The organism is Vibrio sp. Vb2131, assembly GCF_033338535.1.
GTDB lineage: Bacteria > Pseudomonadota > Gammaproteobacteria > Enterobacterales > Vibrionaceae > Vibrio > Vibrio alginolyticus.
The window spans coordinates 85,086-472,453 of record NZ_JAWOSW010000001.1 but is presented as its reverse complement, the minus strand read 5'-3'; the positions used below and the strand labels follow the sequence as shown (position 1 = coordinate 472,453).

Below are 387,368 nucleotides of genomic sequence, written 5' to 3'. Positions count from 1 at the left end.
GCTCGACTTGCATGTGTTAGGCCTGCCGCCAGCGTTCAATCTGAGCCATGATCAAACTCTTCAATTTAAGATTTTGTCGGCTCAATGAATACTGAACATTACATAAAGTAATGTTTGAATTGACTGTGCTGAATCCTAAGATTCAATGGTCACTTCGTATCATTGAAACCTAATTTGATACCGAGGTATCTAATTGGATCATCATCAACGAGTGCCCACACAGATTGATAGGTCTATATTGTTAAAGAGCTTGCTTCGTAAGCTTTGCTACCGAAGCGGAGGCGTATTCTAAGGAATTAATTTTCAGTGTCAAACACTTTTTCAAATTAATTTTTAGAAGCTTTTCTTTCGCCTCATTGCCAACTGCTTTTGCGTTTCCGCTTTGCCCTGACAACGGAGGCGCATTATAGGGAGATGATTTTTCTTGGCAACCCTTTTTTAGAAAAAAACTTTAAAAAAAACGTCGAGTGATGAAATCTCACTCAAACGCTTATTTTTAACACTTAGTTGTTAACTTAACGTAGCAAATAGGCAATCAATATGTGTCAATCCAAGACTCTTCAAAGCTTGTGATATCAAGATCCAGTGACTTCGCCGCTTCGATTTGCTCAATTGCCTCTAATTCTTTATTTACACTGCTCATCGTTAATGTGTTGTTGTCTAACTCAAACACCTGACTTTGAGTCGTATAGTAGAACTTAAGTATCGTCAGCGCTTTTACATCGTGCTCAGCAGAAGCGGCTTTAATGCTTTTCAGTTTGCGAAAGATCTTGTTCTGCAACTGCTTGAGTTTCCAGACATACAACACTTCTTCCATATAAGGGCGTGTTTTGAATTGGTTCAGCAAAGACAGTGAAGTAGCTAAGGCAAGCACAACACCAATTAAGTTCCAATGAAAGTTCCCCGTCGACTGTTCAGGTACTACATCTGTATTACCGAACAAAACAATCAACAAGGTACTAAAGGCAAGAGAGGAGATGGCGAGCAACGCAACAAAACCGCCAATCACAAGGTTTACTTTCTTTTTATAAATGTCTTTATTTATCTGTTTGATTTCCATATACCGCTCCTAACAGGGTTGCCTCCTATTCTAACCAGCACACCCAGCTCCACAATCGAAGCTTTGTAAGTAAGTTCACATTTGCTATTAAACTCGCATCCCTTCCCTGCTTGGGTATATACTTCCGCGCATTCACTCTTCCTATATAGAGGCTAAATTCATGCGCTCTTTTGTTTTACGAGCTCGCGCGGCGCCAACCACCAGCAAAGCACTGTTAGAAGGTGTTGGTAATGAAGCGCATACAGAGATTCTTGCTCATACCATGATGAACACTATGTTCGTTGCTCAATCACACCGTGAAGATGTGGTTGTTCACTTGGTTTTAGAAAGCACAAAAGACTTCTCACGCACCATTACTATTCGCTCCAACGACATCATCAACATTGGTGGCTTCCATGAGTCAACCTTGATTGCAGCAGTGGCTCGCGCTTTGGATGCTTCGGTTGGTATGGGTAAAGAGCAACTTCGTGAAGTCGAACCTGGTATCACCGTTCGTACTGTCAGCTTTGAACGCCTAGTACAAGAGCTGGCAGAAGATCACCAACTATATATGTTGGATAAAAAAGGCGAATTTGTTCGTGATGCAGAAATCGGTGGAAACCCATGTTTCTTGCTAACTGACCATATACCGATGCCGAAAAAGTCTTTTAACAGCTTGAAGCGCCTTGGCACAGAGAAAATCAGCTTAGGTCCTAAGATGCTTTTCGCTTCTCAGTGTGTGGTATTGATCCACAATGAGTTGGACATTCGCGAATTTTAATTCTCGCGAGTTAATTACTCGATAAAAGAAAGAGGACTCCATTGAGTCCTCTTTTTGTTTCTATAGGAATGCTACGTTTACTTACCACCAATGCTCAAGCGTGCAAAGCGAACGTCTGGCGAGAAGAAAGTGCGGCTATCGTTAATTAACTGAGTATCACCCACTGCCTCAACTTCTTGCAGCATCTTGTAGAAGTTACCCGCTACTGTAATACCACGTACTGGTTGAATGCGCTCACCATCACGGCACAAGAAGCCACTCGCACCAAACGAGAAATCACCACTTACTGCATCCGCACCAGAATGGACACCTTGGAGTTCGACTAACTCTAGGTACTCACCCGCTTTTACTTCTGACGCACTGCTGTTACCTGTCGCAATCACTTTGTGATTCGCTGATACGTCTAGGCTCGATTTTGCACCGCGAGCGGCACTTGCTGTCGAGACTGCGCCCAAGTAACTTGCAGTCTGGCTGTTGTGTAACAAGGTTTTCAACTCACCATTAGCAATCATCACATTGTCTTGAGTAGCAAAGCCTTCACTATCAAAACTTGCGATTGCCATACCATTTGGCATGTAAGCCGTATCAGTAAAGGTAATTAAATCACTCGCAACACGTTGACCAAGCTTGTCACCCAGTGGCGTAATGCCTTTCATCGCGCTTACGCCAGAGAAAGCACTGCCGAAAGCACCGAATAAACTTGCCAGCGCATTGATGTGGAAAATAGCGGGGTAGTTACCCGTCGCAACCGGAGCACCTTCCAGAAGATCGCGAGCAAGGTTGTAGCCACCCTCGATACAGTAAGCTGGATTCAACTCATCAAAACGGCGACCCAGTGACATTCTACCCGCCATTGACTGTTTGCCGTCTTTTTCAAACAAGGTATACGCGTAACAAGTGAACGATCGCTCGAAATGTTGACATAACGTACCTTGAGTATTGGCAATGATCAGTTGTGTTTCGCCATCGCTGTAACCATTGTAAGGTGCGCTAGAGGCGTGAGGCAGAGCCACTACGCCTTGCTCAAGTGCGAGAGAAAGTTCGATTTTTTCGTCAACAGAAGTTGTATCTTCTTGCGCAATCTCAGCAACATCAGTCGCGATTTGGCTGTTCACGCAACTAATAGTCTGATGTTCATCTTGCTTGGAAAAGCGAGCGCTTTGCAGTGCGTTGGTCAGCATCAAGTCTAAGCTTGGTTGCTCTAACGACTCAGAGTAGCTTGTCGCAACGCGCGCATCTTTCACAACACGAACACCCAGAACTTGGCTTGAACTTACTTTGTACTCATCCAGCTTTCCTTGGTTCGCTTTCAAAGAAAAGCTACTGTTGCGGTTTACAATGACGTCCGCTTCTGCGCCTTGGCGTTTTGCTTCTGATAGGACGTAATCAACCGCATTAAGAAGTTGTTGTTCTTGGCTCATTAGTTACCGCCTCCTACCAGAATGTTATCGACTTTCAGCGTTGGCTGACCAACTGTTGTTGGCACTGAACCACTTACGGAACCACACATGCCCGGCGCAAGCGCCATGTCTTTGCCGACCATGCTGATTTCTTTTAACACTTTTGGACCCGTGCTGATAAGCGTTGCTGTTTTCAGAGGCTTGGTGATTTTGCCATTTTCAATGAGATAAGCTTCACGAACAGCAAAGTTAAACTCACCCGTACCCGGTTGAACCGAGCCGCCGCCCATCTTCTTCGCATAGATACCACGTTCAATGCCTGCAAGCATGTCATTAAGTGAATGCTCGCCCTCTTCGATAAAGGTGTTACGCATGCGCGAGGTTGGTGCGAACTTGTAGTTTTGACGACGACCAGAACCCGTAGGCTCATAACCTGTCTTCATGCCACCCATTTTATCGACCATGAAGCTGGTTAGCTTACCGTCTTTGATCAGTTGAGTGCGCTGAGTCTTCATACCTTCATCATCAATGTGAATCGAGCCCCATTCGTTGGTCATGGTGCCATCATCGACTGCATTCACTGCGGTGTGAGCAACCATTTCACCCATCTTGTCGTGGAAGACTGATGCTTTCTTCGCAACTGAAGTGGTTTCTAGCAAGTGACCACATGCTTCATGGAAGATAACGCCGCCAAAGCCGTTACCAATCACCACCGGCATTTCACCCGATGGACAAGCATCCGCGCCAAGTTTTACTAACGCTTGCTGCGCGATAGTTTGACCTAGCTCTTTGGCATCAAGCTGTTCACTGAATTCCCAACCAGCAAGAGCGCCAGGACCTTCCATACCAGAAGACTGCTCATTACCTTTTTGCGCGACAGTGTTACCAGCAACACGAATGTAGTGGCGAGTATCGTCAACGTGTAGACCTTCTGAGTTGAAGATAGACACTTGTTGCTCGCGCTGAAGAACGCTGCCAATAAACTGGTTGATATGTTCACTCTCAGCACGTGCGGCTTGGTCAACTTTCAATAGAAACGCGATTTTTGAATCTAGGTTAGCATCCTTGCTTAGCGGCATGCGGCAACCATATTGGATTGGGTAGCGGTTCAAATTCAAAGAACCCGCTGACGCGATTTGCTCACGCTTGTCTTTTGCAGCAAGCAGCGAGGTTACGCGCTTTAGTTCGGCTTCATCTGTGCTGTTGGTGTAACCGTAAAGCACCTTATGACCGAAAAAAAGACGAATACCGATACCAAAATCGATACCCGAGTTAACCTTATCCACTTCACCAGATGCGATCTGGACAGTGTTGGTTTGGTGATGTTCAACGAATAGTTCAGCGAAATCAGCCCCCAAAAAGAGCGCATGATCGATCACTGACTTCGCTGTTACAGAATTAAGCATGAAGTCTCCTTGCTCGATGATCGTCTTAGCCTTCCTAATTAACTGTGAAAAAGTTCAACAAAGTTAAATTGGCAACACGTTAAATTTTAACAGTTTTTTAACCTTGTTTTGTGCTAATCCTTGCTTAACGAGACCACGATTATTTATTAAATATTCCAGGTTCTGCTCATTCACCAGAGCGTTGCACTAGTAAATTCCACACAGCAAACCATTTAGGTGCTTACTTTATCACTCACCTCGCATAATTGAATACTCATTATAATTACGCTCAAAAAACGTATCCCTTCCGCAATGGTCCTGCTATCATCCGAACGAAATAGTCGGGGGGCCACACGACAAGTGTTGGCTGAGATCGAAATTCGAGACCCGTTGAACCTGATTCAGTTAGCACTGACGTAGGGAACTATGCACACTTTGCCTTTCGTCGCCCCTCTTAGGTAAGCGATAGCGATCGAAAAATCGATCTATCTGCAACGGTCAAAGTCAGTTCCTATACGTCTTGTAGTAGGAGCGACCATGACGCAGCAATCACAACCTCATTCACATCACACGCCAGCCTTGCCTACCCCTATCGTATTGACCATCGCGGGCTCAGACAGTGGCGGCGGCGCAGGCATTCAAGCCGACATCAAAGCGATGTCCGCAACCGGCAGTTTTGCTTGCTCGGTAATCACGGCGATTACTTCGCAAAATACCCAAGGCGTTTCTGCGATTTTCCCCATTCCTCTCGACCATGTAGAGAGCCAACTTGATGCAGTATTTACCGACCTCAACATCGTTGCAGTCAAAGTGGGCATGCTGGCCGATTCCAACATCATCAAAGTCGTTGCTGACAAAATTAAACAATACCAGCCAAAACACCTCGTGATTGACCCTGTAATGGTGGCCACTAGCGGCGATCTATTATTGGAACAGTCGGCAATCAGCACTTTAAAAGAAGAATTGATTCCGCTCGCAGACATCATTACCCCTAACCTACCAGAAGGCGCAGCCTTGACGGGTAAGCCAGTGCCTCAATCAGAATCTGAAATGAACGATATGATTACCGACCTTCGTGCGCTTGGCGCCAAAGCTATTCTGCTCAAAGGCGGTCACCTTGAAGAAAATGAAAACAGCAACGATCTGCTTATCATGCAAGACAGTGCCGAGTTAATTAGCGCCAAGCGATTTCCAACCAAAAACACCCATGGCACAGGCTGCACGCTGTCTTCTGCCATCGCATCTTATCTTGGACAAGGCAACAATCTGCACAAAGCGGTGCACCTTGGTAAGCAGTACATCAGCCAAGCTATCGCGCACGCTGATGAATTGGATGTCGGTAAAGGTCACGGCCCTGTGAACCACTTTTTTGCGGGTCATACTTATGTTCGCTAACGCGATTGGCATTCAGCTTTCCGATGCTAGTCTGCGATACAAAGACAGCCAAACACCAACGCTAGCAGGGTTGAGTATGACTATTCCTGCTAATCAATGGACAGTGTTACTTGGTCGCAGTGGCTGCGGAAAAACGACGATCCTTCGTTATCTAGCGGGTTTGTTAGACGACAAAGTCGAATGGCATGGCGAGTTAACGACCACGGATGGCATCACCTTACACAAGCGTATTGCCTACATGGCGCAGCAAGACTTGTTGCTGCCGTGGTTGAATGTGTTAGACAACGTCTGCCTCAGTTCTCGATTTTCTCAAGAGCAAGCACCAGAACAAAATAAACAACGTGCACTGACTTTACTCAGCCAAGTGGGACTCGCCGATTACCCGGATGCTAAGCCAGCTCAGCTCTCTGGCGGCATGAGACAACGTGTTGCCCTTGCTCGCACTCTGATGCAAGACAAGCCTCTGGTTCTGATGGATGAGCCTTTCTCTGCGTTGGACGCGGTTACTCGCCATAAGTTGCAAACCTTGTCTGCCGAGTTACTGAAAGATAAAACCGTTGTTCTTATTACCCACGACCCACAAGAAGCGGTGCGATTAGCTCACCAACTCTATGTACTGCAAGGCACGCCTGCGCAAGCTCAGCACTTGGTTGTTCCGGATTCCAAGCCACCACGAGTTCTCGATGGAGAGTGCGCCGCGCTTCAACAAGCGATTTTGGATCAATTGGAGAAAGACTATGAGTGATATGACTCAGTACAACTCCGTTTCGGCACGTATTAGTAAAAAAGAACGCGTGACCCATCCGGCTCTCCGTTTGGTCATCAGCACGGCGGTGATCTTGGGATTGTGGCAGTTGGTCGTGGTGATATTCGATATGCCAAGCTTCATCTTACCTTCACCAATTGAAGTGCTGGATAGATTGGTCACTCGTTACGATGTCCTGCTCAAACATACTTGGGTTACTGCGCAAGAGATCTTACTTGGTTTGGCGCTTGGATTATCGATGGGTTTGCTGTTCGCATTGCAAATGCTGATGTTCGAGCCGCTGAAGCGTTGGTTACTGCCTATTCTGATTGCTAGCCAAGCGATCCCTGTGTTCGCCATCGCGCCAGTACTCATGCTTTGGCTGGGTTACGGCATTGCATCGAAAGTCGTCATGGCGGCGATCATCATCTTTTTCCCCGTCACCACATGTTGCTACGACGGCTTACGTAATACACCAACAGGTTACCTCGACCTTGCCAAGACCATGGGCGCGTCTAAATGGCAGTTACTTCGTCATATTCAATTGCCAGCCGCCCTACCAACTTTAGCCTCAGGCATTCGTGTTGCCGTCGTTATTGCGCCGATTGGAGCAGTGGTCGGTGAGTGGGTAGGTTCAAGTGAAGGCTTGGGTTATCTGATGCTCCAAGCTAATGCTCGCATGATCATTGATGAGATGTTTGCGGCGCTGTTTATCCTAGCCGTGCTGTCTATCTCACTCTACTTCATCACCGATAAATTATTGAAAAAAGCCATCCCTTGGGAAAGCAAATAATTACAGAAAATAACCAAAGAAAATTGGGAAAGAAAAGGAAGAACCCCGTGAATAAAAACAAACTTATGAGCGCTGCTGCTCTACTCGCTTCAGTGGTATCAACCAATGTGCTTGCAGCAGAAAAAGAGATGACACTGATGTTGGATTGGTTCGTCAACCCAAATCATGGTCCTATCGTGATTGCCAAAGAGCGTGGTTACTTCAAAGAACAAGGTTTGAAGGTCAACATTCAAGAGCCGGCAGATCCAAGCACGCCACCTAAGTTGGTCGCGGCGGGTAAAGTCGACATGGCGATTTCTTACCAACCAAGCCTAACTATCGATGTCGCGGCGGGTTTGCCACTAATCCGCTCTGCGACTTTGATTGCTACGCCACTCAACACGTTGATGGTGCTGGATAACGGTAAGAATGAAAACCTTGGCGACTTGAAAGGCAAGAAGATCGGTATTGCGATCGCAGGCAACGAAGAAGCGACAATCGGCACCATGCTAGCGCAAGAAAACGTGAAGTTTTCTGACGTACAAATCATCAACGTAGGTTGGGCGCTGTCTTCGTCTCTTGCGTCTGGCAAGGTGGATGCGATTTGGGGCGGTCTACGTAACTTCGAAACCAACCAACTGGCACTAGAAGGTTATAAAGCTAAGGCCTTCTTCCCTGAAGAACACGGCGTGCCAGCGTATGACGAGTTAGTCTTCGTAGCCAATGCAAAAAACTACGACAAAGAAGCCATCAAGGCATTCAACAAAGCACTAGAGCAAGCGACCACTTACATCGTTAACCATCCAAAAGAGTCGTGGAAAGAGTTCGTGGCTTATTCACCAGACACGCTCAACAACGAGCTTAACCAACGCGCTTGGAACGACACGCTAACTCGTTTCGCTCTTCGTCCATCCGCAGTAGATCTGAAACGCTACGATGATTATGCGCAGTTCATGTATTCACAAAACATCATCGAAACACTGCCAAAAGCGAAAGATTACGTACCGAGCTTTGACTAATTCTACTGACCTTAGGATCTAAGCCTAGGGTCTTTTGATAACGAGATACTCATAATGAAATACCAAGATTTGATCGACGCTTGCCGCCAAGATTGGCAAGAATACACTGAGCATGCTTTCGTGCAGCAATTGGCGCAAGGCACTCTGGCTCAGCCTTGTTTTCTGCATTACCTAAAGCAGGATTTTCTTTTCCTAAAGCAGTACGCACGAGCTTACGCATTAGCGATCTACAAAGCACGTACTTTGGATGACATGCGCCGTGCCCTACCAAGCGTACACGCATTGCTCGATTCTGAAATCGCCCACCACGTGACTTACTGTGAGCAATGGGGACTGACAGAATCCGACTTAGAAAACGAGCCAGAAGATTTCGGCACTGTGGCTTACACCCGTTACGTATTAGATGCTGGCATGACGGGCGATCTTGTTGATCTATACGCGGCACTAGCACCATGCTCTATCGGTTATGCCGTAATCGGTAAGATGCTGATTGAAGACGAAAGCACTGTGCTCGAAGGTAACCCATACGCAAGTTGGATCAACCTCTACGGTGGTGAGGAATTCCAATCTGGTGTCGCAAAAGGTGCAGAGCACTTTAATCAGTTATTGGCGGAAATCGATATCAATAGCCAGCGTGGTCAAAACCTGATTCAGGTATTCAAAACTGCAACGCGTATGGAAGTGGCATTCTGGCAACAAGGCCTGAACGCTCAGCAAGATTAATCGGAGAGTCTCATGTTAATTGAACAAATCACCCAAGCATTAACCGCAGTACGCCAGCAAAAACCATTAGTCGTCAACATCACTAACTACGTGGTGATGAACAACACAGCAAACGCGCTATTGGCTATCGGCGCTTCTCCAATCATGGCGCACTCCAAGCAGGAAATGGCAGAGATGATGTCGTTCGCTGGCGCACTGGTTATCAACATCGGTACCCTAGATAGCGTTTGGACACCGCGCATGAGCTATGCCGTAGAGCAAACCAATGCCAATGGTAAAATCGTTGTACTCGACCCTGTCGGTTGCGGAGCAAGCTCACTACGTACAGAGACATCACGTGAGATCGCACGCCTTGCAGACAAGTTGATCATTCGTGGTAACGCTTCAGAAATCATTGCTCTTGCCGGCGAGCAAGCACAAAGCAAAGGCGTCGATGCATTAGACAGCAGCGATGCAGCACTTGGCGCAGCGAACTTCTTAGTCGCAGAGTATGGTGCAAGTGTGGTGATTTCTGGCGAGACTGATTACATCGTCACGAAAGAGCAGAATGTGCAGCTGAACAATGGTCACGAGATGATGCCATACGTAACCGGAATGGGCTGTACACTAACGGCACTGACGGGTGCTTTTGCTGCAGTTGGTGATAACACCGGACTTGCTGCTGCGGCGGTACTAGGCGTTGTTGGCGAGATTGCAGCGGAACAAGCTCGCGGCCCAGGTAGCCTGCAAATGAACCTGTTGGATGAGCTTTACCAGCTAGATGAAGAGACACTGGCAAAGCGCCTAAAACTGCAAGTGAGCTAAGCTTTTCTCTCTTTTAACACTAGCCTCTCAATCCTCTTTCAATGAGAGGCTTAAAGGAAACCCAATGAACGCCTATCGTTTATATTTGGTCACCGATGACCAACAAGATTTAGCCACACTAAAGCGTGTTGTGAGAAAAGCCGTGGAAGGTGGCGTGACCATGGTACAAGTCCGCGAAAAACACGGCGATGTGCGTGCGTTTATCGAACGTGCTCAAGCCGTGAAAGACATCCTTAAAGATACCAATGTGCCTTTGATCATCAATGACCGCGTTGATGTTGCACTGGCAGTTGATGCCGATGGGGTTCACCTCGGGCAATCAGACATGCCCGCAACTATCGCTCGTGAGTTGATTGGACCAAACAAAATCCTCGGCTTATCCATCGAAAATGAAGAGCAGCTTGCAGAAGCGGACTCTCTTCCGATTGATTACATCGGCTTGAGCGCAATCTTCGCGACGCCGACCAAAACCAACACCAAGAAGTTCTGGGGTATTGATGGCTTGAAGATGGCGTTAGAGACGACTTCACTGCCGATTGTTGCCATTGGCGGCATTAACGAAAGTAACATTCCGCAACTCAGCGCCACTGGTGTTCATGGCTTAGCTTTGGTTTCAGCGATTTTCCACGCAGAAGATCCAAAAGCCGCATCGGAATATTTATTAGGGTTGATGAGCTAACCTTGCTCACGCCTGAACAAAGCGCTTATGGATGAGCGCGTTTGCCTTTCAGTACTTTCAACAACCTCTCCTTTCACAACGAAGAGCTGCAATGTCACTTTCACGCTCGAATTGACAGAGCGTTGATAAGTTTTTCACGCCAGATAACGTAAGATAAGCCCCTTATTTTCACGTGGTTGAATAACCCTCAATAAAAACAAAACGCTCTCAATGAAAACCAAAAAATATGGATTGATGATGCTCGCCTTGTTTGTTCTTGGCATCATCCCAATGTCGCTGTTTGGCTCTTATCACAATCTCACTTCACAGGTGCCGGAAAGTCTGGGGATTACTTTTACTTTGCTCACAGATTCTGCTGGTAGCAAAGGCTTTTTAATTACGTTAACACTGCTACTGCTTTCTTTATTTCGCTTTAAACCAAGTCGCATTGAGTGGATACAAAAACTCTCAATGTTAGGGTTGTTACTGGTGATTGGTTTTGCCAGCAAAACGGGGCTAAAACTGATGACAGAAAGCCCGCGTCCCTACACGGAATTGCTCGCAGCAGAACAATTGATTGAGCACCCAGACGCGTTTTATCAGTTGGATACAAAGCAGCAAGCCAACGTAATTAACCAGATTTCTGAACACGTCAGTGATTGGCGAACGCGCCATTGGCAAGGCGAGAAAGACTATTCTTTCCCATCCGGCCATACGATTTTCGTTTCGATTTGTTTGGCTTTCTTTGGCGGGTTGTTCTTACAGAACAAGTGCTATATCTCTGCACTGTCATTATGGATATGGGGAATGAGCGTCGCATATAGCCGCTTATGGCTGGGGATGCATCGCCCTGAAGATTTAATAGGCTCAGTCTTGTTTGTCGCGATTGTATTTACTTTACTCCCGACATTTCAAATTAAGAAACAGATGCCATTTGTTTCTCTCGCTTCGCGCTAATGTGAACGATTACTAGATAAAAAAGAAGCCAGCGATTCGCTGGCTTCTTGCTTTAAAACGCTACTTTTTTCTAACCATTTCTTGGTGGTTCAAACGCTGTTAGTTCTAATTCTGGGCCAGTGTATTTTTCAATACGAACCAGCGCCGAGTTCGCCGCACAGCCGTTTGCAAGTCGAGAGGTCGGAATATCCAACGTTAACACGTTACAACCGCCGTTCTTACAAATGCCGGTTTTCGGATCCAGATCCGGCCAGCCGCCTTCATGAATACACACTGAACCTTGCTTGATTCGGTCAGTCACTTCTGCACCAACCAATACTTGGCCACGATTGTTAAACGCACGAACTAGATCGCCCGTTTTAATACCACGCGCTTTCGCATCTTCAGGGTGAATCCAAATAGGTTCACGGTTTGCAATTGCGTACTCTTCGCGAATCTTCGCGTAGTTGAATTGGCTGTGTAGACGATGCGCTGCGTGAGCGGTCATTAGCTGCAACTCGCCATCTTTCGCAGTACCCGTGTACTCGGTTGGTGCCATCCACGTTGGATGTGGAGGACAGTCTTCCAACTGATAACCTTCAATGGTTTTCGAGAAGATTTCGATCTTACCACTTGGTGTACCGAGTGGATTCATGATCGGGTCTTCACGGAAATCTGCGTAACGAACAAACTGTGCGTTCTTCTCGTTCCACTTCATCTCGATCAGTTGGTTATCTTCCCAGAACTTGCTGAAGTTCGGCATTGCTACGCGAGAGCCACGGCCACCTTGTTGCGCCGCCTTGTAGAAGCCGTACAGCCATTCCATTTCGGTTTTGCCTTCGGTGTATACGTCACGGCCACCCGGAGCTAGCATCTCTGCCATGTCCGCGAATACATCGAAGTCATTACGCGCTTCACCTTGCGGCTCAACCACTTGCTTCATTGGCACCAAGTGTTGGTTACTGTAGTCACCCGTCATCGTTAAGTCGTTACGCTCGAACGATGTGGTGATTGGCAGAACGATGTCCGCGTGCTTCGCAGCCGCCGTCCAGTAAGGCTCTGAAATTACGATCAGCTCAGGCTTTTGCCACGCTTTAATCAAACGGTTGGTGTCTTGGTGGTGAGTAAAGTTCGCACCACCTGCCCACCAAATCATCTTGATATCCGGAAACGTCAGTTCATGACCGTTATGATGGTAGGATTGACCTGGGTTTTCCAACGCCTCGACAATACGCGCTACAGGGAAGCTTTGCACCGCGCCAGACACCGCCCAGTCGTTCCCCGCAGAAGAGCCGCCACCCAGCGATGCCGAAATCGCAGGAAGTACGCCAGCATCACGAGCAGGGCTACCACCGTTTGAGTAGTGGTAAGAGAAACCAAAACCACCGCCCGGTAAACCGATTTGACCCAACATCGTTGCCAGTGTAACCAGCATCCAGTGACGCTGCTCACCGTATTGTTGGCGCTGCATGCCCCAACCCGCCATCAGCATGGTGCGGTTTTTACTGAAGATGTCAGCCAGTAGCTCAAGTTGCTTCGCAGGTACGCCACAGATTTGTGATGCCCATTCTGCTGATTTTTCTACGCCGTCTTCTTCGCCCATCAGGTACGCTTCAAACTTGTCGTAACCTGCGGTGTATTTATCGAGGAAGGCTTTATCGTGCTTACCTTGTTTCACTAAGGTGTGTGCGATGCCCATCATCATTGCCACGTCGGTCATTGGGTGAGGAGCAATCCACTCCGCATTCTCACCAAAGAACTCGATGGTTTCAGAACGAATAGGGTCAATCGCAATGACCGTCTTGCCTGATTTTTTCAATTGATGGAAGAACTCAAGACCAGCACAGTCTGTTGAGCTCCACGCGATTTTTAGAGTGTTGATCGGGTTTAAGCCCCAAAGCACAACCACATCGCTGTGCTCTAATACCACTGGGTACGTAGTTTGTTGCTCGTACACTTCGATAGAGCCCACAACGTGCGGCATGATGACCTGCGCAGCCCCCGTTGAGTAGTCACCCAAGTGGCCTGAATAGCCGCCCGCCATGCTCATGTAACGTTGCAGCAAGGTTTGTGCTTTGTGCAGCACGCCACTTGAACGCCAGCCGTAAGAGCCTGCAAACACAGAAGCCGGGCCGTATTCTTTGCGAATTCGCATGTGCTGTTCGTGGATCAGCTTGTAAGCCTCATCCCAAGACACACGCACAAACTCATCACTACCGCGCACACCTTCTGGCGACGATGGGTTTGCCAAGTAGCCTTTACGTACCATTGGGTACTTCACACGCGCCTTGGTATGCACTTGGTCAGGCCCAGTAGTTTGTAGACTATTTGGTACAGTTTGTGGAAGAGCATTAGTAGTCGAAACCAACTTACCATCTTTCACTTCACATAACATTGGGCCCATGCGGCCCGCTGTCAAAATGCCCTTGCCACGCTGGTTTGAAGACGCAACAGACATAGGTGCAAATGAAGTGAATGCCATTGCACCAGCCGCCATACCAGTGCCTTTTAGAAATCCGCGACGGGTCATATTAGTCATAATCTTATCCTTCTATTTATCGTTAGTGACCAACCACATCTTTCGCGTGGTGCTGGAAGAACTTGGTTAGAATTTCTAGGTTCTCGGCTGAAATATCAGTTCGATCACCCATACTTTTCGCTACCGGTCCCCATGCATTCACTGTGAAGTGATTTGAAGGAATTTTCGCGTGACAAGTTGCACAGTAAACGTTGTCCAACTCTTCTGCGTATGACCATACTGGTTCAAGCGTGTCAACAACTGGAGAATCAATAGCGCCAGTTAGAGAAACCGCGCGCCATTCGTTGCCGTAAACATCTGCCTCAAATTCACCAGTTTCAAGCGCTTGTTGGCCTTGCTCTGTTAGCGTTGCTACGATGGCACGTTGACCTTCTCCCATGTAAAGCACTTGCTCTGCGCCTTTCATTTGGAATGCGTTCAACTTAACAGTGCGGTTGTCGCCTTCAGAGCTGATTACTTCCAACTTCGTCGTTGGGTTAATTTTACCCATCTCACCCATTGCGATTTCAGTCACAGGGTAAACGACTTTGGCACCAGGTGATGTTTTTGTGGTGAAGCTCATCAACGTTTCAAATGCCTTGCTGTCTAGCTCTGCTTCTGGTGCAAAGTGCGCCACACCTTTATGACAATCGATACACGTTTGATCGTTTGCTTTCGCGTAAGCGTGCATCTTCGCCGCATCACGTGATTGCTCAAACTCTTCCATTGCATCGAAATCATGACACGAACGACACGTCGCTGAATCATTTTCACGGAACTGAGCCCATACCGTTTCAGCCATATCTTTACGATGTGCTTCATATTTCTCTGGCGTGTCGATCTTACCTGTCACAAATTCATGGTAGATGTCTTTCGACGCGCGAATTTTGGTGATCAGGTAATCCATTGGTTCTTGAGGAATATGACAGTCAGAACATTCCGCGCGAATGCCTTTCGCATTACTGAAGTGCACTGAGCCTTGGTACTCTTTGTAAGGGGTTTCCATAGAGTGGCACGAGAGACAAAATTCAGTATCTGAGGTGTAATGCATTACTGCCGCACTCCCCCCCAAAGTTAACCAGCCCACACCAATGCCGGCAGCAACCAGCAGTGCAACATATCGTTTTTTTATTGACATAATTAGCAACACTTCCAAATAAAATGTAATTATAGGTCGCAAATTACTACTTTATGGGTAGTCCTCTCTTGATCCACATCATTTCCGTGTTGCTCTGTATGCCTCAAGTATGAAATTTTGTTATTTGCATCTCAAAGATGAATATATGGCAATAATCCATTACCCAGCCAACTATTCACCACATAAATCACTTTTATGAATGCAACTATTTGATTAAACAGATAAGAGGATGAGAGACTGAATCTCCACATTGATGCAGTAAGGACACGCATGTCAGTTTATATCGAGACGCACAGAAGCCAATTAAGACCCATCAAAGCCAGTGACTGGGAACTCTTTCAACGATTACTCTCCGAACAAACGATTACTCTCCGAACAAGAGGTTATTGCGCTCTGTTTCGATCGTCCCAGCGAAACAGAAATAAGAGAAAAATTTGCTTCGCGATTATTACCATGGACCCCAAATTGCCAGCATTGGCTTTGCCTTGTAATACTCGATAAGCAATCTGAACAACCCATCGGCATCACTGGCTTTGCTATTGAAAACGGTAAGGCAGAGGTAGGTTACTTACTTTTGCCGGAATTTCATGGCCAACAGTTTGGAACAGAAACTCTTCAAGCGCTTCTATACTGGGCAACCTCGACACATAACATCAACCACTTTTCCGCGACGGTCACTGAAGGCAATATTGCGTCAGAACGTGTCCTGATAAAATGTGGTTTCGAACTCATTGAGGTCATTCCAGACGCATACCAAATTGGTGGCAAACCCTACGCCGATAAAATCTACTCGCTACAAAAATAAGGACGTATTTTGAATAAAGTAGTCATCATTACCGGCGCAAGCCGAGGCATTGGAGCCGCAGCGGCGAAAAAGCTGGCCGAGCAAGGCTATCGCGTTTGCGTTAATTACCGCACTCAGCAAGAGGCCGCCGACCAAGTTGTGGCAGAAATACAAGCAAACGGTGGCAAAGCGATTGCCATCGCCGCAGACGTAGCCGATGAGAAGCAAGTGCTCTCCTTGTTTGATGAAACAGAACGTGAATTTGGTGCAGTGACGCACTTGGTCAACAACGTTGGCATCCTATTTACTCAATCGCCTTTGTCAGAAATCAGCTTGGAACGCTTTCAGAAAGTAATGAACACCAATGTGAATAGCTGTTTTCTCTGCTGTCGAGAAGCGGCGAAGCGATTCAGTGCAGGCGGTGCAATTGTGAATGTCTCCTCTGGAGCGTCGCGCTCAGGCGCGCCATTTGAGTATGTCGATTACGCCACATCAAAAGGCGCGATGGATACCTTAACTAAAGGGCTCTCGCTAGAGTTGGCAGAGCGCAATATTCGCGTCAATGGCGTTCGACCTGGTTTCATTTACACTGATATGCATGCCGACGGCGGAGAACCAAACCGAGTAGATAGACTCAGCCCTCAAATTCCTCTTAAACGCGGTGGCACGGTAGAAGAAGTGGCAAATGCGATCGCTTGGCTATTAAGTGACGAAGCCTCTTATGTCACAGGATCATTTATCGATATTGCAGGGGGCAGATAGAATGCAAGTCCATATCCGACAAGCGATTCCCGATGATTTAGACGGAATTTTTCAGCTTAATTTTCAAATTAATTCACTGCATTTTGCGAATGCGCCAGAAGCCTTTGTTGCGCCTTCAGAAGCTGACCGTGAATTTCTTGCACAAGCACTAGAGAACAAAGAGCGACTCTTTTTGATTGCCGAACGCGAACAGCAAATTCTCGGCTTCTTAACCGCGATGATCACCCAAAACGACACCATCAGTTTTCTGATCAAAGACCCAATTTGTCGCGTGGGAACAATTGTTGTCGATGAAGCGCAAAAGCAGCAAGGAATCGGCCGCCAACTGCTCCAAGCCTGTGAGCAATGGGCGCGCGATGCCAATGCCACACAAGTTCGATTGGAAGTGATGGAATTCAATCAGCCAGCACAGCGCTTTTACGATAATCAAGGTTTTAAAACTAACTCACGCATTATGCTGAAACATTTGTAACGATAACGACAATTAAGCGCTTTTCACGACTAAACCCACCTAAATCGCATTTATCGATGCAATTTACCCCCTGATTTTAGAAAAAGACGATATGATGTGCGGATAAGGAGATTCGAACATGATTTATCTTTTCGATTGGGGGAACACCTTGATGGTAGATTTCCCTCACGCACAAGGAAAAATGTGCGATTGGGAACACGTAGAAGCAGTTCCTCAAGCCAGAGAAACACTGGCAATACTTTCCCAAAATCATCCCATCTACATTGCGACCAGTGCATCTGATTCCAACATGGAAGAGATTCAGCGTGCATTTGTTCGCGTCGACTTAGACCAATACTTAAATGGCTATTTTTGTTTTGCCAACCTCGGTATCGCTAAAAACCAACCTGAGTTTTATCTCGCCATCGCAAAACAGTTAGGGGTTAACGTAAGTGGAATAACCATGGTTGGCGATTTACCTCACAAAGATATTTACCCTGCGATGAAAGCGGGCGTAAACACAATTTGGTTTAACCCAACGGGCGCTGATGCACCAGCCGAAGCCATTCCTAACCAAATTCGTTGTTTATCTGAGCTTATCCCCTAACCGTTACTAACCTGCACTAATCAAGGAAGATGAATGCAAATCAGATCCATCAAGGTGAGCGATATCGCGCGCTTCACCGCGCTGTGGAATCGAGTGTACTCCGAAGGGGAATTTTTGATTTCTCCGGCACCCGATAACGCAACGCTTCGCAGAATCCTGCAACGTGTGGAAAACGAGTCCATCCCTCAGTTTGTCGCGTTTGACCGCCAAAAACTTATCGGTAGTGTTGAAATCTACCCAGCTGAGATGTGCGGTTACGAAAGAGGGCAACGCCTTCGCGTCGGTATTCTTGGTATTCACATCGACAAAAACTACCGAGGCAAAGGATTGGGGCGGAAACTATTGGCAGTCGCGATCGCACGTGGTTGGGAATTTGGTTACGACCAAATCGCACTCTACGTATACACAACCAACACACCAGCGATTGCTTTGTATGAACGGTTTGGATTTGAACATCAGGGAGAACTTGGGGAAGTGACCTTGCCAAATGGTAAAGTCTTGATGAGTCAAAAAATGATATTGTATAAAGCGCAAAGCCGTTCGAAAAGCCCAGATTTGTAGAGTCACGATAACCGTTGTTCGCAACACTTATTCGGGGTTAACACCCTTGCGTCACATGCCCTCGAACAATTGAATCGTTAGAGGCTTGATTCACGTAGTAGAAATAGCATGCTTCTTCTGCCAGTGTGTAACCTTGCGGCCAAATGTACACCACGCGATCAACACCCGATTTATCTAAGAACTGATAATCAGGAATAGCGACAAAATGAGCACTGTTTGGGTGCTGCTGACCGATGATGCAAAAATCACTGCCTTTGCACGGCACGTCAATTTTCGAATAACCTCTGGCTGGTAGATCGATTTCTAACAAAGCTCGAATACTATCGGCACTCGCTTCTGGCATGCCTTTGCGTGTTTTGACATGTCGGTCAATGTAGTGAACGTGCTCTTGGCCGTAAGCGTTATCAATCACAGCTTGAGCATGAAAGAATTTGAGAGCCGTACCCAAAGAAGACTGAGAACTGTGCAGCATCGCAGCGTATGCTTGGCGATGAATATCGAGTAGTACTGGTAAAGCAGCTAATGCGATGAAAGCCAAAGTGGTAAGCACTATGGTGATTTCCATCAGCGTAAATCCCTTTGATTTCACGTTTCTTATCTCAACTAGCCCAAGACAATAGCCCCACATCCATGTGAGACCGAGCCAATATATCGCCAATTTTTTACGATTAAAGACCCAAAGGGTAAGAAGAGACAAACACCACGCAAACTTGAGAACAGCACCCAAAGAGCAGTGTAACAAAACGACGCTATGTGTCAGATATTAGACGACTTTTACTCTCTAGTTACTGAGTAAAGGCACATTATTTCGCACCAGACCACGACGAACATTCGTGCACATTTTGCCAAAACGACGAATCTCATCGAACTGCGGAACAATGCCGCGCTCCATGGCTGACTCCCAATAAGTGACTTCTGAATCGACCATTTCCAACAATTTCTTCGGACAGCCAATGCACTGCCCTTCTGGTCCACATACAAACGTTTCTGGTTCATAAATTGGTAGTTCCGCTTTTACTTGCTCGATGATGCTACGCATGGCGGTCATTCGATCTGGCTTTACCTTCATCATTCTGCTCCACGGATTAAGATGAAGCAGATTGTACCCACTGGTACGCAAATGTCCCTACCCAATTTAGGTATATTCTGTTTGAATCGATTTCTTTATCGTCAAATCCGGCTTTTTAACCACCAAATACACCGCCGTAGCTGCCAGTACGAAACCAGAAATCCCCATCCAATCAAATGACTCTCCAAACGCGAGCCAAGCCTGAATCGCCGTCGTTGGCGGCACCAGGTAGAATACAGAAGCTACGCTCGATGCTGCACCGTTCTTAACCATGTACAACAGCAGTAGAATAGCTACACAAGAGAGCACGACGACCAACCACAACACAGTCAAAATAAACTCCAGTTCCCACTGCACTTGCATGGTTTCAAACTGCATCGCAACGGGCAGAAACATGATGAGCGCGGCCAAATATTGCACCGTCGCACCACCGACCATATCCACTTGTTGGCAATGTTTTTTCTGATAAAGCGTCCCTAGCGTGATACCAACCAAAGCCAATAAACACAAACCAATAGCCAGCACTTTATGCTGCTCGGATTGCCACTCCATTTTGCCCATCAACACCATAGCGATACCGACAAAACCAAGAGCCAAACCCAGCCATTGCGAGGGCTTAAACTCCTCACGAACAAACGCCACCAGCAAAGCCGCGGTTAAAATCGGTTGAATACCCACCAACAACGAACTCAACCCAGCAGGCATACCCAAGGCGATAGCGAAATAAGTACCGCCCAGATAGAAACCGTGGATCAACGCACCAACTACACAGCTGTGCCAAAAATCTTTTCCTGTCGGCAACCTTCTACGCAATACCGCCACAAGAACCAAAAACAGTAAGACATTGAATGCCATACGGATAGAAAGTAGTGTCGCTGGCTCGGCATATTGCAAACCAAAACGCGCACCAACGAATCCAGAAGCCCAAAGGATGACAAATACAAAAGGGATGGCTCGGATTAACATGATCGCCTCACTCACGCTTGTTTTATGTTTTGAGATACTGCTAATGTAATTAGGTACAGTGTTTTCAAAAAGTGACAGATGGAAGTGTTTTTATGGGTACAGATTTATTGGGAAGCGGTGAAGGGAATAAGTACCTCGTGGTGGAAAAACACCTCAAACAAGCCATCAATGGTGGCGTTTATCAGGCGGATGATCGACTGCCCTCCATTCGCTCGTTGAGCCAAGAATTAAACGTCAGTAAAAATACCGTGATTCGTGCGTATCAAGAGCTGGAAGCACAAAACTTGGTTTACTCGGTTCCCAAATCGGGTTATCGAGTTAAAGTCGCCTTGCCGACCTCTCGCTCAATTCCGGATCCGACTCGCGTGGATTTGCTCTCGATCTGCAAAGAAATCCTTACTTATCCTGAATACCAAGAGCGTTTGCCTACCGGTTCTGCCCACCCAAACATTGACTCCCCCGCGATCAAAAGCTTGTACGCCGAGATCGGCCGCCACAGCCGGCAGCAAACGCATGTACCGAGCCATTACCAATTACCACCCGGTGATCACCTCTTAATCAAACAACTAGCGAAAATCACACAAGATTTGGGCACGCCAGCCAAGTTGGATGAGATCATGGTGACGCACGGCGCGCAACAAGCCATTAGCCTAGCGCTGCGCGCAACGACACAAAAAGGCGATATCGTCGCGGTGGAGTCCCCTTGCTATTTTGGCAACTTATTGATGCTAGAATCACTCGGCCTCAAAGTGGTGGAAATTCCGAGTTGCCCACGCGACGGTATGTGCCCCGAAGCCTTAGCAAAAGCAATGGCGACATGGGACATAAAAGCGATCATCGTAACGCCAAACTTCACCAATCCAACTGGTGCCATGATGCCGCTAGAAAAGCGTCAACAATTACTATTGGCGTCCGGCAATATTCCTATTATCGAAGACGATGTGTTTGGCGGGTTAAGTTATGATAAGCCATTGCCAAGCTTGAGATTGCTCGATGACAAGCAACGCGTAATTTACGTGAATTCGTTATCCAAAACGCTCGATTCGCGTTTGAGAATTGGTTGGATGTTGGCGGGGCGATATCGAGACCAAATTGAACAATATCTACTGTGTGAGAACATGGGCAGTTTGAACCTGATGCAATCCGCCGTGGCAACGTTTCTAACGTCAGGCAAGTATCGAACGCATACTGCGCGAATGGGGCGGGTTTATCAAAACAACATGCGACGATTTATCCAGATGCTTCATCAATACTTGGATGAATACGAACCTCTAAAAAATCGATACCAGATCAACGCCGTACAAGGCTCGTTCTTACTTTGGTTGCGACTGCCCGAAGACACGGACAGCTATGCGTTGTATCAAGCATGCAATAAGCACAGAATCAGCCTACTTCCCGGCACCGTATTTGGCACTCAAGGGCAATATCGGCATTGCGTACGCCTCAGCGTGGCAAACTTTGGTCATGAAACCGATTGGAGTCAAGCGATGCAAACACTGGCAAAATTGATAGCAAAGCATGCCTGTTAACTCGCTCTTGCTAAATGAACTTATGCCTACACACGCAAACACGTAACAACAAAAAACTCCACGCAAAGGTGGAGTTTTTCATATCGTCATCGCCTTCAGTGCGACTTAATTTGCCACATTCTCGCGACGTTTTCGGCTAAGTTAGCAACGTTGACGTCGGCCTCTTTCATGGCCTCAGGTAAGCTCATCGCCCTTGGTACACAAGCAAACACCGCATCAATGCCGCACTCATAAACCGCCTGATAGTTGTCGCCCACACAGCCTGCTAATGCAATGACTGGTAAATTACACTGCTTGGCGACCTGAGCAACGCCCATCGGCGTTTTGCCATGTGCGGTTTGATGATCGATTCGACCCTCGCCTGTAAATACGATATCCGCATCCGCAACATGCTGAGCAAGTTTGACCGTTTCAAGCACAATCTCAATTCCCGGTTGCAAACGTGCTGGCGTGTACCCGAGCAAGGCCGCGCCCATACCACCAGCAGCACCCGCCCCTTCACGAGTCAGTACATGCTTACCCGTCGCTTGTTCCGTCAACTCGCCAAACTTGCGCAATGCGTTATCGAGCAGAGTGACGTCTGATACGGTCGCTCCCTTTTGCGGGCCAAAGATAGCCGACGCGCCTTTGTCACCACAGAGTGGGTTATCAACATCGCACGCTACCAACACTTCACAAGTTGCTAAACGAGGGTCAAGACCAGAAATATCGATGGACGCAAGCGCCGCTAACCCGCCTCCATTTGGGGTAATTGCATGACCAGACTCATCAAGAAACGCCACCCCCAACGCGGTCAACATGCCCACGCCACCATCATTGGTAGCGCTGCCGCCCAAACCAATGATTAAGCGTTGAATACCTCTATCTAGCGCGTGTTTGATCAGCTGTCCAGTACCAATGCTGCTGGTCAGTTTTGGGTCGCGAGCGTCACTCGGCACAAGGTGCAGCCCACTGGCCTCCGCCATTTCAATAACTGCGGTTTCGCCGTCGCCGAGGATGCCATAAAACGCTTCAACATCATTCCCTAATGGCGCGGTCACTGTTGTGAAGACTTGTTCGCCTTGAGTTGCATCTATCAAAGATTGAACCGTGCCTTCGCCACCGTCTGCGACCGGAACCGTAACAAACTCAGCATCATGCCATACGCGAGCAAGACCCGTTTTGATCGCCTCGCTCACTTGTTTGGCGGTTAAGCTTTCTTTAAATGAATCAGGTGCAATTACCACTTTCATACGTACTTCCAGAGACTTATAAGAGAACGAGGCTCAAAATGTACACCAATGCCATTGCCGTGACACCTTGAACGAGCGTAGCCATGGTTTGCGCGCGGTACGCTAAGCCCACCGACATGCGGCTAAACTGCGAAACTACCCAGAAGAAACTGTCGTTTGCATGAGAAACCGTCATCGCACCTGCACCGATCGCCATCACCGTTAATACGCGGCCCATTTCTGAATCGAGCCCCAATTGCGTAAGCATAGGCGCAACCAAAGCCGATGTGGTCACCAATGCAACCGTTGATGATCCTTGCGCCGACTTTAGCGCAGCCGCAACGATAAATGGCATGAAAATACCCACGCCCAGCGCCGATAGCGTCGTACCTAAGTATTCACCTAGCGGCGTGGCTTTTAATACCGCGCCAAATGCACCACCCGCACCGGTAATCAAAAGAATAGGCGCAGCAGCCGTAATACCTTGGCTGATTCGCTCGCCAAATTCTTCAATCTTGTTGTCTGATTTGAGTAGGCGAACAGAAAGGAACAGGCCAATCACCAATGCCGTTAGTGGCTGCCCTAAGAAAGTCAGAACATCAAACACAAAACCTTCGCCCAGCGGTAGGCTTGGGAATTTCGCGATAGAGCCAAAACAGATCAATAAGATAGGAACAAAAATAGGAGCGAATGCTTGGCTCGCCGTTGGCAATTTGCCGTAAGACGCTTTGAGTGCTTGCCAGTCTTGCTGAATTTCTTCTGCGGCTTCAATGCCATCTGGTTCAACATGTTGGAATCGGTTCGCCCACAACATCCCCGCTAACGCCGCAACCGCTGCAACAAACACACCCACACCAATCACTAAACCAAGGTTAGATTCCAGGCCTAAGTTACCCGCAGCGGCAATCGGGCCAGGAGTTGGCGGCACAAACGTGTGCGTTGCGTATAGGCCAGTTGCCAACGCCACACTCATCGCAACGCTTGAGGTTTTTAAACGCTTAGCGAGTGATTCTTTGAGCGAGTTCAGAATGACAAAGCCTGAATCACAAAATACTGGAACAGAAACGATGTAACCGATGATGCTCATGGTCAATGTTGGGAAACGCTCACCCAACACTTTGATGACCGTATCGGCCATGGTGATCGCCGCACCACTTTTTTCCAAAATAACACCAATGATGGTACCTAAAACGATAACCAAACCAATGTAACCAAGGATACCGCCAAAGCCAGAAGCAATGGTTTTGGCAATGCTATCTGCCGGTAATCCGTAAGCAAATGCCGCAAGAAACGCTGCGATGATCAGCGCTAAAAAGGGATGTAATTTGAATTTGGTGGTCGTGAGCACAATAAATGCGATCACCCCAAGCAGGATTAATATAAGGTTCATGATAACTCCATTTATTCTTATTTTGCTGAGCGAGTCCGTGTTGGCTCACTCAACATGTAGGGACGCATGAATTATTAATCGTTTGCTTTCGAATTCCTTTAGGCGGAGTGACAAATGATGTGGTCAAAAAATAACGCGTATTGTGCAAATGCACAACATCACGACATTTTTGAGAGCCGAGTCGCAATATAAAGCTCCGCTAACCCCACAAAATTGGTTGTTGGTAGCCCTGTTATCTCGGTGATTTTCTCTAACCGATAGCGCAGAGTGTTCCGGTGAATAAACAGCATTTTAGAGCATTCTGTTACATTGCCATTGCATTCAAACAGTGCATCTAGGGTTTTCAATAATTGCCCAGATTTGTCTTTCTCTTTCAACCGTTTCACACCATCAATAATTTGTTCACCTTGCCAAATATCCGCCAACGGCGCTAACAAAACAGGCAAACGAAGTTCATCGAACAGGTACTTACGTTTCTCTGGGTAGAACTGCTTGCCAATGGCTAATACCTGCTTCGCACTTTGGTATGACAACGCGACATCTTTAGGCTCATTAAACAGCTGCCCTAGCGCAATGTGAAACGTATGCGAATCGTGATCGCTTAAACGCGACATCAACTTATCAATGCGCTCACTTTCAACTTGGCTATCCCACTGCTTGGCGGAATGACACGGTTTCAACACCACAATTTCATTCACCGAGACAATCGCAACTAGGTTGTTACGCTCTGGGTATTCAAGCAGTTCAACAATATTGCGCACACTCTTCATGCTTTTTGAGGCCGACGGCGTCGAGACTTCAATCACCGTTGCCACCCGTGGTTGAGTAACATCGATAGAAAGACGCATCGCCCAATCTTTCAGCTCTTCATCGGTCAATTTCCCATTGATCCAAGCCAGAATAAACTCTTCGCGATGACGTCTGTCCCACTGAAATTTTTCCACCAGCGCGGCTTGCTCGATTGTCAATTCAGCGGTCATTTTAACCAGTTTGGCAAAATCTCGGATTTTCTCCGGCTCGCCTGTGACACCAACAATACCGACCACGTCACCATGCAATTTCAACAGCATATTGATACCGGGTTTGACACCCTGCAACGTCAAACATTGCTGCTCATTAAGCTCTAGCGAATCGCCATGATTCAGAGCCAGTACCGCGCCATCATGCACTTGCCCAACACGTTTAGGGTCGCCACTGCCAATGATGATGCCTGCCGAGTTCATCACATTCACATTGTGACCAATGATGGACATGGTTCGATCAACAATTTGTTGTGCTAAAGCGTGGTCGAGAATCACCATTTCGAGTTTCCAAATTGACCGTTTAATCACTCAATAAATCACAAATGGCAAACTATCGCGATGCTGCGGTTCTAAATAACGGAAGCAGCTCAAAGCATTATCCAATTACCCATATTTAAAAAGTGGATTAAACCTTCATTTTTAGCAGAGGGTTATATACTTAGAACAAAGGTTACCAATGCATTCTTCACTGTGCATTGATGCCACTCGTCTACCTACAGAGGAGAGATCAACATGGAGTTACGGAATAAATCGGGGGAAGTTGCAAATATTGCTGATAACCTAACTTTGAAGGAAATCACAGAAATGGGCTACACCGTAGATTTATGCGATGAAGCATTTGCCCCTGGAGAGCATTGGAAAGCGGAAGGTAAAACGCAAGGTATGGGCGAGTATCCAGAGGAGTAAACGTCCTGACTAACCAGCGCACAAAGCGCTCCACAAACAGAAAAGCCGAGCGACTTAACGCTCGGTTTTCTACTTTTGAACTTCTTGAATAAACAAGCCCATCTCTTCAAGATAATTGCCGTTTGAGCATCCCCAATCGGTGACTTCAATCAGCTCGGTAACTAACTGTCCAGATTCATCATTTTGTACTCGCTGCACAAACGCTTCAAAGCGTTCCAGTTGCGCCTGACTCTTAACGCCATGCACGGCATATTCTACAAGCAAGCCGTTGTACGTCTGCCAGCGCTGATCGCCAGCAACATCATTGCCTAAAATCACAGAACACTTTTGTTGAATGCTTTCAACCGCATCATTTCTTGGCGGCGCGACTGTGGAACATCCAACTAAAATCGTACCTACCGCCAATAACGTAACTTTTGTCTTATTTATCATATCGTTTCCAACTGTATCGCCACGATATGGAAATCTTATTACACCTGATAAGGATCATCGATAGCGCACCGCAGATTAATTACTTAATAAACTGTAAACTCCATACCAGTCTTAACACTGCAAGCTCATAACTCCTATTAACTCACCCAAATGTAAACAAATAGTAAAATCACCTTTACGCGATGCAAAATCGACAAATGAGATTAGCGTTCCTTTCTCGCGACCAAGCGTGCAATAATCAACTGTCTACATAACGAAACCATTTGAAGGATCAAAATGACCGCAACGGATTACCTCAACGACCTCAATCAACGTTACCTTGCGATTCACCGCACCAAAGAAGATTTCTTTTGGGAAACTTACATGGGGATCAGCGATGACCATGATGGCTCGACGCAAGCACAAACGGCATGGACAAGCTTTTTAAGCAACGCCGAGCAAATTACTGCCATCAAACAACAGCTTGAAGCCGCGGACTCAATTACCGACCCACAAGAGAAACAACAAACCATTACGGGTCTATCTGGTTGGCTGGCGATGTTTGAATCTCACGCTATCGAGGGCGAAAAAGCACAAGCGTTGAAAAATCAGCTCATTGCCTTTGAAGCTGAGCTCTTCGAGAAAAAACAGAACCACGTACAAACATTTACCGATGAGAACGGCGAGCAAGTAGAAGGTTCACTTCCAGTATTAAGCTCAACCATTCGCACTAGCAATCATGAAGAAGTTCGCCAATCGGCTCATCAAGCGTTGCTGAACCTTGAACAATGGCTACTGCGAAACGGCTTTATTGAACTGATCAAACTGCGCAACCAGTTCGCTCGCTCACTGGGTTATGCGACTTTCTTTGATTACTCCGTGCAAAAAACGGAAAAGATGAGCTCCGAGCAGCTATTCGAAATTTTGGAAGATTTCGAACAACGCACGCGAGATGCGCATCTAAACAGCTTAGAAAACTTGGCGAAAGAGAAAGGCGCAAGCGCACTAGCAGGCTACAACTTTGTTTACTCATTCGCGGGTAACGTTATGCGTGACCTTGACCCATACGTGCCGTTCTCAAAATCTCTGAGACGCTGGGTAGAATCATTTGGTCGCCTAAATATTGATTACTCTGGCGCGACGCTAACGCTGGATTTACTAGATCGCAAAGGTAAGTACCCGAATGGGTTCTGCCACGGCCCTATCCCTTCTTTCTATAATCAAGGCGAATGGGTCGCAGCGCAGGTGAACTTCACCAGTAATGCCAAACCAGACCAAGTGGGCAGCGGCTACGATGGCATTAACACGCTGTTCCACGAAGGTGGCCACGCAGCACACTTTGCGAACGTAAAAATGAACGCGCCTTGTTTCTCGCAGGAGTTTGCGCCGACGTCAATGGCTTATGCAGAAACTCAGTCGATGTTCTGTGATAGCCTGTTAACCGATGCCGATTGGCTAAAACAGTACGCACTGGATGATGAAGGGAATTCTGTGCCTGATGAGATTATTCAAGCAATGATCAACAGCCGTCAGCCATTCAAAGCTTATGAAGAACGTAGCATCTTGGTTGTACCATATTTTGAGCGCGCGTTGTATCAATTGAGCGATGACGAGTTAACGCCAGAGCGCATCACTAAGCTCGCTCGCGATTGTGAAAAACAGATCCTTGGTTTGGAATGCAGCCCTCGCCCACTGATGGCGATTCCACATTTGCTATCCGACGAAGCGGCTTGTGCGTATCAAGGTTATCTACTCGCGCACATGGCGGTGTATCAGACCCGTGCATACTTCCTTGAGAAGTTTGGTTACCTGACGGATAACCCAGAAATTGGCCCACTGCTGGCAAAACACTACTGGCACGCAGGCAATCACTTGTCGCACAACGAAACCATTGTCAGCCTGACTGGCGAAGGCTTCAATGCCAAATACCTTGCAGACGTGTGTAACCTGTCGCCAGAACAGGCATGGGAAGTGCAGCAGAAGAAAATCGACTCACTTGCGACGCGAGAGCGAGCATCAGTCGCTTCACTGAACGCCGCGATTAAAGTCGTCGACGGCAGTAAAGAGCTGGCAAGCAACGCCATCTCTGACGAACAAATGTGTGACGATTTTGAACGTTACATCGTAGAGACTTACGGTCGATAACACGCAGAAAGCCAGGAGCTCGCCTTCTGGCTTTTTATTCTTTAGCTAATGCAATAAGAAGGAAGATCCATGTACCAAGAAGTCATCAAATTTTGGTTCGAGGAGCTATCGCCCCAAAATTGGTTTGAAAACAACCCAGAACTGGACAAGTGTATTGCATCGCGATTTGCCTCGGTATTAGAACAAGCCGCTCGTTGTGAACTGTTTAATTGGCGTAACAGCGCACAAGGACGATTGGCCGAAATCATCGTCCTCGACCAGTTTTCACGTAATGTGTATCGCAACACCCCAAAAGCGTTTGCACAAGACCTACTCGCATTAGCATTGGCTCAAGAGGCAATTCGGTTAGGTTACGACAAAGAATTAGCGCCTGAGCAGCTAAGCTTTTTGTACATGCCGTTTATGCACAGCGAATCTCGCCTCATTCATGTCGAAGCTGAAAAATTGTTCCGCGCATCAGGGCTTGAAAATAACTACGATTTTGAGCTAAAACACAAAGCCATCATCGACCAGTTTGGGCGCTATCCTCATCGCAATGCGATACTGGGAAGAAAGAGCACTCCCGAAGAGTCAGCTTTTTTGCAACAACCTGGGTCAAGTTTCTAAATAACAATGAATAATGAGTTAACCATGAGAGACCACGCAGTATGTTGGCCATGCTTGCTAAAACTAGACGGCGACGATGAGCTGATCTACACGCATTCCCAGTCCGACTTAGATTCTGAATGCGAAGCCCTCATTTTTGGGCAAGATGATTACGTTATTGACTCAAATGGCAACACGTTTGAATTGAAAAACAATGGTTCGAACACCACTCTTTTACATCTAAAAGAACGAACGCTGTCCGTAGAAGAGGTTACGTCATTAATCCAATCGCATGAATTCAGCCTCGCGCAACGGTGTATTATCAAGATTCATTTCACCTCGGTGAGACAAGCTGTTGAGGCCTTAGCTCACTAACTCAATCCCAACATGCATAGCATTAAATAAAATTATCATTTTTATAATTTATGATAATTTCATGTAATCAACATCACGCCATATACTCTCCCACATCGAAACAAGACAACGTTCAAACACACATGTTGGGAGCAAACAAATGAAAATGAATCATGTCGGTATTATGGTCGGAGATATGGACAAAGCGGTTGAGTTTTACACGCAAGCGCTAGGTCTAAAAGTCGTTATGGGCAACACGAAAGTGATTGAAGAACGCGAAACGGCAATTGGCAGAATGTGTATTGCGGTCTTTGGGGAAGGCTTTAAAGGCTTCAACATTGCGCACCTTGTGACAAGTGATGGCATCGGCCTTGAGTTATTCGAAATGAAAGAACGTCAAGAGCGCCATGAAGTGGATTTTTCTCGCATCGGTATCTTCCATTTCTGTTTACAGACAGACGATTTTGAAGGTGCTATCAAACGCACCGAAGCACTAGGTGGCAAAGTTCGCATGGACATCATGCGTTACCACCCAGAAGACGATAATAAGCCTGCGAAAATGGTTTACCTAGAAGACCCATTCGGCAACCTATTCGAGCTTTACTCACACTCTTACGAAGAAACTTACGCTTCTGATTACGAGTAATAGCCCCATCCATATCCCAAAAGGCTAGCAATACGCTAGCCTTTTTTGTTTGCTTTGAGTTGCAGTGTTTCTGCACTCGCTCTAGCAAAAAAACATCTGGAATTTGATCATTTCTCTCACCACTTTTAAGGTCACTTTATACTTACCTCAACACAATGCAAAAAGGAGTGAAGCATGCCCACCAACAACCCAATCGCAATCCAAGCCCTTGATCATGTCGTGTTAAGAACGTGCAACCTCGACGCCATGTTGCATTTCTATCGAGATATTTTGGGCTGCCCTGTCGAGCGCGAAGTAATGGAGCTTGGTTTAACCCAGCTTAGGGCTGGCAACGCCTTAATTGATGTGGTGACGGTAGACAGCGAGTTAGGGCAACTTGGCGGAAAGCCACCAGTTCAAAATGGTCGTAATATTGACCATTTTTGCCTGCAACTAGCGCCTTTTTGCGAAAATGAAATACTGGAATATCTGCGTGCGCGCGGCATTGAAACCGAAGAGTTTGCGAAGCGCTACGGCGCACAAGGGTTCGGTAGATCACTCTATATACATGATCCGGAAGGAAATGTCGTCGAGTTAAAACCTCAAGTGATTGATGAGTAAGCGAGTAAAAACCTTGTTATATTCTGAAAATAACAAGGTTAATTTCTAAAATAATTATTGAAGTAAGATCATATTATTAAGTCAAAATTCTAGCTGGTTCACCTATTTCTTTTTCTCGCCACCATTGTTTATTTATATGTTCTTGATGAACGTAAAAACTCTCCCCCGGCATTGGCGTCAGCAGCGTTATATGTTCTATTTGACAATGGGTAAGCAAATCTAAAATCGGTTCGTCCCAGCGGTGAGTAAACAGTTCGTATGTAGCCCAATGTACTGGCAACAGTTTTTTCGCATTTAAATCGCGAAACGCTTGCACGGTATGATGAGCCTGCATGTGCCCCCAGTTTTCGACCGGATAACCTTGGCCTTTCACATCAGCAGCCACTTCCAAAGAGGCAATGTCGATTGGTCCACATCGCTGTGCTATCTCGGAAAAGTGCGAATCGTAAGCTGAATCGCCACTAAAATAGAGCGTCTCTTCTTTGCCTTTGATGACCCAAGAAGCCCACAGGGTCGCGTTTTTATCGAAATAAGTACGACCCGAATTATGGTTAGCAGGCGTACAAATCAATTCGATTCCAGCATAGTGCACGCTATCCCACCAATCGAATTCCACGATGTTGTCTGCGCAAACGCCCCACTTTATCAGATGCTTGCCAACCCCTAAGGGCACATAAAACGTCACGGATTTATCAGCGTAGAAACGTATGGTCGATGCTTCTAAATGGTCGTAATGATCATGCGAAATCACGATAATTTCAGGAATCGGCAAACAATCTCTGGCATGGGTATTGGGAATATTGCGTTCAAACCACGCTTTTGCGATGAACGGAGAAGCGTAATCAAATACCGGATCGGTCAGAATTCGAATGCCATCGACCTCCACCAGCATAGTGGAATGGCCCAGCCAAGTAAGGCGCATCGATTCACTTCGCTGCGCAAACTGCGTAGGTTGAATTGGGGAATGTGGCAGATGTTCGTTAGGACTCAACGGCGTTCTACCACCAAGATAACTCCAACACACCTGCCAGAATGATTGCGGACTAGGGACATTTGGCATCTCGTTTTTAACGCGGCCGTTTTCAAATTGAGGCGAGTAGTGAATACGGTGCGCCAACTGCGCATGGTAGGTTTGAGGCGGAATCAGTGAACTTGGCTTTTGTGTCTTTTGTTCACTCGTTAGGTATGTGCGCTTAAGTATCGTCTCAGACATATCGTTATTTTGTCTCGCTTGTGAACGCTCAACAGTAGGTTTATTAAAACGTGCGTGTATGTCTATTTCGTGACCAAAATGAGGTGTAAGATGAAGATTCAGTTTCAATCAAACGTCTTCTATTTAAGGATACGGTTCTCAAACCTTCTGAATACTGCGTCGGTTTGAAAGGAGAAAACTATGGTGACTTGCAGCCAATACGATTTTATTGAAATCGCCTGTATGTTTAAGCTCCCTATCGAGATCACGCTAAAAAATGGTGAAACTCATCAGGGCAACGCGTTCGACACAGGCTACGACATGCAGCGACAAGAGTGCTTGTTTTTAGATATGGATGGTGAGCACACCGCCTTCCCGACTGAACAATTAGTCGCAATGCGCGCGCTCAAAGCCAATCCGCATTTTGATGAAGTGACGTTTGAGTAAACGTCCTTCTTTCACTGACACCGTCCAATAAAAAACGCCTCTCAAGCTGACACAACTTGAGAGGCGTTCTCTTACACGGTTCACCGGAACTTGTTGTTATTCACGCGACCGGATGAAAACCAACATCGGCATCATGATCACGAACATCACTCCCACAAGCTGGAAGGTGTGCACAAACGCGACCATTTGCGATTGCTGCTGCAACATCTGTTGGTATTGGTCTAACGCAACCGGGTCGGTAATAGAAAGCCCCTGATTGGCCGCCCAGTCATGCAAGTTAGGATTATAAGGATTAATACCCTCTCCCAGTGCATGCCATTGCTGCTGACTATCACGATATTGGAACGTGGTGGCGATAGAAATACCAAACGAGCTACCAATGGTACGGAACAGATTGTAAATACTCGCCGCCGCAACAGATTGCTCTTTCGGAATCGTTAAATACGCCAAGGTGGATAGCGTCGAGAAGGTTAAACCAAGCCCCATCCCCTGAATCATACTCGGCATCACAATCCAAAATGTATCGATCTGCAGTGAGTATTGCGTCATCAAATAACTACCAATCCCGATGCAGCTTAAGCCAAAGACTATTTTGATTCTGGGATCGAATTGCGGATTGAGCTTAATCACCAAAATCAACATCGCCGCTGACGCCAACCCACGCGGTGCCATTAATAAACCAGTGGTTGAGACCGGATAATCCAGCAAGCTTTCCAACAGCATTGGTTGTTGAGTCGTCAGACCAAACATCGCCATCGACACCACGGCAATCATCAATGACGAGACCATAAGGTTTCGGTCTTTCAGTAGCCACAATGGCGCTATTGGACTTTTGGTTTTCCAACTGCGATAGATCCACATCACCAATCCCATGACTGCGAGCAATATCGCGGTCTGAATCATACGTGAGTCGAGCCAGTCGTCTTCATTCCCTTTATCCAACACAAACTGCAACGCGCCCACACCTAACGCCATGTAACCGATGATCCACCAGTCAAAGTTAGGTTTGGATTTGTTGTCGATATGGATATAGCGATAAATCAAAGAGGTACAGATCAAACCGAATGGCAAGTTGATGTAAAAAATCCAGCGCCAGTTAATGTTGTCGGTGATCACACCACCTACAACTGGGCCCAAAATAGGACCAAGCAAAATGCCGATGGAGAAAATCGCCATCGCTTTGCCTTTTTGCTCATACGGATAGATCTGCACTAACGTCGACTGCGCCAATGGAATCACCGACGCGCCGAAAGCGCCTTGGATAATGCGAAATAGCACCATCTCTTCAAGAGACTGTGCTTGCCCACAAAGCGCACTGGCAATCACAAAACCGATCACAGCAACCAACATGACTTTGCGTTCACCAAAACGCGACACCCAGAAACTGGTCATCGGAATGAAGATCGCTTCCGCCATGCTGTAACCCGTCAACACCCAAGTAATTTGGTCTGCCGTTGCGCCCAACGCGCCCATCATGTGCGATAGCGACACGTTCGCAACGGTCATATCGATTAACACCATGATGGCAGAAAGCATCACGGCGACGGTGGCAATCCCCCGTTTGTCTGCCGTAATTTGATGGCTCATTGCACGCTACTTTGCAAATCAATGGTGACTTCTGAGCTCGCACCCACGCGAAGTTGCGGCGCATCGGCCGGTACTTCTAATGCCAAACGTACAGGGAAACGCTGTTTGATTTTAACCCAGTTACCCGTTGCGTTTTCTGGTGGCATCAAAGAGAACGATGTACCACTCGCAGGCGACAGCTGTTCTACCGTTGCTTTCCACACCACGTCTGGGTACATATCAATCACCACATCCGCATGCATGCCAGGTTTGATATGCGTAAGATCGGTTTCTTTGAAATTCGCGCGTACCCAATAGCTGCCTTTTAAAATCACAGGGAACAGCGTTTGACCCACGCTAACGACCGAGCCTACGTGCGTATTGATTTCACCGGCAATGCCATCCACTGGTGACGTAATGTCGGTGTAGCTCAAGTTCAGCTCCGCTTGCGCTAACTGTGCTGCAGCTTGTTGAACGACCGCAGCCTCTGCGCCTTCTTCACCACGGTTCGCAATGGCTTTTTCTACCGTCGCGCGCGCTTGCTCTAGGCTCGCTTGGGCATTGGCGAGTTTGTTTTTCGCCGTATCTAAATCTTGGTCCGACGCCAGTTTGCGTTTCACTAGGGAATCCGTACGTTTGTACTCTACTTGCGCTTCTATCAGGTTAGAGCGCGCCGCATCTAAGCCCGCAACAGCTTCAGTTACCTGCTTATCGGCAACGTCATGTTGCTGGACCGCCAATTGGTATGCCGCTTTTGCTTGCTTCACTGCCAACAAATATGGGCGTGAATCTATCTTCAGCAGTAGGTCACCTTTGTTAACAGATTGGAAGTCTTTGACATCCACAGAAACCACTTGGCCTTTTACCTGAGGCGCTACCGACAAAATTTTTGCCCTAACGTAGGCATCTTCCGTGCTTGGGTGACTGTCTGAATACTGCCAAGACCAATACATCGCACCAAATGCGATAACACAGAGAGTAAAGAAAAGAGTTTTTACCAACTTAGATCTGGAGGAAGAATGCTTTGCGATGTCGTCGCTCATTTATATTGTCCACTTGTTCAATTATGTGATCAGTGTAGGACTTTTCGATCTTCCGACAATAAAATGATCTGCAAGGTAAAGATCCAATTTTGCATGTTGCTAAGTGGAGTAAATGATGTGCAATCAAAACGAGGATAAAAAAGAGGGGCAGTCCCCGTAACCACCCCCAAAGTCATGCCAATAATAGTAATGTGCGTGTAACTACTGGTTTTTCTTAGAACTTGTAACCGCCGCTGATCATAAATACCCAAGGGTTAATTTTGACGTCGGTTTTTTGCTTCACTCCACCTGCTTTATAAGTTGCTTCTGTCTCAATGTTTGCGTACCACGCAGCGGCGTTGAGGAACCATTGATCGTTGATCATGTAATCCACACCAATATTCGCTGCTAGACCGAATGAATCATCTAATTTCAAATCTGACAGGTCAGCGCCTTTACCCGTACTATTGAAATCTTCATCAAAGAATATGGTGTAGTTCAGACCTGCACCAACGTATGGACGGAACTTACTTTGAGACTCGCCAAAATAGTACTGCACCATTAGCGTTGGTGGTAAATGTTTGGTTTTCGCGATATCACTACCAACCAAATCTGTCGAAATGTCATGGCTGAATGGTGTTGCTGCTAGAAGCTCTAAACTGATGTTGTCTGTGAACATGTAGCCAAACGTCAAACCAAGCTGCGTATTTGAGTCAACTTCTAACTCTTCTTGAGAACCAAGAATCTTATCACTGCTGTCATTTGGAACGACAGACGCCGCACCAACACGAAGAACGAAGTCACCTTGTTTATGAGCGAAAACACTTGGTGACACGAGTGCAGCAACCACTGCTAGACTGCAGATTGTTTTTTTCATTTTTATTTCCTTTCGTAGGGCTTCGTTATGTCGTACCCAAAGGGGTGCCTGCTAACTGATCTGAGATTTCAAGTAAACTCAGCGCCTTGAAGCACACGGGTATCTATATCTTTTTGAGCTGTGCGCAATCTAGCACATAGAAACCCTACTATTTTGATGGAAATCAATTTGTGAAAAATATAGGTTTTTTGTATGGAGAAACGCCATATTGATCAACAAATTATGCAAATAGGATACAATTCTGTAATGCAAACTGTGCGTGTGAGTTGCCATGCATACCCATAAATGCGAATCCTCTCGTTAAGGCTCGTAGCCAGCAAAAACTTTTTTCGTCCTCTACGTCTTCTATTTTCAAAAAACAACCCACTTAAAACGCTCGTTTGCCCCCTTAAAATCGCGATTTGAGGGGTTTGTAAAGCACTGAAATACAAGAAGTTATTTTTCTGGAAAATCAGTCACTTGGAGTGCTAGTCTGCTCGCAGCTAAGGAGAAGACATGTTAAAAACCGATCTCATTTTTGAACGAGAAAACTTTTCTCATCACGATTTTCAGAATGCTACCTTTAAAAACTGCCACTTTTATATGTGCTGTTTCGACCATGCCGATCTGCGCGATGCTAAGTTCATCGACTGTCGCTTTATCGAATCCAAAGCGCTAGAAGGGTGTAGTTTTCGCTTCGCGAACTTAAAAGACGCTAGCTTTACGAACTGCATGTTGGCGATGAGCCTGTTTAACGGCGCAAATTGTATGGGCTTGGAGCTACGTAAGTGCGATCTCAAAGGGGCAAACTTCCAAGGTGCGAACTTTGCTAATCGCGTCAGTAACACCATGTTTTTCTGTTCTGCTTTTATTACTGGCTGCAACCTCACCTACTGTAACTTCGAACGAGTGTTACTAGAAAAATGTGACCTCTTTGAAAACCGTTGGAACGGTGCGAACCTCGCAGGGGCAACTCTCAAAGGCTCGGATTTATCTCGCTGCGAATTCTCGCCAGAACAATGGGGAACCTTTAACGTTGAGCAATGTGATCTGACTCATGTCGAACTAGACGGGCTGGATGTTCGCCGCGTTTCTCTGTTTGGTGTTAAAATTTGTGATTGGCAACAAGAGCAATTGCTTGCGCCTTTTGGACTGATCATTCTCTAAGGAAAGGCCATGAACCTGTTTAAAGACTTACCGAATAACCTCGACGAGGAAGTGTTCGAAGACCTGCTGACCCACAAAAACCTGCGTATAGAACGCATTGTCTCAACGGGGCAAACCTCGCCCGAAAGTGGCTGGTACGATCAAGAAGAACATGAATGGGTCTTGGTTCTTAAAGGAGCAGGAGAGCTGACTTTTGAATCTGGTGTCGTGCAACGACTTGAGGCAGGCGATCACGTTACGATTCCAGCTCATACCAAACACAAAGTGAGCTGGACTGACCCAACGCAAGAAACCATCTGGTTGGCGGTGTTTTATCAATAAACACAAAACGATCTTAAACCAAAAAATAGGCGCTGAATTTGCTCGATACTACTAAGCCGTCACTGGCACTGTTTGATTTTGATGGCACCATCACCCGAGAGGATATGTTTAGCCTTTTCCTCCACTATTCTGCTTATGGCCTGCGCAAACGAGTAGGAAAGGTCGCTATCATGCCATTTTATGCGCTGTACAAACTCGGAGTGTTACCCGCTCGTGTTATGCGTCCGCTCAGCAGTTTTATTGCATTTTCAGGGAAAGAAACGCAGCAAATTGAAGCGATTGGCGCTCAGTTTGCCCATGAAGTGATCCCGCTGTACTTACGGCCAGAAGCGACGGAAAGGTTGGCGTGGCATCAACACAGAGGCGATACCATTGTGGTGGTGTCGGCATCACTCAATGCGTATCTCAAGCCTTGGTGTGAGGCGAACGGTTACCACTTGCTGTGCAGTGAACTGATCTCAGAACAGCCAAAACTGAGTGGCTTTTACAAGCAAGGTGATTGCAGTTTAGAAAGAAAAGTCTCACGCGTGAAAGCGGCGTTTTCGCTCGACGAGTTTGCGTCTGTTTATGCCTACGGTGATACACACGAAGACATTCCGATGCTAAAACTGGCAGACTACGCGATGCTCAACTGGAGCGAGTGGAGAGCAAGCGAATAACGATATGTGCTCTGATTTTCAAGACAACCACTCGACCAAAGTGGTCGTTTTAGGCTAAAAAACAAACCCTTCTCACATGAGAAGGGTTTTATTGTTCAGAGCCCGAATAACTGGCTTAACGCCATACACCCCATTGGCCTGTTGTGCCTGGTTCCTCACCAGACGTCCACCACTGGGCAGTCCATTCTTTGCCGTTGTGCGTCACCACATCACCTTGGTTGTATACGGCCGTCTTGTCCCACAAGTTGGTTGGTTCAACTGGTGGCGTTACATCCGCTTTGATCAGTGACAACGCATAACTGAAGTCTGCACTTGGCGCTAATACTTGGTTCGCATTCACGTTGTTACTATCGAACATGTAGTGGCTCATCTCTTGATGCCAAATGCCCACATACCAATCGCCCGTTTGCTGCGCGTTAAATTGATCTGCTATTTCTGCCGCCCAAGTCGCCGTATTGTTCGCACTGATTGGTAGTGAAATATCGACAATTTCATTGCCTGTCGCATTAAACGTACGAAAACGGATGGTGTCACCCGCTTCTACTGGTCCGAAACCTTGCTGAACAAAGTAGCCTAGAGATGTCAGATTATTGCCCGGTTCGGTTGGATCAACAGGGTCAGTCGGTGGCGTCGTGCCCGTTCCGTTTAACGTAATGTCACTACAGTTGTAGAAACCTTCCCCAGCGACATCAATACGCTGCCAACGAGTGTAAAGTACCGCATCGCCGGAACGATCAGCAGGGAAAGTCACGTGAATACGGTAGCGTTTTTCCGCATCAACATACACATCACCTGCGGTGTCGATCAGCTCTAAATCACTCCAAGTAAGAGGTTTTGAATCATCATAAGTTGGCTTGGTGAGATAGAATTCCCAGTACGATGGGTTGTGCGGCGCTTTGCCGTAAAACACCAATTCAATCTGGTTATTTGCATCTGGCGTAACATTGGTGCGCTGCCAGTTTGGAGAAGGAATGTTCAAGCCTTTCTTAGCTGTATCGCCAGCAGAACATAGCTCACCGTCGCGAACCACGGCTTTCACATGCTCCATATCTCGGTAATTTGGTACGTTTGCTGCAATTTCGCTGCGTTGCACAAACGGGTACGCACCAGATTCTTCAAAAGCCGCTTTACACGCTTGGTTAGGGATCTCGTTGGTCCAAAAGCCACCGTCTAAATAACACGTATTTTGACGAGCACTTGGAAACTCTACCCAGCCGTGGGCGTTGACGTTAAATGAGCTCAATGCGGCAACAGCGCTTAAGCTCAAAAGAGAAAGTGTTACATGTGATTTCATCGTTCATCCTTAATTTTGCTGACTCGCCGCTCTGAAACACAAGCGGTTTAAGCAAAACTAGCAGGATGGGATTATTTAGAAGGTGAGAATAAATATGGAAATTGTAAGAGTGCCATCTGCTTTCCAGCATTTGTTGTGAACCATTCTCATACTCGACTGACTCTTTCGAGTCACTTCAAATTCATGTGCCACAAAAACTGTCACTCTCGTTTGGCTATCGCTCGTCTTTTGGTGTGTCCATCACCACCATGGTTGTGATCGACTTGACGTGTTCGCACTCACCCAACACATCAGCATGGAACGCTTTATAAGCGGCGAGATCTCGCGTCTCTACGCGTATGAGATATTCGTTAGATCCGGTAATGTTGTGACATTCCACCACCTCGTTTACAAAACGCACATGCTCTTCGAAACCCAGCTGTGCCTGCTTAGAGTGCGAGGCCAAACCAATCGACACATAAGCAACAAAACCCACGCCAAGTTGCTGATTATCCAGTACTGCTCGGTAGCCTTTGATAACGCCTTTACGCTCTAAATCTTGCACTCGGCGTAAGGTTGCAGACGGAGATAAACCAACGCGTTCCGACAGCTCCACATTGGAGATTCTTCCGTCTCGTTTGAGCACTTGCAATATTCTTTCGTCAAATCTATCCATCATGATGTTTCATTGCTTATTTATTTTCTAATCATCAAATAAAAGCACAATATTGACCTCAGTTCTACTTATAGTTGTTCTCAACTTATCGAGAACTGATTCAAGGAACAATCTATGGAATATCATCAACTGGGCGCTTTGGCGTTGTTCGCTTTTGTCTCCACTTTTACGCCGGGTCCCAATAACATTATGTTGATGACCTCAGGGGCAAATGTCGGCTTTAAACGCACTATCCCACACATGTTGGGCATTACCTTCGGCTTTGGTGCCATGCTAATTTTGGTGGGTATTGGCTTGATGGGCCTGTTCCACGCTTACCCGCTCACCCACTCGATTTTAAAAGTATTGAGCTTGAGTTATTTGCTGTACTTGACGTACAAAATCGCCACCAGCGACAAAACCGAAGCAAAACATGATTTTCGCCCGATGTCTTTTTTAGGGGCTGTCGCATTCCAATGGGTGAACCCAAAAGGTTGGTCGATGGCGTTGACGGCCATTACGGTATACAGCAGTGGCGGTGCATGGCTCGAACTGACTTTTATCGCCGGTATCTTCTGTTTAGCTAACTTGCCATCGGTGACATTTTGGACGGCGGCAGGTATGCAATTGCAGCGTTGGTTGACCACCGATAAACGCGTTAAGGGGTTCAACTACAGTATGGCTGCGCTGTTGCTTTTGTCTACGATTCCAATGATATAAGTCCATTTATGGTTAAAAAACGACTCACTTTACGTGGTTAGAGAAAGGATAGAGGTAATATTTTTCTTGAGGCTTTGGCGTTAATTCACAGTGTAAATTTGTTTAAAGACGCTACCCTCTTGTTAGGGAACTTGATAATCTTTAAATGAGAAAGAGAATAATTATCGAGTAAAGTAACAATGAAAAAGAAGCCTCAACCTAAAACGCTTGTTGTCACAGACACAGAAACCATCACTCCAAACATGCAGCGCATTACCTTGCAAGGTGAGGCGCTGAGCCACTTTCCTCGTGACTGCGAAGGCAGTTACATCAAATTACTGTTTAACGATATGGGCGGCGCGGATCTGAGCATCCTGTCAGAAGACGACCGACCAATCATGCGCACCTACACTATTCGACGCTTTCATCCAGAAACCAGTTCAATCGAAGTGGATTTCGTCCGACACGTAACGCAAGATCTGCAATGCGGATTTGCAGCGCGTTGGGCAATGGCCGCGCAAAAAGGCGACACGATCAGCATTGTTGCGCCAGGTAGCATCTCCAACTTAAATACTGAGGCGGATTGGTTCTTCATGGCTGCCGATATGACAGCACTTCCAGCACTTTCTGCGAAAATTCGTACGCTGCCAGAAGAGGCCAAAGGCTACGCTGTGATCAGCGTGATGTCTCCAGCCGACATTCAACCCCTAAACACGCCAGCCGGTATGGAGTTGATTTGGCTAACTGAACAGCAAACCTTGGCTGATAGCGTTCGCGAACTCGAGTGGTTAGATGGTAACGCTTCGGTATGGTGTGCGTGTGAGTTCGATTCAATGCGTGCGCTGCGCCAATATTTCCGCAACGAAAAAGAAGTCGATCGCGAGAATATCTACATCAGCAGCTATTGGAAGCAAGGCGTGTCTGAAGATGGGCACAAAGTGATTAAACGTGAAGACGCGGAATCCAACCAATAGTGGTTCATTTATTTCCAGTTCAAGCGCTTATCCCAATAAAAACGCCCGGCATCACCGGGCGTTTTAGCGACTTCAGTTGTATTAAAGTTCATGAAAACTCTAATCCGCTAGTTCCTGCGCTAAAAAGTCGATCAACAACCTCACTTTGGGCGATAAATTTCGGCTTTGTGGATACAGTGCCCAAATGCCTTCACGGTCGTCTCGGTAATCGGTCAGCACCTCGACTAGCTCACCGTTATCTAGAGCTTCTTGAACGTAATAGTCCGGCAACTGCACTAAACCCAAACCACGTTTGGCGGCGCCCATTAGCGCAAAACCACTATTGCATTTAATTCTCCCCGATACGCGCAAAGACTTATCGCGTTTATTTTCCTTAAAATGCCAATAATCGACCGAACCAACCAAGCACTGATGTCGAGCCAGTTCGGATAATGTGTGAGGCTCGCCAAATCGCTCCAAATACATAGGGCTAGCACACACGTAATTTTGACGCGACGAAAGACGCTTTGCGATCATGCTGGAATCTTGCAGGCGGCCAAGACGAATCGCCACGTCTACCCCTTGCTCTATCAAATCCAGTTTTTGATTGGTCAGCACTAAATCGAGGTCCACACGCGGGTACTTCTCCAAAAACTGATGCAAGAGCGGTGCGAGGTTCATTTCCCCATAGGTCACAGGCGCTGTCACACGCAGCAAACCTCGCGGTTCGGTTTGCATTTGCGTTACAGCAAGCTCAGCTAGTTCTAGCCCTTCGACCAAGTGTTTGCACTGCTGATAATAAAGCTGTCCAGCTTCAGACAGAGAAACTTTTCGCGTCGTGCGATGCAGTAACTTAACCGCAAGACGCTCTTCAAGTGCCGATACGCGGCGACTGATTTGTGCCACTGACGTTTTCAGTTTAGCCGCGGCAGCTGTAAAGCTGTTAGTTTCCGCTACGGCAACAAACTCGCTGACTCCTTCCCAATTCGCCATGCTGTATTCCTGTCGACCTCTTCTAGACAAATAGTGATTACATTGTTCTCGTCGAGCTACGCTTTGAAAACGGGAAAACTTTACGCGTCAGGTAACGGACGAAGATCGTCGTATTGCGCATCAAGCTCAATACCAAAATATTCTTTCAACGCATCCAGGTAGGCTTGACCTGGCTCTAGCTCTATTTCTGTTAGCGCTTCATGATTTGTGCATCTGAGTGTGTAGTTAAGCAGCGTCACCAACCCACTTTCTGTCGCTCTAGCAGCGACTCTTGCGCTAGTAAAACGCGAATTAGGCGAAGTCGAGGTAAAGAAGTTGCTACATGCAATGTCACCAGCACACACGAACTCTAGGTCAAAGCTGTATAGATTGTTCCACACGTCCGTTCCATCGGTTGAAAGCACTTGGAGGAAATAACCAAACTGAGCATCTTTGACAAAACGGAAGGTTTGTAAATCCGTCTGAATCACTTGGTCAAGGATAAATGGCAATGGCGCTCGAGGGGTATTGGAGCCAAAACCCACATCGACAATCCATGTTTGTTCCTCTAACGTCACTAACGTGATTTGATGACTACGACCTGTTGGTGTACCAGACACATGTACACGCCCTAGCAAACTTCGCGCTTCAAACCCAAGAGTGTTGAGCACATCAAGCATTAAACCATTTAATTCAAAGCAGTAACCACCGCGAGAGTGGTACACGGTTTTTTGAATAATATCTTCAATCTCAACAGAGACGCCTCGCTGCAATGCGATGTCAAAATTCTCAAACGGCAGGCAACGATGCTGCGCCACGTGAACTCTGTGCAATGACTCCAAATCGGCGGGCAATTCACTAGGCAAGCCTAGCTTGGTTAAATAGGCACTCAGATCCGTCTTATTCATAATCACTCTTACTTAGCTGATGGTTTGACTGTTTTCTACTTTAGCCCCTCTATCTAACTTCAGGTCAATCACCTTTTCCATTTCCCTTCCGCTTTAAGGAGGCATCGCACTCTTTTTACACGCTCACCTTATCATTATTACGCATATGTAAAAATCATTTTCAAAATAGACGGATTATCATTTTTACTGAAACACCTAAAATGAGCACCAACAAAACGACGCAGCGCGGTAAGCAAACCTTAACTACGCTTATTACGTCACTCCATATACTGAAAATATAAAGGAAACATCCAATGTCGCTTGAAATCAAACCTGGTCAAACTCACATAAAATCAAAAGCAATGGTCGCTTGGGCTGCAGGTGAGCCGCTTAAGATGGAAGAAGTTGATGTACAACTTCCAAAAGCCGGCGAAGTGCTAGTACGTATCGTAGCAACTGGTGTTTGCCACACTGACGCATTCACTCTATCAGGCGATGATCCTGAAGGTATCTTCCCTTCAATCCTTGGTCACGAAGGTGGCGGCATCGTTGAAATGGTAGGCGAAGGCGTAACAAGCGTTGAAGTTGGCGACCACGTTATCCCACTTTACACTGCTGAATGTGGTGAGTGTAAGTTCTGTAAATCTGGCAAAACGAACCTATGTCAGGCCGTTCGTGAAACGCAAGGTAAAGGCCTAATGCCAGATGGCACAAGCCGATTCTCTATCAACGGCGAAACTATCTTCCACTACATGGGTTGTTCTACTTTCTCTGAGTACACGGTTCTTCCAGAAATCTCACTAGCGAAAGTAAACAAAGAAGCACCACTTGAAGAAGTTTGTCTTCTAGGTTGTGGCGTAACCACTGGTATGGGTGCGGTATTAAACACAGCTAAAGTTGAAAAAGGCGACACAGTGGCAATCTTTGGTCTCGGCGGTATCGGTCTTTCTGCAATCATCGGTGCTCGCATGGCTGGTGCCAGCCGCATCATCGGTGTAGACATCAACGAAAGCAAATTCGACCTAGCGAAACAACTTGGTGCAACTGATTGCATCAACCCACAAAAATTCGACAAGCCAATTCAAGAAGTGATTGTTGAAATGACAGACGGTGGTGTTGACTACTCATTCGAATGTATCGGTAACGTAAACGTGATGCGCCAAGCACTTGAGTGCTGTCACAAAGGTTGGGGTGAGTCAGTCATCATTGGTGTTGCTGGTGCAGGTCAAGAGATCTCAACTCGTCCATTCCAACTGGTAACTGGTCGTGTATGGCGTGGCAGCGCTTTCGGTGGCGTTAAAGGTCGCTCTGAGCTTCCAGAAATCGTAAACCGTTACATGGCTGGTGAATTCGGCTTACAGGAGTTCATTACCCACACAATGGGATTAGCCAACGTCAACAAAGCGTTTGATCTGATGCATGAAGGTAAGAGCATCCGAACAGTTATCCATATGGATCAATAATGCTGCCTCAGGCTCTCCTTTTGGGGAGCCTGAATTCCTTCTGCTAATTAGAGAGTTTATTCATGACCATTGAAAATGTAAGCCAAGCCAAAGTGTTTGGCGGTTGGCACAAGCAATATACACACGAATCCAATGCCCTAAACTGCACCATGCGCTTCGCGATATTCTTGCCACCTAACGCAACGAAATCAAATCCCGTACCCGCGCTATACTGGCTCTCTGGTTTAACGTGTACCGATGAGAACTTTATGCAGAAAGCGGGCGCATTTCGTATGGCGGCCGAGCTTGGCATTGCGATCATTGCACCAGACACAAGTCCGAGAGGCGAAGGTATCGCTGACGACGAAAGCTATGACCTAGGAAAAGGAGCTGGCTTTTACCTTAATGCGACGCAAGCACCTTGGTCACTGCATTACTGTATGTACGACTATGTGACTGAGGAGTTGCCTGCGATCATCGAAAGTAACTTCCCAGTCTCTGACGTGAAGTCAATTTCCGGTCACAGTATGGGCGGCCACGGAGCGCTCACCATTGGTCTGAAAAATTCAGAACAGTACCGTTCTATTTCAGCGTTCAGTCCAATCAGTAACCCAATGCAATGCCCTTGGGGACAAAAAGCCTTTACTGCTTACTTAGGCAAGGAGCTTGAAAGCTGGAAGCAATACGATGCAAGTGAACTTCTAAAACAACAACAATCACCATTACCAATTTTGGTTGATCAAGGTGATGCTGATGGCTTCTTAAATGAGCAGCTTAGACCGGAAGCGCTGATTGCTGCGGCAAAAATACACGATTCAAACCTAACCTTGAGAATGCAACCAGGCTATGACCATAGCTATTACTTCATCTCAAGCTTTATTGAAGAGCACCTCAACTTCCATGCAAAATATTTGTTTGCATAGTTAATTTAAGTAAGCTCATGAAATAAAAAATAAAGTCACCAAAACTAGGTGACTTTATTTTCTTTACGTACTAACAAATACATATCTGAATATCGATGATTTAAATATGTAAAATAATGTAACTTAAGAACAAATTCGACATCCATTTCTCGCCTTATTAAATTCTCATTTCCGACACAGTATCTTTATTAAAAATGACACAAAGTTGCACTAAAAACCAATTAAATACCGCGAAATCATTACGAAACTCTACCATCATCCCAATACTCTGAGCTTTTAATTAAGAAGCAACTTAATAACCTTGACGTGACGTAAACCGACAGTTATTTTTGAAACATAACGTATTATAAAATCTCATCCGGTTGGCTCTATAATTATAAATAAATTACCGCTAGCACCTTTGTCCTAGCTAAGAAAAAAGAATAAAACTCAAAAGGGCATATGATGAAAAAGATAGTCGCGCTAGGTCTGTTTTTTGTTGCGCCATTCTTGTCTGCAAATACGATCGTATTTAGTAGTAGCCAGCAGCCTAGTGTCATACTGGAACTGGAAGAGATCCAAGCTTTACCTACCACTAGCTACACGATGACATTGCCTTGGCTTCCTGCCTCGTCAGAGTTTTTAGGCGTTAAACTCAGCACGCTTCTTACACACGTCTATGGAAAGGTACCAGAGCAGGTTGATATCAGCAGCTTAAACGACTATCACTCGACATTGTCCCGACAAGATATTCTTCGATATCAACCAATACTGGCTTATCAACAAGATCAGAATTACATAAAAGTCAGGAATAAAGGCCCTTTCTGGGTGATATATCCACTCAATCTCTATCCAGAGCTAAACTACAATAAATATCATGCGCAAATGGTATGGCAAGTAAATGAAATAAAAGAAAAATAATAAGAATGAAGTTATCAGAACCCTATTCTAAGAAACAAAGACTATTGCAATATTCTACCACCAGCAAAATGCTGCTGGTGGTGTTTGCCGTTTCTTTGCTTCTCGCGAATGTCGTGCTTTTACAGCAAACACGTTCACTCTCACAAAATTTTAATAACGAACAAAAACAAGCGACTTGGTTTTTATTCCAACTCTCCAAAGAACTATCAGAACTTGTCGGCGAGGCCAGACGGTTAGATGAAAACGTATTGAATATTGATGGTGCAGAGCTTCAATACGAGTTAGCGTGGAGTCGCTTTGACTTATTGACCAGTAGCACGAAAGCCAATAAGTTCTTTTCTCGGAACAACATGCACCTTTACTTCATTAATCTTTTTGAAGAGTTCAAAGAGCTAGAAAAACAACTAGTAGAAGCTAGAACAGGTGACAGCCAAGCTGCTGCTGCATTTTATCGTTCAACTCAAACACTATATTTAGGCTTAATAGACTTCGTTAATCAAAACTTCCGCCTAAGCAGTAAAGCTTATGAAGCACAAAAAGGTCAAACCCAGCGCTTAATGCAAGCACAATATATGTTGTTTGCGACGTTCGTTTTGTCGATTATCTCTCTAACTTATTTCTTTTATCGTGAATCCCATTTTCATAGAAAATTGGCGCTCAGCGACCCTTTGACGAACCTAGGGAACCGCAATGCACTATTCATAACCCTAAACAAATTTACTCAAGAAAAAAGGCCCTTTTCTCTCTGGATTCTAGATTTAAATGGTTTTAAAGAAGTCAACGACACACACGGACACCAAGTTGGCGACACTGTACTGCGGGAAATCGCTAGGCGGCTTAATTCTATGGCACTCAATGATTTTACTGTTTATCGCATGGGAGGAGATGAGTTCGCGGTTATCCTTGAAGGTGAACATCTCAATGAAGAGAACGTACGTGAGCAGATAAATACCGTCTTTGATGCACAAATATTAAACTCCGATAAAGTCTCAACACTTTCAACAAGCATGGGCTTAGCGCAATACCCTAAAGACAGTGACAATGTTGACTTTCTTATCAGCATAGCGGATAAGCGCATGTACAAAATGAAATTTCAACGTTAAACGGTATATATGATGAGAAAGTTCATGCAAGTACTGCTTCTACTGGCAGTCATTGCGGCAGGTGTGTTGGCTTGGGTATTTATTCCATCGCACGAAACCATCGGGCAAAAAACGCTTGAGCAGGCACTCAACGACGACTACAGCCTCGTTGGACATCGAATCTACTCAACCGATCCGGATGCTGGCAACCGATTCGGCTACTTCGTATTGGCAACGGGCCAGAGCATTGAAGAGCAAGAGCCGTTTTTGGTCACTTCGGATCAGTTTATTCGCATGGAGCAAACGGGTGATAATACCTTGTCTGTGACCATCAATGGCCGTATTTACCATTATCATAACGACTTGTGGGTGCCAAAATCAGACGGGAAATTGCAACACTTTTTAGTCAGCGCAACCGCCAAGTACGTACGCTAAAACGGGAACATTACTACCCCCTCCCACCACACACACAAAAAAAACGAAGCCCCGCATACACTGCGGGGCTTTTTACGTGAAGAAGAAAATAACATCGAATAAATGAGCGTTACTTCGCTAACACTTTCTCTTTAATCACTTTGAGTACCCCAGCCTCTTGGTTGCTTGGCGCAGAATAACGAGCAATTTTCTTAATCTCTTCGTGCGCGTTGGCAACCGCGTACGAATGCTCACTGACTTGCAGCATTTCGAGGTCATTGAGGTAATCACCAAACGTCATGGTTTCTGCCGGAGTAAAATTCATCGTCTCTTGAAGATGCTGAATGGCCGCACCTTTAGAGGCCTCGGCATTCATCACATCCAGCCAGATTTTTGCACTCACCACGACTTTATGCGTTGCGCCAAACTTCGCGTTCATGGTCGGAAACAGGAGCTCTTCCGAACCGTCAAAGTGACAAATTGCTACCTTAATAAACTCGTCTTCGACCTCAAGCAAATCCGGCACATATTCACAGCGGTGGTAGTACTTTTGAAATTCTTCCAGCGATTGCTGATCATGCGTTTCGATGTACGCCGAGCGCTTGCCACACAATACGATGTTCGCCCCGTCAATCTCACGAGCCGCTTTCACAATCTCCAACACTTCCGCTTTAGGAATGGTACAACTGTAGAGCTCTTTGTCTTGGTACATCACCAAGGTGCCGTTTTCAGCCACATACAACAGTCTGTCTTTGATTGGCGCGAACGTGTCTCGTAGGCTGTAATACTGACGACCAGACGCAGCGGAGAACAAAATGCCTTGCTCTTCCAGTTGCAAAAACAGATCGAAAAACTCTGGATCCAAACGACCGTACTGGTCAAGCAATGTGCCATCCATATCGGAAGCAATAAATTTGATGCAAACTTGTGACATTAACGAAAACTCTAAATGATGCTGCGAAAATATATCCATGTAAGGTACAGGATCTTGTATGAATCTCAAGTCGGGATGACGACGCTTTTCGCATTCACCAAGGGTGCTGTTTAAAGTAATCTTCACTGTGATCGATGAAAGCTCTCACCGCAGGAGACAAGTGTTTACGTGATGAATACAGCGCGTAAATGTTGAGATCATTTGGCTTCCAATCCGGCAACACCGACTCAAGCTGACCCGATTTGAGATAGATATTGCTCAAATAAGTTGGCAACATCGAAATACCCATGCCTTGTAAAGCGCCATGCAATAGCGCCGTGGCCTCATTGCTGGTTAGGCGACACTCAATTCCCACCGATTCGAACTGGTCGCCCTGAGACAAATGCCACACGTGACGCTCAAAGTTTTTGTATCCCAAACAGTCGTGTGAAGATAAATCTCGCGGATGCGCGATCGCGTGGTGAGTTTGTAAATATTGCGGTGATGCTACCAACACCGATTCGCACACCGCAATCGGCTTACCAATCAAAGAAGGATCGGGATCTGACGCAATTCGGATCGCCAGATCGATGCGTTGTTCGGTTAGATCACTCACTGAATCTTGCAGATCTATGTCGATATACACTTTGGGGTGCTTTTGCATAAAACTGTTTACTACGGGGATCAACTGTGAGAATCCAAATGAAGTACTAGACGCAAGACGGATTTTTCCGGACAGCTCACCATCAACGGCAATGTTCGACGTTAATGTATCGGCCTGTTTTAACCAGCGCTCAATCTGAGGCAAGCTGCGCTCCCCTGCGGTGGTGAGGGACACCTTGCGCGTGGTGCGGTGTAACAAACGAGTTTGCAGCCAGTTCTCCATCGCCTCTACATAACGAGTTACCATTGGCCGAGACATGTCTAACCGCTCTGCGGTCGCGGTAAAACTGCCAGAATACACCACATCCACAAACACTTTTGCTGCCGTTACTCTGTCCATACATTTGCTCGAAATAAGAAATAGTGATGCACATTATTGTGTATTTTTCCGAGCGTATCAATTTCCTAATATAGCTCCCGTTCCCAAGCCATCGTCGCTTGGCCCCAAATTCTTTAGGAGCTTATTATGAAAAAATTCACTTTGATTGCTGCATCCGTTTTAATGGCAAACCCTGTCCTAGCGGCAAACCACTCTCCCCTTACTCTTGAGGTTTACAACGCCGACGGTAACAGCTTCCACGTAAACTCAACCTTGGTATACGGTGAGACTGACGCCATGGTTATCGACACTGGATTCACCAAAGCTGACGCGATGCGCATTGCCGCTAAAGTTCTGGACTCAGGCAAAACACTTAAAACCATTTTTATCAGTCAAGCGGACCCAGATTACTACTTTGGCGCAGAGGCCTTACACCAACAGTTCCCTGATGCACAGATCATCACAACGCCTGCGGTTCAAAAAATTATTAAAGAGAAATTGGCTGGAAAGCTGGCGTACTGGGGACCAAAGCTTGGCGCAAACGCACCGGTAAAACCAGTGATCCCTGTCGCGTACGATAAAGCATCATTGGAGCTAGAAGGTCATAAGATTGAAATTCGTGGTAACCATGGCACATCAGCACACCGCCCTTACCTATGGATTCCAGATAACAAAGCGATTCTAGGTAACGTAGCCGTGTACTCAAACGTACATTTGTGGATGGCAGATGCCGCTGACCAAACCGCCATCAATGCTTGGGAGCAGCAACTTAGCGAGATGCTTGCGCTTAAACCTCAAGTAGTCATTCCTGGTCACATGAAAGCAGGCACAAAGCTGAACGCAGACACCATTCGCTACTCGCAACAATACTTGCAGGATTTTCAGCAAGCGAAAAAACACAGCAATAACAGCGCTCAACTCATTGACACCATGTCAGCGAAATACCCAGAAGCTCAATTGCCAATCGCGCTAAAAATCGGTGCAAAAGTGCATACTGGTGAAATGTCATGGTAACCGTGCATTACTTCTTCGATCCCATGTGTGGTTGGTGCTACGGGGCATCACCACTCATCGAAGCCTTGATGGACACCTCTCAATTTAAGGTAGAGCTTCATCCCGGCGGTATGATTGAGAAACGCGCGATTGAATCTGAATTTCGTCAGCACATCATCAACAGTGACGCTCGTATCTCAACCGAAACCGGAGCAACGTTTGGTGAAGCATATCTGCAACGCGTGAAAAGCGAAGATGCGTTTGTTCTTGATTCTTATCTACCCACACAAGCGATCTTGAGTGCGGAGAAAATGGGGCTGAATCCATGGCACATGCTAAAGGCCATCCAATCTGCGCATTATCAGCTCGGGTTAAAAGTGAATGAAGCATCGACGCTCAAAGCCATTGCAGAATCGCTAGGTTTAGCAAGTGATGCGTGGGAGCAAAACATGACGTTAAGCGAAGCCGAACTAGGTGAGAGAATTCGCACTAGCCGACAATTGATGCGCCAGTTGCACGTTGGTGGTTATCCAACCCTGATTGCAGAAGTAACTGGCGAGTACTTGACCTTGCCGCACTCGGCCTACTACGACAAACCGGCACAGTGGAAGCTTGCATTACAAAAACTGCAATAAGCTCTTCCCCACTCGCTCTTGTTCTTAATCCAAGAGCGAGTGCCAACACCGACATGGCAATCCTGACTCAAACAGGTACAATCCTCGCTCGATTTTTTACTCGCGCGGATACCCACCATGCACTCGCCTGAACATTGTTTTACTCGTTTTACTGCTGATACTTCTGACTATGAATTACCAACGCAGTTTACGTTTCCGTTCTACTACACGCCGCATCCTCTTTGCGTTATGGCCGCAAAGCAATTGCAACAGCATTTATTAGCACAAACCGACTTCGAACACGATTTTGGTTTGGTTAATGAAGAAACGGGGCGAGGCAAAATGTTTGGCGTATTACTAGTAGAAAGCTCTCAAGGCGATCTCGGCTTTTTAAGTGCGTTTTCTGGCAAAATTGCTGACCAAAACTTGATTCCAGGATTTGTCCCTCCTGTGTACGACATGCTGACCGATGAAGGCTTCTTCCGCGCAGAAACGGATGCCATCAACGCCGCCAATGCGGAGTACAAAACCTGTGCCGCGAATCCGGAATTAGCGGATATTAAAGCGCAAATCCAAGCCGACCGAGCCGCTTATCAGCAAGAGGAGCAAACACAGCGCCAAGTGATGATTGATGGCCGAGCAGCACGCAAGCGACAGCGCCAACAGGGCGAGCAAACGCTCAATGCCGATGATCTCAAAATCTTGTTGGATGAGTTGGGTAAGCAAAGTGTCGCCGAGAAAAACGTTCTCAAATACTTAAAGCAAGCGTGGGATGAAAAGCTTGCAATCAAAGAAGCGCGCTTGGCCGAGTTAGAGCAGCAACTTGCTCATCTGAAAGAGCAGCGCAAAACACTCTCGAATGCTTTACAGCACAAACTGCATAAACAGTACCGCTTTCTAAACAGCCATGGCGAAACACGCGACTTGGTGGACATTTTTGCGGACACCACAAACCCAGTACCACCCGCAGGTGCAGGGGAATGTGCTGCGCCAAAACTGCTTCAATACGCGTTTAAATACGGATTCAAACCGCTGGCGTTGGCAGAATTTTGGTGGGGTGTGTCGCCAAAGTCTGAAGTTCGCCAACACAAAAAGTTCTACCCATCGTGTAATAGCAAATGTCAGCCGATTTTGGGCCATATGATGCAAGGACTGGATGTCGAACCTAACCCATTGGCGGAGAATTGGGCAGAAGACAAAGAGCTAGAGATAATCTACCAAGACGACGCTATGGTCGTCGTCAACAAGCCCTCGGGCTTACTTTCAGTGCCAGGTAAAACTATCAAGGACTCTGCTTATACACGCCTACAAGCGATGTTCCCTGATGTGGAAGGGCCGTTTGTGATTCATCGCCTCGACATGGCGACCTCTGGCATTTTGGTGTTTGCCTTAACTAAACGCGCGAACAAAAGCCTGCAAAAACAGTTTCTGGCTCGCGGCGTACAAAAACGTTATATGGCACTGCTCGAAGGCGTATTAAACGAGCCTGAAGGGGAAATTTCACTGCCAATGCGTGGTGACCCAGACGACCGCCCACGTCAACTGGTGTGTTTTGAACACGGGAAACATGCAGAAACCTACTGGCAACTGATTGAAGTCAAAGATGGACGCAGCAAGGTATACATGTATCCGAAAACCGGGCGAACTCACCAACTACGTGTACACAGTGCTCATCACATGGGGTTAAACATGCCGATGGTTGGTGATGGTTTATACGGCGAAAAATCGAATCGCTTACACCTGCATGCTGAGATGCTAGAGCTGGATCATCCATACAGCAAAGAGCGTATGGTGTTCCAAGCTGAGTGCGAATTCTAACGTCTTCCCGATTTTAAGTAACAAAAAGGCACTGACTATCAGTGCCTTTTTTGTTTTCTAACAACAGAATAAGCGTGATGCGCAATACCGAAAACCGTTAGCTCACCTTAAACTTGGTCCACACCTGAGAGCGCCAACGTCTTGCCATGATGATACCACGTACCCATTCATCGAGTGCGATTGCCATCCAAGCCCCTAAAACGCCATAACCCAAGTGGATGCCAAAGATGTAAGAGAAAAGCACGCCTAATCCCCACATACTCAAAATCCCCATTTGCACTGGGAACTTGATGTCACCCGCGCCTTTGAGCCCCGCGATAAAAATCAGGTTAAACACACGTCCAGCTTCGAGCAAAATTGAGCCCATGACTAACGAACTTGCCAATGCGAGTATTTCCGGTTGATCGGTAAATACGCGTAGAATCTCTTCTCTAAACAGGTAAATCAGTGTGGTTGCCGCCGTTGATGCCACAAATCCCACTAAGAAGTAGATTTGTACGCGTTTTAAAATGCTACTCACCCAACCTTTACCGATGTAGTAACCGGTCTGAATTTGCGCAGCCTGACCAATTGCCAGCGCGAAAGCAAACGAGAAACGGGCAATGTTTTGCGCATAAGTGAAAGCCGCCAACGATGCCGTCCCCATTTGCACCACAAAGTATACAATGCAGATTTGCGCCACGTTGTAAGACAGCACCTCACCCGCGTTCATGCCGCCGATTTTTAAGATCTTTTTGTAAATCTCTGCGGGCACTTGTTTCATGGTCGACATCGGTAGTTCAATGCTGCTGCGAGCGAGAATAAACCATAACATTAACGTACCGATGACTTGGCTGACGACGGTTGCTATTGCTACACCTTGCACACCATACACAGGTAAACCGAATGGCTGGTAAAGCGCAATATAGTTACCAATGATGTTGAACACACCCGAGATCAAGTTCACCACCATTGGGGAGCGTGAATAGCCATGGCTACGCAGAATGGTCGTAAAGACTATACCTATCGTAACGTTGAACGTCATCGCACCACTTATCAGCAGATATTCATGAGCGTACTGCTCAACTTGCGCTTCCAAGCCGTAATACGGGAGTAGATATATCGCACCAAGCACGGCAATCACACTCAATAGCACACCGACGAGCACAGACAACGCAATACTCGCAACACCAACGCTCACTGACTCTTGCTCGCGTCCAGCGCCATTGTATTGGGCAATCAAAATCCCCGTACCGCTACTGACAAAGGTCGAAACGATGATTAAAAAGAAGGTAATCTGCGTGATCACACCAACAGCGGATACGGCTTTGTCTGAGTAGCCACTCAGCATGAACACGTCACTGGTTCCTAAAGCCGTCCGTAGCAAAATTTCGACAAGAATTGGCCAAGCTAATGCCACGATGGACATTCGTTGGTTGATGTTTTGGCTTTTAGGCATGCTTGTAACCTTTCCTACAACTAAAAACTGCCTCACAATATTTGTGAAGCAGTTTAAAAATAGTGACTCGAACGAAGCTCGATATGAGGTTGTGATTTAGCGCGGATTCTAGTCGCATATTGGTCATAACGACAACAATATTTCGCCCTGTTTCGGAAAAATATTTCTAATGCATTTTCGAAACGACATATGCCTTGACGATACGTAGAGCAGAGATTGGTGAACAATACTCTCAATCAACGAGCACCGAACAGAATCAGGATAATCAATAGAAATATGTCTAACTAAATGCATTACTTAGAATTATCAGTCCAACCATATAGAGCCATGAAGAACCGTCATGAAAACCTGCATGCGCCACCATTCCTCTTTGAACACTCGCACCAAATCACACTGATGGCTTTGCACTAAAAATGACTGATATCACATTTGGAAACTTTGTTGTTCTATTTATCGCGAAAATACCGCCTAGAATAAGCGTACACGTTAATTAAGCAAGGATACGTAATGTCGACATTGGCTGGGGCGCGCTTAGAAGAAATGGCGGACATCCGCTCAACAAGAAAAAAGAAAATTGTCTTTTTATGCTCCAGTATCGCCGCTGCCTGTTTAACTTATGGTTCCATTGCTCAATCACTTGAGAATAACTGGGGTTTAAGCTTTTTCCATGCTTTGTGTGCCTTGGCATGCTTAGCAATCAGTTATGTAATAAAAGTCCAGCGGCACCATCAATACGCCGACTTATGGCTAAGTGCTGTCTTAATGTTCGAAGGGTTATTGTTACTTCTGTATAACGACGCTCCGTCAGGCAAAATGTTATGGCTATATCCTATTGTCGCCACTCTGGTATTAATGAATGAGTTTAAGGTCGGTCTGTTGTTCAGTGGCACCTACATTTTACTGATCTTTTTTGGGGTCGCTTTTTTAGATCGACTGCCAGCAGCCACAGAAATCATAGAGCGGAGATTGATGCTGACCCTGATAGCGACCGCGTTTGTGTGTCACACGTTCTCGTATTACTACACGAAAGTCCTCAATTACATTCAAACACTGTATCGCGAGGGGATTGAGGAGTTAGCATATTTTGACCAGCTCACTGGGCTTGCCAATCGCTGGAGCTTTGAGACTTGGGCGCGCGCAAAGCTCGATGAAATCAAGCACTCATCTGATGACAGCATCACCGCCTTGGTTTTTCTCGATATCGATAACTTCAAGCACATCAACGACACCTACGGGCACGATATTGGTGACCAAGTACTTCAAGCCTTCGCCACTCGATTAAAAAATAACATTCGCAACAAAGACAGAAAAACAGATAAACACGACTACTCCATCGCTCGATTTGCGGGCGACGAGTTTGTAATCATGCTTTACGATGTAAAAAGTAAAGATGACCTCGACAGCATCCTAAAACGGATCGTAAATCTGTTTCCGACAGGTTACCGAAGCTACGATATGATTAACGAGTTAACGATGAGTGTAGGTGCTGCTATCTATAAGCAAGATGCAAAGGATTTGTCTGAATTGACTCGATGTGCAGATAAAGCAATGTACGCAGCTAAACATACTGGTAAAAACCAGTACGCCTTTTATGAGCACTGCAATACGGAAGAACAGTCAACATCTGATGCACCAGCGGTACCAGAAGCTTGCTAATGACTAAGCGAACACATGCATCACCCAAAGCCCCACAACGAGGAATACGATTAACCACACTACTTGCAACGTTCTGTTCGGCTTGTCTTGCTGACGAGTGGGTTGATCTTTAAACGCACGGCCCTTCATTTTGCCCATTAAGCTCTTCCCTAGAGCACGTCGATAAAATTCACGTCTCTTATGAGCGGCGTTGGCAACTTCGGTAAAGCGCTGTCTTTGCTCATTGGTGAGATCTTTATCCTCGTAACGAGGAGGGAGATCAGAATGCTTGCGTTGTACTGCCATCACTTCCTCCCTGGTCGATGGGTACATTTTTATTAAGTATATACCCAAATAACCAAAAAGATGCGTTATAAGTGAAGCACATAGACGAAAAAACCACCCGAAGGTGGTTTTATGACGAGCAACAAATGAACGCTAGAAGTACTCACATAAATACGCAGTCGCTTCTTTCACTTGAAGCTCAAATGAAGAATTACCTTCCACTTCAAAAAACTCACCACTTTGATAAGTCGTCCAATCGCTCTCGCCAACACGCTTGACCACAAGCGCACCTTTTACAACCGTCATACGCTCTGGTGCTTGAGTACCAAACGTGTACTCACCAGGAAGCATCACACCAACGCTAACATCCTGATCTTTCTGGTTAAAGCCTAGTGATTTTACACTACCAGCAAAATAGCTATTTTCCTTAATATTCATTATTGGTTTCCTTATCAAAAGTCCGCTCTTTTTTACCTTGTTTCTTTCCGTTACTCAAGCTTTGAAAGCCATTAAACTCAACGTAATAACGCACATCCTTTGCTACTGAGCGAGAACCTTTTTTCGCGAGGATTAATCAGGCGACCTAAACCGAGCAAGAAAACCTGCGAAGTAATGAATGTGAGCAAACAACAAAACCATCAATAAGATGTGTATCTGAATGTAAAAGTGGACATTAGATCATAGTTTCGTCGTCTCAATGGCGGGATTGTTTGTTTTTAAAAAGGAAGGTTTCCACCATGTTAAAAAAGTGGAGAAAATTAGATCTATGACGGACTCGACTCGCCGAAGGCGAAAAGCACGACAAGAACCAAAACTTTCATTTTTGGCTCGCCACCAATCCAAAATCCTCACGAGTACATTTGTCTGCTTCGGGATGGGTCTGTTGACGTTTTTTGGCTATCAAATCCACCTCTCCTATCAAGACCACATTGATCCGGAAAAGGTGTACGGCGAATGGATTGAGATTGGCGCGCCACCCTACCAAACAGAACGTCTCGTTTTCACTGAAGATGGGGTATACCGAAACCATCGACTTATTACGACGGAATTTGAATTCGATGGCAAGGTCATCACGTTGAATACCGGATTAGGAAAGACAGCGTATCAGATCTCGGGCTCTCATCTTTCACCTCAAATACGCCGTATTGAGCCTCTTATTCCAGATCAGCGATTCATTCGTAAAGGATTTGAGCATACCGTTCAGGGCTCAGAAACCGGTGCAGCCTCTAAACGTCGCGCCGCGTTGAGTGAACACTTCAGCCGTGACTAATACGTCTTCACGGCTATTTTTCCTTTCAATTCTCTTTCTATATCAATGAAACAAAACCTTAATAAACAACAAAATAAGGCCTTCATCGCATTTAACTAACTCGTTACTGAGTAAACAATAATTTTAGTTTCTGCTGAGATTTTATAAATTATTGACTCAGTCTGACACTTTCTGTGTAACAGAGTGCGAGTTTTAGTTAAGTTCTCTCAAGTGCCTCGAAAACCGTCTTAATTTTTTTTGACGAAAAAAAACTCTCTGAAATGCTGAGTGTGATGCTTTTGCACGTGGAGTAAATCCAATCATCTTATCTGGTGCAAGAGCAGCCTATGTTCTAGGTAGAACATGAATCCAAGGATTGAGAGAGAAGTTATGATTCGATTTAACCTATGTGCAGCTGGAGTTTCTTTAGCGCTATCAGGCGCTGCAGTTGCGGCTCCAACCGCACCAAGTATCGATATGTACGGTTCCAACAACCTTCAGTTTTCTAAAATTGAACTCGCGATGGAAACCACGTCAGGCTACTACGACATGGTGAAATACCATGAGCAAGCGAAGATTACTGTTAAATTTAACCAGTGGAGTGGCACACCTGGTGACACTTACAACGTCTATTTTGATGGTGTAAAAGTAGCAAGCGGCCCTATCACTGGTAGCCAAACGACAGCTTCGTTTGAATACGGCCAAGGTGGCTTATACCAAATGGAAATCGAAGCATGTGATGCGACAGGTTGTGCGAAAAGCGCACCAGCTGAAATCACAATTGCAGATACCGATGGTTCTCACCTGAAGCCACTAACGATGAATGTTGATCCAAACAACAAAACCTACAATACCGATCCAAGCGTCGTGATGGGTACGTATTTTGTTGAATGGGGCATCTATGGCCGTGACTACACAGTCGATAATATGCCGGTCGACAACTTGACTCACATCCTTTACGGTTTTATCCCAATTTGTGGCCCAAATGAGTCTGTGAAGTCTGTTGGCGGCAACAGTTTCAACGCGCTACAAACTGCTTGTACAGGTGTGCCTGATTATGAAGTCGTTATCCATGACCCTTGGGCTGCTTATCAGAAGAGCTTCCCACAAGCTGGTCATGAATACAGCACGCCTATCAAGGGTAACTACGCAATGCTAATGGCATTGAAACAACGTAACCCTGATCTAAAAATCATCCCATCGATCGGTGGTTGGACACTGTCTGACCCATTCTTCGATTTCGTGGACAAGAAAAACCGAGACACATTCGTCGCATCAGTTAAGAAGTTCCTGAAAACTTGGAAATTCTACGATGGTGTTGATATCGACTGGGAATTCCCTGGCGGCGGCGGTGCAGCAGCCGATAAGGGCGACCCTGTAAACGATGGCCCAGCATACATCGCACTGATGCGTGAACTGCGCGTAATGCTTGATGAATTAGAAGCTGAGACAGGCCGTACTTACGAGCTAACGTCCGCTATCGGTGTCGGTTACGACAAGATTGAAGACGTAGACTACGCAGATGCGGTTCAGTACATGGATTACATCTTCGCAATGACTTACGACTTCTACGGCGGCTGGAACAACGTTCCTGGTCACCAGACTGCGCTTTACTGTGGTTCATTCATGCGTCCTGGTCAGTGTGACGGTAGTGGCGTTGATGAGAACGGCGAACCGTACAAAGGTCCTGCTTACACAGCAGATAACGGCATCCAACTTCTTCTTGCTCAAGGCGTTCCTGCGAACAAGCTAGTACTTGGTACAGCAATGTACGGTCGTGGCTGGGAAGGCGTAACTCCAGATACGCTAACCGATCCAAACGACCCAATGACAGGTACTGCTACAGGTAAACTGAAGGGCAGCACAGCGCAAGGTGTTTGGGAAGATGGCGTAATTGACTACAAAGGCATTAAGTCATTCATGCTAGGTGCAAACAACACTGGTATTAACGGCTTCGAGTACGGCTACGATGCACAAGCAGAAGCACCATGGGTATGGAACCGTACTACGGGCGAGTTGATCACATTTGATGACCACCGTTCAGTGCTAGCAAAAGGTAGCTACGCGAAGTCTCTTGGTCTTGCTGGTCTATTCTCTTGGGAAATTGACGCGGATAACGGTGACATTCTAAACGCGATGCACGAAGGTATGGCTGGTGGTGTGGTTCCTCAACCAAACCGTAAGCCAACCGCAGCCGCTGGCGCAGATCAATCGGTAACAGGTCCTGCAAATGTGGTTCTAGATGGCAGCCTGTCAAAAGACTCTGACGGCACCATCGCAAGCTACGCTTGGGAACAAGTATCTGGCACAGCAGTGGCACTAACAGGTGCAAACTCAGCGAAAGCAAGCTTTGATGCAGCAGAAGTTACTGTTGAAGAGCAATTAACTTTCAAGCTGACGGTGTCTGATAACGAAGGTGCAACGGCATCTGACCTCGTTGTAGTAACAGTGAAACCAGCAGGTGTTGTTGACCCAGTGAACAGCGCACCAATAGCGCAAGTTGTTGCTCCAGCAACAGCAAACGCTGGTGACGTTGTGGTTGTAGATGCATCTGCGTCTAGCGATGCAGACAACGATACCCTGACATTCAACTGGACTCTACCTCAAGGTCTGAATGCAACGGTTGAAGGCTCCAAAGTCACGTTCACTGCTGCGGAATACCCGCAAGACACAAGCTTAAGCTTCACTGTAAGTGTGAGCGACGGTAAAGCGTCTTCATCGGCAAGCGCGACAGTGGTTGTTGCACAGCACACAACCGATCCGAACCCTGGTACTTGTGACAACGCATGGGATGCGAGCGCAGTGTACACAGGTGGTAACCAAGTGACTCACGCAGGTAAAACGTGGGAAGCGAAATGGTGGACTCAGGGTGACGATCCTAGCCAATCTGGCGAATGGGGCGTTTGGAAAGAAGTTGGCGTAGCTAACTGTAACTAATTTCAGCCTTGCAGACTTTCTGCTAAATAAACAAAGGACAGCTTCGGCTGTCCTTTTTGGATTTAACCTCTTAACGAGGAGAGCAACACCAGAGACGAAAAAATCTGAGGTGTTACTTTCAAATCGAATTAGCGCAAAACGGAGCGAGTCAATCAGTAAAAGTAAGGGTTACCAAGCACTATCGAGCAAACGGTCAAAACTACTGAAGACTTGCTCACACTTCATCACTCGACCATGCCCCTGACCTTGTGTTGTCACTAACTCAACGTTTTTAATCTCTTCAGCCGCTTTTGCCGAGACACTGTATTTGGTGAACTTGTCTTGCTCATCATGAATAATAATGGTGTGAGACGGACGCTCAGACAAACGCTTCATCGGATCAATGGACTGTAACGGATAACCAAATTGGTCTTCAACTTCTGAAACCACAGCATTAAAAAGCTTCATCGAGTAACCGGAACGCGCAATGCTACCGAATAAGTTCTCTACGTAATTTAATACCGGAGCAATAAGCAGCAAAGGCTTGTTTTCTAATTTACTGTGCCTACACTCAAGAGCAGAAGCGGTGCCCATGCTGTGCCCAACTAGGCCAACAATATCCTCGACCGTATCCAACACATCTTCTAATCCTCTGACAAACCCCGGAATGTGCCCATACTGCCCCTCACTCTCACCATGTGCCGGATGATCGTACGCCAAAGCAGTAAACCCTTTCGACGCAATATGTTCCATCAGTGGATAAAACTGACTTGCCGTTCCAGACCAACCATGAGTTAGCACCCAAATAGGTCCAGAGCCCAAAGTATAGGTTTTGATGATGCCTGCATGCCCTTTAATTTCACCTTTGATAAGCCCTTGAGGCTCAATATTTTTAGGTTGCGTACGAGCAGGTGTCAGAAGAAGCTTGCGCGCGGTCTTCTTTGCATGTGACGGGGCCAGTGTATGGTGTAACCGAGTACTAATGTTCACCAAACTGCGCTTAATACTGAAACGTTGCGATGTATTAAAGTAAATTTTTTCACTCATAATCATGTCCTTAACTATCAGCTTTGCACAAAATAGAACGGTCGTGCTTTTTACGCTGATAAGAAAGAGCGAACTCAGCCGCTCTTTGTGATTTTATGTCTACGAATCTGGGAAGCGAATAACCGATATTAGCCTTTCCAGCGAGAAAATAAGTTGTCGATCCCTTGCCAAAACAGACGCAAGCTTTCTTGCTCACCTTTAATTGAGTAAAAAACATGCGCACTCAAATAGAGACCGTACAAATCAAACGTTGCTTGGCGTGTATCTAAGTCTGCTGCAAATTCTTGCTTCTCTTTGCCTTTCGTTATTTGGATCTCCAAATAGCTCAGCCAAGTGTCTATGGATTTACGCAGTCCGGCCTGAAGCGGGCAATCTTTATCTGCCGTATCATTCCAAGCGTCAAGAAACATACAACTTCCTTGGAATGCGTGATTCCAAGTCATCCAAGAGTCGAGCAACCCTCTAATTTTACGCTCGATATTGCCATCCCCGAGTTCTCGAGCAGGCTCAATAACCCGATCAGCGAACACTTTATTGGCGTGATCAAGCACCGATAGCTGTAAATTCAACTTCGAATTAAAGTGGGCAAACAGACCACTTTTCGACATACCGCATTGCTTGGCTAACTCTCCAATCGTAAGACTTTCTAATCCGTCTTCGCTGGCGATCTCAAAAGCCCGCTGCAGAATAAACTCTTTTGTCACTTTTCCTTTTTGCATAGTCTTATTTTTAGCACGATCGTTCTTTTTTGCAATCTCGAGTTAACTGGTCTAACCATTATTCAGTGCTATTTTCGACTCACGAATCAGGTATTGATTGCGTTAATAGGTTAATAATTAAGAAGTTTGAAGTAAGTCTTAATTTTCAAAACAGCTTCAATGTAAGCGCAAGTCTGTTGACTTTTTCACGTATTACTTCAGTAACAACCTGCTATTTTCACCTAAGTTTTTTATTTAGGTAAACAATGTAATGGCAAAGAAACAAAAAATAGCCAGCTTAGAGTTTGCACGTATCATTGCGATGCTTGCGATTGTGGGTTTGCATTGCCAGATGGCACTGACGTACTGGCAGTGGAATGGGATACCATGGGTTGGCTATATGCTCAACCAACTGGCTCGTTTTGCTGTTCCGCTGTTCTTTCTCATCTCGGGTTATCTAATCCAGCCGAAGTTGAGTCACTCACCTATCGATACTCTTAAGAACTACCCCAAACCGTTAATGAAGGTTTGGCTCATTTGGAGCATGATCAGTTTACTGATGCCATTCCAATGGCAGACGGTCGCTGAGGCAGGGTATCTCGCCGAAAGGCAAGGTTATTGGGGGTACTTAATGTCAACCCCGATCAATTCACTCATCGAAGGCGGACTCGTTCATCTGTGGTTTATTCCGGCTCTGGTCATTGCCGTAGCGTTAATTGCCTTTCTCGTGCATATCAATATGGTGCAACTGATACTGCCAACTGCAGTATTGCTATACATATACGGGGTCTTTGCTGGCAGTTACGCGACCATTACCGACCTGCCAGCGCCTTTCTTTACTCGTAACGGGCCTTTTTTCAGCACGTTGCTAGTTGCTCTAGGTTATTTCGCACGAGAAGCGCAGTGGCGGTGGTCGAGAAACAATACGGTTCGATGCATTATTCTTGGCATGGCACTGCATTTTGGTGAAGCTTACTGGCTGATGCAACATGACATCGCTTTCAACTCGCACGACTTCCTATTCGGTACTGTTATCTGGGCTGTAGGTGTCTTTATGTGGCTTTTGGCTCACCCTCATTTTGGCGACATGCCTTGGGTCTTCAAACTATCTCCTAGCGTGTTAGGGATATATGTTAGCCATCTGCTTATCATAATTGTCATGATGAATGTCGCTGGATTTATCGGGCTGCAACACCTCGCGAAAGATGTGTTTATTTATCCTGCAACGATTGTTGCAACCATACTGCTTGTGAAAGCAATTGACACTTCACCGTTGAAAAAATGGCTCTTACGCTAAATGCATTCAGCTCTAGATATAGCTAGCTTTAACTCAAAAGGGTTAGAGCTAGCCAGTTAAAAATGAGATTTCTCTCTCACTGACCAATTTTTGACTTTCTAATCCTTCAGAATTTGCTTTCACTCACAAAAAACATTGTTCATTTCCTTTAAATTGGCTCGACTATTACAACATTGCTCATTAAACGGAGGCTGTATGTGGGCAGGTCAAGGACTCGTTCCTTTTTTAGAGATTAGTCACTGGTTAACTTACGGTTTATATGCAGCTGCGGTTTTATTCGGCGCAGCAAGCATTGCGTCACTCAGAAAATAGTGGCGCACACTATCATTTCCTAACTCCTACTGTTAATTCGAGCTCTCTCACAACTAACTCATTCATTTGTGGCTAATATTTCTCCAACCAGACAAAGGAGAAATGTCTATGCCAATCTATCCAATTGTGGCTTTCTGCTGTTTGTTGTTCTCTAGCGCCACCTTTGCTGCATCAACCAATGAACTGAATCTTGTTAATTCTGGTGTCGGTTACGCGGCTCTGATTATCTTTTCGATCGCTTACATACTGGTTATGTTGGAAGAGTATCTGAAAATGAGAAAATCCAAGCCAGTGCTGCTCGCTGCAGGGTTAATTTGGATTCTGATTGGCTACACCTTTGCTCAGCACAACCAGCCTGAAATCGCCAAATCCGCACTAGAACACAACTTGTTGGAATATGCCGAGTTGCTGCTGTTTTTGCTCGTGGCGATGACTTACATCAACGCAATGGAAGAACGCAAACTCTTCGATGCCTTACAGGCGTGGATGGTTGGTAAAGGTTTTGGATTCAAAAAGTTGTTCTGGCTGACGGGGTTTCTCGCTTTTGTCATTTCACCGATTGCCGATAACTTAACTACGGCCCTTTTGATGTGCGCTGTAGTGATGAAAGTCTCTGGTGATAATCCTAAGTTCGTCAATCTTGCTTGTATCAACATTGTTATCGCAGCCAACGCTGGCGGTGCATTCAGCCCATTTGGGGATATTACAACCCTGATGGTGTGGCAAGCCGGTCATGTCAGCTTTGCTGAGTTCATTCCGTTGTTTGTACCGTCATTGGTGAACTACTTGGTTCCCGCGTTTTTGATGTCACTGTTTGTTCCAAACACAAAACCGAATACGATTCACCAACACGTTGAGCTAAAACGCGGGGCAAGGCGTATTGTCGCATTATTCATTCTGACTATTGCCACTGCGGTCTCTTTCCACGCCTTGCTGCACTTCCCACCCGTTATGGGCATGATGATGGGCTTGGCGTACTTACAGTTTTTCGGATATTTTTTGCGTCAAACTCTTAAACACTCACTCGCAAAAAAAGCAGCTATGGCAATTGCCAATGGCGATGATCAGGCATTGAAGCGCTTAGGCTCAGTGGTTCCGTTTGATGTGTTTCATCGTGTGTCTCGAGCCGAATGGGACACCTTGTTGTTCTTCTACGGTGTTGTGATGTGTGTTGGCGGTTTAAGTTTACTTGGCTACCTCGAACTGGTTTCAAACGTCATGTACACGCAATGGAACCCAGTCTGGGCAAACGTAATGGTTGGTGTCCTATCTGCAATCGTCGATAACATTCCGGTTATGTTTGCTGTACTGACCATGGAACCAAGCATGTCGATGGGCAACTGGCTACTGGTCACATTAACCGCAGGTGTCGGGGGCAGTTTGCTTTCCATCGGATCCGCGGCAGGCGTCGCTTTAATGGGAGCCGCGCGTGGACAATACACCTTCTTTGGCCACCTAAAGTGGGCTCCCGTCATCGCCTTGGGTTATGCCGCCAGTATTGCGGTACACTTGTGGATGAATAGCGGCTTATTTACTTAAAAGCACCGATAATCAGGCACTTAAATCGCAATACAACCTAGCGGTCAGATGGATGGTTAACGCCATCCATCACTTCAATCGCTCCCAACTCATATGGGTTGACGCCCTCTAAGCAGCCGACATTATAGCCATACTCACTCGGGTCAGAACGACGCTGATGGTGCGTATAAATACCGCACTCGCCACAGAAAAAGTGCTTCGCAGTGTGTGTATTAAATTGATACTGCTTCAAGACGTCTTCGCCTTGCATAATACGAATACCGTTCAAAGGTACAGATGCGACAATCGCGCCACGACGTCGACACATAGAACAGTCACACCGTCTCGGTTTCTCAATACCATTGGGTAACGCCAGTTCCAGCTCAACTTTTCCACAGTGGCAACTCAGTCGATGTAATGTGTTGATTTGGGTGTTGCCAACTTTCTTAATCATAACTTTTCCTTGTTGTTTTTCTATCTGTGTACATTATGTTAAACAGGTTAATATCATCATAATCTCGTCCAAAAACTCGACATCCATCACTTTTCGCGACATTTTATTGGCCGATTTGTTAGTTGCTATTTTGGCGACTGTCTATCGCGTCCGTGAGACGTGTTATCTCCGGCGCGGTTTTTAAACCAAGGAAATTAATTTATGGACAAAGATCATAGCCTAAGAGAGAACCTCTTGGCTCTGACGCTCGGCAGTGCGTTGGTGTCACTTGGGGTGATATTTTTTAGCAAAGTAGGATTGCTCACTGGCGGTACGGCTGGTTTGGCGATCTTCCTAACCAAAGTGAGTGACTTCAGTTTTGGTCAGATATTTTTCGCTCTTAACCTCCCTTTTTATATTTTATCTGTGATGCGCATGGGTTGGCGCTTCACTATCAATACCTTTATTGCGGTTTCGATTGTCTCTTTTGCGGTCGATCATCTGCATCATGTGATTGAGATTTCACGAATCGAACCTTTCTATGCGGCACTTTTGGGTGGTGGACTGATTGGAATCGGTATGTTGGTAATTTTCCGTCACAAAATGAGTTTGGGTGGCTTTAACATTCTAGCGTTGTACCTTCAGGAACGTTTTGGAGTTCGAGCGGGTAAAGTTCAAATGGCGTTAGATTGTGCCATCGTGGTGATGTCACTGTTCATTGTAGATGTGCACCTTATCGCTCTATCTGTTCTAGGTGCCATCGCAACAAACTTGATTTTGGCGATGAACCATAAACCAGGACGATACCAAGCAAAGGCGCAAGCAGCATAATCATCGCTGCATAGTCAACAACCCTAAAGCCCCCAGCCAGTCGCTCGGGGCTTTTTTCATTCTACGCTAAGATCACGTCAACGAGCTCGTTTTGCAGTGCTGCTGCATCTCTTCATCCAATTTAGCTTTATATTTCTGGCTAAGATGGAAGTGTACTTGCATCAGCAAGTCATGTGCGTGGAACAGCTCAAGCGCGTCGCTACCATGTTGCTGACAAATATCTTCACAGCGCTCAGCATGCACTTTGGCTTCTTGCGGTTTATCCGCTTTAAGCAAGCTCATAGCTAAGCGATACTCTGCGCGCTCTTCTTGCATCCAACCCCCTGCCACTTTCCAATAGTCTAGCGCGAGTGTCGCTGCTTCTAGCATCTTCGATTTTTCCATGCACGTGCGCTCAGCCAGCGCTTCGTACTGACATGCTAAGTTGTTCGCAGTGATCGCGATAGCGCGCGCTAATGGCCCTTCTGCATCGTTCGGCGTCATTCCTAACGCTGCCTTCACCAACCATTGACTCGCCAGTTCAAGCTGAACAAGTGCAGAAAGTTCATTCGAAATCAAAGCGTAAACTCGGCGTTGTTCTTGCTCTTCCAATAATTCCATATTGTCAGTGCCATCTACGAAGTAGCGCGCAACGGCAATACTGCGTTGAAATGCCAAACTCTCGGCAACCTTGCGTTCATCAAAGTGATCTAAACAAGTAAGAAACTGTTCTGGGCTCTGGAGATGCCCAATAGCGGTATGCAGCATCAATGCGAATATTCGCTCGATTTAGGTAACGTCTTCCACCTCGCTCAGAGCCGTTTCTAGCTGAGCATAAATTTGTTCGGGATTTTCCTCGTGATGCTGCCAACACTCACTCATGAAGGCATCAAAATCCGTTTTGAAAGGCATGTCCTTATTGTCCTTTTTCTATTCGTATAACGAATATGAAACTCTACACTATCGTTACCCCTGTGTAGCACGCTTAATCCCAATATGAGAATCGCCTCACTTAAAGCGGTGTACCTTGCTCCAGCGCGAGCAAACGTTGCTTGCGCTCCACTCCACCTGCATACCCAGTCAGTTTTCCGCTTTTGCCAATAACGCGATGACAAGGCACCACGATAGAAATCGGATTCTTCCCGTTTGCTAACCCAACAGCACGCACAGCTTTAGGGTTACCTATCGCATTCGCGAGATCTTGATAGCTCCACGTTTCCCCATATGGAATGGTCGTTAGTGCCTGCCAAACTTGATTTTGAAAATCAGTGCCTGTCGCTGCAAGGGGCAAGTCGAATTCGTTGCGCAGACCAGCAAAGTATTCATCCAGTTGGGTGACAGCTTGGCGCAAGACCGGATGCTGCTCGTCTCGCACCCCCAGCTCACTCGGCTTAGTGGTGCATGTTTCAAACCAAATGCCAAGTAAGCCCTCAGCGTTCGATTGGATAGTCACCGTTCCTAGTGGACTCGGCATTTCGGTATAAAATGTTTTCATGATTGATTCCATAAGTGAAACGTCGCGTAGCTTCCCCAAGGGGCCGCAGTGTGCGTATTCAGTGATGGGTAACGCTGCATCGCCTTTTTCACCACTAAGTCTTTATCTAGAAAGCAATCGGGTTGAGATTGCCCTCGCAGTTGAGCATAACTGACGGTCCAAGGTCCAATGCCTTTCAAAGCTAGCCACTGCTGGGGGTCAGCTTCTGAGTTGTCCTGCATAAACTGGGCGAAGCGCACTAGCGTCTCTTTACGGCTTTGCGGCATGCGCAAAAAGCTCACGTCGGCGTTCGCAATATCACTGGGAGTCGGGAAAAAACGTTTTTCTGACTCTCCACTAAGTGTGGCCACCAATAAGTTAAGTTGACCAATCGCAGCTTTAACCGACACTTGCTGGCCTAAAATCGCTCTAACCCCTGCTTCCCATGCATTCCATACACCAGGAATACGAATACCTTTACTCGACACGAGCCCAGGCGCAACATACTCCAAATGCTGCTCAACAGTACAAATATCAGCGTCAAGATCGAACATACGACGAATGTCAGACACCAAGTTTTGCAGCTTCGTTACGTCTTCAATTTCAAACGCCAGTTCTAAGTATCCTTCACCTTTTGTCGCTTTAAACCAGGCTTTGCTGTTATCCAAAAAAACGTTGCGCTGATAACTCTCATCCCTCACCTGCTCGACCCCCTCAACCGCTCGTAAACGATAGAAGTCCAACATGTGCGACCAATTCAACTCACCTCGATAAGGTAAGGCAATTCGATTGCAACCCGCACCATCAAACTCTTTACGGCGCACTTGAGAAGGCGTTAGTTTGAGAAACTTTTGAAAAGCATCGTTAAAGCGGCGCGTACTGTTAAAACCTGACGCAAACCCCACGTCGGTGACCGACATAGAGCTGGAGTGAAGCAACTGTTTGGCGAACATTAGTTGCTGATATTGCGCATACTGCTTGGGTGACATACCTAGATACTGCTCAAACAACATACGTAAGTAACGGTCAGAAATCCCAACACGCTCAGCCAACTCAGACACCGAATGGTGATGCAACTCCCCTCTATCAATTAACGAAATCGCTCGTTGAAAGGTCGTCTCGACACCTTTCCATGCCCAAGATCCAGGCGCGCTGTCAGGTCGACAACGTAAACACGGACGGTACCCTGCTTGAAGGGCTTGCGTCTTATCAGCGAAATACTCAACATTTTCTTCTTTAGGCAAATTTGCCGGGCAAATCGGACGACAAAAGATTCCCGTTGTTTTTACCGCCACATAAAATCGCCCATCAAAACGACTGTCTCGCGCGACTCGTGCCTTGTGACACTGCTCGAAGGTCAGTGAGGTATGGGGGTGAATAAACATAGTGCTTTCCTTGCTCATGCCTTTTGTCATTTATTGTTCATAGGCATCGTTCAATATAGTGTTATTGTAGCTTGCTTAAGCGCCCACAATTAGCCATTTTCGGAACTCAATATTGAGATTTATTGGCATTAGCGCTTTTGTACACTAAAGTTAGATCCAGAACATCACAACAACGTCGGCTAAAGGGAATTGGCATGGACTTACATACTTGCGTAATTGTATTAAGAAACCAAAAGGTTATTACCAGTAAATCCGTAGATCATTCTATTGGAATTATCGAACGAGACTCAGATAACGAGATCTCAGAAATTCAGATTAATGCGACGGATGGACGTAATATTCGAACTTATCACTACAACAATGTAGAGGAGTCATTAGAGAGCTTAATGAACCTCTGACGGTTTTCTTTAACACACCTTTCTCCCTTGTTAAAAGCGAAAGCAATAGAGCACAGTACATGTGCTCTTTTTTTTGTTTAACAGCAAAAATGTTTATCGAAAATAATGACAGACCTTGATTTAAAACAGACAATAATCGACAAATAAACACCCGAATATAAAAATCAAGACATTGATTTAAATAAATAAAGACCAATCATTCAATTTTTTAGAACGAGTTTATCAAAATCCTCCCGTTATTTTTATGTTCGCCTCTACCTAAACTGTTCTCAACAGCACGGGAGCACACGCTTCCCACTCATTGAAAAGAGTCAGAGGACAGAATCATGAAAGCACTATTACAGAAAATTACCACGTCAAACGCAGGTTACAGCGCACTATCACTTCGCGTTCCAATCGGCATTATCTTTATGGCGCACGGCGCACAAAAACTGTTTGGCTGGTTTGGTGGCTACGGCCTAGAAGGCACAGGTCAGTGGATGGCATCTATCGGTTTAGGTCCTGGCGTACTCATGGCGTTACTTGCGGGCAGCGCAGAGTTCTTTGGCGGCTTGTTCATTTTACTTGGTCTGCTAACTCGACCAGCAGCGGTTGCTTTGGCGTTCACGATGGTGGTAGCGATATTCTCTGTCCACTTTGAGAATGGCCTGTTCATGGCAAACAACGGTTACGAGTTTGGCTTAGCATTACTGGCAGCAAGCGTTTCTCTGGCGTTCTCTGGCGCAGGTAAAGCAGCGTTAGATAACTTTTTAAACAAAAAGCTCTCTTAAGGAGGCCTTATGATTACGGTAAGACATGCAGCAGACCGAGGTCGAGCAAACTTTGGCTGGCTTGATAGCAAACATACGTTTTCTTTTGGTAGCTACTACGATCCTCAACATATGGGCTTTTCTGAGCTGAGAGTCATTAATGACGATGTAGTCAAGCCTGGCGCGGGTTTTGATACACATGGCCACCGTGATATGGAGATCATCAGCTATGTGTTGGAAGGTGTTATCGCACACAAAGACAGTGAAGGTAACGTCAAAACACTACCTGCAGGTGAATTCCAACTCATGTCGGCAGGGAAAGGGATTTACCACAGTGAGTACAATGCGTCGAACCAAGATACGCTGCGGTTTCTACAGATTTGGATTCAACCAAACGCATTTGGAACCAAACCAGGTTATCAGCAAAAAGATTTTGGGCGCAATCCTGGGTTAACGGCTATCGCAACTCCAACTGGAGAAAACGGCACGCTACTTATTAAGCAAGATGCGACTTTGCATCAGTTAATTCTTGAGCCAAGTAGCGAACTAAACTTTGAGATTGAGTCGGGCCGAAATCTATTCATCCATCAAGTGACAGGCAGCCTTAGTGTCGACAATACCACTTTGACGGCTGGCGACGGCGCGAAGATTGAACACCAAAGTAAGGTTGTTTTGCGCAATACATCAAACGAAAGCACAACAGCCCTGTTGTTTGACTTACCATAACTATCGATTCATCGAGATAAAAACAAAGCCGCCTTGATTTCTCAAGGCGGCTTTTTCGTTTTTCTGACTTTTCATTCAACGCTATTCGTCGGAAGTGCCAGAACCAATTTGCTGAAAACTGTAAGCGGTCAGTGGATCGATCTCTTTGACAATTTCTTCCACTTGCTTAATCGCGTCTACAGACGAGCTAGCTTTACGATAGCTCAAATAAATAGGGCGACACCAATCTTCTACTCCAGACACCTTGTGAAGCTGCCCATTAGCGATAAATGGCTCCACGAGAGAGATTGGTAAGTACGCGGCTCCACCCTTCTCTAAAATAAAGTCCAATGCGATACGCGCTGTTGAAGTGCGTAAATATGGAGCCGGAATCTTAGGGTGACGTTCAGAATGCTCTGAGGAGAAACGCGTCCCCCAGTCAACGTACACATATTTGTTTTCGAAAACGGTGTCTAAAGAATCTTTCTCAGTTGATACCAGAACGAGAACAACATCTGCCACTTTTTTACAGTTAAGCTCATCAGCTTTGATCTGATCGAACGCAAATGCCATATCTAACGTGCGCTCTAGCAAGCTACGACTGAGCATCTCACGTCCCATCACTTCTGCCATGAAGCCATAACCACCAAACGAATCTGTGACGACACTTAAACAATTCTGTAAATAAGCGTCCCAAATGTTTGGCGTGCCACCTAACGTTAGTTGCAGCGCTTTGCCATCTTCAAGCGATAATTCTAGCTTCGCTTGTTGCAATGTAGTGACCATTACCTCGGCATAGCTGATTAAGCGCTCACCTGCAGAGGTCAACTTTATGTTATTTCGATCACGAATAAACAATTGCGTATCGAAGTAACTTTCCAATTGTTTGATACGTGCGCTCACAGCGGCTTGGGTAATATAAAGGTTCTCAGCAGCACGTCCGAAGTGACGAACTCTTGCCAGCTCTAAAAATGTTCGAAAGACTTTTACATCCATAAACCATCTCCTGGTTAATATAAAACCAGATTAACAACTAATTAAAATCATGACGACAAAAAAGTTTTGTTTTTCTTTTGTTAGATTTAAGCCTAATTTTCGCCGTAAGTTCACTACATTCATCAATAACGGTTACAGAGGCTGTTGACATGTCTGACACTGAATTCCGTCATGGCAAAAAACGTTTTTACGATAACGTAAAATTCCCACGCGGCTTTGCAAAGTCTGGCGATTTTACTCTTTCAGAAGAGGAAATCCTAACAATTTATGGGGATACAATGCTTGGCTTAGAGTCAGGCGAATTAACACCTGAAAACAGCGAAGAGAAACACTTCATCAAGGTGTTAGAAAACCCGGGCAAAGCAAAAACAAAACTTGAGCGTACGTGGCTAAAGTACACCCAACTTGCTCGTGGTCGCAAGCGCTTCCATACGCTAAATGGTCGTAACAAGCCTGACGCCACAGAAGAATACATTGAAGAGAGTTTGGTTGAAGACGATTAATAACCAATAACCTAGTTCTCGCCTTTTTCTAGCAGTAGGCGAAAGCTCGTTTGACTTTACTGAGCGAGCAAGACAAGCTCATTTCTTCTCCTAAAGCCCAAGGGGGCATTCTCCCAAGGGCTTTTTTAATATTTGGGTGATGACCGTTTACTTGGCGAGCGTCGCAATCTTTTTCAGAAAGCTCTCTTTCAAATGCACTTGGTCATATTCCAAGTGATAGGTGTTGTGGAAGCCAATTTTTAGCTCAACACCATTCCCTCTCAAGAAAACGTTGTACCCATCGTAGTCAGAAAACGCTTCTACACCTTCATACATTTTACCAAATTCGGTTGGCGTACCGTTGTTCATCACACATTCGTAAGCCTGTAGTACTTTGCTCGGATCTAACTCATTTTTCATACCGAATTCCTCACTGGTTTACACATTTCAATTATGGTTAAAGAATGAGCGCCATGCCATATCTAACCCATAATATTTGAAGTTCTTGTGCGATTTCGCACTCTGTAGGTTGTTAAAAAACAAGGTTAAGTGCGAAGGCAGAACTTAATTTAGATCATAAATTTTATCTATTGATTCGTCAGTTTCATAATGCAATTTCTTTGTGAAAAATCGTCTTATAAAAGCATTTAGATATAAAAATCGTCGACAAAACCAACATTGGTTAAAGAAAAAGCAAAATTTTGACCTAAAACAATAGCAGTTCGCCATTACTTATTTTATAATGCGAATTAATGTTTCAGTACATCGTCAATTCCAATAACTAGGGGCACAAAATGAGACTTATCCCGTTAACTCGAGCAGCACAAGTAGGTAAGTGGGCAGCTGCGCATATCGCTAAGCGTATCAACGACTTTAAACCTACTGCTGAGCGTCCATTCGTTCTGGGTCTACCAACTGGTGGCACTCCTCTAGCAACCTACAAAGCCCTAATCGAGCTTTACCAAGCCGGCGAAGTCAGCTTCAAAAACGTCGTGACTTTTAACATGGATGAGTACATTGGCATCCCTGCGGATCACCCAGAATCTTACCGCTCGTTCATGTACAACAACTTCTTTAATCACATTGATATTCAAGAAGAAAACATCAACCTACTGAACGGTAACACAGACGATCACGACGCAGAATGTAAGCGTTACGAAGACAAAATTAAGTCTTACGGCAAGATCAACCTGTTCATGGGCGGCGTGGGTAACGACGGTCACATCGCGTTCAACGAGCCAGCGTCATCTCTTTCTTCTCGTACTCGCATCAAGACCCTCACTGAAGACACTCGCATTGCGAACTCTCGCTTCTTTGACGGCGATATCAACCAAGTGCCTAAATACGCGCTGACTATCGGTGTTGGTACGCTTCTAGACTCAGAAGAAGTGATGATCTTGGTCACTGGCCATAACAAAGCTCAGGCACTTGAAGCAGCCGTGGAAGGTTGTGTAAACCACCTATGGACAGTTTCTGCTCTTCAACTTCACCCTAAAGCGGTGATCGTATGCGACGAACCAGCTCAACAAGAACTGAAAGTGAAGACAGTGAAGTACTTCTCTGAGCTAGAAGCAGAAAACATCAAAGGCTTTTAACCCATAGGATGGCAGCCTAGAAACACACTAAAAATACAAAACCCGTGTTGAACACGGGTTTTTTCTTATCTGAACAGCGGGCTTAAGTCGTCAATAAGCTTTAATACCAAACTGACGAAGACGCTTAGGAAGCACTTCATCCAACTTGTCTAGTTCACTCGGTTCGACTTCGATAAGATTGAAATGATGCTGCTCATAAACAGTACGAATGGTCTCACGGTCGGCCTGAGCCATCTCCCCATCGTCACTTCCCCAAAATTGCAAATAGACTTTGCCACCTGGCAAGTAAAAATCGCTAGTGACATCTTGGTCAATCGGCAACTGACGCTCATAAGCGTGCACAACACCAGCCAAGTACAGCCAGTTGTCGATGAGCAACTCCCCCTTAGAGCGCACGTAATGCCCATCTAATGTTCGGTGCTTGGCTTCAAATTTTTGGCGAAAGCTTGAGTACGATTTATCCGTAGAATGTGACTCCGCGTCTTGCCCTAAAAACTCAATGACAGACTGCTTAAGACGCTTGTTACGCAGCACCACATCGTGCCATACGACAAAGGTATTTTGTGTTTCTTTATCGGTTCTTTGCTGCCCACCAGCGCGCACACCAGCTTCTGTGACACTCCATCCCTCTTCGGATTTGGTCAACCAACCCAGTTCACTCAAAAGCTGGTTCATGCGCTTCGCATTCAATTTCAGCTTTTCACCCAGTTGTGTCGCGCTCAATGTTTTCCCTGAGCTGGGAGTCAGCTCAATATGTAAGTTGGTCGGCCAGACGATGAACTGGCCAAATTTAGGGTGATCCACATACTCACCGCCAAACTTTGCCCCTTCTTCGGTCAAAATCCACTTTTCATCTTGGCGAACGATGTAGCCTGCACGTTTGAGATCGGCAAACAGCAGCTTAGCTTCTACCTTGCGCATTTTCGCTAATGCCGACGTCGATATTTTTTCAGACATGTGGGTACCTCATGCTGCTGCAAAATTGAACACTATGTCGTCATAGTAACGCATTGATTTCACGGCTTGAAGTCAGGCAAACAAGATTTCGTGTTACAAATAGCAAAGCCAGCGTATAGGTGCTGGCTTTGTTATTTCGGTAAGAAAGCGAATGTTATCGAATAAAAGCGATGCATCCTTGCAAAATCACTAAATTCACAATGTCGATGAAGAATGCACCGACAATTGGAACCACCATAAATGCTTGTGGTGATGGACCATATCGACTCACGATGGAGCCCATATTCATGACCGCAGTCGGTGTAGCACCTAACCCAAAACCGCAGTGTCCGCTAGCGATCACCGCCGCATCGTAGTTGCCTCCCATCATGCGGAATGTTACGTAGTAAGTGAACATCGCCAACACTGCCGACTGAATAGCAAGAATAATAAGGAATGGGATCGCAAGATCGAAAATATTCCACAATTTCAAACTCATCAAGGCCATGGCAAGAAATAGAGATAGTGCAACCGTGCCAAGAATATCAACGGTTTCTAAATCAACCTTGCGCGCCTTCGTCACTTCCATGATGTTAGTGATAACAACACCAATAAACAGCGCATACACAAAATCGGGAATCATTAACCACTTGATGTCAAAACTGCTTACCCAACTCTCCAGATACTTCGCGCCTGTCACGCAAAGTAGAATGATGGACAAGCTTTCAACGACTCTTTTCGCTGTGACGCGATCTTCCTCATGTTCGTTGTACGTCACCAGTTCAGGGAAACTCTGATGACTTTGATTGGTGCGTCCGTATTCCGATTCCAAGTTGTGTTTGTTTAGTAGCTTTTGTGCAACAGGGCTGCCAATAATCCCGCCCATCACCAAGCCAAATGTAGCAGAAGCCATTGCCACCTCTAGAACATTATGCAAACCATACATTTCTTGAAAAGTTTGGGACCACGCAGCTCCAGTTCCATGTCCGCCAGAAAGCGTAATGGATCCGGCGATCAACCCCATGAGTGGATCTAACCCCAACGCTGTTGCTAAGGACACACCGACCGCATTTTGGATAAGAATGTAGACCGATGCCACAACTAGGAAGATGAAAACCTTCGCACCGCCTTTAATCAGTTGGGTGTAATTTGCCGCTAAGCCAACGGTTGCAAAAAACATCAGCATAAAAACGTTTTGCAGTGGTAAATCAAAGGATACATCCACACCGTTTAAGTGCATCGTCGTGATTACGCAAGCGACCACTAGACCACCAACAATTGGCTCTGGAATATTAAATTTTTTTAAGGTTGGTAACTTGGTATTGATGAACTGCCCTAAAAACAACACGCAAATTGCGACAAGGAACGACTCCTGTGGGCCGATAGATATTACCTGATTCATGAGACCTCTTTACTCTACTCTTTCTCATTCATTGAGCACGCGCTCAACGTGAGATAGGTGCCTAAGCCAGTCAGATTGCCTCTCGAAACTTTTGTTTTCTAGGCCTCTTTGACCATTGATTCTCATCAAGTAAGAAATAGGCAGAGCTAAAATTATGCTAATTATCATTCAGTGAGAATATTCATTTAGAACAGGCGATAAGTGTATTAATGGGAAGAGAAAAACAACACTTCTCAACTTATGAGAAGCAATTAATTTCCATATAAAACAAAACCTCAAAACAACGACCACATAGGTGGATATTTAGAGCGAATGAGACAGGCGGATACACTAGGTTTTAAATTATTACTTTCTCTCTAATGCACTAGGTGTTATACATATATATAACACCATCTCAACCAAGAGATTCACTCATGACTAATTGGCATGATCGCCAACCGATATTTCGACAGTTGGCAGACCAGATCACGCAGCAAATACTGCAAGGTGTCTGGCAAGAAGGCGATGCTCTGCCCTCCGTCCGTAGCATCTCTGCAGATATGAAAATTAACCACCTCACCGTTATGAAAGGCTATCAATTGCTTGTTGATGACGGGCTAGTGGAGAAAAAACGCGGTCAAGGTATGTTTGTCGCTTCAGGAGCAAAGCTCAAATTACTCGCAGACGAGAAGGCACGTTTTCTTCAGCAACAAATTCCGCAGATAGCCGACACAATACAGCGTCTGGATATGTCACTCGACGAATTCATTCAACAACTAAAACCACACTTGAAAGGTGACCAATGAGCGCATTAGTCAGTGTAAACAACGTCTCCAAGCAATATCAGCAACAAGGAGAAGCACTGCATGAAGTGAGTTTCGACCTACATGCAGGACAAGTACTTGGCTTACTCGGCCATAATGGCGCAGGTAAATCAACGCTTATTAATGCCCTACTCGGTGCACATGAATATCAGGGCACTATTCGTATCAACGGATTTGAACCCATTATGCAACGCGACAAGATAATGCAGAGCTTATCCTACATCTCGGATGTCAACGTTCTGCCAGATTGGATGACCGTTGCTCAACTGCTTAACTATACCGAGGGCGTGCACCCAGGGTTCAATCGCGCCCAAGCAGATACGCTACTTCGTCAAACGGACATCAAACCTCGTGCGCGTATCAAATCTTTATCCAAAGGGATGAAGGTGCAATTACACCTCGCGATTGTGATCGCGACCAACACCCAAATCCTCATATTGGATGAACCGACACTCGGGTTAGATCTCGTGTATCGCGAGACGTTTTATCGTCACTTATTGGAATGGTTTCACGACGGCGAGCGCGTGTTGATCATCGCCAGTCATGAAGTATCAGAGATTGAGCACTTGCTGACAGATGTTCTGATTCTTAAGCATGGTCGCCCCGTTCTGCAAACCTCGATGGACAGTATCAGTGAAGACTATTTCATTCTTGAAGCCAACGACGAGCACCGCACACAAATTGAAGCGATGAACCCACTCTCGTCACAAAAAGGCCTCGGTTCAACGAAATGGTTACTCAAAGCCCAGTATGCCCAACAAGCAGAAACAATGGGTTCCATCCATGGGGTGAAGTTAGCGGATCTATTTTTAGCATTGCAGAAGGAGGCAGAGTAATGCGTTCAGTTGTCGCGATGTTGCAAAAAGAGTGGTTAGAAAACCCTCTTGTTTTACGTATTCCACTGTTTGTGTTGGCGTGTGGAGTTATTCTCTTTGTGAGTTTGATGAGTAACGACACTCTACAACACAATATGTTTTTCCAAATGAGCTTTGGTGGCGATGTCAGTGACATTCACAAAGAGCTTGGTGATGATGTCAATATGTTGATTACCGGAGGAGCAGGGCTGCTGTCTATCTTGTTAGCCGTTCAGTACTTCCCAAGAACGCTACGCAAAGAACGGGCGGAAGGCAGCATTATGTTTTGGCGCAGTATGCCTGTCAGTGACATAAAAACCCATTTAGTGAAGCTAGGATTTGGCTTATTGGTGATTCCGCTCGTCTGCTCGGTGCTCGTACTCGCTGCAAATTTAATGTTGTGGTTGCTGAACATCTCTACTGATCACCAATTGGCTTTATTGTACCGCCAAGCCTCGTTAGGTTACGTGCTGCTGCATTGGGGAGAGTTTTTAATCAGAATGTTGTTCGCCGGTATTCTGCTGTTACCGCTGGCATTAACTGCGATGGCTATTTCACAAAAAGTGAACTCACCACTGGTCATTTTGTTTATCGCCATTTATGCGCTGCGTTGGATGCCTATCGCACTTTTTGGTTTCTACGGACTAGATCAGTTTTTCTCCGAAGTGCTTTACCTTCCGCTGCACGCCATTATTACTCCAAACCCATTCAATGCCATTCCTCAAGCGGGTTGGTTAAACGTCGGCATTTACGCCTTCATTGGTATTCTTGGTTGGACAGCTAGCCTCAAGTTCAGCCGAACTATCCAATAATTTTTCGTTCAATAAACGACCAAACCAAGTCATAAAAAAACGGTCACAACCAGTGTTGTGACCGTTTTTATTTCGCCTCTAGGAGCTCATCCACTTAACTTTAACCAAGGAATGAAATGTAGCCTTGCAAGATAATTAAGTTGACGATGTCGATAAAGAAAGCCCCCACAATTGGCACCACCATAAATGCCTGCGGCGACGGGCCAAATCGGTTAACGATAGAGCCCATGTTCATCACGGCTGTTGGGGTTGCCCCCAAGCCAAAACCACAGTGACCACCCGCAATAACCGCAGCGTCATAGTTGCTTCCCATCACTTTGAACGTAACGTAGTAAGTGAAGATAGCTAAGACCACAGACTGCACAGCTAAAATGACCAAGAATGGAATCGCTAAGTCAAAGATATTCCATAACTTCAAGCTCATTAATGCCATCGCCAAGAACAATGACAAAGAAACGGTACCGAGCATATCGACGGTTTCTGCATCTAACTTACGAAGCTTGGTCACCTCCAAGAAGTTCGTGATGATCACACCAATGAACAGCGCATATACAAAGTCTGGAATCATCAACCATGAGATTTCATACGTGCTAACCCATTGCTCAACATACTTCGCCCCAGTAACACAGATCAGTAGGAAGAAGAGTTTCTCAACCACTTTTTTCGCCGTTACTTTATCTTCTTCATATTCGTTGTAGGTCACCAACTCAGGGAATTTTTCGTGAGTTTTGGCATCTCGACCACCACGACCATACTCCGATTCAATGCTGTTTTTTTCTACGAGGCGCTGCGCTACAGGGCTACCAATGATACCGCCGATGATCAAACCAAAAGTCGCTGATGCCATTGCAATTTCTAAGACGTTATCCAATCCATACACGTCTTGAAAGGTTTGTGACCACGCAGCACCTGTACCATGACCACCTGACAGAGTAATCGAGCCAGCAATTAACCCCATCAAAGGATCTAAACCGAGCGCCGCCGCGAGTGAAACGCCAACGCCGTTTTGTATGATGATGTAAAACGATGCGACAGCTAAGAAGATAAAAACCTTCGCACCTCCTTTCATCAACTGAGTGTAATTTGCGGCCAAACCAACCGTCGCAAAAAACATTAACATAAACGTATTTTGTAATGGCAAGTCGAACTCTAAGTCGATGCCGTTGAAATGAAGAGCAGTAATCATGCAGGCCACAATAAGACCACCTACAATCGGCTCAGGTATGTTGAATTTCTTTAAAATCGGTAGCTTAGCATTAATAAAATGCCCCAGGAAAAGCACACTGATTGCGACCAAGAAGGACTCCAGTGCACCTACAGATATTAAATGATTCATATCGCCTCTTATTATTGTTCTCTTCATTCTCCGTAATGAATGAGTGTTAGTTTAACCTTCGTTCAATAGCAAATTTTCTCGCTTTATTGTTTCGAAAATACTCAAAAAGTTGGTGTAGATGCGCCTTAGGCTAGTTTAAGGGGCGCTCCTTAAGCGATGTGTCAGTTTTTACGCTGTTAGCAAGCCCTTAAATGTGAAAGGAGCTGTATCAGCTCCTTCAAATGGCCCCTCGCAATACCTGTGCGTTATCGCTTGGGGTGTCGTGTTGTGAGTAAATTCTGGGTGACACTTTCTGAACCACTTCGGGCTCCCTTACTTAAACAGAATGTGTCAATTACTATCAAACAAAGTTCCTTCCCGTTGTAACCGCTAAACGCCGAGAGCGCGTTCAAAACAATTGGGTTTGCCTGTTCCTGTCGTAGCTTTTCAACTCTGGCTCATGGTGTATAAACGAGCCGAATCCAAGGAAACTCTCAGGCTGCAACAAACGTTTTCGTTACAACGGAGCAGGATTATAACATATCGCTGATAATTTTCTTCAATTCAGTGACATTCACCAACCCCATGGTTAAACCTTGCAATGATTAACTGCCTATTATCATTTTTACAGATAAAGATCGAAGCACAGTTACTCAGTAAGCTTCTTAGAATACGATGCATAGCTAATAACTTCACCGCCGTTCTTATCCAAGAGGTCTTGATAAACGCCCTAGACAACCAAGCAGCCGAAATATGCGATGTTATCATGATTGCTTTTCGAGACCGACGTCCCGACTTTGGCTAATGAGTACAACCCCAACTATGCATCAGGCAAAAACATGTATAATTTTTTATACAAGTTATTCAATAACAAGAGTCCCACATGAACATTCATTCGCTTTGCGCTGCGCTATTACTCAGCGTCGTCTCATCAGCTACAGCAGCTGAAAACATTCGTATTCAATATTCTCCCGTAGAGACAACTCATGAAAAAATCGCCCAACAATCGATTCAAAGCAGCGATGTAAACACCATCTTTGCTGAGCTATCTCAGGCCTACTTTCCATTTGATAAAGCTCTCACGCTGGTTTACGGCGGAGAAGATGGTCCAATGTATGACCCTGATACACACACAATATACGTTCCTTACACTTTTTATTTGGAGTCGCTCAATTACTTCTCCAATAATCAGTATGAAGAACGCTTCGGAAAATCCCCAAAAACAGGGGCGCTAGATACGTTATTGCACACTTTACTTCATGAAGCTGGACATGCTTACATCGAAGATCAAAGCATCCCTGTTCTCGGAAAAGAAGAAGATGCGGTCGATAATTTTGCCACTATTTTAATGATTGACTTCCTAGAAGATGGCGCAGATATGGCCATTAGCGCCGCCGACATGTTCGCATTCGAATCCGACGACAGACCGGACTACTACGATTTTGGCGAGTACATTGACGAACACAGCTTTGATTTGCAGCGTTACTTTTCAACGTTATGTCTGGTGTACGGTAGTGATCCTGAGCAATACAAAGCCTTACTCGATGAAGTAGAAAAAGACTACCTGCGTGATCGCAAAGAGTTCTGCCAATTCAATTACGGCAACATTCGCGACAATTGGCTGCATTACTTGCAAAACAATGAACCAAAAGAAAATTCGCCACGTAAAAGCGATTAGAAAATCTCAAACAAGAAAACCGCAATGACAAAACTCACCATATTTTAGCCCGCTTTGTGCCAAAGAGATGAAGGCGCTAAAACAACGCGATGCCAAGCAGCAAATCAAAACCGTCGATATCTATAGTGATGCATTCGCAGATTATCCTCAGATCGATCCTGAACAAGCCGACACCATTTTGCACGCCCTCAACGAAAAGGGGGAGCTTCTGCTTGGGTTGGACGTGACTCATCGTGCGTGGCAATTAGTTGGTCGCGGTTGGCTCTACGCTCCACTGCGTTGGCGCCTCGTTAAACCTGTTGCTGACTGGCTTTACCTGAAATTCGCAAAGAATAGGTATCGCGTCTCATATTGGTTAACGGGGACTTCTCGTTGCAATAGTGGGTCGTGTTCACGTTAATTGTGATCCCGCTTAAAAATGCTACGACCTTCGTCTAGATTTACAAATTTCCAGTACTTCTGATTGAGTAACTCGGTTAATCTCTAAGCATTACAACAATAAGTATTAACACTTTTATCAGGCAAGCTTATTCAGCTTGTCACTTGTAACGCTGCGCCGAGAGAAGGACGTCTCTATGAATCTGACGATCAGAAAACGACTATATATCCTTTCAATAATTCCAATTCTAACTATGGCAATAGGCATGATGTGGTTCACCTACGTACAAACCACGGCCTACAACGAGCACGAGATTGAGCAAACTCGAAGTCGAATGATGGAGATGAAAAAAGCCGAACTCAAAAGTTACGTACAAATGGCGCGTTCCGCTGTCGAGCCGCTACTCGCACAAAATGCCCCACTGGAAGAGGCTCTGCCTATCTTGAAACAACTAGAGTTTGGTCAATCCGGCTACATCTTTGGTTATGATTCAAAAGGCGTTCGCGTCGTGGTGGGTAAAAACACCAAAGGCATCGGGGAAAACTTCTATAACTTGCAGGACAAGAAAGGCAATTACCTGATTCAGGATTTGCTAAAAAATGCCAAAACTGGTGAGTTCACGACTTATTACTTCCCGAAACTCGGTCAGAGTGAAGCACTACCGAAACTGAGCTACTCAGTCTTTATTCCTGAATGGGACTTGATGTTGGGAACGGGTTTCTACACGGACGATATCGACGCCATTGTGGCAGACATGGAAAAAGCCGCACACGAAGATCTCAACACCACACTAACTGCGATAGCCCTGTTTTGTGCCTCGATTACAGCGATAGTTGCAGTCTTTGCCGTGTTTGTTAACCGCAGCATCATGAAGCCTATTGAGCAGTTTGATGCTTCAATTCACTCTTTCGCGCAAGGCGATGCAGATTTAACCGCGCGCATGGAAGAATCGAGCGTGCCGGAGTTCACCCAACTTAGCCGTAACTTCAATATCTTCGTTGAAAGCCTGCAAGGCATCATTAAGAGCGTTAGCCACGTAGGACAAGAAGTGGTTTCAGAGACCAACGAGATGTCACAGCGTGCATCGCAAGTGGATGAATTAGCTTCTGGTCAACGTGAAGAGACCGAACAAGTCGCTGCGGCAATGACCGAGATGACAGCAACGGCGCACGAGATTTCAAACAACGCTAACCAAGCAGCGCAATCAGCCAGAGACGCCGATGAAAACTCACAACAAGCAAAACACATTGTTGATTCAGCAGCGAACTCTGTCGAAGCACTCGCGCTAGAGGTGTCGGAAGCCAGCACGGTGATTTCTCGTTTAGAGAGCGACGTAAAAAACATTTCTTCTTCTCTGGAAGTGATTCAGGATATAGCCGAGCAAACTAACCTATTGGCACTGAACGCAGCCATTGAAGCAGCCCGTGCAGGCGAACAAGGTCGCGGCTTCGCAGTCGTTGCCGATGAGGTTCGTAAACTGGCGAGTCGCACTCAAGACAGCACAGGCGAAATTCACCAAATGATTGAGCAATTGAAGTCTGGCTCGGATGCAGCAGTGAAAGCCATGGGTTCAAGCCAAGCGCGCGGTGAAGCAACGGTTGAAGAAGCACGAGCAGCCTCTGCCGCACTGCAAGAAATCCAAGCCGCAATTGCTAACATCATGGACATGAACACCTTGATCGCAACGGCAACCGAAGAGCAAAGCCAAGTTGGGCAAGAGATTTCACAACGCATCGAAGTGATCTCTCAACAAAGCAGTCAGTCGGCAAGCCTTGCGAATCAAAACCGTGCAGGCAGTGGCAACCTTAACCACAAAGCCAACGAACTGTACGACTTGGTCGGTCGCTTTACGGTCTAGAGCTTTCCTCAAACACTCAACATGCAAACAGCGACGCCAAAACGTCGCTGTTTTTATTTCTGCTATCATAATGCGACTTAGCTATAATGCCGCCAACTTAGCTCCCATAAGGGCAAAACAAGATGATTATTATGACCACCAATTTCGGTGACATCGAGATTGAACTGAACCTAGAACGAGCGCCAGTTAGCTCAAAGAACTTCAAAAAATACTGTGAAGATGGCTTCTACAACGACACCATTTTCCACCGCGTTATCGACGGCTTTATGATTCAAGGTGGCGGTCATACCGAAGACATGGCAGAAAAGCAAACGCGCGGACCAATCGCGAACGAAGCAAACCGTGGTCTAAAGAACCTTGTTGGCACTATCGCAATGGCGCGTACCGATGCTCCGCACTCTGCAACGGCACAGTTCTTCATTAACTTGGAAGACAATGATTTCCTAGACCACACCGCAACCACCAACCTAGGCTGGGGCTACGCCGTGTTTGGTAAAGTGACTGCGGGTATGGATGTCGTAAACCGCATCGCGAAAGTGAAAACGACCTCTAAACTTGGCCACGATGATGTGCCTTGCGATCCAATCATTATCGAGAAAGTGACGATCAGCGAATAAGCTCATTCATCTCTTCGGAGAAATCGTCGCTATAAAACGACAAAAGCGCCTAACATCTTATGACCTAGGCGCTTTTTGTTGCTGAAAAAATGAGCAGCGAGTTTACAGTGTAAAGAGTGAGCAGTTCTAGCGATTACATCCCTTTGAACAAACTTTGAGATGCACGGCTCACAGCGAGCTTAGTTTCTCCAACGTGAACAAACATTCTGCCAGCAAAGTCTTTGTTTACTTTGCTAATTTTGCACACTTGCACCACGCTTGAACGGTGCACTTGCCAGAACTGTTCTGGGTTAAGCTGCCCTATCAACTCTTTCAACGATGTACGAATCAAATACTCCTGCACTTTGCCTTGTCCTTGTTGGGCATACACAGAAACGTATTTTTCTTCCGCTTTGAAATACAACACATCAGACGTGGCGATCAGATGAATATCTTCCCCTTGCGTCGCTTTAATCCACTGAAGGTATTGCGGCGTTTGTGGCGCGGATAATTGCTGCAACTGCTCTAATAGGCTGCTCATCTGCACATTACTGCTTTCTTGCTCTCGCTTAGCAAGGCGTGCTTTCACTCTTTCACACGTCGTCAGGAGGCGCTCATCCGAGATAGGCTTGAGCAAATAATCGGCGGCATTTTGTTCAAAGGCTTTGATGGCGTAATCATCGTACGCGGTGACAAACACAATCAAAGGTGGATTGGCGAGTTGATTGAGTTTTTGCGCTAATGTCATGCCATCCAAAACTGGCATACGAATATCGAGAAACGCAATATCAGGTTGACTTTGCTCAATGGCTTGCAACGCTTGTTCACCATCGGCGACTTTGGCTATCACCTCTAGCTCTGGCCACACTTCAGCTAGGCTTTTATCAAGATGACGCCTCAATAACGGTTCATCATCAGCAATAATGGCAGTAAACCCTGTATTCATTCCTTTCTTCCTTGATTACGATTCCATTGGCCAGCGCAAGCGAACACAAACGCCACCCTGAGCAGACTCACTGATAGAAACCTCTCCTTGCCCTGCGAACAAAGCTTCAACTCGCTGCTTGAGATTACTTAAACCGACGCCAGAGCCCATGTGCCCACTCACGTGATTCAAGCCAACACCCGTGTCTCTGACTTCAATCTTCAAGTTCTGTTGTTCGCGCTTAATGAGCAAGCTGACTTCGCCACCTTCTCGCTTCGGTTCAATACCATGGATGATGGCGTTTTCGATTAAAGGTTGGAGCATCATCGGCGGTAACTCGGTTCTGCCTAGTCCCTCTTCCACCTCAATCTTGTAGCTGAGTCGGTCACCTAAACGGGTTTGCTGAATGCCTAAATAAGCCTCAAGTAACGCCGTTTCATTGTCTATGGTGGTGTGTTCTTCGCGTGAGCTTTTTAGCGTTGCTCGCAGCAGTGCGGTTAACTGTTCTAGCATCAGCTTGGCTTTATCAACATCTTGCGACATGAGCGCGCTGATATTCGCCAAAGTATTGAATAAGAAATGCGGTTCAATCTGGCTTTGCATCTGCTTAAGCTGACTCAGCAACAGCGCACGATCTTGCTCTGCTTTCTCGCGTTTGATGGCTTCCAACTCTCGCTGAGCGATCGCATGTTGCTCGCGTGAGTAGAAATAGAAAAAGCACATGGCACTGAATAACAATCCCATGAGACCAACCGACAGCATACTTGAGACACCGAAGTATTCCCCAAGCCAAAGCTGAGCGTTCACCACACCAAACAATAAGCATGCCGTCAGCGAGATAGCCACTTCAGCTAAACGAGGAATGGTAGGAAACAAGCGGTCGACAAGCCATGAGAAGAAGATAGCCGAATAGCCAAATCCAAAACTCACCATAACATGAACGTAAAATGAGCCGCCCCAAACAGAAAGCGTCATTGCTGCGATAAAGAGACAAAATGCCGTGGTCACTAATAAGCTACGCGACCATCCACTTTTCACCACTGATTTTGCTGAACACATTTAGAATTTCCCTTTGATGTTAAATACAATCATATGCTTATCATTGATTTGTGCGTAAGCAGATTGGTCGTCTCCGGTTAAAAAGCGTGCGGCAACTTCCACTTCTACACTTTGATCGCCAGTATCAATCCATTGGTAGTTAAGCCACTGCGTGACAATCACACCACCATCTTGTGGCGCCAACATCACATCCAACGTAGGGGTTACATCACTTAGCCAGCCCATATCCCCTTTGCCGTTCCATGCAGCCCATGCTTCCACATCCCAACTCCAGTGCAGCATTACGTTATGCTGAACGATATTGGCATGCTGAAACCCTTGGGCGTAGCTTGTCGCAAGTAGAGCGCTGCTAGCCAACAGAGAGTTGTTAGGTTCAGGGAGCTGAGAGAGTAATTCGCCACGCTCTATTGCTTGCTGCCATTCGCTTTTCGACCATGCACGACTGTCGTACCAATATTCAGCGATCACGTTGTGTCCAGCTTGGTTTGCCCAGTTCACCCCAACTAAAGCTTGGAATGCGCTTCCCTGCTCCTCAACTGAAACGGGTTGGTAAAGATCATCCTGCTGAAACTGATAGCCGACACTTTGCTTTTGCCACAGCATGGAACCGTGCATGGCGATGGATTCATCCCACACGGCAATGGCACTGGCTCCGAGTAAACCTCGGCGCACATCATCGTAATAACCAATAAGTTGATACTCGGTGTCTCCCACCAGCGCATAACGACGAATACCAACACCTTGTTGCTCTGCGGCTTGATCAAGTGCACTTTGGTCTTGTTGCCCCCAGCTTGAATCGGTCGCAATGACGGTCCATTCGCCGTCCATATCATAGTGTGAAAGTGAAAACACGCCCGCCCCCTCTTCTGCGACTAAGCCAACCGGGTTTTGTCGATAAGGCTTAAACAGGTCCAAAGGTCGGTAGCCATAACCCACGCCCCAATCCACGCGCAACTTACCCAAACTCACATCAAGTGTAGTGTCACCGACTTGCCACTCTCCTAGCCAAGCAAGCTCTCGAATCAGTAGTTGGTTATCAGCTTCACTCAACCACTCACTCTCTCCTTGTTGGTTGAGGTACAACCCTTGGCTGTACAGAGCAAACAAGCCACTGAAGTTTTGATAATTCACCTGCACATCCAACAGTGCATTCAGTGAATCACGAGAACTGCCCTGCGCCTGCATAAATGCGCTGTCACGCTGCTTGGCAGTTTCGTAACTGACAGCCCAATCCCACTCAAAACTCAGCTCATCATTGGCAAAAACTGGGGCTGCTGCGCCCACACACAACGACGCAGCAATCAACAAACTGGTGCTTTTGTTAAGGTTAGGCTGGTGCGATTTCATGTGACTTCCTTGCTCGTTTTCATGGTTCTATTTATGGAGTTCAGGCTAAAGCTGAGTCGTATTGGCTTTCGGCAAATAGCTTGGGTTGTAGAACTTGTTGTCCAGCAGCCAAGGCACGATCTCTTGATACTCGATAACGGTCTTTTTGCTCGGCTGAATGCTATCAAGCAAGGTCATCTCACTGACGTAGTCTTCACCGTTGTCAGTTGCACGCCCATATTGCGCTTGCTTGGCGAGTTTGCCAGAGCGCAAGTAAAGATCAGCTTTGATTGGAAACGCATCTTGCTCAGACAACCACAAGTCGATCTTCTGATAGCTCGCCCCTTTGGTTTTCGCGGTTAACGCAAGGTGATAAGCCGCGACACTTTCTCCGTTCACCGAAACAGTTTCTGTCGCTCTCCATTCACCTTGATAATCTTGGCTCCACGTCAAGGTTGAGATGTCGCCGATAGACGCTTCACCAAGCAGCTTCTGCATTGGCGTAATGCGAATCGGACGGCGGCTCTTTGGCATTTGTAGCCAATAGTTGTCGCCCATCATCAACATCTTTTGCCCGGCTTCGACTGCCGATTTGAACACCACCAGCGATTCACGATTTGGGCGCGTGTACACGTGGTAAAGGCGGGTTTTATCTAGTTCTTGGTCTTGATATAAGCGCACCAATGACACCACTTTGGAGGAATCATCTTGCAAGCGGTAGCTGTCAGCTTTTTCAATCAATTGCGCGACTTGCTGTGCATCTAGCGCTGTTTCATTCGCACTGGCATTCATGCTTGCAACGCCGCTTGCCGTCAGCAATGCAATTGGTAATAGTGATTTGAAATTAAACATAAATCAGAGCCTCCGTAATTGGCTTGTTCACCCCTTTGCGTGCCGAGAAAAATGCCGCAACCAAACAAATCATCAATACTGCGAGTCCAGCTATAGCCACCAGCTCCCAAGAGAAGTAAATCGTTAATGGGTAACCTTCTGTGCGTCCTGGCGGTGGCGGCATTTGCACATCCACGACCATCAGTAAGACGGTGACTAGCGCCGTAAACAAAGCACCGATTAAGCTGCCAATCACGGCAAGTAACCCTGCTTCGCGCAAGAACCCAGCAATAATTTCGCGAGGGTAGCTACCAAGTGCTGACAAGGTGCCAATTTCACGGGTGCGTTCCGTTACCGACATGGTCATGGTGTTAAACAGCGCGACAAATACCACCAGTGCCATTACTGCACCCATGATGCCGAAGATACGGTCGTACAAATCTTTCACTTTGAGATAGAAGAACGCGCGTTCTTGCCAAGGCGTAATCTCAATATCTTGATCACCAAAGTTCTGCTTTTGCTTACTCAGAACCGAAGCCACTTGTTGCTCGACTTGGTTAGTTAAACTGGTGTCGAACAGGAAGACAGATAACGCACTGACTTTGTCTGAACCGAGCAGCGATTGCGCGCTGTTGATGTGCACGTACAGCTGGCGTTTATCAAGCTCTGGTACGCCTGTTGAATAGATGCCACGTACTTTGAAGTCATACGCGTTCAACGCACCGTCGGTTGTGGTCGCCAGCAAAGTGATCCAATCACCAACGTGCACGCTTAGGTTGTTCGCTAAATCAATGCCAAGCATCACTTCTGGCTCTGCTGGGTCATAACGCGATGCATGAATGTTGGACAGCGTCTGCCCTTCGCGCACATCCAAAAACGGCCCTTTCATATCGAATTCGCGCTCGTTCACGCCAATGCCGATAAAGATCGACGACTTGTTGCCGTTGGAAATCAAACCACTGAACTCAACTCGAGGCTGCACACCTCGCACTTCATTCAACCCAATCAATTGCTTGGTGATGTCGTCCGCATGAGTTAACCCATTACTCAGCGGCATCTCTTCTTCTTTGGCGAAGTAACCCGGTGTGGTTAACGTCAGATGCCCCGTGTCACGTGCTGTCGATTCTTTCAAACTGTCGTAGGTGTAAAGACCAAAACCACCCGCACTGGTTAACGCAAACACGGCAATGGCGATGATCAGCATCGACAACAAACTGCGGCGGCGATTACGTTGCAGGTTCAACCAAGCAAGGCGAACGGAAACTGGAATTAGCTTGCCCATGAAACCTCCTCCACACTTGCGTGCGTTTGGGTAATCTTGCCGTCCACCAACTCAATGGTGCGGTCACAACGGGATGCCATGCGAGGGTCGTGAGTGGCGACGATAAAAGTGGTGCCAAGCTCGTGTCCGAGCCCTTTCATAATGTCGATGACCTTATTGGCAGTTTGGCTATCAAGACTTGCGGTTGGCTCATCAGCAATCACCAATGCTGGTTTGTGCACTAAGGCGCGTGCAATTGCCACACGCTGCTGCTGGCCGCCAGACAGGTTATCGGGCATGTGATGAATAAACTCACTCAAGCCAACGTGTTCTAGCATTTGTGTGGCGAGCTCGGTTTGTTCTGCTTTTGAAAAACCATTGAGGTGTAGCGGATAAGCCACGTTCTCTAACGCTGTCATCACGGGGACAAGATTGAATTTTTGGAACACAAAGCCAAGCTTTTCACGGCGCATTTTCGCAGCTTGCATTTGTCCGGTTGGATATGGGCTGCCTGCAAATGTCACCTGACCTTGGTATTGAGTATCCAGCATGCCAAGCACATTAAGTAAGGTGCTTTTGCCTGAGCCCGACGGTCCACACAATGCCACCATTTCGCCGGCAAATACTTCACCAGACACGTCTCGCAATGCACGCACGGTTTGGCTGCCAAGGGCGTAATCGCGACTAAGTTGATTAAAAACGATCATGACGCCTCCCTAATATTTCGCTAGCAACGCTTTCGCGGTTTGCGTTTCTAGATTGCTGTCGCCCAATTGCTCCATTTGCGCTAACCATGTTTTGGCTTGTTGGACATCTTCAGCGCGTAGTGCTGCTTCAATGGCGTAGCGATAAATCCACGAAGTAGCCGCGAAAGGTTGTTGGCTAAAACTCGGTTCATCGAGCAATGAAAGGTACAGCTCGTAGCCACGCTCAAAGTGATTGAACATATCAGGTAGAGAGGTAAACGTAGTGGCTGCCATGGCGGTGGCTAATTGGTATTCCGGCAAACCTTGTAAGCGTTGTTGCTCTTGCAGTGGTACTGGCTGATTCGCCATTAAATCCAAACCTTTTTGGATTGTCGCAAGACCGCGCTCGGTGAACTTCATCTTGTTCCAAGGCATAAACGCCTCACGACCTTGCAACGTCTCAGCACTGCCCAAGTAAACCAAGGTCACCGGCGTTGCGCCCTGCTCTTCGAGTTGTTTGGATAGTTCGCCATAAACAGTATCAACTAAGCCAGAGTCACCCTGCGCCGCTTGGTTGAATTGACTGAGTGTGCGCTCGCTTGGGTTAGCCAGAGCCAGATTGCTGCTAAGTGCAAATGCGGCGATAAACGTACTTGCCAGTTTAAGAGCTTTGATTGAGCGAGATTGAGAAACCATCATGTACTGTCCTTAGTTGAACGTGATTTGATGGTTTCAGATTAAGGGAGAAGGTCGCACGCTGCTTTTGCATGCGACCAATGGCAGTTATGCAGAGTGAATGGTATTGAGAGAGGATGAATGACATTCACTTAAACAGAAAATACAATTCCGCTCATTCGTAACTCTACATTTTTACGGCAGTCACAATAAAAACACTGGCTTAAAATCTGAGGCTAGTGTATTTATCCATCCCACAGCTACCCATAACAGACAGTGTCGCACTCTCCTTTCTTACACACCTTTGCATGGTGTCTGTTGTTTCGAAATCGAGATTCTTAGCATCGGAATAGTTTGAACTCTTCGAGTTTTAGTTGTTTTCGCACTCAAAATAGGTGCGTTATTAGGTCGTTGAAAATGAATAAGCGTTATTTCCCAAGAGTTGATTTGCCACTGCTAATGGCGATCATTCCGATCATGCTGTTAAGTTCGCTCACTCTCTGGAGTGCCAGTAGCTTTAATGAGGCGATGCTCTTCAAACATTTGGCGCGCTGCGGACTGACATTAGTTTGTATCTTGGTCATGTCCTCGATTCCAGCGTCCAGCTATCAGCGCTCAGCTCCATATCTCTACATTATTGCGGTTGCTCTGCTACTTGCTGTCGCTTTATTTGGTGATAGCACCAATGGCTCTCAACGTTGGCTCGATATCGGCTTCTTCCGCTTTCAACCGTCTGAGCTAATCAAACTTTCCATTCCAATCATGATCGCCTGGATGCTGCATATTGAAGGAGGTCGACCAGACAGTCGGAAAATTGCATTTTGCTTACTTATTACAATGATTCCTGCCGGGTTAATCGCGCTACAACCGGATTTAGACGGTGCAGTTTTTACCATCATTTATGCATTGTTCGTTTTGTTTTTGGCTGGCATGAGCTGGAAAATAATCTGCGGGTTTATTGCGAGCATTTTAACGTTAGCACCTATTTTATGGTTCTTCGTTATGGAAACCTATCAAAAGAGCCGTGTAACACAGTTCTTGCACCCAGAGTCCGATCCACTGGGTTCGGGCTACCAAATCATCCAATCTTTGATTGCGATTGGCTCAGGCGGTATGAAAGGCAAAGGTTGGATGAATGCAACGCAGGGAACACTTGGGTTTATTCCAGAAAGTCATACGGACTTTATTTTTTCGACCTATGCAGAAGAATGGGGCTTTGTTGGCAGTTTAGTCTTACTCGCATTGTACTTGTTTATCACTGCACGCGTTATGTTGCTTGCATGTCAGTCTGACCACTTTTTTAGTCGGCTGGTAAGTGGCGCATTAGCGATGAGCTTTTTTCTGTATGCTTTTATCAATACGGGCATGGTTAGCGGCTTGTTGCCAGTAATGGGTAGCCCACTTCCCTTCTTTAGCTATGGCGGCACGGCGATGCTAACTCAAGGTATCTGTTTTGGTGTAATCATGTCGCTGTGTTATTCCAAATATCGTAACGCATAGCTCTGCTTGAGAAAGCAAGCAAAAAAGGCTTCCCTAAGGAAGCCTTTTTACAACGATATGAGCGAATTAATTACAGCTCTGCGTTGTGGTAAACCTGCTGAACATCATCACAGTCATCTAGAAGATCTAGGAATTTCTGGAACTTCTCAGCATCTTCACCCGATACAGGCGTATGAGTTTGAGGAACGAATGTGATTTCTTCAACATCGATCGTTAGATCTGGAAATGCACCGTTAAGCGCAGTTTTTGTTTTGAAGAATTCTGTGTGAGGTGCGAATACAGTGATAACACCGTCTTCTAGCTCAACGTCAGTAACGTCTACGTCTTCCATCATTAGCGTTTCTAGGATGATTTCATCATCGTCGCCTTTGAACTGGAATACCGCTTGGTGATCGAACATGTGAGAAACCGAGCCCTCAACACCAATTTTCGCACCGACTTTCACAAAGCATTGGCGTACATCTTGGAAAGTACGGTTGCCGTTGTCTGTTAGACAGTCAACGATAACGCTAGTACCGCCAGGGCCGAAGCCTTCGTAACGCGCTGGAGTGTAGTCTTCACCACCGCCACCGTTCGCTTTGTCGATCGCTTTATCGATAACGTGCGCAGGAACTTGGTCTTTTTTCGCTTTTGCGATCAGGTGTTTCAAAGACAAGTTCATGTCTGGATCACCACCACCGTTTTTCGCGCACATGTAAATTTCTTTACCGTATTTGGAATAAACTTTAATTTTCGCGCCTGCAGTTTTCGCCATAGAGGCTTTGCGCACTTCAAAACTTCTTCCCATCGGGATGTCTCTCTAAATTCAAATTTAATGCGAAGGATTTTAGCAAAAAGCGAAACCTTTTCAATTTCGCTTAGCAAAGGAATAGGGAGGTTACCTCATTCGTCGCATTGGATTGAACCATTGCCACGGTTCGCGTTAAGCGACACCCATTACTCGTTTGTACTTTTCGACCGATTGCTGAAAAAACGCCTTTTCATCAGCATCGTTAATCTTGGACAACTGTTCTTCTATTGCTTCAGGACCAGATTTGGCCTCTCTGAGCTTCCAAACCAAAAACGACGCCTGCTTATCCAGTTCGATTTTGTTTTTTTCGTCAGGCGGCAATAGGGATAGATTAAACGACATTCACAGCCTCAAGGTACTTTAAATACTAGCCGGGCACTATATCACACAGAGTTACAATTACAGAATAGAAACGCACTTAACTTGATCGATTTCAAGTTAACTATTTAGGCACAGCGCTGATTTTCAGTGCTTTTGGTAAATGCTGTTCGAATATTTGTTGTAATCGAGTCTTGGTAACGGGTTTAGCCACGAACTCGTTCATCCCAACATCGAAGCAATGTTGCTGATCCTCTTTAATGACATTGGCACTTAGCGCAATAATTGGAACGTGTTTCCCCCACTCTCCCATTTTTCGAATTCGCTCCGTAGCAATAAACCCATCCATCACAGGCATTTGGCAGTCCATAAAAATCAAATCGAAAGGCTGCTGATCACACAGCTGCAATGCTTCTTCGCCATGGTTGGCGACACTCACTCGCACACCCAGTTTTTCTAACATGATGCGAACTACCTTCTGATTGACGATGGTATCTTCAACAACCAATACCCAAGGTTTATCGTTATCTTGAGGGCTGACTTCGTTGTCTTCCGCTTTCCGGAAATCTAATACATTAAGTTGGTCGGTATAGGTCGATTGCGCATTTATTACAGCAACAGGAATCGAAAATTCAAAACAGCTTCCCAGCCCAAGCTCACTTGTTAGTTGTATTTCCCCTCCCATCAAGTTAACCAACTGTGCAGCTATCGCCAAACCAAGCCCTGTCCCACCATACTTTCTGGTGGTACTACCATCAGCTTGTTGGAAGCGTTCGAAGATTGCTTGTTGGTGCTCTTTCGCAATACCAATACCAGAATCCACAACTCGAAACCGGATATGAGCGGTCTCTCCATCAAGTCGAGATAACGCTACAAGAAGCTTCACATGGCCGCGCTCGGTAAATTTAATCGCGTTGCTCAACAAATTGTTCAGAACTTGTTTCAATCGTGTGGCATCACCTTGCACTTCCATTGGCAAGTGGGGATCAATATCGCTGAGCAGCTGTAAGTTTTTCTGCTTGGCTTTGACACTATGTAAACTGATGACATCGTCAAGTAGCTCGCGAAGCTCATAGCTCGTGTATTCCAGCTCTACTTTGCCAGCTTCAACTTTAGAGAAGTCCAAAATGTCGTCGATGATCGTCATTAGTGAGTGAGAAGAACTGTCAATGATCTCTACAAACTCTTTTTGCTGGGGATCGAGGTCGGTGTCATTGAGCAACGACGACACACCAATAATGCCATTCATCGGTGTGCGGATCTCATGACTCATAGTGGCAAGAAACTCACTTTTCTTACGATTAGCGACTTCTGCCCTATCGCGTTCAGCCTCTAACTCAGTCTGGTGCTCTTTCACTTTCTCAACACTTCGGTTGTATTTCTCTGCCAAAACACTCACTTCATCAAAGCACCATCGTTTAGGGAGAGTCACTTTACTCGGCACTGTACCGCCACGAAAATCGCTCACCGCACCAGACAGCAATTGTAACGGATTGACCAACAAGCGAAACGCCACCCAAAGAACACCAATGATGAGGACAAGAATTTTGATCGCTTCTGTCGTAAGTAGAAAAAAGAACTGCTGCCAAAGATCTTCATATATCGCGCTAAGATCCGATTGAACCGTTAATATCGCGAGATCATACGTTTTATCGCCGACCCGATACTGCATCGGCCAGCTTCTCTCGACAACATCCTCAGAAAGCGCCGAACCTAATTCAATGATAACTTCGTCTTCACTAGCAATACGTAAGTAGTCCACCGAGGGCATACGCATTGCACCTTGAGCTTGTGTCAGCAACAGCTCCCTATCCTCTACCCACAAACTCGCAGAAAAACTCGATAAATAGCTAGACTCAACCTGCTTTAATTCAACATCTAAATGGGCTAAATCTTCGTGAAAAACTCGATATAAGCTCACTGTAGAAATGATGACCGTAAAGATTAAACTCAACGTTAATACCGCCAACATAAGTTGGTTGCCGATACTAAAACGACGTTGAGATCGCTCTTTTTCATCCATATGAAACCGCTCCGATAAACTTGCGCTACTCTAAATATAGCTACGCACAAATAATAATCGAGGATACGATGAAAAGACTTCTACTTAGATTGGCTGTTAGCTTAATTGTTGTAAGTTCTCATGTGACCGCAAATCAAGTGAACTATTACGTCATTGCTGAACAAGCTCGACCATTTCAAATTGAACAACAGGGACAAATGCACTCCGGAATTGTGACCGATATCGTCAGCGCTATCTTCGCGGAGTCGGATTACCAAGTGAATTATCATACTTATCCATTTAAACGTATGATTTCCATATTGGAAGAAGGCGCTGAGCCAAACTGGTTAACTTATGGCAGCCCGAACTGGGGCAAGGTGCAATCGGAAAATTTATCTGAGGAGCCCATTTACACTGTAAAACATGTACTGGTGTCGAGTAGCGAGAAGCCTTTAGAATTCAAAAATATGGATACGATGCATGGTCGTTCTATTGTATTACTGCTGGGGTTTGATTATCCAAATTTAACACCGTTCTTTGAAAATGGCAGTGTCAATGAAATGCGCGTGAAAGACTACAACGCCGCATACCGAGTGATAAGCCGAACCCCTGGAGATACAGCTTTTGTCGAGATGGAATCCCGAGTCCTTTACAACTTAAAGCGACTCAATTTGCCGTTAGAGAATTTTCAGATACAGCCTTTCAGCTCGGTTATTCCTGACTACTCAATCTACCTGGCTTTTTCACCTCAAATGCAACCAGAAACTCAAAATTACATCAATACACGACTCGTTGAATTAAAAGCCTCAGGGGAAATTGATGAAATCATTCAAAAGTATCAATGAATCAACTCATTAACAAAAACGCCAACGATGATACGTTGGCGTTTTTGTTTCTGTAAAATCTGTAGCACTTACTTAGTGTGGTTAACAAACTTAGGATCAAACATGTGCCCCAATTTACTCGCCTTGGTTTGCAGGTAATGTTGATTACTTGGGTTATTCCCTTCTTGTAATGGCACTCGTTCAATGACGTTAATATCAACCGCTTTTAAGGCGGCGAGCTTGCGTGGGTTATTCGTCATTAGACGCACAGCGTCAATCCCCAAATGCTCTAGCATTCCTTTACAGAACGCGTAATCACGCATATCAGCGGCAAAACCTAAACGTTCATTTGCTTCCACGGTATCTGCGCCATCATCTTGTAAGTGATAGGCACGAATTTTATTAATCAAGCCGATTCCACGTCCTTCTTGACGTAAATAAAGCAGCACGCCACATCCCTCTTTGACGATGTTTTGTAGCGCTCTATTAAGCTGAAAACCACAGTCACAACGCGTGCTAAATAGAGCATCTCCGGTAAGACACTCCGAATGCAACCGAATAAGTGGTGCTGCACTTTTTGTTGGCTCGCCATAGACCAGAGCAAGATGCTCTTTATTTGTCGCGGCTTCAATAAAGCCGTACATCATAAATGTGCCCCACTGGGTGGGCAATTTGGCTTTATCGATAAACTTCACGAGATTGTAAGGCTCAACATGTCTCAGCTCTGCCCGCACATTCATCAGAATCTCTCCTAGATGATTTTCTCCTTTACCATCTCCCCCGTCTCCCCAAAAGGCATCTTTATGAGAATGCTCTGTTAGGCAAGCGTTACCCGTTCTCATTAATTGCTGCGCTAATGGTGGATTTTGTAGAAACTTTTCCCTAACGATGAAAGCCATAACAGCCAACTTTATATCGTCCCAATCGCTTCTGACAAAGTGTTCGTATTTACGGCTTAAAGCAAACGCTTCATCAGGGGTGCTTGCGTGCTGAATTTTACTTTGCAACTGAGCATCGAGAAACTTTTGGGCTTGGTAATAATGTTCGCTGGTGGGCCAAGTTTGGGAGGAGATATTGACTGGGGCATGGCAAAAATTTGAGAGAAAACCGTGGGGCTCATCGGGCTCATAAAAAAGGATTTGATCAACCATACTTGCGCTCCTTGCTTTGTGGTTGCGATAATCAACAAAAAGCATATCGCTACTGATATATCTAGTAACACAAGGTCAGATTGTCAAACTTCTTCGGGACGGGACGTGAGTGTGAAACTCGTGCTTTTGAGGCGCAAGACAGATAAATGGAGGTTTTGAATAAGAGAGTAATAGAGTGAAAAAATAAAAAGGGCAGTCCGTCGACTACCCTATGGGTTGCTAAACCAACCTGAGGCGATCAGTGTATCAAGCCAAGCTCCCTTGCTTCTTCAATGGTCAACCCACTTTCACGGATCTCACGTAACGCTTCAATGCGTCTTCTGGCTTCTGCTGATTTCACTGTTTTCTCTGGCTTCACAACGGTTTCCTCATCAGGTAATTCCCATTTGTGAGCGATGTTGGTCATCTCGTCATGGTCGATAGAATTAATGGACATATTTCCTCCGAACACACCATGTTTTCGATGCGTAATCTATAGCAAAACCGGAACAAGGTGGTAAGAAAAACTGTAGGGAAATGTGACCCCTCCCGCCCTTTCGTTAACTCCTTAATAGATTCATCATTTAAGTTTTGCCAAGGGACAAATTTACGATTAAATTTGAGTAATTCCCCCTACGAAAAGTGTGCTGATCTAGCTCTCAATTCTGCTCTTCTTTAGTTTTATCAACGACGCATTACACCACTTCCTGTTTCACCTAACTTTCGAGTCACTTCACTGATTCATAGCTTGATACTTTCTAAAAACCGCCACACCTGATAATGATAATAATTATCTTTTAGATTGATAAGGTGTTTATATGGATGGTATTAACTTAAGTCATGCATACCACAATGACCCGGTCATCCAGATCCGAGATTTGTGCGTCGATTACATCACTGATAATGGTGATTTTAATGCGGTAAAGTCCGTCAGCTTTGATATCGGCAAAGGCGAAGTATTTGGTCTTGCCGGTGAATCTGGATGTGGTAAAAGCACAATCGCATTCTCAATAAATCGTCTTCATAAGCCGCCAGCGTTCATTTCTGGCGGTAAAATATGGTTTGATGGCAAAGATATCCTTAGTATCTCAGACTCTGAACTGACCGCTCTAAGGTGGAGTGAAATCGCCATGGTGTTCCAGAGCGCGATGAACTCACTCAACCCTGTCTTAACGATACAAGAGCAATTTGCAGATGTGTTACGACACCATCAAGGCCTCACTAACGCTCAAGCAAAAGATAGAGCAGAAAAGTTGTTGGACTTGGTCAATATTCCTCGAGAACGCTTAGCAGAATATCCTCATCAATTTTCAGGAGGAATGCGTCAGCGCTTGGTGATAGCCATTGCTTTGTCTCTAAATCCAAAACTGATCATTATGGATGAACCCACAACAGCATTAGATGTAGTGGTACAGAGAGAAATTTTACAGCAAATTTATCAGCTTAGAGATGAGTTCGGTTTTTCAGTCCTCTTTATCACTCATGACCTGGCACTCATGAGCCAACTATGTGATCGAATTGCAATCATGCGTCACGGAGAAATCGTCGAAGTCAATCGAGCATACGATATACGCAATCATCCTCAACACCCCTACACGCAAAAGCTATGGGCTTCTTTCCCAAACATCCATGACGTCCACAAACAACCAGAGTTACAAGGAGCGTAACCATGAGCCAGCCTATCATCCAAATGAAAAATGTGATTAAAGAATTCAAAGTGGGCGGTGGTTTAGCGAAAGAGGAAACCTTTCGTGCGCTTCAAGGAGTGACTTTTGATCTGTACGCAGGAAAAACCTTGGCTTTGGTTGGAGAGTCAGGCTGCGGTAAGAGTACTTGCGCTCGTTTAATAACCAAAGTCTATCCTGCAACGGAAGGCGAGATCCTTTTCAATGGCACTGACATAAATGAGATCACGTCACGATCGGCTCTACAAGAATATCGCAGTAAAGTACAAATGGTGTTTCAAGATCCGTTTGGCTCTCTCAATCCAACTCATACCATTCGCCATCACCTAACACGTCCTTTGAAAATTCATAAACAAGTCAAAAACGAGCGCGACATCCCAGCCCGCTTGGAAGAGCTTCTAAAGCTGGTGGAACTACCTGAAGAGACATTGAATAAGTTCCCTCACGAACTCAGTGGTGGGCAACGTCAGCGAGTAAACTTAGCAAGGGCTTTAGCGGTAGGTTCGCAAATCATTCTTGCGGATGAGCCTACGTCTATGCTGGATGTTTCTATTCGCTTGGGAGTGTTGAATTTAATGCAACGAATGAAGCAAGAGCTGGGAATTGGTTTTTTATACATCACTCATGATCTGGCGACTGCGCACTACATCGCGGAAGAAACCGCAGTAATGTACAAAGGGCAAATCGTTGAATGGGGCGACACGCATTCAATACTTAAGAATCCGCAGCATCCTTATACTAAGCTGTTGATTTCTGCCGTTCCTGATCCTGACTTACCTTTTGGTAACTTAGTGAAAAATGAGCCAAACTATTCGATAGATGCCGATGAAATTCGTCAACGTAGCAGCATAATTGTCGACGAATTTGATCAAATAGGGCCAAATCACTATGTAAAACAATGGACTGAGGCAGCGTAATGGATTTGAGTACTTGGCAAGATCAAATCGCCATGTGGTACGAACAGCGGAAACATGATCAAGTAGAAAAATTGGAAACGATCTTATATCAGGTGCCTGATGACGTGTTTGGACCCGAATTGAGTGATCTTCAAAGTAAAGCGATTGCTTGCTGGTTGGATGGATGTTTACGCGTGTTTCAACATGCAAGGTACCAAGACCCTCAGAAAGCATATCAAACTTTGCTTTATACGAGTGCAAAGCTTGAACAAGCAGCATGCCAAGTCTCGACTGATATTCTGATCAAAGATTGGTGTTTGAGACGACTTCAGCACCTCACCGTTGTGGCGTTAGAGTTTTGTAATCAGCAGTGTGATCAAAACAAGTGGCAGGAACAAGCCCATAGCTTAATCGAATCACATGTTGCGTTGATGCGTTCATTACATTGGAATGAACCCAAGAAGCATGATCAAGGTTTACCTCATTAGTCCGGAAAAATGATCAAGGCTTAATTAGCGGAATTTTAGGCAAAAAAAAAGCGAGTTTCCTGAGGAGAAACTCGCGAAGTCTATTCAGAATGAATGTAACAATATGAGCCAATCTATTAATCATCAGAAAGGACAAAAGGTTGTCTATTCGGGATAAATAGTAGTATTAGGCTTGGCTTCTAATGTCAGTGGTTTGTAAGAGTTAAGTCTGTTTTTTATCATCGAAAGACATTGTTACATTTCAAACCGATACATCACACCTATAGCTTGATACACATCAAGCGACACTTTTAAATCGCCATTTCATCCAAGGCACGAAATACCATTTCATCCATGTGACCATCGAAGATTTGACGACAAACTTTCCGACGCACCGCTAACCCCGCAATCAAGCGCTCGATGGTAAGATGCTTAACATCGTTCTGGGTGTTAAACAGCTCGACGGTTTTACTTAATGTCTCATAAGGAATCGGCTCATCCCCTACCCTTAGCCAATCGAGCTTCTCTATGTAATCTGAGCACTCTTCTTTGATTGAGGCATACGAGTGCCCTGTCATCGCAGACAAAGCCGTTATACTGCGTTCTAGAGCCTCTGGTGAGGTATATTTAGATAGAGTAATGGTGATCTCATCAGCATTGATCTCTACCAAATGTTTTCTTTGCTTCACGCGTCGCCCTAAATTTCCTCTTGGAGACGGTGCTTTGCGTTGAATGGGCTCAAATTCGCCGTCTATGATGCCTGAGAGCTCCTCAAGCTGCTGTCGGGTTACCATCTCATTACGAAGCGGGTTTGGCAGCGTAGGCGCCATGTTGCGCTTGCCTGCGTTGGTTGTACGAGCACGTGAGTAACGCAGTACCTCTTCGACGTCACATTTGATGTCGATCTGGTAATCCATCACTTTATCATTCTCGATCATAGTTTCGATCGTTAAGTGATAGCCCCATAAGTTCACCACAAAAAGATCGTCTGTCCCTTTGCCGTCTGACAAGCGTTTCAGCTCACGGATCAGATCCATTGAGAACCGACGCCATTCAATGTTACGTGCAAGCTTCTGATTTAACTCGCTCAACAGCATGCAATCTGTGTGTCGGCGCACCATACGGCTACGGAAAAACGAATATAGCTGGAACACCAACGTATGCTGTTTCAGGATTTCTGGTGGGAACAAGAAGAAATAATCGCGTGTTAGTAGTTCTTCGTAGAACGACGGTTCCCACACCAAGATGTATAAGTTGGGTTTAATACGAATTTCGCCATCACTGCCCTCAACGGGCGCTTCTTCTGAAGCCGTGATGGTACGGGCTAAGAAGCGGAAGCGGTCACTCTTAAAGCCTTCGGGCATATTTTCACTGAGCCATCGGCCAGTGAGTTCATGCAGTTGGAAATCGGTAAACTCGATACGATCGATACTGTCACGGATGGAATCACGAGCTGGGCCACTGTCTTTTTTGCCTCTGAGCGACAAAATATCAGTGATGTATAGCGGCGTTTTGTTTGGTACGTGAGCCGCATCAAGCTGATACTGATCTTTGTGATGATCATGATACTGAACCGTTAACGTGAAGAGAGCGAACAGGGTCATGAGATCATCCACAGTCATGATATTTTTGGATGATCGCGTCTCAATAACGGCTTTTGTGCCAGAGATCGACACCATGGATTTCTGATAACTTTTTCGAGTTCTTGGTGGCGCAAGTGCTTGGTCAATGATCCCAGCCCAATTTGTTGGAGATACAACAAATTGATCGGCTTCATCTTTCATCGTGGGAGGTGTGTTTAACCCGTGCTCATTCAACAAACGTTTGTTTACTTGAGTCTGAGCCAATGCTTTCGAACGTTTTTGTTTCTCGTTCTGGCGAACTTTGTCGGTAACAAGACTTGTTGCTCCCAACACAGATATAAGCTGATTGGGATTCACAAATTTATGTAGCATCGTTTTACCAGCAAGTCCCTCTTCAAAACGCACTGGAGTTTGAGTAAATAAACCAATATTTACTGCCGCGCGCAAACGTTGTTGCAGAGCTGCACGTGTGAGTTGCCCATCTGTTGCTTCCACAATCTCTGTGGTTGAAACCAAACCATCCTTGCTGCTGAAGCCTCGTAATGAGATCAGATTAAGCAACTCTAAGATGCTTTTGGTCACCCCTTTGAAATGTTGGTACTGCTCTACCCAATCCGCAGAGGATTCATGTACCTCAAAAAGATGGCCATCTTTGTGGCTTCTCGGTGCTTTAATCAGAATTTTTTCATCAGCCGTCATTTTAGATCCAGATCACACTAGCCGTAGTTGTGCTATGGTTCCGAAGAATAAAGAAAAACAGATCATAAATAAAGAAAAAAGATTGTTTTTTAAATAACTGATCTTTTTGATTAATCTGATCTTAATTGATTATATGATCTAATGATCTGGCTTGAAATTTCTCGCTAAGTTTTTGTTCTATAAGACTATTATTTCCATGTGTTTCGGAACTATGATCATAAGAAGTCTGAAAGTATGATCAACAATAACCTGAAAGCATGATCATATTTCTTCGTAAGCATGATCATTAAGGTTATGAAAAGATGATCAAAAGAGTCTTGAAACGATGATCATGATGTTTTTACAGGTTATCCACAGATGCAGTATTTAATAATGATCTTCACGATGATTATATTGTGCATTGGTGATGTTATTTATACTCGGATCGATGATCAAGAGCCAATATATCTATCGTTCTGGCGTCCATATTGATGAGATATCACTCATCTGATTAAAATACATTCAAGTCGCTCATATTTAGAAGTAAATCCTAGTCTCTGCTTATTTACAGGAAGCATGATCATGAGAGCGTGATTTATCATAGCAACTTGAGCAATTTCATTGTTCCGGCTTCTATACCGTCAATTTCTGCTCAATCCCCCATTCTGTCTGCACTCAACCGTAAATCAGAGAAGAAAACTCATGCTTCCGAGAGATTCTAAGGCTTGATCATACTTCCGATTAATGGATCTTATTTTATTTGCGTGTTTACACCGTACTCTGCTCAATTTTGCCATGATCATGCTTTCGGATTTGTTTATTAACACGGAAGCATGATCATAAGTATACCTTGATCATACTTCCATAGATGTTTCGCTGGAACTGCCCTATTTTGTTCGGAGACATGATCAAGGTGTTCAGGTCTTTATTGTTCCGATATTACTTACTATTTTTCGTTTAAATTAGGTTGGTCTAACATAATCCGTAATTTAGCTTAAGATTATAATCGTTCCGGTAGAAAATTGATTTACATTGTAAATGAGTGACGCTGTAACACTTTTTATTTTTAAGTTTAGGTGTCCACTTATGAGAAGATTATTTGATTAAAAATAGTTATCTTTTTGACCATAAATCATAAAAGCGTCGATTTGGGTGTTTTTTTATGTGATGGTAATTCAAAATGTTCGTGCACCTTTTTGTTGTTTTTGGTCTTTACTGCTGTACAATTGCAGTTATAAATCCTTCCAACGGAATTTGGCATGAAAAGAGAAAAAACGATTGAAAACCTTCTTGAGTTAGCGGAGCTGACTCAGCAGGTTCAAGCTGACCGTATTGAAATTGTTTTAGAAGAGCGAAGCGATAACTACTTCCCACCAATGTCGAAAGCGATGATGGAAACCCGTTCTGGTCTAACTCGCCGTAAGCTCGACGACGCGATTGGTAAAATGGAAGCCGCTGGGCATCAATTTACTAAAAACAACGCGAATCATTATTCAATTACGTTAGAAGAAGCACACATGCTCATGGATGCGGCTGAAGTGCCTAAATTTCATGAGCGTAAAAAGAATTCAGGTAACAAACCTTGGATTATTAATGTGCAGAACCAAAAGGGCGGTACAGGTAAATCAATGACCGCGGTTCATTTAGCGGCATGTTTAGCGCTAAATTTGGATAAACGATACCGTATTTGTTTAATCGACTTAGACCCACAAGGCTCGCTACGTTTATTCCTCAACCCGCAAATCAGCATGGCAGAGCATGATAATATCTATTCTGCGGTAGACATTATGTTGGGTAACGTTCCTGATGGTGTGGAAATTGACAGTGAATTTTTACGTAAAAACGTATTGCTGCCAACGCAATATCCGAACTTAAAGTCGATTTCAGCGTTTCCAGAAGACGCGATGTTTAATGCGGAAGCATGGCAAACGCTATCTGAAGACCCATCACTCGATATCGTCCGTCTGCTGAAAGAGCAACTGATTGATAAAATTGCTGATGACTTCGATATCATTATGATTGATACCGGTCCACACGTTGACCCATTAGTATGGAATGCGATGTATGCATCAAATGCCTTGCTAATTCCTTGTGCGGCTAAGCGTCTGGACTGGGCTTCAACAGTAAACTTCTTCCAGCATTTGCCTACGGTATATGAAATGTTCCCGAAGGACTGGAATGGTCTTGAGTTTGTTCGCTTGATGCCAACCATGTTTGAGGACGACAATAAGAAGCAAGTTTCTGTTTTAACTGAAATGAACTATCTTCTAGGTGACCAAGTTATGATGGCTACTATTCCTCGTAGCCGTGCGTTTGAAACCTGTGCCGATACCTACAGCACAGTATTTGATCTGACAGTAAGCGATTTTGAAGGCGGTAAGAAGACACTAGCTACCGCGCAGGACGCTGTTCATAAAAGCGCACTGGAATTAGAGCGTGTGCTGCACTCTAATTGGCCGTCATTGAATCAGGGGTAATAAGTAAATGGCTTTGAAAACGTCTGAATTAAACGCGAAATTATTTGGCAAAACGAATAAGCGTCGTGTTGTGACTCCGCAAGAGGCGCAAACTGCGGCAAAAGAGAAAGCTCAAACGATTGAACTAGCAGTTGCAGGTGAAAATATTGTTCAGTTTGAACTTGTGCGTATTCCTGCAAATAAAGTTGCGACAGAAACAACAGTATTTGTTGACAACGCTCGTGAGCAATCGTTCTTAAACGAACATGCTTTATCTGATGTTTTAGTCACACTCAAAGAGCGTGGCCAACAATATCCAGCTGTGGGTCGTAGAACTAAAGATGGCAAGATTGAAGTTTTAGATGGTAGCCGTCGTCGCATGTCTTGTATCCTCGCTGAACAAGATTTTTTGGTTTATGTTGCTGACAACATCAATACTGACCATGCTAAGTTTTTGTCTGATGTGGCAAATGCTCACAAACCGCTCTCTTTATACGAAAAAGGGAAAGAGATGCAGGCTAAGCTTGATAGTGGTGAAGCTGAGGATCAGAAAGCATTGGCAAAAATGTTCCAGTGCAGTGAAGCGTTGGTAAGTGGTGCTTTAAAAGCCGCAGCATTACCGTTAGAACTGCTTCAAGCGTATCCGAATGTTGGCGATCTCGGTCGTCCAACTATCGTGAAACTGCACAAACAGTTTTCAACGCTAACGCCGGAGCAGCAGCAAGAGCTGTTAGATAAGTGTCGCTCTAGCGAAGGCTTTTTATGGCAGCGAAGCACAGCTCAAGGCGTTGCTCGTCTGACAAAAGAAGTCACGGAAAGCATCGAAAACTGGATTGCTGAGCTTGCACCAGCAAAACCTGGCAAGAAGACCGAAAAAGTCGACTTAGTAAAAGGTCGAGCAAGCTATAGCCGAAAAGGTAGCAGCCTGGCGTTGAACTTGAAGAAAGTTGACGACAGCTTAATGGAAGAGATTCTTGCGTTTGTACAAACCAAACTGCAATAACAAATGATGATTGAATCAACCGCCTCCGGGCGGTTTTTTTATATCTGAGAAGCGTCAAATTAAAGATGTGATACCATTGCGTCAGTTCAACGTTGGATAGACAAAATGCAGACACAATCTGATTTCCTTTCATCACTTCAACATCAAGCTCACCAATCTTTCCAAAGGATTGGTGTTGTCATTCAAGGCGAGGCTTCTTGGCAAAATGCGTTGATGTCAGAGTTCCATAAAACGCAGCGCCATCAACGTTGGTTTTCTGTTGGTGATTTTGGTTTGAAAAACGTATCCAGTGTTTCGTCTAAACAAGGGCACATGTTGCTAGGCAGAGAGTGTGACGTTCTATTGTTTGATGCTCGAAATGGCTTTGACGCCAATAGTTTTACCGCCGCGCTTGGCTCATTGGTTGGCGGCGGTTTTCTTATTGTCATTACTGAGCTGCGACAAAATGCGAATTTTGCTCAGCAATGGATGCACAAACAATGGGAGAAGCTCGTTGTTATTGAGCAAGACAAACCATTGCCAACGGCTCCAGACATCAAGCAAGCAGAAAAAGAAAGCCACTACACGGAACAAGAACATGCCATTTCTCTAATTGAAAAGGTGGTGACAGGACATCGAAAGCGACCATTAATTTTGACCGCTGATCGTGGACGTGGAAAAACAAGTGCCCTCGGAATTGCGTGTGTGAACTTATTACAGCAGAAGCCGCTTAGAATCTTAATTACGGCACCATCTATAAAAGCCGTTGAGCCTGTTTACCAACATGCTTTACGTTTACTCCCTAGCGCACAGCGTATTAAGAAGGACAGATTAGAATCAGGGCAGGGAGCCATTCAATTTATTGCTCCAGATGAACTATTATTGAGTCGACCTGAATGTGATTTGTTACTTGTCGATGAAGCGGCTGCAATTCCAGTTCCTATGCTCAAGAGCATTACCGAACATTATCATCGACTCATTTTTTCTACGACTATTCACGGTTATGAAGGTTGTGGCCGGGGCTTTACGATTAAATTTGTTGATTGGCTTCAGAAACAGCGTTCGGGAATGAAAACGTGGCACATGACACAGCCCATCCGCTGGAGCATGAATGATGCGCTCGAATCATGGCTCTATGACGCGTTTTTGTTGGATGCGGAGTTAACGCACCATCAACTTAACCAGGTCGACTCAATTTCCCTTTCTAAAGCCGATAAGGACGATTTGATATCGCAGCCTAGTTTGCTGCGCGAGTGCTTCGCTCTTTTGGTTAATGCTCATTATCAGACCTCGCCGAATGATTTGATTCACCTTTTGCAAGACGACAACAGTCAGCTCTATTTTGCTAAGCAAGATAATGCGGTTGTGGGGGTAATATTAGCGGTCGAAGAGGGTGGGCTTGACGCTGAATTGGTTGAAGAAATTCAGCTTGGTAAGCGTCGTCCTAAAGGACACTTAGCCCCAGTTACGATTGCAAACCACCTAGGATTTCCGAATGTCGCGAATCTATCGACGCTGCGAGTCATGAGAATTGCTGTTCATCCGGAATTGCAAGGAAGAGGCATCGGTCAAAAAATGCTGCAGCAACTTGATCAAATGGCGGCTAAACACATTGCTTACCTATCCACGAGTTTCGGTGCGACGGAAGAGTTGGTCCATTTCTGGCTACAATCGAACTTCCGTGCAATTCGTTTAGGGTCAATGCGCGATGCTGCTAGCGGTTGTTATTCAGTCTTGATGGTCAAACCTTGTGATTCCCAACAGACGGCTTGGGTCGATGAATCTCAGGCGCTATTTGAAGAAATGTTGTCTAATAATGTGGCTGACGTCTATCCAAAATTAGAAGCCTCTATTTTTCGAGCTCTATTACCGCAACCTTTGGGAATGAGTCCACTTCATCCCGCTAAGTTATTACTAATTGAATGCTATGCTGATGGTGGTAACAGTTATGAGTCCGTGTCTGCTTGGCTTCAGCAGTGGTTACTTAACTTAGGTTTGAACTCCGCTTCCGACTTGATGATCAGTAAGCTTTTTCTTAACCGTAGTTGGACTGAATGTGCTCAGCAATTTGGTTTACCTGGAAGAAGGCAAGTTGAGCAGCAGTTAAGGGACGAAGTAAGACACATTTGGAACGATTTACACTGTAAACACTAAAGGGAAATTTACACTGTAAATGAAATTATTAGGAGCTGATTTTACACTGTAAATCCAGCTCCTTTTTATTTCGGCGTGTATTTTGATTGAGCTTTAGGTTAAATCGAAATGCTCTCTTAATATCTGTTTAACCGTTATTGATGGATTACTTTCTTTAGTGACGTGAGCCCTATAATAAGAAATGCGAGGTTTGTTCAGAAAACGGATTTGGGTAGACTGAAAGTGTTGATGGGAAGCAAAGTGGTAAGGGTATGTGGAAGCTGTGTCTTGAGTTATCTGAAGATAAGACCAAGGTGATAGCCCGTCTTCCGGGAGAAGTGGACCTCGGTGGTGAGCTAAATCAAAATGAATTAAACGAGCAGCTCGTCGCAATGAACGCTGAAAAGATGTTTGTTGTTGAGGGGGAAGTCGTGAGATTCATTAACTGCGCCAAAGAACGTAAAGCCGAGGCCTACGAAGGCATCGTCATTGCGGAAAAACGCAACGCGCAAGTTGAGGTTGAATTATCGAATAATGACATGCTCGCCAGTATGAACGTTGTCGGCGCGTACGGAGGCCGAGGTTTACGTGGCCCCGAGATTGTTCAAGCCCTTGCTCAAGCGCGAGTTTCGAAAGGCATCAACAAACTGGCTTTGAAGAAAGTGTTGGTTGTCAGCACTCAGCTCAAACCCGGCGAAACTTTTTCTCAACCTGTAGCGGTTGGTAAGCAACCTATCAAAGGCAAAGACGCTCTTTTTACTCCTCTTGTTAAAGACATCACCAAACGCATCCTCAAACCCAAAGACGGCCAATCTGCTAGCGACAAAATTGATTTACGTAACCTCGGTGAAACTATCGCGGTTGACGTAGGCGATGAGGTGATGCGCCGCACGCCTGCGACCAAAGGTACGCCTGGTTTTACTGTTCAAGGGCGAGTGATTCCTCCACAAGCCGGAAAAGACAGCCCAATGAAGCCAGGCAAGGGCACCGAGATAAGCAAGCAAGACCCAAACCTATTGATTGCATCGGTATCCGGTACGCCTCTGATTAAAGACAAAACCATCGAAGTTGATAACGCACTCTGCCTCAATAGCGTTGGCGTGAATACAGGCCACGTGAAATTCAAAGGGAATGTGATTATCGGTGGCAACATTGAATCTGGCATGATTGTTAAAGCGACGGGTTCTATTACTGTAGGCGGCTTCATTGAATCGGCTGACGTACAAGCGCAAGACGACATCCAAGTTGGTAAAGGGATCATTGGCCATACCGTGAGTGATGGCCAGCCAAAGAGTTGTCACGTCAAAGCCAAAGGTTCGATTCGTGCCAGCTACGCCCAATATTGTGATTTGCAAGCCGGCGAAGATATTGAGTTGGCGGTGCACAGCATGAATAACGATATTGTTTGTGGGCGCAATCTGACGGTGCTAGACGCGAACGGTAGGAACGGCACGCTCAGCGGCGGAGATGCAAAAGTCGGTGGCAAAGTGGTGTGCTTACAATTGGGCGTAGAAGGCGACACCGCCACTAAGGTAGAAGCGTTCGCACGCTATTCTGCATTTAAGGAACGATTAGCAGAGCTTAAAGAACAATACAAACGCGCTCAAGAAGGCACGATGGATGTGATTCGTAAAGAGCTCGAATTTAAGAAACGTCCTAAAGCCGAACGTACCGACGAAGAACAAGCTCAGATTGACGTGATGAAAACACAAAACAACGAGCAGCTTGAAGCGATAAAGCAAAAGCTAGAACAAACGGAACACGACTTTGAAGTCGCGTTAGAAGAAAATATTGTCGAAGCCAAAGAGCGTGTCTTCACACGCGTGACGGTGCAGTTTGGCGACGAGCAGGTAACGACAAAGCGCACTCATGGCGGTTGTTCGTTCCGTTTCAATCAATACGAAATTAAAGTCTCGGCGAACTTGGAAGAAGAGGACGTCGCTGCGGTTTAAGCTTTCTTACTCACTGAGCCCACACGTCGCAACAAGATGTGTGGGCTTTTGTTTATCTACAAATCGACAATGTGCTCTTGATAGTAGTCCGCAAGCGCACCGACTTGGCTGCTACACATTACTTTCATTGCTTGTTTAATGTGTTCTATTGGCCAGTTCCACCATTGGATATTGAGTAGAGTTTCAATCTCTTTATCGCTGAATCGTTGACGTACGACTTGGTTGTTTCCAACCACTACCGAATAAGGTTGCACGTCTTTCGTCACTACGGTGCGTGCTCCGATGACGGCTCCATCACCGATGTTTACTCCGGGCATGATCATCGCCTCGCTGCCAATCCAAACATCGTTCCCCACCACTGTATCTCCGGCACGCTCGAAACCGTCTTGTACGCCTTCTCCAAAGTCTTCAGGAGAGAAGGGGAAGGTCGAAATCCAGTCAATGCGATGACCTTGGTTTCCTGCCATCATGAAGGTGGCTCCAGAAGCGATGGAACAAAACTTGCCAATGATTAATTTGTCGATGCTATCGGGTTCTCTACTTTGCCATTCTTGAAGTGTGACGGGGTCACCCAACAAGTAGCGTACCGCTTGCTCTTCGAAGCTTTTTTGATGATAGAAGCCCGAGTAATAGCTGTAATCGCCAACGATGATATTGGGATTAGTGATGTGATCTTTAATGACTTGACCTTTTAACCACGTGTCGAAAACACTCATAACTCATCCTTTCAAATTTAGGTTGTACAGAGTTTAGAGGCTTTCTATTATTTCCAGTAGTTTGATTTTAGAGATTCAGAATTACTGTATGGAAATAAAATGGCTCAGCTACGTACCACTTTACGTCGCTTTGTGTGAGGAACGGAGTATTGCTGGTGCAGCAAAGCGACTGAATTGTTCGAATGCGCATGTAAGTCGGCAACTTAAACAGCTTGAAGACATATTGTCGGTGCAGCTTATTCAGCGAACTACGCGCCAGTTTAATTTGACCTACGATGGTTTGCGGTTTTATCAGCAGGTAAAGCAACTGCTCGAAGGCGCTGAGCAGATCAATGAGCAAGTCATGGCAAACGAGATCGTATCGGGAAAATTGAGAATAGCGGCGTCCGCTTCTTTCGGAGCTGCGTTACTCAGCCAAACATTGATCGAGTTTCGATTGCAACATCCACAAGTGAGCGTCGAAGTGATCTTCACAGAGACACCTCTCGACTTGATTGAGGCTGGGTTTGATATCGCATTCTACTTTACCGATACTCCCCCAGAGGGATACGTCGGCCATCAGCTACGCACTTTACACTGTAAACCGATCGCTCATCGCTCGTATTTAGCTGATAAACCAAATGTAAGTACGCCAGAGGATCTTGGTGACTTAGAGCACATCCTTTATAAAAGTCGTGACTTGGTGTTAGACAAGTGGACGTTTACGCATAAGCAAACTCAACAGCAGTGCAGCATTGAGTTAGAAAGTACGCTGAGTTTTAATCTTGTCCAGTCCATGTTGGATGCTACTTTGGCTGGCTGTGGTGTAGCCATGTTAGATGAATTTGCACTGGCTAAACTCGACCCTGCACAAAAAGAACAACTCGTGAGTTTGCTGCCAGAATGGCAAACGGATGCGATTTTGCCGCTTTATCTGCTCTACCCAAAACGTGAGCACTTACCAAGAAGAACGCGAGCGTTCATTGATCACTTTAGGAACATATATTCTGTCGGCGAATAGCGACAACAAACTTAGCAACAATTGAGGAAGCAAAGGAATGCGAAAACACTGTATTGCGATTGGTGGTGGTGGCTGGATGATGGGAGAGAACCCGAGTCCGCTCGATCAATACATTTTGTCTTTGTCTGGTAAAGAGAATCCAAACATTTGTTTTCTACCGACAGCCACGGGAGACGCCGATGAAGTTATTGAACGTTTTTACAATGCGAAGCTTAGTGAAAACGTAACCCATTTTCCGCTGTTTAAGTTTGATGCTGGTTGGAAAGAAACGCTATTTGAACAAGACATCATTTACGTCGGTGGCGGTAATACGCGTTCGATGTTGGCCATTTGGCGCGAATGGGGAATCGATAGAATACTCAAGCAGTGTTATGAACAAGGCATCATCATGTGTGGCATGAGCGCTGGTGCAATTTGTTGGTTTGAGTTTGCGGTGACAGACAGTGATCCCGAAGCATACCAAGTTATGCGTTGTCTTGGATTAATTGACGGTTTGGCTGCGGCGCATTTTTCCCATGTTGGTGAGAAGTTTGAGGTTTTCCAAGCCTTTGCTCGTTCTCAACCGAGCATCACTTGTTATGGTATTCACGATTATGCGGCATTGCACTTTGTTGATGGAAAATTGTTAGCTACTGTCACCAGCTTCCCTGATGCAGGCGTGTTGGTTAAAACAGGTAACGAAGAAAACATATGGCGAGGGTGAGCTTCTTCAAATCAGCATTAAAGGCAATAACTACTGACCGGACACAGAAGAAGCTCATGGATTCAGCTAACTTACATTAAGTCTCGTGCTTACAGCTCGTAACGCAGACCTAAGTGGTAGTAGCTTTCGTCTGCGTGCGCACCGCCAAACGAGACTTCTTGTCCATTGCTGAAGCCACGCGAGCCGTTACGATCAACGTAGTTTGTGTAGATAGAAGAACGAGGCGTCAGTTTGTATTGCACTTCTAGCGTTGTATCTTTCAGCTCTAGCTCGTCACCCTCACTGTTTTCTAAAGAACGATAACCAGCACGCAGTGCCCATTTGTCATTTACACTGTAAACCGCCGTCAATTCCATCACTTTGTCGGTACTGGTTTGCGAGTAATAGCCCTCTAGTTCATCTTCCGAGTACAACGCACCCAACATCAAATCTCCTAGGTAGTAACGTGTACCTGCGCCCCAGAATGTGTAATCGGTGTCGTTGCTTTCACGTGCATCACCTTTATTTTTCTGCATCGCCACCACTGGTGCCAAGGTACCCAAATTCCCCATGTCTAGCGTATAACGCAGTGCAGCGTTGTAACCGTAGTCAAGCTCAGAAGTGTTGTTTCCTAAAATGTACGCGACAGAAAAATCGAAATTACCTAGGTTGTTTTGGTATTGCAGCGTGCCATCTTGACGGAAAACTTGCGTCGCGGTTTTGTCGACTTTATTCGCTTGGCGCGCCATAGAAACATCGGAAGAGGCGAATACATCACCAATGTCGGTAAACATAATCAATCCAGATGCCACGCGACCACCTGTAATGCGACCATAATCTTTCGCATCAATCCCCGCCCATACATAACGCGCGGTCAGAGACGGTTTGTCGTTTACTTGGTTTGCGTATTCAGCTGCACCCACTTGGTATTGCGCTTGGCCGATGATCGACGCGTACTCGTTGATGGTTTGTGAACCGTTTAAACCAATACGGCCATCAAACTCGCCATTTGCATCGCCGTGCTCGTCATTTTTACTGGTGACATTGAAACCAAGACGAGAGTAAATATTTAAAACTGACCCATCTTCTGCTTGATACAGCTGCGCTGCCATTGCGTTTGATGCCATCAATGTAGGGAGAAGTAGAGTCAAAATGTGCTTTTTCATGATTAACGACCTTTCATTTCTATTGTTTTAGATACGACAAAGCCCCTTCCGAGTAACGGAATAAGAAAAATTGTCGTGAAGTAGAGAGAGGGTGCGCCCTTGTCTGCCAAGGGCGCGAGCTAGTCCATTCCTATAGGGGAAGAATGATTTAGCTTAAATCGACGTCTTTGCAGCCAAAGAAGTAAGTCGCGAGGAAGCCGACGATGTAAGAGATAAGCAGGCCGGTAACAAACACCATCATGCCCGGGAAGATGCCATTTTCAGATGTCATGAGAGGAATCGCCACGATACCGGACGGGCCAAACACCGTATTAAGACCAACTGGTAAGCCAAGGTAAGAAACTAAACCGATAAAGAAGCCGCCCGCAGCACCACCAATACAAGCGGTAACGAATGGTTTTACGCGTGGTAATGTCACGCCGTAAATCAATGGTTCGCCAATGCCTAGAAGACCCGGAATAATAGCGCCTTTAACTTGAGTGCGCAGTAGAGCGTCTTTTTTGGCTTTGAAATACAGCGCCATTGACGCGCCAACCTGACCGCCACCAGCCATCGCCAGGATAGGGAATAGCGAGTTAAAGCCCTGTGTTTCCATCAATGCGAAGTACACGGGAACAAAACCCTGGTGGATGCCAAATACCACAGAAATTAAGAACAAACCTGCCAAGATTGCAGCGCCTAATGGGTTATCGTTCAAGTTGAGGAACAACCAAGACATCCCTTTAAACAACTCGCCGCCGATTGGCATGATGATCAAGAAGGTTACCGCACCCATGATCAACAGAGTGATAACGGACGTTAAGATCATGTCCAGATCATCTGGCATGTATTGACGAACCTTACGCTCGACTTGCGCACCGATGATCGCCGCCAAAAGTACGCCGATAATGTTGCCGCGCGGATCAATCGCAAAGCCGAAAAACTCGTTCATGCCAGAGTAAATACCGGATGTCGCCTCTGGGTTGTAACCCAGCACAAACAAAGAGGCGAGAATGGCACCATTAACACCAGAGCCGCCAAACGCTTGCTGCGCGTTGTAACCAATCAGAATACTTAGGAAAGCAAACAGACCCTTACCAAAGACTTTCATGTAGGCGATCAAATCCAACATAAACTGGCTTGGTGTCTGGTCGAGAACAAACATCTGTTCCAATAACGTCGCAAAACCTAGCAACAAACCAGCTGCAATAAAGCCAGGGATCAACGGCGTAAAGATGGTGGCAAACTTGCTTAAAAAACGCTGAACCGCACTGGTTTGTTTGCTCTTCATCTGTTTTTTCTGCTCGGCCGCGACGGCAGAAAGATCTTGTTGCGGCATATCTGGTTCTTCACTGTCACTAGAAGTTAAGCTGTCGATCAATTGATTCATCATCTCAGCCGCTTGTTGAGCTTTTCCGGGACCGAGAATGATCTGAAACTGCTCATCGCTTTCCACCACACCCATTACGCCGGGAATTTGCTTGATAACTGACTGATCAGCCAAACCATTGTTGGCGAGCGATAAACGCAAACGCGTCATACAGTTACCACATTTGCTTACGTTGCCGCTGCCACCCACTGCGGACAGCAACTGCGATACTGTGTTTGAAGTTATTTTTGCCATAGGGTCTATCCTTCAGAACTCGGATTATTTAGTGCTGCGCGAATAAAACCGTTGTGCGCGGCGAGGCGTGATTTGGCTTGTTCGGCATCCAAATCGGCCAAAATCATTAAGATGGCAGTTTTGCAGTGTCGATCGCAGGCATTTAATGCTCGCTCTGCTTCTTCTTTTGATGCGCCAGTTGCTTCTACAACAATGTTGGTTTGGCGTTGGATGAGCTTGGCGTTGGTGGCCTCTACATCCACCATTAAGTTGTCAAATACCTTACCGCTACGAATCATTGCACCTGTCGTGAGCATGTTTAACACCAGTTTTTGTGCGGTGCCGGCTTTCATGCGAGAAGAGCCAGTGACAACCTCTGCGCCAACAATCGGCAGAATCGCGATGTCGGCCGCTTTTGCCATGGCACATTCTGGATTACAGGCGATAGATGCGCTCGTAGATCCGATGGATTTAGCGTACTCCAAACCACCTAGCACATAAGGCGTGCGGCCACTTGCAGCTATGCCTACAACCACGTCATGCTTGGTGAGGTGAAGCGCTTTTAAGTCGTCTTGACCCATTTTCACGTCGTCTTCTGCGTTTTCTACCGCTTTCAAAATCGCTTGGTGTCCACCAGCAATTAAGCCAATCACCATGTCTGGATGCGTGCCGTAGGTAGGAGGACACTCGCTCGCATCAAGAATTCCTAAGCGGCCTGATGTGCCAGCTCCCATGTAAACCAAACGGCCACCATTGGCGAACGCTGCAGTAATTGCATCAACCGCCTTTGCAATTTGTGGTAGCACTGCTTTGACCGCGAGCGCGACTTTTTGATCCTCTTCATTAATGACTTGCAGCATCTCGATGGTCGAAAGCGTATCAATCTCTGCACTGGCTGGATTACGGCTTTCTGTCACCAATCGGCTTAAATCAATTTTCATGTTTTACACTCTTCGTAATGTTCAATCTGAGGGCGATTCTATGGAATAAAATATTCTGTTTTGGTGATAAAAATCACACTTTAGGTTATTCTTTGTGCAGGAGAAGTTTGGAATAATGAGAGAAAATATACGTCCATTACATCCGGTATAAACTGGCTTGGTTAGAACAATCATGGGGTTAAATCAAACTCCAATTATTTTTGTTTTGGAATAATTTATTTAAATTTTTTGAGGTTTTTGTTGTGTCAGTTGTCAATAAGATAGTCGCGAGGCGTACTCAGCTTTCGCAAAGTGGTCGTTTGGTCGGCGATTGGATTGTTGAAAACGCAGAAAAGGCGGCGCTCCTCACTAGCCAAGAACTTGCGGCGCAAGTAAAAGTGAGTCAATCGAGCATTGTGAAATTTACTCAGCGTATTGGTTTTAAAGGCTACAGCGAGTTTAAGTTAGCTCTGAATGAAGAGATTGGCCGTAAGCATGCGATGCAGTCGACACCGTTGCACAGTGATATTTTGGCAGATGATCCCATCGCGGTTATTTCGCAGAAACTGGTGAAAGCAAAAACAGATGCTATGTTTCAAACCACCAATGCGCTGTCTTATGAAGCGTGTCACCAAGCGGTGAAATGGTTGAGTGAAGCGCGTCGAGTGCAAGTGGTCGGGATTGGGGGCTCAGCCCTGACCGCGAAGGATTTAAGCTTTAAACTGCTTAAACTCGGTATTACGGCGCTTTCCGAACAAGACAGCCACGTGCAGATTGCTGTTGCTCGTACCCTCTCTTCAGAAGATGTGCAGATAGCGATTTCGTATTCGGGCGAACGCAAAGAAATTCTCGTCGCGGCAGAAGCGGCAAAAGAGCAGGGCGCGAAGGTGATTGCGTTATCTGCTCCTGGGAGAAGCCGCTTGCGTGGTATTGCCGATATTACGTTTGATACGATTGCCAATGAAACGGAACATCGCAGCTCATCCATTGCTTCGCGCACCGCGCAAAACGTGATCACCGATTTGCTGTTTATCATCTTGGTTCAGCAAAGAGACGAAAGTGCACGTCAGTTGATCAGCGATATCAGTACCGACATCAAACAGATCCTCACATGATCGCTTAACCAACAGCGGACTAAAGATCCGGATCGTGCATCAGTAAAGCAATAAAAGCGGATAGATGCTTTTCAATGGTGAGATCGGCAGAAATTGCCGGTAACTCCAACGTGATGCAAGGTAAATCACGTTCACTACACCAAGTGCCGAATGAGCCGGGTGTTTCGTAGTCGACATCGTCCACGATTGGCAGCTGAAACTGCTCGTGGAGCCATTTGGCAAGGTTGGAATGTTTGGGATCATCTACAAACGCAAGCGGTTCGTGAAACGACACTACAAACTTTGGCCTGCGCAGTTCAATCAAGTTAATTAATGCGCCAACTTCTGGCTCTAGCTGGTTTTTAGAGCCTGTTTTCACCTTTACGTCTCGAACGGGTGTGTGAGAGCTCCATCGATACACGGTGCCATGCTCAGTCCAATTTGGGGTTGGAAACGCGCGATTGAGATCCACTTGGTTTGCATTTGCACGTGTGCCTAGCTGGTTGCCGTCAGGATTCATTGACAGAATCACATCATGTCGTAAGTTTTTAGCTGGCAAGCTTCTTAGCGCACAGGACAAACCTGCAATCGAGGCTGTCTCATCCCCGTGAGTGCCTGCCAAAATCAAACCTCGCGAAGCACTTTCGACTTGTGCCGGAAAATACAGTAATGGCGCACCAAGCACGGAATGACCGTATGTTGTTGGCCGAATTAAAAATGCCGCTCTTTCCGTTCTTGGAATTAGACTCACCGTAATCTCCTGATTGATGAAGTAATATCAATATCTAAGCTAATTAAACCTAGCTAAACCGAACCGTTTAAACTCGTCAACGGTTGAAATGTTAATTGTGGCGCTTGCTTCACAAGACGCGTTAGGAGAACGAAAAACGATATGGATTTTAAAAAACATTCAACGGCGTTGCTGATTTCCTCTTTATTCACCCCTTTTCTTTCTGCATCTGTCGTTGCGGATACCTTACCTAACGGCGTTCAACTCGCCGCAGAACAGCATTTAGTACGTGCGAATGACGCAGAGGCGGCGACGCTTGATCCAGCGAAAGCCGAAGGTCTGCCAGAAATGCATGTGATTCGTGACTTATTTGAAGGGCTTGTGATTCAAGATCGTGACGGAAACATTATTCCCGGTGTGGCAGAATCATGGGAAACCAACGACAACCAAACCTTTACTTTTCACTTGCGCAAAGACGCGAAATGGTCGAATGGCGAGCCTGTGACAGCGGATGATTTTGTCTATTCACTGCGCCGAGCGGTAGATCCGAAAACCGCTTCTCCAAATGTTTGGTATCTCAAACTCACCAAGATCAAAAACATCACCGATGTAGCAGAGGGCAAAAAGCCTTTGGACGATCTCGGCATCAAGGCAGTGGATAAATACACCCTACGTTTTGAGTTGGACAGTCAAGTGCCGTACTTTGTTGCTATGACTGGGCACACGTCCATGATGCCAGTGCATCAAGCGACAGTGGAAAACCGCGACAAGCCGTGGAGCGATCCAGACCAATTTGTTAGCAACGGTGCATTCACATTGGATAAGTGGGTCGTGAATGAGCGCATTGAACTGGTTAAGAGTCCAAGTTACTGGGACAGCGCAGATACGCATCTAAACAGAGTGACTTACATTCCGTTTGAAAACCAAAACGCGTCGATCAATCGTTATGCGGCAGGAGAGTTGGATATCACGTCCGATGTGCCGACTCATATGGCGCAGAAGCTTAAACAAGATTACAAGCAGGCTTACACGGTGGTGCCATTACTGTGCACGTATTACTACGCGTTCAATACCACTCGTCCGCCATTTGATGATGCGCGAGTGCGTCAAGCGGTGTCGTACTCCATCATGCGTGATGTGATTACGAATGGTGTCACGCAAGTGGGCAACCTTCCTGCGTATACCTTTGCGCATCAGTACACTGCCGGTTTTGATGCGACGCCCCCTGAGTATAGTAAGTGGAGTCAGCAACAACGTGACGAGAAAGCGCGTCAGTTGTTAAAAGAAGCGGGTTACAGCAAAGACAAGCCGCTCGATTTTAAATTGCTGTACAACACCAGTGAGGCAAACAAATCGATCGCGGTTGCGATAGCGTCGATGCTACAAAAAAATCTCGGTGCAAACGTGGAGTTAGAAAACCAAGAGTGGAAGTCGTACTTAGTGGCGCGTAAACAAGGCAATTTCGATGTGATGCGCGCTTCCTGGTGTGGTGATTACAATGAAGCGTCTACTTTCCTGAGCTTACTTCACTCAGGTTCTTCGGGTAACTTTGCACGTTACAGCAATGAAGCGTACGACAACGCGATGAACAGTGCATTGGCCGCAACCGATGAGAAAGCGCGCCAAGGTTTCTATGATCAAGCCGAGCAATTGTTGGCGGCGGATATGCCAATCGCACCGATTTACTACTACATGCAAGCGCGTTTGGTTCGTCCTACGGTTGGCGGTTTTGCCAAGAACAACGTAGAAGGTCGTATCTACTCGAAAGACCTCTACATCAAGAAGTAGCGCTCAAAACAAGCGATAAATACGAAGCCCCGAAGATGTATCTTACGGGGCTTCTTTTTATTGTTAGCGAGTGGAGAGCTTGTTCACGAGCATAGCGACTCGTTTGCCAAGATACTCCGCCGTTGCAACATCAGAGGCATGTAACTGACCATCTTCATCACCTTGTGCAACAATACCGCCTTGTACACCATAACGATTCAGGTTTTGCTCGCCAGAATTGCTGATCTTATCCAACCCGACCCACATCATGCCGTGTTGGTTAGCGAGCGTTTGTAGATATTGTAATGTGCAAGATTGATCGCCATTCAACGCTCCTCCGCTAGTAAAACCTGCTGCCACTTTATTTGCCCACTTCTGGTAATACCAAGATTCACTGCTTGCATCTGCAAATGCTTTAAACTGTGCTGCTACACCGCCCATATAGGTCGGTGAGCCAAAGATAATCGCATCACACTCAGCAAGTTCATCCATTAGGTTAGGATTCACAAAACGTCCCTCAATAATCTCACTGCCTTCAATTCGGTGAGAGAGGATTTCACATTCACCTTGCTGCTTAATGCCTTGTTGTTCAACGCCTGCGGCAATCGCGCGAGCAAGTTGACCAGTAACGTCGGTTTTAGAGAAATAAATAATCGCAATTTTGGACACAATGGTTCCTTTTTTCATTGTTGATTTTTAATCGTGCGACTAAGGCTAAAACCTCAAGCTAAGTTGAGGTCAACACTAAAACTTAAAAAGAAGTGCATTAAAAAAGCCGATGTAGATACATCGGCTTTTTAGTGGGTTATTTCTTTCTGCGAGTATAAATCCGAGATTTTGCTTTACTTGGCTCTGGCTTGTTTTTTGCCAGCTTTAGCACTGCTTTTTGCAAAATCTGGTTGTTTGGGTAAGTGATTAAGTTTCCGTTGTCGTGCTTAATTAACACGTGAAACATGCTGATTTCTTGAATCTCACCGCAGATGTCTTCATCTTTATCTACGACTTTAATTCGGTCACCCACTCGGTATGGGAAGACAAAAAAGATCAAAAAGCTGGCAGTGATGTTGCTCAGAATTGACCACTGCGCAATAAACGCCACACCTAATACGGCAAAAATGGACGATAGGAACAAAGACACATCGCCATAGCCAATACCTGTGATAATGGCAAAAATAGAGGCGGTCAAAAATAGCAGCGCGACATCGAAACAGCGCTGAATAAAACTCAAACGAGCCTTTTTTACACCTTTCGTTGTTGCCAAATTTAGGATGGCTCTATTTACAATCCTCTTCAGGATGCGATACGCGATCAGGACAAAAATGCCCATCAATAGTTTGTAACCGAGGGAGCCCGTAGTGAAATACTGGCTCACTTGCTCAAATTGGATCCAATCATTCATTTCTTCATCTCGACGATATCTAGAAAGCGGCTTTTATAGCTGATTTTTTGCTGTAAGTAATCACAATTTTTCTTTACACCATTTGTCTCTGTGTTGAGGTACTACAGAGTACTATATTGGTTAATCAAAGACTTAGTGAGCATTGCGAACTCTTTGGCTTTATTACTTATATTCAACCAAAGCTGACGTGATTTTGAAAAGAGCAATCTTTGAGCTGTATCCCATATCCGACATTCTATGACGCTAGTTCCTTATAAACGAGCTGAATATGACTTTTGTCCTGATAACCTAAGGTGTATTAATTGAAATAGCTTTTAGGGCGTTGAAAAATGGAAGAAGATGAAAAGGCGATTATGATTTTATTCGTGATTGTTGGCCTTGTACTCGTTTGGGTCGCGCTTGAAGAACTTAATTATCTCGGGCTCCCAATAAAATAAGCCCCGTTAAACACAAGTTAAACGGGGCCTTTGTCTTTTATCAATGTGAATTCAGGTTAGCTAACCGCACGCACTTTGCCTTGTTTCAAATCGTTCAGCACTTGCGCTTTAGGGCCATCTGCGATGATGCTGCCTTTCTCCATCACAATTACGCGATCAACGATGTCGAGCATAGACGTTTTATGCGTAATCAGAATCAGCGTTTCACTAGGTTTCAACTGTGCTAATTGATGCTTAATGTGCATCTCTGAGCGGTTATCCATCGCACTGGTTGGTTCATCCATGAGTAGAACAGGAGGACGACCCAAAAATGCACGAGCGATCGTGACTGCTTGACGTTGACCCCCCGAAAGCATTGCACCACCTTCACCAACTTGGCGTTCTAAGCCCGCTGGGTCAGATTGCGTAAACGCAGTAACACCGGCACGATTCGCTGCGTCTAGTACGTCACGGTCATCGGTTAATGGGCGACCTAGCGTAATGTTGTCGCGGATAGAACCAAAGAACAGATTGGAATCTTGCGGCACACAACCAATATTACGGCGAATGTCGACATGATGCAGCTGTGCGATGTCGGTATCATCAATGCGAACATGACCTTCCGTCGGCTGATACAAGCCCATGATAAGACGCTCTAACGTGGTTTTACCCGAACCGATACGGCCTATGATCGCTACTTTTTCGCCTGGGTTAATGGTTAAGCTCAAATCTCGAATCGACGCCACCGGTGAATCTGGGTAGTGGAAGGTCACGCGTTCAAGTTCAATTTTGCCTTGTACTATTGGACGGTGAATGTAACGTTTACCTTCTTCTTGTTCATCCGGCATTTCCATGACTTGATTGATAATTGTCATAGAAGACTTCGCTTGGTTGTAGCGCGTAGAGAGTAAGGATAACTGAACCAAAGGACCAATCGCGCGGCCGCTAAGCATGGTTGCGGCAATCAAGCCACCCATGGTTAAGTCGCCCTCTGCAATCAAGTAAACGCCTAGGATGATCATCCCTACGTTACTACTTTGCTGCACAAAACCTGCTGCGTTTTGAATGCTATCCGTAATTCGGCGGCTTTTTATATTCCAGTTCGCCATGTGCGCAACTGCCTCTTCCCAGCGGTATTGGAATTGGCTTTGCGCACTGAGCATTTTTACGGTTTCTAACCCAGCCAAGCTCTCTATCAAATTGGCATATTTTTGCGATGCTAGGCGTGAACCCTCCTCAATGGAGCGGCGCAGCGGCCCTTGTATCAGTAGCGAGTGAATAATCAAAATGACCACGCCCACCATCGGTACATACACAAGATCGCCAGCCATTAGCCATATAATCACTAAGAACAAAATGGCAAAAGGCAAATCAATGAGAGCACTGACGGTCGCTGAAGTAAAAAACTCTCGAATAGATTCGAATTCTTGTAAATGGCGAGCGAAGGCACCGACCGAAGGCGGCTTCGATTCCATTCTAATCCCCATCACTTTGCTGAACAGTTTGGATGAAATCAGAATGTCAGACTTCTTGCCCGCCACATCAATGAAGTAATTTCTCAGCGACTTGAGAATGAAGTCGAACAGGAACACGACAAAGATGCCGCTTGCTAGTACCCATAGGGTTTCAAACGCAAGATTCGGAACCACTTTGTCGTACACCAAGCGAGTGAATAGCGGAGCGGCAACCGCAAAGAGGTTGATGAGAAGTGATGCGATTAAAACATCACGGTAGATGCGTTTTGACTGCCACAAGGTGGACCAGAACCAGTGGCCTTCGTTGGTTTTGAGCACTTCGGGAGAGCGCTCATCGAAACGGAATTGCTTTTTAACTAAAAAGTACCGACCAGTGTATTGCTCAAGTAGGTCTTCTAATGGAATAGAGATCGGCACCATTCCACTTTCTAGGGTGGTGACTTCGGCCTCGCGTTTCTCCATATTGATGCTGTTGAGAACGCAAGAGTCACCGCCTTTAAGAACTAAGATTGCCGGCAGAATTAGGCTGGAGATGCTCTCCAGCTCTGCGCGGTTTTCCTTGGCAACCAATCCGGCCCTTTCCGCTGCTCTTGGTAGCAAAAATGGGGTCAGTTTACCGTCAGATAGCGGTAGTCCGTTGACTAGCGCTTCTGGCGAGTTAGCTAACCCATAGTAACGGCTAACGTAGATGAGCGAATTCAGTAAAGGGTCTTTCATCGTTGATAAACCTTTTTATTCCTTGTCGACGATGAATCCTTGGAATACCTCAACAAAATGTTCAGTGAGGAAGTCCAACTGGATTTGAGTTTCGATACGCGATGCGATAGTCGTAATACCAAGGTTGTGGGCAGTACGAGAGATCGACGTTAGCGTGAATTTCTGTTTTTCGTCGTGCAAGTTGTGTGTGAATAGGTAATCGAGCTTCACATAGTTCGGGCGGAACTCTTGGATGTATTCCAAAGATTGGAAGTTACGTCCGTAGTTATCTACGCCGAACTCAGCACCTGATTGGCGAATGGCATTACATAACAGTGCTGTGTGGTGAGGCTGATCGATAAAGCATTCCTCTGGAATTTCAAAGTGTAGCTTAGAGGCCACTTTGGCGTGTTTTTCCAGCATGCTAGTTGTCCAGCGAATAAACGATGGTTGAGATAAGCTGCTTTGCGCGATGTTAATCGCGACTGGGTCATTAAGTTCACCACTTTCTAGCATCTTAATCATTGATTCAATGACATACTGGTCAAAGATGTTGGTGGCGTCTAACTGTTCTAGTGCGAATAGGTACTGATTCGCACGATACGTTTCACCATCTTTTTCGATGCTTGAAAATACTTCGTTGTGGAATACTTTACCCCATGTGTTTTTCGCAGCTTGGAAACGGAATTTAACCCAATCACTATGAATGGCTTCTTCAACCAACGCTTTCCATTGCTGTTTACCCATCAAACTAGAAGGTGTATCACTGCCAATGAAGCCGTATGGCTTGTCTGGTTGCGCTTTGGCTTTCGATAGTGCGTTGTCCACCATCGAGAGGATTTCAGAGCGCGTTTTCTGATCTTTGCTGTGTGCAACCCCTAGTGACGCTTTAGGTTTTGCTAAGCCTGTTGGGTCAGTATTTAGGCCGTTCACACAATTGACGATGCTGTCCGATAAAATGCGTAACTCACTCTCATCCATATGAGGGAAAAGCAAGCCGAACTCATCACTAGACAAGCGAGCAATAGTGGCACCCGGTACATCAATTGTGTTTTTCAAACGTTGAGACAGTTCTTTAACGTGGGCATCTGCGCGTTGGTAATCTTTGGTCTCGTAAATGTCCCCAATGTATTCAGCATGGAGTAGCGCGATACCCCCTTGCGTTTGCTCTGCAAGCCATTGGTCGATTTGGTTGATGTAGAATGAGCGGTTACCCAATTTAGATATAGGATCGAGGTAAGCCTGAGCACGCAGACGTTGCGCCTCTTTGGCTTGCTCTTTGAATGATAGCTCGATTTGAGCAGACATCATGTTAATGCCATCTACCACCGCGATAAGATCTTTGGTTCTTGGACGAGCAAGCGGTTCACCAAATTGGTTATTCGCGATTTCATGCATTTTATTTACGATGGCCGTTAATGGTTTTAGCGAGCGACGTAGGATGTATGAAATTGCCACTAAACCAGCTAGAAAAATGACACTGAATACAGACAGCAAGCCAATAAAACCTTGCCAGAGCTGCTCGTAAGCTGCGCCTGGGTGGCTAATGATTTCTACTTCGGCGAGCTGCATCCAACCACTGGTCACAACACGCTTATCGTGAATCGCTTTAAATAGATTCATGTCGATAAACCATTGTGGCACCGTACTTGGTTTAACTGGGTAGGTACGCACGATCTGGTAGTCAGAATCTAATGCTGTAAGACGAACAACTGAGTAGGTGCTGCCGTCAAATAGAGCATTAATCACGGACTCAACCGCGACTTTATCTTTGTCCTTTAGGTAAGGAGCCAATGCCAAACCTACGGTGTTAATAGTGTTGTTGACCTCTGAACGTTGCTGTTGCTCCAAGCTGTCTCGAGTCGTGTTGAATTGGATTACGAATACTGATGCCAACAAGAGTATAAAGACCGTAACCATCCCCACCACAAGCTTCTTATATAGGGTCATGTTTCTCACTCGTCATAGTTAATTTTAGGTTTATTTAACTGCAACTTACGTTCGCGCGAGCGTAAGTCATTCCAAAGGCTCAACCGTGATGCTTTCCCTGCCAGCTCTCCAGTGCTAGCAGATGACTTCATCAACCACAGGTTTGTACCATTAAAACTGTATATCGGTAGCAAGTCGCTACGCTTAGAGGCTCGGACAATGTCAGGATTGATATTATCGAGAATGAGCGGCTCAGAACTTGGGGTAGGGTAGTAAGCTAATACCATGTGAAACTGATTCAGTTCGATGGCTTTTACGTATATTAACCGCATCTTTGAATCTGGTATTCCTAGCTCGAGTAAAGAGAAGTACTTAGCAATAGTGAAATCTTCACAGTCTCCTGCGTTACTCCCTAAAAATTCGAGTGGCGTAGCCCAATAATCTGTCTTTCCCCACAGTTTTATGTCGTCAACGAAATACAGCTGATTAAAAAAGTCGTTAACGCCAGCGAGCTGTTCATGAGTCTCTAATTGTTTAAATAAGTCGAGGTTCTTTCGCCATGTATTTACGCGCAATCCCGCACGTTCGCCGTACACCGCTGTGACCGTATTGACCCATCGTTGTTCTTTACTGTTCAGCGCACCAAGTTGGAACGACAAACAACTTAAGCTGATTAATAATGTAACTTTACGCTGCAAATTGGATCGCATATTCGACTCGTATCACAAGTATACTCTTCTAGAGAGTTCGTCAGTGAGAAATAAGTGCTTTTTATTTAATTACTTATCGCTCAATACTCCCTATCGCGAGTATCTTAATGTGGTTTACTCCTTCAAGGCGTTCGTTTTGGCACTTAAAATCGGTTTAAGTAGATATTCCAAAACGGTTCGCTTCCCTGTGATGATATCGACCGATGCTGTCATTCCTGGAATGATTGGTAAATCTGCATCTTGACCAAAGTTTGTTTTTTCGGTGCGTACACGAACAATGTAGAAGCTGTTGCCTTCTTCATCTTGAGTGGTATCCGCGCTGATATGTTCCAACTCTCCCTCTAAACCGCCGTACTTTGTGAAGTCGTAAGCTGTAAATTTCACGATAGCATGAAGATCTGGGCGTAAAAATGCGATGTCTTTTGGCGCAATTTTCGCCTCTACCAATAGTGTGTCTTCTGTTGGTACGATCTCGACGATATCCATACCAGGTTGGATAACACCACCGACAGTATTGATGTTCAGTGTTTTGATTTTGCCTGTTACTGGCGAATTCACAACCGTTCGGTTTACTCTATCTTCCAAGCCCACCGCTGATTCAACCAAAGCAGATAACTGGTCTTGGGCGCTGTTGAGTTTCTCTTGCTGTTCAGAGCGGAATTTGAGTGCAACATCAATACGGTTGAGCATGGATTCTCGAATCGCTGATTGCAATACGGGAATCTTGAGCTCACTGGACGTCATTTCACGACGGGTATCGTTGACTTGGCGCTGTAATTTGAGCAGTTCAATACGAGGAACAACGCCCTCGTCTGCCAAAGGTTTGGTGATATCGAGTTCTTTTTTCGCGTATTGGTAGCTTTGACGCAAGTTCCTTACTCGTGCTTGGATCTCTACCAAGTCCTGCTGCTTTTGCTGCACTTGTTGGTCAATAACAGAAAGTTGGTTGCGTAAATTATCTAGATCTTCGCGATATTCTGCTTTTTGACGCTGTGTGAGTTGAGGTCGAGTCTCTTCCAAGGTTGGTGGGAAGGTCAGTTTACCGTAATCAAGTAGTACACTTTGACGCCAGTTTTCCGTTTCAAAATCACGATTAACGGCAACACTGTTAATAGAAGCGGATAGTTGCAGCACAGATGCGGTAAGGTTGGCAACTTGTTGCTCACGTTCACGAAAATCTGAGCGAAAGCGGGTGTCGTCGATAAGCAGTAACTGTTGGCCTTTTTCAACCAACTGACCTTCTTTGACCAAGATTTCTTTGACTAAGCCACCTTCTAAGTTTTGGACTACTTGTATCTGTGAGGAGGGAATCACTTTGCCTTGACCAACCGTGACTTTGTCGATTTCAGCCCAAGATGCCCAACCTATTGCTGCAATGAAAAATAGCACCATAACCCAAAGCATAAAACGCGCGCTGTTGGGGGTATTGAGGAGCAATGCTGCAGTTTTGTCATCAACAAAATCCAACTCTTCATCGTTGAGTTTGTTGTAGTTATCTCGGCTCATCACAGTCCCTGCTTATATAATTACGGATTATCTTTTTGATCTTATTATTATTAACCGATCGTGTCAGCATGCTCGGCTAATAAAATATGAGAAGAGGGTTATTCTCTCTTCAAATGAGCTTTCTTACACTTTCTAAATCAAACAAAAGCATAATTAGCGCCGGAGTATAGCTATTACGCCTTGAACTTGGCTTTATCCAACTGATGTTTTTTTAGTTTGTCGTACAAGGTTTTGCGTGATACCTGTAATTCTAGTTGAACCTCTTTGAGTCTGCCGCGATGTCTTTGCAATGCATCGAATAACAAGCAATATTCAAAGTATTCTGTGCGCTGAGTCATACTCTGAATTTCAAGACTTTTCTCACTGTTCCAATCTTCCATTCTAAAAGTATCTGGCTTGAGGGCACGAAGTTCAGCAAATTGGCGTAGCTGCTTAACGTTTTCTGGCCATTCGAGACTGGTGAGGTGTTTGACCTCTTCTAGGCTGATATGTGGCGGCTGTAACTGATATCGGCTCGCGGTGTGGCGCACAAAGTGCTTGTATAAAGGCCCTATATCTTCCTTTCTCTCATCGAGCGTCGGTAAGTGAATTAGAGTCGCCAGGGATTTTAGAGGCGGCTCGGCTTGGGTGGTCGCGCCAAAAACACGTTCAAGTTTTGGGTGCTTGAATAAGTATTCCCATTGCTCAAATGATACATGCTCTGCGCTATGTAAGTACAAACTGCAGTGGCGTTTTCCCTCACTTAAGCGGTGTATGGCTTTGTCGAGCGCTTCTAATGAAAGCTCATAGAGGTCTTCACCAGAAGCGGCGATTAGCTCACTATCCGGTGTTGCATGTATGTCGTGGGCAAATTGTGCAGCGAGTCGCCGACCCGTACCATCTTGACCTACAAAAATGAGCGGCTGGCTTGTGGGCGCACTGATCAAGGCGCGACGAATACTAACCATGGCCTTACTGTGACCAATCATTTTCGGACCAACATGAGTTTGCATGTCGAGCTCTTTCTTAAGCCAGATGTTTTCTTGCAACAAGTTCAGTTTATCGCTGGCATTGTTGAGCGATTTCATGAGCTGTTCCGTTGAAAACGGTTTTTCTAGAAAGTCGTACGCGCCGCTTTTCATCGCATCTACCGCGGTTTTCACATCTCCATGTCCAGTAAGTACGATGAATTGAAAGTGATCGTTTTTGCTTCGCAAAGTTCGCATAAACTCCAAGCCATCCATCACGGGCATATGGATATCGGTAATGATAATCGCAGGCGTATTTGAGTCGATTACGCGTAAGGCTTCTACTGCGTTTGGTAAGCAGGTGACGTCTATCCCTTCAATCAGCAGGGCTTGAGACACGGCATCACGAATGTGTGGTTCGTCATCAACAAAGAAAACTGAGTTATTCATGGTCGCTTTCCACTTCTGGAGTACGTTTATTCTGATTGACTATTGGTAGCGTCACGATAAAGGTCATGCCTCCTGCTTGTTGTTCTGTGTTCTGATGTTTATAGGCACAGAGGGAGCCGTGATAGCTCTCTAAAATGCGTTTGGAGATGGTCAAACCTAATCCTAAGCCCTCTGGCTTAGTCGTAAAAAATGGATCAAAGATTTTTGCTAGGGCTTCGTCTGACATCCCTGGTCCGTTATCGGAAACAAGAATGTCGCAACTGTCATCATGACACTGAACAGCAATGGATATTTGCGGATCGATACAGTGGTTTTCCATCGCTTGTGCGGCGTTGTGGAAGAGGTTGATCAGCACTTGTTCTAATTCAACGCTGTGAATGGCCAGCTTCACATCATAGTCGATGGCCGGAACTTTTAGTGTTACTCCTTGCTTAATAAGCTTGTTGCTCAAAATGCTGGTGGCAGTATGTACCGCGTCGTGCAGTACTGAGATTTCATTGTGTGAATCGTGCGTGGCTTTCCGAGTAAAGACTTTTAAGCGGGCAATGACTTCCGAAATGGTGTCATTGAGTGTCAGCATTTTGCCCAAATTGTCAGCGACCATTGGGTATTTTTCCATTGCCAACAAACGCTGCGAGTTTTCGGTATAGGTTCTTAGTGCGGAAAGTGGCTGATTTATCTCATGATTAATACTGGCTGATAGCTCGCCCAACAGTGCCAATTTCGCGGCTTGCGTCAGTTCTTGTTGTGTTTGTTTAAGCTCTTGTTGGCTTTGCTCATATTGGCGGATGGTCTGTTGTAGTTTTTGGTTGGCTTCACTCAGAACTAGTGTCCGTTGCACTACTTTTTCTTCTAGGCTCACATTGAGATGGGCAAGGCGTGCTTTGTTAACTAGGGTTTGGAACCACGCTAACGCAATTAGAGCAATGAGCGCATATAAGATCAGGAAGACGATATCGGCCTGTAAAACGGCGGCAAGAACGCTGTTGTGGTTAATTAAGGCAACGACGCGAAACCCTTTATCCAATAAGTGTGTTGCGTATGCGAGGTAATTTGGTGATAGAAGCAATTGATTGTCATCAAACTCCGTGACACCACTATGTGCCGTTAACTCACCAAAATATTCGGGCAAGGTATCGCCATATTGACGCGTTTCGGTAAGTTCATTTATTGCACTCGATGACAGTGGGAAAAGTGCACGATAGCGCCAGTCTGGTAAATTGCTCATAAACACGACATTGTGTTTATCTGTAATGAGTACGTCAGTCGTGGTTTGCGAAAGGCGCTGTTCTAATTGCTCCAAGTTCACTTTTACTGTGATCACGCCAACGACTTCCTCATTTACCCACAGCGGAGATGAGAAGAAGTACCCACGTTTATTCGAGCGCACGCCTAATCCAACATATTGAGCGGGCTCACCGCGTCGTGCATTTTTAAAATAGGGGCGATAGCTAAAGCTAGAGCCAACAAACGTATCTTCTTGCTGAAAGTTACTTGAGGCAATGACTAACCCGGTGCGGTCATGAACGTAAATCGTATCGGCCAAACTTTGCTTCAACCAATCTGATAACAGTAGGTTGAGCTCTTGAGAGGGCGTTCCGCGCTCTACTGCTTTGAGTAGCCTTGGGTCGTGACTTAATAGGTTTGGTATCTGTTCAAACTTTGCCAGTTCGTAGTCCACTTCTTGTGATACTTGCGCGGCTTGTCTCTCTAGCTTTTGTTGCCATTGATCATGTTGGTATTGAGTTGCGTAATGGTGAGTAAGCGCAAGCCCTGAAATGCCAACGGCACACAGTAGCAGTAAAAAATGACGTAGGGCTTTGGGGTTGAGTAAGTTCACGATCGGCTCACTGATTTTTTGTGTCATGGTATCAAATGAAGCACTGTGATGCTGTGAGCGGCAACGATAACAAGCACAATGATGTCCTTGTATTTCCTCAGTATCGGGAGCACAATCGACAAAAACGAGTGAAGGAGTAAAGATGGAACTTGCTGATATTCGTCGTGAGTACACCAAAGGTGGGCTGCGTCGTAAAGATTTGAAAGCTGATCCTATTGATCAATTTAATCTGTGGCTAGAGCAAGCAGTTGAAGCGGGTTTAACTGACCCGACTGCGATGACAGTTGCAACGGTTGATGAAAATGGCATGCCGTTTCAACGCATTGTTCTATTGAAAAACGTCGACAAAGATGGTTTTGTGTTTTACACCAACCTAGGCAGTCGCAAGGCCCAGCAGCTAGAGCATAACAGCAATATTAGTTTGCACTTCCCTTGGCATCCGTTAGAGCGCCAAGTTCATATTACTGGTGTGGCTGAAAAGCTTACCGCCGTAGAGAATATGAAATACTTTACTTCTCGTCCTAAAGAGAGCCAGTTGGCCGCAATCGCGAGCAAACAAAGTAGCCGTATTTCTGCCAGAGGTGTGTTGGAAGGTAAGTTTTTAGAGCTAAAACAGAAGTTTGCTAAGGGTGAAATACCAGTACCAACCTTTTGGGGGGGCTTTCGCGTAAAACCAAAGAGCATCGAATTTTGGCAAGGTGGCGAACATCGCCTTCACGATCGTTTTCTTTTCTCCCAGCATGATGGAAGTTGGGACATTGATCGTTTAGCGCCATAGGCTTATGGTCCCTCATGAATAAACAAACACCGCCGAATTGGGGCGGTGTTTTTGTAGGTGGAAGCGATGCGAATTATCGCTCTCCATTCAACACAACCGATAATTGATGCTTAAGCAGCGTTTTGGGTACAACAGAGCCGTAGCCTGCTTCCATTGCTTTATCTATTAGCTCGTTCTTGCTGTTCGCTGCAAACTTATTACGTAAGCGTGCGACGTGACCTTCAACGGTTTTTGTTGATATGCCCATGACCTGAGAGATGAATTGAGGCTTTTTGCCATAGAGCAAGAGGAAAAGCGTTTCTTGCTCGCGGCATGTGAGCTTCTCTGGTTTTGGTTGTAAGTCAGAAAAACGAAAGATGGATTGTTGATTTGGGTTGGTACTGATTGCACGACAAACCCAATACCCGACTTCAATCACGGCGGTGTCGGTGAGTTCCCTTCCGTAGAAAATGGTGCCTACGATGTCGCCTTTGTCATCTCGCCACGGTGTTTTAGTAAATATATGTGCTCGCCAGCGGCCATCTGGATAAGGGTGGATATCCAGAATTTTTAGTGACTCGCCAGTTTCGAGAACGTGTTTATCTTGGCGTTGAAATTCTTGCGCGCATTCAGTGGTTGGGCTGGCCATATCAAAATCAGTTTTACCCAAGCACTCCTCGGGCGACGTGTGCCCTAACAGTTCTGCGTATTCCTGGTTTACGTATAGGAATACCGAATCTTTATCTTTGCATCCCCAACAACCTGGTAGCTGTTTAAGGAGGGATTGTTCTATGGTATCGACTGAAATATTCACAAAAGGACTCACTACATACTGCTTTTACCAATACAGAGACGTCCGTGTTATATGGCTCGTATTGATGTTGCCAAGTAGGCAGTTACGTTGCTAGAACACGTTCGTTGATTGGCGCTCAATCCAATTAAATTCATGGTGTTCGATGTTTTCGTCAGGTAGTCATAGACAACGACGGAATGGAACGAAGAGTTTAATTGGGAAAATGGTCTGTTTCATTACAGATATGTGCGCTCACGGATGTCCGCCTAATGTTCGGCTTACAACTCGTATCGTCCTTGATCATGCTTCCTACAACTCAGTTGTAATGTGGTTGACGTTCATATCACTTGTGAGTGAAAGAGCAGCACCTAAGCATATGAGAGGGACAGTGAGACAAAAGCTATGATATCAGCTTATGCCATTGTTTTCATTGTTGAGAAGCGAAAAAAAAGCCAGCCTGAAGACGGGCTGGCAACACAAGATATAATCTTGTCGACGTGTAGAAGAGGTTCTAAATTACCTAGCGAGGGTCTGCTAAGTAAGTTAGAGGTATCAATGAGATACCGAGAGCTTTAGATCGTATGCATCTTAAAGCTCGATAACTAATGTATTGAATCAGAAGCATATTAGTAAGGGGGGAAATCCCTCTATGTTGAGTTTAAGCGTGGGTTTCGATCCGTTTCAGGGACGACCTATCTAATATGGAGCACGATGTTTTACAAAATAACGGATTGTTCGGTAATAAGGATCTTTACATTGATTGATTATGCATACGTAAGGTGTTGCCTATCTATCCGTTTTTGTTAATAAAATTGGTTGCTCACTGACCGTAAATTAACCTCGCATGATCATCGTTCCGGAACTATGATCATGTAAATGAACTTGATCATGCTGATTTGATCTTGTCGATTGAGTTGGGTAAAAGTTGCAACCCAACAAAGAAGGTATATGATGCGAAGACGTAAGCTGACGGTGTAAAGACGACTGTTTAAAATGAGTGACTCCGATAACCAAAAAATCCTTTCATATCAAGAGATTATGCTGCCAAAGCCGGCGGAGCTGATCACACTTCCGTCTTATATGGATTGCCACGATCATTCTTATACGCAGATCGTGATTGGTTTAAAAGGGCAAGCCGAATTTGAAGTGCGCGGGCGAGGTAATCTTGTCGGCCCTGGTCAAGGTTGTGTGGTCACCGCATGCTCTGATCATGCTTTCGGTGGCGTCATCAATCAATCGGATATTTTGGTGCTGAATATGCCCAAACCGACAAATGATGATCCTGAAATGCTTCAAAAAATCAATAACCTGGAGAGAGACCATGTCTACTTCCAGTTAGATAGTCAAATTCAGAAGCTGATACAGATGTTGGTTCAGGAAATGCGAAACCATCCGGATGACCTGCTGTTAAGTCGTGCGTGTAACGACACTGTGATTGCGTTAATGCAGCGCCATATCTCGGCATTTGAGACCAGTCGAAAAGAGTCGCGCTTTGATTTGGAGGCGATTGATCGTTACATTGAGCAGCACCTGAATCATAAGATTAGTGTGGCTCAATTGGCCGGGCGAGTGTTTCTTGGGGAAAGTCAGTTCCATTGCTTGTTTAAAGAGCAGATGGGGATTACACCTCATCAATATGTTCTCGGAAAGCGAATCGACATGGCTCGTGAATTAATCGAGCAAGGTCACCTTTCTTTAGGGCAAATTGCCGAGTTTACTGGCTTCTCAAGCCAGAGTACTTTTACTCATACTTTTACTCGCTTACAGGGAATATCACCTTCCCGTTATAAAAAACAAGTTGGATAACAACGCGTTTTTTAGGTCAAATAATCATCAAATTAGAATAAAGCCATGCACTATGCATGGTTTTTTATGTTTTATTCACGTGATCTATCTCTCGTTTTTTTAAATTCTCTGTTCTTTACAGTAGCTGATATGCCACTTGATCCTACATTTTCTCTTAGAACGAGCTCTTCACAAAAATCTTATTGATATTCTTGATATTTTGTTGTGAATGCAATGAAAAAATTAAAATTTACAACACAAAATATTACCTATTTGAATGTGACTATGTGGATGTTTTGTTATAAAAGCGAGTTTTTGGCAAAAATGTCGTAGTTTTTGACAAGTATTCTTATCGGCCTCAAAATACACTGCCAGCCATTGATAATCCTCGAAGCGGTTTTCGAGGAGTGAGATTGAGGAACACACATGTTTACAGCTACGAACGTGTTGACACCGGAATTTATCGGGCAGCCGCTTGATAAGTTGTGGTCACTGATCTCGCCATTATATATGGTGGACGAGTCTCAATGGCTAGAGCAACTATTGCCACTAGCGACGCCGACAGAGGATGAAAAATCGGCGATCACTACCCAAACGACCCACCTTATCGAAGCCATTCGTGCCGATAAGAAGTCAATCCAGATGATTGATGCTTTATTGCTGGAATACAGCTTAGATACTCAAGAAGGTATCTTGCTGATGTGTCTTGCAGAAGCATTAATGCGCATCCCAGATGCCGCGACAGCAGATTCTTTGATTAAAGATAAGTTGAGTGTCGCAGACTGGAAATCTCACCTGAAGAACTCTGACTCTGTGTTTGTTAACGCATCAACATGGGGCCTCATGCTAACAGGTAAAGTGGTTGGTCTTGGTGAGCAAGGCACCCAGAGCCCAGGTCAGGCTGTAAACCGTCTGGTAAATAAATTCTCTGAGCCTGTGATTCGTAAAGCCATGTATCAGGCAATGAAGATCATGGGTCACCAGTTTGTTCGTGGTCGTACGATCGAAGAAGCGCAGAAGAACGGTCGTCCAATGCGCGACAAAGGTTTCACCTACTCATTTGATATGTTAGGTGAGGCGGCGTTAACTACAGCGGACGCGAACAAGTACTTCAAAGATTACCTAATGGCGATCGAAGCGGTGGGTCGCGAGACTTACGGTAACGACACCAGCCCTGAGCCTTCGATTTCCATCAAGCTTTCTGCATTACACCCGCGCTACGAAGTCGCAAATGAAGAACGTGTAATGACAGAGTTGTATGACTCACTAATGCAACTACTAAAACGTGCTATTGAAGTCGACGTTGCAATCACAATCGATGCAGAAGAAGCGGATCGCCTTGAGCTTTCCCTGAAGCTATTTGAGAAAGTATACCGTAGCGATCTTGTGAAGGGTTGGGGCAAGTTTGGTTTGGTTATTCAAGCCTACTCAAAACGTGCGCTACCAGTCTTGGTGTGGCTAAATGCACTCGCAAAAGAACAAGGTGACGTTATTCCTCTGCGTTTGGTTAAAGGCGCGTACTGGGACAGCGAAATCAAGTGGTCTCAACAAGCGGGTTATGCAAATTACCCAGTATACACTCGCAAAGAAGCGACGGACGTTGCATACCTAGCTTGTGCTCGTTTCCTACTTAGCGAAGGTGTTCGCGGTAATATCTACCCACAATTTGCAAGCCACAATGCTCACACGGTGACGGCAATTGCTGTCATGGCGGAGCACAAAGAATACGAGTTCCAGCGCCTGCATGGTATGGGTGATTCACTGTATAACCATGTTATGAAAATGTACGGTCAGCCAGTACGTATTTATGCACCTGTCGGTAGCCATGCTGATCTTCTTCCGTACTTGGTTCGTCGTCTGCTTGAAAATGGTGCGAACAGCTCGTTTGTACACCGTCTAGTTGATGCGCGTTGTCCGATTTATGAGTTGACCCATCACCCTGTGGATGTGTTGACGGGTTTTGACACGCTACACAACGACAAGATCCCATTACCTGCCGACATCTTCCCTGAGCGTAAGAACTCATACGGCGTCAACATTGATATCGACAGTGAGGCGAAGCCATTTGAAGCGCAGGTCGAGAGCTTCATGGACAATCAGTGGGTTGCAGGCCCGATGATCAATGGTGAGCGCTTTGCCGAAAGCATGATCAAGGAAAATGCGGCTGAGGTCATCACCGCACCATACGATCGCCGAATTGAAGTCGGCAAAGTGGCATTTGCAACTCTTGATCACGTTTCCGCTGCAATTGATGCGGCGCAAACTGCTTTCTCTGATTGGAAAGCCGTTCCTGTTGAGCAAAAAGCGGCTTGTTTAGAAAAGCTTGCTGACTTAATGGAAGAAAACCTAGCTGAGCTGGTGGCGATTTGCCACAAAGAAGCGGGTAAAACGATTCACGATAGCATTGATGAAGTTCGTGAAGCGGTGGATTTCTGTCGTTATTACGCGAAACAAGCGCAAAACCTACAGCCATTTGAGCTAGAAGGCTTTGATGGTGTGAAACGCATTTCTAGCCGTGAAGGTCTTGGTGTGTTTGTGTGTATTAGCCCTTGGAACTTCCCGTTGGCTATCTTCCTTGGTCAGGTGACGGCAGCACTGATTGCGGGTAACACAGTGGTTGCAAAACCTGCTGAGCAAACAAGCTTAATTGCCTCTCGCGCTATTGAACTAATGATTGATGCTGGCTTCCCTGCAGGTGTGATTCAGTTACTTACTGGTCGCGGCGCTGAGATCGGTCATGCACTGACTTCTCATGATGCTATTGCTGGTGTGGCATTCACTGGCTCAACGGCAACGGCGCAACGCATTAACGTCACGCTCGCGGAGCGCAGCGCGAAACCAGTTCCGTTTATTGCGGAAACAGGTGGCCAAAACGCAATGATTGTGGACAGTACTGCATTGCCAGAGCAGGTGGTGCGTGATGTGATTCGTTCGGCGTTTGCATCTGCTGGTCAGCGTTGTTCTGCCCTTCGTGTTCTATTTGTACAAGAAGATGTAGCAGACCGTATGATCAACCTGATTCAGGGTGCGATGAATGAACTGCATGTTGGTTTACCTTACCTACACAAAACAGATGTTGGTCCGGTTATCGACAGCAATGCAAAACAAAAACTCCTCGCTCACCTTGAGCAAATGAGCAAAACACAGACTAAAGTCGCTCAGCTACAGCTGGATGAATCGTGCCAGCATGGTGACTTTGTCTCACCAAGTGCGTTTGAAATCTCGGGCATCGATGTGCTGCAAGAAGAACAATTTGGTCCAATCTTGCACATTGTTCGCTTTAAAGCGTCTGAATTACCGAACGTGGTTGCGCAGATCAACAGAACGGGTTTTGGCTTGACGATGGGTATCCATAGCCGTAACGAAACCACGTACCGTTGGATTGAGAAACATGCACGAGTAGGTAACTGCTATATCAACCGAGACCAAGTTGGCGCTGTGGTTGGTGTACAGCCGTTTGGTGGTCAAGGCTTGTCGGGTACTGGCCCGAAAGCTGGTGGTCCACACTACCTATTCCGCTTTACTCAACATCTTCTTGCTCAAGCAGAAAACGCATAAGGAGTCGCATTATGGTTCATCAGATCACCTATTTTAAAGATGCATTCTCTGCGTGGGAGCAGTGGAATCTGACTGATTTTGATTACAAATGCGAGCATGTTCTGGCATTTAAATCTGCACTAGAAGGGCAGCAGTCTACCGTTGCCAAAGTGGTTTCTTACCACTTGCAACAAGCATCAGCTCTTCTTGCAGAAACTCACCAGTTAGTTGGCCCTACAGGGGAAACTAACGAACTGTATGCCGCAGGACGCGGTGTGGCTTTGGTGATTTGTGAAAACAACATCGAGCCTGCTGATAATGCGTTATACAGTGCTTTTGCGATGATCACCTGTGCCTTAATTGCAGGCAACAGTGTGGTCGTTTGCAGTGACAATGCAGAGCTAAACCAATTGGTTAAGCAAGCTGTAGCGTTGGCAAACTTCCCATCTAACTTAGTCCAGGTTGTTGCGTACGATGCGTCTGCCCCGTTGCTTGAGAGCGATGTACGTAGTGTGGGTTATGTTGGGCGTTCACAGGTTGAGCATGCGCTCAATCTTCAACTAGCTAAGCGTGACGGTGCAATCGTCGGCTTAGTTTCTGAAACGGATTTAGAGTCACCGAAATTGGCTCATGATCCTCATCTCTCGTTGCGCTTCATTACTGAGCGCACTCGAACGATAAATATTACCGCGGTGGGTGGTAACGCAACTCTACTCGAGTTGGGGAACGAAACTCACTAACCTGACTTGTAATGCCAATCTGGAGTAACTGGACTGAGAGCCGGTCCAGATTGGTTTTTTATACTCTGATGTATTGCTGAGACGGTAAAATATCAGGGCAGGCAAGGAAGGAAATAATTATAACGAGGACTATCTAATGATAGAAAATAGCTTTGCTATCACGTCCACTTTTGTGGCGTATTTACTGATTATGGTTGCTATTGGCGTTTACGCGTATAAGAGGACTTCCAATTCATCTGACTACTTCCTAGGTGGCCGTAGCCTAGGTCCGTGGCCTGCTGCATTATCTGCAGGTGCTTCAGACATGAGTGGTTGGTTGCTGCTAGGTTTGCCTGGCTATGCGTACGCTGCGGGTATCGAGGCCTTCTGGTTAGCCGGCGGTCTACTTCTTGGTACATGGGCAAACTGGCTCATCAGTGCAAAACGCCTCCGTACCTACAGTATCCAAACTGACGCGCTAACGTTGCCAGAGTTCCTGTCACGTCGCTTCAACGATAAGTCGAAACTGATTCAGACAATCTCTGCGTTTTTCATTCTTCTATTTTTCCTTTTCTACACCAGCTCAGGTTTGGTCGCAGGGGGCAAACTGTTTGAGACGGTATTCGGTCTAGATTATACCTACGCTGTTATCATCGGTACGGTGTGTGTCGTTTCTTACACACTATTCGGTGGTTTCCTAGCGGTATCTTGGACTGACTTAGTGCAAGGTCTGCTAATGGCGGCTGCGCTAATGATTGTTCCTATAGCGGTAATGGACGGTGGTTTAGGTCAGCTAAGTTCTGATCTACATGACATCAACCCAGAACTTGCAACGCTATGGAATGACGCGAAAGGCGAACCATTGTCTGCGATTGCCATTATCTCTCTAGCGGCGTGGGGCCTTGGTTACTTTGGTCAGCCACACATCCTAGCGCGTTTTAAAGCGTCTCGTTCAAACAAAGATCTAACGACTGCACGTCGCATCGCAGTGATTTGGACGGCACTATCTATGGTTGGTGCAATGCTTGTTGGTCTTGTTGGTCTGGTTTGGGTTACGGGTCATCCGGGTACTCAACTAGAGGACGGTGAGAAGATCTTCATGCTATTGGTTAACGCAGTATTCCACCCTGTCGTTGCGGGTATGTTGTTAGCAGCAATCCTAGCGGCGGTAATGAGTACCGCTGACTCACAGCTCCTTGTTTCATCTTCAGCGCTTGCAGAAGATTTCTACAAGCAAGTATTCAAGCCAGAAGCGTCTTCTGAAGAAATCGTAATGATTGGTCGTATCGGTGTTATCGTTATTTCGCTTGTTGCGCTATTCCTAGCGATGACGCCTGATAGCTCAGTACTTGGTCTTGTATCTTACGCTTGGGCTGGTTTTGGTGCGGCATTTGGTCCTGCGGTTGTACTTAGCCTTTACTGGAGCGGTATGAACCGTAACGGCGCGTTAGCAGGTATTCTTGTTGGTGGTATCACTATCGTGGTTTGGAAGCAGCTAACTGGCGGTTGGTTTGATGTGTACGAAATCGTACCGGGCATCATCTTCTCTACGCTTGCCATCATTGTGGTAAGTAAAGCAACGGGTGGTGCTGCGCAAGACGTGTTAGACCAACACCAGTCGTTCGAGAAAAAACTGGTTGAACTAGACTAGTAACTTCCCGTATATGAAAACAAAGCCCGCTATTTTAGCGGGCTTTGTTTTATCTGAAACTTAATTAACGTTAATGGTGGTAGCTTGAGATCAGAGCTTAGCATTGCTCGGTTAGATTGGAGTGTTAGTCGCGACGAATTTTGGCGTAAATAACGGTGTTACTCAGCTCTCCCGATGTGGTAAGACGTTCGTTTCTGAGCTCTCCTTCGAACTCATAACCACAGCGTTCGGCTACAGCCCGGCTCTTTTGGTTGGTGCTATCAGCATGAATTGCGATTCTCTTGGCGCCCAAGTCATCAAACGCATAGCGCTCAACTTCGAGCACAGCCTCGGCAACATAACCATTGCCAACGGCAGCATTATCTAACCAATAACCTATCTCAAAGGATGGTACGTCGGGATCTCGAATCATCAAGCCGACCGCACCCAGTAAGCGATCGCTTTCCTTTTCAATGATGTAGTAACGCAGCTCTTCTTCGAAGTTTTCAAAGTTTGCGATGGCTTTCTCTGTCCCTTCTATCATCGCTTCTAATGTCAGCACATGAGGCACCCACGGCAGATAGACTTCGAGAGTCTTTTGGCTGCGAACGACAGCTTGATGCGCCTCTTCGGCTCGTTCTAAACAAGCAGGGATGAGTTTGAGACGTTTCGTTTCCATGCCGACTCTCCTATGGGTGAAAAATGAACGGAAAATCATTTAAACAGATGTACTTAGAATGATCTAGTCAACGCCGTCATATTATTCACTTGGTTTGCCAGAGAGAAACTGAGAGAATCGAACCGTTATCAAACCAACTAGGTTCATTATGAAACTTTTAGTAAGAAACTTGGCTCGTCACATGACCGAGCAAGATATCCGCAAATTATTCTCAGCGTACGGCAAAGTAGAACTGTGTTCGCTAGTGCTTGATCAAGACACGGGTTTGTCGAAAGGCTTCGGTTTTGTCATCATGCCGGACGAAGCAGAAGCCATTTCTGCTCTTGAAGCACTGAATTTGACGAACGTAGAAAAAAGCAAAATTCGCGTGAAAGTCGCACAAGACTAATACAGAGAAAAGCCAGCGTTATTGCTGGCTTTTTTGTCTTTCTATTTAGAGACCAAATTGGCAACATTCTAGAATGTCTTCTATTTTCGTTTTAGCGAGATTGATCATCAATTCTCTCTTCAAGTTGTTTCATTAAATCCTTTAACTGTAGAGAATCGAAATTGTCTGAATTCGGCACTTGGTAAGCGTCGTTGACTGTGTAGAGCATCAAACTTTTGCTAGAGAAGAACTCTTTCTGTATTTGGACTTTGACAATGTCATCAAGAGGTAGACGGAAGTAAACCGTTGAGCCCTGGCGGTACTTCAAGGTGTTGGTGCTTGCATCGATATCTAGCGTTTTAGGATTGAACGCGCGGCGCGTGAAGTACGTTGAGAGCAGTTTCAATCCTATTATTGTGAGTGCTACGAGTCCAAACTCGACGATCTTGTCTGCTAGGTAAGAAAAATAGAACAGCGACAACAATACAGTTCCTAGCAAGAAAGGGTTGTTCTTGGGCAGATTTTGTGAAGTTTCATGGATGATCATCCGACATATTCCTCGACTTTATTCAGAAGCGACGAACGTGAGTTGGTAGACACAAACCTTTCGTTCTTTGCCTTGCATGCGCAATGTTTTGTCACCGATGTAAGGGATATTTAGTTTTTGGATCACCGATTTAGAACGCTGATTGTCCACCAAATGCATCACGGTTATTCCGTTTAACTCAAAGTGCATTCGAGCAAATTCGAGTAAGGCTTTGGAGGCCTCGAATGCATAGCCTTTCCCCCAATGTGGCACGCCAACCCAGTAGCCTAATGTACCGTAGCCCTCTTCGATACGCGGTAAACTCACTGCACCAAGTAACTCCCCAGTGTTTCGCAAGGTAATAGCGTACGCCACGCCTTGATGCTGCTGATACATCGGATCGTGCCTATCTATCCATGCTTGCGCCATCGGTCGCTCATAAGGATGAGGGATGTTTGCTGTCATGTCGGCAATTCGCTTATCTCCAGCGAGTAAAGCCACTTGTTGGCAGTCATCGATATTGAATGGCCGGAGGACGAGTCTTTCGGTAGTGAGAATCGGTTGTATCGTCATGCATTTCTTCCTTGATGAGACGGCTATAGCTGCTAGCAACTGGTTTGCGGGGTAAATCGAGATAACAAGGCGTCTCGAAAGCTCGATCTAGCCAGGCGTGTAGTTGTCATGCGCCTTACTAAATAATAAGCCCGAACAATTGCTTATGTGTAATGTGTCGTATTATTACACACATAAGCACGTTTACTCATATTGATGGTACAAAAGTTGAGGTCTGACCAATGTCTCAGTTTTTTGATACTTTCGTTCAATTTTTTGAAGATAGGGCACAAAAAATTAAAGGAGCTTTTTAATTGTGGAATTATTTTGAACAAAATATGTCAATTGTCAGTAGGACGAAAAAGTAGGGAGAAGAGAAATGCCGGATATATATTGCGCAGCTTGTAGAAAATCAACGCAACATAAAGTGATTATGAAGCGTTGCGAGCCTCAGTCTGTTGACTCGTTAACAGGCAAAATGGTGAGTTTTACACAGCTGATGGCGAAATTTGTATCAGGTGAACATTATTACGAGATGGAGCCTCAATACTACTGCCGTTGTTGTAATCATCGTGCAATTGGAGAGGTTGTTCCACATCCTACACGGCATACATCGGCCGCACTCTAATTCTGAGTGATAGCCATGATTAATGGCTAAATAGGGCAGTGTTGCCCGAACGACATATCTATACAGGCGTGTCATGCGCTTTCAAATTTGCGACTCCGCGGGAGCCGCTAGGTTGCTTTTTCTCTTCATATCACGGTTACTAAGTGAGCGGCAATAATCATAGCTCTTTCCCTCCTTCGTTGTTTTCTGGTTATTCTCTGCTGAATTTCACATGCTGTGCATTTGATGGTTTGCAATTGTTTGAGCAACGATTAATGTGATGCTTTCTAAGTGGTTACAAGGAAGCGGGTTAATGAGTTATCAATTGGACCGGATTGATTTACATATTTTGAGAGTGCTTCATTCGAGAGGCAGAATTCCGGTTGTAGAACTAGCAAAGCTGATTAACTTAACGACTTCTCCATGTTCTGACCGTGTAAAGCGGCTAGAAAAAGAAGGGTATATCAATGGTTACCATGCAGAGTTGAATGCGGAAAAGTTGGGGCTGGATGTGCAAGTATTCATCCATATTCGTTTAGACCAAACCAGTTTTTCTATTTTTGAAAAGTTTGCGAAAGCGGTGGAATTGATGCCTGAAATTGAAGAGTGCTACTCGCTCTCTGGAGATTTCGATACCATGATAAAAGTTCGTGTTAAGAGCATGAAAGCGTATCAGGAGTTTATGTCGAGTAAGTTAGGCACGCTTCCGGGCGTGATTCAAACTCGTAGTGAAGTGGTCATAGAAGAACATAAAACGGGATTTGGTGTTAATCCCGAGCTCCTTGGTTAGGCGAGGCATGTGTTGAGCCTCCTTATTTAGCGTGGCTTGGTATATTACTTTTTCTCGATTAAAAAGGAGCCGAAGCTCCTTTTTTAATAAATCGGTGAGCGATTATGCCCCGATAAAGGTACTGATAACGCCAATTAAACCACCAAAAACACCGCCCCAAACGACTAGCCAGCCAAGGTGTTCTTTGATCATCTTTTGCACCATTTCTTTAACTAATGCCGGTGTTAATTCGCTTAAACGTTGATCGATGATACCTTCAATGTTCTGCTTTATCTCATCCATCATTGCAGGAGATTCGAATTGCTCTTTCAGTGCTTCTTTGATGTTATCGCTCTTGCTCAACTCAATGATGGATTCTTGCATCTTTTCGACGAAAGGTTGGCGCATGGGTTGTAGCGCTTCCGAGCCGCCAAACATCGCTAGCATGCCACCAAACTGAGAGCCTTCAATTACTTCCACTAGGGAATCAAATGCTGGATTTAAATCTACTTTCTCAATTACTGGTTGAAGATCGATGTTCACACCGCCCGCCATTTCTTTATTCAAGAATCGGTCAATGTTCGCTTCAGTAAAAAACTGTTCCATCATCAGGTTTTTGATAGCCAGTTTAAACTCTTCAAATCGCGCGGGGATCACGCCAGAACCGTATAATCCAGGCACTTTCTCAAACAGCATATGGATGGCAAGCCAGTTGGTGATGGCGCCTGAGAACGCAAACAGCCCTGCATACCAAAGATAGTCGTTTTGTAATTGATGACCTCCAGCCATCAAAGCGATAGCGAGGACATTCGTTAGCAAACTTTTGTTCATAGTGACCAGTTATATATGAATATCGGAAAGAATAAGTGGGCCTGATTCTATACCTAAGTCACATTAAGATGCTAGGTTTTGCCGTGATGAGTAGTCTTGTAGCGAAGGGAAAAAAATGAATGCTCGGAAAAACAAAACCCGACAATCATTGTCGGGCCACTGCTTTTTCTTAGAAAAACTAAGATTCTATTTTTAATTTTAGATGCGGTAGATCTTACAACAAAGTTGGCATTTCCATCTTTCTGAGTAGCCAAATAGCTTGTCAGCCCAACTTGGTTTGAGTTGTACGATCTGCATTGAACCACATTTACACATAAGCTAATTACCTTATTGTTAATATAATAACTAAGCCATCTATTGAGTATAGCTGTTTCTCAAAAAGTGAAATGACAAATGAAGACGGCTCAATACTCTGTATTGTGTTCATTGCAATGGATACGCAACGAGGCGGTATATTAGCAGAAAAAGTGTGAGCTTTATCATGGAGAGTGTTTCATATATGAGAAACCACAATAGCTATATGAGCATCTAGCCATGGATTTAAATAAAAAACGGCGCTTAAAGCGCCGTTTTTATTGAGCTTATCACTCGTTAAGAAGCGTGTTGATTGTCTAGTTCTTCAGCGATAAATCCGCCAGTTTGATGCGCCCAAAGCTGGGCGTAAATGCCGTTATTCGCAATGAGTTCTTGATGAGAACCTTGTTCAACGATGCTGCCTTTATCTAGCACGATGAGGCGATCCATTTGTGCGATGGTCGATAATCGGTGAGCGATAGCAATAACCGTTTTCCCTTGCATTAATTCATTCAAGCTTTCCTGAATCGCTGCTTCGACTTCTGAATCCAGAGCCGATGTGGCTTCATCCAGTACCAGCAATGGTGCGTCTTTGAGTAGCACACGAGATATTGCGATTCGCTGACGTTGGCCTCCAGACAGTTTTACACCACGTTCACCAACTTGCGCATCGTATCCGACATTACCAAATGGGTCGGTCAGAGTTTCGATAAACTCATGGGCATGCGCTTGCTTAGTGGCTTTCAGCAAATCTTCTTCTGTCGCATCTGGATTGCCATACAAAATATTGTCTCGAATTGAACGGTGTAACAGAGAAGTATCTTGGGTCACCATACCGATCTTTGAGCGCAAAGAGTCTTGTGTGACTTCTGATATGTTCTGTCCATCGATCTTAATGCTGCCGTCTTCGACATCGTGGAAACGAAGTAACAAGTTCACCAAAGTCGATTTCCCGGCGCCGGAGCGCCCAACCAAGCCTACTTTCTCTCCTGGTTTGATGTTGAGATCGAGATGGCTAATTACGCCTTTGTTCTCACCGTAATGGAAGCTGACGTTATCAAAGTGAATGCCTCCTTCAGTGACAACCAAGTCTTTTGCGCCTGGTTTATCTTTAATATCAATAGGCTTAGAAAGCGTTTTCATTCCATCGACAACGGTTCCCATGTTTTCAAAGAGGGCGCCAACTTCCCACATAATCCACATCGACATACCGTTTACGCGCAATGCAAGACTAACAGCAATCGCAATCGCGCCAACGCTAATGGCACTATCCAACCACAGGTAAATCGATAAAGCAGCAACGGAAAAGACCAAAATATAGTTTGAGATCTCTACAGCGACGTCGAAGCCGGTCACTAGGCGCATTTGACGATAGACCGTATTTAAAAATCCTTTCATGCCTTGCTCGGCATATTGGGTTTCGCGCTGGCTATGAGAAAACAGTTTGACGGTTTGAATATTGGTATAACTGTCGACGATGCGCCCTGTCATTGTCGAACGTGCATCGGCCTGCGCTGAAGCGACGTCTTTGAGCCTAGGGACAAAATAGATTTGGATAGCGATGTAAGCGAGTAGCCAGACAATCATTGGGATCATCAAACGCCAGTCTGCCGTCGCTAACATAATGATCATGCTGGTAAAGTAAACCGTAACGTAAACAAACACATCCATAGCTTTCATCACGGTTTCGCGCACAGCTAATGAGGTTTGCATGACTTTCGTTGCGACTCGACCTGCAAAATCATCTTGATAGAAGTTCAAGCTTTGATTGAGCAAATACCGGTGTGCAAGCCAGCGGATAGACATTGGGTAGTTGCCCAATAACGTTTGATGAACGAGCAACGAGTACAAGATCACCAATATAGGCATGACAACCAGCAATAAGGCTCCGTAGAAAATCAAATCCGATTTGTTGTCTTGTAAGAACGTTTCTGGATTGCTGGTAGACAACCAATCAACCAATTGTCCCATGGCGCCAAACAACATTACCTCAACAACAGCCACAATTGTGGCCATCAAAGACATGATGATCAAAGGCTTTTCATAACCACGAGTGTAATAACGCAGAAAAGCGAACATCCCTGAAGGAGGCTGATCCGGTGTAGATTTGGGGAACGGCTCTGTAAAGCCTTCAAATCGTTTAAACATAACTCATCCTAAAGTTAAAACAGTGCCATTTGGGGTGGCTAAATCCATCGATTCACGCTGCTTTGGACGAAACCGCGTGTATGAGAGTTTCTTGCCTGCTCCTCGATAAAGCAGACCGATTGACGAGAGGGGCGAAAAAATAGTTTAACCGATTGTGTCTTAAATGTAACTAGTTGGTTATGAGTGTGATTGTCTATGGTTCTGATTCTTATGATGAATTCTTATCATGTTCATCACGGTGCAATAAAAGCTTAAACCTGCAAAGTGACAATAAAATTTAGGGAAAAATGAACTTAATGCAGCAAAAAACACTTTTAGGCAATTAAATTAATTGTCAAAACAGCAAAACTGAAGTTAACAATAAATTTACAATCTCCTCATTCTAGTGATAAGGAATGTATTGGATGCTATTACACGAATCAGTGACCCAATTTGCTAATGGGAAAGAAGAAAGCACGCAAAGTGCTCAGCGCCAAACCGCAAACTGCGTAGTGATGGTGCCACCGAAAGAGTTTCGTTTTAATGAAGAAACCGCACAAGATAATGAGTTCCAACATAAAGTGTCACTCAGCCAAGAAGAAGTCTCACGTCGAGTAATGGCCGAGTTCGCGAGTATGGTTGCAACGCTGCGTCAAGAGGGCGTTCAAGTTGTTGAGTTTGATTATCCAACTTCAGATGTTGCAACGCCAGACGCGGTATTTCCAAACAATTGGTTTAGCACTACGCCAGATGGCACGTTGTACACCTTTCCAATGGCCTGTGAAAACCGTCAAAAAGAAGTACGTCCCGATGCACTTGTGGCAGCACTAGCGCAAGCAGGGCGAGAAGTTCATCGACGCAGCAGTCTAACTGAATATCTTGACGAGCAAGCGTATTTAGAAAGCACGGGTGTGATGGTGTTTGACCACCTAAATAAAACGGTCTACGCCGCACTCTCACAACGTTGTGATCGTCTGGTTTTAGAAGATTACGCCGATCGTATTGGCTATGAACGAGTGATTTCTTTCCAAACTCGTTTGCCGTCTGGTGCGCCGATTTATCACACCAATGTGATGATGGCGGTTGGCGAACAGTTTTGCGTGATTTGTGACGAAGTGATCCCAGAATTTGAGCGTCGTTTTGTAATGAAGTCACTCGCCAAAGACAAGCAAGTCATCTCAATTTCGCTTGATCAGATGAACCAGTTCTGCGGTAACATTCTGCAACTAGAAACGATCAACGGCGACAAGGTGATTGCGATGTCGCAATCGGCGTACGATGCATTCTCACCTGCACAAAGAAAGCAATTGGCAACGCACGGTAAATTGCTGCCATTCGACGTTTCTACCATAGAATCTATTGGTGGTGGTTCGGTTCGTTGCATGTTGGGTGAAGTGTTCTTACCGAATCGTAAAGCTGTGCTTTAATAAACTGCACATTTCTTTTCAGCCGCAGTGAAAGGCTGACGAAGCGTTCTCTTCAAGGGTTTTTAGCCGTTAGCTCTGTGGCAGTACAGACTAACGGCTTTTTTGCGCTTTTTTGTTTTCTGAAGATTTGCATCGGCGCCGCTTGGTTTAAGCGCCTAAAATAGGATGGTTCACCTAACAGATTGTGGTAAAGTCCGCGCCTGCGTTTTACCGCATCTTCATTGTTTTTATTGCCTCTTCAACCAAAAGTACAAGGTTTCGCTAATGCCATTTTCTACTCTCTCATTGAGTTCTGAGCTGATTCACGCACTGCCAAAAGACTTCAAGAAACCGACCGATATTCAAGCGTTGGCCATTCCTGAGCTGTTGGCTGGTCAAGATCTATTGGCTTTGGCAAATACAGGCAGCGGCAAAACCCTTGCTTATGGTTTGCCTTTGTTGGAAAAGCTGGGTGTCAATCCAGAGCAAAAAGCGCTGATTCTTGTGCCAACTCGTGAGCTGGCAATGCAAGTGAGTGAAGCAATTAACCAAGTTGGTCAAGTTCTTGAACTCAACGCAGTGTGTTTGTGTGGCGGCGTTGATAAAGAGCAACAACAGCAGGCGCTAGCGACAAATCCTCATATCCTTGTCGCGACGACAGGTCGTTTGGTTGATCTGGCAAACAACGGTTTAGACTTAAGCAATATCCATTACCTAGTGTTGGATGAGGCCGATCGTCTGTTGGATATGGGCTTTTGGCCTGACGTGCAAAATATTGCGGGGCTGATTTCAAACCAGCGTCAAACCGCAATGTTCTCGGCGACGTTTTCAGATGATTTGAAGGGTAAAGCGAAGCTGCTTATGCAGGCACCAAAGCAAGTTGCAGCGCATCAAGAAAACAGCACGAATCAAGACATCGTTGAAACGTTGTACATGGTCAATAAAGGCAGTAAAACCAAGGCATTGATTGAACTGATTCAAAAAAACGCGTGGACTCAGGCGTTAGTCTTTATTGGTGCGAAAGAGAATGCTGATGGCTTAGCGAAAAAGCTAAACAAAGCGGGCATCTCAACCAATGCACTGCATGGTGACAAGAGCCAAGCAGAGCGAGAAGAAGCACTGGCGCAGTTTAAATCTGGGCAAATTCAGGTGTTGATTGCCACTGATCTACTAGCGCGCGGCATTCACATTGAGCAATTACCTGTAGTGATCAACTTTGAACTGCCAATGCATGCAGAAACTTATGTTCACCGAGTAGGACGTACCGCTCGCGCAGGCGAACAAGGTGTGGCGGTGTCATTGGTTTGTCATGGTGAAATGGACGCACTAAACGCGATTCGTCACCTGACTCAACGTGCATTGCTAGTGCAAGATCTGGTTGGTTTTCCAGTAACGGATAAGCCATCAACTGGCGAGAGCAAACGCGCGCCACGCGATAAAAAAGCCAACCGCCGAACTCATGCTAAGAAGAGCATTAAGCAGTTCCAAGGTAAGTCGAAACGCCCAGCCCCGAGTGCGAAGTAAACCAAAAAAACACGCTCTGGCGGCATAGTTGGTTCAGAGCGTGGCTTAAAATTTTACTTTGGGGTGTTAACTCACAGTTGGGCCAACCAAGCGCATTTCCCAATCTTCAACTTCGCCGGTTTCTAGGCGGCGCTCGACCAGCTTGCCCCAAGACTCGACTAACGGCAGTTCAGACAGCTTAGAGAGTTCTTTTCTATCTAAACAGCCAGTGAAAACCGCACCCATGATGCGAGCCAATGGCCATTCTGGATAAGGTCTTTCGCACAGAATAATATCGTCACCTGCACCGATATCGCCTTCTTCCAGCACTCGGAAATACCAGCCTGTTCGAAGCGTATCTTGCAGTCTTCTCGCCATGTCGTGTTGGTCAAAGCGTACGTTAAGTTTCCAACAAGGCATACGACCTTGCGACACTTCCAGTAGTGTTGAGCCGATGCGAATTTTATCTTTCAAGCAAATCGTGGATTCGGTTACGCCTTTGGAGCTGATGTTTTCGCCAAAGCCGCCGGCGGATTGGAAAATGGTTCTTTCGCCTAATTCTTGTTGCCAGATTGGGTAGTGCTCGCTTGGGTAAATATGAAGCGCTTTTTGAATGCCACCATGAAAGCGCGGATCACCTTGCTCATCACTGATAAAACCGAGCTCTGTTGCATGCTGGCGCTCAGGCTGCACTTGTTTGTTGATTGCGCTTTGCGCTCCATGAGCATAAGGGACGGTTTTCCCTGCTAGCACAGCTTTTACGACGCCGATCTTCTTCATATAACCTCCTTATTATTTGAATGAGAGATAAAGTGTTTACCTTCATTCGCGATGCGGAGCATGATAGCCTAGTAAACGTGTGTCGGTGTAGGGATGAAAAGACAACTAACAATGCTAGCTCGCCAAATTGATTCGAAGTCAGGCGTCGTCACTTCCAATGAGATGATGGCCGCGAATCCCCATTCTCCTGTTTTAGTGAAAACCATCGACATGCCAAAAGGTTACATTGATTCGCTGCATCAACACACTTGGCATCAAATCATCTTTCCTATCAAAGGGTTATTGCAAACACAAACTGAGCATTATCAGCATTTGGTTCCGCACACCTCTGCGTTATTTGTTCCTGCGGGTGTTCAACACGAGTCGATTGCTCTAAGCAATACGATATTTGTTGGCATTTACCTCAACCCTGAGTTTGGCGCAACGTACGAGCCACAAGTGAGAACCATTGCTTTAACGCCGTTTTTAAATGAGCTTTTACAAGAGATCCGCAGACAGTGTGAAGGTGAGACAAGCCACGAAGAAGTGCTGCATTTGCTGGCGGTGTTGCATGATCAAATTTTGAAAAGCAACGTGCAGACATTTCAGTTATTGCTACCACAAGACAGACGACTAAAACTGATTTTCGAGCAATTGACTGACGAGCCCGCGTTAAGCTGTTCGCTAAAAGAGTGGGGGGAGAAAATTGGGGCATCGGAGCGTACTTTATCACGGTTGTTCGCCAAGGAATTCAACACTTCATTTCTGCTTTGGCGGCAACAAATTCGGCTAATTTACTCGCTTTCTTTGTTAGATGAATCGTTGCCAATCCAAGCCATTGCAGACCTAGTGGGTTATCAAAACGACTCATCCTACATCAAAGCATTTAAAGCCTATTTTGATATGACGCCACAACAGTTTAGAGTGAACGGCGCATCGCGCAGGTAGAAATACAGAGCTTCGACTTCACTTAATGCTTTTGAGTAGAAGTTACGAAACTTCCTTTTTGAATTTCAATTACATGGTATGAATAACAATGGCACCAACGATAAATACTCGAGTGAATCAATTCTGTTTTGGTCAACCCAAAACGTCGCTGTCGTTGGAAAAAGAGCCCCTCAAACCGCTTGCTCAGGGCAAGGTTCGGGTGAGACTCGAAGCTACAAACATTAACCCAAGTGACTTGCTTTCCATTCATGGTGTTGGGCAATACCGCCGCGTTCACGTACCACCTCGCGTGCCGGGATTTGAAGCGGTTGGGCGTGTGGTGGAAGTCAGTGCTGTCGGTCACGCTGGCCTTCAAGTTGGGCAAAAAGTGTTGGTGGCGATGAGTGGTACTTGGCAATACTACATCGATGCTTCGCCCGAGAATCTTTTTCCGCTACCTGAAAGTTTGGATAACGGCTATGCCTGCCAGTTGTACATCAACGCGCTAACCGCGTGGGTGATCACCACTAAAGTGGCTAAGTTGAACAAAAGTGATGTGGTGATCATCAATGCGGCAGGGTCAGCGATCGGTAAGATATTTGCCCAGCTCGCCCATTCACTGGGTTTTGCACTGATTGCTGTGACCTCAAAGCGAGACGAGTATCCGTACGATACCATTCCAGTGTTGGACGCGAAGAAAGACTTACAAGCGCAGCTGCAAACGCGCCAACTGCCACAACCAACGGTCGCTCTGGACGCGATAGGTGGTGAGGCTGGCACGGATCTTATTCGTACCTTGAAAGAAAACGGCCAATACATCAACTACGGAACATTGTCGTTAACGCCTTATACGCCTGAGTTTTTTGAATCGATGAAGGCCAACAACATCGACTTTAGTACATTCTTTTTGCGGTATTGGGAAGAATCGGTAGGTAAAGGCGGGAGAAAGACGGTGTTCGCTGAAATGTTAGAACATTTTATTAGCAGCGACATAAAGTTAAACGTTGCATATTATCTGCCGTTAGAGGACTTTCAAACAGCGATTGAAATGGTTGAGCGACGCTCGTCAGCAGTGTCAGGAAAAATCATTTTGACGCTGTGAATTACAGTGAGCCTGTTGAGAAAAGGGAGGATAAAATCCTCCCTTTTTTATGGGTTTACTTGTAATGATTGGGCTATTTTAGATGGAAGATTTGCTCTGTTTCGAGCGATGTCATCGCACGTACTTGACGCCAAATGTAATAAAAAATACCGAACATCATCAACATACTTGGGATGGCAATCATTGGGTAACTGTACAGCGTCATTTTCCCTAACTCTTCGTTAAAGGCAGCAGTACCAGAAGGGCTAGTCACAATCCAAGTCGCAAGGAAGTAGTTCATTGCAGATGAGAACGCAAAAGTACTTGCAAACAGGTAGTTAGAAGACATAAGGCAACGTTCGAACGCATCGGTTTTACCATTTTCTTTTAAACGTTGGTTAATCAACGCGAGATTCAACACTGTGTCATTCAGTACTAACTTCTGCATCAGTGGGTAGCGGGTAAACGTTGAACCCAAAACCGCTAAACCGATCAGGCCAGGAATCAGGGCTTCTTTTAGTGCTAACCAGCGTGTATCAAGCTCTAACAAGCCGATGCCACCAGTTAGTAGAACACTGATAAAGCCCAGAGCAGAAATAAAGTTAAATTTCTTGTTACGGACAAGGTCCATACCGCCATAAATGATAGGAAATAGCAAAGCGACAACCAGCGCCATTGCTGTCCCTAGATGCTCATCGCCACTAAACTTCATCAAAATGAAGGAAGGGATAAATACGTTGAAAAGGATTTCAAATAAGGGATTCGGCTTTTTCGCCGTCGTGTTACTCATAATGTTTTACTGACTCTACTCTATGTCGGCTGTTATTGTACTTTGACAAGAAGTGTTCATCTAGTCGCGCTTGATGTAAAGCGTTAAAGCGTCGAGTTGTGTAACGACTTATGAAATAGACCGGAGCATAGCCAGTTAGTTTACATGATTGACTACTTTTTGTGTCTTAATGACTCTCCTTCTGTGCGATGATCTGATTACGCGCTCTGAATAATCGAGTCGCCACTGTGTTGTGGTTGAGCCTCAAGGCTTGGGCAATTTCATCATGATTCAACCCAGCCACTAAGCTCAAGAGCAACGGCTCTCGGTATTTGGGTTCGAGAATCATCATTTGTTTTTGAAGCCAATCTTGGGCCATGTCGTAGTCACTGCCAGGGTAGGTTTTTGTCTGTATTGCACACTCATCAATGTCGACAAAATCGTACTGTTTTCTATCAAAGCGCCGAGCATTCTCACGACGCAAAATAGTAATGAGCCAAGACTTCGCGGCGTTGGGGTCATTTAATTTATCAAAGAATCGCCACGCTTTCAGAAAGGTTTCTTGCGCTAAATCTTGAGCAAGGTGGTGATCTTTGCATAACCAATACGCGAGACGGTAAATCTCTTGGTATCGATCTTTCGTCAGTGCTTCGTAACGTTTATGTTTTTCCATAGCATTAAGATAAAAAGTTTGGAGAGCACGTTGTGTCTGCCAGATGAACGACAACCCTTTTTATCGCTTTTACAGTGATAAAAAGGGTTGTTCGATTAGGAAGACAAATTCGAAGAGTTAACCTTCGAAATATCGAAGGGTGGCTCTGATTACTTTCTTACACGCTTAAAATGGTTGGTTGGAAAAACGTGAGTACTGGATGGCATCTGCGACTTCCTGAGCTTTAGACTCTGAAGTCATAAGGTGAAGTAGCTTAAGAGCAGCTTGATAGCTAACTAGGCTACCGTTCGAAGTGATAACGCCATCATCAATGACAAAATTCTGGTCGACTTGTACTTTGACTGCAGGGTAATCTCTTTGAAAGCCGTTTTCACCTCCGGCCCAAGTTGTTGCTTTTTTGCCGTTTAAAAGGCCAGCTTCGGCTAACAAATACGCGCCAGAGCAATTACTTGCCATCCAATCTGCCGCTTTTGAGGTAGTTTTAATAAAGTGAATGAGATCTTTATTTTCGATTAGTGCATCCATGTCATAGCTGGATGTTAAAACCAATACGTCGAGTTCCGGCAGATCACCAATCCAAGCATCCACACCAATTTTTAATCCTTCTTCAGTGGTGATGGTTTTCTGATCGGAGACGGAAATGGTGAGCACGTCATAATCACTAAACCAAGTGAGACGACTTGCGACGCCAAAGACCTCTAAAGGCGCAGTAACATCAGAGGTCAGTACGCCATCGTAAACCAGAATACCAATTCGTTTATCTGCGGCATGTGCTGTTTGAAGCACCCCAAAGAATAGGACTAGTGTCGCTATCAATAGTTGTAGTGCATTCTTCAATCCGTTTTTACCCATGGTTTTTTCCTCGCTAACAGAGCATCAAGTTATTGAGGTTCATTATATTTAGGCTAATTAGTGATTGAAGAGCCACTTGGTCTTTACTAAAGTGAATAAAATTCATGAATAGAGTTCATTGGTTATATGGATAAGATACGGTCCCTACGATTTTTTATTGCCACTTTAGATGGCGGTAGTTTTGCTGCGGCTGCCAAAGTGTATGGCACTGACCCTTCGACCGTGAGTAAAGCCATACATCGTCTTGAAAGCGATTTGGGTATACAGCTTTTTCAACGTTCTACGCGACAGAGCCGCCTGACAGAAGCTGGTCGTAGGTACGCAAATACTGCTAGGTTTGTACTGGAGGAGCTGGCGGCATGTGAGGATTCATTAAAAAGTCACAATGATGCGCTTTCAGGGCAGCTTAAGATTAATGTGCCAGTCTCGTACGGTCGCCTCTATATTCGTCCTTTATTAAAAGAGTTTTGCCGCCGCTACCCTAACATCACTATCGATATTCATTACGATGACGCCTACGTTGATATTATTGAGCAAGGTATTGATGTGTCGATTCGCTCTGGTGTCGTTCACGATAGTCAATTGATTGTGCGTCAGCTCAGCCCTATCGATTTTATCATTTGTGCCAGTCAGGATTACTTAGCGCGCCATGGTGTTCCGAGTGGCCCGGATGTATTCAATGACCATTCTTGGGTTCGTTTTCGTTTTAAACAAACGGGGAAACTGTTGCCGATTCGGATGCCAGAACCAGACGGTGCGAGTGAATATGACCCCGAAAGAAACTATATTGTAAATGACGGTGAATCCATGGCAGAGCTTTGCGCAGAAGGCTTAGGATTAACTCAGATCCCTCATTTTATCGCGAGAGACTGGCTTAAAGCGGGGCGTTTAGTGCCGATATTTCCAAGCATGCGCCAAGCAGGAAATGGCGTGTATCTTCTCTATGCCAACCGGGAATATGTGCCTGCCCGAGTGAGGGTGTTCATCGATTTTATCACTCAAGCAATACAGGATATGGATGAAACGCCATTCCATACTTGGGCTGAAACGTTGCCGATTTATCGACCGAACCAAGGCGATTGAAAACTTCATGTGAGTCTTTGGTTAAAAACCCCTAAGCTATATGGTGCTTTTATTGGTTTTTGTTAGTTTATTGGGCGTTATTATCGAAAAGCGCAGTTTGCTCTTCGTCACTCATAAAGGAAAGACAATGCCAACTAAGATCTTAGTGCCTGCTTTGGCCCTACTTCTCAGCGCATGTGGCGGCGACGGGGAGTCGTCAGCCCCAGCAGAAAGCGGCTCACAAAACACAGGTTCCACATCGTCACAAGGCACATTTGCCGAGCAGATGCTTGCAGCGGTCAACAGCGCCCGCTCTACTACACAACAGTGTGGCGCAACCACCATGCCACCTGTTGGGGCCCTGACTTGGAGCTACGATTTGGAAAGCGCCGCTTATCGACATTCAAGCGACATGGCGAACAGCGATTTCATGAGCCACACAGGCTCTGATGGCAGCAAGATGTCAGATCGAGTTAACGCAACGGGCTATGCTTGGAGCGCCATTGGTGAGAATGTCGCCGTAGGGCAAAGCAGCATTAACGCCGTCATTAATGCTTGGTTATCGAGTGAAGGTCACTGCCTTAATATCATGAGTGCGGATTTTGATCAGATGGGCGCGTCGCTTGTCGAAAATCACTCTGCACGCTACGGGTATTACTGGACTCAGGTTTTTGCCAAACAGCGCTAATGCGATAAAGAAGCCTGATAGATAAAATAAAACGCCAGCAGTCACTATCTGCTGGCGTTTTTGTTATTTACATCTCTTTTAGCTTGTCAGGTTACGAAGTTTTGGGTCATCCGCCAGGTATTCAACAAATTCAATCTCAAAACCTGCAGGGTCAACAAAATACACATTTTTGCGGTAAGGTTCATCAGCACCAGGTTGGGCAATCGGATAACCTGCATCGGTTAGTCTTTTGATGATTGCATCGACGTTGTTGGTCACATAAGCAAAATGCGCTAGCCCAACTTGGTGCCCGCTCAACTCGCGGTTTTCTCCTTCGCCATGGTCACTCATGGCTATGTATTGATACTCGTCGCCAAAATGTAGCCAGTTTCTTGGTTTGCCACTCCATTCGCCTTTACCTTCATCACGCACGTACCAATGTGGAAATGCAGTTTGGTAAAACTTCAGCATTTCAGGGATATCTTTCACGACTAAGTTAATATGTTCTAGTTGGATCATGATGTGCTCCTTTTTGTCATTTTCTAGCCAACGATGAATATGCTAAAACCTCAAGTAAAGTTGAGGTAAAGGGCTTTTTTGATTTTATTTGTAGACGCCATTTATAAAGGTCAGGCAGCTGACACTGAAGAGTTGGCTCACACAGAAATCATTGAAACCTTGTGCAAGATTGGAAAGATGTTACATGATGGGGACTTCCAGTTAACCGTTTGATTTAAGTAAGCAAAAGATGAAAGTTTTTACACTTAATCATGATGTTGAGAATTTCCCTTTTTTACAAGAAACTCAACTAGAGATTTCTATACAATACTCGGATGGCGATTTGCGGGAGTTATGTGGTGAGCGTGTCGCTGATACTTGGATGATTATTGATTTGGAGTGGGTGAGTGATAACCACATGCTTACAACAAAACCTGATTTTGCAATCTGGCGTGCAGGCGAGTTTGCTTGTTCTGAGTCCGCATATAATCAAATAAACGAAGCTCTTGATTCCAGTTGTGAGTTTTTGCCATTACGCGTCGCTGGCGAGCGTTGGTATGCCATAAACATACTCAAAACTTGCGATGCCATTGATAAGGATCGCACTGTGTTAAATGTAAGAGCTAATGGTAAGCCAAGTCGTGTAAAGCGGTTTAAAAAATTAGTGTTGAGTATTAAATCAATCAAATCCGGAGGCTTGTTCAGGATTGAAAATAACGGAAGCGGTGTTTACTGCAATGATGAATTAGGTGGTTTGTATGAAATTTACCATCGTTGTCAGCTAAAAGGTCTGATATTTGAAGCAGTAGAAACGAGTTAAAGCCCGCAATGTTTCACCCTAAGTGTATTTCGGCAGCTTTATTTTACTCTGTTATTTCTAGTAATAATTTGTTCCCCCCCCCCAAAAAAAAAACCAAAAAAGCCAGCAGTTAGTACCTGCTGGCAAAGTCTTTGGGCTTCTAGTTTTTTGATTTTATTTCTTGTTACTCATCGCTGTCACGGTGCCCCGATTGGTTTTCCGGGGAAGAAAACACAGCACCGTGCGCTTTGTGTCCAAGAAATTTGGAGATTAACCTTGCTTACGGATTAGGTAGTCAAATGCGCCTAAGCTTGCTTTTGCACCTTCACCCATCGCAATGATGATCTGTTTGTAAGGAACGGTTGTTGCGTCACCCGCTGCGAACACACCTTCTAGGCTAGTATCGCCACGGCTACCGACTTCAATCTCACCGCGCTCAGATAGGGCTACTTCTGAATCTTTTAGCCATTCTGTGTTTGGTACTAGACCGATTTGAACAAAGATACCTGACAGTTCAATCTCTTTGATTTCGTCTGTGTTGCGGTCTTTGTACTTCAAGCTTGTTACGCGAGTACCGTCACCCACCACTTCTGTTGTTTGCGCCATCGTGATGATGTCTACGTTTGGTAGTGAGTTCGCTTTGTCGATAAGCACTTGGTCTGCGCGAAGTACGTCTGCGAATTCAAGAACCGTTACGTGTTCTACGATACCAGCAAGGTCGATAGCTGCTTCGATGCCTGAGTTACCACCGCCGATAACCGCAGTTTTCTTGCCTTTGAACAGTGGACCGTCACAATGTGGGCAGTACGCGACACCTTTGTTGCGGTACTCTTGCTCTCCCGGAACGTTCATTTCACGCCAGCGTGCACCTGGGCTTAAGATGACACTCTTACTCTTCAGCGTTGCGCCGCTTTCAAGTTGGATGTGAATCAAACCATCTTCTGTGTGTGCTGCACCCATTAGCTTCTCAGCTTGTTGCTCAGTCACGACGTCTACATCGTATTCTTTTAGGTGTTCTGCTAGGTCAGTTGCCAGTTTTGGACCTTCAGTACGTTTTACCGAAATGAAGTTCTCAATTGCCATGGTGTCCATAACCTGACCACCAAAGCGTTTAGCAACAACACCAGTGCGAATACCTTTACGAGCAGCATAAAGAGCAGCTGCGCTACCACCAGGGCCACCGCCGACAACAAGTACGTCGTATGGGTCTTTTTCGCTTAGTGCTTTCGCCGCTTTCTCGCTCGCGCCGTCATCCAATTTGTTTAGGATTTCAGTCAGAGACATACGGCCTTGACCGAATAGCTCACCGTTCACGAATACACTTGGTACTGCCATGATGTCGCGTTGTTTCACTTCATCTTGGAACAAACCACCGTCGATCATGGTTGCTTTTACTTTCGGGTTGATCGCCGCCATCATGTTGAACGCTTGAACCACGTCCGGACAGTTTTGACACGACAGTGAAATGAAGATTTCTACGTCTAGATCTTTGTCTAGTGCTGCGATTTGCTCAATCACTTCTGGTTCTAGTTTGATTGGGTGACCGCCAGAGTGAAGCAGTGCCAATACTAGAGAGGTAAATTCGTGACCCATTGGCAAGCCTGCAAAGCGTAGTGCTGTGCCTTTAGCTGGGTTAGTTACCGCCATCACTGGTTTACGTGCGCTTGCGTTGTCGTCACGTTCAACGGTGATTAGGTCGCTCATCTCTGCGATTTGGTTCGCTAGAGACAAAATGTCATTCGATGCTTTGCTTTCATCTAGACTAACCACTAAACGAACTTCTTCTTTTACATTAGCCAGATATTGTTTGAGTTGTTGTTGGATCGCTTGGTCTAACATAGTTGTTACTACCTTAATTAAATAGTTACCAATCAAAACAAGTATTTGTTCATTGTTGCTAGCTAAAATCGTTGATAACTGCGTTATAGATTTTGTAGTTAGAGTAACTAGCTATCGAAAATCTATGCCTGGTTCTAAACGATTTTTTCTACGCAATTACTGCACACCTACTTATTCAGATAGGTAATAAAAAGTGGTTACTGTAGATAAAACCTGAGGGGGAGAGAGCAAATCAGGCAGAAGGTCGTCAAGGTATCTAACCTGAAGTGCTCTCTAATTCAGTTCTAATCAGAAAAAGGAAATCGGAACTGATTAGAACTTAAATTTCAGTGGCTTAGATTTTGCCAACTAGGTCTAGTGATGGAGCTAGTGTCTCTTCACCTTCTTTCCATTTAGCTGGGCAAACTTCGCCTGGGTGCGCTGCTACGTATTGAGCTGCTTTCACTTTGCGTAGTAGGTCTTCTGCGTCACGACCGATACCTTCAGCAGTGATTTCCATTGCTTGGATAGTACCTTCTGGGTCGATTAGGAACGTTGCACGGTCTGCAAGACCTTGACCTTCACGCATCACACCGAAGTTGTTTGTGATGTTGCCTGTTTGGTCGCCAAGCATGTAGTACTGAATCTTACCGATTGTGTCTGAGCTGTCGTGCCATGCTTTGTGAGTGAAGTGTGTGTCAGTTGATACTGAGTAAACTTCTACGCCACGTTTTTGTAGCTCTTCGTAGTGGTCTGCTAGGTCGCCCAGTTCTGTTGGACATACAAACGTAAAGTCTGCTGGGTAGAAGAAGAATACTGCCCATTTACCTAGGACGTCTTGTTCTGTTACTTCAACGAATTCGCCGTTTTTGTACGCTGTAGCTGCAAATGGTTTGATTTGAGTATTAATCATAATTTACTTTCCTTTGAATGTTTTAAGCTGAGCTGTTGTTGCTTTCGGAAAGTATATTCTCATCGGAGTGTGTTTAAGGAAAATCGCTTGTAACTATCCTATTGATAGCCATTTCCTATTTCACTTGATAGGCATATCCGATGTAAGTGGGTTTGCATTGATAGGTTTTATTGAAGATGAAGGCGGATTAGCAATAGAGAATACTGATGATGACCTTAAGTGGATGTTCTGAACAAGATCGAAAGAGCCTGCATCTCGGCAGGCTCTTTCTAATAGGAAGTGGTGAAGCGGATGCTTCTATCTTGTTAGCTCAGGTTGTCGAGCACTTTGCCACACAACTTCTTCAGCATGATCATTTCATCTAGCTCTAAGGTGATTTTACACATCATGGCGTTTGGCACCGACTTAGCTTGCTCTTTAAGGGCACGACCTTGCTCTGTTAGGTTGAGTACGCGAACGCGCTCATCGGTTTCACTGCGACCACGCTCTACATAGCCTTTTGCTTCTAAGCGTTTAAGCAGCGGTGTGAGTGTGCCTGAGTCCAAATGCAGTTGTGACCCCAATTCTTTTACGCTGGCACCGTCTTTCTCCCACAGCACCATCATCACTAAGTACTGCGAATAAGTCAGATCAAGCTCGTCCAACAACGGGCGGTACGCTCGGATCACTGCATTTGCTGCGCTGTAGAGCGGGAAGCAAACTTGGTTTTCGAGTAAGAGTTTATCGTCGTTGGTCATGGTGTTGTCGGTGTAACACTGGCTCATTGGCGCTGCCTACCTGCTCATAGAGAAAGAGAGTCATAAAATAAATTGTGCACAATATAGTTGCAAACGATCTTTACTTCGATATAAGATTGCAAGCAATTAAATTGTGCACAACTTAAATTAAGAAGGACACTCGCATGACTACTCTATACAAAACTCAAGCTACCGCTTTGGCTGGTCGTAATGGTCAAGTAAAAACAGATGACGGTCTTCTCGATCTAGAGCTGTCATACCCGAAGGAAATGGGCGGCACAGGCGCAGCAACTAACCCAGAACAGCTTTTTGCAGCGGGCTATTCAGCGTGTTTTTCTAACGCGATTTTGCACGTAGCACGTGAAGGTAAAGTAAACCTGAAAAGCGCTCCTGTAACGGCAGAAGTGGGCATCGGTCCGAACGATAACGGCGGCTTTGCACTAACAGTGAGCCTAGCCGTAGAGCTAGACATGCCACAAGAACAAGCGCTAGAACTAACGCGCATTGCACACCAAGTTTGCCCATACTCAAACGCAGTTCGTGGCAACATTGATGTGGTAGTAACGGTAAACGGCGAAGCAATTTAAGCGGTTCTTATCACTGCACAAAGACAAGAAAGCCTGAAAGTACGCAGGCTTTTTCTATATTTGAAGTAGGAGTCTAAATTCAAACTTAATTTGGTTTGTTCGAAATGCACAGGTATAGTTGGCAAGATTAGGTCAAAATCTAAACGAAAAATAGAATGTGATTAGCACTTTCTATTGATTCAAATATTTCGGTCAAACCTGCAGTATAGTTCGGCTGGATTCGCTTGTTGTTACACCAGCGAGGTTGCCGATAGGAGTCATGTGATGAGCACTGAAACGGTAAGTTATCTAAAAAAGAATGCTGCGAAGCTTGAACTGGATGAGCCAATGACGATTACGCAAAATGGTAAGCCTATTTATGTCGTTGAGTCTTATGAAGAACGTCAGAAGCGTGATGAAGCCATTGCTTTAATGAAGTTTGTTAGCTTTGCTCAAAATGATGTTGCGAATGAACGTGTAAAGTCATCAGAAGATATGAAGAGCACGTTAGCAGCACTCAAAGATTGAGTTTGATACGAGCATGGAAGCAAAAGTTCTCTATACACAAACCTTTGAAAATACGGCTATTCAGAGTATTAACTATTTATCGAACTGGAGCGCTCGCAACGATGTGATTGATAGATTAATTGCGGTTCAGCAGAGGTTTGAACACAACGTTTTGAATAACCCGTCTATCTATCCCCCTTGTTATGAACTGACAACAATCGGTGTTTACGACATCCGGCAATTTAGCTTTGATGGATTCAAGCTGCTTTACCGAATTGGTGACAAAAATACTATCTATGCTCTAGTGATTCTGAGTGACAAACAAAACCTACAAAACGCATTGATTGACCACTGCATCATGTTCAAATGATTCTATGAGAGACCGCATTAACGCGGTCTCTTTTGCTTTCTGGCTCTAGTGTATTAACGCGACTCTAGCGGGTAAGAGCGGTAGCTCCACATACCGTAGGTACGCAGTGCATCGCGGTAGATACCAAGCAATTCGCCATCGCTGGCTTTGGCTAAGTCTTTCAGTGGCTTGTCTGGATAGCTCACTGTGTCAAAAGTGATGTCTTGCGGGCCAGTTTGCCAGCTTGCGATTTCAAACAAGGTTTGACCACGACGTACGTGGCTCGCTGAGCTGATGATGGTCGCGTGTTTGATGTTATGACGCGCCAATGCGTAGCTGCTGAATAGGGCGTTACCTACCGTGCTGGTGGCGTAGTTTTCTTCAATGATGCGATCTTTGCTGATGCCTTTTTCAATCAGCCAATCTGCCATTAACTTGCCTTCGGTTTTGTGGTTCTTCGGTACACCACCCGTCAATACGATCAATGCGTCTGGATTTGCTTTCGTCATTGCTAACGTAGTTTCCAAACGCTCAACCAAGATTTGATGCATTGAACCATCTGGGTTCAGCGCGTATCCCAACGTGACGATTGCGCCTTTGTCATCCAATTTGCCTTTGTCGGCTTTCTCTTTTAGCGGCGTGGCAAGTACGCGGTCAACGGTGTCGAAGATGCGTTGGATGTCTGCCGCTTTACCTGCATTGAGCTTCATGAGCGTCGCCATGTGTTTCGCTGATTCTGCTTGGTTGCCCTCAAAGCGTTGCCATACCGCTAAGTAAGCGTGCAAATCCACATCGTCTGGTGCGACCGAAAGGGCTTGTTCAAACAGTTCAATCGCGCGGTCTGCATTCTTGTTGTAGATCTGCGCGTTGGCCGCAGAAATCAGTAGGTCAGTGCGGTACGGCTCAAGTTTGTAGGCTTCTAGTAAGCGGTCGGTGACAATCTCCATGTTGCTCGGCATTTTGGCGGTAAAACCTGCGTGCGAGATACGCGCAGGGGATTTGAATGCTTGTACCGCGTCATTCAGCAATTGGTCGACAACCTGACGTTTAGTGACGATCTGTGAGTAGTCGGTGGAAGATTGGACAGCAGCATCGTTAGCCGCGATAGAGTATGGGGCAGCAGTCAGCGCAATCACGCTACCAAGAGCAATGGCAAGTAAGTTCTTCTTCATGGAATGTCCTAGAGGTGCTGTAGTACCTAGTTTTTATTGTGCCTAGCGTTGTAGGTCGAACGGGGTCGATGGAGTTTTTTTCAGTCTAGGTTCGCTTCATGAATAATCTGTGAAATGAATCCCAACTCAGCCGAGCGAATGAACGCGCGTGGTCAAAACGCGAAGTAGGATCACGAAAATACTGAGGTATTCGTTCGTGTTCTAAGTCATTGGATTAAAAGATAAACAGCGTTTGGAAGAACGGATTTAAGCAACCAGAGTAAGAAATGAAAAAGCCTGCAACGATGCAGGCTTTTGGTTTATTTGATAGCAGTGCAGAAGCTAACGTCTGCATGGTGCGTTTGTGGGTCGAAGCTGTGGTAAAGCTCAAAGCAAGGACGGTCGTCGTTCTCAATACCGGATTCAATCACTTTGCTCATGACATCATCCCACGCTTTTGAGTATTGGCTCGGGTCAGTAATGTGCTGGCGCATCACCGCGTATTGACCGCCGGGGAAGTCTTGCAGCTCAATGCCTTTCGGAACTTCGGTATCTTCTGGCACCATCAAGCAGATATCAGTGCGACACTTCTCGTCTGGCGTGATTTCAGGATTATCATGGTAGATGAAGATGCAGGTATTGCCTGCCAAATCTTTCATTCCTGCCCATTGATACAAGCGACCTGATGGCTCCTCATAGCCTTGGCCGTAAGGGCCGTTTACGCGAATGTAAGCCAGTTTTGCTTTTTCAAAGTTTTGCGTTTCCATTGTCATGCTCCATTTGGTGAGTTCAGAGCCAGTATATGAATCGCTTGGTGTTACTTCGTTTCCATTCTTGCGCAACGTGTGTCCAATCTTGCTGTTTCGTGCTAATTCAGAAAACTGCTGGTAGTTTTCGCAGTCGCGAAAGGCCGTAGGTGTAACGCCATAATGTTGTTTGAAGGCTTTGGCTAAGCTCTGTGAGCTAGAAAATCCGTACTCTAAGGCAATGTTTAATACCGGTTGCTTGGATTTGAATAAGTCATCGGCGGCGGCTTCTAGACGCAAACGTCGAATGAAATCAGCCAATGTCTCGCCTTGCACGGCTTTGAAGGTGCGATGAAAGTGATAAGGAGAAAGGTTCGCCAGCGCGGCCACTTCTGGCAGATTGAGTGGTTCATTAAAGTGTTGTTCTAAATAACGAATCACAGGAACCAGTCGTTGGTGGTAGTCGACGCGCATCGGGGGATTTCCTTGTTCTGTTCAGCTTGTTTTCTCTGCTCAAAGCCTACCGCAATCCAACAAGCTTGCAAGGGAGCAGCGTGAGAAATGCGTGGCGAGATGAGCGTCAATCAGTCACACTCAACGAGCAGATGTTTAAGCAAAAACGTTGCGCCCATTATCTTTACTAACCGCTAGGACAATCATGATAGCTTGGAAACAGTCTCTGCCAGAGTACGAATGGCTCATTCATCAAGTTTGGTACTTGGAAGTGCCAGAGGGTGAAGTCATTGACCCCAAGCCGCACCTTATCCCAAACCCGCGTGCTCATTTACTCTTTACGCCACCAGAGCAAGGCTACAGCTACGACACGGGACACACAAAGCTTACTGGCAAAGGCTGCCATTTATTAACGGCTAACGAACATTTGCTGCTGTTGGAAGATACGGCTCCCATCAAGCGTATTGGTATCACCTTTCGCCCAGAGGGTTTGTATGCCATTGAGTCACGGTTTACTGAGGCATCCCAAGTTGCAGCAATTAACCAATGCGAATGGTTTGATTGGCTCAACACGGCCTTTGATGAGCGCTTTCAACAAGGGTTATGGCAGCTAGAGTTGCAAGATTCACCGCAATGTTTGCTGAACTACATCAAACAACATCTAGATGCGTTAGATATCGAAGCTTGCCGTACCAAACCGTTTTTGGCATCACAAAAAGCGGTGTCGGTAATGGATGCTCAAGCGCTACGTTCACCTGAGTTAGCGATGGATGTTGATGAGATAGCCAAACAATGCGCCTGTTCTCGAAGAACGCTTGAGCGCAGTTTCAAGCAGGTGGTGGGGTTGAGTGTTAAGCAGTATCAACAAATGGCACGTCTGGAGCAGATGATTTTGACCCTCTACAAGCAACAAGAGGCGATTGATTGGGCGAGCTTCTCACAGCAATTTGGTTTCAGTGACCAATCGCATTTGATTCGTACCCTCAAACAGCAGCTAAGAAAAACACCGAGCAAGTACTTGAAAAAGCGCGACTTAACCATCGATATCTATGGCGATTTTGAGTCGTAATACATCGCTAATCAGCCCGAAAGTTGTCGCAAAAATCCAATTTTTCTCTTATTCGCTGGGCTACTATTTTCAGCAGATAACGAGGTAACACATGTCATATCAAAAACTAAAACAAGGCGAAGCCATCCCATTTAACGAATCGTTGACTATCCAACTGATTCAAGGCTCTGATCTACAAGATATTATCGAGATGTTGAACGACGATAAGGTCAATCAGTATCTATTCTTCGCACCTGCTGACAACAGCTTATATGAGGGTTTCTTGGGCCCTATTATCGAAAATACGGCACAAGCGATCAAAGAAGGTGTTTGGCCAGACAGCCCAACGTTCGTGATTCGTGACCAACAAGGTCAGTACATGGGAATGTGTGCGGTGACCGCAGTGATGTTCTTAACTGGCAACTACGAAGTGGGTTATCAGTTACCTACTTGCGCATGGGGCAAAGGCGTTGCGACTCGCGCTTGCCAAATGATGACCGAGATTGGATTTACTGAGCTAAACGCCCATAAAGTCAGTGCCGATTGCTACGCTTCTAATGCTGGTTCTTACAAGACGTTAGAGAAAAATGGTTTTACTCAAGAAGGCCGTCAGAAAGACTACTACAAACTAGAGCAAGGCTTTGACGATAAACTTTACTACGGTATGACCGCAGAACAATTCGCGTCTTTAAATCGCTAATAATTAGCTAACAAAAAAGGCTGTTAACCCACATGTTCGGGGTAACGGCCTTTTCTATATTCAGCGCTAAATGGCTAAGACTTAGTTGCCTTGGTTTTGGCTTTGAAGCTTCTCTTTTGCTTCTTCAACCTTTGAGAAATCCAATCCCAACTCGTCTACGGCTTCTTTAATTAGCGCAGGGTTTTGCATCACTTGCGCCATCAGCATTTGTAGCTTGTCTTGTGGCAAACCTAGTTGGCTGATTGTTGCCATTGCCGCTAGAGGGTTTTGCGTCAGAGTCTGAAAAATCTCGTTGATTTGCTCATCGCTGATGTTGTTCTCTTTTAGCAGCGCAATAATCGGGTTCATCGCATTTCCTTTTAATCATTCATTGGATGACACTGAGGTGCAGTGTATCACTCGGTTACCTGTGTTTGTACTAGCTGAATAATTGGGGTAATCACTCAACTTTTCAATACCCCGTTAGTTCCATATAACCAGTCCCAGAATGAGAGCCCTTAATTCGCACTGGACCTTCCCAGTAAGGCACCGAAAGTGGCATTTTCGCGCTCGGGTTGAGTGCCGAAACCGTAAGCTCGATTTGCTGGTTAGGAATCGACACTTGCCACTGGGTTGGATACTTTCGCCCTTGGATTTCTGTTTGCTTGGTCGCCTTTAACTGAATGTCTTTTTGTGGGATAGCGATACCAGAGCCATCTTGCTGCATCAGCCTTGCGCTGGAGTAACCGGCTGCTCCGGTTTTAGAATCCCGCAATTGGAACACCACCAAACTGGTCTCGTCACTCAACCTTAAGGCAAACCAGTCCCAGCCTTGTTGTGAGTCGAGTAAGAATTGCGAGCTCCACTCTCGATCTATCCAACCTTTGCCGGATACTTGATGGGTTTCTCCGTCGATAGTGACCTCACCGGAGACTTCAATAAACGGTTGGCTGTAATAATACGAAGCCACCTGACCATCGGCACTTTTGGTGCTGTACCCTTGCTCGCCTTGCTTTTGATAAGGTGCGCTGCTGGTAAGGGTCAGCGCATAGCCAAACTGTTCGGAGTTCGCCTTCAATGTGGCAGGGAAGAGGTCGTTGGTTGAAGAGGTCCACTGCCAATCATCGAGATAAACTCGAAATGGTGAAGTGTCGACGCCAGCGAGGGATGTTTGATCGCGCGACCATTTTTCATCGGCGTAGTGTTTGTCCGCGGTCGTGACTGCGCTGTGCGCCATGTAGATTTGTTGAGCTTGCCACTCGGTTTTCTTCACGTCATCTTCGTCCGTTGGCGGCGCAGCAGCAAAGCGAAATTGTGTCCATTGAACGCCAAGTGGGTTGCCATCTTCATCAATTACGTTAGCGGTTAAGTACCACCATTCATGACGAAAGTTTGGGTGCGCTTGATGGTCTGCTGGGAAGGTGAGTTCAATCCCTTTTTCTACGGGAGTGAATAGGTTGCTCTCGCTTTGTGTATCTCCGCTTCCCAGCAACGTGCCCATATTTTTTTGTTGGGGGTCTTCACAACCGAACAGGAATAAGCTGCTTATAAGTAGAGTAAGTTTGCTTACCAATCGAACCATCACAACACCTCGCTTTGCAAACTGGACACGACAGGCTTGCTGACCAATCGCCACAGTGGAATCAAGGTTGCAATCACTGCCACCAAGATGGTGATCGCCGCAATGCTGAGGGCATCACTCCAATTCCACAGATAATTTAAGCTCCAACCAAAAGCGCGTAGGGTGACGATGTCTGTCAGCACATAACCCACCATGGCTCCGAGGGGCAGGGCGATAACCAGAGTAAAACTGACCAAAGCAACGATCTGTCCGACCACCATGGTCATTAATTTGCGACGACTAACACCAAGTGCGTACAGCCTTGCAATGGCGGCTTTGCGCGCGTCGAGCAACATAAAACAAGCACTGAACAAGCCAATCACCGCGACCATCAACGTCACGCCGTTGAGCGCACGCGTAATGGCGAAGGTCTGCGAGAATATATCCAACGCGATGGATTTGATTTGCGCCTGATCGTAGAGCTGACTTGGATGCAGATTCAATTGCTCGCGCAGTTGCTCGTAGACGATTTGTGGGTCACCCGAGACTTTAATGCCGAGGCTTGTTGGCAGGTCGGTAAACCCGCTCTCTTGCCATAACTTTGGTGCTAATAAGACTTCACCGTTGGGTGAGCCGTAATCATGGAATACCGCGCCCACAAGTAGGTTCTTATTTGGAACGGCATCAAGCGTGAGCTCGCTACCCAGTGATAAACCCAGTTTGACCGCGGTTGGCTCACTGATAGCGACTAACTCACCTTGGTAAAAGCGCGGCCAGAAGTTCTCCAAATGCGATTTGAACACCATGGTTTGCTCTAAGGTGTCTTTGTCTTTGGTGCCAAGCAAAATCGGTAAGCCTTGCAGATTATCGTCGACGTAGTATTGCTTGTAGACGGTCTCAACCTTGTCGAACTGCCCTAATGTTCGCTCTACATCAGCGATTTCTCCTTGGGCAGGGCTGACGTAAATGTCGGCGTGTAGCCTTTGTTCTAACCACTGTTTTAGGGTGGATTCAAAGCTGCCAACTAGCGTGTTCATCCCCATATTGGCAGTAACGGCGAGTAGCAGCGCCATCATGGCGAGAGAAAGCGGAGAAATCAGCTCGCGCAGCTCAGCAAACAGATACTGCATCAAACCGGAATTGGTGCGCTTTTCACACCAATTGGCTAACACGCTGAGTGTTTTGGGTAGGTACAAAGGAATCGATACCACAAGCACGCCGAGCCACGCCATGGTGAAGCGGTGATGCTCACTCAGCCATAACCCTGCGAGTGCGAGAGTCGTCAACGCAGCACCTATCACGAACAATTGGTTTTCGTTAGAAGCTTCAGGTGCTTGATAAAATCCGCCATGAGAGGAGAGCGGCTGGCGCACTCGCTGTTTAAAGTGCTGCCAACACGCCAACAGGGTGGCGGCTAACGTGAGCAGCAGGGCTTGCGCCCACCATTGCCACTGCCAAGTGCCGGGCAGCAGTGTCGCGCCATAAAGTTGTTCTAATGTCAGCGCCACGGTCGGGTGCAACCAATGGCTAAGCTGCATGCCCAAGACAAAACCGAGGGAAGCACCGATGGTAACGAGAATAGTGAGTTCAACTAACAGCGCAGAGAACACAATGCTCGGCGCAACACCCGCTTGTTGAATTTGCACTAACAGCCGATTGCGTTTCAGCAAGCTGTACTTTACGCCGTTGTAAGCGATGAACAGCCCGACTAAAAACGCGAGTAAGCTCATTGCGGTGAGGTTGAGGTGAAAGCTGTCGGTCAGCGAACCAAGGTCTGTACTTTGGTTATTGGAAATCCATTGCCCTTGATCGCTAATCAGCTTCTGCCAATTTGCCTGCGTGTCTTTATCCCCTTTATCACCCGAATGGAAAACTGCAATGTAACTGAGCTGCCCTTGTTTATTGAGCAGTTGCTGGGCAAAGCCAATGTCCATCAACATTCGGCTACCTAACTGCCATTCGTCTGGTAGCACCACCACTTGGGTTGGAATGTCATCCAGAGTTAGGGTTTCTACTTCCCCTAAGTTTTGATGTTGAGATTGGCTCATCATCACGATCGGCTTACCGGCCAAAAGCTCAGGTAAAGGTAAAGCACTGTCGAACAAAGACACGTTTTGTTGGTTTTCTGACGAATAGCGCGAACGTGAGGAAATTGCGGCAATCAACTCACTACCTTGCACTGACCAGCGACGCCCTTGTTCGTCTCTCACTCGCCCTTCGATTACAGGTAGTGCTGCACTGAGCCCGTTTTGTCTAAGGGTGAAATAAAGAGACTCGGGCAGATAGTTTTGCCCTGCTGGTGGAATAATTAAGTTCTGAGCTTGTGCGCTAAGCTGCTCGGTAGATTCCGCATAACTTCGTTTGGCATTGAGGTTGATGGCTTGCACCGCAACGAATAAGGTCACAGCCAACACGATACCGATCAGAATCGCGGCGGCTTGCAGTGGCGCCTGCCGATAGTGCGCTGCAAACAGATTCAGGGCGAGTCGAGTATGAGTGAATCTGTTGTTTGATGGCTTAGTTTGCTTCATGGTGAAGCTCATGTTTGTTTACTTGATGGCTGTTCTGTAGCTGACTGTTATCCAATCGCAGCCGTGTTTTCATAAACTCAGCGCATTCAGGGCTGTGGGTGACTAACAGCACTGCCGTATTGCCTTGGGTGGTGATTTCACTGAGTAGCTTCATCACTTCTAACCCCGCTTTTTGGTCGAGGTTACCTGTGGGTTCATCAGCAAGTAGCAGTTTAGGTTTGTGTGCTAAGGCGCGCGCAATAGCGACTCGTTGTTGTTGACCACCGGAAAGGGCAGAAACATGTCTATCGAGCAGTTGGCTGATGCTCAGAGTCTCGACCAAATAATCGCACCAGTCGTTCCATTTCTGTTGATTCAAATGCAGAGGGAAGGCGATGTTTTGCTGCACGTTGAGTGGCGTTAATAGGTTGAATTGCTGGAAGATAACACCGAGTTTTTGGTGTCGAAATCGGCTCCATTGTGGGTCTTTCCAAGCCGCTGTGTTATCACCATCTAACCACAACTCGCCGTCGGAAAGTGGCTCAAAGCCAGCGATGACATTGAGTAAAGTACTTTTGCCGCTGCCACTTGCGCCTGTCAGCGCAACACTCGCTCCTGTGTTCAACGTGAAGTCGACGCCTTCCAACACGCGGTGTGTCTCTTTACCATCAACAAAGCTTTTGCTGGCGTGTTTGAGTGTGACAAGTGGGCTTTCCATTTCCTCTCCCTGTATTAAAAAGGTGTCGTTTCTTTTGGCAATCGCTATTGCAGTTCGTTCTTTAGAAACTTTAGACAACAATCAGATAAAAACAGCGATTTACATCGATTTCTTAATAACTTGTACTGAAAAGAAGAGGGAAGAGATTAAATGAGGAAGGGATATGACAGGCATTAAAAAAGCCCGAGTCAAACTCGAGCTTTCAAATACATTCAGCGTGGTCAGCTTACACGTAGTACGCTTCAACTTCGCCTTTAAGCTTGATTAGCATTGGGTTACCGAAACGGTCTTTTGCTTTAGGAGAAGCAATTTTTACCCAACCTTCGCTGATGCAGTATTCTTCTACGTCAGTACGCTCTTGGCCGTTGATACGAATACCGATTTGGTGCTCGAAGCATTCTTTGATGAAGAATGGGCTACGTGGGTTACCCGCTAGGCGATCTGGTAGAGCTGGTTTAGCTGTGTCTGTCATTTTGTGTGACCTAAATTCCGTAAAAAGTGCGCTATTGTAGTCAGTGCACTGTGTGTGTTCAAGATATGTTGAGAGTCGATGCGTTGTTTAACTTTCAAGTAACTCCTACAACCCCTTTAAATACTGCGCGTTGGCTGTTGGTTGAATCATGGCATTCAGCGTTTGGACGGTTTGTTCGCTGTGTTCTTCAAGTAGAGCTAAGAACGCGTCAATCAACTCAGGTTTGCTTGCTGAGACTTTCGTTTCGGTCTGGATATCACGCAGATCGATCAACACATCGGTAAACAATTGCGGCAGATCGTGCAGCACTTGCAGGTTTAAGATGTTGTGCTCGCTGTAGATTGAATTGTGGCTGCCTTTTTGTTTTTGCACCAAGTAAGGATTGTCTTTTAAGTTGATGATAGACGTGCGTTTATCACAGCGTTTCAAACAACTTTTGTTGACCTTCACCTTACGGCATCCTTCGGTTTGTTGAAACAAACATTGGCGGCTCGTGAGTAGAGTGTTCGGGTGATAAATGCTGTAGAAGCTGCGCATGTTTTTCGGACGCTTTATGTGACGCACCTGCTTCATATTCAGCTCGTTAGAAACAAACGCGCCACTTGCCGCGAACTCGTCTTGAAGGCATTTAAACGCGTATGAGTTCACCGTGTTCAGTTGTGGGCCTGCCACCCAGCCTAAGCCGAGCTCTTTTGCGATCATGCCGACACCTGAGTTGTTGGTGATCAACAACTCAGGTTGGATGGTTTCCAAAAATACGCGCGCGGCGTGGTAGTCTTCGCCAATCAAAATGGCTGGGAACCAAGGTTTGAGCATTGGGTTGGCTTGGAACAATTCAATCATCGCGCTCAGTTCACCAGACAATCCCATTGGCAATTGATAGTAAACATCAACGTCGTGGTATTCGCACAGCATGGCTTCTTGTGCTGACGAGATCAGAACCGATAATTTTGGCGCACCTTGGCGAGGTTCTGGTTGAGGTAACGTTGGCAGAGTTGGCACATCAATCGACCCTTTCAAGCTGCTGCCGGATACTTGTGTTGAAGTGACATCGAACGACTTAGTTTGCTCTGCCACTTTCTCAATGATCGCGGTTTTGTCATCGTAGAGTTTCTTTTTCACCGCTTGTACATCATCAGCAGACTGGCATTGGTAAACCTTCGAAAAATGCTTTACAGCATGGTCGCGCGGGTTGTCGATGTACATCGCCTTGCCGAAATCACCTTGCAAAAATGCGTTGGAGAAATCACGGTTGAACACCGTGTATAACTCTGTGGTGTCTTCAGAGAGTTCCAAACCCTCGCACAAGCGATCGATTTGCTGGCGCCAATTGTCGACCACGGTATAGACGTAGTGCGATTTCTTGATTCGCCCTTCCACTTTTAATGAATACACGCCAGCATCGGCAAGCGCTTCCAAGTCCCCAAAGGCGGAGTTGTCTTTCATATTGAGTGGGTAGTTGTTGCCTGTTTTGGTCGTTTCGTACTGTTCGCGACAAGGTTGGCTACAGCGTCCACGGTTACCTGATGCGCCATTGCGAGCGGAACTGATGTAGCAAATTCCGGAGAATCCGATGCAGTATGAGCCGTGGACAAACACTTCCATCATTACGTTGTGCTCGCGACCAAATTGCGCCAGATGTTTTATCTCACTGATGTTAAGTTCGCGAGATAAGTTTACTCGGCTTGCGGTGAGCTGGTTGAGAAAGAGGATTTGGCCTTCGTTATGCGTGTTCAGTTGCGTTGAAGCGTGCACATCCAAATCGGGAAAGTGATGTTTGAGAATGTAGGCCAGACCGAGATCTTGTACGATCACGCCATCGATTTTGGTGGTGTTCAGTTGGCTGAGCAAGCGAACAATCGCTGGAATTTCACTTTCTAAAATCAGCACATTCAACGTTAGGAAAATCTTACAGCTGTGCTGATGGGCCAACGTTAACACGCCATTTAAGTTATCTAAGGTGAGGTTGGTCGCTCGGTTACGAGCATTGAAGCGGTCGAGCCCACAGTAAATTGCATCGGCGCCAGCGGCAATGGCGGCTTTGATGGAATCTAAATCACCACCGGGTGCTAATAACTCAAATTGATCGCGTGTCACTACTTTTCTCTTTCTTACTAAAATAGGCTGCAAATGTTACGTATTTCACGCTTTTGATGCTCGGCTAGTTAATGCTTTATTAATCTGAATCAATTTATCCGTGTTACACGGTCGACTCTTGAGTGGGTAGAGTGCAATTCGCGATAGCGGAATCTGACTTCTATAGTTTTCCTACACTTGGTTTTTCTATATCTAGTTTTCGACTCAGAGAGAGGAAGGGACGACAAATGAAAAAAGTAATCATTGGGTTGGTCGTGGCGTTGACGTCATTGAGTGCATTGGCTGGGGAGGGTGTGGTAACCGTTGCGAGCACGCATTCAGCAAAAAATACGGCGGATAAATTTGTCGCTATCGCGCAAGAAAAAGGGTTGAACGTCTTTGCGCGCATTAACCATCAAGAGAATGCCACGAAAGTCGATATGACGTTGCGACCAACCGAAGTTATCGTGTTTGGAAACCCTAAAGTAGGCACGCCACTGATGATCTGTGCGCAGGAAGTGGCGCTCGATTTACCCCAAAAAGTGTTGGTGTATGAAGATGATGAAGGCAAAACGTGGTTAGCTTATAACGATCCTATGTATTTAAAGCAGCGCCATCATATTGAAGGCTGTGACGAGGCATTGAACAAAATCAGCGGCGTGCTGGGCAATTTAACCAACGCGGCGGCGAAGTAGGGCTGGTTATTGGCTTCGCTTTTTTACTCCGAAAACGAAAAAGCCAACCTCACAAGGAGGTTGGCAAATCTTACCTAGATTGGGGGAGGTAAGATCAGGAGGTGGCGAGTACGCTGTGCACTTCTGACTTAATTGAGTCAGACTGCGTACCAAAAATCGCTTGTAAACTGTCGCCAATCACTAAAACATCTCGCGCGCCGAGTGCTTTTAGCTTAGCAACATCAACGTTGGCAATGTCTTTCACCGAGACACGCAGACGGGTGATACACGCATCGACTGACTTGATATTGGCTTTGCCGCCCAATGCAGCGACTACATCCACCGCAATTTCATCAGGTTGTCCGGCAATCTTCACTTCTGCAATGTCGGTTTCACGGCCCGGCGTTTTCAGATCCAACTTCACAATTAGGAAGCGGAACAAGCCGTAGTACAGCGTCGCCCAGATTGGACCGATGATGATGAACATCCACGCGTTGCTCGACATTGGGTAGTAAAGGAAGAACTGGATCGCGCCGTGCGCAAAGTCAGTACTGTGTTTGATTTCCAAAAATGCGGTGATCGCAAACGCAATACCAGTTAGGAAAATATGGATTACGTACAGCACTGGCGCGACGAATAGGAAGGTAAATTCGATTGGCTCTGTGATACCAGTTAACCAAGAGGTCAACGCCGCAGACATCATCAAACCGCCGACGATTTTCTTACGCTCAGGAGACGCGCAGTGGTAAATCGCCAGTGCCGCTGCTGGTAGCGCCCACATGGAGTACATAAAGCCACCAGACAGATAACCTGCGGTTTTATCGCCCGCGAAGAAGCGAGTGAGCTCACCAGTAAACTCTTTGCCGGTTTCTGGGTCTACATAGCTGCCGACTTCAAAGAAGAACGGCGCATTCCAGATGTGGTGCAAACCAACCGGGAGTAAAGAACGTTCGCCCGCGCCGTAAACCGCCCACGCGAGTACAGGGTTTTGGTACGCTGCCCAATGAGAGAATGCATCAAGAAGTTGTCCGACAGGTGGCCATGCAAACGCGAGAATCGCACCAACGACGATCGCCGATAAACCGGTGACAATGGGCACAAATCGCTTACCCGCGAAAAAGCCCAAGTACTCTGGCAGTTTGATGTTGTAGAAGCGGTTGTACATGATTGCCGCGACCGCACCAATAAAGATGCCGCCAAACACCCCAGTTTGCAGCGTCTCAACGCCCATGATGGTGGCGTCAGTTTCTAGGCCGCGTAGGCCAGTCACGATACCGAGCGATGCGTTCATAATAATTAGGCCAACTAAGCCTGCGAGCGCAGCGGCACCGTCATTGCCTTTTGATAACCCGAGCGCTACACCGACCGCAAACATCAACTGCATGTTGCCGAACACGCCCTCACCGGCGGCGAGCATCACTTTGTTGACCGCGTCTGGAATAAACGCAAACCCCGCGTTACCAATACCCAGCATCAAGCCAGCCACCGGTAACACCGCCACAGGCAGCATCAACGACCGCCCTATTTTTTGTAGTTGTCCAAATATACTTGCAAACATGGTTTCCTCCTGACGAATGTCAGTGTTGTAGGACCTGATTCCTTCAGGTCATGCTGTTTCACGTAAGGTCAGGATGATCATAGCGAGCAAGGCGGCGCCTAAGGTTACAAAAGGCAATCAGTTTGTAAGTGGCCGCTTACAAATCTCTTACACCGAGAAGTGAAAATTGTAATCGGCTCGATTGTGCATGGGCGTTTAAGAATGCATCATATTGACCAGCGCCAAACTCAGGGGCAGGCACAGGGACGGACACAGGGAAAGTAGGATGGAAAACAAGCAGATACTGGTCGTCGATGACAACCTCGACCTTCGCGAAGCGTTGTCGGATTACCTTGGTCGAGCTGGATTTGAGGTGCTTTGCGCAGAAAATGGCGACGTGATGTGGCAACTGCTTAACGATCACCATCCTGATTTAATCATCCTCGATATTATGATGCCCGGTGAAGACGGCTTTACCCTGTGTCAGAAACTGCGCAAAAACTCCGATGTTCCGATCATCATGCTGACCGCCGTCACCGAAGAAGCCGACCGAGTCGCAGGGCTAGAAATGGGCGCTGATGACTACATCACCAAGTCATTCAGTCCTCGAGAACTGCTCGCGCGCATCAAAACGATTCTGAGACGCAGCCAATCGACCGCCAATAGCAAACTGACGCGTAAAGTGCGTTTTGACGATTGGTTATTAGATACCGTAACCCGGCAACTGACCCACGTTGCTAGCCGCGAGGTCAAGCAACTGAGTGGCGCGGATTTGTCGCTGCTCGGTTTGTTCGTCAACCACGCGCAATCAATATTGTCGCGCGATGATATTGCGCGCGAGATCTGGGGACGCGATGCCGACCCGTTTGAACGCGGCATTGACGTGCAGATCAGCCGCTTGCGTCATCACCTTGAAGATAAAGACCGCTCTCTGATCTTAACGGTGCGTAATAAAGGCTACATGCTGACCACGGACGTGCACTATGAGAATTAAACGCTGGACGGGGTCACTGGTTGTTCGCACCAGTGTGTTCTTGTTGCTGGTGATCATTCTAGCGCAAGTATTATCCGGGATTATCTGGTATCAACACGCCAGCGAACGCGATAAAGAAGGCCTGACCACCACAGTTAAAAGCTTAGCACTGAGTGCTTCTTCTACCATCGCCTTCTTTCAAACCCTCCCTTCGGAATATCGCCACTTGGTGCTCAATCAACTACGCAACATGGGTGGTACGCGCTTTTTCGTCTCACTCAACAATCACCAGATTGACGTCGACCCGCTGCCAGGGAGCGAGCGCAAAACGTTGGTCATCAACCAAGTTCGTGAAGTATTAGAAAGCGAGCTGAGCGGCATTCCTAATATCGAGGTGGAGTTCACCCAGCGCGACAAACTCAAAGTATTCAACAACGAGCTACCTATCGATGAACTGCCGCTATTGTGGGCGCATTATTCGCTTTCGTTTGGTGACCTCAATCCACCGATTCTGGTGATGCAGGTCGAAGTCGCGCAGAACGAATGGTTTTATCTCGCGGCGGTCCTGCCTGCGCCTTACATCAACCTAGAGACTAACTATTTTGAGCTGCGCCAATGGCTGACGCTATTGGTGTCCGCGCTAATGCTGTTGCTGTGTACCTGGTTTATCGTTCGCAAAGAAATTCAACCAATTCGAGAGCTGGCAAAAGCCGCAACCCTGATGTCGAGCCGACTAGACGTGCCCGAAGTCTCTGAGCGAGGCAGTAACGAACTGAAAGCGGCGGTACGTGCGTTTAACAAGATGAATCGACGCATCGACAGCCATATTAAAGACCGTGAAATGTTGTTCAGCGCCATCTCCCACGATCTGAAAACGCCGATTGCCTGCCTAAAACTGCGAGCGGAAATGCTGGATGACGACGCCGACCGAGAACGCTTTATCCGCCTGAGTAACGACCTAGATTTGATGGTCAAAGGCGCATTGCAATGCATTAAAGAGACCGATATCCACGAGGAAATCGAGCCGATCAATTTCACCCAACTGATTCAGCACATTTCCTCCAATATCGCCGATGCGCCGGACACAATTCGCATCCACGGTGAAATCCGCACCCACTTTGCTGGTAAACCGTTAGCGATTAAGCGCTGCATTCAGAATCTGGTCGATAACGCGCTCAAATACGGCCATCAAGCGGACATTACGCTGAGTGAAAGCCCAGAGTCGATCCAGATTGAAATTGAAGATCACGGTGGCGGCGTTGACGATTTATTACTTGAAAAGCTCTGCCAGCCATACTTCCGCGCTAGCAACGATAAAGAAGGCAGTGGGCTGGGGTTAACCATTTCACAGAGTATTGCAAAGGCTCATGGCGGCAACTTGTTGCTGAGCCATTCTCAGTTTGGCGGCCTCTGCGCCACACTGACTTTCCCGAGAGACTGACTATGAACAAACTGGCATTCTTGTTCCCACTGTTGCTCGCCCCTTGCGTCGCTCACGCTGAGTCGCCACAAGGGGTAGAGTTTTTACATTGGTGGACTTCTGACGGCGAGCAGCAAGCGCTGCAAACACTTAAAGCTCAGCTAAAACGGCACGATATTGAGCTGCTGCAAAGCCCGGTGTTAGGCGGTGGTGGTGACAGCGCGATGACGGTACTGCAAGCTCGCGCGCTGGCGGGCAATCCACCGAGCTTCGCGCAAATCGAAGGGACAAGTATTAAGGCGTGGGATGCCATCGGTATTTTGCACAACGTCAACGCAGTTGCCGATGAGCAGCGCTGGGACGAGGTGCTCTACCCGCTATCTATCGAAATCAATAAAACACAAAACGGCTACATCGCCCTGCCACTTACGCTGCACCGTTTGAACTGGCTGTGGGTCAACCACAAGCTGCTTAAACAACTGAATCTATCCGCGCCGAAAAACTGGCAAGAGATGTTCGCCGCCATGGAGCTTGCGAAGCAAAATGGCATTGTACCGATCGCGGTCGGTGAGCAGCCGTGGCAAGTCGCCCAACTTTTCGAGAACTTAGTGATCTCCACTGGCGGCGTTGAGTTCTACACCAATGCAATGGTTAAACTAGAGCGAGACAGCATCGACAGCGATACCCTGCGCCAAGCGCTGACGCAATTTCGTCGCCTAAGTTTGTTGATCGACAACCAATTACCCGACAGTAAATGGGATACGGCAACCCAAGCGCTAGCCGACGGTCAAGCGCTGTTTCAAATCGGTGGAGATTGGATTTTAGGTGAGCTGCTCGCCAATCAAGTCTCGGTTCCGCAAGAGGTCGGCTGTTACCCAACGCCGGACAGCGATGGTGTATTCCTCTACAACATGGACAGCTTGGTGTTTATGTCGAGCAAGTCGTTTTCTGCCGAGGCTGCTCAGCAAACCGCAAGCGCGCTGGCAGATGTCGAGTTTCAAGCTAAGTTCAATAAGGTAAAGGGCTCGATTCCGGTACGTACCGATATCGACATCAGCGATTTTAATCCGTGTCAGGTCCAGTCATATCAAGACTTTCACTACGGCGTTAAACACAACCTCGCTGTGCCGAGTATGATTGATTCAATGGCGGTCAATCCGGTTGCCCAGCAAGCGATAAACTCGGAAATTTTCCGTTTTTACCGCAACCCCAAGATGGAACCCGACGAGCTGATAAAACGCATTATTGCGATTTCGAAAAGCGGTTAATGGCAATGAATCTGTGCCGAGATGGAATAAAAAAGCCCCAATGATTGGGGCTTGAGTGAAGCGAAGTATGCCGTTTAGAAATAGTGGAAGATCGGCGGTTCATGCATCAAGAAGTTTTGATGGGAGATGTTCCACGCATAGGCGCCCGCTAAGGTAAACACAACGTAATCACCAATATCGACGTGGGCGACGTGTTGATTGCGTGCCAGCACATCTTTGGGCGTACAAAGCTGGCCGACAAAGGTCGCTTGTGCATGCTGGATTGGATGAGAAATCTCATGGTGTTGCTCGCTTTTCAGGATGACGAATGGATGATCATGGCTCTGCGCCGCTGGCGTGCGGAAGTGGTGAGTTCCTCCGCGCGCGATGACAAAGTTTTCGCCAAGATTTTGTTTAATATCCAGTACTTCCATCACGTAATAACCGCATGCCGCCGTGATGAAACGTCCGCATTCAAAACGCAGTGTCCAGTCTTGCACTTGCTCTTTGGCGATGAGGAATTCCAACTTGTCGCAAAACTCCATCCACGGAAAGTGTTGCTCAGGGTTTTGGTAGTTAATCCCCATACCGCCGCCCAAGTTGATCATCAGCTCACTGAGTTCGAACTCCTGCTGCCACGTTTTCACGACTTGGAAATAGCGCTGCATTAACGCTAAGTGACGTTCAACATCGAGCTGATGCGACATCAAGTGAAAATGGAATCCTTTCAGTGACACTTGCGGGAAATCGCGCAGCAACATCAAAGCATTACTCAGTTCGGACTCGTCCAAACCAAAAGGGGTCGGCTTGCCGCCCATCGCCAACTTGCTGAGCGTGATGTCGCCGATATCAATGTTCATACGCAAAAAGATCGAAGCCGGCCGGTTGAGGCGCTCGGTTAGTGCTCCAATGCGTTGTAGCTCGGTGAGGCTTTCGACATGAATTGCATCGACATCAAGCTCAATCGCTTGTTGCAATTCACTTTGCATTTTTCCTGGGCCACCGAAGATCAATGGCTTATCGAGTTGTTGCTGGTGGAGGTGTGCCAGCTCCCCGCCAGATGCCGCTTCAAAACCATCGACATACGGCGCGAGTGTTTTGAGAACAGGGCCTGATGGATTGGCTTTGGCTGCGTAAAATAGCTCGACATTTTTCGGCAAAACGTGACGCAGTTGTTTGATGTGTTCTTCTAAGGCGTTTAGGTCATACACGTACGCGCACAAGGGTTGATTTTGCTGCTGTGCGAGCGTGTGAACTTGTTGGCTAACGCGTGTCGGTAGAGAGAGGGAATTAGACATGTTGCGCTCCTTTTTCGTGTTGCTGCCAAGGCGCGGCGACTTGGGTATAGCCCGACTCTTTATCGGCTTTTTGCATCAAGCGCGTGGTGAAATTATTTTTGCTTGGGAAGTGACCGCCATTCAGCAACGCTTCTAGTTCCGGCTGTTTTCCATTCACGGATTGCCAACGCACAATGGCACTTTGCACCGCATTCCACAGCGTTTGCTCTAGTGGCTCATCACCTTCTGCGATGAAGAAAATCGCTTCGCTGATGTTGTTGATAAAGGTGCAGTATCCGATGCGATTCCAGCCTTGTTCGCGACTGTAGTAAACCGATTGTCGCGCGCGTTCAGACAAATCAGTTAATGTTTCTGCTGGCCAGAACTCTGGCAGTAATTTAGTGCCTTCCAAATCACGAATCCAAACACAACACGGCATCTCTTGCTCAAAGCCAATCAAGGTGTTTTGCAAATGCGGCTCAAACGCCACTCCGTGTTTGAAGTAGTAATTAAACACGCCCGGAATTAGGCAATGCAAATAGCGTTCAAACCAAAGTGTCGCGATGTCGGAATAGCGATTTTGCGTAGGACGCGCTTTGTTTTTAAGGCGTTGAGCAATGCAACTGTTGCCGTTTTTGTCGTAAGCAAACAGAGCGCCTGCGAGGGTTGGTTTTAAGATGTCGACTTCGCTCAGCGAGAAATTTTCGCGATACAAAATCCCAAACGATTCGCGTGCTTTGGTGTTGTCGTCCCAGTTGTGCTCAGCGACACTTTCTAGATTCAACGTGGTGGCGTAAGGCTCTGTCATCACTTTAAATACGGGGTTGTGCAGCTGTTCGTTTTCTCTAATTGGTTTGAGAATCGACGTGAGTTGCACGGCGCTGTCGAGTTCGTACCACGCGTTTTTGCGCACGCAATTGGTTAATCGTACGTTGATGGAGAATTTCGCAAACCAGTCCATGTCAGGGTGGTAGAGAGTACGAACTGAAGAGGTCGGCTGCATCTTTTCACCACCTAAACCCAGTGGCGTGATCTTGCCTTGTTCAATGGCACGCTTCACGCTTGGGTTGCTCAAAATGGTGTAGCTTTCCCAAGGATGACAAGGGTAGAGGGTCTTCCCATCGCTGGTGGCGTGTTGTGGCGCGAGCTGTTGTAGCATGCGTTGCGCAGGGTTAGCTTCTCCGTCGGAACTCAGCACATCAAGTAAGGACGTATCCACTTCAAACCAGTACAGCGGGACTTGCGCGCCGACTTCTGGAGAAAACGCTAAGAGATCATCCATGGTGACGCCCGAACGACTTTTCGGGGTCGGATGGAAAGTATGCCCCCAAATCAGAGATTGTTCCGAAGCGATAAATTCGTTGTGATGCGATTTGGGCGCGACGTTGAGAAACTGCTCGGTAACCAGCACGCTATTTTCCAGTTGTTCGATCAGCTCATGGTTAAACGGGATAGCCAATACCTGCTTGAGATAGTTAAGCAAAAGCGTAAGAGTTTGCGTGGCATCCAATTTCGCCCAACCAGATCCCGGCATTTTCGCCCAAGGCAGTTCTGCCAATTTGATTTTGCCCAGTTTGCTCGCGTAGTGAATCGGCAAAACCAACACGCCATTTTGTTGAGAAAGATGAACGGCTATCCGCTGTTTAGCGGGATAGTTGCGTTTTAACGTTTGGGGTAGCGATGTCGATTGGTAGTGCCATTCCACTTGTTGATTCGGTAGCGCAAATTCACGTAAGTAACAATTAAGAACACCCATTATCGTGTTGAGTTGGGCTTTCTCACGGTTGAGCTGCACCTCATGCGCGCGCAACTCGCTAGTCTGAGAGGATTGAGTTTGTAACATGTTGATTTCCAAATTTTGAGTGGAGAACCAGCGCGATCAAGGTGATTACGCTGACTATCGCAGAAAGTAGGAAAGGAACCTCAAGTAGCCCCAAGCTAGAAATGAAAGAAGCGCAAAATCCCGCTGCCACGCCACCCCATTTGGACATGGCATCAAAGCGAGAAAATACTTTGCCACTGAGTTTGCGATCCAGATTGCTCGCAAGATGCTGATGCAATCCGTGATAACAACACACCATCGCGATGCCGAAGATAATTCTCGCAGCAATGAGTGCGGTTTCGGACGCAATCAAATGCAAGGCAGAGCTCACGGCAAGCAATGCAAACCCAAGCCACAACGTGCGCAGCGGTTGATGGCGATTCAACCCATCTGACAACACGTGAATTTTTCCTGCCAGCAACAGATAGACGCCATGCGGCAGTGCGTACAAAAAACCGATCCATGCGTGGTTAGTGATGCCATATTGCTGCACAAACGGCGAGAAATAAGGAAAGGTCACCACCATAGAAAACGCAAACCCGAATTGAGCAAAGAAGATCCAACGAATGGCATGCATTGCGTTTTTCTGTGCAACCGGTTTTTCTTGCTGAGGTTCTGAGTTTGGCTTTTCGAGGTTTTGGTCGGCGGGTTTATCCGCTGGCAGTGTTAGCGTGATGCCCATCGCAATCAAAGGCAAAACGCATAACCAAAGGTACGCGTTGATCGGGTTGGTCTCTGACAAGCTCCAGCCGAGCCCAATAGGCGCAACGATCAGCGCCAAGCGAGCAGATAGTTGGGTTTTATTGAGTGACTTGCCGAGTGTTTTGGCTTCTTTAATTTGACTAGATAAGTAGCTGTTCGAGGCGGCCATGGTGCCGCCAAAGGTTCCTTGAACAATAAGACCAAACACAAACATGGCGAGGTTGTCTGCCAAGCCGCACAGCGCAAACCCTGCTGCAAGGCCAAGTTGCGCACGCAAGAGTGAGCGGCGGCGACCGTAGCGATCGGCAAAGTTGCCCCAAAATCGCGCTGCCAACGCAGTACAAAACGTAGGTAGGATAAACAATATCCCTGCCCAGTCCGCATCAATGCTTGCGCCTAACGTTGGCAACACGACGGGTAGAAATAGCGGCATACCTAACGCGGCAAACGCAGCGATAAAGTGGCACAACAACACACTGTAGATGAGTTTGGTCATAATCGTTAACGTACGCTTTTTTTGATGGCTTCTATGTAGGCGCGTTGCGCTTCTTCGCTAGAAAGCAGTAAGAAGTTCGGGGCCGACAAACCATAGAACTTATTGATGTCGCTCGCGCCGGAGGCTTCTTTCGCGAGCAAACTGCCAGAGCTCAACAAGTACTTGGCGTACAAATCAGGTGCTTCTTGCAGTAACTCGCGTGCCAGTTTTGTCTCTAACCCTTCGCCTTTCAATCGGTTGAGTTGCTCTGCAATGCTTTTGGCCACGATGGCGTAAAGCGATGCTGAAGAGGCAATGCCCTTCGCTGCCATGGCTTCTACAATCGCTGCGATATCCAATTGTAATGTGATGGTGGTAAACATCTGACCGAGCGCCAATTCATTGTCGACTTTGATGCGTTGATCGAGCAGTTCATCGCAATCCACTGGAAGTAGTTTTGCGCCGTGTTTTTGGGCAGCATGCTCTGTTGCAAAGTGGAAGCGCTCTGGCCAAATTCGCGCCGCGTCGTTGTCTTTCATCGCGAGCGTCATTTTGCCCTGTTGATCAAATGCAATGATGGCGTTTTGCTGGTTGGACTCCAATGCGATGCCATAACGAAGCCACAAGGTGAGGTGCACTTGGCATAATAGGTCGGCGTAATCTTGGAACCAAGCCAGCGTATCTTGTTGATAGTACTGCTCCGCCAAATGTTCTAAAAACAAGCGGTCGTCAGGCATTGGGCTTGCCAGTGCGGCAACCGGAACTAGCGCTTTGTCTTCGCAATGAATAAGTGGATACTCACGTACGATGTACGCAAAGGTCTTATCCTCGCCGACGTGTCCACCGTGTTTTTCGTTGCAATGGAACAAGCGACTGTTTAAATCGGCGTCCGTTTGTTCAAGGTGGCTGAGTAGGCGTTCAAACCAGTGGCCGTCATACAGTGTTGAAGGCTTGATTAAGCGAATATTTTTCGTGCCTAGCGATCGCATGATCAGCGGAACCTTGATGTGAATGTGCGGTGCCTCGTTGACGACCACAGTACGAACGGAAAGCGTCGGCGTCACGTCTAGATACGTTAAAGGCGCTTCTATCACACCTTCGGGTAAGGCTTCTAAAGATCGCAGGGTGAGCGGGTGTGCAGGGAACAGAACGTGGCTCAGTGCAAAATCAGCAGGAAGCCCCACTTGCTCCATGGTTGGCCAGCAATCAGGTTGTCCGCTGGTTAATGTTACCAGTGATTTTTCAATCGCAATCCAATGTAGAGCAAAGCTTTGTGCGAACTCGGGCGCGTACTTAGCTAGGTCTTTATCGCTCAGACCAAACTTCGCCCGCGCAGTTGGATAGTACGGATGGTCAAGGTAAGAAGCGATCTGGTCGGCTAGCAGCAGCTTTTTATGCCAAGAACCAAGCTCGGATATTGGTTGAGAAATGTGGTCTGCGTGATGATGAAACGCTTGGTCACACAGCGCTTTGTGTTTCTCTGCACATTCCAGTTCTTGAAGGTATCCCGCCAACAATTCGTGAGAGCTGTCATGCGCCAGTGTCGTTAGTAGTGCAATCCACTCTTTGTAATGTTGTTGATGTTCGACTTGGCCATTTTTCTCCACCCACCAACCTTGTGGTGCTTCTTCATTGGCGTGACCGTAGCGCCAGTGCTGCATGTAATACGTTGGCGCAACGGGTAAATACAACGTGAAATCAGAGTTGGCAAATATCAGCCAGACTTGCTCGCCTTGAGGAACAATTCCCCCTTTTGGCGCGTCGCTACTGAACTTGGCTTTCGACAAAATGCCAAACATGTCTTCGCGTAAGCAAGTGTCGATCAATCGTTGCGTTAGATACAAAGCGTCGTTATTCATGCTGCCACCTCACGAGTCGGAGCGAGATCGAAATTGCTAAGCGCGTTCTGCAGCGCTTGGTCGAGGTTTCGCCCTGATGGTGAGACAATCGAAATTCGGGCGAGATAATCCTTATTGGAATAACTCTGTTGGAAGTGTTCTCCAGCGGTTTTTAGTACCTGTTGCTGGGTGATGATATCGTCATCGTGTTGGATGAACGACGTCGAACCTCCGTCAATCACACCACAGTGTTCCGCAACTACGTAGTGCACGTGCGCTGACCCGTGAATTTGGTAATCGCCGTCCAATCTTCGACCCAGATGCAGACCCAAAATCGTGCTAAACCAGCCGAAGTGAGCGAGATTGTTGAGCAAGAATTCGCGGCCATCTCCAATACTGCGGTAGTTAATTTCCACCAGAATTGGGCCATTTTCCGTAATGATAAATTCGCTGTGGCAAACTCCAAAACCAACGCCGAACGCTTTCAGTTGAGCCAAGCAAGCTTCTCGGTGAGCAATGCCGTTTGGTCCGTTCCAGTCTGCGGCGGTTTCGATGAAGTAAGGCGGCTCAGAGAGCGACACATCAAAACCGCCCACGGCGATAAGTTGGTTACCGTCTCCTAAAGTTTCGAGCGTAACCAACGGTCCTTGAAGAAACTGCTCCACCAGAATGGCGGCGTTTGGGTGCTTTTGCCAAAACGCCTTGCAGTAAGCATCGAGCTCGCTTTGGGAGTCACAGCGCTGTACATCTAAACTTGCCACGCCTTCTTTGGGTTTTGCTACGACAGGGAAGGCCATGCCTAATGCCACATTCGAATGGCGATGCAGCAAACAGCTTTGTGTGTTGGGTAAGGATTTTTCATTTAACACTTGTCGAGTTAAGTGTTTGTTTTTGGCTTTTAACGTGACAGACCAATCTTTGGATGGAAGGCCAAAAAATTGCGCGCAGATGGCGGTGGAAGTTTGTAAGTGATCACTATTGCTGAAAATAGCGTCTGGCTTTAATTCATGCTCCGTGATGGTTTCGATGAGTTCTAATGGGTTGAAGACATCACATTCTAGAATGGTATCCGGATTAAAGTGACTATCACGACTCGCCAACTCTAAATGGCTGAGCTTATGGTCGGTGATAAGAACGACGTGAAGGTCCATCGCTTTAGCTGCAGGCACAAAGCCGTGAGTGACTGCATCGTTAACGACATGACTTACGATAATCATCGTAGATTTCATGAGCTTTCCTAATTTTCTAACATTTTCTTCTAACGTTGATAAAGTCGCTCACGGTCGTCTTCCAATGTGCCTCTCTCGAGACGGAGGGCAGAAGTTTTAGTGTTTATTGTTATGATATTTGGTTTTTTTTGTTGTTAGTTGTGTTTTTAGGGTAAATAAATATAGAGCATAAAATTAATATTGCAAATAGAAATAATATTTGTTCTTATTTCTATCCGTTGGCTTTATAACAACTAAACGGAATTATGGAATGAATAAATTATTGACCCTGACCCCCTTGGCGGTCGCGATTGGTTCTTCATTAGTAGCACCAAGCGCAGTGGCTTCAGAAGAGACGAACTCAACCCCATCAGCAACTGAAACGATTCAAGTCTTCGGTCATCAGTACGAAGGTTATGCTGAACACATGCCTCAATCAGGCACCAAAACCGATGTGGAATGGCTTGATGTGCCACAAGCGGTATCCGTAGTAACGAAAACAGAAATGCAAGACCGAGGCGCGGTGCGTTTAGTGGATGCGCTAGATGGGGTAGCCGGGGTCAATAACACCTTGGGCGAAGGCAGCCGCGATCAGTTCATGATCCGTGGTTTTGATTCACTCAACGATATGTACCGTGATGGCTTGCGAGATGACGGTACGTTGCAGTCTTACCGCAGCTTAGCAAACGTTGAACGCGTTGAAATTGTGAAAGGCCCTGCGGGTGCTTTGTATGGCCGCGGTTCGGCTGGGGGCATCATCAACTTGGTGACGAAACGCGCTAACGGTGAGAATTTTACTCACGTAAACGGTAGTGTAGGCAGCAACAACCAGTATGTTGGTCAGGTCGACAGCTCAATGGCGTTTACAGATAAGGTCAACGGGCGTATTAACTTGGAATACCGTCAAGCCGACTCGTACGTTGATCATGTTGATTCAAACGATTTCTTCATTGCACCGACCATTCGTGTGTTACCAGCGGAAGGTCACACCATTGATATTGACGTGGAATACGCCCATCAAGAACTAGTGCCGTATCGTGGTGTGCCATCAAAAAATGGCAAGCCAGTTGATTTACCAGTAAGCACTTACTTTGGCGGCACAAACGACTATCAGGAGTCAGACAGTCTCCGTATTGCGGTGGATTACGAATGGCGTCTGAATGATCAATGGGTATGGAACAACCGAGCGGCATTCAACCATATCGAACTTGAGCAAAAAGGCACGCGTCAGGGCAAAGTGACGGGTAATGAAGTGTCTCAAACCGTCAACAACTTTGGTTACGATCCACGTACTACGACCACTTTACAATCTGAGTTGGTTTGGGAAACCAGGGACAATCAATTGATGGTGGGTGCAGATTTCAACCAGATCGATATCGACCTAACGTTGGCAAGTGACAAAACGCTTCCTCCGCAAAATATCTACGACCCAGTCGTTGGTCCAACGCCTGATCCGGGCTTTAAGCCATTTCGTGACAATACCACCACCACGACAGGTTTGTATGTGCAAGACGTCTATACGTGGGGTGACCTTTCTTTGATCGGTAACGTGCGTTACGACTCGATGGAGCTAGAACAACAAAAAGCGGGCTCAGATAAGGAAAAATTGGATGATGACAAAGTCAGCTACCGTGCTGGTTTGGTATACCGCATCAATTCCGACACATCCGTATACGCCAGTTTAGCGCGCTCTTGGCAGTTACCGTACGCTGGTATCTACATCAATCCAAAATTGGCGGAATTCTTCCACACCGACTTAAAAGAGGTGGGTGCGAAAGCGTACCTTTTGGATAACGCATTAATGTTGAATGCGGCACTGTTCCAGATTGATCAAGAGCAACCACAAACTAACGTGGACGGCGATGTGATCGATAAAATTGAAGTGCGTCACCAAGGCATTGAATTAGAGGCTCGCGGCCAAATCACCAAACAGTGGGACATCTCTGTGGGTTACAGCTACTTAGATGCGGAAGACAAAGCCACAGGCAAAAAGCCTAACGATGTATCAGACCACTTGTTCTCTCTTTGGAGCACTTACCAATTGGATGACAACTGGCGTTTAGGCGGTGGTGTGAAGTACGTGGGCGACCGTTACGCAGGTAACGACGAAGCCGTCGCACTTGGCGATTACACAACGGTGGATTTGATGGCGGCGTACACCACTGGTCGTCACAAAATCCAAGCGAACGCTTACAACATTTTGGATGAGAAATACATTCTTGGCGCAACAAACGGCACGTCTGGCTTAAACCAGATTGGCTACGGCGCACCAGCCGAGTTCATGCTCAGCTACGGATATCAGTTCTAGGCTTTTTGTGCGTAGTTAGCGCCTGTTAGCCGATTTTTTCCTCATATTGAGGATGTTTAGCCCCGAGAGCCTACGGGATGTATTCTGCCCGAGGCTCAATTTCTCGCAAAGGAGATCTTAATGTCTTACCAGAATTTGGATGGTAAAGTGCGTGTACGTGCTGGTTTGTCTACCACTTACAGTGTGCTTGCGATTGCAATCGCTTCTGCCACATCCATGAGCGCGGTTGCCGCTCCTGCTAAAAAAGAACAAACTACCGCGATGGAAACTGTCGTTGTCACTGGTAGTGTGATTGGTAACTCTGAAATTGAAGACGTCAAAGAGTACCCTGGTGCTCGTACCGTCATTACCCGTGATCAAATTGAGAAAACCGCCGCAGGTTCGATTGATAACGCGCTGCAGCGCGTGCCGGGTATTAAAGTTCAGGATGAAAGCGGAACGGGCGTATTGCCTAACATTTCCGTACGTGGTTTGAAAGCAAGCCGTAGTGGTCATGCTCAGTTTTTGATGGATGGTGTACCGCTAACACTTGCGCCATATGGTCACACTGGTCAGTCTATCTTCCCAGCAACACTGTCGATGCTTGATCGTATTGACATTGTACGCGGTGGTGCCGCAGTACAGTACGGCCCAAACAACGTCGGTGGTGTGATCAACTTAGTGACCAAACCGATTCCACACACGTGGCAAACTGAAATCAGTAACCGCCTTACCGTGTTTGATGGCGGTGATGCGCCGCTGAATGATTTTTACCTGCGCACGGGCGGCTGGTTAAGCGACACGTTTGCACTGCAGTTGGAAGGTAACTTCCTAAAAGGTGAAAGCTTCCGTGAACATTCCGATACGGACGTGAAGAACTTTCAAGCTAAAGCACAGTGGCTATTGAGTGACACTCAAGAGATTCAAGCATTCCTGCAACGTTACGATGCTGAAACGCAAATGCCGGGCGCACTTTCGCCACAAGATTACGAGCAAGATCGTCACCAATCGAAACGTCCTTACGATGATTATGAAGGTAAGTCGACACGCTGGAGTGTTAAGTACATCCACGATTTGCCATTTGCCGACAGTGCTGAGCTAGAAGTGCTAACGTTTGGCCATAAGTCAGAGCGTCTTTTCAAGTGGGGCTTTAACAGCGCGGGTGGCCATTGGGCTGATCCGGCTTTGCCAGCGACGGACGTTCGTACCTCTCCACGTGAATTTACCGTGTATGGTATAGAGCCAAAAATGGCGATGTACTTTGGCGAAGGTAAATCCGTTACTCAAAACTGGATCGTGGGTACCCGTTATGTTAATGAAGACATTGACTACAAACTCACTCAGACTCCAATCGCCGGTGGTGCAACCAGCGTTCCGCGTGATTGGCATCTAGATACGGACGCGTTTGCTGGATACGTTAGCAACGAAATTGGTTTGTTCAATGATACATTGAAGGTAACGCCTGGGTTGCGTGTTGAGTCGGTTCGAATGACGTTTACCGATCGTGGTAAAAAACAAACGGCAGACAACACCGTGACGGAATGGTTGCCAGGTTTGACGGTGGCATACAACTTAACTGACCAGTGGGTGACGTATGCGAACGCGCAAAAATCACTTCGTGCGCCACAAATTGCCTACATCCGAGGTTTGGGTGAAGAAGGTAGCGAACTGGCTTGGAACTACGAAGTCGGCGCGCGTTACACCCAAGATGCGACCAGCTTTAACGCTGCACTTTATCGCATCGACTTTGAAGATCAATTGCAATGGCAAAGCTCAACGCAGACCTTCGATAACATCGGAAAAACACTTCACCAAGGCATAGAGCTTTCTGCTCGTTACGTGCCTGAAGCACTACCTGCACTGAGTTTAGGCGCAAGCTACAACTATCTAGACGCTACGCTTGAAGAAGAAGGCGCGAATAAAGGTAATCAACTGCCTTACACCTCTAAGCATCAGCTTGGTTGGGATGCAACCTACGCATTTTACGGCATGGACACCACGCTATCGGGCTTCTACTTTAGTGATTCGTATACCGATAACGCCAACACCAGTGCCGAAGATGCAACTGGCGCAACGGGTAAAGTACCATCTTACATGGTGTGGAACTTCAACTTGGGGACGGATTTATACAAAGACGACAAAGGCAAGTTACGCATGAATGTTGCAGTAAACAACTTGTTTGACGAGGAGTATTACTTCCGTGGGATTGATACCAGCCCAGTTGGTCGGTACCCAGCTCCGGGACGCTCTTACACACTGGATCTGAACTATCAGTTTTAAGCGTTTCGTTCACCGAGTTTGAAAAGAAAAGTCGCCAATTTACCTTGGCGACTTTGCCGATCTTAGGTACTGGAAAACACTTAGCACTGGAAAAAAGCAAGATGAAAAATAAAAAACAATTTACGATCAAACACTTTTCAACCGTTTTGCTGATGCTGTTGAGCTCAGTTTTTATGTCATTTTCCGCAAGTGCTCAGGTGCGCAGCGTGCAAGATGAGCAAGGCACTTTTGAGCTAGAAGCGATACCTCAACGTATTGTGGTTTTAGAATTTTCGTTTGTCGATGCATTAGCGGCAGTCGATGTCTCACCTGTAGGCGTCGCCGATGACAACGATGCCACACGAGTCATCCCTGCTGTTCGCGCCAAGATTGAACCTTGGCAATCGGTCGGCATGCGTTCACAACCGAGTTTAGAGGCGATTGCGGTGCTCAAGCCGGATTTGATCATTGCCGATGCCGAACGTCATCGCGCGATTTATCAAGATTTGCAGCGAATTGCGCCAACCTTGCTGTTAAAAAGCCGTGGAGAGACGTATAAAGAAAACCTCGAATCTGCACAGAAAATCGGGGTTGCGATTGGCAAGCAAGCGAAAATGACACAACGAATTGAGCAGCACAAACAGACAATGGCGGAGTTCAAACAGCATTTTGCGACACAAGAAACCATTCAGTTTGGTGTGGTTTCTGACAAAGGGATGTGGCTGCATAGCCCGGTTTCTTACGCTGGGGGCGTTTTGAGTACGCTGGGCATCCAAAGCCCGCTGGCTCCATCTGAGCAAAAAGCGTATATCCCAACCAGTTTCGAACTTTTACTAAGAACCAACCCTGATTGGTTGTTAGTTGGACTTTACTCTCAACCAAATATTGTGGATGAGTGGCGCAAAAACCCATTATTTAAGCTGCTAACCGCTGCGAAAAAACAGCAACTTGTTGAGGTATCTCCTGAACTGTGGTCGTTAAATCGCGGCATGTTGGCTGCGGAAGAAATTGCCCGCAATCTTGAAGCGTTATTGGAGCGCTCATGAGTTCGGCGATAAGCTCGGAAAGCGCGTCTTCGGTTAGCAAATCGCATTGGAAAGCGAGCTTGTTTGTCTGTGCTATGGCGTTGTGTACGCTCTCAGGCTATGCAGCCTCAATGATTGGCTGGTCCAACTTTTCTTTGAGCGTTAATGATCTGACAAGCTATTGGTTTGCGTTTGATGAGGGCAATATGCTGCATCAAATCCTCGCGACGCTGCGTGCGCCTCGTACCTATGCTGGGTTATTAATTGGCGCTTCGCTTGCGGTATCCGGAGTGCTGATGCAAGGATTGACTCGTAACCCTTTGGCGTCGCCATCCATTCTCGGCATTAATGCTGGTGCGGCTTGTTTTATGGCCTTGGCGTCCATCGGCGTACCATTCTTTAGTCAATTGAACTCAATCATCAACGCAATACTCGGCGCGCTACTAAGTGGTGGTGCGGTCATGTTGTTGGGCGGTTTTTTTTCCGCGCGTTCTCACCCATTGCGTTTAGTGCTAGCGGGCATTGCCATCAGTGCACTGCTGATAGGGTTAACTCGTGCGTCGGTAATTTTGGCGGATGACATGGCTTACAGCGTGTTGCATTGGTTAACGGGTTCACTCTCCGCGGTAGATTCTGAACAGTGGCAGCAACTGTGGCCTTTTGCGACTTTAGGTTTGGTGCTCGCCATGGGCTTAGCGCGAAACTTAAATTTACTCGCGTTGGGGGACGAAGTTGCTGTTGGGCTAGGTGGTAACATTCGTCTTACGCGATTTATCAGTGGTTTAGCGGTTGTGCTGTTGGCAGGAACTAGCGTAGCGATTGCTGGGCCAATTGGCTTTGTCGGGTTGTTAGTGCCGCACTTGGTACGCCCGATTGTTGGTCACAACTATCACATTCTCATTCCGGTTTCCGCCTTGTGTGGCGCGGCATTGGTGACGTGGTCAGATGCTTTATCACGAGCGATTGCTTTTCCGGCTGAAACGCCAGTGGGCGTGATTACCGCGCTGTTGGGCACACCTTGCTTTATCGCGATTGCAATGAGGAAATCATCATGATGAATCAAACCAAACTGTTTGCATTAGTTGGATTGTTGCTGATTGCGTCTTCTCTCACGCTGTTTGTTGGTGCGGCGAACATGTCGGCTCAACAGGTTTTTGCATTACTGTTTTCTTTCTCTGACTCGGACTTTGTGATTCACCAATATCGATTACCGAGAATGTTGCTCGCCATTGGCGTGGGCGCTGGGTTGGGGCTGTCAGGCGTTTTAGTTCAAGGCGTCATCCGTAATCCACTTGCCTCACCAGATTTAATGGGGATAAGCGCCGGAGCAGGACTGGCGGCTACCGCTTGTTTGGTGCTGTATCCGAATGCGCCAGTGGCAATGTTGCCGATGGTCGCCATGGCGGGAGGCTTGCTTGCTGCTGGCTTTATTGCTGTGCTGGCTTACTGGTCGAAACCAACACCAGCACGTTTGGCGCTGATTGGTGTTGCTGTCAGCGCATTTTTAGCTAGCGGTATCGATTTTCTTCTGATTGTGCACCCTATCGAAATCAACACGGCGATGGTATGGCTAACCGGCAGTTTGTGGGGACGAAACTGGCAACAAGTGCCGTTTATTTGGAGTGCTTTATTGCTGCTACTACCATTGGCGTTTTGGCTGGCTTGGCGGCTAGATGTTATGGGACTGGGAGAAGAAAGCGCCACTACACTTGGCACGAAACCAAGACAGATCCAAATTATTGCGTTGATTGCTGCCGTGCTATTGGCGAGTATCAGTGTGTCTGTGGCAGGCACGATCAGCTTTGTTGGCCTGCTTGCGCCGCATCTTGCGCGTTTGCTGTTTGGCCACAACCACAAGTTGTTGATTCCAGCCGCTGCAACCCTTGGCGCTTTGTTGGTGATTTGCGCCGATGGTTTAGCGAGAGGCTTACAGCCACCAATTGAGCTACCAGCGGGAGTGCTGACATCTGTTATTGGCGCACCATATTTCATTTTTCTTTTGTATCGTTATAGAGGTTGGTAAGCATGTTACGAACGCAGAACTTATCCGTCGCGTACGGCAAACAGACCATCATTCCAGATCTCTCTTTGTCGATTCCTCAAGGTAAAATTACCGCACTAGTTGGTCCAAATGGTTGCGGTAAATCGACATTATTAAAAACCTTGGTACGCATCAATAAACCCGCTTCTGGCCAAGTGTTGTATGACGACAAACCACTAAGCAGCTACGGTGATAAACGCTTGGCGCGTTCGTTGTCTTTGCTGCCGCAGATTCTTGTCAGTCCTGAAGGTATTACCGTCAGAAAACTGGTCGAATATGGCCGCTCGCCTTATCTCTCTCATTGGGGCCGGTTAAGTCAACAAGACAAGACCTTAGTCGAGCAAGCAATGCAAGATACTGGCGTGATTGAGTTTGCTGACAAGCCAGTTGAATCGCTGTCTGGCGGTCAAAGGCAAAGGGCGTGGATTGCGATGGTAATGGCGCAAGATACCGACGTAGTGATGCTTGATGAGCCAACCACTTACTTGGATCTCTCTCACCAAGTTGAGCTGATGAAACTCATGAGGCAGATGAACGACAAAGGCAAAACAGTGGTCGTAGTGCTGCACGATCTAAACCAAGCGTGCCGTTACTGCGATCATTTGGTGGTGTTGGAAAAAGGTCAGTTAGTCACGCAGGGAACACCGCAAGAGGTACTGACAGAAGGTATGTTGGCATCGGTGTTTGATTTACAAGCGAGAGTATTTAACGACCCAATCTCAGGCACGCCGATGTGTGTGGCGGTGTAGGTTTACGTCTTTCGAAAGCTATCTGCAATAAAAACGTCGATCCATAAAAACAAACCCCGCTAGTAACAAAGTCGCTAGCGGGGTTTGTTGTTTTTAAGAGCGTCCTTAATGTGGCGTTTAAGCCAGTTTAAATGTTGCTACTTTCGAGTTGAGATCCTCAGCTTGCGATTTCAGCTCAGCAGATTGATTCATCGATTCTTCGGCACCAACTACCAAGTGATCGGTCACATCTTTAATGGACGTGACGTTTTGCGTGATTTCATTGGTTACGTGCGTTTGCTCTTCGGCGGCGGTCGCGATTTGCGTTGCCATATCGCTGATCAGCGCAACGGCCGCGTTGATTTCATCCAGAGCCAGTGCTGCGCGATCAGCATCTTCCACCGAACCTTGCGCGAGCTGAGAGCTTGTATCCATGATGGCCACTGCGCGTTGTGTGGTTTGCTGCAAGGTCTCGATCGTCGAGCGAATCTCTTCGGTTGAGGTGTGTGTGCGTTGTGATAGCACGCGAACCTCGTCTGCAACAACGGCAAAACCGCGACCTTGTTCACCTGCACGCGCCGCTTCAATCGCCGCATTCAGAGCCAGTAAGTTGGTTTGCTCTGCGATGTCTCGAATCGTTGATAGCACGGTTGAGATGTCTTGCGCGTGCTGGTTGAGCTCACCGATGACAACGCTCGCTTGGTTGACTTCAGAAGACAAATTATTGATGGACGATTTGGAATTGATCACCAACTCATGACCGTTTTGTGTGCTTGCTGAAGAGTCTTGAGCGGCTTTAGCCGTCTGCTCTGCATGTGCTGCAATCTCTTGCGTTGCTGATGCCATTTCAGTCACAGCGGTCGCCACCATAGTGATTTCTTGTTGCTGATGGTTCAGATCGGAAACCGATTGATTCGCGCGAGTCGTGCTCAGCTCCGATTGTTGGCTCAGTTCTTCCGCTTGGTGACGAATGTGACCAATAAGTTGCTGCAAACTTTCAACGAACTGGTTGAAGTTTTCAGCCAGCTCACCAACTTCGTCACGGTTTTCTACTTTGATGCGTTGAGTCAGATCGCCGCTACCGTTGGCGATTTGCGCAAGCGCATTCGAAACATTGTAGAGCGGACGGAACAAGATGTTACATAGCAGGTTAAACAAAGCCACGCAGATAACGACGACGATAGTGGTTGCGATGATTTGATCCCAAACTGCATCGTAAAGTGGGGCAACCAACGAGTTTTGATCTAACACTGTGACCGTTGTGAGTTTGGTACCCTCTATGTGGCGCGCGTAAATCACATATTCGGTGCCGTTAATAGAGACGCGACGCTCTGTACCTGAACGTGCGGCAGACGTAATGTCGTTGTTGTTGAGGCCCAGCTTGCTAACCGGTTGATTCAGCAGTTTACCGTTGTTATGAGTGAAAATATTGCCCTGTTCATTGGCAATAAACATATAACCTTCACCCGGTAGGATCACTTGGTTGAGACTGTTCAGGATATCACCGATCTCTACGTCAGCACCCAGAACGACGGTTTGACCATGCAATTGCAGGGCTTTACCGAGCGACACGACGTTAGCCCCCGTGGCAGCTGCGACGGTCGGGTTATCCATAAAGACTTTCGATGGATTGGCAATGGCGTTGGTGTACCAGCCCCACTTGCGAGGGTCGTTATTACCTGGTGGCAAAACCACCCCATTAGCGTTGTCTTGTGACCCGTCCGGGTAAGCGAGGAAAACGTTATCGAACGCGCCAGAGTCTCGGACTTGTTTCAAATGCGTAACCAGAGAACGTTTCTCTGAATCAGAAGAGAGTGAAATTAGTGCGCGCTCTTTAGAGAGTAGCCAGTCCTTTACGTATTGATTGTAAGATGCGCTAGTGCTTTCTAGTCGCTGTGCGACTTCGACATCGAGCCTGTTTAATGAATCTCGAAAAGACAGCCCCTCTACCAGCACTCCCCCTAGAATGATGGCGGCACTGGCAGAGATTGCCAGTTTGTTTTTTAATGATAGATTTTTGAACATAAAGCGAATAATAGATCTTTGAATAATAGTTGTTGTGTTTTTATTCTCATCAGTGCTCTCTGCGCTGTTGAATATGCAGCAGAAAGTCAGATTCGAATCTGTTCAATAATTATATTTTATTGCTCAAAATAAATACTGACTCCATGTCGCGAATTTGAGTTTTACACCAAATAAGCAAAAGGATTTGGAATGATATTATTTATGTATTTGTAAAGTAAGGATTTGTCGATTTTTGTAAATGAGAATTGATTTCAATAAATGGTGATCTTTATCACATTTGTGTGTCTGATAATCCATTAAAAATGTGAAGGTTATAGCACCGGATATATATTGATTAGCTTAATCATTGTTATGGGCAATCGTTATGCGCAGTATATTGTTAGTCCCCGCGTTATTAGTGTCAGGGTGTGCTCTGATACAACAGTCGACGCCGATTCAACCTGACGCCAACTGGCACGTGGACCAGTTATCGAACGGTATGAAATACCATCTTTATCCAACAGAAGACCAAGAAGTTTCGGTCCGTTTGGTGATGAATATCGGCTCATTCCAAGAAACATCTTCTCAAAAGGGTTACGCTCACTTTGTTGAGCATATGGCGTTTAATGGTAGTGAGCATTTTACCGGTAACGACGTTGTCAAACTTTTCGAGCAATCTGGTGGTAGCTTTGGCGCTGATATCAACGCTTTTACCAGTTATCAGCAAACGTCTTACCAACTTGACCTTGCGAATAATACGAAGCTAGAAGATGCCCTGAAGTGGATGAGAGATATCGGTAACGGACTTGAGTTTGCTCCTGAGCAAGTAGAGAAAGAAAAAGGGGTGATTCTTGGGGAATGGCGACGTGCTAATCCGGATGATAAGTCCTTTTCTATGCATGCTTACCAAGCCTCGATTGAAGGCACTATGTATGGTGAGCATGACCCAATTGGTACTCGCGAAGCGATTCAAAACGCTTCCTCGAGTAAGTTAAAGGCGTTTTACGACAAGTGGTACCAGCCACAAAATGCCGAGTTGATTGTGACTGGTAATATCGACGTAGATTCACTGTCCAAGATTATCAAAAGCAAGTTCTCGAACTGGGAAAGTACCTCGGATACGGTAATAGAGAAGCGCCGTGATATTCGAGTGAACAACGAAAACAGAATCTTGCCAAGCAACACGATGGAATCACCAAGTCTTCATTTAGTGATTGAGCGTGGTCTAAGTGGCGGTACGACGATTGAGCAACAACATGAAGTGTGGCGTGATGAAGTCGCAACACAACTCATTCAACAGCGTTTGATCCGTGTACTCAGTGATGCCGCTGAACCTTTTCAATACGCTTATGCAGAGCCCTATTACTCTAACTATCAGCGTATGATGTCGGCAGGGATTTCGTTTGCACCAGATCGCCGCGAACAAATGCACCAGACTTTCATTCGTACCTTGGCGTCGTTGAGAGATTATGGTGCGACTCAATCCGAGTTAGATAGCGTTATGTCAAATTGGCAAGGTGAACTTGCAAATATTGATTCAGATTGGAGTCAGCGTAAGCCAAACAGTTACGCAGAAGCACGTGTTTTTCAAATTGGACAAGACAGTGTCAGCCAATCAAAAGAGAATTATGCCCAGAGTTTGGCAGAATTCATCAACAACGAGAATTTAGAGAGCATTAACACACAATTGACGGCTTTGTTATCTCAGCAGCCAAGCTTTTTTATTGGTTTGGGGAAAAGCGAAACGTCAGAACAGTTCAATGGTGTATTTGCCGCTCTAAACAGTGCCTATCTTCAAACTGGCGAAAAACCGTTAGAGATGTATGACAAAGTGGATGGATTCTTAAAGCCTACCCAGGAAGGCAGCATCACGAGCATGCGTCAGGAAGCGGGTGGTTTTCAAGTCTATACGCTATCAAACGGTGTCGAAGTGTGGTTCCAAAAAGATACTAAAGCGGGTGGTCGAGCGTATATTTACTATGCGAGCCAAGGTGGTAAAGCCGCTGTTGATCCGACGTTGTATGCCGCTTATGAAATCGCAGCAACAACGGCAATACGCAGTGGGTTAGGGGCATTTTCTGGTTCAGAGCTAGATAGCTACTTACGCAAAAACAACATTGCGCTTGGCGCGATGCTTGATGCGACCAGTCACGGAGCACAAATTACGGCGCCAAATACGCACCTAACTGATGCTTTGAATGGACTATACAACCTAGCGACGGAGATTAAAGTCGACGAGCGCCAGATGGAAGCAGCGAAGCAAGAGTTTAAACAGCAGAGCGGCGCTTTTTTTGAATCACCGATGGGAAAACTGATTCAAAAAGCAAACGGCAATTCTTATTTGCCGGGTAGTCGTCATCGTATAGTGTCCAGTGATGATGTTGAACAAGTGACTTCTGAGCAGATACTAGCGGTGCATGAGCAACTTTTCAAAACCAATGATGGTTTTAAGATGGTTATTGTTGCAAACGTAGAGCCGGAAGAAATTACACCACTTTTGCGTAAGTATGTGGCCTCTATCGAAATGAAACCGAGTCGTTCGATTGATTATCACGTTGCGTTTAACCCGGAAGTGCCGGAGCGAACTGTGGTTGCGGATGGGCATGAACCTTCATCGTTGTATGTAATGCGTTTGACTAATACGAGCGATTACCAACGTACGGCAAGAGACACGGTTATCGAAGATATTTTGCAACGTATTAGTAATGCACGTGTTTTGGATATTGTGCGAGAAGAGTCTAGCCTTGATTACAGCCCGAGCATTTACACCATGACACAAGATCGCGAACCCATCTCTGATTGGCTCTTGGAGTCTCAAGTTGAGCCCGAAGACGTGGCACTTTTAGAGAGTAAACTGGGCAAAGTGTTTGATGGTTTAGCGTCAAATATTACCCAAAAAGAAGTGGATACGGCCGCGAAACAACTGGCAGTCGCGATGCAAGGATTGGATGACAACCCAGCACAGAGATCATGGGCATATACTCGTTATTTGGTGCATGATTACGGCGTCGATGTGTTGCTTGACGTTGAGAAAGTGGCTAAGAGTGTGACGTTAGATGAAGTGAAAGCGCATGCAAAATCAGCTTTTGGTCCACAAGCAAAACGCTCGGTAATGGTTTTAAATCCGGCCGAATAATCACGTAGTTTCTGACGAAAATCGTGGCAATAGTAATAAAAAAGACGGCGTGAAAGCCGTCTTTTTTAAGCACTTTAATCAAAGCTTTTATGCTGATTTACGCGAAAGTCGCTTTTCATTGTTGGTGTTATTTTCTTTTGTGATCGCACTGTCTTGAGCCTTACCCTTTAACGTTACCACTTCCTTTTCAGGTAATTCGGCTGCTTCACCAAAGAATTTGCCACCAGGTTCAATGCTGAGGTTATTGCTCCAGATCCTACCGCTTACGCGTCCCTTGGCAAGCACTTGAATGTGTTCTGCGTGACAGTTTCCGTCCATCATGCCATTAATGATCAGCTGTTTAGCGTAGATTTCACCGTTTACTCGCCCGCTTTCTGCGACAACGAGAGTGCCTTCCACGTTAATTTGACCATCGACGATGCCATCAATCTGGACATCGTTTTCTACTTTGAGTTCTCCGCTAAGAGAACAGCCTTTGGCGATGAGAGTTGAAGCTGCTGAGCTACTCGTTGTTCCACTGTTTTGATTAAAGATTCCCATCGTATTCTTCGCTCCTTAGTAAAAATGTCTTCGAAATCATTAAGGCTCCAATCGACAAATGGTTTCGGATTCAGTGCTCGCCCAACAAATCGCACCTCGTAATGCAGGTGAGGGCCAGAAGAGAGCCCACTGTTGCCGGAAATTGCAATCAGCTGCCCTTTTTTGACGAACTGACCACTTTTTACTTTGAACGCTTTCAAGTGCGAATAAGAACTCGAAAAACCGAAAGAATGTTGTAGCCTGAGGAAGTTACCAGAGCCTTTATTACTGCGGCGGGTAACTTCCACTACCCCATCGGCAGGGGCATAAATTTTGGTACCGATATTTACGGCAAAATCGAGCCCACGATGCATTTTGGCAACTTTTGTCACCGGATGGATACGCTTACCGAATCCGGAAGATAGCCGTACGTTGCCGACTGGAGAGCCACTTGGTATTTGGTTTAATAACACCATGCGAACGTTTGAGGTTATCGCCGCTGCATCGAGCCTAGCATCCAAGTTATTTGTCGAGGTATGTTCTCCAACCCCAAGCACTTTCTCTAATTCACCCAAACGTTCCGAAACAAGTTGTACCCGTTCTTCCCGTTCTGAAAGGTCATTTTCTAGCTCTGATTTAAGTGTTTTCAGTGTGCTGAGCTCTTCACCCATGGTGCGTGAATGCTCTGTCAATTCAGCTTGTTTTAACGCTGCATTATCAACGCGAGTGTACAAGTGATGAATTAAGATTACGGTCGCGGCCAGAGCAACAACAAAAAAAACGAAAAACGTTTTTATGTTGCGTTGCATCCTTTTACTGAAGTACCAATGTCTTGAGCCATTGATAGTTGATATAGAGATCGTCAACTGGTCTTTCATCGTCTTCTATTGCTCGTATTTGGTATACGTCTCGTCACTGAGTTAGTAGGAATGTAAGGAAAACGAGTAGGGACTGCCAGAGGCAAATTGGAAAGAAGTGTCAGGTCGTGAGGCGTTTTCAGATATTAGATAAAAGACTCAATAAAGATTTAATATTCTGCTGATTTTGGTCGTAATTACTCCAAATCGCTTCATTTAACTGAATATTATGATTTTTAAGGCGGTTATCCGAGAAATTGGATTGTGAATATTGCCAATAGCATCCGCACGCAATTCAACTTACTTCACGGTTTGCCTTATAAATGTTGGATAATTTATCAAACCGACATTCATTACATCGATAACTTGTTTATGATAGCGGTTGATATAAAGCACTATTCATTGGCTTTAAACCTAAGCGTTACATTTCGTTTAGGAACACATAACTATGACAACGGAGTTGGTCGTGAAAAAACTACTATTGGCTACAGCAGTGGTCGCAGCAGCAGGGGGCGCTGGCTACCTGTACCAAAACAATACTACCGCGAGTGATGCAGGCTCACTGTTAACGCAAGTTCCTGCAGATTCACTTATGGTGACGTATCAGACTGAACCTTTTAACCATTATAAATACATGAACGCATTCGGTACGGCGAATCAAGGCTCGATTGCAGAACTTTTTGCCGATGAACCACTGTCTCCACAACAGCAGTTTGCAGTTAACTTATTCGATGGATACCTAGAGAGTGCTGCGTCGCCAGAAACATTAAAAGCTTATTTGGGCACCGGGGAAAACATTAATCCTGTGTTGTACACAATTGGTATGGTACCGGTGTACAAAGTGGATATTGAAGACCCTGCCGCGTTATGGAAAACACTGGATCATGAAGAGCAGATGAGCGGCGCTAAGCATGAGTTGGTTAAGCTTGGTGAAGTCGAGTATCGTCGTTACGAGATGACTGATTCAATTGACCCGCAGGACGGTATTGGCTTGGTTGTAGCCGTGGTTGATAACGTGCTTACGTTAACGGTTGATGTTCCGCAACTGGGCGTTCAAAACCCGATTAAAATGGCATTAGGGCTTGAAGCACCAAGTCAAAATATTGCTGACAGTGGACGCCTTGAGGCGTTGCAAGCCAAATACGGTGAAAACAACAACTCTTTTGGTTACTTTGATCATCGCGAAGTGATTAAAGGTTTGACGACGAAAGATGGCAATATGTTTGCTCGTCAAATCAGCACGTTGGATGCAATAGATCCTGAACCAACTATTGAGGAAATGCGTTCACCAGCCTGCCATACTGAGCTTACTCAAGTTGCAGAAAACTGGCCTCAGTCCGTCGCGTTTGCAGAATACAAGATGAAAGGCGATCAGGCGTTCATTAAAGGTTCTTTTGTTGTTGAGTCCAACAATAAAGTGATTCTAGATGCGCTCAAGTCGATTCGTGGTGTATTGGCAGAGTCTAAAAGTGATAAGAGTTTCTTTAGTATGGCGCTTGGTTTAGACATTAATACGCTAGCGCCATCGATTGGTCAGATTTGGGCTGACTTGACCCAGCCTCAATATCAATGCTCTTTATTGACACAAATGCAGCAAGAGATGGGCGGCCAGAATCCAGCAGCCGCTGTAAGCATGGGGTCAGGCATGGTTAACGGCCTCAAAGGCTTAAGCCTGCAAATGTTTGATATCAAAGTAGATACTAATGCTCAGCATGGTGAAGTATTTAGCCAGCTAGATGGTATGTTGTCTCTTTCTGCCAATGATCCAATGATGCTTATTCAAACTGCGCAAATGTTCGTTCCTGAACTTGCTCAATTGCAAATTCAACCGGATAACCAACCTGTTAATGTCAGTGACCTATTAGAAATGCATACTGGCATGAAGGTGGACGTGTTTGCTCGTCTAAACGAAAACCATTTCACCCTTTACAGTGGTGATAGTGCTGCGGAAGCAAGCAAAGAAGTGATGGCGCAATCACTTTCTCCAAATGGCTTGTTCAGCTTTGATTTTGATTCAGAGCGTATTTTGGAAGTGTTAGAGAGTGCGTCGTCAATCACTGGGGAGCCGGTTCCGGATGATGTTGTCAAAAGCTTACAAGGCGAGCTTGTTGGTGGTATGACGATGGACGTGACAGACCAAGGTATTGGTTTTGAGTTTGATTACCGTGGTGCAACTAAACCTGTAACGGTTGCACAACAGTAACACATTGAGTAGAAAAAGGCGGCATATGCCGCCTTTTGTTATTATGTACCGCATTAAAAAGCGAGTGGGAAGAGCGACGCTTACTCATCTATTTGAGGATGAGAGTATTGCTGATATTCAGGTAACTCTTTTCTTAAGTTACCAAATGTCGCCCATGCACTTTCTTTTGAAAGTTTGTTGATCAGCCAGTTTGGCAATAGACCTCCGGGATCAGCAAACGCCTTGTATTCCACGAGTGTTGTATCGTTTGTGAGTTTTTGTAACTCCCAAGTCGCATCAACCGAGCGAATTCGAACATAACCATTTTGTTCAGCAAGATATGAGTCAGGTGCGCTTTTGATTTCTACGGTGAATCCCAGCTCATCGACCCAGTACTTTGAGTAGGTGACCATATCCCGATTTTTGGCAGGCCATGGTGCTTTAAACTGGGTGTAAACGATGTTCTCGGTGGCCGATATCTGATTTAAAACCCGGCTATGACTGGCATTGTCAATCCAGTTCGGGATGTTGTCACTGTCTTCCAGTAGCGTTAAAAATGCACCATAGCTGGTGGGTGTGAACATCCGGGCACGGATCTCAACTAAACCGTCACTATGTTCTCGGGAGTAAATTGTGATTCCATTCTTGTCACTCTCGAACTGCCAGTTCTCGTTGGCGCTCGCATCAGTACCAGCGGATATCAATGTGGCGAGTGTTACGGCGCCCATTCTTAAATGCAACATCATGTTAGTATCCGCCAACTTTTCCTAAATTTAAATTTATACGATTTGTTGTAGCTATAAGGACAATAGTATGTTTGTTGTTATTGTTCTGAAGGTTGCTCTGCACTAAAGCCACGTTGAATGTTGGTGAAGGTAAGCGATGCAAATATTACGATAACGATCGCTAGATGCCATGCTTGACTCAATCCAAGCTGCACCAGAGTTAAGCTGACCAATGAGGAGACGACCATTTGTCCACCACCAGACATTGCCGCTGCGGCACCTGCTTGCTTTTTATAAGGTTGCATTACCATCGCTTGTGCACAAGGTAGGGCAATACCATTACCCAAGATCATTAATAGCTGTCCTAGCATCAGAAATAGAGGCTCAACAGGGCAGAAAAATAACCATATTGCGGCAGCGAGGTGAAGAAATGGGGTGCAAAGCAGCATTTTTTTATTGCCAATAATTGGCCTTACTCGGTTACAAATCGTGGTACCACATAACATACCCAAAGCGGGAATGAGCGCCCATATCGCGTATTGAGCGGAGGTCATGCCAATTTGATCTTGCATGATAAATGGCATCACAGAGACTGTCGTAATCATTAAGCTGAAGTTTAACCAACTGATACTGGCGAAACTCATAAAGTAACGAGACGTAAGTAAGCTCTTGTATTGGAGTAACATTTTTCGGGGTGACGGAATGACAGAACGTTTTGTGATGGTTTCTGTGAACTTAAAGGCGATGATTACCCAGGCCAGCGAGACATAGCCCAATAGAGAAATAAACACCATACTCCAACCGAAGTGGAAGTTGATAAAGCCGCCAATCACAGGTGCAATAAGTGGCGTGATTGAAGCCGCCATGGCGATGTAAGACATTGCCACTGGGAGTTCATCCCCGCTAAATCTATCTCGAGTCGACGCCCTCGCGAGTACCGCGCAGCATCCTGTACCTAACCCTTGTAAAAAGCGCCCCATCACCATCCCTGTAAATGTGTCACTGAAGAAAATAATCATCAGCAGACCAGACATCGCGATGAGTAAACCGGTAAGTAATACTCTTTTTCGTCCTAAAGCATCTGACACTGGCCCGTAGATAAATTGAGAGGGGCCAAAGCCGAGCAAATAAATACTCACAAGTAGTTGAGCTTGGTCGAGGGAGATGGAAAAGTCTTTTGCTATCCATGGCAAAGAGGGCATGACTAGCCCCATGCTCAACTGGCCAACGCTAATAATAAGACAGGCGAGTAGTATAGTATGAAAGTTGATTGGGCGACTCATGACGGGTCTCCATTCAAACAACTTTTTTGGCGTCGTGATCTTAAGCCACCTTCGTCATCCACTTCATTTAGCTTTGCTTTGACCCGCTTCACAGTCGATAGACTGACTTCGCATTGCTCTGCCACGTTTTGCAATGTGTAGCCTTCTAGCAGTAACGTTGCGATCTGTTGGTGTTTGGTTTTGTTTGCGGGGCGGCCGCGAAACTTCTGTTTCCATAATTCTGGCTGCTCTTTAATGGCCTGTCGCCCTTGCTCTGCGGCAAACAGGCGATGTTCAGTCTGCACTTTCCCATATCCAGATAACACTGTGAGTAGTGTTTGAGTTTGAACAGAACCTGGCTCAAAAGTTAGTGATTCACATACGGTTTTCAATGTTACCCCTTTATCGAGTAGCATTTTTATTGTGTTCAATGCTTGACTAAAGTCGCGACCAAATGCGGTCAGCCACCAGAGCACAATCGTATCCCCAGTTCTGACGGAATCGAGCAGTTGTAAGAATGCCTCTCTCTCGGTTGGAGGCATGCAACCACGAACCTTATCCTCAAAATGCTGAGCTTCGGGCGCAAAAGCTTTTAGAGTATTAAGGTGCTCTTGGTAAGCTCGATTTTTTGGCGAATAACGAGTGTAAAGATACGTGGTCATAAGGATTATGAGCCCCTTTTCTTTTGGTTCATATAGTGTAATGGCTCATAAATATACATGGGCTCATTAATTCTTACAACACTAAATGAGCCGTTTGGGAGTCAGGGGCAAATAAAAAGCCAACCGAATGGCTGGCTATAGCTATTTAAGCTTTTGTTGTCTGTCGCTCGATTAACTTCACTGGCACCATCATTTTTACTAGGCTGCCGTTTTTCGTATTAATTTGATCAACAATGATCTTCACGCACTCGCGAGCGAGGCGACGGAAATCCTGGCGGAATGTGGTTAATTGATAGCTTAACCATTCTGTCTGAGGAATATTATCAAAGCCAATGACTTGTAAGTCCTGAGGAATGCTCAACCCGCATTCTATACGGGCGATATCCATGACCGCCATCGCAAGGTTATCGGTTGCACAGAACACCGCTTCAGGCCGATTTTTGTCTGCCAGTATGGCACGGACTTTATCAAGTGAGCTCGCGTAGTCATAGCTGGCTTCAATGATGCGTGGCGTCTTGCCGGTTAGGTCTTCAAATTCAGAGCAGAAGCCGCTTTGACGTTCGTCATTCGTAAAGGTTGGCACTTCTCCCGTCAAATAAACCGCGTTCTTCACGCCACTTTTGTGCAGAAGTTGCGCAGCTTGTTGGCCTGCTTCGTAGTTGTCACTGATAACGTAGCTACTCCTAGTACCTTCAACAACTCGTGCGTATTGAACAATTGGGATATTAAACTCTTCACATTCTTCATAAAGGGACTTATTGAAGGTTGCGGAAGCAGCAATGACACCATCGACGCGATACTGGAAGATATTTGGGATTGAGTGGCCCTCTTCTTCATCCACTTGCCATGGAATCAATACGGCAGAATAACCTTTTTTCTGTAACTCACTGGAAATTAATTGCAGTTTTTTCATATGGATAGGGTAATCCGCATCAGGAAACACCAAACCTATCAATTTCGATTCGTTTGTGGTCAGGCTACGTGCAAAGGCGTTAGGGCGGTAGTTAAGGGCTTTAGCCGCTTCAAAGACTTTTTGCTTGGTCTTTTCGGATACTGAGCTACCCGGAACAAACACGCGCGATACAGTAGATTGAGAGACGCCTGCCATCTTTGCCACATCTTTTGATGTGACTACGTGTTTAATTGATTTCATGAATAAAACTTAGTTGCCAGTAATTGAGGTCATAAGACTAGCATAAATAGGTACGTATTCATAAATGTTCTGACGGGGTATCCTAAGTAGAATAATGGCTTTGGAGTGTTAAAAAGCAAAATGTGGGTTAACCCATTTGGTTTGCTTTGAGCTAGCACTAGATCTAGAGCGTAGATACTGTCCGTTTGTTGGACGTACAGTATCTGCGTAAAGAACATTAATTTGCTTGTTTGACTGCAACTTTACGTTTTGGGGAGAGGAGTGAATACCCCATGTATCCGATGCAAGCGGTAGCGACAAGAATAGAGCAGCCACGCATAAAGTTAATCAGCATAGGAGCGTTGTCGGTAAACGCGTTGATCCCCCAAAGCATCACGATCGAGAATACAAACATCACTAGTAAGCCATAACATGGAGCATCGATTTTGCCGGGAACGACATACCAACCATCTTCCTTGATTGGTTTATTTAGACGAGCATATTCCGCTTGCTGGCCTTTCACTGTGTAAAGATGCATTTCATCTTGTTTACCCGTCAGGAGAAGGCTAGCAATGTAAGCGACAACGGCATTCACAAGGACTCCAATCACGCAATACCAAGGCCACGCAATATCGGTCGCAACGGCTACATACCAAATCACCAAGAAGCTAGCAGCAACGCCAATTAACAAGCCTTTTTCCGTAATGTGTTTTGAGTAGAAACCAAGGACGAACATACAGAAGCTCGCACCGACAAAGTAAGAGCCTGCCTTACTCAGCACTTCCAGTACCGAGCCTGTGCTGGTGGCAAACATGATCGCTGGAATGATGACCAAAATCGCCCACGCCACCGTGAAGAAACGCGATACCTTTAAGTAATGCTCTTCCGACTCGTTTTGCTTGTAGAAGCGTTTGTAAAAGTCAGCCACAGAAACGGTCGCCATTGAGTTAAATGCGGAATCGAGACTCGACATACTTGCCGCCAGAATCGCAGCGGCAATGATGCCCATCAAGCCTGGCATTCCATATTCACTCGCATAATGAAGAATGATGGTGTTGCCGTTTTCAAACTCTTTACCGTCGTAATAAGCGTTGAATAGGACGCCAAGCAAGATAAAGACAAAGTAAATAAAGAAGGCCACGTAGCCCATCATCAACATTGCCTTTTTCGCATCGCCCATGTTTTTCGCGGCCATACAACGTTGTACCATCATCTGGTTACCGCCATACACGGTGGTGTGGAACATCGTCATTGCGATAACGCCGGCCCATACAGTCGTTACTTGGCTTAGGTCAAAACTTGTTTGTAGGGCATCGGTCATTCCTTTCGCTTTGAGTTCTGCCATGACCTCCGTCATTGGAGCAGGCATGCCATTCCAAACGGCTTCAATGATGATGAATGCGCCAATAAATAAGATTACTGCTTGAATCACATCGGTCCAAATGACAGCCGCGATACCGCCCATTACGGTGTAGATAAGGGCAATTGCAGTGACGATCATGATGCAGTACATCACGTCGATACCAGTAATGAACTCTAAAATCATTGCTGTCGCGTAGAGTACGGCTGCCGAGCTCAATGCTTGTTTGATAAGGAAGATAAACGACAAAGTCAGTCGTGAAGCCTTGCCGAAGCGTCGTTCTTGATACTCGTAGATAGAGGTTAAACCGTTGTTGTAGAAAAACGGCATAAACACAGCCACGATGAAGAAGATCACCAGCGGATAATTGAGGTGAATCGCGATAACCGACAGGCCTTCTTTGTAAGACCAAGCTGGCCCACCAAGGAAAGACATGGCACTCACGTAAGTACAAACGACAGAAATACCGATCGCCCACCAAGGGATGCTCTTATCACCCAAAGCGAATTGGCTAGCTGAAGTTACTCGCTTACCAATCACCGCACCCAATACTAGCGTTAGGGCTATGTATCCCCCAAGGATGCTCCAGTTAAGTGCGCCAAACTCATGCATAATTAGGTCCTTCTAACTGTTCTTTCATTTGTGCAAACACGTCATAGCCAAGTTGCAGCAGGATATGAACGATGTCGATCGCCACCCAGTTTTCTTTCAGTAAATCGCCTTCGCGTCGCCAAATGTCCATAACGCGAAGTTCGATGTGTTTTCCTGTCGGGGCGAGACCGAGCCAGCCACTGTGACCAGTGTGAGTACCATGCATATGTGGCCAACCACCTGTGGATACGTAGTCATTTTTGGCCAAAAAATTGACCTCAATATCGACACTTCGGTCAGGGAAGGCAAACACAAATGGCGCTTGATGGTGGTTACGGAAACCTTTGATACCGCGCGTAGTACCAATACCAGCAGGGCCGTACCACATAAAGTCATTGTGCCAGTAGTTTTCTAAATCCATCGAGAAAAGATCTTTGCCATCAAAACGACCCAAGCAAGACAGCATATCTTCAACCAGCTGGGCGCTCTTTTCACTTTCTTCCAAAGACACAACAGATTGTTGAATACCGTTAGAAGTTGCAGGAGAAGGAACCAAGCCATCGTGACCTAAGCTTTTACGAAGAGGGTTGCAGCCTGCTTGATTCATCGCGTCGATGAAGTCTGGGATCATGTAAGATTCGGTGATTTGGTCGTTCTCCACACACACCATTTCGGTGTAACGCAAGTAGAGTGTTTTCCCTGTTGCTGGGATGCCAAACAGTGGTTGTTCAAATGTACCGATAAAGTAGCCGGTAGAGTTGTACCAAGTGCGGCCTTCGTATTCGCCGTGCATAACAATTATTGGTCGGCGCTCGGCGTCAGGCAAAGCATTAACAAGTGGTGAGAGGAAAGATTCGTGGGTTGCATCTGGGCCATTAAGATCGTTCACAGGGTGCGCCACGCACCATTTTACGTCAGGGTTCAAAGTTTGCAGAGCGGCCTGTTTTTGCTCGATGTCTGCGGCTTTGAAGTAGTTCTGGTAGAACTGTTCGATGATGTTGAGTGACATGTTGCTTCCTTACTGTCCGTGATTTTAATAAATAGTGTTTAGTCAGCCGTTAGCCTTGCTGAAGCAGGATTTGCTTCCAGATTGCGGTCTCGTCAAACAAAGTGAATTCGCGACGAAGACCCCAAGGGCCAAACTCAGCGTGGCTGATCCCCATGATGTAAACCTCTTTTCCTGAAGGCTTACCAAACATCCCATATCCCTCATGCTTACCGTGCAAAGACCATCGAATTGCCGCGCGTGGTGACATCATGTCGTCATCTCGGCCAATACGATGGTGAACGGTAAATTGAGCATTTGGGAAAGACGCACGAAGTGCCATCCAAAAATGATCGACTTCCGAGTGTGATAGGGCAGTTTGACCGCCAGTGTATTCGCCGATGCAAGCGCGGTCGTACTCTTTCGGTACTATTGAGAACTCGGCATTCATAAGGCTTCTGAGAATTGCTTCATATCGATGACCATATTCGTTGTCGTTGCCTACGCCCAAATAAGGTCCAGGAATGTCGACTTCAGGTGTGAACGGAAATGGGCTTGATTCCACGCCACCTTCAAATTCGATTTGTTGGCGTGCAAACTCTTCTGACGTCATGCCCAGTTGGTTCGCGATATCGGCTTGATCGCGAACCAACCATTCGTCATTGATTTGGTTATTGATAGCGTGGCAATCTGCGATAATACGGAAACGAAGTTTGCGGTTCGAGGCTTGCCCGTAGAAGCCGTTGCCACTGTGTGTTGCAGTAGAGATGATTCGATGAGAAGAAAGCATGCCTTGTTCCGGGGTGCCTGACCAAATGACGTCTTCGCCATATAGCGTGCGATCGGGAAACTCGGCCAGTGTCGCCATTGTTGCACTGATCACCCCTTCGTTTCCTTGAACGATAGAGAGTGGAGTACGCACAACAATGTCGGGAGAGTAGTAGTGTTCTAAGGTGTTTAAACCTCGGTCTTCCCAAATCTCTTTTGTGATACCAAGAATGTAGTCGGGAAAATCACGCCACTTTTCATCGAAGCCAACCATGGCCATAAATCACCTCCGTAATTGAATAATTATGTTTTGATTACGTATTCAAAATATATCATGTTGCCATTTTGTCAACGGATTGTTTTTTGATTGTTTAAATAGCGTGCTGATGATCAGACTTTTAACAATTGAGCGGAAAACAAACTAAAAAAGTACAGGAGAGATGGAAGCTATCTCTTATCGAGACGTGTTAATAAGAAAGGAGGTCAAAGTTTTTTGTATGAATTTCCTAATATCTTATTGTTTTTTAATCGCTTAATTTATTTTTATCTGTTTGAATGGAAACAAATGATTAAGCCAAAACTGATAATCATGCAGATCAAGGCACCCAAATAGACTTTATCGCTAATATTCAGCTATTTTGGTGTCAATTATCCTTATATCTTTCAAATTTTCCTTTTGCATACGAATGCTTAAAGGCTTTTTTATTAAATCGGAAGTAAATAACGAATAAGCCACTAGAAAGGTGTTTATCTAGTGGCTATAACAGTCATAAGCGCTCTATGAGTGCAACGATCAGGATAAAAGCGCAGGTAACGATAGCGAGATGGCAGGGATGAAGGTAATCAACATCAAGGCCACTATCATTGCCCCAATCCAGCCCATAATGGCTTTAGAGAGCGACTCTATCGGTACTTTGCCTACCTGACTTGCCATAAACAAGTTGGCACCTAAAGGAGGCGTAACAAAGCCAATGGCCAAGTTCACGATCATCACGATACCAAAATGAACGGGGTCCATGCCGAGTGCTGACGTAATGGGTAGCAGAATTGGTGTGAGAATAACAATGGCCGCCAGCGTTTCCATGAAGGTACCGACAAGCAACAACAGAACATTGATGCAAAGCAGTATCAGCAGTTTGTTTTCGGTAATCGATAGAATGAACTGAGCGATCTCGGTCGGTAGACGTTCTAGGGTCAATATGCGGCCAAACGTCACGGACGCACCCACAATGACGAGCACAGCGCCAACTAACAGTGACGACTCTAGAATGATTTTCACCACTTGCGCTGGTTTGAGCTCTTTATAAACAAACATGCCAAAGAATAAGCCATAGAGCACACCAATGGCGGCTGATTCGGTAGGTGTGAAGATACCGGAATAGATACCGCCGAGAATGATTACGGGTAGTAGCATTGCCCAACTGGCTTCTTTTAGTGCATCAAGACGCTCTGACCAAGTGGCTTTGCGTTCGTTACCTGTGTAGCCCCGCATTTTTGAGACAATTAGACAATAGCCGATCAATACCATACCGACGACCAAGCCAGGAATGATGCCCGCCATGAACATCTTGGTGACCGAGACTTCAGCTGTGATCGCGTAGACGATCATCACCACAGAGGGTGGAATAATGACGCCAATTCCGCCGGAAGAGGCTATCAAGGCACCGGCAAAGCTGCGGTCGTAGCCTTTCTTCACCATCGAGGGAATCATCGTCAGGCCGATAGCGGCAACGGTGGCAGACCCCGTACCAGAGATGGAAGCGAAGAACATGCACGCCACAATGGCGACGATGCCAAGCCCACCAGTAAAGTGGCCAAAGAAGACCTCCGCCACGTGTAATAATCGTTTTGAGATCCCTCCTTGGCTCATAAGGTTACCTGCCAAGGTAAATAGAACGACGGCGAGGAGAGGGAAAGAGTCGAGCCCTGTTACCATTCCTTGGACTAAAAACTCAATGTTAAGAAACGGCAGACTGAGTATCGCGACCATACTGGCTGCCGCCAGAGCAATACCGACCGGAACGCCAATGAGCAGAAGCAGACCAAAGCTGCCAAACAAAAGTGCAGACGTCATGCGTTAAACTCCAATAGTCGGTTAGAAGTACGGTACTTTGCTTTGATATGGCGATAGCGTTGGCGAGAAAAGCGAACTCGTTCATTGCTGGTGGAGCACGCGTTCACACGTTGATAAATGCTTGTCACTAGGCGCGCGCAGCTTAATAGTGCGCAAACTAAAACAGAGGCATACAAACACGCAATAGGAATTTCCATTGCGGGTGCAATCTGACCGAGTTGCAGGCTGCGATTGATCACCTTAAATCCAAACCAGGCGACAGTGGCACTAAAGGCAAGGTAGATAAGATCAGAAACAATCAAACTGAATTGCGTCCAATTGCCCGGAAGTTTATCGATGAACACACGAATGCGGATGTGTCGATCATCTCGGATACAATAGCTGATGCTCAGGTACATCGCCCATACGAATAAATAACGTGCCAGCTCTTCAGCCCACGCGATCGTTGCGTCAAATAGGCGTAGTGCGATTTGCAAGCACAGTAAAGTTGTCATCGTTGAGATCGCGATAACGATAAGGGTTGGTTCTAGGTATTTGTCTAGTAAGCGAAACCACTTCATGTTCACCTCCAAAACGAGAAAGCACGACCTGTTGCCAGATCGTGCAAAAGAGTGGGAGTTATAGGCGTTCTATCTCGGCCATCACGTTGTCAAACAAGTCTTTACCCGTTTTACTGCGCAAGTCCTGGTACACGGCCGCATTCATTTTCTCTTTCATGATGCTGCGTACCTCGTCTGGGACGATGTTAACCGTCATGCCTTTTGCTTCGAGCTCTTTGATTACTTCTTGGTTTTGCTGCGCGGCGAGCTCACGCTGTTTTGCGATGGTTTCTTTGCTTACTTCACTGATCAGCGCTTGTTGTGCGGCCGGCAGTGAATCCCAAAACGATTTGTTCATGAACAACACGTAGTTGGTGTATATATGGTTAGTTAAAGAGAGGTACTTTTGTGCCTCGTAAAAACGTTCGGCATAAATAGAGTAGATAGCACTTTCTTGAGCGTTAATCAGGCCTTGTTGTAACGAGGTGAAAATTTCTCCCCAAGACAGAGGTGTTGGCGCAGTACCAATAGATTTCCACGCGCTTATTTGAGTGGGGTTAGATGCCGAGCGAATCTTTAGCCCTTTCAGGTCCTCAATACTATCAATTGGCTGTTTGTTGTTGGTCACGCTACGAAAGCCGACCTCCATAAAGCCAAGTCCATGAAAGCCTTTTGATTCCATAGCATTCAACAATGGTTGTCCGATCTTCTCACTGTCGAGCGCTTTGTGTGCTTGCTCTTCGCTATCAAAAAGGTAGAACACGTCGAGCACGTTAAACTCTGGGACGTAGGGAGAGAGTAAAACTGACGCACCAAACGTCATTTGTAAGTTGCCTTGCTGTACGAGTTCAGTCGTCTCACGCACATCGCCTAGTTGTCTTGCCGGATAGATTTCAACTTCTATCTCACCGTTTGAGCGAGCTTCCACTTCTTGTTCGAAATAGAGCATTGCTTTGTGTACGGGAGAGGTTTCTTGACTGTCATGAGCAAGACGAATAACACTGGTTGCAAACGTATTCATACTGCTAAATGCAAGCCCCAGTGCGGTAAGTGAAGTAAGGATTGCTTTCTTCATCGTTCTTCCTTGTTTCTGGTATGACCTGCCATGGGCATTCGTCGGCAAGTCACACAACTTTTTATGTTTTTATAAATTAGTTGAGCAATTCATATCCATTTTGCATACGAATCCAAAATAAAACATTAAAGTAACAAGTCAATAACAAGATTGATGAATTGATGAGGAATTAAATAACGATTGGTGAAAATTTAATCGTGATCACAGAAAATGCCTTACTCGAAAGCAAGACATTTTGTTTATGAAGAATGAATAAAATGGATTTATTAAATGGTGCTACTACGTTCGATCAAGGTGCCTTGCTCGAAAAGGTATTCGCCAGTTGCATCCAGGTTGCCGTTGATTCGATTCATCAAGTCTTCAACCGCTCGTTTAACAATTTTGTCGACTGGTTGAGCAATGGTGGTCAAATCATAACTCGGCCATGCAGACATCGGAATGTTATCTACACCCATCACAGAGAAGTCTTGGGGGATCTTTGCTCCGGCTTGTCGCAAGCCATCCATCACACCCATGGCGAGGATGTCGTTTGCACAAAAAATTGCATCGGGTTTGCTAGTGTGCGACAAGATCGCTTTCGCCGCTTCTAAGCCTGCTTCAAAGCTGTACTTGGCTTGGATAAAGGTTGGTGACGGGGAGCCGAGTTCTTGCAATTTTGAAGAGAAACCCAGCCAACGCTCTTCACTGGTCATGGAGCCAGCATCGCCACTGATATAAGCACACTGTTTTGCGCCTTTATGCGCTAAATACTCCGCAGCTTGTTGGCCCGCCAAGCGGTTATCAATACCAGAGCTGTTGGCATTAATGCCTTCGGCGTAGCGGTTGATCAAGCTTAAGTGAACGCCAAACTTTTCGCATTGGGCAAACGCGCGTGAGGTTAAACGGCTGGTGGCGATAACGAGTCCGTCCACTTGGTATTCAATGGCGCGTGAAATGGCGAGATCGAGGTCGTCCTTGTCGATAGGGCAAAGCACAACTTGTCCGCCACGCTTTTGAATTTCGACAGCCAAAGCACGAGATTGCATGTCGTACATTGGGTTTGATTCGCTATCTAACGCAATCGCCACTAAGCCTGAACGATTCGAAATCAGACCTCGGGCGATGGCATTCGGTGTGTATCCGAGCTTAGCTGCGGCATCCATCACCATTTTGCGTTTCTTCTCGCTAATACTCGCAGTCGGGCTGAATGCTCTAGATACCGTCGATTGAGAGACGCCGAGCATCTTCGCGACGTCGATCGAAGTTACTTTCGCTTTAATGGTGATACTCCTTATTTAAGGCCATTGAACCTTCTCATACGTGCTGAGTGTATGGGCTAGGGGATTTCTGTGTCTAGAGCATTACATTGATAAGGCGTAAATATCAGAGAAAACTCAAGAATTCATCACATTTCTCTCTTGCTTGAAGCCATCAATGATCATTTTGTGTTCAGAGCCAACACAAAAGAAGCTAACGCCGAGTTCACGCCATTCCCGAGCTTGTTGAGCCGTCGCGACAAACATGCCAACAGGTTTATTGGCGGCTCTGGCCGCTTCGATTACTCGCATACTTGCTTGTGCGACTTTCTCATCATGAACGCTATCAGCACCATAAGCGACAGTGAGATCAACTTGGCCAATGAAGAGCGCATCAATTCCTTCAACATTGGCAATCGCTTCAACATTTTCAACCCCTTGAGGGTCTTCAATTTGTGCAATGACAATCGTATTCGCACGGCTGTCTTTTAAGTGTTCAACCATGGGCTTAGTGGCGTATTGCGCTGTTCGACTGGAACCAGCATACCCTCGGCCACCTTCTCCGTAATGGCAGATTTTCGCCAGTTGCGTCGCTTGCTCAGCAGTACAAACATGGGGAATTTGTACACCCGCCGCGCCACAGTCAAGCGCGTTCAAAATGGTTGAAGGAGCGCTGTCTTGTACTCGTACCACGCACGCGAGGTCATTCGCTCTGGCCGCCATGATGCACAGATCAAGCGAGGAACGATCGAAAGGTGCGTGCTCTGCATCCAGTACCACAAAAGGCAACTCTGCCAGTGCCAATACCTCGATAATGTGAGGATGAGGGGTTTTAACAAATGTACCTAATAGCGTTTCTTTAGTCAGACGTTGCTTAAAATTGCTCATAATTCTCTCCTTTGCAAAGGTATGCAAAAACTAACACGGTGAAATGTAAATGATGAGTAAAAATGATGTGATCTAAAACTCATTTTTGATTAAAAATTAAACTCAATCAAGGTCCTTATTACTTACTTTTATTTGTTTAAATTAATCAATACAAAGGCTTAAGGGTGGTTTTTTTGGTTTGTTGACTTAACTTGTCAAATGTTAATTAAGTGTTTAATCTAATTTTGCATTCGTATCCAAAAGCATAAAAATAACCGTTCGTCAGCCTCAATGTTCAAGGAGAAACCCAATGGCACGCATTTTAAAAAACGGAATCACTGAAGAAGCATCAGCATCAAACGACGCAAAAGTGCGTCAGATTGTTGAAAACATTCTTGCTGATATTGAATCGAAAGGTGATAGCGCTGTACGTGAGTTGTCTGAAAAGTTTGATAACTGGTCGCCGGAGCAATTCCGCCTGTCAGAAGAGCAAATCCAAGCCTGTGTGGATGCGCTTGATGAATCGACTCGTCATGATATCGAGTTCGCTCAGCAACAAGTTCGAAACTTTGCTCAAATTCAACGTGACTCAATGAAAGACGTCGAAGTAGAAACCATGCCTGGTGTGGTACTGGGGCATAAAAATATTCCAGTCAACAGCGTGGGTTGTTACATCCCTGGCGGTAAATACCCATTGGTTGCATCCGCTCACATGAGTGTACTGACGGCGAAAGTCGCGGGCGTAAAACGTGTTATTGCTTGTGCGCCACCGTTTAATGGCCAGCCGAATGTGGCGATTGTCGCTGCGATGGCAATGGCGGGTGCGGATGAAATCTATTGCTTCGGTGGTGTTCAGGCGGTAGGTGCAATGGCTCTGGGGACGGAGACTATTGCACCGGTCGATATGATTGTAGGGCCGGGTAACGCATTTGTAGCAGAGGCAAAACGTCAGTTGTTTGGTCGCGTCGGTATCGATTTGTTTGCAGGCCCAACGGAAACCCTAGTCATTGCCGATGAGAAAGGCTGTGACCCGGAATTGGCAGCGGCAGACTTGCTTGGTCAGGCTGAGCATGGTTACAACTCTCCCGCTGTATTGTTGACCAATAGCGAAACATTTGCGCAAGAAACCATTAAAGAGATCGAACGTCAGTTAACCATTCTTCCAACGGCTGAAGTCGCGGGTAAAGCGTGGGCAGATTACGGACAAGTGATTGTGTGTGATAGCTACGAAGAAATGGTGGAAGTGGCAGACGATATTGCGTCTGAACACGTTCAAGTTATGACCGAAGATCCTAAATACTTCCTAGATAACATGACCAACTACGGTGCCTTGTTCCTAGGTCGTGAAACCAACGTTTCTTACGGCGATAAATGTATTGGTACCAACCATACACTGCCAACGAAGAAAGCGGCGCGATACACCGGTGGTCTCTGGGTAGGTAAATTTATCAAAACCTGTACTTACCAGCGTGTAACGGAAGCTGCGTCGCTAAAAGTCGGTGAGTACTGCTCTCGCTTGTGTGCACTCGAAGGTTTCGCAGGTCACAAAGAGCAAGCGGATATTCGTGTACGCCGTTACAAAGGCAAAGTGGAAGAGGCGTAATATGTCGAAACTTGCCTTAGTCACAGGCGGCAGTGGCGGACTGGGTGCCGCCATTTGTCGCAAGCTAGCTGAATCGGGATATCGCGTAATTCTGACTTACAACAGTAATCAGAAAGCGGCCGAGGATGTGCTTTCTTCGCTGCCACGTAACGAGCATCTAGCATTCAAACTGAACGTGGCAGATTCTAGTGCGATTGAACAGCTTAAACATCAAGTCAGTGAAATAAGCGACAAGCTGGATCTGTTGGTCAACTGTGCGGGGATGACGAAATTCGTCGCGCACTCTGATTTGCAAAGCTTAGATGACCAGCTGTTTGACCAAATATTCCAAGTGAACGTCCGTGCGCCTTTTGCCATGGTTCGAGCGTTTGAGCCTTGGCTTAAGCAAGCCAATGGTTGTGTGGTGAACATTACTTCTATCGCGGCACAGACTGCGATGGGGAGCAACATTGCTTACTGTGCAAGTAAATCTGCCGCGGAGAACATGACCCGTTCTTTAGCTCGCGCTCTGTCTCCCGAGGTTCGCGTTTTGGCTGTTGCTCCAGGGCTTGTCGACACTGAGTTTGTCAAAGGCTTGGATGACGCATGGCGTAATCAACAAGAACAATCCACACCGCTTAAGCGTTTAGCCAATGATGAAGAAGTCGCTCAAGCCGTGTACGCCGCGGCAGATCTTCTGACCTTCTCGACAGGCAATACCATCGCGGTTGATGGTGGGCGACCTTTAGGTCTGTAACACACTTTCGGTCTGTAACTAACTTTAGGTTTGTAACTAACAATTCAAAGGCTAGGTCCAAACAAGGACAACAAGGATTTACAATGACTCTACAATCTAAAATGAATAATAACCTGGTCCGCTACATGGAACTGATTCCGGGTACGAGTGCGTTTATTGATGCGCGCACGCCAGGCAGTGATCTCAAAGATAACTTTTGTATTATCGGTGCAGGGGTGGCAGAGAGCAGTCGTCAGCATGTTCATATTCGCGATACGGCGGGCTTTAATATTGGTGCCGCAGGCCAACCGCCGGGCATCAAAAATTCGTTACATTCTCATCGCACCGCTGAGCTTTTCTTGGTGTTCAAAGGTCAGTTCCGCTTTTATTGGGGAAACGATGGTGAACACGAGGCGGTGTTGTCTCACGGTGACGTCATCTCGATTCCAACCAATCTCTTCCGTGGATTTGAAGTGGTTGGCCGCGATTACGGCTTTATGTTCTCGGTACTTGGCGGCGACGATTCAGGTGGCGGCGTTATTTGGCATCCAAACGTTATCAAAGACAGTCAAGGTTATGGTTTATACCTCAAAGCCGATGGCACACTTGTGGACACTATTAATGGCGACCCGGTGCCACAAGAATCAGAATTGATGCCGCTGCTTACCGAAGAAGAGCTCGCGACCTTCGATACCTACACCGCAGAAGAGATGATGCCATTTGTCGCTCTGCAAAAAGATTATCGTGAAATCAAAGGCGATTTCAGCGGAAGCAACGTGAAACAATACGCCTTAACGGGTCACCCTTTGGCGAGTTATGACTTCCAAGTAAAGAGTGAAGATGAAGTGAGCATCATGGCTTATGAGCTTTCTGAAGGTGGCTCGATTCCTCAACACTGCCGAGAAGAAAAACAAGTGCTTATCAACTTTGATGGCGATACTGAAGTGGTCCTCACGCATCAAGGCGAACAAGCGAGTGTTGTTTTAACGCGCGGTGATGTGCTGAATGTTCCAGAAGGTGCGTCATACTCACTGACGAACTTGCGTGGTAATAGTTTGACGTATTGCATTCTTGGCTCTGATCAACCAAAGCCGCTGGCAGGAGAATAAAATGACGCAACCCACCTCGTTAGTTTGGCTACCCGGACTACTTTGTGATGGCACATTGTTTGAGGAAGTCAACCGAGCGTTGCCAAGTTGGGTTGAGCCTTCATGCCCGACGCTGGCTTCATTGCCGTCAATGGAACAGCTGGCGCAGAGAGTGTTGCAAGACGCACCGCAGGAGTTTGTCTTGGGTGGCTTATCAATGGGTGGGATTCTTGCCTTTGAGGTGTACCGTCAAGCGCCAAACAGAGTCAAAGGCTTGATCCTCATGGATACCAATGCAGCAGATGAAAAGCCAGAGGTGACACAAAAGCGTGATGCACTGGTTAGCCGTGCGTTAAGTGGTGAGTTTGAACGCATTACGCCTGACACTCTGATGCCTGTGCTGATTCATCCCAGCCGTTTGCAAGACAAAGTGTTGACAGAGCGTATTGAAGGCATGGCGGTCAATGTAGGTTTGGAGGTATTTGAAGCGCATGCTAAAGCGTTAGCAACTCGCCCGGATGCTCGACCTTTATTGGCGGACATTCAAGTTCCTACGTTGGTGATAACAGGTAAAGAAGATAAGCTTTGTCCGCTAGACAATCACCTGCTCATGGAGAGATGCATCCCAAACGTCACGCTTCATGTTATCCCTGAGTGTGGGCATCTATCTACGCTGGAGCAGCCTTTAATGGTTAGTGAAGTGATGACTACTTGGCTTCAAGATAACTTTGCTTTGTGTTGATAAGAACTTCATCACTCACCACCTTAAGGCTACTTGGGTATAGGTGGTGAGCGATGAGTATTATCAGAAGTAGTAGCGAATACCTGCCGCGAATTGATCATCACGATTTTCGAATTTGCTGCCATCGTACTGATCTTTACCTAGGTCGAATTGGTATTCAGTCCAAACTAGGAATTTGTTCTTCTGGAAGTGGTATTCAACACCAGGAATCAGCAAGTTACGCTCGTAACCTTGCGTCTCGTCACCGCGATCTTCCATGTAGTTGTAGTTCAACGTTGGGCGTAGGCCGTTGTCGAAGTGGTAGTAAGTGTAGATTTCGCCACCTAGGGTATCGAACATTACGTCCGTACCGCCTTGGCTCACTGCTTCCCAGTTTTCACCAACGTGGAAAGTCGCACCTGCGTAGAAGCCACCGTTGCTGTAGTTTGCGCCCAATAGCATGATGCGCATGTTGTCGCCGTTTTCTACGCCAACCACGCTTGCGTCTAGATCCGCAACTTCATTTTGATGGTAAGCCGCACCAAGTGTTACGCCATCAACGGGTTTGTAAGTGATAGACGCACCCATGCCGTTTTTCAGTGAGGCTGTCGCATTGCTTGCTAGAGCAACATCTTCACGCGTGGTTTGGTAAGTAAAGCCGTAGCTCACTTTTTCATTAATTGAATTACGGTACGTAATTGAGTTTTCCGCACGACCAGCACCGGATGCGATACCCCAGTCAGCTAGGTTGTAAACACCTGAGCCACGAGTACCGAATACACGACCTAAATCGGTGTACCATGCTACGTCGTAGAAGGTAGACCACTGCTTAGTACCCGCAGCAATCTTGCCGTATTTTTCGTGATCAACACCTGCGTATAGCAAGCGGTCGTAAATGTTGTCGCCGTTCGCGCCAGAGTTGTAGCCCCATTCCGCGTGACCGAAACCAGTCCAGCCGTTATCCAGACCCATTTGGCCTTTCAAACCGAAACGTGAGCTGCCGCTGTTCCATTCGCCGTTGTCATCACCGCCACGGTCTTGGTAGCGAAGATCGAAACGGCCATCGATGGTTAGGCTGTCGCCAGCGTCATTAACAAAAGTGTGTGCAGCAAAGGCTGAGCTAGAAGTAAGCGCTGCTAAAATCACTGCAGAAAGGGTCGACTTTTTCATCATCAATCTCATTATTCAGGGCGCAGAAAGCCACCGTGCGTTCATGCCCGTTTTGAATAAGGGTTCTATCTTGAGGTTGTGCCCCATCCTTGAGGCACGAGTTGGGAGCATGTCGCCTGAACCGAGAGGGGATTCAGGCAACATAAAGGCGGGTTGACAATCCGCCCCTAGGACTTCTTATAGAGAAGGGTTTAGGATCTGTTGAGTACGCTCGAACACGTCTAGACCTTGCTGTTTTAGCCAGTAAGGAAGGTCGATCAGTACCCAGTTCTCAGATAGCTTGTCGCCGTCACGGTAGTAAACGTCAACCACTTGCATGTCTGCACGTACTTCACCGCCTGTCATACCTAGGAAACCACCGATTGGCGTGTTAGATAGGTTTGGCCAGCCGAAGAAACAAGAGAAGTTACCTTCTGCGAAACGACATACGTGGCCGTTAAACTTCTTGTCTTTCAGGTTGTTACGGAACGGCAATTGGTGCTGCTGTTGGTAACGAGGGATTGTGTAAGACGCACCGATACCACATGGACCGTACCAGATCATGTCTTTAGACCAGCTCTTCTCAAGAACTTCTGGTGGGCAACCCATAGCACCGCTGTCGTTTAGTGCAGATAGGTCATCAACCATCTTGTTCACTAGTGCTAGTGTTGCTACGCCTTCTTCTGGTGCTGCGTCTTCGAACAGTAGACCGTCGTGGTTACGAGGACCAGGGTATACGAAGTGCTTACCTGTTGATGGTGGTAGTGGGTAACAACCCGCTTGGTCCATCGCACCTAGAAGGTCTAGGAATAGGCCAGTCTTAGTGATCTTGCCGTTTTCAACACAGTTAAACTCTGCGTAACGGATGTTCATGATTTTGCCAGTTGGGCGCATGCCTAGGTATTCAGCGTCGAATAGACCCATGAAGTGACCCATGCTCATTACCCAGATTTCACCTGATGTTACTTCGTTCTCACCACCGATGAAGATGTCTTGACGACGCTGCATGCGAGTCATTGATTTCATCAAAGGAGCCCAGAAAACGTCAGCCGCTGCTTGAGCGCATTGTTGCTCACGGAATGGGTAAACACCACGCCATAGGTAATCTTTTGAAGTATGTGCTTTTAGTACTTCTGCCACGTTCTCGTGAGTTGCGTTTTCCATTGCGCTGAAGTATTCACGTACAACGCGTTTTGCTTCTTGATATTTAGACATAATAAACTCTCTTATTTGCTGTCGAGTCGGCTTTGGGAACAGGACTCGAAACTAAGTTTTTTCATCCGGCCGGGGAGCCAGCCGGAGTTTTTGAAATTCAGTTACGCTTTTGCTGCTTCGGCTTTTTTGCTCTTATCGAACACGCCGCCTTTTAGTGTCTCTGGCAGTGATAGCCATAGAAGACCAGCAAGGATCCATACGATTGGTGAACCCCACATTGCGGTTTGTAGGTCGGTACGCTCTTGGATGAAGATAAGTACCATTGGTGCCCACATACCGAGGATACGACCGCCGTGGAATAGCGCTGCGCCGTAGCTACGTAGGTGTGCTGGGAACAGTTCTGAGAAGTAACCACCCCATACCGCAGAAGAAGACAGACCGAAGTTGTAAATCAGACCAAGTAGAGCCAGCATGTTTAGGCCGCCAATCACCATGTCGCCAGGTGCAACAAAGAAGATTGAAACCATGATGCCCGCTAGGATGAAGCCAAATGCGTTCACCTTACGACCGAATTTGTCAGCTACCCAACCCCAGAACCACGCACCAAACAGTGAACCAAATGCTGAGATAGAGAAGATGAGACCGATGGTTGCACCGTCGAACATACGTACATCACGTAGGTATGTGGTTACGAAGCCACCAAAGAATTGGAAACCGTAGAAGTTAAGGCCAGCCAGTAATAGACACGTTAGAGTGATCTTACGGTAAGGCTTGCTTAGCATTTCGCCCCAAGAGCCTTTTTTCGCTGGTGCATCTGATTCTTCTGCTTTTGCTTGCTCTTCTTCACCGTAAGCGATCACTTTGCTGTCGCTAGGTAGTACAAAGATCATGACAACAGCCGCTGCCAATGGTGGGATACCACCGACAAGCATTAGGCTTTCCCATGGTGCATCAATACTTGCAATAAATGCTGCATACGCACCCATTACCATCAGTGCTACAGAGAACATAGAAGACGCGAATGCCGTCAACTTACCACGTACCGTTGGCGTAAATAGGCCGATCATCAAGCTTACTGCCACGGTGAAGTAACCACCCAGTGACAAACCAATGATGAAACGCATTGCTGCCCATGTTGTGTAGTCGGTGAACATCATATTGATGATCGTTGCGCCACCGTTTAGGGCTGTGATGGTAATAAGAGTGGATTTCTTACCAAATTTTGTTGCGAACCAAGCACAGCTCAATGCACCGATAAGTGCACCAACCGACTGCCATGTATAGAACTGGGCAGTGTCTGACAGGCTAATACCATCATACGCTTCAACGATGTATGGGCGTACGTAGTCAATAATTACAAAGTTATAACAATAGAAAAAGTAACCAACCAGTATCGCTAGATAGGCAGCTACCCTTTGAATCATAGGAACTTCGCTCATGTGTCTTTTGGCATTCATGACCGATAAACCTCTATTTCACTTAGGATTTGTTGCTATTCAAACTTAAAGAACACGATCTTATTGGGATCATCTTCGATTTCGTGTCGTGGTGAATCATAGTTTTTTTAAGGTCATTAGATCCGTGATCAATATCAATTTTAAAATGAATGCGTACCCAATTTGTGATTTTTAGTGATGGGAGTCTCATTAAATCGGTCTTTTTGGCATTTTTGAATATATAACCGTCTATATTGGTGATTATAGTCACAGTTATGGCGGGATTATCGTTTAGATATGCTTTTTTAAAGTAATATCCAAGCACAAATAATTAGCACCCAGAATTATGGAAACCCTGAAATGGTTACGTACTCAAGTTTTGTGGTGATTGCGTTATACGTGTTAATCACCATATTAATCAGCTATTTAGTGAACAAGCGCTACAGCAATGGTGGCGACTTTTCTACGGGTGGAAAGCAATTTGGCTGGTTTACGGCGGGTGTTTCGATACTTGCGACTTACATTAGTGCGATGACGTTTGTAGGGATGCCTGGTTGGGTTTATAGCTCTGGCATGGAAGCGATGAGTATTCACCTTAACTATCCCATCGTTATCTTTTTCACCGTCATTTTCTTTGTGCCTGTCTTCTATAAGCTGGGCTTGACTTCGATTTATGAATACCTTGAGCACCGCTTTGGGGTGTATGCAAGAACCATCAACTCGATTGTGTTCATTGTGGTTCAATGTATCTCTGCGGGTGTGATTTTGTATGCCGTGGCGCTGATCTTAGTGCAAGTTCTGCCTATCAGTATTTCTGAAGCCATTATCTACATTAGTATTTTCACCGCTTGCTATACCTATGCGGGCGGAATTTCCACGGTTATCTGGACCGATATGTTGCAATCTGCAGTATTGGTAGCAGGCAGCATCGCTATCTTTGCCATTCTAATGACAGAGATTAATGCGGCAGATTACCTTTCTCGTAATCACCTGAATATCATCAACTTAGACTTTGATTTAGGCGTAGATACCACACTCTGGGCTGGCGTGGTTGCCGTGAGCTTTTTGCATTTGAGTGTGTACGGCACCAACCAATTGATCATCCAACGCACGTTAGCGACGAGATGTGAAAAGACGGCGCAGAAGTCGATGCTGTTGTGTGGTTACGGTGCATTTTTTGTGTACTTATTCTTCGCGGTACTCGGTGTTCTTTTGAGTGTTTTCTATCAAGATCAATCGTTTGAAAACAGCAACGAAGTGATTTTGGATTTCGTCTTCAACCACACTAACCCAATCGTCGTTGGTTTGATCATTTCCGCATTGGCGGCGGCCGCAATGTCGACCTTGGATTCTACCTACAACTCAATGGCGACCGTCGCAACGTTCGATATCTACAAGCGTTTCGTTCGCAAGAGTGCCGATGATGAGCACTACGAAAAAGTCGCAAGAAAGATGAGTTTGCTCGCTGCGGCTATGGTGGTAGTGCCAGCTCTTCTGGCGGTATCGAATGAATCGGTACTCAAAACCATCGCTAGCCTGACTTCCATCTTTGTTGGTATCCGTCTTGGGTCATTCGTGCTTGGCTTATTCTGGGCAAAAGCCAATGAGAAAGGCGTGATCGTTGGCAGTATCATGAGTGTGATTGCGGTGTTTACTGCCATGTATCTCGACGTGGCTTGGCCGTGGTTCGCGCCAATTGGTACGTTTGTCTTCCTTTTGTTTGGTGTGTTAGTGAGCCGTCGTTGGGGCGCTGTGACTGCCGAGCAACAAATTTTTATCAATAATCAAAAACATCTTTTTGCAAAGCCAACCGCAAGCCATTACGGGCTGTTGGTGTTCGCCGTGGCGACCATCGCTGCTTGTATGGTTCTCCCTGATTGGCTTTATGCTGCATTGTCGTAATAGGTAAGTTTATGCTGTCCATCTTTGATATTTACAAGATTGGTGTGGGTCCTTCTAGCTCTCACACCAATGGTCCAATGATCGCGGGTTACCACTTCACTCGTTTGATTGAATCTAACTTGGCAAAAGTGGTTCGTATTCAAGTTGATTTATACGGTTCACTTTCGTTAACGGGGATTGGTCACCATACAGACCGTGCGACCATTTTGGGTCTGTTGGGTAACAAACCAGATACCATCAAAATCGCTTCTGCGAACAAAGCGATGCGCAAGGCGATTGAAGAGGGCATGATGTCTGTCGATGGCCGTCATGAAATCGAATTCAACTACAAAACGGACATGTTGTTCCATGAAGAGAACCTTCCTCTGCATGAGAATGGAATGACGATTACTGCGTTAGATGCGCACGGCAATCAGGTTGGGTTTGAAACTTACTACTCTATCGGTGGTGGTTTCATCGCAACGGCGGATGAACTGCAAAATGGCAGTGCGACTGCTCCCGTAGAAGTTGAGCTTCCATTCTCCAGTGCAGACGAAATGTTGGCACAGGCAGAGAAGAATGGCATGAGCCTTGGCGGCATGATTCTGAAAAACGAACAAGCGTTTCAGGATATGGAAGCCATCAATCAACGCGCAGAACAGATCTGGCGTGTGATGACGCGTTGCATGGAGCGTGGTTTCGAGACAGAAGGTATCTTGGACGGCGGTTTGAATGTGACCCGCCGTGCGCCTAACTTGCTGAAGAAGCTTGAAGCAAATGCAGCGATTGAAAACGATCCAATGGAAATCATGGATTGGATTAACCTGTTTGCTTTTGCTGTGAGTGAAGAAAACGCCGCTGGTGGACAGGTCGTAACGTCGCCAACTAATGGTGCGGCGGGTGTGATTCCTGCGGTATTGATGTACTACCATCGCTTCATCAAAGAGCTTGATACTAAACAGCTTAAAGACTTCCTTGCTGTGTCCGGTGCGATTGGCATTTTGTACAAAACTAATGCGTCTATTTCGGGTGCCGAAGTAGGTTGTCAGGGTGAAGTTGGCGTGTCTTCTTCTATGGCGGCAGCTGGCTTGACCGCGTTACGTGGTGGCAGCAATGAACAAATTTGCATTGCTGCTGAGATTGCCATGGAGCACTCGCTAGGCATGACTTGTGATCCAATTGGTGGCTTAGTGCAAGTACCGTGTATTGAGCGTAATGCGATGGGTGCAATGAAAGCGATCAATGCTTCTCGCATGGCATTAAAGCGTAACAGTAAATGTTTGATCTCGTTGGATAAGGTGATTGAAACCATGTATCAAACGGGCAAGGACATGAACAAGAAATACCGCGAAACGTCACTGGGTGGATTGGCTTTGATCCACCTAGCGCCGCCTTGCGAATAATGAGTTAGGCAAATATAACCAACAAAAAAGCCGAAGCACTGAGATGCATCGGCTTTCCTTTTTTGGAGCGTTTATAACTTAGCTATGCGTTTGCTCACCTTTTGGTGTGCTTTGGTTTGGTTGATAGTGCAAAATCACCATCGAGGTGGGTGACAGCAAGACTTCGCCTTCAGCATGTCCTGGGTTGAGGTTACGTACGTTTGTATCACAGATCGTCACCCATTCTTGCTTTCGCTCATTGGGGAGTTTAAAGCGCGCTGTGGCGTTAGTTTGGTTGATGAGGTAGACCAACTCTTGTCCTTCTTTACCGATACCAAGGTGAAGTGCGACAGAGCTTAAACGGTTCCAATCATCGTGCTCCATTAAGCGACCGTCTGTTCGGCGCCAGAAAATGCGGTTGTTATTGCGGTTTTCGCCACTGAAAGCTCGGATAAATGGCACCATGTATTGATTTCGGTTGGCGACCATTTGTGACATCCATGCTTTGAAATGTTGCTTACGTTCTGTCTCTTCCCAGTTCAGCCAACTGGTTTCGTTGTCTTGGCAATAGGCATTATTGTTACCGCCTTGGGTGTGAGACAGAACATCAGCAGTGAGAATGTGTGGGATACCGAAGGCAAACAGCAAGCTAGCAATAAGGTTGCGTTTTTGCTTCTCACGCGTGGCGATGATCATCAGATTTTCGGTCTCGCCTTCAACACCGTAGTTTTCTGAACGATTGTCGCCGTGACCGTCGCGATTTTCTTCGCCATTGGCTTCGTTATGTTTGTGCTTGTAAGACACTAAATCTTGCAGTGTGAAGCCATCGTGATACGTGATGTAATTTACGGTGAGTTTGTATGGCCAGTTCGCTGCACTATAAATGTCACGAGAGCCCATTAATCGAGTGGCAAACTCTTTTAAATAGCCTTGATCACCGCGCCAAAAACTGCGGGAAATATCACGCAGTTTGTCATTACATTCGTTCCAACCAAATGGAAAGTTACCCACTTGGTAGCCATTTGGACCAATATCCCAAGGCTCGGCAATCAATTTGGTTTCACGCAAAATTGGGTCTTGCGCAACGGCTTTAAAGAAAGCTGCTTCTGGGTTGTAATCATCGCCCTGTCGACCTAACGTTGCAGCCAAGTCAAAACGGAAGCCATCGACTTTAAATTCGCTAACCCAGTAGCGCAATGTATCCATCACAAGGTTTAAGGCTGGTTGGTAGGTGAGATCCACTGTATTTCCGCAGCCAGTGTAATTGGCGAAGTGGTTGCCATGTTTGATGTAAAAACAGGAGTCGAGGGCTTTCAGGTTGAAAATTGTAGGCCCTTCACCACCTTCAGCAGTGTGGTTGTAAACCACGTCGAGAATCACTTCGATGCCGTTTTTATGCAATTCGCGAATTGTTGTTTTTAATTCCGTAACGGCGTCTTGTTCTGCGTAGCGCGGATCGGGCACCATAAAGAGATAAGGGTTGTATCCCCAATAATTGACCTTTTCCAACTCTAGTAGGTGAGGCTCATGCATGCATGCTGCGACAGGTAGCAATTGCAGCGTGTTGATGTTTTGTTGTTCGTAAAAGGCCAGCATTTCAGGTGATGCAAGACCTAAGTAGCGCCCCCTCAGCTTGTCCTCAACCTCTGGGTGGCGTTGGGTAATCCCTTTGACGTGCGTCTCAAACAACACCATCTCTTCTCTGGGTATACGCGGGTGATCCGTGTTTTGCCAGTCAAAATCATCTTCGATAACGACGCACTTCGGCATATCGAAACTTTTGGCTGGAGAGTAGGGAGGGTGATAGTGGAGGGCTTTATCTATTGATTTTGCGTACGGATCAGAAATTAACAGTGGCTCGTCCTTGTGGGAGACAAGGTAACCGTATTTTTGCCCCGGCTTAATATCTGGAATAAAAGTATGACGTATGCCAGCGTATTCATTCGGTAAACCGTGAAGCTCGTAGCTGCCATCGTCTGCAAACAATGCCAGTTGAATGTCTTTTACGCCTGGAGCATGAATAGAGAAGTTACAGCCTTCTTTATTCAATGTTGCGCCCAGGGGGTAGGGGCGAGAGAGAAGTCGTGTCATCGGAGATACTTTATTTAATATTTATTGCTACCTTTAGGAAACTATAAGTTAAAAACTTTGTCTTACTAAGGTCAACCACCCTAAATATAAAAATATTCGTGTAATTTAATTACTTTATGTGACGGCTTAGAGTCAAAAATATGAAATGGCTATCACTTTGTAGCGGCTCAAAACCGAACAAACTTACTAATTCCTCCCTAGATTGGTGATCTGACTCGAAAAAACACCATTCGGTAAATTTTCTACTCCCTTCTCATCCCCCTTAAATTAGTTTAGGGCGGAGGAAGTCATCCTTGTACGCCTCGGGTAATCTCACAACTGTTGAAACAAACGGGGATTCGTTCCCATCTTACCTCTCTTTCTTTAGGTGTGTTTTTACTGCCTATATTCACCTAAAAGAGTGAGCAGGGAAGACAGAATTATAAATACCCTTAATGGAGTTAAGAATGAAAAAAGTAAGTGTAATTGCTGCTGCTGTTGCTGCAACTTTAGCTGCTGGTTCTGCGTTTGCAGTGGATTTTAACGGTTACATGCGCGCTGGTACTGGTATCAGCGGTAATGGTAATGGTGACCTTGCTGTAAACAAATTTGGTATTGGTCGTCTGGGTAACGAAGACGATAACTACTCTGAGTTTGGTTTGGCGGAAGAGTTGAAAATGGGTGACCAGACTTGGCGTATCGAATCTATGATTGCTTCTGGTGCTCCTGGTGCGAATGGTTGGGAAGATGCTGATTTTAACGTTGCTCAGTTTGCTGTAAAAGCTAAAGGTCTGATTGCTTCTGATAAAGACGCAACTATGTGGGCTGGTAAAACTTACTACCAGCGTAAAGATATCCACATCACTGATTTCTATTTCCTAAACACTTCTGGTACTGGTGGTGGTATCGAAAACCTCTCAGTAGGCAACCAAAAACTATCTCTAGCATTGATTCAAGATGGTGAAACTTCAGATTCAACGGGTTACATCTTTGATGCTCGTTTAGCGAACATCGGCCTTTGGGATAATGCTGCTCTTGAGTTGGCTGTTGCTTACAACTTTGCGACAGATTCTAACGATGCAAAAGAAGAAGCGGATGACGGCGTATTGGCGTCTGCGATTATCCATCAAGGTATGAGTAACGGTTTTAACCAAACAGTATTTCAATACGGTACAAATGGTTACGGTGTTCAAGCTGCTAACTTCTGGGGATCTGGTGCTTATTACGCGCGAGGTACAGAGGCATTTAATGATGCATCAGGCTTCCGTTTGATCAACTGGGGTGTAATGAACCTAGCTGAGAACTGGGAAATGGGTCACCAACTTGCTTACCTATCAGGTAGCGACATTGGTGGTCAAGCTGCTGGCGCTTACACAGGTAAAAACTTCGATATTGATCAATATTCTGTAGTTGTTCGTCCTATGTACAAGTGGAACGATACAATGCGCACAGTATTCGAAGCGGGTTACAACTCTGGTGAGAAAATCGCAGATAGTGGCCTAGCAAAAGAAGATTTTGGTAATGCTAAATTCACAGTTGCTCAAGCTTGGGCTATGGGTGACAGCTTCTGGGCTCGTCCAGAACTACGTGTATACGGAACTTACTTGCTAGATACTGAAAATGACAATGCGTTCAACGGTGACGATACAGAGTTCGTATTTGGTGTTCAAGCTGAGGCTTGGTGGTAATCAAATAAACTCTTAGTTATCTAGCTGTCCTAGTCAAATAGCCGACATCAGTCGGCTATTTTTCTAAGGGTTATTGAAAAGTTAGACGTTTCATTAAAGTCACTCTAAGATGCTTTAGTGCCAAAACCTTTAGAAAAATAACTAGAAGGAAAAAGTATGTACTTCCGTGCCCTCATGTTAAGTGGATGTGTAGCGCTTGCTGGCTGCCAATCCACTGAAGTTATCGAACAAGTTCAAGTTGCTCAAATGCAACAAGTTGACACACTCTCTGAACTTCAATCGGTAAAAATGAAGCTTCCTAGCTCTGCCATTATTGATATCACTGCTCAAAGCCAAGTTCTGAAGTATCAGAATATCGATAGCCGTGTCGCTGTGTTTGAGCTTCCAGCAGATCGTGGTGAGTTTGCTATTAAAATCACCAGTCTAATCGAAGAGACGGCTTTTGTACCAAGAGCAGTTATTGTCGATAAAAATGGTAGAGAGCTCGAAAATTATGATAAAACTGAATTTGAGTACAAAAAACCTCGCCTGCATCTTGGTAATCGCTTGGCTGCCGAAAAAGACTTTTTCCCCCCAACGGGATTAGATTCTGTTTATCTTATTATTTATACAGATAAAGCCGACCTTGGCGGGTTTACCGAAGTGATTCACCCCGCGCGTTTGGACGCTGAGGGGAGAGGTAACTACTTACCAGAAGTAAAAGATATTCCAATTCCTAACAGTGATACAGGTAAGATTGAAGTCTCGATTGACCGTGTGAGTTTCTTCTCAATCGGAACATCAAGTAATGAACCAGCGGCGGCTCCAATTGCGGCTAAGGCGGTTGAATCAGTACAGCCTGAAACACAAACTTACTACCACAACGCAATTAAAGCGGCCGTAAAAGCAGATGATATCCCTAAAGCTCTGAGCTTACTTGATGAAGCAAAAGCGTTAGGAATTGAAGGTGCGCAAGAAGTATTTGTAAAAGCAGTTAATAGTAAATAGATAATTTTAAAAAGCCGGCTAAGATAGTCGGCTTTTTTATTACGCATTTAGTTATCTTTTTTACATATTATATTATTCCTATTTAAAATTTATTTTATTTCGATCCATAATATATATGTTCTAATTTAATTAGTACTTGGTCTAATAAAAATAAGGATATAACGTGAAAAAAATAATTATAAATACAGCATGTACTTTAGCTGCTGTGTCTATCTTGTCTGCTTGCTCGTCCACATCATCAGAAAATACAACCCAAGGTGAAGTAAATAATGCGGTTGCGTTTACGAGCACGCAGATTGATATGATGACAAATTGTAGTTTGCCGGATTCAGCCGAATCTGGCCCATTGTCTAAAGACATTTTTGTTGTAGGTAGTTTCCCAAATGCAGATTGGAAGCACACTGCCGAGCGCAAGCTGACCTATAAGGGGAACAATGTCTATCAAGTGATTACCGATGAAATTTCAGGTAATTATAAAATGCAGTATGCCGCTGAACAATGGAAACCACAGTTTACTGCCAAAGGTAAAAAATTATCGGTCGGACAATTAAATGAACTGACTTACGGTGGTTACGGTACAGATACAAAACTAGAAATTAAAGAGCCTGGTAAATATCTTTGGAGTTTAGAATTTACAGATGATGGCTCACCTTATTCAATTATGGTAAATAAGTGCCAATAATATTCCATTCAGTTATTTAAAATCTATTTTTATTTATTAACCCCTGCATGAAACAAATGTCGGGGTTAATTTTATTACTCAAATGTCATTAGTTTATTTGAGTAAGTTAGGGAGAGTAAAATGCGTAATACCCTACGTAACCATCACCTGTCTCGCTCGTTGCTTGCGTTAAGTGTGATTGGTGCTTTATCTGCGTGTAATTCTTCTGGTGGTGGCGACACTAATAGCAGCACTCCGCTACCGGATACCAGTTATGCTTGCCAAGCCAATGTCATGGCGCAAAGTAACCAACTTCGTACTTATCAAATCATGGTAGAGAGTTTTGTGGATGGTGATGCGAGCATTGGTCACGGTACAGGTTATGGCACCAGCCATCATAACGGCGATTTGCAAGGAGTGATTGATTCACTCGATTACATCCAAGATTTAGGGATGAATGCGATTTGGTTGACGCCAGTTTTTGAATCGGAAGCGATAGCGGGCCAAGAACACTGGGCCGATCGTCTGGATGCCACGGGCTACTTTGCAACGGATTACTTCACCATTGATCCACGTTTTGGTGATTTAGAAACGGCGAGAACCCTGGTCGATGAAGCGCACAAACGCGGCTTATACGTGTTTTTTGATGGTGTATTTGGTCATCACAAAGATGGTTTGATCAAACCATCTCCCTCCGGTTTGTTGCCATCGGGATCGAGCAATCCCGTTGATTACCCGGCCAGTCTCGATTTCTACAAAGAAGTGGCAACGTATTGGATCAAAGAACTGAAGATTGACGGCTGGCGTTTAGATCAAGCCTATCAAGTTCCGACAGACGCTTGGACACAACTTCGTAAAGCCGTCGATGAAGCCTCACAAAGTGTGACGTACACCAATAGCAAAGGCGAACAAGTGAATCCGTTGGGCTATATGGTGGCAGAGATTTGGAAAGGGGAGTCTGAAATCGCGAATGAGGCGTATGGATCGAACAGCGATCCAGCATTGTGCTCTGCGTTTGACTTCCCTATGCGATATCGCATCGTTGAAACTTTGGCCGTGAATGAGAGCGGCGTGGGTGGTCGCGGTGCGGATTGGTTAGACAACGGCTACAGCACACACAACCAATATCCAACACATGCGCAGCCGAATTTGATGATCGGCAACCATGATTTAGTGCGCTTTGGTGACTTGTTACAGCGCGGAAACTTGGCGGATGTGAATGATGCAGAATATTGGTTACGCCATAAAGCCGCGTTTGCTTTCCAAGCGGCGTACACCGGGCCAATCACGTTGTACTACGGTGATGAAATCGGGGATCAAGTGGATGGTTTTGCCGCAAAAGAAGACAACAGCACCTGCGCCATTCAAGGTTTGTGCGATGATCACGTTGCGCGCAGTAGTGCGAAAATTGAAGGCGTGACGGCGACGCTTGATGCAAACCAAGCCGATCTCAAATCTTATGTGACATCGCTGATGACAATGCGCGATGCGCATCCTGCACTTTATCAGGGGTCACGCACGAATTTAGTTGCGAGTAACGGCAGTTATGTGGACTTGAAACAATCTGGTTCGGACAAAGTCTTGTTTGCGCTAAATACCTTAGAGAGCGCTAGAAGCGTCACTCTTACTCAGGAGAGTGTTGGTACTGGTGAGTTGGTGGATTTGCTCACGAATGAAAAAATTACTCCGAGCAATGGTCAATATCAGATTCTGATGTCGCCACTACAAGGACGATTCTTTGCGGTAAAACCTTAAGGAATTATCCAGAATTGATGCTCACCAGTTGAGCTGACCACAAGCTTTCTTATAAACAAGCCAAGTGTTGTTGCTGACCCCCATAGGCGCACACTTGGCTTTTTTCTGTCTGTTTTACTTTTCCCTTAATGGTTTTACGATGATGTAGCCAACAAGTTGCTTCGCTTTTTGTATTGGCGTTTGTTTTCAGCAGGTGAATATTTGTGAGATAAGCTGCACATTAAAAAGTAAATTAACACTTGTGCAACGTAAAAATGTGACTGAAGGATTACTTATGCCCCACTAATATGTTTATCGTGTTTGGGATTTATATAACTAATGGAAAAGTATAATGAAATCCATAACGAACTCCCTCTGTCTCCTTGCTGCTGTTAGCTCTCCGTTTGCATATAGCCAAATTATCAACGGTGACTTTGAACAGTGGAATGGCAATGTACCTACGCAGTGGTCAGAGATTGACGCGGGCATTACAGTGTCGCCAAGCAGCGAACAAATCAAATCGGGCGGCCTGGCTGCCCAGGTCGTCGTGAATACAGGTACCCAAAGCAACACCGACTTTTTGCAAACCATTAATGTGGAGCAAGGGAAAACCTATCCGTTTTCTGTCTCGGTTTATCATACCGAAGGAAATGTAAAAGCACGTCTGGTGGTTGATGGTTATCACAATTACTCGAACCCACAACAGATAAACCAGTGGCAAGAGCTCGCGCACAACTACACAGCGAGCTCGAACAAGACCATCAACGTCGGTTTGCGTTTTTACGATGAAGCCAGTTTTGATGGCTCAGAAGTTGTCTACGTCGATAATTTTCAACCGACTGAGACGAGTACACAACCTCCTGTAGAAAGTTGTAGTGATCACCAAGTGGTCTTGACTCTCACAACCGATAATTATGGTTCAGAAACTAGCTGGACGTTAAAAAACAACCAAGCTGAAGTACTGTTTTCTGGTCAGGGATATGAGTCAGCAATCACCATTGAAAAGAGCATGTGCTTAGCTGACGGTAACTACCAATTCACGATTCAAGACGAGTATGGTGACGGCATTTGTTGTGGCAGTGGCGCGGGGTCGTACACGCTGACTGAGGGAGATAAGACTCTTGCTTCTGGCGCTGAATTCTCGAAAAGTGAAACCACCGATTTTACGTTAGGTGACTCAACCACGACCCCACCAGTGGTTGATGGTTACTATCAAGCGGCATCTGGTAAGACGGGATACGCTCTAAAAACAGCGTTGTTTAACATTATCAATAATCACTCCAGCCGAGGCTATTCTGCGGTCTGGACCTTGGTAAAAGATGCCGATATTGATCGTTATTACGAAAATGATGGCTCTATTCTCGATATGTATTCTGAAAAGCCATCTGCTAGCGATACAGTAAGCTTTACCAAAGTCACAGACCAATGTGGCCAATACAAAACGGAAGGGGATTGCTACAACCGTGAGCACTCTTTTCCGAAAAGCTGGTTTGGCGGTAAGGTTGAGCCGATGAACTCAGACGGTCATCACTTGTTTGCAACTGATGGTTATGTAAACGCGAAGCGCAGTAATTGGCCATTTGGTGAAGTGGGCACCGCGACCTACGTGTCTAGTAATGGCTCTAAACTTGGACAAGCAAGCACTAGTCTGGGCTACTCCGGTACGGTGTTTGAGCCGATTGATGAGTTTAAGGGCGACTTCGCCCGTGCTTATTTCTACATGGCAACCCGCTATGAAAATGTTGTAGGTAACTGGGAAGGCAATTCAAGCAATGCGGATGCTGTCCTTGATGGTTCAAGTTCAACGGTTTTTGAACCTTGGATGTTAAACATGCTGAAACGTTGGCACAAAAATGATCCCGTTAGTGAAAAAGAACGAAACCGCAATCAACAAGTGTTTGATTTTCAGGGCAATCGTAATCCATTCATTGATCATCCTGAGTTTGTTGAACAGATTTGGGGAAACTAACACCTTTTTGATTTTGGTATCCACCATTTAGTGACGCCAACAAAACAAAGGGGAAGCGTGATGCTTCCCCTTTTTCATTACGGATGTTTTTAAATGAAACTAGTTTTTCGTTACCGTCACGATTGGCGCCGACTTGTCAGCCGCATTGAAGTGGAAGTTGTAGTTTCCTGCTTCTGCAATCGCAATTTTTAGGTTTGCGCTACCGCCACCGGCTTCCATCGTCAGCGCTTTACCAAGCTCAACACTGCCTTCACCACCGAAGTTGGTGTCTGCTGCCCAGTCTGCGCTCGCAACTTTCATCTCGTAGTTGCCCGCCGCTAGGGTAATGTCTAGCGAATAAACGTCATTTGCAACATAGCTGAACTTCGCTGTTGAGTCTTGTGCTGGAGCATCCCATGTAGTGATAGTGCCACGTAAGTAAAGTGCTGTTTCACCGAATGTTGGTGCATCTGCTGACTTGGTCACTGACACGACCGGTTTTTCTACGCTTTCATCTTGAACATGTAGCGCGTTCAGAGTGAAGTTGTACTTACCTGTTTCAGCAACAGACAGCTTACAGTTACCTTCTGAACCTAATTCTAGTGAACCAGAAGCTATATTCGCAGCATCACAACCGATGTTTGGATTTGCCCAACCAGAGTCCGCGAATTTGAACTCGTGTTCACCAGCTTCAAGAACGCCAGTTACAGAGTACATACCGTTGCCAATAAAGGTCATCGCCCAATCACTGCTATCAGACCAATCGTTCATCGTGCCTTTCACGTAAACAACGGTTTCGCCGTAAGGAGGAATACTCGATACGTCTTTGTTATCCGTGTTTACTGGTAGGCCAGCACCTTGCGCGCCGTTTTGTGGCTGCACGAATACCGCTGTTGTCAGTGCTGGTACTGTGAAGGTTTCATTGGTGAAGCTTGCACCTTTCACGATGTCATCCGCAGAGTTTTGTTGAACTTCATGTAACTCGAAACCAGTTGCGCCGGCAACTTTGAAAGATTTCTCAGTTGATGTTGAGTTCACAACCGCCACGACAGCATCGTAGTTCGAATCTAAATCGGCACCCGCTGATGTACCATCGTCGATAGACATCACAATCAAGCCTTCCACTTGGTCTTTCCCTACGTTGCGGAAGTCAACACGGTTCATCACTTCTTGCGCGGTATCTAGGCGGAATAGTTCGCTTGTGCTACGGATTTTTAGTAGCTCTAGGAATTGTTGCTTAGTCAGCTCGATGTCGGTTGAATCTGGTTTCGCCGTGCTGTCACCAACGATGGTTTTGATCAGCTCCCAGTTTGCCCCGTCTTTGTCTTCACGTGGTAGGCCAACGTTCCAGTTATTGTCGCTTCCGTCGAAGAATACACGGTTGAACCAGTCACCAGAATCGTACGAGTCGCGCTGCATGGATTTAGAGCGCAATAGCTCAGAACCCATGTGGATGAATGGAATGCCTTGACCAAGCATCACCGTTGATAGGGACACAGCCTGCATACGTGCACGCTCGGCAGATGAAGTGCCAGTCGCAATCTTGTAGGCGTTGTTATCCCACAATGTTTGGTTGTCGTGCTTAGACACGTAAGAGATGTTCTCTGATGGCACTTTTGTGTAGCCTGCAGGCGCACCATTGTAATCAACGTTCTTACCCAGTTTGGTTTCGCCTTTGTAATCAAGAAGGATGTAGTCAGCCAAGTTACCAGCCATACCTAGACGAACCAGATCTTGGTTGTGTAAACGACCATTCACCGATTCTGCGTCAGTTTTGGTTTCTTCGTTAGGATAAGCGGCGTTACCAAAGCCTTGGTTAAAGCGAAGTGGGTGCTTACCTTCAGAATCTACACCGCCATCAAACGGGCTTCCGCCACGAACTGCGTCACGCAGACGATCAGAGAAAGTACCGATTTCTGTCCCCGCCATGTTGACTTGTGTCGCCTGATCGAAGCGAGCGTTTTGCGCGACTTCACCAAAGTCCCAACCTTCGCCGTAGAACAAGGTATTCGGGTCAATTTCACGGACTTTTTCAAGTGCGTAAACCATCACATCTTTCGGCTGGTGGCCCATAAGGTCAAAACGGAAACCATCGACTTTATAGTCATCCGCCCATACCATCAATGAGTCAACCATTAGTTTACCCATCATCAAGTTCTCGGTTGCGGTGTTATCACAACAGGTTGAGTTTTCGACTCCGCCAGTGTTGACGTTTAGGCGGTGGTAGTACCCAGGGACAATCTTATCCAGTACTGATTTTTCGTTCACACCAGATGCATTTGTGTGGTTGTACACGACGTCCATGACCAGTTTCAGATCCATTTTATGCGTCGCTTGAACCATTTCGCGGAACTCTAGAATACGCTTAGACCCGTTAGGATCGGTCGCATAACTGCCTTCTGGCACGGTGTAGTGGTAAGGGTCGTAACCCCAGTTGAAGCTGTCTAGCATGCGAAGATCGTTCATCAACGCTTGTGCTTTGCCCGTTGTTGGGTCGTAGCTATTTAATACCTCTTCAATCACTTTGCCGTCATCTTCGGTCTCACAAATGGAGGCTTCTGGCTTGATGCCACAAAGTTTACCCACGGTGTCGGTGATATCGACTCGCTTGTCAGCGTCTTCATCCACGGTTGCAATATCAAATGCTGGCAAGATATGTAGCGTTGTTAGGCCAGCATCTTTTAAAGCTTGTAAGTGAGATACAGACTCACGCTCAGGTTCTGTAAGCGCCAGATATTTGCCATCAAGACTTGGTGTGCCTTTGCTGTCGTTAAAGCTGAAATCACGAATGTGTGACTCGTAAAGGACGTGGTCTTCGTCTTTTTTAACCGTTGGGCGTGCGTAGTTTTTCCAATCTTGAGGCATTAAGCTTGGATCATCTAAATCAACCACTTGCGAGTATCGTGAGTTCTTAGACAAGCTCATTGAATATGGGTCTGTTACCAAACGCGTTTCAACGACGCCAGTTGTTGGGTGGTATACCTTAACTTGGTAGCGATAGTATTTGTTGACAACGTTGCTTTGTGCCTCAGAAACCCAGATACCTGTTGCTGGGTCTTCCGTCATGGCAACGGTCGCTTCTTCTGCTAAGTTTTCATCGTAGATTATCAGATCAACATCTTGGGCAGTTGGTGCCCATAGTTTGAAGGTTGCGGCACCGCCTTCCACAATCGCACCGAGTTCTTGACCGATCGCGTTACCTGCCTTGGAATCGGCAAACACCGCATCCAAAACGCCCGGTTTTTGCACTTCAGTTGCAGAAATGACGTCACCATTTGCGTTGTAAGCCACCATAACGATTTGTGACTTCAGGATCGTACGCAAGGTCGCGTCATCGACATCGATACCCGCAGCTTGAAGGTTAGCAAGGTGACGGAAGCGTGATTTCAGACCATCAGACAACTCACCAGCCTTTGTCAGCTCAACCGCTGTACCGCCAGAGATTTGCTTATCTTCATCCATTTTGATGTCATTGCTAAGGCTGTAGAACAGCTTCATGGAATCCGCATTGGCCGCCGCTTCCCACGCGATGGTGTTGGCGTCTAACCAATGCGCTTTTTGACCATCAATATCAACAGGGCGTTCTTCGATTGGCTCGTAGTAAAGCTCACTGCTGCCGTGGAAGCCAAACAAACCTTTCGATTCGCCGATTTTCGTCAACTCTACTTTTGAGTTTGCGCTGCCGAACGCTTTCTCATCACCTTTGTGCAGAATGAAGTTCATGCATTCGTGTGGGTCAGAGGCGTCTGGATTTATTTTCAGTACGTAGTAAGCACCGTAGGTGTCGTTGATGCCATCGAATGGGTGTGGCGCAGACCAATCCGTTCCTGTTCCCGGAATGCCCATTGCGTCTAAATCTGTGCTGGTACAGCCCTCACCGTTCCATAGGTGCAAGCCCCAACCTTCGTAGTCACTGGCTGTTGAAGCTGATGCTACGTCACGTTTGTAATAAATGACGACTTCGTTCTCTCCCGCAGGGTACAAGCCTGAGCCAGGGGTCGTCGTATCTTCGTTCGTGCTATCACTACCACAACCGCTGATTACCGCGACGGAAATCAAAGGCAGTACGGTTTTGGCAATTGTTGATAATTTAAATGTCTTATTGTCCACGTTTACAAATCCATTGTTATTGAATTGATATTGAGCTGCGCGCTGCCTTCGCTGACTCAATCATCAAGAAGGTTTTGCACACGCTAGAAAGGCAGATGCCAAAAAAGGAAATGTTCAATTAGATGCTAATACACTGAATCATCAGCAAAATGTGAGAGCAGGCTGTTAAGTTTTTTACAGGTGCAAATTTTCTGTCACAGTCGATTTTGTTCACAAATTAAATAATAAAACAGGCGCATAGTGAGAGATTCTGCACATCATTAAAATGTGAATTTTTATGGGAGGAGTAAGGGGGGATGATAGGGGATGAGAATATCTCAGCCCCAAAACCGTGATTAAGTTCTATAAAAATGAGGGCCATATTTTTCTTTTAAAAATAAGTTGCAGTGATGTTGAATAAAATACCGCCATTAAGTCTTAGCAAGCTTCAGATTTTCGCTAAGTGGTCGTTATATAATGAAGGTAGTCGGCGTTATGTCGGCGCATAATCATAAGATTTCCCTGAAAGGGAGTTGAATTGGGCCCTGAAACCAAAAGAGGCTATTTATGAGTAGTATGGGCATTGCCATTGCGGCAACTGGCCTTTCACTCGTCCTGATATTTGTGTGGATGATCTCGTTGTCGATGCGGAAACAAAGACTCGAGGCAGAGAGGAAAGCTCGCGAAGCCGCTTATCGAAAGGCGATGCATAAAGCGCGAGAGCAAGAGCGTAAAGAGCGAGAGTTCAAAGCCGAAACTGGGCATATCCCCACCATTTTATTTCTAGCGAAAGAAGCCGAAAAGGACAACATTCGTCAAGCGCTGTATTGGTATGATAAAGCCGCTAAACTGGACAATGTGACGGGGATGTACGGCATTGTTCGCTTAAGTGAACGCATGCGCGAAGATGTGATTTTAAAAGAGCAGGCAAACTTCTGGCGTACCGCAATTGCGGGAATGGAAGGGGATACCGAAGCGAAATTTTCGACGGGCAAGGCCTTGGTCTTTGGTCGAGGAACTGAAAAAAATATCCCAAAAGGTAACCAACTGATTGAAACTGCCGCCGAAGAAGGCTGCATTGATGCCATGATTTATATGGGGGAATGGCAGCTTTCACCAGACAATAGTGCAGGACGCAGTGCAGATGCGCTTTACTGGTTTATGAAAGCGGCGGAAAAAGACAGTGCAGATGGCAAGATCCAAGTCGGCTTATGTTACCTAAATGGCATTGGTACAGAAAAAAGCATGGTTAAAGGTTGCTACTGGCTGGAACGGGCCGCGGAAGGTGGCAGTGCTAAAGCGATGTATCATGCTGGCGAAGCGTGGAAGGATAAAGGTAAAACGGGTAATGCAATTGCTTACGTTTGGCTGTTTCTTGCTGCCAATATGGGCTACCAACCTGCACGTACGTTGCGTGATGAAGTGGCAACCAATATTGGTGTTGATGTTGTCGTTGGATTGCAGTCCATAGCGAAGCCGTTGCAAAGAAAGCTGGCATCAGGAATGGTGAGAAAGCACTCTATTATTCGAGCCCTTAACAAAGTGTACAAACGCGAAGCGTATTTTCCTGCGGAAGAGGAGCTCAATGCGGTGTTGAATGACGAGAGTAAAGAAGCCTCCGAGGCTTGGGAGGAGGCATCAACACTAGATTTTCAGCCTAACATGACAACGGTAACAGCAGAAGGTCAGGCAAGCACATCGCCCAACGAAAAAAAACTTTCTAAAGAGGCGCTCGATTTCACTCAAAACTTCCTTCAACCATAACCTATCTTATCCAGAAGCCTCAAGATTGAGGCTTTTCTTTTGCTCTTTTGCCAGTATCTCTATCAGTCACGACAACAGAATGTAAACTTACTTAAGCAGTCATTTTACTGATGTGCATACTATTTATGCGATTTTTCAACATATTTTTAGTACTTAACTAAGATGGGATCTGTTTACCTTAAAAAAGAGGTTTTTCCCTCTTTATTTACTTCCGCTATTGGGCTTAGATCAAGACTTTTCAATTGATAGTAATAATGATTGAAGAGCAATACTTGATGCCCCGATTTATAGGTGAATAGTACTCATTACTTTATCTAATAATGTAAATTAAAAAATGTATTATAAATCTTAAATTGTTCTTTTATATTTAGGTGTTGATTATTGATTTTATGATTAATTAGGCGCAAGATAACGTAAAAATAAAATAGCATAGTTAATATGCAGAATTACACTAGAAAGTAACTTTTTCATTACATGTTTCATAATAAATAGAGATAATTTTTTATCTCTGTTTTTATTTATATTAGAGATTTGTGTATGTTGAGAATCATTAGTGCAGATAAATTTATCTCTTCAAGGTTTATCTTAGAGTACAGTAAGGCTGAGTTCGCTTCTTTATTAGGTGTTTCCGTCGCTAAAATAAGTAATATTGAAAGTGGAAAATCTTCAATCCCCCCGGTGTATGATTACGCCATTAATTACTTGTTGAGTGAACATCCATTTAAAGATAGTGCTGTTGATGCTTTATGTTCTCATGAAACGTTAAACTTTGCTCGTCGTATTGACGTCAATACCAAAGTAAAACGCTTGTCCTGCAAGCGTTGCGATAGCCGTAGACTGCACGTTATGGCTGGCATGAGTGGCTTGTATTTTGTCGAGTGCATGGATTGTAAACACACTATGTACTCGTCAGGCATGTCTGTAAAACGTTATCAGCAATGGTCGAATGATGGAGTCAAACTAGATAGTCATTTATTTAATTGAATTATGTTTCCTTTGCACCTAAAGTAAAAAGCCATCAATACATGTGTTGATGGCTTTTTTATTATGTGTTTAAATTTAGTTAAAATTAAAACATTTATTATTCCTAATAATTATATAGTGATGGACATCTCAAAAAATTATTTTCTTGATATTTTATTTCTAACAATAATGGTTGTGGTCACACAATTTTTAATTATTTTTCCTTTTAATTCTGGTTTCAATATCATTGGACTATCAATTGGAAAGTGATGAAGGTCGCGAAATTTTAATTAGAGGAAATAAGTCTTTTAAATGTGAAAATTTAATCACGAAATTTGTTTTTTGAATTTTAAATATCGTTTTAGTTTGTAATATCTGTACTTGTCAATTTTAAAGAACAAAAAAGAGATATTCCAAATGAAAAGTTTAATTATAGGTGTTAGTAATTACATGCCAGAAGACTTCAGTTTATTAGCTGAGTCTTTAGATGAACAATTTAATCGTCATTTACAACCTTTAGAGCAAGTTGAATTAACCGACGTTGGTGCGGCTATTATTACTTCAGCAGACATTAAAGCAGGTCTGCATAAAATGATTTCTGAAACGGGTTACGGTATTCCAGTTTTCTTAGTAACGGATGAAAACCCAGTTTCGGCAGAAGATTACGTTTGGCTAACTGGCGTTATCGATTTAGAAAGACAATCTATTGAGTACTACTGTCGTCAAATCAATGAAGCAGTAACCAAGTACGAATGTCGTCTTCTTCCTCCTTTCTTCAAGCAATTAACGCACTATGTTGAGATGGGTAACTCAGCGTTTGACTGTCCGGGACACCAAGGTGGTCAGTTCTTCAAAAAACACCCAGCTGGTAAACAGTTCTACGATTTCTTTGGCGAAAACCTGTTCCGTAGTGACTTGTGTAACGCGGACGTGGATTTAGGTGACTTGCTGATCCACGAAGGTTCTGCACACCAAGCGCAAGCGCACGCTGCAAAAGTATTTAACGCGGACAAAACTTACTTCGTACTCAACGGTACTTCTGCTTCAAACAAAGTGGTGTGTAACGCGCTGGTAACTGAAGGTGATTTGGTACTGTTCGACCGTAACAACCACAAATCGAACCACCACGGTGCGTTAATCCAAGCGGGTGGTATGCCAGTTTACTTAGAAACGGCGCGTAACCCTTGGGGCTTTATCGGTGGTATGGATGAACACTGTTTCGATGAAGAATACATTCGTGCTCAAATCGCGAAAGTGGACCCAGAACGTGCACGCGATGAACGTCCTTTCCGTCTTGCTATTATCCAGCTTGGTACTTACGACGGTACTATCTACAACGCTCGCTACGTAATGGATAAGATAGGTCATCTTTGTGACTACATCCTGTTTGACTCTGCGTGGGTTGGTTATGAGCAGTTCATCCCTATGATGAAAGACTGTTCACCACTGCTGCTGGATTTGAAACCAGAAGACGCAGGTGTGATCGTGACTCAGTCTGTTCACAAACAACAAGCTGGCTTCTCTCAAACATCGCAAATCCACAAAAAAGACCGCCATATCAAAGGTCAAGCTCGTTACTGTAACCACAAACGCTTTAACAACGCGTTTATGATGCACGCATCGACTTCACCATTCTACGCACTGTTCTCTGCGCTTGATGTGAACGCGAAGATCCACGACGGCGAAGCAGGTCTGCGTTTATGGCGCGATGCGGTTAAGACAGGTATCGAAGCGCGTAAAGAAATCCTTAAGAGTTGTGAATTGATTCGTCCGTTCATTCCAGATGAAGTCGAAGGCCAACCTTGGGGCAGCTACGACACTGACGTGATAGCAACGAACAAGAAATTCTTCATGTTTGAGCCAAACGCAAGCTGGCACAAATTTGAAGGTTACGGTGAAGGTCAATACTTCGTTGATCCATGTAAATTGTTGCTAACTACTGCGGGTATTGCAGAAGACGGCAGCTATGCAGATTTCGGTATTCCTGCAACGCTATTGGCGAACTTCCTTCGTGAAAACGGCATCATCCCTGAGAAGTGTGACTTGAACTCTATCTTGTTCCTACTCACTCCTGCGGAAGATATGGGTAAGATCCGTCACCTTGTAGCTCAAATTAACCGATTCGAAAAATTCATCCGTGATGATGCCCCTTTAAGTATCGTACTTCCAAGCGTCTACGAAGCGAATAAAGAACGCTACCGTGGCTACACCATCCGTCAGCTATGTCAGGAAATGCATGACATGTACAAAGAGCTGAACGTGAAACAGTTACAAAAAGCGATGTTCCGCAGCGAGTACTTCCCACAAATGGTTCACAAACCTGACGTAGCAACACGCAAATACTTCCGTGGTGAATGCAATTACCTACCACTTAAAGAGGCCGTGGGCCGCGTAGCCGCTGAAGGTGCACTTCCTTACCCTCCAGGCATTATCTGTGTGATCACTGGTGAAGTCTGGACTCAACAGGTGGTGGATTACTTCCTATCTCTAGAAGAAGGCATTAACCGCTTCCCAGGCTTCGCGCCAGAAATTCAAGGTGTGTACCTTGAAGATGTTAACGGTCGCACTACCGCACATTGTTATGTCCTAAAAGATTAATCTACCCGTTCGCACCACGCTCCGGCGTCGGTGCGAACCGCTTATTCGTGGAGAATAATTTATGAGTACTGAAACTAAAAAAATGTCGGTGGTGCAGTTAACCATTCTGACGTTCATCAATATGGCTGGCTCCGGTATCATCATGCTGCCAAGTAAACTGGCGCAAGTGGGCACCATTTCTGTGTTGTCTTGGCTGATCACGGCGGCGGGCTCTTTGGCGTTGGCTTACGTGTTCGCAAAATGTGGTCGCTTTAGTAAACGTGACGGTGGTATGAACGGTTACGCGTCTTATGCATTCGGTAAATCGGGTGCATTTATGGCGGGCTGGACTTACGGTTTGTCGCTCCTTATTGCGAATATTGCGATCGCGATTACTTGTGTGGGTTACGGCTCCGCATTCTTTGAAGTGACCCTATCTCCGGTCGAAACCTGTTTGTACACCATCGCCATTCTTTGGATTTGTACTTTCGCTAACTTCGGTGGTGCGAAAATCACAGGTCAAATTGGTACATTCACCGTGTGGGGCGTAATCCTACCAGTGTGTTCATTGGGTATTGTTGGTTGGTTCTGGTTTAACCCAACCATGTACATTGAAGCTTGGAACCCACACAGCTTGCCATTTGGTGAAGCGGTGAGTGCTTCTATTGCGATGACTCTATGGGCATTCCTTGGTCTTGAATCAGCTTGTGCGAACTCTGAAGCAGTAGAAAATCCAGAGAAGAACGTACCAATCGCAGTGCTAGGCGGTACGCTAATTGCGGCTGTGGTTTACATTGTATCGACAAACATCTGTTCTGGTATCGTTGCAAACTCTGAGCTTGCCGCTTCTACCGCACCATTCTCAACCGTATGGTCTGTGATGCTTGGCTCAGCAGCAGGTAAAGTGGTTGCGGGTATGGCGGTATTGGCTTGTGCGGGCTCTCTATTGGGTTGGCAATTCACTATCGCGTCAGTGTTCAAATCGTCTTCTGATGCGGGCTTCTTCCCTAAATTGTTCTCTCAAGTGGACAAACGCGGCACACCGATCAAAGGTATGATCGCGATTACTATCATCCAATCAGTATTGTCTCTAATGACGATTTCTCCAACGCTGAACGAGCAGTTCGAAGCACTGGTTAACCTAGCGGTAGTAACAAACGTTATTCCTTACATCTTATGTATGGGCGCAATCTTTATTATGCAGCAAGTGGCGCACGTGCCAGAGCGCGAGATGAAAACCACCAACGTTATCGCTCTGATTGGCTCTCTGTACAGCTTCTATGCGCTTTACGGCTCTGGCTACGAAGCGATGATGTGGGGCTCTATCGTAACCTTCCTAGGCTGGAGTGCTTACGGTCTGATTGCTGCGAAGCATGAGCCTTTAGCAAATTAAAAAATAATACAGAAAGAGCCTTCCCAAACGCGGTGTGGAAGGCTCTTTGTTTTTAGGCATTTACGCCAAATCCAAGTCAGCTTAATGTATTTGAGGCTAGACATCCAATGACGTGAAAACTCATTTTCGACATTTGAAGGACGAAAGATGATAAGTCAACCTGTTAAAATCGGTGACGACACCGCCGTAGTCATTCCAAGCGTAATCCTAGCTCAGCTCGGGATAAGGGAAGGAGATACCCTAGAAATCGCACTGAATAAAGACAAAATGGAAATTAAGAAGATGGTGTTGAAAACCAACGCTCCAACTTACTCTGAAGATATTGAGGAGAATTGAGTTAGAGAATCTTGGTTTGTCGGATACACTACTGGTTTCGCAAAACTGGCGCTTGCCGCTGTCTTTGAACTATCGATAACTACAATAAGAGGTAAGGTACTATGCAAGGTATCCTCTCTATACAATCTCATGTTTCTTTTGGTCATGCTGGTAACAGCAGTGCCGTTTTCCCAATGCAACGCATGGGCTTCGAAGTATGGCCGATTCATACCGTTCAATTTTCTAACCACACGCAGTATCAAGAAGGCTGGACTGGGCGAGCGTTTGCGGCTGAAGACATCAGCGAGTTAGTTCGTGGCCTTGGTAACATCAGCGCACTGGAAAAGTGCCAAGCGGTATTGACGGGCTACCAAGGTAGCGCAGAGCAGTGCCTTGCTGTTGAAGATACCGTGACGAAAGTGAAGCAAGCGAACCCGCACGCACTTTATGTTTGCGATCCTGTGATGGGCGCGCCAGACAAAGGCTGCATTGTGGCTCCGGGCATTGCTGAAAATCTTCTAACGCGTTTGATGCCAATGGCGGATGTGATCGTTCCGAACCAATTCGAGCTAAGTCAATTTGCTGAGATGGAAATCCACTCATTAGACGATGCGATCACCGCATGCCAACGTGCGCTAGAGAAAGGTCCAAAAGTGGTGCTAGTTAAGCACCTTTACTGCCTAGAAAATGGCAGCTTTAACATGCTATTGGCTACGCAAGAAGGCATTTACCTTGCGAAGCGTCCTCAATTTGAGTTTGCTAAACAACCTGTCGGCGTGGGCGATCTTATTTCAGCTATCTTTACCGCGGGACTCTTAAAAGGCTGGTCTCCTAAGCAAGCTTTCCAACATTGTCATGACGCGTGTTACGGGGTGTTGAGTGCAACGTACCATGCGGGTGAGTGGGAGCTGCAAACTATTGCTGCGCAGCAAGAGTTTGTTGAACCAAGCAAACACTTCCCGATTGAAGAAGTGGCTCTGGTCACCGCATAATTGAGCGCAATTAAACAAAAAAGGGGAGCCATCATCGGCTCCCCTTTCTATTTGTTCTGTCAGTCTTACTGAGCTTTTTGCTGCTCTGATTTACAAACTGCTGCCGTAAAGACAACGTCTGTTGAGCTGTTTAGCGCAGTTTCAGCAGAGTCTTGAATCACACCGATAATGAAGCCAACGGCTACAACCTGCATGGCTACGTCGTTTGAGATACCAAACAGACCACACGCTAGAGGGATAAGTAGTAGAGAGCCACCTGCAACACCTGATGCGCCGCATGCAGAAACCGCAGCTACAATACTTAGAAGTAGCGCAGTCAGTAGATCAACTTCGATACCCATAGTGTGCACAGCTGCAAGCGTTAGTGTTGTGATAGTGATTGCAGCACCAGCCATGTTGATGGTCGCACCTAGAGGGATAGATACTGAGTATGTATCCTCGTCCAGTTTTAGTTTCTCACATAGTGCCATGTTTACTGGAATATTCGCCGCACTTGAACGAGTGAAGAACGCAGTTACACCACTTTCACGTAGACAACGGAATACAAGTGGGTAAGGGTTTTGTTTGGTTTTAACGAACACGATCGCTGGGTTTACAACGAGTGCGATGATCATCATTGCGCCAAGAAGAACCGCCAGAAGGTGTGCGTAGCTTGCTAGTGCGCTAAAGCCCGTTGTCGCAAACGTTGAAGCAACCAAGCCAAAGATACCAAATGGTGCAAGACGAATGATAAAGCGCACAATGTGAGACACGCTGTGGCTTAGATCTTCAAATACGGCCTTCGTTGTTGCCGATGCGTGGTGTAGTGCAAGACCCAGACCCACACCCCAAGCAAGAATACCGATGTAGTTTGCTTCTACTAGTGCATTTACTGGGTTATCGACCAGTTTAAACAACAGTGTGCGTAGAATTTCAGCAATACCTTGAGGAGGCGTTGCACCTTCAGCGCCGGTGACAAGCGTTAAATTGGTCGGGAAAAGGAAGCTTAGAACCACTGCTGATAGCGCCGCGAAGAATGTACCCATCAGGTACAGTACAACGATTGGGCGCATGTAAGTGTGTTGGTTTTTCTTTTGGTTTGCAATTGAAGCGGCAACCAAAATAAACACAAGAATTGGCGCGATCGCTTTAAGCGCACCGACAAAAAGGCTACCAATTAATCCCGCGCTTTCGGCATGGCTTGGAGAAATTGTCGCGAGCAAAATACCAAAGACGATACCGACAAGGATCTGGACGACGAGGTTACCACGAGCATATCGGGCAACGAGGCTGTTGTGTTGCATACATCATTCCTGCAATTTTATGCCAGAGTGGCAGGGCAATAGTCCATCATTACACGGCGATAATGCCCTTGTATTGCAAGGGGTGAGCATTGCTTCTGGTCACTAAGACACATGATTATCAATTATCCTGTTTTTATAAATTCAGCCATTTTCTTGCTGAATATCACATATCTTAGCTTGGTAATATTTTGTGTCTAGTTTTAGTTTGTTTTTGGATTAAATGTTTGCTCAATGTTATTTAAATAAGATTTTTATGTTGAAAATTATCATTAGTTATGAGTAATGGTTTTTAATAAAGTTGTTAAAAAGGAGACTTTCGTCTCCTTTGATTTTATTGACAACTCAAACGCAACAAATTAATAACTTTGTTGGCGCCTGCGCTTATCATTCATGGCATTGCGAGCAAGTTTACCGAATTGTCGACTTTGTGCTCGTTGCTCTGCCAAAGTCGCGCCGTTAAAGGCTTGTTCTCGCGTTAGTTTTTGATAGTTATTGAAACGACGAACTTCCAGTTTGCCATTTTCAATCGCAGTTTGAACTGCGCAACCCGGCTCAGTTTGGTGCTTACAATTGCCAAAGCGACAACGCTGAGCGAGAGCCTCAATGTCAGAAAACGCCTCACTGACCCCCGATTCACAATCTGCTAGTTGAAGCTCGCGCATTCCCGGAGTATCAATCAAGATGCCGCCATCAGGTAATAGATGGATAGAGCGCGATGTAGTTGTATGTCGACCTTTGCTATCGTCTTCACGAATATGCCCAGTTGCCTGTTCTTGTTGCCCGAGTAATGCATTAACAAGAGTTGATTTGCCAACGCCTGAAGAACCGATAAAAGCGAGGGTTTGTCCTTCTTTGCACCAGGTCATGAGTTTAGAAGCACTCTCTATTTCTAAGCCGTTGACTGTCTCTATAGCTAATAGAGGGTCGAGCTTCTGTACTTGGCTTTTTAGTTCATCAGTATTGTCACACAAATCGGCTTTGGAAAGCACGATGACGGGTTCGACTTCGGCTTCATGAGCCAAGGCAAGATAGCGTTCAATACGACTTAAATTGAAGTCGTCGTTAAGGGAACAGACGATAAACACTGTATCCACATTGGCTGCGATAAGTTGCTCTACCACTTTGCTGCCAGCGGCTTTGCGGCTAAAGAGGCTCAAGCGATCCAGTAAGCGAACAAATTGCTGATCTTCATTTAAGATTACCCAGTCTCCGACGGTCATATTGGGTAAAGAATGGTGGGCATTAAGATGAACTTGCCCAGTTTCTGTTGCCAATAAATAACCACTTCGGTGATGCGCAATTACACGAGCAAAGATAGTGTTGTCGTAATCGTCTAATGTCAGTTGTTGCTGAAAAAATGGTTTCCAACCCAATTGTTTTAGAGGGTTTGAAGTTGAAACTAATGTGTCACAAAAAGTATGTGTTTGATTCATTATTGAATTATCCCAGACGCAACAAAGCGCCTTAATACAAATCGCATTAGGGTCTAATTCGGATAGAGTTGACCCCGGTGAAGACCGGGCAGAGAAGGGGAGTTGTGGCTATGCCACAGAGTTGGTGCTGTTAGGGTTACCCTTGCGATGCCCAGTTAGTGTTATTCAATACAATCATCTTGTGTCCTCTTCGTTGGTTAATAAATAAGTGAGTTAATTAAGCCAAAAGAGTATAGCCGCCCTTTTTTAAAGAGGGTAGCTATACTGCAAAAATATTAACTTTGTTTTGTGATGCGCTCTTCCATAATCTGCGAATACGTGTTGGCTTTTAAGCCGTATATGATTTGGACATGACGATCATCCAATATCGCGACGCCATGCGCGCCATGATTCTTGAGTGCGTTCTTATCGATGACGGACGTCGCTCTGAGGGTAAGACGCAGCCGAGTCGCACATGCACCAGTTTCTAGCAGGTTCTCTATGCCCCCAATGGCGTCAATGATCGTATCGACGTCTTGTTCGACATTGGGGTTGGTATGAGTTAGGAAATTGAAAAATTGCTTCAGCACTGACTTAACCGTCATTTGAAGAGTCTTCGGTCGTTAGTTTTGAAATGGCTTCAACAATCGGTGCCGGTGAGAGCGTATGCGGTACTTTAGTGATTAACGTGCCATCCGGCTTCAAGAAGTAAAAGTAAGAGCTATGATCCAGCGTGTATTTTAGTTCCGAGCCTTCCAATTCTGTCTTGCGGAAAATGACACCATAGTTGTGTGCCAAAGGTGTCGTTACATCAAGTGGTGCCGATAGGCCTTCAATCATTGGATGGAAGTAATGGGCATATTTTGCTGATGCATCGGCCTCATCACGCTCTGGGTCTAAAGAAATGAACATCGGGCGTAGTTGTGCTTTTTGCGCGTCGTCAATTTGATTCAGTGCTCCTGCCAGCATTGCAAGAGAAGTTGGGCAAACGTCTGGGCAGCGAGTAAAGCCAAAATAGACGACTCGGATGCGAGGGTCATTCACATCGAAGATATTGACGGCTTGGTTATTTTCCCCAAACAATACCGTTTGTTGAGAGGTGGAACTGTCCACTTGCTCTGGCTTCGTTTTCTGATTATCTAAATAGCTCTTTACGCCAAATCCGAGTGCGAAAGCAGCTACGAGAAATAGGGACCAATTGCGGCTCATAACGATTCCTTATCTTTGCATTTTTATAGCAGGGTAAACGGTATTCTCTCCATCACTGAGTTCACCAACCCAAGTCATTGCATCCTCCGTGCAAACCGGGAGAATGATGTCACCTTGATATTGGCCAGGAGCGATTTGCTTCAGTAAAAACTTAGGCTCACCCATCTCCATTTCTCTTCCTGAAAGACTTAGGATGAGTTGCTTAGCATCGCTTGTATGCCACTCAACATTTAGAGTGGTAGGAACCAAGGGTTGAGCAGTTTCTGAGTTTAGCGTCATCGTAACATTTTCTTGGACGCAAGAGGTTGTAGAGAGAAAGCAGTATTCATCTATTGACTTGCTTTGAGTGGAAGAAGAAAAGCTTTTTATTAGAGTCGGGGCATAAAATCCCGCAACTAATGCGGCTGAAACAGCGGCGATTTGTAACAGTTTCATTAAGGTTCAGCATTTATCACTTAACATTACGAGCATCGTAGCACAGATGCGCCGCTCGCCAACTCGTGACCTCGGTAAATTGTGCGTTATACCTCGGTGACCAGCTTCTTAGTAACGCGACGGACTTTATTGCATCAAATACAGCAGAGTTTTCAATTGAGATGTTTTGCCCTTAGCCAATAGATAAAAACGGAGCCAATTGGCTCCGTTTTTATTTGGTTCAGTATGTGTTTGATACCAAAGTTATTTATCTGAATCTGCGAATTTCTCTAGACCCAAAACCAGAGCAATGGCTGCAAGCATCATCACGACAGCAAGTACTAACTGAGAAGGTTGTGATGTCACGTGTTCAAATTCAAATGGTGATAGGTTGTGCTGTAGCAATGGCACTTGCTCGCCCTTCGAATTGGTGCGCCAAGTGATGGTTTCTTTCCATGGCCAAATCTTTGGCAACGTACCAATCATTAATCCAGTCAAAAACATCAGGGTGAAATCACGGAACTTGCGTAGTAACCACGACAATAAGTGAGAGAAGGACAGTAAACCGATCACGCAGCCAGACAAAAATAGCGCTAATGTATCGACTTGAAAACCTTTCACTGCGGCTAATACAGGAGCATACATGCCAATCAGCAGCAAAATAAAACTGCCAGAGATACCCGGCAAGATCATCGCACAAATCGCGATAGCTCCAGCGAATAAGGTGTTAATGGCCGTTGGTTCCATGTGTAAAGGTTTGAGCACAGTAATACTATAAGCAAACCCGACACCAACGAGCAGAATGACAAAGCGGACAAGATCGCGTTGCTCAACCTGACGAATAATGTGATACACAGAGACCAAAATTAGACCAAAGAAAAATGACCAAAGTGGGATCGGGTGTGTGTCAAGAAGCCAAGTAATCAACTTTGCTAGCGTTGCAATACTGGTGAAAATGCCGGCAAACAGAGCGATTAGGAAGAATCCGTTGATGTGATTAAACGCGGCTTTAAACCCTTCTTTTCGCCAGATAGAGAAAAGTGAGGGGTTAATGCGTCGAATGCTTTCAAGCAGCGTATCGTAAATACCAGTGATAAACGCGATGGTGCCGCCAGATACACCAGGTACAACATCTGCTGCACCCATGGCGATTCCCTTGAAGAAAGTAATTAAGTAGTTCATTGCTCTAATGCTAAGTCGTTTCGATGGCAGAGAGTATACAAACATTGCGATGAAAAAAGTATGAAATAGTGCTGTAACTACTTGGTTTTATATCCAATCTATTGCCTATCTTTATTATCCGCCAAAAGACAATGCCGCCGTAACGAGCTTTTAATGCTTGGTTTACATTTTTGAGATGATTAACTCTACTATCAATTATCAATCTTGGTTGCATTATGCAATTGCAATTTGCATTATAAAGTTGCATTTTGATAATTTGCGCGTGAATAAATCCAGCTTATATGAGATCTTGTGCCCAAAAATAAGCCTTTGCATTTTGGCATGATTAATGCATAATACTGCTCGACCCTTCTTAAGCCGAGGGTCACCTAGCCAACTGACGTTGTTAGTGAATACAATTTGTTCACACTAAATATAAGCCAATCGCGATTATTGCGGTTGGCTATTTTTTTATATGAACAACGTTACTTACGTGCTTTGCAAATTGCACTTCTCTTTCTGTCAGTCATAAAAAAGGGCTGACGTGTTACGCCAACCCTTGTGTTTTACTTTACGTTTTAACCCGTTTATCTAGCAGTTCAGTATCCCATTAACTGTAGCAAATTTTCAGCTGTCACAATGGCTTCTTTACGATTAGCAATATTAAGCTTTTGGTACAGGTTGCGAATGTGGGTTTTAATTGTCGTACCTGCCACATCCAGCTCTTGTGCGATTTGCTCGTTACTAAAGCCTGAATAAATCAGCCCCAGAACCTGCCATTCGCGTTGTGTTAATGGGCTAGTACGTACTAGCTCTGGCACATTAGGGTGATTCACCAACTTTTCAATAAAGTCTTCATCAAAGTGAATCGACCGGCTACGTTGATTCGATGAAATGTCCTTCATTAACTGTTGAGCACGGTGACGCTCAAGATCGCCCAGTTCATGGCGGAGGCTCAACTTCTCCAGCAGACCGCCAATGGTTGCACCATCAATCAGGAAGTTTCCGACCATGCCAGTTTGGTTCGTCATTACTAATGCTTCTTTTAACAGAGCCTTGGCTTGCTCCTCATCTTTTTGGCGAGCAGAAAGGACTGCTTCAACCACTAAGTTGCGATTAGTATCTGTGATTAGGTTAGTGCGACGAGCTTCACCTTGGAGAAAATCTAACGCAGCACGAGCGTCGGTATATTGGCCTAAGTTAATGTGGGCGCGAGCAATGTTACGCCATTGCAATTGAGAAAAGTGGTTGCATGCCGATTCAGGACGAACCGCAGTGTTGAGCCATTCTTGCATTGCATCGGTATTCCCGCGCGCTTGCCAAAATAGAATCAACGATAGTGAAGCGTTTGCAGTCCAATCTACGTGGTAAGTCGACTGTTTCATCAAGTGCTGTATATGCTCAATGAATTTACCAGCTTTGTCTAACTCACCGCGTCCAATCGCAATACGCGCCAACATCGAATAGCTATGTAAGTGCTTGCTTGGTGAATGGTTTTCGAGAATTTGCAGACCTTTGTACGCGCATTCTTCCGCTTCATCAAGTCGGTTCCAGCACCAAAGTACTTGCGCGCGAATACGCAGCAAAAATTCATGAAGAGGAACATGCTGAAGCTGCTGATCTTCAATCAGACGAAATGCGGAATCTTGTAGTTCAAAGGCAGCTTGCACGTAACCTTGTGCAATTAAAATCTCGCTTTGCTGCAATATTGCCCATAACGCTTGGTGATATACCTGATACTGACGAGCTAGCTTTTCAGTTTGTTGCATCATCGGCAAAGCACGGTCTAGTTTACCTAGCACGTGGTTAACTTCACCAACAACCGAAGTCGCCACAATTCGGCTACGGTAAATAGTGTTATCAAGTTGGCTAAGCGCTAGCTCCGCTAATTCGAGAGCTTTTTCTGGTTGGTTACTGTTGATAGCCACTTGAGCAAGCAACGCGTTTGCTTGACCTTGATAATGAATATCTAACGCAATGTTACGCTTTTTGTGTTCCTCTTCCGCTTCTTCAAGCAGGTGGCCCACTTGGTTATAACGATGCTGACTTTGAGCCAACCATGCTCGGAGCATCGTAAGTTTTGGGTGGCTGAACAACAGATCATCGTCCAACTTGTTAATTGAGCTTTCCAGTGTGCTGAGTTCGCCTTGGTTAAACATCTTCCAGCCGAATTCGTTTAGGATCTCTACCACTAAGTCCTTATCATTCGATTTTTGTGCATGATGAATCGCTTGGTGTGGTGCTTTTTGTTGTAACCAAGCGATAGCAGCATTGCGGTGGAGATCTTTTTCTTGCTGAGGAATACGAGCTTGGCGCTCATGAGATAAAAACTCGCCAAATAAGTTATGGAACCGGAACCAGTTCTGTTCCCCTTCGAGCGGGTAAATAAATAAGCCGTAACGGTTAAGCGATTCAATCATTCCCAGTGCGTCTTCGCGTTGGGTAAGGGCAAACACTAACTCATCATTGAAGTGGTCAAGCACGGATACTTGCATTAAAAAGTGACGAGTTTCGTGATCGAGTAAGTCAAACACTTCTTCGACCAAGTAATCCCACAAGTGCGCGTGATTGAACTGCGATACCGACTCTACAGTTTGTGCCAATGTGCGGTTTTGATGTTGGGCTTGTAATGCGATCAACTGCATCGCCGATGGCCAACCTTCAACATAGGTTCTTAGGTTGTTCGCCATGTCTTCATCAATACCATCGGCGATACGCTGGTTAAAGAAGCGAGTGGTTTCTTCGGTATCAAACGCCAACATCTCGTTGCCGATTTCGATCATTAAATCACGAACACGTAAGTTTGCAGTGCCCAGAGGCGGCGCTGCACGACTGGTTACCACAACGGTGAGGTTGTCTGGCATGTGCTTTAAGAAGAAACGCATGGATTCATGGATTTCATCATTCGTGATTAAATGGTAGTCATCAAGTACCACGTAGCACTCTTGATGAAAGTCAGCCATTTCAGCGAATACTTCGCTAAATAGGGAGCGTAAAGACGAGATCTGACGTTTTTCCGCCAGTTTTTGTGCGTTAGCGCAACTGAAGTTGGTGGCTTTGTTTAATGCTTGAAGCAGATAGTTTACAAAGCGAAAGCCGTCGTTATCGCTGTCATCAATGCTGTACCAACCGACGTTTGGCTTATCGGATAGCCACTGCGCTGCCATTGTTGTTTTTCCGTAACCTGCTGGGGATCGGAATAAAACCAATTTGTAGTAAGGCGCTTGCTGTAGTAAGTCCAACACTCGTGGGCGCACGATGGCATTGTGCAGGCGTCCTGGTCGAGTAAGCTTAGATGGAATCCACATTAGTAGTTATGTCCTTATTTATGTATACCCAAATGGCAGCAACGTGATCATTCTAGTAAAGCCCCCTTGAAAGCCGTCTTACTGAATGATGTCATCAGCATCAAAAACACTGTTTGAATGCCGGATAATGTCGCTACTGTTGGGGCTTGCGTCCGTCTGAAAAACCATTCCATACGGTCACTTAGATATAAAAGCTAGCGAAAACTAGAAATAACTCACATCGCCTAATTCTAGTTTGTATAAAAAGCGTACAATCCTGTGAGCTGAGTGGGATGTTACGACATCAGAAATGTTCGTTACTTTGATCCACTTCCTAATTCTCAAGGGTTGATGGATTTACCATCAACTACGCCCTTTATTTGTGATTGTCGTCACTTAAATATCGTTTGTTTCGTTAGCGTTAAGATCGCGTTGCACATAGATTACGAAAAGTTCTTCTACGCTGACCGAGTTAATGTGACCGATATTACAATTTTCACATCATCAGATGAGTGGACTATAAAAAGCGTCATGAACGGGTTTTAACCTTTCTCACATTCCATTGTGATCAAAATCACTAAGAACTGGTGCAAAGTTCACTTTGTTGAGATTTGGATCACTAACCTAGCAATGGTACCCCCTCTACGCCCTCAGCCCTCCTCCTTCAAAGGATGAGAATTAGGAGGATGTTTATTCACAGAGGTAAATGCACGATGTATGGCAGATGAATTACCAAAAGACGTGAGAATTTCGTAATGAAACCTACTCAACAAAAACAATTTGACAAGAAGTCGTTCCAAGAAAGCGTAAAGAAACACCTATCTGTAACTTACGCTCATACGATTGAAAACGCAGACAGCCGCGCATGGTACCTAGCAATGGGGCATGCTCTGGCTGAATTTACTACTCTAGATTTGCTTGCGACAGAAGAAGATCCACGCATTAAAAGTGCGAAGAGCGTTAACTACCTTTCGCTAGAATTCCTTATCGGTCGTTTGACTGGTAACAACCTAATCAGCATGGGTCTGTACGAACAAGTAACAGAAGCAATGGCTGAACTAGGTTACAACCTAACTGATCTGCTAGAAGAAGAGCGCGACCCATCATTGGGTAACGGTGGCCTTGGTCGTCTGGCTGCGTGTTTCATGGATTCATGTGCGGCACAAGAATTCCCAACTGTCGGCTATGGTTTACATTACGAATACGGTCTATTTAAACAGTCATTCAAAGATGGTCGCCAGCAAGAAGCACCTGACGCATGGCGCGGTGTAGAAGGCTACCCTTGGGAAATTGCGCGTCCAGAACTTGCGCAAGAGATCGGTTTCTACGGTCACGTTGAAGTGATTAACGAGAACGGTAAAGAGGTTCGCAAATGGGTACCAGGCATGACAGTAAGAGCAATGCCTTGGGATCTTCCAATTGTGGGTTACGAATCAGACACGGTTTACCCGCTACGTCTTTGGGAATGTCAGGCGATTGCACCATTCTCACTAGCAAGCTTTAACAATGGTGATTACTTCGAAGCTCAGCACGCACTGATCGACGCAGGTAACATCACTAAAGTGCTTTACCCGAACGACAACCACGAGAAAGGTAAAACACTGCGTCTGATGCAGCAGTACTTCCACTCAGCAGCGTCTGTACGTGACATCCTACGTCGCCACGAAGCAGCAGGCTACTCGCTAGCGGATCTACCTAAGCAAGAGACTATCCAGCTTAACGATACGCACCCAACGATTGCGATTCCTGAACTAATGCGCATCCTGATGGATGAAAAAGGTTTAACTTGGGAAGCGGCTTGGGAAATCAGCTCTAAGACATTTGCGTACACCAACCACACGCTACTTCCAGAAGCACTAGAGACATGGCCAGAGTCGCTAATCCAGCACCTGCTACCACGTCACATGGAGATCATTTACGAGATCAACCACCGCTTCCTACAAGACGTACGTGCAATGTGGCCGGGTGATGTCGCGAAACAACAGAAGCTTTCTATCATCGAAGAAGGTTTCCACCGCATGGTTCGCATGGCAAACCTATGTGTAATCGGCTCTTACGCAGTAAACGGTGTAGCAGCACTTCACTCTGAATTGGTTAAGAAAGACCTATTCCCAGAGTTCCACGAAATGTACCCGACACGTCTACACAACGTAACGAACGGTATTACGCCACGTCGCTGGTTGAAGTTCTGTAACCCAGGTCTGTCTCAGCTTATCACTGAGAAAGTCGGCCCAGAATGGCCAGCGAAACTAGAGCAACTTGAAGGTATTGCGAAGTACGCTACTGACGCGACATTCCAAAAAGAATTCATGGCAGTGAAGAAAGAGAACAAAGAACGCCTAGCAACTTGGGTGAAAGAGAACATGGGTATCGAGCTCGATACTAATGCAATCTTCGATGTTCAAATCAAGCGTCTGCACGAGTACAAACGTCAGCATCTAGACTTGCTACACGTACTGTCTCTGTACCACCGTATTCTTAATGAACCAGGTTTTGAGTGTACGCCACGCGTTGTGTTCTTCGCAGCAAAAGCAGCACCGGGTTACCACCTAGCGAAAGAAATCATCTTCGCAATCAACAAGATTGCAGACAAGGTGAACAACGATCCTCGCATCGGTAACAAGCTGAAAGTGGTATTCATCCCTGACTACCGCGTGAGCATGGCTGAAATCATTATCCCTGCGGCTGACGTTTCTCAACAAATCTCGCTAGCGGGTAAAGAAGCATCAGGTACAGGTAACATGAAGATGGCGCTAAACGGTGCGCTAACTATCGGTACAATGGATGGTGCAAACGTTGAGATTCGTGAGGAAGTAGGCGATGAGAACATCTATATCTTCGGTCTAGATGTTGAAGGTGTGAAAGCGCTGAAAGCTCAAGGTTATAACCCATTTGATTACTACAATGCGGATCACTTACTCAAAGCGTCCATGGACCTACTACTGGGTGAAGAATTCACTCCAGGTCAACCGGGCTTACTGCGTGCCACATACGACAGCCTACTAGACGGCGGTGACCCGTACTTATGTCTTGCGGACTTTGCATCTTACGTGAAAGCGCACGAAGACATGAGCGAACAATATAAAGATCAAGCTGGCTGGGCGAAGAAGGCCATTCTTAATACCGCCCTTGTTGGCAAGTTCACGTCAGACCGCTCAATCCGAGACTACGTGAACAATATCTGGAAACTTGAAGCGGTGAAACGCTAATAGAACCTAGTTAAGACCAAGGTAGCCAAGCGCTACCTTTGGTCATTTTCCAAAAGAAGTTATTGATAACAATAAAACCCTACATGGAAGGTGTTGGTATTACCTTCGGAGAAAGCGATGAAAGAACAAACAGCATTAAAGAAAGTCGCGGAAATGGCGAGATTGGCTGATAGCTATGTCAGTGCTTGGGGAGATGAGGCTAAAGTGTCTGAGGAGACGCTACGCCGCTTGCTCGCTTCGCTTGGCTACGATACTAGCAGTGATGAAAAACTACTGGCTTCTGCTGAAAAGAAACATAAAAAAGACGTACTAGCCCCTGTTCTTGTTTTACGCGACGGCGAACCAGTCGAAGTGGAACTAAACCTAGGTACGAGTGCTCGTGAGAGTGAATTCAGCTGGCGTTTAGAAACAGAACAAGGAGAGGTACTTGAAGGCTATCTTCAGTCCCAAATTGTTCGTGATGAGCGTGCTGAGGGTGGCCCTCTAGTGTTTGCATTGCCAAAGAACTTGGCTTGGGGTTATCACAAACTGATCATCAGTCGTAAGCGTCGTAAAACACCTTACGAGATGTCATTGATCATTACGCCGAAAGCGTGTTTCAAACAAGACGATCTAAACCAACACAAAAAGCTATGGGGTCCTAGTATCCAGCTTTACACACTGCGTACTCAGCATAACTGGGGCATCGGTGATTTTGGCGACCTAAAACAACTGGTGAGTGATATTGCCTCTCGTGGCGGTGACTTCATTGGCTTGAACCCTATTCACTCGCTGTTCCCTGCGAATCCAGAAGGGGCAAGCCCATACAGCCCGTCTTCTCGTCGTTGGTTGAACATCATGTACATCGACGTAAGCTCTGTACCTGAATTCGCGCTAAGTGCAGAAGCACAACAGCGTGTTGGTAGCGCAGAGTTCCAACAACGTTTACAAAAAGCGCGAGACTCTCATTGGGTGAATTACACCGAAGTTTCGCAACTAAAAATGAGCGTTCTTCCGCTGCTATTCAGTGAGTTTAAAGCTCGCCATTTAGACAAGAACACCGATCGCGCTCGTGCCTTCTTGGACTTTGTTGAAAAAGGCGGCGACAGCTTGCTACATCAAGCTGCATTCGATGCACTTCATGCTGATTTACATGCAGAAGATGCAAACATGTGGGGTTGGCCTGTATTCCCTGAGAAATACCGCACATTCGACGCAGCTGGTACTCAGAAGTACATTAAGGACAACCAAGATCGTGTTCACTTGTACATGTACCTGCAATGGATCGCAGACGATCAAATCAAAGAAGCGCAAGCGCTAGCCGAAGAAAAAGGCATGGCTGTGGGTTTATACCGTGACCTTGCGGTTGGTGTTGCTGATTCTGGTAGTGAAACATGGGCTGATGAAGGCGCGCTAGTATTGGATGCAAGCATCGGTGCACCACCAGATGTACTTGGTCCACTAGGCCAAAACTGGGGTCTGCCTCCGCTTAACCCTCAGGTTTTAGAAGCGACTGGCTACGACGCTTACATCAAATTGCTACGTGCTAACATGAAGCATTGTGGTGCATTGCGTATCGACCACGTACTTGGCCTGCTTCGCCTTTGGTGGATTCCAAAAGGCGAGAAAGCGACAGAAGGCGCATACCTGTACTACCCAGTTGAAGACATGCTAGCAATCCTAGCGTTGGAATCTCACCGTCATCAGTGTTCTGTAATCGGTGAAGACTTGGGTACTGTACCTGATGAAATCGTTGATATCCTTCGTGATGCGGGTGTGCATTCGTACAAAGTCTTCTTCTTCGAAACATCAAAAGACGACGGCGGTTTTATTTCTCCGAAGCACTACGCTGAGCAGTCTATGGCTGCGCTGTGTACGCACGATATGCCAACACTACGCGGTTTCTGGCACTGTGATGACTTGAAGATGGGGCGTGAGATTGGTCTGTACCCTGATGAGCAGCAGTTGGAAGGCCTATTCGCTGACCGCTTGAAGTGCAAACAAGGCATTCTAGACAGTGTTCGCTGGCATGGCTATCTGCCAGAAGGCATTGGTCATGATGCTCAGTACGTGCCAATGGATTCATACCTAAGCGAAGCGCTGCAACTGCACGTAGCCGCGGGTGACTCTGCACTGCTTAGCGTTCAGCTTGAAGACTGGCTAGAAATGGATCAACCTGTCAATATTCCTGGTACGGTGGATGAGTATCCAAACTGGCGTCGTAAATTGTCGATGAACCTAGATGAAATCTTCAGCCGTGAAGATGTGAATCGTATTTCTAAACGCCTTACTGAAGTTCGCGCACAGGCGAGTAAGTAAGATGCCTAGAGTGACGTAGATGGACGAGCTGATTACCAATTTTGTTAGCTCAGAGGTACGAAAGTTCCGTCTAGGTCACTCATTCCTAAAACACAATCCGTTAGGATGAAGTACCGTTATTATGCCCGCGACAATAGCGGGCATTTTTGTATTTTGACGCCGTTTACGCAACGAACGTGAGAAGCGGAGTCTTTTTGTGAGTTCACAACGTTGGCTGTGGAGAAACCGATGTTTGATTCAGATCTCTGGTCTTGAAAAGGATGTTGGCTCTAGGGAGAAAGATTTGAAAACCACCAAAACCAAGAAAATAAAGAAACAACACGAACGCGCATACGAACTGCTTGCTGAGGCGGCTTACTCAGATCCATTTGCGGCGCTGGGTCCTTTCATTGACGACGAAGCTTCGCTGAGAGTTTGGATGCCGGGCGCAAACAAGGTTGAACTGCTTGTTAATGGTGAACCTCGTGTGGCGCTTGAGCGTGATGGCGACAGCGGTTTCATCTTAAAAGAGCAACGCGATTTACACCTGACCCACTACCGTTTAGCGGTCGATTGGAATGGTGTTGAACAAATTATTGATGACCCGTACCAGTACCACAATATCTACCAAGAGTACGAGCATCTGCATACGCCAAAAGACATGTATCACTACATGGGCGCACACTTTGTCACGCTAGAACGTGGCGGTGAAAACATCTCTGGTGTGCGTTTCCTTGTTTATGCACCACATGCATCTGCTGTTAGCCTTGTGGGTTGCTTCAACCAATGGGATGGCCGTCGTCATCCAATGCAACGCCTAGACTACGGTATCTGGGGCCTATTCGTTCCTGGCTTAGAAGAAGGCGTTCAGTACAAATTTGAGCTCAAAGGGCCAAATGGGGAAGGGCTGCCACACAAACAAGACCCTTGGGGTTTCTACTCTGAGCAATACCCATCGTTCGCATCCATTACTTACGATCACAAGCGTTACCAATGGCAAGATGCGAAATGGCAAAATCGCGCAGTGACACAAAAGCGTGATGAAGCGTTATCGTTTTACGAGCTGCATGCTGGATCATGGAAGCGCGACGAGAAAGGTGATTTCCTGAACTACCGCGAACTCGCGGAGCAGTTGGTGCCATACCTTGTGGATATGGGCTACACCCACGTTGAGCTGATGCCTGTGTCTGAGCATCCATTCTATGGTTCATGGGGCTATCAACCTGTTGGCTTGTTTGCACCAACTAGCCGTTTTGGCTCACCTGATGATTTCAAATTCTTCGTGGATACGTGTCACCAAGCTGGTATCGGTGTAGTGCTGGATTGGGTTCCTGCGCACTTCCCATCGGATGATCATGGTTTAGCGAACTTTGATGGTACGCCTCTGTTCCATGATCCAGATCCTCGTCGCGGTTGGCACCAAGATTGGAACTCCTACATTTACGATTTAGGCCGTGAACATGTACGTCGCTTCCTTGTCTCGAATGCGCTGTACTGGTTTGAACAATTCCATATTGATGGCATTCGTGTCGATGCTGTTGCGTCGATGCTCTATCTCGATTATTCACGTAGCCACGATCAGTGGGTCCCGAACGTTGATGGTGGCAACGAAAACTACGACGCAATCGCAACCTTAAAATGGATGAACGAAGAAGTGTACAAGCACTTCCCGAATGCGATGACGATTGCGGAAGAGTCAACGGCGTTTCCGGGTGTGTCTGCGCCAACCTTTATGGGTGGTTTAGGCTTTGGCTTCAAGTGGAATATGGGGTGGATGCACGACAGTCTTTCATACATCAAAGAAGATCCTGTTCACCGCAAATACCACCACAATACCATCACATTTCCGCTAGTTTATGCGCACAGCGAGAACTACGTCTTGTCTCTCTCTCACGACGAGGTGGTGTACGGCAAAGGCTCTATTCACAACAAGATGCCGGGCGATGAATGGCAGCAAACCGCAAACCTAAGAGCATACTACGGTTATATGTATGGTCAACCGGGCAAAAAGCTGAACTTCATGGGCGCGGAAATCGGTCAAACGGCGGAGTGGAACCACGATGATCAGTTGCAATGGTTCTTGCTAGAATACGAGCGTCATCAAGGCGTTCAAAAGCTGATGCGAGATTTGAACCACTTGTACCGAAATGAAGCGGCGATGCACGATCAAGATTGTGTTCCTGCTGGTTTTGAGTGGCGTCTACAAGACGAAGCGGATGCGAGCATCCTAGCGCACGAGCGTATTAGTAAAGAAGGTGAGCGTATTCTCATCATCACCAACTTTACGCCCGTACCACACGAGCGCTTTCGTTTAGGCGTTCCAAATGCAGGTCAATACGAACTGCTACTGAATACAGACGACAGCAAATACGGCGGCAGCGATTTTAAAGTGCTGACCAGTGTGAAAACGGAAAAAGTTGAAAGTGAATCACTGCCTCAATCACTTGAGCTTCGTTTGCCTCCACTTTCAACTGTGTTCTACAAGCTGCACAAATAATTTAGTCTAATCAAATTCTAAGCCCGTTTTACATTGTAAATCGGGCTTTTTTTGACCAAGTTTTCACTAACGATAAACAGACTGCATACTCTATACTTGCATCATATTGTTTTGTTAAATCAGGCTAGGTCGGACTTTGAGAAAGATTAAATCCCTTCTGTTCAATATCTTATTGGTGCTTTTGCTTTTACCAGTGATGCTCGTTGGCATAGTGAAATACATCGATCCACCAATTTGGGGATGGAAGATCAGCCGCATGATTTCTCCTCCTGAAGGATTTCCTGAAGAGAGTCAAAATGAATGGGTGCCTTTGAGTGATATTTCTAAACACATTCAACTGGCCGTGATTGCGACAGAAGATCAAAAGTTCCCGACCCATTACGGAGTGGATTTTGATTCCTTGTTTAAAGTGATCTCAGAGTCTGGCGAGAACGGTCCCTCTCGCGGTGCGAGCACGATTACTCAGCAAACTGCAAAGAACGTGTTTCTGTTTCCTTCACACTCTTATGTGCGCAAAGCGTATGAGCTTTATTTTGCTCTGCTGATGGAAGCAATGTGGAGTAAAAAACGCATTCTTGAAGTGTATTTGAATGTGGTGGAGTTTGGTCCAGGTATTTATGGCGCGGAAGCCGCTGCGCAAAACTACTTTGGTATTCCTGCTAAACAACTTTCAACACGCCAAGCAGCAAGGCTTGCGGTGGTGCTGCCAAATCCGTATCGCATCAAAGTCTACCCTCAGACTTCTTACACCATCAGCCGCGTCAATTGGGCGATGAGACAAATGCGTAACCTTGGTAGCGTGCAGCTTTAAACTCTCTTTTACCCTGCTCATAAATAGAACTACGCCCCAATAAAAGCAAAATGTGAAGCGTCACAAGCTTTAGGGCGTAGCCTTTCAGAATGATGTGCTCAGTTTTTCATCCATTTACTATTAGTGTGAATAAAACTACAACACGAATACTGCGCCTATGCGCAACCAATGGACTGAACGATGAAACTGAATCTGATTACGACTACCTTATTGCTTGCATCGGCAAGTGCCATCGCCGAGCCAAACATCACCATCTCTACCACGACCAACAGCCGTGACTTTCCTTTAAGCGCAGAGCAGCCTTTGGTTGTGCCCTTAACCAAAGACGGATACACGCTCAAAATCACGGGCGTTGAAGGCGACTGTGTCGCGCCTGATAGCCAGAAGGTCAAATTCAACAAACCTATCGCGCTGAACTGTGGAAAGCCAACAGAACTGCCGTTAAAAATCCGCTTTACTGGCGATTACTCTTTTGCTTTTGATGCGGAAGCGAAAACACTGCGCTTCAAGCGAGAGCCTAAGAAAGCCGCCAAGACTGAATTCAAACGCCCAATCCCACAAGTGCAATGTGAGGTTTACCAAGGCGGCGAGGTCACCATTGCGCTGGGTGACAGTTTCCCCGATGGCACCAAGTTGCGTGATGCCTATTCTGGTCAAATGGTCGAAGTAAAAGATCAGCAAGTATCGCTGACACCAAGCAAAGATTCCGGCGGTTTAGTGCTGTTAGAGCCAGTGAAGAAAACCAAAGAAGCAGTGCCGTTTGATTACCGTAATGCCAACATTTACTTCGTGATGGTTGACCGTTTTAACAACGCCGATACCAGCAATGACAACAGCTATGGTCGCAAGAAAGACGGCAAAGAAGAGATCGGCACCTTCCACGGCGGTGATCTAAAAGGCGTGATCGAAAAGCTAGATTACATAAAGAGCCTAGGTACAGATGCAATTTGGTTGTCGCCAATCGTTGAGCAAGTACACGGTTTTGTGGGCGGCGGCGATAGCGGCTCATTCCCATTTTACGCTTACCACGGTTACTGGACGCGTGATTTCACCAAGATTGATGAGAACTTCGGTAACGAAGATGATCTGAAAAAGCTGGTGGAAGAGGCACACAAACGTGGCCTTAAAGTCTTGATGGACGCAGTAATCAACCACACCGGTTACTCAACGTTAGCCGATTTGCAATTTGACGGTATTGAGGTGTTAAAACCAAACGCTGATTTACCGAATAAGTGGGGTGACTGGCAACCAAAAGCGGGTGAAAATTGGCATAGCTATCACCAGAATATTGATTACCAGAGTCCAAACTGGTCGAAATGGTGGGGCGGTGACTGGGTAAGAACAGGTCTACCGGGATACCCAGCTCCGGGCAGCAGTGATATCACTATGTCATTGGCGGGTTTACCTGACTTTATCACCGAATCAGACAAAGCCGTGAAGCCCGCGCAGTGGCTATTGGATAACCCTGGTACTCGCGTAGAGGCGCGCGACAATTACACCGTCTCGGACTACCTAATTGAGTGGCAAACTGATTGGGTGAAACGCTTTGGCATTGATGGTTACCGTGTCGATACGGTGAAGCACGTTGAAGGCGATGTGTGGAAACGCTTGAAAGAAGAGGCTTCAAGCAGTCTTGAGCAGTGGCGCAAAGAGAATGGTAAGTCAGGTCAGCCATTCTGGATGATGGGTGAAGTATGGGGACATACCGCATATCGCAGTCCTTACTTTGACGATGGCTTTGATGCGTTGATTAACTTCGACATGCAGAAGAAGTTAGACAAAGGCGCGGCGTGTTTCAGCCAAATGGCAGACACCTACCAAAGTTACGCAGATACTATCGCCAATGAAAAAGACTTCAACCTAGTGAGCTACATGTCTTCTCACGATACCGAGCTGTTCTTCTCTCGCTTCAAAGATTACGGCATGCATCGTAACGCCGCGAATGCACTGCTTCTGAGCCCTGGTGCTGTTCAGGTTTACTATGGTGATGAAGTTGGTCGTAACATTGGTCCTTACGCGGACGATTTCCACCAAGGCACTCGTTCTGACATGGTATGGAAGCTATCTGATGAGAAGCAAGCGCTGCTCAAACACTGGCAAACTCTTGGTCAGTTCCGTAAAGCGCACCCAGCGATTGGTGCGGGTCAGCATCAAGTAATTGAACAAGAAGGCGCGTACGTGTTCTCTCGCTCGCTTGGCAATGACAAAGTCGTTGTGGCGTTTGTGGGTCGCGAAAAGTAGTTAGAACTTCGTTTTAAGCCTAGATAGAAAAAGCCCTTCCTTGAGTTATCAGGGAAGGGCTTTGTTGTTTTAGTTCGCCAGTTCTTGGTCGATGACTTGTTCTAGCTCGTCAAACGGCACATAGCCAGGAATGACTTGATCATTAATGATCAACGCAGGCGTGCCGCGTAAACCAAGTTGCGTGAAATACTGATAGTTTTTATCAAGCAACGCCTTGGTCTCTTTGTCGTCGACAAGCTGCGCTTCTGTCCCCGTTTTTTTCGCGATTTGATTTAAGGAACGTGCGTCATGTGCGCCCGGTTTTTTCACCAATAACTCATGCACTTGTTCGTACTTATCTCGCTGGTTTTGCCAAACATTTAATGCGTAACTTGCCGAGTTGTAGCCGTTTTTCTCGTATTGTTCTTTAAAAGAGACATTGAGGTTAAGCACTTTTACCTGCGGATATTCCTTACCAACTTTGACCAGCTCTCCTTCTAAACGTTTACAAAAAGGGCAGCTGTAGTCTGTTACGTTAATAATGGTTAACTCAGGGTTTTCAGCACCAAAAGAGGAATGTTTGCCATCACTTAGATATTGACGAACCTCCTTCAAGGTGTCGCCAAATGACTGTTGATACGCAATGTACTCTTGAAGGTTTTGGTGCAATGAATCAAGAATTTGAGGGTTATCTTTTAGTATCTGATTAACTTCCTCTAGCTTTTGTTCTGCGGTCTTTTCTGATGCGAAAGATACGGCAGATACGATAGCCATCGTTAACGCCAAAAGTGTACGAGTGAATGTCATAATATTTCCTAAAACTTTTAAATTTCGTTGTTTGTTATGTGAAGTGAATAAAATATGCACAAAAGTCAGGCAGAAAGGTCTCTCGCCTTGCTGGCTTTATTCTCTAAACACGCAAAGTTTTAGGTGAACCCGATACTTTTCCGGTATCGGTTCTGTGTATTCCAGATAACGAATTGCTGTGGTTGTCATCGGCAGCGCCACAATCAAAGCAAACAGAAAAAATGGAATAAGAATATGATCAAACTGATGTTGGTACGCTTGAACCAGCTTTTCTGAAAGGTCGCAAGATGGTGATAAATTCACACTCTCATCTTGCTGACTCTGTATTTGGTGAGCCTTCGGGCAGTTTTTCGAGAAACCAGAATTTTGGCTTAAGCATATCATCACCACCCAAAGCACGAGGGCGAGTGTCCATTTGGCTATTTTATATTGTGAGCGTAACAATGGGTCGTATAGTCCTGTTAATTCTGGTTTATGCCGTTTACATATGACCGGGCCATCCTAACCTAAATTTCGTGGCTGAATGTTACTTTCGAGTTAATCGATGTTGCCTCAATGCCAAAGTATGAAGTACGTCATGAATGTTGTAGAAAGCAATATTCGTCAGAATCATTTGTTGAGTTGATGAAGAAGTCGTGAGCTATCAACATAGATTAATATACCTAATTGTTAGCACAAATCTTTATTATCTTTCAATTGTGATTGGAATCATAAAATAAAACTTCATAACTGAGTCGCGATAATGTTCGGCAGACGGATTGATTTTGATCATCTCTCTAGCACATTATTCAGGTGAACATATGTGTTAAGGTCCACATGTGTAGGTAATGTTATGAAAATTCCTGTTCAAACTGAGCGTAAAGTTACACTGGGGTGCTACGTTGCTCTGGCGTTTGCGGTTGTGTTCTTTTCTGGTCTGATGCAATCCAACGAATGGTACGGTGTATTCGACTTTACAACGCTTAATGGCTCTTTCGGTAAAGTGGCTTACGGCGTAACGGAAGGTGCGGATGGCGAGGTACAAGCTGCGACCACATCTTTCCGTGGTACTGGCGGTAGCGGTGCTCGTGACGGTTTCATTTTCGCACTTACTTTGATTCCAACCGTTATGTTCGCATTAGGTATGATCAACGTACTTGAGCACTACGGTGCACTTGAAGCAGCTCGTAAGCTTCTTACTCCTCTTCTACGTCCTCTAATGGGCATCCCTGGTAACTCTGGTCTGGCTTTAATTGCTTCTCTACAAAGTACCGATGCAGGTGCGGCAATGACGCGTCAGCTAAAAGATGAAGGTCACCTAACTAAGCGTGAAACGGACGTATTTACCATGTTCCAGTTCACTGCAGGTGCAACCATCGTGAACTTCTTCTCATCGGGTGCTGTGCTGTTCACACTGACGATGGCTGACGGCTCTCTAGCAGTAACGTCTTCTATTGGTTTAGCAGTTGTGGTGATGTTCGCATTTAAGATCATCGGCGCGAACCTGTTCCGTATCTACCTGAACATGACGGAAGGTAAAGAAGACAAGCAAGACCAAAACAAATCAGAGAACCTAAAAGAGGAGACGGCATAATGGGTGACGTTAAAGCGAAAAAACCAATGGTGACGGATATCTTCGTCGAGGGTGCTAAGAAAGGCTGGGTAATTGCGACTACCTCTACGGTGCCTAACGTATTGATGGCGTTCGTTATCATCAAAGCGCTTCAAATCACTGGCGCGTTGGATCTGATGGGCACGGTGTTTTCTCCAATCATGGCAGTGTTTGGTCTTCCGGGTGAAGCAGCAGCGGTATTGATCGGTGCTTGGATGTCGATGGGCGGTGCGGTTGGCGTAGTGATTACGCTGTTTGACCAAGGTATCCTGAACGGTACGCACATTGCGATTCTTGCGCCTGCTATCTACCTAATGGGCTCTCAAGTTCAGTACATGGGTCGTATCATGGGTCCAATTGGTACTGAAGGTCGTTACATCCCAGTTATGATTGCAATCTCAGTATTGAACGCGTTTGGCGCAATGCTGGTGATGAATCTGTTTGTCTAGGAGTGAGTCATGCAATTCTCTCTAAATGAATATCTAGAAGAGCTACGTCCGCTGATTAATGTGGATTGTGGCACTTACACGACTGATGGTATCGAGTTTATCGCTTCTCAATTTGAAGAGAAGTACCAAGCGATGTCAGGTTGGAGCGTAAAACGCATCGACTGTGGCAGAGCGGGCATCGGTCTTGAAGTTCGAAACAAGCCGGAAGCTGAGCAAATCGACGTAATGCTGATTGGTCACATGGATACCGTGTTCCCTGTGGGTACTGCTGAGCTTCGTCCAATGTCTCAAGATGCAGAGAAAGCCTACGGTCCGGGCGTCTCGGACATGAAATCTGGCTTGCTGAACATCGTATACGCGATGCGCAATCTAGACCAAGCGGTGTTGGATAAGTTGTCTATCGCTATCTGCATGAACCCAGATGAAGAGACGGGCTCTCTGGACTCTGTGGATTGGATTCAATCAGTTGCGAAAAACGCTAAGAATGTGCTGGTTGCAGAAGCAGCACGTGCAGACGGTGGTTTAGTGAAAGCGCGCAAAGGCATGGCTCGCTACAAAATGACCTTTAATGGCGTTGCTGCTCACGCAGGTAACGAGCCAGAAAACGGCCGCAGCGCAATCACTGAGATGGCGAATTGGATTCTGGCTGTCAATGCAATGACCAACTTTGAATCTGGTACCACATTGAACGTCGGCATTGTTTCTGGCGGCAACGGTGCGAACATCGTCCCTGAGCACGCGGAAGCGATCGTGGATGTGCGTTTCTGGAGCAACGAAGAATACGATGATGTCGATAGCAAGCTAAATGGCATGCTGGAAACACCATTCGTTGGTGGCGTGAGAATTGAGTTGGTTCGTGAAGCTTATAAGCCTTCTATGGTGCCAAGCCCACAAACAGAAAGCCTGATGATGCTAGTTGAAGAAGCCGCAAGTGAACTGGCGATCGAAATCAACTGGAAAGAAGTAGGTGGTGGCTCTGATGCAAACAACACGGCGATTCTTGGTGTTCCAACTTTGGATGGTCTAGGACCTATCGGTGCGGGCTTCCACAGCGATCAAGAGTACTTGTTGCTTGAGTCTATTGAACCACGTATCAAAATGTTGATACGTGTACTGGAGAAGATTGTTCAATAAGGCATTCTGCTTCTAAAGCTTGGCTCCCAAAGCTTTTGGTTTCAAAACTTTTGTTTTCCAAGACTTTTTGTTTCCAAGGCAATAATCCCCGGACTTCGGTTTGGGGATTTTTCTATCTGTGTTTCACTTTACTATCATTTCTTGTTATTAATCTTGCGTTCAGGTTCGATTTATTAATATGTTGGACATAGTCATAAATTTCGGAGGCAACGATGACCACAACAATGTCTGTAAAATCGGCGCCGAAAGACGCCAAAGATCAAACGATGCAAGCGCCAGATGAGAAAACATTCTGGCGAAAAATGAAAGGGTCGGTTAAGAAAGCGGGTGAAGAAATTGCCGTAATGGGCATAAAATCATGGCTCGCGATGGCAGATTCCAACACCTCTGTTCGCCACAAGGCTATTTTAGGTGGCGCGCTGGCTTACTTCGTCCTACCAACAGATATGGTGCCAGACGTACTAGCTGGCGTCGGTTTTACCGATGATATGGCGGCACTTACCTTAGCCGCGAACTCAGTCGGTAATGCCATCACTAAAGAACACGAAGCACAAGCTAGAGAAAAACTGAATTCGATGGTGGAGTAGGTATGGCCCATCAAACATGTTCTATGTTTGGTTTAGCGCAAACAAGAAATTGTTATTTTTAACATTTACTCAAAGCACACGAGCTCGTCACAATACGTTTTTCCGTAGTAGATTTGCTCGATTTGAAAGGGTACTTTCAGATTCAAGTTTTTATCTAAGAGAAACCTTTCATGTACAGGTATACGCCAGATATTATTGGTATGCTAACTTTGAACGGAAAACCGTTGTCATCTCAATTAGTGGTCCTCCGAGTCGGTGTGCGTGGAACCATTCATGAGTTTCAAACTATTACTGATGCTAACGGATCGTTTGCCTTCCCTGTATTTGAAGAGCATGAGTCTCAAGACTTATTGAACTTAGATCAGAAATACGTGCTCGTTTTCCTGAAGACTCATCTAGCAAATGGAGAAGAGGTGACGATATGGGAGTCTTCAATTGATGGTTATGAGACTTATGAGTTTGCTAGAGAAAATATGGGAAATTTGAATTGTGAAGTAACCAATGAAGTTTACTACTTCGCTTTTTCTTATTTTGGAAATGGTGAAGATGATACTTATGTGTACAGTCAGTGCAAACTAACTGGTTATGTAGAATCAGGAGTATACGAAAGTTAAGTAGTGAATTACTTTAGAGAAATATTCTGCGAATTAGCACTTTGATTGATATGTTTAAACTTGATTGAGGCGTGCAGGTATAGCTTTTTCTTTTAAAGAACTTTGAGTTTAATAATCATCACAATCATAAACTCTATGAAAAATGTCTTTTATATAAAAATCCATTTAAATTGCAGTTGCTAATAACCATTAGATCTCCAGCATTTTCTAGATTGATATTCTTGAAAAAGTATCGAAACTCGGTATCTTCAAGCTCACAGTAAAGATTACTTAAGTTGTCCTCTATAAATATAGGTGGTGAAACGTAGTTTAACTGAGACTCCCAAATATATTTCTTTTCTTCATTTATATAGGTATATATTCCGATATATGAATATGTTTGATTCAAAGCTGATTCTTTGAACCTTTGAGCATGTATGACTGGTTTAAAGTGAAATTCACCTAACTCATTAGTACTTGAACTCCTTTTGTAATTATTTTTTAAAAAATTAGCTTCTAAGTAAACCGTTACATTTTCTAGAGGTCTTTGATCAAGAACTAAAGTACCTTTTACCTCTGGGCTTAATGTATATTTAAATTTCTTAAAAAAATCGAACATACTTTCGTTGAAACCTAATGCAAGTATTGGAAATGAGAAAATGAATAAAAAAGACTATTTTTAAACATGAAATTATGATGTATGTATCTTAGTACCAACTTAATTATCAGACTACTATCTATCGCGATTTGGTTTTGAACTTTAATTTGATAATGGAATTTGTATCTCTATATGATGAAAATGTTCCTTATATCATTTTCAAAGTGATAAACATAGGCGAGTTATCTTAACCCTCTAGATGAACTAATATAGAATCTAACTACTTACCGATTAGTAATTGAAACAACCTCGGGGGACGAGAAATTTATCTAAACCTTTTTGACTTCGGGTTAATTGGAAATAAAAAACCACCTTAGAGTAAGGTGGTTTTTGCTTAGACAGGATAATTTAACTTGGAAGGGTTTAAGCTTCCGCGCGTTTCAGGTGCACTTCTTCTTCGGCTACGCCTGCCATTGGGTCGTTGAAGCGAGCTTCATCCAATGCACCTTCTGATTTCGCAACGATGACGGTTACAGCACTGTCACCAGTGATATTTACCGCGGTACGAATCATATCAAGAAGACGGTCAACACCCATGATGAGCGCGATACCTTCAAGCGGCAGACCAACTTGGTTCAATACCATAGCAAGCATGACAAGACCCACACCAGGAACACCTGCGGTACCGATAGACGCCAGAGTTGCCGTCATGATAACCATTAGGTAATCGCCCATAGTTAAATCAATATTGAAAGCTTGAGCAATAAACGCAGTTGCTACGCCCTGCATGATCGCCGTACCGTCCATGTTTACGGTTGCACCAAGTGGTACTGTGAACGATGATACACGGTTCTCAACACCCATGCGGTGCTTTGCTGTTTCCATTGTCACTGGAATCGTCGCGTTCGATGATGCTGTAGAAAAAGCAAACATGATCGCGTCTTCCATCTTACGTAGGAACGTAATTGGGTTTAGACCTGTGAAACCTTTTAACATTAAGCTGTAAGTAACTAGACCGTGTAGGACAAGCGTACCAGCCAGTACTAAGAAGTACTCTGCCAGATTGACGATCGCGCCCAGACCAAGACCAGTAAATAGCTTCGCCATTAAGAAGAACACCCCATAAGGCGCCAAGTTCATCAAAATCGCGACCAGTTTCATGATCACTTCATTCAGATCAGCGAAGAACGCTGCAATACGTTCACCAGGTTTGCCTGCTGCGCTGATCGCGATACCAAATAGTACCGCGAACACAATAACTTGCAGGGTTTTACCTTCAGCCATCGCACTGATAGGGTTGGTTGGGAACATATCGATGATCACCTGACCCAAAGATGGTGCTTCTGCTGATTTGAATGAACTTGCTGCGGTTAGGTCAGCGCCAGCACCTGGCTGGAACAGAGTACCCATAGTTAGAGCAAGCGTAATCGCGATAGCCGTTGTTGTAACGTAGAAAGCGAGGGTTTTACCACCCATGCGACCCAGTGTAGAAAGGTCTTTGAGGGAGCTAGTACCACAAACTAGTGAAACAAACACTAGAGGGACTACGAGCATTTTTAAGCTGGCGACGAAGATCTGTCCACCAACTTCAAATAATCCATTAACAATGTATGCGTCGACAAATCCGTTGCCGGCAAAAAGTGTGCGAATTGCAAATCCTGTCAAGATACCCGCTACCATACCCAAAATTACGCGGCTGGTTAGCGACATCGGTTTCTTGGTATTCATGAGAACACTCCTTATAGTTATGCACCTTGAGTTCACTTCAAAGCGGCGAGCAGAGTAGCAGTGGAGTGAGAAAATACGAAAGAATAATCCTCTAAATGGTTAATAGATGTGAACTTTATCACTAATAAAAATAGAGTTTTAACCAAATCTTAACTATTTGACTGGTCGAAAAGTTTGTATTTTAACACTTTTATCGAACATACAACCGATAAGAAGGAGTGTTTACATTTATTTTTGGTAGTAAATGGAGTGCATATTACCTTTAAGGAGTGTTGCTCTTGCATAACTATCTAGATTTTATTCAGGCTAGAAGCCGTCTCTTTTTGACTGTTTTTGTATTGGGCTGAACACAAGGGGCTAACGAGCCGTCTATGCCCCTGCTTATGTTACCTATCCGCTGAATCAATGATGGTTGGTCAATGTAGATAATTGGAGGTGATCCCAACTCCAATAATTCTGACTGGTATTTTTAATCCCTCCAACCCAATAGCATTGTTTAGCTCGTATTAAGCCTTCCAAACACTGCTTGCCAGCCTCAGTGATACGGACGCTTTGTTCCCACCAGTGCCTTTCACGTGACTCAATCGTGATCAAAGGTGTTTGACACTGTGCTAGAGGGAGGAGTAACGCGTAAAACATCACGTCTCCTAGGTAAGGAAGAGGTTCTAGTTGTTGATATTGCTCAAACCAATCTTTGATGGGAATTGAACGATTTTGCGAGCTCAAGACCTTTAGTGCTAGGTGTTGTGTCAAGCTCAATCCAGTTTGTGAATTAGGTAACTCTTGCAAATGGCGTTTAAGCACGTTGAATATATTGGGCAAGCAATCCAGGTTATGCTGCTGAATCAAATTAACTATGGAAATAGGTGTCGGTGATGTAATAGCGTGCCAACACCGTTTAGCCTGACTGAATAATTTTGCTGTCACAGGTTTACGGTATCGCCAACAAGAACGAATAGCTTCTTCAGGCAACTGCCCAAAGCCGATGAATCGCTCAGTGCCCGGGAACTGGTTCAACTCAATGACCTCTATCACTTTATTCTCTACATTCTCTAACTGTGTTAGAGCACGAATTAGCATCAATTGATCATAACTGTCATGTTCGACCCAAAAGACGATTCGTTCAAATACATCACTTTGCAACAGATCGAGGTTTGATTGTTCCAATGTGACTATATCTTGAACCGAGTCTTCACGCTTCATCACAGGCAGCAGAGTCTCTACGACATATTGGGCACGAATGGCAAGGAAGTTCTGTGGTGTTGCTGGTATGGGGCCAATACAAAGCGGATCGATCAGGGCTAAAAATGCCCCTTCAAATCTGCTGGCTTTAAGTTGTTGTTGAATGTCGTGGCCACAACGAACGTGTAGCGTTTTTACTTTTGCATCTAGGGGCGGTTTTTGTTCTTTGATGGCTAGTTTGTGCGCTTCTAGCTCTTCGACATGAACTTTTAGTTTACTCCAACTGGATAAGCCCAGTTCTCTTGCGAGTGCATGTTGAACGTCAGCCAATTGAATTGTATTGGGAGCCAAAGATTCTGGTTTGGAGTGAAATCGCTTAACTAACTCCAACGTGGCGTCATCGTATAGGCGGATAGCTTTGAGCCTTTTTTTAGCAATGGATTTTTGCTGATTGATATTGATCGAGAAGCTATTTGTAGAGTTCATATTTCACCTTTCTTATTTCTTCCACACTCGCCTATATAGAAGCTAAAAAGAAGGTAAAAACAGATTGTGCCTGCTAAACCAAGCAGGTGAGGATATTGCCGTGAACCGAGTTCTTTCCGCGAGTGTTGGGGGCTTTAGGCATGAGCAGAGTGATAGTAGGTGGTCGCTATCCTTCGTGCAACCTTTTGTGAGAGTGTAGCGTCACAAAATGGCCGTTTCTCTATGTTTAGGGAGAATCAATAGGCGATAACACTAGCGATTCAACTCAATACCACTGTTGCTAGACTCGAGTTTCTACACTTTTGAGTAAAATACGATAAAGCGCTTGAGTCGCAGGACCACTTTTGGCTCCTTTGGGCAAAGTGAGGTGTAGTGCAACTTGATATTGATGGGAGTGTTCGAGCTCCAATACTTTAATTTTATCGCTCTTTCGGGCTGAGACTAAGTGCGCTGGTAGCCGACAAAACCCAACGCCTTGCTCTACGGCGTGAAAAGCGTGGTCGAAGTTATCGACGGTAATACGCTGACGTGCGCGTAACCAACCCACATCTCTTTTCGTTTTGTCTGAATCACCTAAGTCACGGATGACAATTTGGCTGGTGGTTGCAAAATCGTCGATGGAAACATGCGGCTTTTTAGCGAGTGGATGGTGTGCTGCGATTACAGGCAGCATGGTTGTTACGCCAAATGCTTCGGCAGGGTAGTTGGTTATCGGTAAGTTGATGATTGCGATGTCAGCGAGCTCATTTACGACCATTTCGGTTGTTTTGCTCAGTGACGTTTCAACCACTTGAACGGAGGTTGTGTTGTTGTCCTCCAAAAATTGACTGAGTGGTGCATAAAGCCAACAAGGGTCACAAAGATGATCTACTGCGACCGTGATTTGAGATTCCACCCCACTTTTTAACTGCTCGCTGATGACTTCTAGTTCCCGCGCTTGTTCAAGCATGGATTGTGCACGACGCAGTATGGTTTTGCCGTGCTCTGTCAAACCCGCTTTGCGCCCTCGTACTTCGATAAGTTGAATACCAAGTTGGTCTTCTAACTTCCTCACCGAGTAGATCAATGTGGTATGGCTCTTGTTGAGCAGTAAAGCTGCGGATTGAATGCTGCCTTCTTGATTAATCGCTTGTAGCGTTTGCCATTGTTCTAAGGTCGTTTTTAGTCTCATGAGTCAATTTTTTAGACAGTTAATGGCGAAATTATGAACTTTTCTGTCAGTTTTATAAAGGTAATAATCTTGTCATCGAAAACGAGTCAATAAGAAGAGGAGACTCAAGATGGCGAAATTATTGCAAGTTGATTTTGAATTTCATGGTCCGTTTGGTGACGAGATGTCGAATGCTCTGGTCGACTTAGCTAAGTCGATTAACCAAGAGCCGGGCATGATTTGGAAAATCTGGACGGAAAGCGAAAAAGACAAACTCGGTGGTGGTATCTATCTTTTTGAAGATGAAGCCACGGCGCAAGCGTATCTCGAAATGCATGCCGCACGCTTACGAAAAATGGGCGTAGTCGAAGTACGAGGTCAAATTTTCGATATCAATGTGCCGTTAACGACGCTCAATCAAGGGCCTATTAGAGGATAAGGAGATGATGACCAACCGCACTTTTCTAACCGTTCATGGTGTCGTATATACGGTATTCGCTTTTGCGTTGTTTTTTGTACCAACCATAATGTGGCCGATGTATGGAGTACAAATTAACGACCAGTACGCGCTGTTTTTATCGCAGCATACTTCGATCTTTTTAGGTGGAATCGCTGCGGTGAGTTTGATGTTACGTAATGTGGAATCAGGGCATACTGCGAAACAGCTGTTTAAAGCATTATTGATTACTAATGGCTTAGGGGCAGTGATTACTACCTATGCCGGCATTATCGGAGTATTTGTCGGTTTTGGTTGGAGTGACCCAATATTCTTTGTCTTGCTTAGTTTGATTACGTACAAGCAATTAAGAGTGCAATAGAAAAAGCCCTGCTGTTTCTAGCAGGGCTTTGTCATATTTGGTTTAATTAGCGATCTAAATTCAACTTATGATTCGCTTTTGTACGCGTAGTTATAGTAGCCGTATCCATAGCCGTATGAGTTAGATGCCTTTTTCTCAACTGCATTGAGAATCACACCTTTAACTTCAACGCCTGATTGCTCGAAGCGACCTTGCGCGACTTCAATCTCCTTCAAAGTCGTTTGGTCGAAGCGAGCTACCATCAATGTGGTGCCAGCAAGTGCACCAACGATGCTTGGATCCGTTACTGCAAGTACAGGCGGCGTATCGATGATGACTAGATCGTATTCTTTTGATACTTGTTCTACAAATTCAACAAATCGTGGATGCATCAAAAGCTCTGATGGATTTGGTGGTACTTGACCACGAGTAACCACATCCAAGTTTTCAACTTGACTTGGCTTGATTGCGGTTGCTCGATCAATTTTTCCACTTAGTAAGTCAGATAACCCTTGCTCTGCTGTGAGGCCAAAACATTGCTGTAAATAACCTTTTCGCATGTCAGCATCCACCAAAAGGACTTTTTGACCCGTTTTAGCCGCAACGGCAGCAAAGTTGGTTGATACGAACGTCTTACCAATGGAAGGCGCTGGGCCTGAAATCATTAAGACATTGTTTTTGGCTTCCAACATTGCGAAGTGTAAGCTGGTTCGAAGTCCACGTAGTGCTTCAATTGATAGATCTGCTGGATTGGCATTTGCTAAAAGAAGTAAGTCTTTGTTGTTTTTGCGTTTTAGCTTGTTCGCGACTTCCAATTGTTGTGCCGATTTAGGAACACTTGCATATACAGATATTCCAGTTTGCTCAATTACATCAGGAGAAGTCACTCCACGATGAAACGCGGTTTTTACCAGAACAAATGCGACAGCTACCATGCCTCCAAGAAGAGTAGCCAAAACCACAATCAAAGGTTTTTTCGGTTTAATAGGAACGGCGTAAGATTGTGCATTGTCAATAATACGCACATTACCCACGGTGCCAGCTTTTATGATATTTAGCTCTTGAACTTTATTCAAAAGTTGGATGTAGATTTGCTGGTTTACTTCGACATCACGAGTCATACGCAAGACTTCGCGCTGTGTTTTTGGCAGTTTTTGAACTTGTTTGTTAAGACGCTCTTTCTCTTGCAGTAATGTCTGACGTTTGTCTAACAGCGATTTATAAGCTGGGTGGTCTTGGGTGAATTTTTGACTGATTTCACTTTCTTTAAATGTTAGCTCATTAAGTTGGGCTTCAAGTGCCACCATCACTTTTAGAGTCGATTGTGCTTCGAGATTTAAATCGATAGATTCGTTTTCTTGTCTAAAACTGTTCAATGTATCTTCTGAAATAGTTAGCTTGTCCTTAATCTCGGGTAAATGACCTTTAAGGAAGTTGAGGCTCTGCTCAGCTTCAGCTGAGTTTCTTCTAACATTCTGCAAAAAATAGTTTTGAACAACATCATTTAAAACAAGCTGATTGTGGTCTGGGTATTCACCTTCAATACTTAGAGATACAATACCTGTTTGGCTACCTCTCTCTGAAATAGAAAGTTGTGAGGCTAACTTGTTGATAGCATCTAACTTGCTTATTTTACTTATTGTAAAAGTATCTTCATTTTGAGCATTGAGCTGGTTCACTTTTACACGATAGCCATTCATCTCAATCAGTTGACCAACTGAACCAGAAAGTACCATTTGGTCTTCAAGCATCAAGCTGAATTGACCTTTCTCGATGTCTGTAGCAATCAGTTGATGAGATAATCCTCTAGCCGTTCGAGGTACTTCAAACGTGGTCAAAGAAATGTAGTTTTGAGTACCGTTGATTCGTGCTAGACCTTTACCAACAAAAGGTAAGTAATCAGGAGTGGCAATGGTTGTTAAGTTAAACTTATCAACGGTATCGCCAAGAATCATTCTCGATTTAATTATTTCAATTTCTGTAGTTGCAGATGATTCGGCAGAAAAGAGTTCTCCCATGTCACCGACCATCGCCGAGATACCACCTGAACTCTTCTTTTCGATTTGTATTAACGCGTCGGCTTTGTAAATCGGAGTTGATAGCAACGCGACCGCGATACCTAATGTTGCAAAAAAGAGTGTAATGCTGATGATAAACCATTTCGCGTCTATCAATATGCCGAAGAGCTTGCCTAGGTCGATCTCATCATCAGCAAGAGCAGATGATTGTATTGTTTGGTTAGCCATTATTTTTTATTTCGCCAAGTGATCTGAATTTATATTTTTTTTGCCCATGCATGAGCAGCATTTTCAATCAGAGATAATGCATGCTCAAAGGCTTCTCTACTCTGTCTGTATGGATCTGGAATATCCACGGAACCTATCCAGTGACCAAATAACATTGCTTTACCTCTAGCCTCCGGTACCAGCTCCGTCAAAGCATCGATATGACCTTGTTCCATCACCAATATTAGGTCTTGCTTTGCGCACAACTGAGCGGTTAGCTGCTGTGCTTTGTGGTCTAGCAGGTAGATACCACGTTCTGACGCGACAAGTCTGGCGGTTTCATCTGCTGGCTTTCCGGTTAGGCGACTTTTTTCTACGGCAATACCCGCCGAAGAAATCTGTTTATCTGGGAGTAGTTGCTGTAGTAACCGCTCTCCTGTGGGAGAGCGACAAATATTACCTACACACACGACAAGAATGTTCGAAAACATGTTTTGCTCCTTATAGACAACGTTTGAATGACTTGTTTATGTTCAAACAAGCCCTTCAGAATGCTTTTTCTATGGCCAAGTCCTGACTCGAAGGACGCCTTCTGTAAGTTCATTGAAGCCTGAGATGGTAGGTACTAGTTGTGCAATAACGCGATTCCAACGACTGATAGGCGCCGCAGTGACATAAACGATGTCATACGGTTTCAGAGCAAATTCAGTACCAATAACGAGCGCTGCCGCATCGGAGACATCAAGTTGATATATGTCGCCCAGTGAACCTGCGTCTTGTGACCTCCTAATTACGAATACACCTGTCGCATCCGCTGATATCTGATTAATACCGCCAACGTTGCTCAGAGCTTCCGTAAGGCTCATGCCAGCGCGATCTATTTTCAGTAGTTTAGGATCGTTAACTTCACCCATAACGAAAACCTTTTGTGAATCATTTCTTGGCACATGGATGATATCACCTGGTTGAAGTAGCCTATTTTCAGTGAGGTCGCCTTCTTGCATCAGCGCATAAAGAGATATGTTTTCAACTATGCCGTTTCTTGTCAGTGTTACATTTTTCCAGTCGGCGTTTTCGGCTAATCCACCTGCACGGTTAATTGCATCTAACAAGGTGAGTGGGATGTTGGTGATTGGTTGTTGTCCAGGATTACTTACTTCACCAGTAATGTAGGATTTTTTCGAACGAAAAGCTGCTACGCTGACATCCACTTGAGGACTTTCTATGTACTTTGCTAATCGGCGAGAAATATCAGCACGAATTTGACGAACGTTTTTACCCGCAACTTCAACAATACCTATATATGGATAGAAGATAGTGCCATCAGCATGTACCCAGTTCCCCGCTTCAGCAGAGCTGCGATAAGAACCAGCAGGAATAGTTAGTTCTGGGTGATCCCAAATAGTAATGTTTAGTATATCTCCAGGGCCAACCTCATACTCATAAGAGCTAAGTTGGCGATCTAGTTCAGGGTTGGATTTGGCTTCTATCCCCAAAATTTTAAGTTGAGATACTTTATCAAGTGTAAGTGGAAAAACATTGAAATCAGAAGTGCGACTAACATTGCTGTCTTCGACGAAGTTTTTTCCATCTGTGGAAAGGTGACTACCGGGTACAGTACATCCAGAAAGAAGTACTGAGGAAAGCACTAAACTAGCTAGCTTTTTATGTTTGAAATTCATGTTTTTTCATTCATCTGACGTAAAGAGCGAGTTGCTGGTAGCAACATTCTTTTCCAGAAAAGACTTCACAACATAACCTTATAAGCACCACCTTCTTCTATTTATAAAGTGCTCAATAAGGGATTGATTGCATCTGGAGGCATGAACTCTAATGAATTTCAATGGTTAGAGCAATAGACAGTAATGCAGCAAGTGTCCAAATAAATATCGTATTTTTATGTTTTCACTTACAAGATTTCATATTGCGGATAAAAAACTTGTTCAATTAGCTCAAATTTTGTTTATTAGCTCTATATGTAGTGTTTTCTTTCTAAAATACAACCAAGAAAGTCCACCGACTAATTATCTCGTTGTATTAAATAGGATTATTAAAAATGTGACTCATGTCTCTTTTTGTTTTGTTGTCTTTCGACATGGTCACTTCTTCGCTAACCCCTTCCCATTCAAATACGGAAGGATATGCGGACGTGATTCGCCAGCCAGTTTACTGGTGACTTCTTGCGACCAAGTACTCTGTTTTTGATTGCTCGAACGGTTTGCATAGTAGTTTTGCATGGTTTGGTCATACGTCTGAATATCATCCAAGTTTAGGTCTTGATACTGATTCTCATGCACCACGACATGCTTAGGTAGGCGAGGTTTTACTTCAGGGGCTTGATCTGGATGACCAAGACACATACCAAATAAAATGGCGGTATTTTTAGGTAAACCTAATAATTCGTCTACTTTTGGGGCATTGTTTCGTAAACCACCAATATACACGCCTCCTAGTCCCATCGACTCCGCCGCAAGCAAGCAATTTTGTGCCATGATCCCCGAGTCTACAGCGCCTATTAGCGTTAACTCGGTAAAATCAGCTTGAACATCTGGGTTGATACTGGCATGGCGCTGGTAATCAATACAAAACACCAAAAACTCAGCCGCGCTTTCAACGTACCCTTGATTTCCGGCATATTGAGCTAATAGTGTACGTTTTTCTTTGTCGGTCACGCGGATAATTGAAACGACTTGCAACATGCTTGATGAGGACGCCGCAAGGCCGGCTTGAAGAATGGCATCTAATTGTTCGCCCTCAATCGGTTGTGAGGTGAATTTTCGAATTGAGCGGTGATTGAGAATTGTTTGAATCGTGCTGTTCATGGTGACTTAACATCCCCTGTTACGTGTAAAGGCTGAAGACTCACCTTAGCGACATTTGATGAGTCGGTAAACTATCTCAAAAGAAAAACAATGCTTGGTGCATAAGTGTGAAGACGAATCGAGAATACACCACTCGTTCTGTTTGAGAGCGTATATACTGTTTTTAGAATCAATAATTTAAATGCAGTGGAAAATATGAAAGAACTCATTGTTCATACAGTTACGGTGTTTATGGGCTTCTTTGCCATCATGAACCCTATCGCCAATATTCCCATCTTTTTGAGTTTAACTGCTGATGAAGATAAAGAAACCATCCGTTCCATTGCGCTCCGCTCGGTTTTTATTGCATTTATTATCATCGCGATATTTTCTATTGCCGGTAAGTTAATTTTTGATTTGTTTGGTATCACGCTTTATGCATTGCGAATAACAGGCGGTATTTTGGTGTTTTTGATAGGTTTTAACATGCTTCAAGGTGATTCGACGCATCAGAAAACCAAAGAGAAGGCGTATTCACCAGCTCAGCAACGGGCGGCATTGAGTATTGCAGTGTCTCCACTGGCGATGCCAATATTAGCTGGGCCTGGAACGATTGCTACCGCGATGAACTTTGCGACAGCGGGTGGTTTCGATCAAACCATTATTACTATCGTTTCTTTCGCTGTCCTCTGTGTGATCACCTATGTACTGTTTTTATTTGGAGACAAATTGGTCAAAGCGGTTGGACCAAGTGCTCTAAATGTTGTGACTAAAATGATGGGCTTAATTCTAGCGGTTATTGGTACTCAAATGTTCATTGATGGCGCGGGCGAAGCCTATAAAACGGTTTTCTCCTAGATTTCTCTTAGACCTTGCCACCTTGGTTAAGCCCGCAATTACATTTCTAACGGGTACGGATTTTTTGAACTTTAGTTTTCATTTTCTAAGAGAGAAATAAATAGACTTCACCTATTTCAATAATAAGAATATTCAATTGTTGTGATTGCACGAATTTCATTACTCTTTTGGCAAGGAGAATGGGGGAAATATGGCAACAAAAGCAATTGTAGTAGAAGGTGGCGCGATGCGAGGCGTCTTCGCAAGCGGAGTGTTAGATGCGTTTTTAGAGCAGAGTTATAAACCGTTTGATTTTGCAATCGGTGTATCTGCTGGTGCATCAAATTTGATTGGGTATTTGACCGACTACCCGCATCGCAGTATTAACGTCATTACTAAGCTGGCCACAAGCAAACGCTTTTTTGACCCGACTCGCTTCGTTAAAGGTGGGGACCTCATCGATGTGAAGTGGCTGTTTGAAGAATCTAATCGCTTGTATCCCGTCGATGAAAATAAACTGTTTAATGGCGTTCCTTTTCTCGCAGCGACAACAAATGTAGATACAGGGCAGGCAGATTATTACCGCGTGACACGTGATAATTTTCACCATGCGATTGAAGCGACAACAGCATTACCGATTGCCTACAAGCATACCCCTTGTTTTTCTGGCGGTTGTTATACCGATGGTGGGGTCGCTGATTCTATCCCAGTGCGTGAGGCTTATCGTCGAGGGGCTCGCGACATAACCGTAGTACTCTCTCACCCACTGAATTATGCCAAAAAGCCAGTTAAGACCACATGGCTGATGAAGAAACTTTTTGCGGAGCACCCCAAAATGGCGGATGCGATGTTAAGACGTGCAGATAACTATAATCAATCATTAGAGTTTATTCGTAACCCTCCACCAGGAACACATGTTAGGGTGATTGCCCCACCAGATAATTTTCATGTTCAGCGCTTATCAATGCGACAATCCGTTTTACTAGAAGGGTATGAAATGGGGCTGATTGAGGGGCGAGCGCATCTCACTAGTTTATCTGGTGTTCATGGTTTAGACCGGGAAAATTGTCATTTTTGCGTTTGATTATAAAAGAGCCTCATAGTGAGACTCTTTTGCATAACGTTCAAAGGGTGATTTAGTTGACTTTATCCCAAGCCATCTCCCAGTGTGAACCTATTCCAGGCTCGTAATGGTTTGCGCTTTCTTTCCACTGCATACAGTAACCAGAGTATGGGAAAGGTTTACATTGATAAATGCCCCCGTCGCTGGCAAGCACTTTTGTGCCCGCCGTGTAGCTAGATAGTCCTTCAGGGAAGACAAAATCGTACTCATCAGATGGTGGTGGAGTAACTGACTCTTCTTTTAAGTGAAAGTCGAGTGTTTGCTGATCCACCAAGTTGCCATCTTTATCCTTAATACGTGTTACGAGCATATGGTGACCCGGCTCCGATTTACTTAAAGCGAGCGATATCGCCTCTACCGAGCCGTCTTTCATTTCGTTTGCCCAACTTGCAAGTGGTTCGCGATGGTGATTGTAAACGGTGAGTTCTGCATTTAAATCGCCTTCAGCAGTTAGTGTCAGATCCAACGTTGTCGGTGTTGACTCAATGATATACTCGTCTGCTAAGCCATCTACTGTGAGTGAGTATTCTGGAACAGGAGTTTCAATGTTATAGCCGATCTCTACTCGCTCAAGGCCGCTATTTGCTTGCAGATACACCGGATTAGTACCATAAACAGGAGTGAATTTATCCTCTGCATACTGCCCGGCTTGCAGTTTTGCTTGTTCTTGGTTTAGCTTAGTCGCGAGTGCGTAAGACCAGTTTTTCGCTTGGCCCATTGCTGCATCGGTAATTTCTAGTTCAGTTCTATACGCCACGTTTTCACCTGCTTGATCAAATACGCGTGTATAAACCGAATCCCCAATATTTAAATCCATTGTAGGAATAATTTGACCGCCTTGCTTCCAATCTGGAATAACGGGACTGCCACCATCAAATTTCACATCGATCACGTTATAAAATGAGGCTGCAGTGTCGCCAACATCCCATACTGCCAGGATGACATGGTATCCCTCGCGAGTAGGCACATTACATTGATGGCTTACCTGTTTCGGGGGTTGAACCATATTGCCGTCGACGACACAGAAAGGAGTTAGATCAAAAGAGTCTCGTGATAGTGAAGCGTTTGGGTTCCAATCAGGCTTGGTGATGTAATATTTCCAGTCGCGCGTCACGTGGTTAGCGGTAAATGTCCATTCAAAAGTTTGTGTACCTGCTTGAATAGGGCGTTTTACCCAACGGTCGGCAGTTTGCTCATCAAGGGCAGCTGCTAAAGCGGTTTCGGCACTCGCTATTTTACCATCGCGAGGCCCTGTTTCGGGAAAGCCATCAGGGCCTTCAACGCTTTGCGGTTCATATTGAATCGCACCGCAGTTATTATTTTTTTCGTTAGTATCTGGCGATGGATACTTACATAGTGCCGAGCGACTTGCAGCGACACCACCATTGGTTTCTGATACATAACCGTGAGCCGCAGCACCTGAGCTAATGCTTGCAAGTGCTAACGCGAGTACGGATTTGGTTGGAAATGATTTCATCACATGTCCTCTGTTATGACTGACAAACTAATGTCACACCCCGGCGCATGCTGAGCATAAAGCAACGCTACAGAAATTGGACTTCTGTAACACTGAGTCATGGTAACCCCGCTATCATGAGCATTCTTTTAGATTTTTAAATGCTGACAGACCGGAAGCTTTGCGTCCCACCCTTTCGAATGGTTTGCCGAAATGTGATTGAGCAGCCAAAATTTAGCTTAAGAATTTACATGTGGAAAAGTAAACGTCACTGACATGGAATCCTGTTCTCAAATTGAAAGATAACGATATCTTAACCTCGTCAATATTATGCAGTATCGTATTGCAAGATATTGATTTTAATTTTGTTTTTATCTTATTAATAATCATGGAGAATGAGTGGAGGTTTGTTGGGGATAAATGGAGAGGAATCGTGCTAATGGTGGAAGAAGTTCTGTCTAAAGGGCGGAGTGTACCGCCCTCTGGATGGTGTTATTTCGGCATTATGACAGTATCAATCACGTGAATGACACCGTTTTTAGCTTTCACATCGGTTGCGATGACATTTGCATCGTTAACCATGACTTTATCGCCCATGGTTTTAATCATCACATCTTGCCCCTGAACCGTAGTCGCTTTGTCTAGCTTAACAACATCGGCAGCCATCACTTTCCCTGGGACGACGTGATAAGTCAAAACAGATACTAACTTGTCTTTGTTTTCCGGCATTAAGAGCATGTCGACTGTGCCGTCTGGCAGTTTTGCAAAAGCGTCATCCGTTGGTGCAAAAACAGTAAATGGGCCTTCCCCTTTGAGAGTGTCAACCAGGCCCGCTGCTTTCACCGCAGCAACAAGCGTATTGAAAGAGCCATTTTCAGCGGCAACGTCGACAATATCGGCTTTCATCATGCCATGCTCATGAGCCTGAACGGGAAGCATAAAAGATAATGTCGCCATCAGTGTCGCCGCGATAACTAAGATACGTTTGAACATAATGTGTTCCTTACTAGTTGAGGGTACAACGGGTTCCCTGGAGTGTGTTTGCATTTGTACGCATCGTGATTGAAAGATGATCATCGCGTCCTACTTTCTTTTGAGGGTCTAACATGTCGCGCAAGAATTCGTCTGCCTTCTTGTTTCACATCGGCTCGTTTCCGCCACGTCCATAAGCGCTCTCTTGCTGCCTTAGCTGCATTGTCTGGTGCGATAATAGGTGCAAGGTAACGGCTATCTGGCTGCAATTGATACATGACAGCTTCCATCTGGGTCATTGTCCAGGGCTCGAATAAAAGAGGGGGAGGAACCATTTGTAACTCAGGTACCCACTTGTAGATGAACGTACCGTTAGGATCATGTTCTTGGGCTTGCTTGATCGGATTATAAATACGGATTGTGTTAGTCCCGGTTACTCCTGCTTGCATTTGGAATTGTGGGTAATGAATTCCAGGCTCAAAGTCGAGAAACAGTTGCGCTAAATGCGTTACACCTACTCGCCAATCCATGTTCATGTGGTGAGTAAGAAAGCTAACCAGCATGGCACGCATGCGAAAGTTAATGTAACCAGTGTGGTGCAAACAGCGCATGCAGGCATCAATCAAAGGTACGCCAGTATGCCCGGATTTCCATGCTGCTAACTTTTCTTCATCGAAAGTACTACTTTGTTTAATCAATGGTTCGTAAGCCCGATTAACGCAGTAAAACTCCATGTCGTATTCCGATTCGAATTTTTGGATGAAGTGACAGTGCCAATGAAGCCGTGAAGACAATGCAATTAAGCTGCGACGAAACCCAGCGACTTGCCAGTGTTTCAAAAGGTATTGATACACTTCACGCAAAGATATGTTACCCCAAGCGAGATATGGAGAAAGTCGAGTACAGGCTGTGCGTGAGGCTGTGGGACTAGAAATGCTTCGATAGTAATCACGACCTCGACGATGGAAAAAGTCCTCTAGTGTTTTCCAAGCGAGCCGGCTTCCTCCCGTTTGCATTCCTTTGCATTTTGATAGCCAGGATGATGGTGGCGAAAACGAACAGCCGAGAGCTTCTGCATCCAATGAATGCAATAAGTCGGTTTGGAGCTCAATAGGGCTTATTGAGGCTCTCATGACAGAGTCCCAATGTTTGTCCCAACCTTGCCGGTTTATTGCACCTCTGATTACAGCACCGTGTTCGAATTCAAACCAGTCGATGTTCTGCTCATACAGCCAAGCGGCAACTTGTCGGTCTCGTTCAAAGGTGCAGTTGAGTCCTATTTCTTGGTGAGAAAAAACAGCGTTGATTTGATATTGCGCTTGAATTGATTGGAAACATGCTAAGGCATCGTCAAACAGCACCGTGATTCGATGCCCATACGCTTTGAGCGTTTCATCCATGTCTTGCAGTGATTGCCAAACAAATCGCCAGTGGCGCTCAGAATAGTGTGGGTTGTTCAATAGCAATGGTTCAACAATATACAAAAGCACAGTTGGGTGCTTTGTTGATAATGCTTGAGTTAGTGGTTGATGGTCAGTCAGCCTTAAATCTCGCTTTAACCACACGACATTGATTGTTTGCATCGGAATCCTCTTTGTTTCCGATGTTGTACGCAAGTAAACCGAAGAAATCTCATCCAATGATCGGTTTTATTCCACAAAACGTAGACATAACTTTTAGGGAGGTGACACATGGCAATAGCATTGAGTAAGTTACAAAAATACTTCTATGTGGACAAATTGGTCATTCATTCGCTTGATCTCGCATTGTATCAGGCATCTGTTGTGATTGATGGAGAAGCGCAATTTATCACTGATGACAACGGTATCTTTTTGAGGGCTCATTCCCTGATCGAGATGCAAAAGAAGTGCAGGAATATCAAAGCAAATAAGCAGGTTCTAGTGCATCAAAGTGCTTATGATGAAATGGTGGGGCTACCCGAAGGCAAAAGAGACAATCAACTAGAGGTATTGGTGAGGGATACAAAATTGTATTGAAAGAGTATTGGTGCGCAGTAAAAGCGAGCCACCTTACGGCAGCTCGCTAAATATAAGGAGAGTTAGGCTTAGTCTTGTTTACGCTGCGCTTCTTTTTGCGCGTACTTAGCGGCACGTCGGGCTTCTCTTTGCTTGGCACTTTCACCACCAACATGCTGCTCGCCTCGCTGCTCTGCAAGAACAACTTGTTTTTCACGCTCGCGGAATCGAGCAATTTGTTCTTCTGAGTGTGTGCCGTGACATTTTGGACAGCTCACGCCTTGCTCGAACAATTCTGACTGTTTGTCTTCTTCAGTGATCGGTAGACGACAAGCGTTACATAAATCGTAATCTGCTTTTTCTAGCTGGTGGTTCACTGCAACACGACCGTCAAATACGTAACAATCGCCTTCCCACATGCTCTCTTCTTGAGGAACTTCTTCAAGATATTTAAGAATGCCGCCTTCTAGGTGGTAGACCTCATCAAAGCCCTGTTCTTTCATGTAAGCCGTTGATTTTTCGCAGCGGATACCACCGGTACAGAACATCGCAACTTTCTTGTGTTTTGCCGGGTCCATGTTTTCTTTTACATAGTCTGGGAATTCACGAAAGGTTTCAGTATTTGGGTTTACAGCGCCTTTGAATGTCCCGATCTCGATTTCGTAATCATTACGTGTATCGACAACAAACACTTCAGGATCAGCAATAAGATCGTTCCACTCTTGAGGTTTCACGTAAGTACCCACTACGTGGCGAGGGTCTATACCTTCAACACCTAATGTTACGATCTCTTTTTTCAGTTTCACTTTGGTGCGATTGAATGGCTGGGTCTCAGAATACGACTCTTTGTATACGGTGCTAGTCAAACGAGGTTCGTTGTTTAGCCACTCCAGTAGCGTATCAATACCTGCACGATCAGATGCAACAGTACCGTTGATACCTTCACTTGCCAGTAGTAATGTTCCGCGAATATGGTGTTTTTCCATCAACGCAAGTAATGGCTCGCGTAGCTCTTGATAGTTATTCAGCTCAACAAACTTGTACAGCGCACAAACTACATACTGACTCATGAGGTTTCCTTTAAAAATACAGGTGGTCAACGACCTTAAAATTTTAGCGGCACGAAGTATACCTGACTAAACTAGTCGGAAATACGGACAAATTATACGGATATTATGAGTAGGCGGGGCCTGGCGGTCTTTGATAGGGGGAGCATGTCCGCAGGTGAAGCCGCTATGTGTTCAAATTATAAGCATTAATTATAGTGAGTTAGGTAGGTTGGAGCCGATACTTTTGGCTTAAATTTATGCTGTTATTCTGTTTTAGGCCCTTCAAAAAAGTTAGGCGCAAGAAGCACCAAATAATCACCGGAGTCATTGACAAGGAAAGGACATGTCGCAGTTTTATACATGAGGTGGTGAGGGATAAAGGTTTAGGGACAAAGAGTGAATGACTGATCGCCATTGTTCATAAACCGCTATAAAACGCCTTTTCACCACATACTGAAAAGGCGTTTTTCTAACGTCTGCCGTGCTTATTTCAACGTAGCTGCGGTCTGTTTTCCCATGGCAATGAGCCTGTCGAGAATACGTTTACCGTCGGCACGTAAACCGTTGTGCTCGTACTCATTGGTGATCCACGCTTTTGAGTTTGGTATAAACGCGAGCGTCTCTCGGCTGATATCCATTTCAACAAACATATCATCGGCGTAAACGGCGCAACTGACAGGCACTTTGTTTTGAGCCAATTGTGTTTGATCGTACAGCGCAGCCCAATCTTCTTTCGCGGCTAATATTTCTGCGGCGTCTTTTAGTGGTTTGAGGTTGACGTATTGGTCGAACATCCACGGGAAGACCATTTCCCCCGTAAAGTAAAATGGCTGGCCAGGTTCATAATTAAACTCTGGTCGGGTTTGGCGAACACGGTGCGCACTCCAATTCGACGCAAAGCCTTGGCAGTATATCGATTCATGCAAAATGGCGTAGATCGGGTTGGTTTGGAAGTTTTGCTGCGCCAACATATCGTTCAAGAACTCATAGCGAAGTTGTGGTTTGCCGTCCACTTCAATCAACGCGCTTTCTAGCCAATAGTAAGTCTGCAAGAAAGTATCACTCACACCAAAGTTGATGCCGATTTGTTGAAATTGCTCCACCGTGAAGCGTTGACCATTTGGTAGGTACTCTTCATTTTCCAGCAAGTGATTCGCAATGTTTTGGCAAAGTTGTTGCGCACTTGGAAATTGTTGGAAGAACGCTTGGTTTTTCTCCATGGTGCGTTTGAAGGTGGCTTCATACACATCGTCGGCATGACGCGAGACTGATGGCACGCCACCTGTGATGTAGCTTTGTAGCAAGCTGTCTGGGAACAAAGACAAATAGGTGAGGGAGCAAAACCCACCAAAGCTTTGACCTAAGATCGCCCATTTTTCGACGCCAAATTGCTCACGAATGTATTCCGCATCACGAACAATGTTGTCTGCGCGGAAGTGGCTCAAGTAGTCTGCTTGTTGCTGCGGTGTGAAATGAGCCAGAGTCTGATGATTAATCACCGAACTATTGCCCGTACCGCGCTGGTCGAGAAGCAAAACTCGGTACTCTTGCAGGGCGCGTTTTACCCAGTCATTATTGCCGTTTTGACGTGGAGAGGGAAAGCCAGGCCCGCCCTGAAAGTAAACCAACCAAGGTTTGGTCGATTCTTCATCGCCAACTAGGCAAACCGAACGGGCGAAGACTCTAATGGTGCCTTTGCTTGCGTCTTGGTAATCCAGAGGAACGGTAAAACTGTGGGGAGTGTAATGCAATCCTGCGTCGATAAATGATTGAGCGTTCATTGTTATCTTTATTTCCTTATTGAGGGGTAGCGCTACTTTACTGCGAATGGCGCGAAGAACCAACGCTATTTCCCAATTGCCTCTTCAGTTCTATACCTTGGTCAAATCAATGTAAGTTCAAGAAAATGAAACGATTAGCGACTGGTGCAACTGGTTGAGTGAGCTATGCTCAATAGAGTTGCGACAAAGTAAGAGCATGGAGGAAGTCGGATGAAAGTGTCACTGGCTCGATGGACAATTGTGACTTGTTTAATAAGCGTACCTACTTTTGCCGTTGTTACGCCCAACCCACCTCAGTTACAGGCAAAAGGCTACGTATTAATGGACTTTCAATCCGGTGCCATTATTGCCGAGTATAACGGGCGAGCAGGCCTTGCTCCGGCGAGTTTAACCAAGTTGATGACCGCTTATGTAGTTGGACAAGAAATCAAAGCGGGGCGTTTGAAATGGGATGATGTTGTCACCGTGAGCGAAAACGCGTGGTCGGCCAAGTTTCCCGGTTCTTCTAAAATGTTCATCAAACCGAAAGATGAAATTAGTGTTGCGAACTTAATGCGCGGCGTGATCATCCAATCAGGAAATGACGCGTGCGTTGCACTGGCTGAGCATGTTGCAGGCAGTGAACGCGGCTTTGTTGCCTTGATGAATGGTTGGGCGGAGAAATTAGGACTGCAAGACACCTATTTTGTGAACTCCCATGGTCTTGATAGTGATGGCATCCAAACCTCACCAACCGATATGGCAAGACTCATGCAGTCGATCATCAGCGATGTTCCTGATGTGTACGCGCTATACAGTGAGAAAGTCTTCAAGTGGAACGACATTACGCAGTACAACCGCAATAAGTTGTTGTGGGACAATTCCATTGATGTCGACGGGGGAAAAACCGGCTACACCAGCAATGCCGGATACAGCTTGGTGAGCTCGGCCAAAGAAGGAAGAATGCGCCTTATCTCGGTGGTGATGGGTACGCCAAGTAAACAGGCTCGGATCAGCCAATCGAAGAATCTACTCAGCTATGGTTTTCGCTTTTATGACACCAAGCAAGTTGCTAAACAGGGGGAAGTTGAGTCTAAAGTTCGCGTTTGGAAGGGAAATGCTAATCAAGTTGAGGCGATCTTTGCTAAAGATGCCTATCTCACTCTGCCTCGTTCAATGACGGCTGGGCTTGATAAGAGTGTGGTGTTAAATGAACCGTTGATTGCGCCGATCGCGCAAGGAGATGAGATTGGTAAGGTCGTTTGGAAAAGCGATGACAGTACCGTGGCGAGTTATCCCTTGGTCAGCAGCCAAGCGGTAGAAGAGGGCTCGTGGTTCGCTCAGCTTTGGGACAGTCTGGTGCTGTGGGTGAAATCGTTCTTTAACTAGAATAAAAACGAGCAGAAGTGTCTTTCTGCATTTTTTTGTTGATGGCCGCCCAGCTAAACGCTGGGCGGTGTTTTATTTAACGGTTTATTCCGACAAGGTGATGATTGGTAAATCGTCCCAAATCTTACTTTCATCCGATGCGCCACCGGAGAAGTTCCAAGGGCCTTTGTCTTGTTCTAGCGGACGGTAAGTTGCCGAAAGGCCGTCTAAGTCCCAAGTCGTGACATAGAAGCGGATACCATCGAGCGAATCTGGGCGGCCTAGTGCATCGCTAGCAAAGTCCATTGAAATGGTGTTGTTGGCTTTGTCTACTGTCACTGTTGGTGCTGGCGTTACGGCTTCTCCCCATGTCGTCGCGTTTGCGCCTTGAGTGTTGTAAATCGAACTTTGCCAGCCGAAGACCACGGCATTGCGACTCCATGTTCCGCTTGGCATAGAAGCGTTGATCTTAGGCAGTTCCGTTAGGTTGGTTGCCGCTTCTTCCGGTAAATCAATGAAGATGGTGAAACCAACGTGGTCAAAGCCGTTTGGTGGCAACCAAGTATCGGTGATCTTGTCCATAGTGAAGGTCAAGCGCACGTTACTGCCGACGGTAAATACCTCAGCTTTGTTGATTGCGAGTTGGCTGTTATCTTTATCGAACGTTGGATCCGTTGGTAGCGAGTAGTTACCGTTAGGACCGCCCATGCCATCTTGCGCATCGCCTGCGTCATCAATAGTGTCGTCTGGCGTGTTTGACCAGCTTAAGTCCGACACAAAGTTTACATCTTCAATGCCTGCTTTCTTCTCCGTGGAGTAAATCGCGAAGCGGTGTTGCTGTTCGCCAATCGCAAAGTGACGGGTAGATAAAGTCACGCTGAACTGACCGTCAGCGCCCACGGTAATGGCCTGTGCGGTTTCTAGATTACCGTCCACGACAAGGTTCAATTTCTCGTTTGCGTTAGCAGTACCAGTAATCACGATGTCATCAGTGATGGTTTGTCCTTCCCAATCCTGTGCCAGTTGGATGTTGAGAACTGGGGTCTCTACCGATTGGATGTCGTTAGTTTTCGAGTAAATCACGGCAGATTTGGCTGGTAGCTCAAGGGTTACGTGACCGTTTTCATCGGCGATTAACTGTTCTGGAGCTTCTGCCCAGTTCGACATGATTTGTTGTTGGAAAACGGTGCCGCCCGCTTGCTCTACATCGAGTTGGTTCATCAACATTGGGGAGTTAGATGTGTTCATTACCACTAAGACTTCGTCGTTATCCAAAGTGCGGGTAAAGGCGAACACACCTGCACCAGCTTTATCGCTGCCAATGACTTTCATTTCGCCGCGTGTCATGACTTTGTTTTCAGTGCGTAGCTTGGCAAGTTCTTGAATAAACAAGTACATCTCACTGTTTTGGTCGAATGAATCTACGTAGTCGCCGTCTTCACGGTAACCGCCAGCAAACATCGCATCGCGCGCCGCTGACATCGCCTGCTCTGTCCCTTGGTAAATCACAGGGATACCCGGCACAGCCATCATTGTGATCAGCGCTTGCTTCATATCATTGACACTGCCTTGTGATAGAAAACGTGGCATATCGTGGTTATCAATGAAGTTCGGCATGATGTATGGATTCGGGAACATCGCCATCATTTTTTCAAGACGGAAGCGTAGGTAATCGGTCGGTTGTCCTGCTGCAAACACGCGAGTCATGGTTGCTTGCAATGGGAAGTTCAACACCGAGGTTAACTGCTCCGGCGAGCCGCTTTCGCCGATGTAAGTCAGCATCTTCTCTTCGCCTTCTGTGTTGTAAGGCGTAGATGTTTCGAAGACTTCACCAAAGGTCAGGAAGTTATCGCGACCAGTATCAACCGCTTGAGTCATCACACCATCGTCGGCGTGCAAGAAGTCGTTCCAGAAATCGTGCTCAACAAACTTCACGGTATCGATACGGAAACCGTCAACGCCGACTTCGCGAATCCATTTTCGGTAGCTCTCTTTTAGATAAGCGCGTACTTCAGGATCGGACGTATTAAGGTCATCCAAATCAGAGAGCTGCCAGGTTTTTTCTTGTACCGGATCGTTGTGGTCGGTGATGCTTGGCGTCCAGTGGTAGCTGCCTGTGCCATCTTCTTTACACTCATTCTTGTTGAGCGGGTAAGGCAGTTCTTGTCCTGCTGGTAGCGCATTTTCAATCAAACGGAAACCTTGGCAAGGTAGGCTAGGATCGTAATTGTATGGGTCATCGTAAGTGAAGAAGTTACCTACGTGGTTGGTCACGATGTCTTGAATCAAGAACATGTTACGAGCGTGCACTTCGCGTGCTAACGCTTGGTAGCTTTCCATGTCACCAAAGTGCTCATCCACTTTTTGGAAGTCACGCGCCCAGTAACCGTGGTAGCCACCATAGTTTTGTTCTGCATCCCACCATTGGTTTGCCACTGGCGGAGTAATCCAGATAGAGGTTGCGCCTAGGTCTTCGATGTAGCCCAGTTTGTCGCTGACACCAACCAGGTCACCACCACTGAATTTTTTGTCTGAGGTAGGATCGTACTCATTCTGACCTTGATCGTTAAGCGTGTTGTCGCCGTCGTTAAAACGGTCGATCATCAAGAAGTAAATGATCTGGTCTTGCCAATCAGGAGATGCCACGTGGCTTCCTGTATCGATTGGTGTGGTTTCGTCGCTTCCACAGCCAGAAAGAGCAAGTGCGATCGCTAAAGGAAGTATTTTTATTTTATTCATTGAGTTAGGTAGAGTTTCAAACACGGTCTTTGCCTCCGTTATGCAGCAATGCAGAAACGATAAAGCAAAGGTTTGAAATTGAGAGTGTCATTTCACGCCAAAAAAGACGTGAAATGATGTCACGAAGAGACGATTTTGATCTGACCGACAGTTTTAATTGATCGGTTGCACAATAGGATATTGTATCGGGTAATGCTCTTTCGCGAGCTCGTTGTCGGATTCATCATAAAGGCGGAAACGGCACTGCTTTGCAGTTTGAGTGAGCGATAATTGCAGCACCCAACAAGCATAATGTAGCGAGTGTTGGGTCAAGCGCATTACGTGAGGTGTAGGGGCATCATCGACGTAACAGTCAATCCTCGCAACGTTTTCAAGTCGGCATGCCAGTTCGACAAAGAGCGTGTATTGCGCCCCAATATTAATAAGCTGCCGAGTCGGGACAATGTATTCCGTTGCGCCAATTAAAAGCCCCTTGGAGACCACGTAATCACGCTGGTGGTTGTTATCAATGTAGCGCTCACCATCGACTTCATAACACAGTCTAAAGGTCAGTGGATGTGCGACAGGAAGCTCTGTTGTCGCCCATAGTTCGGTGCCATTATTCAAAAAACGCTCGAAGAAGGCTGGGTAGCGACGCCACGTGCCATCACGGTCTCGACATTCAACGGAGACCACTTTTTCAAACGCAATATTATCCACTTCCATCCAGATTTTACCGACGGGTTGGTCAATGTCGTTATCGGCTAAAGTATTCGCTTTGGCGTAGTACAAGCGGATGGGTTGGTTGTTGAGATGAGTGCGGTTATCTAAGCACTGCTGGCGATATTGCATGGGTGAAAACGGATACCAACGACGAAAAGTGCGGTGAAAGTTCGAAGGTTCTTCATAACCAAGTTGATAGGCGATTTGCTGCGTTGTGAGTTGGGTGTCGGCAAGCAAAGTGAGTGCTTGCTTTCTTTTAGCGAAATCAACGCATTGAGAGTAGCTCATTTGCTTTTCTTGCAGTCGACGTTGCAAGGTGCGTTTGGAGACGCCCAGTTGCCTTGCCGCTTGCTCTAACTTGAGCGCGTAATTACTGTTTTTGATGAACAAGGCGTTCAAAACACTCAGCAATTCTGGCTGTTCAATTGGTTGGTGAGAAAGCAGCAAATAAACATGTTTCACCAGTTCAAACACGCTTGAACTGGTTTTAGAATCTCGCGTTTCCCCTAGAAAAATATCGGCCGCGAGTGGATTGCTGGCTTGAACTTGTACTTGTATTGATTCACTTAGCTCAAGCGTCTCCAACTGCATTTTGAGCAAGCCAAACACCGACTCCGCCCAATTTGGCATATCGGCTGTTCTGCATTCTACTTGCAGATGGATTTGGGCATCACCATGTTGAAATGTGACGTACAAACGGCGGTCGAATAATGAGACACTTTTACTCCACCAAAGCAGCCCTTCCTGGAGGTTAGGCGCTTCTTTCAACATCATGCATTGCAAGGCCACCAACTTCTCAATGTGCCAATATTCGCCGGCAATTCGAAGGTGATTGTGACCGAGCTTTTTGCACAGAAAGGATGTAATAACGTTATCTTGAGGCAGCATGAGTTGAGTTTGGTTGCGAGCAAACATGCATTATTGCCGAAAAGATGAAGAAATTCAGTGAGAACGCTCAAAGCCTTTCTTATCGTTTTATTTTCAAATTTATTTTGAAAATGTTTTTAATCGAAATCGGTTTTTCCCTTTATCTCATGAGGTTATGCTGTTACACAGCTTAAATTCATTAATTGGAGAACCTCATGGATATCGTACAAGCTGCAAAATCTCGTTACTCAACGAAAGTGTTTGACTCAACGCGCAAGCTATCTCAAGAAAAAATCGACGCAGTTAAAGAGCTGATTCGTTTTAGTCCATCGAGTGTGAACTCCCAGCCTTGGCATTTCATTCTGGCAAGCACAGAAGAAGGCAAACAGCGCATCGCTAAAGCGGCGCAAGAGAATTACGCGTTTAACGCGGCGAAGATTCTCAACGCTTCTCACGTATTGGTGTTTTGTGCGAAAACAGGCATTGATAACGACTACATTGAAGCGCTAATGGTGCAAGAAGAAAAAGATGGTCGATTCCCAACTGAAGAAGCGAAAGCGGCTGTGCGCGGTGGTCGTAGCTACTTTGTGAACATGCACCGTTTTGATCTGAAAGATGCAAACCATTGGATGGAGAAACAAGTTTACCTCAACGTAGGTACGTTGCTGTTGGGTGCTTCGACGCTAGAAATTGATGCAGTGCCAATTGAAGGGTTTGATCCAAAAGTGCTGGATGAAGAATTTGGCTTGCGTGAAAAAGGTTACACTAGCGTTGTAATCGTGCCGCTTGGCTACCACGCGGAAGATGACTTCAACGCGAAAACGCCAAAGTCTCGCTGGGACGCAGAAACCGTATTCACCGAGATCTAATTCAAGCTTACTTGCAGGTTACGTAGAACCCTGTAATCAATATATAAATCGCAAAAGAGTGATAAAACGATGATCCACTTAGTCGCAGAAGTTAAAGCCTATCCAGACCGTAAGGATCAGGTGGCGAATTTGCTTTCTGGTTTACTAGAGCCAACTCGCAAAGAAGAAGGCTGTTGCCAATACGAGTTGTATCTCGACGAAAAAGTTGAAGGCCTATTTATATTCCAAGAAATTTGGGCATCGCAAGAGGCCTTGGATAAGCATTTGCAAAGCCCGCACATGGCGACGTTTCTTGAAACATTGGAAGAGAACGATTGGGTTGAATATACCCAGATTCGTCCTCTTCGATTTATCGCCTAATGACAGAAGGTTGCCAGCACGTTGGCGCGTTGTTGGCAGCATTTTTGTTGGATAAAGTCGCGGAAAGTCCGAATCGTTGGCGTTAGTAAGCGACGATCGGCACACACCATGTAGAGTGGCACTGGGCCGCAATCCCACTCTGGTAACACTCGCACCAATCTTCCCTCGATTAAGTCTCGGCTGATGTCCATCAACGATTTATTCGCAATGCCTTTGCCTTTGATCGCTAACCGATGTGGCAAGTCACTATCGTTGCTCATCAAGTTACCGCTGACCACGACTTGTTCTTTCTCGCCGTCACGCGTGAGCGTCCATTTGTTGTAGACCGAATCCGCGACCATATAGCACAAACAGTTGTGTTGCGTTAAATCGGCAGGAGAGGTGAGTTCTGGATGTGTGGCTACGTACTCTGGCGATGCACATAAGATCCGTTCGTTTGACCCACACAAAGCCAACACGACCAGATTGGAGTCGGCCGGCTCGCCGTAGCGAATCGCAATATCGACAGGCTTGGTGTACATATCCGTCAAGCTATCGGACAGCTCTAGTTTTATGGAAACATTTGGGTAGAGATCGATGAACTCATCCACCCAATCGAGCAACATATTGCGACCAAAATCGGAGGGCGCAGTAATGTGCAGTTGACCAGATAACTCGCCACGCGCACTTGAGATCTGATCCAACCCCTCTTGCAATGTTGCCAACGCTTGCGTGGTTTTGTCTAAAAACAGTTCGCCCTCTGAGGTTAAACGCAGGCTTCGGGTAGAACGCACAAACAGCGGGAAACCGATTTGCCCTTCAAGACGCTTAATCGATGCGCTAATGGCGGCAGGTGTCATGTCCATGCTGTTAGCGGCTTTTGAAAAGCTGCCTTGGCGCGCGGTTTCGACAAAAATATTGAGGTCGTTGAGGGCTTTCATTGTGAAAAGGGCTTTTAAGAAGTTTGGGCTACTATAGGGGAGAGTCGTAGGCCAATTCAAGGTTAAAACATTAGGTTGCACGGCGAGTTTGAGTTAGATTAGCGCGCAACTTCACTTTACCGGATCAATAGCATGAGCCAACAGCAGCCGAATAACCCACTTCACGGGTTGAGTTTAGAGAAAATCGTCACCCGACTAGTTGAACACTTTGGTTGGAATGGCATGTATGAGCGCGTTCGTGTGAACTGTTTCAAGAAAGATCCTTCAATCAAATCGTCGCTGAAGTTCCTGCGCAAAACGCAATGGGCGCGGGACAAAGTCGAAGCGCTGTACATCGAGACGTTCTGCTAACCGCTCTATGGTCTGCAGCAAGCGGTAAGTAGATTCTTAGTCTCGCTTTGGCTCGCTAGAATGACGCAGCTTTTCTTATCGCGTAGGTTGGAAGAGTCGCTCCACTGATACGTCCAAAGTGATTTTCCGGATGGTCACTTAGGCTTATCTGGAATCGCTTTTTTAGATGGTTTTGTAGAGGTCAGAGCCAAACTCGAACTGTTATTCTGAACCGAGAGGAACGAGCGTGATTCAGAATTTACCCTCAGATTGTATTGAGTTTATTCATGGCTCTATGGTCTGTAGCAAGCGGCAAGTAGATTCTTAGTCTCACTTTGGCTCGCTAGAATGACGCAGCTTTTCTTATCGCGTAGGCTAGAAGAGTCGCTCTACTGATGCGTCTAAAGCGAGATTCCGGATGGTCACATAGGTTTATCTGGAATCGCTTTTTTAGATGGTTTTGTAGAGCTCAGAGCCAAACTCGAACTGTTATTCTGAACCGAGAGGAACGAGCGTGATTCAGAATCTACTCTCAGATTGTATTGAGTTTATTCATGGCTTTATGGTCTGCAGCAAGCGGTAAGGTAGATTCTTAGTCTCGCTATGGCTCGCTAGAATGACGCAGCTTTTCTTATCGCGTAGGCTGGAAGAGTCGCGCTGCTGATGCGTCTCAAGCGAGATTTCGGATGGTCACTTAGGCTTGTCTGGAATCGCTTTTTTAGATGGTTTTGTAGAGCTCAGAGCCAAACTCGAACTGTTATTCTGAACCGAGAGGAACGAGCGTGATTCAGAATTTACCCTCAGATTGTATTGAGTTTATTCATGGTTCTATGGTCTGCAGCAAGCGGCAAGTAGATTCTTCGTCTCGCTAGAATGACGTAGCTTTTCTTATCGCGTAGGCTGAAAGAGTAGCTCTACTGTTACGTCTAAAGCGAAATTCCGTATGGTCACATAGGTTCTTCTGGAATCGCTTTTTAGATGGTTTTGTAGAGATCAGAGCCAAACTCGAACCGTCATTCTGAACCGCGAGGAACGAGCGTGATTCAGAATCTACTCTCAGATTGTATTGAGTTTATTCATGGCTTTATGGTCTGCAGCAAGCGGTAAGTAGATTCTTAGTCTCGCTATGGCTCGCTAGAATGACGCAGCTTTTCTTATCGCGTAGGCTGAAAGAGTCGCTCTACTGTTACGTTTAGCGAGGTTTCGAATGATTCACTTTAGGCTCATTAGAATGACGCGAGTTTTCTTATTGCGTAAGTTGGAATGGTACCTCAGCATCATTCCCGATAGCGATGAAGAAGCGCTGTCGGGAACCTCGCCTTTAATCTCTCGTTTATTGCTACTCCAAATGATGCGTACTACCCACGGTTCCTTCCAAGTCTAAAATCGACTGGCGAACGTGATCTGGAATCGCAGCTTTAACGTTGTTCTTAAAATCAAACATCACACCAGTGGCGGTCGCGATGGTCGCAATTTTACCCCACTTCTTACTCAGCACTTGGTACTCCATCGTGATGCGATCTTCTTGCATGTCGATTACGCGAGAACCGACTAATAGCGTGTCTGGGTAAGTAACAGGCAATTTGTAGCGGCATTGAGTCTCGCTCAGTACTGGCCCAATTTGCGAGGTCTGCAGGTCGACCAGCAGGTTAATTTTGTTGAAGTAATCTAAACGTGCGGTCTCGAAGTAGCGAAAATAGACCACGTTATTAACGTGTTGCAGAGCATCCATTTCACCCCATGCGACTTTTATCTCTGTGATAACGGGAAAGTCCTTTAACAGTGTGTCCATTTTTATTGCTCCTTTTTCATCTGCTTTGCCACAAATTGCGACGCGACTTATCACTTTGAGCATTTATTCTAGATGTAATCATTTAATATGTAATAAAATTGTTTTTAAAATGTGAAATGAAATAGTGGTTTGATTATGTAAACCAGAAACTTTACATAATCGAGTTGAAGGCGTAAGTTTAACTAAGAGTAACCAGATAGGAGGTGTCTCATGATTGAACTCAAAGGTTTCAACCTCGCAAGAGTTGAGAAACGCATCGATTGGACAGGTGAGCTGTTCAGTTTGAGAATATCTGGCGCGCCTCTTTCCTTTAAAGCTGGCCAATTCACCAAGCTTGCTTTGCTTGATGATGAAGGTAAGCCGATCAGCCGCGCTTACTCTGTGGTTAATGCGCCAAGCGAGCAATTCGATTGGTTGGAGTTTCTAATAGTAGCCGACCCTCAAGGACAACTTTCTCCACGGCTCCAAAAGCTTAAATCTGGTGATAGCATTTATGTCGGTACCACCGCACATGGCGATTTAATCCATGATTCTATTCCTAAACAGGCTCATGACCTGTGGCTGCTATCTACAGGTACGGGGATTGGACCGTTTTTGTCGCTGCTGGATGATATAAACTTACCGCCTCACAATGAGCGCATTGTGCTGGTTCATGCCGTTCGTTTCGAAAAAGATCTGGTTTATAAATACCTAATTGAACAGCTTCAGCAACGATATGAAGGCAGATTAAAGTATATACCGATAGTCAGCAGGGAAGTGGTTGATGGTAAATTACAAGGCCGAATTCCTGAACTCATCGAATTGGGTTTACTGTCCAACGCCGCTGATGCGCCATTCTCAGCTCAGCGTAGCTTTGTCATGATGTGTGGGAATCCACAAATGATCAAAGATACCGTGCCCGTTTTACAAGAGCTAGGCTTGGAAAAGTATCGCCATCAAACTGGGGGAAATATCATTTACGAACGTTACTGGTAGCGTTTTGTTAAATTGATACGGTTATGCTCAAGATGTAATGATTACTTTTGAGATACGACCGCGATTTAGTATGTTCTTAGTTGAATATTATGTTGGCAATACCTAAACTGCGCTCACCATTGCGCGTCTGTACACTCAGTCATTCTCGCTTAACCAATTACATTGAGGTGACTGAAGTCCATGTATGCTTTTATCGCGAGCAAGCAACAGAGAATCATTGCTGGTTTTATCGACCTGCTCTTTGCGATGGTGGTCGTGTTAATCATCGCATTGAGTATTAACTCTTTTCTTAACGACTTTCAGCTCTCTTTAGCAGATAACCTCACGCTTGTTCGTGAAACTCAGGCGTTTTACTTGCTTTCTTTACCAACGGTTTTAATGATCAACTGGAATGCATTGAGTCATGGGCAAACCATTGGTATGCGCATGATTGGTATTAAAGTTGTAATGAAAAATGATAGTAAGGCAACGAAAGTTACAGCAGGGTTAAGGCTTGTTATTAGCTACTTGCTGGAGATGCTCATTCCGGGGATCCCGTTGGTAAATTTGGCATTGTTGTTCTTTCATCCGGAGCGACGATTGTTGCATGACTTGATCGCCAATACTAAAGTTGTCCAAGCTTCCTAATTTTTGATCAAAAAAGCCACGTGAAGTGGCTTTTTTAATATCGATAAAGTTAACCAGATTTACTGTTGATTAACATATTTCTTAAAGCGAGCTTTGGTTTCTGCGTCTGCTTTTTGGTACCAGAAGTGCAGCATCTCTTCAGCTGTCGAATCCGCTTTAACCGCAGTTGCTCTCACTTGCTTCATATCCGCAGGAACCTTTGCAGGAAGCGTGACTGGCTGCATGGTTGCTGCGCCAGCAAAAGCCACGGCTGCTGCACCGCCAGCTTGGTTATAATCTTCGATTTCACGCACGTAATCACGACCGATTTGCATACCCGGTTTGAGCAACTTGTCCTGGTCAACCGCGATTGCGTTGCCAGAATCATCAACCAGTTTCCAATCTAAGTCTTTGATCTTCTCTTCCGCATCACGTAGGTTGCGGTATTCTGGCATTTGTAGAGTGAGTTCGGCATTGGTCGCGTCAAATCGTGTAACGATAACATCGCTTTCAACACTTAAACGGTCATTACCTTGGTTGAAGTAAGGGGCGAAACGAAATACGACTTGGTTAAGGCCATCAGGTAACGTCAGTGTTCTTTCAGAGGCGAAAAAACCACCCGAAAGATCTGCTTTTTCACCGTTAGCCGCTAATACTGAAACGTTGTCAGGAACACTCACGGTTACATCTGCGAATGCCATGCCACTCATTGCGAGAGCAAGCGCACAAGTTAAAGGCTTGATCAATTTCATTGTTTTTATCCTAAGCAAATTAGTGGTCATCGAGAGTGCATCGTTCATTGCCCGATTGCAACTCCCAAGTGTAATAAGTATGAAAATTTAACAAGAACGTCATTTTTATCGCATTTATTACGACGAAACTGTGATCCAAATAGAATCAAACCGCTGAAATGCAGCGGTTTGATATCATAAGTTATAGATTAAATTTATTTCTAACTTATTGATTTATTATATGCCTGCACCGTGTCCAGGTTCTGATTGGTCATTAGAAGCGTCTTGTTGTTCTGCCATTTCTTCTTGCTGTTGTGCTTTCTCAATGCTTAACCACCAAACAAATAACTCATACCAAATTGCTAGGATAACGGCACCTAAGAACAGACCAACGATGCCGTAGAAAAGCATACCACCGATGGCACCGAGCAGAATCACAGGCATTGGCACGTCGACGCCACGTCCCATTAACATTGGTTTGAACAGGTTTTCAGAAAGAGCCGCAACTACGACCCAAACAGTAAACATGGTTGCTGTTGAGGTGTCTTGGGTCATGTACATGAAGCCAATCACAGGTAGCACAGCGAGCAACGCCGGGAGCTGAGCGATACATAAAATCATTAGAAGCAGTGTGAGTAAACCTGCTGCCGGAACGCCAAATACGAAGAAACCAGCACCGATCAACAGTGCTTGAATCGCCGCTACACCGACTACGCCAAGCAGTACGCTTTTAATTGTCGCTGCGATAAGCGTGGTCCAGCTTTTTGCGTTTTCACCTGCGGTTCGAATCGCGATGGTTCTTAGGCCTGATACCGCAGATTCAGAGTACGTCATGAAACCTGCTGCAATCGCAAGTGACAAGATTGAAAGCAGTAAACTTCCCAATACGCCCCCAAGTGTACCCAGTAAAGATGTGAGCCCTGCCTTTATTTGTGGCATAAAGGTTTGAATAGCTTGTTCAAGATTAGTAGCGAATAGGGTCCACACTTCGTAGAGCTTATCACCCACGATAGGCCAATCCGCTACGGAAGCTTTTGGCCCTGGTATTTTCACTTGTCCATTTTGTAGTACTTCAAGCGCGTGCGTTGCACCATCCACAATGGAGCCTGATACCATAACAAGTGGCGTGACAAGGAGGGCAATACCAAGTAAAGCAATGGTTGTGGCTGCCAAGCCTCTACGACCACCATATACACGCTGCAATTTTTGGGTAAGCGGCATTAAAGCGACGGCTATAATAGCGCCCCAAATAACCGGAAGGATGAAGGGTTTGATGATGTCGTACGTAAACATCAGCAAGACAAAGATCAAGCCAATGCGTATTGCCGATTCCACCATATTACTGATGAAAAGCTTACTGTCGATTTTTACCGATTGTTTATCCATTTTTGTTTACCTGATGATCAATGTTAGAACTGACGAGACTTGAAACAACAATCGCCATATAAAAAACACCTGTGATGGCCTCTAAATACACCACGACTTGAGCCAGTGGTGTTAGAGGACTAATGTCGCCATAACCGAGCGTGGTTAAGGTAACGAAACTGAAATACGCTGCATTGGAGAAGTTCTGCCCCCAAGAAATCGCTTCCATACCGGTAAAGGCTTCAGGCGAAAACTCAAGCAGAATGAGGTAGGCAATCGCCCACATCAGACCAAGCAGCAAGAAAAGCGCGACCGAGCCAATGACTTTGTTGCTGTTGACATGGCCGGTGAAAAGAATCTGTCTTGCGATGGATTTAAAAGTGCCGAAAAAGAACGCAAAGGTGAGGGCAAGCATCACCACATTCATCTCTCTGATGTCGAAAACGGTCTTGATCACAATCACAAGAACCCAAACACCAAACAGGCTATAGAGGAAACGAGACCAGGTTTTGTCAAAGCGAAGGCTCGCAAAACAGACGATAAACGTCAGAACCGTGAAAGCCTGAAGTATGTGTTCAATCGTCCCTTCACCTACGACTTGTGCCATCGCACTCCCTAGCAACAAAATCACTAGTGCTAAGGTTAGATAGAAGAAGTTGTTTTCTTCATTAATATTTTTGAGGTTTTTACCAATGACCATGGCTCTTCTCACTTAGTTATTGTTCACTTTCTGCGGATGACTCTTTCATCACCATGATGGACGCAGAAAGCCCGAATCGAAGATCAACATCTTCAGGAAGTTCTTGTAGGGAGATTCGCACCGGAATACGTTGTGCTAAGCGAATCCACTGAAAAACAGGGTTTACGTTTGGAAGAAGGTTGTAGCCGACCGTGCCGTCTTTGGGCGCAATACCCCAACCAATCGAGTCAACCGTCGCGTCAATTGGCGTGTCTGGGTGAGACATCAAAGTGACACGCGCTTGGCTGCCAGGTTCGATTTGCGCAAGTTGGTTTTCACGGAAGAAACCAAATACCCAAAAGCTGTTTTTGTCGATCAGTGCGAGCAGTGGTTGGTTTGCGACCGCTTGCGTACCGTTTCTAATATCGAGGTTAGATACAAAGCCATCGACGGTCGCATAAACTTTGGTAAAGCTGAGATTAAGGCGTGCTGATTTGAGTTGCTCTTTTGCAGATTTGATTTGCAGTAGCGATTCTTCGTAAGCGATTTCACGACGAATCAGATCCTTGTGAGAAACTGCGCCACGGTCTTTGGCACGAATGTCTTTTAAGCGGTCATATTCGATTTTTTTACCGCGAGAGCTAACAATGGAGCGCTCCAGTGCTACTTCGGCTTGAGATAACGCAACCTGGTAAGTCGCAGGGTCGATTTCAAACAGTAAATCCCCCGTTTTTACTTCTTGGTTGTCTTGCACCGCGACATTTACAATTGGGCCTGATACGCGAGGAGCCACTTTGATGACGTTAGCACGCACTTGTCCATCTCGTGTCCATGGGTTATTAAAGTATTCCTCAAACTTTTGATAGCCGAGCCAAGCTGCGCCACCAAGAATGACAAGATTGAGTGCGATTACGAATAGTTTTTTCATCTTGTTTGGCACCTAAAATTGAATATAAAAGCTGTCGATGGCCACCACATAACCGACCATGATGGCAATAAACGTCAGAGACGGAAAAGCGATGAAGCGAGACAAACGTGTCTTGTTCAATATCATCACTGTTATCCACGTGGCCGTGACGGCGAGAAAGAGCACCAGTAACGTGGGAGAAAAGTAAACGTCTCCCCAAGAAAGTTCATGAGGCATTAGAGATCCTCCGTTTTGTTTTCATCACTGGTCTCAGCCGGAGTTTCGAGGCGCAAAGGCGGCAATACGCGGTTTTCTTCATTTAAATAACCATCCCAGTCAGTTCGTTCTGTCATTTGCTTGGCAATCGATTCACTGATGAAGGGTTTGCCTGTTTGGGTTTGCCAGCCTCCACCGAGGGCTTTATAGAGTGCGACAACTTGGTTCGCCACGTTCCCTTTGATCGTTGCGTAGCTGTCTTCCGCACGGGTCATTTTTTCAACCGAGTTAAGCAGACGTTCGAATGAAATTTGTCCGTTTTCGTACTGTGTCATGGATATGTTGAACGCACGAATGGAAGAGTTGACCGATTGCAAGCGTAAATCTTTTTGTTGCAAATACAGGTCGTACGCTTCGATTGCATTGGTGACTTCATTAACGGCTTGCAGTACCTTTTTGTTGTAGTTCGTCAGCGTTTCCTGGAAGCGAGCATCTTCGAAACGAATGTTATTTTTCACGCGTCCGTATTGGAAAATGTTCCAACTGAACGTTGGGCCAACCACCATGGTGAGCGAATCGCTAAAACTGAAACTGCTGCCATCGGGAACCGTACTGTCGATACCGATGGAACCGAACAACGAAAAGCTTGGGTACAGAGCGGTTTCTGCCACGCCAATCTGCGCACTTTGCGCGCGAGCTTGCATCTCAGAGACTTGCAAATCCGGACGTCGCATCACTAAGTTAGCATCCACTTGCGTATCCAAAAGCGGTGGACGTGGCACAATGGAACGCTCGTCGGTGCCCGATAGCGCCGATTTTCTGCCCGTCGATTTGAACTGGGCTTCGTACTCAGCGATTTGCTTGTGCATCCCATCCGACTGTAGCAGTCGATCTACTTCTTCTGGTAACAGACCCAGTAGCAAAGCCAACACAGTACGTGATTGCTTCATTGCCACTTCGAGGCTCGGTAACGCTGCTTTGGTGGTGTAGAGTTGGTTTTTAGCTTGTTGAACGTCCAATTCTGTAACGTTGCCAGAGTCGAACTGCACCTGAGTAATACGTACGACACGCTCTTGAATCTCGATATTGCGGCGAGACAGCAAAATACGTTCTTGGAATGTGCGATAGTTGATGTAATTGCGCGCCACTTCGGCGGTTATAGTGACCATGATGTCGTGATACGATGCGATGGATGCGTAGTAACCCGCTTCTGCCGACTCAATTCCGCGAGCATACTTGCCCCAAACATCCATTTCCCAAGCAGCATCAAACGACAAAGTGGCGTTATTCACGCCCTGATCATTTACGTAGGCACGCGCTAGGTTTCCTGACACGGTTTGAACTTGTGGGTATTGCAAGCCAGTCGAAATACCAAGCAATGAACGTGCTTGGACAATTCGTAGCCCTGCGGCTTCTAAATCGAGGTTTTGTTTGCTCGCCAACTCAACCAGCTGATTAAGAGTTGAGTCATTAAATTGCTGCCACCATTGTTGTAGCTGTTGCTCTGATTGCTGCGTATCTTTGGCTGCTTTTTGCACCGACCAGTCACTTGGCAGTGGCGCCTGCTTTGGATGAACATAATCTGGTCCTACCGTGGTACACGCACTGAGTCCGAGCAAAGAAAGTATGGCGAGGCTTGGTTTGGTTAGTTTTGGAAGCATCATATCCCCACCTTTAAAAACGCTTCTGTTGTAAGTTCACCCAATCGATATCCTCGTAGGTTTGCTTGCAATGCTTGATTGCTTCGAACACGTTCCGTTTTAAATTCAGCAAGATATAAAAACCGGCTATCTCTGAATAAGCGTAGTCAGATAAATCCAACTCACTAAAAAAATCTTCCAGTTTATCTTCGAATGTTTGGTAATCCTGACTGTATTGGTCGAATACGGAGTCGAGTTCTTGTGTTGCTTGATGGCTGGCTAAAGCGCCCGCCATCAAAGGAATGATGGAATCGCGGTGCTGTTGGCGAAGCTGAGTAATTAGTGGATTGGTCATCAACTTTTTCTCGGCGGCCATTAAGATGTTGATGTGATTACTGAGTACATCACACGCTTTGCTAAACGCGCCAATCGCTTCTGGCGTGGTTTTATCAAAGTGTTTGTGGTTGATTTTCGAACCCCAGACTTTGAGCTTTTTCGATGAGACATTGAGCGTCACCAAGTGCAAGGCCCGTTTGAGCGGCGTAATAACCGAGCTGGACTGCTGTTGATAGGTAGTGAACAGCTCTCGGGTATGTCGGAAGTAGCGTTCTTTTATGGTCAAAAAGAGGTGTTCTGGTCGTGAGCTAAACGGGAAGTAGTGCGCGAAAATAATCATGAACACCACCATGTAGAACAACAGTATGATCGTCATGAGGATCCCGAAGTGATAAAACATGTTGTTGTCTAAACCAAGAACAAACAAGCCAATCATATAGAAAATCGTCACTGGCCCGTTAAACAGATAAAAGCCGATAAAGGTGTAGATAAAGATGAACAGGCCAAGTTCTAACCCGAGATCCAATTGCGGAAGAATGAAGACGTAAGAAGGCACCGCGAACAAGAAGCCGAAAGTGAACAGCACAAGCAACAAAATTGGGTGCACAGGCACGAACGACAGCAAAGACATAAACATGGTCGAGAAGACCACGAATGAATAGCCGCCTGGTGGATTGAAATAAATCCAAATCAGTCCTGCAACCCAATAGGTAACAAAGGTTTTGACCGCAGTTTTAAAGTTTTCTGCGTCCCACCATAGAAACTTGCCTTTCGGTTTCGGCAGTGGCACGTCAAAGGAGACATTGTTCGTCACAGAGTCAATACAGCTAATGCTCTCCGCTAAACGCGACAAGTTTTGATGCATCAGTTCCAACAGGTGACCAAGCGTAAGCGCAGAGCCTTTCTCTAGGTGAGCTGCGTCTTCTAGCAACGCTTGGTTGTATTTGACTTTGAATTCCTGAGCACGAAAAGCGGGCTCTTTTTCGTCCCAGACTTGTTGGCAGGTATCAAATAGCGCGTCAATTTCCGCAACGGCTTGATCAAAGTTGCTGATGCTTTCACGGTCTTGCTGGTGGCTAAAGTGGCTGTGCGCCGCAACGGTCAATTGTTGCGTTACCTGCTTGTTCAAATGAACCGCCAAGCGCCACTCTTTCATGTAGGCCGACACGTCACTGCATTCCACACTGACCGTAGCAAAGCGCTGTTCGAGCGCATTTTGGGCGGCAAACATCTGTTCGATGAGAGTGTCCACGCTAGGTTGTGGCTCTTCAGCTTCTGGATTTTCTTCTCCGCCTTCTTGAGGAGAGATTTGCCCTGCCGATTTTTGCTCGAAATTTTGCAAGATAGCGGTGAACAACGCGCGTTGTGCTTGGTTGAGTTGTTCGATGAGCTGTCTTAGGTTTTGTTCTGTTTTGGTCGGGAATAAGAAAGTCCCCACGAGTGTGTAAACCACCACCCCAAACACCGTCATATAGGCGCGGTCAACGCCATAAAGGAACGCACCTTCTGCGTCACCGCCATTGGACATCATCAACGTCATCACACCGGTCAGCATGAGTAGCGTAGGATCTTTTTGATAGGCATTACGGAAGTAAAAAATGAAAGAGACCACAACCGACACGCTCAGCATGTACAGCAAGCGATCTTGAGCAAACAACCCCACCAGTAACAAGCCAACCACGGCACCAACCAATGTACCTAACACGCGTAAGGTACCTTTGGCGAGGGATTCACGACGACTGCCTGTGGATGCAATCAGCATCACTGTGGTTGCGGCCGTCGATGCTTGCGGCCAACCCATGGCAAACGGGATCAGATAAGCCAGAGTTAGGCTAAGCGATACTTTAATAGCGAATTTTATTTTGTCGTTCATAGTGTCAAAGTTTGCTCAGGCTTATCGTTATAAGTTGATGAATTTCTTATATGAATAATCAGAATCTTGTTCTGAATAAATTCGGGGGGCGGAATATAGCGGGTGAAAAAGTGTGCTTTGTAAACCCTTTGTCAAAACAAAAAGTGCGTATTTGGCTTGATCTCGTGCTAGCCCTTGGCGTTATTGGTGAAACGCCTAAAACGAGCAAATTCGCGATCTGTGATGATTCTCACTTTTGAAACAAAATCGCTGCATTGTGTGAGCCAATTCTCACCTTATATTCTTCGCCTGGTACCAAAGCAGACCACTTGTACCATCTGCAATGAGCTTTACTGCTTTAAAAAGCATAGATGATGAATGGGTATTTGAGAGGGAAAGTTATTACTTTTTATCGGCTTGCCGATTGTTCGTTTGTTTTTTTGGATCGAGATAAAAAAACCAAAGCGATCCCACCAAGAATGATGCCGCTGGTTAAAAGAGTATGCAGTGAAAGAGGCTCGTGGAGTACGATGCTGCCGAGTAGTAAAGCAATGGCTGGCACGGAAAGTTGGCTGACGGCGGCTTGAAGTAAAGAGAGCTTACGTACGACTTGGTACCAAAGTGTATAACCAAGGCCAGAGGCAATGGCACCAGATGCGATAGCGAGCAACACTCCGCTCAAAGAAAGGTGGATTGAGGACAAGATTAATGGCGAAAGGAGCACGCCAATTATTGATGCAGCGATGAATCCCCACGTGATTCCACTACTTGGAGAAGGCGCTTGTTTACCGAGCGCAGTAAACGCAGCCCAACAAACGCCAGAAATCAACATGAGAAGTGCAGAGCTAATATCGGGGCGCGTGGCAGATGGCAACATCAACCAAACAAACCCAACAATTGAAAGGCCGATACCGATGATTTCGAGAAACTGAAAGCGCTCACCTTGCCACCAATAGATCGCCAGTAATGTAAGTTGCACGGCACCAAACAAAAGCAAAGCACCGGTTCCTGTCGCCAGTTGTAAGTACGCGAAAGAGAAAAGGGCAGCGTAACCAAATAACGCCACGCCAGCAAAAAAGCGAAAGCGAGAAGTTGGCCGATCGGTTTTCCACTGACCTCTCACGACAAGCATTGCGATTAAGATAACATCGCCGGATATCAATCGAACGAGCGTGAAGCTTCCTGCATCAATTAACCCTTCTGCTAAGGCAAGTCGACACAATAATGAATTGGCAGCGAACGCTAGCATTGCAATGGCAGTGAGTAAAAAGGTCGACATCCTTGATCCTTAGCGTGTAAATGAACAGCTAGTGTAGATCCAAAAGAACATTTTTATTAGTTGATAAAGTGATTAGTTATAGCTATCAGAGCAAGAAAGTCATTAAAAATAACCAGAGAAAACCTGACCTTAGCCTGAGTCTTACTGTGGTTGGGAAGGTTGTTTGTACAATGACTTAATGGTGTTTTTCAACCATAGCAATTTGGGATTGTACGCATTGCGTTTATGCCAAATCATGGTAAATGGAATCAGTAACTTGTCTTGTTGAGCTTGGTCTAATGGAATTGGCAAGCACACCAAATCGAGATGCAGCTTTTCTGTGTAACTTTTGCAATAGTGCGGCGCGGTGGTGATCATGTCATGCGTCGGCTGCGCTGCCATAAAAAGAGATTGCTCAAAGTTGGACATCGTCAGCCCGATAGAGCGCTGTAGCCCTGGTTCCGTTAATACTTCATCCAACGCCCAAGTTTCACTTTTTTCCCAAACAATATTGATGTGTTGGTAGCTCAGAAAGGTCTCGAGATTCCACTCTTGCTGTAATGCCGGATGATCTTTATGTAAATACACCATCGGCAGGTCATAAAATAGAATCTCAAAATCCAAGAAATAAGGCAGAAGATCCAACGACTCTTTCGATCTAGGGTGGCTTTCTCGGCCGGTAAAACCGATATCCGCCTCGCCTCGAATGATGGCGTCGAGTGAGTCGTAATCCCAGTTACTGGTTTTTACTTTCGCTTCAGGGTATCGATGGTGGATAGCGACGATGAGTCTGTCCAGCATTGTGAGCACTAATGGCGACTCAATCGTGATATCAAAACGCACTCCTTTAGGCGTAATATCGCTGCGTTTTTCTGCAATCTGGCAGCCAATTTGCAGCCATTCTGCAAGATCTTGCTCCATGCTTTGCGCCAAGGGCGTTGGCGCAAGACCTTTAGGTGTTTTGACAAACAAAGGATCATCGAACCAATGACGAAGTTTGTTGAGCGACTTACTTACGGTAGAGGGCGTAACGTTCAGCTTTTTCGAGGCTTTCGAGACGCTTTGCTCTTGCAACAATAATTGCAGAGTGAACAGTAAGTTTAAATCAAGTCGCGCTAGGGATTTCTTCATAATGGGTATCGTGAACAGGCTTTGGAATCAATAGTATTAGAGCAAGGCTGATTACGCTACCTAGCACTAAGATAAACACCAACATATTCAGTGCAGTAACGCCGATGAAACCCATAAACCAAATATAGAACGCGGAACTACAAACTTGAGCAATGCCCAGTAACGAGCTCGCCACGCCAGCTTGTTGAGAGAATGGGCTGAGCGCTTGGCTCATGGCCACGCCAAAGCCACAAGCGAAGCCTGCGCAAATCAGCCCAAGTCCGAACACATAGTAAAAAGGTTGTCCATCATGGAAATGGGCTGCACTGAGCACGATGGCTGAACAAACGAGCAATACTTGAGAGCTCATCATTAAGGTTCGCTGCTTGAAAATCCCCAATGCCAATGGCGCCGAGAACGAAATCAACATACTGATCGTCGCAGTCCCCGCCATGATGGAAGAATAGCCACCGCGATCAAAACCAAGCATACTCATCACAACAATTGGTGAAGCGTTAACAAAGGTCAGGATGGTGGTCACTCCCAGTGCAGTAATGATCAGCCTACTGATAAAAAATCGCTCGAAGAAAGTCTCTTGATGGCTCTCTGGCGTTGTCTGTTCTTCACCTTGTTGGCTGGGTAGTGATTCCTTGAGAACAAAAATGGCCAATACACTGACGAGAATGCCCATTCCTGCCATCGTGGTAAACAAACTCGGCCAAGGAAATTTCAGCATAATCAAGTGACCAATCACGGGTGCGATCACTGGAATGATACAGGTGATGCCATTGAGCATCGACAATACTTTCGCGCGGCGTTCATCGTCTAACGTGTCGCGTAAAATCGCGAACGCGACGACATAGCAAGATCCAGCACCGATGCCTTGGCAAAAGCGAGCAATCAAGAAAGCGTTTGGTTGCTCAGCCATTCCGCCGAGAAAAGACGCGAGCACGAAGATCATCGCGCCGCCGACGGCAACAGGCTTTCGTCCCACAGAGTCTGCAATTTTCCCCGCGAATAACATCGTCGTAGCCATGCCAGCTAAATAGATCGAAAACGCAATATGCAACTGAGATTCACTGGCGTTGAGATCTGACGCAATTTGAGGCAAACCAACAAGATACAAATCAATGGCAGTAGGGTAGAGTAAGACGAGTGCAAAACTGCAAAGTAAAAAACGGGACATGGAAACCTCTCTATCGAATGGCGAGGATAATAGAGTGCTAAACGTTTGCCTGCGAGTGGGAAATACGACACTAGGTATTTCTATTTACGACATACCCTGTATGAATTGAGCATAAAAACAACAAGGAAGATTATGATTACTATTGAAAAGTATTCGCCTGAGCGACATGAACAAACTTGCGAACTTAGCGTTCTAGAAGAGCAATCGCAGTTTACGGTCGCGGATGTGGGTGAAATGCTTACACGTCTTGAACCCACAGAGCTTCCGCATCTGATTTTGGCAGACGATGACGTGGTTGGCTTTTTTCTATTTGATGCTGCTTACAGCGAGAAATACGATTTTTGCCCGAAAAACAGTTTAGGCGTACGTGCTTTGCTGGTGGATCACCGTCATCAAGGCAAAGGCATCGCCAAGCAAGCCATTCAACAGTTTGCCGATTTCGCCAAACGCCATTATCCCGAGTTTGATGCGCTTTATCTCACTGTGAATTGCCGCAACATACCCGCTTATCAGTGCTATTTAAAATCAGGGTTTGAAGATACCAATGAGCTTTACCACGGCGGCCCCGTTGGACCGCAGCACATTATGAGACAGCCGCTTTAGCTAGGAAAAACCAAGGATGGAAAGATGAGGATTGAAATCGACAATTTAGAACGGCTGCAAGTGATAGCGCTGTTGGAAGGACATTTACAGGACATGTACGCCACGTCACCACCAGAAAGCGTGCATGCGTTAGATTTAGATAAGCTCAAAGCGCCAGAAGTGACATTTTGGACCGGATGGAAAGGTGAGCAACTGCTTGGGTGTGCAGCGATTAAAGAGTTGGATGACCAACACGCGGAGCTGAAATCCATGCGCACCACGCCTACGGCAAGAAACCAAGGTGTGGCATCTCAATTATTGATTCATGTGATTGAGCAAACGAAGCAAAAAGGTTTGCAGCGCTTGAGTTTAGAAACGGGCTCGATGGAGTTTTTTAAACCAGCGCGCCTGTTGTATGAAAAGCATGGCTTTGTGTACTGCGAGCCGTTCGGGGATTACGAACTCGATCCGAACAGTCAATTCATGACCCTAGAACTGAGCTAGGGCCATGAATTTTTAGAAGCTAAATCCAATCGATTTAGAAATTCAGATTCAAGTTGATGGCTGGCGACAAGAGGCTTGAACGCTCGTCAGCCAATCGCTTTCTCTTCTCTTTCAGTCTCTTGGCATTATCTTTGTCTGGATTGCCATCAAGCTGATTATCGATGACCGAGATTTCAGTATCGATTTGTTGGATGCGTTGCTGGCGTTGATATTCTTGATGACCTAACTGGTAGTTCTCAATGAACTCTTTGCTGCTGCACACACCGTAGTATTCTTTGCCTTCGATACCGACAGTGTACCCATTGTCTGGTGAGCAATATTGGATAGTGCCTTTATCAAAGCCTTCTTTCCATTTCGCTCGGTCGGGTGTCACACCCGCTTCACCACAGTCTTCGGTATAGCTATTGATAATGTTTGGATCGTTGCCATCTCGGCCATCTTGATAACCTACGTTGTACCAGTTTGCCGTTTTGCACTCATCCGGAGACATGCTGGCGCAACCTGAGAGCAAAGTCAGTAAAGCCAGGGGGATTAGCGCTCTTTTCATCAGTGACTGTCCTTTAAATAAAATCGAATTGATAACTTGAGTTTAAAATGAACACTGTTCATATCAATGGTTGAAATCATTGTATTCACAATTGTGGTGACTCATTAATCTAAGTGATAAATTTATTATGCTGAATAGAAGTGTGTTTGATTAGTATTATCCACGAACTGCGCCTTTGCTGCATCAATCCACTAGCCTTGGCCCCAAATTAAGTGATAATACCAACATAAAGATAAACACCGTCAATGAGGCTAAGACATTGAGCGAACAACCCACCGTCCTTATTATCGAGGATGAATCTGCTATCGCAGAGAACCTGATTCATGTATTAGAGATGGATGGCTACCACGCAGAGTGGTTTGCAACAGCAGGAGAGGGCTTAGCTTTTTTGCAGCACAACTCCGCAGCGTTACTTGTCTTAGACGTAGGCTTACCGGATGGCAATGGTTTTGAATTGTGCAAAACCATCCGTGAGTTTTCTGATATCCCCATTATCTTTCTCACAGCAAGAAGCGATGAAATTGACCGCGTCGTGGGCTTGGAGATTGGCGCGGATGATTACGTGACTAAGCCATTTAGCCCGCGCGAAATGCTGGCGCGCATTAAACTTCGAATCAAAGCTAAAGCGCCAATGATAGAGCACAAACCAGAGCCTGTAGCTGTTCCAGAACAACCTCCATTGAACCATGATTTAGTTGCGCAGAACTTCGACTACGGTGTTGGCGGGCAAATGCTTGGGCTGACCGCGGTGGAGTTCAAGATCCTCGATAAACTGATTTCTGTCTCTTCCAATGTATTGAGTCGAGAGCAACTTATGATCGCGGCAGACATGGCGCCAGAGGCTGCATATGAGCGTAATATCGATACCCATATCAAAGCCATTCGCAATAAGTTGAAGCCGTTTGAGATGTCTGAACGCATCTGTACCAAACGTGGCTTTGGTTACTTTTACTGCATTAAAGGTGAATGATGAATCGCTGGCCGAAGATCCCGCTTGGACTCAGACTGTTTTTTCTCTACTTCATCTTAGTCGGGATGACGGCTTACATGGTGAGCAAAACGGTTGTCCAAGAACTTAAGCCAACCGTGCGCCAAACCACCGAAGAGACGCTAGTGGATATGGCGAACTTGCTTGCAGTATTGGCAGAAGAAGATGTTGCGAACGGAAAGTTGTCTGAGAGTCGCTTCTCCAAACTACTAGCGGCTTATGGGCAGCGAGAGCCTCAAGCGCGCATTTGGGAAATTGGCAAAAAAGCGATTAACCATCGAATTTACATTACCGATAAACAAGGCATTGTGATTGCGGATTCTTGGCAGCAAGACGTAGGCAAAGACTACTCGCAATGGAACGATGTTTATCTCACGTTGCGTGGTCAATACGGCGCGCGCAGTACCATCGAAGACCCGAAAGATCCGCTCTCAACCGTTATGCACGTGGCTGCGCCCATTTACCACAAAGGTGAAATCATTGGCAGCGTGACGGTGGCAAAATCCAATCGCTCAGTACAACCCTTCATCGATCTTTCTAAACGCAATGTGCTGTTTTGGATGGTGTGGATGAGTGGTTTAGTGCTATTGGCAGGGGCATTGTTTGCTTGGCGAATTCACTCAGCACTGAACAAGCTAGAAGACTACGCGACCAAAATGGGTGAAGGTGAAAAGGTCTCTAAGCCGACATTTCGTATCTTTTATGAGTACGGCACGCTAAGCGACGCATTGGAGAAAATGCGCAATCAGCTCGATGGTAAACAATATGTGGAAGAGTACGTACAGACGCTGACTCATGAGCTGAAAAGCCCGTTATCAGTGATTAAAGGCGCGAGTGAAATATTGCAAATGCCGTTGCCTGAAGAAAAGGTCACGCGCTTTGCTGGCAACATTGAGCGAGAAAGCGACCGCATGCAGTCATTGATTGATAAGTTGCTAGAACTGGCTCGTCTTGAAAAGCGCCCCGAGCTAGAGCAAGTCGAAGCTATCTCGCTAAAACAAATGGTCAATGAAGTGGTTGAATCGGCGGATGCGCGTTTGAGTGCTAAGTCGGTGATTGCCAACATCCAAATTGATGACCATCTCGCCGTGCTTGGTGATGCCTTCTTACTGAAACAAGCCGTTTTTAACTTGATGGATAATGCGCTGGATTTCGTTCATTCAGAGGGACGTATTGAATGGAAGGCTGAGGTCACGAAAGAGAAAATGTGCCTGTCGATTTTCAATTCAGGTCCTCACATTCCCGACTACGCGATGCCTCGTTTGACCGAGCGCTTCTACTCCCTCGCTCGGGAAAATGGTGTTAAAAGCACTGGGCTCGGGCTGAATTTTGTTGAGCAAGTGATCAAGCTGCACAAGGGTAAGTTGCAAGTAGAAAACGTCGATTCTGGCGTGAAAGTGACCCTGATTTTACCAACTCCATAGAAACTCCACATTAGCTCCATTTGTTCTCCAAATTGCTGATTTAGATTACTCCAATCAGCAAATGGAGAATGAAACATGAAAAAGATCCTCACTAACCAACTCGGCATGAAGTTCGCCTTCGTGCTGTTTTTGTTTGTCTTACTGCAAATCCCGCTTTCAATGGTCACAGGGCTGATCTCAGAACGCTCATATCGCCAAGATGAAGTCAGAAACGACATCGCACGCAGCAGCAGCGGCGAACAGCGCATCATTGGTCCATTCATCATGGTTAACTACACCGAAACCAGTTACCGAGATGACAAAGTACAGATTAAAGAGCGTCGTAAATTTCTTTTACCTAGCACTTTTGATATGAGCGCGAATCTGGACAGTTTTGAAAAGTACCGAGGCATTTACCGTGCGCGTTTATACAAAGCACAAGTGGCACTGAAAGGTGCTTTTGATGCAGACGATCTCGCGGCGTTGCAGGGGCTTGATATTGACAACATGAGCCTAGTGGTTGGCATTGAAGACAGCCGCGGATTAATTCGTTTGGATGACATGACCATGGCGAGTGCTGACATCGAAGTCGCACCGGGAACGGGGTTAAATCAATTACCACAAGGCTTCCACAGTGATCTGACACTTGCAGACCTAAACCCGGCACAATCTTTGGCTTTCGATCTTAACTTCTTGCTGCAAGGGATGGGTCAGCTTCAAGTCACACCAATCGGCAGTCAAACAACGGTTGAACTCTCTTCAACTTGGGCACATCCAAGCTTTATTGGTGATTACTTACCGGTGTCATCAGAAGTCTCTGAAGATGGATTTAATGCACAGTGGGCGAGCAACAACTTCTCTACCAATATCGCGCAGTTGTTCCAAAGCTGTTTGTCATCGAATCACGCTTGTCACGAGCTTGAACAGCGACAAATGGGCGTAGATTTGATTGATCCCGTGGACCACTATTTGAAATCTCACCGAGCTGTGAACTATTCACTGTTGGTTATCACATTAGTATTTGCGAGTTTCTTCTTACTGGAGCTGTTCCAAGCGCGTCCGGTTCACCCAGTGCAATACGGCTTTATTGGTCTGGCTTTAGCGCTTTTTTATCTATTGCTGATTTCGATGAGTGAACACCTCGGCTTTAACTGGGCGTATGTGGTGTCGGCAGTCGCATCGACCGGGCTTTTAAGTGTGTACGTGAGCGGTATGTTGAGCAACACCAAAAACGGCGCGATATTTGGAGCATGTTTGCTCACTCTCTACGGATTACTGTTTGGCTTGCTACAAGCAGAAAGCTACGCATTGGTGATGGGGACATTGCTGTGTTTCGCGATTTTGAGCTTCACTATGGTTATTACACGCAACATCGACTGGTACGCACGAAATAAGAAAGCGGAAGAAAGCGCAAAGGCGAATCATGAAGATGTTTAAACGAGCAATTCTCACTGGGCAGCCAAGCAATATGGTGGAAGAAACGTCTGCTATCCGCCTGCGATTTTCGGTAAAAAATGGACTCAAAAGCTTGGTGTGTTTTATCGCATTGGTCGTTATCGCGCTCTATGTTCGAGACAGCTTTATTCGTCCGACAGTTGGTGATGTTCTCGTTGTGGTTTGGCTCTACTACTTTCTTGCAAGTTTGTTCTCCATGCCTGTTAACTGGCTGGTTTCACTGGTGGTGTTGATTGCGTTTGCTGTTGAGTTAGGGCAACTGTTACAGGTCGCAGTTTGGTTTGGTATCGAATCTTCATCCCCTCTGGCTGTAATTTTGGGCGCCACATTTGATTGGAAAGATATGCTGGCTTACTGCATCGGAGGTCTACTGTGTTGGTGGATGGAAAAGAAATGAAAAACGAGATGAAAGCCATTACGCTACCAAACCGACTCCGCCATTCCAAACGAGGTATTCGTAAAAGGATCAAAATCAGTTTACTCAAGCGCGTGTACCTTTGGTCACTGACCAATAGAGAACTGCTGTAGCGCTACTTCTCTATCTGAAATACAAAAGGGAATCTTAACTCACCGACGCACAGGGTGAGTTCAGATTCCCTTTATTGTAAACTATGAAGTCTAGCTGCTACTTTGAATTAGCTTTCAAATGAAAGTTTATCGCCGAACGTCTCTTTCCAGTCTTTATCGAACTGCTCAACCGCCGGTTTTACTGCTGGGTGAGCGAACATTTGTGCCGCCACATCGGTTGGTAATGTAATGGCTTCGATGCCCAGTTTCATCACCTCCATCGCTTGTTGAGTGTTCTTGAAGCTGGCTGCCAAAATCTTCGCTGGTAGTTGGTTTTGATCGAGCAACAATTGAAGATCCGCGACCACTTCAACACCGTTGCCGTTCATCGCATCAATGCGGTTTACGTAAGGTGCTAGGTAGTCTGCACCGCACAGTGCCGCAAGGAAACCCTGTTGAGCGGAATAGATAGCGGTAGCAAGAACCTGAATTCCCTCTTTTTTCATTAGCTTAATTGCCGCTAAGCCGGTTTCTGTTGCTGGCACTTTTACCACTATATCGTAAGGCAATTCATTCAGTTGGCGCGCTTCTGCCACCATGCCTTCGACGGTTGAACTCACGACTTGAGCGTGAAAGCGAGGTGTACCGCCAAGTGCTTCTTGCATGCCTGCGAGGGTTTTATTCAGTCCCTGCTTTGACTTCGCCAAAATGCTTGGGTTTGTCGTCACGCCTTTTAGCGGTAGGCATTGGTTAAAGCGTTTTACTTCTGCCACATCAGCAGTATCTAAATAAAGTTCGATCATGGTTTCTACCTTAAACAAAATCTTCGTTTTGATGATGGGATCACTATAGATCTGACAATCGAACGAGATCTTGATTTTGATCAATTGAAATTTCATTTGAAACTATAATAATTTCATTAAATGAAAGTTAAGTGAAACTTGTAAATGCTCAAATGAAGCTTTCAGTTCGAAAACACAAAAGCTGTTCATAAGACTTAACCAGCAAGAAACGGATTAAGTACACAGCGGTAGCACAGACCAAGAGGCAAGCAGAGATGTATTTCAATATCCAACGATTCTCTACCCATGATGGTGATGGCATTCGTTCCATTCTTTTTCTTAAAGGATGCAGCTTGTCTTGCCCTTGGTGTCAAAACCCAGAAAGCCGCAGCGAAAAGCATTCACTGCTGTTTGATCAGCGAAGCTGTATGGAAGGTTGCCAGCTGTGCGTTTCTGCTTATCAAGCTACAACTCAATCTACTGCGGGTAGTGAAACGGTGAGCGATGGTATTCAACGCATCGACAACCAGATCATCATCAATCGCAAAGCCATCAAAGAAGACCAACTGATCGCGCTGCGAGACGTCTGTCCTACGCAAGCACTGACTGTCTGCGGTGAAGAGGCGAAATCAGACATGTTGTTCGACACCTTGATGAAAGACAAACCTTTCTACGACCAAAGCCAAGGTGGTGTGACCTTCTCCGGTGGTGAGCCACTCATGCAAGCCGATTTGGTAGCAGAGCTCGCACAGCGTCTGCATGACAACCAAGTCTCTACCGCTATTGAATCGTGCATGCATGTGCCGTGGAAGAACGTCGAAAAAGCCGCGCCGCATATTGATTGCTGGTTGGCGGATTTAAAACACACCGATGAAGAAAAGTTTCTTAGCTGGGCGAAAGGTTCACTAAAACGCATCAAAGACAATTTCCGAAAACTGGCACCAATCGCGAAACGCATTGTGATTCGCGTTCCCGTTGTGCCGGGGTTCAATGACACCATCGAAGAGTTGAAAGACATCATCGATTTCGCGGCTTCACTAGAGAGCTGCCAAGAACTTCACTTGCTGCCGTACCACACGCTCGGCATCAATAAATACCGTTTGCTCGATATGCCTTACGAGTGTTCTGACAAGCCATTAAACAAACCAGAACTGCTAGAAAGCGCCATGCAATACGCAAGCGAAAACACCCAACTTAACGTGATTGTAAGAGGTTAACTATGGACCTGAATTACCTTCCTGAGCGTATCAAAGCGCACAAATCGGCACTGGTAAATATCGTAACGCCACCTGTCTGTACCGAGCGTGCAGAGGCATACACTCGTGCTTATCAAGCAAACGAAGACAAACCTGTGATTGTCCAACGTGCGTTAGCACTGCAAGAGCACTTACGCACTCGTACGATTTGGATTAAGCACGATGAATTGATCGTCGGTAACCAAGCGAGCAAAGTACGCGCTGCGCCTATTTTCCCAGAATACACAGTTCGTTGGATTGAAGCGGAAATTGATGAGCTAGCCGACCGTCCTGGTGCAGGCTTTGCGGTCACTGAAGAAGATAAGCAAAGCATCCACAGCATCACGCCGTACTGGCGCGGTAAAACCGTTCAAGACCGTTGTTATGGTTTGTTTACTGATGAGCAGCAAGAGATCTTAGCCAGCACCATCATTAAAGCTGAAGGCAACATGACTTCGGGTGATGCGCACCTTGCGGTGGATAACGAGAAAATCTTGAAGCTAGGCATGAACGGTTTGTTAGGGGATGTTCGTCAGCACCGTGCTAACAATGATGTTTCGACCTTTGAAGGCTTGAAGAAAGAGCAGTTCTACAAGTCGGTCGAAATTGTACTGCTTGCGATTCAAGAGCACATGGTGAGCTACGCTGAATTGGCGGCAAAAATGGCGCTAGAAGAGACGCGCCCGCTGCGCAAAGCTGAGTTAGAAAGCATTGCGGCAAACTGTCGTCATGTCGCGAGTGATGCGCCGGAAAACTTCTGGCAAGCACTGCAATTGAGCTACTTCGTTCAATTGATGCTACAAATCGAATCGAACGGTCACTCGGTTTCTTTCGGTCGTATGGACCAATTCCTCAACGAATTTTATGTTCGCGATATCGAAAACGGCACGATTGAGAAAGACTTCGCACTAGAGCTTTTACAAAGCTGCTGGTTGAAGTTGCTTGAAGTAAACAAGATTCGCTCTGGTGCGCACTCAAAAGCCTCCGCAGGTTCTCCGTTGTATCAAAACGTATGTATCGGCGGTCAGAAGTTGAATGAAAAGGGTGAGCCTGAAGACGCAGTGAATCCACTTTCTTGGGCGATTCTGGAATCTTGTGGTCAGTTACGTTCGACGCAACCTAACTTGAGTGTGCGTTACCATGAGGGTTTAAACCAAGAATTCCTGATGGGTTGTGTTGAAGTGATTAAATGTGGCTTCGGTATGCCTGCGTTTAACAACGATGAGATTGTTATTCCTGAATTCATCAAACTTGGCGTAGAGAAAGAAGACGCGTACAACTACGCATCTATCGGCTGTATCGAGACGGCGGTTCCGGGCAAATGGGGTTACCGTTGTACGGGCATGAGCTTCATTAACTTCGCCCGTATTCTGCTCGCTTCATTGAACGAAGGTGTGGATGCAACAACGGGTAAAGCTTTCTTGCCGCACGATAAGTCATTAGCAAAAGGCAACTTTGAGAACTTTGAGCAAGTAACGGCTTCTTGGGCAGAGCAAATCCGCTACTACACCCGCAAATCGATTGAGATTGATACAGTAGTCGACAGCGTACTTGAACAGCAAGCTCAAGACATCTTCTGTTCAACGTTAGTGGATGACTGTTTGGCTCGCGGTAAAACCGTGAAAGAAGGTGGCGCGAAATACGATTGGGTATCTGGCTTGCAAGTCGGTATCGCAAACTTGGGTAACAGCCTAGCTGCAATCAAACATCTTGTTTTCGATGATGCGCAGATCACCCAGCCCCTTATCTCACAACAACAGCTTGCAAAAGCATTGGCAGAAGATTTCGACGGAATGGAGAACGAGCAGCTTCGCCAACGTCTTATCAACTTTGCACCAAAATACGGTAACGATGATGACGCGGTAGACCAACTGCTCGCAGACGCGTACCAAGTGTACATTGATGAGCTAGAGCAGTTCGTTAATACGCGTCATGGGCGTGGTCCAATTGGTGGCGGTTACTACGCAGGTACATCAAGTATCTCGGCAAACGTCCCGTTCGGTGCTTCAACCATGGCAACGCCAGACGGCCGTAAAGCGAAAACACCATTGGCAGAAGGTGCAAGCCCGTCGTCTGGCTCAGACCGTTTAGGTCCAACAGCTGTGTACAACTCGGTCGGTAAGATCCAAGCGAATAAGATCCTTGGTGGCGTGCTGCTTAACCAGAAGTTAAGCCCGGCAGCGGTTGAGTCTGAAGGGGATAAGCTCAAGCTCTCTATGCTGATTCGCACCTTCTTCAACCACCACAAGGGTTGGCATGTGCAATACAACATCGTCTCTCGCGAGACCTTGCTAGCTGCGAAGAAGAACCCTGAACAATATCGTGATCTTGTTGTGCGAGTTGCAGGCTACTCAGCGTTTTTCACCGCGCTATCACCAGACGCGCAAGACGACATCATCGCACGTACCGAGCACGAGTTGTAAGTACACTCACTAAGTAAAACAAAAGGCACCGATAGGTGCCTTTGGTTTGAATACTTAATTCGCGAATGACTATACCTGACCGCATTACAGCTTGTGCAAAATGGTCACGCATTTCTTCGTGACGTTGTCGTATTCTTTCGTCATGTAAGCGGTAGTGATCGCGCCCTCTTTCATGATGCAAATGGCATCGAGTAATGAAGCGTTGTCTGATTTGAGATAGCGTTGAATTAGCTCTCTGACTTGCTGCTTATGGTAGCGGCAATACGTTGCGATCTCGCCACTGTCGTCACTGAATTCCGCGGACGTATTGATGAAAAAGCAACCGCGAAACTCGCCCAACTTTTCTTCAGAGCCATGAAACCAGCCGTTGAGTGCTGTAAATAACTGATCGATCACTTCCGCGCACGTTTGTGCTGAAGAAAGCTTTTCCTCCAACCATTCCATAAATACTTGGTGGCGTTGTTCTAATGCGGCGATGATAAGCGCTTCTTTGCTCTCAAAATGGTTATATAGCGTGCGTTTAGCCACGCCAGAAACATTGAGGACTTCATTGATGCCAATAGAGTTGATGCCTTGTTTGTAAAACAGTGACAAAGCTGTGTCGATCAATAACTGTTTCTTTTTGTTCATAACTATGTCCTCAAAAAGTTCCATAAACACATATTGACAAAGGTAGACAGATTTGTCTATTTTATTTTGTAGACAATTCGGTCTACTTTGAGGTGTTTATGAATAATTTAATTTTATCGTTGGTTGCCGGGCTTGGCGCTACGTTGGCTATTGGTGTGTTGTCTTACGCCGAGGTATCTCTTACTGAGGTAGTACTTCTCATGGCACCATTTGGTGCTACCGCAGTACTGGTGTTTGGGGTGCCTAGCAGCCCTCTCGCTCAACCAAAAAACGTGATCATTGGTCACTTCATTACGGCATCTATCGGTATTGCGTTTAGCCAGTATGTTGACGTCACGCCGGTCACGCTCGCGATTGCGACGGGGCTAGGTGTGTCTGCGATGTTGATTACGAAGACCACTCATCCACCTGCGGGGGCAAATCCAATTTTGATCATGGCGTCTGGGCAGGGATGGAGTTTTCTCTTCACGCCTGTCCTGATTGGCGCGGTAGTGATTGTTCTGGTCGGTAAAGGGCTACAGTTGCTCCAAAGTCAGTACTTAAACCCTCGACTGAATGGTCAGAAGACCTAGTCGGATTGTAGTTAGAGCCGCGAAAGGGAGTGATCTCTTTTGCGGTTTTATCTTTTGTCGGTTTGCAAAAACAAAATCTGATTCTCTCTTGGTATTCAGTCGTATACATCAACATGGTAGTTAAATTGGTACAATGCGATGAACAGAATCCACCCTAAGAAACTATTGCACAGTAAATGGACGGCAATTTCACCTAAAAACAAAGAGAAGCATTTTGTCGTGACAGAAATGGAACTAGATGAAGATGGTAACGTTGTGAGATGTGTCATCGAGGCAGTCATGAGTAAACGCGACCGAGAGATGAACTGGCAAGACCTAAAAGACTCTGAGCAATGGATGCAAGGGTGGAAGTGAGTGACGCTTCGTTGTTGGGCGAATCAAGCAGAAACGTGCGTTGCGAGTAGGCAAAAGTGGTGCTATCTGATACGTTGATAATTCGTTCTAACGCCCACTCAAAGGATTAATTATGATTGATTTCGACAATTCCTCTGTATTTAAGCTTAAGCCGATTGACGTTTCTAATGCCAGAGAAGACTTCCTTAAGTTCTTGATTGATGGTGAGACTATTTTCGCTGCTTTTAAAACAGTTCGTGACCAAGTGGTGTTTACGAACAAGCGAGTGATAGCGGCAAATGTGCAAGGGATTACCGGCTCAAAAGTGGATTACACTTCTTTGCCTTACAGTAAGATCAATGCATTTTCTATCGAGACCTCTGGTACTTTTGATTTGGATTGTGAAATCGAGTTCTTCATGAGTGAGGTGGGAAGAGTGCGTTTTGAAATTAAAGGCTCGTTTGATTTGATTTCTTTCAACCGTATGGTTAGTGAGTATGTACTAGGTTAAGGGATTAGAAATGAGAGCTTCGCTGAGAGACAAAATTATAGAGGTCTGTGACAAAAAGATCGCGAGTAAAGGTGAATTGGTTGGTCTCTCATTTTATGCGTTTTTCGCTAATAAAAATGACGACCCAGAGCTGTTGATGGAAGCGGCTACGTGGTGGATTCAGACTCATCAGCTCGACCACTTCGAAAAAGCAGTAAAAATAAAATCAATGGTCGAGTCGGGGAGCTAAATTAAAAAAAAGAAGTAAAGAAAGCAGACAAATGCTAATAACGTTGCGGACAAAACAGGGTAGATAATGTAAGAGTCCTGCTTGTTGGTTCGTTGAAAACATAGCGAAACAAGTAAGACGTTATAAACAACAAGTAACAAGCTGATCATGGTTCCGCTGTTTAGTGTCATACTTGATAGCTGAGTTAAGAAAAACGCCAATAAAAGGTAATCGAAGACAATGAGCCATAAAAAGGCTTTCTTCAGTAAGTCGCTTTTTCTTTTTTCGGATGATGTTATGTGCATATAGAACTCAACTAAAAAGTCACAGTAACAGAGGCTTTGGTTAGAGAGGTCACCATCAGAGTGGTGACCTTTTAAGATTATAATTCTTGAATTTTTACTTCGCTGGTGGCGGTATCGCCGGAGTAATTGATGACTTCTTGACGAATGACTGGTTGGTTGAATTCAGCCTTATCTTTCGCTTTTTGCAGTTCACTTTCTTGGTGGTTGCCAAAAAGGGTCTCAAGCACTTTAGCGGCAGGAGTCGTTAAAACAAACAGCTCAATACGACGGTTTTCGCTAGAATCTGGCTCATCAGGATTAAGCAGCGCTCTATCTGACATACCCGTTACCTGCATTACTCTATCATCCGGCATACCGCCTTCAACTAACGTATTTCTTGCTACGTCTGCTCGAGAGGCTGATAACGCCCAGTTAGATTGACGACCAAAACGCTTTTTAAATGGAATTGCATCTGTGTGTCCGCTGATGATCAGAGGGTTGTTAACACGATGAAATACAGGTGCTAGTGCGAGCAGTAAATCTTCAAAAAAAGGAGTAAGTTCTGCACCACCACGGCTGAACATGTGCTGTTTGTAATCATCTTGAAGGACGATACGCAAACCTTGTGGTGTCACCGTGACGTTTACATTTCCCTGCGCATTAATTTGGGCAGTCATTTGCTCAATTACTTTCGCTAGTGCGGCAAGTTGCTCTTGAGTATCGAAGTTACCAGGAATCAAAGAATCAATTTCTGGTCCATCCCCATCACCTTTAAAGTAAGAGCTTACTACATGGTTGGAGTTGTGTTTACTTGGCACAGAAGAGTCCTGTGCCAAGTCGATAGGAGAAATACTTTGTGACGTATCAAATGGGTTGCCGTAACTCTTGTCGAATACGCTTGAACTATGCAAGTGGGCAACAATCGCTTTACGCTCTTCTTTGTCTACCACCTGCATAACCCAAAGTACAAGAAACAGCGCCATTAGGGCGATCATGAAGTCAGCAAACGCGACTTTCCACGCGCCGCCATGAGACGACTCATCATGGCTGTATACTTTGGCACGTTTGAACACTACATGCTCTTGTTTTTGCATTATCCCTCCTGTTCAGCTAACCACTTCTCCATTTGGTTGAATGTTGGTTTGATGTCTAGCTGAATATGTTTACGACCAGCGTCAATGGCGAGCAATGTCGGCTTTTTCGCTACGTAGGCAACCAAGGTTGCACGAACGCACTCAAAAGCAGTCATATTACGTTTTACTCGCTGAGCCATGGCGTTACTTAGTGGATCTAAGCCACAGTAACAACCGAAAATACCAATGAATGTACCAACGAGAGCTGCCGCAACGTGATACCCAATCATAGCGATTGAGCCATCAATAGCTTGCATGGTGATAATGATGCCACCAACTGCTGCAAGAATACCGAAGCCAGGTAGTGCTTCTGCTGTACGCTGTAGTGAGCGTGAAGGTAAAAGCATTTCGTTCTGTATTGCTTCGATTTCTTGCTCTAGCAGTCCCTCTAATTCATGAGGCGACATCTGTCCCATTGCCATTAAACGTAAATTGTCAGTAATGAAAGAAATTAGGCGATGATCTTCTGCGATCGTCGGGTAAGCGAGGAACATAGAGCTTTGCTCCGGAGCCTCAATGTGAGAATCCAGAAACTTGTATCCGCGGTTTCTCGCTGTCTCTAGCAAGTTGTTGAGTAGTGCCATTAATTCCATGTAGTACTCATGCTCTTCTGTTGGACCTTTAATGGTCGCTGGCACTTGGCGACGCATTTCTTTCAGTACATGAGGCGGATTACCGATGATCAGAGAACCAGCAGCGGCGCCAATAATGATAAGGAATTCGGCTGGCTGCCAGATAGCACCTAAGCTACCACCGGCCCACATATATCCACCGAAGACGCACACCAGGATAGTGAGCACTCCAAAAAACTTTTGCATCTTGTGACTCCTAAGAGGACATTAATTGGTTGAGTTGTTTCAGCGCTTGTTTGTGAAGCTGACATATACGAGGTGGTGTCAGATCCAATACCAGAGCTATTTCGTGTAAGTTGAGTTCATGTTGATAGAACAGAGTCAGGAGCAGTTGATCGCGCTTAGGTAACTTACCCAAAGCACTGTCTAAACTACGACGAATATGTTCATGTTCCATGCCATCGTATTGTCCGCCAATGTAGCTATCACCGCTGCTCTCCATCAGTTGGTCAAGGCTTTGCATCTCGCCTGCGAGAGCGGCATTTTGACGGTTGTAATAATCTTGCTCATTCGTCCCTAAAGCCTGGATGATTTCGGCATCCGTTGGCATTCGACCTAACGTTCGAGTGAGATCTCGAGTCACGTCGTTGAGCTCGTGGGCTTGTTGACGAGTCTTACGTGAACGCCAATCTAGTCGGCGTAATTCGTCTAAAATAGCTCCCCGAACTCGACAAACGGCGAAAGCAGGAAAGTGAGGATCGTCAACATCGCCATATCGGCGTCCAGCCTCGACTAGAGCGATGAGGCCTATCTGCTGCATATCTTCAATACTACAGTGAGAAGTGGCATGAACGCGCAGCTGGTTAACTACGCGTTTTACCATGACCTGATGACGTTGTAGCAATGCGTTTTCATCAATTGGTCGTGACGGTGTTGTCACTTCCTCTTCTGTGGTGTAAGTGTCTTGTACATTCATGTCTAACATGGTTGTGCTCCGTTATTGCACAACATATTTAGTCAACAAAACATCGTCGATTTCTCGGACGATGTCTGTTTTAGCAAAAGCGAGTAGAAGCGTTTGCTTCACTTCGTCTTGCAGAATATCGATGGCACCCGCTTGCTGTAACTGATCAAACGTTTTGTCGCTAAACAGTTTTAATAGAGAGTTTTGTACCATAGGCATGTATTCATCGATCTCTTTGATACGCTCTGGGCGGCGTGTCTCAATTGCCAGTTCTAGCATCACAAAGTGAGTCTGTTTCTTGCCTTTAACGGTCAAAACGACTTTGTCCAAAGGATGGAAGCTAGGACCTTTACTTGTCGGTTGTTCTGTGACCAAAAAAGACAGTGGAGAGTCTTCGATCAGTGAACCAGAGTCAGGTGACTCTTGAGCGTGTTTGTTTAAGTACCAGATTCCGCCCATAATTGTGACGGCCGAAACGAGGGCACTGGTGATGATCATGGCGATAAACAGGGCGATCATTTGTTGTTTGGTCATAACCTTTTTCCTCGAAGATTCACTAAGCTTGAGTGCTTAGCCAGTGTTCTGAATAGTTAGTTGTTGTCGTGGTTTGGAATGCACCAGATTCTCGTGCGGCGAAAATATTGGCGTCTTCTTCGTTTGCATGTGGGTCATTTCGACCTTGGTTTTGATCAGAGCCAACATTGACATCGACATGAACGAAGTTTTGCTCTTGTAACTCAGTACGCAATCGTTCCGAAACTTGCATTAAAGCTTCTCGTGTTGCTGCGGCATTGGCGTTGATGTGGACACTTAATCGGTCACCTTCAACACGTACAAGTAAATCCAGTTTCCCCAAGTCTGGTGGGTCTAGGCGGATTTTTGCTTCTTGTACATTTTGTTGAGCTTGGAGCGTCACGCGATCATGTAAAACTTGCATCATTTGCTCCCCCCACTTTCCGGCAGTGGTATCAACACGCACCGCTGCCCACTCAGAGCCTTGAGCTTGAACATGACTCGTCGCAACCGGTGAATGTGCAGGTTGTGTTGTAGGAGCTTGTGCTTGAAGTAGAGAGGCGGTTGGTTGCCCTTGAACAGGTTGATTCAAAAGAGTTTGAAACTCAGCACCGGAGATAGGCAAACGCGAACTCGATGAAGTCGGCAGACTTTGCTTCACATCTTGTTTTGATGATGTGTTTAACATGGCGTTAGACGAATCTTGAGTAACAGACTTAACTTCGCTCGCAGCCATTAAAGATGACGCTTTTCCTAGTTTCTCAGCCTGCTTCTCTGCCATGGTAATCATACCCTGGGTTAAAGCTTGAGCTTGCGCTGCAAGATCAGTCGATTCTGTTAACCCTGGTGTACTGGTCAAGTTGGCATCCGGATCTGAAGCTGAGCGGTCATCAGTATCAAAACCATGACTTTGTACTTTGTTTGCGCTGTTCAAAGTAGAGGCCGTAAGGTGAAAACTCGGTACCGCTGACGCAGAGTTAAAGTCTTGCTCACCATTCTGCTTGTTCACTGATTTAAAACCATGAGAAAAGCCGTGTACCGAGTTCGCTTGCTTGATGTGACCCTCATTGTTAGCTGGCGAATTACCCGAGTGCTGAGTTGAAGAAGGTATGATCATTGAGTTAGCTCCATGGTCATTGCTAATTGATAGGCCATAGCGCGTTCTTGATGGTCATTGACCATGTTCATCTCTTTTTTCAACTCGTTGGTCGACTTCTCTAATACTGCGAAGGCATTAGCGTGCACTGTTTTCGCTCGCTGGATTTCAGGTGCAAGCTTAGGATCTTTCAAAAAAGGCTTGTGACTGATCAAAAGCTCTCGCAACTGCAAGTCGTACCGCTTGAGCGCATGCCAATCGGCCGTTTTTGCGGCGAACTGGATGAGCTGAGATAAATGACGGAATCGCTCTGGCGATACTTTATGCTTGTTGTCCAAAATTCATCCAACCTTCACGAATGTTACCCATTACACGCTCAACGTTAACCAAGCGATTTGCATCGTTTTGCACGCTAGCGTAATAAAGTTCGACTTGGCAGAAGTCATACAGCTGGCGTAGGTTTTCCGCAATTTCACCGCCGTTTTCATCATCTAGAGCACTTGTTAGTCCAATCAAGATGTTCATGCATTTGTTGATTCCATTCCCTTTCTCGGCCAAACGATTTGCGGCTAGGTGGCCGCGAATACGTTCAACTTCATCGAGTAGGCCATCGATTAACATGATGACCAATTGGTGTGGATTTGCTGCTGCCGCTTGAGCGTCGAGATCGACTTGTTGGTACGAATCGTAACCAGAATCCATAAGCATGAATATTTCTCCTAAATTTGGAACCAAATGTCTTATTTTTGAGCATTAAACATGGACATGGTTTGGTTCATTTGGGTCATAATTGAATTCATTTGAGTGAATTGTTTGAGATAGCGGTTGTACGACATTTCGTACTTACGCTCTAAATTGGTTTGTTTATCTTTGATTCGGTCTAAGCTTGACTGTATTGCGTCTTTACGCGTGCTGAAGGTACCTGATGAGAACTTCAAGAAAGGCTCTACCATCGCGTCAAGAGAATCTAGCAAAGCGTCATCCCCATTAAACAACGCCTCTAAGCCTGCGCTGTTTGTTTGTTGAGCTTCTTTGAACTTTTCTTGATCAACTTTCATTTTACCGTTGCGGTCTAGGCTCACGCCGATTTCGCTTAGGCGCATACCATTGTGTTCACCTCGGATTAACCCCGTTAACTGACTCTCAATAGAACGCAATGTCGAGTCGCTAGCGAGCACGCCGCGTTTCTGATCTTCACCGCCAATTTGGGTGTACTGATCGATAGTCGAAACAAGGGCATTGTAGGTTTCCACAAACTTATCTAGTTGTTCTTTAGTGCCTTCGCTATCAGCTCCAATTTTTAAACCGATTGGCGAATCTCCCGCGGCTTGCGGTTTAGATACGGTAATGTCAACACCGTCGATGACACCTTCAAAAGTATTACTTGCGTTGGTTAGTTTCAGGCCTGAGTCTTTTGCACCTAGCCACATAACCGCATCTTGCGGAGCGTTGATTTGCTTGAGGTTGGTGAAGGCGTCTTCAAACCACGCTTGGCCAGTACCCGATGCAGATACGTTGATCTTATTTTCGACACCAGTCTCAGTGCTCGATAGCATAAAGTGTGTTTGACCATTCGAGCGAACTAGAGTGGCGTTAACGCCAGGGTTATCCGTGTGATTGTTAATCGCACTGGCTAAATCGCTGATCGTTGCAGTGCCGTCACCATTAACATCAACGGAGGACAAGTCTAGAGTCATTGTTTCACCGTTGATGGTGAATTCTAAAGATCCAGTTGTTGGTACTTCTGTCGTTGCCTCAAGGTCTGCAGGCATACCTGTAGATACTTGATGCGCCGTTGCCACTTTTTCTACAAAAATCTGATAGTTACCCGTTAGCGCTTTAGCATCCGCGTTTGCAGTAAAGTTACCTTCTTGAGAGAGTGTCGCACTGTTTTTGATGATGCTGTTTGTACTGTTATTCATCTCTTTCATTGCAGTACGAAAATCACGTAGTGCGCTTTCAACTTTATTAAAAGCTGACAGTTGTGACTGGTACACATTAGCTTGCGCTTGGTAACGGTTTTTGAATGGGTTTGTGTCCAATTGTGCGAATTGGGTTGCCATTTTTACTGGGTCTAAAGAACTCATGAGGTGTGCTCCTCTATCTCTTATTGGCTTGAATACTTTGAATGCTACGCCTTAGTTTAATTATCAGTGGCAAGATACGTGCCGTATATTAAATTCAATTAAAACAAAGGTTTAAAGCTATTTTGTTTTCTTGGGAGGAAGTGGTGTTTCCACCTTGTTTGTTCCGCCTTCCTCCATGGAAAAAGTAATTTCCTTATAAGAAAAGGCGACCTAAACAAAGAAAATATTTAATTGTATTGACGGTTCTAATTAGGAGAGATGTTTTAATTGGACGTTATATTCAGCCTTTACTTCAGCTTGATTCAGATAATTCTTACAGAGTGCATTAATTGCGTTCTGATATTATTTTTGATAGTGCGAAGTGCAAGTGTTCTCACTAAAAATTAAATTTTTTACGTTTCAAAGAATGTCAGTTATGAATGAATTTGCGTTGCGATTGATGAAATGTGCTCGTGCATATGAAGAGTTCATTAACAAAAAACTATTAAGTAAACAGAGCATCAATTCTGATGAGATAGCTAGTATCTTAAAGGAAGCTAAGTTCAATTTTCCTGAACTTAGAGATAGTAAAATAGGAAGCAAATTAGAGACGATAGAATTAGAACTGTTTAATAAGGTTTTATTTAATATTATGTTGAAATTCGGATTCAGAGTGCCTGAATCTCACAAAGATAATACGAGCTCTATTTATATTCGTAGATAAAAATAAAGCCTTCCATAGGAAGGCTTTATAATTAAGACGATTTAAATTAAGCGCACTATTAACTAAGTAATTAGCGTAGTAGTGACATTGCCATGCTTGGAAGCTGGTTAGTTTGAGACAGAACAGTTGTACCTGCTTGCATCAACATTTGGTTCTTAGTCATGTTTGAAGACTCTACTGCAAAGTCTGTATCCATGATACGACCTTTAGATGCTGTAACGTTTTCTACCATGTTACCAAGGTTAGCCATAGTGTGCTCAAGACGGTTGATGTTCGCACCGAAGTCTGCACGAGAGCTACCAATTTTTTCTACTAGACCGTCAGCGCCGCTGATTTTGTCTAGTGCTGCTTTTGCTTTAGTCGCGTCATCGATACCATCTGTAATTGCTGCATCAGCAAGAATAGTAGTGATTTCACCGATACCTGCGCTTGCGCTTACAGTCAATGTTTCAGCAGAAGATGCACCGATTTGGAATGTTACGTCACCTGCACCGAAGCCGCCGCCTTTAAGAAGGTTTTGACCACCGAACTTAGTGTTGTCTACGATGTTGTTTAGTTCTGCAGTAAGCTGTGTGAACTCTTTGTTAAGAGACGCACGGTCTGTTGCACTGTTTGAACCGTTCAACGATTGTGTAGCAAGGTCGTTCATACGGTAAACGATGTTTGTCATTTCATCCATCGCACCTTCAGCAGTTTGCATCATAGAGATGCCGTCTTGTGCGTTACGCATTGCTACTGACATGCCGCGTGTTTGCGCTTCTAGACGGTTAGCAATTTGAAGACCAGCAGCGTCATCAGCAGCTGAGTTCACACGGTAGCCTGTGCTTAGACGTTCCATTGCTGTGTTTAGAAGTCCGCTTGTTGTGTTCATTGTGTTTTGAGTTACAAGCGAAGCGTAGTTAGTGTGCATTGATAAAGCCATCTTAGTCTCCTTAGTTAGTCACTATATCTTTCAGGCCTCGGGATATTCCCTTGTCACTAACTAGAGGCGGTCGGTCGGCTTTAATGATTAATTTGAAAATTAAAAAATTTCTAAAAAAGATAAAAATTGATGATTTTTAGTGATTTGTATTCCATGAAAACCGGGAAAATCATCATATAAGCCTAAATTTTTTAGTTAAGTTAAAGAAACTATTGCCCAATGATCTTGTGGTTATCCGTTATAAATAAAAAAACAGCACGAATAAATCGTGCTGTTTTAAATATAAATGGTTGAGTTTCAACTATTCCTCATCAAAAGACTGAAAGGAGAGAGAGGTTGGGATATCGCTGAAATAACCAAAATAATAACTGGCACCCAATAAACGATAGCGGTTAAGTTCCGTTTGACTCGCTACACGTCCGGCAACCCAAGTATATTTATGCTTTCTTAAGAACTTAGCAATAGGTAGGAAAGCGTGTCTTTCTTCTTTATCCTCTAGTGTGACTGACAATTTGATCATATCGGGACTAAAGTCTGCGACGCGCTCGAAGTTCACTTGCGATGTCGCGACTTCAAACCAAAGTGAATATGCATTCTCTTTTAACTTTTTGGTGAGTGTGGCGACTTTATCACTATCACATAACGTTTCATCAGCTTGAAGAGAAGGAATCACATGTTGAAAAGCAGAAGAGTGGAATTGAATCGTCTGTTCGAGAAAATAAACCCCAGGCTCCCAAAGTAATGCATCCACGCGAATCGGCACGACAACATTACTAATCAAGTCGTGATGAAAGGCTTCTAACTGAAATTGTGTTTGTCTTAGTGCAAGGTAAAGACTGAACAAATCCAGGCAGTACTGCATTTGTTCAGAGAGTTTGAATTGATAGACACTTTGTTCTCCACGCATACCAAATCTCAACGTCAGGTGTTGGAATTCTACTTCCCCTGATTGAGCTTCCCTAATTGCTTGGCATGCGTGTTGGACATCATTGTGTTTTAAAGCATCAAAGACTAATTGATCGTCATCCGTGACGATGTGTTGTACTGCGAGACCAACCAAATGTTCGTACATCGCATGTGTTGAAATAAGATTAACCAAGGTTTCCTACCACATTGATTTGTTTGTTTTCTGGGATTTCGTTGTAAGACAATACTGCCAGCCCTTGTGTAAATGTGCGAGCATAACGCGCTAGAAGAGGGCGCAGCTGTGGCATAACGAGAAGGATCGGAGGTAGCCCCTGTTGTTTAAGCTGTTGTCTAATCAATGGCAAGTTTTGTTGGAACTGACCAAGAATGTTTGGCTCAATTGGGAAGCTATCTAGTGTTACCGTACCAGAAGATTGTGCTTGTTGCAGTGAAGTTAGTAGCATTTGTTCTAACTCATCAGACAGTGCGTAGACATTTAATTCGTTCTTTTGTCCTGCAATTAAGTTAACAAGCGTACGCTTTAGTGCACAGCGTACATCAGATGCAAGTAGGATCGGGTCCTTTGTATTTTCCGCGGATTCCAACATTGTGTTGGCAATCGTGCGAATATCTTTTAGTGGCACTTGGTCCAATAAAAGCTGGCGATATACTTTCAGCTGCTGTGCTGGATTAAGTGCTGCTGCTAATGCTTCTGCTAGTTTCGGGGCTTGTTGTGTCAAACGCTGGGTTATTGCTTCCACATCGTCGTGCGTAAACAATTCTGCAAGGTTTGTCTTCATGATTTTACTAATATGAGTGGCAATAACAGTGCCATCATCGACAACTTGGTAACCCATATTAAGTGCTTTTGCTTTATCTTGATGCTCAATCCACACAGCTGGCAACTGATAAGCAGGATCGCTACCCAAAATGCCATCTACCTCACCGTAAGTTTCGCCAACCGCTATCGCCATTAAACGCTCTGGTTCAATAAAACCTTGCTCAATGACTTCGCCATTTAGAGAAATTGTGTATTGGTTTGGCTTGAGGCTCAGGTTGTCACGAATACGAACTTCAGGTAATAAAAAGCCAACTTGTTCAGAAAGGTTTCGACGCACACCGCGGATACGTTGTGATAAAGGAGCCCCTTGTTCTTTGTTGACTAGATGGACGAGTCGATAACCAAGCGCAAGTGATAATGTTTGGACGTGAGGAATATCATCCCATGTCAGCGGTGTATCATCGTCTTGCATTGCTTGTGAAAGTGCTTCGACCTCTTCAATCTGGGAGTCTTGCACTGGCTTCTTGGTTTGACGCCACCCTGCGAACGCTAATGCGCCAGCAAACGCAAAAAAGGCTAGGTGTGGCATACCCGGTACCATACCGATTACCGCCATAATACCTGCGACAGTAAATAGCGTTGCAGGAGTTGCCAGTAATTGCTTTTGCATGGTTTCCGACATGCCATTATCGCTATCATTAATTCGCGTAACGATAATCGCGGCAGCCGTTGCCAATAGTAGTGAAGGAATTTGAGCAACTAGACCATCACCGATTGTGAGTAGGGCATAAGTTTTAAAGGCGTCAGACGCAGCGAGTCCATGCTCGAAGACACCAATACTGATACCACCAATGATATTGATAAACAGAATCAACAAACCTGCGATGGCATCGCCACGCACAAACTTTGATGCACCATCCATCGAACCATGAAAATCGGCTTCGTTGGCGACTTCTTTACGGCGTAAGCGAGCCGTTTCCTGATCGATAAGGCCAGCGTTTAAGTCGGCATCAATTGCCATTTGTTTGCCTGGTAAAGCATCCAACGTAAAGCGGGCTGAAACCTCAGAAATACGTTCACCACCTTTGGTGATTACGACGAAGTTGATGATCATCAAGATGACGAACACCACCATACCAACGACGTAGTTACCGCCAATGACGACTTCACCGAATGCTTGAATGACCTTACCCGCTGCGTCACCACCATTATGTCCTTCTAGGAGTACAATTCGCGTAGAAGCCACGTTCAATGTGAGACGTAATAATGTTGCGACCAGCAAAATAGTTGGAAAAACAGAGAAATCTAATGGTCGCTTTGCGGTTGTGCTGACCAGCAATACTAGGATTGCTAAGACGATATTAAAGGTAAACAGCGCATCCAGTAGCAGAGGAGGCAAAGGAAGAATCACCATTGCTAATATCATTAGCAAGACGATTGGAATGCCAACGTAGCCTTTGGTTGATGTTTGAAGTTGTTTTAACCGGTTAAGCATACTTTCGTGTCCTTGGATAAACGCGGGTTAATCAGTGCTGCAAATGTTTTGGAATCGAAAAATGAGGTAAAGGAATTGGCTCTTTTCCCTCACCTTTACGAAAGGCTTTCAATTGCAAAACGTAAGTAAGAATATGTGCCACTGCGATGTACAGTTGGCTTGGGATTGCTTGTTCAATCGCCGTCGTGTGATAAATCGAACGGGTAAGTGGCGGGGAGTTAATGATTTCCACTTTGTTTTCTCGGGCGATACGTTGAATGTGCATAGCAGTTTCGTCTACGCCTTTTGCGACGACAAAGGGCGCGTCAGAAAGCGAAGGCTCGTATTTCAGTGCGACTGCGTAGTGCGTTGGGTTTGTGATGATCACGTCAGCCGTCGGCACCATTTTATCGATCTTACGGCGCGCAAACTGTTGCTGTATTTGACGAATACGTTGTTTTACTTCCGGACGACCTTCATTATTTTTAAATTCCTCTTTCAATTCTTGTTTCGTCATGCGGAGTTCTTTTAGGTGTTCCCAACGCTGATAAGGAATGTCGATAACCCCAAATAACAACAAGGCGAAGCCCATTAAAAGTAAGCCTTCAAACAGAATGGACATTACTAGAGAAAAACCTTGGCTGAGTGGGAGGTTTTGCATGCCAAGTAATGGCTGTAAGTGGTTGTCTAAATAGCCATATAAGATGCCGAAGATCACGGCTACTTTGAACGTCGACTTTAAGAGCTCAACCACTGAGCGGGTCGAAAAAATGCGCTTTATCCCGCTCAAAGGATTAATTTTGCTGAGCTTTGGCATCACGTTCGCGGGACGGAACATCCAGCCGCCTAGCACAAGGCTACTACCACAGGTCACGATAATAATGACGGTAAACAATGGTAATAGCATGTCGATGATGACTGCTAAACTTTGTCCCAATTGCTCGACAAGTTGTTTAGGATTTTCTAGGTCGGCTCGCGTCAGCATCATGTTGTAGCGAAAGATACCCGACATGCTTTCCCAAATACTATTAAGCTGAGAGTAAAAGTAGAGCGCCACCGCTAGAAATATAACCGCAGTAGTAAACTCTTTCGCGCGAGGAATTTGTCCTTCCTGACGGGCTTTCTTTACCTTCTGCGGTGACGCTTTTTCAGTTTTGTCTTGAGAAGATTGATCGCTCATGCTCCCCCCAACATAAAGTTACTCAAGTGTCTAATGGTGTCGTGAACGAGCGCCGTGTAGCGACCAGGAACACCAGAAACTGAGATTAATACGCTGAATAGACCCAGCAGCATCGTCATAGGAAAACCTAACGCATAGACATTAAGTGATGGTGCGGCTCGGTTCATTACACCAAAACTGATGTTGGCTAGAAGCATGGAAACAATAGCGGGTAAAGCCAAAGCTAGTGAAGAGGCAAACATCCAACCGAAAATATTGACAACACCTTGCAGAGAAAGCGATGTGATACCAGATCCGACTGGCCAAACAACAAAGCTTTGAATCACGATATCTATGACGAGTAAGTGTCCTTCTAGCGCAAGAAACAACAAGGTTGAGAAAATCAGAAATATGCGTCCCAAAATGGCGACAGAAAGCCCGTTAATAGGATCATTCATCATCGCCATACCTAAGCCCATTTGCAGAGAAATCACCTGACCAAGCATGGTGAAAACGTTAAAGAGCATGTGCAAAATTAACCCAAACATTACCCCCCAAATAGCTTGCTCAAAAGCAAGGAACAGGGAAGTCATAGAGAATAATTCGACTTGTGGCATGGGTGGCATTAACGGTCCAGTAATGACAACGATCGAGAGGGCCAGTAAAGTACGAACCCAAACAGGAATAATTGCATCACCAAAGAAAGGCATTGAAATAAATACGGCTCCCACACGAAAAAACGGCCACCAGAGTTGACCGAGTATCGCCGAGAGCTCTGCAAATGTGATGGCCATTAGCCAATCATCCCTGGTATGTTGTGGAACAAGAAATCAAACAGTTCCATGATCTTACGGAGCATCCAGTGACCTGCAAAAATCACCATTAATAAGGTAACGAGCAAACGTGGCAAAAAGCTGAGTGTTTGCTCGTTGATTTGTGTGGCAGCCTGAAATACGGCGATACACAAACCGACAATTAAGCCTGGAACAACCAATACGGCAACCATCAAAATGATCAGCCATACTGCATCGGAAAATAACGTTACGGTTAGTTCTGGGGTCATAACTGCTCCTAGTTAACCGAAGCTGGCAGATAAGGTGCCAACTGTCATTGCCCAACCATCCACGAGTACAAATACCACCAACTTAAAGGGAAGTGAGACAATTAAAGGTGATAGCATCATCATACCCATTGCCATCAGGACACTGGCGACAACCAAGTCGATGACCAAAAACGGGATGAAAAGCATAAAACCAATTTGGAAGGCGGTTTTCAGTTCACTAATGACAAATGCAGGCAAGACAACGGCAAATGAAATATCCTCAACGTTTTGGTCGAGAGGCTCATTGGCAATACGTAACATTTGTTCAAGAGAGCTTTGGTGCGTCTGTGCCAACATGAACTCTCTCACTGGTTTCTCTGCAACAGAAAAAGCCTGTATTAGCGTGATTTCGCCGTTGTCGTATGGCTGAAACGCATTTTCATAAATATCGCTCCAGACAGGGCGCATAATCAGTAACGTCAATGCGAGAGCGATCCCGACCAACACTCTGTTAGGTGGGCTTTGTTGAAGACCAAGAGCTTGGCGCAAAATCGCAAGGACAACGACAATTCGAGTAAAGCTCGTCGCCATCAAAATAAATGCTGGAAGAAAACTGAGCGCCGTCATCAACAACAGAATTTGCAGTTTAACGCTGTATTCTTGTTGTGTGTCGCCATCAGAAACGGACAAGATAGTTAAGCCGTTGTCAGCCGCCATTGTTGGGAAAGCAAACAAAAGTGACACCAATACCAAAAGAGGTAACCAACGGTGCCAAGCGCTCAGATTTTTCATTGTGATGCCTACCTAAGATTATTGACCAACGCCACTCAATGCAGAGTCATGTACATCGATCAGACGAAGTCCATACTTATCATTGACAACGACAACTTCAGCGTGGCCCATAAGAGAACCGTTTACTTTCACGTCTAAAGGCTCGCCATTGAGCTTTTCCAACTCGATAACCGTGCCTTCACCCGCTTTCATTAAGTCCCCAAGTGGGATCTCCTTACTCGCAACTTCCAGCGTGACTGTGACAGGAATGCTTTTGAAAAAGCTAAGGTCACGTTCCGCAGTGGCTGGTTCTTGTTGGAGCGTATCTTCGGCTTCAAAGTCTTCTAATTGAAAATCATCAAAGTTCAGTTCTTCTGCGTCGAATGCATTAGTTTCTAGCGCTTCGCTCATCGCTGCGGTTCCTTATCAGGGTTAAAGATCAAAACAAGTTGGCCGTCTTGCTCGGCAATACGACCTGTAAATAGAGATTGGTTGCCAATGCTTACTGGAACCGTGTTAAGAAGCTCAATAGGTAAAATATCGTTGGGTTGTAAGCCAACCATATCACTTAAAGGCATCTTCTTTTTACTTAGAACAACGTTCAGTCGAACGGGGGTCGCCTCTAAAGAACGACAGAAAGGTTGAAACAAATCGGTATCAGGTTGCAGTTCAAGCTGCTCGATCAGCGTTTGAATAAGATGACCATCTAGCTTGAGATGAATTGAGCCTTGATGATCGTCAAACGCAATGTTTAATTGAACGTTAATGCCAATACCTCTAGGGGTCTCATACTCACCCGTGTCCCACATTTCACCAGGAGCAAGCCAACCGATGATGATTCGACTGATGCGCTCTTGTAAACGTAAGTCACTGGCCGTCAGAGTAGCGGCTGAGCGCTCTGCACTTGCACCATAAAATCTATCAGCCAACTTTATGAGCGTGTGAGGGTTACCATGGATGAATACCATGCCGCCTTCCTGATGTTGATAGGTCGACGTTTGTTCTTTGTCCATCTCAACCGATGTAAAGCGGTGCAAGTCTACTGAGGTTAAGCTAGCTTCCACTTTTCCTGTGCTGAGCCAATTTTGTAATTCAGTCGTAAGGTTTGAGCAAGATCCTGAAATTAAATTATCGAGCTTCTCACGAATGATATGAATAGGTTTGCCTAATAATTCTACATCAAGTAGTTGACTATCAGAAATAGGCTCGCTAACTCTATTTTCCATTTATATTTTACCGTGCGTTAACAATCGAAAGTGTTTTAACTTAATGGCGTGTAGTCTACACAGAAATTTTAATGATCTTTTAGCTCCAAACTCTAAGATTGTGACTTTAGTTCACATGTTGCTTTGTTCATATAGTCATAATCTTTTAATGAAATTTAAAAAGAGTTAGTTTTCTTTATAAATCGCTTAATAAATAAAATAACAATGTTGAGCGTTTTAGTTGTTATAGATTTTTTAAATTGCCTTTATGGCGTAACAACAACTTCAAATAAATAAATTATAAGATACTGTTTTTTATGCTTAAAGCTTCCGTTGGAGGCTAAGCGTGCTCTCTTGAGCGTTTTGTAACCAATTTTAATATTCAGAATAGGTAATTAAAATGATTAGCTATGCCAGTTCTCTCGGCTTGGTGGCATATTTAATTAAACGGTTTAAGTCATGGGAATGTAAGATATACATGAATCATGTCCGTTTGATAATTTGTAACACAATTATTGTTATCAGTTTTATTTTTTCAAAAGTGTCATATTCAGAAGAAGTCTTAACAATCCCTATGGACCTCTCTAAATGGACATATGAGGGAAATAAATTCAAATGCAACTTGTTGCAATCAAATAAAGACTATGGGAAGTTTTATTTCCTAGCGGAACCTAATAATAAATTCTATTTTATTTCCGATATAGAATATGAAAACAATAAATGGAAAACGATTGCTTTAACAACTCAAAATGCTCCTTGGAGTAATGAGCTTTATAGAAAAGAATTTGGTTCCCTTGAATTTACTAAGCCGTCTCAGCGTTTCATCTTTAATAAAGGCGCTGAAGAATTCATGGATTCAATTGCTTCGGGTAGTTGGGTGACGCTGTCACTTAAAGGAAGTAATGCTTCCTCTGTTTCAGAGATTGTGATTCCTACTCTTCAAACTCAAAACGCATTGAAATCATTTAATGCGTGTCGCGCGCGATTGCCTAAATTGTCTTTTTCAGAGGCAAGGGATATGGCGCTCTCATTTGAGTTTGGTCAGAAGACGTTAAGTCGTGGACAGAAAGCAACACTAGAAGCGCTGTATAGCTATGTATCTGTGGATGATCGAGTGACCAAAATCCTCATCGACGGTCACACCGATAACGTTGGTTCAAGTTTAACGAACCTTTCTGTGTCACGTACTCGAGCAGAGCAAGTCACCAACGCTTTGATTGAGCTTGGGGTCGACGAGTCGATGATCGAAACACGAGCTCATGGTTCGCGTTACCCAATTGCCAGCAATAACTCGGTTAATGGCCAAGCAAAAAACCGACGTGTCACCCTGCGTTTAGTGAGGGACAACGAGTATACGGCTACGAAACACCACCCAGATCTACAATCACAAAATCAACAAACGAAAGTTAAGGTTCAATGATGACGAAAACGAAAATTTTGTTGGTTGAGCCAAATGAAGCTCTTGCTCAACCAGTATTGGATGTGTTGCAAAATGCAGGTTACACCGCGAAACACACTCGTACTGGTCGAGGCGCTTTGCTTGAAGAGCGAGCAGAAATCACTTTAGTGAGCTCTACGCTGCCGGATATGTGTGTTCGTGAGTTTGTCGCGTGTCACCAAAAGCAGCGAAATTCGGGTGTTGTTATTGCGATTGTCGACCAAGAACAAGGCATCTTGGCTGCTGAGACGATGAAAGCGGGCGCTACTGATTATCTATTACGCCCATTTGAATCTAATCAGTTGGTTAATCTGCTTAAACGTGTTGAAGCGTTAGGTAAGCCAATGGCCAACATTGTTGCGGAGTCTTGGAGAAGCAAACAAGTTCTGCAATTGGCGCATCGTGCAGCATGTACTAACGCGAGTGTGCTTATTACAGGTGAATCGGGAACGGGTAAAGAAGTGCTGGCGCGATATGTGCATGAGCACTCTCCGCGTATCAATGGTCCATTTGTGGCGGTTAACTGTGCCGCCATTCCAGAGTCAATGTTAGAGGCTGTGCTATTCGGTCATGTAAAAGGCGCGTTCACCGGAGCGACAAATTCTCAAAGCGGTAAGTTTGAAGAAGCAAATGGCGGGACGATTCTGCTTGACGAGATTGGTGAAATGTCACCTGCGGTTCAAGCTAAATTGTTACGCGTCCTTCAAGAGCGTGAAGTAGAACGTGTTGGTAGCCATAAAGCCGTTCAGCTCGATATTCGTGTTATTGCGGCAACCAACAAAGACTTACGTGAGGAAGTTCAAAAAGGCACGTTCCGTGAAGATCTTTATTATCGATTAGATGTGCTGCCTCTGCACTGGCCGCCTTTGCGTGAAAGAAAAGAGGACATTCTACCGATTAGCCAATTCTTTATTGAAAAGTATCAAGATAGCAGCCGCTGTCACTTATCCCAAGATGCGATTAGTGCGCTGAGTCAGTATCACTGGCCGGGCAATATTCGTGAGTTGGAAAATGTCATTCAACGCGCTTTGGTCATGCGTCATGGTGATTACATTACAGCCCATGACCTGATGCTGCCTATTGAGCTTGTCGCGTCAGTTCCTACAGCAGAGCCAACTTCAAGTTTTGGTCATGTAGAAGCGAAGAAGCAAGCTGAATATCAGTTTATTTTGGAAAAGTTACGTCAGTTTGGTGGAAACCGAACGAAAACCGCAAACGCGCTTGGAGTCTCTACTCGAGCGCTACGCTACAAGCTCGCAGCAATGCGAGAACATGGTATTGATTTACAGTCGGCACTAGGCTCGGCTGCCTAATAGGAGAAAAAATAGATGGCAAGTCAACCTACTCATGCGGTCTCGGCAGAGCAACTTATGTTGTCAAAAATGCAGGCGATGCAGGCACAAGTGCAGCAGCCAGAGTTTATCGTGAGTGCAAATCCTTTAGATCAACAATCACTAAACGCACCTTTATCGTTCTCACAAGCGATGACAAATGTGTTGGATACAGTGAATCAACATCAATCAGTGGCTAGTCAAAAAATGACGGCCGTAGAAACAGGAAAAAGTGATGACCTAGTTGGTGCAATGGTCGCGAGCCAAAAAGCCAGCTTGTCCTTTAATGCTTTGATGCAAGTGCGCAACAAAGTCGTGACCTCATTTGAAGATATTATGAAGATGCCGGTGTAATTCATGTCAGAACTAACCCCCCAAGTCGCCGGAAACACAGCTATGGCTACCGGCACAGCACAGACATTTTCTACTGCCAACGGCATGGACGATGTGACAACGAAGCTGAAGCAAATCTGGTCTAGCAGTCAGAGAAACTTAGTGCTATCTGCGGTGTTAGCTGCGATTGTTGCAGCGATTATTGTGGTTGCACTATGGAGTTCCTCGCAGAGCTTTCGTCCGCTATATAGCCAACAAGAGCGTTTTGATATCGGCGAAATTGTGTCGGTATTAGAAAGCGAAGGCGTAAGCTACCGCATGCAAGAGCAAAATGGACAAGTTCTTGTACCAGAAGGTGAGGTTGCGAAGGTACGCATGTTGCTTGCATCAAAAGGTGTTAAAGCTAAGCTGCCGACAGGTTTGGATTCGCTCAAGGAAGATAGCTCTCTTGGTACGAGCCAATTTATGGAAACAGCGCGTTATCGTCATGGTTTAGAAGGTGAGTTAGTACGTACTATCATGTCTTTGAACTCAGTAGCGAACGCGCGTGTTCATTTAGCAATACCTCGTCAAACTCTATTCGTCCGCCAAAACAGTGAGAATCCTTCAGCATCTGTCATGCTTGAGCTCAAACCTGGTGAAGACTTAAAGCCTGAACAAGTTGAAGCGATCATTAACCTAGTGGTCGGCAGTGTCACGGCAATGAAGCCAGAATTTGTTTCTGTCATTGACCAGTATGGCCGTCTTCTTAGTGCGGATGTCGCTTCTGCGGAAGCTGGTAAAGTAAATGCGAAATATCTTGAATACCAGAAGAGTGTTGAAAAACAGATCATCCAACGCGCAGCAGATATGCTTACGCCGATTGTGGGGCCGAGTAACTTCCGAGTACAAGTCGCTGCCGATCTGGACTTTAGCCAAGTTGAAGAAACACAAGAAATTTTGGATAACGCACCGGTTGTGCGTAATGAGCACACCATTCATAACAACTCGGTTGATCAAATTGCGTTGGGTGTTCCTGGTTCTCTAAGTAACCAACCGCCAGTGACAGGATCTGGTGAAGTGGAAACGAACGATAGCCAAAACACGAATGCGCGATCTGAAGTGAATCGTCAATATGCTGTAGGGAGCAGTGTTCGTCGTACTCAATACCAACAAGGCCAAATAGAAAAGCTTAGTGTATCGGTTCTGTTGAACTCCAAAGCTTCGCCAGATGGTGTGGCGTGGAGTGAAGCCGATAAAGAGCAAATCTCAAACATGATCATGGATGCTGTTGGTATCTCTGCCACACGTGGTGACAGCTTAAGTTTAATGAGTTTCAACTTCACCCCAATTGAAATTGATGCTCCTCCTGCACTGCCGTGGTGGCAAGACCCTACAGTACAGCAGCCAATACGCTACGTTATTGGTGGCTTGTTAGGCTTGGCGATGATCTTCTTCGTACTGCGTCCATTAATCATGCACCTAACTGGCGTTGATAAACCTGTGCCTGAGCTAAATTTTGCTGAGCCTCAGGAAGAACCTGACTACGAAAACTTGCAAACGCGTGAAGAGCGCGAGCATGAAGAAGTACTTGATCGCCGCCTATCTGAAAAAGGCATCTCAGCCTCTTCAGGTTTAGATGTAAACAGCGACATGCTACCACCAGCAGGTTCGCCATTAGAAATTCAATTGAAACACCTACAGCTTATTGCTAATGAAGAGCCAGAGCGCGTAGCCGAAATACTGAAACAATGGGTAAACATCAATGAACACAGTTCTATCAAAGCAGACGCTTAGTTATGTTGAACAAACCGCGCTCGTGCTATTAGGCATGGGCGAGGATGCCGCAGCGAAGGTTTTGCAACACTTTAGCCGTGATGAAACCCAGCGTGTGACTCGTGCAATGGCGAAGTTAAATGGCATTAAGAGCGATTCTGCTCGTGGTGTTATTCAAACTTTCTTTGAAGATTTTCGTGAGCACAGCGGTATTCGAGGAGCCTCGAAGGAATACCTATCTAATACATTGCGTAAAGCATTGGGTAACGATTTGGCAAAAGGGTTATTGAATACCTTATATGGCGATGAAATTCGCAACAATATGCAGCGCTTACAGTGGGTGGAAGCAGAAACTCTCGCTCGTTTCATTGTGAACGAGCACCCACAAATGCAAGCAATTTTTCTAGCGTATTTGCCAGCAGACAGCTCTTCAGCGGTATTGAAGCACTTGCCACAAGATTACCATGACGAAATCTTGTTCCGTATTGCTCAATTGCAAGATATCGATCATCAAGTTGCTGTTGATTTGCATGAACTCGTTGAGCGTTGCATCGAAAAAGTATCCGCAAGTCAAAGCACGCCGTTATCAGGTGTTAAGCAAGCTGCAGATATCATTAACCGCTTTGAAGGTGACCGTGGTTCATTGATGGAAATGCTGAAGTTGCATGATGAAGATGTTGTTAATGCAATCGAAGAAAACATGTTCGACTTTATGGTTCTTGGCCGACAACGCGAAGAAACTATGGACATGTTGGTGCAGCAAATCCCGCTAGAGTTGTGGGCAGTTGCGCTAAAAGGTTCCGATATTACCTTACAACAAGCTATTAAGCGTTCAATGCCGCAACGTATGGTGAAAGCGCTAGAAGATGACATGGACGCACGCGGCGCTGTTGCGTTAAGTCGAGTTCAAAAAGCACGTCAAGACATCATGCAAATGGTACGTGAGCTGGATGAATCTGGTGAAGTTCAGCTGCTTCTCTATGAAGAGCCAACGGTGGAGTAAGGTCATGCTAGAGACAAAATCAAGTACTATGCGATTGCCTCCGAGCGGGTATCGTTTACACCGTTTTCCGCCTTTAGCGCAACCTAAGACTATCGAAGACGAATTCGGGCTAGATAACCAAGGCTGGCAAGAACCTCAAATTGATATCCAACAGCAACTTGAAGAAGGTTTTCAACAAGGTTTGCAACAAGGACATGAGGAAGGCTTACGCCAAGGTATCGAACAGGGCAAGCAACAAGGTCTGTTGGAAGGCCAAAAAGAAGGTTTCCAAAAAGGCTTTGTTTCCGGTGAGCAGTCTGGAAAGCAAGGCTTTTTGGAGGCGGCGAAGCCTGTCAATGAACTTTTTCACGCCCTTTCTCGTTGGCAGGATGAAAAAGAGCAGCAACAACGTCATATGATTTGTGAACTGGTACAAAAGGTAGCTCAGCAAGTGATTCGTGCCGAGCTCACTTTAATGCCTCAGCAGATCCTAGCTTTGGTGGACGAGACATTGTCTGCCATGCCTGGTAAAGCGGAAACAGTAACTGTGCATTTAAATCCGCAAGATTTAGAGCGTATTACTCACATCAATGCTGATTTGCCGCAATCTTGGAAACTGGTCCCTAATACGGAGCTTCCTATTGGTGGCTGTCAGTTAGTGACTGATGACGCAGAAGCGGATGCGAGCTGCGACTCTCGTTTGGAAGCCTGTATGGACAATGTAAAGCAACACCTTTTGGATGAAGTCAGTATTCCACAGGTAGAGTCTGAGCATGAGTAATACCCTAAGCCATGAACTATTAAGTGAGCGTTTGAGCGAAGCCTTGGCTTCGCTTGATTCAATCCCTGTTGCTCGCGTAACAGGGCGATTGATAAAAGTAAACGGTTTAATGTTACAAGCCGTAGGGTGTCGGTTTAAGCTTGAGCAGCGTTGTCTCGTAGAAACCGCGGAAGGCGATATGATCGAAGCGCAAGTTGTGGGCTTTGAACACACTATTGCTTACCTCATGCCTATCCGCCGTTTAGGCGGTCTGTTTGCAGGTGCAAAAGTCATCCCTCTTGATGGTGACAGTACCGTGCAGCTAAGCTCTCAGTGGTTAGGACGCGTACTGAATGGTTTAGGTGAGCCGTTAGATGACGGGGCACCGCTTAAGGGGGGAGAGCGAGTTTCACTTGAACCAAAACCGATTAACCCACTGAAGCGACGCCCAGTTGATACACCACTCAACGTAGGCGTGCGTGCGATTAATGGACTATTAACGGTAGGCAAAGGCCAACGTATTGGTTTGATGGCTGGCAGTGGCGTCGGTAAAAGTGTGTTAATGGGGATGATCACCAAAAACACGGAGGCCGATGTAATTGTGGTCGGGCTTATCGGTGAGCGAGGCAGAGAAGTACGTGAGTTTATCGAGAGAAACTTAACCCCAGAAGCACGCAAGAAAGCGATCATTATCGCGGCTCCTGCTGATGAATCCCCGCTAATGAGGTTAAGAGCGACACTACTTTGTCATCGCGTTTCAGAGTATTTCCGAGACCAAGGCAAAGACGTTCTACTTCTGATGGACTCTCTAACCCGATACGCCATGGCACAGCGCGAAATCGCTCTTTCGCTCGGAGAGCCTCCAGCTTCTCGTGGTTATCCGCCCTCAGTCTTCAGCGTGTTACCTCAACTCCTAGAGCGAGCGGGTAACAGTGAAAATCAACATGGTAGCTTAACGGCAATTTATACCGTATTGGCAGAAGGGGACGACCAACAAGATCCTGTCGTGGATTCCGCGCGCGCCATCTTAGATGGGCATGTCGTTTTATCGCGTCAACTGGCTGAGCAAGGGCATTATCCCGCGATAGATATCAACGCGTCTATTAGCCGTTGTATGAATACTTGTACGCAGGACGCACACAGCACGATTGCGAATAACTTCCGTCAAATGTACTCCAACTACCTTCAGGTTAAAGAGTTACTGCCATTAGGGGGTTATCAACCAGGACAAGATCCTGAGTTAGATCAATCTGTTGCTATGTATCCAAATTTGCGTGCATATCTACAACAAGCTGCCAACGAGTCTGTAGATTACCCAACCAGTTTGACCGAGCTCGCGCAGCTTTTTCAAAGTGCTTAATCAAATGGGAGTGACAAGGCTGAAATGAAATCCAAGTTAAAAGCCGTAGGCAAGTTACAGCAAATGGAAGAAAAACAGCGTGACCGTGTGGGTCAACAACTTGATGCCATGCGTCAGCGTCACTCCCATCTTTCAATGCAATTGGAACAGTTGTCGGCGTTGAAAGGCCACGCTGGACAATCAACCCGAACCGGCCCGACGCTGACGAGCGCGGCTTTGATGAACTTTAATCGTGTTGACCAAATGCTACAAAGAATGCTTCGTCACCACGAGCAAGAGCAAGCCGTTATGCAAGCGGAATGTGCATCTGTACAGAAAACGCTAGAACACAAGCACGCACGCGTTCAAGGGTTAGAAAAAGTGCTTGATCGTTGGCGTACTAAGCAGAACTATGAAAAAGCGAAAAAAGAGCAAAAGATGATTGAAGACATCATTAACTCTCGCGTTAAGCGCAAGATATTATGATGTCTTGTTGACGCTACTAGGAGCGCGAATAATTTCTGCGGTGTCTTAGCCAACCAAACCAGCCTCCAAGCATGATCAACCCTGATCCGAGAGCACCGCCGCCACTGCTGCCGTTGTTACCAAAGCCAGATGTGTTGGTATCGACAGGCTCAAAGCCAGAGTCCCCTTCGCTATGATAATCTTCCGAACTTGCTAAGAGGGCGTTATAACTGGTTTTTACACCTGAGCTGGTTTGGGTCTCAATCCATGTTGCATAGTTCAAAATCTCGGTAAACACACTTGGAATCGCAGCGGATTCGCAAACTGAAGAACCGTAGCTCACAATGCCAATTTGCTGATACATGCCATTATTGTCTTGATAGGTGAGAGGACCGCCTGAGTCACCACGACAGATACCAGTGTAGCTTCGTTCAGGAAATCCATTCGCACATAAACTTTCCTGAGCGTTAAACCCTGTTACCAACGAAGCGCATTGGGTGTCGGTAAGGGGTTTTACTTCTGCCCAGCGTAAATAGTTAGGGGGGCTTTCATCATTGGTTGAGGTCTGACCTAAACCGAATATCTGATAAACTGACTTGCTGCTGTAGTCTCCAAAGTCTTGCGGTAAAGTGATGGATTGGACGTTATCGGTGATAGGTCTAGTCAATTCAAGGACAGCGATGTCATTAATCCATAAATCGCTAGGCACATAATCAGGATGAATCGTGATAGAGCGAACATCTTTGAATTCTTCAACAAACACGTCATTCATCGTAGGGTTTTTGACTAACACTCGTAGGTCGTTGATTGTCCAGCCGTCAGTAAAAACGCTTGGTTCTACGCAGTGAGCCGCAGTTAAAATGAAGCGGTCGTTTACAATGGTTCCCCCACAAATATTGGCAAACTGATTAGCGCCAGTTTTATGTAGAATAAGACGTGCAAAAAAAGGAAGTTGGTTTTGGGTAGCCTGCTGACCCCCAATAATTGCCGTGGAGATCCCTTGTTCTGAAAGACGGTTATCATTTTCTACTTCAGCGGTCGTACTCAAAGATACTGCAAAACAGAGTGCGCTTAGCCATATTTGATACTGCTTCATAAACCATCCTTGGATGAAAAGTGCTCTTCTAACTTTATACTAGTTTTTCAGTGAATGTGCTTAACAAAAGTTTCTAATAGTTGAATGATTGTTGTAGCCAAGATCGCAACAGATGAAACGATTCAAGCTTTAGCTTGTGTGGCGGGCATACAAAGTAAAGCTGTTGATGAGGATTAATGACGGGTTCACCCAGCTCGATTAGCTGACCATATTTGATGTCATCCTTCACAAACAAGCGATGAGTGACCAATAACCCCAAACGACGAGTTGTGGCCTGGACGGCTTGTATCGACATGTTAAAAGTGATTGGTTTTTTATTTTTAGGTCGCTGGATACCCGTCGCGTCCAGCCACACGTTCCAGTCATTTTTTCTTCGTTCGTTAGTAACTTCAATGATGGGATACTGCTTTAAGAGTTGAGTGATGTTTGAGTCCTTGGTCTTCGCTATCAATTCAGGACTGCACACCAAAACCAGTTCATCTTCACTGAGCTTTTCGCAGTAGTAATCCTGCCATTCTTCGGGATTTCCATGCACCAAGGCCGCGTCGATACCTTCTTGTTCTAAATTGAATCTGCCAGACAGGTTTGATAAACGAACGTCTAATTGAGGAGCAAACCTTTGTAAATCTGACATTCGAGGAATCCACCAGTGAAGAGCCAATGAATTCACCATATTGAGCGTAACACGCTGCAAGTTCTGATCTTGGATGAGTGCTTCCGTTGCATCGACAATTTGCTCTAAAGCGGGTGCCACCTTCCTGTAATACTTTTTACCGTCCGCGTTGAGTTGAACTTGTCTGCCTATGCGATCAAATAGAGGCTTGTTGACTTGACTCTCCAGCGATTTAATTGCCTGACTTACGGCTGAGTGGCTCACACTTAATATCTGTGCTGCTTCTGTCATGCTGCCAGACTCAGCTACTGCAACAAATGCGTAGATGGACTTTAAGGGGACTAGTTTCCGCATAATTTAAAAACCGTAGCTGGTGATAGATAAGTTAAACTGTAAGTTTTTCTTACATCAATGGTTAATATTACTCGCTATTTACGATAAGTGATGTCTTTTAAAATGCTCCATATATTAAGGAGTATTGAATGAATGCTGTAAATAAATCTATCCTTTTCATGTTGATGTCTACGTTAAGCTTATCTGTTACTGGACTGTTAGCAAAGCAGTTGTCAGGCGAACTTTCCGTCACACTATTTAGCTTCTTACGTTTTTTGGTGCCTGCGCTTATCTTACTTATCTTACTTCGTGTGAAAAACCTTACCTTTCCTAAAGCGGGCACGCTAAAGCCTATTTTATTGCGTGCTCTTTGTATCGGTTTGTCACAACTTTGCTTTATCGCGTCATTACAAACGTTAACGCTCGTTGAAGGGGTTGTGTTGTTTGCTACTGGCCCATTATTTATTCCCTTGGTTGAAAAGCTGTTCATGAGGGGGCGCATTCGTGTTTCAACTTTGGCGGCTTTAGCAATGGCGTTCACTGGTGTGGTTATGTTGGCGGGCGGTGGAAGTGAGATTACATGGCGAGCGGATTTATTGCTCGGCTTGGCTGGTGGACTCTTCAATTCTGGTTCTCAGCTTACGTTATATAAAGTGAGTAAAACAAATATGTCGCCGCTAGAAATCAACTTTTGGGCGTTTGGTTTTGCTGCCGTATTTCTGTTGCCGCTAACTTTGTTTAATGACTTCGACGCGTTACTTAATATGAGTGTTATGGCGCCTGAGATTTCTTCAAATACGCTGTGGATCGGTATGATGTCTCTGATGATCATTAACACCCAAGTTTTTCGCTCCAAAGCATATAAACTGGCAAGCAGTGGCTCTCAACTTGCGCCACTCATTTTTACTAACTTATTGTTCACTGCGGTTTGGCAGAGCCTGTTTTTTGAAGACCGAATGAGTCAAAGTCAAATTGTTGGGATGAGTTTAATAGTGCTCGCAATCATACTGAACACATGTTGGGTTCGTTTTACGGCGCATCGCAGTGGCGGTTTACAAGCGAGAACTTCTTAGTCTGTCGGAAAATGAAGGGGGCAGGTAGATAAATTGGTCGTGTGGTTTGATTTTTCCTGAGTATGGGCTAGCGTCAAGAAAGGTTCAGGGAGAGAAATCATGCTTACGCTAAATTATTACGTCGAAATTTCGGCGACACCGCAACGAGTGTGGGAAGTGCTAACCGATGTTGAGTTGTATAAACGTTGGGCACAAGCCTTTTCACCGCAGTCTCAATTTGAAGGAGCTTGGGAAGAAGGAGGTGGCATCACTTTTTTTGATCCAGATATGGGCGGGACAAGGGCGATCATAGATACGGTGCTACCGCTTCAAAAACTTGAATTTCATCATGTTGCCATTTTTAATCCGGATAATCGTCAACAACTCGATGCTGACCTAGCATCTAGGTGGATCGGATCGCGAGAGATCTACCAGATCGATACCAACAACGATCGTTTACTACTCAATGTTACCATTCATACTCACAACGACTTTGTTTCTATGTTTAATCACGGATGGGAAAAAGCCTTACCCTTGATAAAAGCCATTAGTGAAGAGCAAGCTTAGGGTTCTTGCTTATCTTGGGCTGACGATGCGTTGCCTGAAGGTATACAATAGCACGCAAGATAGCGCACCTTAGAGAGTGGATGATGGAATTTAAAGTTGATACCCATACACATACGTACGCAAGTGGTCACGCGTACAGTACCTTGATTGAAAATGCAAAGTTGGCAAAAGAGAACGGGCTGGATATGTTCTGCACGACCGATCACGCAGAATCAATGCCGGGTGCGCCTCATTACTGGTTCTTCTCTAACCAGAAAATTCTGCCTCGCTTTCTTGAAGGCGTTGCGATTATTCGCGGCGTTGAATCTAACATTATGAATACCGAAGGCGACATTGATATTCCACTGAGTGTGGACCGCAACTTAGATTGGGTGATTGCGAGTTTTCATGAACCCGTTTTTCGTCCTGCAAACAAGCAAACTCACACGGAAGCACTTGTTAATGTCATTCAGAGTGGTCGTATTGATGCGCTCGGTCATCTTGGTAATCCAAATTTCGACTTTGATTTTCAGACCGTTTTAGCGTGCGCGAAAGAGCACAATGTCGCGATTGAAATTAATAACACCACGCTGAAAGGCAACAGCCGAGTAGGCAGCGTAGACCGTTGCCACGAGATTGCACAAATCGGGAAAGATCTCGGTGTTTTCTTCACCACGGGCAGTGACGCGCACTTCTGTCACGATGTTGGTAATCTGGATTTGGTTGGAGAGTTAATGGACAAAGTGGGTATTGATAGCAAGAAAGTGATTACTCACACCGCTCAGCAGTTTTTGTCTTTCTTAGCTTTGAGAGGCCGTAAACCAATTGCAGAATATGACAGCATTCTCAACGCATAAACTTGATTACATTTAAGGTATGCACCCGACGCCAGATTGCTTTACACTGCGACCCGGAAATACTCAACTAAGCTAGTTTTTCGCCTTTTATGGCGTAGGTTATTTGGGTGAATAAAGCCGACACAGAATTCGGCACTATAAATGGAGAAGTGAAAAATGTTACGTCCTTTAGTCCTAGGGTGTGCGATTGCGTTTGGCTCAACATACGCAATGGCAGAAGCGGTTGATTTAAAACAAAACATGAAACAGATGAAGATGGAATTCAAACAGGCGGCAGAAGCATCTGATGTCGAAACCATGAAATCTGCGATTGATAGCTTGCAAGCGATTGTTGAACAATCTAAGCGTGGTAATTACCCACCAGAGAAGTTTGATACTTACTTAGAAGGCTTTAACAAGCTGACGGTAACGCTAGATAAGATTGAAGCGGATCTTGATGCGGGCAAGCTACAAGAAGCAAAAGCTCAACTGCGTGAAATCGATAGTCTTCGTGAAGAGTACCACGACAAGCGCAATCCAAGCATTTGGAGCAAGTTGTTTGGCTAATTATCTACTGAGCGGAGCATTTGCTCGTGGCAGTGGATTACGCGTTATCTCTAAGTAATGAATGAACACATTATCAGCCTGCCATTTCGGCGGGCTTTTTTGCGACTGTCAATCGATGCATTCAAGAAAACCTGTGAGGTAGCAAGCACTTATTGATCCTGTTTTTGAGCTATCACTCAAAATTGGTTACGCTGTGTGAAATTTGTTAAGTCACCGTTATGCGTAGATTAATTCCTTTTTACCGCTCGATGTTATTTGCTAGTGCTCTCAGTTGGGTGCTAGTGACGCTGATGCCTGTTATCAATGCTCATGGTAACAGCATGGGCGTGTGGGCGACGTTATGTACGCTTAACGGTTTTGAGTTGGTCCAAATAGAAGAGGGCGACAATTCGGTCAGCCACAAAGGCAAGCCTTGTCCGTTTAGCCACTTCTCGACTTTTCATCACGATACACTTCCAACGACACCGATACTTTCAAGACAGAGCTTGGTGACTTCTGACAGCTACGCTTATTTGGCTCTAAGTGTGCGATTTGAAACACCAGTTCCTAGAGCGCCGCCAGTTTCCCTTTTCTCATAACGAAAACAATTACACGATACCCAAGTAACCTCGAGATGCTTGGTTCAGCGAGAATGACTTGGTTTGTAGACGCGGCGGCGATTTAAAGGTCTAGTGGGTCTAAATCAAGATATCGACAACAAAGTATACAAGCCAAGGCAACTCGCCCTTCGGGAGCGTGTCATTGCTCCGATTGCTGCTTCAAACAACTTGGAAAGAGTTGTCTATTACACAGCGTTGTTTTCTTTGCACTCGAATCAATGACAACGCTCTGAATCCAGCATCTTGAAGTCACTTGGGTATATAGTCAGCAACACTGCCACTTCGAGCAGTGGTACTCCCAAATCTAAGTCAATTAGCGCCGCATACAAATGTGTATGTGCAGGATGCGTTTGACTGAATTTGGGTGTTCAACAATGAAAAAAGGAAAATACACATGTTGAGAAACTCGGCAAAGCCTCAACTCAAGGAAGCCTCACGCGCAAAATCCATCTACTTTATGACGTGGCGATGGCACTTTTACGCAGGTTTGTTCGTCATTCCATTTATGCTCATGCTTTCCCTCACGGGGTTGGTGATGTTGTTTGATGATGAAATCGAACTGGCTCGATACGAAGCGACATTACAAGTTTCACCACAAGAGCACATGATTCCTGTCTCTGCACAATTGGAAACCGTAAAGCAGGCGTATCCCGATTTTAATGTCACTCAATTTGTACCTGCTAAAACGGCCGATATCGCCAACCGATTCTCGATTCAAAACCAAGAAGGCAGCTCGCTGATTGTTGCAGTAAATCCTTACACAGGAGACGTACAAGGCACCATTAATCGTGGTGATAGCATCTATGAACTGATGAATAGTATTCACGGTACGCTGCTCATTGGCGACCTAGGCGACCGTTTAATTGAAATCGCCGCAAGTCTGGGGATTTTGCTGTTGGTATCTGGTTTGTACCTTTGGTTACCTAGAGACAACGCCAGTCGCGCCGGCTTTTTGAAAATTCGCCTTAACAACGGTCCTCGGATTTTGATGCGTGACCTGCATGCGAATTTAGGTGGTGTGCTGTCGATTGTTCTGTTGTTCTTTTTGATTTCAGGTTTGTCGTGGGCAGGGATCTGGGGGGCGAAAATGGTGCAAGCTTGGAATACCTTCCCAACCTATTACACATGGGGTGAGAAACCGGAATCCACACTGACACACAAAGATCTCAACCATGGCGCTTCAGAAGAGATGCCATGGAACTTAGAGCTTGCTGCTGTGCCTGAATCGAAAGACAAACCCGCTCATGATCATGCCAATATGAAGGAAGATATGGCATACGCAGGCAGCCATGATGCGCTCTCTGTTGATGATATCATCCTCAAGGCTGAAATGTTGGGCTTCACTGGTTATAAGTTGTTTTTGCCGCGCTCTGAGACGGGCGTTTACACCGTTGCAGCTAACTCTATGGGTGGCGATATCTCCGACCCAAGACAAGATCGCACCAGCCACTTTGACCAATATTCCGGTCGCTTGTTGGTGGACGTCACATGGCAAGATTACAGTTTGTTTGCCAAGTTCATGGCGGCAGGTGTGTCATTGCATCAAGGTGATGTGAGTATATTGAACAAAGTACTCAACGTAGTGTTCTGTTTGGCGTTCATCTTAATCTCAATCACAGGTGTGGTGATGTGGTGGATTCGTAGACCAAGTCGCAGTGCCGCATTGGGCGCGCCACCTAAGTTTCAGCAAGACGGCATTTGGAAACTTGGTTTAGTAACGTTGGTGATATTGTGTCTGGCGTTTCCGATGGGCGGTTTGGCGATTGTTACGGTTCTCGCACTGGATTGGCTGTTGTTCAACCGCGTTGAGAAGCTGAAAACAGCGTTGAATTAGTAACAGACAAAGAATGGAATAGTAAAAGAGCCAGCGACGTGCTGGCTCTTTTTATTTCTGGTAAATCTCCAGTGGCAAGCCATCTGGATCTTGGAAGAAGGTAAATGCTTTGCCTGTGAATTCGTCAATACGAATTGGCTCAACTTCAACGTCATTCGATTCTAGGTAGGCTTTCACCTGTTCAACATCATCAACCAAAAACGCGAGATGTCGTAGCCCTTGTGCTTCGGGAAAGCTCGGTCTCTCTGGTGCGCCCGGAAAGCTAAACAGTTCAACTTGGCGGCCGTCGGGTAAAGCGAGGTCAAGCTTGTATGAGTCTCTGGCTTCACGATAGTTTTCAGCAATGACTTTTAGCCCCAACACTTCAGTGTAAAAGCGTTTTGACCTTGGGTAATCGCTACAAATGATCGCGACGTGATGAATGGCATTAAACATGGTTAGCCTCTTCAAACATGGCTCGTATCCTCAAGCATGGTTAGTGTCCTCGGAGACTAAATGCTCCTTAACGAAGTCGATAAACACGCGCAGACGAGCAGGCATGTATTTGGTTTGTGCATACTGCATCGCGATAGCGCCGTGGTAGTTACTCTTTATCATCCAATCCGGCAGAACCTCCACCACTTCCCCTTGCTCTAACGCGTCTTTGATCACGAAGTCATGGAAGATCCCAATTCCCAAGCCAGACTTAACCCCGTTCAAGCGCATTTGAGAATGGTTGACGGCGTAGCGCCCACTCACGGCAATCGAATGAAAGGCTTCCTCTTTAAAGAATGACCAGATGTTGTCTTTGTCGTTCTCGGCAAGGTAAATGCAGTCGTGTTGCTCAAGCTCGGTTGGGTGCTCAGGCATACCGTGTTTGGTGAGGTAATCTGGAGAGGCACATAAAACGAGATTGGTCTTGCTGATCTCTTTGAGTACCAGATTCTCATCGGGTTTGTCGGTGAGCTTAAACGCGACATCAATGCCTTGGCGGAACAGATCGATCTCACCATCTGCTGCACGCAGCTTAAGCTGAATATTTGGATAACGTTCTAGGAATGGCAATACAAACGGTTGAAGCACCGAATTAAGAAATGCTTCAGGGGCTGCCACTGTGAGTGCGCCTGTTGGCTCGGCATGATCTTCCGCAGATAGCTCAACGGCTTGCTGCGCGGCATTCACCATTGCGATGCTTTGGTCGTAAACCTTTTGTCCTGCTTGAGTGATGATCAACTTACGAGTCGTGCGCTCAAACAATTTGACCGAAAGCGCTTGCTCTAATCGTGTGATCAACTTACTTAAAGCCGATGGCGTCACGCCGAGTTGTTTGGCTGCTGCGGTAAAACTGCCTTCGTTTACCACTAAGATAAACGAAGCAAGATCAGGAAGTAGGGCAATGAGTTTTGGATTAACCATAATTGTTCAGTTCTGCGCAGCGGAATAACGATATTGTCTGGTACGGTTTCACGAGGTTCAAGTGTCACTGTCTCGCTTTAACGATATTTTGCCAAAAATGCATTGAGTTCAGGCAAGCCAGATTCACCAGTATGGTATTGCTGCCAACAGTGATAAATGGCCGTTTCGTGGTCTGCAATCAACTCGATAGCTTCTCGCTCAGCGATTGAATACTGCTGTGAAGCTTTCACTTCTTCATGCCACTCTCGATACTTGACCTCATAAGGTTCTACCCATTTCAGAAGAGTCGCCACCAACTCTTGCCATGGTAAATCAATCCATTTGGTTGCATCTTCCAAGCCTTTATCCAGCATCTCTTGGTATCGACTTTCTATATCCATCCCATTTTTCAGCAGTACAGGTTTGAGCTTTTCTGCGGTGAGTTCTTCCACTTCAATCAAGGTTTGCCACAGCGTTTGTTGTTCACTTTGGGCGTAATGGCTCAAGTAGTGGTTGAAAAAAGCGATGCCGTAGATTTCGCCATAGTAGGCAGACAGAACGTTATGAATCATGGTGAGAATCGTGATTTAAACAGAGAATACCGCATTGTAGGAGGGGAAAGCGCGAAGTGTAAATATCTGAATATACTCAAGTGACTTCAAGATACATGGTTCAGAGCGTTGTCACTGATTCAAGTTCAAGGAAAACAACGAAGCGGAATAGCGAGCTCTTTCCAAGTTGTTTGACGAAGAAATTGCTTCAGTGGCACGCTCCCGAAGGGCGAGTTGCCTTGGTTCGCATGCTTCGTTAACAATTTTCGATTTAGAACCACTAGATTTTCAAATTGTTGCCTCGCCTTCAAACCAAGTCATCCTCGCTGAACCAAGCATCTCGAGGTTACTTGAGTATAAATAAAAAAGTGCTGCTGACAGAATTCGAACAGAACTTGTGAGAATTTTATGAGAATTCGATGAAGTTGCTGATAGATTTGCTCGTCATTCTTAGAGGCAAGAACGCAAAACGTTCGAAACGTAATGCTTAACCTACTCAAGTCACGAACAAAGAAGTAAAGCCGTATACATGGGCTTGGGTAGTTCAACCCTCATTAAAGGATGGAATCACAATGAAAAAACGTACCCAACTCGGACTCGTCATGACTTCAGTCGCTATGGCACTAGGCTCTGCATCAGTGAATGCGGCGGAATTGGAAATCACCGTGACAAACGCAACCAAAGGCATCTACTTTACGCCTCTTATTGTTGCTGCACATGGCTCTGATCTTCAAATGTTCAGAACGGGTCAAGCAGCAACGCCAGAACTAGAAGCAATGGCAGAAGGCGGTGATATCTCTGGTCTTGCTAGTGTGATTGGTAACGCTGGTGGTGCGGTGGTTGAGAACCCTGCTGGTGGTATTTTGAATCCGGGTGTGGCAACCACCTTCACCTTGGACAGTGGCGACCACGGTTATCTTTCTCTGAGCGCGATGTTGCTGCCAACCAATGATGGTTTTGTCGGTCTGGATAGCTGGAAGATCCCAACGGAAGCGGGTACATACCGAGCAACGCTAAGAAGTTACGATGCCGGTACAGAAGCGAACGATGAACTTGCGTCTAGCATGCCAAACCCACCTTTCATTACCTTTGGTACTGGCGGCACAGGCGTTGAAGCAACAGTAACTAACGACAAAGTTCACGTGCATCCGGGTAACCTTGGTGATAGCGATCCAACCGGCGGCATCAGTGACCTAGACAGCAGCAGCCATCGTTGGTTAAACCCAGTTGCAACCATCACAATCGTTGTGAAGTAAGGGGGATGTATGAAATACAGAATCTTACTATTAGCAGCTTCAGTCGGCTTGCTCGCCGGTTGTCCAAGCGATGATGATAATGACGTAGTGAAATCGTACCGCTACACCGTCAACGTGGCGAACTTGACTGCGAATCAACCTATGTCTCCGCTCGCGGTACTCACTCACAATGCTGACTACCAATTGTTTGAAATTGGACAAGCCGCATCTGTTGAACTTGAGCATCTTGCTGAAGGCGGTAGTAACGCCGAGCTGATTGAATTGATGAACAGCAATGACAGTGTTTACCAAGGTATTTCGGGTAATGGATTGGTGTTGCCGGGTGCATCGGACGAAGTCACCATTACGGTTGACCCTAGTCGTTACGGTTACTTGTCTGTGGCGTCTATGTTCGTGAATACCAATGATGCCTTTGTTGGCGAAACGGGGCTATCGCTCAAATCGCTCGCAGTGGGTGAAAGCTACGAAATGAGCATGAACGTTTGGGATTCCGGCACAGAGCTGAACGATGAACTTGCTGCAACCATTCCGGGCCCAGCAGGTGGCGGTGAGGGTTTCAATGCCGCTCGTAATGACAGTAATGACGTTGTTGCATTCCATGCGGGTGTTGTTAGCCAAGATGACGGATTAGCAAACTCAGCACTTTCTGCGAACCATCGTTTCTTGAACCCAGGTGCGAAAGTCACCATCACTCGAGTCGAGTAACACAGGCTCCGATGACGTCTCCTTTCCAAAGCGCTTGTAGCCGAGCGCTTTATCCCTCATGGCGTCATCGGAACCTTTTTTGAAAGAATTTCTAATTTGTTCCGGTCATGTGCAAAGTGAGGATACTCGAAGGCAAGGAAAGGACCATGGAACAACAGGCAATCAATTTAGTCGCGAACATCTTGTTGGTGGAAGATGACGATGATTTGGCAGAACTGGTTCAGATGCATCTTAAGTTTCAGGGACACCAAGTGTCGCGAGCCACAAATGTCGCCGATGCTAAAACGCAATACCAGCAACAACCCTTTGATTTATTGATCCTTGACCGAGGTTTGCCAGATGGTGATGGTCTAGACATCTGCCATTATTTGCGTCAGCAACAAGATTGGAGCCCAGTGCTTATGCTGACAGCCAGAGACGGTGAAATGGATAAGGTTGACGGTTTAGAAGCAGGCGTTGATGACTACATCACTAAGCCATTTAGCGTATTAGAATTTCAAGCACGAGTGCGAAACGTGCTGCGCAGAGTCAGCCAAACCGCTGAAGCAAAGGTGGCAGATGAAGTCCTCGATGATGCGATGGATTTTGGCCCGCTGAGAATCATTCCGGAGTTGCACCAAGTATCCTTAAACGACAAGGATGTCACGCTCACCGCGACAGAGTTTACTTTGCTGCAGTTTCTCGCGACTCGTCCGGGCAGAGTCTACAGTAAAGATGAATTGCTCGATCACGTTTGGAACACCAGTCATTCTGGTTATCACCACACGGTGTGTAGCACCATAAATCGTTTACGCAGCAAGTTGTCGTTGTCTGATTCTGATCATCACTTCATCCAAACCGTGTGGGGTGTTGGATATAAGTTTCAACCAAGACACTAATGCAAGAAAGTAAGTCAAAACATCAAGCCAAGACAGTAAGTCGGCAGTTGTTTTCACCATCATTTTTCAATCATCACGGGTGTTGCAAAAACACCGCTGTTTAAGGAGGCGATAGGATGAGCTTCAAATCTCGCTTAGTGGTATTTACTAGCTTGTGGTTCTGTCTCGCGGCGGTGGTGATTGCACTGACTTACAATTGGCAAAAAGAAACCATTGAGTTACGCACCAAGCAAAGCCTGCATAAAGAGCTAGCCAGCCACATGCGTGATGATAATCCGCTGATGATCGGAACGGATTACAACCCTAAAGCGCTCAAGTCGATTTTTCACACGCTCATGCTGATCGGCCCTGATTTTGAAATCTACTTCCTCGATAGCCAAGGCAATATCACCACTCATGCAGCACCGGAAGGGGCGGAGATCATGGGGAAGGTGGATCTCAATCCCATTAAGCAATTCTTAAATGACCAGCCTTTTCCTATTTTGGGTGAAGACCCACGTAATCGTGGTGAACACAAAGTCTTTTCTGTCGCCGCGATAGAGGAATTAGGCTCTACGGTCGGTTATCTCTACGTGGTGATTGGCAGTACCCGACATGACGCCATTGCCAATGCTCAAGTCGATACTCCTTATATCGCGCTGGCAGGATTGGTCTTAGTCTCCATTTTAGGCTTTGCTCTTGGGGCTTATGTGCTGGTGAAACGTAGCCTATTGAACCCGATTGAGCGTGTGACCAAGCAACTTCAACAGCAAGCCGAACATGATTTCCGCCTGCAACCTGATTTTACTCACCAAGTGCCGGAGCTCGTGCCGATTGCGCACTCTTATCAGATGATGGCGAAGCACATTCAGCAACAGTTTTTACAGTTGGAGTATCAATCGTCTCATCGTCGTCAAAGCTTGTTGCAGCTTAGTCATGATTTAAAAACGCCGTTATCGAGCGTGCTGGGCTATTTGGAAACGTGGCGTTTGCAACATCCGGAATCCGATCCTTTGATTGACGTTGCTTTCCGAAATTGTGAGAAGCTCTCAACTCAACTGCATTCTTTATTAGACGCCGCACGCAAAGAAGCTCCAATGCCAAATTACGAGTACCGCCCCGTAGATCTGGGCGCTTTGATGGCAGAATGTGCTGAAACGATGCAGAGCCAGTTTTCTCGTAAAGAAGTGGTATTGAAAGTGGATATCGATAGCGAAATCCAAACCGTGGGTGACAAGGGGCTATTGGAGCGATTGGTATTGAACCTGCTTGAAAATGCATTGCGCCACAGCCCAATCGGTTCAGAAGTGCATTGCCAAGCGCATTTGAGTGAGGATAAGTCGCGTATCCATTTTACCTTCGTCAATCACATCGAGGAAGAAGCGGAGGGCGGTTCTTTGGGGATCGGGACGAAGATTGTTCAATCGATCTTAATGCTTCACCACAGCTATCTTGAGACCAATGCAACCTCCTCTCAGTATCAACAGAAGTTCACACTTCTCGCAATCTAAAGAGAAGTGTGAGACATAAAGTTAATGTTTATTCAATAACACCACATACGACGCGAGCGCCACCACCACCTAGCTTATTTGGGTGATCGGAGTGATTGTCACCACCTGCATGGATCATTAACGCTCGACCTTTTAAATCCGATAATTTTAGGCGAGGAGCGACAACGGGCTGATTGGCATTGCCGTCCATGTCCACATAGAGTGGAGGCAAGTCGCCTAAATGATTGTCATCGGTCCAAGGATAGCCATGCTTCCCTGTGTTGTTAGGATCATAATGGCCACCTGCTGCGCCGCCTAATACGGTTTTGTCATCCTTTTCTATGCTATCGCAAGATGGATTAGTGTGAACATGGAAACCGTGCACACCTGCTGACAAACCTGATAATTGAGGCGTAAAAACAACGCCATAATCACTTTGTGAAATCTCAATGGTACCAGCGCTCTCATTGGTGTTGAGAGCAGTCATTTCTACCGTTTTTGCTAGCGCGTTAGGGGCGGCGACAAGAGCGGATGCAACTGAAATGCATAGCAATCCTTTTAACATGGGACCTCCTTCTTTTAGGGTGTACGCTCAAGCACATATTAGTGAAAACCTGTTTTACTTATGTCTGTTGAGCGGTGAGTTTATGTCATAGAGTGATGTGTATCACTTTATAGTCTTAAACTGATATCTCGATCCGAAATCAGCTTTCTTTTATTTAGTCTTAACATGTTGAGATCGTTAAGATATAAAAAGAATAGACGCCAATCTTAAAATAGCCTGAATATTTTTAAATTAACGCAAAGTTAAATTTTTAATGACTTTATAACAAAGCTCATAATTGTTTTATAAAGAATTTGGTGGAATTGTCCGCAATAAAGAATAATCAAATTAACGAATATATTAATGTGAACATTGTTGTTTATAGATTTGTGGTCAAACTGTTGCTTATATCATCAAATAAGATAAAAAATTGGAACTAAAGTCACTTAATGGCAGAGGAAAAAATTAAACTCTGATTGTAATGGGTAATAATGTTTTAGTAACAGATAGTTACGCACTTAAAATTAATAATATGGCTAATTTCCGACAAGGATTGAAAAAGATGAAAGACAAGGAATCTATTCAGACTAATAGCAGCCGCCGTAATTTTCTGAAAGGCGCAACAGGAGCTGTTGTTGCTGGTGTGAGTGCTTCCGCTTTCTCAGGCGTAGCTCAAGCACGAGAACAGAAAATTGATTGGAGCAGCCGCGGGCTAGGTAGAAAACATGATAAGCGCTTCTGGCGTAAAGTGCGAAGACAGTTCGTTTTGGACAAACGAACCACTTACATGAACATTGGTACAACAGGTTCAATGCCAAAACATGTTCTTGAAGATTACGAGTATAACAACAAGCTGGTGGCTAAATATCCTTGGGACATGAAAGGCAAATTTGGCTCTTGGCCTTATGTTTCAGAGATGGTTAAAGACGTCGCACCAGGTTTTGGTGCTAACCCAGAAGAGATCATTCTCAGCCGCAACACTACTGATGGCTTATGCTCGATCATTAATGGCTTACACTTTGAACCAGGTGATGTGATTCTAACGACACACCATGAACATATTGCTGCAACATCACCTATGAACGTAGCGAAACATCGTTTTGGTGTGGATGTGGTAGAAATTCAACTACCAGTATTTACTGGTACCGAAAACGTTTCTGAGCAAGATTACATTCAAGCGTTCCGAGACGCGCTTGATGCGAATCAAAACGTTCGCCTAATTGTTTTCTCTCATATCACATACAAAACAGGAACCGCGCTACCAGCAAAAGCCATTTGTGCTTTAGCAAAAGAGTATGGTGTACCTACTCTTGTTGATGGCGCGCATACGGTCGGTATGTTTGACCTTGATTTCCACGATATGGATTGTGATTTCTATGCAGGATCTGGTCATAAGTGGCAGTGTGGTCCGGGCGCGACAGGTATTCTGTATGTTCGTGATAACGGTAACCGTTTGAATGAGTATTGGAGTGACCGAGAGAACCCGTTATGGTTGATCAACTCCTCACTTTCTCATGCTGATTACCTAGGTAAACAGCTGCAAATGCAATACATTGGTAACGATAACTATCCTGCGAAACAAGCACTAGTTGATAGTTGCAAAATGTGGGATGAGATTGGTCGAGACCGTATCGAAGAGCGAGTTGTAAGCCTTGGTAGTTTATGTAAAACCTTGCTTCAAGAGTACTTGCCACAAGCCAAAATGTATTCACCAAACGTGGAAGGCTTAACCAGTGGCTTAACGACGGTTAACCCGTTCTCCGATGTAACTAATGAAGAGATACTGACGGAATTCCGAGATCGTTTACGTGAAGAGTATGGTTACATCATCCGTACGACTAGCTTTAAGCTGCATAAGGATGATGACTTTGATACTTACGCGCTGCGTATCTCTACGCATTTGTTCCATGACGAACAAGATGTGGAAGGGCTCGTAGTGGCGATGACGAATTTGTATTACTCGTCGTTCTAACATCGTTGTTTATCACTCAAGCGCCCATTATTGGGCGCTTTGTGAAAGGTAAGGATATTATTATGTCAGTCATAACATTCAAAAGAACTTTAGCGACGGTGGCGCTCATGGTTACCTCTGTTGCGTCGTCTGCCGCTTGGTCAGACGATTTACAACAAATCCGTGAACGCGGTGTACTGCGTCACATTGGTGTCCCGTACGCTAACTTTGTCTCCTATATTGAACAAGGTGAAGTGGAAACTTTGACTGGCTTGGATGTAGAGATAATAAAAGGTTTTGCCAAGTCGTTAGGTGTTCAGTACCAGTATGTTCCAGCACAGTGGAGCGACGTGGTTGGTAAGTTGACAGGGCAAAATGTGCAATATCACAACAAGCAGGCTGTTGTCGGAGAAAGTGTTCCAATTGAAGGCGACTTGATCGCAAATGGCGTTACTATTCTTGATTGGCGTTCTGAGGTTGTCGATTTTTCACAAGATTATTTTCCTTCAGGTGTATGGTTGGTTTCCAGATCCGACTCTAGTCTGAGCCCGATTAAACCAAGTGGGTCGGTCGATGAAGATGTTAAAAACGTCAAGCAGCTGATCGATGGTCGCGAAGTGTTAGCTTTAGAACATTCTTGCTTGGATCCTAACCTTTATGACTTATATGACACAGGTGCAAAAGTTATATTACCTGATGGGGCGCGTCTCCTTAATGAGATGGTTCCAGCGATAATGAAAAATGATGCGGAAAGCACATTATTAGATGTTGCGGATACGCTAATTGCCCTCGAAAAATGGCCGGGTGAAATAAAAGTCATTGGCCCTATATCTGAGAATCAAAAAATGGCTGTTGCATTCCGTAAAAATTCCCCTGAATTACGCAAAGCATTTGATCGTTATTTAGACTCGATAAAACAAGACGGTTCATACGAAAAACTAGTAAAAAAATACTATCCATCTATTTACTACTTTTATAACGATTACTTTATAGAAGATAAAAAGAAACTCCGATGAATAAGGCCGTTAAAAAATTTTCCAGTAAAAGATTTATTACAATAAGCGCAATATTAGTTTCAATTTACTTAGCTATGCTTATTACTGTGACTAGCGTAGGTCAAAATAAGTTAAAAGAATCTCAATACAGAGAACTAGATTTAAAAGTAAAAAGTTATGCAAGCACACTCGATAATTTATTTACCATAGCGAGTGAAGATGTTGATAATCTAGCTACAGATAAAACAATACAAACATTCTTTGGTAATTTAGCTTCTGGCATGTCAATGGAGTATGGATTAGGAGCCAGTCTAATTAATTTAAAGCGTCGCTTCGATGAGAAGATAGACAGTAAGCTAATTAATAGCAGCCAAATCTATAAGAAGCTCACGCTGGTAGGCAGTGATGGAGTCACCATTGTCACCACTGGATCTGAAAACCTTGCCGAGCACAAAATGGACATACAAACCTTAATGACTCAACACGGGCATCCCGAAGAGGTTTGTGCGACGCGATACAATGATGACGTTCGCATTCAAGTCATTAAGCAAGTTAAGTTCTCCGGAAAGCCTGTTGCTTTTTTAATTGCCGATCTTAATAAGAATATTGTTATTGACCAACTTACTAACCAAGAACACGAAGATAGTTATAGCCGAATGGTGCTAAAAATAAAAGACGTGGAAATGGTTGTATGGGATACCATAAATAAAACACCTTCTCACAATAAGGATGAGAACTATTTCGTTTCTGAGGCTGTAGACGGAAAAATTTACTTTGAAGTGCCTGTGGATAAACATCACTTTAAATTGATGGCGTGGTTCGAGCCTTTGAGTGAACGAGATATATTTACATCACGGCTCTTTATTATTGGTTTGAGTATTCTGGCCGTTATGATCGTCATTGCTTTATGTTATGCATTCATCACGAACAATAATAGGATTGAATTGAAAATTAAGCTTGAGGAAGAAAAAAAGCGTAAAGATATTCTTTCTCAACAGAATAAAAAATTAACGAACGAAATTGAACGTCGAAAAGCGTCTGAAAAAGAACTCGCCTTCCAAGCTAAATATGACACATTAACTAATTTGCCTAATCGTAGTTATGGTTCCGAGCGATTGGCTTTGGAGTTAATTAGGGCATCGCGTAGTGGGTCTAAAGTTTTGGTGATGTTCATCGACTTAGACCACTTCAAGCAGATTAACGATTCAATGGGACACTTTGTTGGGGATGAAATCCTTAAACTCAGTGCTCAGCGACTGTATCAAGTCGCGAGAAAAACAGACTTATTGGCGAGAATTGGTGGGGATGAGTTTTTACTCGTCATCCCTGATTTGCCTGATAATGATACTGCAAAGCGAGTTGCTTCAAGTGTACTTTCGGCGTTTAACGATCCGTTTGTTTGGAACAACCATGAATTCTTCTTGAGTAGTAGCGTCGGAATGTCTGTGTTCCCGGATGACGGAGACAACGCTGAGCAGCTTCTTGCATGTGCAGATATGGCAATGTATCGGGCGAAACAAGATGGGCGTGATGGCTTTTGTTTTTATAACCATAATATGAACCAAGATTTGCAACGCTATTTGGATCTGGAAAATCGTCTGAGAAGTGCGATCTCCAATCAGTTGTTAGAGCTGTATTATCAGCCAATTATTGAGCTGAGTAGTGGTAAAATCGTAGGGGCAGAAGCGCTAATGCGTTGGAATGATGACAAGTACGGATTCGTAAACCCTGAAGAGTTTATCTCTATTGCAGAGAAAAATGGTTTAATTCATCAAATTGGTGAGTTTGCTATTCAACAAGCGTGTCGACAAGCGGCACAATGGCAGAGTCTGACTCCGTTGTTTGTTTCTGTAAACTTTTCTAGTGTTCAATTTAGGTACTGCGAGCGCTTACTTACGTTTATTAAACACAGCGTTGAGGAGTCTGGTCTTCCGTCAGATAAGTTCGATATTGAAGTGACAGAAAGTCTCCTCTTCAATCACGATTCTGAGCTATTAGACATGCTTAATAACTTACGAGCGTTAGGCACCAAACTTACTATTGATGATTTTGGTACTGGTTATTCTGCGCTGAGTTACTTGCAGAAGTTTCCGTTCGACCGCTTAAAGATTGATCGTAGCTTTATGCAAAATATGTTCGAGAACGACTCAGACCGCGAGCTTGTGAACGTAATCATAGCAATGGCGAAAGCGCTGGATCTTAAGATCGTCGCAGAAGGCATCGAAGAACAGCGTCATGTGGATTACCTGAAAAACCTAAACTGTGAGTTCGGACAAGGTTTCCACTATAGCCGACCATTACCTGCTAAGGACTTTGAAGCACTTTTGGCTAAGCCTACCTGGCTATAATTCCTTTTATAACAAACTCATAGAAAAGCATTAATCGAATTTGTGCCTAGGATTCATTAATGCTTTTCCACCTTAAGGTATAATCCTTCCTCCTTCCTTGAATTACACTACAATTAATTGATGAGTGATAGCCCGTGACGCCCGTCACATAAAGGCTAAGCCTAATTCTAAACGAGTAAATACTCGCCAAAATAACTAGGAAGGAATTTCAAATGTCTTCTGCATTCTACCAACAGATTCAGCAGCAAATCGAAGAAGTAAAGGCGGAAGGCCTTTACAAATCAGAGCGTGTCATCACGTCTCAACAGCAAGCGGCTGTTAAAATCTCTACTGGTGAAGAAGTACTAAACTTCTGTGCGAACAACTACCTTGGTCTTGCTAACCACCCGGCACTTATCGAAGCGGGTAAAGCAGGCATGGACGAGCACGGCTTTGGTATGGCTTCAGTACGTTTTATCTGTGGTACGCAAGACATCCACAAAGAGCTTGAGCAGAAGCTTTCTAAGTTCCTAGGTAAAGAAGATACGATTCTTTACACATCATGTTTCGACGCAAACGCGGGCCTATTTGAAACTATTCTAGGCAAAGAAGACGCAATCATCTCTGACGCTTTAAACCACGCGTCAATCATCGACGGTGTTCGTCTATGTAAAGCAATGCGTTTCCGCTACTCAAACAACAACATGGAAGAGCTAGAGCAACAACTGATCGCTGCGAAAGAAGCAGGTGCTCGCCACATTCTTATCGTAACGGACGGTGTGTTCTCAATGGACGGCGTAGTAGCAAACCTTCCGGCTATCTGTGACCTAGCAGAGAAGTACGGCGCGTTGACTATGGTTGATGACTCTCACGCTGTTGGCTTCATGGGCAAAACAGGTGCAGGTACGCACGAGCACCACAACGTGGTTGACCGTATCGACATCATCACTGGTACGCTAGGCAAAGCAATGGGCGGCGCTTCAGGCGGTTACACATCTGGTAAAGCGGAAGTGATTGACTGGCTACGTCAGCGTTCTCGTCCATACCTATTCTCTAACTCTGTTGCACCAGCAATCGTAAGCGCTTCTCTCCGCGTTCTAGATCTACTAGAAGAGAGTGGTGACCTACGTGATCGTCTATGGGAAAACGCAGCACACTTCCGTACTCGTATGGAAGACGCGGGTTTCACAATGGGTGGTGCTGACCACGCAATCATCCCAATCATGCTTGGCGACGCAAAAGTAGCAGCAGAATTTGCAGAGCGTGCGCTGGAGAAAGGCATCTACGTAATCGGCTTCTCATTCCCTGTAGTACCAAAAGGTCAAGCACGTATCCGTACTCAAATGTCTGCGGCGCACTCTCGCGAGCAACTAGACCGTGCAATCGACGCGTTCATCCAAGTTGGTAAGGACATGGGTCTTATTTAAGATTCTAGGCCTTAGACAATAGGGCCTTTAATTAAGGTTACATTATGAAAATTAAAGCATTATCAAAGCTAAAGCCTGAAGAAGGCATCTGGATGACTGAGGTTGATAAACCAGAAGTTGGCCATAACGACATTCTGATCAAAATTAAAAAAACCGCTATCTGTGGTACAGACGTACACATCTACAACTGGGACGAATGGTCACAAAAAACCATTCCAGTGCCTATGGTTGTTGGGCACGAATACGTGGGGGAAGTGGTTGCGATTGGTCAGGAAGTTCGTGGCTTTGAAATCGGTGACCGCGTATCTGGCGAAGGTCACATCACGTGTGGTCACTGTCGTAACTGTCGTGGCGGCCGTACTCACCTATGTCGCAACACGATTGGTGTGGGCGTTAACCGTGAAGGTGCATTCGCAGAATACCTAGTGATCCCAGCGTTCAACGCGTTCAAGATCCCTGAAGGTATCTCTGACGATCTAGCGTCTATCTTTGACCCGTTTGGTAACGCAGTACACACAGCACTTTCTTTCGACCTAGTAGGCGAAGACGTGCTTATCACAGGTGCTGGCCCAATCGGTATCATGGCAGCGGCAGTAGCAAAGCACGTTGGTGCTCGTCACGTAGTGATCACGGATGTGAACGAATACCGTCTAGAACTTGCTCGTAAGATGGGTGTAACACGCGCAGTAAACGTGGCTGAAGAGAAGCTAGAAGACGTAATGTCTGAGCTAGGCATGACAGAAGGCTTCGACGTAGGTCTAGAAATGTCTGGTAACCCAGCAGCATTCAACTCAATGCTAACCACAATGAACCACGGTGGTCGTATTGCACTACTCGGTATTCCACCATCAGACATGGGTATCGACTGGAACCAAGTTATCTTCAAGGGCTTGGTGATCAAAGGTATCTACGGTCGCGAAATGTTCGAAACTTGGTACAAGATGGCTTCACTGATCCAATCTGGTCTGGATCTATCGCCAATCATCACGCACCACTACAAGATTGACGATTTCCAAGAAGGCTTCGACGTAATGCGCAGCGGCATGTCAGGTAAGGTTATTCTTGATTGGGAATAACTTATTCAAGTAAGAAATGCGCTCCTTTTTGGGGCGCATTTTTGTTTCATGAAGATTTTTGTTTCGGGAAGAAATGGTCGCCAATCTTTTCTAAACTTCTCGTATCGTTCTGCTACTTTTTTTAGATTTTTTCCACTCAACTTCACCCTACCTTCTAACTCATTGTCGATTCTGTATTTGGAATAAGATAATAACCATTTGTTTTTAGTGGTTATTTTTTAGCATTACATGCTTAAAAATCGTCATTTTTAAGTTTAATGTTTTTATTTTCCGTTCGTCTTTATCCTTATCCTGCTTCTTTTTATTGTTTTACATTTTATATGCATTTGGTTTGTCATAATTGAGCTATAACTAATAAAAAGGTTACCGATATACAGTGGAATGTAAAAATGGAGCTTTATATGAAAAGATTTTATCTGATGATGCCTCTGCTCTTAACCTCATTTAGTTGGCAAGCGAATGGAGCGTCAGTGAGCGGTACGATTGATGTTTCAATTAACCTTGTACAAGGTTGTGTGATTAATGGAAATAATGCGGTAGATGCAGCTTCTGGCGTTGGCTTTGGCTCACTTGCCTTTGGAGACGTGCCTGCAATCTTCAGTGAACAAGATGGTGTGGTAAATGGTGGTAGTGCGACGGGTATTGAAGTGCTTTGTAGTAACGGTGTGACACCGACGTTTACATTGGGCACCGGATTGTATGATGCAAGTGCGACCGTTGGTACCTACGCGATGTCAAATGGCGCGCAATTTATTGATTATACGTTGTTTACCGACTCAGACCGAAGCACACAAATTATACAAGGTGGGACGGTAGCTCTGTCTGAATTTACTAGTGCAACATCGCAAACTATTGAGCTTTTTGCGAAAGCTTACGGTACGAGCAGCATTGCCGGCACATACTCCGATACCATCAGTGTGACGCTAAGCTGGTAAAACGTGACGCTGGTTGTTAGGGGCTTTTCACTTGTCGCGATGAGTTTGTGCTCTTTAACTGTGCTGGCTGATGCGACACAAACTTTTCAGGTGTCTGCCACCGTAGATACAGGTTGTTTGATTAACGGCGCAGTACAAGAAGAAAGCGCAACCCAAGCCGGGCAAATAGGCACGTTAGATTTTGGTGAGCATTCTTCAGTTTACGCGACGGAAGTACAAGGCAGCATCACTTACAGTTCATCACTCACATTAAGCTGTACTCCGGGTATTACGATGAATGTTTCCGTAAATGGCGGGATGAATGCATCGGATGGTGTACGTAAGCTAAAGCACAGTGAAGAAGCGACAACGGTAGATTACTTTTTGTTCCAGGATCTAAATTACACGCAGGTGCTTGATATTGACACGCAATATTCCGTCGATACTGACCAAGACCCAGATAATATTCAGTTTCCTATCTGGGCAAAGGCGACAATAAATGGGAATGAAATGGCTGGAATTTATATGGATACGCTTACGCTGACATTAGAGTGGTAAGTGAACTTTGGAGGGGTGAAATGGAATTCATACTCAAAAAACTATTATTAATAGCCTTCCTTTTTGTTTTTTTCTCAAATGCCAACGCTAACTCATTATTAATTTGGCCAATTTACCCCAAAATATCAGAGGAGAGTAATGCAACATCACTTTGGATGGTAAATAAAGGCAGTGTTGATTCTTATTTACAGGTGAGAATTTTTAAGTGGGAACAAAACGAAGGAGAAGATAGTTATTCAAGTCAAAGCCAGTTAATTGCAACCCCTCCGTTTGTCAAAATTGAACCAGGTGAAAAGCAGTTAATCCGCATCATCAACCAAGATGAGGCCTCTGCAGGTAAGGAGTATGCATACCGAGTGATCATAGATGAATTACCGCCAACTCAAAACCCTCAAACAGAATTGACGGAAAATGAACTCGCTGTAAAAGTCCGAATGCGTTACTCGATACCTTTGTTTATTTACGGGAAAGGGCTGACTGATACTCAAAAACCAAACCGTGACAGTGAATTATGGGGTGATTTACAGGCACAGTTTATTAAGAAAAATAATCAGCGTTTTGTTCACATTAAAAATTCAGGAAAACACCATGTTCGCTTAGTGAATTTACAATTGAACCTACCAAATAAAGATCCTGTCGTTATTTCCGATGGACTAGCTGGCTATATTCTTCCTGAACAGTATAAGGTTTGGTCTATTCCCCATAGTAATGTCAGACCCTTGAGTTTGAGCGCGAATATTGGAGGTAAACGTTACCAAATACCATTGAAGCAATAATGAATAGATTTAATACAATGAATGCTTTCTTTTGGTTGGTATTACTTAGCGTAACGTGGAGCAGTATTGGTCTTTGTGCAAATTCAGCAAACCACTTCTCTGAGCTACCGAGTCCTGAAAATTTCTCATTAGAAAAGTTTGAGAATATTAGCCTCAATCTGGAGTTGGTGATCAATCAAAGAGCAACCGGGCTTGTTGCGAAAGTTGAGCGAGTTGGCGATCAGTTCTTTTTGCTCCGGGAGGACCTCATTTCAGTTGGGGTTACCGCCAAGTCGTTGCCTGGAACCGAAGAGAGACTTGAGGTTACGTCTATCCCAGGTGTTAACGTGCGTTACTTGCAATCGTCATTGCAACTCGCAATTGACGTACCGCCTAATTGGTTACCGATGCAGAATTTATCAGCGCAGGATATGGGGCGATTTTCCCCGGCTCAGTTTGGGCGTGGTGGCCTGCTTAACTACAACGTATTTGGTGTGTACGAGAACGAAAGCCGACAAAAGGAGGTTTCTATCAATCATGAAGTCAGAGCCTTTTCTGAGTTTGGCGTTTTTTCTACTACCGGGATATTTAAATCTAACTTTCATCGCGATGTTCAGTCCCAGCAAAGCAGCCAGTACACTCGTTTTGATACGAGTTACGAGTACGTCAATCAAGAGAAGCGAATTCGTATAGAGGTAGGGGACTATATTGTTCGCCCTTTATCTTGGAGCCAACCAGTAAGACTGGCGGGTATTCAGTTGTCGCATGATTTCTCTATGCGTCCGGATGTCGTGACGACGCCGTTACCTGCATTTTACGGTGAGGTCACAGCGCCCACTACGTTAGATTTGTTTATCAATGGCTTTAAAACTGACTCAATGAATGTTGGGCCCGGTCCTTTCATTATTAACGATATTCCAATGCTCTCTGGTGCTGGGGAAGCAACGGTAATTGCAACGGATGCTCAAGGTAAGCAAACGGTCATGACCAGCCCATTTTTTCTCTCTTCCGATCTACTCAAGACCGGATTTACATCTTACAGTGCGAGTATTGGTGCGATCAGAGAAAATTTCGGTAATGCATCTAACGACTATGGAGACGGTGGCGTGGTTACCGCTCTGCGTCATGGCATGACTGATTGGTTAACATTAGAAGCTCAAGCCGAAGCAAAAGATGACCTGATCGTTGCGGGGCTGGGCTTTGTCACCAATGCTGTCAATTTAGGTACGGTGGATGCCTCGTTTCGTGTGAGTAATTTTCAGGATCAATCTACCTCATATGCGCTAGGTTATAGTTATCAGTCTCGGCGGTTTAGCTTCGCTGCTCGAACTCAAGTAGAACAAGCCGACTTTTATACCTTATCTCATTTACCAAATTACGAAATGCTCGATGACGGCAAGGACGCTTCACTCGCGTCGCGCCATCTATCACAAATCAATATGGGAGTCCGTTTGGGAGATTGGGGCTCACTTTCTGGTGGGTACTTTGATATTCAACAATCCGACTCAGATTCACGTACCCTAAATCTTACTTATAGCTACGCTCTGCCTTTTAATATCAATATGTCCCTGTCTTACAACCATAGTATTGGTGGTCAGAGTGTTACGTTGGCGCAATTCTCTCTACCTTTCAGTTCTTTGGGGGGAAGTTCGGGGCTAACGCTGAAAAGAGAGGATGATGGCGATGTGCGAGGACGAGTGGGTTACAGCCGCCTTGCGCCAATACGAGGTGGATGGGGCGTCAATTTAGCGCATGATATTAACGAACACCCAGAAAACCGTAAACAGGCTGATTTGACCTACCGTGCGTCATGGGCGCAGTTCAGAGCGGGGTTAAATGGCACCAGTGGCGACTATGATTATTTTGCGGAAATGGCAGGTTCGGTCTCTACGTTGGATGGAGAAATATTCCCAGCGAATGAAGTGTATGACAGCTTCGCTGTGGTGAGCACCAGTGGTTTTGAAGGTATTCCGGTTAAATATGAAAATCAAATTGTCGGAGTGACAGATGATGAAGGTTACTTACTTGTTCCTTGGGCTACGGCGTATTACACCGCCAAATATGAAATCGATCCACTTAATTTACCTGCCAATGCTGCGTTTTCTGCAACAGAGCAGTTTGCTTCGATACATTCGGGCTACGGCTACCTGTTAGAGTTCCCAATAGAGCTACAAATTGCACTGAGCATGACGGTGGTAGACGAAAATCATTTGTTCCTTCCGATTGGTACATATGGCCGCTCAGAAACGGGCTTAACAAGCCAAATTGGTTGGGATGGTTTTACGTACTTTGAAGGCGTTGACCCAGGCCGCTATATTCAGTTTTATCCTCAAGGACAGTCGCCATGTAAAGTGTTTATTGAGGGGTTGTATCAGCGTGACAGTCAAAAAATACAAACATTGCCTGAGCAGGTTTGTATCAAAGCCGAAGAAGAGACCGCACTATGATTTTGCGCAGCTGGTTTGCTAGCCTACTTCTCTTTTTCTCGTGCTCGACAATGGCTTGTCAGCTCACGGCGGCAGCACCTTTAATCTTGTTTGGCAATGTTTCTTCGTTTACTGTTTCAAGCTCTCAGCAGCAAAGCTCAGCTCAGCCTCATGCGGGGATTACGTGTGACTTTTCTACACTTGTGTCTTTGTTAAGTGGCGACTACGTATCAGCAACGTTTAACAGTATAAATAATGGTTTGCTATTAAATGAGGATGATCCGAGTTCGGAGCTCAGCTATCAGATTTTTGGCGATCCAGGGCTTTCACAAGAGTATGTATTCGGCCAAACTTACAATTTTTTTGAAATCGGGTTACTCGATTTACTCGGGTTGTTTGGCACTCAAGCCGAGTTTCCGCTCTATGCTCGGACGGGAGTGGGTAGTAATCTTTCCGCTGGGACTTATAAAGACCAAATCACCGTATCCTGGATTTGGGATTACTGTAAGGGTATCGGGGTTCTAGGGGTATGCATTGGCCGCGCCAATGGCAGCGCTCAAAGCGTGATTACGGTTGAGTTGCAAGTGACCCCTGATTGTATGATCACAGCGCCAGATATTGATTTTGGTTCGTCCCCATTAGTGGCCGGTTTTGAACCAGTCAGTCAGGTTATATCGTTAACTTGTACCAAGAATAGTTCCTTCTCCATTGGCTTGAATGACGGCCTAAATGCGTCCGGCGGTCAGCGGCGAATGATTTCTAGTGGTCACTATTTGGAGTATGAAATCTATAAGTCATCAACGATGGAGCGCTGGGGAGGCACCAGTTCTGAACGTCGTGAACACGGTGACGTCGATACTGGCGGCTCCATTCCGGATGGTATTACTCCACAGAATTATAATTATCGCGCGCAGATACTAACCAGCCAAACGACCCCTCCTGCAGGTACTTACACCGATTCAATAATCGTTGACGTTCAATTTTGAGCATCATGTCAATTACATCATTAGAGGCTTCTATTCCAAAAATCTTTTGTAATCATAGTTTTCACTCTGTCACTGCTTAATTTTGTGAGATTAGTATGGCTTTATTCTCACGGAATTTAACTTTCAGAAATAAGGAAAATGATGAAGAAGTCACTAACAACACTAGGTTTGGCACTGGTATTTACAGGAACAGCTTATGCAGCAAGCTGGGGCTACGAGGGAAACCATGGGCCAGCTCATTGGGGTGAGTTTGCATCTGAGTGCGCAAAAGGTCAAAACCAGAGCCCAATCAACATTGAATCGGCGACCGAAGCGAAGCTAGAAAAATTGAATTTCGACTACGAAGGTAAGGCAATCACACTGCTGAACAACGGTCACACTTTACAGACTGGTTTAGAAGGTAAAAACACACTCACCATTGATGGTAAAGAGTTTACGTTGAAACAGTTCCACTTCCATACGCCATCTGAAAACCATGTGGACGGTAAAGAATACCCTCTAGAAGCACACTTTGTGCATGCCGACAAAGTAGGTCATCTAGCTGTTGTCGCGGTGTTCTTTAAACTGGGTGACGCGAACCCAGATCTAGCTAAGATGCTAGCTAACATTCCAACTAAAGATCAAGATGTTACCATCAAGGTTCCATTTGATGCTGATGCCCTTATCCCAAGTGATAAAGACTACTACCGCTTTAACGGCTCACTAACGACACCGCCATGCTCTGAAGGTGTACGTTGGTTCGTGATGAAAGAAGCACAAACTATTTCTCCTGAGCAGATAAAATCTTTTTCGGAAGTAATGGGGAAAAACAATCGCCCAATCCAACCGCTGAATGCACGTATAGTGTTAACGCAACAATAACCACTTCATGCGAAGAAAAATAAAAAGCCCGCTTAAACACAGCGGGCTTGATTATTTGGGTATTGGTGAGAACTAGAAGCCGTGATCTTCTTGCTCTTCCGCTTTTACCATTTGTATAGGATCAAGCTTAAGCGTCTGAGTAGGGAACGCGATATCTGCATCGTGTTCTTTAATGATGTTGATTACCTTAAGCAGTATGTCCTGCTTAACCTCATGGTATCTCACCCAATTCACGGTTTTAGTAAAGGTATAGATAAAGAAGTGCAATGATGATGGACCGAATGTATCGAAGTTGACGATAAGTGTTTGGCGTGCATCAATGTCTTTGTGATTTTTCAGCATTTCTTTTACCGCGGTGATAATTTGCGGCATTTTTTCAGCATCGTCGTAACGAAGTCCAATTTTTTCGTAGATACGTCGGTTCAGCATGCGAGATGGGTTTTCTACGACAATGCTGCTAAACACTGAGTTTGGCACATACAGTGGACGCTTATCGAAAGTTCGGATAATGGTCATACGCCAGCCAATGCGTTCTACCGTCCCCTCTATTTGTCGGTCTGGAGAACGGATCCAATCGCCAACTTTAAATGGACGATCGAAGTAGATCATAAGACCTCCAAAAAAGTTAGACAGCAAATCCTTCGCCGCTAAACCGACGATCAAACCACCAACACCACCGAAGGTAAGTAGGCCCGATAGTGACAGACCAAATGCCTGCATTACGGTTAGAATTCCGACGGTAATAAAGAACAGGCGCGCGACCTTAGCTATCGCTTGTACTGTTGTTTCATCTCGGTTCTTTTGTTCGAGAACATGCTCTTCAACATTGGTAATGAGCCGCATAACGGTCCATACGAAGATGCTGATGATTAAAATCAGTTTCAGCGTACTTAACCAGTTTATTTTATCGTTGAGCTCGCTCTCTAATATGATGCCGATAGAGACGGTTGCTGGCCAACACCAAATGAGTGTACTGACTGGCGCTTTTAGCGCATCAAGCAACATGTCATCCCAGTGGAAGGGCGTTTTCTCTACGAGCGCAGCGAGGCGAGAGCGGATCAGTCGCCAAGCTATCCAAGCTATAAAGCTAGCGAGCGTAATGAAAAGGACGCTCCCACTCCAATTTTGATGAGACGTTTCAATGTAGCTTTGTAATTCGGTAAACCACTGTGGCATATGTAACTTATTTCTAGTGAACCATGGAAGGAAAGGTAGCAGATATTACTCCTTCACCCCAGTGATTTCCTTTAAATCATTTACTTATGTCTAAACCGTCCGAGATGGACTTTTCCTTCCGATGACAAGAGAGTCACCTCAATGTTCTGTTGAGCGACCGCCTCATGCATGTTCAGAGGTACGCTACCAATGATTGAGGGTTGATATTTGGACGATCAATTATAACTTCTCTGACTTATCGCTAACATTTATCTTAAGTAAGTGTGAGAGTGTATTGGCTCTTGAATTAGCGGAGGCAGATATGGAATTTACAGAGCTGGATCGAAACGCGCTCTACGACATCTGGATGTCACAAAAAGCCAAAATGCACATCACTCAAATGGAAATGGCGAAGCGCCTTGGTTTGAGTCTACACGAGTTTTCTGGCTTGTTACGTGGTAATTCTCCACTGACGCTAGGTTTTGTAAAACAGCTATGCGAGCAGCTACATGTACGTCCTGGTCAGGTGATTCCGTCTTTGACGGAGCGTGACCTATCTGCATCTGGTACCGTTTATTTACAAAATCGTGTGACGGTGGATGGCGATATCAGTAACGTGTTTATCGACGGAAACCAAGTCGTGATCGAGTACGTCCACCAAGTTAGCTAGCTTGCTCGTCAAATTATCGGGTTGAAGAGCAATAAAAAACGAGCCACTGTTGGCTCGTTTTTTCGTTTCTGTTTTGCTCGCTTGCAAAGATTATGGGATTTTCACTAGCGAATCGCGTGAAAGATCCGCGATAGACTTAGCGCCAGTCAGCGTCATTGCTACACGCATTTCTTTATCGTACAGATCCAGTAGGTTTTCAACGCCTGCTCCGCCTTGTGCTGCCAATGCGTACACAAATGAACGGCCAAGAAGCGTACAGTCTGCACCAAGTGCGAGCA

General features: G+C 45.6%; 351 protein-coding genes, 1 rRNA gene, 3 pseudogenes and 2 riboswitches (1 of these 357 only partly in view). Of the genes and pseudogenes, 179 read left to right on the top strand and 176 right to left on the bottom strand.

What is annotated here, in order from left to right:
• Both R7E38_RS02110 and R7E38_RS02105 read right to left on the bottom strand, forming a co-directional pair.
• Positions 1-67 (bottom strand): 16S ribosomal RNA (locus tag R7E38_RS02110); the annotation flags it as partial.
• 468 nt (positions 68-535) lie between these two features.
• Positions 536-1,060: a DUF3087 domain-containing protein gene (locus R7E38_RS02105; protein ID WP_053304014.1), complete on the bottom strand. Its 525-nt coding sequence runs from the start codon at positions 1,058-1,060 to the stop codon at positions 536-538.
• A 160-nt stretch (positions 1,061-1,220) separates the two neighbouring features.
• On the opposite strand from R7E38_RS02105, the gene trmY reads away from it, so the two are divergent.
• Positions 1,221-1,820 (top strand): tRNA (pseudouridine(54)-N(1))-methyltransferase TrmY, encoded by a 600-nt coding sequence (gene trmY, locus R7E38_RS02100; RefSeq protein WP_318081666.1) that lies wholly within the window; start codon positions 1,221-1,223, stop codon positions 1,818-1,820.
• Positions 1,821-1,897: 77 nt separating this feature from the next.
• Here trmY and R7E38_RS02095 read toward each other — a convergent pair whose 3' ends face one another.
• Together R7E38_RS02095 and R7E38_RS02090 are read right to left on the bottom strand one after the other, a co-directional pair.
• The gene (locus tag R7E38_RS02095) at positions 1,898-3,241 is read right to left on the bottom strand and encodes a TldD/PmbA family protein (RefSeq protein WP_171305911.1); all 1,344 of its coding nucleotides are present in this window, start codon (positions 3,239-3,241) and stop codon (positions 1,898-1,900) included.
• Positions 3,241-4,626, bottom strand: a complete 1,386-nt coding sequence (locus R7E38_RS02090; protein WP_318081664.1) for a TldD/PmbA family protein — start codon at positions 4,624-4,626, stop codon at positions 3,241-3,243. The genes R7E38_RS02095 and R7E38_RS02090 overlap by 1 nt, the downstream gene beginning before the upstream one ends.
• 311 nt (positions 4,627-4,937) lie before the next feature.
• Positions 4,938-5,045: riboswitch (TPP riboswitch) on the top strand.
• Between the two features lie 97 nt (positions 5,046-5,142).
• Here R7E38_RS02090 and thiD point away from each other — a divergent pair.
• The 8 genes from thiD to R7E38_RS02050 all read left to right on the top strand — a co-directional run bounded on the left by thiD (position 5,143) and on the right by R7E38_RS02050 (position 11,678).
• Entirely contained in the window at positions 5,143-6,000 is an 858-nt protein-coding gene (gene thiD / locus R7E38_RS02085) for a bifunctional hydroxymethylpyrimidine kinase/phosphomethylpyrimidine kinase (RefSeq protein ID WP_104980323.1), read from the top strand.
• The gene (locus R7E38_RS02080; RefSeq protein ID WP_017634350.1) at positions 5,990-6,745 is read left to right on the top strand and encodes an ABC transporter ATP-binding protein; all 756 of its coding nucleotides are present in this window, start codon (positions 5,990-5,992) and stop codon (positions 6,743-6,745) included. Before thiD ends, R7E38_RS02080 begins: the two co-directional genes overlap by 11 nt.
• Positions 6,738-7,538: an ABC transporter permease gene (locus R7E38_RS02075; protein ID WP_005374292.1), complete on the top strand. Its 801-nt coding sequence runs from the start codon at positions 6,738-6,740 to the stop codon at positions 7,536-7,538. Before R7E38_RS02080 ends, R7E38_RS02075 begins: the two co-directional genes overlap by 8 nt.
• Positions 7,539-7,585: 47 nt before the next feature.
• A complete protein-coding gene (locus R7E38_RS02070) occupies positions 7,586-8,536 on the top strand; it encodes an ABC transporter substrate-binding protein (protein WP_005374293.1) in 951 nt (316 codons plus the stop codon).
• 54 nt (positions 8,537-8,590) lie between these two features.
• Positions 8,591-9,259 carry a thiaminase II gene (tenA, locus tag R7E38_RS02065; RefSeq protein WP_053304011.1) on the top strand — a complete coding sequence of 223 codons (669 nt, stop codon included), beginning with the start codon at positions 8,591-8,593 and terminating at the stop codon, positions 9,257-9,259.
• A 12-nt stretch (positions 9,260-9,271) separates the two neighbouring features.
• On the top strand, positions 9,272-10,063 hold the full coding sequence (thiM, locus tag R7E38_RS02060; RefSeq protein ID WP_226084104.1) for a hydroxyethylthiazole kinase: 792 nt from the start codon (positions 9,272-9,274) through the stop codon (positions 10,061-10,063).
• Positions 10,064-10,127: 64 nt separating this feature from the next.
• Complete coding sequence (thiE, locus tag R7E38_RS02055; protein WP_017634354.1) at positions 10,128-10,742, top strand: thiamine phosphate synthase; 615 nt, start codon at positions 10,128-10,130, stop codon at positions 10,740-10,742.
• 210 nt (positions 10,743-10,952) lie between these two features.
• Complete coding sequence (locus R7E38_RS02050) at positions 10,953-11,678, top strand: phosphatase PAP2 family protein (protein ID WP_318081661.1); 726 nt, start codon at positions 10,953-10,955, stop codon at positions 11,676-11,678.
• Positions 11,679-11,748: 70 nt separating this feature from the next.
• On the opposite strand, the gene R7E38_RS02045 is transcribed toward R7E38_RS02050, so the two are convergent.
• Both R7E38_RS02045 and R7E38_RS02040 read right to left on the bottom strand, forming a co-directional pair.
• Positions 11,749-14,196 carry a trimethylamine-N-oxide reductase 2 gene (locus R7E38_RS02045; RefSeq protein ID WP_253657616.1) on the bottom strand — a complete coding sequence of 816 codons (2,448 nt, stop codon included), beginning with the start codon at positions 14,194-14,196 and terminating at the stop codon, positions 11,749-11,751.
• A gap of 22 nt (positions 14,197-14,218) precedes the next feature.
• Positions 14,219-15,313, bottom strand: coding sequence for a NapC/NirT family cytochrome c (locus R7E38_RS02040; protein ID WP_017634357.1), 1,095 nt, complete (start codon positions 15,311-15,313; stop codon positions 14,219-14,221).
• A 270-nt stretch (positions 15,314-15,583) separates the two neighbouring features.
• Here R7E38_RS02040 and R7E38_RS02035 point away from each other — a divergent pair.
• The 5 genes and pseudogenes from R7E38_RS02035 to R7E38_RS02015 all read left to right on the top strand — a co-directional run bounded on the left by R7E38_RS02035 (position 15,584) and on the right by R7E38_RS02015 (position 18,478).
• Positions 15,584-16,118, top strand: a pseudogene (locus tag R7E38_RS02035) (GNAT family N-acetyltransferase).
• A gap of 9 nt (positions 16,119-16,127) precedes the next feature.
• Positions 16,128-16,859: a glucose 1-dehydrogenase gene (locus R7E38_RS02030; protein WP_005383319.1), complete on the top strand. Its 732-nt coding sequence runs from the start codon at positions 16,128-16,130 to the stop codon at positions 16,857-16,859.
• Between the two features lies 1 nt (position 16,860).
• Positions 16,861-17,331, top strand: coding sequence for a GNAT family N-acetyltransferase (locus tag R7E38_RS02025; protein WP_047102512.1), 471 nt, complete (start codon positions 16,861-16,863; stop codon positions 17,329-17,331).
• Between the two features lie 118 nt (positions 17,332-17,449).
• Positions 17,450-17,917, top strand: a complete 468-nt coding sequence (locus R7E38_RS02020) for an HAD family hydrolase (protein ID WP_047102511.1) — start codon at positions 17,450-17,452, stop codon at positions 17,915-17,917.
• Between the two features lie 33 nt (positions 17,918-17,950).
• Positions 17,951-18,478 carry a GNAT family N-acetyltransferase gene (locus tag R7E38_RS02015; RefSeq protein WP_047102510.1) on the top strand — a complete coding sequence of 176 codons (528 nt, stop codon included), beginning with the start codon at positions 17,951-17,953 and terminating at the stop codon, positions 18,476-18,478.
• A 37-nt stretch (positions 18,479-18,515) separates the two neighbouring features.
• Here the strand turns inward: R7E38_RS02015 and R7E38_RS02010 are convergent, their stop codons facing one another.
• From R7E38_RS02010 to R7E38_RS02000, 3 genes are all read right to left on the bottom strand, one after another.
• Positions 18,516-19,106 (bottom strand): type II secretion system protein, encoded by a 591-nt coding sequence (locus tag R7E38_RS02010; protein ID WP_254901939.1) that lies wholly within the window; start codon positions 19,104-19,106, stop codon positions 18,516-18,518.
• A 153-nt stretch (positions 19,107-19,259) separates the two neighbouring features.
• The gene (locus R7E38_RS02005; protein WP_005374318.1) at positions 19,260-19,547 is read right to left on the bottom strand and encodes a hypothetical protein; all 288 of its coding nucleotides are present in this window, start codon (positions 19,545-19,547) and stop codon (positions 19,260-19,262) included.
• A gap of 66 nt (positions 19,548-19,613) precedes the next feature.
• Complete coding sequence (locus R7E38_RS02000; protein ID WP_047102508.1) at positions 19,614-20,513, bottom strand: DMT family transporter; 900 nt, start codon at positions 20,511-20,513, stop codon at positions 19,614-19,616.
• 92 nt (positions 20,514-20,605) lie between these two features.
• Here R7E38_RS02000 and R7E38_RS01995 point away from each other — a divergent pair, with 92 nt between their 5' ends.
• Positions 20,606-22,042 (top strand): PLP-dependent aminotransferase family protein, encoded by a 1,437-nt coding sequence (locus tag R7E38_RS01995; RefSeq protein WP_005383306.1) that lies wholly within the window; start codon positions 20,606-20,608, stop codon positions 22,040-22,042.
• Between the two features lie 95 nt (positions 22,043-22,137).
• Here the strand turns inward: R7E38_RS01995 and R7E38_RS01990 are convergent, their stop codons facing one another.
• From R7E38_RS01990 to R7E38_RS01980, 3 genes are all read right to left on the bottom strand, one after another.
• Positions 22,138-23,274, bottom strand: coding sequence for a glycerate kinase (locus R7E38_RS01990; protein WP_042522351.1), 1,137 nt, complete (start codon positions 23,272-23,274; stop codon positions 22,138-22,140).
• Between the two features lie 16 nt (positions 23,275-23,290).
• Complete coding sequence (locus R7E38_RS01985; protein WP_017634362.1) at positions 23,291-24,643, bottom strand: GntP family permease; 1,353 nt, start codon at positions 24,641-24,643, stop codon at positions 23,291-23,293.
• Positions 24,644-24,801: 158 nt separating this feature from the next.
• Positions 24,802-25,944 (bottom strand): sugar diacid recognition domain-containing protein, encoded by a 1,143-nt coding sequence (locus tag R7E38_RS01980; protein ID WP_005374330.1) that lies wholly within the window; start codon positions 25,942-25,944, stop codon positions 24,802-24,804.
• A gap of 234 nt (positions 25,945-26,178) precedes the next feature.
• Between R7E38_RS01980 and R7E38_RS01975 the strand changes: the two genes are divergently transcribed.
• Positions 26,179-26,352 (top strand): hypothetical protein, encoded by a 174-nt coding sequence (locus R7E38_RS01975; protein WP_005374332.1) that lies wholly within the window; start codon positions 26,179-26,181, stop codon positions 26,350-26,352.
• A gap of 69 nt (positions 26,353-26,421) precedes the next feature.
• On the opposite strand, the gene R7E38_RS01970 is transcribed toward R7E38_RS01975, so the two are convergent.
• Positions 26,422-26,784, bottom strand: a complete 363-nt coding sequence (locus R7E38_RS01970) for a hypothetical protein (RefSeq protein WP_042522348.1) — start codon at positions 26,782-26,784, stop codon at positions 26,422-26,424.
• Positions 26,785-27,060: 276 nt separating this feature from the next.
• Here R7E38_RS01970 and R7E38_RS01965 point away from each other — a divergent pair, with 276 nt between their 5' ends.
• The 5 genes from R7E38_RS01965 to R7E38_RS01945 all read left to right on the top strand — a co-directional run bounded on the left by R7E38_RS01965 (position 27,061) and on the right by R7E38_RS01945 (position 31,093).
• Positions 27,061-28,908 carry a M3 family metallopeptidase gene (locus tag R7E38_RS01965; RefSeq protein WP_042522346.1) on the top strand — a complete coding sequence of 616 codons (1,848 nt, stop codon included), beginning with the start codon at positions 27,061-27,063 and terminating at the stop codon, positions 28,906-28,908.
• Positions 28,909-28,977: 69 nt separating this feature from the next.
• A complete protein-coding gene (locus R7E38_RS01960) occupies positions 28,978-29,514 on the top strand; it encodes a DUF924 family protein (protein WP_226084107.1) in 537 nt (178 codons plus the stop codon).
• Between the two features lie 24 nt (positions 29,515-29,538).
• On the top strand, positions 29,539-29,868 hold the full coding sequence (locus R7E38_RS01955; RefSeq protein WP_017634368.1) for a DUF4144 domain-containing protein: 330 nt from the start codon (positions 29,539-29,541) through the stop codon (positions 29,866-29,868).
• Positions 29,869-30,007: 139 nt separating this feature from the next.
• The gene (locus tag R7E38_RS01950; protein ID WP_025768760.1) at positions 30,008-30,493 is read left to right on the top strand and encodes a VOC family protein; all 486 of its coding nucleotides are present in this window, start codon (positions 30,008-30,010) and stop codon (positions 30,491-30,493) included.
• A gap of 174 nt (positions 30,494-30,667) precedes the next feature.
• Positions 30,668-31,093, top strand: a complete 426-nt coding sequence (locus tag R7E38_RS01945) for a VOC family protein (protein WP_025768759.1) — start codon at positions 30,668-30,670, stop codon at positions 31,091-31,093.
• Between the two features lie 76 nt (positions 31,094-31,169).
• Here R7E38_RS01945 and R7E38_RS01940 read toward each other — a convergent pair whose 3' ends face one another.
• A complete protein-coding gene (locus tag R7E38_RS01940) occupies positions 31,170-32,306 on the bottom strand; it encodes an MBL fold metallo-hydrolase (RefSeq protein WP_226084116.1) in 1,137 nt (378 codons plus the stop codon).
• A 180-nt stretch (positions 32,307-32,486) separates the two neighbouring features.
• Between R7E38_RS01940 and R7E38_RS01935 the strand changes: the two genes are divergently transcribed.
• Positions 32,487-32,732, top strand: a complete 246-nt coding sequence (locus tag R7E38_RS01935; RefSeq protein ID WP_005460845.1) for a Rho-binding antiterminator — start codon at positions 32,487-32,489, stop codon at positions 32,730-32,732.
• A gap of 96 nt (positions 32,733-32,828) precedes the next feature.
• Here the strand turns inward: R7E38_RS01935 and R7E38_RS01930 are convergent, their stop codons facing one another.
• The 3 genes from R7E38_RS01930 to ompW all read right to left on the bottom strand — a co-directional run bounded on the left by R7E38_RS01930 (position 32,829) and on the right by ompW (position 36,197).
• Complete coding sequence (locus R7E38_RS01930; protein WP_005383288.1) at positions 32,829-34,319, bottom strand: MDR family MFS transporter; 1,491 nt, start codon at positions 34,317-34,319, stop codon at positions 32,829-32,831.
• A complete protein-coding gene (locus R7E38_RS01925; RefSeq protein WP_054578558.1) occupies positions 34,316-35,341 on the bottom strand; it encodes an HlyD family secretion protein in 1,026 nt (341 codons plus the stop codon). Before R7E38_RS01925 ends, R7E38_RS01930 begins: the two co-directional genes overlap by 4 nt.
• 214 nt (positions 35,342-35,555) lie before the next feature.
• Positions 35,556-36,197, bottom strand: coding sequence for an outer membrane protein OmpW (ompW, locus tag R7E38_RS01920; protein WP_017634373.1), 642 nt, complete (start codon positions 36,195-36,197; stop codon positions 35,556-35,558).
• Between the two features lie 495 nt (positions 36,198-36,692).
• Between ompW and R7E38_RS01915 the strand changes: the two genes are divergently transcribed.
• The 3 genes from R7E38_RS01915 to R7E38_RS01905 are packed head-to-tail and all read left to right on the top strand — an operon-like array spanning position 36,693 to position 38,323.
• Positions 36,693-37,343, top strand: coding sequence for a Qnr family pentapeptide repeat protein (locus tag R7E38_RS01915; RefSeq protein WP_005374358.1), 651 nt, complete (start codon positions 36,693-36,695; stop codon positions 37,341-37,343).
• A 9-nt stretch (positions 37,344-37,352) separates the two neighbouring features.
• The gene (locus R7E38_RS01910) at positions 37,353-37,664 is read left to right on the top strand and encodes a cupin domain-containing protein (RefSeq protein ID WP_005383281.1); all 312 of its coding nucleotides are present in this window, start codon (positions 37,353-37,355) and stop codon (positions 37,662-37,664) included.
• A gap of 38 nt (positions 37,665-37,702) precedes the next feature.
• On the top strand, positions 37,703-38,323 hold the full coding sequence (locus R7E38_RS01905; RefSeq protein WP_115386902.1) for an HAD-IB family hydrolase: 621 nt from the start codon (positions 37,703-37,705) through the stop codon (positions 38,321-38,323).
• A gap of 115 nt (positions 38,324-38,438) precedes the next feature.
• On the opposite strand, the gene R7E38_RS01900 is transcribed toward R7E38_RS01905, so the two are convergent.
• Both R7E38_RS01900 and R7E38_RS01895 read right to left on the bottom strand, forming a co-directional pair.
• On the bottom strand, positions 38,439-39,617 hold the full coding sequence (locus R7E38_RS01900) for a lytic polysaccharide monooxygenase (protein ID WP_213965753.1): 1,179 nt from the start codon (positions 39,615-39,617) through the stop codon (positions 38,439-38,441).
• A gap of 214 nt (positions 39,618-39,831) precedes the next feature.
• Positions 39,832-40,272 carry an Lrp/AsnC family transcriptional regulator gene (locus R7E38_RS01895; RefSeq protein ID WP_213965778.1) on the bottom strand — a complete coding sequence of 147 codons (441 nt, stop codon included), beginning with the start codon at positions 40,270-40,272 and terminating at the stop codon, positions 39,832-39,834.
• A 114-nt stretch (positions 40,273-40,386) separates the two neighbouring features.
• Between R7E38_RS01895 and R7E38_RS01890 the strand changes: the two genes are divergently transcribed.
• On the top strand, positions 40,387-40,971 hold the full coding sequence (locus R7E38_RS01890) for a LysE family translocator (RefSeq protein WP_005383275.1): 585 nt from the start codon (positions 40,387-40,389) through the stop codon (positions 40,969-40,971).
• A 179-nt stretch (positions 40,972-41,150) separates the two neighbouring features.
• On the top strand, positions 41,151-41,924 hold the full coding sequence (locus R7E38_RS01885; protein WP_318081656.1) for a siderophore-interacting protein: 774 nt from the start codon (positions 41,151-41,153) through the stop codon (positions 41,922-41,924).
• 99 nt (positions 41,925-42,023) lie between these two features.
• Here the strand turns inward: R7E38_RS01885 and R7E38_RS01880 are convergent, their stop codons facing one another.
• A complete protein-coding gene (locus R7E38_RS01880) occupies positions 42,024-42,896 on the bottom strand; it encodes a LysR family transcriptional regulator (protein ID WP_017633836.1) in 873 nt (290 codons plus the stop codon).
• A gap of 80 nt (positions 42,897-42,976) precedes the next feature.
• Positions 42,977-43,783: an arylamine N-acetyltransferase family protein gene (locus R7E38_RS01875; protein ID WP_226084108.1), complete on the bottom strand. Its 807-nt coding sequence runs from the start codon at positions 43,781-43,783 to the stop codon at positions 42,977-42,979.
• A 293-nt stretch (positions 43,784-44,076) separates the two neighbouring features.
• Between R7E38_RS01875 and R7E38_RS01870 the strand changes: the two genes are divergently transcribed.
• The 5 genes from R7E38_RS01870 (at position 44,077) to R7E38_RS01850 (ending at position 48,544) form a co-directional block, all read left to right on the top strand.
• Positions 44,077-45,225, top strand: a complete 1,149-nt coding sequence (locus R7E38_RS01870) for an S-(hydroxymethyl)glutathione dehydrogenase/class III alcohol dehydrogenase (RefSeq protein ID WP_047102498.1) — start codon at positions 44,077-44,079, stop codon at positions 45,223-45,225.
• A 62-nt stretch (positions 45,226-45,287) separates the two neighbouring features.
• Complete coding sequence (gene fghA, locus R7E38_RS01865; RefSeq protein WP_005374382.1) at positions 45,288-46,127, top strand: S-formylglutathione hydrolase; 840 nt, start codon at positions 45,288-45,290, stop codon at positions 46,125-46,127.
• A 444-nt stretch (positions 46,128-46,571) separates the two neighbouring features.
• Positions 46,572-47,027, top strand: a complete 456-nt coding sequence (locus tag R7E38_RS01860) for a hypothetical protein (protein WP_005374384.1) — start codon at positions 46,572-46,574, stop codon at positions 47,025-47,027.
• A 5-nt stretch (positions 47,028-47,032) separates the two neighbouring features.
• The gene (locus R7E38_RS01855) at positions 47,033-48,130 is read left to right on the top strand and encodes a GGDEF domain-containing protein (protein WP_226084109.1); all 1,098 of its coding nucleotides are present in this window, start codon (positions 47,033-47,035) and stop codon (positions 48,128-48,130) included.
• A 24-nt stretch (positions 48,131-48,154) separates the two neighbouring features.
• On the top strand, positions 48,155-48,544 hold the full coding sequence (locus R7E38_RS01850; RefSeq protein ID WP_017633832.1) for a hypothetical protein: 390 nt from the start codon (positions 48,155-48,157) through the stop codon (positions 48,542-48,544).
• A gap of 109 nt (positions 48,545-48,653) precedes the next feature.
• On the opposite strand, the gene R7E38_RS01845 is transcribed toward R7E38_RS01850, so the two are convergent.
• Both R7E38_RS01845 and R7E38_RS01840 read right to left on the bottom strand, forming a co-directional pair.
• The gene (locus tag R7E38_RS01845) at positions 48,654-49,457 is read right to left on the bottom strand and encodes a Cof-type HAD-IIB family hydrolase (protein WP_042522338.1); all 804 of its coding nucleotides are present in this window, start codon (positions 49,455-49,457) and stop codon (positions 48,654-48,656) included.
• Between the two features lie 94 nt (positions 49,458-49,551).
• Positions 49,552-50,439 carry a LysR family transcriptional regulator gene (locus R7E38_RS01840; RefSeq protein WP_017633830.1) on the bottom strand — a complete coding sequence of 296 codons (888 nt, stop codon included), beginning with the start codon at positions 50,437-50,439 and terminating at the stop codon, positions 49,552-49,554.
• Positions 50,440-50,565: 126 nt separating this feature from the next.
• Between R7E38_RS01840 and R7E38_RS01835 the strand changes: the two genes are divergently transcribed.
• The 3 genes from R7E38_RS01835 (at position 50,566) to R7E38_RS01825 (ending at position 53,843) form a co-directional block, all read left to right on the top strand.
• The gene (locus tag R7E38_RS01835; protein ID WP_226084110.1) at positions 50,566-51,432 is read left to right on the top strand and encodes an MBL fold metallo-hydrolase; all 867 of its coding nucleotides are present in this window, start codon (positions 50,566-50,568) and stop codon (positions 51,430-51,432) included.
• Positions 51,426-52,046 carry a DsbA family protein gene (locus R7E38_RS01830; protein ID WP_154204120.1) on the top strand — a complete coding sequence of 207 codons (621 nt, stop codon included), beginning with the start codon at positions 51,426-51,428 and terminating at the stop codon, positions 52,044-52,046. The genes R7E38_RS01835 and R7E38_RS01830 overlap by 7 nt, the downstream gene beginning before the upstream one ends.
• Before the next feature lie 117 nt (positions 52,047-52,163).
• Entirely contained in the window at positions 52,164-53,843 is a 1,680-nt protein-coding gene (locus R7E38_RS01825; protein ID WP_226084111.1) for an RluA family pseudouridine synthase, read from the top strand.
• A 97-nt stretch (positions 53,844-53,940) separates the two neighbouring features.
• On the opposite strand, the gene R7E38_RS01820 is transcribed toward R7E38_RS01825, so the two are convergent.
• The gene (locus R7E38_RS01820) at positions 53,941-55,281 is read right to left on the bottom strand and encodes an MATE family efflux transporter (protein WP_226084112.1); all 1,341 of its coding nucleotides are present in this window, start codon (positions 55,279-55,281) and stop codon (positions 53,941-53,943) included.
• Between the two features lie 507 nt (positions 55,282-55,788).
• On the opposite strand from R7E38_RS01820, the gene R7E38_RS01815 reads away from it, so the two are divergent.
• Positions 55,789-56,937 (top strand): GGDEF domain-containing protein, encoded by a 1,149-nt coding sequence (locus R7E38_RS01815; protein ID WP_226084113.1) that lies wholly within the window; start codon positions 55,789-55,791, stop codon positions 56,935-56,937.
• A gap of 3 nt (positions 56,938-56,940) precedes the next feature.
• On the opposite strand, the gene R7E38_RS01810 is transcribed toward R7E38_RS01815, so the two are convergent.
• On the bottom strand, positions 56,941-57,222 hold the full coding sequence (locus tag R7E38_RS01810; protein WP_154204117.1) for a hypothetical protein: 282 nt from the start codon (positions 57,220-57,222) through the stop codon (positions 56,941-56,943).
• A 132-nt stretch (positions 57,223-57,354) separates the two neighbouring features.
• On the bottom strand, positions 57,355-57,639 hold the full coding sequence (locus tag R7E38_RS01805) for a pyrimidine/purine nucleoside phosphorylase (RefSeq protein ID WP_005383244.1): 285 nt from the start codon (positions 57,637-57,639) through the stop codon (positions 57,355-57,357).
• A gap of 328 nt (positions 57,640-57,967) precedes the next feature.
• Here R7E38_RS01805 and R7E38_RS01800 point away from each other — a divergent pair, with 328 nt between their 5' ends.
• On the top strand, positions 57,968-58,471 hold the full coding sequence (locus tag R7E38_RS01800) for a DUF2850 domain-containing protein (RefSeq protein WP_226084114.1): 504 nt from the start codon (positions 57,968-57,970) through the stop codon (positions 58,469-58,471).
• A 369-nt stretch (positions 58,472-58,840) separates the two neighbouring features.
• A complete protein-coding gene (locus R7E38_RS01795) occupies positions 58,841-61,387 on the top strand; it encodes a glycosyl hydrolase family 18 protein (RefSeq protein ID WP_226084115.1) in 2,547 nt (848 codons plus the stop codon).
• A 168-nt stretch (positions 61,388-61,555) separates the two neighbouring features.
• Here R7E38_RS01795 and R7E38_RS01790 read toward each other — a convergent pair whose 3' ends face one another.
• Together R7E38_RS01790 and R7E38_RS01785 are read right to left on the bottom strand one after the other, a co-directional pair.
• Positions 61,556-62,413 carry an alpha/beta hydrolase gene (locus R7E38_RS01790; protein ID WP_017633823.1) on the bottom strand — a complete coding sequence of 286 codons (858 nt, stop codon included), beginning with the start codon at positions 62,411-62,413 and terminating at the stop codon, positions 61,556-61,558.
• 128 nt (positions 62,414-62,541) lie between these two features.
• Positions 62,542-63,132, bottom strand: coding sequence for a TetR/AcrR family transcriptional regulator (locus R7E38_RS01785; RefSeq protein ID WP_047102492.1), 591 nt, complete (start codon positions 63,130-63,132; stop codon positions 62,542-62,544).
• Positions 63,133-63,382: 250 nt separating this feature from the next.
• On the opposite strand from R7E38_RS01785, the gene R7E38_RS01780 reads away from it, so the two are divergent.
• Together R7E38_RS01780 and nhaD are read left to right on the top strand one after the other, a co-directional pair.
• Complete coding sequence (locus R7E38_RS01780) at positions 63,383-64,408, top strand: acyltransferase (RefSeq protein ID WP_115386894.1); 1,026 nt, start codon at positions 63,383-63,385, stop codon at positions 64,406-64,408.
• A 420-nt stretch (positions 64,409-64,828) separates the two neighbouring features.
• Positions 64,829-66,259, top strand: coding sequence for a sodium:proton antiporter NhaD (nhaD, locus tag R7E38_RS01775; protein ID WP_017633821.1), 1,431 nt, complete (start codon positions 64,829-64,831; stop codon positions 66,257-66,259).
• A 37-nt stretch (positions 66,260-66,296) separates the two neighbouring features.
• Here the strand turns inward: nhaD and R7E38_RS01770 are convergent, their stop codons facing one another.
• Positions 66,297-66,692, bottom strand: a complete 396-nt coding sequence (locus tag R7E38_RS01770; RefSeq protein ID WP_053308033.1) for a GFA family protein — start codon at positions 66,690-66,692, stop codon at positions 66,297-66,299.
• Between the two features lie 201 nt (positions 66,693-66,893).
• On the opposite strand from R7E38_RS01770, the gene R7E38_RS01765 reads away from it, so the two are divergent.
• Positions 66,894-67,502: a YitT family protein gene (locus R7E38_RS01765; RefSeq protein ID WP_005374427.1), complete on the top strand. Its 609-nt coding sequence runs from the start codon at positions 66,894-66,896 to the stop codon at positions 67,500-67,502.
• Between the two features lie 72 nt (positions 67,503-67,574).
• Here R7E38_RS01765 and R7E38_RS01760 read toward each other — a convergent pair.
• The 3 genes and pseudogenes from R7E38_RS01760 to R7E38_RS01750 all read right to left on the bottom strand — a co-directional run bounded on the left by R7E38_RS01760 (position 67,575) and on the right by R7E38_RS01750 (position 70,340).
• A pseudogene (locus R7E38_RS01760) lies at positions 67,575-68,393 on the bottom strand (hypothetical protein).
• Between the two features lie 100 nt (positions 68,394-68,493).
• Positions 68,494-68,976, bottom strand: a complete 483-nt coding sequence (locus R7E38_RS01755) for a methylated-DNA--[protein]-cysteine S-methyltransferase (protein ID WP_005374431.1) — start codon at positions 68,974-68,976, stop codon at positions 68,494-68,496.
• Positions 68,973-70,340, bottom strand: a complete 1,368-nt coding sequence (locus R7E38_RS01750) for an AlkA N-terminal domain-containing protein (RefSeq protein ID WP_226082678.1) — start codon at positions 70,338-70,340, stop codon at positions 68,973-68,975. The genes R7E38_RS01755 and R7E38_RS01750 overlap by 4 nt, the downstream gene beginning before the upstream one ends.
• A 194-nt stretch (positions 70,341-70,534) precedes the next feature.
• Here R7E38_RS01750 and R7E38_RS01745 point away from each other — a divergent pair, with 194 nt between their 5' ends.
• From R7E38_RS01745 to R7E38_RS01735, 3 genes are all read left to right on the top strand, one after another.
• On the top strand, positions 70,535-70,738 hold the full coding sequence (locus R7E38_RS01745) for a hypothetical protein (protein WP_017633816.1): 204 nt from the start codon (positions 70,535-70,537) through the stop codon (positions 70,736-70,738).
• 326 nt (positions 70,739-71,064) lie between these two features.
• The gene (locus R7E38_RS01740; RefSeq protein WP_005374434.1) at positions 71,065-71,508 is read left to right on the top strand and encodes a DoxX family protein; all 444 of its coding nucleotides are present in this window, start codon (positions 71,065-71,067) and stop codon (positions 71,506-71,508) included.
• Between the two features lie 9 nt (positions 71,509-71,517).
• Complete coding sequence (locus R7E38_RS01735; protein ID WP_226082680.1) at positions 71,518-72,213, top strand: pirin family protein; 696 nt, start codon at positions 71,518-71,520, stop codon at positions 72,211-72,213.
• A gap of 81 nt (positions 72,214-72,294) precedes the next feature.
• On the opposite strand, the gene R7E38_RS01730 is transcribed toward R7E38_RS01735, so the two are convergent.
• A complete protein-coding gene (locus R7E38_RS01730) occupies positions 72,295-73,188 on the bottom strand; it encodes a LysR family transcriptional regulator (RefSeq protein ID WP_005374436.1) in 894 nt (297 codons plus the stop codon).
• A gap of 149 nt (positions 73,189-73,337) precedes the next feature.
• Here R7E38_RS01730 and R7E38_RS01725 point away from each other — a divergent pair, with 149 nt between their 5' ends.
• Positions 73,338-73,691 (top strand): DUF413 domain-containing protein, encoded by a 354-nt coding sequence (locus R7E38_RS01725; protein WP_005374439.1) that lies wholly within the window; start codon positions 73,338-73,340, stop codon positions 73,689-73,691.
• A gap of 147 nt (positions 73,692-73,838) precedes the next feature.
• Here R7E38_RS01725 and R7E38_RS01720 read toward each other — a convergent pair whose 3' ends face one another.
• Entirely contained in the window at positions 73,839-74,090 is a 252-nt protein-coding gene (locus tag R7E38_RS01720) for a DUF3081 domain-containing protein (RefSeq protein ID WP_226082681.1), read from the bottom strand.
• Between the two features lie 374 nt (positions 74,091-74,464).
• Between R7E38_RS01720 and nagB the strand changes: the two genes are divergently transcribed.
• Entirely contained in the window at positions 74,465-75,265 is an 801-nt protein-coding gene (gene nagB, locus R7E38_RS01715) for a glucosamine-6-phosphate deaminase (RefSeq protein ID WP_005374441.1), read from the top strand.
• A gap of 90 nt (positions 75,266-75,355) precedes the next feature.
• On the opposite strand, the gene R7E38_RS01710 is transcribed toward nagB, so the two are convergent.
• Positions 75,356-76,222 (bottom strand): hypothetical protein, encoded by an 867-nt coding sequence (locus R7E38_RS01710; RefSeq protein ID WP_005374442.1) that lies wholly within the window; start codon positions 76,220-76,222, stop codon positions 75,356-75,358.
• A 154-nt stretch (positions 76,223-76,376) separates the two neighbouring features.
• Positions 76,377-77,603 carry a sodium/glutamate symporter gene (gltS, locus tag R7E38_RS01705; RefSeq protein ID WP_005374443.1) on the bottom strand — a complete coding sequence of 409 codons (1,227 nt, stop codon included), beginning with the start codon at positions 77,601-77,603 and terminating at the stop codon, positions 76,377-76,379.
• A gap of 413 nt (positions 77,604-78,016) precedes the next feature.
• On the opposite strand from gltS (R7E38_RS01705), the gene R7E38_RS01700 reads away from it, so the two are divergent.
• From R7E38_RS01700 to R7E38_RS01690, 3 genes are read left to right on the top strand one after another with little or no spacing between them, the layout of a single operon-like run.
• Complete coding sequence (locus R7E38_RS01700) at positions 78,017-78,388, top strand: GntR family transcriptional regulator (protein ID WP_005374444.1); 372 nt, start codon at positions 78,017-78,019, stop codon at positions 78,386-78,388.
• Positions 78,385-79,242 (top strand): ABC transporter ATP-binding protein, encoded by an 858-nt coding sequence (locus tag R7E38_RS01695; protein WP_149191669.1) that lies wholly within the window; start codon positions 78,385-78,387, stop codon positions 79,240-79,242. The genes R7E38_RS01700 and R7E38_RS01695 overlap by 4 nt, the downstream gene beginning before the upstream one ends.
• The gene (locus R7E38_RS01690; RefSeq protein ID WP_054576512.1) at positions 79,242-80,072 is read left to right on the top strand and encodes a hypothetical protein; all 831 of its coding nucleotides are present in this window, start codon (positions 79,242-79,244) and stop codon (positions 80,070-80,072) included. Before R7E38_RS01695 ends, R7E38_RS01690 begins: the two co-directional genes overlap by 1 nt.
• A 100-nt stretch (positions 80,073-80,172) precedes the next feature.
• Here the strand turns inward: R7E38_RS01690 and gltS (R7E38_RS01685) are convergent, their stop codons facing one another.
• Positions 80,173-81,408, bottom strand: a complete 1,236-nt coding sequence (gene gltS / locus R7E38_RS01685) for a sodium/glutamate symporter (RefSeq protein WP_005392050.1) — start codon at positions 81,406-81,408, stop codon at positions 80,173-80,175.
• A gap of 862 nt (positions 81,409-82,270) precedes the next feature.
• Here gltS (R7E38_RS01685) and R7E38_RS01680 point away from each other — a divergent pair.
• The 4 genes and pseudogenes from R7E38_RS01680 (at position 82,271) to R7E38_RS01665 (ending at position 85,919) form a co-directional block, all read left to right on the top strand.
• Positions 82,271-83,065 (top strand): DUF4344 domain-containing metallopeptidase, encoded by a 795-nt coding sequence (locus R7E38_RS01680; RefSeq protein ID WP_005383215.1) that lies wholly within the window; start codon positions 82,271-82,273, stop codon positions 83,063-83,065.
• A gap of 24 nt (positions 83,066-83,089) precedes the next feature.
• A pseudogene (locus R7E38_RS01675) lies at positions 83,090-83,465 on the top strand (thiol-disulfide oxidoreductase DCC family protein).
• A gap of 175 nt (positions 83,466-83,640) precedes the next feature.
• Positions 83,641-85,302 (top strand): methyl-accepting chemotaxis protein, encoded by a 1,662-nt coding sequence (locus R7E38_RS01670; RefSeq protein ID WP_226082682.1) that lies wholly within the window; start codon positions 83,641-83,643, stop codon positions 85,300-85,302.
• Between the two features lie 122 nt (positions 85,303-85,424).
• Positions 85,425-85,919: a peptidylprolyl isomerase gene (locus tag R7E38_RS01665; RefSeq protein WP_170897403.1), complete on the top strand. Its 495-nt coding sequence runs from the start codon at positions 85,425-85,427 to the stop codon at positions 85,917-85,919.
• A gap of 133 nt (positions 85,920-86,052) precedes the next feature.
• On the opposite strand, the gene R7E38_RS01660 is transcribed toward R7E38_RS01665, so the two are convergent.
• Genes R7E38_RS01660 through R7E38_RS01630 form a run of 7 tightly spaced genes read right to left on the bottom strand, consistent with a single transcriptional unit; the run spans position 86,053 to position 92,685 of the window.
• Positions 86,053-86,844 (bottom strand): LytR/AlgR family response regulator transcription factor, encoded by a 792-nt coding sequence (locus tag R7E38_RS01660; RefSeq protein ID WP_041059366.1) that lies wholly within the window; start codon positions 86,842-86,844, stop codon positions 86,053-86,055.
• Positions 86,845-86,859: 15 nt separating this feature from the next.
• Positions 86,860-87,882, bottom strand: coding sequence for a sensor histidine kinase (locus tag R7E38_RS01655; protein ID WP_226082683.1), 1,023 nt, complete (start codon positions 87,880-87,882; stop codon positions 86,860-86,862).
• Positions 87,883-89,229 carry a hypothetical protein gene (locus R7E38_RS01650; RefSeq protein ID WP_206949186.1) on the bottom strand — a complete coding sequence of 449 codons (1,347 nt, stop codon included), beginning with the start codon at positions 89,227-89,229 and terminating at the stop codon, positions 87,883-87,885.
• Between the two features lie 45 nt (positions 89,230-89,274).
• Positions 89,275-90,060: an outer membrane lipoprotein-sorting protein gene (locus tag R7E38_RS01645; RefSeq protein ID WP_226082684.1), complete on the bottom strand. Its 786-nt coding sequence runs from the start codon at positions 90,058-90,060 to the stop codon at positions 89,275-89,277.
• The gene (locus R7E38_RS01640; RefSeq protein WP_206949185.1) at positions 90,053-91,321 is read right to left on the bottom strand and encodes an ABC transporter permease; all 1,269 of its coding nucleotides are present in this window, start codon (positions 91,319-91,321) and stop codon (positions 90,053-90,055) included. The genes R7E38_RS01645 and R7E38_RS01640 overlap by 8 nt, the downstream gene beginning before the upstream one ends.
• Entirely contained in the window at positions 91,309-92,007 is a 699-nt protein-coding gene (locus R7E38_RS01635) for an ABC transporter ATP-binding protein (protein WP_213907518.1), read from the bottom strand. Before R7E38_RS01635 ends, R7E38_RS01640 begins: the two co-directional genes overlap by 13 nt.
• Positions 92,008-92,016: 9 nt before the next feature.
• Entirely contained in the window at positions 92,017-92,685 is a 669-nt protein-coding gene (locus tag R7E38_RS01630) for a hypothetical protein (protein ID WP_017189795.1), read from the bottom strand.
• 393 nt (positions 92,686-93,078) lie between these two features.
• On the opposite strand from R7E38_RS01630, the gene rodA reads away from it, so the two are divergent.
• Positions 93,079-94,161, top strand: coding sequence for a rod shape-determining protein RodA (gene rodA, locus R7E38_RS01625; protein ID WP_065275570.1), 1,083 nt, complete (start codon positions 93,079-93,081; stop codon positions 94,159-94,161).
• A 70-nt stretch (positions 94,162-94,231) separates the two neighbouring features.
• Here rodA and R7E38_RS01620 read toward each other — a convergent pair whose 3' ends face one another.
• The 3 genes from R7E38_RS01620 to R7E38_RS01610 form a co-directional block, all read right to left on the bottom strand.
• Positions 94,232-94,948: a YebC/PmpR family DNA-binding transcriptional regulator gene (locus R7E38_RS01620; RefSeq protein WP_005374482.1), complete on the bottom strand. Its 717-nt coding sequence runs from the start codon at positions 94,946-94,948 to the stop codon at positions 94,232-94,234.
• 135 nt (positions 94,949-95,083) lie between these two features.
• Positions 95,084-95,293, bottom strand: coding sequence for a DUF3283 family protein (locus R7E38_RS01615; RefSeq protein WP_005374484.1), 210 nt, complete (start codon positions 95,291-95,293; stop codon positions 95,084-95,086).
• A 100-nt stretch (positions 95,294-95,393) separates the two neighbouring features.
• Positions 95,394-97,292 (bottom strand): hybrid sensor histidine kinase/response regulator, encoded by a 1,899-nt coding sequence (locus R7E38_RS01610; protein ID WP_064354436.1) that lies wholly within the window; start codon positions 97,290-97,292, stop codon positions 95,394-95,396.
• A gap of 68 nt (positions 97,293-97,360) precedes the next feature.
• Between R7E38_RS01610 and R7E38_RS01605 the strand changes: the two genes are divergently transcribed.
• The gene (locus tag R7E38_RS01605) at positions 97,361-98,116 is read left to right on the top strand and encodes a substrate-binding periplasmic protein (RefSeq protein WP_064354435.1); all 756 of its coding nucleotides are present in this window, start codon (positions 97,361-97,363) and stop codon (positions 98,114-98,116) included.
• Positions 98,117-98,184: 68 nt separating this feature from the next.
• On the opposite strand, the gene ribA is transcribed toward R7E38_RS01605, so the two are convergent.
• A complete protein-coding gene (gene ribA / locus R7E38_RS01600) occupies positions 98,185-99,246 on the bottom strand; it encodes a GTP cyclohydrolase II (RefSeq protein ID WP_017635221.1) in 1,062 nt (353 codons plus the stop codon).
• A gap of 238 nt (positions 99,247-99,484) precedes the next feature.
• Positions 99,485-99,682 carry a PA3496 family putative envelope integrity protein gene (locus R7E38_RS01595; protein WP_005374493.1) on the bottom strand — a complete coding sequence of 66 codons (198 nt, stop codon included), beginning with the start codon at positions 99,680-99,682 and terminating at the stop codon, positions 99,485-99,487.
• Between the two features lie 361 nt (positions 99,683-100,043).
• Here R7E38_RS01595 and R7E38_RS01590 point away from each other — a divergent pair, with 361 nt between their 5' ends.
• Genes R7E38_RS01590 through R7E38_RS01580 form a run of 3 tightly spaced genes read left to right on the top strand, consistent with a single transcriptional unit; the run spans position 100,044 to position 102,294 of the window.
• Positions 100,044-100,892: an ABC transporter ATP-binding protein gene (locus R7E38_RS01590; RefSeq protein ID WP_005374497.1), complete on the top strand. Its 849-nt coding sequence runs from the start codon at positions 100,044-100,046 to the stop codon at positions 100,890-100,892.
• 2 nt (positions 100,893-100,894) lie between these two features.
• Entirely contained in the window at positions 100,895-101,827 is a 933-nt protein-coding gene (locus R7E38_RS01585) for an ATP-binding cassette domain-containing protein (RefSeq protein WP_017821873.1), read from the top strand.
• On the top strand, positions 101,827-102,294 hold the full coding sequence (locus R7E38_RS01580) for a hypothetical protein (protein WP_005374501.1): 468 nt from the start codon (positions 101,827-101,829) through the stop codon (positions 102,292-102,294). The genes R7E38_RS01585 and R7E38_RS01580 overlap by 1 nt, the downstream gene beginning before the upstream one ends.
• Positions 102,295-102,584: 290 nt before the next feature.
• On the opposite strand, the gene R7E38_RS01575 is transcribed toward R7E38_RS01580, so the two are convergent.
• Positions 102,585-104,555: a replication initiator protein RctB domain-containing protein gene (locus R7E38_RS01575; protein ID WP_005374502.1), complete on the bottom strand. Its 1,971-nt coding sequence runs from the start codon at positions 104,553-104,555 to the stop codon at positions 102,585-102,587.
• A 1,238-nt stretch (positions 104,556-105,793) separates the two neighbouring features.
• Here R7E38_RS01575 and R7E38_RS01570 point away from each other — a divergent pair.
• The 4 genes from R7E38_RS01570 to R7E38_RS01555 all read left to right on the top strand — a co-directional run bounded on the left by R7E38_RS01570 (position 105,794) and on the right by R7E38_RS01555 (position 112,057).
• Positions 105,794-107,011: an AAA family ATPase gene (locus tag R7E38_RS01570; protein ID WP_226082687.1), complete on the top strand. Its 1,218-nt coding sequence runs from the start codon at positions 105,794-105,796 to the stop codon at positions 107,009-107,011.
• 7 nt (positions 107,012-107,018) lie between these two features.
• Complete coding sequence (locus R7E38_RS01565; protein ID WP_226082689.1) at positions 107,019-107,993, top strand: ParB/RepB/Spo0J family partition protein; 975 nt, start codon at positions 107,019-107,021, stop codon at positions 107,991-107,993.
• Between the two features lie 105 nt (positions 107,994-108,098).
• Positions 108,099-110,126 (top strand): tRNA(Met) cytidine acetyltransferase TmcA, encoded by a 2,028-nt coding sequence (locus R7E38_RS01560; protein WP_086047160.1) that lies wholly within the window; start codon positions 108,099-108,101, stop codon positions 110,124-110,126.
• A 251-nt stretch (positions 110,127-110,377) separates the two neighbouring features.
• Complete coding sequence (locus tag R7E38_RS01555) at positions 110,378-112,057, top strand: DUF342 domain-containing protein (RefSeq protein WP_167415796.1); 1,680 nt, start codon at positions 110,378-110,380, stop codon at positions 112,055-112,057.
• Positions 112,058-112,113: 56 nt separating this feature from the next.
• On the opposite strand, the gene catC is transcribed toward R7E38_RS01555, so the two are convergent.
• Positions 112,114-112,773 (bottom strand): type C chloramphenicol O-acetyltransferase, encoded by a 660-nt coding sequence (catC, locus tag R7E38_RS01550; RefSeq protein ID WP_005383592.1) that lies wholly within the window; start codon positions 112,771-112,773, stop codon positions 112,114-112,116.
• 88 nt (positions 112,774-112,861) lie between these two features.
• On the opposite strand from catC, the gene R7E38_RS01545 reads away from it, so the two are divergent.
• Complete coding sequence (locus tag R7E38_RS01545; protein ID WP_053812320.1) at positions 112,862-113,773, top strand: LysR family transcriptional regulator; 912 nt, start codon at positions 112,862-112,864, stop codon at positions 113,771-113,773.
• A gap of 37 nt (positions 113,774-113,810) precedes the next feature.
• Entirely contained in the window at positions 113,811-114,476 is a 666-nt protein-coding gene (locus R7E38_RS01540) for a peptidase E (RefSeq protein ID WP_086047162.1), read from the top strand.
• 89 nt (positions 114,477-114,565) lie between these two features.
• On the opposite strand, the gene R7E38_RS01535 is transcribed toward R7E38_RS01540, so the two are convergent.
• From R7E38_RS01535 to murQ, 3 genes are all read right to left on the bottom strand, one after another.
• Positions 114,566-115,621: a porin gene (locus R7E38_RS01535; RefSeq protein ID WP_086047163.1), complete on the bottom strand. Its 1,056-nt coding sequence runs from the start codon at positions 115,619-115,621 to the stop codon at positions 114,566-114,568.
• Positions 115,622-115,769: 148 nt separating this feature from the next.
• Positions 115,770-117,224 carry a PTS N-acetylmuramic acid transporter subunit IIBC gene (murP, locus tag R7E38_RS01530; RefSeq protein ID WP_226082692.1) on the bottom strand — a complete coding sequence of 485 codons (1,455 nt, stop codon included), beginning with the start codon at positions 117,222-117,224 and terminating at the stop codon, positions 115,770-115,772.
• Positions 117,225-117,229: 5 nt separating this feature from the next.
• Positions 117,230-118,144, bottom strand: a complete 915-nt coding sequence (gene murQ / locus R7E38_RS01525) for an N-acetylmuramic acid 6-phosphate etherase (RefSeq protein ID WP_226082695.1) — start codon at positions 118,142-118,144, stop codon at positions 117,230-117,232.
• A gap of 242 nt (positions 118,145-118,386) precedes the next feature.
• On the opposite strand from murQ, the gene R7E38_RS01520 reads away from it, so the two are divergent.
• Complete coding sequence (locus R7E38_RS01520; RefSeq protein ID WP_005500180.1) at positions 118,387-119,238, top strand: SIS domain-containing protein; 852 nt, start codon at positions 118,387-118,389, stop codon at positions 119,236-119,238.
• A gap of 19 nt (positions 119,239-119,257) precedes the next feature.
• On the opposite strand, the gene mpaA is transcribed toward R7E38_RS01520, so the two are convergent.
• On the bottom strand, positions 119,258-119,968 hold the full coding sequence (gene mpaA / locus R7E38_RS01515) for a murein tripeptide amidase MpaA (protein WP_115386879.1): 711 nt from the start codon (positions 119,966-119,968) through the stop codon (positions 119,258-119,260).
• 141 nt (positions 119,969-120,109) lie between these two features.
• On the opposite strand from mpaA, the gene R7E38_RS01510 reads away from it, so the two are divergent.
• Positions 120,110-121,735 (top strand): ABC transporter substrate-binding protein, encoded by a 1,626-nt coding sequence (locus tag R7E38_RS01510; protein WP_225477238.1) that lies wholly within the window; start codon positions 120,110-120,112, stop codon positions 121,733-121,735.
• Between the two features lie 63 nt (positions 121,736-121,798).
• Here the strand turns inward: R7E38_RS01510 and R7E38_RS01505 are convergent, their stop codons facing one another.
• The 8 genes from R7E38_RS01505 to R7E38_RS01470 all read right to left on the bottom strand — a co-directional run bounded on the left by R7E38_RS01505 (position 121,799) and on the right by R7E38_RS01470 (position 133,109).
• Entirely contained in the window at positions 121,799-122,383 is a 585-nt protein-coding gene (locus R7E38_RS01505) for a flavodoxin family protein (protein ID WP_226082697.1), read from the bottom strand.
• 136 nt (positions 122,384-122,519) lie between these two features.
• Complete coding sequence (locus R7E38_RS01500; RefSeq protein ID WP_226082700.1) at positions 122,520-123,113, bottom strand: mechanosensitive ion channel family protein; 594 nt, start codon at positions 123,111-123,113, stop codon at positions 122,520-122,522.
• 493 nt (positions 123,114-123,606) lie between these two features.
• Positions 123,607-125,721 carry a type I secretion system permease/ATPase gene (locus R7E38_RS01495; protein ID WP_005374556.1) on the bottom strand — a complete coding sequence of 705 codons (2,115 nt, stop codon included), beginning with the start codon at positions 125,719-125,721 and terminating at the stop codon, positions 123,607-123,609.
• A 15-nt stretch (positions 125,722-125,736) separates the two neighbouring features.
• Positions 125,737-127,650, bottom strand: coding sequence for an EAL domain-containing protein (locus R7E38_RS01490; RefSeq protein WP_005383568.1), 1,914 nt, complete (start codon positions 127,648-127,650; stop codon positions 125,737-125,739).
• A 5-nt stretch (positions 127,651-127,655) separates the two neighbouring features.
• Positions 127,656-128,339, bottom strand: a complete 684-nt coding sequence (locus tag R7E38_RS01485; protein WP_005374561.1) for a transglutaminase-like cysteine peptidase — start codon at positions 128,337-128,339, stop codon at positions 127,656-127,658.
• Positions 128,340-128,453: 114 nt separating this feature from the next.
• The gene (locus R7E38_RS01480) at positions 128,454-129,845 is read right to left on the bottom strand and encodes an HlyD family type I secretion periplasmic adaptor subunit (RefSeq protein ID WP_005374562.1); all 1,392 of its coding nucleotides are present in this window, start codon (positions 129,843-129,845) and stop codon (positions 128,454-128,456) included.
• 173 nt (positions 129,846-130,018) lie between these two features.
• Positions 130,019-131,242, bottom strand: coding sequence for a sigma-54-dependent transcriptional regulator (locus R7E38_RS01475; RefSeq protein ID WP_005374563.1), 1,224 nt, complete (start codon positions 131,240-131,242; stop codon positions 130,019-130,021).
• Positions 131,235-133,109, bottom strand: a complete 1,875-nt coding sequence (locus tag R7E38_RS01470; RefSeq protein ID WP_226082702.1) for an ATP-binding protein — start codon at positions 133,107-133,109, stop codon at positions 131,235-131,237. Before R7E38_RS01470 ends, R7E38_RS01475 begins: the two co-directional genes overlap by 8 nt.
• Before the next feature lie 115 nt (positions 133,110-133,224).
• Between R7E38_RS01470 and pdxH the strand changes: the two genes are divergently transcribed.
• Positions 133,225-133,860, top strand: coding sequence for a pyridoxamine 5'-phosphate oxidase (pdxH, locus tag R7E38_RS01465; protein WP_005374570.1), 636 nt, complete (start codon positions 133,225-133,227; stop codon positions 133,858-133,860).
• A 73-nt stretch (positions 133,861-133,933) separates the two neighbouring features.
• Here pdxH and R7E38_RS01460 read toward each other — a convergent pair whose 3' ends face one another.
• Positions 133,934-134,653, bottom strand: coding sequence for a PAS domain-containing protein (locus tag R7E38_RS01460; protein ID WP_017820063.1), 720 nt, complete (start codon positions 134,651-134,653; stop codon positions 133,934-133,936).
• A 972-nt stretch (positions 134,654-135,625) separates the two neighbouring features.
• Here R7E38_RS01460 and R7E38_RS01455 point away from each other — a divergent pair.
• The 4 genes from R7E38_RS01455 (at position 135,626) to putP (ending at position 142,324) form a co-directional block, all read left to right on the top strand.
• Positions 135,626-136,438, top strand: coding sequence for an AraC family transcriptional regulator (locus R7E38_RS01455; RefSeq protein WP_046875650.1), 813 nt, complete (start codon positions 135,626-135,628; stop codon positions 136,436-136,438).
• Between the two features lie 405 nt (positions 136,439-136,843).
• On the top strand, positions 136,844-139,975 hold the full coding sequence (putA, locus tag R7E38_RS01450; RefSeq protein ID WP_318081650.1) for a bifunctional proline dehydrogenase/L-glutamate gamma-semialdehyde dehydrogenase PutA: 3,132 nt from the start codon (positions 136,844-136,846) through the stop codon (positions 139,973-139,975).
• 11 nt (positions 139,976-139,986) lie between these two features.
• Positions 139,987-140,694: a 1-pyrroline-5-carboxylate dehydrogenase gene (locus tag R7E38_RS01445; RefSeq protein WP_005383557.1), complete on the top strand. Its 708-nt coding sequence runs from the start codon at positions 139,987-139,989 to the stop codon at positions 140,692-140,694.
• A gap of 136 nt (positions 140,695-140,830) precedes the next feature.
• Positions 140,831-142,324 (top strand): sodium/proline symporter PutP, encoded by a 1,494-nt coding sequence (putP, locus tag R7E38_RS01440; protein ID WP_005374582.1) that lies wholly within the window; start codon positions 140,831-140,833, stop codon positions 142,322-142,324.
• 124 nt (positions 142,325-142,448) lie between these two features.
• On the opposite strand, the gene R7E38_RS01435 is transcribed toward putP, so the two are convergent.
• Positions 142,449-142,982 carry a GNAT family N-acetyltransferase gene (locus tag R7E38_RS01435; protein ID WP_017820066.1) on the bottom strand — a complete coding sequence of 178 codons (534 nt, stop codon included), beginning with the start codon at positions 142,980-142,982 and terminating at the stop codon, positions 142,449-142,451.
• Positions 142,983-143,130: 148 nt separating this feature from the next.
• On the opposite strand from R7E38_RS01435, the gene R7E38_RS01430 reads away from it, so the two are divergent.
• The gene (locus tag R7E38_RS01430) at positions 143,131-143,370 is read left to right on the top strand and encodes an RNA recognition motif domain-containing protein (RefSeq protein ID WP_005374587.1); all 240 of its coding nucleotides are present in this window, start codon (positions 143,131-143,133) and stop codon (positions 143,368-143,370) included.
• A gap of 91 nt (positions 143,371-143,461) precedes the next feature.
• Here R7E38_RS01430 and R7E38_RS01425 read toward each other — a convergent pair whose 3' ends face one another.
• Positions 143,462-143,896, bottom strand: coding sequence for a hypothetical protein (locus R7E38_RS01425; RefSeq protein ID WP_017820067.1), 435 nt, complete (start codon positions 143,894-143,896; stop codon positions 143,462-143,464).
• 18 nt (positions 143,897-143,914) lie between these two features.
• On the bottom strand, positions 143,915-144,448 hold the full coding sequence (locus R7E38_RS01420; RefSeq protein ID WP_085569453.1) for a GNAT family N-acetyltransferase: 534 nt from the start codon (positions 144,446-144,448) through the stop codon (positions 143,915-143,917).
• 358 nt (positions 144,449-144,806) lie between these two features.
• Here R7E38_RS01420 and R7E38_RS01415 point away from each other — a divergent pair, with 358 nt between their 5' ends.
• Together R7E38_RS01415 and R7E38_RS01410 are read left to right on the top strand one after the other, a co-directional pair.
• Positions 144,807-145,055: a hypothetical protein gene (locus R7E38_RS01415; protein ID WP_005374593.1), complete on the top strand. Its 249-nt coding sequence runs from the start codon at positions 144,807-144,809 to the stop codon at positions 145,053-145,055.
• A gap of 292 nt (positions 145,056-145,347) precedes the next feature.
• Positions 145,348-145,824, top strand: a complete 477-nt coding sequence (locus R7E38_RS01410; RefSeq protein ID WP_005374595.1) for an Lrp/AsnC family transcriptional regulator — start codon at positions 145,348-145,350, stop codon at positions 145,822-145,824.
• A 102-nt stretch (positions 145,825-145,926) separates the two neighbouring features.
• Here R7E38_RS01410 and R7E38_RS01405 read toward each other — a convergent pair whose 3' ends face one another.
• Together R7E38_RS01405 and R7E38_RS01400 are read right to left on the bottom strand one after the other, a co-directional pair.
• The gene (locus R7E38_RS01405) at positions 145,927-146,634 is read right to left on the bottom strand and encodes a DUF445 domain-containing protein (protein ID WP_005374596.1); all 708 of its coding nucleotides are present in this window, start codon (positions 146,632-146,634) and stop codon (positions 145,927-145,929) included.
• A gap of 591 nt (positions 146,635-147,225) precedes the next feature.
• The gene (locus R7E38_RS01400; protein ID WP_158173299.1) at positions 147,226-149,076 is read right to left on the bottom strand and encodes an ABC transporter ATP-binding protein; all 1,851 of its coding nucleotides are present in this window, start codon (positions 149,074-149,076) and stop codon (positions 147,226-147,228) included.
• Between the two features lie 404 nt (positions 149,077-149,480).
• Here R7E38_RS01400 and R7E38_RS01395 point away from each other — a divergent pair, with 404 nt between their 5' ends.
• Together R7E38_RS01395 and R7E38_RS01390 are read left to right on the top strand one after the other, a co-directional pair.
• Positions 149,481-150,482, top strand: a complete 1,002-nt coding sequence (locus R7E38_RS01395; protein ID WP_033906610.1) for an arginine deiminase-related protein — start codon at positions 149,481-149,483, stop codon at positions 150,480-150,482.
• A gap of 264 nt (positions 150,483-150,746) precedes the next feature.
• Positions 150,747-151,985, top strand: coding sequence for a DEAD/DEAH box helicase (locus R7E38_RS01390; RefSeq protein WP_054575374.1), 1,239 nt, complete (start codon positions 150,747-150,749; stop codon positions 151,983-151,985).
• Positions 151,986-152,051: 66 nt separating this feature from the next.
• On the opposite strand, the gene R7E38_RS01385 is transcribed toward R7E38_RS01390, so the two are convergent.
• The gene (locus R7E38_RS01385; protein ID WP_213897464.1) at positions 152,052-152,744 is read right to left on the bottom strand and encodes an MOSC domain-containing protein; all 693 of its coding nucleotides are present in this window, start codon (positions 152,742-152,744) and stop codon (positions 152,052-152,054) included.
• A 111-nt stretch (positions 152,745-152,855) separates the two neighbouring features.
• On the opposite strand from R7E38_RS01385, the gene R7E38_RS01380 reads away from it, so the two are divergent.
• Positions 152,856-153,671 (top strand): AraC family transcriptional regulator, encoded by an 816-nt coding sequence (locus tag R7E38_RS01380; protein WP_226082824.1) that lies wholly within the window; start codon positions 152,856-152,858, stop codon positions 153,669-153,671.
• An 88-nt stretch (positions 153,672-153,759) separates the two neighbouring features.
• On the top strand, positions 153,760-154,752 hold the full coding sequence (locus R7E38_RS01375) for a zinc-dependent alcohol dehydrogenase family protein (RefSeq protein WP_213897465.1): 993 nt from the start codon (positions 153,760-153,762) through the stop codon (positions 154,750-154,752).
• A 73-nt stretch (positions 154,753-154,825) separates the two neighbouring features.
• On the opposite strand, the gene R7E38_RS01370 is transcribed toward R7E38_RS01375, so the two are convergent.
• From R7E38_RS01370 to R7E38_RS01360, 3 genes are all read right to left on the bottom strand, one after another.
• A complete protein-coding gene (locus R7E38_RS01370; protein WP_005383527.1) occupies positions 154,826-155,521 on the bottom strand; it encodes a VC0807 family protein in 696 nt (231 codons plus the stop codon).
• A 166-nt stretch (positions 155,522-155,687) separates the two neighbouring features.
• Positions 155,688-156,218, bottom strand: a complete 531-nt coding sequence (locus R7E38_RS01365) for a sigma-70 family RNA polymerase sigma factor (protein WP_255209459.1) — start codon at positions 156,216-156,218, stop codon at positions 155,688-155,690.
• A 120-nt stretch (positions 156,219-156,338) separates the two neighbouring features.
• Positions 156,339-157,025 (bottom strand): DJ-1/PfpI family protein, encoded by a 687-nt coding sequence (locus tag R7E38_RS01360; RefSeq protein WP_005374612.1) that lies wholly within the window; start codon positions 157,023-157,025, stop codon positions 156,339-156,341.
• Between the two features lie 126 nt (positions 157,026-157,151).
• Between R7E38_RS01360 and R7E38_RS01355 the strand changes: the two genes are divergently transcribed.
• On the top strand, positions 157,152-158,108 hold the full coding sequence (locus tag R7E38_RS01355) for a LysR family transcriptional regulator (RefSeq protein WP_017820076.1): 957 nt from the start codon (positions 157,152-157,154) through the stop codon (positions 158,106-158,108).
• A 127-nt stretch (positions 158,109-158,235) separates the two neighbouring features.
• Complete coding sequence (locus tag R7E38_RS01350) at positions 158,236-158,775, top strand: CAP domain-containing protein (protein WP_017634523.1); 540 nt, start codon at positions 158,236-158,238, stop codon at positions 158,773-158,775.
• 78 nt (positions 158,776-158,853) lie between these two features.
• On the opposite strand, the gene R7E38_RS01345 is transcribed toward R7E38_RS01350, so the two are convergent.
• On the bottom strand, positions 158,854-159,273 hold the full coding sequence (locus R7E38_RS01345) for a VOC family protein (protein WP_005374615.1): 420 nt from the start codon (positions 159,271-159,273) through the stop codon (positions 158,854-158,856).
• Positions 159,274-159,502: 229 nt separating this feature from the next.
• Between R7E38_RS01345 and R7E38_RS01340 the strand changes: the two genes are divergently transcribed.
• Positions 159,503-160,072 carry a hypothetical protein gene (locus R7E38_RS01340; RefSeq protein ID WP_064369556.1) on the top strand — a complete coding sequence of 190 codons (570 nt, stop codon included), beginning with the start codon at positions 159,503-159,505 and terminating at the stop codon, positions 160,070-160,072.
• A 249-nt stretch (positions 160,073-160,321) separates the two neighbouring features.
• Here R7E38_RS01340 and ahpF read toward each other — a convergent pair whose 3' ends face one another.
• The 3 genes from ahpF to R7E38_RS01325 all read right to left on the bottom strand — a co-directional run bounded on the left by ahpF (position 160,322) and on the right by R7E38_RS01325 (position 163,546).
• Positions 160,322-161,890: an alkyl hydroperoxide reductase subunit F gene (gene ahpF / locus R7E38_RS01335; protein ID WP_318081646.1), complete on the bottom strand. Its 1,569-nt coding sequence runs from the start codon at positions 161,888-161,890 to the stop codon at positions 160,322-160,324.
• 334 nt (positions 161,891-162,224) lie between these two features.
• Positions 162,225-162,782, bottom strand: coding sequence for an alkyl hydroperoxide reductase subunit C (ahpC, locus tag R7E38_RS01330; RefSeq protein ID WP_005374632.1), 558 nt, complete (start codon positions 162,780-162,782; stop codon positions 162,225-162,227).
• A 305-nt stretch (positions 162,783-163,087) separates the two neighbouring features.
• Positions 163,088-163,546: a MarR family winged helix-turn-helix transcriptional regulator gene (locus tag R7E38_RS01325; protein WP_064369557.1), complete on the bottom strand. Its 459-nt coding sequence runs from the start codon at positions 163,544-163,546 to the stop codon at positions 163,088-163,090.
• Between the two features lie 137 nt (positions 163,547-163,683).
• Between R7E38_RS01325 and R7E38_RS01320 the strand changes: the two genes are divergently transcribed.
• From R7E38_RS01320 to R7E38_RS01310, 3 genes are all read left to right on the top strand, one after another.
• Positions 163,684-164,106: an organic hydroperoxide resistance protein gene (locus tag R7E38_RS01320; protein WP_064369558.1), complete on the top strand. Its 423-nt coding sequence runs from the start codon at positions 163,684-163,686 to the stop codon at positions 164,104-164,106.
• A gap of 264 nt (positions 164,107-164,370) precedes the next feature.
• Positions 164,371-164,613, top strand: a complete 243-nt coding sequence (locus R7E38_RS01315) for a type II toxin-antitoxin system Phd/YefM family antitoxin (protein ID WP_005383516.1) — start codon at positions 164,371-164,373, stop codon at positions 164,611-164,613.
• Between the two features lie 13 nt (positions 164,614-164,626).
• Positions 164,627-164,962 carry a type II toxin-antitoxin system RelE/ParE family toxin gene (locus R7E38_RS01310; RefSeq protein WP_020195558.1) on the top strand — a complete coding sequence of 112 codons (336 nt, stop codon included), beginning with the start codon at positions 164,627-164,629 and terminating at the stop codon, positions 164,960-164,962.
• Between the two features lie 53 nt (positions 164,963-165,015).
• Here R7E38_RS01310 and R7E38_RS01305 read toward each other — a convergent pair whose 3' ends face one another.
• Positions 165,016-166,113 (bottom strand): ElyC/SanA/YdcF family protein, encoded by a 1,098-nt coding sequence (locus tag R7E38_RS01305; protein WP_226082704.1) that lies wholly within the window; start codon positions 166,111-166,113, stop codon positions 165,016-165,018.
• A gap of 299 nt (positions 166,114-166,412) precedes the next feature.
• Positions 166,413-167,312: a GyrI-like domain-containing protein gene (locus R7E38_RS01300; RefSeq protein WP_226082705.1), complete on the bottom strand. Its 900-nt coding sequence runs from the start codon at positions 167,310-167,312 to the stop codon at positions 166,413-166,415.
• Between the two features lie 184 nt (positions 167,313-167,496).
• On the opposite strand from R7E38_RS01300, the gene R7E38_RS01295 reads away from it, so the two are divergent.
• Both R7E38_RS01295 and R7E38_RS01290 read left to right on the top strand, forming a co-directional pair.
• Complete coding sequence (locus R7E38_RS01295; protein ID WP_226082706.1) at positions 167,497-168,360, top strand: helix-turn-helix domain-containing protein; 864 nt, start codon at positions 167,497-167,499, stop codon at positions 168,358-168,360.
• 91 nt (positions 168,361-168,451) lie between these two features.
• Positions 168,452-169,039 (top strand): GNAT family N-acetyltransferase, encoded by a 588-nt coding sequence (locus R7E38_RS01290; protein WP_225477252.1) that lies wholly within the window; start codon positions 168,452-168,454, stop codon positions 169,037-169,039.
• Between the two features lie 81 nt (positions 169,040-169,120).
• Here R7E38_RS01290 and R7E38_RS01285 read toward each other — a convergent pair whose 3' ends face one another.
• The 6 genes from R7E38_RS01285 to R7E38_RS01260 form a co-directional block, all read right to left on the bottom strand.
• Entirely contained in the window at positions 169,121-169,387 is a 267-nt protein-coding gene (locus tag R7E38_RS01285) for a DUF2999 family protein (protein WP_004746427.1), read from the bottom strand.
• Positions 169,388-169,490: 103 nt separating this feature from the next.
• Positions 169,491-170,600 (bottom strand): lipocalin-like domain-containing protein, encoded by a 1,110-nt coding sequence (locus R7E38_RS01280; protein ID WP_226082707.1) that lies wholly within the window; start codon positions 170,598-170,600, stop codon positions 169,491-169,493.
• Positions 170,600-173,110, bottom strand: coding sequence for an ABC transporter permease (locus R7E38_RS01275; RefSeq protein WP_064355002.1), 2,511 nt, complete (start codon positions 173,108-173,110; stop codon positions 170,600-170,602). The genes R7E38_RS01280 and R7E38_RS01275 overlap by 1 nt, the downstream gene beginning before the upstream one ends.
• On the bottom strand, positions 173,097-173,807 hold the full coding sequence (locus tag R7E38_RS01270; RefSeq protein ID WP_064355001.1) for an ABC transporter ATP-binding protein: 711 nt from the start codon (positions 173,805-173,807) through the stop codon (positions 173,097-173,099). Before R7E38_RS01270 ends, R7E38_RS01275 begins: the two co-directional genes overlap by 14 nt.
• A gap of 226 nt (positions 173,808-174,033) precedes the next feature.
• Entirely contained in the window at positions 174,034-174,279 is a 246-nt protein-coding gene (locus tag R7E38_RS01265; protein ID WP_005374689.1) for a DUF3297 family protein, read from the bottom strand.
• 105 nt (positions 174,280-174,384) lie between these two features.
• Positions 174,385-176,376, bottom strand: coding sequence for a U32 family peptidase (locus R7E38_RS01260; RefSeq protein ID WP_005374691.1), 1,992 nt, complete (start codon positions 176,374-176,376; stop codon positions 174,385-174,387).
• Between the two features lie 227 nt (positions 176,377-176,603).
• Between R7E38_RS01260 and R7E38_RS01255 the strand changes: the two genes are divergently transcribed.
• Positions 176,604-177,050, top strand: a complete 447-nt coding sequence (locus R7E38_RS01255) for a DUF302 domain-containing protein (protein WP_025551121.1) — start codon at positions 176,604-176,606, stop codon at positions 177,048-177,050.
• A 94-nt stretch (positions 177,051-177,144) separates the two neighbouring features.
• Here R7E38_RS01255 and ptsG read toward each other — a convergent pair whose 3' ends face one another.
• A complete protein-coding gene (gene ptsG, locus R7E38_RS01250) occupies positions 177,145-178,587 on the bottom strand; it encodes a glucose-specific PTS transporter subunit IIBC (RefSeq protein ID WP_017447155.1) in 1,443 nt (480 codons plus the stop codon).
• A 265-nt stretch (positions 178,588-178,852) separates the two neighbouring features.
• On the opposite strand from ptsG, the gene R7E38_RS01245 reads away from it, so the two are divergent.
• From R7E38_RS01245 to R7E38_RS01235, 3 genes are read left to right on the top strand one after another with little or no spacing between them, the layout of a single operon-like run.
• The gene (locus R7E38_RS01245; RefSeq protein WP_031820810.1) at positions 178,853-179,560 is read left to right on the top strand and encodes a response regulator; all 708 of its coding nucleotides are present in this window, start codon (positions 178,853-178,855) and stop codon (positions 179,558-179,560) included.
• Complete coding sequence (locus R7E38_RS01240) at positions 179,550-180,980, top strand: ATP-binding protein (protein ID WP_226082711.1); 1,431 nt, start codon at positions 179,550-179,552, stop codon at positions 180,978-180,980. The genes R7E38_RS01245 and R7E38_RS01240 overlap by 11 nt, the downstream gene beginning before the upstream one ends.
• A gap of 2 nt (positions 180,981-180,982) precedes the next feature.
• Positions 180,983-182,227, top strand: a complete 1,245-nt coding sequence (locus tag R7E38_RS01235) for an ABC transporter substrate-binding protein (protein WP_226082713.1) — start codon at positions 180,983-180,985, stop codon at positions 182,225-182,227.
• Between the two features lie 74 nt (positions 182,228-182,301).
• On the opposite strand, the gene R7E38_RS01230 is transcribed toward R7E38_RS01235, so the two are convergent.
• The 5 genes from R7E38_RS01230 to R7E38_RS01210 are packed head-to-tail and all read right to left on the bottom strand — an operon-like array spanning position 182,302 to position 189,549.
• On the bottom strand, positions 182,302-183,504 hold the full coding sequence (locus R7E38_RS01230; RefSeq protein ID WP_042522236.1) for a type III PLP-dependent enzyme: 1,203 nt from the start codon (positions 183,502-183,504) through the stop codon (positions 182,302-182,304).
• A complete protein-coding gene (locus R7E38_RS01225; RefSeq protein WP_226082715.1) occupies positions 183,497-185,326 on the bottom strand; it encodes an IucA/IucC family protein in 1,830 nt (609 codons plus the stop codon). Before R7E38_RS01225 ends, R7E38_RS01230 begins: the two co-directional genes overlap by 8 nt.
• Entirely contained in the window at positions 185,298-186,503 is a 1,206-nt protein-coding gene (locus R7E38_RS01220) for an MFS transporter (protein WP_226082718.1), read from the bottom strand. Before R7E38_RS01220 ends, R7E38_RS01225 begins: the two co-directional genes overlap by 29 nt.
• Positions 186,504-186,508: 5 nt before the next feature.
• Complete coding sequence (locus R7E38_RS01215) at positions 186,509-188,341, bottom strand: IucA/IucC family protein (protein ID WP_226082720.1); 1,833 nt, start codon at positions 188,339-188,341, stop codon at positions 186,509-186,511.
• Positions 188,338-189,549, bottom strand: a complete 1,212-nt coding sequence (locus R7E38_RS01210) for an acetyl-CoA carboxylase biotin carboxylase subunit family protein (RefSeq protein WP_226082723.1) — start codon at positions 189,547-189,549, stop codon at positions 188,338-188,340. Before R7E38_RS01210 ends, R7E38_RS01215 begins: the two co-directional genes overlap by 4 nt.
• A gap of 250 nt (positions 189,550-189,799) precedes the next feature.
• Here R7E38_RS01210 and R7E38_RS01205 point away from each other — a divergent pair, with 250 nt between their 5' ends.
• From R7E38_RS01205 to fecE, 6 genes are all read left to right on the top strand, one after another.
• On the top strand, positions 189,800-191,836 hold the full coding sequence (locus R7E38_RS01205) for a TonB-dependent receptor (RefSeq protein ID WP_005383467.1): 2,037 nt from the start codon (positions 189,800-189,802) through the stop codon (positions 191,834-191,836).
• A gap of 120 nt (positions 191,837-191,956) precedes the next feature.
• A complete protein-coding gene (pvuA, locus tag R7E38_RS01200) occupies positions 191,957-194,095 on the top strand; it encodes a TonB-dependent siderophore vibrioferrin receptor PvuA (protein WP_074190320.1) in 2,139 nt (712 codons plus the stop codon).
• Between the two features lie 101 nt (positions 194,096-194,196).
• Positions 194,197-195,120 (top strand): Fe(3+) dicitrate ABC transporter substrate-binding protein FecB, encoded by a 924-nt coding sequence (locus R7E38_RS01195; RefSeq protein WP_053308093.1) that lies wholly within the window; start codon positions 194,197-194,199, stop codon positions 195,118-195,120.
• Between the two features lie 74 nt (positions 195,121-195,194).
• On the top strand, positions 195,195-196,154 hold the full coding sequence (locus R7E38_RS01190; protein ID WP_411978669.1) for a FecCD family ABC transporter permease: 960 nt from the start codon (positions 195,195-195,197) through the stop codon (positions 196,152-196,154).
• Complete coding sequence (locus tag R7E38_RS01185; RefSeq protein WP_047102431.1) at positions 196,151-197,122, top strand: FecCD family ABC transporter permease; 972 nt, start codon at positions 196,151-196,153, stop codon at positions 197,120-197,122. Before R7E38_RS01190 ends, R7E38_RS01185 begins: the two co-directional genes overlap by 4 nt.
• A gap of 2 nt (positions 197,123-197,124) precedes the next feature.
• Positions 197,125-197,889 carry a Fe(3+) dicitrate ABC transporter ATP-binding protein FecE gene (gene fecE / locus R7E38_RS01180; RefSeq protein WP_054575393.1) on the top strand — a complete coding sequence of 255 codons (765 nt, stop codon included), beginning with the start codon at positions 197,125-197,127 and terminating at the stop codon, positions 197,887-197,889.
• A gap of 117 nt (positions 197,890-198,006) precedes the next feature.
• Here fecE and R7E38_RS01175 read toward each other — a convergent pair whose 3' ends face one another.
• Positions 198,007-199,893, bottom strand: a complete 1,887-nt coding sequence (locus R7E38_RS01175; protein WP_158173285.1) for a methyl-accepting chemotaxis protein — start codon at positions 199,891-199,893, stop codon at positions 198,007-198,009.
• A 364-nt stretch (positions 199,894-200,257) separates the two neighbouring features.
• Between R7E38_RS01175 and R7E38_RS01170 the strand changes: the two genes are divergently transcribed.
• On the top strand, positions 200,258-203,008 hold the full coding sequence (locus R7E38_RS01170; protein WP_226082728.1) for a M16 family metallopeptidase: 2,751 nt from the start codon (positions 200,258-200,260) through the stop codon (positions 203,006-203,008).
• 87 nt (positions 203,009-203,095) lie between these two features.
• On the opposite strand, the gene R7E38_RS01165 is transcribed toward R7E38_RS01170, so the two are convergent.
• Together R7E38_RS01165 and R7E38_RS01160 are read right to left on the bottom strand one after the other, a co-directional pair.
• Complete coding sequence (locus R7E38_RS01165; protein ID WP_080276973.1) at positions 203,096-203,548, bottom strand: bactofilin family protein; 453 nt, start codon at positions 203,546-203,548, stop codon at positions 203,096-203,098.
• On the bottom strand, positions 203,452-204,405 hold the full coding sequence (locus tag R7E38_RS01160) for a M23 family metallopeptidase (RefSeq protein WP_005374721.1): 954 nt from the start codon (positions 204,403-204,405) through the stop codon (positions 203,452-203,454). The genes R7E38_RS01165 and R7E38_RS01160 overlap by 97 nt, the downstream gene beginning before the upstream one ends.
• A 427-nt stretch (positions 204,406-204,832) precedes the next feature.
• Here R7E38_RS01160 and R7E38_RS01155 point away from each other — a divergent pair, with 427 nt between their 5' ends.
• A complete protein-coding gene (locus R7E38_RS01155; protein ID WP_017634495.1) occupies positions 204,833-206,587 on the top strand; it encodes a hypothetical protein in 1,755 nt (584 codons plus the stop codon).
• 80 nt (positions 206,588-206,667) lie between these two features.
• Here the strand turns inward: R7E38_RS01155 and R7E38_RS01150 are convergent, their stop codons facing one another.
• The 12 genes from R7E38_RS01150 to R7E38_RS01095 all read right to left on the bottom strand — a co-directional run bounded on the left by R7E38_RS01150 (position 206,668) and on the right by R7E38_RS01095 (position 219,862).
• Positions 206,668-207,312, bottom strand: coding sequence for an START domain-containing protein (locus R7E38_RS01150; RefSeq protein WP_104976385.1), 645 nt, complete (start codon positions 207,310-207,312; stop codon positions 206,668-206,670).
• Positions 207,313-207,389: 77 nt separating this feature from the next.
• A complete protein-coding gene (locus R7E38_RS01145) occupies positions 207,390-208,574 on the bottom strand; it encodes a multidrug effflux MFS transporter (RefSeq protein WP_053303926.1) in 1,185 nt (394 codons plus the stop codon).
• Positions 208,571-209,215 carry a recombinase family protein gene (locus R7E38_RS01140; protein WP_025768668.1) on the bottom strand — a complete coding sequence of 215 codons (645 nt, stop codon included), beginning with the start codon at positions 209,213-209,215 and terminating at the stop codon, positions 208,571-208,573. Before R7E38_RS01140 ends, R7E38_RS01145 begins: the two co-directional genes overlap by 4 nt.
• Positions 209,216-209,360: 145 nt before the next feature.
• On the bottom strand, positions 209,361-210,368 hold the full coding sequence (locus R7E38_RS01135; RefSeq protein ID WP_318081640.1) for a LacI family DNA-binding transcriptional regulator: 1,008 nt from the start codon (positions 210,366-210,368) through the stop codon (positions 209,361-209,363).
• 217 nt (positions 210,369-210,585) lie between these two features.
• Positions 210,586-212,319, bottom strand: coding sequence for a sodium:solute symporter family transporter (locus tag R7E38_RS01130; protein ID WP_005374733.1), 1,734 nt, complete (start codon positions 212,317-212,319; stop codon positions 210,586-210,588).
• Positions 212,312-213,307, bottom strand: coding sequence for an ester cyclase (locus tag R7E38_RS01125; RefSeq protein WP_017634491.1), 996 nt, complete (start codon positions 213,305-213,307; stop codon positions 212,312-212,314). The genes R7E38_RS01130 and R7E38_RS01125 overlap by 8 nt, the downstream gene beginning before the upstream one ends.
• 49 nt (positions 213,308-213,356) lie before the next feature.
• A complete protein-coding gene (locus R7E38_RS01120) occupies positions 213,357-214,331 on the bottom strand; it encodes an ester cyclase (protein ID WP_064376319.1) in 975 nt (324 codons plus the stop codon).
• Positions 214,332-214,844: 513 nt separating this feature from the next.
• Complete coding sequence (locus tag R7E38_RS01115) at positions 214,845-216,125, bottom strand: TRAP transporter large permease (RefSeq protein WP_033906641.1); 1,281 nt, start codon at positions 216,123-216,125, stop codon at positions 214,845-214,847.
• A complete protein-coding gene (locus tag R7E38_RS01110) occupies positions 216,122-216,685 on the bottom strand; it encodes a TRAP transporter small permease (protein ID WP_025768663.1) in 564 nt (187 codons plus the stop codon). The genes R7E38_RS01115 and R7E38_RS01110 overlap by 4 nt, the downstream gene beginning before the upstream one ends.
• Positions 216,686-216,743: 58 nt before the next feature.
• Positions 216,744-217,739: a TRAP transporter substrate-binding protein gene (locus tag R7E38_RS01105; RefSeq protein ID WP_226082730.1), complete on the bottom strand. Its 996-nt coding sequence runs from the start codon at positions 217,737-217,739 to the stop codon at positions 216,744-216,746.
• A 266-nt stretch (positions 217,740-218,005) separates the two neighbouring features.
• Positions 218,006-218,962 carry a LacI family DNA-binding transcriptional regulator gene (locus tag R7E38_RS01100; protein WP_005383428.1) on the bottom strand — a complete coding sequence of 319 codons (957 nt, stop codon included), beginning with the start codon at positions 218,960-218,962 and terminating at the stop codon, positions 218,006-218,008.
• Between the two features lie 150 nt (positions 218,963-219,112).
• Positions 219,113-219,862: an HpcH/HpaI aldolase family protein gene (locus tag R7E38_RS01095; protein WP_005383427.1), complete on the bottom strand. Its 750-nt coding sequence runs from the start codon at positions 219,860-219,862 to the stop codon at positions 219,113-219,115.
• Positions 219,863-220,151: 289 nt separating this feature from the next.
• On the opposite strand from R7E38_RS01095, the gene hisD reads away from it, so the two are divergent.
• The 4 genes from hisD (at position 220,152) to R7E38_RS01075 (ending at position 223,989) form a co-directional block, all read left to right on the top strand.
• Positions 220,152-221,444 carry a histidinol dehydrogenase gene (hisD, locus tag R7E38_RS01090; protein ID WP_005374756.1) on the top strand — a complete coding sequence of 431 codons (1,293 nt, stop codon included), beginning with the start codon at positions 220,152-220,154 and terminating at the stop codon, positions 221,442-221,444.
• A gap of 1 nt (position 221,445) precedes the next feature.
• Positions 221,446-222,180, top strand: coding sequence for an SDR family NAD(P)-dependent oxidoreductase (locus R7E38_RS01085; protein ID WP_025768659.1), 735 nt, complete (start codon positions 221,446-221,448; stop codon positions 222,178-222,180).
• A gap of 83 nt (positions 222,181-222,263) precedes the next feature.
• Entirely contained in the window at positions 222,264-223,268 is a 1,005-nt protein-coding gene (locus tag R7E38_RS01080) for a cupin domain-containing protein (protein WP_151515262.1), read from the top strand.
• 1 nt (position 223,269) lies between these two features.
• Complete coding sequence (locus R7E38_RS01075; protein ID WP_226082732.1) at positions 223,270-223,989, top strand: alpha/beta fold hydrolase; 720 nt, start codon at positions 223,270-223,272, stop codon at positions 223,987-223,989.
• A 63-nt stretch (positions 223,990-224,052) separates the two neighbouring features.
• Here R7E38_RS01075 and R7E38_RS01070 read toward each other — a convergent pair whose 3' ends face one another.
• From R7E38_RS01070 to R7E38_RS01060, 3 genes are all read right to left on the bottom strand, one after another.
• Positions 224,053-225,138, bottom strand: coding sequence for a porin (locus R7E38_RS01070; RefSeq protein WP_062730895.1), 1,086 nt, complete (start codon positions 225,136-225,138; stop codon positions 224,053-224,055).
• Positions 225,139-225,315: 177 nt separating this feature from the next.
• On the bottom strand, positions 225,316-226,332 hold the full coding sequence (locus R7E38_RS01065) for an ester cyclase (RefSeq protein ID WP_226082734.1): 1,017 nt from the start codon (positions 226,330-226,332) through the stop codon (positions 225,316-225,318).
• Positions 226,333-226,433: 101 nt separating this feature from the next.
• Positions 226,434-227,729 carry an MFS transporter gene (locus R7E38_RS01060; protein WP_005374774.1) on the bottom strand — a complete coding sequence of 432 codons (1,296 nt, stop codon included), beginning with the start codon at positions 227,727-227,729 and terminating at the stop codon, positions 226,434-226,436.
• Between the two features lie 339 nt (positions 227,730-228,068).
• Here R7E38_RS01060 and R7E38_RS01055 point away from each other — a divergent pair, with 339 nt between their 5' ends.
• Both R7E38_RS01055 and R7E38_RS01050 read left to right on the top strand, forming a co-directional pair.
• On the top strand, positions 228,069-229,610 hold the full coding sequence (locus tag R7E38_RS01055) for a sodium:solute symporter (protein ID WP_017634478.1): 1,542 nt from the start codon (positions 228,069-228,071) through the stop codon (positions 229,608-229,610).
• An 11-nt stretch (positions 229,611-229,621) separates the two neighbouring features.
• Positions 229,622-230,992 carry an L-serine ammonia-lyase gene (locus tag R7E38_RS01050; protein ID WP_213880204.1) on the top strand — a complete coding sequence of 457 codons (1,371 nt, stop codon included), beginning with the start codon at positions 229,622-229,624 and terminating at the stop codon, positions 230,990-230,992.
• Between the two features lie 78 nt (positions 230,993-231,070).
• On the opposite strand, the gene glgX is transcribed toward R7E38_RS01050, so the two are convergent.
• Positions 231,071-233,062 (bottom strand): glycogen debranching protein GlgX, encoded by a 1,992-nt coding sequence (gene glgX, locus R7E38_RS01045; RefSeq protein ID WP_115386844.1) that lies wholly within the window; start codon positions 233,060-233,062, stop codon positions 231,071-231,073.
• Positions 233,063-233,508: 446 nt separating this feature from the next.
• Between glgX and lamB the strand changes: the two genes are divergently transcribed.
• From lamB to R7E38_RS01020, 5 genes are all read left to right on the top strand, one after another.
• The gene (gene lamB, locus R7E38_RS01040) at positions 233,509-234,729 is read left to right on the top strand and encodes a maltoporin LamB (protein ID WP_053307973.1); all 1,221 of its coding nucleotides are present in this window, start codon (positions 233,509-233,511) and stop codon (positions 234,727-234,729) included.
• Between the two features lie 156 nt (positions 234,730-234,885).
• Positions 234,886-235,716, top strand: coding sequence for a MalM family protein (locus R7E38_RS01035; protein ID WP_053307972.1), 831 nt, complete (start codon positions 234,886-234,888; stop codon positions 235,714-235,716).
• A 163-nt stretch (positions 235,717-235,879) separates the two neighbouring features.
• On the top strand, positions 235,880-236,398 hold the full coding sequence (locus R7E38_RS01030; protein ID WP_225466189.1) for a glycosidase: 519 nt from the start codon (positions 235,880-235,882) through the stop codon (positions 236,396-236,398).
• A 120-nt stretch (positions 236,399-236,518) separates the two neighbouring features.
• On the top strand, positions 236,519-238,132 hold the full coding sequence (locus tag R7E38_RS01025; RefSeq protein WP_213880200.1) for an alpha-amylase family glycosyl hydrolase: 1,614 nt from the start codon (positions 236,519-236,521) through the stop codon (positions 238,130-238,132).
• A gap of 331 nt (positions 238,133-238,463) precedes the next feature.
• Complete coding sequence (locus R7E38_RS01020; protein WP_017820116.1) at positions 238,464-240,080, top strand: endonuclease; 1,617 nt, start codon at positions 238,464-238,466, stop codon at positions 240,078-240,080.
• 99 nt (positions 240,081-240,179) lie between these two features.
• Here the strand turns inward: R7E38_RS01020 and pulA are convergent, their stop codons facing one another.
• Positions 240,180-244,169, bottom strand: a complete 3,990-nt coding sequence (gene pulA, locus R7E38_RS01015; RefSeq protein ID WP_318081639.1) for a pullulanase-type alpha-1,6-glucosidase — start codon at positions 244,167-244,169, stop codon at positions 240,180-240,182.
• Between the two features lie 546 nt (positions 244,170-244,715).
• Between pulA and R7E38_RS01010 the strand changes: the two genes are divergently transcribed.
• From R7E38_RS01010 to pdxY, 6 genes are all read left to right on the top strand, one after another.
• Positions 244,716-245,912 carry a tetratricopeptide repeat protein gene (locus tag R7E38_RS01010; protein WP_054578624.1) on the top strand — a complete coding sequence of 399 codons (1,197 nt, stop codon included), beginning with the start codon at positions 244,716-244,718 and terminating at the stop codon, positions 245,910-245,912.
• Positions 245,913-246,449: 537 nt separating this feature from the next.
• Complete coding sequence (locus tag R7E38_RS01005) at positions 246,450-246,896, top strand: helix-turn-helix transcriptional regulator (protein ID WP_005374797.1); 447 nt, start codon at positions 246,450-246,452, stop codon at positions 246,894-246,896.
• Positions 246,897-247,292: 396 nt separating this feature from the next.
• Positions 247,293-249,473, top strand: a complete 2,181-nt coding sequence (gene speF / locus R7E38_RS01000; RefSeq protein ID WP_176311362.1) for an ornithine decarboxylase SpeF — start codon at positions 247,293-247,295, stop codon at positions 249,471-249,473.
• 61 nt (positions 249,474-249,534) lie between these two features.
• On the top strand, positions 249,535-250,845 hold the full coding sequence (gene potE / locus R7E38_RS00995; protein ID WP_042522196.1) for a putrescine-ornithine antiporter: 1,311 nt from the start codon (positions 249,535-249,537) through the stop codon (positions 250,843-250,845).
• Positions 250,846-250,992: 147 nt separating this feature from the next.
• Positions 250,993-251,181 carry an AbrB/MazE/SpoVT family DNA-binding domain-containing protein gene (locus R7E38_RS00990; RefSeq protein WP_005374817.1) on the top strand — a complete coding sequence of 63 codons (189 nt, stop codon included), beginning with the start codon at positions 250,993-250,995 and terminating at the stop codon, positions 251,179-251,181.
• A gap of 101 nt (positions 251,182-251,282) precedes the next feature.
• Positions 251,283-252,152: a pyridoxal kinase PdxY gene (gene pdxY, locus R7E38_RS00985; protein WP_151515267.1), complete on the top strand. Its 870-nt coding sequence runs from the start codon at positions 251,283-251,285 to the stop codon at positions 252,150-252,152.
• Between the two features lie 65 nt (positions 252,153-252,217).
• Here the strand turns inward: pdxY and sstT are convergent, their stop codons facing one another.
• From sstT to malT, 7 genes are all read right to left on the bottom strand, one after another.
• Positions 252,218-253,435, bottom strand: a complete 1,218-nt coding sequence (gene sstT, locus R7E38_RS00980; RefSeq protein WP_005374821.1) for a serine/threonine transporter SstT — start codon at positions 253,433-253,435, stop codon at positions 252,218-252,220.
• A gap of 356 nt (positions 253,436-253,791) precedes the next feature.
• Positions 253,792-254,868, bottom strand: a complete 1,077-nt coding sequence (gene rsgA / locus R7E38_RS00975) for a ribosome small subunit-dependent GTPase A (RefSeq protein WP_226082744.1) — start codon at positions 254,866-254,868, stop codon at positions 253,792-253,794.
• 275 nt (positions 254,869-255,143) lie between these two features.
• Positions 255,144-255,452 (bottom strand): PTS transporter subunit EIIB, encoded by a 309-nt coding sequence (locus R7E38_RS00970; protein ID WP_226082746.1) that lies wholly within the window; start codon positions 255,450-255,452, stop codon positions 255,144-255,146.
• Positions 255,442-256,056, bottom strand: coding sequence for an SCO family protein (locus R7E38_RS00965; RefSeq protein WP_005374827.1), 615 nt, complete (start codon positions 256,054-256,056; stop codon positions 255,442-255,444). The genes R7E38_RS00970 and R7E38_RS00965 overlap by 11 nt, the downstream gene beginning before the upstream one ends.
• A 9-nt stretch (positions 256,057-256,065) precedes the next feature.
• On the bottom strand, positions 256,066-256,491 hold the full coding sequence (locus tag R7E38_RS00960; RefSeq protein ID WP_025768641.1) for a hypothetical protein: 426 nt from the start codon (positions 256,489-256,491) through the stop codon (positions 256,066-256,068).
• A 243-nt stretch (positions 256,492-256,734) separates the two neighbouring features.
• Complete coding sequence (locus R7E38_RS00955) at positions 256,735-257,652, bottom strand: DUF368 domain-containing protein (protein WP_017820124.1); 918 nt, start codon at positions 257,650-257,652, stop codon at positions 256,735-256,737.
• Positions 257,653-258,230: 578 nt separating this feature from the next.
• Positions 258,231-260,939, bottom strand: coding sequence for an HTH-type transcriptional regulator MalT (gene malT / locus R7E38_RS00950; protein WP_226082748.1), 2,709 nt, complete (start codon positions 260,937-260,939; stop codon positions 258,231-258,233).
• Between the two features lie 734 nt (positions 260,940-261,673).
• Here malT and R7E38_RS00945 point away from each other — a divergent pair.
• The 5 genes from R7E38_RS00945 to R7E38_RS00925 all read left to right on the top strand — a co-directional run bounded on the left by R7E38_RS00945 (position 261,674) and on the right by R7E38_RS00925 (position 271,953).
• On the top strand, positions 261,674-264,127 hold the full coding sequence (locus R7E38_RS00945) for a glycogen/starch/alpha-glucan phosphorylase (RefSeq protein WP_053307964.1): 2,454 nt from the start codon (positions 261,674-261,676) through the stop codon (positions 264,125-264,127).
• Between the two features lie 117 nt (positions 264,128-264,244).
• A complete protein-coding gene (gene malQ / locus R7E38_RS00940; RefSeq protein WP_005374838.1) occupies positions 264,245-266,425 on the top strand; it encodes a 4-alpha-glucanotransferase in 2,181 nt (726 codons plus the stop codon).
• A gap of 283 nt (positions 266,426-266,708) precedes the next feature.
• Positions 266,709-268,901, top strand: coding sequence for a 1,4-alpha-glucan branching protein GlgB (gene glgB / locus R7E38_RS00935; protein WP_226082749.1), 2,193 nt, complete (start codon positions 266,709-266,711; stop codon positions 268,899-268,901).
• Between the two features lie 136 nt (positions 268,902-269,037).
• Positions 269,038-269,712: a monofunctional biosynthetic peptidoglycan transglycosylase gene (mtgA, locus tag R7E38_RS00930; RefSeq protein WP_054865800.1), complete on the top strand. Its 675-nt coding sequence runs from the start codon at positions 269,038-269,040 to the stop codon at positions 269,710-269,712.
• Positions 269,713-269,892: 180 nt separating this feature from the next.
• Positions 269,893-271,953, top strand: a complete 2,061-nt coding sequence (locus tag R7E38_RS00925; RefSeq protein ID WP_226082750.1) for an alpha-amylase — start codon at positions 269,893-269,895, stop codon at positions 271,951-271,953.
• Between the two features lie 69 nt (positions 271,954-272,022).
• Here R7E38_RS00925 and R7E38_RS00920 read toward each other — a convergent pair whose 3' ends face one another.
• Together R7E38_RS00920 and R7E38_RS00915 are read right to left on the bottom strand one after the other, a co-directional pair.
• Positions 272,023-272,739 carry a DsbA family protein gene (locus R7E38_RS00920; protein ID WP_053349997.1) on the bottom strand — a complete coding sequence of 239 codons (717 nt, stop codon included), beginning with the start codon at positions 272,737-272,739 and terminating at the stop codon, positions 272,023-272,025.
• A 96-nt stretch (positions 272,740-272,835) separates the two neighbouring features.
• A complete protein-coding gene (locus R7E38_RS00915; RefSeq protein WP_005374843.1) occupies positions 272,836-273,042 on the bottom strand; it encodes a hypothetical protein in 207 nt (68 codons plus the stop codon).
• A 529-nt stretch (positions 273,043-273,571) separates the two neighbouring features.
• Between R7E38_RS00915 and R7E38_RS00910 the strand changes: the two genes are divergently transcribed.
• The 5 genes from R7E38_RS00910 (at position 273,572) to R7E38_RS00890 (ending at position 277,114) form a co-directional block, all read left to right on the top strand.
• Positions 273,572-274,312 carry a nucleoside recognition domain-containing protein gene (locus R7E38_RS00910; protein WP_213891063.1) on the top strand — a complete coding sequence of 247 codons (741 nt, stop codon included), beginning with the start codon at positions 273,572-273,574 and terminating at the stop codon, positions 274,310-274,312.
• On the top strand, positions 274,312-274,779 hold the full coding sequence (locus tag R7E38_RS00905; protein WP_005374849.1) for a YjiG family protein: 468 nt from the start codon (positions 274,312-274,314) through the stop codon (positions 274,777-274,779). Before R7E38_RS00910 ends, R7E38_RS00905 begins: the two co-directional genes overlap by 1 nt.
• Before the next feature lie 9 nt (positions 274,780-274,788).
• Positions 274,789-275,913 (top strand): M20 family metallopeptidase, encoded by a 1,125-nt coding sequence (locus R7E38_RS00900; protein ID WP_025768633.1) that lies wholly within the window; start codon positions 274,789-274,791, stop codon positions 275,911-275,913.
• Positions 275,914-276,125: 212 nt separating this feature from the next.
• Positions 276,126-276,500 carry a YkvA family protein gene (locus tag R7E38_RS00895; RefSeq protein WP_054700617.1) on the top strand — a complete coding sequence of 125 codons (375 nt, stop codon included), beginning with the start codon at positions 276,126-276,128 and terminating at the stop codon, positions 276,498-276,500.
• A gap of 170 nt (positions 276,501-276,670) precedes the next feature.
• Positions 276,671-277,114 carry a DUF6795 domain-containing protein gene (locus R7E38_RS00890; protein WP_104980194.1) on the top strand — a complete coding sequence of 148 codons (444 nt, stop codon included), beginning with the start codon at positions 276,671-276,673 and terminating at the stop codon, positions 277,112-277,114.
• Positions 277,115-277,247: 133 nt separating this feature from the next.
• Here the strand turns inward: R7E38_RS00890 and R7E38_RS00885 are convergent, their stop codons facing one another.
• The 4 genes from R7E38_RS00885 to R7E38_RS00870 all read right to left on the bottom strand — a co-directional run bounded on the left by R7E38_RS00885 (position 277,248) and on the right by R7E38_RS00870 (position 282,258).
• Complete coding sequence (locus R7E38_RS00885; protein ID WP_225491615.1) at positions 277,248-277,712, bottom strand: DUF6795 domain-containing protein; 465 nt, start codon at positions 277,710-277,712, stop codon at positions 277,248-277,250.
• 402 nt (positions 277,713-278,114) lie between these two features.
• The gene (locus R7E38_RS00880; protein WP_104980193.1) at positions 278,115-279,419 is read right to left on the bottom strand and encodes a dicarboxylate/amino acid:cation symporter; all 1,305 of its coding nucleotides are present in this window, start codon (positions 279,417-279,419) and stop codon (positions 278,115-278,117) included.
• 402 nt (positions 279,420-279,821) lie between these two features.
• Positions 279,822-281,087 carry a DUF1835 domain-containing protein gene (locus tag R7E38_RS00875; RefSeq protein ID WP_086047220.1) on the bottom strand — a complete coding sequence of 422 codons (1,266 nt, stop codon included), beginning with the start codon at positions 281,085-281,087 and terminating at the stop codon, positions 279,822-279,824.
• Between the two features lie 280 nt (positions 281,088-281,367).
• Positions 281,368-282,258 carry a LysR family transcriptional regulator gene (locus R7E38_RS00870; RefSeq protein ID WP_033906667.1) on the bottom strand — a complete coding sequence of 297 codons (891 nt, stop codon included), beginning with the start codon at positions 282,256-282,258 and terminating at the stop codon, positions 281,368-281,370.
• Positions 282,259-282,367: 109 nt separating this feature from the next.
• Here R7E38_RS00870 and R7E38_RS00865 point away from each other — a divergent pair, with 109 nt between their 5' ends.
• A complete protein-coding gene (locus R7E38_RS00865) occupies positions 282,368-282,676 on the top strand; it encodes a monooxygenase (RefSeq protein WP_005374871.1) in 309 nt (102 codons plus the stop codon).
• 7 nt (positions 282,677-282,683) lie between these two features.
• Positions 282,684-283,055 carry a hypothetical protein gene (locus R7E38_RS00860; protein ID WP_017634450.1) on the top strand — a complete coding sequence of 124 codons (372 nt, stop codon included), beginning with the start codon at positions 282,684-282,686 and terminating at the stop codon, positions 283,053-283,055.
• Positions 283,056-283,120: 65 nt separating this feature from the next.
• On the opposite strand, the gene R7E38_RS00855 is transcribed toward R7E38_RS00860, so the two are convergent.
• The 4 genes from R7E38_RS00855 to nfsA all read right to left on the bottom strand — a co-directional run bounded on the left by R7E38_RS00855 (position 283,121) and on the right by nfsA (position 288,081).
• Positions 283,121-285,280, bottom strand: a complete 2,160-nt coding sequence (locus R7E38_RS00855) for a polysaccharide biosynthesis tyrosine autokinase (RefSeq protein ID WP_033906668.1) — start codon at positions 285,278-285,280, stop codon at positions 283,121-283,123.
• A gap of 29 nt (positions 285,281-285,309) precedes the next feature.
• Positions 285,310-285,750 (bottom strand): low molecular weight protein-tyrosine-phosphatase, encoded by a 441-nt coding sequence (locus R7E38_RS00850; protein ID WP_005458338.1) that lies wholly within the window; start codon positions 285,748-285,750, stop codon positions 285,310-285,312.
• A gap of 69 nt (positions 285,751-285,819) precedes the next feature.
• Complete coding sequence (locus R7E38_RS00845; RefSeq protein ID WP_017634447.1) at positions 285,820-286,941, bottom strand: polysaccharide export protein; 1,122 nt, start codon at positions 286,939-286,941, stop codon at positions 285,820-285,822.
• Positions 286,942-287,358: 417 nt separating this feature from the next.
• The gene (gene nfsA / locus R7E38_RS00840; protein ID WP_262663944.1) at positions 287,359-288,081 is read right to left on the bottom strand and encodes an oxygen-insensitive NADPH nitroreductase; all 723 of its coding nucleotides are present in this window, start codon (positions 288,079-288,081) and stop codon (positions 287,359-287,361) included.
• Between the two features lie 195 nt (positions 288,082-288,276).
• Between nfsA and R7E38_RS00835 the strand changes: the two genes are divergently transcribed.
• Positions 288,277-288,918 carry a MarC family protein gene (locus tag R7E38_RS00835; protein WP_005374889.1) on the top strand — a complete coding sequence of 214 codons (642 nt, stop codon included), beginning with the start codon at positions 288,277-288,279 and terminating at the stop codon, positions 288,916-288,918.
• Positions 288,919-289,108: 190 nt separating this feature from the next.
• On the top strand, positions 289,109-289,981 hold the full coding sequence (locus R7E38_RS00830) for a patatin family protein (protein ID WP_017634445.1): 873 nt from the start codon (positions 289,109-289,111) through the stop codon (positions 289,979-289,981).
• 52 nt (positions 289,982-290,033) lie between these two features.
• On the opposite strand, the gene gbpA is transcribed toward R7E38_RS00830, so the two are convergent.
• The 3 genes from gbpA to R7E38_RS00815 form a co-directional block, all read right to left on the bottom strand.
• The gene (gbpA, locus tag R7E38_RS00825; protein WP_017634444.1) at positions 290,034-291,497 is read right to left on the bottom strand and encodes an N-acetylglucosamine-binding protein GbpA; all 1,464 of its coding nucleotides are present in this window, start codon (positions 291,495-291,497) and stop codon (positions 290,034-290,036) included.
• 98 nt (positions 291,498-291,595) lie between these two features.
• Positions 291,596-291,696: riboswitch (cyclic di-GMP riboswitch) on the bottom strand.
• Between the two features lie 272 nt (positions 291,697-291,968).
• Entirely contained in the window at positions 291,969-292,469 is a 501-nt protein-coding gene (locus R7E38_RS00820; RefSeq protein ID WP_005374896.1) for a fasciclin domain-containing protein, read from the bottom strand.
• Between the two features lie 80 nt (positions 292,470-292,549).
• Positions 292,550-294,031, bottom strand: coding sequence for a cryptochrome/deoxyribodipyrimidine photo-lyase family protein (locus tag R7E38_RS00815; protein ID WP_225477312.1), 1,482 nt, complete (start codon positions 294,029-294,031; stop codon positions 292,550-292,552).
• 108 nt (positions 294,032-294,139) lie between these two features.
• Between R7E38_RS00815 and R7E38_RS00810 the strand changes: the two genes are divergently transcribed.
• Positions 294,140-294,445: a DUF6482 family protein gene (locus R7E38_RS00810; RefSeq protein ID WP_017634442.1), complete on the top strand. Its 306-nt coding sequence runs from the start codon at positions 294,140-294,142 to the stop codon at positions 294,443-294,445.
• Between the two features lie 68 nt (positions 294,446-294,513).
• Here R7E38_RS00810 and R7E38_RS00805 read toward each other — a convergent pair whose 3' ends face one another.
• Together R7E38_RS00805 and R7E38_RS00800 are read right to left on the bottom strand one after the other, a co-directional pair.
• Positions 294,514-295,494: a rhodanese-related sulfurtransferase gene (locus R7E38_RS00805; protein ID WP_226082751.1), complete on the bottom strand. Its 981-nt coding sequence runs from the start codon at positions 295,492-295,494 to the stop codon at positions 294,514-294,516.
• 464 nt (positions 295,495-295,958) lie between these two features.
• Positions 295,959-297,254: an alpha/beta fold hydrolase gene (locus tag R7E38_RS00800; RefSeq protein WP_226082752.1), complete on the bottom strand. Its 1,296-nt coding sequence runs from the start codon at positions 297,252-297,254 to the stop codon at positions 295,959-295,961.
• Between the two features lie 210 nt (positions 297,255-297,464).
• Here R7E38_RS00800 and R7E38_RS00795 point away from each other — a divergent pair, with 210 nt between their 5' ends.
• On the top strand, positions 297,465-298,622 hold the full coding sequence (locus R7E38_RS00795; protein ID WP_104976414.1) for a D-alanyl-D-alanine carboxypeptidase family protein: 1,158 nt from the start codon (positions 297,465-297,467) through the stop codon (positions 298,620-298,622).
• Positions 298,623-298,706: 84 nt separating this feature from the next.
• Here R7E38_RS00795 and R7E38_RS00790 read toward each other — a convergent pair whose 3' ends face one another.
• A complete protein-coding gene (locus R7E38_RS00790; protein WP_238852976.1) occupies positions 298,707-301,364 on the bottom strand; it encodes an alpha-amylase family glycosyl hydrolase in 2,658 nt (885 codons plus the stop codon).
• A 129-nt stretch (positions 301,365-301,493) separates the two neighbouring features.
• Positions 301,494-302,957, bottom strand: a complete 1,464-nt coding sequence (locus tag R7E38_RS00785) for a helix-turn-helix transcriptional regulator (protein WP_226082754.1) — start codon at positions 302,955-302,957, stop codon at positions 301,494-301,496.
• Between the two features lie 167 nt (positions 302,958-303,124).
• On the opposite strand from R7E38_RS00785, the gene R7E38_RS00780 reads away from it, so the two are divergent.
• Together R7E38_RS00780 and R7E38_RS00775 are read left to right on the top strand one after the other, a co-directional pair.
• Positions 303,125-303,778, top strand: coding sequence for an oxygen-insensitive NAD(P)H-dependent nitroreductase NfsB (locus R7E38_RS00780; RefSeq protein WP_017820149.1), 654 nt, complete (start codon positions 303,125-303,127; stop codon positions 303,776-303,778).
• A 69-nt stretch (positions 303,779-303,847) separates the two neighbouring features.
• Entirely contained in the window at positions 303,848-304,138 is a 291-nt protein-coding gene (locus R7E38_RS00775; protein ID WP_226082756.1) for a putative quinol monooxygenase, read from the top strand.
• Here the strand turns inward: R7E38_RS00775 and R7E38_RS00770 are convergent.
• Positions 304,135-305,058 (bottom strand): LysR family transcriptional regulator, encoded by a 924-nt coding sequence (locus tag R7E38_RS00770; protein ID WP_005484216.1) that lies wholly within the window; start codon positions 305,056-305,058, stop codon positions 304,135-304,137. The genes R7E38_RS00775 and R7E38_RS00770 overlap by 4 nt on opposite strands.
• A 132-nt stretch (positions 305,059-305,190) precedes the next feature.
• Between R7E38_RS00770 and R7E38_RS00765 the strand changes: the two genes are divergently transcribed.
• On the top strand, positions 305,191-305,409 hold the full coding sequence (locus tag R7E38_RS00765; protein ID WP_005374929.1) for a VF530 family DNA-binding protein: 219 nt from the start codon (positions 305,191-305,193) through the stop codon (positions 305,407-305,409).
• 1,318 nt (positions 305,410-306,727) lie between these two features.
• Here R7E38_RS00765 and R7E38_RS00760 read toward each other — a convergent pair.
• Positions 306,728-307,180: an acyl-CoA thioesterase gene (locus R7E38_RS00760; protein WP_005374933.1), complete on the bottom strand. Its 453-nt coding sequence runs from the start codon at positions 307,178-307,180 to the stop codon at positions 306,728-306,730.
• Positions 307,181-307,390: 210 nt separating this feature from the next.
• Between R7E38_RS00760 and R7E38_RS00755 the strand changes: the two genes are divergently transcribed.
• Both R7E38_RS00755 and R7E38_RS00750 read left to right on the top strand, forming a co-directional pair.
• Positions 307,391-308,155, top strand: a complete 765-nt coding sequence (locus tag R7E38_RS00755) for a ferredoxin--NADP reductase (RefSeq protein WP_085569401.1) — start codon at positions 307,391-307,393, stop codon at positions 308,153-308,155.
• 180 nt (positions 308,156-308,335) lie between these two features.
• Entirely contained in the window at positions 308,336-308,782 is a 447-nt protein-coding gene (locus R7E38_RS00750) for an RDD family protein (RefSeq protein WP_005374936.1), read from the top strand.
• Positions 308,783-308,841: 59 nt separating this feature from the next.
• Here R7E38_RS00750 and R7E38_RS00745 read toward each other — a convergent pair whose 3' ends face one another.
• The 10 genes from R7E38_RS00745 to R7E38_RS00700 form a co-directional block, all read right to left on the bottom strand.
• On the bottom strand, positions 308,842-309,513 hold the full coding sequence (locus R7E38_RS00745; RefSeq protein ID WP_017634411.1) for a DUF2057 domain-containing protein: 672 nt from the start codon (positions 309,511-309,513) through the stop codon (positions 308,842-308,844).
• A gap of 216 nt (positions 309,514-309,729) precedes the next feature.
• The gene (locus R7E38_RS00740; protein WP_318081638.1) at positions 309,730-310,878 is read right to left on the bottom strand and encodes an AI-2E family transporter; all 1,149 of its coding nucleotides are present in this window, start codon (positions 310,876-310,878) and stop codon (positions 309,730-309,732) included.
• Positions 310,871-311,557 (bottom strand): potassium channel family protein, encoded by a 687-nt coding sequence (locus R7E38_RS00735; protein ID WP_017634413.1) that lies wholly within the window; start codon positions 311,555-311,557, stop codon positions 310,871-310,873. Before R7E38_RS00735 ends, R7E38_RS00740 begins: the two co-directional genes overlap by 8 nt.
• Positions 311,558-311,573: 16 nt before the next feature.
• Positions 311,574-312,464: an HlyD family secretion protein gene (locus tag R7E38_RS00730; protein WP_170893949.1), complete on the bottom strand. Its 891-nt coding sequence runs from the start codon at positions 312,462-312,464 to the stop codon at positions 311,574-311,576.
• 12 nt (positions 312,465-312,476) lie between these two features.
• Positions 312,477-312,680: a DUF1656 domain-containing protein gene (locus tag R7E38_RS00725; protein WP_005374946.1), complete on the bottom strand. Its 204-nt coding sequence runs from the start codon at positions 312,678-312,680 to the stop codon at positions 312,477-312,479.
• The gene (locus R7E38_RS00720; protein WP_226082759.1) at positions 312,680-314,323 is read right to left on the bottom strand and encodes a TolC family protein; all 1,644 of its coding nucleotides are present in this window, start codon (positions 314,321-314,323) and stop codon (positions 312,680-312,682) included. Before R7E38_RS00720 ends, R7E38_RS00725 begins: the two co-directional genes overlap by 1 nt.
• A gap of 10 nt (positions 314,324-314,333) precedes the next feature.
• The gene (locus R7E38_RS00715) at positions 314,334-316,508 is read right to left on the bottom strand and encodes an FUSC family protein (RefSeq protein WP_226082761.1); all 2,175 of its coding nucleotides are present in this window, start codon (positions 316,506-316,508) and stop codon (positions 314,334-314,336) included.
• A 388-nt stretch (positions 316,509-316,896) separates the two neighbouring features.
• The gene (locus R7E38_RS00710; RefSeq protein WP_226082762.1) at positions 316,897-317,766 is read right to left on the bottom strand and encodes a DMT family transporter; all 870 of its coding nucleotides are present in this window, start codon (positions 317,764-317,766) and stop codon (positions 316,897-316,899) included.
• Positions 317,767-317,907: 141 nt separating this feature from the next.
• Entirely contained in the window at positions 317,908-318,876 is a 969-nt protein-coding gene (gene yidZ / locus R7E38_RS00705; RefSeq protein WP_226082763.1) for an HTH-type transcriptional regulator YidZ, read from the bottom strand.
• Entirely contained in the window at positions 318,851-320,041 is a 1,191-nt protein-coding gene (locus tag R7E38_RS00700; RefSeq protein ID WP_054576593.1) for an MFS transporter, read from the bottom strand. The genes yidZ and R7E38_RS00700 overlap by 26 nt, the downstream gene beginning before the upstream one ends.
• Positions 320,042-320,173: 132 nt before the next feature.
• Here R7E38_RS00700 and R7E38_RS00695 point away from each other — a divergent pair, with 132 nt between their 5' ends.
• Both R7E38_RS00695 and R7E38_RS00690 read left to right on the top strand, forming a co-directional pair.
• Positions 320,174-320,644, top strand: a complete 471-nt coding sequence (locus R7E38_RS00695; protein ID WP_005499894.1) for a GNAT family N-acetyltransferase — start codon at positions 320,174-320,176, stop codon at positions 320,642-320,644.
• Between the two features lie 24 nt (positions 320,645-320,668).
• Entirely contained in the window at positions 320,669-321,127 is a 459-nt protein-coding gene (locus R7E38_RS00690) for a GNAT family N-acetyltransferase (protein WP_226082764.1), read from the top strand.
• A gap of 34 nt (positions 321,128-321,161) precedes the next feature.
• On the opposite strand, the gene R7E38_RS00685 is transcribed toward R7E38_RS00690, so the two are convergent.
• Complete coding sequence (locus R7E38_RS00685) at positions 321,162-321,674, bottom strand: DUF2799 domain-containing protein (RefSeq protein WP_054730098.1); 513 nt, start codon at positions 321,672-321,674, stop codon at positions 321,162-321,164.
• Positions 321,675-321,933: 259 nt separating this feature from the next.
• On the opposite strand from R7E38_RS00685, the gene R7E38_RS00680 reads away from it, so the two are divergent.
• The 4 genes from R7E38_RS00680 (at position 321,934) to R7E38_RS00665 (ending at position 325,917) form a co-directional block, all read left to right on the top strand.
• A complete protein-coding gene (locus R7E38_RS00680) occupies positions 321,934-322,644 on the top strand; it encodes a response regulator (RefSeq protein ID WP_226082765.1) in 711 nt (236 codons plus the stop codon).
• The gene (creC, locus tag R7E38_RS00675; protein WP_226082825.1) at positions 322,644-324,086 is read left to right on the top strand and encodes a two-component system sensor histidine kinase CreC; all 1,443 of its coding nucleotides are present in this window, start codon (positions 322,644-322,646) and stop codon (positions 324,084-324,086) included. The genes R7E38_RS00680 and creC overlap by 1 nt, the downstream gene beginning before the upstream one ends.
• 75 nt (positions 324,087-324,161) lie before the next feature.
• Positions 324,162-325,502, top strand: coding sequence for a cell envelope integrity protein CreD (gene creD / locus R7E38_RS00670; protein WP_226082766.1), 1,341 nt, complete (start codon positions 324,162-324,164; stop codon positions 325,500-325,502).
• The gene (locus tag R7E38_RS00665) at positions 325,489-325,917 is read left to right on the top strand and encodes a DUF2809 domain-containing protein (protein ID WP_226082767.1); all 429 of its coding nucleotides are present in this window, start codon (positions 325,489-325,491) and stop codon (positions 325,915-325,917) included. Before creD ends, R7E38_RS00665 begins: the two co-directional genes overlap by 14 nt.
• A 238-nt stretch (positions 325,918-326,155) precedes the next feature.
• On the opposite strand, the gene R7E38_RS00660 is transcribed toward R7E38_RS00665, so the two are convergent.
• Positions 326,156-326,830 carry a fructose-6-phosphate aldolase gene (locus R7E38_RS00660; protein WP_226082768.1) on the bottom strand — a complete coding sequence of 225 codons (675 nt, stop codon included), beginning with the start codon at positions 326,828-326,830 and terminating at the stop codon, positions 326,156-326,158.
• Between the two features lie 254 nt (positions 326,831-327,084).
• On the opposite strand from R7E38_RS00660, the gene R7E38_RS00655 reads away from it, so the two are divergent.
• Together R7E38_RS00655 and R7E38_RS00650 are read left to right on the top strand one after the other, a co-directional pair.
• Positions 327,085-328,026 (top strand): glycyl-radical enzyme activating protein, encoded by a 942-nt coding sequence (locus R7E38_RS00655; RefSeq protein WP_226082771.1) that lies wholly within the window; start codon positions 327,085-327,087, stop codon positions 328,024-328,026.
• Positions 328,027-328,028: 2 nt separating this feature from the next.
• Positions 328,029-330,467, top strand: coding sequence for a formate C-acetyltransferase/glycerol dehydratase family glycyl radical enzyme (locus R7E38_RS00650; protein ID WP_226082774.1), 2,439 nt, complete (start codon positions 328,029-328,031; stop codon positions 330,465-330,467).
• An 84-nt stretch (positions 330,468-330,551) separates the two neighbouring features.
• On the opposite strand, the gene R7E38_RS00645 is transcribed toward R7E38_RS00650, so the two are convergent.
• Complete coding sequence (locus tag R7E38_RS00645) at positions 330,552-331,097, bottom strand: TetR/AcrR family transcriptional regulator (protein ID WP_054574902.1); 546 nt, start codon at positions 331,095-331,097, stop codon at positions 330,552-330,554.
• A gap of 98 nt (positions 331,098-331,195) precedes the next feature.
• On the opposite strand from R7E38_RS00645, the gene R7E38_RS00640 reads away from it, so the two are divergent.
• The 4 genes from R7E38_RS00640 (at position 331,196) to R7E38_RS00625 (ending at position 332,742) form a co-directional block, all read left to right on the top strand.
• Complete coding sequence (locus tag R7E38_RS00640; RefSeq protein WP_005374998.1) at positions 331,196-331,669, top strand: HPP family protein; 474 nt, start codon at positions 331,196-331,198, stop codon at positions 331,667-331,669.
• Positions 331,670-331,807: 138 nt separating this feature from the next.
• Complete coding sequence (locus R7E38_RS00635) at positions 331,808-332,023, top strand: TIGR02450 family Trp-rich protein (RefSeq protein ID WP_005374999.1); 216 nt, start codon at positions 331,808-331,810, stop codon at positions 332,021-332,023.
• A 112-nt stretch (positions 332,024-332,135) separates the two neighbouring features.
• A complete protein-coding gene (locus R7E38_RS00630; protein WP_005386881.1) occupies positions 332,136-332,513 on the top strand; it encodes a PH domain-containing protein in 378 nt (125 codons plus the stop codon).
• A 10-nt stretch (positions 332,514-332,523) separates the two neighbouring features.
• Complete coding sequence (locus R7E38_RS00625) at positions 332,524-332,742, top strand: DUF6500 family protein (RefSeq protein WP_017634431.1); 219 nt, start codon at positions 332,524-332,526, stop codon at positions 332,740-332,742.
• On the opposite strand, the gene R7E38_RS00620 is transcribed toward R7E38_RS00625, so the two are convergent.
• The 9 genes from R7E38_RS00620 to fliD form a co-directional block, all read right to left on the bottom strand.
• Positions 332,739-333,026, bottom strand: coding sequence for a hypothetical protein (locus R7E38_RS00620; RefSeq protein WP_005375002.1), 288 nt, complete (start codon positions 333,024-333,026; stop codon positions 332,739-332,741). The genes R7E38_RS00625 and R7E38_RS00620 overlap by 4 nt on opposite strands.
• A gap of 77 nt (positions 333,027-333,103) precedes the next feature.
• Positions 333,104-334,099, bottom strand: a complete 996-nt coding sequence (locus R7E38_RS00615) for a flagellar motor protein MotB (RefSeq protein WP_005375003.1) — start codon at positions 334,097-334,099, stop codon at positions 333,104-333,106.
• On the bottom strand, positions 334,099-334,956 hold the full coding sequence (gene motA / locus R7E38_RS00610) for a flagellar motor stator protein MotA (protein WP_005375006.1): 858 nt from the start codon (positions 334,954-334,956) through the stop codon (positions 334,099-334,101). Before motA ends, R7E38_RS00615 begins: the two co-directional genes overlap by 1 nt.
• A 10-nt stretch (positions 334,957-334,966) precedes the next feature.
• On the bottom strand, positions 334,967-335,695 hold the full coding sequence (locus R7E38_RS00605) for a FliA/WhiG family RNA polymerase sigma factor (protein WP_005375008.1): 729 nt from the start codon (positions 335,693-335,695) through the stop codon (positions 334,967-334,969).
• A 12-nt stretch (positions 335,696-335,707) separates the two neighbouring features.
• Positions 335,708-336,208, bottom strand: coding sequence for a flagellar basal body-associated protein FliL (gene fliL, locus R7E38_RS00600; protein WP_005375011.1), 501 nt, complete (start codon positions 336,206-336,208; stop codon positions 335,708-335,710).
• Between the two features lie 22 nt (positions 336,209-336,230).
• Positions 336,231-337,304, bottom strand: a complete 1,074-nt coding sequence (locus R7E38_RS00595; protein ID WP_226082778.1) for a flagellar hook-length control protein FliK — start codon at positions 337,302-337,304, stop codon at positions 336,231-336,233.
• A complete protein-coding gene (locus R7E38_RS00590; RefSeq protein ID WP_005375013.1) occupies positions 337,301-337,621 on the bottom strand; it encodes a hypothetical protein in 321 nt (106 codons plus the stop codon). Before R7E38_RS00590 ends, R7E38_RS00595 begins: the two co-directional genes overlap by 4 nt.
• Positions 337,605-337,991 carry a flagellar export chaperone FliS gene (gene fliS, locus R7E38_RS00585; RefSeq protein ID WP_005375014.1) on the bottom strand — a complete coding sequence of 129 codons (387 nt, stop codon included), beginning with the start codon at positions 337,989-337,991 and terminating at the stop codon, positions 337,605-337,607. The genes R7E38_RS00590 and fliS overlap by 17 nt, the downstream gene beginning before the upstream one ends.
• Before the next feature lie 32 nt (positions 337,992-338,023).
• Positions 338,024-339,370: a flagellar filament capping protein FliD gene (gene fliD, locus R7E38_RS00580; RefSeq protein ID WP_005375015.1), complete on the bottom strand. Its 1,347-nt coding sequence runs from the start codon at positions 339,368-339,370 to the stop codon at positions 338,024-338,026.
• Positions 339,371-339,785: 415 nt separating this feature from the next.
• Between fliD and R7E38_RS00575 the strand changes: the two genes are divergently transcribed.
• Positions 339,786-340,073: a hypothetical protein gene (locus R7E38_RS00575; protein WP_005375016.1), complete on the top strand. Its 288-nt coding sequence runs from the start codon at positions 339,786-339,788 to the stop codon at positions 340,071-340,073.
• 70 nt (positions 340,074-340,143) lie between these two features.
• Here the strand turns inward: R7E38_RS00575 and lafA are convergent, their stop codons facing one another.
• The 9 genes from lafA to R7E38_RS00530 form a co-directional block, all read right to left on the bottom strand.
• Positions 340,144-340,995: a lateral flagellin LafA gene (gene lafA, locus R7E38_RS00570; RefSeq protein ID WP_005375019.1), complete on the bottom strand. Its 852-nt coding sequence runs from the start codon at positions 340,993-340,995 to the stop codon at positions 340,144-340,146.
• A gap of 301 nt (positions 340,996-341,296) precedes the next feature.
• Positions 341,297-342,067 carry an EAL domain-containing protein gene (locus tag R7E38_RS00565; RefSeq protein ID WP_017633491.1) on the bottom strand — a complete coding sequence of 257 codons (771 nt, stop codon included), beginning with the start codon at positions 342,065-342,067 and terminating at the stop codon, positions 341,297-341,299.
• Between the two features lie 19 nt (positions 342,068-342,086).
• Positions 342,087-344,177, bottom strand: coding sequence for a flagellar biosynthesis protein FlhA (flhA, locus tag R7E38_RS00560; RefSeq protein ID WP_005375024.1), 2,091 nt, complete (start codon positions 344,175-344,177; stop codon positions 342,087-342,089).
• 31 nt (positions 344,178-344,208) lie between these two features.
• Positions 344,209-345,336 carry a flagellar biosynthesis protein FlhB gene (flhB, locus tag R7E38_RS00555; protein ID WP_005375025.1) on the bottom strand — a complete coding sequence of 376 codons (1,128 nt, stop codon included), beginning with the start codon at positions 345,334-345,336 and terminating at the stop codon, positions 344,209-344,211.
• Positions 345,333-346,109, bottom strand: coding sequence for a flagellar biosynthetic protein FliR (gene fliR, locus R7E38_RS00550; RefSeq protein ID WP_005375027.1), 777 nt, complete (start codon positions 346,107-346,109; stop codon positions 345,333-345,335). The genes flhB and fliR overlap by 4 nt, the downstream gene beginning before the upstream one ends.
• The gene (gene fliQ / locus R7E38_RS00545; protein ID WP_005375036.1) at positions 346,109-346,378 is read right to left on the bottom strand and encodes a flagellar biosynthesis protein FliQ; all 270 of its coding nucleotides are present in this window, start codon (positions 346,376-346,378) and stop codon (positions 346,109-346,111) included. Before fliQ ends, fliR begins: the two co-directional genes overlap by 1 nt.
• A 12-nt stretch (positions 346,379-346,390) precedes the next feature.
• On the bottom strand, positions 346,391-347,149 hold the full coding sequence (fliP, locus tag R7E38_RS00540) for a flagellar type III secretion system pore protein FliP (protein ID WP_005375037.1): 759 nt from the start codon (positions 347,147-347,149) through the stop codon (positions 346,391-346,393).
• An 18-nt stretch (positions 347,150-347,167) separates the two neighbouring features.
• On the bottom strand, positions 347,168-347,539 hold the full coding sequence (fliN, locus tag R7E38_RS00535; protein WP_005375038.1) for a flagellar motor switch protein FliN: 372 nt from the start codon (positions 347,537-347,539) through the stop codon (positions 347,168-347,170).
• Positions 347,536-348,354 carry a FliM/FliN family flagellar motor switch protein gene (locus R7E38_RS00530; protein WP_318081637.1) on the bottom strand — a complete coding sequence of 273 codons (819 nt, stop codon included), beginning with the start codon at positions 348,352-348,354 and terminating at the stop codon, positions 347,536-347,538. Before R7E38_RS00530 ends, fliN begins: the two co-directional genes overlap by 4 nt.
• A 379-nt stretch (positions 348,355-348,733) precedes the next feature.
• Here R7E38_RS00530 and R7E38_RS00525 point away from each other — a divergent pair, with 379 nt between their 5' ends.
• The 8 genes from R7E38_RS00525 to fliJ are packed head-to-tail and all read left to right on the top strand — an operon-like array spanning position 348,734 to position 356,757.
• Positions 348,734-349,753: an OmpA family protein gene (locus R7E38_RS00525; protein WP_064376382.1), complete on the top strand. Its 1,020-nt coding sequence runs from the start codon at positions 348,734-348,736 to the stop codon at positions 349,751-349,753.
• Complete coding sequence (locus R7E38_RS00520; protein ID WP_031778880.1) at positions 349,753-351,084, top strand: sigma-54 interaction domain-containing protein; 1,332 nt, start codon at positions 349,753-349,755, stop codon at positions 351,082-351,084. Before R7E38_RS00525 ends, R7E38_RS00520 begins: the two co-directional genes overlap by 1 nt.
• A 15-nt stretch (positions 351,085-351,099) precedes the next feature.
• Positions 351,100-351,456, top strand: a complete 357-nt coding sequence (fliE, locus tag R7E38_RS00515) for a flagellar hook-basal body complex protein FliE (protein ID WP_171345516.1) — start codon at positions 351,100-351,102, stop codon at positions 351,454-351,456.
• A gap of 3 nt (positions 351,457-351,459) precedes the next feature.
• Positions 351,460-353,211, top strand: a complete 1,752-nt coding sequence (gene fliF / locus R7E38_RS00510; protein ID WP_005384024.1) for a flagellar basal-body MS-ring/collar protein FliF — start codon at positions 351,460-351,462, stop codon at positions 353,209-353,211.
• Positions 353,180-354,193, top strand: coding sequence for a flagellar motor switch protein FliG (locus R7E38_RS00505; RefSeq protein WP_005375048.1), 1,014 nt, complete (start codon positions 353,180-353,182; stop codon positions 354,191-354,193). The genes fliF and R7E38_RS00505 overlap by 32 nt, the downstream gene beginning before the upstream one ends.
• A 4-nt stretch (positions 354,194-354,197) precedes the next feature.
• A complete protein-coding gene (gene fliH, locus R7E38_RS00500) occupies positions 354,198-354,953 on the top strand; it encodes a flagellar assembly protein FliH (protein WP_005375050.1) in 756 nt (251 codons plus the stop codon).
• Entirely contained in the window at positions 354,946-356,292 is a 1,347-nt protein-coding gene (fliI, locus tag R7E38_RS00495; RefSeq protein ID WP_053350026.1) for a flagellar protein export ATPase FliI, read from the top strand. The genes fliH and fliI overlap by 8 nt, the downstream gene beginning before the upstream one ends.
• A gap of 24 nt (positions 356,293-356,316) precedes the next feature.
• Positions 356,317-356,757: a flagellar export protein FliJ gene (fliJ, locus tag R7E38_RS00490; RefSeq protein WP_017820533.1), complete on the top strand. Its 441-nt coding sequence runs from the start codon at positions 356,317-356,319 to the stop codon at positions 356,755-356,757.
• Positions 356,758-356,773: 16 nt separating this feature from the next.
• On the opposite strand, the gene R7E38_RS00485 is transcribed toward fliJ, so the two are convergent.
• Together R7E38_RS00485 and R7E38_RS00480 are read right to left on the bottom strand one after the other, a co-directional pair.
• Positions 356,774-357,832, bottom strand: coding sequence for a S1 family peptidase (locus R7E38_RS00485; RefSeq protein ID WP_025768593.1), 1,059 nt, complete (start codon positions 357,830-357,832; stop codon positions 356,774-356,776).
• A 73-nt stretch (positions 357,833-357,905) separates the two neighbouring features.
• Positions 357,906-358,799: a LysR substrate-binding domain-containing protein gene (locus R7E38_RS00480; RefSeq protein WP_226082783.1), complete on the bottom strand. Its 894-nt coding sequence runs from the start codon at positions 358,797-358,799 to the stop codon at positions 357,906-357,908.
• A gap of 128 nt (positions 358,800-358,927) precedes the next feature.
• Here R7E38_RS00480 and R7E38_RS00475 point away from each other — a divergent pair, with 128 nt between their 5' ends.
• The 6 genes from R7E38_RS00475 to R7E38_RS00450 all read left to right on the top strand — a co-directional run bounded on the left by R7E38_RS00475 (position 358,928) and on the right by R7E38_RS00450 (position 364,212).
• Positions 358,928-359,851: a DMT family transporter gene (locus R7E38_RS00475; protein ID WP_053307934.1), complete on the top strand. Its 924-nt coding sequence runs from the start codon at positions 358,928-358,930 to the stop codon at positions 359,849-359,851.
• A gap of 99 nt (positions 359,852-359,950) precedes the next feature.
• On the top strand, positions 359,951-360,397 hold the full coding sequence (locus R7E38_RS00470) for an SRPBCC family protein (RefSeq protein WP_005375065.1): 447 nt from the start codon (positions 359,951-359,953) through the stop codon (positions 360,395-360,397).
• An 83-nt stretch (positions 360,398-360,480) separates the two neighbouring features.
• A complete protein-coding gene (locus R7E38_RS00465) occupies positions 360,481-361,233 on the top strand; it encodes a phosphatase (RefSeq protein ID WP_005375066.1) in 753 nt (250 codons plus the stop codon).
• A gap of 156 nt (positions 361,234-361,389) precedes the next feature.
• Positions 361,390-361,779 (top strand): cytochrome b562, encoded by a 390-nt coding sequence (locus R7E38_RS00460; RefSeq protein ID WP_021035869.1) that lies wholly within the window; start codon positions 361,390-361,392, stop codon positions 361,777-361,779.
• 218 nt (positions 361,780-361,997) lie between these two features.
• The gene (locus tag R7E38_RS00455; protein WP_080276971.1) at positions 361,998-362,357 is read left to right on the top strand and encodes a hypothetical protein; all 360 of its coding nucleotides are present in this window, start codon (positions 361,998-362,000) and stop codon (positions 362,355-362,357) included.
• Between the two features lie 415 nt (positions 362,358-362,772).
• Positions 362,773-364,212, top strand: a complete 1,440-nt coding sequence (locus R7E38_RS00450) for a PepSY-associated TM helix domain-containing protein (RefSeq protein ID WP_226082785.1) — start codon at positions 362,773-362,775, stop codon at positions 364,210-364,212.
• 51 nt (positions 364,213-364,263) lie between these two features.
• On the opposite strand, the gene R7E38_RS00445 is transcribed toward R7E38_RS00450, so the two are convergent.
• From R7E38_RS00445 to R7E38_RS00435, 3 genes are all read right to left on the bottom strand, one after another.
• Entirely contained in the window at positions 364,264-364,647 is a 384-nt protein-coding gene (locus R7E38_RS00445; protein ID WP_176311333.1) for a VOC family protein, read from the bottom strand.
• A 30-nt stretch (positions 364,648-364,677) separates the two neighbouring features.
• Positions 364,678-365,607 (bottom strand): LysR family transcriptional regulator, encoded by a 930-nt coding sequence (locus R7E38_RS00440; protein ID WP_042601221.1) that lies wholly within the window; start codon positions 365,605-365,607, stop codon positions 364,678-364,680.
• Between the two features lie 77 nt (positions 365,608-365,684).
• A complete protein-coding gene (locus R7E38_RS00435; protein WP_176311332.1) occupies positions 365,685-366,158 on the bottom strand; it encodes a hypothetical protein in 474 nt (157 codons plus the stop codon).
• Between the two features lie 551 nt (positions 366,159-366,709).
• Between R7E38_RS00435 and R7E38_RS00430 the strand changes: the two genes are divergently transcribed.
• The 4 genes from R7E38_RS00430 to R7E38_RS00415 all read left to right on the top strand — a co-directional run bounded on the left by R7E38_RS00430 (position 366,710) and on the right by R7E38_RS00415 (position 370,466).
• Positions 366,710-367,393 carry a spondin domain-containing protein gene (locus R7E38_RS00430; protein ID WP_005384002.1) on the top strand — a complete coding sequence of 228 codons (684 nt, stop codon included), beginning with the start codon at positions 366,710-366,712 and terminating at the stop codon, positions 367,391-367,393.
• Positions 367,394-367,402: 9 nt separating this feature from the next.
• A complete protein-coding gene (locus R7E38_RS00425; protein WP_213907560.1) occupies positions 367,403-368,098 on the top strand; it encodes a spondin domain-containing protein in 696 nt (231 codons plus the stop codon).
• Positions 368,099-368,244: 146 nt separating this feature from the next.
• Entirely contained in the window at positions 368,245-368,976 is a 732-nt protein-coding gene (locus R7E38_RS00420) for a response regulator transcription factor (RefSeq protein ID WP_017820525.1), read from the top strand.
• 116 nt (positions 368,977-369,092) lie between these two features.
• Complete coding sequence (locus tag R7E38_RS00415; RefSeq protein ID WP_005383993.1) at positions 369,093-370,466, top strand: sensor histidine kinase; 1,374 nt, start codon at positions 369,093-369,095, stop codon at positions 370,464-370,466.
• 28 nt (positions 370,467-370,494) lie between these two features.
• Here the strand turns inward: R7E38_RS00415 and R7E38_RS00410 are convergent, their stop codons facing one another.
• The gene (locus R7E38_RS00410; protein WP_017635497.1) at positions 370,495-371,010 is read right to left on the bottom strand and encodes a superoxide dismutase family protein; all 516 of its coding nucleotides are present in this window, start codon (positions 371,008-371,010) and stop codon (positions 370,495-370,497) included.
• 541 nt (positions 371,011-371,551) lie between these two features.
• Here R7E38_RS00410 and R7E38_RS00405 point away from each other — a divergent pair.
• The 11 genes from R7E38_RS00405 (at position 371,552) to R7E38_RS00355 (ending at position 385,265) form a co-directional block, all read left to right on the top strand.
• On the top strand, positions 371,552-372,961 hold the full coding sequence (locus R7E38_RS00405) for an aminotransferase class V-fold PLP-dependent enzyme (RefSeq protein ID WP_025768582.1): 1,410 nt from the start codon (positions 371,552-371,554) through the stop codon (positions 372,959-372,961).
• A 62-nt stretch (positions 372,962-373,023) separates the two neighbouring features.
• Positions 373,024-373,956, top strand: a complete 933-nt coding sequence (locus R7E38_RS00400; RefSeq protein WP_017820522.1) for a transporter substrate-binding domain-containing protein — start codon at positions 373,024-373,026, stop codon at positions 373,954-373,956.
• Entirely contained in the window at positions 373,953-376,283 is a 2,331-nt protein-coding gene (locus tag R7E38_RS00395; RefSeq protein ID WP_213903430.1) for a putative bifunctional diguanylate cyclase/phosphodiesterase, read from the top strand. The genes R7E38_RS00400 and R7E38_RS00395 overlap by 4 nt, the downstream gene beginning before the upstream one ends.
• A 212-nt stretch (positions 376,284-376,495) precedes the next feature.
• On the top strand, positions 376,496-377,689 hold the full coding sequence (locus tag R7E38_RS00390; protein ID WP_065275482.1) for a glycine C-acetyltransferase: 1,194 nt from the start codon (positions 376,496-376,498) through the stop codon (positions 377,687-377,689).
• Positions 377,690-377,733: 44 nt separating this feature from the next.
• On the top strand, positions 377,734-378,765 hold the full coding sequence (tdh, locus tag R7E38_RS00385; RefSeq protein ID WP_033906709.1) for an L-threonine 3-dehydrogenase: 1,032 nt from the start codon (positions 377,734-377,736) through the stop codon (positions 378,763-378,765).
• Between the two features lie 389 nt (positions 378,766-379,154).
• A complete protein-coding gene (locus tag R7E38_RS00380; protein WP_021035866.1) occupies positions 379,155-379,700 on the top strand; it encodes a spore coat U domain-containing protein in 546 nt (181 codons plus the stop codon).
• 39 nt (positions 379,701-379,739) lie between these two features.
• Positions 379,740-380,237: a spore coat U domain-containing protein gene (locus R7E38_RS00375; RefSeq protein WP_017820521.1), complete on the top strand. Its 498-nt coding sequence runs from the start codon at positions 379,740-379,742 to the stop codon at positions 380,235-380,237.
• 20 nt (positions 380,238-380,257) lie between these two features.
• Complete coding sequence (locus R7E38_RS00370) at positions 380,258-381,013, top strand: molecular chaperone (RefSeq protein WP_064369625.1); 756 nt, start codon at positions 380,258-380,260, stop codon at positions 381,011-381,013.
• On the top strand, positions 381,013-383,439 hold the full coding sequence (locus tag R7E38_RS00365) for a fimbria/pilus outer membrane usher protein (RefSeq protein WP_372051726.1): 2,427 nt from the start codon (positions 381,013-381,015) through the stop codon (positions 383,437-383,439). The genes R7E38_RS00370 and R7E38_RS00365 overlap by 1 nt, the downstream gene beginning before the upstream one ends.
• A complete protein-coding gene (locus R7E38_RS00360) occupies positions 383,436-384,404 on the top strand; it encodes a spore coat U domain-containing protein (protein WP_115386804.1) in 969 nt (322 codons plus the stop codon). The genes R7E38_RS00365 and R7E38_RS00360 overlap by 4 nt, the downstream gene beginning before the upstream one ends.
• A 141-nt stretch (positions 384,405-384,545) precedes the next feature.
• Positions 384,546-385,265 carry a carbonic anhydrase gene (locus tag R7E38_RS00355; RefSeq protein WP_115386803.1) on the top strand — a complete coding sequence of 240 codons (720 nt, stop codon included), beginning with the start codon at positions 384,546-384,548 and terminating at the stop codon, positions 385,263-385,265.
• 72 nt (positions 385,266-385,337) lie between these two features.
• On the opposite strand, the gene R7E38_RS00350 is transcribed toward R7E38_RS00355, so the two are convergent.
• Positions 385,338-386,441 carry a mechanosensitive ion channel family protein gene (locus R7E38_RS00350; RefSeq protein ID WP_005375107.1) on the bottom strand — a complete coding sequence of 368 codons (1,104 nt, stop codon included), beginning with the start codon at positions 386,439-386,441 and terminating at the stop codon, positions 385,338-385,340.
• Positions 386,442-386,742: 301 nt separating this feature from the next.
• On the opposite strand from R7E38_RS00350, the gene R7E38_RS00345 reads away from it, so the two are divergent.
• On the top strand, positions 386,743-387,090 hold the full coding sequence (locus tag R7E38_RS00345; protein WP_005375109.1) for a helix-turn-helix domain-containing protein: 348 nt from the start codon (positions 386,743-386,745) through the stop codon (positions 387,088-387,090).
• Between the two features lie 90 nt (positions 387,091-387,180).
• Here R7E38_RS00345 and lldD read toward each other — a convergent pair whose 3' ends face one another.
• Positions 387,181-387,368 carry the end of an FMN-dependent L-lactate dehydrogenase LldD gene (gene lldD / locus R7E38_RS00340; RefSeq protein WP_115386802.1) on the bottom strand. 952 nt of this gene lie beyond the right edge of the window, so 188 of the gene's 1,140 nt are visible here — the last part of the coding sequence; the start codon falls outside the window, past its right edge — the gene reads right to left on this strand; the stop codon is at positions 387,181-387,183.

What these genes read in the sequence shown, in the direction of transcription:
- R7E38_RS02105 (WP_053304014.1), bottom strand. Translation starts at nt 1,060, where the DNA reads ATGGAAATCAAACAGATAAATAAAGACATTTATAAAAAGAAAGTAAAC.
- trmY (WP_318081666.1), top strand. Translation starts at nt 1,221, where the DNA reads ATGCGCTCTTTTGTTTTACGAGCTCGCGCGGCGCCAACCACCAGCAAA.
- R7E38_RS02095 (WP_171305911.1), bottom strand. Translation starts at nt 3,241, where the DNA reads ATGAGCCAAGAACAACAACTTCTTAATGCGGTTGATTACGTCCTATCA.
- R7E38_RS02090 (WP_318081664.1), bottom strand. Translation starts at nt 4,626, where the DNA reads ATGCTTAATTCTGTAACAGCGAAGTCAGTGATCGATCATGCGCTCTTT.
- thiD (WP_104980323.1), top strand. Translation starts at nt 5,143, where the DNA reads ATGACGCAGCAATCACAACCTCATTCACATCACACGCCAGCCTTGCCT.
- R7E38_RS02080 (WP_017634350.1), top strand. Translation starts at nt 5,990, where the DNA reads ATGTTCGCTAACGCGATTGGCATTCAGCTTTCCGATGCTAGTCTGCGA.
- R7E38_RS02075 (WP_005374292.1), top strand. Translation starts at nt 6,738, where the DNA reads ATGAGTGATATGACTCAGTACAACTCCGTTTCGGCACGTATTAGTAAA.
- tenA (WP_053304011.1), top strand. Translation starts at nt 8,591, where the DNA reads ATGAAATACCAAGATTTGATCGACGCTTGCCGCCAAGATTGGCAAGAA.
- thiM (WP_226084104.1), top strand. Translation starts at nt 9,272, where the DNA reads ATGTTAATTGAACAAATCACCCAAGCATTAACCGCAGTACGCCAGCAA.
- thiE (WP_017634354.1), top strand. Translation starts at nt 10,128, where the DNA reads ATGAACGCCTATCGTTTATATTTGGTCACCGATGACCAACAAGATTTA.
- R7E38_RS02050 (WP_318081661.1), top strand. Translation starts at nt 10,953, where the DNA reads ATGAAAACCAAAAAATATGGATTGATGATGCTCGCCTTGTTTGTTCTT.
- R7E38_RS02045 (WP_253657616.1), bottom strand. Translation starts at nt 14,196, where the DNA reads ATGACTAATATGACCCGTCGCGGATTTCTAAAAGGCACTGGTATGGCG.
- R7E38_RS02040 (WP_017634357.1), bottom strand. Translation starts at nt 15,313, where the DNA reads ATGTCAATAAAAAAACGATATGTTGCACTGCTGGTTGCTGCCGGCATT.
- R7E38_RS02025 (WP_047102512.1), top strand. Translation starts at nt 16,861, where the DNA reads ATGCAAGTCCATATCCGACAAGCGATTCCCGATGATTTAGACGGAATT.
- R7E38_RS02020 (WP_047102511.1), top strand. Translation starts at nt 17,450, where the DNA reads ATGATTTATCTTTTCGATTGGGGGAACACCTTGATGGTAGATTTCCCT.
- R7E38_RS02015 (WP_047102510.1), top strand. Translation starts at nt 17,951, where the DNA reads ATGCAAATCAGATCCATCAAGGTGAGCGATATCGCGCGCTTCACCGCG.
- R7E38_RS02010 (WP_254901939.1), bottom strand. Translation starts at nt 19,106, where the DNA reads ATGTGGGGCTATTGTCTTGGGCTAGTTGAGATAAGAAACGTGAAATCA.
- R7E38_RS02005 (WP_005374318.1), bottom strand. Translation starts at nt 19,547, where the DNA reads ATGAAGGTAAAGCCAGATCGAATGACCGCCATGCGTAGCATCATCGAG.
- R7E38_RS02000 (WP_047102508.1), bottom strand. Translation starts at nt 20,513, where the DNA reads ATGTTAATCCGAGCCATCCCTTTTGTATTTGTCATCCTTTGGGCTTCT.
- R7E38_RS01995 (WP_005383306.1), top strand. Translation starts at nt 20,606, where the DNA reads ATGGGTACAGATTTATTGGGAAGCGGTGAAGGGAATAAGTACCTCGTG.
- R7E38_RS01990 (WP_042522351.1), bottom strand. Translation starts at nt 23,274, where the DNA reads ATGAAAGTGGTAATTGCACCTGATTCATTTAAAGAAAGCTTAACCGCC.
- R7E38_RS01985 (WP_017634362.1), bottom strand. Translation starts at nt 24,643, where the DNA reads ATGAACCTTATATTAATCCTGCTTGGGGTGATCGCATTTATTGTGCTC.
- R7E38_RS01980 (WP_005374330.1), bottom strand. Translation starts at nt 25,944, where the DNA reads ATGGTGATTCTCGACCACGCTTTAGCACAACAAATTGTTGATCGAACC.
- R7E38_RS01975 (WP_005374332.1), top strand. Translation starts at nt 26,179, where the DNA reads ATGGAGTTACGGAATAAATCGGGGGAAGTTGCAAATATTGCTGATAAC.
- R7E38_RS01970 (WP_042522348.1), bottom strand. Translation starts at nt 26,784, where the DNA reads ATGATAAATAAGACAAAAGTTACGTTATTGGCGGTAGGTACGATTTTA.
- R7E38_RS01965 (WP_042522346.1), top strand. Translation starts at nt 27,061, where the DNA reads ATGACCGCAACGGATTACCTCAACGACCTCAATCAACGTTACCTTGCG.
- R7E38_RS01960 (WP_226084107.1), top strand. Translation starts at nt 28,978, where the DNA reads ATGTACCAAGAAGTCATCAAATTTTGGTTCGAGGAGCTATCGCCCCAA.
- R7E38_RS01955 (WP_017634368.1), top strand. Translation starts at nt 29,539, where the DNA reads ATGAGAGACCACGCAGTATGTTGGCCATGCTTGCTAAAACTAGACGGC.
- R7E38_RS01950 (WP_025768760.1), top strand. Translation starts at nt 30,008, where the DNA reads ATGAAAATGAATCATGTCGGTATTATGGTCGGAGATATGGACAAAGCG.
- R7E38_RS01945 (WP_025768759.1), top strand. Translation starts at nt 30,668, where the DNA reads ATGCCCACCAACAACCCAATCGCAATCCAAGCCCTTGATCATGTCGTG.
- R7E38_RS01940 (WP_226084116.1), bottom strand. Translation starts at nt 32,306, where the DNA reads ATGTCTGAGACGATACTTAAGCGCACATACCTAACGAGTGAACAAAAG.
- R7E38_RS01935 (WP_005460845.1), top strand. Translation starts at nt 32,487, where the DNA reads ATGGTGACTTGCAGCCAATACGATTTTATTGAAATCGCCTGTATGTTT.
- R7E38_RS01930 (WP_005383288.1), bottom strand. Translation starts at nt 34,319, where the DNA reads ATGAGCCATCAAATTACGGCAGACAAACGGGGGATTGCCACCGTCGCC.
- R7E38_RS01925 (WP_054578558.1), bottom strand. Translation starts at nt 35,341, where the DNA reads ATGAGCGACGACATCGCAAAGCATTCTTCCTCCAGATCTAAGTTGGTA.
- ompW (WP_017634373.1), bottom strand. Translation starts at nt 36,197, where the DNA reads ATGAAAAAAACAATCTGCAGTCTAGCAGTGGTTGCTGCACTCGTGTCA.
- R7E38_RS01915 (WP_005374358.1), top strand. Translation starts at nt 36,693, where the DNA reads ATGTTAAAAACCGATCTCATTTTTGAACGAGAAAACTTTTCTCATCAC.
- R7E38_RS01910 (WP_005383281.1), top strand. Translation starts at nt 37,353, where the DNA reads ATGAACCTGTTTAAAGACTTACCGAATAACCTCGACGAGGAAGTGTTC.
- R7E38_RS01900 (WP_213965753.1), bottom strand. Translation starts at nt 39,617, where the DNA reads ATGAAATCACATGTAACACTTTCTCTTTTGAGCTTAAGCGCTGTTGCC.
- R7E38_RS01895 (WP_213965778.1), bottom strand. Translation starts at nt 40,272, where the DNA reads ATGGATAGATTTGACGAAAGAATATTGCAAGTGCTCAAACGAGACGGA.
- R7E38_RS01890 (WP_005383275.1), top strand. Translation starts at nt 40,387, where the DNA reads ATGGAATATCATCAACTGGGCGCTTTGGCGTTGTTCGCTTTTGTCTCC.
- R7E38_RS01885 (WP_318081656.1), top strand. Translation starts at nt 41,151, where the DNA reads ATGAAAAAGAAGCCTCAACCTAAAACGCTTGTTGTCACAGACACAGAA.
- R7E38_RS01880 (WP_017633836.1), bottom strand. Translation starts at nt 42,896, where the DNA reads ATGGCGAATTGGGAAGGAGTCAGCGAGTTTGTTGCCGTAGCGGAAACT.
- R7E38_RS01875 (WP_226084108.1), bottom strand. Translation starts at nt 43,783, where the DNA reads ATGAATAAGACGGATCTGAGTGCCTATTTAACCAAGCTAGGCTTGCCT.
- R7E38_RS01870 (WP_047102498.1), top strand. Translation starts at nt 44,077, where the DNA reads ATGTCGCTTGAAATCAAACCTGGTCAAACTCACATAAAATCAAAAGCA.
- fghA (WP_005374382.1), top strand. Translation starts at nt 45,288, where the DNA reads ATGACCATTGAAAATGTAAGCCAAGCCAAAGTGTTTGGCGGTTGGCAC.
- R7E38_RS01860 (WP_005374384.1), top strand. Translation starts at nt 46,572, where the DNA reads ATGAAAAAGATAGTCGCGCTAGGTCTGTTTTTTGTTGCGCCATTCTTG.
- R7E38_RS01855 (WP_226084109.1), top strand. Translation starts at nt 47,033, where the DNA reads ATGAAGTTATCAGAACCCTATTCTAAGAAACAAAGACTATTGCAATAT.
- R7E38_RS01850 (WP_017633832.1), top strand. Translation starts at nt 48,155, where the DNA reads ATGCAAGTACTGCTTCTACTGGCAGTCATTGCGGCAGGTGTGTTGGCT.
- R7E38_RS01845 (WP_042522338.1), bottom strand. Translation starts at nt 49,457, where the DNA reads ATGTCACAAGTTTGCATCAAATTTATTGCTTCCGATATGGATGGCACA.
- R7E38_RS01840 (WP_017633830.1), bottom strand. Translation starts at nt 50,439, where the DNA reads ATGGACAGAGTAACGGCAGCAAAAGTGTTTGTGGATGTGGTGTATTCT.
- R7E38_RS01835 (WP_226084110.1), top strand. Translation starts at nt 50,566, where the DNA reads ATGAAAAAATTCACTTTGATTGCTGCATCCGTTTTAATGGCAAACCCT.
- R7E38_RS01830 (WP_154204120.1), top strand. Translation starts at nt 51,426, where the DNA reads ATGGTAACCGTGCATTACTTCTTCGATCCCATGTGTGGTTGGTGCTAC.
- R7E38_RS01825 (WP_226084111.1), top strand. Translation starts at nt 52,164, where the DNA reads ATGCACTCGCCTGAACATTGTTTTACTCGTTTTACTGCTGATACTTCT.
- R7E38_RS01820 (WP_226084112.1), bottom strand. Translation starts at nt 55,281, where the DNA reads ATGCCTAAAAGCCAAAACATCAACCAACGAATGTCCATCGTGGCATTA.
- R7E38_RS01815 (WP_226084113.1), top strand. Translation starts at nt 55,789, where the DNA reads ATGTCGACATTGGCTGGGGCGCGCTTAGAAGAAATGGCGGACATCCGC.
- R7E38_RS01810 (WP_154204117.1), bottom strand. Translation starts at nt 57,222, where the DNA reads ATGGCAGTACAACGCAAGCATTCTGATCTCCCTCCTCGTTACGAGGAT.
- R7E38_RS01805 (WP_005383244.1), bottom strand. Translation starts at nt 57,639, where the DNA reads ATGAATATTAAGGAAAATAGCTATTTTGCTGGTAGTGTAAAATCACTA.
- R7E38_RS01800 (WP_226084114.1), top strand. Translation starts at nt 57,968, where the DNA reads ATGACGGACTCGACTCGCCGAAGGCGAAAAGCACGACAAGAACCAAAA.
- R7E38_RS01795 (WP_226084115.1), top strand. Translation starts at nt 58,841, where the DNA reads ATGATTCGATTTAACCTATGTGCAGCTGGAGTTTCTTTAGCGCTATCA.
- R7E38_RS01790 (WP_017633823.1), bottom strand. Translation starts at nt 62,413, where the DNA reads ATGAGTGAAAAAATTTACTTTAATACATCGCAACGTTTCAGTATTAAG.
- R7E38_RS01785 (WP_047102492.1), bottom strand. Translation starts at nt 63,132, where the DNA reads ATGCAAAAAGGAAAAGTGACAAAAGAGTTTATTCTGCAGCGGGCTTTT.
- R7E38_RS01780 (WP_115386894.1), top strand. Translation starts at nt 63,383, where the DNA reads ATGGCAAAGAAACAAAAAATAGCCAGCTTAGAGTTTGCACGTATCATT.
- nhaD (WP_017633821.1), top strand. Translation starts at nt 64,829, where the DNA reads ATGCCAATCTATCCAATTGTGGCTTTCTGCTGTTTGTTGTTCTCTAGC.
- R7E38_RS01770 (WP_053308033.1), bottom strand. Translation starts at nt 66,692, where the DNA reads ATGATTAAGAAAGTTGGCAACACCCAAATCAACACATTACATCGACTG.
- R7E38_RS01765 (WP_005374427.1), top strand. Translation starts at nt 66,894, where the DNA reads ATGGACAAAGATCATAGCCTAAGAGAGAACCTCTTGGCTCTGACGCTC.
- R7E38_RS01755 (WP_005374431.1), bottom strand. Translation starts at nt 68,976, where the DNA reads ATGAAAACATTTTATACCGAAATGCCGAGTCCACTAGGAACGGTGACT.
- R7E38_RS01750 (WP_226082678.1), bottom strand. Translation starts at nt 70,340, where the DNA reads ATGTTTATTCACCCCCATACCTCACTGACCTTCGAGCAGTGTCACAAG.
- R7E38_RS01745 (WP_017633816.1), top strand. Translation starts at nt 70,535, where the DNA reads ATGGACTTACATACTTGCGTAATTGTATTAAGAAACCAAAAGGTTATT.
- R7E38_RS01740 (WP_005374434.1), top strand. Translation starts at nt 71,065, where the DNA reads ATGAAAGCACTATTACAGAAAATTACCACGTCAAACGCAGGTTACAGC.
- R7E38_RS01735 (WP_226082680.1), top strand. Translation starts at nt 71,518, where the DNA reads ATGATTACGGTAAGACATGCAGCAGACCGAGGTCGAGCAAACTTTGGC.
- R7E38_RS01730 (WP_005374436.1), bottom strand. Translation starts at nt 73,188, where the DNA reads ATGGATGTAAAAGTCTTTCGAACATTTTTAGAGCTGGCAAGAGTTCGT.
- R7E38_RS01725 (WP_005374439.1), top strand. Translation starts at nt 73,338, where the DNA reads ATGTCTGACACTGAATTCCGTCATGGCAAAAAACGTTTTTACGATAAC.
- R7E38_RS01720 (WP_226082681.1), bottom strand. Translation starts at nt 74,090, where the DNA reads ATGAAAAATGAGTTAGATCCGAGCAAAGTACTACAGGCTTACGAATGT.
- nagB (WP_005374441.1), top strand. Translation starts at nt 74,465, where the DNA reads ATGAGACTTATCCCGTTAACTCGAGCAGCACAAGTAGGTAAGTGGGCA.
- R7E38_RS01710 (WP_005374442.1), bottom strand. Translation starts at nt 76,222, where the DNA reads ATGTCTGAAAAAATATCGACGTCGGCATTAGCGAAAATGCGCAAGGTA.
- gltS (WP_005374443.1), bottom strand. Translation starts at nt 77,603, where the DNA reads ATGAATCAGGTAATATCTATCGGCCCACAGGAGTCGTTCCTTGTCGCA.
- R7E38_RS01700 (WP_005374444.1), top strand. Translation starts at nt 78,017, where the DNA reads ATGACTAATTGGCATGATCGCCAACCGATATTTCGACAGTTGGCAGAC.
- R7E38_RS01695 (WP_149191669.1), top strand. Translation starts at nt 78,385, where the DNA reads ATGAGCGCATTAGTCAGTGTAAACAACGTCTCCAAGCAATATCAGCAA.
- R7E38_RS01690 (WP_054576512.1), top strand. Translation starts at nt 79,242, where the DNA reads ATGCGTTCAGTTGTCGCGATGTTGCAAAAAGAGTGGTTAGAAAACCCT.
- gltS (WP_005392050.1), bottom strand. Translation starts at nt 81,408, where the DNA reads ATGAATCATTTAATATCTGTAGGTGCACTGGAGTCCTTCTTGGTCGCA.
- R7E38_RS01680 (WP_005383215.1), top strand. Translation starts at nt 82,271, where the DNA reads ATGAACATTCATTCGCTTTGCGCTGCGCTATTACTCAGCGTCGTCTCA.
- R7E38_RS01670 (WP_226082682.1), top strand. Translation starts at nt 83,641, where the DNA reads ATGAATCTGACGATCAGAAAACGACTATATATCCTTTCAATAATTCCA.
- R7E38_RS01665 (WP_170897403.1), top strand. Translation starts at nt 85,425, where the DNA reads ATGATTATTATGACCACCAATTTCGGTGACATCGAGATTGAACTGAAC.
- R7E38_RS01660 (WP_041059366.1), bottom strand. Translation starts at nt 86,844, where the DNA reads ATGAATACAGGGTTTACTGCCATTATTGCTGATGATGAACCGTTATTG.
- R7E38_RS01655 (WP_226082683.1), bottom strand. Translation starts at nt 87,882, where the DNA reads ATGTGTTCAGCAAAATCAGTGGTGAAAAGTGGATGGTCGCGTAGCTTA.
- R7E38_RS01650 (WP_206949186.1), bottom strand. Translation starts at nt 89,229, where the DNA reads ATGAAATCGCACCAGCCTAACCTTAACAAAAGCACCAGTTTGTTGATT.
- R7E38_RS01645 (WP_226082684.1), bottom strand. Translation starts at nt 90,060, where the DNA reads ATGTTTAATTTCAAATCACTATTACCAATTGCATTGCTGACGGCAAGC.
- R7E38_RS01640 (WP_206949185.1), bottom strand. Translation starts at nt 91,321, where the DNA reads ATGGGCAAGCTAATTCCAGTTTCCGTTCGCCTTGCTTGGTTGAACCTG.
- R7E38_RS01635 (WP_213907518.1), bottom strand. Translation starts at nt 92,007, where the DNA reads ATGATCGTTTTTAATCAACTTAGTCGCGATTACGCCCTTGGCAGCCAA.
- R7E38_RS01630 (WP_017189795.1), bottom strand. Translation starts at nt 92,685, where the DNA reads ATGATGGTTTCTCAATCTCGCTCAATCAAAGCTCTTAAACTGGCAAGT.
- rodA (WP_065275570.1), top strand. Translation starts at nt 93,079, where the DNA reads ATGAATAAGCGTTATTTCCCAAGAGTTGATTTGCCACTGCTAATGGCG.
- R7E38_RS01620 (WP_005374482.1), bottom strand. Translation starts at nt 94,948, where the DNA reads ATGGGAAGAAGTTTTGAAGTGCGCAAAGCCTCTATGGCGAAAACTGCA.
- R7E38_RS01615 (WP_005374484.1), bottom strand. Translation starts at nt 95,293, where the DNA reads ATGTCGTTTAATCTATCCCTATTGCCGCCTGACGAAAAAAACAAAATC.
- R7E38_RS01610 (WP_064354436.1), bottom strand. Translation starts at nt 97,292, where the DNA reads ATGGATGAAAAAGAGCGATCTCAACGTCGTTTTAGTATCGGCAACCAA.
- R7E38_RS01605 (WP_064354435.1), top strand. Translation starts at nt 97,361, where the DNA reads ATGAAAAGACTTCTACTTAGATTGGCTGTTAGCTTAATTGTTGTAAGT.
- ribA (WP_017635221.1), bottom strand. Translation starts at nt 99,246, where the DNA reads ATGGTTGATCAAATCCTTTTTTATGAGCCCGATGAGCCCCACGGTTTT.
- R7E38_RS01595 (WP_005374493.1), bottom strand. Translation starts at nt 99,682, where the DNA reads ATGTCCATTAATTCTATCGACCATGACGAGATGACCAACATCGCTCAC.
- R7E38_RS01590 (WP_005374497.1), top strand. Translation starts at nt 100,044, where the DNA reads ATGGATGGTATTAACTTAAGTCATGCATACCACAATGACCCGGTCATC.
- R7E38_RS01585 (WP_017821873.1), top strand. Translation starts at nt 100,895, where the DNA reads ATGAGCCAGCCTATCATCCAAATGAAAAATGTGATTAAAGAATTCAAA.
- R7E38_RS01580 (WP_005374501.1), top strand. Translation starts at nt 101,827, where the DNA reads ATGGATTTGAGTACTTGGCAAGATCAAATCGCCATGTGGTACGAACAG.
- R7E38_RS01575 (WP_005374502.1), bottom strand. Translation starts at nt 104,555, where the DNA reads ATGACGGCTGATGAAAAAATTCTGATTAAAGCACCGAGAAGCCACAAA.
- R7E38_RS01570 (WP_226082687.1), top strand. Translation starts at nt 105,794, where the DNA reads ATGAAAAGAGAAAAAACGATTGAAAACCTTCTTGAGTTAGCGGAGCTG.
- R7E38_RS01565 (WP_226082689.1), top strand. Translation starts at nt 107,019, where the DNA reads ATGGCTTTGAAAACGTCTGAATTAAACGCGAAATTATTTGGCAAAACG.
- R7E38_RS01560 (WP_086047160.1), top strand. Translation starts at nt 108,099, where the DNA reads ATGCAGACACAATCTGATTTCCTTTCATCACTTCAACATCAAGCTCAC.
- R7E38_RS01555 (WP_167415796.1), top strand. Translation starts at nt 110,378, where the DNA reads ATGTGGAAGCTGTGTCTTGAGTTATCTGAAGATAAGACCAAGGTGATA.
- catC (WP_005383592.1), bottom strand. Translation starts at nt 112,773, where the DNA reads ATGAGTGTTTTCGACACGTGGTTAAAAGGTCAAGTCATTAAAGATCAC.
- R7E38_RS01545 (WP_053812320.1), top strand. Translation starts at nt 112,862, where the DNA reads ATGGAAATAAAATGGCTCAGCTACGTACCACTTTACGTCGCTTTGTGT.
- R7E38_RS01540 (WP_086047162.1), top strand. Translation starts at nt 113,811, where the DNA reads ATGCGAAAACACTGTATTGCGATTGGTGGTGGTGGCTGGATGATGGGA.
- R7E38_RS01535 (WP_086047163.1), bottom strand. Translation starts at nt 115,621, where the DNA reads ATGAAAAAGCACATTTTGACTCTACTTCTCCCTACATTGATGGCATCA.
- murP (WP_226082692.1), bottom strand. Translation starts at nt 117,224, where the DNA reads ATGGCAAAAATAACTTCAAACACAGTATCGCAGTTGCTGTCCGCAGTG.
- murQ (WP_226082695.1), bottom strand. Translation starts at nt 118,144, where the DNA reads ATGAAAATTGATTTAAGCCGATTGGTGACAGAAAGCCGTAATCCAGCC.
- R7E38_RS01510 (WP_225477238.1), top strand. Translation starts at nt 120,110, where the DNA reads ATGGATTTTAAAAAACATTCAACGGCGTTGCTGATTTCCTCTTTATTC.
- R7E38_RS01500 (WP_226082700.1), bottom strand. Translation starts at nt 123,113, where the DNA reads ATGAATGATTGGATCCAATTTGAGCAAGTGAGCCAGTATTTCACTACG.
- R7E38_RS01495 (WP_005374556.1), bottom strand. Translation starts at nt 125,721, where the DNA reads ATGAAAGACCCTTTACTGAATTCGCTCATCTACGTTAGCCGTTACTAT.
- R7E38_RS01490 (WP_005383568.1), bottom strand. Translation starts at nt 127,650, where the DNA reads ATGACCCTATATAAGAAGCTTGTGGTGGGGATGGTTACGGTCTTTATA.
- R7E38_RS01485 (WP_005374561.1), bottom strand. Translation starts at nt 128,339, where the DNA reads ATGCGATCCAATTTGCAGCGTAAAGTTACATTATTAATCAGCTTAAGT.
- R7E38_RS01480 (WP_005374562.1), bottom strand. Translation starts at nt 129,845, where the DNA reads ATGAGCCGAGATAACTACAACAAACTCAACGATGAAGAGTTGGATTTT.
- R7E38_RS01475 (WP_005374563.1), bottom strand. Translation starts at nt 131,242, where the DNA reads ATGAATAACTCAGTTTTCTTTGTTGATGACGAACCACACATTCGTGAT.
- R7E38_RS01470 (WP_226082702.1), bottom strand. Translation starts at nt 133,109, where the DNA reads ATGACACAAAAAATCAGTGAGCCGATCGTGAACTTACTCAACCCCAAA.
- pdxH (WP_005374570.1), top strand. Translation starts at nt 133,225, where the DNA reads ATGGAACTTGCTGATATTCGTCGTGAGTACACCAAAGGTGGGCTGCGT.
- R7E38_RS01455 (WP_046875650.1), top strand. Translation starts at nt 135,626, where the DNA reads ATGAGTGACTCCGATAACCAAAAAATCCTTTCATATCAAGAGATTATG.
- putA (WP_318081650.1), top strand. Translation starts at nt 136,844, where the DNA reads ATGTTTACAGCTACGAACGTGTTGACACCGGAATTTATCGGGCAGCCG.
- R7E38_RS01445 (WP_005383557.1), top strand. Translation starts at nt 139,987, where the DNA reads ATGGTTCATCAGATCACCTATTTTAAAGATGCATTCTCTGCGTGGGAG.
- putP (WP_005374582.1), top strand. Translation starts at nt 140,831, where the DNA reads ATGATAGAAAATAGCTTTGCTATCACGTCCACTTTTGTGGCGTATTTA.
- R7E38_RS01435 (WP_017820066.1), bottom strand. Translation starts at nt 142,982, where the DNA reads ATGGAAACGAAACGTCTCAAACTCATCCCTGCTTGTTTAGAACGAGCC.
- R7E38_RS01430 (WP_005374587.1), top strand. Translation starts at nt 143,131, where the DNA reads ATGAAACTTTTAGTAAGAAACTTGGCTCGTCACATGACCGAGCAAGAT.
- R7E38_RS01425 (WP_017820067.1), bottom strand. Translation starts at nt 143,896, where the DNA reads ATGATCATCCATGAAACTTCACAAAATCTGCCCAAGAACAACCCTTTC.
- R7E38_RS01420 (WP_085569453.1), bottom strand. Translation starts at nt 144,448, where the DNA reads ATGACGATACAACCGATTCTCACTACCGAAAGACTCGTCCTCCGGCCA.
- R7E38_RS01415 (WP_005374593.1), top strand. Translation starts at nt 144,807, where the DNA reads ATGCCGGATATATATTGCGCAGCTTGTAGAAAATCAACGCAACATAAA.
- R7E38_RS01410 (WP_005374595.1), top strand. Translation starts at nt 145,348, where the DNA reads ATGAGTTATCAATTGGACCGGATTGATTTACATATTTTGAGAGTGCTT.
- R7E38_RS01405 (WP_005374596.1), bottom strand. Translation starts at nt 146,634, where the DNA reads ATGAACAAAAGTTTGCTAACGAATGTCCTCGCTATCGCTTTGATGGCT.
- R7E38_RS01400 (WP_158173299.1), bottom strand. Translation starts at nt 149,076, where the DNA reads ATGTTTAAACGATTTGAAGGCTTTACAGAGCCGTTCCCCAAATCTACA.
- R7E38_RS01395 (WP_033906610.1), top strand. Translation starts at nt 149,481, where the DNA reads ATGCTATTACACGAATCAGTGACCCAATTTGCTAATGGGAAAGAAGAA.
- R7E38_RS01390 (WP_054575374.1), top strand. Translation starts at nt 150,747, where the DNA reads ATGCCATTTTCTACTCTCTCATTGAGTTCTGAGCTGATTCACGCACTG.
- R7E38_RS01385 (WP_213897464.1), bottom strand. Translation starts at nt 152,744, where the DNA reads ATGAAGAAGATCGGCGTCGTAAAAGCTGTGCTAGCAGGGAAAACCGTC.
- R7E38_RS01380 (WP_226082824.1), top strand. Translation starts at nt 152,856, where the DNA reads ATGCTAGCTCGCCAAATTGATTCGAAGTCAGGCGTCGTCACTTCCAAT.
- R7E38_RS01375 (WP_213897465.1), top strand. Translation starts at nt 153,760, where the DNA reads ATGGCACCAACGATAAATACTCGAGTGAATCAATTCTGTTTTGGTCAA.
- R7E38_RS01370 (WP_005383527.1), bottom strand. Translation starts at nt 155,521, where the DNA reads ATGAGTAACACGACGGCGAAAAAGCCGAATCCCTTATTTGAAATCCTT.
- R7E38_RS01360 (WP_005374612.1), bottom strand. Translation starts at nt 157,025, where the DNA reads ATGGGTAAAAACGGATTGAAGAATGCACTACAACTATTGATAGCGACA.
- R7E38_RS01355 (WP_017820076.1), top strand. Translation starts at nt 157,152, where the DNA reads ATGGATAAGATACGGTCCCTACGATTTTTTATTGCCACTTTAGATGGC.
- R7E38_RS01350 (WP_017634523.1), top strand. Translation starts at nt 158,236, where the DNA reads ATGCCAACTAAGATCTTAGTGCCTGCTTTGGCCCTACTTCTCAGCGCA.
- R7E38_RS01345 (WP_005374615.1), bottom strand. Translation starts at nt 159,273, where the DNA reads ATGATCCAACTAGAACATATTAACTTAGTCGTGAAAGATATCCCTGAA.
- R7E38_RS01340 (WP_064369556.1), top strand. Translation starts at nt 159,503, where the DNA reads ATGAAAGTTTTTACACTTAATCATGATGTTGAGAATTTCCCTTTTTTA.
- ahpF (WP_318081646.1), bottom strand. Translation starts at nt 161,890, where the DNA reads ATGTTAGACCAAGCGATCCAACAACAACTCAAACAATATCTGGCTAAT.
- ahpC (WP_005374632.1), bottom strand. Translation starts at nt 162,782, where the DNA reads ATGATTAATACTCAAATCAAACCATTTGCAGCTACAGCGTACAAAAAC.
- R7E38_RS01325 (WP_064369557.1), bottom strand. Translation starts at nt 163,546, where the DNA reads ATGAGCCAGTGTTACACCGACAACACCATGACCAACGACGATAAACTC.
- R7E38_RS01320 (WP_064369558.1), top strand. Translation starts at nt 163,684, where the DNA reads ATGACTACTCTATACAAAACTCAAGCTACCGCTTTGGCTGGTCGTAAT.
- R7E38_RS01315 (WP_005383516.1), top strand. Translation starts at nt 164,371, where the DNA reads ATGAGCACTGAAACGGTAAGTTATCTAAAAAAGAATGCTGCGAAGCTT.
- R7E38_RS01310 (WP_020195558.1), top strand. Translation starts at nt 164,627, where the DNA reads ATGGAAGCAAAAGTTCTCTATACACAAACCTTTGAAAATACGGCTATT.
- R7E38_RS01305 (WP_226082704.1), bottom strand. Translation starts at nt 166,113, where the DNA reads ATGAAGAAGAACTTACTTGCCATTGCTCTTGGTAGCGTGATTGCGCTG.
- R7E38_RS01300 (WP_226082705.1), bottom strand. Translation starts at nt 167,312, where the DNA reads ATGCGCGTCGACTACCACCAACGACTGGTTCCTGTGATTCGTTATTTA.
- R7E38_RS01295 (WP_226082706.1), top strand. Translation starts at nt 167,497, where the DNA reads ATGATAGCTTGGAAACAGTCTCTGCCAGAGTACGAATGGCTCATTCAT.
- R7E38_RS01290 (WP_225477252.1), top strand. Translation starts at nt 168,452, where the DNA reads ATGTCATATCAAAAACTAAAACAAGGCGAAGCCATCCCATTTAACGAA.
- R7E38_RS01285 (WP_004746427.1), bottom strand. Translation starts at nt 169,387, where the DNA reads ATGAACCCGATTATTGCGCTGCTAAAAGAGAACAACATCAGCGATGAG.
- R7E38_RS01280 (WP_226082707.1), bottom strand. Translation starts at nt 170,600, where the DNA reads ATGGTTCGATTGGTAAGCAAACTTACTCTACTTATAAGCAGCTTATTC.
- R7E38_RS01275 (WP_064355002.1), bottom strand. Translation starts at nt 173,110, where the DNA reads ATGAAGCAAACTAAGCCATCAAACAACAGATTCACTCATACTCGACTC.
- R7E38_RS01270 (WP_064355001.1), bottom strand. Translation starts at nt 173,807, where the DNA reads ATGGAAAGCCCACTTGTCACACTCAAACACGCCAGCAAAAGCTTTGTT.
- R7E38_RS01265 (WP_005374689.1), bottom strand. Translation starts at nt 174,279, where the DNA reads ATGACAGACACAGCTAAACCAGCTCTACCAGATCGCCTAGCGGGTAAC.
- R7E38_RS01255 (WP_025551121.1), top strand. Translation starts at nt 176,604, where the DNA reads ATGAAAAAAGTAATCATTGGGTTGGTCGTGGCGTTGACGTCATTGAGT.
- ptsG (WP_017447155.1), bottom strand. Translation starts at nt 178,587, where the DNA reads ATGTTTGCAAGTATATTTGGACAACTACAAAAAATAGGGCGGTCGTTG.
- R7E38_RS01245 (WP_031820810.1), top strand. Translation starts at nt 178,853, where the DNA reads ATGGAAAACAAGCAGATACTGGTCGTCGATGACAACCTCGACCTTCGC.
- R7E38_RS01240 (WP_226082711.1), top strand. Translation starts at nt 179,550, where the DNA reads ATGAGAATTAAACGCTGGACGGGGTCACTGGTTGTTCGCACCAGTGTG.
- R7E38_RS01235 (WP_226082713.1), top strand. Translation starts at nt 180,983, where the DNA reads ATGAACAAACTGGCATTCTTGTTCCCACTGTTGCTCGCCCCTTGCGTC.
- R7E38_RS01230 (WP_042522236.1), bottom strand. Translation starts at nt 183,504, where the DNA reads ATGTCTAATTCCCTCTCTCTACCGACACGCGTTAGCCAACAAGTTCAC.
- R7E38_RS01225 (WP_226082715.1), bottom strand. Translation starts at nt 185,326, where the DNA reads ATGTTACAAACTCAATCCTCTCAGACTAGCGAGTTGCGCGCGCATGAG.
- R7E38_RS01220 (WP_226082718.1), bottom strand. Translation starts at nt 186,503, where the DNA reads ATGACCAAACTCATCTACAGTGTGTTGTTGTGCCACTTTATCGCTGCG.
- R7E38_RS01215 (WP_226082720.1), bottom strand. Translation starts at nt 188,341, where the DNA reads ATGAATAACGACGCTTTGTATCTAACGCAACGATTGATCGACACTTGC.
- R7E38_RS01210 (WP_226082723.1), bottom strand. Translation starts at nt 189,549, where the DNA reads ATGAAATCTACGATGATTATCGTAAGTCATGTCGTTAACGATGCAGTC.
- R7E38_RS01205 (WP_005383467.1), top strand. Translation starts at nt 189,800, where the DNA reads ATGAATAAATTATTGACCCTGACCCCCTTGGCGGTCGCGATTGGTTCT.
- pvuA (WP_074190320.1), top strand. Translation starts at nt 191,957, where the DNA reads ATGTCTTACCAGAATTTGGATGGTAAAGTGCGTGTACGTGCTGGTTTG.
- R7E38_RS01195 (WP_053308093.1), top strand. Translation starts at nt 194,197, where the DNA reads ATGAAAAATAAAAAACAATTTACGATCAAACACTTTTCAACCGTTTTG.
- R7E38_RS01190 (WP_411978669.1), top strand. Translation starts at nt 195,195, where the DNA reads ATGGCGTTGTGTACGCTCTCAGGCTATGCAGCCTCAATGATTGGCTGG.
- R7E38_RS01185 (WP_047102431.1), top strand. Translation starts at nt 196,151, where the DNA reads ATGATGAATCAAACCAAACTGTTTGCATTAGTTGGATTGTTGCTGATT.
- fecE (WP_054575393.1), top strand. Translation starts at nt 197,125, where the DNA reads ATGTTACGAACGCAGAACTTATCCGTCGCGTACGGCAAACAGACCATC.
- R7E38_RS01175 (WP_158173285.1), bottom strand. Translation starts at nt 199,893, where the DNA reads ATGTTCAAAAATCTATCATTAAAAAACAAACTGGCAATCTCTGCCAGT.
- R7E38_RS01170 (WP_226082728.1), top strand. Translation starts at nt 200,258, where the DNA reads ATGCGCAGTATATTGTTAGTCCCCGCGTTATTAGTGTCAGGGTGTGCT.
- R7E38_RS01165 (WP_080276973.1), bottom strand. Translation starts at nt 203,548, where the DNA reads ATGGGAATCTTTAATCAAAACAGTGGAACAACGAGTAGCTCAGCAGCT.
- R7E38_RS01160 (WP_005374721.1), bottom strand. Translation starts at nt 204,405, where the DNA reads ATGAAAGACCAGTTGACGATCTCTATATCAACTATCAATGGCTCAAGA.
- R7E38_RS01155 (WP_017634495.1), top strand. Translation starts at nt 204,833, where the DNA reads ATGACAACGGAGTTGGTCGTGAAAAAACTACTATTGGCTACAGCAGTG.
- R7E38_RS01150 (WP_104976385.1), bottom strand. Translation starts at nt 207,312, where the DNA reads ATGATGTTGCATTTAAGAATGGGCGCCGTAACACTCGCCACATTGATA.
- R7E38_RS01145 (WP_053303926.1), bottom strand. Translation starts at nt 208,574, where the DNA reads ATGAGTCGCCCAATCAACTTTCATACTATACTACTCGCCTGTCTTATT.
- R7E38_RS01140 (WP_025768668.1), bottom strand. Translation starts at nt 209,215, where the DNA reads ATGACCACGTATCTTTACACTCGTTATTCGCCAAAAAATCGAGCTTAC.
- R7E38_RS01135 (WP_318081640.1), bottom strand. Translation starts at nt 210,368, where the DNA reads ATGAAATCAATTAAACACGTAGTCACATCAAAAGATGTGGCAAAGATG.
- R7E38_RS01130 (WP_005374733.1), bottom strand. Translation starts at nt 212,319, where the DNA reads ATGCATGAGTTTGGCGCACTTAACTGGAGCATCCTTGGGGGATACATA.
- R7E38_RS01125 (WP_017634491.1), bottom strand. Translation starts at nt 213,307, where the DNA reads ATGTCACTCAACATCATCGAACAGTTCTACCAGAACTACTTCAAAGCC.
- R7E38_RS01120 (WP_064376319.1), bottom strand. Translation starts at nt 214,331, where the DNA reads ATGGCCATGGTTGGCTTCGATGAAAAGTGGCGTGATTTTCCCGACTAC.
- R7E38_RS01115 (WP_033906641.1), bottom strand. Translation starts at nt 216,125, where the DNA reads ATGACGTCTGCACTTTTGTTTGGCAGCTTTGGTCTGCTTCTGCTCATT.
- R7E38_RS01110 (WP_025768663.1), bottom strand. Translation starts at nt 216,685, where the DNA reads ATGAAGTGGTTTCGCTTACTAGACAAATACCTAGAACCAACCCTTATC.
- R7E38_RS01105 (WP_226082730.1), bottom strand. Translation starts at nt 217,739, where the DNA reads ATGAAGAAAGCAATCCTTACTTCACTTACCGCACTGGGGCTTGCATTT.
- R7E38_RS01100 (WP_005383428.1), bottom strand. Translation starts at nt 218,962, where the DNA reads ATGCTCGGCGTCTCTCAATCGACGGTATCTAGAGCATTCAGCCCGACT.
- R7E38_RS01095 (WP_005383427.1), bottom strand. Translation starts at nt 219,862, where the DNA reads ATGAGCAATTTTAAGCAACGTCTGACTAAAGAAACGCTATTAGGTACA.
- hisD (WP_005374756.1), top strand. Translation starts at nt 220,152, where the DNA reads ATGGCACGCATTTTAAAAAACGGAATCACTGAAGAAGCATCAGCATCA.
- R7E38_RS01085 (WP_025768659.1), top strand. Translation starts at nt 221,446, where the DNA reads ATGTCGAAACTTGCCTTAGTCACAGGCGGCAGTGGCGGACTGGGTGCC.
- R7E38_RS01080 (WP_151515262.1), top strand. Translation starts at nt 222,264, where the DNA reads ATGACTCTACAATCTAAAATGAATAATAACCTGGTCCGCTACATGGAA.
- R7E38_RS01075 (WP_226082732.1), top strand. Translation starts at nt 223,270, where the DNA reads ATGACGCAACCCACCTCGTTAGTTTGGCTACCCGGACTACTTTGTGAT.
- R7E38_RS01070 (WP_062730895.1), bottom strand. Translation starts at nt 225,138, where the DNA reads ATGAAAAAGTCGACCCTTTCTGCAGTGATTTTAGCAGCGCTTACTTCT.
- R7E38_RS01065 (WP_226082734.1), bottom strand. Translation starts at nt 226,332, where the DNA reads ATGTCTAAATATCAAGAAGCAAAACGCGTTGTACGTGAATACTTCAGC.
- R7E38_RS01060 (WP_005374774.1), bottom strand. Translation starts at nt 227,729, where the DNA reads ATGAATGCCAAAAGACACATGAGCGAAGTTCCTATGATTCAAAGGGTA.
- R7E38_RS01055 (WP_017634478.1), top strand. Translation starts at nt 228,069, where the DNA reads ATGGTTACGTACTCAAGTTTTGTGGTGATTGCGTTATACGTGTTAATC.
- R7E38_RS01050 (WP_213880204.1), top strand. Translation starts at nt 229,622, where the DNA reads ATGCTGTCCATCTTTGATATTTACAAGATTGGTGTGGGTCCTTCTAGC.
- glgX (WP_115386844.1), bottom strand. Translation starts at nt 233,062, where the DNA reads ATGACACGACTTCTCTCTCGCCCCTACCCCCTGGGCGCAACATTGAAT.
- lamB (WP_053307973.1), top strand. Translation starts at nt 233,509, where the DNA reads ATGAAAAAAGTAAGTGTAATTGCTGCTGCTGTTGCTGCAACTTTAGCT.
- R7E38_RS01035 (WP_053307972.1), top strand. Translation starts at nt 234,886, where the DNA reads ATGTACTTCCGTGCCCTCATGTTAAGTGGATGTGTAGCGCTTGCTGGC.
- R7E38_RS01025 (WP_213880200.1), top strand. Translation starts at nt 236,519, where the DNA reads ATGCGTAATACCCTACGTAACCATCACCTGTCTCGCTCGTTGCTTGCG.
- R7E38_RS01020 (WP_017820116.1), top strand. Translation starts at nt 238,464, where the DNA reads ATGAAATCCATAACGAACTCCCTCTGTCTCCTTGCTGCTGTTAGCTCT.
- R7E38_RS01010 (WP_054578624.1), top strand. Translation starts at nt 244,716, where the DNA reads ATGAGTAGTATGGGCATTGCCATTGCGGCAACTGGCCTTTCACTCGTC.
- R7E38_RS01005 (WP_005374797.1), top strand. Translation starts at nt 246,450, where the DNA reads ATGTTGAGAATCATTAGTGCAGATAAATTTATCTCTTCAAGGTTTATC.
- speF (WP_176311362.1), top strand. Translation starts at nt 247,293, where the DNA reads ATGAAAAGTTTAATTATAGGTGTTAGTAATTACATGCCAGAAGACTTC.
- potE (WP_042522196.1), top strand. Translation starts at nt 249,535, where the DNA reads ATGAGTACTGAAACTAAAAAAATGTCGGTGGTGCAGTTAACCATTCTG.
- R7E38_RS00990 (WP_005374817.1), top strand. Translation starts at nt 250,993, where the DNA reads ATGATAAGTCAACCTGTTAAAATCGGTGACGACACCGCCGTAGTCATT.
- pdxY (WP_151515267.1), top strand. Translation starts at nt 251,283, where the DNA reads ATGCAAGGTATCCTCTCTATACAATCTCATGTTTCTTTTGGTCATGCT.
- sstT (WP_005374821.1), bottom strand. Translation starts at nt 253,435, where the DNA reads ATGCAACACAACAGCCTCGTTGCCCGATATGCTCGTGGTAACCTCGTC.
- rsgA (WP_226082744.1), bottom strand. Translation starts at nt 254,868, where the DNA reads ATGAATCAAACACATACTTTTTGTGACACATTAGTTTCAACTTCAAAC.
- R7E38_RS00970 (WP_226082746.1), bottom strand. Translation starts at nt 255,452, where the DNA reads ATGACGGTTAAGTCAGTGCTGAAGCAATTTTTCAATTTCCTAACTCAT.
- R7E38_RS00965 (WP_005374827.1), bottom strand. Translation starts at nt 256,056, where the DNA reads ATGAGCCGCAATTGGTCCCTATTTCTCGTAGCTGCTTTCGCACTCGGA.
- R7E38_RS00960 (WP_025768641.1), bottom strand. Translation starts at nt 256,491, where the DNA reads ATGAAACTGTTACAAATCGCCGCTGTTTCAGCCGCATTAGTTGCGGGA.
- R7E38_RS00955 (WP_017820124.1), bottom strand. Translation starts at nt 257,652, where the DNA reads ATGAACTACTTAATTACTTTCTTCAAGGGAATCGCCATGGGTGCAGCA.
- malT (WP_226082748.1), bottom strand. Translation starts at nt 260,939, where the DNA reads ATGTGGATTCCATCTAAGCTTACTCGACCAGGACGCCTGCACAATGCC.
- R7E38_RS00945 (WP_053307964.1), top strand. Translation starts at nt 261,674, where the DNA reads ATGAAACCTACTCAACAAAAACAATTTGACAAGAAGTCGTTCCAAGAA.
- malQ (WP_005374838.1), top strand. Translation starts at nt 264,245, where the DNA reads ATGAAAGAACAAACAGCATTAAAGAAAGTCGCGGAAATGGCGAGATTG.
- R7E38_RS00925 (WP_226082750.1), top strand. Translation starts at nt 269,893, where the DNA reads ATGAAACTGAATCTGATTACGACTACCTTATTGCTTGCATCGGCAAGT.
- R7E38_RS00920 (WP_053349997.1), bottom strand. Translation starts at nt 272,739, where the DNA reads ATGACATTCACTCGTACACTTTTGGCGTTAACGATGGCTATCGTATCT.
- R7E38_RS00910 (WP_213891063.1), top strand. Translation starts at nt 273,572, where the DNA reads ATGAAAATTCCTGTTCAAACTGAGCGTAAAGTTACACTGGGGTGCTAC.
- R7E38_RS00905 (WP_005374849.1), top strand. Translation starts at nt 274,312, where the DNA reads ATGGGTGACGTTAAAGCGAAAAAACCAATGGTGACGGATATCTTCGTC.
- R7E38_RS00900 (WP_025768633.1), top strand. Translation starts at nt 274,789, where the DNA reads ATGCAATTCTCTCTAAATGAATATCTAGAAGAGCTACGTCCGCTGATT.
- R7E38_RS00895 (WP_054700617.1), top strand. Translation starts at nt 276,126, where the DNA reads ATGACCACAACAATGTCTGTAAAATCGGCGCCGAAAGACGCCAAAGAT.
- R7E38_RS00890 (WP_104980194.1), top strand. Translation starts at nt 276,671, where the DNA reads ATGTACAGGTATACGCCAGATATTATTGGTATGCTAACTTTGAACGGA.
- R7E38_RS00885 (WP_225491615.1), bottom strand. Translation starts at nt 277,712, where the DNA reads ATGTTCGATTTTTTTAAGAAATTTAAATATACATTAAGCCCAGAGGTA.
- R7E38_RS00880 (WP_104980193.1), bottom strand. Translation starts at nt 279,419, where the DNA reads ATGAATACCAAGAAACCGATGTCGCTAACCAGCCGCGTAATTTTGGGT.
- R7E38_RS00875 (WP_086047220.1), bottom strand. Translation starts at nt 281,087, where the DNA reads ATGAACTCTACAAATAGCTTCTCGATCAATATCAATCAGCAAAAATCC.
- R7E38_RS00870 (WP_033906667.1), bottom strand. Translation starts at nt 282,258, where the DNA reads ATGAGACTAAAAACGACCTTAGAACAATGGCAAACGCTACAAGCGATT.
- R7E38_RS00865 (WP_005374871.1), top strand. Translation starts at nt 282,368, where the DNA reads ATGGCGAAATTATTGCAAGTTGATTTTGAATTTCATGGTCCGTTTGGT.
- R7E38_RS00860 (WP_017634450.1), top strand. Translation starts at nt 282,684, where the DNA reads ATGACCAACCGCACTTTTCTAACCGTTCATGGTGTCGTATATACGGTA.
- R7E38_RS00855 (WP_033906668.1), bottom strand. Translation starts at nt 285,280, where the DNA reads ATGGCTAACCAAACAATACAATCATCTGCTCTTGCTGATGATGAGATC.
- R7E38_RS00850 (WP_005458338.1), bottom strand. Translation starts at nt 285,750, where the DNA reads ATGTTTTCGAACATTCTTGTCGTGTGTGTAGGTAATATTTGTCGCTCT.
- R7E38_RS00845 (WP_017634447.1), bottom strand. Translation starts at nt 286,941, where the DNA reads ATGAATTTCAAACATAAAAAGCTAGCTAGTTTAGTGCTTTCCTCAGTA.
- nfsA (WP_262663944.1), bottom strand. Translation starts at nt 288,081, where the DNA reads ATGAACAGCACGATTCAAACAATTCTCAATCACCGCTCAATTCGAAAA.
- R7E38_RS00835 (WP_005374889.1), top strand. Translation starts at nt 288,277, where the DNA reads ATGAAAGAACTCATTGTTCATACAGTTACGGTGTTTATGGGCTTCTTT.
- R7E38_RS00830 (WP_017634445.1), top strand. Translation starts at nt 289,109, where the DNA reads ATGGCAACAAAAGCAATTGTAGTAGAAGGTGGCGCGATGCGAGGCGTC.
- gbpA (WP_017634444.1), bottom strand. Translation starts at nt 291,497, where the DNA reads ATGAAATCATTTCCAACCAAATCCGTACTCGCGTTAGCACTTGCAAGC.
- R7E38_RS00820 (WP_005374896.1), bottom strand. Translation starts at nt 292,469, where the DNA reads ATGTTCAAACGTATCTTAGTTATCGCGGCGACACTGATGGCGACATTA.
- R7E38_RS00815 (WP_225477312.1), bottom strand. Translation starts at nt 294,031, where the DNA reads ATGCAAACAATCAATGTCGTGTGGTTAAAGCGAGATTTAAGGCTGACT.
- R7E38_RS00810 (WP_017634442.1), top strand. Translation starts at nt 294,140, where the DNA reads ATGGCAATAGCATTGAGTAAGTTACAAAAATACTTCTATGTGGACAAA.
- R7E38_RS00805 (WP_226082751.1), bottom strand. Translation starts at nt 295,494, where the DNA reads ATGAGTCAGTATGTAGTTTGTGCGCTGTACAAGTTTGTTGAGCTGAAT.
- R7E38_RS00800 (WP_226082752.1), bottom strand. Translation starts at nt 297,254, where the DNA reads ATGAACGCTCAATCATTTATCGACGCAGGATTGCATTACACTCCCCAC.
- R7E38_RS00795 (WP_104976414.1), top strand. Translation starts at nt 297,465, where the DNA reads ATGAAAGTGTCACTGGCTCGATGGACAATTGTGACTTGTTTAATAAGC.
- R7E38_RS00785 (WP_226082754.1), bottom strand. Translation starts at nt 302,957, where the DNA reads ATGTTTGCTCGCAACCAAACTCAACTCATGCTGCCTCAAGATAACGTT.
- R7E38_RS00780 (WP_017820149.1), top strand. Translation starts at nt 303,125, where the DNA reads ATGGATATCGTACAAGCTGCAAAATCTCGTTACTCAACGAAAGTGTTT.
- R7E38_RS00775 (WP_226082756.1), top strand. Translation starts at nt 303,848, where the DNA reads ATGATCCACTTAGTCGCAGAAGTTAAAGCCTATCCAGACCGTAAGGAT.
- R7E38_RS00770 (WP_005484216.1), bottom strand. Translation starts at nt 305,058, where the DNA reads ATGAAAGCCCTCAACGACCTCAATATTTTTGTCGAAACCGCGCGCCAA.
- R7E38_RS00765 (WP_005374929.1), top strand. Translation starts at nt 305,191, where the DNA reads ATGAGCCAACAGCAGCCGAATAACCCACTTCACGGGTTGAGTTTAGAG.
- R7E38_RS00760 (WP_005374933.1), bottom strand. Translation starts at nt 307,180, where the DNA reads ATGGACACACTGTTAAAGGACTTTCCCGTTATCACAGAGATAAAAGTC.
- R7E38_RS00755 (WP_085569401.1), top strand. Translation starts at nt 307,391, where the DNA reads ATGATTGAACTCAAAGGTTTCAACCTCGCAAGAGTTGAGAAACGCATC.
- R7E38_RS00750 (WP_005374936.1), top strand. Translation starts at nt 308,336, where the DNA reads ATGTATGCTTTTATCGCGAGCAAGCAACAGAGAATCATTGCTGGTTTT.
- R7E38_RS00745 (WP_017634411.1), bottom strand. Translation starts at nt 309,513, where the DNA reads ATGAAATTGATCAAGCCTTTAACTTGTGCGCTTGCTCTCGCAATGAGT.
- R7E38_RS00740 (WP_318081638.1), bottom strand. Translation starts at nt 310,878, where the DNA reads ATGGATAAACAATCGGTAAAAATCGACAGTAAGCTTTTCATCAGTAAT.
- R7E38_RS00735 (WP_017634413.1), bottom strand. Translation starts at nt 311,557, where the DNA reads ATGGTCATTGGTAAAAACCTCAAAAATATTAATGAAGAAAACAACTTC.
- R7E38_RS00730 (WP_170893949.1), bottom strand. Translation starts at nt 312,464, where the DNA reads ATGAAAAAACTATTCGTAATCGCACTCAATCTTGTCATTCTTGGTGGC.
- R7E38_RS00725 (WP_005374946.1), bottom strand. Translation starts at nt 312,680, where the DNA reads ATGCCTCATGAACTTTCTTGGGGAGACGTTTACTTTTCTCCCACGTTA.
- R7E38_RS00720 (WP_226082759.1), bottom strand. Translation starts at nt 314,323, where the DNA reads ATGATGCTTCCAAAACTAACCAAACCAAGCCTCGCCATACTTTCTTTG.
- R7E38_RS00715 (WP_226082761.1), bottom strand. Translation starts at nt 316,508, where the DNA reads ATGAACGACAAAATAAAATTCGCTATTAAAGTATCGCTTAGCCTAACT.
- R7E38_RS00710 (WP_226082762.1), bottom strand. Translation starts at nt 317,766, where the DNA reads ATGTCGACCTTTTTACTCACTGCCATTGCAATGCTAGCGTTCGCTGCC.
- yidZ (WP_226082763.1), bottom strand. Translation starts at nt 318,876, where the DNA reads ATGAAGAAATCCCTAGCGCGACTTGATTTAAACTTACTGTTCACTCTG.
- R7E38_RS00700 (WP_054576593.1), bottom strand. Translation starts at nt 320,041, where the DNA reads ATGTCCCGTTTTTTACTTTGCAGTTTTGCACTCGTCTTACTCTACCCT.
- R7E38_RS00695 (WP_005499894.1), top strand. Translation starts at nt 320,174, where the DNA reads ATGATTACTATTGAAAAGTATTCGCCTGAGCGACATGAACAAACTTGC.
- R7E38_RS00690 (WP_226082764.1), top strand. Translation starts at nt 320,669, where the DNA reads ATGAGGATTGAAATCGACAATTTAGAACGGCTGCAAGTGATAGCGCTG.
- R7E38_RS00685 (WP_054730098.1), bottom strand. Translation starts at nt 321,674, where the DNA reads ATGAAAAGAGCGCTAATCCCCCTGGCTTTACTGACTTTGCTCTCAGGT.
- creC (WP_226082825.1), top strand. Translation starts at nt 322,644, where the DNA reads ATGAATCGCTGGCCGAAGATCCCGCTTGGACTCAGACTGTTTTTTCTC.
- creD (WP_226082766.1), top strand. Translation starts at nt 324,162, where the DNA reads ATGAAAAAGATCCTCACTAACCAACTCGGCATGAAGTTCGCCTTCGTG.
- R7E38_RS00665 (WP_226082767.1), top strand. Translation starts at nt 325,489, where the DNA reads ATGAAGATGTTTAAACGAGCAATTCTCACTGGGCAGCCAAGCAATATG.
- R7E38_RS00660 (WP_226082768.1), bottom strand. Translation starts at nt 326,830, where the DNA reads ATGATCGAACTTTATTTAGATACTGCTGATGTGGCAGAAGTAAAACGC.
- R7E38_RS00655 (WP_226082771.1), top strand. Translation starts at nt 327,085, where the DNA reads ATGTATTTCAATATCCAACGATTCTCTACCCATGATGGTGATGGCATT.
- R7E38_RS00650 (WP_226082774.1), top strand. Translation starts at nt 328,029, where the DNA reads ATGGACCTGAATTACCTTCCTGAGCGTATCAAAGCGCACAAATCGGCA.
- R7E38_RS00645 (WP_054574902.1), bottom strand. Translation starts at nt 331,097, where the DNA reads ATGAACAAAAAGAAACAGTTATTGATCGACACAGCTTTGTCACTGTTT.
- R7E38_RS00640 (WP_005374998.1), top strand. Translation starts at nt 331,196, where the DNA reads ATGAATAATTTAATTTTATCGTTGGTTGCCGGGCTTGGCGCTACGTTG.
- R7E38_RS00635 (WP_005374999.1), top strand. Translation starts at nt 331,808, where the DNA reads ATGAACAGAATCCACCCTAAGAAACTATTGCACAGTAAATGGACGGCA.
- R7E38_RS00630 (WP_005386881.1), top strand. Translation starts at nt 332,136, where the DNA reads ATGATTGATTTCGACAATTCCTCTGTATTTAAGCTTAAGCCGATTGAC.
- R7E38_RS00625 (WP_017634431.1), top strand. Translation starts at nt 332,524, where the DNA reads ATGAGAGCTTCGCTGAGAGACAAAATTATAGAGGTCTGTGACAAAAAG.
- R7E38_RS00620 (WP_005375002.1), bottom strand. Translation starts at nt 333,026, where the DNA reads ATGCACATAACATCATCCGAAAAAAGAAAAAGCGACTTACTGAAGAAA.
- R7E38_RS00615 (WP_005375003.1), bottom strand. Translation starts at nt 334,099, where the DNA reads ATGCAAAAACAAGAGCATGTAGTGTTCAAACGTGCCAAAGTATACAGC.
- motA (WP_005375006.1), bottom strand. Translation starts at nt 334,956, where the DNA reads ATGCAAAAGTTTTTTGGAGTGCTCACTATCCTGGTGTGCGTCTTCGGT.
- R7E38_RS00605 (WP_005375008.1), bottom strand. Translation starts at nt 335,695, where the DNA reads ATGTTAGACATGAATGTACAAGACACTTACACCACAGAAGAGGAAGTG.
- fliL (WP_005375011.1), bottom strand. Translation starts at nt 336,208, where the DNA reads ATGACCAAACAACAAATGATCGCCCTGTTTATCGCCATGATCATCACC.
- R7E38_RS00595 (WP_226082778.1), bottom strand. Translation starts at nt 337,304, where the DNA reads ATGATCATACCTTCTTCAACTCAGCACTCGGGTAATTCGCCAGCTAAC.
- fliS (WP_005375014.1), bottom strand. Translation starts at nt 337,991, where the DNA reads ATGCTTATGGATTCTGGTTACGATTCGTACCAACAAGTCGATCTCGAC.
- fliD (WP_005375015.1), bottom strand. Translation starts at nt 339,370, where the DNA reads ATGAGTTCTTTAGACCCAGTAAAAATGGCAACCCAATTCGCACAATTG.
- R7E38_RS00575 (WP_005375016.1), top strand. Translation starts at nt 339,786, where the DNA reads ATGAATGAATTTGCGTTGCGATTGATGAAATGTGCTCGTGCATATGAA.
- lafA (WP_005375019.1), bottom strand. Translation starts at nt 340,995, where the DNA reads ATGGCTTTATCAATGCACACTAACTACGCTTCGCTTGTAACTCAAAAC.
- R7E38_RS00565 (WP_017633491.1), bottom strand. Translation starts at nt 342,067, where the DNA reads ATGTACGAACATTTGGTTGGTCTCGCAGTACAACACATCGTCACGGAT.
- flhA (WP_005375024.1), bottom strand. Translation starts at nt 344,177, where the DNA reads ATGCTTAACCGGTTAAAACAACTTCAAACATCAACCAAAGGCTACGTT.
- flhB (WP_005375025.1), bottom strand. Translation starts at nt 345,336, where the DNA reads ATGAGCGATCAATCTTCTCAAGACAAAACTGAAAAAGCGTCACCGCAG.
- fliR (WP_005375027.1), bottom strand. Translation starts at nt 346,109, where the DNA reads ATGGCCATCACATTTGCAGAGCTCTCGGCGATACTCGGTCAACTCTGG.
- fliQ (WP_005375036.1), bottom strand. Translation starts at nt 346,378, where the DNA reads ATGACCCCAGAACTAACCGTAACGTTATTTTCCGATGCAGTATGGCTG.
- fliP (WP_005375037.1), bottom strand. Translation starts at nt 347,149, where the DNA reads ATGAAAAATCTGAGCGCTTGGCACCGTTGGTTACCTCTTTTGGTATTG.
- fliN (WP_005375038.1), bottom strand. Translation starts at nt 347,539, where the DNA reads ATGAGCGAAGCGCTAGAAACTAATGCATTCGACGCAGAAGAACTGAAC.
- R7E38_RS00530 (WP_318081637.1), bottom strand. Translation starts at nt 348,354, where the DNA reads ATGGAAAATAGAGTTAGCGAGCCTATTTCTGATAGTCAACTACTTGAT.
- R7E38_RS00525 (WP_064376382.1), top strand. Translation starts at nt 348,734, where the DNA reads ATGATTAGCTATGCCAGTTCTCTCGGCTTGGTGGCATATTTAATTAAA.
- R7E38_RS00520 (WP_031778880.1), top strand. Translation starts at nt 349,753, where the DNA reads ATGACGAAAACGAAAATTTTGTTGGTTGAGCCAAATGAAGCTCTTGCT.
- fliE (WP_171345516.1), top strand. Translation starts at nt 351,100, where the DNA reads ATGGCAAGTCAACCTACTCATGCGGTCTCGGCAGAGCAACTTATGTTG.
- fliF (WP_005384024.1), top strand. Translation starts at nt 351,460, where the DNA reads ATGTCAGAACTAACCCCCCAAGTCGCCGGAAACACAGCTATGGCTACC.
- R7E38_RS00505 (WP_005375048.1), top strand. Translation starts at nt 353,180, where the DNA reads ATGAACACAGTTCTATCAAAGCAGACGCTTAGTTATGTTGAACAAACC.
- fliH (WP_005375050.1), top strand. Translation starts at nt 354,198, where the DNA reads ATGCTAGAGACAAAATCAAGTACTATGCGATTGCCTCCGAGCGGGTAT.
- fliI (WP_053350026.1), top strand. Translation starts at nt 354,946, where the DNA reads ATGAGTAATACCCTAAGCCATGAACTATTAAGTGAGCGTTTGAGCGAA.
- fliJ (WP_017820533.1), top strand. Translation starts at nt 356,317, where the DNA reads ATGAAATCCAAGTTAAAAGCCGTAGGCAAGTTACAGCAAATGGAAGAA.
- R7E38_RS00485 (WP_025768593.1), bottom strand. Translation starts at nt 357,832, where the DNA reads ATGAAGCAGTATCAAATATGGCTAAGCGCACTCTGTTTTGCAGTATCT.
- R7E38_RS00480 (WP_226082783.1), bottom strand. Translation starts at nt 358,799, where the DNA reads ATGCGGAAACTAGTCCCCTTAAAGTCCATCTACGCATTTGTTGCAGTA.
- R7E38_RS00475 (WP_053307934.1), top strand. Translation starts at nt 358,928, where the DNA reads ATGAATGCTGTAAATAAATCTATCCTTTTCATGTTGATGTCTACGTTA.
- R7E38_RS00470 (WP_005375065.1), top strand. Translation starts at nt 359,951, where the DNA reads ATGCTTACGCTAAATTATTACGTCGAAATTTCGGCGACACCGCAACGA.
- R7E38_RS00465 (WP_005375066.1), top strand. Translation starts at nt 360,481, where the DNA reads ATGGAATTTAAAGTTGATACCCATACACATACGTACGCAAGTGGTCAC.
- R7E38_RS00460 (WP_021035869.1), top strand. Translation starts at nt 361,390, where the DNA reads ATGTTACGTCCTTTAGTCCTAGGGTGTGCGATTGCGTTTGGCTCAACA.
- R7E38_RS00455 (WP_080276971.1), top strand. Translation starts at nt 361,998, where the DNA reads ATGCGTAGATTAATTCCTTTTTACCGCTCGATGTTATTTGCTAGTGCT.
- R7E38_RS00450 (WP_226082785.1), top strand. Translation starts at nt 362,773, where the DNA reads ATGTTGAGAAACTCGGCAAAGCCTCAACTCAAGGAAGCCTCACGCGCA.
- R7E38_RS00445 (WP_176311333.1), bottom strand. Translation starts at nt 364,647, where the DNA reads ATGTTTAATGCCATTCATCACGTCGCGATCATTTGTAGCGATTACCCA.
- R7E38_RS00440 (WP_042601221.1), bottom strand. Translation starts at nt 365,607, where the DNA reads ATGGTTAATCCAAAACTCATTGCCCTACTTCCTGATCTTGCTTCGTTT.
- R7E38_RS00435 (WP_176311332.1), bottom strand. Translation starts at nt 366,158, where the DNA reads ATGATTCATAACGTTCTGTCTGCCTACTATGGCGAAATCTACGGCATC.
- R7E38_RS00430 (WP_005384002.1), top strand. Translation starts at nt 366,710, where the DNA reads ATGAAAAAACGTACCCAACTCGGACTCGTCATGACTTCAGTCGCTATG.
- R7E38_RS00425 (WP_213907560.1), top strand. Translation starts at nt 367,403, where the DNA reads ATGAAATACAGAATCTTACTATTAGCAGCTTCAGTCGGCTTGCTCGCC.
- R7E38_RS00420 (WP_017820525.1), top strand. Translation starts at nt 368,245, where the DNA reads ATGGAACAACAGGCAATCAATTTAGTCGCGAACATCTTGTTGGTGGAA.
- R7E38_RS00415 (WP_005383993.1), top strand. Translation starts at nt 369,093, where the DNA reads ATGAGCTTCAAATCTCGCTTAGTGGTATTTACTAGCTTGTGGTTCTGT.
- R7E38_RS00410 (WP_017635497.1), bottom strand. Translation starts at nt 371,010, where the DNA reads ATGTTAAAAGGATTGCTATGCATTTCAGTTGCATCCGCTCTTGTCGCC.
- R7E38_RS00405 (WP_025768582.1), top strand. Translation starts at nt 371,552, where the DNA reads ATGAAAGACAAGGAATCTATTCAGACTAATAGCAGCCGCCGTAATTTT.
- R7E38_RS00400 (WP_017820522.1), top strand. Translation starts at nt 373,024, where the DNA reads ATGTCAGTCATAACATTCAAAAGAACTTTAGCGACGGTGGCGCTCATG.
- R7E38_RS00395 (WP_213903430.1), top strand. Translation starts at nt 373,953, where the DNA reads ATGAATAAGGCCGTTAAAAAATTTTCCAGTAAAAGATTTATTACAATA.
- R7E38_RS00390 (WP_065275482.1), top strand. Translation starts at nt 376,496, where the DNA reads ATGTCTTCTGCATTCTACCAACAGATTCAGCAGCAAATCGAAGAAGTA.
- tdh (WP_033906709.1), top strand. Translation starts at nt 377,734, where the DNA reads ATGAAAATTAAAGCATTATCAAAGCTAAAGCCTGAAGAAGGCATCTGG.
- R7E38_RS00380 (WP_021035866.1), top strand. Translation starts at nt 379,155, where the DNA reads ATGGAGCTTTATATGAAAAGATTTTATCTGATGATGCCTCTGCTCTTA.
- R7E38_RS00375 (WP_017820521.1), top strand. Translation starts at nt 379,740, where the DNA reads ATGAGTTTGTGCTCTTTAACTGTGCTGGCTGATGCGACACAAACTTTT.
- R7E38_RS00370 (WP_064369625.1), top strand. Translation starts at nt 380,258, where the DNA reads ATGGAATTCATACTCAAAAAACTATTATTAATAGCCTTCCTTTTTGTT.
- R7E38_RS00365 (WP_372051726.1), top strand. Translation starts at nt 381,013, where the DNA reads ATGAATAGATTTAATACAATGAATGCTTTCTTTTGGTTGGTATTACTT.
- R7E38_RS00360 (WP_115386804.1), top strand. Translation starts at nt 383,436, where the DNA reads ATGATTTTGCGCAGCTGGTTTGCTAGCCTACTTCTCTTTTTCTCGTGC.
- R7E38_RS00355 (WP_115386803.1), top strand. Translation starts at nt 384,546, where the DNA reads ATGAAGAAGTCACTAACAACACTAGGTTTGGCACTGGTATTTACAGGA.
- R7E38_RS00350 (WP_005375107.1), bottom strand. Translation starts at nt 386,441, where the DNA reads ATGCCACAGTGGTTTACCGAATTACAAAGCTACATTGAAACGTCTCAT.
- R7E38_RS00345 (WP_005375109.1), top strand. Translation starts at nt 386,743, where the DNA reads ATGGAATTTACAGAGCTGGATCGAAACGCGCTCTACGACATCTGGATG.